The 458626-nt window shown below is 62.1% G+C and carries 408 protein-coding genes, 15 tRNA genes, 3 rRNA genes, 1 other RNA gene and 6 pseudogenes (2 of these 433 running past the window's edge); 271 read left to right on the forward strand and 162 right to left on the reverse strand.

The annotated features are described in order from the left end of the window. The 3 genes from ACYQ47_RS27025 to ACYQ47_RS27035 all read right to left on the reverse strand — a co-directional run. Nucleotides 1-522: the 5' portion of a triphosphoribosyl-dephospho-CoA synthase gene (locus ACYQ47_RS27025; protein WP_459909334.1), read on the reverse strand. 354 nt of this gene lie to the left of the window's left edge; the window shows 522 of its 876 coding nt (coding positions 1-522); its start codon is at nt 520-522; its stop codon lies beyond the left edge, outside the window. 200 nt (nt 523-722) lie between these two features. After that, nucleotides 723-2417, reverse strand: a complete 1695-nt coding sequence (gene mdcA, locus ACYQ47_RS27030; RefSeq protein ID WP_459907822.1) for a malonate decarboxylase subunit alpha — start codon at nt 2415-2417, stop codon at nt 723-725. Beyond that, entirely contained in the window at nt 2414-3208 is a 795-nt protein-coding gene (locus tag ACYQ47_RS27035; protein ID WP_250492535.1) for a GntR family transcriptional regulator, read from the reverse strand. The genes mdcA and ACYQ47_RS27035 overlap by 4 nt, the downstream gene beginning before the upstream one ends. A gap of 156 nt (nt 3209-3364) precedes the next feature. Between ACYQ47_RS27035 and ACYQ47_RS27040 the strand changes: the two genes are divergently transcribed. The 3 genes from ACYQ47_RS27040 to ACYQ47_RS27050 all read left to right on the forward strand — a co-directional run bounded on the left by ACYQ47_RS27040 (nt 3365) and on the right by ACYQ47_RS27050 (nt 5819). Further along, nucleotides 3365-4681 (forward strand): MFS transporter, encoded by a 1317-nt coding sequence (locus tag ACYQ47_RS27040; RefSeq protein WP_459907825.1) that lies wholly within the window; start codon nt 3365-3367, stop codon nt 4679-4681. A gap of 200 nt (nt 4682-4881) precedes the next feature. Further along, on the forward strand, nt 4882-5232 hold the full coding sequence (locus tag ACYQ47_RS27045) for a hypothetical protein (protein ID WP_370652022.1): 351 nt from the start codon (nt 4882-4884) through the stop codon (nt 5230-5232). A gap of 200 nt (nt 5233-5432) precedes the next feature. Beyond that, nucleotides 5433-5819 carry a hypothetical protein gene (locus ACYQ47_RS27050; protein ID WP_310396175.1) on the forward strand — a complete coding sequence of 129 codons (387 nt, stop codon included), beginning with the start codon at nt 5433-5435 and terminating at the stop codon, nt 5817-5819. Between the two features lie 243 nt (nt 5820-6062). Here ACYQ47_RS27050 and fabI read toward each other — a convergent pair whose 3' ends face one another. Further along, nucleotides 6063-6854 carry an enoyl-ACP reductase FabI gene (gene fabI / locus ACYQ47_RS27055; protein WP_244825511.1) on the reverse strand — a complete coding sequence of 264 codons (792 nt, stop codon included), beginning with the start codon at nt 6852-6854 and terminating at the stop codon, nt 6063-6065. A gap of 236 nt (nt 6855-7090) precedes the next feature. Between fabI and ACYQ47_RS27060 the strand changes: the two genes are divergently transcribed. The 6 genes from ACYQ47_RS27060 (at nt 7091) to ACYQ47_RS27085 (ending at nt 15438) form a co-directional block, all read left to right on the forward strand. After that, the gene (locus tag ACYQ47_RS27060; RefSeq protein ID WP_459909336.1) at nt 7091-8914 is read left to right on the forward strand and encodes an extracellular solute-binding protein; all 1824 of its coding nucleotides are present in this window, start codon (nt 7091-7093) and stop codon (nt 8912-8914) included. 14 nt (nt 8915-8928) lie between these two features. Next, nucleotides 8929-9966: a microcin C ABC transporter permease YejB gene (locus ACYQ47_RS27065; protein WP_244825509.1), complete on the forward strand. Its 1038-nt coding sequence runs from the start codon at nt 8929-8931 to the stop codon at nt 9964-9966. Beyond that, nucleotides 9966-11078 carry an ABC transporter permease gene (locus ACYQ47_RS27070; RefSeq protein ID WP_250465141.1) on the forward strand — a complete coding sequence of 371 codons (1113 nt, stop codon included), beginning with the start codon at nt 9966-9968 and terminating at the stop codon, nt 11076-11078. The genes ACYQ47_RS27065 and ACYQ47_RS27070 overlap by 1 nt, the downstream gene beginning before the upstream one ends. A gap of 8 nt (nt 11079-11086) precedes the next feature. Further along, nucleotides 11087-12685 carry an ABC transporter ATP-binding protein gene (locus ACYQ47_RS27075; protein ID WP_459907828.1) on the forward strand — a complete coding sequence of 533 codons (1599 nt, stop codon included), beginning with the start codon at nt 11087-11089 and terminating at the stop codon, nt 12683-12685. A 147-nt stretch (nt 12686-12832) separates the two neighbouring features. After that, a complete protein-coding gene (locus ACYQ47_RS27080; protein ID WP_250509200.1) occupies nt 12833-13507 on the forward strand; it encodes a C40 family peptidase in 675 nt (224 codons plus the stop codon). A 386-nt stretch (nt 13508-13893) separates the two neighbouring features. Continuing rightward, on the forward strand, nt 13894-15438 hold the full coding sequence (locus ACYQ47_RS27085) for a 2-isopropylmalate synthase (RefSeq protein ID WP_244825503.1): 1545 nt from the start codon (nt 13894-13896) through the stop codon (nt 15436-15438). A gap of 67 nt (nt 15439-15505) precedes the next feature. Here the strand turns inward: ACYQ47_RS27085 and ACYQ47_RS27090 are convergent, their stop codons facing one another. Continuing rightward, complete coding sequence (locus tag ACYQ47_RS27090; RefSeq protein ID WP_250509199.1) at nt 15506-16021, reverse strand: hypothetical protein; 516 nt, start codon at nt 16019-16021, stop codon at nt 15506-15508. Between the two features lie 328 nt (nt 16022-16349). Here ACYQ47_RS27090 and ACYQ47_RS27095 point away from each other — a divergent pair, with 328 nt between their 5' ends. The 27 genes from ACYQ47_RS27095 (at nt 16350) to ACYQ47_RS27225 (ending at nt 43254) form a co-directional block, all read left to right on the forward strand. Continuing rightward, the gene (locus ACYQ47_RS27095) at nt 16350-17582 is read left to right on the forward strand and encodes a branched-chain amino acid ABC transporter substrate-binding protein (protein ID WP_309964249.1); all 1233 of its coding nucleotides are present in this window, start codon (nt 16350-16352) and stop codon (nt 17580-17582) included. A gap of 175 nt (nt 17583-17757) precedes the next feature. Beyond that, entirely contained in the window at nt 17758-18027 is a 270-nt protein-coding gene (gene rpsO / locus ACYQ47_RS27100) for a 30S ribosomal protein S15 (protein WP_244825500.1), read from the forward strand. A gap of 388 nt (nt 18028-18415) precedes the next feature. Beyond that, entirely contained in the window at nt 18416-20554 is a 2139-nt protein-coding gene (gene pnp, locus ACYQ47_RS27105; protein ID WP_244825498.1) for a polyribonucleotide nucleotidyltransferase, read from the forward strand. 194 nt (nt 20555-20748) lie between these two features. Continuing rightward, nucleotides 20749-21765: an NAD(P)H-quinone oxidoreductase gene (locus tag ACYQ47_RS27110; RefSeq protein ID WP_244825496.1), complete on the forward strand. Its 1017-nt coding sequence runs from the start codon at nt 20749-20751 to the stop codon at nt 21763-21765. A gap of 253 nt (nt 21766-22018) precedes the next feature. Continuing rightward, nucleotides 22019-22792 (forward strand): triose-phosphate isomerase, encoded by a 774-nt coding sequence (gene tpiA / locus ACYQ47_RS27115; protein ID WP_250465137.1) that lies wholly within the window; start codon nt 22019-22021, stop codon nt 22790-22792. 81 nt (nt 22793-22873) lie between these two features. Continuing rightward, complete coding sequence (secG, locus tag ACYQ47_RS27120) at nt 22874-23269, forward strand: preprotein translocase subunit SecG (protein WP_244825493.1); 396 nt, start codon at nt 22874-22876, stop codon at nt 23267-23269. A 160-nt stretch (nt 23270-23429) separates the two neighbouring features. Continuing rightward, nucleotides 23430-23514 (forward strand) — tRNA-Leu (locus tag ACYQ47_RS27125). 209 nt (nt 23515-23723) lie between these two features. Then, nucleotides 23724-24083, forward strand: a complete 360-nt coding sequence (locus tag ACYQ47_RS27130) for an NADH-quinone oxidoreductase subunit A (protein WP_244825491.1) — start codon at nt 23724-23726, stop codon at nt 24081-24083. Nucleotides 24084-24144: 61 nt separating this feature from the next. Then, nucleotides 24145-24624 (forward strand): NuoB/complex I 20 kDa subunit family protein, encoded by a 480-nt coding sequence (locus ACYQ47_RS27135; RefSeq protein ID WP_006052903.1) that lies wholly within the window; start codon nt 24145-24147, stop codon nt 24622-24624. Nucleotides 24625-24644: 20 nt separating this feature from the next. Further along, complete coding sequence (locus tag ACYQ47_RS27140; protein ID WP_244825489.1) at nt 24645-25244, forward strand: NADH-quinone oxidoreductase subunit C; 600 nt, start codon at nt 24645-24647, stop codon at nt 25242-25244. 9 nt (nt 25245-25253) lie between these two features. Continuing rightward, nucleotides 25254-26507, forward strand: a complete 1254-nt coding sequence (locus ACYQ47_RS27145; protein WP_250465136.1) for an NADH-quinone oxidoreductase subunit D — start codon at nt 25254-25256, stop codon at nt 26505-26507. 144 nt (nt 26508-26651) lie between these two features. After that, nucleotides 26652-27137 carry an NADH-quinone oxidoreductase subunit NuoE gene (gene nuoE / locus ACYQ47_RS27150; protein WP_244825485.1) on the forward strand — a complete coding sequence of 162 codons (486 nt, stop codon included), beginning with the start codon at nt 26652-26654 and terminating at the stop codon, nt 27135-27137. Further along, entirely contained in the window at nt 27134-28456 is a 1323-nt protein-coding gene (gene nuoF, locus ACYQ47_RS27155; RefSeq protein WP_459907835.1) for an NADH-quinone oxidoreductase subunit NuoF, read from the forward strand. The genes nuoE and nuoF overlap by 4 nt, the downstream gene beginning before the upstream one ends. A gap of 49 nt (nt 28457-28505) precedes the next feature. After that, nucleotides 28506-30842, forward strand: coding sequence for an NADH-quinone oxidoreductase subunit NuoG (gene nuoG, locus ACYQ47_RS27160; RefSeq protein ID WP_250465135.1), 2337 nt, complete (start codon nt 28506-28508; stop codon nt 30840-30842). Beyond that, entirely contained in the window at nt 30843-31907 is a 1065-nt protein-coding gene (gene nuoH / locus ACYQ47_RS27165) for an NADH-quinone oxidoreductase subunit NuoH (RefSeq protein ID WP_244825480.1), read from the forward strand. Between the two features lie 33 nt (nt 31908-31940). After that, on the forward strand, nt 31941-32429 hold the full coding sequence (gene nuoI, locus ACYQ47_RS27170; RefSeq protein WP_244825478.1) for an NADH-quinone oxidoreductase subunit NuoI: 489 nt from the start codon (nt 31941-31943) through the stop codon (nt 32427-32429). 233 nt (nt 32430-32662) lie between these two features. Continuing rightward, the gene (locus ACYQ47_RS27175; protein WP_244825476.1) at nt 32663-33340 is read left to right on the forward strand and encodes an NADH-quinone oxidoreductase subunit J; all 678 of its coding nucleotides are present in this window, start codon (nt 32663-32665) and stop codon (nt 33338-33340) included. A gap of 20 nt (nt 33341-33360) precedes the next feature. After that, nucleotides 33361-33666, forward strand: a complete 306-nt coding sequence (nuoK, locus tag ACYQ47_RS27180; RefSeq protein WP_031360677.1) for an NADH-quinone oxidoreductase subunit NuoK — start codon at nt 33361-33363, stop codon at nt 33664-33666. Nucleotides 33667-33683: 17 nt separating this feature from the next. Next, a complete protein-coding gene (nuoL, locus tag ACYQ47_RS27185) occupies nt 33684-35771 on the forward strand; it encodes an NADH-quinone oxidoreductase subunit L (protein WP_244825474.1) in 2088 nt (695 codons plus the stop codon). A gap of 13 nt (nt 35772-35784) precedes the next feature. Then, a complete protein-coding gene (locus tag ACYQ47_RS27190; protein WP_244825472.1) occupies nt 35785-37275 on the forward strand; it encodes an NADH-quinone oxidoreductase subunit M in 1491 nt (496 codons plus the stop codon). Nucleotides 37276-37300: 25 nt separating this feature from the next. Then, a complete protein-coding gene (nuoN, locus tag ACYQ47_RS27195; protein ID WP_244825471.1) occupies nt 37301-38773 on the forward strand; it encodes an NADH-quinone oxidoreductase subunit NuoN in 1473 nt (490 codons plus the stop codon). Next, complete coding sequence (locus tag ACYQ47_RS27200; protein WP_250465130.1) at nt 38773-39090, forward strand: DUF2818 family protein; 318 nt, start codon at nt 38773-38775, stop codon at nt 39088-39090. Before nuoN ends, ACYQ47_RS27200 begins: the two co-directional genes overlap by 1 nt. Nucleotides 39091-39138: 48 nt before the next feature. Continuing rightward, complete coding sequence (locus ACYQ47_RS27205; RefSeq protein ID WP_459907841.1) at nt 39139-39747, forward strand: NUDIX domain-containing protein; 609 nt, start codon at nt 39139-39141, stop codon at nt 39745-39747. Nucleotides 39748-39985: 238 nt separating this feature from the next. Next, a complete protein-coding gene (locus tag ACYQ47_RS27210; protein ID WP_459907843.1) occupies nt 39986-40426 on the forward strand; it encodes a DUF1178 family protein in 441 nt (146 codons plus the stop codon). A gap of 44 nt (nt 40427-40470) precedes the next feature. Next, nucleotides 40471-41667: an acyl-CoA dehydrogenase family protein gene (locus ACYQ47_RS27215; protein WP_459907845.1), complete on the forward strand. Its 1197-nt coding sequence runs from the start codon at nt 40471-40473 to the stop codon at nt 41665-41667. A gap of 9 nt (nt 41668-41676) precedes the next feature. Next, nucleotides 41677-42792: an acyl-CoA dehydrogenase family protein gene (locus tag ACYQ47_RS27220; RefSeq protein ID WP_459907847.1), complete on the forward strand. Its 1116-nt coding sequence runs from the start codon at nt 41677-41679 to the stop codon at nt 42790-42792. Beyond that, on the forward strand, nt 42793-43254 hold the full coding sequence (locus ACYQ47_RS27225; RefSeq protein WP_244825464.1) for a MaoC family dehydratase: 462 nt from the start codon (nt 42793-42795) through the stop codon (nt 43252-43254). 27 nt (nt 43255-43281) lie between these two features. Here ACYQ47_RS27225 and ACYQ47_RS27230 read toward each other — a convergent pair whose 3' ends face one another. The 7 genes from ACYQ47_RS27230 to ACYQ47_RS27260 are packed head-to-tail and all read right to left on the reverse strand — an operon-like array spanning nt 43282 to nt 50493. Next, entirely contained in the window at nt 43282-44508 is a 1227-nt protein-coding gene (locus tag ACYQ47_RS27230; protein WP_459907849.1) for an acyl-CoA dehydrogenase family protein, read from the reverse strand. A gap of 23 nt (nt 44509-44531) precedes the next feature. Further along, complete coding sequence (locus ACYQ47_RS27235; protein WP_459907851.1) at nt 44532-45614, reverse strand: phosphotransferase; 1083 nt, start codon at nt 45612-45614, stop codon at nt 44532-44534. 42 nt (nt 45615-45656) lie between these two features. Beyond that, nucleotides 45657-46382, reverse strand: coding sequence for a histidine phosphatase family protein (locus ACYQ47_RS27240; RefSeq protein WP_310396135.1), 726 nt, complete (start codon nt 46380-46382; stop codon nt 45657-45659). 1 nt (nt 46383) lies between these two features. Next, the gene (locus tag ACYQ47_RS27245) at nt 46384-47172 is read right to left on the reverse strand and encodes an oxepin-CoA hydrolase, alternative type (protein ID WP_244825456.1); all 789 of its coding nucleotides are present in this window, start codon (nt 47170-47172) and stop codon (nt 46384-46386) included. Beyond that, nucleotides 47169-48701, reverse strand: a complete 1533-nt coding sequence (locus tag ACYQ47_RS27250; protein ID WP_459907854.1) for a 3-hydroxyacyl-CoA dehydrogenase — start codon at nt 48699-48701, stop codon at nt 47169-47171. Before ACYQ47_RS27250 ends, ACYQ47_RS27245 begins: the two co-directional genes overlap by 4 nt. Nucleotides 48702-48745: 44 nt before the next feature. Continuing rightward, complete coding sequence (locus ACYQ47_RS27255) at nt 48746-49927, reverse strand: pyridoxal phosphate-dependent aminotransferase (protein ID WP_459907856.1); 1182 nt, start codon at nt 49925-49927, stop codon at nt 48746-48748. 35 nt (nt 49928-49962) lie between these two features. Then, entirely contained in the window at nt 49963-50493 is a 531-nt protein-coding gene (locus ACYQ47_RS27260; protein WP_459907858.1) for a putative toxin-antitoxin system toxin component, PIN family, read from the reverse strand. Between the two features lie 56 nt (nt 50494-50549). Between ACYQ47_RS27260 and yaaA the strand changes: the two genes are divergently transcribed. Next, a complete protein-coding gene (yaaA, locus tag ACYQ47_RS27265; protein ID WP_459907860.1) occupies nt 50550-51329 on the forward strand; it encodes a peroxide stress protein YaaA in 780 nt (259 codons plus the stop codon). Between the two features lie 24 nt (nt 51330-51353). Then, nucleotides 51354-52514, forward strand: a complete 1161-nt coding sequence (locus ACYQ47_RS27270; RefSeq protein WP_459907862.1) for a M14 family metallopeptidase — start codon at nt 51354-51356, stop codon at nt 52512-52514. A 90-nt stretch (nt 52515-52604) separates the two neighbouring features. Here ACYQ47_RS27270 and ACYQ47_RS27275 read toward each other — a convergent pair whose 3' ends face one another. From ACYQ47_RS27275 to ACYQ47_RS27290, 4 genes are all read right to left on the reverse strand, one after another. Then, complete coding sequence (locus ACYQ47_RS27275) at nt 52605-53183, reverse strand: BspC domain-containing protein (protein ID WP_250465109.1); 579 nt, start codon at nt 53181-53183, stop codon at nt 52605-52607. A 116-nt stretch (nt 53184-53299) separates the two neighbouring features. Next, nucleotides 53300-53974 (reverse strand): energy-coupling factor ABC transporter permease, encoded by a 675-nt coding sequence (locus ACYQ47_RS27280; RefSeq protein WP_244825446.1) that lies wholly within the window; start codon nt 53972-53974, stop codon nt 53300-53302. Between the two features lie 68 nt (nt 53975-54042). Next, nucleotides 54043-54855, reverse strand: coding sequence for a LuxR family transcriptional regulator (locus ACYQ47_RS27285; protein ID WP_250492514.1), 813 nt, complete (start codon nt 54853-54855; stop codon nt 54043-54045). Nucleotides 54856-55049: 194 nt separating this feature from the next. After that, entirely contained in the window at nt 55050-56264 is a 1215-nt protein-coding gene (locus tag ACYQ47_RS27290) for a DUF2863 family protein (RefSeq protein ID WP_459907865.1), read from the reverse strand. A 645-nt stretch (nt 56265-56909) separates the two neighbouring features. Here ACYQ47_RS27290 and ACYQ47_RS27295 point away from each other — a divergent pair. The 8 genes from ACYQ47_RS27295 to ACYQ47_RS27330 all read left to right on the forward strand — a co-directional run bounded on the left by ACYQ47_RS27295 (nt 56910) and on the right by ACYQ47_RS27330 (nt 68298). Continuing rightward, nucleotides 56910-58442, forward strand: a 16S ribosomal RNA gene (locus ACYQ47_RS27295). 64 nt (nt 58443-58506) lie between these two features. Next, nucleotides 58507-58583 (forward strand) — tRNA-Ile (locus ACYQ47_RS27300). A gap of 56 nt (nt 58584-58639) precedes the next feature. Beyond that, nucleotides 58640-58715 (forward strand) — tRNA-Ala (locus ACYQ47_RS27305). Between the two features lie 305 nt (nt 58716-59020). After that, a 23S ribosomal RNA gene (locus ACYQ47_RS27310) occupies nt 59021-61901 on the forward strand. A 117-nt stretch (nt 61902-62018) separates the two neighbouring features. Beyond that, a 5S ribosomal RNA gene (rrf, locus tag ACYQ47_RS27315) occupies nt 62019-62132 on the forward strand. The 16S, 23S and 5S rRNA genes sit together here with 2 tRNA genes alongside, the layout of an rRNA operon. 284 nt (nt 62133-62416) lie before the next feature. Next, entirely contained in the window at nt 62417-63280 is an 864-nt protein-coding gene (gene imuA / locus ACYQ47_RS27320; RefSeq protein WP_244825443.1) for a translesion DNA synthesis-associated protein ImuA, read from the forward strand. Beyond that, a complete protein-coding gene (locus tag ACYQ47_RS27325) occupies nt 63165-64817 on the forward strand; it encodes a Y-family DNA polymerase (protein WP_250492510.1) in 1653 nt (550 codons plus the stop codon). Before imuA ends, ACYQ47_RS27325 begins: the two co-directional genes overlap by 116 nt. Before the next feature lie 7 nt (nt 64818-64824). Continuing rightward, on the forward strand, nt 64825-68298 hold the full coding sequence (locus tag ACYQ47_RS27330; RefSeq protein ID WP_459907868.1) for an error-prone DNA polymerase: 3474 nt from the start codon (nt 64825-64827) through the stop codon (nt 68296-68298). On the opposite strand, the gene ACYQ47_RS27335 is transcribed toward ACYQ47_RS27330, so the two are convergent. Next, nucleotides 68292-69227, reverse strand: a complete 936-nt coding sequence (locus ACYQ47_RS27335) for a dTDP-4-dehydrorhamnose reductase family protein (RefSeq protein WP_459907870.1) — start codon at nt 69225-69227, stop codon at nt 68292-68294. The two genes, ACYQ47_RS27330 and ACYQ47_RS27335, sit on opposite strands and share 7 nt — an antisense overlap. Beyond that, entirely contained in the window at nt 69224-69430 is a 207-nt protein-coding gene (locus ACYQ47_RS27340; protein ID WP_250465097.1) for a heavy-metal-associated domain-containing protein, read from the reverse strand. The genes ACYQ47_RS27335 and ACYQ47_RS27340 overlap by 4 nt, the downstream gene beginning before the upstream one ends. A 101-nt stretch (nt 69431-69531) precedes the next feature. On the opposite strand from ACYQ47_RS27340, the gene cueR reads away from it, so the two are divergent. Both cueR and ACYQ47_RS27350 read left to right on the forward strand, forming a co-directional pair. Continuing rightward, complete coding sequence (gene cueR / locus ACYQ47_RS27345) at nt 69532-69969, forward strand: Cu(I)-responsive transcriptional regulator (RefSeq protein WP_309843396.1); 438 nt, start codon at nt 69532-69534, stop codon at nt 69967-69969. 173 nt (nt 69970-70142) lie between these two features. Then, nucleotides 70143-70289, forward strand: coding sequence for a DUF3563 family protein (locus ACYQ47_RS27350; protein WP_244825434.1), 147 nt, complete (start codon nt 70143-70145; stop codon nt 70287-70289). An 89-nt stretch (nt 70290-70378) separates the two neighbouring features. On the opposite strand, the gene copM is transcribed toward ACYQ47_RS27350, so the two are convergent. After that, nucleotides 70379-70777 (reverse strand): CopM family metallochaperone, encoded by a 399-nt coding sequence (copM, locus tag ACYQ47_RS27355; RefSeq protein ID WP_250465093.1) that lies wholly within the window; start codon nt 70775-70777, stop codon nt 70379-70381. 100 nt (nt 70778-70877) lie between these two features. Here copM and ACYQ47_RS27360 point away from each other — a divergent pair, with 100 nt between their 5' ends. Beyond that, nucleotides 70878-71249 (forward strand): hypothetical protein, encoded by a 372-nt coding sequence (locus ACYQ47_RS27360; protein ID WP_459907874.1) that lies wholly within the window; start codon nt 70878-70880, stop codon nt 71247-71249. A gap of 11 nt (nt 71250-71260) precedes the next feature. Here ACYQ47_RS27360 and ACYQ47_RS27365 read toward each other — a convergent pair whose 3' ends face one another. Beyond that, the gene (locus tag ACYQ47_RS27365) at nt 71261-72106 is read right to left on the reverse strand and encodes a 23S rRNA (adenine(2030)-N(6))-methyltransferase RlmJ (protein WP_250509127.1); all 846 of its coding nucleotides are present in this window, start codon (nt 72104-72106) and stop codon (nt 71261-71263) included. A gap of 279 nt (nt 72107-72385) precedes the next feature. Here ACYQ47_RS27365 and ACYQ47_RS27370 point away from each other — a divergent pair, with 279 nt between their 5' ends. The 14 genes from ACYQ47_RS27370 (at nt 72386) to ACYQ47_RS27435 (ending at nt 86063) form a co-directional block, all read left to right on the forward strand. After that, nucleotides 72386-73180, forward strand: coding sequence for a 3-hydroxybutyrate dehydrogenase (locus ACYQ47_RS27370; protein ID WP_459907876.1), 795 nt, complete (start codon nt 72386-72388; stop codon nt 73178-73180). 37 nt (nt 73181-73217) lie between these two features. Continuing rightward, complete coding sequence (locus tag ACYQ47_RS27375) at nt 73218-74423, forward strand: DUF3734 domain-containing protein (RefSeq protein ID WP_459907878.1); 1206 nt, start codon at nt 73218-73220, stop codon at nt 74421-74423. Nucleotides 74424-74548: 125 nt separating this feature from the next. After that, entirely contained in the window at nt 74549-75031 is a 483-nt protein-coding gene (locus ACYQ47_RS27380) for a low molecular weight protein-tyrosine-phosphatase (protein ID WP_250465085.1), read from the forward strand. A gap of 139 nt (nt 75032-75170) precedes the next feature. Further along, complete coding sequence (gene iscR / locus ACYQ47_RS27385) at nt 75171-75698, forward strand: Fe-S cluster assembly transcriptional regulator IscR (protein WP_244825427.1); 528 nt, start codon at nt 75171-75173, stop codon at nt 75696-75698. Nucleotides 75699-75776: 78 nt separating this feature from the next. Next, entirely contained in the window at nt 75777-77000 is a 1224-nt protein-coding gene (locus ACYQ47_RS27390) for an IscS subfamily cysteine desulfurase (RefSeq protein WP_244825426.1), read from the forward strand. A 93-nt stretch (nt 77001-77093) separates the two neighbouring features. Beyond that, nucleotides 77094-77522 carry a Fe-S cluster assembly scaffold IscU gene (gene iscU, locus ACYQ47_RS27395; protein WP_244825425.1) on the forward strand — a complete coding sequence of 143 codons (429 nt, stop codon included), beginning with the start codon at nt 77094-77096 and terminating at the stop codon, nt 77520-77522. Between the two features lie 106 nt (nt 77523-77628). After that, a complete protein-coding gene (gene iscA, locus ACYQ47_RS27400) occupies nt 77629-77952 on the forward strand; it encodes an iron-sulfur cluster assembly protein IscA (protein ID WP_244825424.1) in 324 nt (107 codons plus the stop codon). A gap of 114 nt (nt 77953-78066) precedes the next feature. Next, nucleotides 78067-78597, forward strand: a complete 531-nt coding sequence (hscB, locus tag ACYQ47_RS27405; protein WP_244825423.1) for a Fe-S protein assembly co-chaperone HscB — start codon at nt 78067-78069, stop codon at nt 78595-78597. Between the two features lie 45 nt (nt 78598-78642). Beyond that, nucleotides 78643-80508 carry a Fe-S protein assembly chaperone HscA gene (gene hscA / locus ACYQ47_RS27410; protein ID WP_250465083.1) on the forward strand — a complete coding sequence of 622 codons (1866 nt, stop codon included), beginning with the start codon at nt 78643-78645 and terminating at the stop codon, nt 80506-80508. Between the two features lie 32 nt (nt 80509-80540). Next, nucleotides 80541-80882, forward strand: a complete 342-nt coding sequence (fdx, locus tag ACYQ47_RS27415) for an ISC system 2Fe-2S type ferredoxin (protein ID WP_244825421.1) — start codon at nt 80541-80543, stop codon at nt 80880-80882. A 13-nt stretch (nt 80883-80895) separates the two neighbouring features. Further along, a complete protein-coding gene (gene iscX / locus ACYQ47_RS27420; RefSeq protein ID WP_244825420.1) occupies nt 80896-81093 on the forward strand; it encodes a Fe-S cluster assembly protein IscX in 198 nt (65 codons plus the stop codon). A 316-nt stretch (nt 81094-81409) separates the two neighbouring features. Continuing rightward, entirely contained in the window at nt 81410-84241 is a 2832-nt protein-coding gene (locus tag ACYQ47_RS27425) for a xanthine dehydrogenase family protein molybdopterin-binding subunit (protein ID WP_459907883.1), read from the forward strand. Beyond that, entirely contained in the window at nt 84190-84810 is a 621-nt protein-coding gene (locus ACYQ47_RS27430; protein ID WP_459909339.1) for a (2Fe-2S)-binding protein, read from the forward strand. Before ACYQ47_RS27425 ends, ACYQ47_RS27430 begins: the two co-directional genes overlap by 52 nt. Beyond that, a complete protein-coding gene (locus ACYQ47_RS27435; RefSeq protein WP_459907885.1) occupies nt 84807-86063 on the forward strand; it encodes a c-type cytochrome in 1257 nt (418 codons plus the stop codon). The genes ACYQ47_RS27430 and ACYQ47_RS27435 overlap by 4 nt, the downstream gene beginning before the upstream one ends. A gap of 246 nt (nt 86064-86309) precedes the next feature. Here the strand turns inward: ACYQ47_RS27435 and ACYQ47_RS27440 are convergent, their stop codons facing one another. Further along, on the reverse strand, nt 86310-87260 hold the full coding sequence (locus ACYQ47_RS27440; protein ID WP_250465075.1) for a patatin-like phospholipase family protein: 951 nt from the start codon (nt 87258-87260) through the stop codon (nt 86310-86312). 271 nt (nt 87261-87531) lie between these two features. Between ACYQ47_RS27440 and gltX the strand changes: the two genes are divergently transcribed. The 7 genes from gltX to ACYQ47_RS27475 all read left to right on the forward strand — a co-directional run bounded on the left by gltX (nt 87532) and on the right by ACYQ47_RS27475 (nt 90459). Beyond that, nucleotides 87532-88941: a glutamate--tRNA ligase gene (gltX, locus tag ACYQ47_RS27445; RefSeq protein ID WP_250492495.1), complete on the forward strand. Its 1410-nt coding sequence runs from the start codon at nt 87532-87534 to the stop codon at nt 88939-88941. Nucleotides 88942-89089: 148 nt separating this feature from the next. After that, nucleotides 89090-89165 (forward strand) — tRNA-Ala (locus ACYQ47_RS27450). A 176-nt stretch (nt 89166-89341) separates the two neighbouring features. Next, a tRNA-Glu gene (locus ACYQ47_RS27455) sits at nt 89342-89417 on the forward strand. Nucleotides 89418-89464: 47 nt separating this feature from the next. After that, nucleotides 89465-89541: transfer RNA gene (locus tag ACYQ47_RS27460), tRNA-Asp, on the forward strand. Nucleotides 89542-89628: 87 nt separating this feature from the next. Then, a tRNA-Glu gene (locus ACYQ47_RS27465) sits at nt 89629-89704 on the forward strand. Between the two features lie 46 nt (nt 89705-89750). Beyond that, nucleotides 89751-89827 (forward strand) — tRNA-Asp (locus tag ACYQ47_RS27470). Between the two features lie 149 nt (nt 89828-89976). Then, the gene (locus tag ACYQ47_RS27475; protein WP_244825416.1) at nt 89977-90459 is read left to right on the forward strand and encodes a GNAT family N-acetyltransferase; all 483 of its coding nucleotides are present in this window, start codon (nt 89977-89979) and stop codon (nt 90457-90459) included. Here ACYQ47_RS27475 and ACYQ47_RS27480 read toward each other — a convergent pair. Next, entirely contained in the window at nt 90456-91298 is an 843-nt protein-coding gene (locus tag ACYQ47_RS27480; RefSeq protein ID WP_244825415.1) for an AraC family transcriptional regulator, read from the reverse strand. The genes ACYQ47_RS27475 and ACYQ47_RS27480 overlap by 4 nt on opposite strands. 103 nt (nt 91299-91401) lie before the next feature. Here ACYQ47_RS27480 and ACYQ47_RS27485 point away from each other — a divergent pair, with 103 nt between their 5' ends. After that, nucleotides 91402-91806, forward strand: coding sequence for a gamma-glutamylcyclotransferase family protein (locus tag ACYQ47_RS27485; protein WP_250509115.1), 405 nt, complete (start codon nt 91402-91404; stop codon nt 91804-91806). Between the two features lie 72 nt (nt 91807-91878). Here the strand turns inward: ACYQ47_RS27485 and ACYQ47_RS27490 are convergent, their stop codons facing one another. Both ACYQ47_RS27490 and ACYQ47_RS27495 read right to left on the reverse strand, forming a co-directional pair. Then, complete coding sequence (locus ACYQ47_RS27490) at nt 91879-92127, reverse strand: hypothetical protein (RefSeq protein ID WP_250465054.1); 249 nt, start codon at nt 92125-92127, stop codon at nt 91879-91881. Between the two features lie 295 nt (nt 92128-92422). Further along, nucleotides 92423-93010, reverse strand: a complete 588-nt coding sequence (locus tag ACYQ47_RS27495; protein WP_459907890.1) for a YdcF family protein — start codon at nt 93008-93010, stop codon at nt 92423-92425. Between the two features lie 408 nt (nt 93011-93418). Between ACYQ47_RS27495 and ACYQ47_RS27500 the strand changes: the two genes are divergently transcribed. Beyond that, nucleotides 93419-93730: a hypothetical protein gene (locus ACYQ47_RS27500; RefSeq protein ID WP_244825411.1), complete on the forward strand. Its 312-nt coding sequence runs from the start codon at nt 93419-93421 to the stop codon at nt 93728-93730. A gap of 182 nt (nt 93731-93912) precedes the next feature. On the opposite strand, the gene ACYQ47_RS27505 is transcribed toward ACYQ47_RS27500, so the two are convergent. Beyond that, a complete protein-coding gene (locus ACYQ47_RS27505; protein WP_250465050.1) occupies nt 93913-94167 on the reverse strand; it encodes a hypothetical protein in 255 nt (84 codons plus the stop codon). 308 nt (nt 94168-94475) lie between these two features. Beyond that, nucleotides 94476-94877, reverse strand: coding sequence for a transposase (locus ACYQ47_RS27510; RefSeq protein ID WP_050454634.1), 402 nt, complete (start codon nt 94875-94877; stop codon nt 94476-94478). 423 nt (nt 94878-95300) lie between these two features. Here ACYQ47_RS27510 and ACYQ47_RS27515 point away from each other — a divergent pair, with 423 nt between their 5' ends. From ACYQ47_RS27515 to rluB, 4 genes and pseudogenes are all read left to right on the forward strand, one after another. After that, nucleotides 95301-96203, forward strand: a complete 903-nt coding sequence (locus tag ACYQ47_RS27515) for a LysR family transcriptional regulator (RefSeq protein WP_459909341.1) — start codon at nt 95301-95303, stop codon at nt 96201-96203. 66 nt (nt 96204-96269) lie between these two features. Further along, a complete protein-coding gene (locus ACYQ47_RS27520) occupies nt 96270-97517 on the forward strand; it encodes a pyridoxal phosphate-dependent aminotransferase (RefSeq protein ID WP_459907893.1) in 1248 nt (415 codons plus the stop codon). 372 nt (nt 97518-97889) lie between these two features. Further along, a pseudogene (gene scpB, locus ACYQ47_RS27525) lies at nt 97890-98861 on the forward strand (SMC-Scp complex subunit ScpB); the annotation flags it as partial. 141 nt (nt 98862-99002) lie between these two features. Next, nucleotides 99003-100904: a 23S rRNA pseudouridine(2605) synthase RluB gene (rluB, locus tag ACYQ47_RS27530; protein ID WP_459907895.1), complete on the forward strand. Its 1902-nt coding sequence runs from the start codon at nt 99003-99005 to the stop codon at nt 100902-100904. Between the two features lie 17 nt (nt 100905-100921). Here the strand turns inward: rluB and ACYQ47_RS27535 are convergent, their stop codons facing one another. Continuing rightward, nucleotides 100922-101266, reverse strand: a complete 345-nt coding sequence (locus tag ACYQ47_RS27535) for a hypothetical protein (protein WP_459907897.1) — start codon at nt 101264-101266, stop codon at nt 100922-100924. Between ACYQ47_RS27535 and rimP the strand changes: the two genes are divergently transcribed. The 5 genes from rimP to truB all read left to right on the forward strand — a co-directional run bounded on the left by rimP (nt 101261) and on the right by truB (nt 107705). After that, the gene (gene rimP, locus ACYQ47_RS27540; protein WP_250465040.1) at nt 101261-101719 is read left to right on the forward strand and encodes a ribosome maturation factor RimP; all 459 of its coding nucleotides are present in this window, start codon (nt 101261-101263) and stop codon (nt 101717-101719) included. The genes ACYQ47_RS27535 and rimP overlap by 6 nt on opposite strands. Beyond that, nucleotides 101716-103191: a transcription termination factor NusA gene (nusA, locus tag ACYQ47_RS27545; RefSeq protein WP_244825405.1), complete on the forward strand. Its 1476-nt coding sequence runs from the start codon at nt 101716-101718 to the stop codon at nt 103189-103191. The genes rimP and nusA overlap by 4 nt, the downstream gene beginning before the upstream one ends. A gap of 93 nt (nt 103192-103284) precedes the next feature. Then, nucleotides 103285-106275 carry a translation initiation factor IF-2 gene (infB, locus tag ACYQ47_RS27550; protein WP_250465038.1) on the forward strand — a complete coding sequence of 997 codons (2991 nt, stop codon included), beginning with the start codon at nt 103285-103287 and terminating at the stop codon, nt 106273-106275. 107 nt (nt 106276-106382) lie between these two features. After that, a complete protein-coding gene (gene rbfA / locus ACYQ47_RS27555; RefSeq protein ID WP_244825403.1) occupies nt 106383-106760 on the forward strand; it encodes a 30S ribosome-binding factor RbfA in 378 nt (125 codons plus the stop codon). Nucleotides 106761-106763: 3 nt separating this feature from the next. Beyond that, nucleotides 106764-107705: a tRNA pseudouridine(55) synthase TruB gene (truB, locus tag ACYQ47_RS27560; RefSeq protein WP_250465036.1), complete on the forward strand. Its 942-nt coding sequence runs from the start codon at nt 106764-106766 to the stop codon at nt 107703-107705. Nucleotides 107706-107803: 98 nt separating this feature from the next. Here the strand turns inward: truB and ACYQ47_RS27565 are convergent, their stop codons facing one another. The 4 genes from ACYQ47_RS27565 to ACYQ47_RS27580 all read right to left on the reverse strand — a co-directional run bounded on the left by ACYQ47_RS27565 (nt 107804) and on the right by ACYQ47_RS27580 (nt 112830). Continuing rightward, nucleotides 107804-109363, reverse strand: a complete 1560-nt coding sequence (locus ACYQ47_RS27565; RefSeq protein ID WP_244825401.1) for a DHA2 family efflux MFS transporter permease subunit — start codon at nt 109361-109363, stop codon at nt 107804-107806. Between the two features lie 19 nt (nt 109364-109382). Beyond that, the gene (locus ACYQ47_RS27570; RefSeq protein ID WP_244825400.1) at nt 109383-110645 is read right to left on the reverse strand and encodes an HlyD family secretion protein; all 1263 of its coding nucleotides are present in this window, start codon (nt 110643-110645) and stop codon (nt 109383-109385) included. Between the two features lie 58 nt (nt 110646-110703). Beyond that, on the reverse strand, nt 110704-112239 hold the full coding sequence (locus ACYQ47_RS27575; protein ID WP_250465034.1) for an efflux transporter outer membrane subunit: 1536 nt from the start codon (nt 112237-112239) through the stop codon (nt 110704-110706). 75 nt (nt 112240-112314) lie between these two features. Next, nucleotides 112315-112830 (reverse strand): MarR family winged helix-turn-helix transcriptional regulator, encoded by a 516-nt coding sequence (locus ACYQ47_RS27580; protein WP_250509106.1) that lies wholly within the window; start codon nt 112828-112830, stop codon nt 112315-112317. Nucleotides 112831-113352: 522 nt separating this feature from the next. On the opposite strand from ACYQ47_RS27580, the gene typA reads away from it, so the two are divergent. From typA to ACYQ47_RS27610, 6 genes are all read left to right on the forward strand, one after another. Beyond that, nucleotides 113353-115179 (forward strand): translational GTPase TypA, encoded by a 1827-nt coding sequence (gene typA, locus ACYQ47_RS27585; RefSeq protein WP_244825397.1) that lies wholly within the window; start codon nt 113353-113355, stop codon nt 115177-115179. A gap of 342 nt (nt 115180-115521) precedes the next feature. Continuing rightward, on the forward strand, nt 115522-118383 hold the full coding sequence (locus ACYQ47_RS27590; protein ID WP_244825396.1) for a 2-oxoglutarate dehydrogenase E1 component: 2862 nt from the start codon (nt 115522-115524) through the stop codon (nt 118381-118383). Nucleotides 118384-118513: 130 nt separating this feature from the next. After that, a complete protein-coding gene (gene odhB, locus ACYQ47_RS27595; protein ID WP_250492481.1) occupies nt 118514-119839 on the forward strand; it encodes a 2-oxoglutarate dehydrogenase complex dihydrolipoyllysine-residue succinyltransferase in 1326 nt (441 codons plus the stop codon). Between the two features lie 93 nt (nt 119840-119932). After that, nucleotides 119933-121363: a dihydrolipoyl dehydrogenase gene (lpdA, locus tag ACYQ47_RS27600; protein ID WP_459907905.1), complete on the forward strand. Its 1431-nt coding sequence runs from the start codon at nt 119933-119935 to the stop codon at nt 121361-121363. Nucleotides 121364-121497: 134 nt separating this feature from the next. Next, on the forward strand, nt 121498-122595 hold the full coding sequence (zapE, locus tag ACYQ47_RS27605; RefSeq protein ID WP_459907907.1) for a cell division protein ZapE: 1098 nt from the start codon (nt 121498-121500) through the stop codon (nt 122593-122595). A gap of 137 nt (nt 122596-122732) precedes the next feature. Beyond that, nucleotides 122733-123104 carry a transposase gene (locus ACYQ47_RS27610; protein WP_244825392.1) on the forward strand — a complete coding sequence of 124 codons (372 nt, stop codon included), beginning with the start codon at nt 122733-122735 and terminating at the stop codon, nt 123102-123104. Nucleotides 123105-123194: 90 nt separating this feature from the next. Here the strand turns inward: ACYQ47_RS27610 and ACYQ47_RS27615 are convergent, their stop codons facing one another. From ACYQ47_RS27615 to ACYQ47_RS27670, 12 genes and pseudogenes are all read right to left on the reverse strand, one after another. Further along, nucleotides 123195-123644 carry a DUF2147 domain-containing protein gene (locus ACYQ47_RS27615; protein WP_459907909.1) on the reverse strand — a complete coding sequence of 150 codons (450 nt, stop codon included), beginning with the start codon at nt 123642-123644 and terminating at the stop codon, nt 123195-123197. Nucleotides 123645-123754: 110 nt separating this feature from the next. Continuing rightward, nucleotides 123755-124545 (reverse strand): annotated as a pseudogene (gene surE, locus ACYQ47_RS27620) (5'/3'-nucleotidase SurE). A 108-nt stretch (nt 124546-124653) separates the two neighbouring features. Then, the gene (locus ACYQ47_RS27625) at nt 124654-124899 is read right to left on the reverse strand and encodes a hypothetical protein (protein WP_244825389.1); all 246 of its coding nucleotides are present in this window, start codon (nt 124897-124899) and stop codon (nt 124654-124656) included. Between the two features lie 191 nt (nt 124900-125090). After that, nucleotides 125091-125999, reverse strand: a complete 909-nt coding sequence (locus ACYQ47_RS27630) for a DUF1571 domain-containing protein (RefSeq protein ID WP_459907912.1) — start codon at nt 125997-125999, stop codon at nt 125091-125093. A 25-nt stretch (nt 126000-126024) separates the two neighbouring features. Beyond that, on the reverse strand, nt 126025-127770 hold the full coding sequence (locus tag ACYQ47_RS27635) for an AMP-binding protein (RefSeq protein ID WP_459907914.1): 1746 nt from the start codon (nt 127768-127770) through the stop codon (nt 126025-126027). A gap of 145 nt (nt 127771-127915) precedes the next feature. Continuing rightward, nucleotides 127916-129223 carry an acetyl-CoA C-acetyltransferase gene (locus tag ACYQ47_RS27640; protein ID WP_459907916.1) on the reverse strand — a complete coding sequence of 436 codons (1308 nt, stop codon included), beginning with the start codon at nt 129221-129223 and terminating at the stop codon, nt 127916-127918. Then, entirely contained in the window at nt 129220-130116 is an 897-nt protein-coding gene (locus ACYQ47_RS27645) for a MaoC family dehydratase (protein WP_244825385.1), read from the reverse strand. The genes ACYQ47_RS27640 and ACYQ47_RS27645 overlap by 4 nt, the downstream gene beginning before the upstream one ends. A 3-nt stretch (nt 130117-130119) precedes the next feature. Beyond that, a complete protein-coding gene (locus tag ACYQ47_RS27650) occupies nt 130120-131547 on the reverse strand; it encodes a 3-oxoacyl-ACP reductase (protein WP_459907918.1) in 1428 nt (475 codons plus the stop codon). A gap of 41 nt (nt 131548-131588) precedes the next feature. Beyond that, nucleotides 131589-134093 (reverse strand): acyl-CoA dehydrogenase, encoded by a 2505-nt coding sequence (locus tag ACYQ47_RS27655; protein WP_459907920.1) that lies wholly within the window; start codon nt 134091-134093, stop codon nt 131589-131591. Nucleotides 134094-134194: 101 nt separating this feature from the next. Continuing rightward, nucleotides 134195-135415 carry an MFS transporter gene (locus tag ACYQ47_RS27660; RefSeq protein WP_244825382.1) on the reverse strand — a complete coding sequence of 407 codons (1221 nt, stop codon included), beginning with the start codon at nt 135413-135415 and terminating at the stop codon, nt 134195-134197. A 310-nt stretch (nt 135416-135725) separates the two neighbouring features. Next, nucleotides 135726-135812 (reverse strand) — tRNA-Leu (locus ACYQ47_RS27665). A 139-nt stretch (nt 135813-135951) separates the two neighbouring features. After that, nucleotides 135952-136038, reverse strand: a tRNA-Leu gene (locus ACYQ47_RS27670). 255 nt (nt 136039-136293) lie between these two features. On the opposite strand from ACYQ47_RS27670, the gene rnr reads away from it, so the two are divergent. The 5 genes from rnr to rpiA all read left to right on the forward strand — a co-directional run bounded on the left by rnr (nt 136294) and on the right by rpiA (nt 141577). After that, nucleotides 136294-138756, forward strand: a complete 2463-nt coding sequence (gene rnr, locus ACYQ47_RS27675; protein WP_459907922.1) for a ribonuclease R — start codon at nt 136294-136296, stop codon at nt 138754-138756. Between the two features lie 99 nt (nt 138757-138855). Further along, on the forward strand, nt 138856-139599 hold the full coding sequence (gene rlmB, locus ACYQ47_RS27680; protein WP_244825380.1) for a 23S rRNA (guanosine(2251)-2'-O)-methyltransferase RlmB: 744 nt from the start codon (nt 138856-138858) through the stop codon (nt 139597-139599). Nucleotides 139600-139606: 7 nt separating this feature from the next. Continuing rightward, a complete protein-coding gene (locus ACYQ47_RS27685; RefSeq protein WP_309845251.1) occupies nt 139607-140431 on the forward strand; it encodes an N-acetylmuramoyl-L-alanine amidase in 825 nt (274 codons plus the stop codon). A gap of 1 nt (nt 140432) precedes the next feature. Beyond that, nucleotides 140433-140828 carry a SirB2 family protein gene (locus tag ACYQ47_RS27690; protein WP_250525918.1) on the forward strand — a complete coding sequence of 132 codons (396 nt, stop codon included), beginning with the start codon at nt 140433-140435 and terminating at the stop codon, nt 140826-140828. A 56-nt stretch (nt 140829-140884) separates the two neighbouring features. Continuing rightward, nucleotides 140885-141577 carry a ribose-5-phosphate isomerase RpiA gene (rpiA, locus tag ACYQ47_RS27695; protein ID WP_250465012.1) on the forward strand — a complete coding sequence of 231 codons (693 nt, stop codon included), beginning with the start codon at nt 140885-140887 and terminating at the stop codon, nt 141575-141577. Between the two features lie 75 nt (nt 141578-141652). On the opposite strand, the gene ACYQ47_RS27700 is transcribed toward rpiA, so the two are convergent. The 3 genes from ACYQ47_RS27700 to ACYQ47_RS27710 form a co-directional block, all read right to left on the reverse strand. Then, the gene (locus ACYQ47_RS27700) at nt 141653-143053 is read right to left on the reverse strand and encodes an undecaprenyl-phosphate glucose phosphotransferase (RefSeq protein WP_244828053.1); all 1401 of its coding nucleotides are present in this window, start codon (nt 143051-143053) and stop codon (nt 141653-141655) included. A 29-nt stretch (nt 143054-143082) separates the two neighbouring features. Further along, complete coding sequence (locus tag ACYQ47_RS27705; RefSeq protein ID WP_244825377.1) at nt 143083-143829, reverse strand: Crp/Fnr family transcriptional regulator; 747 nt, start codon at nt 143827-143829, stop codon at nt 143083-143085. 975 nt (nt 143830-144804) lie between these two features. Next, nucleotides 144805-145845, reverse strand: a complete 1041-nt coding sequence (locus tag ACYQ47_RS27710) for a DUF1839 family protein (RefSeq protein ID WP_459907926.1) — start codon at nt 145843-145845, stop codon at nt 144805-144807. A 422-nt stretch (nt 145846-146267) separates the two neighbouring features. Between ACYQ47_RS27710 and ACYQ47_RS27715 the strand changes: the two genes are divergently transcribed. The 4 genes from ACYQ47_RS27715 to ACYQ47_RS27730 all read left to right on the forward strand — a co-directional run bounded on the left by ACYQ47_RS27715 (nt 146268) and on the right by ACYQ47_RS27730 (nt 150444). Further along, complete coding sequence (locus ACYQ47_RS27715; RefSeq protein ID WP_244825375.1) at nt 146268-146792, forward strand: GNAT family N-acetyltransferase; 525 nt, start codon at nt 146268-146270, stop codon at nt 146790-146792. 123 nt (nt 146793-146915) lie between these two features. After that, complete coding sequence (locus ACYQ47_RS27720; protein ID WP_459907928.1) at nt 146916-148067, forward strand: glycosyltransferase family 4 protein; 1152 nt, start codon at nt 146916-146918, stop codon at nt 148065-148067. Between the two features lie 492 nt (nt 148068-148559). Then, nucleotides 148560-149318 carry a FadR/GntR family transcriptional regulator gene (locus ACYQ47_RS27725; protein ID WP_244825373.1) on the forward strand — a complete coding sequence of 253 codons (759 nt, stop codon included), beginning with the start codon at nt 148560-148562 and terminating at the stop codon, nt 149316-149318. A 112-nt stretch (nt 149319-149430) separates the two neighbouring features. Further along, nucleotides 149431-150444, forward strand: coding sequence for a Gfo/Idh/MocA family protein (locus tag ACYQ47_RS27730; RefSeq protein WP_459907931.1), 1014 nt, complete (start codon nt 149431-149433; stop codon nt 150442-150444). 19 nt (nt 150445-150463) lie between these two features. Here the strand turns inward: ACYQ47_RS27730 and ACYQ47_RS27735 are convergent, their stop codons facing one another. The 6 genes from ACYQ47_RS27735 to ACYQ47_RS27760 all read right to left on the reverse strand — a co-directional run bounded on the left by ACYQ47_RS27735 (nt 150464) and on the right by ACYQ47_RS27760 (nt 155628). Continuing rightward, nucleotides 150464-151123, reverse strand: coding sequence for an amino acid ABC transporter permease (locus tag ACYQ47_RS27735; protein WP_244825371.1), 660 nt, complete (start codon nt 151121-151123; stop codon nt 150464-150466). Between the two features lie 162 nt (nt 151124-151285). Next, complete coding sequence (locus ACYQ47_RS27740) at nt 151286-152077, reverse strand: transporter substrate-binding domain-containing protein (RefSeq protein ID WP_244825370.1); 792 nt, start codon at nt 152075-152077, stop codon at nt 151286-151288. A gap of 111 nt (nt 152078-152188) precedes the next feature. Next, complete coding sequence (locus ACYQ47_RS27745; protein WP_459907934.1) at nt 152189-153211, reverse strand: quinone-dependent dihydroorotate dehydrogenase; 1023 nt, start codon at nt 153209-153211, stop codon at nt 152189-152191. Between the two features lie 188 nt (nt 153212-153399). Further along, complete coding sequence (locus tag ACYQ47_RS27750) at nt 153400-154218, reverse strand: arginyltransferase (RefSeq protein WP_244825368.1); 819 nt, start codon at nt 154216-154218, stop codon at nt 153400-153402. Nucleotides 154219-154323: 105 nt separating this feature from the next. Further along, complete coding sequence (gene aat / locus ACYQ47_RS27755; protein ID WP_250492467.1) at nt 154324-155055, reverse strand: leucyl/phenylalanyl-tRNA--protein transferase; 732 nt, start codon at nt 155053-155055, stop codon at nt 154324-154326. A gap of 27 nt (nt 155056-155082) precedes the next feature. Next, the gene (locus ACYQ47_RS27760) at nt 155083-155628 is read right to left on the reverse strand and encodes an NUDIX hydrolase (RefSeq protein WP_244825366.1); all 546 of its coding nucleotides are present in this window, start codon (nt 155626-155628) and stop codon (nt 155083-155085) included. A 445-nt stretch (nt 155629-156073) separates the two neighbouring features. On the opposite strand from ACYQ47_RS27760, the gene ACYQ47_RS27765 reads away from it, so the two are divergent. The 3 genes from ACYQ47_RS27765 to moaE are packed head-to-tail and all read left to right on the forward strand — an operon-like array spanning nt 156074 to nt 158047. Further along, nucleotides 156074-157312: a molybdopterin molybdotransferase MoeA gene (locus ACYQ47_RS27765; protein ID WP_459909343.1), complete on the forward strand. Its 1239-nt coding sequence runs from the start codon at nt 156074-156076 to the stop codon at nt 157310-157312. 11 nt (nt 157313-157323) lie between these two features. After that, the gene (gene moaD, locus ACYQ47_RS27770; protein WP_244825364.1) at nt 157324-157581 is read left to right on the forward strand and encodes a molybdopterin converting factor subunit 1; all 258 of its coding nucleotides are present in this window, start codon (nt 157324-157326) and stop codon (nt 157579-157581) included. Between the two features lies 1 nt (nt 157582). Then, nucleotides 157583-158047, forward strand: a complete 465-nt coding sequence (moaE, locus tag ACYQ47_RS27775; protein WP_250525912.1) for a molybdopterin synthase catalytic subunit MoaE — start codon at nt 157583-157585, stop codon at nt 158045-158047. 179 nt (nt 158048-158226) lie between these two features. Here the strand turns inward: moaE and ACYQ47_RS27780 are convergent, their stop codons facing one another. Further along, entirely contained in the window at nt 158227-158769 is a 543-nt protein-coding gene (locus tag ACYQ47_RS27780) for a group III truncated hemoglobin (RefSeq protein WP_459907938.1), read from the reverse strand. Nucleotides 158770-159081: 312 nt separating this feature from the next. Here ACYQ47_RS27780 and ACYQ47_RS27785 point away from each other — a divergent pair, with 312 nt between their 5' ends. Together ACYQ47_RS27785 and clpB are read left to right on the forward strand one after the other, a co-directional pair. Further along, on the forward strand, nt 159082-159567 hold the full coding sequence (locus ACYQ47_RS27785; RefSeq protein WP_250492286.1) for an Rrf2 family transcriptional regulator: 486 nt from the start codon (nt 159082-159084) through the stop codon (nt 159565-159567). A 188-nt stretch (nt 159568-159755) separates the two neighbouring features. Beyond that, nucleotides 159756-162353 (forward strand): ATP-dependent chaperone ClpB, encoded by a 2598-nt coding sequence (clpB, locus tag ACYQ47_RS27790; protein WP_250492287.1) that lies wholly within the window; start codon nt 159756-159758, stop codon nt 162351-162353. A gap of 180 nt (nt 162354-162533) precedes the next feature. On the opposite strand, the pseudogene ACYQ47_RS27795 reads toward clpB, so the two are convergent. The 10 genes and pseudogenes from ACYQ47_RS27795 to trxA all read right to left on the reverse strand — a co-directional run. Beyond that, nucleotides 162534-163016: pseudogene (locus tag ACYQ47_RS27795) on the reverse strand (YidB family protein); the annotation flags it as partial. 139 nt (nt 163017-163155) lie between these two features. Beyond that, nucleotides 163156-163764 carry a ComEA family DNA-binding protein gene (locus ACYQ47_RS27800; protein WP_250525910.1) on the reverse strand — a complete coding sequence of 203 codons (609 nt, stop codon included), beginning with the start codon at nt 163762-163764 and terminating at the stop codon, nt 163156-163158. A 228-nt stretch (nt 163765-163992) separates the two neighbouring features. After that, on the reverse strand, nt 163993-166215 hold the full coding sequence (gene pbpC, locus ACYQ47_RS27805; protein WP_459907941.1) for a penicillin-binding protein 1C: 2223 nt from the start codon (nt 166213-166215) through the stop codon (nt 163993-163995). A gap of 4 nt (nt 166216-166219) precedes the next feature. After that, nucleotides 166220-172249, reverse strand: a complete 6030-nt coding sequence (locus ACYQ47_RS27810) for an alpha-2-macroglobulin family protein (protein ID WP_459907943.1) — start codon at nt 172247-172249, stop codon at nt 166220-166222. Between the two features lie 95 nt (nt 172250-172344). Continuing rightward, a complete protein-coding gene (locus tag ACYQ47_RS27815; protein WP_459909345.1) occupies nt 172345-173703 on the reverse strand; it encodes an MATE family efflux transporter in 1359 nt (452 codons plus the stop codon). 39 nt (nt 173704-173742) lie between these two features. Further along, nucleotides 173743-175506 (reverse strand): ArnT family glycosyltransferase, encoded by a 1764-nt coding sequence (locus tag ACYQ47_RS27820; RefSeq protein WP_250464983.1) that lies wholly within the window; start codon nt 175504-175506, stop codon nt 173743-173745. A 256-nt stretch (nt 175507-175762) separates the two neighbouring features. Beyond that, nucleotides 175763-176017, reverse strand: coding sequence for a type B 50S ribosomal protein L31 (locus ACYQ47_RS27825; RefSeq protein ID WP_016345518.1), 255 nt, complete (start codon nt 176015-176017; stop codon nt 175763-175765). Nucleotides 176018-176148: 131 nt separating this feature from the next. Then, nucleotides 176149-176973, reverse strand: coding sequence for a M90 family metallopeptidase (locus tag ACYQ47_RS27830; protein ID WP_250464981.1), 825 nt, complete (start codon nt 176971-176973; stop codon nt 176149-176151). 211 nt (nt 176974-177184) lie between these two features. Next, nucleotides 177185-178450 carry a transcription termination factor Rho gene (rho, locus tag ACYQ47_RS27835; RefSeq protein WP_244825353.1) on the reverse strand — a complete coding sequence of 422 codons (1266 nt, stop codon included), beginning with the start codon at nt 178448-178450 and terminating at the stop codon, nt 177185-177187. A gap of 240 nt (nt 178451-178690) precedes the next feature. Then, nucleotides 178691-179017: a thioredoxin TrxA gene (gene trxA / locus ACYQ47_RS27840; protein ID WP_008349330.1), complete on the reverse strand. Its 327-nt coding sequence runs from the start codon at nt 179015-179017 to the stop codon at nt 178691-178693. A gap of 347 nt (nt 179018-179364) precedes the next feature. Between trxA and ffs the strand changes: the two genes are divergently transcribed. The 6 genes from ffs (at nt 179365) to ACYQ47_RS27870 (ending at nt 185352) form a co-directional block, all read left to right on the forward strand. Continuing rightward, nucleotides 179365-179463: signal recognition particle sRNA small type (gene ffs, locus ACYQ47_RS27845), an RNA gene on the forward strand. A 185-nt stretch (nt 179464-179648) separates the two neighbouring features. Beyond that, entirely contained in the window at nt 179649-182777 is a 3129-nt protein-coding gene (dnaX, locus tag ACYQ47_RS27850; RefSeq protein WP_459907949.1) for a DNA polymerase III subunit gamma/tau, read from the forward strand. Nucleotides 182778-182895: 118 nt separating this feature from the next. After that, a complete protein-coding gene (locus ACYQ47_RS27855; RefSeq protein WP_244825351.1) occupies nt 182896-183222 on the forward strand; it encodes a YbaB/EbfC family nucleoid-associated protein in 327 nt (108 codons plus the stop codon). Between the two features lie 59 nt (nt 183223-183281). Next, a complete protein-coding gene (gene recR / locus ACYQ47_RS27860; protein ID WP_244825350.1) occupies nt 183282-183878 on the forward strand; it encodes a recombination mediator RecR in 597 nt (198 codons plus the stop codon). 22 nt (nt 183879-183900) lie between these two features. Further along, nucleotides 183901-184125: a DUF1653 domain-containing protein gene (locus ACYQ47_RS27865; RefSeq protein ID WP_014191626.1), complete on the forward strand. Its 225-nt coding sequence runs from the start codon at nt 183901-183903 to the stop codon at nt 184123-184125. A gap of 21 nt (nt 184126-184146) precedes the next feature. Next, nucleotides 184147-185352, forward strand: a complete 1206-nt coding sequence (locus ACYQ47_RS27870; RefSeq protein WP_244825349.1) for a CaiB/BaiF CoA transferase family protein — start codon at nt 184147-184149, stop codon at nt 185350-185352. Nucleotides 185353-185482: 130 nt separating this feature from the next. Here the strand turns inward: ACYQ47_RS27870 and ACYQ47_RS27875 are convergent, their stop codons facing one another. Beyond that, on the reverse strand, nt 185483-186457 hold the full coding sequence (locus ACYQ47_RS27875; RefSeq protein ID WP_459907953.1) for an NADPH:quinone oxidoreductase family protein: 975 nt from the start codon (nt 186455-186457) through the stop codon (nt 185483-185485). 103 nt (nt 186458-186560) lie between these two features. On the opposite strand from ACYQ47_RS27875, the gene surE (ACYQ47_RS27880) reads away from it, so the two are divergent. The 6 genes from surE (ACYQ47_RS27880) to rlmD all read left to right on the forward strand — a co-directional run bounded on the left by surE (ACYQ47_RS27880) (nt 186561) and on the right by rlmD (nt 192775). After that, nucleotides 186561-187319 carry a 5'/3'-nucleotidase SurE gene (gene surE / locus ACYQ47_RS27880; RefSeq protein ID WP_244825347.1) on the forward strand — a complete coding sequence of 253 codons (759 nt, stop codon included), beginning with the start codon at nt 186561-186563 and terminating at the stop codon, nt 187317-187319. After that, complete coding sequence (locus tag ACYQ47_RS27885; protein WP_459907955.1) at nt 187316-188413, forward strand: protein-L-isoaspartate(D-aspartate) O-methyltransferase; 1098 nt, start codon at nt 187316-187318, stop codon at nt 188411-188413. The genes surE (ACYQ47_RS27880) and ACYQ47_RS27885 overlap by 4 nt, the downstream gene beginning before the upstream one ends. A gap of 5 nt (nt 188414-188418) precedes the next feature. Continuing rightward, nucleotides 188419-189360 carry a peptidoglycan DD-metalloendopeptidase family protein gene (locus ACYQ47_RS27890; RefSeq protein ID WP_244825345.1) on the forward strand — a complete coding sequence of 314 codons (942 nt, stop codon included), beginning with the start codon at nt 188419-188421 and terminating at the stop codon, nt 189358-189360. Nucleotides 189361-189371: 11 nt separating this feature from the next. Continuing rightward, nucleotides 189372-190469, forward strand: coding sequence for an RNA polymerase sigma factor RpoS (gene rpoS, locus ACYQ47_RS27895; protein WP_250464972.1), 1098 nt, complete (start codon nt 189372-189374; stop codon nt 190467-190469). A gap of 45 nt (nt 190470-190514) precedes the next feature. Beyond that, complete coding sequence (locus ACYQ47_RS27900) at nt 190515-191291, forward strand: 3'-5' exonuclease (RefSeq protein ID WP_250464970.1); 777 nt, start codon at nt 190515-190517, stop codon at nt 191289-191291. A 65-nt stretch (nt 191292-191356) separates the two neighbouring features. Further along, the gene (gene rlmD / locus ACYQ47_RS27905) at nt 191357-192775 is read left to right on the forward strand and encodes a 23S rRNA (uracil(1939)-C(5))-methyltransferase RlmD (RefSeq protein WP_459907959.1); all 1419 of its coding nucleotides are present in this window, start codon (nt 191357-191359) and stop codon (nt 192773-192775) included. A 70-nt stretch (nt 192776-192845) separates the two neighbouring features. Here the strand turns inward: rlmD and ACYQ47_RS27910 are convergent, their stop codons facing one another. Then, nucleotides 192846-193544: a Bax inhibitor-1/YccA family protein gene (locus ACYQ47_RS27910; RefSeq protein WP_250492297.1), complete on the reverse strand. Its 699-nt coding sequence runs from the start codon at nt 193542-193544 to the stop codon at nt 192846-192848. 356 nt (nt 193545-193900) lie between these two features. On the opposite strand from ACYQ47_RS27910, the gene ndk reads away from it, so the two are divergent. The 17 genes from ndk (at nt 193901) to ACYQ47_RS27995 (ending at nt 213454) form a co-directional block, all read left to right on the forward strand. Continuing rightward, entirely contained in the window at nt 193901-194326 is a 426-nt protein-coding gene (gene ndk / locus ACYQ47_RS27915; RefSeq protein WP_244825340.1) for a nucleoside-diphosphate kinase, read from the forward strand. 163 nt (nt 194327-194489) lie between these two features. Next, nucleotides 194490-195632: a dual-specificity RNA methyltransferase RlmN gene (gene rlmN / locus ACYQ47_RS27920; RefSeq protein ID WP_459907962.1), complete on the forward strand. Its 1143-nt coding sequence runs from the start codon at nt 194490-194492 to the stop codon at nt 195630-195632. Between the two features lie 187 nt (nt 195633-195819). Continuing rightward, the gene (locus ACYQ47_RS27925; protein WP_309963586.1) at nt 195820-196908 is read left to right on the forward strand and encodes a helix-turn-helix domain-containing protein; all 1089 of its coding nucleotides are present in this window, start codon (nt 195820-195822) and stop codon (nt 196906-196908) included. 150 nt (nt 196909-197058) lie between these two features. Continuing rightward, nucleotides 197059-198387 (forward strand): flavodoxin-dependent (E)-4-hydroxy-3-methylbut-2-enyl-diphosphate synthase, encoded by a 1329-nt coding sequence (gene ispG / locus ACYQ47_RS27930; protein ID WP_244825337.1) that lies wholly within the window; start codon nt 197059-197061, stop codon nt 198385-198387. Nucleotides 198388-198393: 6 nt separating this feature from the next. After that, entirely contained in the window at nt 198394-199734 is a 1341-nt protein-coding gene (hisS, locus tag ACYQ47_RS27935) for a histidine--tRNA ligase (protein WP_250464961.1), read from the forward strand. Between the two features lie 111 nt (nt 199735-199845). Next, complete coding sequence (locus tag ACYQ47_RS27940; protein ID WP_244825335.1) at nt 199846-200475, forward strand: tetratricopeptide repeat protein; 630 nt, start codon at nt 199846-199848, stop codon at nt 200473-200475. Between the two features lie 128 nt (nt 200476-200603). After that, the gene (bamB, locus tag ACYQ47_RS27945; RefSeq protein WP_459907966.1) at nt 200604-201749 is read left to right on the forward strand and encodes an outer membrane protein assembly factor BamB; all 1146 of its coding nucleotides are present in this window, start codon (nt 200604-200606) and stop codon (nt 201747-201749) included. Between the two features lie 390 nt (nt 201750-202139). Then, nucleotides 202140-203480 carry a ribosome biogenesis GTPase Der gene (der, locus tag ACYQ47_RS27950; protein WP_244825333.1) on the forward strand — a complete coding sequence of 447 codons (1341 nt, stop codon included), beginning with the start codon at nt 202140-202142 and terminating at the stop codon, nt 203478-203480. A 149-nt stretch (nt 203481-203629) separates the two neighbouring features. Further along, on the forward strand, nt 203630-203866 hold the full coding sequence (gene hfq / locus ACYQ47_RS27955) for an RNA chaperone Hfq (protein ID WP_006999489.1): 237 nt from the start codon (nt 203630-203632) through the stop codon (nt 203864-203866). Between the two features lie 83 nt (nt 203867-203949). Then, nucleotides 203950-205215 (forward strand): GTPase HflX, encoded by a 1266-nt coding sequence (gene hflX / locus ACYQ47_RS27960; RefSeq protein ID WP_244825332.1) that lies wholly within the window; start codon nt 203950-203952, stop codon nt 205213-205215. 83 nt (nt 205216-205298) lie between these two features. Then, nucleotides 205299-206720 (forward strand): FtsH protease activity modulator HflK, encoded by a 1422-nt coding sequence (gene hflK, locus ACYQ47_RS27965; protein WP_310395983.1) that lies wholly within the window; start codon nt 205299-205301, stop codon nt 206718-206720. Between the two features lie 13 nt (nt 206721-206733). After that, the gene (hflC, locus tag ACYQ47_RS27970) at nt 206734-207639 is read left to right on the forward strand and encodes a protease modulator HflC (RefSeq protein WP_459907970.1); all 906 of its coding nucleotides are present in this window, start codon (nt 206734-206736) and stop codon (nt 207637-207639) included. Nucleotides 207640-207693: 54 nt separating this feature from the next. Continuing rightward, entirely contained in the window at nt 207694-207879 is a 186-nt protein-coding gene (locus ACYQ47_RS27975) for a DUF2065 domain-containing protein (protein ID WP_244825329.1), read from the forward strand. Nucleotides 207880-207976: 97 nt separating this feature from the next. Beyond that, nucleotides 207977-209128, forward strand: a complete 1152-nt coding sequence (locus ACYQ47_RS27980; RefSeq protein ID WP_250464955.1) for an ATP phosphoribosyltransferase regulatory subunit — start codon at nt 207977-207979, stop codon at nt 209126-209128. A 143-nt stretch (nt 209129-209271) separates the two neighbouring features. Beyond that, entirely contained in the window at nt 209272-210618 is a 1347-nt protein-coding gene (locus ACYQ47_RS27985) for an adenylosuccinate synthase (RefSeq protein WP_250492305.1), read from the forward strand. A 104-nt stretch (nt 210619-210722) separates the two neighbouring features. Continuing rightward, the gene (locus ACYQ47_RS27990) at nt 210723-211283 is read left to right on the forward strand and encodes a phosphoribosyltransferase (protein ID WP_244825326.1); all 561 of its coding nucleotides are present in this window, start codon (nt 210723-210725) and stop codon (nt 211281-211283) included. 278 nt (nt 211284-211561) lie between these two features. After that, a complete protein-coding gene (locus ACYQ47_RS27995) occupies nt 211562-213454 on the forward strand; it encodes a potassium transporter Kup (RefSeq protein ID WP_244825325.1) in 1893 nt (630 codons plus the stop codon). A gap of 72 nt (nt 213455-213526) precedes the next feature. Here ACYQ47_RS27995 and ACYQ47_RS28000 read toward each other — a convergent pair whose 3' ends face one another. Next, the gene (locus tag ACYQ47_RS28000; RefSeq protein WP_459907974.1) at nt 213527-215875 is read right to left on the reverse strand and encodes a Tex family protein; all 2349 of its coding nucleotides are present in this window, start codon (nt 215873-215875) and stop codon (nt 213527-213529) included. A 265-nt stretch (nt 215876-216140) separates the two neighbouring features. Between ACYQ47_RS28000 and ACYQ47_RS28005 the strand changes: the two genes are divergently transcribed. The 3 genes from ACYQ47_RS28005 to ACYQ47_RS28015 all read left to right on the forward strand — a co-directional run bounded on the left by ACYQ47_RS28005 (nt 216141) and on the right by ACYQ47_RS28015 (nt 219579). Next, nucleotides 216141-217001, forward strand: coding sequence for a colicin transporter (locus ACYQ47_RS28005; RefSeq protein WP_244825323.1), 861 nt, complete (start codon nt 216141-216143; stop codon nt 216999-217001). 44 nt (nt 217002-217045) lie between these two features. Continuing rightward, nucleotides 217046-217267 (forward strand): DUF465 domain-containing protein, encoded by a 222-nt coding sequence (locus tag ACYQ47_RS28010; RefSeq protein WP_244825322.1) that lies wholly within the window; start codon nt 217046-217048, stop codon nt 217265-217267. Between the two features lie 83 nt (nt 217268-217350). After that, entirely contained in the window at nt 217351-219579 is a 2229-nt protein-coding gene (locus ACYQ47_RS28015; RefSeq protein ID WP_244825321.1) for an ATP-dependent DNA helicase, read from the forward strand. A 96-nt stretch (nt 219580-219675) separates the two neighbouring features. Here the strand turns inward: ACYQ47_RS28015 and ACYQ47_RS28020 are convergent, their stop codons facing one another. Further along, a complete protein-coding gene (locus ACYQ47_RS28020; protein ID WP_244828049.1) occupies nt 219676-220479 on the reverse strand; it encodes an outer membrane protein assembly factor BamD in 804 nt (267 codons plus the stop codon). Nucleotides 220480-220770: 291 nt separating this feature from the next. Between ACYQ47_RS28020 and ACYQ47_RS28025 the strand changes: the two genes are divergently transcribed. The 28 genes from ACYQ47_RS28025 (at nt 220771) to ltaE (ending at nt 250373) form a co-directional block, all read left to right on the forward strand. Continuing rightward, nucleotides 220771-222003: an RluA family pseudouridine synthase gene (locus ACYQ47_RS28025; RefSeq protein WP_250464949.1), complete on the forward strand. Its 1233-nt coding sequence runs from the start codon at nt 220771-220773 to the stop codon at nt 222001-222003. Further along, the gene (pgeF, locus tag ACYQ47_RS28030; RefSeq protein ID WP_459907978.1) at nt 222000-222833 is read left to right on the forward strand and encodes a peptidoglycan editing factor PgeF; all 834 of its coding nucleotides are present in this window, start codon (nt 222000-222002) and stop codon (nt 222831-222833) included. Before ACYQ47_RS28025 ends, pgeF begins: the two co-directional genes overlap by 4 nt. A gap of 319 nt (nt 222834-223152) precedes the next feature. Next, on the forward strand, nt 223153-225243 hold the full coding sequence (phaC, locus tag ACYQ47_RS28035) for a class I poly(R)-hydroxyalkanoic acid synthase (RefSeq protein WP_459907980.1): 2091 nt from the start codon (nt 223153-223155) through the stop codon (nt 225241-225243). 55 nt (nt 225244-225298) lie between these two features. Further along, nucleotides 225299-226480, forward strand: coding sequence for an acetyl-CoA C-acetyltransferase (locus ACYQ47_RS28040; protein WP_244825317.1), 1182 nt, complete (start codon nt 225299-225301; stop codon nt 226478-226480). An 81-nt stretch (nt 226481-226561) separates the two neighbouring features. After that, nucleotides 226562-227302, forward strand: coding sequence for a 3-ketoacyl-ACP reductase (locus ACYQ47_RS28045; RefSeq protein WP_244825316.1), 741 nt, complete (start codon nt 226562-226564; stop codon nt 227300-227302). A 170-nt stretch (nt 227303-227472) separates the two neighbouring features. Continuing rightward, nucleotides 227473-228048 (forward strand): polyhydroxyalkanoate synthesis repressor PhaR, encoded by a 576-nt coding sequence (gene phaR / locus ACYQ47_RS28050; RefSeq protein WP_244825315.1) that lies wholly within the window; start codon nt 227473-227475, stop codon nt 228046-228048. Between the two features lie 355 nt (nt 228049-228403). Beyond that, on the forward strand, nt 228404-229792 hold the full coding sequence (gene rimO, locus ACYQ47_RS28055; protein ID WP_459907984.1) for a 30S ribosomal protein S12 methylthiotransferase RimO: 1389 nt from the start codon (nt 228404-228406) through the stop codon (nt 229790-229792). 3 nt (nt 229793-229795) lie between these two features. Beyond that, nucleotides 229796-230722: a sugar kinase gene (locus ACYQ47_RS28060; RefSeq protein ID WP_250525894.1), complete on the forward strand. Its 927-nt coding sequence runs from the start codon at nt 229796-229798 to the stop codon at nt 230720-230722. A 30-nt stretch (nt 230723-230752) separates the two neighbouring features. After that, entirely contained in the window at nt 230753-231937 is a 1185-nt protein-coding gene (gene bktB, locus ACYQ47_RS28065; protein WP_250464941.1) for a beta-ketothiolase BktB, read from the forward strand. 29 nt (nt 231938-231966) lie between these two features. Continuing rightward, the gene (locus tag ACYQ47_RS28070; RefSeq protein ID WP_459907986.1) at nt 231967-232602 is read left to right on the forward strand and encodes a hypothetical protein; all 636 of its coding nucleotides are present in this window, start codon (nt 231967-231969) and stop codon (nt 232600-232602) included. Between the two features lie 121 nt (nt 232603-232723). Then, complete coding sequence (locus tag ACYQ47_RS28075; RefSeq protein WP_250492313.1) at nt 232724-233917, forward strand: cystathionine beta-lyase; 1194 nt, start codon at nt 232724-232726, stop codon at nt 233915-233917. Nucleotides 233918-234062: 145 nt separating this feature from the next. Continuing rightward, nucleotides 234063-234626: a D-alanyl-D-alanine dipeptidase gene (ddpX, locus tag ACYQ47_RS28080; protein ID WP_250492314.1), complete on the forward strand. Its 564-nt coding sequence runs from the start codon at nt 234063-234065 to the stop codon at nt 234624-234626. Between the two features lie 29 nt (nt 234627-234655). Then, nucleotides 234656-236257, forward strand: a complete 1602-nt coding sequence (locus tag ACYQ47_RS28085; RefSeq protein ID WP_459907988.1) for an ABC transporter substrate-binding protein — start codon at nt 234656-234658, stop codon at nt 236255-236257. A gap of 19 nt (nt 236258-236276) precedes the next feature. Continuing rightward, on the forward strand, nt 236277-237347 hold the full coding sequence (locus ACYQ47_RS28090; RefSeq protein WP_250509082.1) for an ABC transporter permease: 1071 nt from the start codon (nt 236277-236279) through the stop codon (nt 237345-237347). 45 nt (nt 237348-237392) lie between these two features. Then, nucleotides 237393-238304 (forward strand): nickel transporter permease, encoded by a 912-nt coding sequence (nikC, locus tag ACYQ47_RS28095; protein ID WP_250509140.1) that lies wholly within the window; start codon nt 237393-237395, stop codon nt 238302-238304. A 1-nt stretch (nt 238305) separates the two neighbouring features. Then, nucleotides 238306-239172 carry an ABC transporter ATP-binding protein gene (locus ACYQ47_RS28100; protein WP_404989211.1) on the forward strand — a complete coding sequence of 289 codons (867 nt, stop codon included), beginning with the start codon at nt 238306-238308 and terminating at the stop codon, nt 239170-239172. Continuing rightward, the gene (locus ACYQ47_RS28105; RefSeq protein ID WP_309843173.1) at nt 239169-239927 is read left to right on the forward strand and encodes an ABC transporter ATP-binding protein; all 759 of its coding nucleotides are present in this window, start codon (nt 239169-239171) and stop codon (nt 239925-239927) included. Before ACYQ47_RS28100 ends, ACYQ47_RS28105 begins: the two co-directional genes overlap by 4 nt. 207 nt (nt 239928-240134) lie before the next feature. Beyond that, nucleotides 240135-240521 (forward strand): DnaJ family domain-containing protein, encoded by a 387-nt coding sequence (locus ACYQ47_RS28110; RefSeq protein WP_244825306.1) that lies wholly within the window; start codon nt 240135-240137, stop codon nt 240519-240521. Further along, complete coding sequence (gene tadA / locus ACYQ47_RS28115; RefSeq protein WP_459909348.1) at nt 240518-241123, forward strand: tRNA adenosine(34) deaminase TadA; 606 nt, start codon at nt 240518-240520, stop codon at nt 241121-241123. The genes ACYQ47_RS28110 and tadA overlap by 4 nt, the downstream gene beginning before the upstream one ends. Before the next feature lie 5 nt (nt 241124-241128). After that, nucleotides 241129-242052 (forward strand): muramoyltetrapeptide carboxypeptidase, encoded by a 924-nt coding sequence (gene ldcA / locus ACYQ47_RS28120; RefSeq protein ID WP_250464925.1) that lies wholly within the window; start codon nt 241129-241131, stop codon nt 242050-242052. A gap of 295 nt (nt 242053-242347) precedes the next feature. Then, complete coding sequence (locus tag ACYQ47_RS28125; RefSeq protein ID WP_250464923.1) at nt 242348-243109, forward strand: GntR family transcriptional regulator; 762 nt, start codon at nt 242348-242350, stop codon at nt 243107-243109. A 292-nt stretch (nt 243110-243401) separates the two neighbouring features. After that, the gene (locus ACYQ47_RS28130; RefSeq protein WP_244825303.1) at nt 243402-244898 is read left to right on the forward strand and encodes an NCS1 family nucleobase:cation symporter-1; all 1497 of its coding nucleotides are present in this window, start codon (nt 243402-243404) and stop codon (nt 244896-244898) included. 449 nt (nt 244899-245347) lie between these two features. Continuing rightward, nucleotides 245348-246082, forward strand: coding sequence for an aspartate/glutamate racemase family protein (locus tag ACYQ47_RS28135; protein ID WP_250464922.1), 735 nt, complete (start codon nt 245348-245350; stop codon nt 246080-246082). Nucleotides 246083-246228: 146 nt separating this feature from the next. Continuing rightward, on the forward strand, nt 246229-247176 hold the full coding sequence (gene puuE, locus ACYQ47_RS28140; RefSeq protein ID WP_459907994.1) for an allantoinase PuuE: 948 nt from the start codon (nt 246229-246231) through the stop codon (nt 247174-247176). Then, on the forward strand, nt 247173-247694 hold the full coding sequence (uraD, locus tag ACYQ47_RS28145; RefSeq protein ID WP_244825300.1) for a 2-oxo-4-hydroxy-4-carboxy-5-ureidoimidazoline decarboxylase: 522 nt from the start codon (nt 247173-247175) through the stop codon (nt 247692-247694). Before puuE ends, uraD begins: the two co-directional genes overlap by 4 nt. Nucleotides 247695-247728: 34 nt before the next feature. Further along, nucleotides 247729-248739, forward strand: coding sequence for an allantoicase (gene alc, locus ACYQ47_RS28150; RefSeq protein ID WP_244825299.1), 1011 nt, complete (start codon nt 247729-247731; stop codon nt 248737-248739). Next, entirely contained in the window at nt 248739-249239 is a 501-nt protein-coding gene (locus ACYQ47_RS28155) for an ureidoglycolate lyase (protein ID WP_244828042.1), read from the forward strand. Before alc ends, ACYQ47_RS28155 begins: the two co-directional genes overlap by 1 nt. Before the next feature lie 126 nt (nt 249240-249365). Then, complete coding sequence (gene ltaE, locus ACYQ47_RS28160; protein ID WP_459907997.1) at nt 249366-250373, forward strand: low-specificity L-threonine aldolase; 1008 nt, start codon at nt 249366-249368, stop codon at nt 250371-250373. A 90-nt stretch (nt 250374-250463) separates the two neighbouring features. Here the strand turns inward: ltaE and ACYQ47_RS28165 are convergent, their stop codons facing one another. From ACYQ47_RS28165 to uraH, 3 genes are all read right to left on the reverse strand, one after another. Beyond that, on the reverse strand, nt 250464-251225 hold the full coding sequence (locus ACYQ47_RS28165; RefSeq protein WP_459907999.1) for an SDR family oxidoreductase: 762 nt from the start codon (nt 251223-251225) through the stop codon (nt 250464-250466). 283 nt (nt 251226-251508) lie between these two features. Next, the gene (locus tag ACYQ47_RS28170) at nt 251509-252702 is read right to left on the reverse strand and encodes a urate hydroxylase PuuD (protein ID WP_244825296.1); all 1194 of its coding nucleotides are present in this window, start codon (nt 252700-252702) and stop codon (nt 251509-251511) included. A gap of 119 nt (nt 252703-252821) precedes the next feature. Further along, nucleotides 252822-253175, reverse strand: a complete 354-nt coding sequence (gene uraH, locus ACYQ47_RS28175) for a hydroxyisourate hydrolase (protein ID WP_244825295.1) — start codon at nt 253173-253175, stop codon at nt 252822-252824. A gap of 483 nt (nt 253176-253658) precedes the next feature. Here uraH and ACYQ47_RS28180 point away from each other — a divergent pair, with 483 nt between their 5' ends. Continuing rightward, complete coding sequence (locus ACYQ47_RS28180) at nt 253659-255026, forward strand: 8-oxoguanine deaminase (RefSeq protein WP_244825294.1); 1368 nt, start codon at nt 253659-253661, stop codon at nt 255024-255026. A gap of 80 nt (nt 255027-255106) precedes the next feature. Here ACYQ47_RS28180 and ACYQ47_RS28185 read toward each other — a convergent pair whose 3' ends face one another. After that, a complete protein-coding gene (locus tag ACYQ47_RS28185) occupies nt 255107-256039 on the reverse strand; it encodes a LysR substrate-binding domain-containing protein (RefSeq protein ID WP_244825293.1) in 933 nt (310 codons plus the stop codon). A 280-nt stretch (nt 256040-256319) separates the two neighbouring features. Between ACYQ47_RS28185 and ACYQ47_RS28190 the strand changes: the two genes are divergently transcribed. The 4 genes from ACYQ47_RS28190 to ACYQ47_RS28205 all read left to right on the forward strand — a co-directional run bounded on the left by ACYQ47_RS28190 (nt 256320) and on the right by ACYQ47_RS28205 (nt 261185). Further along, complete coding sequence (locus tag ACYQ47_RS28190; protein WP_250464715.1) at nt 256320-257891, forward strand: ABC transporter ATP-binding protein; 1572 nt, start codon at nt 256320-256322, stop codon at nt 257889-257891. 2 nt (nt 257892-257893) lie between these two features. Continuing rightward, nucleotides 257894-259000 (forward strand): ABC transporter permease, encoded by a 1107-nt coding sequence (locus ACYQ47_RS28195; RefSeq protein WP_244825291.1) that lies wholly within the window; start codon nt 257894-257896, stop codon nt 258998-259000. A gap of 13 nt (nt 259001-259013) precedes the next feature. Next, nucleotides 259014-259943 (forward strand): ABC transporter permease, encoded by a 930-nt coding sequence (locus tag ACYQ47_RS28200; RefSeq protein ID WP_244825290.1) that lies wholly within the window; start codon nt 259014-259016, stop codon nt 259941-259943. Between the two features lie 156 nt (nt 259944-260099). After that, nucleotides 260100-261185: a BMP family ABC transporter substrate-binding protein gene (locus ACYQ47_RS28205; protein WP_244825289.1), complete on the forward strand. Its 1086-nt coding sequence runs from the start codon at nt 260100-260102 to the stop codon at nt 261183-261185. 73 nt (nt 261186-261258) lie between these two features. On the opposite strand, the gene ACYQ47_RS28210 is transcribed toward ACYQ47_RS28205, so the two are convergent. The 4 genes from ACYQ47_RS28210 to ACYQ47_RS28225 all read right to left on the reverse strand — a co-directional run bounded on the left by ACYQ47_RS28210 (nt 261259) and on the right by ACYQ47_RS28225 (nt 264457). Next, entirely contained in the window at nt 261259-261468 is a 210-nt protein-coding gene (locus tag ACYQ47_RS28210; RefSeq protein ID WP_244825288.1) for a dodecin, read from the reverse strand. A gap of 174 nt (nt 261469-261642) precedes the next feature. After that, entirely contained in the window at nt 261643-262134 is a 492-nt protein-coding gene (locus ACYQ47_RS28215; protein WP_244825287.1) for a hypothetical protein, read from the reverse strand. Between the two features lie 318 nt (nt 262135-262452). Then, nucleotides 262453-262896, reverse strand: coding sequence for a large conductance mechanosensitive channel protein MscL (gene mscL, locus ACYQ47_RS28220; protein WP_244825286.1), 444 nt, complete (start codon nt 262894-262896; stop codon nt 262453-262455). Between the two features lie 172 nt (nt 262897-263068). Continuing rightward, the gene (locus ACYQ47_RS28225) at nt 263069-264457 is read right to left on the reverse strand and encodes a DUF2252 domain-containing protein (protein WP_244825285.1); all 1389 of its coding nucleotides are present in this window, start codon (nt 264455-264457) and stop codon (nt 263069-263071) included. Nucleotides 264458-264678: 221 nt separating this feature from the next. Between ACYQ47_RS28225 and glgX the strand changes: the two genes are divergently transcribed. Further along, nucleotides 264679-266889, forward strand: coding sequence for a glycogen debranching protein GlgX (glgX, locus tag ACYQ47_RS28230; protein ID WP_250492328.1), 2211 nt, complete (start codon nt 264679-264681; stop codon nt 266887-266889). A 507-nt stretch (nt 266890-267396) separates the two neighbouring features. Here glgX and ACYQ47_RS28235 read toward each other — a convergent pair. From ACYQ47_RS28235 to ACYQ47_RS28245, 3 genes are all read right to left on the reverse strand, one after another. Next, nucleotides 267397-268629 (reverse strand): tetratricopeptide repeat protein, encoded by a 1233-nt coding sequence (locus ACYQ47_RS28235; protein ID WP_459908007.1) that lies wholly within the window; start codon nt 268627-268629, stop codon nt 267397-267399. 143 nt (nt 268630-268772) lie between these two features. After that, a complete protein-coding gene (locus ACYQ47_RS28240; RefSeq protein ID WP_459908009.1) occupies nt 268773-269453 on the reverse strand; it encodes a PspA/IM30 family protein in 681 nt (226 codons plus the stop codon). 207 nt (nt 269454-269660) lie between these two features. Continuing rightward, on the reverse strand, nt 269661-270050 hold the full coding sequence (locus ACYQ47_RS28245) for a plasmid mobilization protein (protein ID WP_459908011.1): 390 nt from the start codon (nt 270048-270050) through the stop codon (nt 269661-269663). Between the two features lie 556 nt (nt 270051-270606). On the opposite strand from ACYQ47_RS28245, the gene ACYQ47_RS28250 reads away from it, so the two are divergent. After that, the gene (locus ACYQ47_RS28250) at nt 270607-273177 is read left to right on the forward strand and encodes a penicillin-binding protein 1A (protein ID WP_250509062.1); all 2571 of its coding nucleotides are present in this window, start codon (nt 270607-270609) and stop codon (nt 273175-273177) included. Between the two features lie 73 nt (nt 273178-273250). Here the strand turns inward: ACYQ47_RS28250 and ACYQ47_RS28255 are convergent, their stop codons facing one another. From ACYQ47_RS28255 to ACYQ47_RS28265, 3 genes are all read right to left on the reverse strand, one after another. Beyond that, the gene (locus ACYQ47_RS28255) at nt 273251-273691 is read right to left on the reverse strand and encodes a copper chaperone PCu(A)C (RefSeq protein ID WP_250492331.1); all 441 of its coding nucleotides are present in this window, start codon (nt 273689-273691) and stop codon (nt 273251-273253) included. 7 nt (nt 273692-273698) lie between these two features. Continuing rightward, complete coding sequence (gene copC, locus ACYQ47_RS28260; RefSeq protein ID WP_244825279.1) at nt 273699-274061, reverse strand: copper homeostasis periplasmic binding protein CopC; 363 nt, start codon at nt 274059-274061, stop codon at nt 273699-273701. A gap of 81 nt (nt 274062-274142) precedes the next feature. After that, a complete protein-coding gene (locus tag ACYQ47_RS28265) occupies nt 274143-274514 on the reverse strand; it encodes a DUF2946 family protein (protein WP_459908014.1) in 372 nt (123 codons plus the stop codon). Nucleotides 274515-274715: 201 nt separating this feature from the next. On the opposite strand from ACYQ47_RS28265, the gene ACYQ47_RS28270 reads away from it, so the two are divergent. The 3 genes from ACYQ47_RS28270 (at nt 274716) to ACYQ47_RS28280 (ending at nt 275889) form a co-directional block, all read left to right on the forward strand. Continuing rightward, a tRNA-Met gene (locus ACYQ47_RS28270) sits at nt 274716-274792 on the forward strand. A gap of 215 nt (nt 274793-275007) precedes the next feature. Continuing rightward, complete coding sequence (locus ACYQ47_RS28275) at nt 275008-275505, forward strand: heme-degrading domain-containing protein (protein WP_244825277.1); 498 nt, start codon at nt 275008-275010, stop codon at nt 275503-275505. A 45-nt stretch (nt 275506-275550) separates the two neighbouring features. Beyond that, on the forward strand, nt 275551-275889 hold the full coding sequence (locus ACYQ47_RS28280) for a DMT family transporter (RefSeq protein WP_244825276.1): 339 nt from the start codon (nt 275551-275553) through the stop codon (nt 275887-275889). 15 nt (nt 275890-275904) lie between these two features. Here the strand turns inward: ACYQ47_RS28280 and ACYQ47_RS28285 are convergent, their stop codons facing one another. After that, nucleotides 275905-276255, reverse strand: coding sequence for a hypothetical protein (locus tag ACYQ47_RS28285; protein WP_459908017.1), 351 nt, complete (start codon nt 276253-276255; stop codon nt 275905-275907). A gap of 273 nt (nt 276256-276528) precedes the next feature. Here ACYQ47_RS28285 and ACYQ47_RS28290 point away from each other — a divergent pair, with 273 nt between their 5' ends. From ACYQ47_RS28290 to ACYQ47_RS28315, 6 genes are all read left to right on the forward strand, one after another. Further along, entirely contained in the window at nt 276529-276819 is a 291-nt protein-coding gene (locus tag ACYQ47_RS28290; protein WP_244825274.1) for a hypothetical protein, read from the forward strand. Continuing rightward, nucleotides 276819-277172, forward strand: a complete 354-nt coding sequence (locus tag ACYQ47_RS28295; RefSeq protein WP_244825273.1) for a hypothetical protein — start codon at nt 276819-276821, stop codon at nt 277170-277172. Before ACYQ47_RS28290 ends, ACYQ47_RS28295 begins: the two co-directional genes overlap by 1 nt. A 175-nt stretch (nt 277173-277347) precedes the next feature. Further along, a complete protein-coding gene (locus ACYQ47_RS28300; protein ID WP_459908019.1) occupies nt 277348-277632 on the forward strand; it encodes a DUF1488 family protein in 285 nt (94 codons plus the stop codon). Between the two features lie 174 nt (nt 277633-277806). Then, entirely contained in the window at nt 277807-277989 is a 183-nt protein-coding gene (locus ACYQ47_RS28305; protein WP_244825271.1) for a hypothetical protein, read from the forward strand. Between the two features lie 79 nt (nt 277990-278068). Then, entirely contained in the window at nt 278069-278713 is a 645-nt protein-coding gene (locus ACYQ47_RS28310) for a TetR/AcrR family transcriptional regulator (protein WP_459908022.1), read from the forward strand. A gap of 91 nt (nt 278714-278804) precedes the next feature. Then, nucleotides 278805-279917 (forward strand): enoyl-CoA hydratase/isomerase family protein, encoded by a 1113-nt coding sequence (locus ACYQ47_RS28315; RefSeq protein ID WP_244825269.1) that lies wholly within the window; start codon nt 278805-278807, stop codon nt 279915-279917. 23 nt (nt 279918-279940) lie between these two features. Here the strand turns inward: ACYQ47_RS28315 and ACYQ47_RS28320 are convergent, their stop codons facing one another. The 4 genes from ACYQ47_RS28320 to dusA all read right to left on the reverse strand — a co-directional run bounded on the left by ACYQ47_RS28320 (nt 279941) and on the right by dusA (nt 282062). Next, nucleotides 279941-280366, reverse strand: coding sequence for a hypothetical protein (locus ACYQ47_RS28320; RefSeq protein ID WP_459908024.1), 426 nt, complete (start codon nt 280364-280366; stop codon nt 279941-279943). A gap of 114 nt (nt 280367-280480) precedes the next feature. Beyond that, complete coding sequence (locus ACYQ47_RS28325; protein WP_250464741.1) at nt 280481-280720, reverse strand: hypothetical protein; 240 nt, start codon at nt 280718-280720, stop codon at nt 280481-280483. 144 nt (nt 280721-280864) lie between these two features. After that, nucleotides 280865-280940, reverse strand: a tRNA-His gene (locus ACYQ47_RS28330). A 117-nt stretch (nt 280941-281057) separates the two neighbouring features. Next, nucleotides 281058-282062, reverse strand: coding sequence for a tRNA dihydrouridine(20/20a) synthase DusA (gene dusA / locus ACYQ47_RS28335; RefSeq protein ID WP_459908026.1), 1005 nt, complete (start codon nt 282060-282062; stop codon nt 281058-281060). 183 nt (nt 282063-282245) lie between these two features. Between dusA and ACYQ47_RS28340 the strand changes: the two genes are divergently transcribed. The 5 genes from ACYQ47_RS28340 to ACYQ47_RS28360 all read left to right on the forward strand — a co-directional run bounded on the left by ACYQ47_RS28340 (nt 282246) and on the right by ACYQ47_RS28360 (nt 284616). Beyond that, entirely contained in the window at nt 282246-282548 is a 303-nt protein-coding gene (locus ACYQ47_RS28340; protein WP_244825265.1) for a hypothetical protein, read from the forward strand. A 39-nt stretch (nt 282549-282587) separates the two neighbouring features. After that, nucleotides 282588-282980: a DUF5594 family protein gene (locus tag ACYQ47_RS28345; RefSeq protein WP_250492339.1), complete on the forward strand. Its 393-nt coding sequence runs from the start codon at nt 282588-282590 to the stop codon at nt 282978-282980. Nucleotides 282981-283033: 53 nt separating this feature from the next. Further along, entirely contained in the window at nt 283034-283237 is a 204-nt protein-coding gene (locus ACYQ47_RS28350) for a hypothetical protein (protein ID WP_244825263.1), read from the forward strand. A gap of 150 nt (nt 283238-283387) precedes the next feature. Further along, nucleotides 283388-284125, forward strand: coding sequence for an SDR family oxidoreductase (locus ACYQ47_RS28355; protein ID WP_244825261.1), 738 nt, complete (start codon nt 283388-283390; stop codon nt 284123-284125). Nucleotides 284126-284256: 131 nt separating this feature from the next. Then, complete coding sequence (locus tag ACYQ47_RS28360; RefSeq protein WP_244825260.1) at nt 284257-284616, forward strand: hypothetical protein; 360 nt, start codon at nt 284257-284259, stop codon at nt 284614-284616. Nucleotides 284617-284649: 33 nt separating this feature from the next. On the opposite strand, the gene ACYQ47_RS28365 is transcribed toward ACYQ47_RS28360, so the two are convergent. The 5 genes from ACYQ47_RS28365 to ACYQ47_RS28385 all read right to left on the reverse strand — a co-directional run bounded on the left by ACYQ47_RS28365 (nt 284650) and on the right by ACYQ47_RS28385 (nt 287880). After that, nucleotides 284650-285123, reverse strand: coding sequence for a lytic transglycosylase domain-containing protein (locus ACYQ47_RS28365; RefSeq protein ID WP_244825258.1), 474 nt, complete (start codon nt 285121-285123; stop codon nt 284650-284652). A gap of 69 nt (nt 285124-285192) precedes the next feature. Then, nucleotides 285193-285528 (reverse strand): hypothetical protein, encoded by a 336-nt coding sequence (locus tag ACYQ47_RS28370; protein WP_250492342.1) that lies wholly within the window; start codon nt 285526-285528, stop codon nt 285193-285195. 4 nt (nt 285529-285532) lie between these two features. After that, nucleotides 285533-285874: a hypothetical protein gene (locus tag ACYQ47_RS28375; RefSeq protein WP_284503094.1), complete on the reverse strand. Its 342-nt coding sequence runs from the start codon at nt 285872-285874 to the stop codon at nt 285533-285535. Nucleotides 285875-286120: 246 nt separating this feature from the next. Then, nucleotides 286121-286318: a hypothetical protein gene (locus ACYQ47_RS28380; RefSeq protein WP_244825252.1), complete on the reverse strand. Its 198-nt coding sequence runs from the start codon at nt 286316-286318 to the stop codon at nt 286121-286123. Nucleotides 286319-286443: 125 nt separating this feature from the next. Beyond that, entirely contained in the window at nt 286444-287880 is a 1437-nt protein-coding gene (locus tag ACYQ47_RS28385) for a DHA2 family efflux MFS transporter permease subunit (RefSeq protein WP_250492344.1), read from the reverse strand. A gap of 203 nt (nt 287881-288083) precedes the next feature. On the opposite strand from ACYQ47_RS28385, the gene ACYQ47_RS28390 reads away from it, so the two are divergent. The 3 genes from ACYQ47_RS28390 (at nt 288084) to gnd (ending at nt 292594) form a co-directional block, all read left to right on the forward strand. Beyond that, entirely contained in the window at nt 288084-289136 is a 1053-nt protein-coding gene (locus ACYQ47_RS28390) for an NADP(H)-dependent aldo-keto reductase (protein WP_250464754.1), read from the forward strand. A 375-nt stretch (nt 289137-289511) separates the two neighbouring features. Further along, nucleotides 289512-291608: a transketolase gene (gene tkt, locus ACYQ47_RS28395; RefSeq protein ID WP_250464756.1), complete on the forward strand. Its 2097-nt coding sequence runs from the start codon at nt 289512-289514 to the stop codon at nt 291606-291608. Next, nucleotides 291530-292594 (forward strand): phosphogluconate dehydrogenase (NAD(+)-dependent, decarboxylating), encoded by a 1065-nt coding sequence (gnd, locus tag ACYQ47_RS28400; RefSeq protein WP_459909350.1) that lies wholly within the window; start codon nt 291530-291532, stop codon nt 292592-292594. Before tkt ends, gnd begins: the two co-directional genes overlap by 79 nt. 45 nt (nt 292595-292639) lie before the next feature. On the opposite strand, the gene ACYQ47_RS28405 is transcribed toward gnd, so the two are convergent. Then, entirely contained in the window at nt 292640-293416 is a 777-nt protein-coding gene (locus ACYQ47_RS28405; protein ID WP_250464888.1) for an ABC transporter permease, read from the reverse strand. A gap of 85 nt (nt 293417-293501) precedes the next feature. Continuing rightward, a complete protein-coding gene (gene nodI / locus ACYQ47_RS28410) occupies nt 293502-294452 on the reverse strand; it encodes a nodulation factor ABC transporter ATP-binding protein NodI (RefSeq protein WP_250509047.1) in 951 nt (316 codons plus the stop codon). Nucleotides 294453-294756: 304 nt separating this feature from the next. Here nodI and ACYQ47_RS28415 point away from each other — a divergent pair, with 304 nt between their 5' ends. Then, complete coding sequence (locus ACYQ47_RS28415) at nt 294757-295266, forward strand: universal stress protein (RefSeq protein ID WP_459909352.1); 510 nt, start codon at nt 294757-294759, stop codon at nt 295264-295266. A 161-nt stretch (nt 295267-295427) separates the two neighbouring features. Here ACYQ47_RS28415 and ACYQ47_RS28420 read toward each other — a convergent pair whose 3' ends face one another. From ACYQ47_RS28420 to lexA, 3 genes are all read right to left on the reverse strand, one after another. Further along, nucleotides 295428-296045, reverse strand: a complete 618-nt coding sequence (locus ACYQ47_RS28420; protein WP_459908033.1) for a DUF2939 domain-containing protein — start codon at nt 296043-296045, stop codon at nt 295428-295430. Nucleotides 296046-296203: 158 nt separating this feature from the next. Next, nucleotides 296204-296530, reverse strand: coding sequence for a hypothetical protein (locus tag ACYQ47_RS28425; RefSeq protein ID WP_244825242.1), 327 nt, complete (start codon nt 296528-296530; stop codon nt 296204-296206). A 167-nt stretch (nt 296531-296697) separates the two neighbouring features. Further along, nucleotides 296698-297375 (reverse strand): transcriptional repressor LexA, encoded by a 678-nt coding sequence (lexA, locus tag ACYQ47_RS28430; protein ID WP_250464764.1) that lies wholly within the window; start codon nt 297373-297375, stop codon nt 296698-296700. Nucleotides 297376-297644: 269 nt separating this feature from the next. Here lexA and ACYQ47_RS28435 point away from each other — a divergent pair, with 269 nt between their 5' ends. From ACYQ47_RS28435 to ACYQ47_RS28460, 6 genes are all read left to right on the forward strand, one after another. After that, a complete protein-coding gene (locus ACYQ47_RS28435; protein WP_459908036.1) occupies nt 297645-298679 on the forward strand; it encodes a sulfate ABC transporter substrate-binding protein in 1035 nt (344 codons plus the stop codon). A gap of 139 nt (nt 298680-298818) precedes the next feature. Then, on the forward strand, nt 298819-299724 hold the full coding sequence (gene cysT, locus ACYQ47_RS28440) for a sulfate ABC transporter permease subunit CysT (RefSeq protein WP_244825239.1): 906 nt from the start codon (nt 298819-298821) through the stop codon (nt 299722-299724). Next, nucleotides 299721-300623 carry a sulfate ABC transporter permease subunit CysW gene (gene cysW, locus ACYQ47_RS28445; protein WP_244825238.1) on the forward strand — a complete coding sequence of 301 codons (903 nt, stop codon included), beginning with the start codon at nt 299721-299723 and terminating at the stop codon, nt 300621-300623. Before cysT ends, cysW begins: the two co-directional genes overlap by 4 nt. A 20-nt stretch (nt 300624-300643) precedes the next feature. After that, nucleotides 300644-301738, forward strand: a complete 1095-nt coding sequence (locus ACYQ47_RS28450) for a sulfate/molybdate ABC transporter ATP-binding protein (RefSeq protein ID WP_310395894.1) — start codon at nt 300644-300646, stop codon at nt 301736-301738. A 12-nt stretch (nt 301739-301750) separates the two neighbouring features. Continuing rightward, complete coding sequence (locus tag ACYQ47_RS28455) at nt 301751-302677, forward strand: CysB family HTH-type transcriptional regulator (protein WP_244825235.1); 927 nt, start codon at nt 301751-301753, stop codon at nt 302675-302677. Between the two features lie 40 nt (nt 302678-302717). Continuing rightward, nucleotides 302718-303725, forward strand: a complete 1008-nt coding sequence (locus ACYQ47_RS28460; protein WP_459908040.1) for an asparaginase — start codon at nt 302718-302720, stop codon at nt 303723-303725. Nucleotides 303726-303770: 45 nt separating this feature from the next. Here ACYQ47_RS28460 and lysM read toward each other — a convergent pair whose 3' ends face one another. The 4 genes from lysM to gcl all read right to left on the reverse strand — a co-directional run bounded on the left by lysM (nt 303771) and on the right by gcl (nt 308091). Continuing rightward, nucleotides 303771-304259 (reverse strand): peptidoglycan-binding protein LysM, encoded by a 489-nt coding sequence (gene lysM, locus ACYQ47_RS28465; protein ID WP_250464772.1) that lies wholly within the window; start codon nt 304257-304259, stop codon nt 303771-303773. A 275-nt stretch (nt 304260-304534) separates the two neighbouring features. Next, nucleotides 304535-305443, reverse strand: a complete 909-nt coding sequence (locus ACYQ47_RS28470; protein ID WP_244825230.1) for a 2-hydroxy-3-oxopropionate reductase — start codon at nt 305441-305443, stop codon at nt 304535-304537. A 29-nt stretch (nt 305444-305472) separates the two neighbouring features. Further along, nucleotides 305473-306273, reverse strand: coding sequence for a hydroxypyruvate isomerase (gene hyi / locus ACYQ47_RS28475; protein WP_250464776.1), 801 nt, complete (start codon nt 306271-306273; stop codon nt 305473-305475). 36 nt (nt 306274-306309) lie between these two features. Continuing rightward, nucleotides 306310-308091 carry a glyoxylate carboligase gene (gene gcl, locus ACYQ47_RS28480; protein ID WP_244825227.1) on the reverse strand — a complete coding sequence of 594 codons (1782 nt, stop codon included), beginning with the start codon at nt 308089-308091 and terminating at the stop codon, nt 306310-306312. A gap of 162 nt (nt 308092-308253) precedes the next feature. On the opposite strand from gcl, the gene ACYQ47_RS28485 reads away from it, so the two are divergent. The 8 genes from ACYQ47_RS28485 to ACYQ47_RS28520 all read left to right on the forward strand — a co-directional run bounded on the left by ACYQ47_RS28485 (nt 308254) and on the right by ACYQ47_RS28520 (nt 314327). Then, nucleotides 308254-309207, forward strand: coding sequence for a LysR family transcriptional regulator (locus tag ACYQ47_RS28485; protein ID WP_244825225.1), 954 nt, complete (start codon nt 308254-308256; stop codon nt 309205-309207). A gap of 244 nt (nt 309208-309451) precedes the next feature. Beyond that, nucleotides 309452-309823, forward strand: coding sequence for a 30S ribosomal protein S6 (rpsF, locus tag ACYQ47_RS28490; protein WP_061117413.1), 372 nt, complete (start codon nt 309452-309454; stop codon nt 309821-309823). A 32-nt stretch (nt 309824-309855) separates the two neighbouring features. Beyond that, nucleotides 309856-310155: a primosomal replication protein N gene (priB, locus tag ACYQ47_RS28495; protein ID WP_244825224.1), complete on the forward strand. Its 300-nt coding sequence runs from the start codon at nt 309856-309858 to the stop codon at nt 310153-310155. A 2-nt stretch (nt 310156-310157) separates the two neighbouring features. Beyond that, nucleotides 310158-310433, forward strand: a complete 276-nt coding sequence (gene rpsR / locus ACYQ47_RS28500) for a 30S ribosomal protein S18 (RefSeq protein ID WP_060857153.1) — start codon at nt 310158-310160, stop codon at nt 310431-310433. Nucleotides 310434-310461: 28 nt separating this feature from the next. Further along, entirely contained in the window at nt 310462-310917 is a 456-nt protein-coding gene (gene rplI / locus ACYQ47_RS28505) for a 50S ribosomal protein L9 (RefSeq protein ID WP_244825222.1), read from the forward strand. A gap of 132 nt (nt 310918-311049) precedes the next feature. Next, on the forward strand, nt 311050-312435 hold the full coding sequence (locus ACYQ47_RS28510) for a replicative DNA helicase (protein WP_244825221.1): 1386 nt from the start codon (nt 311050-311052) through the stop codon (nt 312433-312435). 153 nt (nt 312436-312588) lie between these two features. Next, complete coding sequence (locus tag ACYQ47_RS28515; RefSeq protein WP_244825219.1) at nt 312589-313215, forward strand: DUF47 domain-containing protein; 627 nt, start codon at nt 312589-312591, stop codon at nt 313213-313215. A gap of 101 nt (nt 313216-313316) precedes the next feature. Beyond that, nucleotides 313317-314327, forward strand: coding sequence for an inorganic phosphate transporter (locus tag ACYQ47_RS28520; RefSeq protein ID WP_244825217.1), 1011 nt, complete (start codon nt 313317-313319; stop codon nt 314325-314327). A gap of 82 nt (nt 314328-314409) precedes the next feature. Here the strand turns inward: ACYQ47_RS28520 and ACYQ47_RS28525 are convergent, their stop codons facing one another. The 12 genes from ACYQ47_RS28525 to ACYQ47_RS28580 form a co-directional block, all read right to left on the reverse strand. After that, nucleotides 314410-315216 carry an SDR family oxidoreductase gene (locus tag ACYQ47_RS28525; RefSeq protein ID WP_244825216.1) on the reverse strand — a complete coding sequence of 269 codons (807 nt, stop codon included), beginning with the start codon at nt 315214-315216 and terminating at the stop codon, nt 314410-314412. 306 nt (nt 315217-315522) lie between these two features. Beyond that, complete coding sequence (locus tag ACYQ47_RS28530; protein WP_459908049.1) at nt 315523-316887, reverse strand: C40 family peptidase; 1365 nt, start codon at nt 316885-316887, stop codon at nt 315523-315525. Between the two features lie 193 nt (nt 316888-317080). After that, nucleotides 317081-318964, reverse strand: a complete 1884-nt coding sequence (locus ACYQ47_RS28535; RefSeq protein WP_459908051.1) for a PhoH family protein — start codon at nt 318962-318964, stop codon at nt 317081-317083. A gap of 413 nt (nt 318965-319377) precedes the next feature. Continuing rightward, a complete protein-coding gene (locus ACYQ47_RS28540) occupies nt 319378-319839 on the reverse strand; it encodes a peroxiredoxin (RefSeq protein ID WP_244825211.1) in 462 nt (153 codons plus the stop codon). Nucleotides 319840-319934: 95 nt separating this feature from the next. Continuing rightward, nucleotides 319935-320831: a polysaccharide deacetylase family protein gene (locus tag ACYQ47_RS28545; RefSeq protein ID WP_250492352.1), complete on the reverse strand. Its 897-nt coding sequence runs from the start codon at nt 320829-320831 to the stop codon at nt 319935-319937. Between the two features lie 10 nt (nt 320832-320841). Then, complete coding sequence (locus ACYQ47_RS28550) at nt 320842-321888, reverse strand: bifunctional UDP-4-keto-pentose/UDP-xylose synthase (RefSeq protein WP_244825208.1); 1047 nt, start codon at nt 321886-321888, stop codon at nt 320842-320844. Next, nucleotides 321885-322871 (reverse strand): formyltransferase, encoded by a 987-nt coding sequence (locus ACYQ47_RS28555; RefSeq protein WP_459908055.1) that lies wholly within the window; start codon nt 322869-322871, stop codon nt 321885-321887. Before ACYQ47_RS28555 ends, ACYQ47_RS28550 begins: the two co-directional genes overlap by 4 nt. Continuing rightward, entirely contained in the window at nt 322868-323902 is a 1035-nt protein-coding gene (locus ACYQ47_RS28560; protein ID WP_244825206.1) for a glycosyltransferase, read from the reverse strand. The genes ACYQ47_RS28555 and ACYQ47_RS28560 overlap by 4 nt, the downstream gene beginning before the upstream one ends. Before the next feature lie 19 nt (nt 323903-323921). Further along, a complete protein-coding gene (locus ACYQ47_RS28565; RefSeq protein WP_309963677.1) occupies nt 323922-325082 on the reverse strand; it encodes a DegT/DnrJ/EryC1/StrS family aminotransferase in 1161 nt (386 codons plus the stop codon). 75 nt (nt 325083-325157) lie between these two features. Continuing rightward, on the reverse strand, nt 325158-325529 hold the full coding sequence (locus ACYQ47_RS28570) for an SMR family transporter (RefSeq protein ID WP_244825204.1): 372 nt from the start codon (nt 325527-325529) through the stop codon (nt 325158-325160). Nucleotides 325530-325707: 178 nt separating this feature from the next. Then, nucleotides 325708-327381 (reverse strand): glycosyltransferase family 39 protein, encoded by a 1674-nt coding sequence (locus tag ACYQ47_RS28575; protein WP_250464788.1) that lies wholly within the window; start codon nt 327379-327381, stop codon nt 325708-325710. A gap of 302 nt (nt 327382-327683) precedes the next feature. After that, a complete protein-coding gene (locus ACYQ47_RS28580; RefSeq protein WP_250464791.1) occupies nt 327684-328058 on the reverse strand; it encodes an Mth938-like domain-containing protein in 375 nt (124 codons plus the stop codon). Between the two features lie 512 nt (nt 328059-328570). On the opposite strand from ACYQ47_RS28580, the gene ACYQ47_RS28585 reads away from it, so the two are divergent. The 4 genes from ACYQ47_RS28585 to ACYQ47_RS28600 all read left to right on the forward strand — a co-directional run bounded on the left by ACYQ47_RS28585 (nt 328571) and on the right by ACYQ47_RS28600 (nt 334393). Next, complete coding sequence (locus tag ACYQ47_RS28585; RefSeq protein ID WP_244825201.1) at nt 328571-329809, forward strand: pyridoxal phosphate-dependent aminotransferase; 1239 nt, start codon at nt 328571-328573, stop codon at nt 329807-329809. Between the two features lie 24 nt (nt 329810-329833). Beyond that, the gene (locus tag ACYQ47_RS28590) at nt 329834-331150 is read left to right on the forward strand and encodes a homoserine dehydrogenase (RefSeq protein ID WP_310395867.1); all 1317 of its coding nucleotides are present in this window, start codon (nt 329834-329836) and stop codon (nt 331148-331150) included. Between the two features lie 15 nt (nt 331151-331165). Next, nucleotides 331166-332611 carry a threonine synthase gene (gene thrC / locus ACYQ47_RS28595; protein ID WP_459908060.1) on the forward strand — a complete coding sequence of 482 codons (1446 nt, stop codon included), beginning with the start codon at nt 331166-331168 and terminating at the stop codon, nt 332609-332611. Between the two features lie 189 nt (nt 332612-332800). Next, complete coding sequence (locus tag ACYQ47_RS28600; protein ID WP_250464797.1) at nt 332801-334393, forward strand: ABC-F family ATPase; 1593 nt, start codon at nt 332801-332803, stop codon at nt 334391-334393. Between the two features lie 190 nt (nt 334394-334583). On the opposite strand, the gene ACYQ47_RS28605 is transcribed toward ACYQ47_RS28600, so the two are convergent. The 3 genes from ACYQ47_RS28605 to ACYQ47_RS28615 form a co-directional block, all read right to left on the reverse strand. Next, nucleotides 334584-334784 (reverse strand): DUF1289 domain-containing protein, encoded by a 201-nt coding sequence (locus tag ACYQ47_RS28605; RefSeq protein ID WP_244825197.1) that lies wholly within the window; start codon nt 334782-334784, stop codon nt 334584-334586. Between the two features lie 57 nt (nt 334785-334841). Continuing rightward, complete coding sequence (locus ACYQ47_RS28610) at nt 334842-336140, reverse strand: phospholipase A (RefSeq protein ID WP_370652115.1); 1299 nt, start codon at nt 336138-336140, stop codon at nt 334842-334844. Nucleotides 336141-336306: 166 nt separating this feature from the next. Beyond that, nucleotides 336307-337638 carry an Nramp family divalent metal transporter gene (locus ACYQ47_RS28615; protein WP_459908063.1) on the reverse strand — a complete coding sequence of 444 codons (1332 nt, stop codon included), beginning with the start codon at nt 337636-337638 and terminating at the stop codon, nt 336307-336309. A 562-nt stretch (nt 337639-338200) separates the two neighbouring features. Here ACYQ47_RS28615 and ACYQ47_RS28620 point away from each other — a divergent pair. From ACYQ47_RS28620 to ACYQ47_RS28635, 4 genes are all read left to right on the forward strand, one after another. After that, a complete protein-coding gene (locus tag ACYQ47_RS28620) occupies nt 338201-339334 on the forward strand; it encodes a polyamine ABC transporter substrate-binding protein (protein ID WP_250464805.1) in 1134 nt (377 codons plus the stop codon). 131 nt (nt 339335-339465) lie between these two features. Continuing rightward, the gene (locus ACYQ47_RS28625) at nt 339466-340641 is read left to right on the forward strand and encodes an ABC transporter ATP-binding protein (RefSeq protein ID WP_250464807.1); all 1176 of its coding nucleotides are present in this window, start codon (nt 339466-339468) and stop codon (nt 340639-340641) included. Further along, on the forward strand, nt 340638-341546 hold the full coding sequence (locus ACYQ47_RS28630; RefSeq protein ID WP_309842748.1) for an ABC transporter permease subunit: 909 nt from the start codon (nt 340638-340640) through the stop codon (nt 341544-341546). Before ACYQ47_RS28625 ends, ACYQ47_RS28630 begins: the two co-directional genes overlap by 4 nt. Then, nucleotides 341546-342364, forward strand: a complete 819-nt coding sequence (locus tag ACYQ47_RS28635) for an ABC transporter permease subunit (protein ID WP_244828036.1) — start codon at nt 341546-341548, stop codon at nt 342362-342364. Before ACYQ47_RS28630 ends, ACYQ47_RS28635 begins: the two co-directional genes overlap by 1 nt. Before the next feature lie 184 nt (nt 342365-342548). Here the strand turns inward: ACYQ47_RS28635 and ACYQ47_RS28640 are convergent, their stop codons facing one another. The 3 genes from ACYQ47_RS28640 to mfd form a co-directional block, all read right to left on the reverse strand. Continuing rightward, entirely contained in the window at nt 342549-343550 is a 1002-nt protein-coding gene (locus ACYQ47_RS28640) for a threonine/serine dehydratase (protein WP_244827939.1), read from the reverse strand. A gap of 29 nt (nt 343551-343579) precedes the next feature. After that, nucleotides 343580-344800, reverse strand: coding sequence for an acetylornithine deacetylase (argE, locus tag ACYQ47_RS28645; RefSeq protein ID WP_250464812.1), 1221 nt, complete (start codon nt 344798-344800; stop codon nt 343580-343582). Nucleotides 344801-345002: 202 nt separating this feature from the next. Then, nucleotides 345003-348479, reverse strand: a complete 3477-nt coding sequence (gene mfd, locus ACYQ47_RS28650) for a transcription-repair coupling factor (RefSeq protein WP_459908067.1) — start codon at nt 348477-348479, stop codon at nt 345003-345005. A gap of 238 nt (nt 348480-348717) precedes the next feature. On the opposite strand from mfd, the gene ispD reads away from it, so the two are divergent. Both ispD and ispF read left to right on the forward strand, forming a co-directional pair. After that, nucleotides 348718-349377, forward strand: a complete 660-nt coding sequence (ispD, locus tag ACYQ47_RS28655) for a 2-C-methyl-D-erythritol 4-phosphate cytidylyltransferase (RefSeq protein ID WP_284507717.1) — start codon at nt 348718-348720, stop codon at nt 349375-349377. 38 nt (nt 349378-349415) lie between these two features. Continuing rightward, complete coding sequence (gene ispF, locus ACYQ47_RS28660) at nt 349416-349907, forward strand: 2-C-methyl-D-erythritol 2,4-cyclodiphosphate synthase (protein ID WP_244827936.1); 492 nt, start codon at nt 349416-349418, stop codon at nt 349905-349907. 33 nt (nt 349908-349940) lie between these two features. Here ispF and ACYQ47_RS28665 read toward each other — a convergent pair whose 3' ends face one another. From ACYQ47_RS28665 to ompR, 4 genes are all read right to left on the reverse strand, one after another. Further along, nucleotides 349941-350465: a carboxymuconolactone decarboxylase family protein gene (locus tag ACYQ47_RS28665; protein WP_244827935.1), complete on the reverse strand. Its 525-nt coding sequence runs from the start codon at nt 350463-350465 to the stop codon at nt 349941-349943. Nucleotides 350466-350572: 107 nt separating this feature from the next. After that, the gene (locus tag ACYQ47_RS28670) at nt 350573-351121 is read right to left on the reverse strand and encodes a peroxiredoxin (protein WP_244827934.1); all 549 of its coding nucleotides are present in this window, start codon (nt 351119-351121) and stop codon (nt 350573-350575) included. Between the two features lie 193 nt (nt 351122-351314). Beyond that, nucleotides 351315-352679 (reverse strand): ATP-binding protein, encoded by a 1365-nt coding sequence (locus ACYQ47_RS28675; RefSeq protein ID WP_244827933.1) that lies wholly within the window; start codon nt 352677-352679, stop codon nt 351315-351317. A gap of 66 nt (nt 352680-352745) precedes the next feature. Beyond that, a complete protein-coding gene (ompR, locus tag ACYQ47_RS28680) occupies nt 352746-353471 on the reverse strand; it encodes an osmolarity response regulator transcription factor OmpR (RefSeq protein ID WP_008349770.1) in 726 nt (241 codons plus the stop codon). Nucleotides 353472-353741: 270 nt separating this feature from the next. Between ompR and ACYQ47_RS28685 the strand changes: the two genes are divergently transcribed. Both ACYQ47_RS28685 and ACYQ47_RS28690 read left to right on the forward strand, forming a co-directional pair. Beyond that, the gene (locus ACYQ47_RS28685) at nt 353742-354101 is read left to right on the forward strand and encodes a hypothetical protein (protein WP_250492362.1); all 360 of its coding nucleotides are present in this window, start codon (nt 353742-353744) and stop codon (nt 354099-354101) included. 12 nt (nt 354102-354113) lie between these two features. Further along, nucleotides 354114-355103 carry a DUF1501 domain-containing protein gene (locus tag ACYQ47_RS28690; protein ID WP_459908073.1) on the forward strand — a complete coding sequence of 330 codons (990 nt, stop codon included), beginning with the start codon at nt 354114-354116 and terminating at the stop codon, nt 355101-355103. Nucleotides 355104-355372: 269 nt separating this feature from the next. Here ACYQ47_RS28690 and ACYQ47_RS28695 read toward each other — a convergent pair whose 3' ends face one another. Further along, nucleotides 355373-356203 carry a squalene/phytoene synthase family protein gene (locus ACYQ47_RS28695; protein ID WP_459908075.1) on the reverse strand — a complete coding sequence of 277 codons (831 nt, stop codon included), beginning with the start codon at nt 356201-356203 and terminating at the stop codon, nt 355373-355375. A 239-nt stretch (nt 356204-356442) separates the two neighbouring features. Here ACYQ47_RS28695 and ACYQ47_RS28700 point away from each other — a divergent pair, with 239 nt between their 5' ends. Together ACYQ47_RS28700 and ACYQ47_RS28705 are read left to right on the forward strand one after the other, a co-directional pair. Further along, the gene (locus ACYQ47_RS28700; protein WP_250464820.1) at nt 356443-356829 is read left to right on the forward strand and encodes a hypothetical protein; all 387 of its coding nucleotides are present in this window, start codon (nt 356443-356445) and stop codon (nt 356827-356829) included. A 379-nt stretch (nt 356830-357208) separates the two neighbouring features. Then, a tRNA-Leu gene (locus tag ACYQ47_RS28705) sits at nt 357209-357295 on the forward strand. A 66-nt stretch (nt 357296-357361) separates the two neighbouring features. Here ACYQ47_RS28705 and ACYQ47_RS28710 read toward each other — a convergent pair. After that, nucleotides 357362-358516 (reverse strand): glycerate kinase, encoded by a 1155-nt coding sequence (locus ACYQ47_RS28710; RefSeq protein ID WP_459908077.1) that lies wholly within the window; start codon nt 358514-358516, stop codon nt 357362-357364. 556 nt (nt 358517-359072) lie between these two features. Between ACYQ47_RS28710 and tig the strand changes: the two genes are divergently transcribed. The 8 genes from tig (at nt 359073) to ACYQ47_RS28750 (ending at nt 368319) form a co-directional block, all read left to right on the forward strand. After that, the gene (gene tig, locus ACYQ47_RS28715) at nt 359073-360419 is read left to right on the forward strand and encodes a trigger factor (protein WP_250509030.1); all 1347 of its coding nucleotides are present in this window, start codon (nt 359073-359075) and stop codon (nt 360417-360419) included. 139 nt (nt 360420-360558) lie between these two features. Next, nucleotides 360559-361212, forward strand: coding sequence for an ATP-dependent Clp endopeptidase proteolytic subunit ClpP (gene clpP, locus ACYQ47_RS28720; RefSeq protein WP_244827926.1), 654 nt, complete (start codon nt 360559-360561; stop codon nt 361210-361212). A 180-nt stretch (nt 361213-361392) separates the two neighbouring features. Next, nucleotides 361393-362664: an ATP-dependent Clp protease ATP-binding subunit ClpX gene (clpX, locus tag ACYQ47_RS28725; protein WP_244827925.1), complete on the forward strand. Its 1272-nt coding sequence runs from the start codon at nt 361393-361395 to the stop codon at nt 362662-362664. Nucleotides 362665-362850: 186 nt separating this feature from the next. Next, nucleotides 362851-365271 (forward strand): endopeptidase La, encoded by a 2421-nt coding sequence (gene lon, locus ACYQ47_RS28730; RefSeq protein WP_459908080.1) that lies wholly within the window; start codon nt 362851-362853, stop codon nt 365269-365271. Nucleotides 365272-365389: 118 nt separating this feature from the next. Continuing rightward, nucleotides 365390-365803: an HU family DNA-binding protein gene (locus tag ACYQ47_RS28735; protein ID WP_310395843.1), complete on the forward strand. Its 414-nt coding sequence runs from the start codon at nt 365390-365392 to the stop codon at nt 365801-365803. Nucleotides 365804-365887: 84 nt separating this feature from the next. Continuing rightward, nucleotides 365888-365963, forward strand: a tRNA-Val gene (locus ACYQ47_RS28740). Nucleotides 365964-366002: 39 nt separating this feature from the next. Next, nucleotides 366003-366079: transfer RNA gene (locus ACYQ47_RS28745), tRNA-Asp, on the forward strand. A 314-nt stretch (nt 366080-366393) separates the two neighbouring features. Then, complete coding sequence (locus ACYQ47_RS28750) at nt 366394-368319, forward strand: SurA N-terminal domain-containing protein (RefSeq protein WP_244827922.1); 1926 nt, start codon at nt 366394-366396, stop codon at nt 368317-368319. A gap of 94 nt (nt 368320-368413) precedes the next feature. On the opposite strand, the gene ACYQ47_RS28755 is transcribed toward ACYQ47_RS28750, so the two are convergent. Then, nucleotides 368414-368755 (reverse strand): hypothetical protein, encoded by a 342-nt coding sequence (locus tag ACYQ47_RS28755; protein ID WP_244827921.1) that lies wholly within the window; start codon nt 368753-368755, stop codon nt 368414-368416. Nucleotides 368756-368881: 126 nt separating this feature from the next. Next, nucleotides 368882-369541 (reverse strand): arylesterase, encoded by a 660-nt coding sequence (locus ACYQ47_RS28760; protein ID WP_370652113.1) that lies wholly within the window; start codon nt 369539-369541, stop codon nt 368882-368884. Between ACYQ47_RS28760 and ACYQ47_RS28765 the strand changes: the two genes are divergently transcribed. After that, the gene (locus ACYQ47_RS28765; protein ID WP_244827920.1) at nt 369540-370241 is read left to right on the forward strand and encodes an ABC transporter ATP-binding protein; all 702 of its coding nucleotides are present in this window, start codon (nt 369540-369542) and stop codon (nt 370239-370241) included. The genes ACYQ47_RS28760 and ACYQ47_RS28765 overlap by 2 nt on opposite strands. A 45-nt stretch (nt 370242-370286) precedes the next feature. Here ACYQ47_RS28765 and pgi read toward each other — a convergent pair whose 3' ends face one another. The 3 genes from pgi to ACYQ47_RS28780 all read right to left on the reverse strand — a co-directional run bounded on the left by pgi (nt 370287) and on the right by ACYQ47_RS28780 (nt 375153). Continuing rightward, entirely contained in the window at nt 370287-371909 is a 1623-nt protein-coding gene (pgi, locus tag ACYQ47_RS28770; RefSeq protein ID WP_459908086.1) for a glucose-6-phosphate isomerase, read from the reverse strand. 194 nt (nt 371910-372103) lie between these two features. Then, nucleotides 372104-373672 (reverse strand): NAD(P)H-hydrate dehydratase, encoded by a 1569-nt coding sequence (locus tag ACYQ47_RS28775; RefSeq protein ID WP_459908088.1) that lies wholly within the window; start codon nt 373670-373672, stop codon nt 372104-372106. A gap of 191 nt (nt 373673-373863) precedes the next feature. After that, nucleotides 373864-375153 carry an FAD-dependent oxidoreductase gene (locus ACYQ47_RS28780; RefSeq protein ID WP_244827917.1) on the reverse strand — a complete coding sequence of 430 codons (1290 nt, stop codon included), beginning with the start codon at nt 375151-375153 and terminating at the stop codon, nt 373864-373866. Between ACYQ47_RS28780 and ACYQ47_RS28785 the strand changes: the two genes are divergently transcribed. After that, on the forward strand, nt 375152-375292 hold the full coding sequence (locus ACYQ47_RS28785) for a hypothetical protein (protein ID WP_244827916.1): 141 nt from the start codon (nt 375152-375154) through the stop codon (nt 375290-375292). The genes ACYQ47_RS28780 and ACYQ47_RS28785 overlap by 2 nt on opposite strands. Nucleotides 375293-375579: 287 nt before the next feature. Next, nucleotides 375580-379617: a phosphoribosylformylglycinamidine synthase gene (gene purL, locus ACYQ47_RS28790; RefSeq protein ID WP_459908091.1), complete on the forward strand. Its 4038-nt coding sequence runs from the start codon at nt 375580-375582 to the stop codon at nt 379615-379617. 141 nt (nt 379618-379758) lie between these two features. Here purL and ACYQ47_RS28795 read toward each other — a convergent pair whose 3' ends face one another. The 5 genes from ACYQ47_RS28795 to ACYQ47_RS28815 all read right to left on the reverse strand — a co-directional run bounded on the left by ACYQ47_RS28795 (nt 379759) and on the right by ACYQ47_RS28815 (nt 383766). Continuing rightward, entirely contained in the window at nt 379759-380541 is a 783-nt protein-coding gene (locus ACYQ47_RS28795) for a peptidylprolyl isomerase (protein WP_244827914.1), read from the reverse strand. 138 nt (nt 380542-380679) lie between these two features. Continuing rightward, nucleotides 380680-380994 carry a BolA family protein gene (locus ACYQ47_RS28800; RefSeq protein ID WP_310395829.1) on the reverse strand — a complete coding sequence of 105 codons (315 nt, stop codon included), beginning with the start codon at nt 380992-380994 and terminating at the stop codon, nt 380680-380682. Next, nucleotides 380991-381527, reverse strand: a complete 537-nt coding sequence (locus ACYQ47_RS28805; RefSeq protein WP_244827912.1) for a septation protein A — start codon at nt 381525-381527, stop codon at nt 380991-380993. Before ACYQ47_RS28805 ends, ACYQ47_RS28800 begins: the two co-directional genes overlap by 4 nt. 134 nt (nt 381528-381661) lie before the next feature. Beyond that, nucleotides 381662-382093 carry a peptide-methionine (R)-S-oxide reductase MsrB gene (gene msrB, locus ACYQ47_RS28810; RefSeq protein ID WP_244827911.1) on the reverse strand — a complete coding sequence of 144 codons (432 nt, stop codon included), beginning with the start codon at nt 382091-382093 and terminating at the stop codon, nt 381662-381664. A 62-nt stretch (nt 382094-382155) separates the two neighbouring features. Further along, nucleotides 382156-383766: a protein adenylyltransferase SelO gene (locus tag ACYQ47_RS28815; protein WP_459908095.1), complete on the reverse strand. Its 1611-nt coding sequence runs from the start codon at nt 383764-383766 to the stop codon at nt 382156-382158. 150 nt (nt 383767-383916) lie between these two features. On the opposite strand from ACYQ47_RS28815, the gene ACYQ47_RS28820 reads away from it, so the two are divergent. The 8 genes from ACYQ47_RS28820 (at nt 383917) to ACYQ47_RS28855 (ending at nt 392193) form a co-directional block, all read left to right on the forward strand. Then, nucleotides 383917-385575 carry a 3-(methylthio)propionyl-CoA ligase gene (locus ACYQ47_RS28820; RefSeq protein WP_459908097.1) on the forward strand — a complete coding sequence of 553 codons (1659 nt, stop codon included), beginning with the start codon at nt 383917-383919 and terminating at the stop codon, nt 385573-385575. Between the two features lie 153 nt (nt 385576-385728). Further along, nucleotides 385729-387813 carry a 3-hydroxyacyl-CoA dehydrogenase NAD-binding domain-containing protein gene (locus ACYQ47_RS28825; RefSeq protein WP_459908099.1) on the forward strand — a complete coding sequence of 695 codons (2085 nt, stop codon included), beginning with the start codon at nt 385729-385731 and terminating at the stop codon, nt 387811-387813. 11 nt (nt 387814-387824) lie between these two features. Next, nucleotides 387825-388451 (forward strand): bifunctional nicotinamidase/pyrazinamidase, encoded by a 627-nt coding sequence (gene pncA / locus ACYQ47_RS28830; RefSeq protein ID WP_309845219.1) that lies wholly within the window; start codon nt 387825-387827, stop codon nt 388449-388451. A 68-nt stretch (nt 388452-388519) separates the two neighbouring features. Further along, complete coding sequence (locus ACYQ47_RS28835; RefSeq protein WP_244827908.1) at nt 388520-388822, forward strand: Dabb family protein; 303 nt, start codon at nt 388520-388522, stop codon at nt 388820-388822. A gap of 5 nt (nt 388823-388827) precedes the next feature. Beyond that, entirely contained in the window at nt 388828-389298 is a 471-nt protein-coding gene (locus tag ACYQ47_RS28840) for a PaaI family thioesterase (RefSeq protein WP_244827907.1), read from the forward strand. Nucleotides 389299-389323: 25 nt separating this feature from the next. Next, on the forward strand, nt 389324-390328 hold the full coding sequence (locus tag ACYQ47_RS28845; protein WP_459908102.1) for an NADP-dependent oxidoreductase: 1005 nt from the start codon (nt 389324-389326) through the stop codon (nt 390326-390328). Nucleotides 390329-390365: 37 nt separating this feature from the next. After that, nucleotides 390366-391220 (forward strand): SDR family oxidoreductase, encoded by an 855-nt coding sequence (locus tag ACYQ47_RS28850; RefSeq protein WP_459908104.1) that lies wholly within the window; start codon nt 390366-390368, stop codon nt 391218-391220. A 19-nt stretch (nt 391221-391239) separates the two neighbouring features. Next, the gene (locus ACYQ47_RS28855) at nt 391240-392193 is read left to right on the forward strand and encodes an alpha/beta hydrolase (RefSeq protein WP_459908106.1); all 954 of its coding nucleotides are present in this window, start codon (nt 391240-391242) and stop codon (nt 392191-392193) included. Between the two features lie 101 nt (nt 392194-392294). Here ACYQ47_RS28855 and ACYQ47_RS28860 read toward each other — a convergent pair whose 3' ends face one another. After that, the gene (locus tag ACYQ47_RS28860) at nt 392295-393113 is read right to left on the reverse strand and encodes an NRDE family protein (RefSeq protein ID WP_310395819.1); all 819 of its coding nucleotides are present in this window, start codon (nt 393111-393113) and stop codon (nt 392295-392297) included. Nucleotides 393114-393118: 5 nt separating this feature from the next. Beyond that, on the reverse strand, nt 393119-394129 hold the full coding sequence (gene ygfZ, locus ACYQ47_RS28865; RefSeq protein WP_459908109.1) for a CAF17-like 4Fe-4S cluster assembly/insertion protein YgfZ: 1011 nt from the start codon (nt 394127-394129) through the stop codon (nt 393119-393121). A gap of 103 nt (nt 394130-394232) precedes the next feature. Between ygfZ and mltG the strand changes: the two genes are divergently transcribed. The 10 genes from mltG (at nt 394233) to ACYQ47_RS28915 (ending at nt 403835) form a co-directional block, all read left to right on the forward strand. After that, nucleotides 394233-395243, forward strand: a complete 1011-nt coding sequence (gene mltG, locus ACYQ47_RS28870) for an endolytic transglycosylase MltG (protein ID WP_244827899.1) — start codon at nt 394233-394235, stop codon at nt 395241-395243. Further along, nucleotides 395244-395864, forward strand: a complete 621-nt coding sequence (tmk, locus tag ACYQ47_RS28875; protein WP_244827898.1) for a dTMP kinase — start codon at nt 395244-395246, stop codon at nt 395862-395864. Nucleotides 395865-395901: 37 nt separating this feature from the next. After that, nucleotides 395902-396960, forward strand: coding sequence for a DNA polymerase III subunit delta' (locus ACYQ47_RS28880; protein ID WP_459908112.1), 1059 nt, complete (start codon nt 395902-395904; stop codon nt 396958-396960). Nucleotides 396961-396979: 19 nt separating this feature from the next. Further along, entirely contained in the window at nt 396980-397492 is a 513-nt protein-coding gene (locus ACYQ47_RS28885; protein ID WP_244827896.1) for a GNAT family N-acetyltransferase, read from the forward strand. Between the two features lie 3 nt (nt 397493-397495). Next, nucleotides 397496-398290 (forward strand): TatD family hydrolase, encoded by a 795-nt coding sequence (locus tag ACYQ47_RS28890; protein WP_250464860.1) that lies wholly within the window; start codon nt 397496-397498, stop codon nt 398288-398290. 51 nt (nt 398291-398341) lie between these two features. Beyond that, nucleotides 398342-399094 carry an ankyrin repeat domain-containing protein gene (locus ACYQ47_RS28895; protein WP_370652110.1) on the forward strand — a complete coding sequence of 251 codons (753 nt, stop codon included), beginning with the start codon at nt 398342-398344 and terminating at the stop codon, nt 399092-399094. A 76-nt stretch (nt 399095-399170) separates the two neighbouring features. Then, the gene (locus ACYQ47_RS28900) at nt 399171-399527 is read left to right on the forward strand and encodes a Rap1a/Tai family immunity protein (RefSeq protein WP_244827894.1); all 357 of its coding nucleotides are present in this window, start codon (nt 399171-399173) and stop codon (nt 399525-399527) included. Between the two features lie 212 nt (nt 399528-399739). Beyond that, nucleotides 399740-400972, forward strand: coding sequence for a mechanosensitive ion channel family protein (locus ACYQ47_RS28905; RefSeq protein ID WP_250509015.1), 1233 nt, complete (start codon nt 399740-399742; stop codon nt 400970-400972). Between the two features lie 70 nt (nt 400973-401042). Beyond that, nucleotides 401043-402458 carry an alpha,alpha-trehalose-phosphate synthase (UDP-forming) gene (gene otsA, locus ACYQ47_RS28910; protein ID WP_244827892.1) on the forward strand — a complete coding sequence of 472 codons (1416 nt, stop codon included), beginning with the start codon at nt 401043-401045 and terminating at the stop codon, nt 402456-402458. 309 nt (nt 402459-402767) lie between these two features. After that, nucleotides 402768-403835: a glycosyltransferase family 4 protein gene (locus ACYQ47_RS28915; RefSeq protein ID WP_244827891.1), complete on the forward strand. Its 1068-nt coding sequence runs from the start codon at nt 402768-402770 to the stop codon at nt 403833-403835. 125 nt (nt 403836-403960) lie between these two features. On the opposite strand, the gene ACYQ47_RS28920 is transcribed toward ACYQ47_RS28915, so the two are convergent. The 3 genes from ACYQ47_RS28920 to ACYQ47_RS28930 all read right to left on the reverse strand — a co-directional run bounded on the left by ACYQ47_RS28920 (nt 403961) and on the right by ACYQ47_RS28930 (nt 405952). Continuing rightward, nucleotides 403961-404551, reverse strand: a complete 591-nt coding sequence (locus ACYQ47_RS28920) for a BPSL1445 family SYLF domain-containing lipoprotein (protein WP_244827890.1) — start codon at nt 404549-404551, stop codon at nt 403961-403963. A 401-nt stretch (nt 404552-404952) separates the two neighbouring features. Beyond that, nucleotides 404953-405435, reverse strand: a complete 483-nt coding sequence (locus tag ACYQ47_RS28925; protein WP_250464863.1) for a hypothetical protein — start codon at nt 405433-405435, stop codon at nt 404953-404955. A gap of 214 nt (nt 405436-405649) precedes the next feature. Beyond that, nucleotides 405650-405952, reverse strand: a complete 303-nt coding sequence (locus ACYQ47_RS28930) for a PsiF family protein (RefSeq protein WP_244827888.1) — start codon at nt 405950-405952, stop codon at nt 405650-405652. 309 nt (nt 405953-406261) lie between these two features. On the opposite strand from ACYQ47_RS28930, the gene ACYQ47_RS28935 reads away from it, so the two are divergent. The 11 genes and pseudogenes from ACYQ47_RS28935 (at nt 406262) to ACYQ47_RS28985 (ending at nt 421213) form a co-directional block, all read left to right on the forward strand. Further along, complete coding sequence (locus ACYQ47_RS28935; RefSeq protein WP_244827887.1) at nt 406262-406543, forward strand: hypothetical protein; 282 nt, start codon at nt 406262-406264, stop codon at nt 406541-406543. Nucleotides 406544-406828: 285 nt separating this feature from the next. Beyond that, nucleotides 406829-407791, forward strand: coding sequence for a sugar ABC transporter substrate-binding protein (locus ACYQ47_RS28940; protein ID WP_244827886.1), 963 nt, complete (start codon nt 406829-406831; stop codon nt 407789-407791). Nucleotides 407792-408080: 289 nt separating this feature from the next. Continuing rightward, nucleotides 408081-409670 carry a sugar ABC transporter ATP-binding protein gene (locus ACYQ47_RS28945; protein ID WP_459908118.1) on the forward strand — a complete coding sequence of 530 codons (1590 nt, stop codon included), beginning with the start codon at nt 408081-408083 and terminating at the stop codon, nt 409668-409670. Further along, entirely contained in the window at nt 409671-410669 is a 999-nt protein-coding gene (locus ACYQ47_RS28950; protein WP_244827884.1) for an ABC transporter permease, read from the forward strand. A 235-nt stretch (nt 410670-410904) separates the two neighbouring features. Then, nucleotides 410905-411924, forward strand: a complete 1020-nt coding sequence (locus ACYQ47_RS28955; protein WP_244827883.1) for a LacI family DNA-binding transcriptional regulator — start codon at nt 410905-410907, stop codon at nt 411922-411924. 26 nt (nt 411925-411950) lie between these two features. After that, nucleotides 411951-412898 carry a ribokinase gene (gene rbsK / locus ACYQ47_RS28960; protein ID WP_250525859.1) on the forward strand — a complete coding sequence of 316 codons (948 nt, stop codon included), beginning with the start codon at nt 411951-411953 and terminating at the stop codon, nt 412896-412898. 206 nt (nt 412899-413104) lie between these two features. Next, a complete protein-coding gene (locus tag ACYQ47_RS28965) occupies nt 413105-414829 on the forward strand; it encodes a methyl-accepting chemotaxis protein (protein WP_459908122.1) in 1725 nt (574 codons plus the stop codon). A 152-nt stretch (nt 414830-414981) separates the two neighbouring features. Continuing rightward, a pseudogene (locus tag ACYQ47_RS28970) lies at nt 414982-415742 on the forward strand (2-keto-4-pentenoate hydratase). A 419-nt stretch (nt 415743-416161) separates the two neighbouring features. Beyond that, on the forward strand, nt 416162-418084 hold the full coding sequence (locus tag ACYQ47_RS28975; RefSeq protein WP_244827879.1) for a PrkA family serine protein kinase: 1923 nt from the start codon (nt 416162-416164) through the stop codon (nt 418082-418084). Between the two features lie 184 nt (nt 418085-418268). Next, nucleotides 418269-419534: a YeaH/YhbH family protein gene (locus ACYQ47_RS28980; protein ID WP_244827878.1), complete on the forward strand. Its 1266-nt coding sequence runs from the start codon at nt 418269-418271 to the stop codon at nt 419532-419534. Between the two features lie 155 nt (nt 419535-419689). Further along, nucleotides 419690-421213, forward strand: a complete 1524-nt coding sequence (locus ACYQ47_RS28985) for a SpoVR family protein (RefSeq protein ID WP_250492406.1) — start codon at nt 419690-419692, stop codon at nt 421211-421213. A gap of 62 nt (nt 421214-421275) precedes the next feature. Here the strand turns inward: ACYQ47_RS28985 and ACYQ47_RS28990 are convergent, their stop codons facing one another. Continuing rightward, nucleotides 421276-422334 (reverse strand): AI-2E family transporter, encoded by a 1059-nt coding sequence (locus tag ACYQ47_RS28990; protein WP_459908125.1) that lies wholly within the window; start codon nt 422332-422334, stop codon nt 421276-421278. 258 nt (nt 422335-422592) lie between these two features. Here ACYQ47_RS28990 and rarD point away from each other — a divergent pair, with 258 nt between their 5' ends. Next, nucleotides 422593-423468 carry an EamA family transporter RarD gene (gene rarD / locus ACYQ47_RS28995; RefSeq protein ID WP_250492390.1) on the forward strand — a complete coding sequence of 292 codons (876 nt, stop codon included), beginning with the start codon at nt 422593-422595 and terminating at the stop codon, nt 423466-423468. Here rarD and ACYQ47_RS29000 read toward each other — a convergent pair whose 3' ends face one another. Continuing rightward, nucleotides 423469-424464 carry an aldo/keto reductase gene (locus ACYQ47_RS29000; protein WP_459908127.1) on the reverse strand — a complete coding sequence of 332 codons (996 nt, stop codon included), beginning with the start codon at nt 424462-424464 and terminating at the stop codon, nt 423469-423471. Nucleotides 424465-424550: 86 nt separating this feature from the next. Next, nucleotides 424551-425936, reverse strand: coding sequence for a DHA2 family efflux MFS transporter permease subunit (locus ACYQ47_RS29005; RefSeq protein ID WP_459908129.1), 1386 nt, complete (start codon nt 425934-425936; stop codon nt 424551-424553). 161 nt (nt 425937-426097) lie between these two features. Between ACYQ47_RS29005 and ACYQ47_RS29010 the strand changes: the two genes are divergently transcribed. After that, entirely contained in the window at nt 426098-426958 is an 861-nt protein-coding gene (locus ACYQ47_RS29010; protein WP_244827873.1) for a LysR family transcriptional regulator, read from the forward strand. Nucleotides 426959-427143: 185 nt separating this feature from the next. Then, nucleotides 427144-428772: a tannase/feruloyl esterase family alpha/beta hydrolase gene (locus ACYQ47_RS29015; RefSeq protein WP_459908132.1), complete on the forward strand. Its 1629-nt coding sequence runs from the start codon at nt 427144-427146 to the stop codon at nt 428770-428772. A gap of 34 nt (nt 428773-428806) precedes the next feature. Here the strand turns inward: ACYQ47_RS29015 and ACYQ47_RS29020 are convergent, their stop codons facing one another. Continuing rightward, nucleotides 428807-429187, reverse strand: a complete 381-nt coding sequence (locus tag ACYQ47_RS29020) for a DUF2917 domain-containing protein (protein ID WP_244827871.1) — start codon at nt 429185-429187, stop codon at nt 428807-428809. Nucleotides 429188-429514: 327 nt separating this feature from the next. After that, entirely contained in the window at nt 429515-431467 is a 1953-nt protein-coding gene (locus ACYQ47_RS29025) for a hypothetical protein (RefSeq protein WP_459908134.1), read from the reverse strand. A 472-nt stretch (nt 431468-431939) separates the two neighbouring features. Between ACYQ47_RS29025 and ACYQ47_RS29030 the strand changes: the two genes are divergently transcribed. The 3 genes from ACYQ47_RS29030 to ACYQ47_RS29040 all read left to right on the forward strand — a co-directional run bounded on the left by ACYQ47_RS29030 (nt 431940) and on the right by ACYQ47_RS29040 (nt 434107). Beyond that, nucleotides 431940-432296 carry a YciI family protein gene (locus ACYQ47_RS29030; protein ID WP_250464900.1) on the forward strand — a complete coding sequence of 119 codons (357 nt, stop codon included), beginning with the start codon at nt 431940-431942 and terminating at the stop codon, nt 432294-432296. 114 nt (nt 432297-432410) lie between these two features. Then, complete coding sequence (locus ACYQ47_RS29035; protein ID WP_244827868.1) at nt 432411-432809, forward strand: VOC family protein; 399 nt, start codon at nt 432411-432413, stop codon at nt 432807-432809. Nucleotides 432810-432880: 71 nt separating this feature from the next. Continuing rightward, entirely contained in the window at nt 432881-434107 is a 1227-nt protein-coding gene (locus ACYQ47_RS29040; protein ID WP_459909358.1) for an RNA polymerase sigma factor, read from the forward strand. 348 nt (nt 434108-434455) lie between these two features. On the opposite strand, the gene ACYQ47_RS29045 is transcribed toward ACYQ47_RS29040, so the two are convergent. Next, complete coding sequence (locus ACYQ47_RS29045) at nt 434456-435487, reverse strand: IS110 family RNA-guided transposase (RefSeq protein WP_250470253.1); 1032 nt, start codon at nt 435485-435487, stop codon at nt 434456-434458. A 186-nt stretch (nt 435488-435673) separates the two neighbouring features. Here ACYQ47_RS29045 and ACYQ47_RS29050 point away from each other — a divergent pair, with 186 nt between their 5' ends. Beyond that, on the forward strand, nt 435674-437101 hold the full coding sequence (locus tag ACYQ47_RS29050; RefSeq protein ID WP_459909360.1) for an ISNCY family transposase: 1428 nt from the start codon (nt 435674-435676) through the stop codon (nt 437099-437101). Nucleotides 437102-437163: 62 nt separating this feature from the next. On the opposite strand, the pseudogene ACYQ47_RS29055 reads toward ACYQ47_RS29050, so the two are convergent. After that, a pseudogene (locus ACYQ47_RS29055) lies at nt 437164-437409 on the reverse strand (SDR family NAD(P)-dependent oxidoreductase); the annotation flags it as partial. A gap of 582 nt (nt 437410-437991) precedes the next feature. On the opposite strand from ACYQ47_RS29055, the gene ACYQ47_RS29060 reads away from it, so the two are divergent. Together ACYQ47_RS29060 and ACYQ47_RS29065 are read left to right on the forward strand one after the other, a co-directional pair. Further along, on the forward strand, nt 437992-438204 hold the full coding sequence (locus tag ACYQ47_RS29060; protein WP_250525807.1) for a YgaP family membrane protein: 213 nt from the start codon (nt 437992-437994) through the stop codon (nt 438202-438204). Nucleotides 438205-438334: 130 nt separating this feature from the next. After that, the gene (locus ACYQ47_RS29065; RefSeq protein ID WP_459908138.1) at nt 438335-438493 is read left to right on the forward strand and encodes a hypothetical protein; all 159 of its coding nucleotides are present in this window, start codon (nt 438335-438337) and stop codon (nt 438491-438493) included. A 49-nt stretch (nt 438494-438542) separates the two neighbouring features. Here the strand turns inward: ACYQ47_RS29065 and ACYQ47_RS29070 are convergent, their stop codons facing one another. The 6 genes and pseudogenes from ACYQ47_RS29070 to ACYQ47_RS29095 form a co-directional block, all read right to left on the reverse strand. After that, nucleotides 438543-439997, reverse strand: a complete 1455-nt coding sequence (locus tag ACYQ47_RS29070) for an efflux transporter outer membrane subunit (protein ID WP_459908140.1) — start codon at nt 439995-439997, stop codon at nt 438543-438545. Beyond that, nucleotides 439994-441598 carry an MDR family MFS transporter gene (locus ACYQ47_RS29075; protein ID WP_459908142.1) on the reverse strand — a complete coding sequence of 535 codons (1605 nt, stop codon included), beginning with the start codon at nt 441596-441598 and terminating at the stop codon, nt 439994-439996. Before ACYQ47_RS29075 ends, ACYQ47_RS29070 begins: the two co-directional genes overlap by 4 nt. Then, nucleotides 441595-442464: an efflux RND transporter periplasmic adaptor subunit gene (locus tag ACYQ47_RS29080; protein WP_459908144.1), complete on the reverse strand. Its 870-nt coding sequence runs from the start codon at nt 442462-442464 to the stop codon at nt 441595-441597. The genes ACYQ47_RS29075 and ACYQ47_RS29080 overlap by 4 nt, the downstream gene beginning before the upstream one ends. Nucleotides 442465-443017: 553 nt before the next feature. Beyond that, nucleotides 443018-443479: pseudogene (locus ACYQ47_RS29085) on the reverse strand (bacteriophage T4 gp5 trimerisation domain-containing protein); the annotation flags it as partial. Then, nucleotides 443452-443568 (reverse strand): hypothetical protein, encoded by a 117-nt coding sequence (locus ACYQ47_RS29090; RefSeq protein ID WP_459909362.1) that lies wholly within the window; start codon nt 443566-443568, stop codon nt 443452-443454. The pseudogene ACYQ47_RS29085 and the gene ACYQ47_RS29090, both read right to left, overlap by 28 nt. Next, nucleotides 443565-443825: a hypothetical protein gene (locus tag ACYQ47_RS29095; protein WP_459909442.1), complete on the reverse strand. Its 261-nt coding sequence runs from the start codon at nt 443823-443825 to the stop codon at nt 443565-443567. The genes ACYQ47_RS29090 and ACYQ47_RS29095 overlap by 4 nt, the downstream gene beginning before the upstream one ends. Nucleotides 443826-444128: 303 nt before the next feature. Between ACYQ47_RS29095 and ACYQ47_RS29100 the strand changes: the two genes are divergently transcribed. Next, nucleotides 444129-445508 (forward strand): glycosyltransferase family 9 protein, encoded by a 1380-nt coding sequence (locus tag ACYQ47_RS29100; RefSeq protein ID WP_459908146.1) that lies wholly within the window; start codon nt 444129-444131, stop codon nt 445506-445508. Nucleotides 445509-445516: 8 nt separating this feature from the next. Here ACYQ47_RS29100 and ACYQ47_RS29105 read toward each other — a convergent pair whose 3' ends face one another. The 3 genes from ACYQ47_RS29105 to ACYQ47_RS29115 all read right to left on the reverse strand — a co-directional run bounded on the left by ACYQ47_RS29105 (nt 445517) and on the right by ACYQ47_RS29115 (nt 449093). Beyond that, complete coding sequence (locus ACYQ47_RS29105) at nt 445517-446035, reverse strand: CBS domain-containing protein (RefSeq protein ID WP_459908148.1); 519 nt, start codon at nt 446033-446035, stop codon at nt 445517-445519. A gap of 63 nt (nt 446036-446098) precedes the next feature. Next, a complete protein-coding gene (locus tag ACYQ47_RS29110; RefSeq protein ID WP_459908150.1) occupies nt 446099-446392 on the reverse strand; it encodes a TFIIB-type zinc ribbon-containing protein in 294 nt (97 codons plus the stop codon). A 112-nt stretch (nt 446393-446504) separates the two neighbouring features. Beyond that, nucleotides 446505-449093 (reverse strand): tetratricopeptide repeat protein, encoded by a 2589-nt coding sequence (locus tag ACYQ47_RS29115; protein WP_459908152.1) that lies wholly within the window; start codon nt 449091-449093, stop codon nt 446505-446507. A 223-nt stretch (nt 449094-449316) separates the two neighbouring features. Between ACYQ47_RS29115 and ACYQ47_RS29120 the strand changes: the two genes are divergently transcribed. Beyond that, the gene (locus ACYQ47_RS29120) at nt 449317-450015 is read left to right on the forward strand and encodes a carbonic anhydrase (RefSeq protein WP_244827862.1); all 699 of its coding nucleotides are present in this window, start codon (nt 449317-449319) and stop codon (nt 450013-450015) included. Between the two features lie 49 nt (nt 450016-450064). Here the strand turns inward: ACYQ47_RS29120 and ACYQ47_RS29125 are convergent, their stop codons facing one another. Beyond that, the gene (locus ACYQ47_RS29125) at nt 450065-450601 is read right to left on the reverse strand and encodes a DUF4142 domain-containing protein (protein ID WP_250464641.1); all 537 of its coding nucleotides are present in this window, start codon (nt 450599-450601) and stop codon (nt 450065-450067) included. Between the two features lie 153 nt (nt 450602-450754). Here ACYQ47_RS29125 and ACYQ47_RS29130 point away from each other — a divergent pair, with 153 nt between their 5' ends. Then, nucleotides 450755-450982, forward strand: a complete 228-nt coding sequence (locus ACYQ47_RS29130; protein WP_244828022.1) for an FmdB family zinc ribbon protein — start codon at nt 450755-450757, stop codon at nt 450980-450982. Nucleotides 450983-451185: 203 nt separating this feature from the next. Continuing rightward, nucleotides 451186-451461, forward strand: a complete 276-nt coding sequence (locus tag ACYQ47_RS29135; protein ID WP_244827860.1) for a DUF1488 family protein — start codon at nt 451186-451188, stop codon at nt 451459-451461. A gap of 70 nt (nt 451462-451531) precedes the next feature. Here the strand turns inward: ACYQ47_RS29135 and ACYQ47_RS29140 are convergent, their stop codons facing one another. After that, nucleotides 451532-451996 (reverse strand): response regulator, encoded by a 465-nt coding sequence (locus ACYQ47_RS29140; RefSeq protein ID WP_309842949.1) that lies wholly within the window; start codon nt 451994-451996, stop codon nt 451532-451534. A gap of 76 nt (nt 451997-452072) precedes the next feature. Beyond that, nucleotides 452073-452558, reverse strand: coding sequence for an ElaB/YgaM/YqjD family protein (locus ACYQ47_RS29145; protein ID WP_459908156.1), 486 nt, complete (start codon nt 452556-452558; stop codon nt 452073-452075). Nucleotides 452559-452899: 341 nt separating this feature from the next. Here ACYQ47_RS29145 and ACYQ47_RS29150 point away from each other — a divergent pair, with 341 nt between their 5' ends. Further along, nucleotides 452900-453841, forward strand: coding sequence for a DMT family transporter (locus ACYQ47_RS29150; protein WP_459908158.1), 942 nt, complete (start codon nt 452900-452902; stop codon nt 453839-453841). An 18-nt stretch (nt 453842-453859) separates the two neighbouring features. Here the strand turns inward: ACYQ47_RS29150 and ACYQ47_RS29155 are convergent, their stop codons facing one another. From ACYQ47_RS29155 to ACYQ47_RS29165, 3 genes are all read right to left on the reverse strand, one after another. After that, complete coding sequence (locus ACYQ47_RS29155) at nt 453860-454393, reverse strand: cupin domain-containing protein (protein WP_459909364.1); 534 nt, start codon at nt 454391-454393, stop codon at nt 453860-453862. 89 nt (nt 454394-454482) lie between these two features. Further along, nucleotides 454483-454728, reverse strand: a complete 246-nt coding sequence (locus ACYQ47_RS29160) for a hypothetical protein (RefSeq protein ID WP_459908160.1) — start codon at nt 454726-454728, stop codon at nt 454483-454485. A gap of 29 nt (nt 454729-454757) precedes the next feature. Further along, nucleotides 454758-455117, reverse strand: coding sequence for a hypothetical protein (locus tag ACYQ47_RS29165; RefSeq protein ID WP_459909366.1), 360 nt, complete (start codon nt 455115-455117; stop codon nt 454758-454760). 197 nt (nt 455118-455314) lie between these two features. On the opposite strand from ACYQ47_RS29165, the gene ACYQ47_RS29170 reads away from it, so the two are divergent. After that, nucleotides 455315-456253: a LysR family transcriptional regulator gene (locus ACYQ47_RS29170; RefSeq protein WP_459908162.1), complete on the forward strand. Its 939-nt coding sequence runs from the start codon at nt 455315-455317 to the stop codon at nt 456251-456253. A 75-nt stretch (nt 456254-456328) separates the two neighbouring features. Here ACYQ47_RS29170 and tehA read toward each other — a convergent pair whose 3' ends face one another. Beyond that, nucleotides 456329-457318 carry a dicarboxylate transporter/tellurite-resistance protein TehA gene (gene tehA / locus ACYQ47_RS29175; protein WP_459908164.1) on the reverse strand — a complete coding sequence of 330 codons (990 nt, stop codon included), beginning with the start codon at nt 457316-457318 and terminating at the stop codon, nt 456329-456331. 629 nt (nt 457319-457947) lie between these two features. Here tehA and ACYQ47_RS29180 point away from each other — a divergent pair. Both ACYQ47_RS29180 and ACYQ47_RS29185 read left to right on the forward strand, forming a co-directional pair. Then, complete coding sequence (locus tag ACYQ47_RS29180; RefSeq protein ID WP_459908166.1) at nt 457948-458286, forward strand: hypothetical protein; 339 nt, start codon at nt 457948-457950, stop codon at nt 458284-458286. A 171-nt stretch (nt 458287-458457) separates the two neighbouring features. Next, on the forward strand, nt 458458-458626 hold the 5' portion of the coding sequence (locus ACYQ47_RS29185; protein WP_250464626.1) for a hypothetical protein. The gene runs 2 nt beyond the window's last position; only the first 169 of its 171 coding nucleotides appear in the window; its start codon is at nt 458458-458460; the stop codon is cut by the window's right edge — 1 of its three bases falls inside, at nt 458626.

The following is a 458626-nucleotide window of genomic DNA, read 5'->3' on the forward strand; positions in this document are numbered from 1 at the left end:
CGCGCCCGCCACACGGTATCGCGCCGACACGCGCGCGCCGTGACTCGTTTGTGCCGACGCGGGCGCGTAACGATCCTTGAAGCGCGCGATGCGTGCCGCGCTTGCGCAGATCGCCGCGCTGTCGTCGGGCGCATGCATTGCCGCGCCGGCGCACAGCAAGCCGACGATCCAGATCGCACCGCGATGCGCGTTGCTGCCGGCGGTCGCGCGCATCATCGCAATCTCGCCTTCGCGGCCAATGCGTGCAAGCTGTTCGCGTAACGCCTGCGACGGTTCGAGATCGGCCGACGCGCGAGCGATGGCGACAAACGTGGGGTGCAACGCTTTTGCCGAGCGCAACATGATGTCGAGCGACAAATCGCGATGCGCGCCGCTGCCGCGCCGGTCCACCAATGCGGGTTTCGGTGTGAGACACGCTTCGTCGATGAGCGCGGCCACGGCGCTGGTCGCGATGGCATCGGGCGCGATCGGCTGCAAGTGGGCGAACCGAGTGGCTTCGCGCGACGCTAGCGCCGTTTGCATCGCATGGCCCATGCTCGGGCGGGCAGCGGCTCCGGTATTGGCGTGCGCTGCGACGGCACGCGAATTCGACGGGTTCGCATGGGTGGCGTCATCGAGCCGCGCCTCTGCGTTCCACGAACACACGCCAGCGGGAATGTCGGCAACCACGCAAAGGCTCGACGCTTTGTCTTCACGGTCAGACATACACGAACCCATCGCGCTCACCAGCTTCTGAAGCGCGCAGGCGGCGCATACAGACCGCCCGACCACGCCACCAGGTCGTCGATACTGCGTGCCGCGAGCAGCGAACGCTTCGCTTCGCCGCGCCGCACGCCGAGGTCTTCCGGCAATGCGACGATGCCGCGCCTTCTCAACTCCGCCGTCTTCTTCGCATCCGCGCGCACGCCGATGGGCGTGACGCCCGCCACGGCGGCAAGCGCGGCGCGGCGCTCATCGACACCTTCGGCCGCATGCAGATACGCGATGCCTTCTTCCGTCACGACGTGCGTGACATCGTCGCCGTAGATCATGACGGGTGCGATCGGCATGTTGCTTTTTTCACCGACGGCGATGGCATCCAATGCATCGACGATGGTCGGCTCGCCGCCTTTCTTGTACGTCTCGGCGGTCTGCACGACGAGCTTGTGACCGCGCGCGATGGCCGGGTTCGGGCCGTCGTTTTTCAGCAGCTTGAGCCACGCCTCGCTCGAATGACGGCGGCCGCGTGGATCGTGGCCCATGTTGGGCGCGCCGCCGAAGCCCGCCAGCCGCCCGAGCGTGACGGTGGACGAGTTGGCGTCGGCGTCCATCTGCAGGGTCGAACCGATGAAGAGATCGACGCCGTATTGCCCTGCCAACTGGCAGAACACGCGGTTAGAACGCAGGCTGCCATCGCGGCCGGTGAAGAACACGTCCGGCCGCGCCGTGATGTAGTCCTCCATGCCTACCTCGCTGCCGAAGCAGTGCACGCTCTGCACCCAGCCGCTTTCGATCGCGGGGATCAAGGTCGGATGCGGATTGAGCGCCCAGTGCGTGCAGATCTTTCCCTTCAGCCCGAGCGATGCGCCATATGTCGGCAGCAGAAGTTCGATGGCCGCCGTATCGAAACCGATGCCGTGATTCAGCGACGTCACGCCGTAGCGGTCGTAGATGCCGCGAATGGTCATCATCGCCATGAGAATCTGCAACTCGCCGATATGCCGCGGATCGCGCGTGAAGAGCGGCTCGACGGCGAACGGGCGGTCTGCCTTCACGACGACATCGATCCACGAACCGGGGATATCGACGCGCGGCAGTTCATCGACGATCTCGTTGACCTGCGCGATCACGATGCCATGTCTGAACGCGGTGGCCTCGACGATGGTAGGCGTGTCTTCGGTGTTCGCGCCCGTGTAGAGATTGCCGTGCCGGTCTGCCTGCACCGCGCACACGAGCGCCACCTGCGGCGTGAGGTCGATGAACATGCGCGCATACAGTTCGATATACGTATAGATCGCGCCGATCTCGAGTTGTCCGTCTTCGAGCAGTTGCGCGACGCGCAGACTTTGCGGACCGGCGAACGCGAAATCGACCTTGCGCGCGATGCCCTGTTCGAACAGCGCGAGATGGTCCGGGCGGCTGATGCTCGAAATCAGCAGATGAACGTCGTGCACGCGTTCGGGATCGAGTCTGGCGAAGGCGCGCGAGAGGAAGTCGGCCTGTTTCTGGTTGTTGCCTTCGAGCGCCACGCGGTCGCCCGTGACGATCAGCGCGTGCAAGGCATCGACGATACGGTCGGTCGCGAGCACCGAGCCGTCGAGCCACGGTTCGATCAGCTTGAGGCGGCGCGCTTTTTCCTGCGCGCGCGTGTTCCACTGCCGGGTTTGCGGGCTCGTGTCGCGCGCGGGCGACGTGGCAGGCGTCGGGGACGAGTTCATCGATCCTCCTTCAAAGAGGTTGCAGAAGCCGTTGCGGGCGCGGCGCGCGGGCGGCGCTTCTTCTTGACATGGCTCGCCGCGGCAAGCGCTTGCGCGTCGGCGAGAAAGCGGTGGATCAAATCGCCTGTCGCAAGCAGATGACGCGCGACGAGCGTTTGCGCCTGTTCGATATCGCGGGCGACGAGCGCGGCAAGAATCGCGCGATGCTCCGCATCCGACGAATCCTTGTGAATCGGCAAGCCGAGCTTCAGCCGCAAATAACGTTCGCCGCGCCGATGCATCTGGCCGATCAGCTCCATCAGACGCGGCCGGTCCGCAGGCGCGTAAAGGCTCATATGGAACTGCTCGTTGCGCACGACGTAGAGCGCCGGGTCCGGCTCGCTTTCCGCCGCTTCGAGCAGACGTTGCGATTCGGCGAGCGTTTCCGCCGTGTGATGTTCAAGCGCGATGCCGATCGCCAAGCTTTCGAGCGACGCGCGTATCTCGTAGATCTCGCGCGCCTCGTCGGCCGATTGCAGGCTGACGGCCGCGCCACGATTCGGCTCGATGGTCACCCAGCCTTCGCTTTCGAGCTGCCGGAACGCTTCGCGCACCGGAATCGCGCTCACCGAAAACTGCCGTGCGATGGCGTCCTGGCGCAGCGGTTCGCCCGGCAACAACGCACCCTCGACGATAGCCGTGCGCAACGCATCCGCGATGAAGCGCGACGTGCTCTGGCGCGGTTCGAACTGTGCGTGACGAAACGATGCAAGTGGCTGCGCTGCATCGGAAGTGGAGAGATCTGTCGGCATGGCTAGGTGTAAGTGCGGACTTGCCGCGTGTCGATGTTCAAATATTATATATAAAACGATGCGCGACTTCACAGAAGGTGCTTTCCCTAAGCTGGGAGCGGCTGACAAGAATCGAGAGCGCGCGTGTATCGATCATTCTTTTCCGGAGACATGGCCATGCCAACCACGGTGGACCGAGAGTTACGCGCCTCGCGCCCGATCAAAACCCCGCTCAACCGCTCGCAGATCACCGGCTTCTGGGGTGCGTGGGCCGGCTGGACGCTCGATGGAATGGATTCGTTCATCTACGCGCTCGTGCTTGCGCCCGCGCTCACCGAACTGCTGCCGCGTTCGGGCTACGCGGCCACGCCCGCGAACGTCGGTCTTGCAGGCTCCATACTCTTCGCGCTCTTTCTGGTCGGATGGGGACTGTCATTCATCTGGGGACCGCTCGCCGATCGCTTCGGGCGCACCAAGGTGCTCGCCGCGACCATCTTCACGTTCGCGATTTTCACGGGGCTGGCCGCGACATCGCATTCGGTTTGGGAGTTGGGCATTTATCGCTTCTTTGCGGGCGTCGGCATAGGCGGGGAGTGGGCGCTTGCCGGAACCTACGTCGCCGAGGCATGGCCGGAAGATCGTCGCAAGATGGGTGCGGGTTATCTGCAAACCGGCTATTACGCGGGCTTCTTTCTGGCGGCCGCGCTCAACTACACGATCGGCGCGGCATTCGGCTGGCGCGCGATGTTTCTGGTTGGACTGTTCCCGGTCGTCGTATCGATTCTCGTGCTCTTGCGCGTGAAGGAAACCGACAAGTGGCAGCGCGCCGAAGCGACGAGCGCGCCTGCCGTCAAGCAGCACGGTTCGTTGCGCACGATCTTCTCGCCGCAGTATCGCAAGCGCACGATCGTCGCGGCGGTGCTGCTGACCGTGGCGATCATCGGTCTGTGGGCGGGCGCGGTGTATGAACCGTCGGCAGTCATTCAGCTTGCGACGAAGGCCGGCATGAGCAAGCCGGAAGCCGCGCGCATGGCGTCGATCGCGACGGGCTTGCTGTCCTTCGGCACGATCATCGGCTGTCTCGCCTTGCCGCCGATGGCAGAGCGCATCGGCCGACGCAAGACGCTCGCGGTGTATTTCGTCGGCATGGCGGCTTCCATTGCGCTGTCGTTCGGCTGGGCGTTCTATCTGCCGAACGGGCTCGTGCCGTTCATTGCGCTGCTCGTCGTGCTCGGCTTCTTCGGCGGCAACTTCGCGCTCTTCAGCCTGTGGCTGCCGGAACAGTTCGAAACGCGCGTCCGGGCGACGGCGTTCGCATTCTGCACGTCGGTGGGACGCTTCTTCGGCGCGATCGTGAACTTCGGCATCGGCGCGATGGTGCTGCATATGAAGACGCTCGGCGTGCCGATCGCGCTCACGGGTATCGCGTTTCTCATCGGCCTCGCGGTGATTCCGCTCGCGCCTGAAACGCGCGGACAGGAACTGCCCAATTAGTGCCCGTTGCACGGTCCCTGACGGCGGCTTTCACGAGCCGCCGTTTCTCATTGGCGCGCGGCGTGCATGATCCTTACTCTCCGTAATCATTTGCCTGGTAGGCATTGGTAATGGGACGTTACCAAGTGGCACACAAGCAAAGGCGTTCGTTCGATATAGTCCACTCAACACAACAAACATCCCATCGAGGTGGGCTTCACATGAACAAGGTATTGAGGACATCCGCGCTCGCAGGAGCGTTCGTCATCGGTGGTATGACGCTGTCCGGCGCGGCCATGGCGGGCGTTTCCGTCGGCATCAATCTCGGGGTGCCCGCACCCGTATATGTTGCGCCGGCGCCGGTCTATGCGCCTCCGCCTCCGCCCGTGGTCTATGCGCCGCCGCCTCCGCCGGTTTATGCGCAACCGGCTATCGTGATCGGATGGCATGGCGACCAGTACTGGGATGGCCATCGCTACTGGAACCGCGACGAGTGGAACCACGGTCACGGCGGTCACGGATACGGCGGCCGCGACTACGATCATCACGATCACGGTCATCACGACCATTGAGCGAACGTCGCGCTTAGAGAAAGCCACCCCGTCGAAGGGTGGCTTTTTATTTGTCGCCGCGCGGCAGCGTGTAACAAAAGGTAAGGTTTCTCCTGACGAGAGCCACGTCACGGGAAGAACTTACAAAGCTGAAATATTGCGCTGAAAGGCGTCCGTTATATTTTGTCGCAAGCCAATCAAAACAAAACGAGGACCACGCGATGAAAGTGAATGTCATGGGGCGAGTGCTGGGCGGCATGTTGATCGTGACCGCGTCAGCGATAAGTGGCACCGCGCACGCCGATGTACACGTAGGCGTGAACGTCGGCATCCCCGCGCCGGTGTACGTTGCACCCGCGCCTGTGTACGCGCCGCCTCCGCCGCCTGTGATTTACCAGCCGGCTCCGGTTTATGCGCGTCCGCCCGTGGTCATCGGCTGGTATGGAAACCGGTATTGGGATGGGCGCCGTTACTGGAACCGGAACGACTGGAACCGTTATCACGGCCACGGTTACGGGCATGGCTACAATCGCGGGCCGCAACACGGACACGGTAACGGGTACGGACACGGCAATGGTCATGGCAACGGACATGGTGGCAGGCATTGAACGCGCTGGTCCAGTGTGGCTGCCGAGTCGGCAGATATAGCGGGCCTTTAGACGACGCTACCAAAGGCGTTCTTCACAAAGCCAACGTTCCCGAAGGCGAGGTTCACGAAGATCACGCCCGCATGCATGGCGCTGTGTAAGCGGCTGTCACGACGCCAGCACTTGCAAAAACCCGAACACAAAAGCAAAAGGGCCGCTCTCGCAAGAGAGCAGCCCTCTGCACATGATCGAGCGCCGCAGGCGTTATTCCGTCACGCCCGCCATGCCGCCGACCACCGCATTGAATCCCGCATCGACGTGCACGATTTCCGCGCTCACGCCGGCCGCGAGATCCGACAGCAAGAACGCCGCCACGTTACCCACCTGTTCGATCGTCACGTTGCGCTTGAGCGGCGCGTTGTTTTCGACGAAATCGAGAATCTTGCCGAAGCCCTTGATGCCGCTGGCCGCGAGCGTCTTGATGGGACCGGCCGAGATGCCGTTCACGCGCACGCCGTTGTTGCCCATCGAAGCCGCGAGATAGCGCACGCTTGCTTCGAGCGATGCCTTGGCAAGACCCATTGTGTTGTAGTTGGGAATCGCGCGCTCGGCGCCGAGGTAGCTCAACGTGAGCAGCGACGAACTGTCCGACAGCATCGACTTGGCCGCCTTGGCGAGCGCCGGAAAGCTGTACGCCGAAATGTCGTGCGCGATACGGAAGTTTTCGCGCGTCATGCCGTCGAGGAAGTCGCCCGCGATCGCTTCACGCGGCGCGAAGCCGATGGAATGCACGAGACCGTCGAGCGAATCCCAGCGTTCCTTGAGCGACGCGAAGAGTGCGTCGATGTCGGCGTCGTTCGCGACATCGCACGGAAAGATCAGATCGCTTTCGAATTCGGTTGCGAATTCGGTGATGCGATCCTTGAAACGCTCGCCGACATAGGTGAACGCCAGCTCCGCGCCTTCGCGCTTGCAGGCCTGTGCGATGCCGTAGGCAATCGAACGGTTCGACAGCAAGCCCGTCAGCAGAATTCGTTTTCCAGCGAGAAAGCCCATGAATGCTCCTTTGAAGTCAATGTCGCGCACGGTGGCGAACGAGCCGCATCTGCCCGCGCCGCGTGAGCCTCAAGCGCGTGCGGCGCAATTGACCCACGGTCGCACGGCTTTTGATTTGGGTAGAATTCTCTCACATCGCAATGGCCTGCCCGACCCGAACGTCCATTGCGCGATACCCGGCGCCCAAGGAGCTTATGACGACTCGCACGACGATCCGCCCAACCCGCGCATGGCGCATGGCCATTGCGCTCGCGCTGGCCGGATCGATCGTCTCGGGCGCGAACCAGGCCGAGGCGGCGCACGCCTACGCACAGTACGGCGAGCCGAAATATCCGGCCGGCTTCAGTCACTTCGATTACGTCGATCCCGACGCGCCGCGCGACGGCACGCTCGTACTCGCCAATCCGAACCGCCTGACGAGCTTCGACAAATTCAATCCGTTCACCTTGCGCGGTAATCCCGCGCCGGGGCTCTCGCTGATGTTCGAAAGCCTGACCACCGGCAGTCTCGATGAAGTATCGACCGGTTATGGCTTGCTTGCCGACGACATCGCCGTCGCGCCCGATGGCCTGTCCACCACGTTCCACATCAACCCGAAAGCGCATTTCTCGAATGGCGATCCCGTTACCGCCGAGGACGTCAAGTTCTCGTTCGAGACGCTGAAAAGCCCGCTCGCCGCGCCGCAGTTCTCCGTGTACTTCGGGCAGATCGCGCGCGCGGTCGTGGTGGACGCATCGACCATTCGCTTCGAATTCAAGACCGCGACGCGCGAGATGCCGTTGCTCGCGGGCGGCATTCCCGTGTTTTCGCGCAAATGGGGAGTGAAGCCCGACGGCACGCGTATTCCGTTCGATCAACTCGCGTTTCAGAAGCCGATCGGCAGCGGGGCATATCTGATCGACAAATACGACAACGGCCGCACCATCTCGTACAAGCGCAACCCGAACTACTGGGGCGCGGCGTTGCCGGTGCGCGTGGGCTTGTTCAATTTCGCGCAGATTCACTACAAGCTGTATTCGGACCCGGTCGCGCGGCTCGAAGCCTTCAAGGCGGGCGAGTACGACGTGCTCGTCGAATACGTTGCGCGAAGCTGGGTGCGGCGCGATATCGGCAAGCGCTTCGACAGCAGCGAACTCATCAAGCGCGAATTCCCGCAGCATAACGGCACCGGCATGCAGGGCTTTTTCATGAACACGCGCCGGCCGCTCTTCAAGGACGTGCGCGTGCGTCAGGCGCTCGATCTCGCGCTCGACTTCGAGTGGCTCAACCGGCAACTGTTCTTCAATCAGTACAGGCGCATCGACAGCTTCTTCGTCAATACGGACTTGCAGGCGAAGGGCAAGCCGAGCGACGGCGAACTCGCCATTCTCGATCCGCTCAAAAAGGACCTCGATGCGTCCGTGTTCGGCGAGATGCCGCGTCAGCCCGACACCGATCCGCCCGGATCGCTGCGCGCCAACCTCATCAAGGCGCGCGGATTGCTCGCCGAGGCGGGCTGGACGTATCGCGATGGCGCGCTGCGCAATGCGAAGGGCGAGCCCTTCGTGTTCGAGATTCTCGACGATACGGGCGGCGGCGCCTCGATGGAACCGGTCGCCGCCGCGTTCGGACGCAATCTGCAAAAGCTCGGCATCACGATGAACTTTCGCACCGTCGACTACGCGCTGATCCAAAAACGGCTCGACGCGTTCGATTTCGACGTCACGAGCGTGCGCATGCCCGACGTGCAGATTCCCGGCACGGAGCAAGTCTCGCGCTTCGGCAGCAGGTCCGCCGACGAGCAGGGCTCCGACAATCTCGCCGGCGTGAAGTCGAAGGCGGTGGACGCGATTCTGCAGAAAGTGGTGGGCGCACAGACGCGCGAACAGCTCGTCGATGCCACTCACGCGCTCGATCGCGTGCTGATGAATGGCTATTACGTGGTGCCGCATTGGTATTCGGCGACGCATCGGGTGGCGTATCGCAATACGCTTCAGTACCCCGCGACCTTGCCGCTCTACTACACGGCGGAAGAGTGGGTAGTGTCGGCGTGGTGGGCGAAAGCCGCCGCGTCGAAATAACAGGACCGCGCGCCATGTGGAGCTACATACTCAAACGCATTCTGTTGATGATCCCGACGCTCATCGGCGTGCTCACGCTGACCTTCGTCGTGATTCAGTTCGTGCCGGGCGGGCCTGTCGAGCAGGCGGTGCACGATCTGCGGCGCGGCAACGCGGAAGGCGGCGGCTTCGGGCTGCGCACGCATACTGGCGTGGATGCCCAGCAGGTCGCGCAACTCAAGGCGCTCTACGGCTTCGACAAGCCGCCTTTGCAGCGTTACTGGCTGATGCTCGGCAAGTTCGCGCGCTTCGATCTCGGCGACAGTTACTTCCGGCATCAGAGCGTCTGGTCGCTGATCGTGTCGAAACTGCCGGTGTCGATCAGCATCGGCGTATGGACGTTTTTCATCACTTATCTGATATCGGTGCCGCTCGGGATAGCGAAGGCGGTGAGAAACGGCTCGCGCTTCGACGTGGCGACGAGTCTCATCGTGCTGATCGGTTTCGCGATTCCCGGCTTCGTGCTCGGCGTGCTGCTGCTCGTGCTGTTCGGCGGCGGCTCGTTCTGGCAGCTTTTCCCGTTGCGCAATCTCACTTCGGATAACTGGGCCACGCTCTCGCTCGGCGGCAAGATCGTCGATTATCTGTGGCACATCACCTTGCCGGTGGTGGCGTCGGTGGTCGGCAGCTTCGCCATCGTCACCATGCTGACCAAGAACGCGTTTCTCGACGAAATCCGCAAGCAATACGTGCTGACCGCGCGCGCGAAGGGCCTTTCCGAAAGACGCGTGCTCTGGAAGCACGTGTTCCGCAATGCGCTCTTGCCGCTGATCGTCGGCTTTCCCGCAGCGTTTATCGGCGCATTCTTCACGGGCAGTCTGCTGATCGAAACGCTGTTCTCGCTCGACGGACTCGGGCTGCTCTCGTACGAATCCGTGGTGCGGCGCGACTATCCCGTCGTGCTAGGCACGCTCTATCTCTTCACGCTGATCGGGCTTGCGACCAAGCTCATCTCCGACCTCTGCTACGTCTGGGTCGATCCGCGCATTCAATTCGAGCAACTGGAGCGCTGATGAACCGAGCCGCTTCTTCACGATCCTCACGCGGCGCCGCCGATGCGCAGCCCTTGCGCGAGCCGGTTTCGCCATCGCCTTCGCGGCGGGTGTGGATGCGTTTCAGGCAGCACAAGCTCGGCTACTGGAGTCTGATCGTGTTCGTCGTGGCGTTCGCGATCAGCCTGGCCGGCCCGCTTTGGTCGAACGACAAGCCGCTCGTCGTGCGCTACCAGGGACACTTGTATTTTCCGATCGTGCAGACCTACGCGGAAACGACGTTCGGCGGCGACTATCCGACGCCCGCCGATTATCTCGACCCGTTCGTGCGCGACCGCTTCAGCGCGCCGGGCAACTTCGCGGTTTATCCGCCGAATCACTATTACTACGACACGCTCAATTACTTCTCGAAGGGCTCGAATCCCGCGCCGCCGTCGCGCGAGAACTGGCTCGGCACCGACGACCGCGGGCGCGATGTGTTCGCACGGCTCGTCTACGGCTTTCGCGTATCGGTGCTGTTCGCGCTCGTGCTGACGGCCATCGGCACGGTGCTCGGCGTGGTGGCGGGCGCGGTGCAGGGCTACTTCGGCGGCCGGACAGACATCGCCGGGCAGCGGCTGATCGAAATCTGGAGTGCGTTGCCGGAGCTTTATCTGCTGATCATCTTCGCGTCGATCTTCGAGCCGAGCCTCGTCTTGCTGGTCATCCTGCTGTCGCTGTTCGGCTGGATCGGGCTGTCGGACTACGTGCGCGCGGAGTTTCTGCGCAACCGCACGCAAGACTACGTACGCGCCGCGCGCGCGATGGGTTTGTCCAACTGGCAGATCATCTGGCGGCATGTGCTGCCCAATAGCCTGACGCCCGTCATCACATTTCTGCCATTTCGCATGAGCGGAGCGATTCTCGCGCTCACGAGTCTCGATTTTCTTGGGCTGGGCGTGCCGTCGCCGACGCCGTCGCTCGGTGAATTGCTCGCGCAAGGCAAGGCCAATCTCGACGCGTGGTGGATTTCGCTGTCCACCTTCGGCGTGCTGGTAGCGACCCTGTTGCTTCTGACTTTCATGGGCGACGCCTTGCGCAACGCGCTCGACACGCGGATTGCGGATGCGGTGAAGGCCGGAGGCGCGAAGTGAGCGCGAGCATGAGCGAACCGTTATTGGCGATCGACGACCTGCGCGTGCGTTTCGGCGATACCGTCGCGGTCGACGGCGTGAGTCTCGACATTCGCGCGGGCGAACGCGTGGCGCTCGTCGGCGAATCGGGATCGGGCAAGAGCGTGACGGCACTGGCGATCCTGCGCCTCGTGCGCGATGCCGAACTCAGCGGCTCCATTCGCTTCAACGGCGAGGAGTTGCTGTCGAAGAGCGAGCACGCGATGCGCGGCCTGCGCGGCTCCGACATCGCGATGATCTTCCAGGAGCCGATGACCGCGCTCAATCCGCTCTACACGGTCGGCGACCAGATCGGCGAGACCATTCAGTTGCACGACGGCGCGACGCCGCGCGAGGCGCGTCAGCGTGCCATCGCGTTGCTGGCGCGTACCGGCATCACCGAGCCCGAGCGGCGTGTGGACAGCTACCCGCATCAGTTGTCGGGCGGGCAGCGTCAGCGCGTGATGATCGCGATGGCGCTCGCGTGCCGGCCGCGCCTTCTGCTCGCGGATGAGCCGACCACCGCGCTCGACGTGACCATCCGCGCGCAGATCGTCGATCTCCTGCTGGAACTGCAGCGTGACGAAGCCGAGAAGCGCGGCATGGCCGTGCTGCTGATCACCCACGATCTGAATCTCGTGCGGCGCTTCGCGGAGCGCGTCGCGGTGATGGAGAAGGGTCTTCTGGTGGAGAGCGGGCCGGTGGAGCAGATTTTCACCTCGCCGCAGCACCCGTACACGCAGCGATTGCTCGAAAGCAAACCGAAGCGCCACGTCCTGCCCGTGCTGCCCATCGCGCCGGTCTTGCTCGACGCGAAAAACCTGTCGGTCGACTATGCGACGAAACTGCCAGGCATCAACGGCTGGTTCAGGCGCGGCCGCTTCAAAGCCGTCGACGACGTGAGCGTTTCCGTGCGGCAAGGCGAGACGCTTGGCATCGTCGGGGAATCGGGATCGGGCAAATCCACGCTGGCCATGGCGTTGCTCGGCTTGCAGCGCGTCTCGAACGGCGCGGTGCAGTTCCAGGGGCGCGCGCTCGGCGATTTTCGCGGACGCGAAAAAACCGTGCTGCGGTCGAATCTGCAAGTGGTGTTTCAGGACCCGTTCAGCTCGCTTTCGCCTCGTCAGACGGTGGAACGAATCGTCGGGGAGGGGCTTGCGTTGCATCGGCCAGAACTGAAGGCGCCGGCGCGGCGCGACAAGGTCATTGCCGTGCTGCGTGAGGTGGGGATGGATCGGACGGCGCTTACGCGTTTTCCGCACGAGTTTTCCGGCGGACAACGGCAACGCATCGCAATTGCGCGGGCATTGGTGCTCGAACCCAGCATTCTGATTCTCGACGAACCGACGAGTGCACTCGACGTTTCGATTCAGCAGCAAGTTCTGACGCTGCTCGCCGAGATTCAGAAGAAGCACAATCTCGGTTATGTTTTCATTAGCCACGACCTCGAAGTGATCGGCGCAATGGCACATCGCGTGGCCGTGATGAGAAACGGAATTGTCGTGGAAGCGGGAGAAGTAGAGAAGATTTTTTCGAACCCTTCAGAGGAATACACACGAAAGCTACTGAGGGCAGCGCTCGAATCCTAAAAATCTTTCTTTTTCATCAATTGGGTGCTCGTCTCAATTGTATTTTCCTATTTCTTTTGACAGTTAAATAATTTGTGGCTAGTATCCTTCCAAACTTTCTCGTATCTCCCTGATTTTTCAGTCTTTAATTGTAAAACCTACCGACCGATGCAGCCATTGACATTGACTCAGACATGCGCGCGGGCAGCCGCAGGCATGTTGATCGGCCTTCTGATGACAACAACTTCCGGCGCGTTCGCCGACGAAGTCAGCAGTAATAGCCAAAGTAGCCAAGTTGCCAGCAACGGCAACGCTTCGAACTCCTCCCAGATCAGCCCAGTCGCCGCCACGGCAGACACCGCCAGCGCTCCTGGCGGCGCACGCTCGTTTCTTTCTGGCGTTGCCAGCAAGGCGGGCGATGTGGTCGTCGGCGCACTCAATATGATTGGCGTGCGTTATCGCTGGGGTGGCAATACACCGGATTCCGGCCTCGATTGCAGCGGCTTCGTGCGATACGTCTTCCAGGACACGCTCGGCATGACCTTGCCGCGCCGCGCCGAGGAAATGAGCCGTGTCGGCGAGAAGGTCCGCGTGTCGGATCTCAAGCCAGGCGATCTCGTGTTCTTCAACACCATGCGCCGTTCGTTTTCGCATGTCGGCATCTATATTGGCGACAACAAGTTCGTGCATTCGCCGTCCACCGGCAGCACGATCCGCGTTGACGACATGGAAAGCGGTTACTGGGAGCAGCGCTTCCAGGGCGCGCGCCGCATCGACAACGTGCAGTTCACCGACGGTAGCGAACTGCGCCAGCGCGTGAGCGCGAGTATCGGCGGTTACTAAGTCGGAAGTTGTAAGCCGTCTGAATCTACGAAAGCCTGCTTCCCAACGGAATGCAGGCTTTTTGTTTTCCTACGCGCTGTTTTGCATGACAAGCGGCAGGTAAAAGTCAATCGGTTCGATCGGAAAGCCCGATTGCACGCGTTCCTAAAAGCCGTTATAGTTTTCGAATGAACTTTTTCTCGTTCTCCCCCTCGCTTTATTCGGCTGGTGCGTCGCTACGCGCACTATCGCTACTAGCGCGCCTACCGCGCTGATTCTTCTCGTCTCCCGTCTGCTCGTTCAAGGTTTTCGACGCCAGCGGTGGCGCGAACACCCGAATTCCCTTTTGTCTTTCGCTTCAACGCGATAATTCCAACAGTCGATAATTCTCCCCACTGGAGTCCAACATGGCAGCAGACAAGTTGATCATCTTCGATACGACCTTGCGCGATGGCGAGCAGTCCCCCGGCGCGTCCATGACGAAGGAAGAAAAAATCCGTATCGCGCGGCAACTGGAGCGCATGAAGGTCGATGTGATCGAAGCGGGCTTCGCGGCCAGCTCGAACGGAGACTTCGACGCCATCCACACGATCGCCTCGATGATCAAGGACAGCACGGTCTGCTCGCTCGCCCGCGCGAACGACAAGGACATCCAGCGCGCCGCCGACGCCTTGAAACCCGCGAGCCAGTTTCGCATCCATACGTTCATCGCGACGTCCGCGCTGCATATGGAAAAGAAGCTGCGCATGACGCCGGAACAGGTGTACGAGCAGTCGCGTCTTGCGGTGCGTTTCGCACGCAAGTTCACGGACGACGTCGAGTTCTCGCCGGAAGACGGCAGCCGTTCGGACATCGACTTTCTTTGCCGCGTGCTCGAAGCGGTGATCGACGAAGGCGCGCGCACCATCAATATCGCGGATACGGTCGGTTACGGCGTGCCCGAGTTGTACGGCAATCTCGTGAAGACGCTGCGCGAGCGCATCCCGAATTCGGACAAGGCGGTCTTCTCCGTGCATTGTCACGATGACCTCGGCATGGCCGTCGCCAATTCGCTGGCGGGCGTGCAGATCGGCGGCGCGCGTCAGGTCGAGTGCACGATGAACGGACTCGGCGAACGCGCGGGCAATACGTCGCTCGAAGAAATCGTGATGGCGATCAAGACGCGCAAGGACTACTTCGGGCTCGATGTCGGTATCGATACGACGCAGATCGTGCCCACGTCGAAGCTCGTTTCGCAGATCACCGGCTTCGTCGTGCAGCCGAACAAGGCAGTGGTCGGCGCAAACGCGTTTGCACACGCGTCGGGCATCCACCAGGACGGCGTCCTGAAGGCGCGCGACACGTACGAAATCATGCGCGCGGAAGACGTGGGCTGGGCGGCGAACAAGATCGTGCTCGGCAAGTTGTCAGGCCGTAACGCGTTCAAGCAGCGTCTGGAAGAACTCGGCGTGCAACTCGAATCCGAGGCCGACGTGAACGCCGCGTTCGCGCGCTTCAAGGAACTCGCCGACCGCAAGGCCGAAATTTTCGACGAAGACATCATGCAGATCGTCTCGGAGGAATCGGCGGAAGCGCAGGCGAAGGAACACTTCCGCTTCGTGTCGATGAAGCAGCATTCGGAGACCGGCGAGCAACCGCAAGCACAAGTGGTGTTCGCGGTCGAAGGCGCGGAAGTGACGGGCGAAGCGCGCGGCAACGGTCCGGTCGATGCGACGTTGCACGCGATCGAATCGAAGGTGGATAGCGGCGCGGAACTGGTGCTGTATTCGGTCAACGCAATCACGACCGGCACGCAGGCACAGGGCGAAGTCACGGTGCGTCTTTCGAAGAGCGGGCGGATCGTGAATGGCGTGGGCACGGACCCGGACATCATCGCGGCGTCGGCGAAGGCTTATATCGCCGCGTTGAACAAGCTGCATTCGAAGGTCGAAAAGCTCAACCCGCAGCTTTGATCGCGGCTTGATGTAGCTCGAAACGAAAGGCCTCGCGATTAGCGAGGCCTTCGTCATTTTGAATACTTCAAAAGGCGTTGCGGCGGTCGGGATCGTGCAGCGGATCTGGCGTTTTTTGCGTGAGACGCACGATGCCCTGTTCATCGAAATAGAAGTTGTACATCATGTACCAGACGTTCGCCTCCATGTAGCGATACGTCCAGACTTCGCGCTTCATCAGCGGGAAGTACGACGTCTCCACCGGACGGCCGAAATTCACGAGCACGTCCGTCTTGGTCCATGTGCCGATCTGCGCCTTGTAGAACTCGTTCTCGTCGAGCACTTGCCGCACGCTGACGATCTTGCCGGAAGCATCGACATCGGCGGCGGTCGTGACTTCACCGAGCGGTTGAGTCGGCCACATCAGGCGCTTGCCGCCGTTGGGCAAATCGTAGACTTCGCGTGGCGGGCCCAAGCGCGCGGTGAGCGTGGAGGAATCCGCGCCCGTCTGAAAGTTTTGCCAGGGCTGCGCGCAAGCCGTGAGCATGAGCGCGGCACCCACGCAAGCGAGCGTGCCGCGCAGCCGGTTCAAAGAGTTCAGCATGAAGGCCTCCACACATTCTTGTGTCGCGACAGTGTTAACGTTCTTGGCGCCTCGATGATTCCAGCGCGCCGCGCGTTGTCGCATTCATCGTTTTGACGATCGTCGCCAAAGCCTGGATCGTTCGCGTTCGATTTTGACACGCCATCGGGACAAAAGCGCGATGCCTCTCATCGACGCGAAGAGGGCGCTCGCGGAATCGCCGCACTTGCACCGCGAGCCATAGCCGTCCTATGATCCGCCCTTTCTTCGACTGGAAGGGCTGACGGTGAGCGAATCCGCAAGCAAACGAGCCGCGCGATGGCTGCAACGGGCCGCGCTGGCCTGCGCGATGTCGTCTTTCATGGCGCACGTAAGCGCCGCTGACTTGCCGCCCATCGAGCTCGCGATGATCGAGGGCATGTCCGGACCTTTCGCCAACGCAGGCGCGGCGGTCGAGCGCAACTTGCGCTTCGGCGTGGAGCGCGTGAATGCGAAGGGCGGCGTGAAGCTCGCAGACGGCATGCACCCGCTGCGGCTCGTCGTGCTCGATGGTAAAGGCAGCAGCGAGGCGAGCCTCGTACAGTTGCGCGCGGCTATCGACGACAGGATCGGCTTCGTCATGCAGGGCAACAGTTCGGCGGTGGCGGGTGCGCTGGTGACGGCCATCGACAAGCAGAACGGGCGCGAGCCCGAGCATCGCGTGGTGTTCCTCAACTACTCCGCCGACGATCCCGCCCTGACCAACGCCGCGTGTAGTTTCTGGCATTTTCGCTTCGATGCCCACGCCGGCATGCGCATGGACGCGCTCGCGGACGCGCTGAAGAACGATCGCGCGGTCAAAAAGGTCTATCTGCTGAATCAGGATTACAGCTTCGGCCACGACGTCAGCCGCGAAGCGCAGCGTGCGCTCAAAGAACGCAGGCCGGATATCGCGATTGCGGGCGACGAGTTTCATCCGATCGGCCGCGTGAAAGATTTCGCGCCGTATATCGCGAAGATTCGCGCGAGCGGGGCCGACGCGGTCATCACCGGCAATTGGGGCAACGATCTCACGCTGCTCGTCAAGGCGGCGCGCGAGCAGGGGCTCGACACGAAGTTCTACACGTTCTACGGCAACAGTCTCGGCGCACCGGCCGCGCTGGGTGACGCCGGCGTAAAGCGCGTGATCGCGGTCGCCGACTGGCATCCGAATGCGGGCGGCGCGTTATCGGACGCGTATTACCGCGATTTCCGCGCGCGCTATCCGGCGGCATCGGACGATTACCTCGTGCTGCGCATGCCGCTGATGATCGAGATGCTCGCCGCCGCGATGACGCGCGCCGGCAGCGCGGACCCTTACGCCGTGGCCCGCGCGCTCGAAGGCATGAAGTTCGATGGCGAAGGATTCCACGCATCGACCATGCGCGCGGAAGATCATCAATTGATCCAGCCCCTGTATGTCATGGAGATGGACAAGGCGGGCACGGCGGGCATCCGGTTCGATAACGAAGGCTCGGACTATGGCTTTCGGACGCTGCTCGCGGTGCCGGCGGAAAAGACCGTCCAGCCGTCGACGTGCCAGATGGCGCGTCCGGCGCGCTAGTCACCCGTCTTTCGGACTTCGCCCTATGCTATACTCTGCGCTTCGCTTTTTTGACTCGATCCGGCTGTCGAGAACAGTCTGACAACCAAGAGTCTGGAAGAAGCGAAACTATCGTGAACAAACCACGGCACGGCCTTTCTTCCGTGACCGCCTGTCTGTTTTAAAGGAAAAGCAAATGTCCGCAGCAGAAATCAAGAAGTCCGACGTCGTCGCCGAATACGCGCGCGGCGCCAACGACACTGGCTCCCCCGAAGTGCAAGTCGCACTGCTCACGAGCCGCATCAACGAACTGACCGTCCACTTCAAGGCCCACACGAAGGACCACCACAGCCGCCGCGGTTTGCTGCGCATGGTGAGCCGTCGCCGCAAGCTGCTCGACTACCTGAAGGGCAAGGACGCGGACCGTTACCGCTCGCTGATCGAAAAACTGGGTCTGCGTAAGTAATTGCGCCCAAACGTGGCTTTGCGGCCAGCGTTCTAACGAAGTGCCTGTGTCAGTTCGCTGATACAGGCATTTTGTTTTTGCGCGATCCGCTCGCCTGATCATTTGCACGGTCAGCGCTCGGTCGATCTCTCATCATTGGGTTCGTCGAATGCTGATAATCGGCAAGTAGTTCACATGCTTTACCCCGGATGCTTCATCCGGACAGACACTCGGTGCAGCCTCGCGGCGGAGCTTTGTGTCATTCCAGCGCGGTACGAACACTCAATGCGCGCGGCGCGCTGGAATGGCATAACACACCTCTAAAGCGCGGCTCGGTACCGCCTAGCCAGCGCCGTCCGGTGGGCAAACGTCCACCGATCCGGCGTGGCGCAACGTAGAAGGAGTCGCAATGTTCAATAAGATCGTCAAGGAATTCAAGTGGGGACAGCATAACGTCCGCCTGGAAACGGGTGAAATCGCTCGTCAGGCAAGCGGCGCGGTGATCGTCGATGTCGAAGATACCGTCGTGCTCGCCACTGTCGTCGGCGCAAAGACCGCCAAGCCGGGTCAGGATTTCTTCCCGCTGACCGTCGATTACCTCGAAAAGACCTACGCCGCCGGCAAGATCCCGGGTGGCTTCTTCCGCCGCGAAGGCCGTCCGTCCGAAGGCGAGACGCTCATCTCGCGCCTGATCGACCGTCCGCTGCGCCCGCTCTTCCCAGAAGGCTTCTATAACGAAGTGCAGGTCGTGATCCACGTCCTGTCGCTGAACCCGGACGTTCCCGCCGACATTCCCGCGCTGATCGGCGCGTCGGCAGCGCTCGCCGTGTCCGGTCTGCCGTTCAACGGCCCGGTCGGCGCCGCGCGCGTCGCCTACATCAACAACGAATACGTGCTGAACCCGACGCGTCCGCAAATGAAGGAATCGGCGCTCGACCTCGTGGTCGCCGGTACGGAACGCGCGGTGCTGATGGTGGAATCGGAAGCGCAGCAGTTGTCCGAGGAAGTCATGCTCGGCGCGGTCGTGTTCGGCCACGAGCAGATGCAAATCGCCATCGACGCAATCCATGAACTGGTGCGCGACGGCGGCAAGCCGGAATGGGACTGGCAGCCGGCCCCGAAGAACGAAGCGCTCATCTCGCGCGTCACGGAAATCGCCAAGCCGGAATTGGAAGCGGCTTATCAACTGCGCAACAAGCAAGCGCGTTCGGCCAAGCTGAAGGAAGTTTTCGCGGCGACCTCGGCGAAGCTCGCAGCGGACGCGGCTGCTTCGGGCACGGCAGCGGCCGATGCGGCGACCATCGGCAACGTGTTGTTCGACATCGAAGCGAAGATCGTCCGTTCGCAGATTTTGAACGGCGAACCGCGTATCGACGGTCGCGACACGCGCACCGTGCGTCCTATCGAAATCCGCACCGGCGTTCTGCCGCGCACCCACGGCTCGGCGCTCTTCACGCGCGGCGAGACGCAGGCGCTGGTCGTCGCCACGCTCGGCACGAAGGGCGACGAGCAGAACATCGACGCGCTCGAAGGCGAATACCGCGAGCGCTTCATGCTTCACTACAACATGCCGCCGTTCGCGACGGGCGAAACGGGCCGCGTCGGTTCGCCGAAGCGCCGTGAAATCGGTCACGGCCGTCTCGCCAAGCGCGCGCTGGTCGCGTGCCTGCCGAACGCCGACGAATTCGGCTATTCCATCCGCGTCGTGTCGGAAATCACGGAATCGAACGGCTCTTCGTCGATGGCTTCGGTCTGCGGCGGTTGTCTCGCGCTGATGGACGCCGGCGTGCCGATGAAGGCGCACGTGGCCGGCATCGCCATGGGCTTGATCCTCGAAGACAACAAGTTCGCGGTTCTGACCGACATTCTCGGCGACGAAGATCACCTCGGCGACATGGACTTCAAGGTGGCCGGCACCGCGCAAGGCGTGACGGCGCTGCAAATGGACATCAAGATTCAGGGCATCACCAAGGAAATCATGCAGGTCGCGCTCGCGCAGGCGAAGGAAGGCCGCATGCATATCCTCGGCAAGATGACCGCCGCGGTGCCGACCACGAACACGGAGTTGTCGGACTACGCGCCGCGCATGATCACCATCAAGATCAATCCGGAGAAGATCCGCGACGTGATCGGCAAGGGCGGTTCGGTGATCCGCGCGCTGACGGAAGAGACCGGCACGACCATCGACATTTCCGACGACGGCGTCGTGACCATTGCGAGCACGAGCTCGGAAGGCATGGCCGAGGCGAAGAAGCGTATCGAGAACATCACGGCCGAAGTGGAAGTGGGCCAAGTGTACGAAGGTCCGGTGCTCAAGCTGTTGGACTTCGGCGCGATCGTGAATATCCTGCCGGGCAAGGATGGTCTCCTGCACATCTCGGAAATCGTCAACGAGCGTGTGAAGGACATCAACGACTACCTGAAGGAAGGCCAGATCGTGAAGGTCAAGGTCATCCAGACGGACGAGAAGGGTCGCGTGCGTCTGTCGGCCAAGGCGCTTCTGAACGAAGCCGCGCAACAAGCCGAACCGACGCAGCCGCAGCAGTAATGCGGTAATGTATCGACGGCCGGCCGCATCTGCGAGCCGGCCGTTTTCTTGTATGAGGTGCAGCGGGCGACGCTTTGTCCGATGCATCGCCGGACCCGATGGCACTGTGGAGCGCGTGTTGCCCGCGCGGCACAGTGCCATCTGGTTCGCCAAGTCAACGCGCTTGCCACACGACTGACTGTCTGGGAGAAGCAATGAAGGCCATCGAAATCACTGAGTTTGGTGCACCCGAAGTGCTGAAGCTGGGCGAGCGCCCGAAGCCCGAGCCGGGCAAGTGCGAAGTGCTCATCAAGGTGAGCGCTTCGGGCGTCAACCGGCCCGATGTATTTCAGCGCAAGGGCGCGTATGCGCCGCCGCCGGGCGCGTCGGATTTGCCGGGGCTCGAAGTGGCGGGCGAGATCGTCGATGGCGACTTCGATCCAAAACATAATCCGTTCGGCCTCAAGAAGGGCGATCGCGTCTGCGCGCTGCTCGCGGGCGGCGGTTACGCGGAATACGCGGTTGCGCCGCTCGAACAATGTTTGCCGGTTCCGGCTGGATTGACGGACATCGAAGCGGCTTCGCTGCCGGAAACGTTCTTCACCGTGTGGAGCAATGTCTTCGAGCGCGCGCATCTCGGTTCGGGCGAAAACGGCGACGAGGAGACGCTGCTCGTGCAGGGCGGATCGAGCGGTATCGGCGTGACGGCCATACAGATTGCGAAGGCGCTCGGCTTTCGCGTGTTCGCCACGGCCGGCAGCGACGAAAAGTGCCGCGCCTGCGAAGCACTCGGCGCGGAGCGCGCGATCAACTACAAGACGGAAGATTTCGTCGAAGTGGTGCGTTCGCTCACGAACGATCGTGGAGTCGACGTCATTCTCGACATGGTCGCGGGCGATTACCTCCCGCGCGAACTGAAGTCGCTCGCGGATGGCGGGCGTATCTGCGTGATCGCGCTGCTTGGCGGCGCAAAAGCGGAGATCAATCTCAATGACGTGCTGCGGCGTCGGCTGGTCATCACCGGATCGACCTTGCGGCCGCGTCCGGTGGCGTTCAAGGCGAAGATTGCCGCTAAGCTGAAAGAGCAAGTCTGGCCGGAGATCGAGGCGGGGCGTATCAAGCCGGTGATTCATCAGGTGTTCCCGGCAAGCGAAGCCGCAGCCGCACACACGTTGATGGAAAGCAGCACGCACGTCGGCAAGATCATGCTCGACTGGCGCGAGGACGCCTGATTGCCCTTGATTGTTGCGCGTTGCGGTTCTGGCGGTTTGACCGGTTTCGCCGTATCACAGTAAAATCGCCTGTTTTGCAAGCAGTTGGCAGTTCGCTTTTTCGAAATACGCGCAGAGGGTTCAAACATTCCTATAACAGAGTGGTCTTTGAACCTCCGGGTGAACGATTGATGAACGATCGGGTTCGCCCCGGTGATCTTCAAAGGCCGCCACGCATGGCGGTGTCATTCCACCGCCGTCGAGTGACGAGACAATGTCCAGACAACGAGCGAAACTGGTGGTGGGCAACTGGAAGATGCATGGCCGCATCAAAGAGAACGCGGCTTTGCTGAGCGAGGTCGCCGTTGGGGCGTCGGCCTTGCAGAAGAGCGTGGGTGTGGGCGTATGCGTTCCATGTCCGTACCTCGCGCAATCGCAGGCGCTTTTGAGCGGCTCGGTCGTGCGCTGGGGCGTTCAGGATGTGTCCGCGCATGAGAAGGGCGCGTTCACCGGAGAAGTCGCGGCGGAAATGGCCGCCGATTTCGGTGTGACATATGCGATCGTCGGGCATTCCGAGCGGCGCGCGTATCATCGCGAAAGTCCGGAACTCGTGGCGGCCAAGGCGCTGCGTGCAATCGACGCAGGCCTGACGCCCATTGTGTGCGTCGGCGAGACGCTCGAACAGCGCGAAGCAGGCTCGACTGAAGAAGTCGTCGGCACGCAGCTCGAAGCCGTGTTGCTCGCGTTGACCGAGGAACAGGCAGCGGGCATCGTGGTGGCGTACGAGCCGGTGTGGGCCATCGGCACGGGCAAGAGCGCCACGGCGCAGCAAGCGCAGGATGTTCACGCGTTCGTGCGTGCAAAGCTGGCGGAGAAGGGTGCGTCGGTGGCGAACGTGCCGCTGTTGTATGGCGGCAGCGTGAAGCCCGAGAACGCGCAGGAATTGTTCGGGCAACAGGACATCGACGGCGGGCTGATTGGCGGCGCGTCCTTGAAGTCGGAAGATTTCCTTGCGATTTGCCAGGCGGCGTTGGCCGAGGTTCAGTAAGCGGCCGAAGCGTCAGGCAGACGAAGAAGCAAATCGCGGCACATGAGTGTCACGGAAACATCAAGATCCAGGTGAGTTGAAATGCTGTATTTGAAGACTTTGATTATCGTCGTCCAGTTGTTGTCGGCGCTTGGCGTGATCGGGCTTGTGCTGTTGCAGCATGGCAAGGGTGCGGACATGGGTGCGGCGTTCGGAAGTGGGGCATCGGGCAGTCTGTTTGGCGCGACCGGTTCCGCTAACTTCCTATCACGCACGACCGCCGTGCTTGCCGCAGTCTTCTTCGTGACGACGCTGGCGCTGACCTACATCGGCAGCTACAAGCCGCAGGTTTCCGCAGGCGTTCTTGGCGGTGCAATGCCTGCGCCCACGGCTTCCGCGCCTGCTGCGGCAAAGTCGGGTTCGGCGCCTGCCGCTGCGACTGCGCCGGCATCCGCCGCGCCTGCGTCGAGCGCGCCGGGTTCGGACGTGCCGAAGTAAATCGCGGAGTTCCTCGGCCGGTTGTCCAAGAAACGCCCAGAACAAATTTTCGCGTTATTCGTGTTTTGTGCGTTGAACAATTCGTGAGACCTAGTTATAATTCAAGTCTTGTAGCGATTCGCGGCAATTAAGAAGTTGTTTTCCCGGATTGCAGTACAGTGCCGACGTGGTGAAATTGGTAGACACGCTATCTTGAGGGGGTAGTGGCGAAAGCTGTGCGAGTTCGAGTCTCGCCGTCGGCACCAAAAAGTTATCCAAATGCCAGCCGCATGCATCGCTTCGGCTGGCATTGTCACTTCTGGAGTACCCTTACGGTTTCACATTGACTTATCGTTGTGATAAGCATGGTGCCGAAGAGTTACCAAGCGGTCCGAAGTGAATTCTCCGCCGTGCATTTGCGCCGGCAGCAGCACCCAGACAGTCACAGACCACATCTACCGATCTGAGGATAGCCTTGAACCTCGCACCCTATTACCCCGTCTTCTTGTTTATCGTAGTCGGCCTCGGTCTGGGTATAGCGTTGGTCAGCATCGGCAAAGTTCTCGGTCCCAACAGACCCGACACCGAAAAGAACGCACCGTACGAATGCGGCTTCGAAGCCTTCGAAGACGCGCGTATGAAGTTCGATGTGCGTTACTATCTCGTCGCGATTCTTTTCATCATCTTCGACCTTGAGACGGCGTTCCTGTTTCCGTGGGGTGTTGCCCTGCGCGATATCGGGTGGCCGGGCTTCATGGCCATGATGATTTTTCTGCTCGAATTTTTGCTCGGCTTCGCCTACATCTGGAGAAAGGGCGGACTCGACTGGGAATGAAAGTTAGATCACCGGATTCATGGGCGGCTATGGCTGGCAGCTCATCTGGAGTGGAAAACAAATGAGTATCGAAGGGGTCTTGAAGGAAGGCTTTGTCACCACCACGGCTGACAAGCTGATCAACTGGACGCGCACCGGCTCTCTTTGGCCGATGACGTTCGGTCTCGCCTGCTGTGCGGTCGAGATGATGCATGCGGGCGCGGCGCGCTACGACCTGGATCGCTTCGGCGTGGTGTTTCGCCCGAGCCCGCGTCAGTCCGACGTCATGATCGTGGCAGGCACGCTGTGCAATAAGATGGCGCCCGCGCTTCGTAAGGTGTACGACCAGATGGCCGAGCCGCGCTGGGTCATCTCCATGGGTTCGTGCGCGAACGGCGGCGGGTACTATCACTATTCGTATTCCGTCGTGCGCGGCTGCGACCGTATCGTTCCGGTCGACGTCTACGTGCCCGGCTGTCCTCCGACCGCCGAAGCGCTGGTCTACGGCGTGATCCAGTTGCAGGCGAAGATTCGCCGGACCAACACCATCGCGCGTCAATAAAGGCCTGAGCCTCCCCAATTATGGCAAGCAAACTCGAGACCCTCAAAGCGAACCTCGAGGCGGCGTTTGGCGACCGTCTCCAAGTCACCGAGTCGCTGGGTCAGGTAACGGTGGTCGTGAAAGCGGCCGACTACATCGAAGTCGCGACCCGGCTGCGTGACGATCGCTCGCTCGGCTTCGAGCAGTGCATGGACCTGTGCGGCGTCGACTATTCGACCTTCGGCGACGGCGTCTACGACGGCCCGCGTTTTGCCGCTGTGCTGCATCTTCTGTCCATCGCGAACAACTGGCGCGTGCGCGTGCGCGTGTTCGCACCAGACGACGAAGTGCCCATCGTGCCGTCGGTGGTCGACATCTGGTCGTCGACAAATTGGTACGAGCGCGAAGCGTTCGACCTGTACGGCATCGTGTTCGAAGGCCATCCCGACCTGCGCCGCATTCTCACGGATTATGGCTTCATCGGCCATCCGTTCCGCAAGGACTTCCCGATCTCCGGCTACGTGGAAATGCGCTACGACCCGGAAGAGAAGCGCGTCGTGTATCAGCCAGTGACGATCGAACCGCGCGAGATCACGCCGCGCGTGATTCGCGAAGATCGCTACGGCGGTCTGAAACATTAAGAGAACGCCATGGCAGAGATCAAGAACTACACGCTGAACTTCGGCCCGCAACACCCTGCAGCGCACGGTGTGCTGCGTCTCGTGCTGGAACTCGACGGCGAAGTCATCCAGCGCGCCGATCCGCACATCGGCCTCTTGCATCGCGCGACCGAAAAGTTGGCGGAAACCAAGACCTTCATTCAGTCGGTTCCGTACATGGACCGCCTGGACTACGTGTCGATGATGGTCAACGAGCACGGCTATGTGCTCGCCATCGAAAAGCTGCTCGGTATCGACGTGCCGATCCGCGCGAAGTACATCCGCGTGCTGTTCGACGAAATCACGCGCGTGCTGAACCACCTGATGTGGATCGGATCGCACGCGCTCGACGTCGGCGCCATGGCGGTGTTCCTCTATGCGTTTCGCGAGCGCGAAGATCTGATGGACGTCTACGAGGCGGTGTCGGGCGCGCGCATGCACGCGGCTTACTATCGTCCGGGCGGCGTTTATCGCGATCTGCCTGACGCAATGCCGCAATACAAGGCGTCCAAAATTCGCAATGCGAAGGCGCTTGACCGGATGAACGAGAACCGTCAAGGTTCGCTGCTCGACTTCATCGAAGACTTCTTCAATCGCTTCCCGCACTGTGTCGACGAGTACGAAACGCTGCTCACCGACAACCGTATCTGGAAGCAGCGGCTTGTCGGCATCGGCGTGGTGAGTCCTGAGCGCGCGTTGCAGATGGGTCTTTCCGGTGCAATGCTGCGTGGCTCGGGCATCGAATGGGATCTGCGCAAGAAGCAGCCGTACGAAGTCTATGACCAACTCGACTTCGACATTCCGGTTGGCGTGAACGGCGACTGCTACGACCGCTATCTGGTGCGCGTCGAGGAAATGCGTCAGTCCGTGCGTATCGCCAAACAGTGCATTGCCTGGCTGCGCAAGAATCCGGGCCCGGTGATGGTCGATAATCACAAGGTTGCGCCGCCTTCGCGCGTCGGCATGAAGAGCAACATGGAAGAGCTGATTCACCACTTCAAGCTCTTCACCGAAGGCTTCCACGTGCCCGAAGGCGAGACGTATGCCGCCGTCGAGCATCCGAAGGGCGAGTTCGGCATCTATCTGATTTCGGACGGCGCGAACAAGCCTTATCGCCTCAAGATTCGCGCTCCGGGCTACGCGCATCTCGCGTCGCTCGACGAAATGGCGCGCGGCCACATGATCGCGGATGCCGTGACGATCATCGGCACGCAAGACATCGTGTTCGGCGAAATCGATCGCTGATAGCCGTTCGTATTGGTTCTCGCTCGACGCCCAAGCGAACAGCGCAGCAGCAATAACAGCAAACCGCAGGACGCCAGGTCTGCCGCAACAAGAAGGGCGCGGCAGGTTTTCGTTCGGTAGGAATTGAAAGAGTCGTGTCTGAAAATGATCTCAGCTGAAGGCCTGAAAGAAATCGATCGCGCGGTCGCGAAATATCCCGCGGAGCAAAAGCAATCCGCGGTGATGGCAGCACTGGCTGTCGCTCAGGAAGAGCACGGGTGGCTCTCGCCGGAACTCATGCAGTTCGTGGCGAGCTATCTCAGCATGCCGCCGGTCGCCGTGCAGGAAGTCGCGACGTTCTACACCATGTATAACCTCGCGCCGGTCGGCAAGCACAAGATCACGCTTTGCACGAACCTGCCTTGCCAGCTCGGCCCGGACGGTGGCTCGGATAGTGCTGCTCAGTACCTCAAGCAGAAGCTTGGCATCGACTTTGGCGAAACCACGCCGGACGGCAAGTTCACGCTGAAAGAAGGCGAATGCTTTGGCGCGTGCGGCGACGCACCTGTCGTGCTGGTGAACAATCACCGCATGTGCAGCTTCCTGAGCCACGAGAAGATCGACCAGTTGATCGAGGAACTTTCGAAATGACGTCACTCCACGATCGTCACATCAAGCCGCTGATCCTCGCTGGCCTCAACGGCGAGAACTGGCATCTCGAAGATTACGTTGCGCGCGGCGGCTACAAGCAGTTGCGGCGCATTCTCGAAGAAAAGATTCCGCCCGAGCAAGTGATCGCCGACGTCAAGGCGTCGGGTCTGCGCGGCCGCGGCGGCGCGGGTTTTCCGACCGGCCTCAAGTGGAGCTTCATGCCGCGTCAGTTTCCGGGGCAGAAGTATCTCGTCTGCAATTCGGACGAAGGCGAACCGGGCACGTTCAAGGATCGCGACATCCTGCGCTGGAACCCGCATTCGCTGATCGAAGGCATGGCCATCGGCGCGTACGCAATGGGCATCACCGTGGGCTACAACTACATTCACGGCGAGATCTTCGAGGTCTATCGCGTGTTCGAAGCGGCGCTCGAAGAGGCGCGCGCGGCCGGTTATCTCGGCGCGAACATCCTGAGCACGGGCTTTTCGTTCGAGTTGTACGCGCATCATGGCTATGGCGCGTATATCTGCGGTGAGGAAACCGCGCTGCTGGAATCGCTGGAAGGCAAGAAAGGCCAGCCGCGCTTCAAGCCGCCGTTCCCGGCAAGCTTCGGCGTGTACGGCAAGCCGACCACCATCAACAACACCGAGACGTTCGCGGCCGTGCCGTTCCTGCTGGAAATCGGCCCGCAGAATTACCTCGAGATCGGCAAGCCGAATAACGGCGGCACGAAGATCTTCTCGGTGTCGGGTGACGTGAATCGTCCTGGCAACTATGAAGTTCCGCTCGGCACGCCGTTCGCCACGCTGATGGAACTGGCCGGCGGTGTACGCGGCGAGTCGATCAAGGCGGTCATTCCAGGCGGTTCGTCGGCGCCGGTCGTGCCGGGCGAGATGATGCTCGCAACGGACATGGACTACGATTCCATCGCCAAGGCGGGCTCCATGCTCGGCTCGGGCGCGGTCATCGTCATGAACGAAACGCGTTGCATGGTGCGTTCGCTGCTGCGTCTGTCGTACTTCTATTACGAAGAGTCGTGCGGTCAGTGCACGCCTTGCCGCGAAGGCACGGGCTGGCTGTATCGCGTGGTGCATCGTATCGAGCACGGACTTGGCCGCAAGGAAGATCTGGATCTCTTGAACTCGGTTGCCGAAAACATCATGGGCCGCACGATTTGCGCGCTCGGCGATGCGGCGGCCATGCCCGTGCGCGGCATGCTCAAGCACTTCTGGAACGAATTCGAATATCACGTCGAGCACAAGCATTGTCTCGTCGGCGGGCACGCGCATCATGCGGCGTCCGAAGCGCTTACCGCGTAATCAGACGCGCAATCAGATGCGCGACAGAGGTTGAGGATCTTTATCCATCATGGTTGAACTAGAAATTGACGGCAAGACGGTCGAGGTTCCTGAAGGCAGCATGGTGATCCAGGCTGCGCATAAGGTCGATACGTACATTCCTCACTTCTGCTATCACAAGAAGCTGTCGATCGCGGCGAACTGCCGGATGTGCCTCGTCGAAGTCGAAAAGATGCCGAAGGCCGTTCCCGCGTGCGCCACGCCCGTATCCAACGGCATGATCGTGCGTACCACCTCCGACAAGGCCGTGAAGGCGCAGCAGTCGGTGATGGAGTTCCTGCTGATCAACCACCCGCTGGATTGCCCTATCTGCGATCAGGGCGGCGAGTGCCAGTTGCAGGATCTGGCCGTCGGTTACGGCAAGTCGCAATCGCGCTATAGCGAAGAAAAGCGCGTGGTGTTCCACAAGAACGTCGGCCCGCTCATCTCCATGGAAGAGATGACGCGCTGCATCCACTGTACGCGTTGCGTGCGCTTTGGCCAGGAAGTGGCCGGTGTGATGGAGCTCGGCATGCTGGGCCGTGGCGAGCATTCGGAAATCACCTCGTTCGTCGGCAAGACGGTCGACTCCGAACTGTCCGGCAACATGATCGATCTGTGCCCGGTCGGCGCGCTCACGAGCAAGCCATTCCGCTATAGCGCGCGTACGTGGGAACTGTCGCGCCGCAAGTCGGTAAGCCCGCACGATTCCGTTGGCGCGAACCTCGTCGTCCAGGTGAAGAACAATCGCGTCATGCGCGTTCTGCCGATGGAAAACGAAGCCATCAACGAGTGCTGGATTTCAGACAAGGATCGCTTCTCCTACGAAGGCCTGAACGGCGACGAGCGCCTGAGCACGCCCATGCTCAAGCAAGGCGGCAACTGGATCGAAACCGACTGGCAGACCGCGCTCGAATACGTGGCGAAGGGCATCAAGGGTATCAAGGCGGACCACGGCGCGAACGCCATCGCTGCGCTGGCCACGCCGCATGCAACGGTCGAAGAACTTTTCCTGCTGAAGCAATTCGCGGAAGGCGTGGGTACGCCCAACGTCGATTTCCGTCTGCGTCAGAACGACTTCTCGGCGCCCCTGGGCGTCGGCGCACCCTGGCTCGGCGTGCCTATCGCGGATCTGTCGAATGTCGATACCGCGTTCATCATCGGTTCGTTCTTGCGTCGCGATCATCCGTTGCTGGCCGCGCGTCTGCGTCAGGCGGCGAAGAATGGCGCCATGCTCACGCTTCTCAACGCAAGCAACGACGACTCGCTGATCCCGACCGCGCATCGCCTGGTGGCGGCGCCGTCGGCTTGGCTCGACCAGCTCGCGGGCATCGCAGCCGCGGTGGCCGAAGCGCGTGGCTCGGAACTGCCTGAAGCGTTTGCCGGACGCGAAGTATCGGCGGCGGCGAAAGATGTCGCGGCATCGCTCTCGGCGGGCGACAAGCGCGTCGTGCTGCTCGGCAACCTCGCGGTTCAGCATCCCGATTTCGCGCAGATTCACGCGGCGGCGCAATGGATCGCGAACAGCACGGGCGCCACGCTCGGCTTCCTGACCGAAGGCGCGAATTCAGTGGGCGCGCATCTGGTCGACGTCCTGCCGGGCGAAGGCGGTCTCAACGCGCGCGAAGTGTTCGAACAGCCACGCAAGGGCTACGTGCTGCTCAATGCAGAACCGGAATTCGATACGGCCAACCCCGCACAAGCCATCGCCGCATTGAAGCAGGCGGAAATGGTCGTGGTGATGTCGTCGTTCAAGCACGGCCTCGACTACGCGGACGTGTTGCTGCCCATCGCGCCGTTCACGGAAACGTCGGGCACCTTCGTCAACGCGGAAGGCACGGCTCAGTCGTTCAACGGCGTCGTGCGCGCGCTGGGCGACACGCGTCCGGGCTGGAAGGTTCTGCGGGTGCTCGGCACGTTGCTCGGTCTGTCGGGCTTCGATTACGACACGGCCGAAGAAGTGCGTATCGCCGCACTCGGCACGGGTGAGTTGAGCGCGCGTTTGTCGAACGAGACGACGGTCGCGGCCAAGCGCGCGGCGTCGAATGTCACGGCGAACGGCGGCTTCCAGCGTCTTGCCGACGTGCCGATCTATCACGCCGACGCACTGGTGCGCCGCGCCCCGTCGCTGCATCTGACGGCCGCGGCCCGCGACGCGAACATGGCGGGTCTGCCGACCGCGCTTTTCGACCAACTCGGCCTGAAAGACGGCGAAGCAGTGCGCGTCAAGCAAGGCAATCTGTCGGTGGTGCTGCCCGCGGTTCGCGATGCGAATCTGGCGGAATCGGTGGTCCGCGTATCGGCGGGCACGTCAGCCGGCGCCGCGCTTGGCGGCCTGTTCGGCGAACTGGTAGTGGAGAAGGCGTAAATGGGCTTGTTCGATACGATCAACGCGGGCGGCACGCAGATTCTGGGCGTCGCATGGCCAACGGTGTGGGCGCTGGTGCGCATTGTCGTGGTCGCGGTAGTGATTCTGCTGTGCGTCGCGTACCTGATTCTCTGGGAACGCAAGCTCATCGGCTGGATGCACGTGCGTCTCGGCCCGAACCGCGTCGGCCCGGCAGGTCTCTTGCAGCCAATTGCGGACGTGCTGAAGCTGTTGCTCAAGGAAGTCATTCAGCCTACGCAGGCAAGCAAGTGGATCTACGTGATCGCGCCGATCATGACGGTGGTCCCGGCGTTCGCCGTGTGGGCGGTTATTCCGTTCCAGGCCAAGGCTGTGCTCGGCGACATCAACGCCGGTCTGCTGTATGTCATGGCGATCTCGTCCATCGGCGTGTACGGCGTGATTCTCGCGGGCTGGGCGTCGAACTCGAAGTACGCGTTCCTCGGCGCCATGCGCGCGGCGGCGCAGATGGTGTCCTACGAAATCTCGATGGGCTTCGCGTTGGTCGTCGTGCTGATGGTCGCGGGCACGCTGAACATGTCGGATATCGTCACGTCGCAGCAACGCGGCATTTTCGCGGGCTTCGGCGTCAACTTCCTGTCGTGGAACTGGCTGCCGCTTCTGCCAATGTTCGTCGTGTACTTCATCTCGGGCATTGCCGAAACGAACCGCCATCCGTTCGACGTGGTGGAAGGCGAATCGGAAATCGTCGCCGGTCACATGATCGATTACTCCGGCATGGCGTTCGCGCTGTTCTTCCTCGCCGAGTACATCAACATGATCGTGATCTCGGCGATCGCCACGACGCTGTTCCTCGGCGGCTGGGACGCACCGTTCGGCTTCCTGTCGTTCATCCCGGGCGTGTTCTGGTTCGTTTTCAAGGTCTTCCTCCTGCTGTCGGTCTTCATCTGGGCGCGCGCGACTTTCCCGCGTTACCGCTACGACCAGATCATGCGTCTTGGCTGGAAAGTGTTCCTGCCGGTGTCGGTGGTGTGGGTCGTCGTGGTCGGCTTCTGGATCATGTCGCCGCTCAACATCTGGAAGTAACGGCGCGCAAAGAGACAAGAGCGGACAAATATCATGAACGCAATACAGAGCTTTTTTAAGACCTTCTTCCTGACCGAGCTGCTCAAGGGTCTGGCGCTGACGGGACGCTACACGTTCCAGCGCAAGATCACGGTGCAGTTCCCGGAAGAGAAGACGCCTATTTCTCCGCGTTTTCGTGGCCTGCATGCACTGCGCCGCTATGAAAACGGTGAAGAGCGCTGCATTGCCTGCAAGCTGTGCGAGGCAGTATGCCCGGCGCTCGCCATTACGATCGAATCGGAAACGCGTGCTGACAATACGCGCCGCACGACGCGTTATGACATCGACCTGACCAAGTGCATCTTCTGCGGCTTCTGCGAAGAAAGCTGCCCGGTCGACTCGATCGTCGAGACGCACATCCTCGAATATCACGGCGAGAAGCGCGGCGACCTGTACTTCACGAAGGACATGCTGCTTGCGGTGGGCGACCGTTACGAGACGGAAATCGCCGCATCGAAGGCGGCAGACGCGCCTTATCGTTGATGCGAAGCCGAGCCCGGAGCGCCGCGCGAGAGAAACAGAAACCACGTTCGCGCGCTCCGGTCCTCGACATGTCGTTGCGTTTTTGTTGTTGCTGTCTGGCACAATGCGGCGCGCTTAGTGACCGTGCTTCGTGGCTGATCTTCCCCGGCCGCGCTTTGTCCGTCGCACGGAGAGAGCGAGCCGAAGCGCCGATACACCATGCCTCTTGATGGCCTAACGATGAACCGGTAATCATGGAATTCACAACCGTACTGTTCTATATCTTCGCGCTGCTCCTGACCGTGTCGGCGCTGAAGGTGATCACTTCGCGCAACCCGGTGTCATCCGCGCTCTTCCTCGTGCTCGCGTTCTTCAACGCGGCCGCGATCTGGATGCTGCTGCAGGCCGAATTCCTCGCGATCCTGCTGGTTCTCGTCTACGTGGGCGCCGTGATGGTGCTGTTCCTCTTCGTCGTGATGATGCTCGACATCAACATCGACGTACTGCGACGCGACTTCAGACGCTTCGTGCCGCTCGCGAGCATCGTGGGCGCGATCATCGTGGTGGAAACGGCGCTGATCCTGTGGCACGGTTTCGGCGCGACGACCACGCCGGTGGTCGGCGCGGCTGTCAGCGGCGCGGCGGTGATGCCGAACACGCAGCTCATCGGCAAGATCATCTATACGGACTACATCTTTGCGTTCGAAATCGCCGGTCTCGTGCTGCTGGTCGCCATCATCGCGGCGATCTCGCTCACCATTCGCGACAAGAAGGACAAGAAGACGCAGACCGTCAGCCAGCAGGTCAAGGTGCGCGCCCAGGACCGCGTGCGTATCGTCAAGATGAAGTCCGAGACAGAGGCGCCCGACGCCGCGACGGAACCGCCCGTGACTGGCAACATCGGTGCGGGAACGGTCGACAACAAGGGCTGAGCGCGAAGGAGAATATCGAAATGTTGAGTCTTGCCCATTACCTCGTGCTCGGTGCGATCCTCTTTGCGATCAGCATCGTCGGCATCTTCCTGAACCGCCGCAACGTCATCATCATCTTGATGGCCATCGAGCTGATGCTGCTCGCGGTGAACACCAATTTCGTCGCGTTCTCGCATTATCTGGGCGACATACACGGCCAGATCTTCGTGTTCTTCGTGCTGACCGTGGCTGCTGCTGAAGCGGCAATCGGTCTCGCGATTCTCGTGACCCTGTTCCGCAGCCTCGACACGATCAACGTCGAGGACCTCGATCAGCTCAAAGGTTAATTTCAGGCTAGGCTGTTATGTCCATGACACTCAATGAAAACGTCCTGCTTGCGGTTCCGCTGGCGCCGCTTGCCGGTTCGCTGATCGCGGGGCTGCTGGGAAAGACGATAGGGCGCAAGGGCGCGCACAGCGTGACGATTCTCGGCGTCGCGATCTCCTTCGTGCTGTCCGCGATGGTCTTCTTCGACGTGCTGAACGGCGCGAGCTACAACGCCACCGTCTACGAATGGATGACGGTCGGTTCGCTCAAGATGGAAGTCGGCTTCCTGGTCGACTCGCTCACCGCGATGATGATGGTCATCGTGACCTTCGTCTCGCTGATGGTGCACATCTACACCATCGGCTACATGGCGGATGAAGAAGTCGGTTACGAGCGGTTCTTCTCATACATCTCGCTCTTCACGTTTTCCATGCTGATGCTCGTCATGGCGAACAACTTCCTGCAGCTGTTCTTCGGCTGGGAAGCCGTGGGTCTCGTGTCGTACTTGCTGATCGGCTTCTACTTCACGCGTGAAACCGCGATCTACGCCAACATGAAGGCGTTTATCGTGAACCGCGTGGGCGACTTCGGTTTTCTGCTGGGCATCGGCCTGTTGCTGGCGTTCGGCGGCTCGTTGAACTACGGCGACGTGTTCGCGCAAAGCGACAAGCTCGCGACCATGACCTTCCCCGGCACGCAATGGGGCTTGCTGACGGTATCGTGCATTTGCCTCTTCATCGGCGCGATGGGTAAGTCCGCGCAGTTTCCGCTGCACGTGTGGCTGCCCGACTCGATGGAAGGCCCGACGCCGATCTCCGCGCTGATCCACGCGGCAACCATGGTAACGGCCGGTATCTTCATGGTGACGCGCATGTCGCCGCTCTTCGAGCATTCGGATGCGGCGCTGTCGTTCGTCACGGTCATCGGTGCGATCACCGCGTTGTTCATGGGCTTTCTCGGCGTCGTGCAGAACGACATCAAGCGCGTGGTGGCTTACTCCACGCTATCGCAGCTCGGCTACATGACGGTCGCGCTCGGCGTGTCGGCTTATCCGGTCGCCGTGTTCCACCTTGCCACGCACGCGTTCTTCAAGGCGTTGCTGTTCCTCGGCGCGGGTTCGGTCATCATCGGCATGCACCACGACCAGGACATGCGCAACATGGGCGGTCTGCGCAAGTACATGCCGATCACCTGGATCACGTCGCTGATCGGTTCGCTCGCGCTGATCGGCACGCCGTTCTTCTCCGGCTTCTACTCGAAAGATTCGATCATCGAAGCGGCCAAGGCCTCGCACCTGGCGGGCTCCGGCTTTGCGTACTTCGCGGTGGTCGCAAGCGTGTTCGTCACGTCGCTGTACTCGTTCCGCATGTACTTCATGGTGTTCCACGGTCCGGAGCGTTTCCGCGGTCCGAAGCATCCCGATTCGCCGATGGGTCAAGCTGAAGCACATGGCCACGGTCACGATTCGCACGGCCATGGTCACGACGACCACGGGCACGGCCATGATGACCACGGCCACGCGCACGTGCCGCACGAAACCCCGTGGGTGGTGTGGCTGCCGCTCGTGCTGCTGGCTATTCCGTCGATCATCATCGGCGCGATCGGTATCGGTCCGATGGTCTACGGCGACTTCTTTTCGCACGGCGTGATCTTCGACAAGGTGATCTACATTGCCGAAAACCACGAAGGCCTGAAGGAAATGGCCACGGAGTTCCACGGCTGGATGGCCATGGCGCTGCACGGCATCATCACGCCGGGACCGGTGTGGATCGCGGCTTTCGGCGTGATCGTCGCGTGGTTCCTGTATATCAAGCGTCCGGATCTGCCCGCTGTCATCAAGAAGGCGTCCGGCCCGATCTATACGCTCCTCGACAACAAGTACTACTTCGACAAGATCAACGAAGTGGTCTTCGCCAAGGGCGCGGTCGCCATTGGCCGGGGGCTGTGGAAAGAGGGCGATGTGGTCGTCATCGACGGCATCGTCAACGGCAGTGCGCGGTTCGTCGGCTGGTTCGCCGGTGTGATCCGCTTCCTTCAATCTGGTTACATCTATCACTACGCGTTCGCCATGATTATCGGCATGTTGGGGCTCTTGACCCTGTTTGTAACGCTCGGCGGCAAATAAGGCGAGGGACCCTATGCACTCTTTTCCGATTCTCAGTGTCGCGATCTGGCTGCCGATCGTATTCGGCGTCCTGGTCCTGGCTATAGGTAACGACCACAACCCGGCGCCCGCGCGCTGGGTCGCATTGATCGGCTCGGTGCTCGGGCTGATCGTGACGATCCCTCTCATCACCGGCTTCGATACGTCGACGGCCGCGTTGCAGTTCGTCGAGCAGGCGAGCTGGATCGAACGCTTCAACATCACGTATCACCTGGGCGTGGACGGCATCTCGATGTGGTTTGTCGTGCTGACCGCGCTCATCACGGTGATCGTGGTGATCGCCGCATGGGAAGTGATCACCGAGCGCGTCTCGCAGTACCTGGCCGCGTTCCTGATTCTCTCGGGCATCATGATCGGCGTGTTCTCGACCGCCGACGGCCTGTTGTTCTACGTGTTCTTCGAAGCCACGCTCATCCCGATGTACATCATCATCGGCGTGTGGGGCGGTCCGAACCGTGTGTATGCGGCGTTCAAGTTCTTCCTGTACACGCTGGCCGGCTCGCTTCTGATGCTGATCGCGCTGCTGTACCTGTACACGCAGACGCACACGTTCGACCTCGCCACGTGGCAAGCCGCGAAGATCGGCATGACGCCGCAGGTGCTGCTGTTCATAGCGTTCTTCCTCGCGTTCGCCGTCAAGGTGCCGATGTGGCCCGTCCACACCTGGCTGCCGGACGCTCACGTGGAAGCACCGACGGGCGGCTCGGTCGTGCTTGCCGCGATCATGCTGAAGCTCGGCGCGTACGGTTTCCTGCGCTTTTCGCTGCCCATCGCGCCGGACGCAAGCCACTTTCTCGCGCCCGTGGTCATCACGCTGTCGCTGATCGCGGTGATCTACATCGGTCTCGTCGCGCTCGTTCAGGCGGACATGAAGAAGCTGGTGGCGTATTCGTCGATTGCGCACATGGGCTTCGTCACGCTTGGCTTCTTCATCTTCAGCCAGCTTGGCGTGGAAGGCGCGATCATTCAGATGATCTCGCACGGCTTCGTCTCGGGCGCGATGTTCCTTTCCATCGGCGTGCTGTACGACCGCGTCCACTCGCGCCAGATCGCGGATTACGGCGGTGTCGTCAATACCATGCCGAAGTTCGCGGCGTTCTCCATGTTGTTCGCCATGGCCAACTGCGGCCTGCCGGGCACCTCGGGTTTCGTCGGCGAGTTCATGGTGATTCTGGCCGCCGTAAAGTTCAACTTCTGGATCGGTTTCCTGGCCACGTTCACGCTGATTCTCGGCGCGGCCTATACGCTGTGGATGTACAAGCGCGTGTACTTCGGCGCCGTGGCGAACGACCATGTCGCGAAGCTGAAGGACATCAACAAGCGCGAAATGTTCATGCTGGTGGTGCTCGCAGCGTTCACGCTGTACATGGGCCTGCATCCGAAGCCCTTCACCGACGTCATGCACGAATCGGTGGCAAACCTGCTCTCCCACGTCGCGCAGTCCAAGCTGCCGCTGGATCAGTAACGCCGTGCGGAGGAATTAAAAGATCATGCAAAACGCCCCTATGAGTGTGCTGTTACCCGACGCGGTCCTGATGGCCGCAGTCGTCATCGCCTGGTTGAACGACACGATCTTCGGCGTGCCAAGCCGTCGTGTCACGTATCTGATCGCGCTCGTGTCGACCCTCGTGGTCGGCGTGTGGTTTGCGTTCACGGCACTCGACCCGACGCCGCATTACTTCTTCACGCGCATGTATGTCGTCGATCCGTTCGCGAGCGCCATGAAAGCGGTGGTGTGTCTGGGCTACGCGGTGTCGGTCATCTATTCGCGGCGCTATCTGGAAGACCGCGGTCTGTTTCGCGGCGACTTCTTCCTGCTTGGCCTCTTTTCGCTGCTCGGCCAGTGCGTGATGATTTCGGGCAACAACTTCCTCACGCTGTACCTCGGCCTCGAACTGATGTCGCTGTCGCTGTATGCGGTCATCGCGCTGCGCAAGGATTCGCCGCAGGCGAACGAATCGGCGATGAAGTATTACGTCCTTGGCGCGCTCGCTTCCGGCTTCCTGCTCTACGGCATTTCCATGCTTTATGGCGCGACCGGCTCGCTGGAACTGGGTGAAGTCTTCAAGGCGGTGGCTTCGGGCCGCATCAACGACGCGGTGCTGCTGTTCGGCATCATCTTCGTCGTGGCGGGCGTGGCGTTCAAGATGGGCGCGGTCCCGTTCCATATGTGGGTGCCGGACGTCTATCAAGGCGCACCGACCGCAATGACCTTGCTCACCGGCGGCGGCCCGAAGGTCGCGGCCTTTGCGTGGGGCTTGCGCTTCTTGGTGATGGGTCTGCTGCCTTTCGCGGTCGACTGGCAAGAGATGCTCGTGATTCTCGCCGCGCTGTCGCTGATCGTCGGCAATGTCACCGGTATCGTGCAGAAGAACATCAAGCGGATGCTCGCGTATTCGGCCATCTCCAACATGGGCTTCGTGCTTCTCGGCCTGCTGGCTGGCGTGGTGGACGGCAAGGTAACGGGCGCGGCGGGCGCCTACAGCTCGGCAATGTTCTACAGCATCATCTATCTCGTCACGACGCTTGGCACCTTCGGCGTGGTCATGCTGCTTGCGCGCCGCGACTTCGAAGCCGAGATGATCGACGACTTCAAGGGTTTGAATCAGCGCAGCCCGGTGTTCGCGTTCGTCATGATGATCATGATGTTCTCGCTTGCGGGCATTCCGCCGACGGTCGGTTTCTACGCGAAGCTCGCCGTGCTCGAAGCGACGATGAACGCCGGTCTGACGTGGCTCGCCGTGCTGGCCGTCCTGACATCGCTGGTCGGTGCGTTCTACTACCTGCGTATCGTGAAGCTGATGTACTTCGACGCGCCGCAAGATGCGTCGCCGATTGTTGCCGGCAGCCTCAATCGCTCCTTGCTGGCGTTCAACGGTCTGGCCGTGCTCGTGCTCGGTCTCGTGCCCGGCCCGCTGATGACGGCTTGCCTGCAAGCGATCACGCATACGCTGCCGCTGTAATGTCGGCAGCGGGATGGTTTATCGTGCTGTTGGCGCTCGTCGGCGCCAACTTGCCGTTCCTGAATCAGCGCCTTTTTGCCGTCATGCCGCTCAAGCTTCATGCGGATGGGAGTAAGACGGCGAAGAAGGGCGTCTGGATTCGGATCGGCGAGTTGCTCGTTCTTTACTTCGCGGTTGGCGCGCTCGGCTTCATGCTCGAAGCGCGCGCCGGCAACCGCTTCGATCAGGAATGGCAGTTTTATGCCATTACCTTCAGTCTCTTCGTGGTGTTCGCGTTTCCGGGCTTCACGTATCAGTATCTCGTCAAACGCCGCTGACGGCTGGTTGCTGTCGGCGGCTTTTGGCCATTTGGCATAGGGCTCAAGATGGCAGATCACAACGCTTCTTTCACCGCGAACTTCGGTAACGACGACGGCCTAATCGAGAAGAAGGTCGAAAGCGTCACGCTTCACGAAGGCAAATTTCTGACGCTCAAGCGCGATACCGTGGAATTGCCCGACGGCAAGCACGCCACGCGCGAATTCGTCGAGCATCCGGGCGCGGTGATGATCCTGCCGGAATTCGACGATGGTCGCGTCTTGCTGGAACGGCAGTATCGGTATCCGGTGGGAAAGGTGCTGCTCGAATTTCCCGCCGGCAAGCTCGATCCCAACGAAAACGAGCTGACATGCGCGAAGCGTGAACTGCTGGAAGAGACGGGCTATACCGCGAGCGAATGGATTTTTCTGACGCGTATCCACCCCGTGATCTCCTATTCGACCGAGTTCATCGATCTCTATCTCGCGCGCGGTCTCACCGCTGGCAATGCCCGGCTCGATGAAGGCGAATTTCTCGAGACGTTTATCGCGGAGCCGGCGCAACTCATGCAGTGGGTGAAGGACGGCACGATCAGCGATGTAAAGACGATCATCGGCGCGTTCTGGCTGGAGAAGGTGCGCTCGGGAGAGTGGGAGTTGGGAGAATCGAAGGCGTAGTCGTCATCCGTCGAACCGCTGAAGACGTATCGCTTGCCCCAAGATCATTCGATCTTGGGGCTTGTTCATTTTCGGCGCAGTGCCAGACTGCAAGATTTCGCGTTATGGGTGAGCCAAGCGCCCGTACCCTCGAACCGCTAGAATCGATCACCGGTCGAGCAATCAAAAGATCAGTTTTTACGAACGACCGTTCACAATCGATAGTTTTGAGATAAACTTCCCGGAAGTCCCCATCAGCATGAAGGTCCTCGATTTAAAGTGCTCGCATGAACATCGGTTTGAAGGCTGGTTCGCTTCTGCCGAAGAGTTCGAATCGCAACTGTCGCGCAAGCTGGTTGCGTGTCCGGTCTGTTCGGAGACCGATGTGAGCCGCATGCCATCGGCGCCGCGTCTGAATCTTTCGACGGCGCGCAACGACCGCGCGGTACCGGCGGAAGCATCGCCGGATGCGGCGGGCGTTCAGGCACGCGCGCTTCAGTTCATGCGCGAGTTGCTCGAGAAGACCGAGAACGTGGGCGATCGTTTTGCCGAGGAAGCACGGCGCATTCATTACGATGAAGCGCCTGCGCGCAATATCCGCGGCGTGACGACGCTCGAAGAAACGCATGCCTTGCTGGAAGAAGGGATCGACGTATTGCCGTTGCCCGTTCCGGCCGCACTGAAAAAGCCGCTGCAGTAAGTCAGCGGTGTCTCGTGTGGTCGGCTACACAGGAGACACAGCGCATGAATCTTGATCATTCCCCTGCGGACGAAGCCTTTCGCGCCGACATCCGTAACTGGCTCGAAGCCAGCCTGCCGCGCGCATTGCGCGACAAGGTTCTCAATCACAAGCGTCTGACTCGCGAAGACTTTGCGAACTGGCACAAGCTGCTCGGCGAGCGCGGCTGGTCGGCGGTCGCGTGGCCGAAGCAGTACGGCGGTCCCGGCTGGAACGCCACGCAGCGTCATATCTGGGACGAAGAATCCGCGCGCGCGGGCGCACCGATGGTCCTGCCATTCGGCGTATCGATGGTCGCGCCCGTGCTCATGAAATATGGCAGCGACGCGCAAAAGGCTCGCTATCTGCCGCGCATTCTCGATGGCTCCGACTGGTGGTGTCAGGGCTATTCCGAGCCCGGCTCCGGTTCCGATCTCGCTTCGTTGCGCACGCGCGCCGAGCGACAGGGCGATCACTACATCGTCAATGGTCAGAAAACGTGGACCACGCTCGCGCAACATGCCGACATGATGTTCTGCCTCGTGCGTACCGATCCCGAGGCCAAGAAACAGGAGGGCATTTCGTTCCTTCTGATCGATATGAAAACGCCGGGCATCACCGTGCGGCCGATCATCACGCTCGACGAAAATCACGAAGTCAACGAAGTCTTTTTCGACGACGTGAAGGTGCCGGTCGCCAATCTCGTCGGCGAGGAGAATCGCGGCTGGACGTATGCGAAGTATTTGCTGGGGCACGAGCGAACGGGCATTGCGCGCGTGGGGCAATCGAAGCGTGAACTGCGCTTTCTCAAGCGGCTTGCACTCGAACGCACGAGCCGCGGCCAGCCGCTTTTGCACGATCCCTTGTTCGCCGCGAAAGTCGCCGCGCTCGAGATAGAACTGATGGCCCTCGAAGCGACGGTGCAGCGCGTGATCGCAAGCGAGTCGGATGCAAAAGGTCCGGGGCCCGAAGCATCGATGCTGAAGATCAAAGGCACGGAAGTGCAGCAGGCGCTGACCGAACTCATGTTCGAAGCGGCCGGACCGCAAGCGGCCGGCTTCGATCCCGCGTACCTCGAAGGCGAGCGCGACGCGAGCCAGACCGGCGACGACGATGCCGCGCCGCTTGCCGCGTACTACTTCAACTTTCGCAAGACGTCGATCTATGGCGGCTCGAACGAGATTCAAAAGAACATCATCGCGCAGATGATTCTGGGCCTTTGAGGAGCGCGCATGGACTTCGATTTCACCGATGAACAGCAGCAGTTTCGCAATGCACTGCGCCGCTATCTCGACCGCGAATATTCGTTCGACGCGCGGCAGAAGATCGTCATGTCGCAAGCGGGCGTCGATGCACGGCACTGGAACGCGTTCGCCGAACTCGGCTTGCTGGCGCTGCCCGTTCCCGAAGCGCAAGGCGGTTTCGATGGTGGGCCCGTCGATATGCTCGTCGTGATGCAAGAGCTCGGGCGCGCGCTCGTCGTCGAGCCTTATTGGGCGACGGCGGTCGGTATCGAAGCGTTGCGGCTCGCGGCATCGGCGGAACAGGGCGAATTGCTCGAGCGCGCCGGACGTGGCGAACTCAGGATGGCGGTGGCGTTCAACGAGCCGCACGCGCGCTACGATCTCTTCGATCTTCGCACTACGGCGAGCAAGCAAGGTGAACGCCATACGCTCGACGGCAGGAAATCGGTCGTGCAGCACGGCGCGCAGGCCGATTACTGGATCGTGCCCGCACGTCTCGGCGATGAAGTCGCGCTCTTTCTGGTGCCGCGCGATGCCGCCAACGTCGATGTCACCGACTACCGCACGATCGACGGTCAGCGCGCCGCGACGCTCGTCTTCAGGAACACGCAAGCCACGCGTTTGAACGGTGGTGCGGCCACGTTCGCGCAGATCGCCGATTACGCCACGCTTTTGCTTTGCGCCGAAGCCCTCGGCGCGCTCGATGCGCTCGATCGCGCGACCGTCGACTACACGAAGGAGCGCAAGCAGTTCGGTGCGCCCATCGCGCGGTTTCAAGTGCTGCAGCATCGCATGGTGGACATGCTGATCCACACCGAGCAGGCACGCTCCATCACGTATCTTGCCGCTGCGCGTTACGCCAGCGACGACGCGGCCACGCGCACGCAGGCCATTTCCGCTGCGAAGGCGCGTGTCGGTCAGGCGGCGCGCTTCGTCGGGCAACAGGCGGTGCAGTTGCACGGCGGCATGGGCGTGACCAACGAGATGCCCGCCGCGCACTGGTTCAAACGGCTGTCGATCATCGAGACGACGCTCGGCGACGTGGACTACCACCTCGCGCGTTTTGCGTCGCAACCTGCGTTTCATGACCTGGAAGGAGCTTGAATGACCTACGCCTATGAAGATTTCGAAGTCGGTGATGCGGTGACGCTCTCCGCCCACACGTTTACGCGCGATGAGATCATCGAGTTCGCGAAGCGTTACGATCCGCAGCCGTTCCATCTGTCGGAGGAAGCGGGCAAGGCGTCGCATTTCGGCGGTCTCGTTGCAAGCGGCTGGAACACCTGTTCCGCGATGATGGGCATTCTCGTGCGCGACATGCTCGCCGATTCGACCTCGATGGGTTCGCCCGGTCTCGACAATATCCGCTGGATCAAGCCGGTGCGCGTCGACGATTCGGTGCGGCTTACGGTGCGCGTGCTGGACAAGCGCGTGTCGAAGAGCAAGCCAGATCGCGGTATCGTCGCCACGCGCTGGGAAGCGCATAACCAGGATGGCGAACTGGTGCTGACGGTGGATTCGGCGGCGCTGTTCGGGTTGCGCGACGCGGGTTCGCAAGCGAGCTAAAGGGCGCGGCGACGCCGTCTTCCTCGCTCAATCGCGCGCTTCCGAATACCGCCCGAATTCGAGCTTCGCAATGGCATTGCGATGCACTTCGTCCGGCCCATCCGCGAGCCGCAGCGTGCGCGCCGAAGCATACGCATAAGCGAGCGGAAAGTCGTCGCAGATGCCGGCCGCGCCGTGCGCCTGTATCGCCCAGTCGATGACCTGACACGCGATGTTCGGCGCCACGACCTTGATCATCGCGATCTCGCCGCGCGCGCCCTTGTTGCCGACGGTGTCCATCATGTAGGCAGCTTTGAGCGTGAGCAGACGCGCCTGTTCGATCATGATGCGCGCCTCGGCGATGCGCTCTTGCGTCACGCCTTGTCGCGCAATCGGCTTGCCGAACGCCACGCGCGACAGCGTGCGCTTCGTCATCAGTTCGAGCGCGCGTTCGGCGAGACCGATGAGCCGCATGCAATGATGAATGCGCCCCGGCCCGAGCCGCCCTTGCGCGATCTCGAAGCCGCGTCCGGCGCCGAGCAATAGGTTGGCGGCCGGCACGCGCACTTGTTCGAGCGTAATCTCCATGTGGCCGTGCGGCGCGTCGTCGTAGCCGAACACATTGAGCGGCCGACGCACCGTGATGCCCGCTGCATCGGCAGGCACGAGGATCATCGATTGTTGCGCGTGGCGTGGCGCATCGGGATCGGTCTTGCCCATCACGATATACACCTTGCAGCGCGGATCGCCCGCACCGGATGACCACCACTTGTGGCCATCGACGACGTAATCGTCGCCATCGCGCGTGATGCTGCAACGGATGTTTGTCGCATCCGACGACGCCACTTCCGGCTCGGTCATCAGAAACGCCGAACGAATCTCGCCGCGCAGAAGCGGTTCGAGCCACTGCGCCTTTTGCGCGTCGGTGCCATAGCGTTCGATGGTCTCCATGTTGCCGGTATCGGGCGCATTGCAGTTGAAGACTTCGGGCGCCCACGGCACGCGACCCATGATTTCGCAGAGCGGCGCGTATTCGAGATTCGTGAGACCCGCGCCACGCGCCGATGCCGGCAGAAACAGATTCCACAGTCCTTCGCGACGTGCGTGGTCCTTGAGGCTTTCGATCAGCCGCGTCGGCACCCATGCGTTGCCCGCTGCGCGATTGGCCGCGATCTCCTCGGCGAAGGCGTGTTCGTTCGGATAGATATGCGCGTCGAAGAAGGCGAGCAGCTTCTCACGCAGCGCGTGCACCTTCTCCGTGTAGTCGAAATTCATCGCTCGTCTCCTCTTTTTCGTCTTCAGTGGCCGACTTTCTGGGCGTAGTGCCAGGCAAGTTCGGCCATCGGCCGCGCGCGCCGGCCCGCATCGGCGGCTTGTGCGCTCGCGGCGGTGCCATCGACCACACGCTTCATGATGCCTTGCAGAATCGCGGCGATGCGGAACATGTTGTAGGCAAGGTAAAAATTCCAGTCGCCTTCGATCGCAAAGCCCGTGCGTTCGCAATAGCGTGCGACGTAGGCGGCTTCGTCGGGAATGCCGAGCGCGGTCCAGTCGAGTCCCGCGACACCGCGAAACTGCGATGGATCGACATGCCAAGCCATGCAGTGATACGCGAAGTCGGCGAGCGGATCGCCGAGCGTGGAGAGTTCCCAGTCGAGCACGGCAAGCACGCGCGGCTCGTTCGGATGAAAGATCAGGTTGTCGAGCCGGAAGTCGCCATGCACGATGCTGACGCGCGCCTCGACTTGCGGGATATGCCGCGGCAACCATTCGATCAGGCGGTCCATTGCGTCGATGGATTCGGTTTGCGACGCGACGTACTGCTTGCTCCAACGTCCGATTTGCCGCTCGAAGTAGTTGCCAGGCTTGCCGTAGGTGGCGAGTCCGGCCGCTGCTACATCGACGGTATGAAGCGCGGCGATCACGCGATTGGTTTCGCCATAAATCGCGGCGCGTTCGTCGGCCGACATGCCGGGCAGCGACGGGTCCCACAAGACGCGGCCTTCCACAAAATCCATGACATAGAACGCCCGGCCGATCACGCTCTCGTCCTCGCACAGCGCGAGCATGCGCGCGACGGGGACATCCGTGGCGGCGAGTGCATGCATCACGCGATATTCACGCTCGACTGCATGCGCCGATGGCAAGAGCTTCGCGGCCGGCCCGGGCTTCGAGCGCATGACATAAGCGCGCGTGGGCGTGACGAGTTTGAAGGTCGGGTTCGACTGGCCGCCCGCGAACTGCTCCAGCTTGAGCGGGCCGCTGAATGCTTCGACGTGCGCGGCAAGCCACGCGGCGAGCGCGTCGCTATCGAAGCGCTGGCTCTCGTGCACCGGACGCGTTCCTTCGAACGCTGCGAAATCGGTTTCGTTGTCTGGCATCGTCTCCTCCCATATTTTTGTGGTGCGCCAGGACGTCGCGCTTCAGTCCATCTCGTCGGCCTTGAAGCGCAGAAACTGCGCGTACAGCAGTTCCATCGTCGTGTGACGCACGTCGGCATGAAGCGGCGAGGGCGGCGAATGATTGATTGCATGCACGACCCAGTCGCCGGGTTTGTCGCCGACATCGAGCGCGTTGATGCAGCCCGTCGCCTGCGACAGATGTCCGAAGAACGCGCGCCCGCCGGCCGTGATCGCATGCGACAGCAACGCGCGATTCACGCCGCCGTGCAGCACGAGCAGCACCGTGTCCCATGAGGCATCGCCGCGCAGCTTCGTCATGGCGGGCAGCGCGCGATCGAGCAGCTCGCCAATGCTTTCGCCGCCCAGAAAGCGCGTCTCTTCGGGCACCACGCCATCGAACACGGAAAGAAAAGCGCGCTCGATATCCTGCGTCGTGAGACTCGCGAGCCGCCCGCCGCGTATCTCCTGCCACTCCGGCCAAACTTCCGGCTCGATTGGCTGATGCGTTTCGGCGAGCACGCGCTGCGCCGTTTCGCGCGTGCGCGGCAAGCCGCTCACGATCACGCGGTCGAAGCGAATGTTCTGCGCGGCAAACACGCGTCCAGCCGCGCTTGCTTCCTCGCGGCCGCGTTCGTTGAGCGGCACGCTTTCCGGGTCGATTGCGCGGCCGCTGTCGTCGAAATACGTGACGTCGCCATGGCGCATCAGATAGATGCGGCGGCGTTTGGGCAACTTGTATTGAGCCATCTCAGCGGTAAGTCGGCTGACGCTTTTCGAGGAACGCGGTAATGCCTTCGAGCGCGTCACCGTGATGCAGGGCGTCGACGAAACTGTCGCGTTCCATGTCGAGATGCGCGGCGAGCGGCTGCACGTCCGCCGCGTTGATGAGCGACTTGATGCGTGCGAGTGCTTTCGGCGACACGCTGCCGAGATCGTCGGCCCAGGCGATGGCGGCATCGAGCGCAATGCCTTTCTTCGTCAGCCGGTTGACCACGCCCACTTCATACAGACGCGCCGCGCCGATCGGCTTCGCTTCGAGCAGGACTTCGCTGGCGAGCGTGCGCGGCAAGGCGCGCGCGAGGAACCACGAAGCGCCGCCATCGGGCGTGAGGCCGACGCGCGCATACGACATGACGAAGCGCGCGTCGTCGGCGGAGACGATCAGATCGCACGCGAGCGCAAGCGAAAATCCCGCGCCGGCCGCGGCACCCTCCACGGCCGCGATGATCGGCTTGGTCGATGCCCGCAACGCGCTGATCCATTCGCCCAGCAAGTCGATGCTCTCGGCCTGCACCGATTCATCCTTCGCGCGATTTTCGAGCAGCCTGTTCAGGTTGCCGCCCGAGCAGAAGAAGTTGTCCGCGCCCGTCAGCACGATGGTGCGCACCGACGTGTCGCGCTCGGCCGTGCTGAGCGCCTCGATCCCGGCCGCATACATATCCGGATGCAGGGCGTTGCGCGCGCCCGGATTCGACAGCTTGAGCACGAGTGTGGTGTCGCTCCCGGCAGGGCGGTAGGTCAGCAGTTCGGCGCTCATCTGAGCTCCTCGATATGGGTAAGCGAAAGTCCGAGCCTCGCGCGGCGTGCGAGCCAGGGCGAAGGCCGGTAGCGTGGGTCGCCGAGCACGCCTTGGATGTTCTGCAAGATCGTGAGGATGGTCGCGGCGCCGAGCGCGTCGCCGAGTGCGAGCGGTCCGCGCGGATAGCCGAGGCCGAGCATCACAGCGAGATCGATGTCGGACGGCGTCGCGATGCCTTGCTGCGCGATATCGCAGCCAATGTTCACGATGGTTGCCACCACGCGTTGCGCGACAAAACCGGTCGAGTCGCGGATCACGGTGACGGGCACGCCATCGGCGGCGAAGAGCGCGTGCGCCGCGTCGCGCATGGCGGGCGTGGTCGCGGGCGTCGTCATGATGGTGCGGCGCGCGGCGGTATCGAAGGGAAAAAGTGTGTCGATGGCGACGACGCGCGTGGCGTCGAGCTTTTCGGCGACGGCGGCGGTGGTCGCATCGAAGCCGAGCGGCGTGACCACGATCAAGGAATCCGAAGCGGGCGTTGCGTCGGTATCGAGTTCAACCGATGCGGGAAGCAGCGCGCGCACCGCTTCATAAGCGCTTTGCGACGCCCGACTGACCCACACGCGCTTGGGCAAGCGGGTAGGCGCTTCGGCTTCGGGCGGCGCGATTTGTTTGCCATCGGCATATCGATAGAAACCTTCGCCCGTCTTGCGCCCGATCAGCCCGCCCGCGAGCCGCGTGCCCGTGATCGGCGAAGGCCTGAAGCGCGGCTCTTCATAGAACTGGTGATAGATCGACTCCATCACCGGATGCGAGACATCCAGCGCGGTGAGATCGAGCAATTCGAACGGCCCGAGGCGAAAGCCCGCCTGCTCGCGCATGATGCGGTCGATGTCCGCGAAACTCGCCACGCCTTCGCTCGCCACGCGCAGGCCTTCGGTGTTCATGCCGCGTCCCGCGTGATTCACGATGAAGCCCGGCATGTCCTTCGCGCGCACCGGCGTGTGACCCATGCGGCGCGCGAGTTCCATGAGTGAATCGCCCGCGCGCGGATCGCCACGCAGTCCGTCGATGACTTCGACCACGCGCATCAACGGCACGGGATTGAAAAAGTGGAAGCCCGCGACGCGTTCCGGTTTCGAGCAGCCCGCCGCGATTGCGGTGATCGACAGTGACGAAGTGTTCGACGCGAGAATGCAGCGCTCGCTCACCACGGCTTCGAGTTCACGGAACAGTTCGCGCTTGATGTCGAGATTTTCGACGATCGCTTCCACGATGACGTCGCAATCCGCGAGTTCGCTCGCGTCCTGTGCGTCGTGCACGTTGGCGAGCGCGGCGTGCGCATCGGCTTCTCTGATCTTGCCCTTGGCGGCGAGCTTCGATAGCGTTTCGGACAGATACTCGCGCGCGGCGGCAAGCGCGACGGGATTGGCATCGAAGAGACGCACGGTGAGTCCGGCGAGCGCCGCGATCTGCGCGATACCCCGACCCATCGCGCCGCTGCCGACGATTCCAAGCGTTCCGATTGCGTATTCCTGCGAACTCATGATGCGGATGTCTCCTCTACGTGATTGAATTCGCCGCGCCCCGCTCAGAGTTTCGAAAGCCTTTGCAAGGCGAGCGCCAGCGTTTCTTCCTTCTTGGCGAAGCAGAACCGCACGACGCCGGACTCGTGACTCTTGTGATAAAACGCCGACACCGGAATGGCCGCGACGCCGATCTCGCTCGTGAGCCATTGCGAGAAGTCGGCTTCGGGCATGTTGCTGATCGCCGAATAATCGACGCACTGAAAATAGGTGCCGTCGCAAGGCAGGAGCTTGAAGCGGGTATCGGCAAGACCCGCTCGGAAAAAGTCGCGCTTCTTCTGATAGAACGCGGGCAGTTCGAGATACGGCTTCGGGTCTTCGAGATAATGCGCGAGGCCGACCTGCATGGGTGTGTTCACCGTGAACACGTTGAACTGGTGCACCTTGCGGAATTCGGCGGTCAGCGCGGCGGGCGCGGCGACGTAGCCCACTTTCCAGCCTGTCACATGGAAGGTCTTGCCGAAGCTCGACACGACGAAGCTGCGCTTGGCCAGTTCCGGATAGCGCGAGACGCTTTCGTGCGGCGCGCCGTCGTAGACCATGTGTTCGTAGACTTCGTCGGAGAGGATCAGCACGTTGGTATCGCGCACGATCTCTTCGAGCTTCTTCATGTCCGCCGCGCGCCAGACGCGCCCGGTCGGATTGTGCGGCGTGTTGATCATCAGAAGGCGCGTCTTCGGCGTGATCGCGGCGGCGATCTTGTCGAAGGGCAGCGCGTAGTCGGGCGCTTCGAGCGCGACGAACACGGGCTTGCCGCCCGCGAGCTCGATGGACGGCACGTAGCTGTCGTACGTCGGCTCGATGACGATGACTTCATCGCCCGGATGCACGCAGCACAGCACCGCCGTGAGCAGGGCCTGCGTCGCGCCGGCGGTCACGGTGATCTCGCGGTCGGCGTCGTAGGCGCGGCCGTAGAGCGCGTCGATCTTGCGCGCGATGGCCTGACGCAAGGGCGCGGCGCCCGCCATCGGCGGATATTGGTTGTGGCCGTCACGCATGGCGTTGGCGACGGCATCCACGACGCGCGGGTCGCAGTTGAAATCGGGGAAACCCTGACCGAGATTCACCGCGCCCTTCTGTGCGGCGAGCGCGCTCATCACGGTGAAGATGGTCGTGCCGACATTGGGCAGACGCGACGGAGAGGACAGCTCGGGCGGGGTCTGTGGCAGTTCGTGCGTGGCGTTCATGGCGTGGACGTGTGCTGACGGGTAGGGTTGCTATTCTAAACAGCGCTTGCAATGTGCGCGGACGTGGCCTGCGGTGCCTCGAATCGTGCCTCGAATGCGGTGACGAAAGGTTTGGGTTCGCCAATACGAAACGCAAAATCCCGCGCGATGCGCTTCGCGAGCTTCAGCACCGCGCGATCCTTCGAGACGAGCCAGTCCGCGCGAGAAGCCTGCGCGAGTTCGAGGAACTTCTGGTCGTCGCGGTCGCGGCACTTGGGCAGCGGCCGTTCGCCTTCCTGCGTGCGCGGCGCGATCAAGGTCGAAAGCCGCGCGACGATGGCAAGCGCCGCTTCCTTGTCGACGTTCAAGCGCACGAACTGCGGATAGTCGAGCACACGCGTGAGTTCGGTGAGACACCGCGGATCGATCAGCGCTTCGAGCGTGCCTGCTTCGAGCGCGGTGCGAATCGGGCGCGTGGCGGGATCGTCGAATACGAGGATGTCGATCCACACGTTGGAATCGAGCACCACGCGTAAGGCGGAGGCGGGCGTGGGCGCTTGCACGGGCAGCGCGGCGGAATTTTCCATTCGATACAATTGGGGGTTTATGCCTATGATCGCCGCTCGTTTGACGGCGAGCCTCCATGATAATCGTTCTATCGCCTGCCAAATCGCTCGACTACGAGACGCCGCCGCATATCCGCAAGCACACGCTGCCCGAGTTCGTCGATGACGCCGCCGAGCTCATCAAGGGTCTGCGTCATCTTTCGCCGCAACAGATCGGCGGAATGATGGGCATCTCGGACCAGCTCGCGACGCTCAACTTCCAGCGTTATGCCGAATGGTCGAGGCGTTTCGACGAGACCAATTCGAAGCAGGCCGTGCTCGCCTTCAATGGCGATGTCTACGAAGGCTTCGCCGCGAAGACGCTGTCTTCGGCCGATCTCGACTACGCGCAGAATCATGTGCGTGTTTTGTCCGGGCTTTATGGGCTCTTGCGACCACTCGACCTATTGCAGCCGTATCGCCTTGAGATGGGCACCAAGTTTCCGAACGCACGCGGCAAAGATCTTTACGCGTTCTGGGGCGAGCGCATCACGGCCGCGCTCAACGAGCAATTCAGGAAACAGCGCGGCGCGCGCGTGCTCGTGAATTGTGCGTCGGGGGAATACTTCAAGTCGGTGAAGCCGCGGCTTCTCGACGTGCCGGTGGTCGCGCCCGTGTTCGAGGACTGGAAGGGCGGACGCTACAAGATCATCAGTTTTCATGCGAAACGCGCGCGCGGTTTGATGGCGCGCTATGCGGTGAAGAACCGCATCGACGAGCCGGAAGGGCTCAAGGACTTCGACAGTGACGGGTATGCGTTCGACGCGAAGGCATCGAACGATACGACTTATATTTTTCGCCGCCGCGTCGCGGATTAAAGTGTCTGCATCAAGGAATTCATCATGAGCATTTCAATTTCAAGTCATTTCGATGCGGGCGCAATCGAAGTCGTCGACGCCACCAACCCGTCCGATATTCGTTTGCGCGTGCGTCCGGATTCTCACGCCGATTTCGCGCAGTGGTTTTATTTCCGCGTCTCGGGTGCGCGTGGCGAGCGTCTCGTGATGAGCTTCGAGAATGCGGCGCAATGCGCGTTTCCGGAAGGCTGGCGCGACTATCAGGCGGTGGCGAGCTACGATCGCGTGAACTGGTTTCGCGTGGAGACGGAATACGTGAGCGGCGTGTTGAAGATCGACCATACGCCCGATTTCGATCGCATCCATTACGCGTATTTCGAGCCGTATAGCGACGAGCGTCACGCGGAATTCCTTGGCGCCGTGCAGCAGATGCCGCACGCCACGTTGACCGAACTTGGCAGCACGGTGCAAGGCCGACCAATGTCCTTGCTTTCGCTCGGTCTCGCCGATGGCATGAGTGCCAAGCCCAAGAAGAACGTGTGGATCATCGCGCGCCAGCATCCGGGCGAAACGATGGCGGAATGGTTCGTCGAGGGCCTCGTCAAGCGGCTCGCGGGCTGGGGCGACTGGGCGGGTGACCCGACCGCGCGCGCGGTACTGGATCGCGCGGTGTTTCATATCGTCCCGAACATGAATCCGGATGGCAGCGTGCTCGGCAATCTGCGCACCAACGCGGCCGGCGCGAACCTGAACCGCGAATGGATGGAGCCGGATGCCGCGCGCAGTCCCGAGGTGCTCGTGGTGCGTGATGCCATCCGCGATATCGGCTGCGACATGTTCTTCGACATCCATGGCGACGAAGCCATTCCTTACGTGTTCGTCGCGGGCTCGGAGATGCTGCCGGGCTTCACCGGCAAGCAGGCGGAAGAGCAGAAGGCGTTCATCGAATTCTTTAAGCAGGCAAGCCCGGACTTTCAGGACGTGCACGGCTACGAGTCGAGCAAGTATCAGACGGATGCGCTCAAGCTCGCGTCGAAGTACATCGGCAACGAGTACAAGTGTCTTTCGCTGACGCTGGAGATGCCGTTCAAGGACAACGCGAATTTGCCGGATGAGCGTGTGGGCTGGAGTGGCGAGCGGAGTTCGGCGCTCGGCGCGGCGATGTTGCAGGCGATTCTTTGGCAGTTGCAGACGTATCCGGCCTGATCTATCCCAGAGCGTTTCCGATGACGCAAAAAGGCGCGACACCTTCAGGTGCCGCGCCTTTTTTTTTTGCCGTGCTTCCTGGCTGGCTAGCTAGTGCTTCTTGGCCGACTTCTTTGTCGACTTGCCCGAGCTCTTGCTTTTGCCCGCAGACGCACCTTTTGTTTTCGCGCCATGCTTGCCCTTCGTGCCGCGTGCGGACGACGGTTCGGCGCGGGGGCGTAGTGGCGGAACCGGATCGTTCCAGCCGAAGGCGAGCATTTGACTGCCTACGTAGCCACAACGAAACTTGAGCGGCGTGACATCGCTCTCACCGCTCTTCGAGACGCCTTCGCCCTCGACTGTCACGACGTTGTCCACCTTGATACGCTGCTTCTTCTCGTCGAACGAATCGTTCCACGGTTCGATGGTCGAGCGCGATGGGTCGAAGACAGCAGGCGGAAACTCTACGTGATCGAACGCCGCCGAAGTGCTAGCGATGAAGTTGCCGTGTGCCGCGCAATCCGCGACGAGCGGATTGGCGTGGAAGTCGGTGACGAAGTGGTGAATCAATTCGTTGCGCTCGTCGAGCGAGTCGGCTAAGGCGGATACTGCCGCGCATGCAATCGATGCGCATACCGCCAACCGGCCGACGAGCCGCAAAAGCCGGCGCGGTGCGTGGTTACTTTCCATCAAGTCTGGTGCTAAGAAGACACGGGCAAGTAAGATGCCGCGTGCGGGGAAGGAGTTCCATCTTATCGCACTTTGATTGCGTTTTTGCTCGCGTGCAATTCGGCTTGCGGTGTGCCTCAGACGCGAGGTCCGCGATCAAGGCGATAGCGGCGTACGTCGTAAGTGGTGATCCAGGCTGGCTTATACACCGAGATTAAAATGGTGAGCAAGCCGGTAAAGAGCGCTTCGCCAACAACCAGTAATAGCGAGCCGCGCATGAATGCAGCGGGCACGGTGACCGGTCCGCCGGTGAGCGCCATCTCGAAGAGCACCGTCGCACCGCATGCCGCGGCAACCGCTGCCGCGGAACTCACGAAGCCGTGCCCGATGATGAAGGTAAAAAGATTGCGCGGCAGCCACGCATTGGATAGCCGTTGCAGGAACGTTGATACTGCAACAGGCAGCGCGCCGAACAACATATAGGTGACCGCGACCGAGAGCCAGGATGCGTCGAGCACGACGGCCGCGAGCCCGGTGGTGGCAGCCGTGCCGATGAGCGCCAGCCGCCAGTCGAACAAGGTGACCATCAAGGTCGCGCCCAGCAAGTGGATGACGGGTCCGTCGTCGAACCATGCATTGCACGCCCACAACACCGTCACCGCGACGATGATGCCAAGCCACACGTGCTGTAGCGTGGCGTCCTGCAATCTGCTGAAAGGACGCTGCAACAGTACGAGCGCGAGCAATCCCGCGGCGACTATCCAGCCGCCGACGGTAAGCCAAAGCGGGAGCGGTGTGTAAAAGAACCCCATGCCTTGCATATTACTCGTTGCGCGTGATTCGTGCGTGCAAACGACGAACCCAAACGCGTCCTTTGTTGCTAGAACGTCGCCTCGGGCTGGGCGGCCATTGGCAGCGACGACGCGTCGCTTTCCGTGAGTGACGGATACAGCGCGCGTCTTCGGCGCAATGGCACCACGTTCGCTTGTCCCGGCACTGCGCGCTCCGGCGCTTCGCATTCGCTGCTGCGAAGAATCTCGAGATGCGCGGTTTGCACGCCGTTATAGATGGCAACGGCAGCGGCACGGTTCGTGGCGCCTAGCTGCTGAAAGATGCTCGCAAGGTGGATCTTGACAGTGCCTTCGCTGATACCCAGCGTCTTCGCGATCATCTTGTTGGTGCTGCCCATGTGCACGCAACGCATGATCTGCTGCTGCCGCGGCGACAGGGCAGGCAGATGACGCAGCCGCCGCCGAATGGCCGCGCTGAGCGGCGTACGAATGATGAGCGACTCCTGACTCAGCGCCGGATCGATCACATCGGGCGGCACGTAATGACCGCCGATGAGCACCATGTCGAGCGCCCTGACGATGAGAACGGGATCGAGCGTGCGTGGAATGACGCCCATCGCGCCGATGCCCATCAGCATATAAACCTGAGCGACCGTGGGTCGGTCGACTACTACGGCGGTGGGGATGCCTCGTGCCTCTTCGAGCAGCGTCTGCAGATCGCCCGCTCGCAGATGAGGCTCCCAGTCGACGACAATCAGGCTGGATCTGGCTTGTCTCAAGGCCACCCCGGCCTGTCGCCAGTCGATTACTTCGTTGAACTGCGCGTGACGCGCGATACGGCGCAGCAATGTTTTAAGGCCTGCACGACGTTCGCCGTCAGCACCCATGATCGTAATTTTCATGCTTATACCTCGAATCAATACGCCGACGCCTGCGCGTCGGGACTTGCTGCCGACAAGCGCGTCGGCACGGGTCCATATTGACAAACTTCGGCCGATTTTTCCCCCTAGCCAAACGGCATAGGCAGAATTGCACAAAAAACCCCGCAAAAGCGGGGTTTTTTAATTGCCTTAGGCACTTAGTCTTATGACGCCAGTCAATGAAAGTGAGGTTGCGCAGGCTCGGCGTCTTCAGGCATCTCGGCATGTACGATCTCACCGAGCGGATCTGCGTAAAGCGGCACGCCGCAGTCGTCGCAAAATTCGGGTTCGAAGCGGCCTGCGTGGCGGCGCACATCGGACACTCCAGCTTTCTTCAATAGCTCGACGATTTCTTCGACCGGACCGTTCGCGCCTTCCAGTTCGACGATGTCCTCTTCCATGTCCAGCTCGCCGTTCTCGCGGCCATATAACGGCCATACGACACCGTAGATCACATCGTTACTGCCGCGACGCGTGAAGCCGACTCGATACTCGTCGATTCGGCGCTCGCCAAAGCCCGCGATGACTGCGCGCAATTCCTGCGGCGCGGTGCCGAGCGTATCGAACAGATAACGCACCGCCGTGCGCACCGTGTGAGGGCGGACTTGCTCGTCTGCATCGCGGCAGGCTGAGTAATAGGCGTCTGGAAGCAGGCATTCGATCTCACAACCCGGCAGGATGGCAGCGAAGTTTGGCCCACCTTGCGCCATCCATTGCTCCAGGCACTGACCGCGTTCGGTACGACCGCCCGTTTCGTCTTCTTGCCAGCGGAAGAAAGCCGCGCCTGCAGGAACGATCGCGATGGCCAACAGGAAGCGCGGGTCGGCGAGAATTGGCGAGGTCTCTGGCAGATCAGCTAGATTCAGCCGGACTGCCGCCGCGCCCAAGGCGGTCTGCGTCAATTGCTGGGCTAGCCGAGCCGTATCCACGTGATGACGCGGCAATTGATCGATGCTGTACAGATACGGCGCAAATGCGACGAGCGCACCCGCCGCGAGCACGTGCGCCTGCAGCTGCGTACGCATGGCGTCGATCGTCTCGGACTTGAGCGTACCCGACGGGATGGAATAGCGCGTCCAGGCAAGCACCGGCGCGGCAATCAGGAGCGCTTCGTGCGCGACGCCGTCAATGTCGATGGCAAAAGACTCGCTATGCGTCTCGGCCATATCGGCAAGCGCACCGTAGGCATCGGGATGATTCTGTTGGAGATGATCCAAGGCAGCGTCGAGCGTTGTTTGATTGCCGTTACGCACGAGTTTGGCGATAAGGGCATCGAGACGCGCTTCCCAGAAGCGGTCTTCGACGCGGCTGCCCGACGCGAACAGCGCGAGCGAGAGACTGACGAGCTTGTCAGCGTCCGGAGGAATACGTTTTGCAATTCGCGAGCGCATAGGGATACGAGTTAGTTGGGGCAGAAAACCTTTAATTGTAGTCGCTTAGGTGGCGCCGTTACTGCTCATCTGAATGGTAGCTAGAGTGACGTTCGAAACGTTGAACACGGGCTTTGAAGTGGATCGTTTGGGCGGTGGATCTTCGCCCGTCAATTTTTTCGATCGGCTACTTGCGATTCTCGCCGGCGCCCACTAGAATTCTGTTCCTTCGCGATTCGATGAACGCGAAGGAAGCGGGAGGCGGTTTCAGTAGGCGAGGCGGGCAAAGGTGGTATTTGCTCCGAAGCGCGGTGGGCAAGAAAAGAAAGCTTCAAATTCTTGTTGACAGTAACTGAAACGACGTACATAATCTCGTTTCTCTGCTGCAGATGCAGCGACGCAAGACGAAGCGGTGCTGAGCAAATTGTTCGGTGCGCTTGGCAGGCAGTCTTGGCGAATGTGCTCTTTAAAAACTAACAGCCGATAAGTGTGGGCACTTGATGGCGCGAGCGGTTCCGACCTTTTGGGGTTGGGACGTTTAGCGAAAGTTATCAAGTCTCACACAGTATTAGAGGAAGGTTTATCTGTCGAAAGACGGATTGATCATCGTCAGTACGTTGAGTGAGCGACCGGTTGGTAAAACAACCGAAAACAGTAACAGGAATTGAACTGAAGAGTTTGATCCTGGCTCAGATTGAACGCTGGCGGCATGCCTTACACATGCAAGTCGAACGGCAGCACGGGGGCAACCCTGGTGGCGAGTGGCGAACGGGTGAGTAATACATCGGAACGTGTCCTGTAGTGGGGGATAGCCCGGCGAAAGCCGGATTAATACCGCATACGATCTACGGAAGAAAGCGGGGGATCCTTCGGGACCTCGCGCTATAGGGGCGGCCGATGGCAGATTAGCTAGTTGGTGGGGTAAAGGCCTACCAAGGCGACGATCTGTAGCTGGTCTGAGAGGACGACCAGCCACACTGGGACTGAGACACGGCCCAGACTCCTACGGGAGGCAGCAGTGGGGAATTTTGGACAATGGGGGCAACCCTGATCCAGCAATGCCGCGTGTGTGAAGAAGGCCTTCGGGTTGTAAAGCACTTTTGTCCGGAAAGAAAACCTGCCTGTTAATACCGGGTGGGGATGACGGTACCGGAAGAATAAGCACCGGCTAACTACGTGCCAGCAGCCGCGGTAATACGTAGGGTGCGAGCGTTAATCGGAATTACTGGGCGTAAAGCGTGCGCAGGCGGTCTGTTAAGACCGATGTGAAATCCCCGGGCTTAACCTGGGAACTGCATTGGTGACTGGCAGGCTAGAGTATGGCAGAGGGGGGTAGAATTCCACGTGTAGCAGTGAAATGCGTAGAGATGTGGAGGAATACCGATGGCGAAGGCAGCCCCCTGGGCCAATACTGACGCTCATGCACGAAAGCGTGGGGAGCAAACAGGATTAGATACCCTGGTAGTCCACGCCCTAAACGATGTCAACTAGTTGTTGGGGATTCATTTCCTTAGTAACGTAGCTAACGCGTGAAGTTGACCGCCTGGGGAGTACGGTCGCAAGATTAAAACTCAAAGGAATTGACGGGGACCCGCACAAGCGGTGGATGATGTGGATTAATTCGATGCAACGCGAAAAACCTTACCTACCCTTGACATGGACGAAACCCGGGTGAGAGCCTGGGGTGCTCGAAAGAGAATCGTCGCACAGGTGCTGCATGGCTGTCGTCAGCTCGTGTCGTGAGATGTTGGGTTAAGTCCCGCAACGAGCGCAACCCTTGTCCTTAGTTGCTACGCAAGAGCACTCTAGGGAGACTGCCGGTGACAAACCGGAGGAAGGTGGGGATGACGTCAAGTCCTCATGGCCCTTATGGGTAGGGCTTCACACGTCATACAATGGTCGGAACAGAGGGTTGCCAAGCCGCGAGGTGGAGCCAATCCCAGAAAACCGATCGTAGTCCGGATCGCAGTCTGCAACTCGACTGCGTGAAGCTGGAATCGCTAGTAATCGCGGATCAGCATGCCGCGGTGAATACGTTCCCGGGTCTTGTACACACCGCCCGTCACACCATGGGAGTGGGTTTTACCAGAAGTGGCTAGTCTAACCGCAAGGAGGACGGTCACCACGGTAGGATTCATGACTGGGGTGAAGTCGTAACAAGGTAGCCGTATCGGAAGGTGCGGCTGGATCACCTCCTTTCTCGAGCTTAAACGCTCGCCCACTCAAGTGTTCACGCTTATCGGCTGTCAGAAAGACAGGCTAAGGGTCTGTAGCTCAGTCGGTTAGAGCACCGTCTTGATAAGGCGGGGGTCGTTGGTTCGAATCCAACCAGACCCACCACCCGGGCAAGCGGTGCTTGAAACGACCAAGCGAGCAGACTGAGTCAGGCACACACGGGGGGATTAGCTCAGCTGGGAGAGCACCTGCTTTGCAAGCAGGGGGTCGTCGGTTCGATCCCGTCATCCTCCACCAATCCTCAATGCACAGCGCTGAACGCGGGGTTCAACGTTGCGCATTGGCGATTGAGCCAGTCAGCGCGGGTAGGTGATCGAATTTGATCATGCTATCGGCTGTCGTTCTTTAACAATCTGGAAGAAGTAGTAAAGAGATTATTCGAAAGCACTTAGAGATGGGTGTGAGTAGGGTAATCAGGGTTGTGATTGTATCAAGTATGAAAAGGTGATCGAAAGATTGCTTTGGAATACGGCACAACGCGAATACTCAACCTATGACGGTGGGCTTAAAGGCAGCAATGCTGGCAGACACACTCGTTATAGGGTCAAGCGAACAAGTGCATGTGGTGGATGCCTTGGCGATCACAGGCGATGAAGGACGCGGTAGCCTGCGAAAAGCGGTGGGGAGCTGGCAAACGAGCTTTGATCCACCGATATCCGAATGGGGAAACCCGGCCCGAATGGGTCATCCTAAGCTGAATCCATAGGCTTAGTGAAGCGAACGCGGTGAACTGAAACATCTAAGTAACCGCAGGAAAAGAAATCAACCGAGATTCCCAGAGTAGTGGCGAGCGAAATGGGATCAGCCTGTACTCTTTATCTGTGTTGTTAGCTGAACGCTCTGGAAAGTGCGGCCATAGCAGGTGATAGCCCTGTAAGCGAAAACAGCGTGGAAGAACTAGGGGTACGACAAGTAGGGCGGGACACGTGAAATCCTGTCTGAAGATGGGGGGACCATCCTCCAAGGCTAAATACTCGTGATCGACCGATAGTGAACCAGTACCGTGAGGGAAAGGCGAAAAGAACCCCGGGAGGGGAGTGAAATAGATCCTGAAACCGCATGCATACAAACAGTCGGAGCCTCGCAAGGGGTGACGGCGTACCTTTTGTATAATGGGTCAGCGACTTACGTTCAGTAGCGAGCTTAACTGATTAAGGCAGGCGTAGCGAAAGCGAGTCCGAATAGGGCGATCAGTTGCTGGGCGTAGACCCGAAACCAAGTGATCTATCCATGGCCAGGTTGAAGGTGCGGTAACACGTACTGGAGGACCGAACCCACTAACGTTGAAAAGTTAGGGGATGAGCTGTGGATAGGGGTGAAAGGCTAAACAAACTTGGAAATAGCTGGTTCTCTCCGAAAACTATTTAGGTAGTGCCTCGTGTATCACCTTCGGGGGTAGAGCACTGTCATGGTTGTGGGGTCCATTGCGGATTACTACGCCATAGCAAACTCCGAATACCGAAGAGTGCAATCACGGGAGACAGACATCGGGTGCTAACGTCCGGTGTCAAGAGGGAAACAACCCAGACCGCCAGCTAAGGTCCCAAAGATTGGCTAAGTGGGAAACGAAGTGGGAAGGCAAAAACAGTCAGGAGGTTGGCTTAGAAGCAGCCACCCTTTAAAGAAAGCGTAATAGCTCACTGATCGAGTCGTCCTGCGCGGAAGATGTAACGGGGCTCAAGCCAGTCACCGAAGCTGCGGATGCATATTTATATGCATGGTAGGAGAGCGTTCCGTAAGCCTGCGAAGGTGCGTTGAAAAGCGTGCTGGAGGTATCGGAAGTGCGAATGCTGACATGAGTAGCGATAAAGGGGGTGAAAAGCCCCCTCGCCGTAAGCCCAAGGTTTCCTACGCAACGTTCATCGGCGTAGGGTGAGTCGGCCCCTAAGGCGAGGCAGAAATGCGTAGCTGATGGGAAGCAGGTCAATATTCCTGCACCATTGTTAGATGCGATGGGGGGACGGATCGCGGAAGGTTGTCCGGGTGTTGGACGTCCCGGTCGCTGCATTGGAGAAGGTGCTCAGGCAAATCCGGGCACATAATTCAAGGGTGTGGCGCGAGCTTCCTCGGAAGCGAAGCAATTGGAAGTGGTTCCAAGAAAAGCCTCTAAGCTTCAGTCTAATAGTGACCGTACCGCAAACCGACACAGGTGGGCGAGATGAGTATTCTAAGGCGCTTGAGAGAACTCGGGAGAAGGAACTCGGCAAATTGGTACCGTAACTTCGGGATAAGGTACGCCTCTGTAGCTTGACTGGCCTGCGCCAGGAGGGTGAAGAGGTTGCAATAAACTGGTGGCTGCGACTGTTTAATAAAAACACAGCACTCTGCAAACACGAAAGTGGACGTATAGGGTGTGACGCCTGCCCGGTGCCGGAAGATTAAATGATGGGGTGCAAGCTCTTGATTGAAGTCCCGGTAAACGGCGGCCGTAACTATAACGGTCCTAAGGTAGCGAAATTCCTTGTCGGGTAAGTTCCGACCTGCACGAATGGCGTAACGATGGCCACACTGTCTCCTCCCGAGACTCAGCGAAGTTGAAGTGTTTGTGATGATGCAATCTCCCCGCGGCTAGACGGAAAGACCCCATGAACCTTTACTGTAGCTTTGCATTGGACTTTGAACCGATCTGTGTAGGATAGGTGGGAGGCTATGAAACCGGAACGCTAGTTTCGGTGGAGCCGTCCTTGAAATACCACCCTGGTTTGTTTGAGGTTCTAACCTTGGTCCATGATCTGGATCGGGGACAGTGCATGGTAGGCAGTTTGACTGGGGCGGTCTCCTCCCAAAGTGTAACGGAGGAGTACGAAGGTACGCTAGGTACGGTCGGAAATCGTGCTGATAGTGCAATGGCATAAGCGTGCTTAACTGCGAGACCGACAAGTCGAGCAGGTGCGAAAGCAGGTCATAGTGATCCGGTGGTTCTGTATGGAAGGGCCATCGCTCAACGGATAAAAGGTACTCTGGGGATAACAGGCTGATACCGCCCAAGAGTTCATATCGACGGCGGTGTTTGGCACCTCGATGTCGGCTCATCTCATCCTGGGGCTGTAGCCGGTCCCAAGGGTATGGCTGTTCGCCATTTAAAGAGGTACGTGAGCTGGGTTTAAAACGTCGTGAGACAGTTTGGTCCCTATCTGCCGTGGGCGTTGGATATTTGAAGGGGGCTGCTCCTAGTACGAGAGGACCGGAGTGGACGAACCTCTGGTGTACCGGTTGTCACGCCAGTGGCATCGCCGGGTAGCTATGTTCGGAAGAGATAACCGCTGAAAGCATCTAAGCGGGAAACTCGCCTTAAGATGAGATATCCCCGGGGCTTCGAGCCCCTTGAAGGGTCGTTCCAGACCAGGACGTTGATAGGTCAGGTGTGTAAGTGCAGTAATGCATTGAGCTAACTGATACTAATTGCCCGTAAGGCTTGATCCTATAACCAGTGTGTTTGAACCACTGGCGAGTTATGCGTGTGCGACAATCGCCACCCAACATTTACTGCTTCTTCCCGGATTGGTTGTGTGCCCACCCGGCGCACGACAACAAGTCATGCCTGATGACCACAGCGAGTTGGTACCACCCCTTCCCATCCCGAACAGGACCGTGAAACGACTCCACGCCGATGATAGTGCGGATCTCCCGTGTGAAAGTAGGTAATCGTCAGGCTCCTCATGCAGCAACAAAAACCCCACCCCCAAACAGGTGGGGTTTTTGCGTTTCTGCAGCGTTTGGCGCGAGAAAGAGTCTTGCTTACATCACGGACGCAAGCACCGAATCTCCATCCAGAAACATTCAAATCCCCTCCAGTCGTCCGTCTCAAGCCCGTCGAAAACCCACATCGACCGTTTACCTCGTCGCCTCGAAATACTGTATAAATATACAGGACAAAAGGGTTGCCGAATGCTCTGGGCATGAGCAGGCTCTTGCATTCGGGTGGACGGGGAAGACTCATGGGTGCAGCACTTTCACTGCTCGATATCGGGCTGACATCGCGCCTGCAGCAGCAGCTTTGGCAAGGCGAGCAGGTCGGCGTGTCGGACGCGGGTGTCGTTTCGAGTGGCTATCGGGCGCTCGATCTGGTCTTGCCAAATACCGGCTGGATGGCCGGCGCCGTCACTGAATTGCTTATCGAAGAATGCGGGGTCGGCGAGGTCAGGCTGCTCGCGCGTTCGCTTCGTGAGTTGGTGACGAAAAGAGGCCGCACCGTCATCTTCGTGGCGCCTCCCTGGATGCCCAATCCAGCAGCGTTCCGGTCGATGAACATCGCGCCGGGCAAGCTGGTCTGGGTCAAAGCGCCCGAGGATCAGGTGCTATGGGCGGCCGAGCAATCGCTCAAACAGGATGGCAGCGGCGCGGTCCTGATCTGGCTGCCCAAGGCGCGGCCCGATGCGCTGCGTCGTTTGCAAGTGGCCGCTCAGGAATCGCAGTCGCTGGTGTTTCTGTTCCGTCCGCTCGATGCCGCGAAGCAATCCTCCGCGGCACCATTGCGCATCGTCTGCAAACCGGTGCTGCCTGCGCACGCGCAGACAATGAATCGTCGCGAATGGATGCAGGTGGTCATGCTCGAAATCGACATCATCAAGCGGCGTGGTCCGTTGCTGGAAAAACCGCTGCAGTTGCGTTTGCCGCTGCAAATGCCGGCATTGCCTGAGCACATTCGTCGCGCGGATCAAGCCAGGAGAGCACGAGAGGTCAATCATGTTGTGGATAGCGGTGACATTGCCGCTTTTATCGCTCGAAGCAGTCAGGCCGCCATCGATGCCGTCGATCTCGACGAATTCGACCTCGCCTGGAACGGGCTCGATGCCCGGTGAAGCGCTCGTCGGCAATTCGGTTGCGAACGCGGACGATTCCGGTCAGCCATGTTTCGCGCTCGCGGATCACGCGCGCATTCTGCTGCCCGATCTCGTCGCGTTCCGCCTCGGCGTGCGCCCGGGCAGCACGCGCTCGCATGCGTTCGCGCTCGCGCCGCGGCTCACTTTGCTTGCCGTCGATATCAGCGAAGAGCAGCGCGCTCTCGAAGCAGTGGCGTTGTCCTTGCTCGCGTTCACGCCGAAGGTCGTGCTTGCACATGCGAATACCGTGTTGCTGGAAGTCGGCGCGAGCATGCGGCTTTTCGGCGGCTTGCGCAGCCTCTTTGCAAAGGTGCGCTCCACGGTGAAAGATTGTGGCTTCACGTCCCGGATGGGCTGTGCGCCGACCGCGTGGGGCGCGTGGCTCCTTGCGCACGCGCGCACGCGACGAGTGGCAAAACGCGTTCGTATTGTGAAAGAGGCAACACTCGTGCGCGCGCTCGATGCCTTGCCGGTGTCTCTCGTGCCGTCGGCGGCATCGCATGGCAATGCGTTCGAGCAGATTGGTTGCGTGACGCTCGCCGACTTGCGTCGCTTGCCGCGCAAAGGCGTGGCGCGGCGTTTCGGGCAGGGCATTCTGCAATGGCTCGCGCAAGCTTACGGGCAGGCGCCCGATCCGCGCGAAGCGTTTTGCGCGCCGGCATCGTTCGAGGCGAAACTCGAGTTGCAGGCGCGCGTCGAAAACGCCGATGCGCTGTTGTTTGCGGCACGCCGGCTCGTGTTGCAACTCGCCGGTTGGCTGAACGCGCATCACTCGGCGGTCAGCGAGTTTTCGCTTTTGCTCGAACATGAATTGGCGGCGCGCAACGCACCCAAGACATCGACGCTCAAGATTGCATGGGCTGTGCCGACGCGCGATGCCGAGCACATTCTCTGGCTGCTGCGCGAAAAGCTGAATCAGGCAACCTTGATCGCGCCGGTGATCGAGATGAAGCTTTTGGCCGACAAGGTCAGCGAGCACGAGCCGCCCGCCGATACGCTTTTCCCCATGCCGGGTTCCGATGCCGACTCGATGGCGCAGTTGCTGGAGCGTCTGAGCGCGCGACTCGGCGCGGAAAATGTCGTGCAATTGAGCGAGCGGGAGGATCATCGGCCGGAAGCGGCGGTGACGGTCGAAACATATCAGCCTGAACGTAAGGCCAAGCCCAAGCGCGGAAAAAAGTCGCGCGCGAAAGAGGGCGTCGAAGCGCCGACGCCAGACGACACGGAAGAAGAAAGCGCGGAATCGTTCGAGCTTCCCGACCAAGCCGTGCCTTCGCAGCCGCGGCCATCGTGGATTCTCGAAACGCCGCAAAAGCTGATGTTGCGCAACGAGCGGCCGTTCTATCGTCGCGCGTTGAAGCTCATCAGCCGGACCGAGCGTATCGAAGCGGGCTGGTGGGACGGCAACGGCGTTCAACGCGATTACTACGTCGCCTCCGACGATCGCGGCCGCATGTTCTGGGTGTATCGCGAGCGTCTGACGGGCGACTGGTTTCTCCACGGGTTTTTTGGATGACGCCGCCATGGAAGATTTGAGCGACCTCATCGGCCTGGGCGGTGGCGACGGCAAAGGCAAGTTCTCCGGCGCGATGTCCGCCTCGGCGTTCTTGCCCGGCTACGCGGAACTGCATTGCCTGAGCAACTTCTCGTTCCTGCGCGGCGCTTCGCATCCGCAGGAACTGGCGGCCGCCGCGCTCGAACACGGCTATACCGCGCTAGCGATCACGGACGAATGTTCGCTTGCGGGCGTCGTGCGCGCGTACGGCGCGATCAAGGAAATCGAGACGCGGGCGCAAGCCGCAGCCGACGCGGCGCGAAAGGCCGGCGAGCCGTCGCCCAAGCAGGCAACGTTGAAGCTGATAATCGGCAGTGAATTGCATCTCACCGATGCCAACGGCGAGCCGTTTTGCACGCTCATTGCGCTGGCGACCAATCGCGAGGGATACGGCAATTTGTCGGAGCTGATTTCGCTTGCGCGCTCGCGTTCGCCGAAGGGAACGTATCGGATTGGTCCGGAAGATTTCACGAATCCCGCCGCCACTCCGCCCGACTCGTTCGATGCCACCGATTTACGCGGCGATATCGCACATCTGAAGCATCTGCCGCACTGTCTCTTGATTCTGGTTCCGCAACGCTTGGCCACGCTTGCCGATACGCTCGATCGCGCTCATTGGCTCGGAAGTTTCGCCGCTGGCCGCGCCTGGCTTGCGCTGGAGTTGTGGCAGGACGGCAGCGACGATGAGCGTCTCGCTTCGTGCCGCGTGATTTCGAAGGCGAGCGGCTTGCCTCTCGTTGCGGCAAGCGGCGCGCTGATGCACGCGCGTTCGCGCAAGCCCTTGCAGGACACGTTGACGGCAATCCGCCTCAATCGTCCGCTGGCCGAATGCGGTTACGCGCTCGAAGCGAACGCGGAGCGGCATCTGCGTACACGCTTGCGCATCGGCGCGTTGTATCCGAAAGAAGCGATTGCCGAGACCTTGAAGGTCGCGAAGCGCTGCACCTTCGAGCTCGATGAATTGCGCTACGAATATCCCGAGGAACTCGTGCCGCCCGGCGAAACGCCAGGCAGTTATCTGCGCAAAAACGTGATCGCGGGCGCGCTCAAACGCTGGCCGAACGGATTGAGCGTGGAAACCATCGGGCAGATCGAAAAGGAGCTGGAACTCGTCGCGGACCTGAAGTACGAGAAGTATTTTCTGACGGTCTACGACATCGTCGCGTTCGCGCGCAGCCGGAAAATCTTGTGTCAGGGGCGCGGCTCGGCGGCCAATTCGATCATCTGTTATTGCCTCTACATCACGGAGATCAATCCGGTCGAGATGAGCATGCTGGTCGAGCGCTTCATTTCGCGCGCGCGTAACGAACCGCCGGATATCGATGTCGACTTCGAACATCAGCGGCGCGAGGAAGTCATCCAGTACATCTATCAGAAGTACGGGCGGCATCGCGCGTCGCTCGCGGCGTCGCTCACCACGTATCACACGAGGAGTGCGCTCAAGGATGTCGGCAAGGCGCTGGGACTGGATGCGTCGCTCATCGAACGGATCGGCAAGTCGCAGCAGTGGTGGGATGGTCCGTCCGCGGTGGCCGGTTATCTGAAAGAAGCGGGTTTCAACGAAGACTCGCACGTGACGAAGCATCTGATCCGGCTTACGCGCGAGTTGCGCGGCTTTCCGCGTCACTTGTCCCAGCACGTCGGCGGTTTCGTGATCGCGCGCGAACGCTTGTCGCGCCTCGTGCCGATTGAAAACGCCGCAATGAAGGATCGCTGCGTGATTCAGTGGGACAAGGACGACATCGATCAGCTCAAGCTGTTGAAGGTCGATGTGCTCGCGCTCGGCATGCTCTCCGCGATCCGGCGCGCGCTCGAATTCATCGCGCTGCGGCGTGGCGTGCCGGATTTCGGCATGACGCATGTGCGTCGCGAGGACAAGGCCGTCTACGAGATGTGCTGCCGCGCGGACACGGTCGGCGTGTTCCAGATCGAATCGCGCGCGCAGCAGAGCATGCTGCCGCGTCTTCGGCCCAACAAGTACTACGACCTCGTGATCGAAGTGGCGATCGTGCGGCCCGGTCCAATTCAGGGCGGCATGGTGCATCCATATCTGCGCCGCAAGCAAGGGCTCGAGGAAGCGGAGTATCCGAAGGAAGAACTGCGGCCGGTGCTCGAGCGTACACTCGGCGTGCCGATTTTCCAGGAACAGGTGATGAAGCTCGCGATGGTCGCCGCAGGCTATAGCGCGGAACAGGCCGATCAGCTACGCCGCGCGATGGCCGCATGGCGACGCGGCGGTCATCTGGAAAAGTATCAGGCCGATCTGATGACGAAGATGCTCGCGCGCGGCTACGAGGAAGAGTTCGCGGCGCGCGTGTGCAAGCAGATCGAGGGTTTCGGCGAATACGGTTTTCCCGAGAGTCATTCGGCGAGTTTCGCGCTGCTCGTCTATGTCAGCGCGTGGATCAAGCGCTACGAACCGGCGGCGTTTCTGGCCGGCTTGCTGAATAGCCAGCCGCTCGGCTTTTATTCGCCATCGCAACTCGTGCAGGACGCGCGGCGTCATGGCGTGCAGGTGTTCGCGCCGGATGTGTCGCTGAGCGACTGGGAATCGGTGCTGGAAATGCCGCCTGGCGATGGCGTGCGCGTCTTGCAGGATGCCGAAAAGCAGCGGCGGCGTCAGCAGTTCTACGGCACACCTTGCCCGGATCAGGTATTTCGCAAGACCATGCGACGCGGCGCGCGCAAGCTCAAAAAGCGCGTCAGGCTCGATGCCCAGGCGTACGGCGCGGGCGGTCCGGGCGTGCGCATCGGGCTGCAACTGATCAAGGGTTTTTCACAAGCGGCGGCCGAGCGGATCATGGCGGCGCGCGCTCAAGCACCATTCGTCGATGTCGACGATCTCACGCGTCGCGCGGCCCTGTCGCGTCGCGAACTCGAAGCGCTCGCGGCGGGCAATGCGCTGCAAAGCATCGCGGGGCATCGGCGTCAGGCTTGGTGGGCGGTGACCGCGCAGCAGCGCGCGCCGGAATTGCTGCGCGATGCGCCGATGACCGAAGCGCCGCTCGCGTTGCCGGAAGCATCGGAAGGCCGCGAGATCGTCGACGACTACGCGAGTCTCGGGCTCACGCTCAATCGTCATCCGCTCGCCTTGCTGCGCGAGCGGCTCGCGCGCCAGCGTTTCAAAAGCGCCGCTGAACTCGGCGAGACTCGCAACGGCCGCTTCGTGCGGGCGTGCGGCATCGTCACGGTGCGGCAGCGGCCGGGCACGGCGAACGGCACGATCTTCCTGTCGCTCGAGGACGAAACCGGCTCGATCAACGTGATCGTCTGGCCGGGGCTCGTCGAGAAACAGCGCAAGGTGTTGCTGGGCGCGTCGCTGCTCGGCGTGCAAGGCGTCTGGCAAAAAGAAGGCGATGTGCGGCATCTGGTGGCGCAGCGGCTCGAAGACCATAGCGCGCTGCTTGGCCGGCTCGCCGCGCCGAGCCGCGACTTTCACTGAGCTTGCTCGGGATATCGAGCGAGCAGATGCGCGATCGCGGTATCGAAAGGCGTGCGCCGTCCAATGCCGAGCGCTTCGAGCCGCCCCGAATCGAGATGACAGTCGCGCGGGCGCGGTGTCGCGTCCATGGGCGTGGTTTGCGCGACGAGCTTCGCGTCGAGTTTCAGTACTCGCGCGATGCGCTCGGCGATATCGAACTTGGTCATCGGCTCGTCGCCGGACCATTGCGCGATGCCCGAGATCGTCTCGCCTTGCGCGTGCTGTTCGAGCATGCCGCGGATTACCACGGCGACATCGGGCGTGTAGGTCGGATAGCGGGTCGCCCAGGCGTCCATTGGCGCGGGCGCGTTCGCGGCATCGGCCGATCGGACGATGGCGGGCGTGAGGCTCGTCACCGCCGATTCACTCCAGTCGACAACCGGACCGTAGAGCAACGGCAGCCGCAGCACGCATGAAGCCGGATCGCACGCGAGTAGCGCGCGCTCGCCATCCAGCTTGCTATGGCCGTAGGCGTTGAGCGGCGCGGGCGCGTCGTCGGGAAAGTAGGGCGGCGAGGTGCCGTCGAACACGTAGTCGGTCGAGATCGACAATACCCAGGCGCCGAGCGCGCGGGCTTCGGTCGCGATTGTCTGCAAGGCATCGACGTTGAGCGCGCGGGCGAGAGCGGGATCGTTCTCGCACACATCCGGACGGCGCTCGGCCGCGGCGACCACGACGGCATTCGGCTTCTCGCGCCGCAGAAAGGCGCGCACGGCGTCGTGATCGCGAATATCGAGCGACACGCTGCCCGCATCGCCATGCCGATGCGTCGTGCGCACGACGCGCCAGTCATGCGCCTCGACCGCGTTTTTCAGCTCGGCGCCGACCGCGCGCCCCAGCAAACCCGACGCGCCGATGAGCGCAACGGTAAAGCGTTCGCTGGCGCTCATGCGGACGCGGCGCCTTTGACGGTGTAGCCGGCGTCGTCGATTGCGTCGATCAACGCCTCATTCGTCTGCGATGACTCGACTGTCACGCGGCCATGTTCGAGATCGACGCGCACTTGCGCTTGCGGATCGATTTCATGAATCGAGCGCGTCACGGCGGCGACGCAATGCTGGCAACTCATGCCCTGAACTTCGAACTCGGTCATCCCGGTTTCCTCGCTTGAAAATTGGATCGATGACAACATCGTATACCTTGCCATGATGGGAAGGTGTAGAGTCGATTTCAAGATTTTATGCGGAGCGAGAAATGAACATAGGTGAAGCGGCTAAGGCCTCGGGCGTAACGGCGAAGATGATCCGCTACTACGAGAGCGTCGGCTTGCTCAATCCGGTGGGACGAACGTCGTCGGGTTATCGCGTGTATGGAGCGCAGGAGGTTCATGCATTGCGGTTCGTCCGGCAAGCGCGGCGGCTTGGTTTCCTGGTGGAAGACATACGCAAATTGCTGGCGCTATGGCAAGACCGCTCTCGGGCAAGCGCCGAAGTGAAGGCGATTGCAACGGAGCACGTCGCCGAACTGGACCGCCGGATCGATGAACTGACGAGCATGCGCGATACGCTCGTTCATCTTGCGAACCACTGTCATGGCGACGAGCGTCCTGATTGCCCCATTTTGGATCAGCTTGCGGAGTCATGCACCAACAGTGTGCTTTCGCTCACGGACGCTGTAGAAAAAGCTGCTTGAAATCAGTCGGTTGAGTAAGACAAAAAAGACGCACCACTGCGTGGCGAAATGCACAGTGTTCATGCATATAGCTACACTTTTTGAAATTCAGGCGCTATAATCCGGGTTATCCCTTATACGGGTAATCCCTGACCCGAAATGCCAGGGATCGTCGAAATCCTTGGAGAAACATCATGTTTGCAGTCCTGCTCGAAAAACTCAGCATCTGGTTTGAAACCGCCGAACAACGTCGCCGTGAAGAGTATCTGGCGCAATCCGCGGATATCGTTCAGCTCGAAATGCGCATCCGCTCGCTCGAATCGAACGGCTACAACGCTTAAGGCGCAGTAGCGCCGCACAAGGCGCCACGGCCATGCAAAAAGCCCCGCAACGCGGGGCTTTGTCGTTTTTGGCGCGATGCTCGTTCCGCTTACTTCGTTTGCGGATGCGCCGCGAGCCACTGCTTCATGAAGCGGATTTCCTTTTCCTGTGCCGCAACGATGTCCTTCGCCAGCTTGCGCAGCTTCGCGTCCTTGCCGTACTTCAGCTCGACCTTCGCCATTTCCACCGCGCCTTCATGATGCGGGATCATGTGCGCGACGAAATCGCGGTCGGCGTCGCCGCTGTACTGTATGTCGGACATGCCCGACATCATCGACTTGTCGGCGGCCTGAAAGTCCGCTGTCGATGACGATCCCGCCGCGTTCGGCGTGGCTTCGGACATATGCATGCCGTGCATGGAGTCGTGAGCGGGCGCGGCCGTCTGCGCCATGGCGGTGGCGCTGCAAAGCGAGATGAGAAGGGCAAGCAGCGTTCTGGTCGATTGCATCGTATCTCCTGAGAAGGGCCGGTTGTGAGGCAAAACACCTAGCCTAAAGCTTGCCACCGGGGTAAGGTAAAGCGGTTTCGTCTACATAAAAGAGCGAGCGATGCGCAGCCATATCCACGACGCGACGAAGGCTTTCCGAAGCACGCAAAGCAATACGGCACGACGCGTTCGCGCGGCACTCGGCGCATGCCTTTGCGTCATCGCGCCACTGGCGTTCGGCACGCCGGGCGGCGAGCCGCTGGTGCTGGACACGCAAACGGGCATCCACAGCGGCGTGCCGGGGACCGTGCTTCAGACGGGGCCGCTCGGCGGGCCCGGCATGGTGCCCATGGCCACGCTGCCCGGACCGCCGCAGCAGGACCAGCCGCCTATCGTCGTTTCTCCGTACATCGACTATTCGTCGGGGCAAGCGACTGCGCCTGCGCAATCCAACGGCAGGCGGCACGGCAATTCCCGCACGCCTTATCCCTGAGTCGAGCAGGTTCAGGCCGCGCGGTGCTCCAGCTTGAACGATGCGTTCTTGTCTTCGCCGAGCGTATCGACGAGATATGGCAGCACTTGCTTGAGTTCGGCGGCGAGCGTATAGGGCGGATTCAAAATAAACATGCCGCTGCCGTAGAGCCCGAAGCCGTCTTCGGGCGGCTGCCTCACGGTCAATGCCGCATGCAGCCAGGCATTGGGTTGAATGGCCTTCAATTGCTCCGCGAAGCGTTGCGACTCCGGTCGCGCGACGATCGGATACCACACCGCGTAAGTGCCCGTCGCGAACCGCTTGAGCGATTCCTCAAGACAAGCGAGCGTGCGCGCGTAGTCGCGCTTGTCTTCGTATGACGGGTCGATCAGCACGAGCGCGCGGCGCGGCGGCGGCGGCAGAATGGCCTTGATGCCGTCGAAGCCATCGCCTTCGTAGATCATCGCGCGGCGGCCTGCATCGCGGAAGTTATGACGCAGCACGTCGATTTCCGTGCTGTGCAACTCGTACAAACGCATGCGGTCCTGTTCGCGCATGAGCCGCCACGCGAGATACGGCGAGCCAGGATAGAAGCGCAATTCACCATCGGCGTTCAGGGCCGTGACTTCATCGACATAATCGGCGATGAGCGGCGGTAAATCCGTGCGCTCCCACAGCCGCGCGATGCCGTTTTCATACTCGGCATTCTTCGCGGCGAAGCCCTCGGTCAGCGAGTAGACGCCGGCGCCCGCATGCGTGTCGATATACCAATACGATTTGTCTTTCTGGGCGAGATGGCGAAGCATCCGGACGACGAGCGCGTGCTTCAGCACGTCGGCGTGATTTCCCGCATGGAAGGCGTGGCGGTAACTGAGCATGGCGAAAGGCCCGCGGAGGGCAACAGGAAACGAGTTCAGGGCAAACGGCGCGGCACGTCCGGCATGCGCGAAGGGCACTCATTGTAGCCGAGCGTCGCTTCGTATTCGCTGCAGTGCGACACGCCGTTCATGCACAATAGCCGCTTCCGGTCGTCCATGACTAGTCGGCCGAACGGTCTAGGTGTTCTCATGCGCGGCGTGACTCGTCCTATGCCGAACGGCCAGATTGCGGCCAATGGCGTCGCATGTTGTCATTCAACTGTCAGAGAGGAGGTTCGCATGTCACAGAACGGCAAGCTCGATGGTAAAACCGCGGTCGTCACGGGCGCGGCGAGCGGCATTGGCCGCGCAATCGCAATCACGCTTGCACAAGCGGGCGCGGCAGTCGCTATCGCGGACTTGAATCAGTCAGGCGCGGATACCGTCGCCGCCGAGATTCGCGAAAAGGGTGGCAAGGCTATCGGCATCGCGATGGACGTGACGGACGAGAACGCGGTCAATCAGGGTATCGACCGGGTCGCGGCGGAATTGGGATCGGTGGATATCCTCGTGTCGAACGCGGGCATTCAGATCGTCAATCCCATCGAAAACTACGCCTACTCGGACTGGAAGAACATGATGGCCATTCACGTCGATGGCGCCTTCCTCACGACCAAAGCCGCGTTGAAGCACATGTACAAGGACGATCGCGGCGGCGTCGTCATCTACATGGGCTCGGTGCATTCGCATGAAGCGTCGCCGCTCAAGTCCGCTTATGTGACCGCCAAGCACGGTTTGCTCGGGCTTGCGCGCGTCCTGGCCAAGGAAGGCGCAAAGCACAACGTGCGCTCGCACGTGGTGTGTCCGGGCTTCGTGCGCACGCCGCTCGTCGACAAGCAGATTCCCGAACAAGCGAAGGAACTCGGCATTAGCGAGGAAGAAGTCGTGAAGCGCGTGATGCTGGGCGGCACGGTCGACGGCGTGTTCACCACGGTGGAAGACGTCGCGCAGATGGTGCGGTTCCTGTCCGAGTTCGAGACAGCGGCGCTCACGGGGCAATCGTTCGTGGTGAGCCACGGCTGGTTCATGCAATAAGCGAAAGACACGCACGCGAGAAAGCGGAGGCATCGGCATGCCGGAAATCGACGACAGCGAAGCGCTGCAACCGGAGACTCAGAACGAAGGCGACAAGCGCATCGACTTGCCGCCTTACGAGACCATCGCGCTCATGCTGCAGGGCGGCGGTGCGCTCGGCGCGTATCAGGCGGGCGTCTATCAGGGGCTCTACGAAGCGGGCATCGAGCCGAACTGGATCGCCGGCATCTCCATCGGCGCGCTGAATACGGCGATCATCGCGGGCAATGCGCCTAAGGATCGCGTGCCGCGTCTGCTCCAGTTCTGGGAAACCATTTGTCAGCCGGCATTTGGCTTTCCATTGCCGGCGTTCATCGAGCATGCGCTGTTCGAATCGCCCGACGAGATTCGCAAGGCGTTCACCGCGTGGCAGGCGTTGGGCGCGATCGTGGAAGGGCAAAAGGGCTTTTTCGTGCCGCGCTTTCCGCCCCCTTCGCCGCTCGCGGCCGGCTCGCCGCAGACCGCAAGTTATTACGACACGACGCCGCTTCGGGCCACGCTGGAAGGCCTGTGCGACTTCGATCGCATCAACTCGGGCGAAAAGCGCGTGTCGGTCGGTGCGGTCAACGTGGCAACCGGTAACTTCGCTTACTTCGACAATACGAAGATCAAGCTGCGCGCCGAGCATTTCATTGCGTCGGGCGCGCTGCCGCCGGGCTTTGCGGCAGTCGAGGTCGACGGCCAGTTCTACTGGGACGGCGGCCTCATGTCCAACACGCCGCTCTACGAGATTGCGCAGGCCACGCCGCGTCGCGACACACTCGCATTTCAGGTCGATCTCTGGAGCGCGCGCGGGCCGGTGCCGGACAGCATCGTCGACGTCATGGGTCGCGTGAAGGACGTTCAATATTCCAGCCGCACGCGTCTCGTGACGGATCAAATGCAGCGCTCACAGCGGTATCGCAACGTATTGCAGCATGTGCTGGATCTCGTGCCCGAGGAACTGCGCAACAACGACGAATGGTGCCGGCGCGCGGCCGAACTCGCGTGCTCGAAGCGCTACAACGTGATCCACCTGATTTACCGCCACAAGGAATACGAAGGGCATTACAAAGACTATCAATTCGGCCTTTCGACCATGCGCGAGCATTGGAGTAGCGGGCTCGACGACATTCGCCGCACGCTCGCGCATCGCGACTGGCTGAAAATGCCGAACGGCGACTCCGGCTTCATCACGCATGATATTCATCGCGACGGGAGCTGATCGTGCTCGGCGGATTTGCTTGAGTGACTCGTGCGCGCGCGTTTTTGTGACCCTTTGTATAATTCGGGCCTATCGAACGCGCGTTGCCGATGGTTGCAGCCGATAACCGTCCCTCCAAGCTTGAGATGAATTCCATCGCCGTTTGCTTCGTCTGTCTCGGCAACATCTGCCGGTCGCCCAGCGCCGAAGCGGTGATGCGCGATCTCGTCGAGGAGGCGAAGCTTTCGGAACGGATCATTATCGACTCGGCGGGCACGGGCGACTGGCATATCGGACATCCGCCCGACGAGCGCGCTCAACGTGCCGCAAAGAAGCGCGGCTACGACCTCTCACCGTTGCGTGGGAGGCAGATCACGGCCGAAGACTTCGCTCGCTTCGACCTGTTGATCGTGATGGACGACAAGAATGTCGCGGCGCTTACGGCGGTCTGTCCGCCGGAGCATCGCGACAAGATTCGCCTGTTGATGGAGTTCGCGACGCGTGACGACAGCCGCGTGGTCATCGATCCCTATTTCGGCGGTGACGACGGTTTCGAGCGCGTGCTCGATCAATGCGAAGACGCCTGTGAGGGGCTATTGGCGGCCTTGCGGACACAACTCGTCAGTTGAATTGGGCACGACGCGGCGGCCTTGCGCGCGGCAAGAAATAGAATTAAACAGCTACTTATCTGGTCCCGGATACTTGACTAAAACTGTGGGATATTTATACTTGACAGAAATCATCGAGTATTAGCGGTAGCCCCCAATTATGAGACTCACCACGAAAGGCCGTTTCGCCGTCACGGCGATGATCGACCTGGCATTGCGCCAGGAGCAGGGCCCGGTGACGTTGGCAGGCATCAGCCAGCGCCAGCGCATCTCGCTTTCCTATCTCGAACAGTTGTTCGGCAAGCTGCGTCGCCACGAGATCGTCGAGTCCGTACGCGGGCCGGGCGGCGGGTACAACCTCGCGCGCCGCGCCGAGAACGTCACGGTGGCCGACATCATCATCGCGGTCGATGAACCGATCGACGCCACGCAATGCGGCGGCAAGGGCACGTGCGAAGGCACCAAGCAGCACGACGGCCACTGCATGACGCACGAACTGTGGGCGACGCTCAATCAGAAGATGGTCGAGTATCTCGATTCCGTCTCGCTGAAAGATCTGGTCGATCAGCAGCGCGCTCGCGAAGGTTCGTCGTCGGTGTTGCGCGACCGCCGCGCCGAACCGGCGGGCGTCGAAGCCGCGCGTGTGGTGCCCAAGGGGCCGAATTCCATTTTCAACCTGGCTGGTTGAAGCCGCGCGGCGCGTCTCATGAAGCGCGAGTACGAGCATCCCGGCCACGTGTATCGAACGATTTTCCCGGAGCGACAGATGAATAACGACATTCCCCACCTGCCCATCTATATGGATTACAGCGCGACGACCCCCGTCGATCCGCGCGTGGTGGACAAGATGATTCCGTATCTTCGCGAGCAGTTCGGCAATCCGGCTTCGCGCAGCCATCAGTACGGCTGGGACGCGGAGCGGGCGGTCGAGGAAGCGCGCGAAAACGTCGCGGCGCTCGTCAATGCCGATCCGCGCGAAATCATCTGGACGTCGGGCGCGACGGAGTCGGACAACCTCGCAATCAAGGGCGCCGCGCACTTCTACAAGAGCAAGGGCAAGCACATCATCACGGTGAAAACCGAGCACAAGGCCGTGCTCGACACCACGCGCGATCTCGAACGCGAAGGCTTCGAAGTCACGTATCTGGATGTCAAGGACGACGGCCTCATCGACCTGGACAAGTTCAAGGCCGCCATTCGTCCCGACACGATCCTCGTATCGGTGATGAGCGTGAACAACGAGATCGGCGTGATTCAGGACATCGAGGCGATCGGCGAGATTACGCGTGAAAAGGGCATCATTTTTCACGTCGATGCAGCGCAAGCCACCGGCAAGATCGCGATCGATCTGCAGAAGCTGAAGGTCGATCTGATGTCGTTCTCGGCGCACAAGACGTATGGGCCGAAGGGCATCGGCGCGTTGTACGTGCGTCGCAAGCCGCGCGTGCGTATCGAGGCGCAGATGCACGGCGGCGGTCACGAGCGCGGCATGCGTTCGGGCACGCTCGCAACGCATCAGATCGTCGGCATGGGCGAGGCTTTCCGTATCGCGCGTGAGGAAATGGCCACCGAGAACGAGCGTATCCGCATGCTGCGCGACCGTCTGCTCAAGGGCCTGCAAGACATGGAAGAGGTGTACGTGAACGGCGACATGGAACGCCGCGTGCCGCACAACCTCAACATCAGCTTCAATTTCGTCGAAGGCGAATCGCTCATCATGGCGGTCAAGGATGTCGCGGTGTCGTCGGGTTCGGCGTGCACGTCGGCGTCGCTGGAACCGTCGTATGTGCTGCGTGCGCTCGGCCGCAACGACGAGCTGGCGCATAGCTCGATCCGCTTCACGGTCGGCCGCTTTACGACCGAGCAGGATGTCGATTACGTCATCAACCTGCTGAAGAACAAGATTGCAAAGCTGCGCGATCTGTCGCCGCTGTGGGAAATGCACAAGGATGGCATCGATATCTCGAGCATCCAGTGGGCGGCGCACTGAGCGCATCACGAATGGTTTGGCGACTGGCCGCGTGTCGGTCGAGAGAATGTTGCTCCGCCTCTCGCGGAGATAGATCACCGGAGAATTCGAATCATGGCTTATAGCGACAAGGTTCTGGACCACTACGAAAACCCGCGCAACGTCGGCTCCTTCTCGAAGGACGACGACACGGTCGGCACCGGCATGGTCGGCGCACCGGCTTGCGGCGACGTGATGAAACTGCAGATCCGCGTGGGCGCGGACGGCGTGATCGAAGACGCGAAGTTCAAGACGTACGGCTGCGGCTCGGCCATCGCGTCGAGCTCGCTCGTGACCGAATGGGTGAAGGGCAAGACGCTGGATCAGGCGCTGACGATCAAGAACACGCAGATCGCGGAGGAACTCGCACTGCCGCCCGTGAAGATTCACTGCTCGATTCTCGCCGAAGACGCAATCAAGGCAGCGGTCGCCGACTACAAGGAACGTCACGGCGTGGCGGCTCCCCAGGCCGAGCAGACGGAAGCCAAGCAACACGCGGCCTGAATGCGGCAAGAAGGTGGCGTAGGCAACGACCCTGGAATGGCGCCGGCAAGATCGGCGCCTCGGATTTCGAAGTAACGCAGCAAGTAAAGAGCGCGACGCAAAGACTATGGCAATCACGTTGACGGAGAAGGCAGCACAGCACGTGCATAAGTATCTGGCGCGACGCGGCAAGGGCGTCGGCCTGCGCCTGGGCGTGCGTACGACGGGCTGTTCGGGTCTCGCGTACAAGCTCGAATATGTCGATGAACTCGCACCGGAAGACATGGTGTTCGAGTCGGCGGGCGTGAAGGTCGTGATCGATCCGAAAAGCCTCGCCTATCTCGACGGCACCGAACTGGATTTCGCGCGCGAAGGGCTGAACGAAGGCTTTCGCTTCAACAACCCGAACGCGAAGGACGAGTGCGGCTGCGGCGAGTCGTTCCGCGTATAACCGGGCATGACGCCGGCGGTATCGGCAAAAGAGGCGGCGCGTGCCGCCTTTTTCATTCGCGCTTCGACTTTGCTGCATCCTTCGAGACATCTTCCGAGTAACCGGTAATCCTCAATGGCATCGCTCAACGACAGTCACTTCGATCTCTTCGACTTGCCGCCGGTCTTCGCGGTCGATCACCAAGCGCTCGACGACGCGTATCGCACCGTGCAGGCGCAAGTGCATCCGGACCGCTTCGCCTCGGCGGGCGACGCGCAACGCCGAATCGCGATGCAATGGGCGACGCGCGCCAACGAGGCTTACCAAACGCTGCGCGATCCGTTGAAGCGCGCGCGCTACATGCTGTCGCTGCGCGGTATCGACGTCGGCGCGGAAAACAATACGGCGATGGAACCCGCGTTCCTCATGCAGCAAATGGAATGGCGCGAGAATATCGAGGATGCGGCCGGCGCGAAGAATATCGGCGCGCTCGAATCCTTGCTCGACGAATTGCGCGATGAAGAACGCGTGCGCTTCACCAAGCTCGAAGCGCTGATCGACAGCAAGTCGGATCAGGCGGCAAGCGAGGCGGTGCGGCAGCTGATGTTCATCGAGCGCGTGGCGCATGAAATCGGCACGCAGATCGAGCGGCTCGAAACCGCCTGACGTACAAGAGCCTCAGGCGCCGCACACAACCCCATAAGATCAACGATGGCTTTACTGCAAATCTCAGAACCCGGCATGGCGCCCGCACCGCATCAGCGGCGCGTGGCGGTCGGTATCGATCTCGGCACGACGAACTCGCTCGTGGCGGCCGTGCGCAACAGCGTGCCCGAAGCGCTTCCCGACGAGGACGGCCATGTGCTGCTGCCGTCGGTGGTGCGCTATCTCGAGAAGGGCGGACGGCGCATCGGCCGCGTCGCGAAGGAAGAAGCGGCCATCGATCCGCGCAATACGATCGTGTCCGTCAAGCGCTTCATGGGCCGAGGCAAGAGCGAGGTGGAGGGCGCGGAGAACGCGCCGTACGATTTCATCGACGCGCCCGGCATGGTGCAGATTCGTACGATCGACGGCGTGAAGAGCCCGGTCGAGGTGTCGGCGGAGATTCTCGCCACGCTGCGTTATCGCGCGGAAGATTCGCTCGGCGAAGATCTGGTCGGCGCGGTCATCACCGTGCCCGCCTATTTCGATGAAGCCCAGCGCCAGGCCACCAAGGACGCCGCGAAGCTCGCCGGACTCAACGTGCTTCGACTGCTGAACGAACCGACCGCGGCGGCCATCGCTTATGGTCTCGACAACGCATCGGAAGGTCTGTACGCGGTCTACGATCTCGGCGGCGGAACTTTCGATCTGTCCATTCTCAAGCTCACCAAGGGCGTCTTCGAAGTACTCGCGGCCGGCGGCGATTCCGCGCTCGGCGGCGACGATTTCGACCACGTGCTGTATCGGCATGTGATTGCGCAGGCGGGCGTCGAAGTCACTTCGCCCGAAGACGTGCGGCTCTTGCTGGACCATGTGCGAGTCGCGAAGGAAGCGCTTTCGTCGGCCGATGAAACGCGCGTCCAGGCCACGCTTTCGGACGGCCGCGTGATCGATGTCGCCGTGACCGAAGCGCAGTTCGACACGCTCACCGAAGCGCTCGTCGCGCGCACGCTCGGACCCACGAGAAAGGCGCTGCGCGACGCCAAGGTCGCGCCCGCCGAGATCAAGGGCGTGGTGCTGGTCGGCGGCGCGACGCGCATGCCGGTGATCCGCCGCGCGGTGCAGACGTATTTCGGCCAGCCGCCGCTCGTCAATCTCGACCCGGATCAGGTCGTGGCGCTCGGCGCCGCGATTCAGGCCGATCTGCTCGCCGGCAACCGTCGCGGCGAAGGTGACGACTGGCTCTTGCTCGACGTGATTCCGCTGTCGCTCGGCGTCGAAACCATGGGCGGTCTCACCGAAAAGATTATTCCGCGCAATTCGACGATCCCGACCGCGCGCGCGCAAGACTTCACCACGTTCAAGGACGGCCAGACGGCAATGGCGATCCACGTGGTCCAGGGCGAACGCGAACTCGTGTCCGACTGCCGCTCGCTCGCGCGTTTCGAATTGCGTGGCATTCCGCCGATGGCGGCGGGCGCCGCGCGCATTCGCGTGACGTATCAGGTCGATGCCGACGGCTTGCTGTCCGTTTTCGCGCGCGAGCAGATTTCGGGCGTGGAAGCGTCGGTGGTGGTAAAGCCGTCCTACGGTCTCGCCGATGACGACGTCGCGCGCATGCTCGAGGAAAGTTTCAAGACCGCCGAGACCGACATGCAGGCCCGCGCGCTGCGCGAGGCACAGGTCGATGCAGAACGACTGGTCGAAGCCACGCACGCGGCGCTCGCGGCAGACGCCGAGTTGCTCGACGAGAGCGAACGCGCGCAGATCGAAACGCTGGCGGAAGAACTCGCGACCATCGCGAAGGGCGATTCGGCGCAACGTATCGAAGACGCGACCAAGGCGCTTTCCGTTGCAACCGACGAATTTGCCGCGCGCCGCATGAACAAGAGCATTCGCCGCGCACTCGCCGGCCGCAAGCTCGACGATGTCTGATCCATTCGGAAATTCACGGAAAACTTAAGTCCATGCCTCAAATCGTTGTGCTTCCTCACGTGGAGCTTTGCCCGGACGGCGCGGTCATCGACGCCGATATCGGCAAGAGCATCTGCGACAATTTGCTGGAACACGGTATCGAGATCGAACACGCCTGCGAGAAGTCGTGCGCGTGCACGACCTGCCACGTCATCATCCGCGAGGGCTTCAACGCGCTCGAACCGTCGGAGGAAGACGAGGACGATCTCCTCGACAAGGCGTGGGGCCTCGAACCGACATCGCGGTTATCATGTCAGGCAATGGTGCCGGCCGACGAGGATCTGGTGGTCGAGATCCCGCGCTACACCATTAACCACGCCAAAGAAAATCACTGACGGAGGCTCGCTCATGAAGTGGACAGATACTCAAGAGATCGCAATGGCCTTGACCGATGCGCATCAGGATATCGATCCCCAGTATGTGCGTTTTACGGACCTGCATCGCTGGGTGACGGAGCTGGTTGGTTTCGACGACGATCCGCAGAGCTCCAATGAAAAGATTCTAGAAGCCATTCAGGCTGCGTGGATCGAAGACGCGGATTATTGATCGCGTTGGTATCGTCTAAAAGACGGCGACTCTCGAAAGAGGTCGCCGTTTTATTTTGAGCGCGCGGCATTTCACCATATTGATTTTCCTCATTCCCTCGCCGCTTTAATCTTGACAGAACTTGACGTTGTGCGCGTTGTTGACGGTCTTTCCCGCACTTAAAATCGCGCCCACTGCCTTCTGTCAGTCAATGCCGGATTCGATTCATCGCCCAGCGACGTTTCGTATTGCAAACAAATTTTACATGCCCGCGTGAAGGCGGCGTGTGGCCGTCCCCATGCTGGACGGCCTGTGGCGATCACTTGAGGAGAAGTACATGGGGAAACTCGACCTGTCGCGTCGTGGTTTTCTGAAGGCGGCTGCGCTCGCGGGCGTTTCGGTATTCGTCGCGCCCTTAGGCAGCCGTGCGTTCGCCGCGTTGTTCGAAGAGAAGATACTTACGCCCGTTCAATGGGATGCCACGAACGGAAGCGCAAAGTTTCGTATCGACGGCATGGCCAAGGTAACGGGCGCGAAGGTCTTCGCGCGCGACATCCGCGCGGTCGACATGCCGCATTGGCCGCAGCAACAATCGCACGCGCTGATCCTGCGCGTGACGCGGGCCGACTGTCTGTACGAAGGCTTCGATCTGTCGGTGCTCGGCGATGCGCTGAAGCCCGATCGCGTAGTCACCGCGGAAGATCTCGCGCGCGACAAGCTCGCCTTCCCCGCGTTCTATGGCGACGACATGTTCCTGCCGGCCGGGAAGACGCCCGCGTATCTCGGCCAGGCCGTTGCGATGCTGATTTATCACGACTTCGCGCGCTTCCGTTTCGCGAAGGAAAAGCTCCAGTTCCGCGATGGCGTGATCCGTTACGGCGCAACGACGGGTCCGCTCGAGCGCGATCCGTGGGCGTCGTTTCGCTTCGTGCGCGTCGGCGGCAAGACGCCTTTCGACGACGACACGTTTTCGAGCCTGAAGAACACGCCGCTCTTTCCGCACATGATGAAGAAGCGCGCGCCCGTCTGGGCCGACGCTCATGAACACGGCAAGCTCGACGAGCAGGGCATGTTCCACGCGCAAAGTATTGCCGACCAGCTCGATCATCCGCCGGCGGACTGGCTCGTCGTGGATCGCGAATACAAAACGCAATCGGTCGATACGGCCGCGCTCGAACCCGACAACGCGAATTGCTGGTACGACGCGGCGACTCAGTCGCTGCACATGGTCGTCCCGACGCAAGGTCCGCACGAAGTCGCGGAAAGTGCCGTGGAGATGGCGGCAAAGTCGCATTTTCCGGTGAAGAACCTGTTCCTGCATCCGTGCTACACGGTGGGCTACGGTTCGAAGGATCACTTCAACGTGCCGTTCTACGGTCTCGTCGCGGCCATGTATGGCGAGGGCCGTCCCGTGCGCCTGGCTTTCGACCGCTTCGAACAGTTCCAGAGCTCGCTCAAGCGTCACGCGTTCGACATGCGCTATCGCATGGCGATCGACAAGAACACCGGCCTCATTCAAGCCTTCAAGGGTGACTTCGAAGCGAACGGCGGCGGACGCTGCAACTTCTCGCCATCGGTCGCGATGGTCGGCGCGACCGCGGCGCAGTCGATCTACTACATTCCGCAGAGCGATCTGACCGCGATCGCGATTGCCTCGCGCGCGGTCGATGCCGGTTCGGCGCGCGGTTACGGCACGCTGCAAAGCATGGCCGCGACCGAGATGATGATCGACGAGATCGCGCAGAAGCTCGATATCGACCCGATCGATTTTCGCCTGAAGAACGTGTTCCGCACCGGCATGAAGAACACGCAAGGCGCCATTCCCGCCGGCGCGTTGCGCGCCGAGGAAGTGCTGCGTCGCGCGAAGGAACTGCCGCTGTGGACCGAACGCATGCGGCGCAAGAGCGATTTCGAGGCGGCGCATCCGGGAATGCGCTATGGCATCGGCTTCGCGTGTACGCAGAAGGACTTCGGTACGGGCGCGGAAAGCGCCTTCGCGAAAGTGGAGTTCACGGCCGACGGGCGCATCGCGTTGAGTCACTCGGGCGCGGAGATCGGCACCGGCACGTCGACCTCGCAGGCCCTCGCGGTCGCGAAGTGGCTCGGCAAGCCCGCCGTCGATGTGCATATGGCGATCATCGACTGGACGGATCTGCCGGTCGTGACGAGCGGCGATCCGTACATCATGTCGCAAGCCGAGCAGGATCGGTTGAGCGCGAATCCGCGCTGGTCGCCCGCGTACATGTCGCCGGCCAGCGCGACGAATTCCGCCTTCTACTTCACGCACGCCACGCATGAAGCGGCGCGCGTCGTGTTCCGTCACGGCATCTGGCCCGCCGCGCTCGCGCTCTGGGGGCAGGGTATCGGCGGCGGTCAGGCGACCTCGTACGTCGTGCGTGTGGAAGATGCGCGCTGGGTCGACGGCAAGCTGGCGGCCGACGGCATGGAGCCGCTTGCCTTCGACGTGCTCGCGAAGAAGGCGCATGAACTCGGGCTCGTCACGGGCGCTGCGGTGCATACCTTCAATCGCTGGCAGTGGAGCGAGGCGCAGTTCGATATCGCGGGCACCGTCGATCAAGTACCGCTCGACGGACTCTCGGTGCGCTTCGGCAGCGCCGATGCCGCCAACGGCAAGCAACGCGGCAAGGCCACGGCCAACGGCTATACCGTGCTCGATCGCAAACGCGTGTTCATCCCGCCCGTGCAGCGCAACAACGCCGCGGTCACGTATTACAGCGCCGTCGGCACGCTCGTCGAACTTGCTATCGACTCGGCCAGCGGCAAGGTCGATCTGCTCTCGCATCATTCGATCATGGAGTGCGGCAATCAGATCGCGCCGCAACTCGTCTCCGGGCAGTTGCAAGGCGGCCTCGCGATGGGCATCGGCCACGCGCTGCATGAGTATCTGCCGCTTTACGAAGACGGTCCCGGCAACGGCACGTGGAACTTCAACCGCTATCACTTGCCGCTCGCAAGCGATGTCGCAGTGTGGAAGCAAACCAGCGAAGTGTTGCCGCCGCTTTCCGAAACCGATCCGCCTAAAGGCATCGCCGAAGTGGTGATGATTCCGGTGGTCGGAGCCATCGTCAACGCGATCGCGCATGCGATCGGACATCGATTCACCGATCTGCCGGTGAGCCCGCAAAACATTCAGGAGGTGCTCGCATGACGGCCATCCCATCCGCCGCGGGCGTCGAATCGCGCTCGCTCTCCATGACGATCAACGGCAATAAGGTCGGCCCGATGCAGGTGCCATCCGGCTTGCCGATGATCGATTTCCTGCACGAGTATCTCGGCCTGACCGGCTCGCGTCTCGGCTGCGGGCAGGGCATCTGCCACGCGTGCGTCGTGATCGTCGACCGGGCCGATGGCACGAGCGAGGAAGTGCGTTCGTGCATCAACGGCGCGCATTTCTTCGACGGCAAGAACGTGCGGACCGTCGAGGGACACGCGAAGCGCAACGAGCAGGGCGAAGTCGTCGAACTGGCGCCCGTGCAGCAGAAGTTCCTGGAACATTTCAGCTTCCAGTGCGGCTATTGCACGCCGGGTTTCGTCAACGCGACGATGGTCCTGCTCGACAACCTGAAGCGCAATCCCATCGCGAGGGATCAGATCGAAGCGACCATCATGTCGGCGCTCGACAGCCACATCTGCCGTTGCACAGGTTACGTGCGCTACTACGAAGCCGTGAAGGAACTGGTGCTCACGACGCCCGGCCTGGTGAAGGACGCAGCATGACGAGACTGAATGTGACTCGCTTCGTGTCGCGCTGCGTCGTGCGGCTGATTCCACTCGCGCTTGCCGCGTTCGCGTTGAGCGCGTGCGGCGACCGTCGGGACGCGCCCGTTCACAACACGAGCTCGCCCGAGCAGATCGCGCGTGGACGCTATCTCGCGCATGCGGCGGATTGCGCCGCATGCCACACGGCGAACGGCGGCGCGCCGTTCGCGGGCGGCGTGAAGCTGCAATCGCAGTTCGGCACGTTCTACGGCACCAACATCACGCCCGATACGAAGTACGGCATCGGCTCTTATAGCGCCGACGACTTCTACGCCGTGCTGCATGAAGGCAAGTCGCCGAATGGCAAGCTGTATCCGGCGATGCCTTATACGTCGTATCGACAGATCACGCGCGAGGACAGTGACGCCCTTTACGCGTATCTGATGGCACAAAAGCCGGCAGCCGTGCCGAGTGTCAAGCCGGTCCTCTCGTTTCCCTACAACGTGCGCTTCGCCGTGCGTTTCTGGGACATGCTGTTCTTGAACGACACCTTGCCGGATGCGTCGCAGGGACAATCGGCGGACTGGACGCGCGGGCGCTATCTGGCCAACGCGCTCGGCCATTGTGCCGAGTGCCACACGCCGCGTGGTGCCTTCGGCCAGTTGCAGGATGCGAAGACGCTGCAAGGCGAAGCCCTCGGCCGTGTCGGCGCGCCCGACATCACGCCGCAAGCGCTTGCCGCGCGTGGCTGGAATGCCGCCGATCTGCAGACATTCTTCGCGACGGGCGTCGCGCGGCAAGGCTCGGCGTATGGCGAGATGCATCCCGTGATCTATCTGAGCACGCAGCATCTGGATTCCAACGATCTGCGCGCGCTCGCCACGTATCTGCTCGGCGACAAGCCGCAGGCAGCCGCGCCGCTCGCCGCCATTCAGTCGGGCGACGCCACGCGACTCGCTGCGGGACGCTCGCTCTATCTGGATTCTTGCGCGGGTTGTCACGGGCACGAGGGCGAGGGCAAGCCGCACGTCACGGTCGCGATGAACGGCAACTCGACCTTGCGTCTGGCCGATCCGCGCAACCTGATCGTGTCGATGCTCGATGGCATAAAGGCGCAGCCGTTCCCGCACGGCGAGGCCATGCAGGACATGCCTGGATTCGCGGGCACGTATAGCGACGAGCAGATCGCCGAACTGGCGAATTATCTTCGCGCAACGTGGGGCGGACAGCCTGCCGAGATCACGGCAGACAAGGTGAAGTCGCTGAGGTAGTCGCGGTTTTCCGCAGCGCGAACGAAAGAGGCCACGGCTCGGCGAGCGTGGCCTCTTTTGCTTGGGGTTTGCCGCGCATTCGAGCACTGAAGTCGCCGTGACATCGTTGGGCGACAGTGCGTCGCTCGATCGATTCTTCGCGTTGGGTTTCAAACGCTCGCCGCGCACCCGAGCACAGGAACCGCCGTGGTATCCGAGCGCCGGCGCGCTCATGCTCCGCGCTGCATTACCCAGGCAGAAGACTTCTCAAACGCGCACGCCGCGTTCGACGAGCTGCCGCTGCAACGCTGGCCACATCTTCGCGACCGCTTCCTCGCCCGCCAAAATCGATGCGTTGCGCTGGCTGAAGTCGCTGCTGCTCATGGCATTGAGATTCGGCCGGATGACCGCGTCCGCGTACTTGTCGAGTTCATAAGCCTTGATGGTCTGGCCCATGATCGTGAAGGTCTGCATGAGCACGTCGAACGAGCTTTGCGTGAGGCCGCTTTCGGGACGCGCCGAAATATCCACGGCGATCACGAAGTCCGCGCCCATCTTGTGCGCGAATGCGGCGGGTACGGGACTCACCAGCCCGCCATCGACATATTCGTGGTCGCCGATCTTCACCGGCTCGAAGATCGACGGCACGCTGCACGACGCGCGCACCGCGATGCCCGTGTTGCCGCGCTGAAAGAGGATCGGCTGACCATTCCGAAGGTCGGTCGCGACGATGCCAAGCGGCTTCGCCATCTTCTCGATCGGACGATTGTCGAGCGTCTTGTTGAGGTAGTTCTGCAGCGCCACGCCTTGCAAGATGCCGCGCGTGCGAAAAGGCATGGCCCAGTCGCTGATCGAGGCTTCGTCCATGGTGAGCGCGAGCTTGTTGATGGCGATGCCGTTCATGCCCGACGCATACAGTGCCGCGATGACCGAGCCCGCGCTCGTGCCCGCCACGAGATCGACCGGCACGTTGCGCGCTTCGAGCGCCTTGATTACGCCGATATGCGCGAAGCCGCGCGCCGCGCCGCCACCGAGCGCAAGCCCGATGCGAACGGGCGCTTGCCGTTGGGTATCCGTTTTGGGCGGCGGCGTGCTCGTGGTCGTGGTCGACGTGGCGTTGCCGCCCGTGGCGGTCGTGCACGCGGTCACGACGGATGACAGCGCCGCGAGCGAAAACGCGCGACGCGAAAGCGAAAGACGGGATGACGATGGCTTCAAGTTGAACTCCGGGCGCGGCTTGCTGCTTTGAACGTGCCTTGGCCGGTATCGGCAAAAAGGCGCGGACATCATAAAACAAAGGCGCACGGACCGGCACAAAGCAGGCCGCGAGTATAATTCCGGTTCACTTTGACGAAGCGCCGGCCGCGTGATCCAGCCGCACGAACGCTTCCGAATCAGCCGTCATTGGACACTTCTCGTCTGCTTTGAGGCGCGTAGAGCGCGCATCGGCTTCGAGCGAGACAGACGCCATCCATCGAGTAAAACCGCAATGACCACCCAAGTCCGTACCCGCTTCGCACCGAGCCCGACCGGTTTCATCCATCTCGGCAACATCCGCTCCGCGCTCTATCCCTGGGCGTTCGCGCGCAAGATGAAGGGCACCTTCGTGCTGCGCATCGAGGACACCGATGTCGAGCGCTCCACCGAAGCCTCGGTCGATGCGATTCTCGAAGGCATGGCCTGGCTCGGCCTCGATTTCGACGAAGGTCCGTTCTATCAGATGCAGCGCATGGAGCGTTATCGCGAAGTGGTCGCGCAGATGCTGGAGAAGGGGCTCGCGTATCACTGCTATATGTCGACCGAGGAGCTCGATGCCCTGCGCGAGCGTCAGCGCGCCGCGGGCGAAAAGCCGCGTTACGACGGCACGTGGCGTCCCGAGCCGGGCAAGGAGTTGCCGCCGGTTCCCGAAGGCGTGGAGCCGGTGGTGCGCTTTCGCAATCCGCTGACGGGCGTGGTCGCGTGGGACGACGCCGTGAAGGGCACGGTCGAGATCTCGAACGAAGAACTCGACGATCTCGTCATCGCGCGTCCCGACGGTACGCCGACCTACAACTTCTGCGTGGTCGTCGACGACCTCGACATGCAGATCACGCACGTCATTCGCGGCGACGATCACGTGAACAACACGCCGCGTCAGATCAACATCCTGCGCGCGCTCGGCGGTGAAGTGCCGGTTTACGCGCATTTGCCGACGGTGCTGAACGAGCAGGGCGAGAAGATGAGCAAGCGTCATGGCGCCATGGCCGTGACCGGTTATCGCGACAACGGGTATCTGCCCGAGGCGGTCGTGAACTATCTCGCACGCCTCGGCTGGTCGCATGGCGATGCGGAAATCTTCTCGCGCGAACAGTTCGTCGAATGGTTCGACCTAGAGCATCTGGGCAAGTCGCCGGCGCAATACGACCACGACAAGCTCAACTGGCTCAATGCGCATTACATCAAGGAAGCGGACAACGGTCGCCTCGCGGAACTCACGCGGCCGTTCTTGCGCGAGGCAGGTATCGAAGCGAGCGCGATCGAGAACGGCGCGCCGCTGGAACTGGCGATCGGGCTTTTGAAGGACCGCGCGTCGACGGTGAAGGAAATCGCCGATAACGCCGTGATGTTCTATCGCGAGCCCACGATCGATCCCGAAGCGCGCAAGCAGCACGTCACCGATGCGGTGCGGCCGGCCATCGCCGATTTGCGCGCGGCGCTCGCCGAAGCGGAGTGGAGCAAGGAAGCGATCGCCGCGGCCGTGAAGGCTACGCTTGCCGCGCACAAGCTCAAGATGCCGCAACTCGCGATGCCGGTTCGCTTGCTGGTTGCAGGCACGACGCACACGCCGTCCCTCGACGCCGTGCTTGCGCTCTTCGGCCGCGAAGCCGTTTTGCGTCGGCTGGAACTGGCCGCAAGCTGACTGAAGACGCAAAGCCGCGCGCGATGAATGCCAGCGATGCATGCATTGCGCGCAAATGCATGAAGAGAGGTAAAAAATTTCGCTACGAGCGTCAAAGGGTATTTACAACTTCAAAAATGGCCTATAGAATCTCGTTTCTGTTCTGCAAGGGGGTATAGCTCAGCTGGGAGAGCGCTTGCATGGCATGCAAGAGGTCAGCGGTTCGATCCCGCTTACCTCCACCAAGAATGGTTTTGCAGGGCAGGTGGTATTGTTTGTATGGTTTCCAGCGTTTCGGAAGTCGCAAAAAATACTTCACAAGTAACATCAGGTTGTATATAATTTCGGTCTTCGCTGCTTGCGGCAAGTTGTTAAGCCCAGAGCGAATGATTAAGTAGCAAAGACAGATACACAAGTTTCTGTCCCCTTCGTCTAGAGGCCTAGGACATCACCCTTTCACGGTGAGTACAGGGGTTCGAATCCCCTAGGGGACGCCAGCACATCGGCGGCTGCTAGTAAGAAGCGCTGCCTGGAAGTAAGCGCTGGAGCGGTAGTTCAGTTGGTTAGAATACCGGCCTGTCACGCCGGGGGTCGCGGGTTCGAGTCCCGTCCGCTCCGCCAACGCATTGCAAGCAGGAAGACTCCGGCTGATAAGCCGGATTTTTTTTTCGCTGCGCTGTGTCGATAGTTTAGTTTTAGTAGGTTGAAGTCCCCTTCGTCTAGAGGCCTAGGACATCACCCTTTCACGGTGAGTACAGGGGTTCGAATCCCCTAGGGGACGCCAGAACATCGGCGGCTGCTGTAAAAGCGCTGCAATCGGTGAACGAGTTGGAGCGGTAGTTCAGTTGGTTAGAATACCGGCCTGTCACGCCGGGGGTCGCGGGTTCGAGTCCCGTCCGCTCCGCCAGCTAGTTGAGAAAATCCAGCCTTCGGGCTGGATTTTTTTTGGGCTCGTTTTTTCGCTTGCGTCAGGTCCCGCGCACCGAATCCTGCGCAAACATCCATTTGTCGATTGCCAGCAGGCGCGCACTGTCATAGTGTTTAGGGCACCTCCTCGTGCCCGTCCCGCGTGCGATGCTCGACCCGACCGAAGACCTCTCTCTGTTCCAGTTGCGCCAGGCGTCGATGGCGGATTTCGCTTTCGCCGAAGCGCTCACGCACGACAACATGGTCGGCTACTATCGTCGTCACAATCTCGTGTGGCGGGGCGACCTGTTTCTGTCGAGCTGGCGCGAGTCGGAGAACTTCATCCTGCAGGCGGACGGCGTGCCTATTGGTGTCATGCGCGTGACCGAGGAAGACGACTCGCTGCATATTCGTGACGTGCAGATCGCGCAGGGCTTTCGCGGACGCGGCGCAGGCACCTTCCTGCTGAATACGGCGCATCGCTGGGCGCGTGCGCGAGGGCTCGCCGAGTGCCAGTTGCGCGTATTCGTCGACAACCCCGCCGCGCGCCTCTACGTGCGTCTGGGCTATCGTCCGGCGGGACCGCGACTCGCCTTGCTCGGTTCAATCCGGCACATGGTGCGCCGCGTCTAGGCGTCGTCCATCGGGCGTTCATCGTGGCCCGTTCCCGCATCACGCGAAAAAAACGCGCGAGGACTTTGCCCGAAAGCGCGGCGAAACATCGCCGAGAACGCGCTCTGACTTTGATAACCCAATTCCCGCGCGACTTGCGCTAGCGGTCGTCCCTGGCTCAGAAGCGGAATGGCGCGTGCGAGCACGGCTTGCTGGCGCCATTGCGAAAAGCTCACGCCGAGCTCGCGCCTGAAGAGCCGCGCGATGGTGCGCGTGCTCGCCCCGGCTTCCGACGACCATCGTTCGAGATCCGAATGCGACGGGTCGCTCAGCACGGCGTCGCAGAGCGCGCGCAGGCGCTTGTCATTGGGCATCGGCACGGAAAGCGGAAGTGGCTGCGAGCGGATGATTTCATCGAGCGCAAGCGTGCCGAGCAGCCGCTCACGCTGGCGGGAAATGGCGTCTTCGTCGAGTGCGGCGATCACCTCGCGCAGCAGCGGCGACACTTCCACCACGCGGCACGCGCCGAGGCCGGGCGGCACGACGCTGGCATCGACGTAAAGGGTGCGTAGATACGCGTCCTCGACGATCACGACTTCATGCGTCACGTTCGGCGGCACCCAGATCGCACGGGAAGGCGGTACCATCCACGTCGAATCGGCGGTTGCCACGCGCAGCACGCCGCGTGACGTGTACGCCACCTGCGCCCACGGATGTGTATGCAGCGCGATTCGCACGCCATACGGCACGGGCCGCGAGCGCACGCGGATCGGATGATCGCGGGTCGGCGAATGTTCGACCGGAATGTCGAGGTGCTCGACATTCTCGCTGGCTGGATTCGTGTCGACGAACGTAGTCATGGATCGCCTTTCGGGCGGAAGCTTGGACGGCCCGCCGGCAGCGCATTTTCGCGGGGCATAATGCGCGGATCGTTCAACGCCACGAATGGAGCGGCATTCTCCGATGCAATACGTCTTTGTGTACGGCACCCTGCGCGCGGGCGAAGCCAATGATATCAATCGCGCGGCAGAGCGCCATGATCTGGCGACACCGGAGTATCTGGGCGCGGCGCACGTGCGCGGTCATCTTTTCGATTTCGGCGCTTATCCCGGACTAGTGCTCGATGACGATACCGGTGCGCCGATTCGTGGCGATATCTATCGAATCGAAGAATCGCTTGTGCCTGTGCTCGATGAAATCGAAGAGGTGTATCCCGGTGTGGAAGGACTGTTTCGCTCGCACCGGATGCATGTCGAAGTGGAACTGGATGGCACGAGAACGCGCATCGATTGCCTGATGTACCCCGTCTCGGCGCAATCAGTTGCAGGACTACCGAAGATATCAAGCGGCGATTGGCTCGTTCGCTGATTACGCTGCGCCCGAAGTGCTCACGCACCAGAGCGCAGCGCGACAGAACTAGCCGTGCTGCCGGAAGCGAACTTACTGGCTCGAACCGGTCGTCGACTTGCCGTGCGACTTCTTGTGATGACTACCCGACTTATGCATGGGCTGCGAATGCATGCCTTGCATACTGTCTTGCTGCGAAGATTGCAGAGCTTGTGCGCGCGATTCGACGTCCGCGATCTTCGCGGGATCGGTGCTCATCGTCACGCCTTGCTCGCTTTGAGCATAGGCCACCGATGCAATCGCGCTCAACGACAACAGAACAGCCACGGACACTTTCTTCATTTTAACCTCCTGGTGACAGTTGAATCCGGGAATCGCCTGTCCGATCCGGGTATTGCCGCATAGTTCGGAGCAAAATCCAGTCCCGCATCGCACTGAGGTGCTTCGCTGCCCGAACGTCTTCGGCAATGCGCTTCGGACCGTACCCATCGTAGACCCCGCTTCGGGCAACGACGTGTCGAATCACAATTCCTGGCCGGCCCTCGAAAAGCCGGTGCGCGATCTTACAGGTGCGGCTCGTTGCTAGCTAGTCCTGACTAAACCTCGCGCAATCGATTCACTCATTCGGCCAGCGCCTTCAATAAAGACGCAGCCAGCGATACACCTCGAAGCGCGCCATGCCCACGAGTTCGTGCGCCGCAAGCTCGCTGTTCTCGAAGCTGCGGAAGCGAGGTAGAAGTGTGACGGAGTTGTGTCGCACATCTGAAACGTAGGCCTGCGGACGATAACCGAATGCGTCGAACGCGGCCAGCGAGCGTCGCATGTGGTACGCCGACGTAATGACGATCAAATCGCTGTCATGTGCATCACCCAGAATGGCGGCGACATTACGCGCGTTCTGATAAGTGTTGAGGCTTTGATTTTCGCGGATGAGATCGCCGGGCGCGACGCCCTGCGCAAGCACGTAAGGCGCGTAATTGTCCGCTTCGGCCTGACCGTGCTTTTGCGGGTCGCCGCCGCTCAGGATCAATCGACACGACGCACCGGACGCACGGCACTCCCGGTACAACTTCGCCGCCGCCGCAATGCGCGGGATCGAATCCGCTTTCGGGATGAGCCCCGTGCCTTCCCTGTCCGTTCCGCCGCCCATCAGAACGATGTCGGTCTTGGGCGCGAAGTCCGGCGTGATCGTCTGATCAAAGCCCTGTTGCGCCAGATTGAGCAAAGGCCCGGCGAACCATCCGCTACCGCACGCCCACGCCAAAATGACGGTGAGAACGGCAATCTGGACGCGGCGGCGTCGCCAAAGCGCAAATAATGCAAAAAAAAGCAGCAATAAAGTAAATAGAACCAATTTGATTGGGGTAACGTATTGGTTTGAGGACAATTCGTTCCGTCATCGCGGACTTCGGGAACGCATCGGCGGGTGTCGCAGTAAAGCGCGTGATTAGCGCGCTCTCAACGGGGGCTTGTAATAGAAAGCAGCACCTAACGCAAGCGGCGGCCAAACATTCGCCAGCAAGCTGATCATGCTTGGCAACGCGAAATTCGGCGCGCCGCGTTTAGTCGACGTCGCGGACCGTCTTGCGACCGTCACGAGCGTCGTCATGGCTGCACAGGAAGACAGAACGAGATGACCACGTATTCTAACGAAGCCGTACTCGAAGCACTTCGCCGAGCGCAGTATCGTCAGGTTCCCTGGGCAAAACGTCCCAAAGGTTTCGACCTTCTGCGCGCCCTCGGGCTGCTCGAACTCACGAGACAGCGCACCGTTGCGCCAGCGCCGGGTTTTCATGCACCCGTGGATATCGCTGTCGTAACCGAGCGCGGGAAAAACGAATTCAACCGGCTTTGTCGCGACGAACGTTCGATCGACTGGGACTTGAGACGCAGCGAACCTTATTCGTTCGGCGGCCAGGAAGTCGTAGTCGAGGCGAGAGCCTGAACGGCGAGTGCTTGGAGCTGAGACTGATCGGCTGACAGGCCGAGGGAGCGTCGTCGTCAGTCTTGTCCGCCGGGCATCTTCTCGGGCGTCCGGTCTTTCCGTGGCTTCACACCGGCGCGGACGAAAAAAATCCCGTTTCGCACGGGAATGGTCCAGCACTTTGTTACGCAAACGCGCGTCCGTCAATGATGCCGTCCCTGGCTCTCCCTTTCGGAATCGGGACGCGCGCGCACATTGCTCGCGATATCGCCGCGCAGATCGCCACGCGGAGCGGGCGGCGTCACATCGCGCGTCCGGGCGATATCCTGCGGCGCGCTCATGGCCGCTCTCGTATTCAGATGCAAATCCGACCCCGGCGGCGGCCGGGCTTGCCCAGATGCCGCCGCGCTCGTCAGCGCGCCGAGCGCACCGCAAGCGAGCAGTATCGATACCTTCATGGCGAGTCCCCTCAAACCCGAACAGGGCCTGTTAGTCCACTCACCAAACTATGCTTTGCGCAGCCAACACGCTGTAAGCAATGGTAAAGAGTTGTTTCTCCGCCGTTTGAGCTGAGCCTCGCCAGTTTTTTTGGCGAGCCATACTATGACCGGCGAGAAAGGCCGGCACGCAAAGAAGGGCGTGCGCGGCGAACATCGGCGGAAGGTGATGCCTCGCGGGCCGAACGCCCGCGTGCAGGGAATGAAGCGAAACTGAGCCGAAACAGGGAATGTATGGAAATCAGCCTGCTTCGAGCGGAGCAGATAGATCAGGCCATCTTGGCCGGGGCGCGCCACGATTCCGGGTTGGTCCAGAATGCACCGCGCAGGCGATCGCGGCTCGGCGGCGCGGGCGGCTTGGCTGCGCTCGAACCAATGCGTCCGCGCAGCGAGACTTCGCGGCCATTGCTCGACAAACGCTTCACGATTTCGGCAAGCGTGCCGTCCGCCTGCCATTCGTCGAAACGGCGGCGGCAAGTAGGGGGCGAAGGATAACGCCCGGGCAGCTTCGACCAGCCTTCACCCGTCGAGAGCACCCACAGCACGGCGTTGACCACCGAACGCGCTTCGACGCGCGGACGGCCGCGCCGCTCACTACGCGCCGGCTCGGAACAGAACAAAGCCTCAACCAGCGCCCACTCGTTATCTCTCAAATCGTCGAACAGCACCATATCTCACCTCAGCGAAGCTAACCCCGGTGCGCTGCCCCGCGCCGCGCACTCTGGTCGGAATCCGATGAACGAATTACCAGGAGAGAGTCGGAACGGTGCGGCAGACGATTGTTTCTGAATGCCACGTCGCCCGACCTCTGTGCGCAATGAAATGCGAGAACCGTGCCATGCGCGTCGCAAAATCCGGGAAACCCGCATGGCAGTAGGCTGACGCAACGCCAGCATGGCCCGTATCAGACCTGAAACGAGCCGGATAAGAAATCGGGACAATCACCAATCCTGTGCAGAGAGCCCATCCAGCGTGCGTTTTCGCAATTATGCTGCACCGCAGCGAAACGTACGTTCGGAGGATTTGTCGTGGTTGCCGCCGCTATAATCCGTATGAAACGGGCTTATTGATGAGTGTCGGGAATGAACGGATCGCTGAACGTGACGCTGCGCCAGTTGCGCGTCTTTATCGAGGTGTCGCGGTTGCGTAGTTTCAGCCGCGCGGGCGATGAAGTCGGCCTGACGCAGTCGGCGGTCAGCCGATGCGTGCGCGAGCTAGAAGGGGAAATCGGGCTGAAGCTCATCGACCGGACGACACGCGAAGTGCAGTTGACGGATGTTGGCGTCAATCTTGTCGGCACGGTGTCCCGCCTGATTGCCGACCTCGACTCCGCGCTCTACGAAGTGCGCGAATTGGGGCAACAAAAGCGCGGCCGGGTGATCGTCGCGGCAAGCCCGACAGTCGCGTGCCGGCTGATGCCGCGCGTGATTGCGTCGTGTCTGCGAGAATTTCCGCTCGTCACGTTGATCTTGCGAGACGATGTCCAATCCGACGTGCTCCGCCAGGTCAAGTCGGGCGAAGCGGATTTCGGCGTCGTGATCGGACCTTTGGCCGACGACGCCCTTCACGGCCAGCCCGTGATGACCGATTCGTTTTGTCTCGTCGCACGCCGCGATCACCCGCTCGCGCACGAGTCTGCGGCGCCATGGGAAGCGCTCGCGGGAGAGCGGCTCGTGATGCTCGATCAGGCTTCGGGAAGCCGGCCAATCATCGATGCCGTCATGCAGCGGCACGGCGTTCAGGCGCAGGTGGTGCAGGAGCTCGGCCATCCGGCGACGGTGTTCGGACTGGTCGAGGCGGGTGTCGGCGTGAGCGTGTTGCCCTGGCTCGCGCTGCCTTTGCCCGCGAATTCCTTGCTGATCGCGCTGCCGCTGGAACCGCGCGCCGAGCGCACCGTGGAACTCGTACGAAGGCGCGACCGCTCGCTGTCTCCGGCGGCGGAGTCGGTCTGGTCGCTGATCGCCGCGCTGCCTCCGCGCGCCGAGCAACTGACCTGACGGGCCGCTTGTCTCGAAAATGTGCCGGGAGCGTTAGACTGCGTTCTTTATTCGACGAGGCGTGCAATGAGTGAATCGGAAGGCGCGGTGAGCGCAGAACTGAGCGAATTGACGGGCGCGCGCGACAGCGGTGCGCCGCCTGCGCCTCATGCGCCCAACGCACGCGATGCCGTGCGGGCGTTGCGTCCGTCGCAAATTCGCGAAGTGGCGAATGCCGGTTTCGGCGTGCCGGACGTGCTGCCGTTCTGGTTCGGCGAATCGGATCGCGTGACGCCGCCGTTCATTCGCGATGCCGCGAGTCGCGCACTCGCAGATGGCGCAACGTTCTACACCCATAACCTGGGCGTCGCGTCTTTGCGCGAGGCGCTCGCGCGCTACGTCACGGCCTTGCATGGCGATACGTCGGCCGCGCACGTCGCGGTGACGAGCGCTGGCGTGAACGCGCTGATGCTGGCGGCGCAACTCGTCGTCGGCGCGGGCGATCGCGTGGTCGCGGTGACGCCGTTGTGGCCGAATCTCGTCGAGATTCCGAAGATTCTCGGCGCGAGCGTCGAAACGGTTTCGCTCGGTTACGGCGAAAACGGCTGGACGCTCGATCTCGACCGGCTGCTCGCCGCGCTCACGCCGTCGACGCGCATGCTGATGATCAACTCGCCGAACAACCCCACCGGCTGGACGATGACGCGCGATCAGCAGCGCACCGTTCTCGAGCATTGCCGCCGCCACGGCATCTGGATCGTCGCGGATGAAGTCTACGAGCGCCTGTATTACGGCGGGAACGGCAAGGTTGCGCCGTCGTTCCTCGACCTCGCATCGCGCGATGAACGCGTGATCGCCGTGAATTCGTTTTCGAAGGCCTGGCTCATGACGGGCTGGCGGCTCGGCTGGATCGTCGCGCCCGAGCGTCTCATGGACGACCTCGGCAAGCTCGTGGAATACAACACGTCGTGTGCGCCGTCGTTCGTGCAGCAGGCGGGCATCGTCGCAGTCGAGGAGGGCGAGCGTTTCACGCAATCGCTCGTCGCGGACCTGCACGCGAGCCGCGATCATCTGGTCAAGGCGCTGCAGACCATCGACGGCGTCGACGTGCGCGCGCCGGACGGTGCGATGTACCTGTTCTTCTCGCTGCCCGGCGCGTCGCGCAGTCTCGAGCTTTGCAAGTCGCTGGTGCGCGACGCCGGTCTCGGGCTTGCGCCCGGCAGCGCGTTCGGTGAAGAGGGCGAAGGCTTCGTGCGCTGGTGCTACGCGTGCGATCCCGCGCGACTCGACAAGGGCGTCGAGCGTCTGCGCGCCTTTCTTTCGACGCGCGTCTAAGGTCGAGGATCTCGGCGGCGCGCGAAGTAAGGAGCGCGCCGATTGCGTGTTCGCCCGTATTCATCTTTACGCACCGGTTCTTTTTGCGTAATATGGCGCTCAGTCACGCGCTTTCATCCAGGAAAGCGCCACCTCGTCCGGCTGGATGGCCCGGCGCTTCGCTCGATCGAACGCCCGATATCGCCTCTCCCCGGTGCGTGCTCCCAGTCAATATGACCGACCAAAATCGGGCGAGCGCGTCTTGAAACTCAGCGTCCAGCTTTATCGTCCGCACCGTTTCGGTGGCGTTCGAACCTGCGCAAGTCCGGTTTGAATCGAATCATTGGCCGTTCATTGACCACTCATTGACCATTTAGGGTTGACCCAAGCTGCATGAATACTCAAGAGGCGAAGATCGTCCTCGAGACTGCATTGATTTGCGCGCAGGAACCGCTGCGACTGAGTGAATTGCGCAAGCTGTTCGCCGACGACGTATCGGCGGATACCCTTCGCACGCTGCTCGAAGGCCTTCAGGCCGACTGGTCGGGCCGCGGCGTCGAATTGGTCGCGCTCGCAACGGGCTGGCGCTTTCAAAGCAAGCCGGCGATGCGGACTTATCTCGACCGCTTGCATCCGGAAAAGCCGCCGAAGTATTCGCGCGCCGTGCTTGAAACGCTTGCGATCATTGCTTACCGGCAGCCAGTAACGCGTGGCGATATCGAAGAGATTCGCGGCGTGACCGTCAACACGCAAGTCGTAAAGCAGCTTGAGGATCGGAGCTGGATCGAAGTGATCGGCCATCGCGACGTGCCCGGCCGTCCGGCGCTCTACGCCACGACGAAGCAGTTTCTGGATGACCTCGGGCTGACCGCGCTCGATGAATTGCCCGCGCTGGATAATCCGTCGGCGCAACTGGAAGCGTCGTTGTTGTCGCAGCATTTGATCGAGTTTCCGGATCGCGTTGCCGGCGATACACCGCCCACAGCCAGCATTGCGGATGAATCGACTGCCGGCGGGGAACATCCCGCAAGTGCGCCAGTCAACCCGAATGAAGTGTCCGAGTCCGTCATTGCGCTCACCGAGTCGGTGCAGCCCGCGGACGTAACTGCGGTACAGCCTGAAGCAACACCCGAAAGCGCCGACGCGAGTGACTCCCGCGATGCCGGTCCGGACGCCGCAATTCACGCGCAGCCACTGAGAGCCGCGCCTGAACTGCACGCGCATCCCGACGACACGCAAGCGCACGAAGTCGACGATTCAGCCGCTCTCGCTCCGCCCGACGGCGCGCAAGACGGCCATGAACGGGACACGCGCGCATTGAACGACTTCGCTTCGGATGACGACGACTCCGAAGAACCTACGGCGCGCCGCGCCTGACGCAATTTTGCATGGCCCCTGATCCGCTTCGGCTCGCCAAAATGATCATTTCGAGACGACCGGCCGAACCGATCAGCGGAAATTTTTGACGCGCCTCACGAGACGCGCGATTCGACATTTGAGGTTGTTTTGACACATTCCCACGACAGCGATTCGCCTGATTCCGCGCGCCCCGTGCACGCCGCGGACGCCCATGAACCGGCCGACGCCGGCGAACGCACGCGCAGCGACGAGAATGGCGAAGGCGACGATCGTCCGCGCCGCGGCCTGCGCCGCGGGCCACGCAGTCTGATCGCGCGGCGCCGCGCTGTCGCCAAGACCAAGGGCGCCGAAGGCGCGCCGGGTTCACCCGACACCGCGACCGAGGCAACGCCGGATGACGTCGTCGCGGAACCGGTCGCAAAGCCGCGCAAGGAAGCGGGCAACCGCGCGCCGCGCGCCAACGCGGCAAAGGGCGGCCGCAGGAATTCGCGCCGTGAATTGGCGGAAGCCGGTGCAAGCGAACCGGTCGATGCAACCGAGGCGCCCGTCGCCGCCGATGCCGCGCCTCAAGCCGCGCCGCGCGAAGGCGGCCGGCGCAAGAATCCGCAGCAAGCGCGCGGCAAGCGTGCCGAAGCCGCACCGGCAACGGGCGAGCGCGCCGCAGCCGCCAATGTCGACGACGTTTTCGCCTACGTCACGTCCCCCGCCTTCGACGCCGACAACGGCGTGAGCGGCGTGCGCGCGCCGATGCTCCGCCGTGGCCGCAACGCGCCCCAGCAAAAGCGCGTGCTCGAACCGGACGACGACGCGCCCAAGCTGCACAAGGTTCTTGCAGATGCCGGCATGGGTTCGCGGCGCGACATGGAAGAATTGATCATCGCGGGCCGTGTATCGGTGAACGGCGAGCCGGCGCATATCGGCCAGCGCATCATGCCGACCGATCAGGTGCGTATCAACGGCAAGCCGCTCAAGCGCAAGCTGGCGAGCAAACCGCCGCGCGTCTTGCTCTATCACAAGCCGACAGGCGAAATCGTCAGTCACGCCGACCCGGAAGGCCGCGCGTCCGTGTTCGACAAGCTGCCGTCGATGAAAACCGCCAAGTGGCTCGCGGTCGGCCGCCTCGACTTCAATACCGAAGGCTTGCTGCTGCTCACGACCTCGGGCGATCTGGCGAACCGCTTCATGCATCCGCGCTATAGCGTTGAGCGAGAGTACGCGGTGCGCGTGGTCGGCCAGTTGTCGGAAGGGATGAAGCAGAAACTTTTGAAGGGCGTCGAACTCGACGACGGTCCCGCGAACTTCCTGCGCATTCAAGATGGTGGCGGCGAAGGCACGAATCACTGGTATCACGTCGCGCTGGCTGAAGGCCGCAATCGCGAAGTGCGCCGCATGTTCGAAGCCGCGGGCTTGATGGTCAGCCGCCTGATCCGCACGCGTCACGGTCCGATCGCGTTGCCGCGCGGTCTCAAGCGTGGCCGCTGGGAAGAGCTCGAAGATAACCAGGTGCGCAGCCTGCTCGCGGCGGTGGGTCTCAAGCTGCCGACCGAAGAAAAGGGTGGCCGTAGTTCCGCACCGCGCGTGCAGCCCGATCCGATGCAGACGTCGATGGGCATCATCACGCGTGAGCCGGTGCTGATGTCGCATGCGCGCATCGCGCAGTCGCAAACGCCGGGACGCAACGGCGGCGGTCGGCGCGGCGCGGCGGGCGGCATGTCGGGCGGCTTCGGCATGGGCGGCGCGGGTGCTGGTTTTGGCGGTGGCCCGGGCAACCGGAGCGGCAATGGCGCAGGCCGACGCAACGGCGCCGAGCCGAACGGCAACCGCGCGGGCGGCGGCGAGGCTAACGGCAATCGCGCACCGGGCGGCCGTGGCGGTCCTCGCGGCGCGCGTCCTCAAAGTGGTGCGCCGGGCGCGGCGGGTCCGGCCAAGCGAGCCGCGAATGGCAACGGTCCGCGCGGCAATCGTCCGGGCGGCCAGCAAAACGCGGGACAAGGCAAGCCGGGCGGTCCGGCGCGCGGCGGTCCGCGAAATCGGACGCGCGGGCGCTAGCCGTCGTCGAATCCGCGTCATTGCGGGATTCGCAAGTAACGGTCGACAGGCTTCTTCATGGCGTCGACCGTTTTTTGCAAATGCAAGCCAAAAAGTCTGTCTTCCGGCACGAAACGAGCCTGAATGGGTCGTCTACGTTTGCGTTTATCCCGAAAAATGGCTAAAATCACAAAGTCGCTGGGCACGTAGTTTTTCTCTCTGCCCTGAGTGCGATCTCGGTTGAAGAAGATGGGCGTTGCGCCCATTTTTTTTTGGCTTTTCGGTTCGGCATCTCGGGGAAGAAGGGTGCGCGCCCGCTTATGGCGCATGCCCGCAGGTGTTGTCGGCGTGGAGCGCGCGAACACCTTGGAGTGACTGTGCAACTGACGGAACTGATTGAAACCACGGTCTCGGGCCTAGGCTACGAGCTTGTCGATCTCGAGCGTTCGGGAGGCGGCATGCTGCGTATATATATCGACCATCCGGGCGGTATCGCCATCGAGGACTGCGAGAAAGTCACACGCCAGCTCCAGTATGTGCTCGAAGTCGAGAATATCGATTACGACCGGCTCGAAGTCTCGTCGCCGGGTCTCGACCGTCCGCTCAAGAAGCTGGCGGATTTCGAACGCTTCGCGGGGAGCGAAGTCGTCATCACATTGAAAAAGCCGTTGGACGGGCGCAAGTCGTACCGTGGCATTTTGCATGCCCCCGACGGCGACACGATCGGTTTGGAATTTGAAGGGAAGGACGGCGCCGCGATGCTCGATTTCACGCTCGCGGACCTCGACAAAGCACGTCTCGTCCCCAAAGTTGACTTTAGGAGCCGCAAACAATGAGTCGCGAAGTTTTGATGCTGGCGGATGCGCTGGCGCGCGAAAAGAACGTCAACAAGGACGTGGTGTATGCAGCCTTGGAGGCTGCGCTTGCATCGGCAACGAAAAAGCTGTTCGAGGAAGACGTCGACATTCGCGTGGCGATCGACCGTGAAAGCGGCGAGCACGAAACCTTCCGCCGCTGGCGCGTGGTGCCGGACGAGGCCGGCCTGCAAGAGCCGGATCAGGAAATCCTGCTGTTCGAAGCGAAGGAGCAACAGCCCGACGCACAGGTGGACGACTTCATCGAAGAACCGATTCCGTCCATCGAGTTCGGCCGTATCGGCGCGCAGGCAGCGAAGCAGGTCATCCTGCAGAAAGTGCGCGACGCCGAACGCGAGCAAATCTTGAACGACTTCCTCGAGCGCGGCGAAAAGATCATGACCGGCTCGGTCAAGCGTTTGGACAAGGGAAATTTCATCGTCGAATCCGGTCGCGTGGAAGCGCTGCTGCGCCGCGACCAGTTGATTCCGAAGGAAAACCTGCGGGTGGGCGACCGTGTGCGCGCGTACATCGCCAAGGTCGACCGCACGGCGCGCGGCCCGCAAATCGAGCTTTCGCGCACTGCGCCAGAGTTTCTGATGAAACTGTTCGAGCTGGAAGTGCCGGAAATCGAGCAAGGCCTGCTGGAGATCAAGGCGGCCGCGCGCGATCCTGGCGTGCGTGCGAAAATCGGGGTGATCGCCTATGACAAGCGTATCGACCCGATCGGCACTTGCGTCGGCATCCGCGGTTCGCGCGTGCAGGCCGTACGCAACGAGCTTGGTGGCGAGAACGTGGACATCGTGCTATGGTCGGAAGACCCCGCCCAGTTCGTGATCGGCGCTCTCGCGCCGGCAGCCGTCCAGTCGATTGTCGTGGATGAAGAAAAGCATTCGATGGACGTCGTCGTAGACGAAAACGAACTCGCGGTTGCCATCGGCCGAAGCGGCCAGAACGTTCGACTCGCCAGCGAGCTCACCGGCTGGCAGATCAACATCATGACGCCGGACGAATCGGCGCTGAAGCAGAACGAAGAACGTGGCAAGTTGCGCGATCTGTTCATGGCGCGTCTGGATGTGGACGAGGAAGTCGCCGACATCCTGATCGACGAAGGCTTTACGAGCCTCGAAGAAATCGCGTACGTGCCGCTCAACGAAATGCTCGAGATCGAAGCCTTCGACGAAGACACGGTGCACGAACTGCGTAACCGTTCGCGCGACGCGTTGCTGACCATGGCGATCGCCAATGAAGAGAAGGTCGAAGGCGTCGCGCTCGATCTGAAGAGTCTCGAAGGAATGGACAACGAGCTTCTCGCGAAGCTCGCTGAACACCAGATCCAGACCCGCGACGAACTCGCGGAGCTGGCTGTGGATGAACTGGTCGAAATGACCGGTGTGGAAGAGGATGCCGCTAAGGCGTTGATCATGAAAGCACGTGAACACTGGTTCCAGTGAGAAATGACCATGGCGCACTGATATTTGGCGGCCGGTTTGGCCGCGTGACCCCGATCTAACCGCAAGGATATGTCCTTGCATCAAGAGGAATGAATGGCGAGTAACAACGTAGCCCAATTTGCCGCGGAACTCAAAATGCCTGCGGGCGTCCTGCTCGAGCAGTTGCAGGCGGCTGGCGTCCAGAAAGCAAGCGCGAACGACGACCTGTCCGAGACGGACAAGGCGCGTCTGCTCGATCATTTGCGCAAGTCGCACGGTTCCGCCGACGCCGACAAGCGCAAGATCACTTTGACCCGCCGGCATACGTCGGAGATCAAGCAATCTGACGCAACGGGTAAAGCTCGCACCATTCAGGTCGAGGTGCGCAAGAAGCGTGTATTCATGAAGCGCGACGAGGCCGGCGTGGAACAAGCCGCCGAGGCGCCCGCTCCGGTCGAGGAAGAAGTCGACGAAGCCGAATTGCAGCGCCGCGAGGAAGAAGCGCGTCGCGCCGCCGAGCAGCTCGAGCGCGAAGAGCGCGAGCTGAAGGAGCGTCAGGCTCAGCTCGAACGCGAGGAAAGCGAACGTCGTCAGCGTGAGGAAGCGGCTGAAGCCGAGCGTCGTCGTCAGGAAGACGAAGCGGCGCGCCGTGCGGCTGCTGCCGCGCAGGCAGCGGAAATCTCGCGCGCGGCATCGGCTGCGCGTCAGGAAGCGCGCACGCCGCCGACGGTCGATGCAAAGGCTGAAGTGAAGCCCGAGCCGAAGGTCGACGACACCGCGCAACGCGAAGCCGCCGAAAAGGCCGCGGAAGAGAAGGCTGCCAGCGAGCGCGCCGCGCAACGCGAAGCCGCCAAGAAGGCGGAGGACGCCGCGCGCGCCGCTGCTGAAAAAACGCGTGTCGAACAGGAACAGATCGCGAAACGTCGCGCGGCAGCGGAAGCCGAGGCACGCGCCATCCGCGAGATGATGAACACGCCGCGCAAGGCGCAAGTCAAGGCGCCGGAGCCGGCGCCCGTGGTCGCCAAGCCGGCCGAAGCAGCCAAGGCTGCGGAAGCGAAGGGCACGCTGCACAAGCCGGCGCGTCCGGAAGGCGCGACGGCGGCACGTCCTGCCGTGGCGAAGAAGCCGGCAGCGGGCGGCACGGCGGCACCCGCCACGACCGCACCCTTGGGCGACAAGAAGAAGGCCGGCGGCAAGGGCGGCTGGCAGGACGACGCGTCCAAGCGCCGTGGCATCAAGACGCGCGGCGACACGAGCGGCGGCGTAGATCGCGGCTGGCGCGGTGGCCCGAAAGGTCGCGGCAAGCATCAGGAACAGACCACGTTCCAGGCGCCGACCGAGCCGATCATCCGTGAAGTGCACGTGCCGGAAACCATCTCGGTGGCCGATCTCGCGCACAAGATGGCGGTGAAGGCGTCCGAAGTCATCAAGATCATGATGAAGCTCGGCCAGATGGTCACGATCAATCAGGTGCTGGATCAGGAAACGGCGATGATCATCGTCGAGGAACTGGGCCATCGCGCGGTCGCGGCGAAGCTGGACGATCCGGAAGCGCTGCTGGTCGAAGGGGAAACCACGGAAGAAACGGCAGAGCGTCTGCCGCGTCCGCCGGTCGTCACCGTCATGGGTCACGTCGACCACGGCAAGACCTCGCTCCTGGACTACATCCGTCGCGCCAAGGTGGCGGCGGGCGAAGCGGGCGGCATCACGCAGCATATCGGCGCATATCACGTCGAAACGCCGCGTGGCGTCATCACCTTCCTCGACACGCCGGGTCACGAGGCCTTCACGGCCATGCGTGCGCGCGGTGCGAAGGCAACCGACATCGTCATTCTGGTGGTCGCGGCCGACGACGGGGTGATGCCGCAAACGAAGGAAGCCATCGCCCACGCGAAGGCGGGTGGCGTGCCTATCGTCGTGGCGATCAACAAGATCGACAAGCCGGAAGCCAATTCCGACCGCGTGAAGCAGGAACTCGTCGCGGAAGGCGTGGTGCCGGAAGAGTACGGCGGCGATTCCCCGTTCATCGAAGTGTCGGCGAAAACCGGCAAGGGTATCGACGACCTTCTGGAAAACGTGTCTCTGCAGGCCGAAGTGCTGGAACTGAAGGCACCGATCGACGCACCGGCCAAGGGTCTCGTGATCGAAGCCAAGCTCGACAAGGGCAAGGGTCCGGTCGCAACCATCCTGGTGCAGTCGGGCACGTTGAATCGCGGCGACGTGGTTCTGGCGGGCAGCGCGTACGGTCGCGTTCGCGCCATGCTGGACGAAACCGGCAAGCCGACCAAGACGGCGGGTCCGTCGATCCCGGTGGAAATTCAGGGTCTGTCGGAAGTGCCGGCTGCGGGCGAAGAAGTCATCGTGCTGCCGGACGAGCGCAAGGCGCGCGAAATCGCGCTGTTCCGTCAAGGCAAGTTCCGCGACGTCAAGCTCGCCAAGCAACAGGCCGCGAAGCTCGAGAACATGCTGGAGCAAATGGGCGAAGGCGAAGTGCAGAATCTGCCGCTCATCGTCAAGGCCGACGTGCAGGGTTCGCAGGAAGCGCTGGTGCAATCGCTGCAAAAGCTTTCGACCAACGAAGTGCGCGTGCAGATCGTGCACAGCGCGGTCGGCGCGATCAGCGAGTCGGACGTCAATTTGGCGACGGCTTCAAAGGCGGTCATCATCGGCTTCAACACGCGTGCGGATGCGCAAGCCCGCAAGCTGGCGGAATCCAACGGCATCGACATTCGCTACTACAACATCATCTATGACGCTGTGGATGAAGTGAAGGCGGCAATGTCCGGCATGCTCTCGCCGGAAAAGCGCGAAACGGTTACGGGTATGGTCGAGGTGCGCCAGGTCATCCGCGTGCCGAAGATCGGCCTTATCGCAGGTTGTATGGTCACGGACGGCGTGGTCAAGCGTTCCTCTTCGGTGCGCGTGATTCGCAACAACGTCGTGATCCACACCGGCGAACTCGACTCGCTCAAGCGTTTCAAGGACGACGTCAAGGAAGTGCGTCAGGGCTTCGAGTGCGGTATCTCGATGAAGAACTTCAACGACATCGTCGAAGGCGACCAACTGGAAGTCTTCGAAGTGACCGAAGTGGCTCGTACGCTGTAAAGCGGTAACTTGCAGCGAGCCGCCAAGGCGAGAGGGCGGAGCGGGCCGCGCGGCTCGCTCCGCCCTTTTTCTTTTGTGCGGCGCGCGACGAATATACGGAAAACATCATGGCTAAAAAACGTACTTCCCCGAATCGCAACGTGCAGATCGCCGATCAGATCCAACGCGATCTCTCCGAGCTGATGCGCGAGGTGAAAGATCCGCGCATCGGCATGGTGACGATGCAGAGCGTCGAACTCACGCCCGATTACGCGCACGCGAAGGTCTATTTCACGACGCTCACCGGCGACCCGAAGGAAACCGAGGAAGCGTTGAACCACGCGGCCGGGCATCTGCATAACCAATTGTTCAAGCGCCTGCACATTCATACGGTGCCGACGCTGCACTTTCACTACGACCAGACGATCGAGAAGGCCGTGGAGATGTCGCGTCTGATCGACGAAGCGAACGCCTCGCGCGCCAAAGACGACGAAGAAGGCGCCTGAGCGATGAGCGGTGCAACGAAGGACTCGCCGCGCCCGAAGATTGCCCGGCGCGCGCTAGATGGCGTGTTGCTGCTGGACAAGCCGCTCGGTTTGTCCAGCAACGACGCGCTCATCAAGGCGAAGCGGCTTTTTCTCGCGAAGAAGGCGGGACACACGGGTACGCTCGATCCCCTCGCGACAGGCTTGCTGCCGCTTTGTTTCGGTGAAGCAACCAAGTTTTCGCAGGATTTGCTCGAAGCCGACAAGACCTACGAAGCGACGATGCGCCTCGGTATGCGCACGACGACCGGCGACGCGGAAGGCGAAGCCATCGACGAGCGCGCGGTGACGTGCGACGAAGCGGCTGTGCGAGATGCCATGACGCGCTTTCTCGGCGAGATCGTGCAAATTCCACCGATGTATTCCGCGCTCAAACGTGACGGCAAGCCGCTCTACGAATACGCGCGCGCGGGACAGACCGTGGAGCGCGAAGGGCGCAACGTCACCATCCACGCGTTGGAGATGATCGCGTGTGCGTTGCCGCTCGTCACGTTTCGCGTGACCTGCAGCAAGGGCACGTATGTACGCACCCTGGCTGAGGATATCGGCGAGACGTTGGGATGCGGCGCGCATCTGACGGCGTTGCGGCGGACGGGCGTGGGCGCGTTGACGCTCGACCATGCGGTGACGCTCGATGCATTGGCGAACATCGACGAAATCGCGCGCGATGCGTGGCTTCAGCCGGTGGATGCGCTGCTGTCGACGTTCCCGGAAGTGCGTCTGGACGACGATGCCACCCGGCGTTTTTTGCATGGCCAGCGCCTCAAGCTGTCGGATGTATCGACGGACATGCTCGAAGCGGGCCGCGTGCGCGTGTACACGCAAGAAGGCGGACGGCTGCTTGGCGTGGCGAAAGCGGGCGAGGGCGTGCTTGCGCCGGAACGGTTGATCGTCACGGCGGGCTGAGCGAGTCAGCGACGCCAGACTTGCAACCTGCGCAACGAAAAAAAGCCCAGACGAGAAGTCTGGGCTTTTTTACGTCCACGCTGAACGAACCGCAACGATCAATGCGCCGCCGATGCCGCCGCCGCTGAATCTCCGCCGCCCGAGCGTTCGGGCTTCGTGATCCAGATCAATGCGATCAGCGCGACGAAAATCCCCGCCGAGATATAGAACATGTCGTTCACGCCGAGTTGCGCGGCCTGCTGCGTCGCCATGCTGTTGAATAGACCGTAAGTCTGATCGTGCGAATAGCCGATTGCGCCCATCTGCTGCATCGAATTGGTGAAGTTCGGATTGAACGAATTCGCCTGCTCCACCAGTTGCACGTGATGAACGATCGACCGATGCTCCCAGGCCGTCGAAAAAATCGACGTGCCGATACCGCCGCACATGATCCGCACGAAGTTCGACAAGCCCGACGCCGCCGGAATGCGATGCCCCGGCAAACCCGACAGCGTGATCGACACCAGCGGAATGAAGAAGCCCGCCATCGCGATACCCTGAATTAGCGTGGGCAGCGTGAGCGACCAGGTATCGACGCCCGTGGTGTAGCGCGAACGCATCCAGAAGCACAGCGCGAACACGAGGAACGCGGCGGTTGCAATCCGGCGCGGATCGGTGCGTGGCAGGAATTTGCCCGTGATCGGCGAGAGCAGTACCGCGAACAATCCGACGGGCGCCATCACGAGCCCGGCGTCGGTGGCCGTGTAGCCGATCACCGTTTGCAGCCACAGCGGCAACAACACGAGATTGCCGAAGTAGAGCCCATAGCCGACCGAGAGCGCGATGGTCCCGCCCGAGAAGTTGCGCAGCGCGAACAACGACAGATCGACGACCGGATGCTCCGCCGTCAGCTCCCAAACGATGAAGAACGCGAACGCGATCACCGCGACCAGCGCGAGCACGACGATGGTCGTCGAATTGAACCAGTCGAGATCCTTGCCCTTGTCGAGCATGATCTGCAGCGAGCCGACCCAGACTACGAGCAAGCCGAGCCCGACCGAATCGATGGGCGCTTTACGGATGGCGGAATCGCGGTCGCGGAAAATCATGAACGTCGCGATGGCCGCAATGAAGCCGACCGGAATGTTCACGTAGAAGATCCACGGCCATGAGATGTTGTCCGAGATCCAGCCGCCGAGAATCGGCCCGGCGACAGGCGCAATGAGCGTGGTCATCGACCACATGGATAACGCGATGGGCGCTTTCTCGCGCGGGTAGCTCGCGAGCAGGAGCGTTTGCGACAGCGGGATCATCGGGCCGGCGACCGCGCCTTGCAGCACGCGCGCGGCGAGCAGGAAGGGCAGCGTCGGCGCGAGTCCGCACAGCCATGAAGCGATCACGAAGAGAATGATCGAGCCGAGAAACAGCTTCACTTGCCCGATGCGCTGCGTAAGCCAGCCGGTGAGCGGCACCGAAATGGCGTTGGCGACCGCGAACGACGTGATGACCCACGTGCCCTGATCGGACGAGACACCGAGATCGCCCGAGATCGACGGAATCGAGACGTTCGCGATCGACGTGTCGAGCACGTTCATGAACACGGCGAGCGACACGGCGATCGTCCCGATGACGAGCTTCCCGCCCGTCAGCGGCGGATGAACGACGTTGGCTTGAGACATCGATGAGGTCCGTGTCCGCTTACATCAGCTTGGCGGCCGAGGCGGACTTCGCCGCCGCGCCGTTGCCGCGCGAGGACGAAGCGCCCGACGAAGCCTGCGGACCATTGCCCGCGTTCTGCTGGATGATGCGCGCGATTTCCTGATCGGCCTGATCGCCGTACTTGTCGAACACGTTGGTCTGATAAACCGTGTTCGGCGCCTGGCCGAGCTGGCCGCCTTGTTCATCCTTGATGGTCACGTCGACATCCATCGACAGGCCGATACGCAACGGATGCTGCTCCAGTTCCTTCGGATCGAGCGCGATACGCACCGGCAGACGTTGCACCACCTTGATCCAGTTACCGGTCGCGTTCTGGGCGGGCAAAAGCGAGAAGGCCGAACCCGTGCCGGCCGAGAAGCCGACGACCTTGCCGTGATAGACCACGCTGGAACCGTACAGGTCGGCCGTCAGATCGACGGGCTGGCCAATGCGCATGTGCTTGAGCTGCACTTCCTTGAAGTTGGCATCGACCCACACGCCGTTGAGCGGCACGATGGCCATCAGCGGATTGCCCGGCGCCACGCGCTGGCCGACCTGCACCGAACGCTTCGCGACATAGCCCGTCACCGGCGCGGGCAGCGTGTTGCGCGCGTAGTTGATGTACGCGTCGCGCACCTTGGCGGCGGCGGCGAGCACGTTCGGGTGATCGGCGATCGTCGTGTTCGAGGTCAGCGAACGGTTCGACGCGAGTTCCTGCTGGGCCGAGTCGAGCGCCGCCTGCGCGCCGCGCACGGCGTCGCGAGCGTGCGAGATTTCTTCCAGCGATACCGCGCCCGTTTGCGCGACCGTCATGCGGCGGCGCAAGTCGTCCTGGGCACGCGAGAGGTCGGAGCGACGCAGCGCGATCTGCGCTTCGTACTGGTTGTTGTTGACGAAGAAGGTGCGTACCTGACGCACGGTCTGCGCGAGATTCGCTTCCGCCTGATCGAGCGCGACCTTCGAGTCGGCGGGATCGAGCGCGACGAGCGGGTCGCCGACCTTCACCGTCTGGGTATCGTCCGCGTTCACCGAAATGACCGTGCCGACCACTTGCGGCGTGATTTGCACGACGTTGCCGTTCACGTAGGCGTCGTCGGTGGACTCGTGAAAGCGCGCGACGAGGAAGTAGTACAGGCCGTAAGCCACGGCGGCGATGATGACGACGAGCACGATCAGCGTCATGAGCACGCGGCGTTTGCCGTTGCGCTGCTTGGGCGCGGGAGCGGCGGCGGCTGCGGCGGCGTTTTGTTGAGGGTCGCTCATTGAAGGCTCCGAATGTTTCGTATTTATCTTGATGCGTGTTCTTGTACTTTGGCGCGGCTCAGTTCGACTGCGCCGGTTGGCTTGCCGTCTGTTGCGTGCCCTTGGGCTGTCCGCTGCCGTCGATCGCGAGATTCGAATCGGTCGCGTCGAATCCGCCGCCGAGCGATTTGATCAGCGCGATCTGCAGGTCGCTGCGCCTCAAGCGCAGATTGGTCACGGTCTGCTCGTTGGCAAGGCGGTTCTGGTCGGCCGTCAGCACTTGCAGTTGCGGCGACAGCCCGGCCTTGTAGCGGATCACCGCGAGCTCGTAGGCGTTCGACGCCGCCGCGAGCGCGCGTTGGGCGTCGCCCATCTGACGGTCGAGCGAGCGGATGGCCGAGATATTGGTCGCCACGTCGTTCATCGCGTTGATGAGCGTCTGATTGTAGTTGGCGACGTCGCCTTCGAAGTCGGCATAACGGCCCTTCAATTGGGCGCGCAGCGCGCCGGCATCGAAGATCGGCAGATGGATGGCCGGACCGGCCTGGACCTGACGACTGCTCGAAGTGAGGAAGCGGCCCCAGCCGAACGCGTCGAAACCGAAGCCCGCGGCGAGGTTGATGTCCGGGAAGAACTCGGCCTTCGCTTCCTTGATGTTGTGCGTTGCCGACTCGACCTGCCAGCGTGCCGCGACGATGTCCGGACGGCGCGCGACGAGGTCGGCGGGCACGTTGTCGGGCAGCGCGACGGTGACGTTCGAATTGATCACCGGATTGGCGATCTGCAGGCCGCGGTCCGGACCCTTGCCCAGCAGCGCCGCGAGCTGATAGCGCACCGACTCGATTTGGCCGTCGAGTTCGCTGAGGTTGGTCTGGCTCGTCGCGGTGTTGCCTTCGGCGGTGCGGCGTTCCACGTTGGTATCGAGACCGGCGGTTACGCGTCCGTTGGTGATGCGGCCGACGTTCTCGCGATTCGAAATCTCGCGCTGGGTGACATCGCGCAGTGCGTAAAGCAACGCAAGCTGGTTATATGTGCGCGCCACCGACGCCGCGAGCGTCACGCGCGCCTGCTGCATGTCGGCCTCGGCCGCCTTTTCCAGCGAGACCGCTTGATTCAGACGCGCGCGATTCTTGCCCCAGAGGTCGAGATCCCAAGACGCGCTGGCAAGCACGTTGTTCTCGCTGAACCACGTTCCACCGTAGGGCGGCGGGAAAAGCGCGTTGGCGGAGTAGAGCTCGCGAGTCCACGAATACGAACCGTTGACCTTAGGCGACAGCGCCGAACGCGAGGTTTCGATATACGACGATGCCTTTGCAATTCGCGATTGGGCCTGCGCAATGCTCGGATTGTCCGCAAGCGCTTCGTCGATGAGTTGCGGCAATTGCGGGTCGCCGAACTGCTTAGCCCAGTCGAGCGACGGCCACTGGCCGCCTTGTCCCGGCACGCTTTGCGTGGCGCTGTAGTTGTCGGGCGTGGCGATCGTCTTGTCGCTCGAAATGCCCGAATAGTTCGCGCATCCGGCGATTGCCAGCGCGGCAGCGGCGGCCGCCAACGCGGTCTTCGCGCTTCCCGGCAGCCCGATGCCTCGGAGCGCCGGCAAGGATAGGTGTTTCATCGCTCGTCTCTTGAGATGAGAATTAAAGATGGACGTTGCAATCATTTTTTTGCGCCGTAGCGGCGGATTTGCTTGTCATCGCAATGACGTCGCGGGCTTGTCGTTCGCGTTCAGCGCGAGGGCCGCGGCGGAGTCGCACGAGTTTGCCAGTACGCGTCGCAGCATGCTCTTGAGAAATCCGACTTCCTCGGGCGTGAAGCCTGCAAGAAGATTGTCCAGGACGCTTGTAAAGATGGCGGGCACTTGTTCGGCCATCACGCGGCCGTCTTCGGTGAGCGCCAGTCGAACCACGCGCCGGTCCGCCTCGCTGCGCACGCGCGACAGCAGGCCGCGCTTCTCCAGCCGGTCGATCAGACGCGTGACCGCGCTTGCGTCGATACCGTACTCACGTGCAATATCCGCCGCCGTCGCGCATTTGCCCACCGCCAGCATGAACATAATGCTCGCCTGCGTTCCGGTAATGCCGAGCTCGGAGGAGGTGTGCTGCGTCACCATGTTCCACATGGTGGAGCGCACCCGGCTGATGAGGTAGCCCACGCTTTCGCTCAGGACGTAATCGCCGATGCCAGCGGGTTTTGGAGCCTCACTCATTGTAAATTCTTGTGCGGTCGCAATAATTGACTAGGCAGTATTATAGGTAGGGCAAGATGTCGCTGCAAGAATCTTTTCCAAGAACGCTTAATAATCGGCCGGGGCGGCCCGTCGCACTAAGCCAAGCGCGTTTTTCACATAGATGACGCGGCGGCGGCGCAACATTGCAATTACGGGTCGCGGCCTATTGTCAGAAAGTGACTTCCGTGCGTGCTATAATTTACGGTTCTCACCGCGCCGGGACCGTGATTCACATGCAACTGCGCCGACTGACGAGCCGTCCGAGGTAACGAGTCAAGTACCCGCGAAGTACAAGACGAAGTACCCGCGAAGTACAAGAACTACGTCCGAAAGACATAAGCCGGACGGAATGCAGCGCACAAGCAAATCACGCGCTGCCGGACAAGCTCAGTCGGAACAGCATTGCGTCAAAGACGGCCTGCCGAGCCACGACGCCTCCTTATCCAGAATGTTCTGGATGGACTCAGGCCTGCTTCGACGGCGCATAACCAAGATACCTCTATGACTCGCGCCCTACGCAATATCGCAATCATCGCCCACGTCGACCACGGCAAGACCACGCTCGTCGACCAGTTGCTCCGTCAATCGGGCACGTTCCGGGAAAACCAACAGGTCGCCGAACGGGTCATGGACTCGAACGACATCGAAAAAGAACGCGGCATCACGATCCTGGCGAAGAATTGCGCGGTCGAATACGAAGGCACGCACATCAATATCGTCGACACGCCGGGACACGCCGACTTCGGCGGCGAGGTGGAGCGTGTGCTCTCCATGGTCGATTCCGTGCTGTTGCTCGTCGACGCCGTCGAAGGCCCGATGCCGCAAACGCGCTTCGTGACCAAGAAGGCGCTCGCGCTCGGTCTCAAGCCCATCGTCGTCATCAACAAGGTGGACCGTCCGGGCGCGCGTATCGACTGGGTAATTAACCAGACGTTCGATCTGTTCGACAAGCTGGGCGCGACCGAAGAGCAGCTCGACTTCCCGATCGTCTACGCGTCGGGCCTGAACGGCTATGCCGGTCTCGACCCCGAAGTGCGCGAAGGCACCATGCGTCCGCTCTTCGAAGCCATTCTGGAACACGTGCCGGTGCGCCCGTCGGACCCAGATGGTCCCCTGCAACTGCAGATCACTTCGCTCGACTACAACTCGTATGTCGGCCGTATCGGCGTGGGTCGCGTGGCGCGCGGTCGTATCCGTCCGGGCATGCAAGTGGCCGTGCGTTCGGGTCCGGACGGCGCGATCATCAATCGCAAGATCAATCAGGTGCTGTCGTTCCACGGCCTCGAGCGCGTGCAGGTCGAAGAAGCGCAAGCAGGCGACATCGTGCTGATCAACGGTATCGAGGAAATCGGTATCGGCGTGACCATCTGCGCGCCGGAAAATCCCGAAGCGCTGCCCATGATCACCGTCGACGAACCCACGCTCACGATGAACTTCCTCGTGAACTCGTCGCCGCTCGCGGGCAAGGAAGGCAAGTTCGTGACGAGCCGTCAGATTCGCGACCGTCTCACTAAGGAACTGAACCACAACGTGGCGCTGCGCGTGAAAGACACGGGCGACGAAACCACGTTCGAAGTGTCGGGTCGCGGCGAGCTGCATCTGACCATTCTGGTCGAGAACATGCGCCGTGAAGGTTACGAACTCGCCGTGTCGCGTCCGCGCGTGGTGCTGCAGGAAATCGACGGCGTGAAGCACGAGCCGTATGAAAACCTGACGGTGGACATCGAAGACCAGCATCAGGGCGGCGTGATGGAAGAACTCGGCCGTCGCAAGGGCGAAATGCTCGACATGACGTCCGACGGCCGTGGCCGTACGCGTCTCGAATACAAGATCTCGGCGCGCGGTCTGATCGGTTTCCAGAGCGAATTCCTGACGCTTACGCGCGGCACGGGTCTGATGAGCCATACGTTCGACTCGTACTCGCCGGTGAAGGAAGGTTCGGTCGGCGAACGTCGCAACGGCGTGCTGATCTCGCAAGACGATGGCGCCGCTGTCGCCTATGCACTGTGGAAGCTGCAGGATCGCGGCCGCATGTTCGTGACGCCGGGCGACGCGCTGTACGAAGGCATGATCATCGGTATCCATAGCCGCGACAACGACCTGGTCGTGAACCCGATCAAGGGTAAGCAGCTTACCAACGTGCGCGCATCGGGTACGGACGAAGCCGTGCGTCTCGTGCCGCCGGTTCAGCTGTCGCTGGAATACGCGGTCGAGTTCATCGACGACGACGAACTCGTCGAGGTGACGCCGCAGTCCATCCGCCTGCGCAAGCGTCATCTGAAGGAACACGAGCGTCGTCGCGCGAGCCGTGAAGGCGCAACCGACTAATGCGTTCGTTCGCATGCAAGTGACAAAGCCGCCTTCGGGCGGCTTTTTTTATCTCATCGCTAAAGCTTCCGAAAGTGCTGCCGACGCGCGCGCAATAACATCGCTTGCTTATCGCGCGAATGCCCGCACATCTGCGTTGCAGAAGGGCGAAGCCGAGGCTCCAAGGTGCGACCACCTGTCATATGACGATTGGTTCTGTGCTATGCTAATCGGATTAGCTGTCGCTTTTTAGGTCCTTCCAAGCAGACTTGATTCGCGCAATCCGCTAAACGGTCAGGCCGTGGCGCGGAAGGTTTCTTAACCCGCACTTCCTCGAGAAACTCGAAGAAAGGTGAGCGTAAAATGATGAAGCAATTCCAGTCGAACTCCTATTTGTTCGGCGGTAACGCTCCGTACGTAGAAGAACTGTACGAGCAATATCTAGACAACCCGGCGTCGGTCCCCGAGACTTGGCGTACCTATTTCGACGCGCTTCAGAACGTGCCAGCATCCGACGGCACGGCTCAGAGCGACGTGGCTCACGGCCCTATCGTCGAATCCTTTGCGCAGCGCGCGAAGTCCAACGCCTTCGTTCCTCGTGAAGGCGGCGGCGAAGATCTCGCCACCGCGCGCAAGCAGGTCTACGTCCAGTCACTGATCGGCGCATATCGCTTCCTCGGCTCGCAACTGGCCGACCTCGATCCGCTCAAGCGCCGCGAGCGTCCGCATATTCCTGAACTCGAACCTGCGTTCTACGACTTCACCGAAGCCGACATGGACCAGACGTTCAGCGCCACGAACCTGTATTTCGGTTTCGAGCGCGCGAGCCTGCGCGAGATCGTCAAGGCATTGCGTGACACGTATTGCGGCAAGATCGGCGCCGAATACATGTACATCAGCGACCCCGAACAAAAGCGCTGGTGGAAAGAGAAGCTCGAGTCGACGCGCTCGACGCCCAACTTCTCGAACGACAAGAAGAAGCACATCCTGAATCGCCTGACGGCCGCCGAAGGCCTCGAGCGTTTCCTGCACACCAAGTACGTCGGTCAGAAGCGCTTCTCGCTGGAAGGCGGCGAGAGCTTCATCGCGTCGATGGACGAAGTCGTCCGTCACGCAGGCGCGAACGGCGTGCAGGAAATCGTCATCGGCATGGCGCACCGCGGGCGTCTGAACGTGCTGGTCAATACGCTCGGCAAGATGCCCGCCGACCTCTTCGCCGAATTCGAAGGCAAGCACGTCGATGACCTGCCGGCTGGCGACGTCAAGTATCACAAGGGTTTCTCGTCGGACGTCTCGACCGATGGCGGCCCGGTTCACCTGTCGCTCGCGTTCAACCCGTCGCATCTGGAAATCGTGAACCCGGTGGTCGAAGGGTCGGCCAAGGCGCGGATGGATCGCCGTGGCGACGAAGAAGGCCTGCAAGTGCTGCCGGTGCAGATTCACGGCGACGCCGCTTTCGCGGGCCAGGGCGTCGTGATGGAAACGCTGAACCTCGCGCAGACGCGCGGCTACGGCACGCACGGCACGCTGCATATCGTCATCAACAATCAGATCGGCTTCACGACCTCGGACCCGCGCGACTCTCGCTCGACGCTGTACTGCTCGGACGTCGTCAAGATGATCGAAGCGCCGGTGCTGCACGTGAACGGCGACGATCCCGAAGCCGTGGTGCTCGCCACGCAGCTCGCGATCGACTTCCGCACGAAGTTCCATAAGGACGTGGTCGTCGATATCGTCTGCTTCCGCAAGCTCGGTCACAACGAGCAGGACACGCCGGCGGTCACGCAGCCGCTGATGTACAAGACCATTGCCAAGCATCCGGGCACGCGCGCGCTGTATGCCGAAAAGCTCGTGCAGCAAGGCGTCATCACGCCCGAAGTCGCGGACGAATACGTCAAGGCGTACCGCACGGCAATGGACGAAGGTCACCACACCATCGACCCGGTGCTCTCGAACTATAAGAGCAAGTACGCGGTCGACTGGGTGCCGTTCCTGAATCGCAAGTGGACCGACGCGGCCGACACCGCCGTGCCGCTCGCCGAACTCAAGCGGCTGGCCGAGCGCATCACGACGATCCCGGAAAACTTCAAGGTGCATCCGCTCGTCGAGCGCGTGATCAACGATCGCCGCGCCATGGGCCGTGGCGAAGCCAAGCTCGACTGGGGCATGGGCGAGCATCTCGCGTTCGCGTCGCTGGTCGCGTCGGGTTATGCGGTGCGTCTGACGGGTCAGGACTCGGGCCGCGGCACGTTCACGCACCGTCACGCGGTGCTGCACGATCAGAACCGCGAGCGCTGGAACGACGGCACGTACATTCCGCTGCAGAACATTGCCGAAGGTCAGGCCAAGTTCTCGGTGATCGACTCCGTGTTGTCCGAAGAAGCCGTGCTCGGTTTCGAATACGGTTATTCGACCGCCGAGCCGAACACGTTTGTCGCGTGGGAAGCGCAGTTCGGCGACTTCGTGAACGGCGCGCAAGTCGTGATCGACCAGTTCATCTCGTCGGGCGAAGTGAAATGGGGCCGCGTCTCGGGTCTCACCATGCTGCTGCCGCACGGCTACGAAGGCCAAGGTCCGGAGCACTCGTCGGCGCGTATCGAACGTTTCCTGCAGTTGTGCGCGGATCACAACATGCAAGTGGTGCAGCCCACCACGCCGGCGCAAATCTTCCATCTGTTGCGCCGCCAGATGATCCGCTTGTTCAGAAAGCCGCTGATCATCGCCACGCCGAAGTCGCTTCTGCGTCACAAGGAAGCCGTGTCGGACCTGTCGGAACTGGCGAAGGGTTCGTTCCAGCCGGTCATCGGCGAAGTGGACGAAGCCATCGACGCGAAGAAGGTCAAGCGCGTGGTCGTCTGCTCGGGCCGCGTGTATTACGACATCGTCGCGCATCGCCGCGAAGCGAAGAGCAACGACGTCGCCATCGTGCGTATCGAGCAGCTCTATCCGTTCGCGCACAAGCAGTTCGACGCGGAACTCAAGAAATACGAGAACGCGACCGAAGTGGTCTGGGTGCAGGACGAGCCGCAGAACCAGGGCGCCTGGTTCTACATCGAGCACCATCTGCGTGAAGGCATGAAGGACGGCATGAAGCTCGCATATAGCGGCCGTCCGGCTTCGGCTTCGCCCGCGGTCGGTTACTACGCGAAGCACTACGAGCAACAAAAGGCGCTCGTGGAAGGCGCGTTCGGCCGCCTCAAGGGCGCGCAGGTGATCGCGAAGTAACACGGCTTGACGGGACCGCGCGGGCGAGGCTCGCCGGTCCCGTACGCGAAACGCGCATCGAATGCGGCGTCAGGTCGCCGTGCATCGCGTCGCTCGCATTCATACAGACACGTATCAGGACAAAACAGAAATGGCTATCGTAGAAGTCAAGGTTCCCCAGCTTTCGGAGTCGGTTTCAGAAGCGACCATGCTGCAGTGGAAGAAGAAGCCGGGCGAGGCTGTCGCCCAGGACGAAATCCTCATCGAAATCGAGACCGACAAGGTCGTGCTCGAAGTGCCCGCACCGTCCGCCGGCGTGCTGGCGCAAGTCATCAAGCATGACGGCGATATCGTCGCCGCCGATGAAATCATCGCGAAGATCGACACCGAAGCCAAGGCCGGTGAAGCACCGGCCGCCGCCGCCGCTGGCGATGCGGAAGTGAAACCGGCGCCCGAAGCCGAGCCTGCCGCCGCATCGGCTGCTGCTCCGGCGGCCGCGCAAGGTTCGGCGCAAGCCACGGGCGGTGCCGCATCGCCTTCGGCCACGAAGATTCTGGCCGAGAAGGGCGTATCCGCGGACCAGGTTGCAGGCTCGGGCCGCGACGGACGCATCACGAAGGGCGATGCACTCAGCGCTTCGGCATCCGCCGCTGCCGCGCCCGCCAAGGCTGCTGCTCCGGCGCCCGCCGCCGCACCGGCTCCGGCTGCCGCACGCGCCGCGAAGCCGTCGCTGCCGGACGTGAAGGCGCCCGCATCGGCGGATCAGTGGCTCAAGGATCGCCCGGAACAACGCGTGCCGATGTCGCGTCTGCGTGCGCGTATCGCCGAGCGTCTGCTCGAATCGCAGCAGACCAACGCCATCCTGACGACGTTCAACGAAGTCAACATGGCGCCGGTCATGGATCTGCGCAACAAGTACAAGGACCGCTTCGAGAAGGAACATGGCGTGAAGCTCGGCTTCATGTCGTTCTTCGTGAAGGCCGCCGTGCACGCGCTGAAGAAGTTCCCGCTCGTGAACGCGTCGATCGACGGTAACGATATCGTCTATCACGGTTACTTCGACATCGGTATCGCGGTCGGTTCGCCGCGTGGTCTCGTCGTGCCCATTCTGCGTAATGCAGATCAGATGAGCCTTGCCGACATCGAAAAGAAGATCGCCGAATTCGGTCAGAAGGCGAAGGACGGCAAGCTGTCCATCGACGAGATGACGGGCGGCACGTTCTCCATCTCGAATGGCGGCGTGTTCGGCTCCATGCTGTCGACGCCTATCATCAACCCGCCGCAGTCCGCGATTCTCGGCGTGCACGCCACGAAGGAACGCGCCGTGGTGGAAAACGGCCAGATCGTGATCCGCCCGATGAACTATCTGGCGCTGTCTTACGATCACCGCATCATCGACGGCCGCGAGGCCGTGCTGTCGCTCGTCGCCATGAAGGACGCGCTGGAAGATCCGGCTCGTCTGCTGCTCGACCTGTAAGCGTAGAACGCATGTTGCCCTGGTGCGCGCGATAGGCTCGCGCGCACCGTGAAGGGCGTCTCCGCATGAGCGGAGTCATATCAAGGGAAAGTCATGTCCAAGGAATTTGATGTCGTCGTGATCGGCGCGGGCCCCGGTGGCTATATCGCGGCCATTCGCGCAGCGCAGCTCGGCAAGTCGGTTGCGTGTATCGATAAGTGGAAAAATCCGGCGGGCACGCTCAAGCTCGGCGGTACGTGTCTGAATGTGGGCTGCATTCCGTCGAAGGCGCTGCTCGCGTCGTCGGAAGAGTTCGAGAACACGGCGAAGCATCTGGGCGATCACGGCATCAGCGTGTCGGACGTGAAGCTCGATGTCTCGAAGATGCTCGCGCGCAAGGACGGCATCGTCGAGAAGATGACGAAGGGCATCGAGTTCCTGTTCCGCAAGAACAAGATCACGTGGCTCAAGGGTCACGGCAAGTTCGCCGGCAAGACCGACGCCGGCGTGCAGATCGAAGTGTCGGGCGAAGGCGAAACGGAAACGGTCACGGCGAAGAACGTGATCATCGCCACGGGTTCGAAGGCGCGTCATCTGCCGAATATCCCGGTCGACAACAAGATCGTCGCCGACAACGAAGGCGCGTTGTCCTTCGACGCCGTGCCGAAGAAGCTCGCCGTGATCGGCGCGGGCGTGATCGGTCTGGAACTGGGTTCGGTGTGGCGCCGTCTCGGCGCGGACGTGACCGTGCTCGAAGCGCTGCCGCAGTTCCTCGGCACAGCGGACGAAGCGCTCGCGCGTGAAGCCGCGAAGCAGTTCAAGAAGCAGGGCCTCGACATTCACCTCGGCGTGAAGATCGGCGAAGTGAAGACCACGGAGAGCGGCGTTTCCATCGCGTACACGGACAGCACGGGTAATGCAAAGACGCTGGAAGCGGACCGCCTGATCGTGTCCATTGGCCGCGTGCCGAACACGGACAATCTCGGTCTGGAAGCAATCGGCCTGAAGGCCAACGAGCGCGGTTTCATCGACGTGGACGAACACTGCGCGACCGCCGTGCCGAACGTGTACGCAATCGGCGACGTGGTGCGCGGCCCGATGCTCGCGCACAAGGCGGAAGACGAAGGCGTGGCGGTGGCCGAGATCATCGACGGTCAGAAGCCGCATATCGACTACAACTGCATTCCGTGGGTCATCTATACGGAACCGGAAATCGCGTGGGTCGGCAAGACCGAGCAGCAGCTCAAGGCGGAAGGGCGCGAGTTCAAGTCCGGCCAGTTCCCGATGATGGCCAATGGCCGCGCATTGGGTATCGGCCGTGCGGATGGCTTCGTCAAGATGATCGCGGACGCGAAGACCGACGAGATTCTCGGCGTGCATATCATCGCGGCCGACGCGTCGGACCTGATCGCGGAAGCCGTGGTGGCGATGGAGTTCAAGGCGGCCGCCGAAGACATCGGCCGCATTTGCCATCCGCATCCGTCGCTTTCCGAAGTCATGCGCGAAGCGGCGCTCGCAGTCGATAAACGCGCGCTGAACATGTAAGTTCGCCGGGTCTGGAAGGACCCGGTCGGACCCGGCCGGACTCGGCCCGGCTCGGCCGGCATCGCAACGAAGGCGAGCGGATCAAACCGTTCGCCTTCGTCACATTCAACGGCATCAGCGCTACAAGCCGCATCATGAACGTCACCGAATACTACGAAAACGAGCTGCGCACGCGGGGCTATCGATCGGACGAGGCGCAGCTCGCGGCGGTCGCGCGGCTGCAGCGCTGTTACGACGAATGGATCTCCTACAAGTCGCGCCGCTCGAACGCGATCATGAAGTTTCTCGTGCATCCGGAGCTGCCGCGCGGCGTGTATCTATGGGGCGGCGTCGGGCGCGGCAAGAGCTTTCTGATGGACAGCTTCTATGCGGTCGTGCCGGTGCAGCGCAAGACGCGTTTGCATTTTCACGAGTTCATGCGCGAGGTGCATCGCGAACTGGAAGACCTTAAGGGCCAGGCCGATCCGCTCGACGAACTCGCGCGGCGCATCGCGAAGCGTTACCGGCTGATCTGCTTCGACGAATTCCACGTCTCCGATATCGCCGACGCGATGATTCTTTATCGCCTGCTCGATCGCCTCTTCACCAACGGCGTGCAGTTCGTGATGACGTCCAATTACGAGCCGGACACGTTGTACCCGGAAGGCCTGCATCGCGACAGGCTGCTGCCGGCTATCGAGCTCATCAAGAAGCATCTCGACGTCCTGAATGTCGATGCCGGCACCGACTATCGCAGACTGACGCTTTCGACCGTGCAGGCGTATCACACGCCGCTCGGCGCGGCCGCGGATAAAGCCTTGCGCGACGACTTCGCGAAGCTCGCCGCCGTGCCGGACGAAAGCCCGCTGCTGCATATCGAGAAGCGCGAGCTCAAGGCACTGCGTCGCGCGGACGGCGTCGTCTGGTTCGATTTCGCGACCTTGTGCGGCGGACCGCGTTCGCAGAACGATTACCTCGAACTCGCGAGCCGCTTTCACGCCGTGATTCTGTCGGACGTGCCGCAGATGTCGCCGCGCATGGCATCGGAAGCGCGTCGCTTTACGTGGCTCATCGACGTGTTCTACGACCACAAGGTCAAGCTGCTGATGTCGGCGGCGGTGCCCGCCGAAGACCTGTACGTGGAAGGACCGATGGCCAATGAATTCGCGCGCACGGTATCGCGCATCGTGGAAATGCAGTCGAAGGAATATCTGAAGTCGCCGCGCCGTCTATCGGATATCTCACTGACCTAATACCGAGAAACCAAAAATAGCCGTTCAGCCAATTGGCGTAAGGCTTGTCGGGCTTTTTCAAGATTAGGAGGACTCTTATTTCCCCGCTTTGGTGCGCTCGGTATCGTTGCCGGGTACAGTAAATTGGAGAAATTAACGTGAAGCCCTACCGCGACATGTCCGACGAAGAATGGCAAATGGTGGCGCCATTGCTCCCCGAGCTGAGGCCGCGTTCCGAACTGCGCGGTCGGCCGCTCGCCAACACTCGCGCCGTGCTAAATGGCGTGCTCTGGGTCATGTATAGCGGCGCGTCGTGGTCCACCATGCCGCGCAAATACCCGTCGTATCAGACGTGTCACCGGCGCTTCAAGGCGTGGCACGAATCGGGCGTGCTGCTGCGCGTGATGACGCAGTTGTTCGGCCCGGCAGGCGAGTCCCTTTACGCGTTGATGACTTCTCGCATGCGCGTTCCGGCGGAGCTTCCATCGCTCATGGAAGAGAGCGTCGAAGCGGAACGCCGCGCTGCGTGACATCGGCCACGTGCAAAGCGTCTGCAAAGCGTCTGCAAAGAGGATGCAAAACGAAAACCGGCCTTGGCCGGTTTTTTCATTTGAGCGAGATCACTGACGCAACCATGTCTGCGAGCGCCCCAGGAGCGACACGCCGATATACCCGCGCACCACGAGTTTCTGTCCGCTGTCCTCGAGCTTCAACTTGCACTTGTAGAGCTTGCCGTTTTCAGGGTCGAGAATCTGCCCGTCTTCCCAGGTGTCGCCGTTCTGCCTGAGACCGGTGATGATGGTCATGCCTTTCACCAGTTGATCGCGCCGCTCGTCGGTGCAGGCCGTGCAGCGCCGCTCCGGATGATCGAATTCGCCGATGCCGCGCACCACGCGGCCCGACAACTGGCCGCTGCCGTCGTCGACGATCTGAATGATCGCCTTCGGCTTGCCCGTGGCATCGTCGATAGTCTGCCATGTGCCAACGGGCGTAGGCGCTTGCGCAAACGCGCTTGCCGCCGACAACGCGAAGAGCGCAGCGGCGCATGCGCGGCTGATCGCACGCTTCATAGGGTGTCTCCTTTCTTAATCGTCATCCCGCGCGCTGGTACAGCGGGTCGCGTCAGCATACGAGAAAGCCGTATCTGCGTCTGAGAGGAAACGTTCTAGTCAACAACGCGCTACCGTGCGCCGCGCAAGCCGGCTTCGAGCGTGGCGAAAGTGCGGGCGTCGGTGCGATCGAAATTGAGCGGCGTCACCGCAATGCGTCGGGCCGCCACGTTCGCCGTCTCGCTGTCGGGCGCATTCTCACGTGCGCCGCGTTGAAAGCGTAGCCAGTAGTAATCGAGACCGCGCGGGTCGACTTCCGCGATGACGTCGATACCTTCCACGAGCCCGACGCCTTGCCGCGTCACGGTAAGCGGACCGGCGGCTTCTGCATCGCAATCGGGGAAATTGACGTTGAGACACGTCGGCGCGTCGTGCGAGATGGCGAGCAACTGACGGATCACGCCGGGCGCGAGCGCGCTCGCCGTGTCCCAGCGCACGTTGTCGCGATCTGAAAATGTCTGGCTCAACGCGATGGACGGCAAGCCGAGCAGCAAGCCTGTCATGGCTGCGCCGACCGTGCCGGAAAACATGGTCTCGACACCAAGATTCGCACCGCGATTGATGCCAGAAAGCACGAGATCGGGCGGCGCATCTTTCATGAGATGGCGCGCGGCCATCACGACGCAGTCGCCGGGTGTGTGCCTTGCACGCCGAAGCGCCGTTCGCCCTGACGCGACACGCGCAACGGCGAATGAAGACTGATGGAGTGCGACGTGCCGCTCTGATCGTGCTCGGGTGCGATCACCCAGACTTCGTGCGCGATTTCGCGGGCGACGGCTTCGAGCACGGCAAGGCCGGGGGCGTCGATGCCGTCGTCGTTGGTAAGCAGCACACGTTGAACGATGGGTTCAGTAGCGGACATCGCGAATCACTCCTTGGTCGGTTGTGAATGAGATCAACCGATTATTACAGAGATCGCGACGCCGAATGAGTGTCAAGCGCGTGCCAAGCGCGTGCCAAGCGCGCGTCTTTAGCGAACGCCCAACCCGCGCAATACGGCATTGCCGTCTTCGGTCAGCCGGACTTTCGGTGCGCCCGCTTCGGGAGACACGATTTCGACGTAGCCATATTCCTGCAACGAAGCGACATCCGGCGTCGCGGCCATGGCGTCGATCGGCGCGTGCAAAAGCAAAAGCAGCGTGGCGATTTCGTGATGGCTGAGCAGCCGTTTGATGGCCCGCACGGGCGCCGAAGCGGAAGCTAAACGGAGGTTCATGGACCGAACTCCTTGGTTGTTACATGACGATTCTGGGCGCCGGTGACATCCGGCAGCCGACGTTGATGTCGATGAAGTCCGGCAAGGTTAGAAGCCGATTCTTAGGCGAAACTTAAAATTAACCGATGCCGGGAAATCGCGCTTGTTACAGCGTGTGTCGTCAAGTCAGCGAGCACTTCAGAGCGCCGCCATCAGAAGCGATAGTCGGGATTTTTCGGGTCGAACGTCAGGTCGTCGAAGGGCTTGGGATCGATGCGTTCGAGCACGATGCTTTCGAACTGCTCGCCGTCGTTATCGAACGATTCGATGCTGCGCAAAAGCGGACGCGTCAGATCGAGACCGAGCACTTCGCGCTTGGCGTAGAAGTCGGGCTGGCCGCTCGGCGTATCGTAGGTGAGGGCGACGACGCGCACACCGTCGATGGTCCGCACATCGACGCTGGCCGGCCGCGTGATGCCCGCTTCGATGAAGCGGCGGCCTTCGTCGATGAAACGCTGCGTAATGGCGTCGATGCTGAGTTCGCGGATCGAATGATTCGACTGCGCGCGCGCAAAGGCGCCGTCGATCTTCGTCCACATCGGCACCACGCCGAACAGCCCGCCCAGATGCCCGTATAGCTCACGGGGACGCGTCGAATCGTCGTAGATGATCTCCTGGCCCGCATGCGCGCCGTCGGGCAACCATTTGGCGTAGATGCGCAGCGGTTCGCGCGTCACGCGCACGAGCATGTGGTCGGCGCGCTTCGGCCATTTTCCCTTCACGCGTTCGCGCCGCCACATGGTGAATTCGCACGATGCAAAGCGGTGCGTGCCCGCGCTCAAGTAACGCGGCAGCGTGTGAGGATCGAGCGACTGGAAGAGGGTGACGAGTTGCTCGTCGTCGAGCGCCGCAAGCTCGCCGCTCGCCGCCGCGCTGGTCAGAAACGCAACCTGCTGATCGGCATCGAGCGTGGCGACGCGGTCCGCGCCAACCTGTGCGTACGCGTGCGATTCGAACAGCGCGAACATCGCGAGCAGCAGAAAATACAGGCTCGCACAGGCGAGCCGCCAGTTCGTGATGCGGCGCAATTGCACTGACGGCACTGGCGGCACTGGCGGCATGAGTTCTCCGATTGGACCAGTGATGCTACTCCTTAAGCTTCGCGCGTTCAGCATCGCGTAATTCGCGTCGCAAAACCTTGCCGATGGTCGAAAGCGGCAGCGAATCCCGAAACTCCACGAACGCCGGCATCTTGTAGCCGGTCAGATGTAAACGGGCGAAGGCGAGGACTTCTTCCACGGTGAGCGTGGCGTCGCGCCGCACGACGAACACCTTCACGCGTTCGCCCGTCACCGCGTCGGGCACGCCGATAGCCGCCGCCGAATGCACTTTCGGATGCGCCGCGAGCACGTCCTCGATCTCGTTCGGATACACGTTGAACCCGGACACGATCATCATGTCTTTCTTGCGATCGACGATACGAACGAACCCGCGCGCGTCCATCACGCCGATGTCGCCGGTGGCGAGCCAGCCGTCCGCGCCGATAATCCGCGCGGTCTCGATAGGCCGATTCCAGTAGCCTTTCATCACTTGCGGGCCCCACACGCAAAGCTCGCCGCGTTCGCCGATGTCGGCCCATACGCCGTCTTCGCGGCGCATGCGCACGAGCGTGGAAGGCACGGGCAGGCCGATGCTGCCATCGAAAGCCATGTTGTCTTCGACACCGATGGGACTCGCGCACACGAGCGGCGAGCATTCGGTGAGCCCGTAACCCTCGGTGATCGACAGGCCCGTGAGCTTCGCGAAGCGTTCGGCGACGCCGCGTTGCGTGGCCATGCCGCCCGACATCGCAAGCTTGAGCGCGGAGAAGTCGCGCGCGCGGAATTCGTCGTTGTCGAGCAGCGCGTTGTAGAGCGTGTTGAGCGCGCTGATCGCGGTGAAGTTCTCACGGCGCAGCGCGCGCATGAACGTGCTGAGATCGCGTGGATTGGCGATCAGCACATTGCGCGCGCCGATGCCGAGGAACACGAGCGCATTCATCGTCAGCGAATAGATGTGATAGAGCGGCAGCGGCGTGACCACCGTTTCGGCGCCATCGACGAGCCTCGCGCGCGCCCACGCAAGCGCCTGCATCACGTTGGCGATGACATTGCGGTGCGTGAGCATCGCGCCCTTCGCCACGCCCGTGGTACCGCCGGTATATTGGATGAACGCGATATCGCCGTGCCCGATGCGCACCGGTTCGAACTTGCGCCTGGCTCCGCGCGCAAGTGCCTGCCGCAAGCCGACCGCCTCGGGCAGCGAGTACGCGGGCACGCTCTTCTTGACGTGACGCAGAAAGAAGTCGATTGCCTGACCCTTGAGGTTGAGGCCGTCGCCGAGCAAGTCGCCGAGCGTGCTCACGATCACATGGCGGATGCGCGTGCCGTGCTGCGCGTCCTGCAATGTTTTCGCGAAAGGCTCCGCGACGACGATGGTCTGCGCGCCGCAATCCTTCAACTGATACGCGAGTTCGCGCGCCGTATAGAGCGGATTCACGTTGACGACGATCGCGCCCGCCGCAAGCGCGCCGAAGAGCGTCACGGGATAGGGCAGCGAATTGGGCATCATGAGCGCGACGCGATCGCCGGGTTTGACGCCGAGCTCTTGCAAATACGAAGCGAACGCCAGCGCCTTATCGCGCAGCGCGCCGAACGTGAGTTCGGAGCCGAGGCTCACGTAAGCGACGCGATCGCGAAAGCGCTCGACGGCTTGATCGAAGAAATGCGTGAGCGAACGGTAACGCGACGGATCGATATCGCGCGGCACGCCCGCCGGATACGAGGCATGCCAAATGCCATCCGTGCAATGCGGCTCGACAGCCCCGCGCGGCGATGCCGGTGCCGGACTCATGGTTTGTCTCCGTTGGCGCGGGTTGTATGCGCCTTATGTTTGTCATGCTGCTTTGTGTTCTGCTGTGCTTCGTGCTTCGTGCTTCGTGCTTCGTGCTCGCGTTGCGTCGGCTACGTGCGTTGAGGGCCGCGAGCGTCTCGCGGCTTCAGCGTTCCAGTATCGCGACGATGCCTTGTCCGCCCGCCGCGCAAATCGAGATCAGCCCGCGCGTGGGACGGCCATCGCCGCGAGCGGGCGCATGGCTCAACATCTTCGCGAGCGTGCCGACGATGCGTCCGCCTGTCGCCGCGAACGGATGCCCGGTCGCGAGCGAACTGCCGTTCACGTTCAGACGCGCGCGGTCGATGCCGCCTGGCGCCTGCCCGAGTCCGAGCACGGTTTCGCAATACTCTTGGTCTTCCCATGCGGCGAGCGTGCATAGCACCTGCGCGGCGAAGGCTTCGTGAATCTCGTAAAAGTCGAAGTCCTGCAAGGCGAGGCCGGCGCGCAAAAGCAGCGGCGGGACGGCGTGGACGGGCGCCATCAAGAGACCTTCGCGCTTGTCGAAGAAATCGACTGCCGCCGATGCCGACAAACTCAAGTACGCCTGCACCGGCAAGCCGCGTTCGGCGGCCCATTGTTCCGATGCGAGCAGCACGGCCGACGCGCCATCGGTGAGCGGCGTCGAGTTGCCGGCGGTGAGCGTGCCCGCATCGCGATCGAAGACAGGCTTCAGTTGCGCGAGCTGATCGAGCGAAAGCTCGGGCCGCAGCGTGTTGTCGCGCGTCTGGCCTTTGTACGGCGTCATCAGGTCGTTGAAGAAGCCGCGCTCGTACGCCGCCGCGAGCTTTAGATGACTTTCCCGCGCGAGCGCGTCCTGCGCTTCGCGCGAAATCTTCCAGCGCTTGGCCATCAGTTCGCAATGCTCGCCCATCGAAAGACCGGTGCGCGGCTCGGCGTTACGCGGCAGCGTCGGCCTGAAGAACATGCCGGGCCGCAGTTTCGCAAGCGCGCCCACGCGCTGGCCCGCCGTCCGGCTGCGATTGGCTTCGAGCAGAATCTTGCGCATGCGCTCGTTCACGCCGATGGGCGCGTCCGACGCCGTATCCACGCCCCCTGCAATACCCACGTCAATCTGTCCGAGCGCAATCTTGTTGGCGACCAGAATCACCGTTTCGAGGCCGGTGGCGCAGGCCTGCTGAACATCGTAGGCGGGCGTTTCCTTCGCCAGCGTGGTCGAGAGCGCGGCTTCGCGCGTGAGATTGAAATCGCGCGAATGCTTGACGACCGCGCCCGCCGCGATCTCGCCGGGACGCAGGCCGTGCAGATCGTAGCGATCGACGAGACCTTGCAGCGTGAAGGCCAGCATGTCCTGATTCGATGCCGTCGCGTAAGCCGTATTCGAACGCGCGAACGGAATCCGGTTGCTGCCGATGATCGCGACTCTGCGCCCGAGGTTCGAAGACGTGCTCATGGCAGCTCCCATTCGAACTCGCCGCGCAAATGCGGCCGGTCGCCGGCGAGATCGCGCACTTCGAAGGCGCGTGCGGTGGACGAGGGCGCCGCGCTCCACAGCGTCGCGTCGCCCGGAAGAAAGAGCGGCAGCTTGAAGTCGCCGTGCGCGTGACCGGATGCGAGCGTCTTCACCGGATGCAGCGCCGCGAGCGTGCGCGCAAGCGTCCACATGCCGTGCGCGATGGCGCGCTGAAAGCCGAACGCCTTCGCGCTCAACGCATGCAGGTGAATGGGATTGAAGTCGCCGGAAGCCTTCGCGTAGTCGCGGCCCAGTTGCGCGGGAAGCTGCCAGCGCGCTTCGCGTACGAGGAGCGGCGTACTGGTCTCGATGGCATCGGCGACGGGCGCGGTGGCTTCGGTCTTCACGCCGCGTTTCAGATAGACGCTGTCGCCATCCCACACGGCCTCGCCGCGCCGGTAGATGCGCGTATGCAGCGTGAACGCCTGGCCTTTCGGATGCGGCACGAGCGGTCCGCATTCCACTTCGATCCGCAAGCCCTGACCCGCGAGCAGCGGCCGGCGCAGATGCACGCTGTTCGACAGATGCACGACGCCGAGCGCCGACCAGGGAAACGACGGATCGGTAAGCATCATTAGATGCAGCGGAAACGCGAGCACATGCGGGAACGTGAGCGGCACGCCGTGCTCGGGGATGAAGCCGCACACGCGTGCATAGCGGCCGATATGTTCGGGGTCGAGCCGCACGTCGGGGCGAATCAGGCGCAGCGCGGGCAGATCGGTTGCGTGGCCGCGCCGGAACAGGCCCGGCAGCAGGCGGCCATAGAGCTTTGCGGGCGACGGCAGCGTATCGACGACGACGGTGCGCGGGCGGGGCATCGTGGAGACGTGCATCCGTCAGGCTCCGACGAGGCTCTGGCCGCAGACGCGCACCACCTGGCCGGTCACGCCCGCGCTGCCGGGACTCGCGAGCCATGCCACGGTTTCGGCGACATCGACCGGCAAGCCGCCCTGGCCCATCGAGTTGAGCCTTCGTCCGGCCTCGCGCACGCCGAATGGCATGCGCGCGGTCATTTGCGTTTCGATGAAGCCCGGCGCCACCGCGTTGATGGTGATGCCGCGTGCACGCAGTATCGGCGCCATGCTCTGCACGCGCCCGATCACGCCGGCTTTCGAGGTGGCGTAATTGGTCTGGCCGCGATTGCCCGCAATGCCGCTGATCGACGACACCGCGACGATGCGCCCGCCCGCGCCGATCACGTTCTGCGCGAGCAGGGCTTCGTCCATGCGTTCCTGCGCGAGCAGATTGATGTCGATCACGCTGTCCCACATCTCTGCGCTCATGCGCGCGATGGTCTTGTCGCGCGTGATGCCCGCGTTATGCACGACGATATCGATGCCGCCCGACGCCGCAAGCGCGGCCGCGAGTTCGGCGGGCGCTTCGGGCGATGCGATATCGGCATAGAACGCGGTATGCGCGCCGTTAGAAGGCGACGCGTCTTCTATGCCGAGCATGGTCTGATCGAGCGCGTCGCGCGCGGCGGCCACGTCGAGCCCGGTGACGATGGCGCCGTGCGCCGCGAGCACCGCCGCAATCGATGCGCCGATGCCGCGCGCCGCGCCCGTCACGAGCGCGCGCTTTCCGGCGAGCGACGCGGCCCAGTTCGCGGGCGAGGGCGCCGCGCCTTCGAGATGCACGGCTTGCCCCGACACATACGCCGAACGCGGCGACAAAAAGAAGCGCAGCGCGCCTTCGATGGAAGCCTGCGGACTCACGCGCAGCAGATTCGCCGTGCTGCCGTTGCGCGCTTCCTTGCCGAGCGAGCGCGTGAGACCTTCGAGCGCGCGCTGCGCGGTCGCCGCACGCGGATCGCTCAAAGCGCCGGGCGGGCGGCCGAGCACGACGATTCGGCCGCTTCTGGCAAGCGAGCGCAGCGCGTCGTGGAAGAAGGCGTAGAGCGCATGCAGGTCGCTGCTTTCGACAATGCCGGTGGCATCGAAGATCAGCGCCTGAACGCGGTTGGCGGGGCTTGAATCGGTGGCGCGCGCCTCGAAACGCCCGCTCATCGCGCCATGACGGCTTGCCACGGCGAGCCATCCGGACGCGCTGTCATGCGCGATGCCCGTCATGCCGATGCCGGACAACACCGCGAGGAGGTCGTCGAACAGTGCCGGCGACGGTCCCGCGCCGATGGCCGCCATACCGCCGAACTCGGCTTCGCCTGCGCGCAGGCGGCGCAACGCTTCGGGGCGCGGCAGCCCGAGCGAGCGGGCGATGCTCGTGCCGAAGGGCGAATTGACGAAGTCGAGGTAGCGGTCTTTCATCGATTGGCGAGCGGTCGTCGGCAGCGTGGTGTGCTTCGAAATCAGGCGACCGTTTCGGGCATTTGTTGCTCGATCTCGGCGCTGCGCTTTTGCAATGCTTCGAGGATACCGAAGTCTGCGGAAAAATCATCGACTTTCACGGCTTCGCGCGCGAGCGATGCCCATTCTTCGAGCAGAGCCGCCTCGCTCGTATCGATCAATCCGAGCGCGGTCGCCTGCCGCGCCCACGCTTCGATCTCGTCCGGGCTTTGCGGCAGAGGAGCGGTCTTGCCGGATTTCACGGCGTCGCGCAGGCGCGCTTCGAGTGCGACGACGGCGGGCGTGAGCGCGAGCAATTTCTCGCCGACCGCGATCGGATCGTCCTCGAGCGCGGACACGTGCGAGCCTTCGACAAGGCGGCTGCGGGCATCGCCGGGCGTCTGCATCAGGAGCGCGACGTCGTTGCCGAGCGCGTCCGTGCTGGGTGTGTGCGGCAGGCCGAACGGGAAAGCGAAGACGCGCAAGAAGGCGGCGGCGGCACGGTTCGGATAGTTGGCGAGCAAGCCGTCGAAGGCGAGCCGCGCCTGATACAGCGCGTCCTCCACGCCCCAGCGCACGAGCGGCAGGTCGCTTTCCGGGCGGCCGTCGTCCTCGAAGCGCTTGAGCGTCGCGGAGATCAGATAAAGCTGCGCGAGGATGTCGCCCAGGCGCGCGGACAGGCGCTCGCGACGCTTGAGCTCGCCGCCGAGCGCGAGCATCGAGATATCGGCGAAGAGGGCGAACGCGCTCGACAGGCGTGTCGCGGCGCGATAGTACGGGACGAGGCGCGCGTCGGCCTGTGCGGGTTTGCGGATCGACACGCCGCCGCCGAGCGCGTAGACGAGGCTGCGAATCGCGTTGGACGCGAGAAAGCTCGCATGACCGAAGAAGGCCGCGTCGAAGTCGGTGAGTGCGCGTTTTGCGTCGGGCTCGCGCGTGGCCGCCATCTCCTTGAGCACATACGGATGACAGCGAATCGCGCCCTGTCCGAAGATGATCAGGCAGCGCGTCAAAATGTTCGCGCCTTCGACGGTGATCGAGATCGGCATCTGCTGATACGCGCGCGCGAGAAAATTCGACGGCCCCATGCAGATGCCCTTGCCCGCGACCACGTCCATGCCGTCGTTGATCACTTTGCGCGCGCGCTCGGTGATGTGATATTTCGCGATCGCCGAAATCACCGAGGGCTTTTCGCCGAGATCGACGGCCTGTGCCGACAGGCGGCGCGCCGCATCCATCACGTACAGATTGCCGCCCATGCGGCCGAGCGCTTCCTGAATGCCCTCGAAGCGTCCGATCGACGTCCGGAACTGGCGGCGCGCGGCGGCATAGGCGCCGGTGCCGCGCACGGCGAGTTTGGCCATGCCGACATTCGACGAAGGCAGCGAGATCGCGCGGCCCGCCGCGAGACATTCCATCAGCATGCGCCAGCCGCGTCCGACCTGTTCGCGTCCGCCGATAACCCATTCCATCGGGATGAAAACGTCTGTTCCCCAGTTCGGGCCGTTCTGGAACACGGCGTTGAGCGGCCAGTGACGTCTGCCGATATGCACGCCGGGATGCGTCGTCGGAATGAGCGCGCAGGTGATGCCGGGCGCTTCGTTGCCGCCGAGCAGACGTTCAGGATCGAGCGCGCGAAAGGCAAGTCCGAGCACGGTGGCGATCGGTCCGAGCGTGATGTAGCGCTTGTTCCAGGTGACGCGAAAGCCGAGCGTCTCGCGGCCTTCGTGCATTGCGCGGCAGACGACGCCGACATCGGGAATCGCAGCGGCGTCGGAGCCGGCATAAGGACTCGTCAGCGCGAAGCAGGGGATTTCATCGCCGCGCGCGAGGCGTGGCAAGTAGTAGTTCTTCTGTTCTTCGGTGCCGTAATGCAGCAGCAATTCGGCGGGTCCGAGCGAGTTGGGCACCATCACCGAGACCGCCGCCGCCGACGAATGCGTCGACAGCTTCATGATGACTTGCGAGTGCGCGTAAGCGGAGAACGCCTTTCCGCCGTACTGCTTCGGAATGATCATGCCGAGAAAGCCCTTCTCCTTGATAAAAGCCCAGGCTTGCGGCGACAGATCCTGCCAGATCGTCGTGGTGTCCCAGTCGTTGGCGATGTCACAGAGATGGGCGCATTCGTTGTCGACGAAGCTTTGTTCTTCCGGCGTGAGTCTTGGCGCGCCGTGAGCGAGGAGCGAGTCCCAGTGCGGGCGGCCGGAAAAGAGTTCGGCGTCCCACCAGACCGTGCCCGCTTCGATGGCGTCGCGTTCGGTGGCCGACATCTGCGGCAGGATCTTTTGAAATACGCCCAGCACCCGCCGGCTGATGAGCACGCGGCGCAACGGCTTGATGGAGAGGAGAAGCGCCGGAAGCACGAAGACGATGGCCAGCAGCGCGGTGACTATCGGCCCGACGATGCCGGTGAGCGCGCCCGCCGCGACCCAGATCGCGAGCGCCGCGAGCCAGGCGACGGCAGGCGCTTGCACGAAGGTCAACGCGCCAGCGACAAGGAGGAAAGCGATGACGAAGAGGGCGAGCATCACGGGTCTCCGAAGCGGCGGTGGTTCGGAGGAGCAGCACGGGGCGTGCCGAATGCGTCGGCATCGCCCTCTAAAATAGCTTGTGGCGCCCGATGGTTCGCTTAAGTTTGCGCCGCCACTTCCTCCGCCGAGCGCGTCATATCGATACCCCTACGCTCGCGGCTGAAGAAGATCAACGCGGCGATCACGACAGCGACGGTTCCCGCAACGATCGCCATTGCGGTGCCGTAGTCCTTGCCGTGGGCCTCGGCGATCGATGCCTGCATCGTCGCATTGACGGCCGCCAGCAGGTTGCCGAGCTGATAAACGAGCCCCGGAAACGTCGCGCGAATCTCATCCGGCGAAATCTCGTTCAGATGCACTGGAATCACGCCCCACGCGCCCTGCACGGAAATCTGCATGAGGAACGCGCCGATGGCGAGCATCACCGGGCCTGTCGAGAACGCCCATAAATACAGAACCGGCAACGCGATCAGCGCGGCGATGAAAATCGCCACGCGCCGTCCTATCTTCTCGGAAAGCGACCCGAAAAAGAGTCCGCCGACAATCGCGCCGATATTGAGCACGATGGTAATCAGCGAAACCGTGTGCGGGTCGAAATGATGCTGTTCGCGCAGGAAGGTCGGATACAGATCCTGCGTGCCATGCGAGAAAAAGTTGAACGCGGTCATCAGGACGATCGCGTAAAGCGAGAGCTTCCAGTTCTGCTTGAGCGTGGCGAGCAGACCCGGCCGCTTGCGCTTTTCGAGCGCGCGCCACGCGGGCGATTCCGGCACGTGCGCGCGCACATAGAGCACGAGCAGCGCGGGCGCGACGCCGACAAAGAACATCCCGCGCCAGCCGACGAACTGATAAAGCACGCCGAATACGATCGACGCGAGCAAGTAGCCGCTCGGATATCCCGCCTGCAGCAAGCCCGAGACGAAGCCGCGCGAGGAAGGCGGCACGGTTTCCATCGTCAGCGCGGAGCCGACGCCCCATTCGCCACCCATCGCGACGCCGAAGAGAAAGCGCAAGATCAGCAAAGTCGTGAGATTCGGCGATAAACCCGAGAGCAATTCGAGCAGCGAATAAATCGCGATGTTGATCATCAATGTCGGACGGCGGCCGAATTTGTCCGCAAGCCGCCCGAAGATCAACGCGCCAAGCGGACGCGCCGCCAGCGTAAGCGTAATGGCAAAGGCCACCTTGGGAATGCCGGTATTAAATTCGGCGGCGATGTCCTTCAATATGAAGACCATCAGAAAGAAGTCGAATGCGTCGAGTGTCCAGCCCAGGTAAGCCGCAATCGTTACGTTTCGTTGTTCGCGCGTCCAACTCATTGCCGTGGTCTCCGTTCGATTAATTGATTGGCTTGCCTGGCGAGCGGCGAGGCCGGACAGGCACGGCCGCAGGCAAGCTGAGTGTACGCCCGTGTTTAATTAGCTGCAGGAGGTCAAGAAAGCGCGTGGCACGAATAAGCGCGATTAAATCGTGATCGTAAGCGCGAATGATTCGAATCGATTCGATTCAACAGAAGATCGAATAGACGACGTAAGAAAATTGAATAGGATTTGAAAAGAAAAGGCGCGGAAAACAAAAAACCCCACGCGTTGATTCGTGGGGTTGTTTGCAAAACGCTGAAAGAGACCTTGGTGCCCAGGAGAGGACTCGAACCTCCACGGTGTTGCCACCGCTAGGACCTGAACCTAGTGCGTCTACCAATTCCGCCACCTGGGCCAAGGGGTACAGCGAGCCCGCTATTCTAGCGGTAACGGTCGCCGTGTCAACCAACTGCGCTTTTATGGAGCGCCGCCGGAAGCAGGACTTCCGCATAAAAAGAAAAAGCCACCCGAAGGTGGCTTTTTTTCAAACATCTTGGTGCCCAAGAGAGGACTCGAACCTCCACGGTGTTGCCACCGCTAGGACCTGAACCTAGTGCGTCTACCAATTCCGCCACCTGGGCAAGGGTGCGTGTACTGCGTTTTGTGCTTCGTGAGCAGCAAAGAACGCCATTATATCGACCGGATTGCGTCTGTCAAGCATTTCCATTCGACGATTCGCAGCGCGAGCGTGATCCTCGCCGCGGCACGCTCAAGCGCCTGCGCGCCTCATGAGGGCCCGAATACGGGTGTTAGAATGATCCGCAACGATGCCCGCCATTGAAGGCTGCAAAGTTCCGCGAAAGTCCATCTAAACGAGAAGAAAGACGATCAAGCCCTTGAGCAAATATCCGTATCCGATTCCCAGCCGCGAAGAGATTCTCGGCGTGCTGCGCACGAGCGAGACTCCGCATGCCGCGAACGACATCGCCGAGGCATTGTCGATCAAGCGCCAGGAGCGCGAAGGATTTTTCAAGCGACTGGCGGCCATGGAACGCGACGGGCAAATCCGCCTCGACAAGCGCGGTCACTACCAGCTCACGCATCCTTCGAACTTCGTTGCAGGCCGCGTGCAAGGTCATCGCGATGGCTTCGGCTTCCTGATCCGCGACGACGGCCAGGACGATCTCTTCCTTCCCAATGGCGAAATGCAGAAGGTCATGCACAACGACCGCGTGCTTGCGCGCATCGTCGGCTTCGACCGGCGCGGCCGGCCGGAAGGGCATATCGTCGAGGTCACGGACCGCGCGAACAAGCGCGTCATCGGTAGGCTCATCAACGAGAATGGCGCGTTGATTCTCGTGCCGGAAGACAAGCGCATCGGTCACGACATTCTCATCACGCAGAACCCGAAGAAGGCGAAGGTCGGGCAAGTGGTTTCCGTCGATCTCACCGATTTCCCGAGCCGTCATTCGCAGCCGCTCGGCCGCGTGGCCGAAGTGATCGGCGATATCGACGATCCCGGCATGGAGATCGAGATCGCCGTGCGCAAGTACGGTGTGCCGCACGAATTCAGCGACGCCGCGCTTGCCGCCGCCGCGAAGCTGCCCGACGAAGTGCGTCCGGTGGACATACGCCATCGCGTGGACTTGCGCGATGTGCCGCTCGTCACGATCGACGGCGAAGACGCCCGCGACTTCGACGATGCCGTGTATTGCGAGCCCATCTCCGTGGGCCGCGGTTCGGGCTTCCGGCTGCTCGTGGCGATTGCGGACGTGTCGCATTACGTGCGCCCGAACGAAGCACTCGATGTCGACGCGCTCGACCGCAGCACGTCGGTGTACTTTCCGCGTCGCGTGATCCCGATGCTGCCGGAAAAGCTCTCGAACGGCTTGTGTTCGCTGAACCCGGACGTCGACCGTTGCGTGCTCGTGTGCGACATGGTCATCACCGCGCGCGGCGAAATCAAGGCATATCAGTTTTATCCTGGCGTGATGCATTCGGCCGCGCGTCTTACCTACACCGAAGTCGCCGCGGTGCTCACGAACACCAAGGGACCGGAAGCCGCGCGCCGCGCCGAGATCCTGCCGCAATTGCAGGATCTCTACGGCGTCTACAAGGCGCTGCACGCCGCGCGTCAGAAGCGCGGCGCAATCGATTTCGACACCACCGAGACGTATATCGTCGTCAACTCGCAGGGCAAGATCGAGCAGATCGTGCCGCGTCATCGTAACGACGCGCATCGGCTGATCGAGGAATGCATGCTGGCGGCCAACGTCTGCGCGGCGGACTTTTTGAAGCGCAACAAGCATCCGGGCCTCTACCGCGTGCATGCGGGACCGACCGAGGAGAAGCTCGAAAACCTGCGCACGTTCCTGCGTGGCGTCGGTCTCACGCTGACGGGCGGCGCGAAGCCTCACGCGAGCGATTACGCCGCGCTGATCGCGCAGATCCGCGACCGGCCCGACGCGCAGATGCTCCAGTCGATGGTGCTGCGCTCCATGCAGCAAGCGGTGTATAGCCCGGACAACATCGGTCACTTCGGGTTGGCTTACGAAGCGTATGCGCACTTCACGAGCCCGATTCGCCGCTATCCCGACTTGCTCACGCATCGCGCCATTTACGCCATTTTGCAGGGCAAGAAGTATCTGCCCGAAGTGGGTCACGACACATCGCTTAGCACCGGCCTCACGAAAGCCGCGCGCGAGATGCAGAAGAACGACGATCAGTCGCGCGGCCGTTCGCGCAACAACGTCGCGATTTGGGAAGAACTCGGGCTGCATTGTTCGTCGAACGAACGTCGCGCCGATGAAGCCTCTCGCGATGTCGAAGCCTGGCTCAAGTGCTATTTCATGCGCGACAAGCTCGGCGAGGAATACGGCGGCATGGTGAACGGCGTGACGTCGTTCGGCATCTTCGTGCAACTCGATTCGCTGTTTATCGAAGGGCTCGTGCATATCACCGAACTGGGCTCGGATTACTTCCAGTACGACGAGATCAAGAACGAACTGCGCGGCGAACGCACGGGTATCCGGTATCGCATGTCGGATCGTGTGCGCGTGCAGGTGGGCCGCGTCGATCTCGATGCGCGCAAGATCGACTTCCGTCTCGTGCGCGACACGCCGGTGAAACCGCCGGCGCCGCGTCCGTCCGCGAATGCGGGCGCCGAGCATGCATCGGGCGGCGATGCGGGCGGTCCGCGCATCCGCGCTTTCGACGACGACGTCACCGGCACGCGTACGCGTGGCGGCACGAAGAAGGGCGCGGCGGTGGCGTCGGCCACGCGTGGTGGCGCGGCCAGAAAGCGTGGCGTGGCGTCGAAGTCATCGGCGCAGGGCAGGCCGGCGCGCAAGAAACGATAAGACGCGCTTCAGGGCGCTAGCTGGCAATCGCGCGGTCCGACGCCACGAGCTTCGGACCGCGTCATGCTTTTATGGATTTCACGAAGGTTTGGATCAGTCATGTCACGTCTCAAGGTTCTATACGGTTTTCACGCAGTGACCGCGCGTTTGCGTGCGGATGCATCGTCGATCGAAGAGGTCTTGTACGACCCTTCGCGCAAGGACCGGCGCATGCAGGATTTTCTGCGGACCGCGAAGGAAGCGGGCGTTCGCCTGATCGCAGCCGAGGAATCGCGCTTGTTCGGGCTCGCGGGCACCATTCAGCATCAGGGCGTGGTGGCGCGCGGGCAAGACTTGCCGCTCGCGCAGAATCTGGCCGAATTGCTCGATGGCGTGACCGGCACGCCGCTTCTGCTGGTGCTCGATGGCGTCACCGATCCGCATAATCTCGGCGCGTGTCTGCGTGTCGCCGATGCGGCGGGCGCGCATGCCGTGATCGCGCCGCGCGACCGTTCCGCCGGGCTGAACGCAACGGCGGCGAAGGTGGCGAGCGGCGCGGCGGACAGCGTGCCTTACATCACCGTGACGAATCTGGCGCGCGCGCTGCGCGAATTGAAGGATGCGGGCGTGTGGGTGATCGGCACGGCGGGCGAAGCGTCAGCGAGTCTCTTTGAAACGAAGCTGGACGGCCCGGTGGCTATTGTGGTGGGCGCGGAAGGCGAAGGCATGCGCCGTCTCACGCGCGAGACGTGCGACGAGATCATGAATATCCCGATGGCCGGCGCGGTGGAAAGTCTCAATGTGTCCGTGGCGAGCGGGGTTTGTTTATTCGAGGCCGTGCGGCAGAGAAGTGTGAAGAAGTAACGTGCCAATGTTGTCCCGCCTGACCGCCCTGATCTGCGCCTGTGCGCTCACCGCCTGCACCACCACCATGATCGACCGCGGCACCTACCTCGCCGACACTCAGCACCACGCAAAAGGCGCCGACTCTCGCGTGCGCTTTCTCGTCATGCACTACACCGAGATCGACGAAGCGAAGTCTCTCTCGGTCCTGACCGGCGATCAGGTGAGCGTGCATTACGTCGTCCCCGATGCCCCGCGTATCGAACGAGGCGAGCCGGTCGTCTATCAACTCGTGCCGGAAGACCAGCGCGCGTGGCACGCCGGGCTGAGTTACTGGCAAGGCGCGACGGAACTCAACGCTTCGTCCATCGGGATCGAGAACGTGAATCTCGGGCCCATTGACACGCCGTCCGGTCGCGGATGGCAACCTTATCCGCCCGCGCAGATCGACGCGCTCATCGAGCTGTCGCGCGATATCGTCACGCGCTATCGCATTCCGCCGACGCGCGTCGTCGGCCATAGCGATATCGCACCGCAACGCAAGATCGATCCCGGTCCGCTTTTTCCGTGGCACACGCTTTACCAGGCGGGCATCGGCGCATGGCCCGACGATGCCACGGTCGCCGCGCATCTCGCCGGCCGTGCGCCGAAGGCGCCCACGGATGTCCGCGCGCTTCAGGAAAAGCTCAAACGTTACGGTTACGATGTCGCCACCGACGGTGTCCTCGATGAGAAAACGCGCCGCGTCTTCGGCGCGTTCCAGATGCACTTCCGCCCGTCGGACTACGCGGGTGACGCGGATGCCGAAAGCGACGCCATCGCGTCCGCGCTCATCGACAAATATCTGCCCTGACATGAGCGACTACTTTCTGCCGCTTCGCGCGCTCCATATGACCTGCGCGGGACTGAGCATCGCCGGTTTCTTGCTGCGCTGGATCTGGATGCTCGCGGATCCGCGTCTCTTGCAAAAGCGTGCGGTAAAAATCGTCCCGCATATCGTCGATACCGTGCTGCTCGTCTCGGCCATCGCGCTCGTCGTCATCATCGGCTTCGACGCGAATGCCGCGTGGCTCGCAGCGAAGATCGCGGGCCTCGTCGTCTATATCGTGCTCGGGACGTTTGCGCTCAAACGCGGCCGCACCAAAACCTCGCGGGCAATCTTCGGCGTGCTCGCCATCGTCGTCTTCGCGTTCATCGCTTCGGTGGCGCGCACGCACGATCCGCTCGGTTTCCTGCACGCGTTCGCTTAGCGGAGCAAGATGCTCCCTTGGACTCGAATTCTCACCTCGAAAGCAGCAACACCATCATGACTCAGGACGAACTCAAGCAACTGGTCGGCCAGGCCGCCGCCGATTATGTCGACGCGCAGGCGCCCGAAGGCTGCATCATCGGCGTTGGCACGGGGTCGACCGCCAATTGCTTCATCGATGCGCTCGCAAAGTCGAAAGCGCGTTATCGCGGCGCGGTATCGAGTTCGCTCGCGACCACGGCGCGCCTCGAAGCGCATGGCTTCAAGGTGTTCGATCTCAACGAAATCGAAAACTTGCCCGTGTACGTGGACGGCGCCGATGAAATCGACGGCAGCGGCGCGATGATCAAGGGCGGCGGCGGCGCGCTCACGCGCGAGAAAATCGTCGCGTCGGTGTCGGACGTGTTCGTGTGCATCGCCGATGCAAGCAAGCGCGTCGACGTAATGGGCAAGTTCGCGCTGCCCGTCGAAGTCGTGCCGATGGCGCGCACGGCTATCGGCCGCAAGCTCGTGACGCTCGGGGGCGTGCCGATCGTGCGCGTGACGCTGGACGGTTCACCCTTCATCACGGACAACGGCAACGAGATCATCGACGTGAAAGGGCTTTCCATCACCGACCCGCGCGCGCTCGAAGCGCAGATCAACGCGTGGCCGGGCGTCGTGACCGTCGGACTGTTCGCGGCGCGCGGCGCGAATGTGTGTTTGCTGGGCACGGAGAAGGGCGTCGAACGTATCGACTACGCGGCATAAAAAACCGCTCGAAGGCAGCACGCTCAAACAAAAATGGCCCGGAATGTCCGGGCCATTTTTTATCCAAAGGCAAAATTAGAACGCGTTACGTCCGATAAAGCCCTTGAACATGGTCATCGCGACAATCTTGATGTCGAACCAGAACGACCAGTTGTGGATATAGAACAGGTCGAACTTCACGCGGCTCTGCATCTTCTCGACTTTTTCTGTCGCGCCACGATAGCCGTTCACCTGCGCCCAACCCGTAATGCCCGGCTTGATGCGGTAACGGAACATATAACCGTAGACGAGATCCTTGTACAAGTCGTCGTGTTCGAGCGCGTGCGGGCGCGGGCCCACCACCGACATATGTCCGAACAGTACGTTCAGGAACTGCGGCAGCTCGTCCAGACTCGTGCGGCGCAGGAATGCACCGATCTTCGTCACACGCGGGTCGTTGCGCGTTGCCTGGGTCACGTGGCCGCTCGTTTCCTTGTGCACGGCCATCGAACGGAACTTGTAGATGCGGAACGGCCGTCCGTCAGCGCCCTTGCGGTTCTGCGTGAAGAAAACCGGTCCCTTCGAGGTAGCCTTTACCGCGATCGAAATGCCGATCATGAGCGGCGACAGCGCCAAGAGTGCGGCGGCCGCGAACAGGCGGTCGAACAGCATCTTCGGCCACATTTGCAGCGTGCTGACCGGCGAGGTCGTCAGGTTGATGGTGGCGAGCCCGGCGACATCCGTCATCGAATGATTGAAGAGCGAGATGCTGCGGGTGTCTGGAATCAAACGCAGATTCACGAAGTCATGGCGCAGCGCGTGCACGAAGCGGTAGATGGTGTGCTCTTGCGAAAGCGGCAGCGCGAGCCACACTTCGTTGATCTCTTCACGGCGCACTTTCTCGACGAGTTCGTCGAAGTCGTTGAGCACCGGCATGCGCATGGAAGCGCCCAGCGTGCTGCCTACGCCGCTCGCGTGCAATTCCTCGTCGCCGGTCGTATCGAGCAGGCAAACCGGCGTAAAACCCTGTTCGGGCGTGCTGCTGAGGTGCGCGAGCAAGGTGCGCGCGAAACCCTGCGCGCCGACGATAGCCACGGTGCGCTGGTTGAAGCCGCGGCCACGCATGGCTCTAAGGCTCAGATAGACCGCGCACTTCGCGACGACGATCAACGCGCCGGAAATCAGCGTGGAATAAGCGAACCACAGACGCGAGACCAGATCCATCCGATGCAGCGTGAACGCCAGCAAAAGCGCCGCCGCCGCCACCGCGACCCAGGCGAGCGTCACGCGTGCGAGCATCACCGGCAACGGCTTGCCGCGCCAGGCTTCGTACACGCCGAACGCCGGAAACAGCAAGAGGGCGAGCACGCAATTGAACGCGATCAGCAACTTTTCGACATCGCTGAAATCGAGCGAGGAGAAGCGCATGAAGTGCGCAATCACCCCGCCTGCGATGATCAGGAACACGTCGAGACAACGTGCCGAGCGGGCGAACATATCGCGATTTTTAGTTTGCATCTGCATTATCAGGCGCTGGGAACGGAGACGTTTTCCTGCACGCGCATGCGCGGCAGCAGGCGGTCGAATTCACGCTTCACGAGGCCGTAGCACTCGCAGGCGCGGGCTTCGAGCCCTTCGCGGTCCACCACCTTGATACAGCCGCGGCTGTGATGGATGAGGCCCGCATCGTGCAGCTTGCCGGCTGCTTCGGTCACGCCTTCACGGCGTACGCCCAGCATATCGGCAATTAATTGTTGCGTCACTTGTAGTTCGTTGGACGCCGTACGATCGATTTCGATTAGAAGCCAGCGGCAAAGTTGCTTATTGAGCGAATGATGGCGGTTGCATGCGGCCGTCTGCGCGACTTGCGTGAGCAGCGCTTGCATATACAGAAGCATCAGGCGGCGCAGGAAGTCGGAACGCGCGAATTGGTCGCGCAGGGCTTGCGCGCTCATGCGATACGCGAAGCCGGGGCACTGCACTTGCACGCGCGTCGGCATGGTTTCGCCGCCCGTGAGCACCGGCACGCCCGTCATGCCTTCGCGGCCGACCGCCGCGATTTCGACGGAACCGCCATCTTCCATGGTATGCAGCAACGAGATGATGGCCGTCGTCGGGAAATAGACGTGATGAATGCGCTGGCCGGAATCGCACAGCAGTTGTTCGGTGCGCAATTGAACGAGCTCGAGATGCGGAGTCAGTGCTTGCCATTCGTGCGCCGGAAGCGCGCCAAGCAAATGGTTGCCGTGCAGGTCGGACTGGAGGGTAAGCATGGTTGTTCTCTCGTAGCTCGCGCAGTGCGCTTCACTCTTTTATTTACTGATGTGAACGTTTTCCAACACATTCCGTCCTTCACATCAGCCCCGTAGCTCCTGTGTCGCGCATGAGTTGATTTGGTTGATTGCGTCGATCGGGTGGCGACACTCTTTTAGCGAGGACTGTGCCAATGCGGCGAGCGTCAATGTGGGCGGGGCCTCAGTGCAAATCCGCCGTTTGTGATGCAGTGCAGCGAAGCATTTTTGTTTCAGTTTTGAACATTGCTGGTCTTAGGAATACGTATGCGACCCAATACGTAGCATTGTTGCGATCCCCCCGAATGAAGGATTGGTCATATCGCATTACCGCGCGACAGGGCTCTTGGGGAGACATCAGGTTGCAAACCTTCCTTCTTTCGTAGGGAGTTTGAAAATTGATTCATCCGTGTTCCATCGGCTTCGTGGGCAAGCGAACGTGCATTCGTGGATGACTCGCTTGCTTATCCGCAAAGCCTTGCTGCGTATGTCTTTGCGACATGCAAGCCGTGCATGGTCGTGATTCGCGTTCAAGGGCAAAACGTTGCGGCTCTTGCGCGATGTGGAAACCTCACGCGATAAGCATCACGGTGAACGATCTTCATGTCGGCCGTGATGGCTTACATCGGCCCATACGAGGCTTGCACAGCATGCTTCAACGAACATCATCACGATGATTCAGCGTAAAACGTTTGCGTGACATTTGATGGTTTGGTGCTTTGCGACAACGCCGAATTACGCGGAGGGAAGAATTCAGAAATGTTTCATCAAGGACAACTTCGAGCGCTTGTGTGTCGCGTGAAGCGTTGAACACAGCGCAAAGCAGCGTGAGATTTGACTAACACACTTGGCGTGCCATGTCGCCGAGAGATTGGAGCAAGCAAAAAACCCCTTGAAATAAGGCTCGAAATGAGGGCGCCGCAAAGGGCGCATCTCATGAATCATGCTATGAAATGTTCAACAGACTATAGCGGCGAGAGGCGGCACTACGCGCGAATATGCATCTTCGAGAACATCGAAAGAGGCTTCGCAAAGCTCGCGATGTTGTCGTGAAAGCGAGCGAGCGAGACGGCATTGCATGACCATGGTCTCGCTTGCGATCTTGCGGGCGCTGGTATGCGTTTGCACGGGTATGTCGAAGCCTTGCTCGCGCATCCATTGCAGGTAGTGCGCAAGCAGTTCGAAGTTCGCGCCGAGCTGTCGCATTACGTTTGCGAAGTAGAGCTGCGTGTAAGCGTCACCGCGCGCGAGCATGGCATCGACATGTTCGGGAAAGGCAGCACGCCAGCGCGTGATCGGATTGTGCAAAGGACGTCGCAGCAAATGCGCGCACAACAGATCGGCCGATGCTTCCGCCAAGGCCGTTCCGGTAAGCGGTTCACGTACACGCTTGACGAACTCGACATGCGGGAAAAGTGTCGCGGCCAAGGTGCTTGCGTCGCTGGCGGGCAAGCCCAGCACGCCGTTGTAGTCATCGCCATCGAGCAGATGGTAGCCCGTGTGATGAAAGTAGCCGAGACGCCGCGCATTGGGATCGATCACATCGATGCCGATAGTCGTCTTCGCATGCGCGCGATGGTAGGAAGCCGACCGCGTGTCGGGCAAGAAGAACGCATCCGTTTCGATCAGCACGGTGTTTGCGCGGCGCGTCTGCACGAGCGCGCGTTCTTCGAGCGAATGGAAGATCGAAAGCTCCTGTACTTGCAGGCCGTAAAGCTTTTCGATGTCTTCCGGTGTAATGCGGCCGAGCGTGAACTGGTCGTCCTCGAAGTCTTGCGCGACGCTATACGCGAGTGCCGCGCGCGGTTCGAGACCATTGCCGTGCAGAAGCTCGATCCAGAGATCGACGGGTCCCGCGCCGTCGCGCCAGATGCGCTCGCCACGATGCAACGCATGCGCGTGATGCCGCCGCGCGCGCAGGCGCAAGGGGTCGAGTTGCACGACGCGCGAACGGCCTGCGTCGGAACCCGTCACACCGCCGGTGTGGAACGCGCTCATGCGTTGACCTCTGAGCAGTAAGGACGGCGTCCGATACCGCCCGTGCGGCCGGGCATGCAGTCATTTTTGCTTTCGTTTTTTTGCGCGCCCGAGTCGCGGTCGACGGCGGTAAGCATCTCGATTTTCCCATGAAGGTGCCGCATGAAGCGAGCGCTATCGGTGCATGCGAATGCACGAAATCGCGCCGGGTGCACGGTTGCATGCACTTATGGGCGGCGAACGGTGCATCGCGGCCCGTGTATGCGGTTTTAGGTTCGAAGGCGTCTTTTTCCCCGAGACGCCTTGCGTGCGGTTGGCCTTATTTGACGGGGCTGCAAGGGCTATCGTCGGTGCGCCGCCGCACGGAATGTTGGCTCACCGGGACGTAACGTGTGATGGTCGCCACGCCGGTTTTATCCGGCCCGAGCATGGAGAATAAAACGATGAACTGGAAAGCCCTTGATTTCGAACAGCTCACTGCGCGAGAGCTTTATCTGATTCTGCGCGCACGCAGTGCGGTGTTCGTCGTCGAACAGTCGCATGTGCACCTCGATCCCGATGGCCGCGATGAAAGCGGCGTGCATGTCTTCGCAGCCGAAGACATGACTCGTTCGATGCCCGTGCTCGCCTATGCGCGCATTCACGAAGGCGATGCCGAAGACCCGGAAGTCGTCGTCGACAAGATCTTGACGAGCCCGCTGCGTCGCGGCGATGGCACCGCGCATGCGCTCATCGAACGCGTGCTCGAAGTGACCGCGGAACGTTGGCCCGGACGCGGCGTGCGCCTCACGGCGCCTGTGAGTCTGCGCGGCTTTTACGAAGCGTTCGGCTTTCGCAAGACCGAAGGTCCGTTCCTCGAACACGGCATGCCGTACATCGGCCTGACGCGAAAGAGCCGTCAGACGGCGCGCGAAACGGCGAGCGCCAGCAAGGCGCAACTGCACGCCAACACCTACGAGTTGCTGTAAGCAGCTTTGCGCGCGCTGCTTGGCCCTTAAGGCGGCGCGCGCGATCCAACGAATTCCACGCTGTAAAAACGAAAGGCAATCCAGGACACGCGGACCGACCAAGGTCGCGCGTGCCGAACCCACATGCGAATAGTCCATCTAGCCAACCACGCACAGACGATTGGCAACGGCACCGTCAACATGATGGTGGATCTCGCCTGCATGCAGGCGCGCATGGGGCAGGAGGTAATCGTGGCGTCATCCGGCGGCGGATTCGAGCCGCTCTTGCGACGTCACGGCATCACGCATATTCCGTTGCAACAGTCGCGCCAGCCTTGGCGCGTCCCTTCGATGATCGCGGGCTTCAATCGCCTTATCGACCGATTCGATCCCGATATCGTGCACGCGCACATGATGACGGGCGCATTGATCTCGCGCTTTGGCAGCATGCGCCGCCGCTTCGCGCTCGTCACGACCGTGCACCATGAATTGCAGAAGAGCGCGTCGCTGGTGCGCTCGGGCGATCGCATGGTCGCCGTGAGCGATGCGGTCGCGAAGGATCTCGTCGCGCGCGGTATCGGGGCCGAGCGGCTTTCGGTCGTGCGCAATGGTGCGATAGGCGCGCCGCGGCTCGTGTGCCGTCCCGCGCCGAAACCCCTGCGTTTGAAGCATCCGAACGTAGTTTGCGTGGCGGGGATGTATCGAAGAAAGGGTATTACCGATTTGCTGCATGCATTCGCGCTGTTGCGCGAGCAATCGATGCACGACCGGGAATTCATACCGGAGCCGCATCTGTACCTAGTAGGCGACGGGCCCGATCGCAGCGCGATGGAAACGCTCGCCGCCGAGCTAGATCTGGGCGCGACGGTGCATTTCACCGGCTTCGTCGCGGACCCGCGTCCGTATCTCGCCGAAGCCGATGTCTTCGCGTTGCTGTCGCTTCAGGACCCGAGTCCGCTCGTGATCGCCGAGGCGCGCGAGGCAGGATGCGCAATCGTTGCCACGCGTATCGGCGGTATCCCCGAATTACTCGATGGCGGCGCGGCGGGCGTGCTCGTGCCCAATGGCAATCCGGCCGAGGCGGCGGCGAAACTGCGCTGGCTGCTGCTCGACTCGCAGGCGCGCGGCCAACTGTCGGCGCGCGCGCGACAGAATCTGCATCAGCTTTCAGTCGAGCGCGTAAGCAACGAATACCTGACGATCTATCAGGAAACGCTCGCGGAACGCGCTTCGCAACGGCCGCGTGCGATGCCGGTCGGCCCGCGTCGCACGCGCGCGCCCGATGGCGCCGTATGAGCGAATAGACCGACGAATGAACTAAGTGGTGCACGACGAAAACGCGCATACGTACCGCATAAAGCGCGCGAGTGTCATACAAAAGGGGTATCGAATCGGGCGAGCGTTCGCGGTCGCACAGAACGCATACGAGATGCTTGCTCAAATGCTTGCATGACCGGTTCGCATTTCGGACGGACCGCAAAAAAACGCTCGCGCCGCGCTGCGACGTCGCCATTCTTCAGTTTCCCTGACGAATGCCGGCGCGCGCGCGGCGCGAGTGCAGCACTCAGGGCATGCAGCAAGAAGGGCGGCGACGTGGCGATTGCACCCCGTCAGAGGGAATACCCTGTCAGGAAATTCCCAACTGGTTTTCGGTGCAACGAAGACGCAACGTATCAGGCACGACGACCGGACCAGTCGGTTGTCGCCGTGCCTCGGCGCCTCTGAGCAAACAGCGTGTTCACGACGAACACACATGGCTACGGACAGGCGACAAAGGGGAGAAGCGAGATGGATGAAAACAAAGAGCGATCGCTGGTGGCGAAGGTCATGGACGGACTCGTCTCAGGGATCGTCGAGCAGAAATATGGGGCGATATTGCCGCCGCAGGACATCCTCTCGAAGGAGTTCGACGTAAGTCGAACCGTCATGCGTGAAGCGCTCTCCATGCTGCTCGCGCGGCATATGCTGGACGTGCGGCCGAAAACCGGCACGCGCATCCGGCCGATGAGCGACTGGCGCCTGATCGACGAAGATGTCGTGAGCTGGCGTTTTCGCGCGAAGCCCGATCAGACGTTTCTGCGCGATGTAATCGAATTCCGCATGCTGATCGAACCCCGTGCCGCCGCGCTGGCAGCAGCCCGCGCGACGCCCGATGAGATCGCCGGCATTCGCGATGCCTTCGACGCGCTTTCGCAATTGCAGGTTGGCGAGCCGGAATATCAGGCCGCCGACGAAGTGCTGCATACGCGTATCGTGGCGGCGAGCGGCAATCAGTTCTTTCGCCAGATGACGGCGATCGTGCGCGGTGCGCTCGTCACGGTGAATCCGATCGTCGACGGCATCGAGTCGGTGCGTGAAGCGACGCTCGCGGCGCAGCGGCTCGTGGTCGAAGCCATCGAATCGAAAGATACCGATGCAGCCGAACGCGCGACGCGCGCACTCGTCGATCTCGCGGCGGAAGAAGTGGGCCGCGCGTTCTCGCTCGAGCGCTCGAGCCCGCAGTATCCGGCGCAGCCGCCGAGCGTGAATGCTCCGGCAGGCGCGTAACGGCGTCCGTATCGCGTGAAAAGCCGGGACCTGTCCCGGCTTTTTGCATTTGGCCGCGCGGTTCCTTGAGGCACAATGCCTCCCACGATGAACATCTCGCGGGAGACCGGCTTTGAGCAATACCGAAACGAACACGACGACGAACACGGGAAAGACGAACGCGATCCGCTGGGGCATCGTGGGTGCGGGACGCATTGCACGGCGCTTTGCCGAAAGCCTGGGGCATGTCGATGGCACGGCACTCGCGGGCGTCTGGTCACGACGCGCCGAACCCGCTCGCGCGCTGGCGGCACCGCATGGCGCGCGCGCCTTCGACGACCTCGACGCCATGTTCGGCGAGATCGACGCGGTCTATATCGCGACCATGCAGGACAGTCATCCCGAATACGCGCTGCGTGCCTTCGCGGCGGGCAAGGCCGTGCTCTGCGAGAAACCGGCCGCCGTGAACGCGCGCACCTTGCAGACCATGATCGACGCCGCGCGCGCGTCCAAGCTGCTTTTCATGGAAGCGATGAAGCCGCCGTTCTATCCGCTTTATCGCCGCTTGCGCGAGCATCTTGCGCGCGATCCCATCGGCGAGATCGGACTCGTGCGCGCGGGCTGTTCGATAGCCGGCGTGCCGCTCGATCATCCGTCGTTCTCAGTCGAAGCGGGCGGCGGCGCGCTGCTCGATATCGGCGTCTACGAAGCGTTTCTGGCGGTCGACTGGCTCGGCGAGGCGCTCGATGTGCAGACGATCGGCCGCGTGGGCGAAACGGGCGTGGATGTCTTCGCGAGCCTCAACGTGCGCCACGAGCGCGGCATCGCGCAGATATTCTGCGGGCTCGATCTGCAAGGTCGTGGCGATGCGCTCATCGGCGGCACTCAAGGCACGGTGACGATCCACGAGAACTGGTGGAACCCGGTGCGCGCGAGCATCGTTTATACGGACGGACGCCGCGTCGAACTCGACGAGCCTTTCAGCGGCGGCGGCCTGAACTACGAGACCGCGCACTTCTGCGAGTTGCTGCGCGCGGGCGCCACCGAAAGCCCGATCATGCCGCACGCCATGTCGATGCGCATGATCGCCATCATCGATGCCGCGCGGCGCGATCTGAACGTGCGCTTCCCGTTCGAGGCAGATTAGCGTTCGCCGCCCGTGCAGCTCAATGCCGGCCCGGCAACGCGAGGCGTCTTTCGAACCTGCGCTGCACGAATTCCAGCACGCTGCAGAGCACCCAATAGACGAACGCCGCCGCGAGATAAAGCGGCAACGGCTGATACGTCGCCGCGATCACTTCCTGTGCGCTGCGCAGCAACTCCGTCACGGTGATGACCGAGACGAGCGACGTATCCTTGATCAGGCTGATGAGACTGTTCGACAAACTCGGCACCGCAATGCGCAAGGCTTGCGGCCCGACTACGTAACGCAGCGTCTGGGCGCGCGACAAACCGAGACTGTAGGCGGCGAGCCATTGCCCGTTGGGGATGCCGAGAATCGCGCCGCGCATGCTTTCCGAAAGATACGCCGCCACGTTCGCCGACAGCGCGATCACGCCCGCGGGCGTCGGGTCGAGCGAGATGCCGAGGCTCGGCAGGCCGTAGTAAATCACGAAGATCTGCACGAGCAGCGGCGTGCCGCGCATCACGCTCACATAGCAGCGGCCGATGGCGACGAGCGCGCGGCTGCGGCTTATGCCCATCAACGCCAGGACGACGCCCGCGATGAGTCCGAAGAACATCGAATAAAGCGCGAACTTGATCGTCAGTAGCGCGCCTTGCGCCAGCACCGGGGCCGATTGAACGAGCAGGGAGGTCGTGGACATGAACGGGGAAGCAGGAAGGAGAGCGGGCAGGTTGCCGCGCAAAGCGCACATCATAAACCGCGCGCGAAAAAGACAAGGGCGACACCGTCAGACGATGCCGCCCTCGAGCCGCGCGTTACGCTCGTAACGTCCGCAACGCCTTTCGGCGCGCGGGAACGAGGCTTACTTCGCGGGCTTGGTCACGTCGATCCCGAACCACTTCTGCGAGATCTTCGTAAACGTGCCGTCCTGTTCGAGCTGGGTCATGGCGTCGTCGATCGCCTTGGCGAACTTCGGGTTGCCCTTCTTGAACGGAATGCCGGACGGGCTGCCCTTGTCGAGATTCGCGCCCGTGCGCAGCGGCAGTTGCGAGTTCTTCAGCAGATAGGCGAGCATCAGACGGTCGTTGAGCGCGGCGTCCAGACGGCCGGCTGCCAGATCGCGCAGATATTCGGGCGCGCCCGGATACGTCTTCACATCGATACCCGGCACCGACTTCGCCATGTCCATGTAGTTCGTGCCGAGACCGACGCCGAGCTTCTTGCCCTTCAGTTCGTCGAGCGTCTTGAATTCGCGCTTGTCATCCGCGCGCTGGATCAGCTGCGCGTTCGAGTACGTGTAGGCGGGCGAGAAGTCGAGCGTGGCCTTGCGCGCATCGGTGATACCGACTTGATTTACGATCACGTCGAACTTGCCAGCCTGCAGGCCCGCGATGATGCCGCTCCACTCCGTCGTTACGAACTCGGGCTTCACGCCGAGCTTGGCGGCAACCGCCTTGGCGATATCCACGTCGTAACCGACCAGCTCGCCTTGCGGCGACTTCGAGTTGAACGGGGGGAAGGTGCCCTCCAGACCGACGCGCAGCGTGCCGCGTTGCTTGACGGAATCGAGCAGGTCTTCGGCATGCGCCGCAGCCGACAGGGACGCGCCGATCAGACCGGCGACGAGCACTTTCTTGAGCGTGGACAGTTTCATCGTGTTTTATTCCTCTTGAATGGCATCGCGACGGCGAGCCGTGCTTTGCAGGTGCGGCATCATAGATAAAAGGCAAGCGATGCGTAAGATCGTTTGCTTATTTCCATATTCCTACGCGAGGGCTTCGACGCACTCGCGCACGAGTGCCGGTCCCTTGTAGATCAGCCCCGTATAAATCTGCACGAGCGATGCTCCCGCCGCGAGCTTCGCGCGCGCGTCCTCGCCCGAGAAAATTCCGCCCACGCCGATGATCGGTACATCCGCGCCCAGTTCGGCGCGCAGCTTGCGGATCACCTCGTTGGACGCATCGAAGACGGGGCGGCCCGACAGGCCTCCGGTTTCCTCGCCGTGCCGCATGCCGCTGACGGCGGTGCGCGAGAGCGTGGTGTTGGTGGCGATCACGCCGTCGATACCGTGCGTGAGGACGGTTCCGGCGATCGACTTGATCTGCTCGTCGTCGAGATCGGGCGCGATCTTGAGCGCGAGCGGCACGAGCTTGCCGTGAAGATCGGACAGACGCTGCTGCTTGTCCTTGAGCGCGCCGAGCAGCGAATCCAGTTCGCCCGCGCCCTGTAGCTGCCGCAGATTCTTCGTGTTCGGCGACGAGATATTGATCGTCACGTAGCTCGCGAACGGATAGACGCGTTCGAGGCAGTACAGATAGTCATCGGCGGCGCGTTCGATCGGGGTATCGGCGTTCTTGCCGATATTGAGCCCCAGGACGCCGCGATAGCGCGCCGCCTGCACGTTGGCGACGAACTGTTCGACGCCGCCGTTGTTGAAGCCCATGCGGTTGATCAGCGCGCCCGCTTCCGGCAGCCGGAAAATGCGCGGCCGCGGGTTGCCCGGCTGCGCGCGCGGCGTGACCGTGCCCACTTCGACGAAGCCGAAGCCGAGCGCCGCCAGTCCGTCGATGCACGCGCCGTCCTTGTCCAGTCCCGCCGCGAGACCGACGGGATTGCGGAACGCGAGGCCCATCACGTTGCGCGGCGAGTCGGGGCCGCGTTTGGCAAGCATGCCGGCGAGTCCGGTGCGGCCGGCCGCGCCCAGCATGCGCAGGGTGAGGTGATGAGCGTCTTCCGCGTCCATCTTGAACAGATGCGAGCGCGCGAGCGGGTAAAGGGAGCTGAACACGAAGTGAACGCCTGCGACGGCGAGTTTTTTGAGACCCGCTATTTTAGCGGCTTTGAAGAGGGCGCCGGAGTGGATGGTTGCGGCGCGAGTTTTTGTCGGCGAGGTGCGGCGATCCCGGGAAGCGGTTGTTTCCTGCCGATGGGGCTTTTCGAGCGTCAAGCGCAAGGTTGCCGCGCGCGAGGCACTGGCTACTTCGGCTGACTCACGTTGTGGATGCGGCCCGGCATCGGCAGGGTTCCGGCGGAAAGCGTCGTTGCGGGATCGAGCGGTGACCAGCGGCCATCGATCAGCCCTTCCAGCGGCCGGAAGTTGGCCTTGTACGCCATCTTTTCGCTTTCGCGAATCCAGTAGCCGAGATACACGTGCGGCAAGTCGAGGCTCTTCGCCTGCTCGATCTGCCAGAGGATGTTGAACGTGCCGAAGCTCGTGTGCGGCAGGCCCGGCTCGAAGAACGTGTACACGGACGAAAGCCCGTCGCCGAGAATGTCGATCATGCTGATCATGCGCAATGCGCCGGGCGTGTCCGCGTTGCCCGGCTCGCGGAATTCGACGAGCCTCGAGTTGATCCTGCTTTGCAGCAAAAACTGTTCGTACTGGTCGCGGCTGTCGCGATCCATGCCGCCACCCGCGTGCCGCGCCGATTGATAGCGCATATAAAGCGCGTAGTGCTCTTCGTCGTAATGCAGCGGCGCGACGCTCGCGACGAGATTGCCGTGCTGCTTCCAGACGCGCCGTTGCGTGCGGTTCGGGGCGAAGCGCGCCACCGGCACGCGCACCGGCACGCAGGCACGGCAACCGTCGCAATACGGGCGATACGTGAACACGCCGGAACGCCGGAAGCCGGCTTTGACGAGTTCGGTGTAGACGTCGGAATTGATGAGATGGCTGGGCGTCGCGACTTGCGAGCGTGCCACGCGTCCTTCCAGATAACTGCAAGGATAGGGCGCTGTTGCATAGAATTGCAGCGCGGAAAGCGGTGACAGCGGCAGCTCGTTCGGATGTGTCACGTTGGCGGCTCTCGTCTCGCGGGCGTCTCGTCGTTGCTGGTTTCTGGTTGCCTGGTTGATGCCTGTCCGGTGCCTGGTTCCGTTCCGGTGTCCTTGCGTCGTCGTCTAGCGCTCGATCAGTTCCGCGAGAACCGATTTATCGAAACGCCAGGGAATCGGCGCATCTTCGACCGCGTGACGCAGATGCGTGACGAACGCGCGGCGGCCGATCTCGCGGCCGCCCAGCGACGCCAGATGCGCCGTATTCTGCTGACAGTCTATCATCCCAATTTTATGGCGGCGCAAGTGCGCGACGAGCGCGGCGAGGGCGATTTTCGAGGCATCGGTCTTGTGCGCGAACATCGATTCGCCGAAGAACATCTTGCCGAACGACACGCCATAAAGCCCGCCCACGCGCCGCCCGTCGAACCACGTTTCGACGCTGTGCGCCTTGCCCGCGCGATGCAGCGTCGAGTACGCCTCAACGATTTCGGAAGTGATCCACGTGCCGCGCTGACCGTCGCGCGGCGTGTCGGCGCACGCGTGCATCACGGCGGCGAAGTCGTCGTCCACGCGCACTTCCCAGAGCGGCTCGCGCGACACGCGTTTGAGCGTCTTGCGCAGCGAATCGGAAACCTTGAACTCGTCCGGAACCAGCACCATGCGTGGATCGGGACTCCACCACAGCACGGGCTGACCGTCCGAATACCACGGAAAGATGCCGCGCCGGTAGGCATCGACGAGACGCGCGGGCAAAAGCTCCGCGCTCGCGGCGAGCAAACCCGGCGCGCCGCTCGATGCGCCGAGCGCGCGCTCGACGGGCGGGAACGGATCGTCGTCGGCGAGCCAGGGAACCATGGTCGAAGCGGTCGATGCGCGAGGCGCTCAGCCTTCGCGCAGCGTGCGGAAGATGTCGCCCGTGTGCAGCGTGAAGTTGCCCGCGGCGCGGTCGGCGAAGAAGAAACGCAGCGTCTGGCCGACGGTCGGAAAGGCGATCTCGTCCCACGGAATCTCGCTTTCCTCGAAGAGACGCACTTCGAGACTTTCCTCGCCGGCGTCGATTTCGATATCGAGCAGACGCGCGAGATAGAACAGATGCACCTGATGCACGTGCGGCACGTTGAGCAGCGTGAAAAGACTTTGAATCTCGACGCGCGCGCCTGCTTCCTCGAGCGTTTCGCGCGATGCGCCTTCGCTCGTGGTCTCGTCCATTTCCATGAAGCCTGCCGGCAAGGTCCAGTAGCCGTAGCGCGGCTCGATTGCCCGGCGGCACAAGAGCACCTTGTCGTCCCACACCGGCACCGTGCCGACGACGTTGCGCGGATTCTGGTAGTGAACGGTGCCGCAACTGCCGCAGACGAAGCGCTCGCGGTTGTCGCCAGGCGGGACCGAAAGGGCGACCTCGTGGCCGCAGACGGAACAGAATTTCATGGAAATGGACGTGGGAAGTGTGGTGCGAGTGTATCACCGGCTTGGGGGTCGTCATGAAGGGCGGGTGAGGCGGAAAGCGGGGGCGTGATCGGTTGGTCGGGCGGAACTCGCGCAGGCGACGCGAACGAAGTGAACGAAGCGAACGAAGCGAACGAAGCGAACGACGCGAACGACGCGAACGACGCGAACGACACGAACGACGCGAACGACGCGAACGACGCGAACGACGCGAACGAAGCGAACGAAGCGAACGAAGCGAACGACCGCAAACGAAGCGAACGACACGAACGCCGCAAACCACACGAACGACCGCAAACGCCAGAGCGCTTCGCCTCACCGCCCATCTCGCTACAATGGTTGACTGACGTTGCCAGCTACTCCCCATTCACGATTGACGGGCGCATCGCTCCGTACGAACTCCATGTCCACTTCTCCTCGTCCCCCGATGCTCGCGACCGCGCAAGCGCTCGGCCTTCTCCTCGACGCCGCGCATCGGGTCGATGGCACCGAGCGCATCAATACGCTCGATGCCGCGGCGTCGCTCGGCCGCGTTCTCGCCGCCGATGTCACGTCGCCGCTAGACGTTCCGCCAATGCACACCAGCTCCATGGACGGATACGCCGTCCGCGCCGCCGATCTCGCCGGCGCGAGCGAGGCCGCGCCGCGCGCGCTGCCGGTGTCGCAACGCATTCCGGCTGGCCACGCCGCCACGCCGCTCACGGCAGGCACGGCCGCGCGCATCTTCACCGGCGCGACGGTGCCTCCGGGCGCCGATACCGTCGTCATGCAGGAAATGGCGCGTGCGGCGGACGACGGCAGCGTCGCGTTCGCGCACGCGCCCGCAGCCGGCGAATGGATCACCCAACAAGGCGCGGACATCCGCGGCGGTTCGGTGATCCTGCCTGCGGGCACGCGCCTCACGCCGCAAGCTTTGGGTCTCGCGGCATCGGTCGGTTGCGGCGCGCTCGATGTCGTGCGGCGCGTGCGCGTCGCCATCTTCTTCACCGGTGACGAACTGCGCATGCCCGGCGAGCCGCTCGCGCCCGGCGCCATCTACAACTCGAATCGCTTCGTGCTGCGCTCGCTGCTTGCGAAACTCGGTTGCGACGTGACCGACCTCGGGATCGTGCCGGATCGTCTCGACGCAACGCGCGAAACCCTGCGCCGCGCGGCCGGGGAACACGATCTGATTCTGACGTGCGGCGGGGTATCGGTCGGCGAGGAAGATCACGTGAAACCGGCGGTGGAAGCCGAAGGACGCATCGCCATGTGGCAGATCGCGATGAAGCCCGGCAAGCCGCTCGCGTTCGGCAACGTGCGACGTTCGGATGCCGCACTCGGCGAAGCATATTTCATCGGCCTGCCGGGAAATCCGGTGTCGAGCTTTTGCACCTTCTTGCTGTTCGTGCGGCCGTTCCTGCTGCGGCTGGCAGGCGCGAGCGACGTCGCGCCGCGCGTCTACTCGATGCGTGCCGACTTCAGCCAAAAGAAGGGCGACCGCCGCAACGAGTTCCTGCGCGCGCGCGTGAACGACGCGGGCGGCGTCGATCTCTTTCCCAATCAAAGCAGCGCCGTGCTGACTTCGACCGTGTGGGGCGACGGGCTAATCGACAATCCGCCGGATCACGCCATCCGCGCGGGCGAGACGGTGCGCTTCATTCCCTTTTCAGAGTTGATGCGGTAGAAGGCCATCAAATGCATATCGAACTGAGATTTTTTGCGAGCGTGCGCGAAGCGCTGGGTGTCGCGAACGAGACGGTCAGCGTGCCGGACACCGTCGTGAATGTCGGCGATGTACGCGCCTGGCTGCGCATGCGCGGCGGCGCGTGGGCCGAAACGCTCGCCGAAGGCCGTGCGTTGCGCATGGCCTGCAATCACGTCATGACGGACCCGTCGCAGCGCATCACGGATGGCTGCGAAGTGGCGTTTTTCCCGCCGGTCACGGGCGGTTGACATGACGATCGTGCGCGTACAGGAGGCGGATTTCGATCTCGGCGCGGAAGTCGCCGCGCTGCGAGCGGGCAATCCGAAAGTGGGCGCGGTGGCGTGCTTCGTCGGCACGGTGCGCGACTTGAACGAAGGCAGCGCGGTCGAGACGATGGAGCTCGAGCACTATCCCGGCATGACGGAGAAATCGCTGCACGAGATTGCCGAGTCGGCGCGTGCGCGCTGGCCTGGGTCGGACGTGCTGATCGTGCATCGCGTGGGAAAACTGAAGCCGCTCGATCAGATCGTGCTGGTCGCAACCACGGCGATGCATCGCGGCGAGGCGTTCGAGTCGTGCGGCTTCGTCATGGACTACTTGAAAACGCAGGCGCCGTTCTGGAAGAAGGAAAAAACCGACGCGGGCGAGCGCTGGGTCGATGCGCGCGAATCGGATGATACGGCGCTGGCTCGCTGGCAAAAGCCGAAAAGCTAAAGCGCGGCGATGGTCATAGGAAAAGGCGACGATCCGCGGATAAGTCAAACCGCTTACCGCGTGACTGGCGAGACAAAAGCGGCACGCGAAATCGCGCTAAGAGCGCTCGCAAACGGGTAAAAGCCAAAAACCTTGGGCGGCAAGACAAGCGTGATCGGCGAGGAAGAACGCCGCGAGCGTCACTTCGTATCCGCCGAACGTCCCACGAATCTCGCTGGAGACGCTTCCGCCGATGGCCGCTTTGCGAAACGCGGCTCTTCCCGGCCGCCGGTGCGCTGCCGTTTGAGCGCCGCGAGAAGTTCCTGCTGCGCGTCGGGAATCTTGTAATCCCAGCCGAACTTGCTCAATTGCAAACTGTGCGCGATCCGCAGCGCCGGTTCCATGAACTGCACGGCGGCGGCCGGCTCGTAACGCGCGTCCACGGTGTCGAGAAAGAGCGTAAGCCAGCGTGCGAAATGCTCGGGCGCGATACCTTCGAGCGGCCGATGCGCCTCTTGCACATTCCCGCGATACTGCTTCGTTCCCAACACGAGGCTCGACCAGAAGGTCGTCATTTTGGCGAGATGCTCGTCCCAGCGGCCCGTCAGTTCGCGCGAAAAGATCGGGCCGAGCAGGGGATCGTCATCGACACGGCGATAAAACGTCTCCACCAGCGTCCGGATGTTGGCTTCGTCCGGTTCCGCAAAGCGAGCCGGGAGGGCAGATGATTCGTGAAGGATCATGGCAAATAAATGTTATGCGGATGCTTACACGCAAGCGTCAGCACATTATGCTGACGATAGGCGCTGTTTTGTCGCAAAATGTCGCGTCTTGAACAGCGATAATCCGACCGGTCGTTCAATTTTTCGCGGCAGGCCGCGTCAGGATGTTAGACCTTATGTGTGCGTTGAGGTCATTGTCGCTGGCGCACGCGCGGTGTTTTTCCGCGCATCCCGCGTCGCGCCGCTTTCGCCGTCTGCTCTTCGTTTGCCCGCGTGCCTCTGGCTCCGTTGTTCTCGATGCGCGTGTTCCGCGCACAAAATCATCGTGACATCATGCGACTGACCGACTACACCGACTACACCCTGCGCGTCCTGCTTTACCTTGCCGTGCGCCCGTCCCGCCTTTCGACCATCGGCGAGATATCCGAGGCGTATGGCATCTCGCGAAATCATCTGATGAAAATAGTCCAGCAATTGGGCGAACTCGGCTGGGTGGAAACGGTGCGAGGGCGTCATGGCGGACTGCGGCTTGGCGAGCGCACGCCTTATCTGACGATCGGCGAGATCGTGCGCACAATGGAAAGCGACTTCGACATTGTCGGTTGTTTTTCGCGCGACAAGGCACACCGGCAATGCGTGATTCAGTCGGCCTGCTTGTTGCGCGGCGTCTTCGCGACGGCGCGCGATGCCTTCCTTGCGGAACTCGACAAGCATACGGTCGGCGAACTCGCGCGTCCGGCGGATGAGCTCTCGCAGTTGCTCGGCATTGTGAGCGTGATTCCGGTATCGGTCGAGCGCATGCAAAGCTCGTCTGCCTGACGCGCGGTTAAGTCCTGCACGCGGCCGGACGGTGAACGAAAACCGGACGGACAGGTCATTCTCATGCGCCGACGCTCGCGCGGGCCTTCTCGAAATCAAGCGAAAAAGTGCGCGCAAACGGCTAAACAAGGCTTGAAACCGACCAAAAGCGCCTCATTTTGGTCGTATTCGAATTGGAGCTTTCAATAATGAGAATCGACAAACTCACCACCAAATTTCAAGAAGCGCTGTCAGACGCGCAAAGTCTGGCGGTCGGTCACGACAACCAGTATATCGAGCCGGTTCACTTGCTTGCCGCGCTGATCGCGCAGCAGGACGGTTCCGCGCGCTCGCTCATGTCGCACGCGGGCGTGCAGGTTCAGGCACTGCAAAACGCGCTCAACGACGCGATGAATCGTTTGCCGCAAGTGCAGGGCACGGACGGCAACGTGCAGGTCAGCCGCGATCTCGCGGGCCTGCTCAACAACGCCGATAAAGAAGCACAGAAACTCAACGACACCTACATCGCGAGCGAAATGTATCTGCTCGCAGTCGCGGACGACAAAGGCGAAGTGGGCCGCGTGGCCCGCCAGCATGGTCTTACGCGCAAGGCGCTCGAAGCCGCGATCAACGCGGTTCGCGGCGGCGCGCAGGTCGATAGCCAGGACGCCGAAAGTCAGCGCGAGGCGCTCAAGAAGTACACCGTCGACCTGACCGAGCGCGCCCGCGCAGGCAAGCTCGATCCGGTGATCGGCCGCGATGACGAAATCCGCCGCTCGATCCAGATTCTGCAACGCCGCACCAAGAATAATCCGGTGCTGATCGGCGAACCGGGCGTCGGCAAGACGGCTATCGTCGAAGGACTGGCGCAGCGTATCGTCAACGGCGAAGTGCCCGAAACGCTCAAGGGCAAGCGCGTGCTGTCGCTCGACATGGCGGCGCTGCTCGCGGGCGCGAAGTATCGCGGCGAGTTCGAGGAGCGGCTGAAGGCCGTGCTGAGCGATATCGCCAAGGACGAAGGCATGACCATCGTCTTCATCGACGAGATTCATACGATGGTCGGCGCGGGCAAGGCCGAAGGCGCAATGGACGCGGGCAACATGCTGAAGCCGGCGCTTTCGCGCGGCGAATTGCATTGCATCGGCGCGACCACGCTCGACGAATATCGCAAATACATCGAAAAGGACGCGGCGCTCGAGCGGCGTTTCCAGAAAGTGCTGGTCGACGAACCTTCGGTGGAAGCGACCATCGCGATCCTGCGCGGCTTGCAGGAAAAGTACGAGTTGCATCACGGCGTGGAGATCACGGACCCGGCTATCGTCGCGGCGGCGGAGTTGTCGCATCGCTATATCACGGACCGTTTTCTACCGGACAAGGCGATCGATCTGATCGACGAAGCGGCGTCGCGCATCAAGATGGAAATCGATTCGAAGCCCGAAGAGATGGACAAGCTCGACCGCCGTCTCATCCAGTTGAAGATCGAACGCGAGGCCGTGAAGAAGGAGAAGGACGAGGCATCGCAGAAGCGTCTGCAACTCATCGAGGAAGAAATCGACCGGCTCAATCGCGAATATTCGGATCTCGAAGAAATCTGGACCGCCGAAAAGGCCGCCGTGCAGGGCAGCGCGCAGCTCAAGGAAGAGATCGAAAAGGCGCGTGCGGACATCGCGCGTTTGCAGCGCGAAGGCAAGCTCGAGAAAGTGGCCGAACTGCAATACGGCAAGCTGCCCGAACTCGAAGCGCGTCTCAAGCAAGTGACGCAGGCCGAGTCGCAGGAGCAGAACAATCCGACGCGGCCGCGTCTTTTGCGCACGCAAGTGGGCGCCGAGGAAATCGCGGAAGTGGTGTCGCGTTCCACGGGCATTCCGGTGTCGCGCATGATGCAGGGCGAGCGCGAGAAGCTGTTGCAGATCGAGGGCAAGCTGCACGAGCGTGTGGTCGGTCAGGACGAAGCCATCGGCGCGGTGGCCGACGCGATTCGCCGTTCGCGCGCGGGTCTGTCCGATCCGAACCGTCCGTACGGCTCTTTCTTGTTCCTGGGGCCGACGGGCGTCGGCAAGACGGAACTGTGCAAGGCGCTGGCCGCGTTCCTGTTCGATTCGGAGGATCATCTCATTCGTATCGACATGAGCGAGTTCATGGAGAAGCACAGCGTCGCGCGTCTGATCGGTGCGCCGCCGGGATACGTCGGCTATGAAGAAGGCGGTTATCTCACCGAAGCCGTGCGTAGAAAGCCGTACAGCGTGATCCTGCTCGATGAAATCGAGAAGGCGCATCCGGACGTCTTCAACGTGCTCCTGCAAGTGCTCGACGATGGCCGCATGACCGATGGACAAGGCCGCACCGTCGACTTCAAGAACACGGTGATCGTGATGACGTCGAACCTCGGTTCGCATGTCATCCAGAGCATGGTCGGCGAACCGCACGAAGCGGTGAAGGACGCCGTCTGGGAAGAGGTGAAGCTGCATTTCCGGCCGGAATTCCTGAACCGGATCGACGACGTGGTGGTGTTCCACTCGCTGGATCGCGCGAATATCGAATCGATCGCGAAGATTCAGTTGCAGCGTCTGCACGACCGCCTGGCCAAGCTCGACATGCAGTTCGACGTGTCGGATGCGGCGCTCGAACAGATCGGCAAGGTCGGCTACGACCCGGTGTTCGGCGCGCGGCCGTTGAAGCGCGCGATTCAGCAGGAGATCGAGAATCCGGTCGCCAAGCTGATTCTGGCTGGCAGGTTCGGACCGAAGGACGTCATTCCGGTCGATATCAAGGACGGGAAGTTCGTGTTCGACCGCGTAGTGCACTAAAGGCGGTTGATCGCTGCTTGTATTTCGGCGGCGATTTCTAAAGGGCGATGGGTGATCCATCGCCCTTTTTGTTTGGCGGCAGCGGGAACGATCGATGACGCCAACGCCGCGGCCCGCAAAACAAAAAACCCCGCAGGGCGAACCGCCCGCGGGGTCCAAAACAAACGCGATGAATCAGACTCAGCCTTGTTTCGGCGCTTCGTTCTTGCCGAAGAGACCCGCCAGGCCGCCTAGCGATCCGAGCACACTCGACAGATCCATCTGGCCATTGGCGGGCACTTCGCCGTTCGGCGTCGCGCGGTCGACGATATGCGGAAGCACCGCCGCGAGCATGCCCGACAACTGATCGCTCGACACGCCGGCTTTCTGCGCGAGCGCACCGACGTTGTCCGAGCCGAGCGCGTTGTTCAGCGTGTCCGGGCTGATGGGCTTGTTTTCGCCCGTGCCGATCCATGACGACACGATGTCGCCCGCGCCCGCCTGATGAAAGCGCTGGATCAGCCCCGCGATACCGCCCGGCTGGTTGTTGACGAATTCGAGCGCCGCCGTGATCAGCGCAGCCTGGCCGGATTGACCGGGTTGGCCGCCTTGTTGCGACGAGTTGCCGAGGGTGGAGGCGAGGATATCGATTAGGCTCATGGCAGTCTCACTACGAGAAGTTGCGGGGTGGGGTGGCTCGCGTGACGCGCTTGCATCGTGCGAAAAGAGCGAAACGCGAGCTTTGAGACGAAGTACTTGAGGTTGAAGGGCGACGGCATGATGCGGTTGGCCGTCGCCTGCTCGCCTCGATCTTTTCTAACTTTTATTGACTGGCAGCCGCGGCGCTCGCGGCCTTGTCTTTCTTGCTCTTGCGCTTCGAAGGCTTCGCATCGCTTGCCGCGGCGGGTGCCGTCGTCGCTGCCGGCGCCGCGCTTGCAGCCGCCGCCGCGCTTGCGGCCTTGGACTTGCGCGAACTCTTTTTCGTAGCCGAAGCAGGTGCGGCGGTAGCCGGCGCTTGCGGCGTGGCGGCCGGCGTTTGCGCGGTGGTGGCCGCGGGCGAGGTCGCCGCCGTGGCCGCTGTCGACGATTTGACCGTCGAGTTGGACGGCGCGGCGCCTTGCGTGCTGCTCACGGCGGGCTTCGTGGTCTTGCCCGTGGGCGGCTGCGACGATCCGCCGATGGTCAGACCGTTCTCCTCGAGCTTGGCCACGGACTTCGTTCCAAGACCCTTCACGCGCGTCGCTAGATCGTCGGCGTCCTTGAACGGGCCGTTCTTCGCGCGCTCGTCGACGATCGCTTTCGACTTCACCGGACCCAAGCCCTTCACGGAATCGAGCGCGGCTTGATCGGCCGTATTGACATCGACCGCGGCAAACGCGGTTCCGACGGACAGCATCAACGCAAAGCACAGCATCAGCAGCTTTTTCAGCATGACGGCACTCCAGGCAATGGAAAAGAATGATGAATCGATGCGTCCGGGCTTACGACAGAATAACGACTTTGCCGTTAAGCATAGGGCAAAAACAAGTCCCGAACGATGACGGCTCGCATTGTGCACGACCCCGCCGCGCGCACCACACGAGCGCACAATCTTTAACGTCGCGCAATGCAGATTGGATGACGCATCAATATTTTGCATGCTGCAAGGCATGCTTCGGCCTCACCGCGACGGCCTTTGAGCAGTCTTGAGAAACGCGCCGCGCACTTCGAAGGCGATTGAATCGACCGCGTTGCCGCGCGCATCGACGAGTTCGAGGACGTGATGTCCCGGCCATGGCAGCCAGGCGACGCGCGCATCGCGGCCGAACGGCTTGCCGTCGAGACGCCAGGCGAGTGCGCCATTGCCCGAGCGTTCGAACCACACGCGCTGGCGCGCGGGCGGAATGTCGGGGTCGAGCGCGAAGATGGTGCCATTGGTCGGCGCTCCGATGCGCGCCGCCTGGCTGTCCCCTTTGCCGCTCGCTCCGCTTGAGCCCGCCGCGTTCGCCGTGATGCCGATAGCGCTCATCTGCGTGCCGCGCACGAACCATTCCCCGCGCTTCGGTTCGATATCGTTCTGATACGCGACCTGCGTTTCGATCACGCCCGACGGCGCAGTCGGCGCGTGGCTGGCGGCTCGCCGATGCAAATAGCCGACGAGCGCATTCCACGCGGGCGCCGCGCCGGTGACGCCGGAGACGTCCCACATAGGCGCGCCATCGGCATTGCCGACCCACACGCCGACGGTGTATCGCGAAGTGAAACCGACGGCCCAGTTATCGCGCATGTCCTTGCTGGTGCCGGTCTTGACCGCGCTGAAAGTGCGCGTGGCGAGCACGCTGTCGAAACCGAAGGTGCGCGTGCGCGCGTTGTTGTCGGCGAGCATGTCCGTGACGATGAAACTCGCCTCCGGGCTGAACACGCGCTTTCCCGCAGGCGCGGCAGCGTGGCCCGCGAGATCGAACGACGGCCGTGCGACACCGCCGTTGGCCAGCGCGCGATACGCATTGGTAAGCGTGGCCAGCGTGACATCCGCGCTGCCGAGCGCGAGGCTGAAGCCGTAATAATCGCCCGCTTGCGTGAGCGGCAGACCGAGCGCGACCAGCGTCTTTGCAAAGCGATGCGGCGTGACGAGCACGAGCGCGCGCACTGCCGGTACGTTGAGCGACGACCCGAGCGCCGTACGCACGCTCACCCAGCCCTTGAAGTCGTGATCGTAGTTTTGTGGAATATAGAGGCCGCCGCCGGTGGCGAGATCGAGCGGCGCGTCGTCGAGCAGCGTGGCCGCGGTCAGGCGTTTTTCGTCGATGGCCTGCGCATACAAAAACGGTTTGAGCGTCGAGCCGGCCTGCCGCGCGGCGAGCACCGCATCGACTTCGGGCGCGTTCGACAAGCCGCCCGCCGAACCGACCCAAGCGAGCACATCGCCGGATGCGTTGTCGATCACCACCGCCGCCGCGTCGTGCACATTGCGCGGATGAGCCCGCGCGTTGAGTTCGGCAAGCGTGCGCGCGAGCGTGTCGCGCGCGAAGCGCTGCACATGCGCATCGAGCGTCGAGCGCACGCGATCGCCCGCCTTGGGATGCGTTTCGCTTGCAACGCGCCGCGCGAAATGCGGCGCGAGCGCGTCGTCGCCTTGTGCGAAGCCCGGCGCCGACGCGGTGCGTGTGAGCGTCAGTTGCACATAGCTGTCCAGGTTGACGCACGGGTCGTTCGCGTGCGTCTTGTCGCTCGTATGCAAAGCCTGCATGTCGCGCAAGATGACGCAGGCGCGCGACGCGACCTTGTCATAACGCGCATTCGGCGCGCGCACGAGCGCAGCGGCGAGTGCGGCCTCGCGTTCATCGAGCCCGGACGGCGCCTTGTTGAAAAGCGTCTGCGACAACGCCGATAAACCCACGATCTCGCCGCGAAACGGCACGAGATTCAGATACGCCTCGAGAATCTGGTCCTTGCGCCAGCTCCGTTCGAGCCATAGCGCGCCTACTGTCTGCTGCGCCTTTTCGCCGATATTGCGGCGGCCGTTCGGCTTGCCGTTATCGTCGTCGATGAGTCCGGTGAGCTGCATCGTCACCGTCGATGCGCCACGCGTGCGCGTGTTCCACAGATTCGCCCATGCCGCCGCCGCCGCGCCGCGCCAGTCGACGCCCGCGTGATCGTAGAAGCGCTTGTCTTCCGAAACCACGATGGCCTCACGCAACGCGGGCGAGACATCCGCAAGCGCAACCCAGTCGCCGCGCCGCGCGTGCGTATCGACACGCGTGCGTTGCAGCGGTTCGCCATCGCGCGACAACAGCACCCAGTCGGAACTGCTCCAGTTCGCGCGCACCTCGTCGAAGCTCGGCGACGCGCACGCCGCCGTTGCCACGACGCAGCCGATCAGAAAGCACAGGGCGCGCTTCACGGCGTCACTTCGCGCTGGCGGCGAGCGGCTTCACGACGACCGTCGCGTTGGGCAATGCGCCGAACGATGACGGTGCGTAGAGCGCTTCCACACGCGTCGGCGGCAGGCCGAACGAACCGGCGTTATTCAGCCGCATCGTGTATTCGACTTGCAGCTTGCCCTTCGGCAGATAGTCGTAATACGCGCGATACCCTTCGAATCCGCGTTCCACGAAGGCAGGCCACGAACCGCGATCCGGCTTCTCGCCGGAAGTCGCCGCTTCCGAGTCGCGTCCGAGACCGGAGCCGAGAATGGTCGCGCCAGCGGGAATCGGATCGTTGACGACGACCCAGGTCATGTCGCTTTGCGCGTCGATGTCGAGATGCACGCGCACGATGTCGCCACGCGAGAGCACGCCCTTCACGGCGGGATCGACCGGCGTCACCGTCTTCACGATGCGATAGCCCGCCGCGAACGGCGCCTTCAACGCGACGGCCGCAAGGCTTTCGATGGTTGCCCAAGGTTTGCCCGTGCCGTCTTGCGTCAACGTGAGCGAGCCGGTTGACCACGGCAGCAAGCTGCTGCGCGTGTTGACATTCTTAGTGATCGGGGTCGCCGACGACGACGCCGATGCAGGCGCGGCAGCGCTCCAGTTCACGCTCTGCGTCGCCGCGCCCAGCGCAACGTTCGTGCGTCCCGTGACCGGCGTGCTTTCGAAAATTTGCGAGAAGCGTCCCACCGCGAGCGAGCCCCAAAGATTGGCGGTCGTAGTCTGCCATGCGCCGTTTTTCTGCAGCGCGAGGAGGCCGGCCACGAGGCGCGGCATCTCGTCCTTCCACGCGGGCGCGTTTGCGAAGATGAGTGCGGTGCGCGCGGCGTTGGTTTCGCTGCCAGTCATGAGCCACCAGAGATCGTCGTCGCGTTCGGTCGAGAACGTGAGACGCGTGCCCTGATACGTGAGCCGCGCACGGATGATCTGCTCGGCCTGCGCGCGCTTCGCTTCGCGATCGGCTATACCGTCCACGCGCGAAAGTATCGCGTAGTAGTCGAGCACGGCCGAGGTCGGCCATTGATCCGGCGCGACGGTGATCGAACCGAGCATGCGCGGCTGGGCGAGACCGTAGCGCGAAAGCGCTTCGATGGCGGTGAGCTTTTCGAAGTCGAGGTCGTTGCGCGGCGCCCAGAACTTGCGTTCGAGCTTGCCGTCGACGAAATTCGCGAGACCGGCGGCGAGCTGATCGCGCAATTCCGCGGGCATTGCAAGACGGCGGTCGAGCTTCGACGCTTCGTCCGATACCGCGAGCAAGTACGCGCTGAGCGTCGGGCTGCCGGTCGGACGTTCGTCGTCGTAGGGCGGGAAGTAGTTCGCGAGACCGTCGCGATCCAGATACGACGGCATGCGCGTCTGCACGGCTTGCCATTGCGCTGCGTCCATGAGGCCGAGCGCGCGCGAAGTCTGCTGTTCGAGGCAGTTATACGGATAGCGTTCGAACCAGCGTCGCACGCCGGGCAAGCCGTCCGCGAGCTTCGGCTGCAAGGACACCGCGATACCGCCGCGCACGGCGCCGTTGCTCGACGTGCTGGCATCGGCGGGCGGCGCCACGGGCACGCTGAACGTGCCGTCCACCTGCGCGATGGTCGCTTGCTGCGTCGTGACCGGAATGGCCGCGACGACGCGCTGCTGCAGCTTGACGGCATCGCTCGCGGGCTTCGTGGCCGAAGCGCTGCCTTGCTCCACCGCGCTCACGTCCCAGGCGAGACTCGCCGATGCGTTCATGCCGAGCACGTCGGGCGTGGTCACGTCCCAAGCGACTTCCCGCGACGATTCCGGCGCGAGTTCCACCGTGCGTGCATCGAGCGCGAGCGAACCGGCGTGCGGCGTGACGACGACGCGCATGGTGCGCCGCGTCGTGTTGCGCAGCGTGAACTGCGCATGGAATGCGTCGCCCACACGAACGAGCGGCGGCAACCCGGAGATGAGTTGCAAGTCCTGCGTGCTTTGAATCGATGCGCTGCCCGTGCCGAAGCGTCCCGCGCCCACCGCTGCGATGGCGACGATGCGAAAGCGCGTGAGCGCGTCGTTCAAGGGCACATCGACGGATACTTCTCCGTTTGCATCGAGCGTAACGCGCGGATTCCACAGCAGGAGCGTATCGAAGAGTTCGCGCGTGGCGCTATGTCCGCCGCCGCCGCCCGCTGGCACTGCCTTGCGCCCGAAGTGCCGCCGCCCGATGATCTCCATCTGCGCGGTCGATGTTTCCACGCCGTAGGCGCGCTGCTGCAACATCGCGTCGAGCACGTTCCAGCTTTGGTTGGGCATGAGTTCGAGCAGGGCTTCATCGACGGCCGCGACCGCGATCTGCGTGCCTGCGGGCGCGGGCTTGCCGTCAGGCAACGCGACCTTGACCTTCACATGCGCCTTGGCGCGTACCGTGTACGACTTCGCGTCCGGCGTGACGCTCACCGCCAGTTTGTGCGATGCCGTGCCCACCTTGATCGATGCCAGCCCGTAACGAAACGCGGGCTTCGAGAGATCGACGAGCGGCGTCGGCGCCTGATATTGACGGCCTTCATACCAGAACGCGTGCGCCCATTCGACCGGCGCTTTCCAGCCCCACGTGAAGAACGAATACCACGGCACTTCATGGATACGTCCGCGCAACGCGAGCACCGACACATAGACGTTCGGCCCCCACGCTTGCTCGACCTTCAGTTCGACGGTCGGGTCCTTGCCGTTCAGTTCGACCACATGGGTTTCGATGATGCCTTCACGCTCCACCGCGACGAGCGCAGTGGCCGAGCGGAAGGGCATGCGCACCTGGAAGCGCGCGGTCTCGCCGGGCTCGTAGCTGTTCTTTTCAGGAAGCACGTCGATACGGTCCGTGTTCTCGCCGCCGAACCAGAGTTCGTCTTCGCGCGTGACCCAGACCGACGTGCTCGCGTTGGCCGTGCGGCCATCGCCGTCTTTCGCGACGGCGATCAGATCGATATTGCCGGCGGTCTTGAGCTTGGCATCGCACGAGACGATGCCGTGATCGTCGCTCTTGCCGCTGCAAAGCGTGCCCAGGTCGTTCGTTTCGGAATGGTTGTCGTAGGCGTAGAAGCCGCCGACCATGCGCTTGCGCGAACTCGACATCACGCGCGCCATGCCCTTGATTTCGACCGATACGCCCGCGCGCGGCTTGCCCTGCAAATCGAGCGCAAGCGCTTGCACCGGCACCGAACCGCCGACCGACGCCCAATGCGCGGCCTTCACGCCCACGGCGACCGCGGCGGGCCAGAGCGTGGCGCTGCCGCTGATGGTCTGGATCTCGCCGTTCGGGTCGGCGAAGCTCGCTTCGAGCGCGAGACGCTTGGGCGAATCGACGGCGGGCAACGGCTTCACGATCAGCTTGCCGTCGCCATTGCGATCGAGCGTGACGCGCAGTTTGTCGGCGACGAGTTTCGTCGTGGTCTCCGTCTGCTGCTCGCTGTCCTCGTCCTCGGCGGGCGCGCTCGCGCCATCGTCCGCGGGTTTGCGATACGGCGAGAAGCTGAATGCATCATAGTCTGAAGCGAAGGGCGGCGACGTGTCGCGCACGAGCGCCGACACTTGCACCCGCTGGTTCGATGCCGGACCGCCTTGCACATATTCGAGGTGGACATCGACCGGCGCTTCTTGCGCGGCGATAAGACCGGCCGATTTGCTGTCGCCCGCCGAGACCGTGCCCTTGAACACCGGCAGACGGAATTCCTCGACGCGGAAGCTGCCTGTCTCGTACGACTGCGTGACATTGCTGCCTTCGCCGTCGTCGTCGCTCGCGTCGTTGGTGTCGCTGGCCGCGCCGTTATCGAGCGTCACGCTGTATTCGCCGAGTTTGGCCGCGGCGGGAATGGCGAAGCTCGAGTCGGCGCTGTGATCGGCGCTCCACGCGAGCGGCATGTGCCACGTCTGTCCGCTGCCGATATGACGAATCGTCACGCGCGTCGGATACTTCGGCGGGAAGCCGAAACCCTTGAGCGTTTCGACGCGCATCAGGTGCTTCATCGACACCGTTTCGCCCGCGCGCAGCAAGGTGCGATCGAAAATGGTGTGCGCGCGTACCGTGCGGCTCGTGCTCATGTCGGTCGGCACGTTGAAGCGCCACGATTCGATGCCGCGATTCCAGTCCGAGGTCACGAAGGCCATGTCGGGTCCGGTGACCGGATCGGTAACGCGCGCCGAGACGAAGAAGCCGCCGTACGACAAGCTGTTCTCGTTGCATTCGCGGATGGCCGCGAGCGGTTTACCGATGGTCGCGAGCCCTTGCGCATCGGTCTTGCCGGTGGCCACTTGATCGCCGTTGCAGTCGGTCACGCGTACATCCGCATTGGCGACGGGCTTGCCCTTGTCGAGCGTCGTCACCCAGACGAGACTGTTCTCGCGCCCTTGCTTGAAGTGCACGCCGAGGTTCGTGACGAGCACCGACGTGCGCACGAACATCGACTTGTTCCGACCCATCAACGACGCGCCGAGCGCCGGCGACGCCAGTTCGACGACATAGAAGCCCGGCTTCGCGAGCGGAATGCCGACGACTTCGAAGGGACGCAGCGCCTTGGGATCGGCGGCGGGCAGCGTGAGCGTTTCGACGCCCGCGCGCTTTCTCAAGAGCGAAAGCGAGCGAATGTCGATGGTCGGATCGCGGCTCACGGTGCCGTCCGATTCCGGCACGATGACGGGCGCGATACCGTTCTTCAAAAGCGAGGGCATGCGCGCTTCGATCGACGAGCGCGACATGCCGATGCCGTCGAACAAATCGACGTTGCGCATCCATTGGCGGATGTCGGTGTCGGCGTCGAGTCTGAGCTTGGTGATCTGCGAGGTGCCCGAGTCGAGCCCTTGCACGTGCAGGTCGGCTTCCACATGGCGCAGCGTGACCGGCAACATGGCGGGCATGTCCGGCTCTGCAAAGCGCTCGATGATGCCGAGCGTGCCCGACGAGAACTTCGCGAGCGGCGGCATGGGCGCGGTCGCGGTCTTGAGCGGGAAGAAGTCGGCGTTGGCGAGCGTGCGGCCGCTCACGTCCTTGAGATTGGCAGGCGCCTCGATGGTGAGATCGGTGCGCTCCGGCAGCGGCGCGGCGAATTCTACTGCTTCGACTTCCGCGTCCTTGCTGTCTTCATCGAAGTGCGGCGCGACCGTGCCTTTGGGACCACGCAACGCGAACTTCTGGGCGTCGGCGCGGCTGATCGGCGCGGTGAACATGAGCCTGAGCGGGCGCAGCGGCGTGCAGGGCGCGTTCGCGTTCTCCCGTTCGCATGTGAAGCTCGCGGAAAATGGATCGCGCACCTTGTAGTCGAAGCGCTTCTCGACATCGTTGGGCATGCCGCTCGGCCCGGTGACGCCCGCGCCGTAGACGAGCTGCATTTTCGAGCCGGACGGCAACGTTTGCCCGCATGCGAGCGTGAGCACGCGGTCGCTTTCCTTAGCGAGTCCGAAGTGTTTGAGAAGCGCGCCGCGCGTGGCGTCGTCGGCCGTCCGTACGGGAATGCGGTTGCCGAGTGCGCTCGATTCGCACCAGACGTGATCGAGCACCGACGCTTGCGTGGCCGGGCCGTTCAACCGCAGCACGAAGGTCTGGTCTTCCTCGATATCGCCGTAACTCGGCTCGACGCGTGTAACGAATGGCCCGCCCGTCTGAAACGCGAAGTGGCTGGGACCGGACAGCGCGTTGCCCGCGCTGGATTTCAGGCCGCTGTTGAGGTCGATGCCGCAGCGCACTCCTGGCGGCAAGTCCGCGTTGAAATCGTAGGCCCAGGTTTTTTCGTCGATCCAGCGCGCGCCGCCGGCGGTGGCCGCGGCGGGCGCGCCGCTACAGGCGAGCTTGCCGGGCGCGGCGGCGCTCGGACTGCCGAACGCGATCATGGCTTCGTCGAACTTCACGACGACCTGACGCACTTGCGCGACCTTGCCTTGTGGCGACACGGTCACGACGCGCGCGGCATCGGCCCGATACATCGCGACGCTCATGCCGAAAGCGGCGATGAGGGTGGTTGCGGCCAGAATCCATTTTTGTTTTTTCATGACGCGGCTCATCCACTCGTTCCGAGTAATTCTTGTCCGCGCGATTTTACTGGAGCCCTACGCGATTCTTGCGACGAATCGGTTGCATTGACGCATTTCGGCGATTCTCAGCGCGTCGCCACGTTGCGATGCCGCGTACTCACGCGCCGCCAGTACAGAAAGAGGCCGATGCCCGCCACGCCGAGACTCACCGTATTGGCTATCCAGAAGCCGCGCGCGCCTTGCAGCCACTCGGGCACCATGCCGCCGACATCGAAGCCGAGCAGATAGCCGCCGCCGAGGCCGATGCCCCACAGCGCGATCGCGTAGATGACGGTCGGCACGAGCGTGACCTTGTACGCCCGCAGGATGAACGCCGTGGTGATCTGCAGCGCGTCGCAGAGGTGATAGAAGAAGATGATGAAGACGAGCGGCATCGCGGCGGCGATCACGTGGGCGTCGGGCGTGTAGGCGGCGATGATCTGCGGCCGCGCGGCAAGCAGGATCATGCCGTACACCAGCGCCAGCACGCACGCCATGCCGATGCCGTGCCGCGAGATCGAGGCCGCGTCGTCCAGACGCTTTGCGCCGAGCGCCTGCGACACCAGCGTCGAAGACGCGATCCCGATGGCAAGCGGCGTCATGTAGAGCACCGCGCCGAGGTTGCCCGCGATCTGATGTCCCGCGAGCGTGGTCGTGCCGAAGCGCGAGATGAAGAGCGCCATGAACGTGTACGACGTCACTTCGATGAGATACGAAAGCCCCATCGGAATGCCGAGACGCAGCAGCGCCATCTGCCGCTTCCACACGGGCCAGCAAAAGCGCGCGAAGATGCCGAACGGCCGGAAGAATTCCACGCGCAGCAGCACCGTGATTCCGACGATGGCGAGCGCCCAATTGATGAGCGTGCTCGCAAGCGCGCAGCCGGGACCGCCGAGCGCGGGCACGCCGAAACCGCCGAAGATGAACCATGTATTGAGCGGAAACTTGAGCACGAGCCCGCCGACTTGCAGAAACATCACGAGCCGCGGTTTGCCGACCGCGTTCGCCAGCGAGCTATACACGCGAAACACGAGACTCGCGGGCAGCCCGAACGAGAGAATGCGCAAGTAGTCCACCGTGCGGTCATGCAGCGCGGGCGGCGCTTTCGCGAGACTCAGCAGCGGTTCGGGAAAGTAGAGCAGCACGAAGCCGATCACCATGAGTACCGAAGCGAGCCACAGCGCCTGCCGCGTTTCCTCGCCGATTTCCGCCTCGCGGCCCGCGCCGAAGAGTTGTCCGGCAATCGGCTGGAGCGCGACGAGAATGCCCGTCAAGCCGATATACACCGAGATATAGACGGACGAACCGAGCCCGAGCGCCGCGAGATCGGTGGCGGAGAAGCGGCCGACCATCGCGGTATCGATCACGCCGAACGCGATCACCGCAAGCTGGCCGATCAGCACGGGCCAGGCAAGCGCGCCGATCTTGCGGACATCGCTCAGCATGCCCGTGGCGGCTTTGGAAGACACGGCGGCGCCCATGCGCTATTGCACCCGGCGCAGGCTTTTCGGACGCAGCGGCTTCTTGACCGGCGGCGTGGGGCGCGCAATGCGCACGTAGAGGCGGAAGCGCTCGTCGCGGTCGGCCACGCGCCGGCCTTCCCAGACGAGCTTCCATTCGAACGCCGAGATGGACGGCGGATCGCCGTAATCCGCGCGATCCTGACGCAGCACCACGTCGCAATCTTCGTCGAACGCGAAGTGCATACCGCCGAAGTACGCGAAGGTGGCGATCTGCGCGTCGCCGAGACGCGCGGGCGAGATGCAGTTGTAGTCGGGCGGAAGATGATCGGCGATCTGCTCCGCGACATCGCGATACGTCCGGCTGTAGTTGACGACCGGCAGCCATAACGTCATGAGCAAAACCCACATCAGCGTGGTGCCCGCGCTCGATAGCACGACGCTGCGCCACAGCACCTTCGGATGGCGTGCAAGCCGCCAACGCGCGAGCAGGAACCAGCACGCCGTCACCGCGACCGCGCAGACGAACGAAATGAGCTTGAATTCGGGATGAAAACCGGGCGCGAGGCGCGCGAGATTGCGGGCCATGGGCGCGGGAAAGCCGAACATGCCGGCCGTCCACACGAGCCAGACGAGCGTGCCGATGATCGTGAAACTGAGCATGGCGAACCAGTCGATCGCGTTGATCGCGCCGCGTTTCAAGGTCGGCAGCGCGAAAGTCGCGAGCACGGACAGCGGCGGCAGCAGCAGCAAGAAGAGGCGATTGGTTTCGCGCGCCTGCAGCACGACGAGCACGAGCAGCGGGCCGATCACGGACAAGGGCACGGCGACGTGCGGCGAGCGGCGCATGCCGCCCCAGCTCACGAAGGCCCAGATTGCAAGCGGCCAGGCGGGCCAGGTGAAGAGCGGCAGGTTCTTCATCGCGTAGCCGAACACGAGCGATGGCGGCCCGGAGAAAGTATCGAAGCTGTTGCGCCACCATTGACGCAGCCACCATTCGCCGTCGTCGGGGAAGAAATGCAGCGTCGGCAGCACCCACGCGGCGATCAGCACGACGGCGACGGGCAGGCCGTAGATCAGCAGCGGCGCGGCGCGCACCTGACGCACGATGATGGTCATTGCAAGCGTGCATAGCAGAAGCGCGAACACCAGCACGGGCGAGCTCGACAAGCCGACCACGCCGATTGCCGCGCCCCACACGAGCGCACCGTGAATCGGCTTGTCGATGCTGCGAACGAGGCCGTAGATGAGCATCGCGGTGCCGGCGAACTGCGCGAGCTGCGGCGTGGTTTCGTGACCGCGCTCGGCGAGCCCGAAGCAGGCAAGGAGAATCAGCAAGGCGCCGTCGGCGAGCGTGCGGCCGTAGTCGCGCGGCTCGGGTTCGCCGCCGAACGCGTATTTGAATGGCTGGGCTTCGTCGCGCCGGCCAAGCAGATAGGCCGTGTACCAGACGAACGCGCACGCGATGGTGAAGAGCAGGCCCGTGACCACGCGCGAGGCGTTGCTGGCATCGACCCACGGACTCAGGATCCGGATCGACGATGCCCCGAGCCAGTACATCAGCGGGCCGTCGCCCGTGAGCGCCTTGCCGACGAGATTGGGCAGCAGCCAGTCGCGCGCGTCGCCGTTGGCCATCGTCCACATCACGCCGAAGCCCGCCGCGTCCTCGTTCTTCCACGGGTCGCGGCCGAACAGCCCGAACGACGCGTAGACGATACAGATGGCGAGCAATAGCCAGCGCGGCAGGGCGCTGGTGGCGGAGGCGGTCAGACGAACGACAGATCGCATGCGTGAGGGCTTATCGAGAGAAACGGGCAGTGCGCCGTGCGTTGGTGCGTGCGGGTAGGTTGCCAGGTGCGTGCAAGCGCGGCGGGGGCCAGAGCATCCGGCATTGTAGACGCGCGCCTCGGAGTGCGTCAGTGTCGACGGGCTCGCGGTAACGCCGTGCAACAACCCTTACCGTTTTGCCGTGCAGCATCATGGAAACGGCAGAGACAAAAAAGGGCAGCCAGAGCTGCCCTTTTTGCTGAAGCGGTGGTCCGTCTTACTTCTTGGTGGAGAAGCGAGCGAACTTGTTGTTGAACTTCTCGACGCGGCCTGCCGTGTCCATGATCTTTTGCTGACCGGTGTAGAACGGATGCGATTCCGACGACACTTCGATCTTCGCGAGCGGGTACGACTTGCCGTTGAATTCGGCGGTTTCGCGCGTCTGGATGGTCGAGCGGGTCACGAAACGGAAGTCGTTCGACATGTCGACGAACAAAACTTCGCGATAATTCGGGTGAATGCCTTCTTTCATGGTCTTTCCTGGTATCTGGCGGTAGCCAACCCGTTGCGTCTTGAGTCAAGGCGCTCGCGAGTCACTTGCCTAGGGTCGAAAAACGGCGATTATGCCAGAAAATCAGACCCTTGACATCTTTTTGGGAAGCTTTAGAAGAGGGCGCCGACGCCCGCCGGGTCCTGCCGGTAATAGCGCGCAAGCAGGCGATACAACTCGGGATACTCCGCTTCGAAGGGTTTCGGCGTAACGAACAGCGCCTCGCTGCAGACCGCGAAAAACTCGGATGGATGATCTGTCGCGTAGGGATCGATCAGCGATTCGCGCTCGAAGCGGCCGAAACGGCGCTGCGGCACCGCGTCGACGCGGGCGCAGAATTGGTCATAGGCGTTATCGAAGACATCGGCCCATGCGGTCGAGTCGAGCGGCGCGTGCCAGCGTCGATAGAGCGGCGGATGACCATCGGCCTCGCCGTTCACCATGTCGATCTTGTGGGCGAATTCGTGGATCACCACGTTGTAGGCGTCGGCGCCATCGGCCATCTGGGCATCTTCCCACGAGAGCACGACCGGGCCGCCTTCCCATGCTTCGCCGCTGGCATCGTGTTCCACTTCGTGCACGACGCCGTCCTGATCTTCCACCGTCTTTTTGATGACGAACTCGCCCGGATAGACAATCACGCCGACCCAGCCGCGATAAAGGTCGAGACTGAGGTTGAGGACGGGCAGACAGGCTTGCGCGGCGATGGAGACGATCATGGCGTCGGTCAGTTCGAGATCGTGCGCGGTCGAGAATTCTTTTTGCGCGATGAAGAGACTCGCGGTCTCGCGCAGACGTTCGAGGTCGGCCGGATTCAGGTGGCCGAAGCACGGATAGGCATCGAGGGTGCGCCGCCACAGGCTTTCGTCGATCGCGTATTTGCGCAGCGTGCGCTCGCGGCGTTGCGCGCCGAACCAGCGGGTGAAGGGATTGGTCATCGATCGAGGCGTTGGAAGCGCGATAGACCGGATTGTACGGATGGGGGAGGATCGTGGGCAGAATGCGCTGCTTGCGGGATCGGCTGGAGCTGTCGCCACGCGGATAGAGTGGCCGGCAAACGCGAATCGACACCAGCCGACAGCGACGACATAAAAAAACCGCCTGACCAAAGGCAGGCGGTTTTTTCTCGACGCATAAGCGAATGGCAAATCAGCTGCCACCACGCCGCATCAAGTCGAAGAACTCGGAATTGCTCTTCGTCTGACGGATCTTGTCGAGCAGGAATTCCATGGCTTCGACTTCGTCCATGTCGTGAATGAACTTGCGCAGCACCCAAACCTTTTGCAGCAGGTCCGGCTTGATCAGCAGTTCCTCGCGGCGCGTGCCCGACTTGTTCAGATTGATCGACGGATACACGCGCTTTTCCGCGAGACGCCGTTCCAGGTGCACTTCCATGTTGCCGGTGCCCTTGAACTCTTCGTAGATCACGTCGTCCATGCGGCTGCCGGTTTCGATCAGCGCGGTGCCGATGATCGTGAGCGACCCGCCTTCCTCGATATTGCGCGCGGCGCCGAAGAAGCGCTTCGGACGCTGCAGCGCGTTGGCGTCGACACCGCCCGTCAGCACCTTGCCCGAGGCCGGCACGACCGTGTTGTAGGCGCGTGCGAGACGCGTGATGGAGTCGAGCAGAATCACGACATCGTGCTTCATTTCGACCAGGCGCTTGGCCTTTTCGATCACCATTTCCGCGACTTGGACGTGGCGCGCGGCAGGTTCGTCGAAGGTGGAAGCGATCACTTCGCCCTTGACCGAACGCTGCATTTCCGTGACTTCTTCCGGACGCTCGTCGATGAGCAGCACGAACAGCACGATATCCGGGTGGTTCGACTTGATGGCATGCGCGATGTGCTGAAGCATCACCGTCTTGCCCGACTTCGGCGACGCCACGAGCAGACCGCGCTGGCCCTTGCCGATAGGCGAGATCATGTCGATGATCCGGCCAGTGACGTTTTCCTCGCCGCGCATTTCGCGCTCGAGCGGCAACGGCTTATTCGGATGCAGCGGCGTGAGGTTCTCGAACATGATCTTATGTTTCGAGGCCTCGGGCGGCTGCCCGTTGACTTTGTCGACCTTCACCAGCGCGAAATAGCGCTCGCCGTCTTTCGGCGTGCGCACTTCGCCTTCGATGGTGTCGCCGGTGTGCAGATTGAAGCGGCGAATCTGCGACGGGCTGATATAGATGTCGTCCGTACTCGCGAGATACGAAGTCTCGGGTGAACGCAAGAAGCCGAAGCCGTCGGGCAGCACTTCGAGCGTGCCGTCGCCGAAAATCGTGTCGCCACCCTTGGCGCGCTTTTTAAGTATGGCGAACATGAGTTCCTGCTTGCGCAGGCGGTTCGCATTTTCGATCTCGAGGCCATTGGCCATCTCGATCAGTGCAGACACGTGCTGAGACTTGAGCTCGGATAAATGCATACGGATTTCCCGCCAGGGAGAAGAGGTACGACAGAAAGATTTGGGAGAAGAGGTGAGCGGAACCGCTCTAGGACTTAGTACTTCTTGAACTCTTGTAATTCTAGCATAGCACACGCGACGCGGGCCTTAGGTTGGCCGGGGGCGGGGCTTTGGCGCCGATGTTGTCGATGGACAACATCGGCGCCGTGGTTCAAGCGCGGTTCAAAGGCCGACGATGCTGGCTCCGAACCGGTCGAGCTATTACAGGTTGCTGTCCAGGAACGCGGTCAACTGCGACTTCGACAGCGCGCCGACCTTCTGCGCGGCCACTGCGCCGTTCTTGAACAGGATCAGCGTGGGGATACCGCGCACGCCGAACTTCACCGGCGTCGATTGATGCTCGTCGACGTTGATCTTCGCGATTTGCAGGCGATCGCCGTAATCCTTCGCGACTTCATCGAGGATCGGGGCAATCATCTTGCACGGACCGCACCACTCGGCCCAGAAATCGAGCAGAACAGGTTTGTCCGACTTGACGACGTCTTGTTCGAAAGATGCGTCGCTGATGTGCTTGATTGATTCGCTCATTGTCTGAATACCTCTATTGATTCGAGGCCCGCGTTTGAATGCTCGCCACGATACACCAAAACAGTAAAAGATTTTCGTCGCCGCTTGGGCGAGACGAAGCCGGCTTACCACGTCTGACGAGCCCGGCGGACTGGCCGCATGGACGATGAAGCATGCGCCGCACGTGATTCAACGCTCATCTTAGCTTAATTTGCTATCTGTCGCCGATGCCGATAGGCGCCGTCGCGCAGCCCTTCATTGCTCAACTGGAGGCGCATTCGGGCAATGCAAGAGCGGAGCCGCATGCAGTCGGCGGCGTGCTCGCGAGGTCTATCGGGCGCGGCTATCGGCGTGATATGATTCGACGTGACGGGCCTCCTCGCATGGTGGCGCGGTCAACCTGGTCAGGTCGGGAACGAAGCAGCCACAGCCGCTTTCCACCAGTGCCGAGGGTCGGGCTCGTCACCTTCCGCTTTATTTGCGTTTTTCCGGCTTCAGTCTCCGCGGTTTCCTGCTTCACTCTCCTCTGGTTTTTAGTCGATTCGCTCGCATCTACGCGACTTGAATCCGCATCTTCACGCGTGCTCCGGATGCGCCGGACAGCTGCTTTCGGCGGCGTTTGCCGCTAGTCGTTGCTGATACAATTTCGCGCATGACCTATCAAGTTCTCGCACGCAAATGGCGGCCGAAATCGTTCGAGTCGCTCGTCGGCCAGGAGCACGTCGTTCGTGCGCTCACGCACGCGCTCGACGGTGGACGCCTGCATCACGCGTATCTTTTCACGGGTACGCGCGGCGTCGGCAAGACCACGCTTTCGCGCATCTTTGCAAAAGCGCTCAACTGTGAAACCGGCGTGACCTCGAAGCCGTGCGGCGTGTGCCGCGCTTGCCGGGAAATCGACGAAGGCCGTTTCGTCGATTACGTCGAAATGGATGCGGCGAGCAATCGCGGTGTCGACGAAATGGCGGCGCTGCTCGAGCGCGCGGTTTATGCACCGGTCGACGCGCGCTTCAAGGTCTACATGATCGACGAAGTGCACATGCTCACGAACCACGCGTTCAACGCCATGTTGAAGACGTTGGAAGAGCCGCCTCCCCATGTGAAGTTCATTCTCGCCACGACCGATCCGCAGAAGATTCCGGTCACCGTGCTGTCGCGCTGCCTCCAGTTCAATCTGAAGCAGATGCCCGCGGGACATATCGTGTCGCATCTGGAGAACATCCTCCAGCAAGAGAGCATTGCTTTCGAAGTGCAGGCGCTGCGGTTGTTGTCGCGCGCGGCGGACGGCAGCATGCGCGACGCGCTTTCGCTGACCGATCAGGCTATCGCCTATTCGGCCAATCAGGTGACCGAGGAAGCCGTGCGCGGCATGCTCGGCGCGCTGGATCAAAGCTATCTGATCCGCCTGCTCGATGCCCTCGCCGCAAGCGATGGCGCGGGCGTGCTCGCCATCGCCGATGAAATGGCTTTGCGCAGTCTATCGTTCTCGACCGCGTTGCAGGATCTGGCGAGCTTGCTGCATCGGATTGCGTGGGCGCAGTTCGCGCCGGCCTCGGTGCTGGACGAGTGGCCGGAGGCGGGAGATATTCGTCGATTCGCCGAGGGCTTGTCGGCCGAACAGGTTCAGTTGTTCTATCAGATCGCGACCGTCGGACGCAGCGAACTGGGGCTCGCGCCGGATGAATACGCGGGCTTCACCATGACGCTTCTGCGCATGCTCGCGTTCGAACCCGCTGGCGGACCGGGCGGAGGTGGCGGTGGCGGGCTCGTGGTGAGCGCGCCGCAAAGCGTGAAGGGCGCGCGCAATGCGGCGCTCGCGGGAGCTATGGCGGAGCGGGCCGTGGCGCCGGCACCGGTGGCTCGCGATGGCGTTCTGGCGGATCGAGCGGGCGCGCGGCACCAGGTTAGCAACCGTTCTTTTGAGAAGTTGGCTGAGTCCGGTGAAGCGGCTGCTTCCGCATTGGAGATGCACGGCGCACGGTCTGCGACCTCGGCGAAAGTCGGGCCACGTGACGCATCCGACGAGCTTGCGGGCGCTGAAGCGAAGCGCAGCGTCGAATCGGCTGAATCAGTCGCGAAGCCAGTCGGCGCGTCCGATGCACGAGAATCGGCGATGGCGAATGCGGCATCGCGTGCGGCTTACGCCGGTTCCGCGGACTTGCCGGACGCTGGAGGAAGTGCCGCTCCTTCGGGCGCGAAGAACGCGACCTCTGGCGATTCGACTGCGCTTGCAAACACGGCTGGCTTGTCAAGCGCATCGAGAGCGGACGTCGGTTATTCAGCTTTAGTGTCGGACAGCGCCGCATCTTCAGGCGCGCAGACGGCCACTGCCAATCCCGCTCCTGCCGCAGATAGCGCCACGCCTTCAGGCGCACGGGATATTGCCGTTGCCGATTCAGCCGCGCCTCTGAACACCATCGCATCTTCAAGCGATGCACCAGTGGCGCGGAAAGACTTCGATTCAGCCACGCCGAGCGCCGCATCTTCAGATGTGCGGAAGGCCGACTCTGCCGAGTCGCCTTCTGTAGCCGAGGCCGCCGAATCGCCGCTCGCGCAAGGCACAGGAGAGATCGTTCAGGCCAATACGCCGTCTCCTGTCGGGAATGCACGAGACGTTGTGTTTGACGAAGTGCCAGTCGCATCGGCGCCGCTTTCTGCCGCGGCTCGGCAAGCTGTAGACGAGGCTTCTAATAATGGCGCGCCCGAAACCGCGTCGCCGTCTGCCGGATCAGTCGCGCCGCGCAGCGCCGCAGGTGGCGCGAGGGACGCGCTCGAAGTATTGCGTAGTGCGGGCATGCGACTTTCATCGGATCGCGGTGGAAGAGGCGCGGCGGCAGCGCCAGCGGGCGCTCCTGCTGCAACGAAACCTGCCGTGCCGAAGCCCTCGGTTCCCGTGCCGACGCCGCGCCGCGTCGCGCCGCGCGCCAGCGCGGGCTCTGACGTACAGGCGACGCCCGCGGCAGACAACGCGGGTGCTGATGCCATTGGCGGGAGCAACGTCGGCCTCGACAATGGCGTTCGCGGGCGCAGCACCGGCGTGGGCGTCGACAGCAAGGGCAACGGTAGCGCCCACATCAACACCAACACGAACGCCAGCGTCGACAATGCCGCTCGCGCCGGCAATGACGCCAACGCGAAAGCAAGCCCCAAGGTCATCCCTCCTTGGGAAGACATGCCGCCCGACGACTACCCGCCGCCCGGATCGGAGGATGAATACTTCTCCGCCGCTCCCGACGACGGCTACATGCCCGCGTTCGATAACGCACCGGACGACATGCGCTTCGGCAACGAACCCGCGCCCGCAGCGAAGCCCGCGCCGAAGATCGACGCCACGCCGCTGCCGCCCGCCGTGCCGCTCGACGCTATAGGCATCGCGGGAGAATGGGCGACGCTCGCGGTCGATCTGCCGCTCAAGGGCATCGCATACCAGCTCGCGTTCAACAGCGAACTGACCGCCTGCGACGCCAGTTCGCTCACACTCGTCGTTCCCGTGCCGCAATACGCGGACGCCGCGCAAGTCGCCAAGCTCAAGACCGCGCTCACGGAGAAACTCGGCCGCGCGCTCGAGGTCAATGTGTCGGTTGCGCCCGCACGCCGCACCGCCGCCGCGCTCGACGCCGCCGAACGCGCGAAACGCCAGCAGCAAGCCGAGCAGGAAATCAGGCAAGACCCGTTCGTGCAATCGCTCATTCGCGATTTCGGCGCGAGCATCGTGCAGGGATCGATCAAGCCGGTTGCCGCAACGGGCGCGAATCCTTCGGGCGCGTCTTCTGTAAGATAAGCCATCCCGCGAGGCGCGCCGTCAGAAGCCGCGCCGCGAACGAATCAACCGGGCGCACGGGCATTTTCGCCTGAGCGTCTACCCGTCATACGCACTATCCGTTTCAAGGAGCCGAATCATGATGAAGAACCAACTCGCCGGGCTGATGAAGCAAGCTCAGCAAATGCAGGAAAACATGAAGAAGATGCAGGATCAGCTCGCGCTGATCGAGGTCGAGGGCCAGTCCGGCGCCGGTCTCGTCAAGGTGACGATGACCTGCAAGAACGACGTGCGCCGCGTGCAGATCGACCCGAGCCTGCTCGCCGACGACAAGGACATGCTCGAAGACCTGGTTGCCGCCGCGTTCAACGACGCCGTGCGCAAGGCCGAAGCCACCACGCAGGAAAAGATGGGCGGCATGACGGCCGGCATGCCCATGCCGCCCGGCTTCAAGCTGCCGTTTTAAGCGCGTGGCCGAAGGCGCACGCGGCGTTTGCCGCGCTTTCGGCCCGCCCATGAGGACACATGAAACAACCATCCGCCTTGTCGGCGCTCGTCGAAGCGCTGCGTGCGCTGCCCGGCGTCGGCCCGAAGTCGGCGCAGCGCATGGCGTATCACCTGATGCAGCACGACCGCGCGGGCGCCGACAAACTCGGCAACGCGCTGCTGTTCGCGACCGGGCATCTGAAGCACTGCGAGAAGTGCAATACCTTCACCGAAGCCGACATCTGCGAAGTATGCAGCGACGAAGAACGCGATTCCGCGCTCCTATGCGTCGTCGAGACGCCGGCCGATCAGATCATGCTGGAGCAGACGCTCACGTATCGCGGGCTCTACTTCGTGTTGATGGGCCGGCTGAGTCCGCTCGACGGCATCGGGCCGAAGGAAATCCACTTCGAGCGGCTCATCAACCGCGCGCTCGACGGCACCGTGAATGAAGTGGTGCTTGCCACCAACTTCACCAACGAAGGCGAGGCGACCGCGCACTATCTGGCACAGACGCTCAAGTCGAAAGGGCTGAAGGTCACGCGGCTCGCGCGCGGCGTACCGGTGGGCGGCGAACTCGAATACGTCGATGCCGGCACCATCGCCCGCGCGATGCTCGACCGCCGCTCGGTGTGAGAAAAGATCAAGGACTGCATCGATGACAGAAACCGAAGCACTCGCGCTCGCGACGCATCGACATTACAAGGGCGGGCTGTATCGCGTGATCGGCGTCGCGCGGCACTCGGAAACCGAGGAAGCCATGATCGTCTACGAGCATCTCTGGCCGCATGATCGCGGTTTATGGGTCCGGCCCGCCGCGATGTTCAACGAGACGCTCGCCGACGGCGCGCCGCGCTTCAAGCCACTCGACATCCCACTTTAAAAATTGGCGGAGACGAACGACATGACCGCATCGACGGGCCCGCTTGCCGGCGTCAAGGTGCTGGAACTCGGCACGCTCATCGCGGGACCGTTCGCGGCGCGCTTCATGGGCGAATTCGGCGCGGATGTCATCAAGATCGAAGATCCGAAGGGCGGCGATCCGCTGCGAAAGTGGCGCAAGCTTTACCCTGAAGTGGGCGGAACGTCGCTCTGGTGGGCGGTACAGGCGCGCAACAAGAAGTCCGTGACGATCAATCTGAAGGCCGAAGAGGGCAAGGAGATCGTGCGGCGGCTGGCGAAAGAAGCGGATATCGTCGTCGAAAATTTTCGGCCGGGCTTGCTCGAAAAACTTGGGCTCGGCTATGAGGTGCTTTCTGCCGAAAACCCCGGTCTCGTGATGGTGCGGCTCTCGGGATACGGCCAGACCGGGCCGTATCGCGACAGACCGGGCTTTGGCGCGATCGCCGAATCGATGGGCGGCTTGCGTCATATCACGGGCTATCCCGAGTTACCGCCGCCGCGCATCGGCATTTCCATTGGCGACTCCATTGCCGCGCTGCACGGCGTGATCGGCGCGTTGATGGCGCTGCATCATCGGCAGGTGAATGGCGGCAAAGGGCAGGTGGTCGATGTCGCGCTCTACGAAGCCGTCTTCAACATGATGGAAAGCGTGGTGCCCGAGTACGGCGTCTATGGCATGGTGCGCGAGCGCACCGGCGCGTCGCTGCCGGGCATCGTGCCGTCGAATACCTATCCGTGCCGCGACGGCAGCATTGTCATTGGCGGCAATAGCGATCCCATTTTCAAGCGGTTGATGACGGCAATCGACCGCGCCGATCTCGCCGACGATCCCGCGCTCGCTTCGAACGATGGCCGCGTGCCACGCACGCAGGAAATCGACGATGCCATCGCCGCGTGGCTGTCGACGCGCAGTATCGACGAGGCGCTCGCCGTGCTCAACGCCGCCGATGTACCCGCTGGCCGTATCTACAGCGTAGCCGACATGTTCACCGATCCGCAGTACATCGCGCGTCAAATGCTGCAGCGTTTTCCGTGGCAGGACGGCCGTGAGATCACGCTGCCGAACGTGACGCCGAAGCTGTCCGAGACGCCTGGCGAGACGCGCTGGCTCGGGCCGCAACTCGGCGAACATACGGATGAAGTGCTTCGGTCGCTTGGGTATGCCGAGGACGACATCGCGCGGTTGCGTGCGGCGAACGTGATCTGAGGAAGTCGTTACGCGTAAAAAACGCGAACTCTCGCGGCGGCCCGAAGATGGCCGCGACACCGGTGCCGGCTTGCGCATGGGGCAGGGCGTCGCGCATGCACCGTGGCCCACGACCAACCTTCGAAGCGCCTCAAGGCTCGATCACGATCTTCCCCGTCACGCGCCGGTTCATCATGTCGTCGAGGGCTTGCGCGGTTGCATCGAGCGGATAGCGTTTGGTCACCACCGGCAGCAACTTGCCGGCCTTGATCCAGTCGACCATGGTGGCAAATTCGGTATCGGCGATCGCGTGTTCGCGGCGCATGTGATCGCCCCAGAACACGCCGACGATGCTCGCGCCCTTCAACAACGCGAGGTTGAAAGGCAGCTTCGGGATCTCGCCGTTGGCGAAGCCGACCACGAGATAGCGCCCGCGCCAGCCGATGCTGCGAAACGCCGGTTCGGCATAGGCGCCGCCCACCGGATCGAATATGACATCGGGACCTTGGCCATGGGTGAGCGCCTTGACGCGCTCGCGCAAGTCTTCGTTTCGATAGTCGATGATTTCATCCGCGCCTTGCTCGCGACAGAACGCGAGCTTTTCCGCGCTCGATGCCGCCGCGATCACGCGCGCGCCGAGAATCTTGCCGATCTGAATGGCCGCGACGCCCACGCCGCCCGCCGCGCCGAGCACGAGGAGCGTCTCGCCCGACTTGAGCGCGCCGCGATCCACGAGCGCGTGATAGGACGTGCCGTAGGCAAGCGTGAAGGCTGCGGCGAGCGCGAGGTCGACGTCGTCGGGAAGCACGACGCAATCCGTTTCCCGAGCACGCGCCTGTTGCGCGAATGCCCCTTGCGCGGTGTAAGCCGCGACGCGCATGCCAGGTTTCACGCGCGTGACGCCCGCACCCACCTCACGCACGATTCCCGCGAGTTCCGCACCCGGCGTAAATGGCAGCGGCGGTTTGAACTGGTACTTGTTCTGGATGATCAGTACATCGGGAAAATTCACGCTCGCGGCCTTCACATCGATGACGATTTCCCCGGCTTCGGGGTGCAAATCCGGCAGCGTTTCGACGGTGAGCGTATCGGGTAATCCGTGTTGGTTGCATCGAACGGCGCGCATGTGTCCTCCTTGATGGGCTGGCGCCAAGTGTAGGGCAGACGGCTGTCTGTGCGCGACCCCGCAAAGCGTGGGCGCGTCATGTTTCCTCGGTTACAATCGCCGGATGCGAATCCTACTCAGCAACGACGACGGCTACCTGGCGCGCGGCATCAACGTGCTGCACGACGCCTTGCAGCCGCTCGGCGAAGTAACGGTGATGGCGCCGGAGCAGAACTGCAGCGGCTCGTCCAACTCGCTCACGTTGTCGCGGCCATTGAGCGTGCATCAGTCGGCTAACGGTTTCAACTTCGTGAACGGCACGCCAACCGACTCGGTGCATATCGCGCTCACCGGCATGCTCGAAGCGCGGCCCGATCTCGTCGTGTCAGGGATCAACAACGGCCAGAATGTCGGCGAGGACACGCTCTATTCCGGCACGGTCGCGGCCGCCACCGAAGGCTTCATGTTCGGCATTCCGGCTATCGCGTTTTCGCTCGTCGGGCGTGACTGGCTGCATCTAGAAGATGCGGCGCGCGTGGCCGCCGAAATCGTCGCGCATTTTTTGGATCACCCCATGCCGGGTCATCCGCTTCTGAACGTCAATATTCCGAGCCTGCCGTACGACCAACTGCGCGAGTGGAAGGTCACGCGTCTGGGCAAGCGGCATCCGTCGCAGCCGGTGATTCGCCAGACCGACCCGCGCGGCAACCCGATCTACTGGATCGGCCCGTCGGGCGACGCGCTCGACGCCAGCGAAGGCACCGACTTTCACGCAGTCGCGAACGGCTTCGTTTCGATCACGCCGCTGCAGCTCGACCTGACTCACACGAAACTCATGGCCGAGACCCGCGAATGGGCGCAAGCCGGGAGCCGTCGCTCATGAGCGACGAGCGCGCCAAGCGCTTCCCGCTGGCGCTCGCGGACCTCGTGCGCGAGCCGCGCAAGCCGGCCGGCCGCACGCAGGACGCGCGCGCCAAGTCAGCGGCGGTATCGACCACGAAAGCCGCTGCCGCGAAGCCGGGCAGTGTGCGCGGCGCGGCTTCGGCGCTCAAGAATCCGGCGAGTGCGGCGGCATCCGTCAAGTCCGCGACCACGGTTTTTCCGGTGCGCTCGGCAGCCCAGCCTGTCATCAATTCCGTCGCCAAGGCCGCTACCAAACCGGCAAGTGGAACCGCGAAACCGGTTCCGGGCGCGAATCGCAGTCCGGCCCAGGCGCCGCATCCCCGAACGAGTGCATTGCGCACCGCGCAGCGTCCCGCCGGACGCGATCTGAACGCGGCATCGACGGCCACGAAAAAGGGCGCGCCCAACGTGGCATTCGCCAGCACGCAGACGCTCACCTCGGAACGGGTGCGCGAGCGCATGGTCGAACGCCTGCGCACGAACGGCGTGACCGACCCGCGCGTGCTGAACGCCATGTCGGTCGTGCCGCGCCATATGTTCGTCGACCCCGGCCTCGCCGCGCAGGCTTACGAAGATGCCGCGCTGCCGATCGGTCACCATCAGACCATCTCGAAGCCGTCGGTCGTCGCGCGCATGATCGAACTGGTCGCGGCAGGGCGCACGTTGGACAAGGTGCTGGAAATTGGCACCGGTTGCGGCTATCAGGCAGCGGTGCTGTCGCAGGTCGCGACCGAGGTTTATTCGATCGAGCGCGTGCGGCCGTTGTCCGAACGCGCCAAGCTCAATCTTCGGCCGCTGCGTGTGCCGAATATCCGGCTGCATTACGGCGACGGGCGGCTCGGACTGGCTGCCGCGGCGCCGTTCGATGCCATCGTGATCGCGTGCGCGGGACTCGACGTGCCGCAGGCCTTGCTCGAACAACTGGCGATAGGCGGCAGGCTCGTCGCGCCGGTGGGCTCGCAGGCCGCGCAGTCGCAGGTGCTCACGCTCGTCACGCGCGTGTCGGCCACGCAATGGCGGGAGTCGCAGCTCGATCGCGTTTTTTTTGTACCTTTAAAATCCGGAGTGATTTGAAACCGATGAGTATCTTGCGTGCTTTGCGAGAAACGCGTGCGGACGTTCGCCTGACGGCGGCGCAGCGCGGTGTGTGCGTCCTTGCGCTGTCCATGCTGGCGGCCTGTGCGTCGCGGATGGATTCAGCGCCGGTGGTCGACAGAACGGGCGCGCCTATCGCCACGGATGCCGCCGCGCTTGCCAACCAGCCGCCGCCGCCTGGCTATATTCGCGTGAAACCGGGCGACACCCTATATCGGATCGCATTGGAAAACGGTCAGAATTATCACGACATCGCAACGTGGAATAACCTGACGAACCCGAACCAGATCGAAGTCGGTCAACTGGTGCGTGTGGCGCCTCCGGGTGCGAATCTGGCAGCGGCGACGCCGGGCGTGTCGACCGCACCGATCGCGGGTGGCGCGGTGGCTACGCAACCGCTTAACGGCGGCGCGGGCGTCTATGGCACGCCGCAGTCGGGTGCAACGACGCAGCCGCCGTACTACGGTCCGTCGTCGGGCATGGGTGCGGCGCCGGGCGCTGCATCCGGTGCGCTCGCGGGCACCACGCCGGCGCCGGGCGTGGACAGCGCGGCAACGGCTCAACCGGCTTTCATCTGGCCGGCGCGTGGTCCGATTCTCGGCACATTCGACGACGCGAAGAACAAAGGTTTGAACATTGGCGGTGCACCGGGAGATGCGGTCAATGCATCGGCGGATGGCAGGGTCGTCTACTCCGGAAATGGCTTGCGCGGCTACGGGAATCTCATCATCATCAAGCACGACGCGACTTTTCTCACTGCGTACGCACACAACCGCGCTTTGATGGTAAAAGAAGGAGACGCGGTGACCAAAGGTCAAAAAATCGCCGAAATGGGCAACAGCGATTCAGACCGTGTGATGTTGCATTTCGAAGTTCGCCGGCAGGGAAAACCTGTTGACCCACTGAAGTATTTGCCGCCGCAATAAAGCGAGCCATCATGCAAAAAACGAAGCGCCGCCAGCCGCAAGCCGAGACTGAGACCATCAGCCGACCGTTGCAAGTGTCGGTGGAAGACGGTGCTTCGACCCGAGACGACGATGCCGAAAACATCGACGTCGATATCGATTCCGACGAAGAAGGCGAAAACCGTAAAAAGGGTGGCGACGAGTCGGGAGAAGGCGCAAACGATTCCGCGCCCGAACCCGACGACTTTCGCTCTCTTTTGCAGGCCGAACTGACGGCCGACACCATTCAGCATTACCTCAATCGCATCAGCGTGAAGCCGCTGCTCACCGTCGAGGAAGAGCAGCGTTATTCGCGTCTTGCCAAGGCGGGCGAGTTCGAGGCGCGCCAGGTCATGATCGAGCGCAATTTGCGGCTGGTGGTGAGTATCGCTAAGGGTTATCTCAATCGCGGCGTGCCTTTGCTCGATCTGATCGAGGAAGGCAACCTCGGTCTCATGCACGCAATCGAGAAATTCGATCCCACGCGCGGTTTTCGTTTTTCGACTTACGCCACGTGGTGGATTCGCCAGAGCATCGAGCGCGCAATCATGAATCAGGCGCGCACGGTGCGCCTTCCGGTGCATGTGATTCGCGAACTGAATCAAGTGTTGCGCGCGAAGCGTCATCTGGAAAAGAACTCGGCGAATTCCACCGATCCCGTCGCGCCCGAGCGCCGCGACGCGAGCATCGAAGATATTGCGTATCTCACCGGCAAGACGCCGGAGGAAGTCACCGATATCCTCGCGCTCAACGAACACACGGCTTCGCTCGATGCCCCGCTCGACCTCGACCCCGGCAGCAGCCTGCTCGATCTCCTTTCGGACGATCAAAGCCAGTCGCCGGATGCCGAAGTTCAGCACCGCGAACTGGAAACGCTCACGCGGCTCTGGCTTTCGCGTCTGTCGGACAAACATCGGCATGTGATCGAACGGCGTTTCGGGCTGAACCATATCGAACCCGCCACGCTCGAAGAACTGGCCGATGAAATGGGCCTCACGCGCGAACGCGTACGGCAAATCCAGCAAGAGGCGCTCGTGCGGCTCAAACGCTTCTTCGCCTCGAACGGCGTGCGCAAGGACGCCGTGCTTTAACGCTCCAAAGCGGCGTTCGAAAAAGCGCCGCGTTTCCAGAATTCAATGACACCGATTCTCGTATTCGACATCGAGACCATTCCCGATGTCGACGGCATTCGCCGTCTCGAAGACTTACCCGACGATCTGTCCGCGCGCGAAGTCGCCGAACACGCGTTCGCCGCGCGCCGCGAGCGCGTAGGCAACGACTTCTTGCCGCATCATTTGCAACGCATTGCCGCGATCTCCTGCGTCTTTCGCGACGACAGCGGTTTTCGCGTGCGCTCGCTCGGCACGAAGACGGATGGCGAGGCATCGCTGATCCAGTCGTTTTATCGCGTGATCGAAAAATACACGCCGCAACTCGTCTCGTGGAACGGCGGCGGTTTCGATCTGCCCGTGCTCCATTATCGTGCGCTCGTGCATGGCATCGCGGCGCCGCGTTACTGGGACTTGGGCCAGGACGATCGCGAGTTCAGGTTCAACAACTACATCAGCCGCTATCACATGCGGCATCTCGACCTGATGGACGTGCTCGCGATGTATCAGGCGCGCGCCAACGCACCGCTCGATGCACTCGCCAAACTGTGTGGCTTTCCCGGCAAGCTGGGCATGGACGGCGGCAAGGTATGGGACGCCTATTGCGATGGTCAGATCGACGAGATCCGCAACTATTGCGAAACGGATGTCGTCAACACTTACCTTATGTATTGCCGCTTTCAGATGATGCGTGGCGGACTCACGCCGGACGAGTACGCGGACGAGATCAACTTCGTGAAGAACGCGCTCGCGCTGGAAGCGTCGCCGCATTGGGCCGAATATCTCGCCGCATTCGGCCGGTGAGTGCGAGGCCGTGACGTTCGTCTACAATCTCGCCTTTGCCAACACGTCAGTCAGGAAGTACGCAGGTGTCTGAAGCCGCTCGAAAAAATTCGCATCGCCGCCGCGCCGCGCCGGCCAAAACCGTTACGCCCGATCCGTCATTCGTCGCGCCCGAAATCGAAATCGAGTCACTCGACATGGACGCGCGCGGCGTCGGCCGCACGGTCAACGAGAACGGCGAGCCGGGCAAGGTGATCTTCGTCGAAGGCGCGCTGCCCGGCGAACGAGTGAGCTATTCGAGCTATCGCAAGAAGCCGAGTTTCGAGCAGGCGCAAGTGGTGAACGTGTTGCGCGAGGCGGTCATCCGCACGAAGCCGAAGTGTCAGTTCTTCGGCACGTGCGGCGGTTGTTCCATGCAGCATCTCGACGTGCGCGCGCAGATTGCCGTGAAGCAGCGGGTGCTCGAGGACAATCTTCAGCATTTGTCGAAACTGCGCGCGGAAACCATGTTCCGGCCGATTCACGGGCCGTCGTGGGGTTATCGCTATCGCGCGCGCCTGACGGTGCGGCACGTTGAGAAAAAGGGCGGCGTGCTCGTCGGCTTTCATGAACGCAAGAGCAGCTATGTCGCCGACATGACGAGCTGCGAGGTGCTGCCGCCGCACGTTTCCGCCATGCTCGTGCCACTGCGGCATCTGGTAGCCGGTTTGTCGATTCGTGACCGCATGCCGCAGATCGAGCTTGCGGTTGGCGCGGACGTGACGGCGCTGGTGTTGCGCATTCTCGAACCGCTCAACGACGCCGACGAAGCGCTTTTGCGCGCCTTTGCCGACGAACACGCCGGCGTGCAATTCTGGCTGCAGCCGAAAGGTCCCGACACGGTTTATCCGTTTTATCCGCTCGAGAGCGAACTGGCTTATACGCTGCCGGAGTTTCACATCCGCATGCCATTCAAGCCGACTGATTTCACGCAGGTGAACCATCAGATCAACCGCGTGCTCGTGGCGCGCGCGTTGAGCCTGCTCGCGCCGGAACAGAACGATCGCGTGCTCGATTTGTTTTGCGGCATCGGCAACTTCACGCTGCCGCTTGCGCGCGTGTCGCGCGAAGTGGTGGGTATCGAAGGAAGCGAAGCGCTGACCGCGCGCGCACTGGAAAACGCGCAGGCCAATGGCGTGGACGGCCATACGTCGTTTGCCTGCCGCAATTTGTTCGAAGTGACTGCCGACGATCTGCGCGCGCTCGGGCACTTCGACAAATATCTGATCGATCCGCCGCGCGAGGGCGCGCTCGCAGTGGCGAAGGCGCTTGCGGACATCGCTCAAAGCGGCGAGGGTTCGCTGCCGAAGCGCATCGTTTATGTGTCGTGCAACCCGGCGACGCTCGCGCGCGACGCCGGCCTGCTCGTCCACGAGGCGGGGTATCGGATGAAGGGCGCGGGCGTCGTCAACATGTTCCCGCATACGTCGCACGTCGAATCCATTGCATTGTTCGAACGCGACTGAAGCGCTTTTATTTAAGAAGGCAAAAAAAACCGGCCCGAAGGCCGGTTTTTCGTTTGAAGCACCGGTTCGATCAGTTCCGGTTGCCGCCGAAGATGCCAAGCAGTGCCAGCAAATTCGTGAAGACGTTGTACAGATCGAGGTAGATGGCGAGCGTCGCACTGATGTAGTTCGTCTCGCCGCCATTCACAACGCGCTGCACGTCGAACAGCATGTAAGCCGAGAAGATCACGATGGCGAGCACGGAGATCGTCAGCATGAGCGCCGGCAGTTGCAGGAAAATGTTCGCGACTGCAGCCAGCAGAATGACCATCACGCCCATGAACAGCCACTTGCCGAGGCCCGAAAAGTCACGCTTGCTGACCGTGGCGATGGTCGCCATGGCCGCGAAAATCACGCCCGTGCCGCCAAAGGCCATCATGATGAGCTGCGGCCCGTTCGAGAAACCGAGGATGAAGCTCAAAAGACGCGAGAGCATCAGGCCCATGAAGAACGTGAAGCCGAGCAGAACGACCACGCCCATGCTGCTGTTCTTCGTTTTCTCGATGGCGAACATGAAGCCGAACGCAATCGCCATGAACGCGATGAAGCTCATTGCCGGGCTGGTGGCCGCGAACAGGGAAAAGCCCGTCGCGACGCCGACCCATGCGCCGAGCACCGTCGGCACCATGGAAAGCGCCAGCAGCCAGTAAGTGTTGCGTAGCACGCGGTTGCGCACCTCGACCGAAGTGACGCTGCCGTTGCGTCCAAAACTGTAGGGTGATTCGTTCATGGTTTCTCCTTGCTTCAAATTGTCTGTCGTCGACCCGCGCTACATCCGTCATACACGAATGATACGGTAGGAATACTTAAGCGATTATGAGGCCGTTGCCCGCGCCATTCCGGTTTCGTGCAGTGCCTGATGTCGCGAGGCGGTTGCAAAGCGCGGCTCGACTCCAATATGACTGCCGCACGGTCCGAAATCAATGGCGCCGACGTTTCTCGGCGCGATACACGCTTGAGGCACGCTGACGTATGACGGTTCGACCCTTACGGCGCCGTAAGGTTTCAATCGCAATCATACCCTGCTTCATGCTACAATTGTCGATTCCTTTTAATCCGTAAACCGTTAATTTTTTGGAGTTTTTCATGGCAATCGAGCGCACCCTGTCGATTATCAAGCCGGACGCAGTGGCAAAGAATGTTATCGGCCAAATCTACAGCCGTTTCGAGAGTGCTGGACTCAAGATTATTGCTTCGCGCATGGTGCATCTGTCGCGCGCGGACGCGGAAAAGTTCTACGCAGTGCACGCTGCACGCCCGTTCTTCAAGGACCTCGTGGAATTCATGATCTCCGGTCCGGTGCAGATTCAAGTGCTGGAAGGCGAAGGCGCGATCATCAAGAACCGCGACCTGATGGGCGCGACCGATCCGAAGAAGGCAGACAAGGGCACGATCCGCGCTGATTTCGCGGACAGCATCGATGCAAACGCCGTGCACGGTTCCGACGCTCCGGAAACGGCAGCGCAGGAAATCGCGTTCTTCTTCCCGCAAGTGAACGTCTACTCGCGCTAAGTCGCGCGTTGGTTGCCGCATCGGTCCGTGCCTCGAGGCAGTGCGCCGGATCATGCGGCTGTCGCGCCGGCATCGCTTGAAAAGCTGGAACATGCAGGAATTGGCGCGAACGGTCTCGGGCAAAAGCTCCCGAGCTTCGCAATCTGAAATGGCAGGACTCGACATGACGAACAGCAGCACCGTCAATCTTCTCGATCTCGACGCCGCCGGGCTCGTCGCTTATTGCGGCAGCCTGGGCGAAAAGCCGTTTCGCGCCAAGCAATTGCAGCGCTGGATCCACCAATATGGCGTCGACGACTTCGACGGCATGACGGACCTCGCGAAATCGCTGCGTGAAAAACTCAAGGGTCGCGCCAGTTTGGCGATGCCCGAAATCTCTCGCGATCACGTTTCCACCGACGGCACGCGCAAGTGGCTGATCGACGTAGGCAACGGTAACGCTGTCGAAACCGTGTTCATTCCCGAGGAAACGCGCGGCACGTTGTGCGTGTCCTCGCAGGCAGGCTGCGCGGTGAACTGCCGGTTTTGTTCCACGGGCAAGCAGGGATTCTCCCGCAATCTGACCACTGGCGAGATCATCGGGCAGTTGCGCATGGCTGAATTCGCGCTGCGCAAGTCGCTCGGGCGCGAAGTCGGCGGCCCGGGAAAGGGCGAGCGCGTCATCACCAATGTCGTGATGATGGGCATGGGCGAGCCCATGCTGAATTACGACGCCGTCGTGCCCGCCATGCGTCTGATGCTCGACGACAACGCCTATGGCCTGTCGCGCCGTCGCGTGACGCTATCCACTTCCGGCGTCGTGCCCATGATGGACCGCCTCGCCGCGGATCTGCCAGTGGCGCTTGCCGTGTCGCTACACGCGCCGAACGACCCGCTGCGTGACATGCTGGTGCCGCTCAACAAGAAGTATCCGCTGCGTGAATTGATGGCTGCGTGCCAGCGCTATCTGAAGGTTGCGCCGCGCGATTTCATCACGTTCGAATACTGCATGCTCGACGGCGTCAACGACACCGAAGCCCATGCGCGCGAACTGCTGGCCGTCACGCGCGACGTGCCGTGCAAATTCAACCTCATTCCGTTCAATCCGTTCCCGGAATCAGGTCTGACTCGCTCGAAGAACGAGCAGATCAAGCGCTTCGCGCAGGTTCTGATGGACGCGGGCATCGTCACCACCGTGCGCAAGACGCGCGGCGACGACATCGACGCAGCTTGCGGGCAGCTTGCGGGCGAAGTGAAGGATCGCACGCGCCTCGTGGAACGCATGGGTCGCGCGCCAGGCAAGGTGATCGAGGTGCGCGCGGTCTGACGCATTGCCGCCGTACAGCGAAGAAAAACAAGTCCGAAAAGACGGAAGTCGCGCCAGGCCGGCGCGCAAAGCCGAACATTTTGTTATAAAGCGGTCTGCAACATTGCCGGGGCTGTATCGTTCACGTTTTGATGCAATCCGCCGGCTTAGCCGCGCTATATAAAAGAATCGATGCGAGGAAATTGGGATGAGTGAGCCGCAGCACCCGACGCCTTTTGGCAGTCATACCGGGGGTCTTCCTGTCAATGAGCATGACGGTCAGGCGGGCACTGGCGGGGCGGCATCGAACGCGAGCCAGACGGGGCCTCTGGATTCGATTGCCGCTGTCGGCGCGCGGCTCGCGCAGCTTCGTCACGCGAAGTCATGGTCGATCGACGACATTTCAGCGCGTCTCAAGGTCTCGCCGAACAAGCTGCTCGCGCTCGAAGCGGGCGACATCAGTCAATTGCCCGATCGCACGTTCGCAGCGGGTATCGTGCGTAGCTACGCCAAGGTTCTCGGTACCGATCCCGCGCCTTTCACGCAGGCTTTTCGTCGCGAGGGCGCGGCGGTCGGGCAAAATCTGAAGGTGCCGGCTTCGGCGGGTGCGGGTCTGCCGCGACAGCGCGTGTCGGTGCCGCTCGGTGGTTCGTCGGGCAAGAAACGCTCGTGGCTCTGGGGCATCGCGGCGGTCGTCGTGGTGCTGGCCGCGCTTGTGATGTGGCATACCGGCGGCGATTCGTCGGCGTGGCTCGCGCGCCTCAAGTCGAGCACGGGCGCTGGCACGGCCGCGCCGGGCGACACGGTGTCCGCTTCCGTCGTCTCCACGCCTGATGAAGCCGCCGCGGCGAACACCGGCGAAGCCGCCTCGCTGCCCGAAGTGGCCGCCGCGCCCGGCGAACAGCCGATGCCACGTCCGCTCGGCACGAACGCGTTGCCGGCCTCGTCGTCGACCATTGCGGCGTTGCAGGGCGCAAGCGCGTCGGCCGCGGCCAAGCAGGCGCCGGCCGCCGGCGCTGCCGCATCCGCGCCGGTCGTCGCCGGCACGGGCGCGAGCGCAGTCGAATTGAAAGTGAAGGAAGATAGCTGGTTCAGCGTGCGCGGCAAGGACGGCAAGGAGGTTTTCTCCGGTCTCGTCCACGCGGGAAGCACGCAACGCGTGCAGGGCGAAGCGCCGTTCAAGGTGACCGTCGGCAACGCGAAGAGCGTCGATTCCATCTCGTTTGACGATCAGCCGGTCGACGCCAAGAAATACGTTTCCGCACGCGGCAACGTCGCGCGCTTCACGCTGCCCTGAACGGGCGGCGCGTAGCGGTGTCGGAGTCGGAGGTTCAGCGCGCGTGCAAGTCATGGGCATTCCGGCTTTTGCCGTGATGCCCGTTCAAGGTTCCATATTCGCACCGTCGCGCCGCTTGCACGCGGCGCCTGGTGGCCAAAGGGTTTTTCGATGCAATCCGAAGCTCAATCCCTGATTAGCAGCAAGATCTGTTCGACCGAACCGGTGTTCGGCGGCTCGTCGAAGCGTCGTGCATCGCATGCGGTGGACGTGCGCTGGGGCGGTCAGCTCGTCACCATCGGCGGCGACTCACCGGTGCGCGTGCAGTCGATGACCAACACCGACACCGCCGACGCCATCGGAACCGCCATCCAGATCAAGGAACTGGCGCAGGCGGGTTCCGAACTCGTGCGCATCACGGTGAATACGCCGGAAGCGGCGGCGGAAGTGCCGCACATCCGCGATCAACTCGACCGCATGGGCGTGTCCGTGCCGCTCGTCGGCGACTTCCATTACAACGGGCATCTGCTGCTGCGCGATCATCCGGCGTGCGCCGAAGCGCTGTCGAAGTACCGCATCAATCCCGGCAACGTCGGACAGGGCGCAAAGCGCGACACGCAATTCGCGCAGATGATCGAAGCCGCGATCAAGTACGACAAACCGGTGCGCATCGGCGTGAACTGGGGCAGTCTCGACCAGGACCTGCTCGCGCGCATGATGGACGAAAACGCCGCGCGCTCGGCGCCGTGGGAACTGCAAAGTGTGATGTATGAAGCGCTGATCCAGTCGGCGGTCGGCTCGGCGGAACGCGCGGTCGAACTCGGCCTCGGTCGCGACAAGATCATCCTGTCGTGCAAGGTGAGCGGCGTGCAGGATCTGGTCGCCGTTTATCGCGAACTCGCTAAACGTTGCAGCTTCGCGCTGCATCTCGGCCTGACCGAGGCGGGCATGGGCTCGAAGGGCATCGTCGCTTCGACGGCGGCGCTGTCGTTGCTGCTGCAGGAAGGCATCGGCGACACCATCCGTATTTCGCTGACGCCCGAGCCAGGCGGCGCGCGCACGGGCGAAGTGGTCGTCGGCCAGGAAATCCTCCAGACCATGGGTCTGCGTTCCTTTACGCCCATGGTCATTGCATGTCCCGGCTGCGGGCGCACGACCAGCACGCTGTTCCAAGAACTCGCGTCGCAGATCCAAAGCTATTTGCGCAACTCCATGCCCGTATGGCGCGACCAGTTTCCCGGCGTCGAGAAGATGCACGTCGCGGTGATGGGCTGCATCGTCAACGGGCCGGGCGAATCGAAACACGCGAACATCGGCATCAGTTTGCCGGGTTCGGGCGAAAATCCCGCCGCGCCCGTGTTTATCGACGGCGTGAAGGTGAAGACCTTGCGTGGCGAGCGTATCGCCGAGGAATTCCAGCAAATCGTCAGCGACTACGTCGAGCGCACCTACGGGCAAGAAACCGGCAAGCGCGAAGAAACGTCCGCGGCAACACTTTAAAGACAGATGACTGAACAGAAGAAACGGCTCGGCAAGCTGACCGGCGTCAAGGGCATGAACGACATCCTCCCGCAGGACGCCGCGTTGTGGGACTTCTTCGAATCCACGGTGAAGTCGATGCTGCGCGCATACGGCTATCAGAACATCCGCACGCCGATCATCGAGCATACGCAGTTGTTCACGCGCGGGATCGGCGAAGTGACGGATATCGTCGAAAAAGAGATGTACAGCTTCACCGATTCGCTCAACGGCGAACATCTCACCATGCGGCCCGAAAACACGGCGGCGGTGGTGCGCGCGAGCATCGAACACAACCTGCTTTACGACGGTCCGAAGCGCCTGTGGTACATCGGCCCGATGTTCCGTCACGAGCGTCCGCAGCGCGGGCGGTATCGCCAGTTCCATCAGGTCGGCGTGGAAGCACTCGGTTTCGCGGGACCGGACACGGACGCCGAAATCATCATGATGTGTCAGCGCCTGTGGGACGACCTTGGGTTGACCGGCATTCGCCTGGAACTGAATTCGCTCGGCCAGCCTGACGAGCGCGCGGCGCACCGCAAGGAACTGATCGCGTATCTGGAGCAGCACGTCGACGCGCTCGACGAAGAAGCCAAACGCCGTCTCTACACCAACCCGCTGCGCGTGCTCGACACGAAGAATCCCGCGCTGCAGGAAATCGCGCAGAACGCGCCGAAGCTCACCGACTTCCTGGGCGAAGAATCGCGCAAGCATTTCGAGGGCGTGCAAAGGCTGCTGAAGGCCAACAACATTCCGTTCAAGATCAATCCGCGTCTCGTGCGCGGTCTCGACTATTACAACCTCACCGTATTCGAGTGGGTGACCGACAAGCTCGGCGCGCAAGGCACGGTGGCGGGCGGCGGCCGGTACGACCCGCTCATCGAGCAACTTGGCGGCAAGCCCACGGCCGCGTGTGGCTGGGCGATGGGCGTCGAGCGTATCCTCGAGTTGCTGAAGGAAGAGAATCTCGTGCCGGAAGCGGAAGGTACGGACGTCTACGTAGTGCATCAGGGAGAAGCTGCCGCCGAGCAGGCGTTCATCGTGGCGGAGCGTCTGCGCGACACGGGCCTCGACGTGATCCTGCATTGCAGCCCGGACGGCGCGCCTGCCAGCTTCAAGTCACAGATGAAGAAAGCCGATGCGAGCGGCGCGGCTTTTGCCGTCGTGCTGGGCGAAGACGAACTCGCGCAGGGCACGATCGGCGTAAAGCCGCTGCGCCGCGCGGGCGCCGAAACGTCGGACGCGCAAAAGAACGAGCAGGTCAACGTTCCGGCGGAAGACTTGACCGAATACCTAATCAATGCGATGGTGGCATCCGCCGAAGACTAGGCGGCCCGACACGCGGGCAATGGCCGTGGGCATCGCGCTGGATGAGTGAACTGTCCGGCATCGCGCACGGCACTCGAAGTGCAATGAAACGCAGGAAGGAATAGCTGGACGATGAGCTATCACGACGAAGAAGAATCACTGGAAAGTTTGAAAGCCTGGTGGGCCAAGTGGGGTAATTCCACGACGTGGATCATCCTCGTGGCGCTTTTAATCGCAGCCGGATACAACGGCTGGAATTACTGGCAGCGTCATCAGGCGGCCGAGGCTTCCGTGCTGTACGACCAGCTTCAGCAGGCCGTTACCGGCAATGATCAGAAAATGGTGAGCCGTATTGCGACGGACATGGAAGACAAGTTCGGCAGCACGGCCTACGCTCAGATGAGCGCGCTCACCGCGGCCAAGTCGCTATACACGGCGGGCGATACCGCCGGCACGAAAGCGCAACTGCAATGGGCCATCGATCACGCGAAGGACGACGAGTACAAGCAAGTCGCGAAGCTGCGCCTCGCGCTGGTGCTCCTCGACGAGAAAAATTACGACGCGGGTCTGAAGCTGCTCGCGGATGCGCCGCTCGACGCCTACAAGGGTGTGATCGCGGACCGTCGCGGCGATCTGCTTGCGGCGCAAGGCAAGCGCGACGACGCCCGCGCATCCTACAAGCTGGCGCTCGGCGCGCTGCCCGCGAACGATACCTCCGCGCGGCAACTGGTCCAGTTCAAGCTCGACGCGCTCGGCGGCTGATCAGCGCGCGCCGCCGCAATCGACCGAGCCATATAACAATCAGGCCGCCCGGCCGCGCAACGCCTTGAAGGCGAAGGCGCGGCCGGGCGCCGATCAACCGAATCCGATAATTCATGTTGCGTCCACCGATGACTTTTTTGAAACGCTACGCCGTGCCGTTTGCCTGCGCGATGACCGCCTTGCTCGCGGCTTGCTCATCCACCAAGGATGAACGCCGCGTGCCGACACCGCTCGTCGAGTTCAAGCCGGTGCTCAACGTCTCCCAGGCGTGGAAGGCGAGCGTCGGCAAGGCAGGCCGCTATCTGTTCGCGCCGGTTGCCGTGGGCGACGCAATTTTTGCCGCAGGCGAGAACGGCTCGGTCGTGAAGATCGACGCGAAAACGGGTCAGGATGTCTGGCGCATCAAGCTCAAGGACGATCTGTCGGCGGGCGTCGGCAGCGACGGCAATCTGACTGCGGTCGGCGGTCTGAAGGGTTCGGTCTACGTGCTCGGACCGGACGGCAAGCAGTTGTGGACGGCAGTCGCGCCGGGCGAACTGATCTCTCCGCCGCTCGTCGGCAATGATCTCGTGATCGTGCGTACCATCGACGGCAAGGTCGTGGCCTTCAACGCGCAGACCGGCGAACAAAAGTGGGTCTTCCAATTGCGCGCGGTGCCGCTGAATCTGCGCGTCGCGGCGGGCATGACCTTCGCCGGCAATCAGGCCGTGCTTGCTGGATTCCCGGGCGGCACGTTCGCGGCAATCAACCTGCAAACGGGCGATGCCTTCTGGCAAACGCCTGTTTCATATCCGAAGGGCGTGACCGAAGTCGAGCGTATCAACGACGTGACCGGCGCACCGGGACTCGTCGGCGCGCAGAGCTGCGCGGTGACGTTCCAGGGCCGCATCGGCTGCTTCAATGCAAATTCCGGCCGTCCGGACTGGGAAAAGAGCTTCTCGTCCGACAGCGGTCTTGCGCAGGATTCCGACTTGGTCGCAGCCGGCGACGACTGGTCGGTCGTAAATGCGTTCCGCACCTCGGACGGCTCGCAGCTCTGGAAAACGGACAAGCTGAAGAACCGCCAGGTCAGCGTGCCGTATATTCTCGGTCGCGCGGTCGTTGTTGGCGACCTCGAAGGTTACGTCCACTTCCTGAGCGCGGATAACGGCGAACTCGTCGGCCGCGCCAAGACCGACGGCAGCGCGATCACCGCGCCGCCCGTGCTCGCCGGCAACACGCTCGTGGTCCTGACGCACGACGGCGGCATCTACGGCTTTCGTCCCAGCAACTAACACGCGCGTGATCGTCTGATCGAGCGGTATTGCGCGCTCGAAGCCGATCGCGCGGCAGGTCCGGCCAGAACCGGGCCGCAAGAGAAAGCAGGAGGCGCGGCAATCGCGCGCACTCCCGAGAGCCTGCCAGCGGAACGCAAAACGCGCGGTGGGCTGCAAGAATCAAAGCGCGTCGCGCGAAGGCGGCGCGCCAAAACTGCCTCTGACGAGGCGCAGCGGCGTCCCAGCGCCGCAGGCTTGACACACTGACGCCGTGACGCGTCGCGCGTGCCGCAAGCCGAATCCATGCTAATTTTCGACAAGCGCAGCCGTGGCGCGGCATGAGCGGAACGAGAGGTCTCGTTCGCACGCCTCGTGTGCCGTCTTGCGTTCAACCTTGAACAACATCTGATGAAACCCGTGATTGCCCTCGTCGGGCGCCCCAATGTGGGGAAATCCACCTTATTCAACCGGCTGACGCGTTCGCGCGATGCACTCGTCGCCGATCTGCCCGGCCTCACCCGCGACCGCCATTACGGTGAAGGCCGCGTGGGCGGCGAGCGGCCGTATCTCGTCGTGGATACGGGCGGCTTCGAGCCGGTCGCGAAAGACGGCATCCTGCACGCAATGGCCCGGCAGACACGTCAGGCGGTGGAAGAGGCAGACATCGTCGTGTTCATCGTCGATGGACGCAACGGGCTCGCGCCGCAAGACAAGGCGATTGCCGACTATCTGCGCAAGACCGGCCGACCGCTTTTTCTCGTCGTGAACAAGGCCGAGGGCATGAAGTATTCGGCCGTCGCGTCCGACTTCTACGAACTTGGTCTCGGCGATCCGCGCGCGATCTCGGCTGCGCACGGCGACGGCGTCACCGAGATGATCAACGACGCGCTCGACATCGCTTATGCCGGTCAGCCCGAGGAGAGCGAAGAAGAGAAGGCGCAGCACGGCGTGAAGATTGCCATCGTCGGACGTCCGAACGTTGGCAAGTCGACGCTCGTGAACGCATTGCTCGGCGAGGAGCGCGTAATCGCGTTCGACATGCCCGGCACCACGCGCGATTCGATTTATATTGATTTCGAGCGACAAGGCCGCAAATACACGCTTATCGACACGGCGGGCTTGCGTCGTCGCGGCAAGGTGTTCGAGGCCATCGAGAAGTTTTCGGTGGTGAAGACCTTGCAGTCCATTTCCGATGCCAACGTCGTGATCCTTTTGCTCGACGCCCAGCAGGACATCTCGGATCAGGACGCGCACATCGCGGGCTTCGTGGTCGAACAGGGCCGCGCGCTCGTGGTCGGCGTGAACAAGTGGGACGGTCTGGATTCGCATGTGCGCGAGCGCACGAAGGCGGATCTCACCCGCAAGCTCAAGTTTTTGGACTTTGCTAAATTTCACTACGTCTCGGCGCTGGAGAAGAGCGGCATCAGCCCATTGATGAAGTCTGTCGATGAAGCCTACGCCGCCGCCATGGCCAAGTTGCCGACACCGAAGCTCACGCGCGCGCTCATCGACGCGGTGGAGTTTCAGCAGCCGCGCCGTCGCGGTCCAGTTCGTCCGAAGCTGCGTTATGCCCACCAGGGTGGACAAAATCCGCCGATCATCGTGGTGCACGGCAATGCGCTCGACGCCATTACCGAGACTTATAAACGCTATCTGGAAGGGCGCTTCCGAGAAACTTTTGGATTGGTCGGGACGCCACTGCGCATAGAGTTCCGGTCAAGCCATAACCCATACGCGGACAAAGGCTGAAAGCCGCGTGAGTCAAGCGTTTCAGGCCGGTCGGCCATTTGGCCAGGCTGGTGCGGAAACGAAAATCAGCTATAGTGTAGCGATTGTCGGCGGATCTCTTTTTCTTCGCCGACAATACATCCAACCTGCAAAAAAACACGGAGTTTGCTATGAGCAACAAAGGGCAATTGTTACAAGACCCGTTTTTGAACGCGCTGCGTAAGGAGCACGTGCCGGTGTCGATCTATTTGGTCAACGGCATCAAGCTTCAAGGAAACATCGAATCGTTCGACCAGTATGTCGTGTTGCTCCGAAATACGGTCACACAGATGGTCTATAAGCACGCCATTTCCACCGTCGTGCCGGCCCGTCCGGTGAATTTCCACCCGGACGCTGAATCGTCCTAAACCTCGTCGCGACCGGCGCTGTTTTCACAAAAAGCGAACAACAAACAATTCGCCGGTCGCTTCAAAAACCGAAAAATATCAATTTGATCAATGCAGCGCTCGTCGGCATCGACTTCGGCAAGATCGATTTCGAAGCCAGTCTGGAAGAACTCAGCCTGCTCGCACAAAGTGCAGGCGCCCATCCCGCCGTCACGCTAACCGGCCGCCGTTCGGCTCCGGACGCCAAGATGTTCATTGGCAGCGGCAAGGTTGAAGAACTGCGCCTTTCTTGCGAAGCGAACGACGTCGAACTCGTCATTTTCAATCACGCACTCGCGCCCGCGCAGCAGCGCAATCTCGAACTCGCGCTCGACCGCCGCGTGGTGGACCGCACGAGCCTCATCCTCGACATCTTTGCGCAGCGCGCCCGCAGCCACGAAGGCAAATTGCAGGTCGAACTCGCACAGCTGCAGTATCTGTCGACACGGCTCATTCGCGCGTGGACTCACCTGGAACGGCAAAAGGGCGGTATTGGCTTGCGCGGTCCGGGCGAAACGCAGCTCGAAACGGACCGCCGGCTGATCGGTGAGCGTATCAAGGCGCTCAAGACCCGGCTCGAGAAGTTGCGCCGTCAGCATGGTACGCAGCGTCGTCAGCGCACGCGTAATCGCACGATGTCGGTCTCCCTCGTCGGCTACACGAATGCGGGCAAGTCCACGCTGTTCAATGCGCTCACGAAGGCGCAGGCGTACGCCGCCGACCAGCTTTTCGCCACGCTCGACACAACCTCGCGTCGCGTCTATCTCGGCGAGGAAGCGGGGCACGTGGTGGTATCGGACACGGTCGGGTTCATCCGCGAATTGCCTCACCAGCTCGTCGCGGCGTTTCGCGCCACGCTCGAGGAAACCATCCACGCAGACTTGCTGCTGCATGTGGTTGATGCATCGAGCGCCGTGCGCCTCGATCAGATCGATCAGGTGAACGAGGTATTGCGCGGCATCGGCGCGGATTCCATCCGGCAGGTTCTCGTCTTCAACAAGATCGACGCGGTGCCTGAGCTGGCGGCCCGTGGCGAAGCGGTTGAAAGGGACGAGTATGGTAATATTTCGCGCGTCTTTTTGAGTGCACGCTCGGGCCAGGGGCTCGATGCGCTGCGCGCTGCCATCGCCGAAATCGCTGCTGCGGAAACGGACGAAAGCGAAGAGGCCTTACCAAGCGTGCTCGCTGAAATCGAAGCGCCGCAACTCGAGTCCGATGCAACGCAATCCCCGCTGTCCGGGTCAAACGAAACACACGACACGAACGCGCAGCCGGAAGACCACCGGCTGACCGAACAACGTGACCACAAGGTTTCCGAGCACGGTCACTGATCGGCTCGCGGAACTCCGGATTGCATCGCCCGGGCTTATCTGTCTGGATGTCTACCCCCGGCTGTCTAATGGTGAATCACCGAGTGAACGACTACAACGAGCGGACTAACAGGCAGCGCATGCATGCCGCCTTTTCGATCAACGATCCGCGCTGGGGGCGGGGCGAAGGCAACGGCGTGAAGAACGACTCGAAGCGTCCGCAAGACGGCAAGCGCCCGAACGGCAAGGACGAAGGCCCGCCCGATCTCGACGAGATGTGGCGCGACTTCAACCGTCGCATCGCCGGTCTGTTCGGGCGCAAGCCCAACGGCGGTGCGCCGCGCGAGAATGGCCGCGGCACGCGCATCGGGCTTGGCATCGTCATTGGCGTGCTGATCGCCATCTATCTCGGCAGCGGCGTGTTTGTCGTACAGGACGGTCATGTCGGCGTGGTATCGCAGTTCGGCAAATATCGGCAAACGGTGGCGCAAGGCATTCACTGGCGCCTGCCGTATCCGTTTCAGTCGCACGATATCGTCGACATCTCGCAGGTCCGCTCGGTCGAAGTGGGTCGCGGCACCGCGCTCGCGCAAGGCAACGTGCGCGATGCCTCGGTTCTGACGAACGACGCCGATATCGTCGACGTGCGCTTCGCCGTGCAATATCAGATCAAGTCGCCGACCGACTTCCTGTTCCGCAATCTCGATCCCGACCAGAGCGTCACGCAGGCGTCGCAGGCGGCAGTTCGCGAGATCGCCGGGTCCATCAGCACGGACGACATGCTCTACAAGGATCGCGAGGCGTTGCGCGCGCGTCTGACCGAATCCATCCAGCGCTCGCTCGATCTCTACCGCACCGGTTTGCAGGTGACGGGCGTGACCGTGCAAAGCGTGCAGGTGCCGACGCAAGTGCAGGCGGCATTCGAGGAAGCTTCGCGCGTGCGTCAGGACAACGAGCGCGCTCGCGACACCGCGCAAGCCTATGCCGATCAGCTGCTGCCGCGTGCGAAAGCCGACGCGGCGCGTCTCGTCGACGAAGCCACGGCCTACGGCAATCGCCAGGTCACCGAAGCACAGGGCGACGCCGAGCGCTTCAAGCAGGTCTACGAGCAATACTCGAAAGCGCCCGCAGTCATTCGTCAACGCATGTACCTGGACACGATGCAGCAAATCTATTCGCGTACCACGAAGGTCTTCGTTGACAGCAAGGCAGGCAATAACGTGGTGTACCTGCCGCTGGACAAGCTCGTCGAGGCGAATCGTCAGCAGGTGAAAGAAGCCGATGCCGCCAGTGCCGCCGCAGCCGCAAGCGCGCCCGCTGGCGATGGCGCACAGGCGCGTGCGCCGGGCGTGGCGTCGTCGCCGGCCGTGTTGAGCGCGCCGGCCAACGGAGCGATCAACGGCGCGGCCAGCGCGACGACTGCAGCCAGTGCGGCCAGCGCGGCCAGTGCCGCAAGCAGTGCAAGCGACCCGCTGCGCTCCCGCGATGCTTTCCGCTCGCGCAATCGTCAAGACGACCTGCAATAAGGAGCGCGAGAACATGAATCGAATCATTGCGCTTGTGGTCGTTGTCGTGATCGTGCTGTTCATCGGTTCATCGATGATCTTCACGGTCGACGAACGGCATGCTGCCGTCGTGGCTTCCCACGGTGACGGCGAACCGAAACTCGACGGCCCGGGCCTGCATTTCAAGCTGCCCGCGCCGTTCCAGACGCTCACGCTCGTCGATACCCGCACGCTCACCATCGACGAAGCGGGCGCGGACCGCTTCGCCACGTCGGACAAGAACGACGTGCTGGTGAATACCGTCATCAAGTATCGCGTGGCCGATCCGCTCAAACTGTTCGAGAGCAACGAGAAGAACACGCAGACCGCGCAGGAGCGCATCGTCGGGCTCGCGCGCACGTCGCTCGCCAGTGCGTTCGCGAAGCGTTCGCTCACGGACGCGCTCGGCAGCCAGCAAACGCTCGCAAGCGAAGCGCAGAAGTCGGTGGAAGACGCGGCGGCGGCCTTCGGCGTGCAGCTCGTGGATCTGCAGATGACGCGTATCGACTTTCCGTCCGTGGTAGCCGACTCGGTCTACAAACGCATGATCGCGGCGCGTCAGCAGGCCGCCGCCATCGAGCGCGCGAAGGGCACGGCGGACGCCGACAAGATCAAGGCGGACGCCCAGCGCGAACAACAGGCGATTCTCGCCGATGCATACAGTCAGGCACAGTCCATCAAGGGCGAAGGAGACAGCAAGGCGGCAGCCATAGCGGCGGACGCCTACGGACGCGATCCGCAGTTCTACCAGTTCTATCAGAGCCTCGAAGCGTATAAGAAGACCTTCAAGCCAGGCGACGTGATGGTGGTCGACCCGAGCAGCGATTTCTTCCGCTTCATGCGCGGCCCGAACGGCGGCAGCGCGGATGTTTCTTCCGCGGCTGCCACGGCCAAGCGCTGATCGTGCCCCGCGAAAGCGCGATCCGTTCGCGCTTTCGCCTTTCTCCCTTGGAACATGGCCGAGACGTTACTGCTCGCACTTGCGTTGATGCTGATCATCGAAGGAATGTTTCCCTTCGTTTTTCCGACCGCGTGGCGCGATACCTTTCGCCGCATCGCGGAACGCCCGACGCATCACATCCGCATCGGCGGACTGATTGCGATGGTGCTCGGGCTCATCCTGCTGCTCATCGCAACGTGAGCACACCGTGATGCGCCAATTGGCCTATCTTGTTTAAATCCGTTCGTCAAAGCGCGCCGCGTCACGCCGCGCCGCGCGCCCCGTAGGAAACGTATCGATGTCCACCTGGTTACTTCCCGAGAATATCGCCGACGTCTTGCCGTCGGAAGCCCGCAAGATCGAAGAGTTGCGACGCCGTCTGCTCGATCGTTTCCGTTCGTACGGTTACGAGCTCGTGATGCCGCCGATGCTCGAATATCTCGAATCGCTTCTGACGAGCGGCGGCAGCGATCTGAACCTGCGCACCTTCAAACTCGTCGATCAGATGTCCGGGCGCACGCTCGGCTTGCGCGCGGACATCACGCCGCAGGTCTCGCGCATCGACGCGCATCTCCTGAACCGGCATGGCGTGACGCGTCTGTGCTATGCGGGCAACGTGCTGCACACGCGTCCGCGCGGCCTGCACGCGACGCGCGAGCAGATTCAGATCGGCGCGGAAATCTACGGTCACGCGGGGCTCGAAGCGGACCTCGAAATCCAGCAACTGATGCTCGATTCGCTGCATCTCGCGGGTCTCACGAAAGTGCGTCTTGATCTGTGCCACGCGGGCGTGCTCGCCGCGTTGCTGGAACTGGAACCGGCGGCTGCATCGCTTGGCGAAGCGCTCTATGAGGCGCTCGCGAGCAAGGACGTGCCGCGTATCAACGAACTCACGGCGCATCTCGGCCAGGTGCCGCGCGAAGCGTTGCGCGCGCTGCCTACGCTCTACGGCGACGCCTCGGTGCTCGAAACCGCGCGCGGCCGTCTGCCGAATCTGCCGGTCATCGCGCGTGCGCTCGACGATCTCGCGTTTCTCGCAAGCCAGGTCGACGGGGCCGAACTCATGATCGATCTCGCCGATTTGCGCGGCTACGCGTATCACAGCGGCGTGATGTTCTCCGCCTATGTCGACGGCGTGCCCAACGCGGTTGCGCATGGCGGCCGCTACGACGATGTCGGGCTCGCCTACGGACGTGCGCGCCCGGCAACGGGCTTTTCGCTGGACCTGCGTGAAGTCGCGCGTATTTCTCCCGTCGATGCCCGCGGCAGCGCGATCCTTGCACCGTGGAAGCACGAAGACACGCTACGCGCCGCCGTCGCCGCATTGCGCGATGCCGGCGAAGTGGTCATTCAGGCGCTGCCGGGCCACGAGCACGATCTCGACGAATTCGCCTTCGACCGCGTACTCATCGAGCGCGACGGCCAATGGATCGTCGAAGCGCGCGCCTGAACGCGGCGCCTAAGCGCGGCGCATGAAGTGAGCCGCGCGTCATACGAATGGATGCCGATTTCCTAACCCCGACGTATCCCGAAAAATTCGGAACCTGTGGCGAACATAGGTAAAATACGTTTTTAACCAGCTAACGAATCAACATGTCTGCCAGTGCAGTGAATGTGAACCCGGGGCGCAACGTCGTCGTGGTGGGCACCCAGTGGGGTGATGAGGGCAAGGGCAAGATCGTCGACTGGCTGACGGACCACGCCCAGGGCGTCGTGCGCTTCCAGGGCGGTCATAACGCCGGCCACACGCTCATCATCGGCGGCAAGAAAACCATTCTGCGCCTCATCCCTTCGGGCATCATGCGCGCGGGCACGGCCTGCTATATCGGCAATGGCGTCGTGTTGTCTCCGGAAGCTTTGTTCAAGGAAATCGACGAGCTCGAAGCCGCGGGCATCGACGTTCAGAAACGCCTGTTCATTTCCGAAGCCGCCACGCTCATTCTTCCATATCACGTCGCGATCGATCAGGCGCGCGAAGCGCGTCGCGGCGCGGGCAAGATCGGCACCACGGGGCGCGGTATCGGTCCGGCATACGAAGACAAGGTCGGCCGTCGCGGGCTGCGCGTGCAGGACCTCTTCGACGTGCCGGTGTTTTCCGAACGTCTGCGCGAAGTGTTGGACTTCCACAACTTCGTGCTGAGCAAGTACCTGGGCGCGGCCGAAGTGGACTACCAGCAAACGCTCGACACCATGCTCGGTTACGCGCCGCGTCTCGAACCCATGGTTACGGACGTCTCGCGCCGTCTGTACGACGAAAACCACGCTGGCCGCAATCTGTTGTTCGAAGGTGCGCAAGGCACGCTGCTCGATGTCGATCACGGCACTTACCCGTTCGTCACGTCGAGCAACTGCGTCGCGGGTGCGGCGACTTCGGGCGCGGGTATCGGTCCGCAACGGCTCAACTACATTCTCGGCATCACCAAGGCGTATTGCACGCGCGTCGGTTCGGGCCCGTTTCCGAGCGAACTGTACGATGCCGACAACGCGCAACGTCAGGACCAGGTGGGCTTGAACCTGGCGACCGTCGGCAAGGAATTCGGTTCGGTCACGGGTCGTCCGCGTCGCACGGGCTGGCTCGACGCCGCCGCGCTGCGCCGCTCCATTCAGATCAACGGTATTTCGGGGCTGTGCATCACCAAGCTCGACGTGCTCGACGGTCTCGAAGAAGTGAAGCTGTGCGTAGGCTATAAACTCGACGGCAAAGAGGTCGATATCCTGCCGCGCGGCGCCTCGGAAGTGGCGCGTTGCGAACCGGTCTACGAGACCTTCGGCGGCTGGAAGGAAAGCACCATCGGCATTACGCAATGGGACAGTCTGCCCGAGAACGCGCGTGCTTATCTCGTGCGCGTGCAGGAAGTTGCCGGCGTGCCCATCGACATGGTGTCGACCGGACCGGACCGCGATGAAACCATCCTCTTGCGTCATCCGTTCAAGGTCTGAGCGCGAGCGTTTCAACCTGAGCCGGACGCTGTAAAGAATGTGGCCGCTACCTTGCGGCCACATTTCATATATAACCCGTAGTACGTATTTGAAAGAGTCTTACCATGATCGCGATGACGGACCCGCGCAACGACGACAAAAATCTTTGGGTCAACTGGGATGAATATCACCGGTTGATCGAAGTCCTCGCGCTCAAAGTACACGACTCAGGCTGGAAGTTCGACAAGATCCTGTGTCTGGCGCGCGGCGGGCTGCGCGTCGGCGACCAACTTTCGCGCATTTACGACTTGCCGCTCGCCATTCTCGCAACGAGTTCGTATCGCGAAGCCGCGGGCACGGAGCAGGGCGATCTCGACATCGCGCAGTACATCACCATGACGCGCGGCGAGTTGTCCGGCAACGTCTTGCTGGTGGACGATCTGGTCGACTCAGGCGTTACGCTCGCGCGCGTGCAGGAGCATCTGAAGGAGCGCTATCCGGCCATTACGGCGGTGCGCTCGGCCGTGCTCTGGTACAAGGCGTGCTCGAAGGTTACGCCCGACTATCACGTGCAGTTTCTCGAAACCAATCCGTGGATTCATCAACCGTTCGAGGAGTGGGACACGGTACGGCCGCACAATCTCGGCGCCTGGATCAAGCGGGGCCTGCAGAACAGCCGCGAGTGAGCGCCACTCGTCGCCTCGTTCTTGCTGCCCGATAACGGGCAAGACGCCGTTCGTCCCGCTTCATCCCGGGCGCAACGGCGTTTTTGCTTTGGGTCACCTAATTTCACAGATGCAGCCAAGCGCCCTGAATCGTTCAGCCGACGCGCACGAAACGCGATGCTAAACTCACACACGCGTGTTGCCGGGCAATCGGGCAATACGAGAGGCAGCGTTTTTGCACGCGACGTTAGATAGAATGGCGTTCGTTTCTCTCCGCCCTGGACGGACATCTCGCTTTTATGACTAACATGACTCACGCGCAAGAGCATAAACAGCCTTTGCCATCTCTTGCGCTCGCCGCCATTGGCGTCGTCTTTGGCGACATCGGTACGAGTCCGCTCTATTCCCTGAAGGAAGCGTTCAGCCCGTCGCACGGCATCGCGCTTTCCGAGGCGTCCATTCTCGGCGTCATCTCCTTGCTCTTCTGGGCCATCGTCATGGTGGTCGCGGTCAAGTACGTGCTCTTCGTCATGCGCGCCGACAATAACGGCGAAGGCGGCGTGTTCGCCATGATGACGCTCGCGCTGCGCAGCGTGAAGGAGCCGGGCCGCATGTCGGGCGTGCTGCTGATGCTAGGCATCTTCGGCGCCTGCATGTTCTATGGCGATGCGGTCATCACGCCCGCCATGTCGGTCATCTCGGCGGTGGAAGGGCTGGAACTCGCCGCACCGAAGCTGTCGCCTTACGTGCTGCCGATCACCATGGTCATCCTGGTCCTGCTGTTCTGGATTCAGCGCCATGGCACGGCAGTGGTCGGCAAGCTATTCGGCCCGATCATGCTGGTGTGGTTCATCACGCTCGCCGTGCTGGGCGCTTATCACATCGTGCTCGCACCGGGCGTGCTGGTCGCACTCAACCCGTACTATGCAATCTCCTTCATGGCCTCGCACGTGTTGCAGGCGTATATCGTGCTCGGCTCGGTCGTGCTGGTGCTGACCGGCGCGGAAGCGCTCTATGCCGATATGGGCCACTTCGGCGCGAAGCCCATTCGCTGCGGCTGGTACGCGCTCGTCATGCCGTCGCTTCTGCTGAATTACTTCGGGCAGGGCGCGTTGCTCATGCACACGCCGTCGGCCATCGAAAGTCCGTTCTTCTTGCTGGCGCCAGACTGGGCCTTGCTCCCGCTCGTGATCCTTTCCACCGTCGCCACGGTGATTGCATCCCAGGCAGTGATTTCGGGCGCGTATTCGCTGACGAGTCAGGCTATTCAGCTCGGTTACGTGCCGCGCATGAAGATCCTGCATACGTCGGAACTGGCGATCGGGCAGATCTATATTCCGCTCGTCAACTGGATGCTGCTCTTCATCATTCTGTGCATCGTGGTGGGCTTCAAGAGTTCGGAGAATCTGGCGGCGGCTTATGGACTGGCCGTGACCGCGACCATGCTCGTCACGACCATCCTGCTCTCGGTGGTGATGGTCAATCTCTGGGGCTGGAACCGCTGGCTCGTCGGCGCGTTGATCGCGGTGCTGCTCACGATCGACATCGGCTTCTTCGGCGCGAGTCTGTTGAAGATCGGGCAGGGCGGCTGGCTGCCGCTGTGCATCGGCGGAATACTCTTCTTCCTGCTGATGACCTGGTACAAAGGCCGCATGATCGTGAAGGATCGCACGGCCGCCGACGGTATTCCGCTCATGCCGTTCCTGCAAGGGCTGCTCGCGCATCCGCCGCATCGCGTGTCGGGTACGGCGATCTACCTGACAGGCAGCGATTCGCTCGTGCCCGTGAGTCTTCTGCACAACCTGAAGCACAACAAGGTGCTGCACGAGCGCACCATTTTCCTGAACTTCATCACGCGCGATATCCCGTATGTGGATGGCGCGCATCGCATGGAAGTGAAGGACGTTGGCGGCGGGCTCTTTCTCGTGAAGGCCGCGTATGGCTTCAATGAAACGCCGGACGTGAAAGCCGTGCTCGAACAGATCACGCGCACGCACGCAATGACGTTCGAACTCATGGACACGTCGTTCTTCATGGCGCGTGAAACCGTGGTGCCGACCGAGTTGCCGGGCATGTCGGTGTGGCGCGAGCGCGTGTTCGCGTGGATGCATCAGAACGCCGCGAAGCCGACGGACTTCTTCAGCATTCCGGCCAATCGCGTCGTGGAGTTGGGCACGAAGATCGAAATCTGACGAGCGCTTGCTTCTGGAAACAAAAAACCCACGCCGCAAAGCGTGGGTTTTTTGTTTGAAGCGTGCCGGCTGTCAGCGTTTGAGCTTGGCGAAAGCAGCGGCCATCGCGCCACCCGGTTCCGGCTCGCGGCGCTGATTATTCGAACGCGCATCGCGCCCGCCGCCCGCGCGCCGGTCCTGCTGGCCTGCACGCGGTTGCGAAGGCGCGCCGCTGCCTGCCGCTGCCGGCGCGAAGTCATCGTCGAGACGCATGGTCAGCGAGATGCGCTGCCGCTTCACATCCGTTTCGAGCACCTTCACCTTGACGACCTGGCCTGCCTTCACGACTTCATGCGGGTCCTTGATGAACTTCGTCGACAGCGCGGAAACGTGCACGAGTCCGTCCTGATGCACGCCGATATCGACAAACGCGCCGAACGCCGCGACGTTCGTCACCACGCCTTCGAGCACCATGCCGGGTTCGAGATCCGCGATCTTCTCGATGCCTTCGCGGAACGTCGCCGTCTTGAACTCCGGACGCGGGTCGCGGCCCGGCTTTTCCAGTTCGGCGAGGATGTCGCGCACGGTCGGCAGACCGAAGCGGTCATCGACGAATTCGGTGGGCGAGAGGCCCGTGAGCGCTTCACGCTTGCCGAGCACATCGCCGACATGCTTTTTTATTTTCGCGAGAATGCGCTCGACGACCGGATACGCTTCCGGGTGCACCGACGAGCGATCCAGCGGATTATCGCCGTTGTTGATACGCAGAAAACCCGCGGCCTGCTCGAACGTCTTGTCGCCGAGACGCGGCACCTTCTTCAAATTCTCGCGCGACGCAAACGGCCCGTTGGCATCGCGATAATCGACGATATTGCGTGCAAGCGTCGCGTTCAAACCGGATACGCGCGCAAGCAGCGCGACCGAAGCCGTGTTGGCATCGACGCCGACGGCGTTCACGCAATCTTCGACGACCGCATCGAGCGAGCGTGCGAGTTCGCGCTGATTCACGTCATGCTGGTACTGGCCGACGCCGATCGCTTTCGGGTCGATCTTGACGAGTTCCGCGAGCGGGTCCTGCAGACGGCGCGCAATGGAAACCGCGCCGCGCAGTGAAACATCGAGGTCCGGAAATTCCTTCGCCGCGAGTTCGGAAGCCGAATACACCGACGCGCCCGCTTCGGACACGACGATCTTCTGCAGCTTGAGTTCGGGATGCTTCGCGATGAGCTCGCTCGCGAGCTTGTCGGTTTCGCGCGATGCCGTGCCATTGCCGATGGAAATGAGCTCTGCCTGCGTCGCCTTGGCAATGCGCGCGAGCTTCGCGAGCGAACCGTCCCAATCGCGGCGCGGCTCGTGCGGATAGATGGTGTCGGTGGCCAGAACCTTGCCCGTGCGATCGACGACGGCGACTTTCACGCCGGTGCGCAGACCCGGATCGAGGCCAATCACGGCTTTCGGGCCAGCGGGCGCGGCGAGCAGCAAGTCCTTCAGATTGCGCGCGAACACGCGAATGGCTTCGTGCTCGGCTTCCTCGCGCAACTTGGTGAGCAGTTCGTTTTCGATATGCGGCTGCACCTTGACACGCCAGCACCAGCGGCACACGTCGGCGAGCCATTTGTCGCCCGCGCGGCCGCGATTGGCGATGCCCACGTGCTGCGCGATCATCACTTCGCCCGGATGCGGCGTTTGTGCGTCGAGTTCCTCGCCGAGCCCGAGTTTCACGCTCAGGACGCCCGCGTTACGGCCACGGAACAGCGCGAGCGCGCGATGCGATGGCACCGTGCGGATGGTTTCGCTGTAGTCGTAGTAGTCGCGGAATTTTTCGCCTTCCTCGCCTTGCTTGCCCTCGACCACGGTCGACATGACAAGCCCCTGGTTGAACAGGTGCTCGCGCAGCTTGCCGAGAATCTCGGCCGTTTCGCCGAACTGCTCGGACAGGATATCGCGTGCGCCGTCGAGCGCGGCCTTGGTATCGGCGACGCCTTTTTCCGTATCGACGAACTTCGCGGCTTCGCTCTGCGGATCGAGCGTCGGGTCGGCGAGGAGCGCCTGTGCAAGCGGTTCCAGGCCGGCTTCGCGAGCAATCTGCGCGCGCGTGCGGCGCTTCGGCTTATACGGCAGATACAGGTCTTCCAGCACCTGCTTGCTGTCCGCGCCTTCGATCGATGTACGCAGTTCGTCGGTGAGCTTGCCTTGCTCGTCGATGCTCGAAAGAATCGTGGCGCGCCGGTCTTCGAGTTCGCGCAAATACAGGAGGCGTTCTTCGAGCGTGCGCAGTTGCGTGTCGTCGAGATTGCCGGTCACTTCCTTGCGATACCGGGCGATGAACGGGACAGTCGAGCCTTCATCCAGAAGCTGCACGGCGGCGGCCACCTGGCGCGGCTGCACGGTAAGCTCGGTGGCAATGCGCTGTACGATCTTGAGTGCTACGGTTTGCGTCATGGTCTGCGCTGTCTGCTCTCTGCTGGCCTTGTGCAACGGCAAGACGCAGGGCGCGCATCTCGTGCGACGCGTTGCGCGCTTTACGCCCTGTGTCCCGCTTGGTGCGCGCTGACTACTTCTTGCGCCTCGCAAAGCGGGCGTGCTGCCGGTTGCGGCCGGGTTGCTTGAGCGGGGGATTTTGCCATAAATGGAGAAGGGCTCCGGTTCACGGTGATAGAATTTCGGCATCGCGCAGGCTGCATTGCGTCTGTCGTTGCATCGCTTAATGCATCGGGTCTTTATCACGTTGCCGTCCATTCATTTGCCCAAACTTCGCCTTTCCCCGCTCGCGTCCATCTGCGCCGCGTGCGCGTTTCTGTGCACGCTCGTTCTCGCGCCGAATGCCATCGCGCAGACGCCCAAGGGCATCGACCCCACCACGTCGGTGCGCGCCACGCCGCTCGGCGATGCCTCATCCGCCATGGTCAGTGCCGAACCGAGCGCCGAAGACGCGCTCAAGGCCGACAACGCGCGCCGGCAAAAGGCGCTCGACAAACGCACCGCGCAGAACGACTACGCATACGGCGTCAAGGAACACGACTGCTACGGCAAATTCTTCGTGAACCACTGTCTCGACAACGCGCGCACGGCCATGCGTGAAGAGCGCAAGCAGATTCGCCAGCAGCAGCTCGCTCTCGACGACGAACAACGCGCCGAGCGCACGAAGCAGCGCGACGAACAGACCGCGCTCAAGCAGGCACAATACGATGCGGAAGCGCCGCAACGCGCCGCCAGCGAAAAGTCGAGCCAGCAGTCCTACGAGGAAAAGCAGCGTCAGAACGCGCTGTCCGCCGCGCAACGTCAGGCCGAGGCGCCGCAGCGCGCGGCCAATCAGGCCGCGTACGACCGCAAGCAGGCGGACTATCAGCGGCAACTCGAGGAAGCGCGCGCACGCGGCGTGCAGGACGCGCAGGACCGCGAGCAGAAGGCGGACCGTTACGAACAGAAACAACGCGATGCCGCGCAGCATCGCGCGGAAGTCGAGGCGCGTCAGAAAGAAGCCGCGCGCAAGCAGCAGGAAAAGGCACAGCAAGCCCAGCAGGCGCAACAGCAGCAACAGCAGCAACAGCAGCAACCAGGTAAGTGACGCCCAAGGCACCGCCCGGGCGATGAGGATGAAAGGAGGCGAGCATGCAGCAGCGCTTGAACGCACCCCGACAACCCGCCGTGGATGCCACCGTGCTCCGCGATCGCATCACGCAATTGCAGGAAGAGCATCACGGCTTGTCCACGCTCATCGACAAGATGGGCGGTATCGACGACCTCGAGCTCAGGCGCTTGAAAAAGCGCAAGCTCAAGGTGAAAGACACCATACTTCTGCTGCAACTGCAGCTCGACGGCGACGCGCATTGAAGCGCATCGACGCGGGTCGAGGCGCTTGAGGCAGCAAAGCGCCGCCATGCGCCGTGACCGCAACCGCAGGATCTAGCCCCGCCTTGAACTTACCCGCACAACCCCGCGACAGCGCAAGCGCTGCGCTCGAACTCACGGACAAGCGCCGCACGGAACTCGACGCCATCTTCTCCGCCGAAGGCCTTCTCGCGCGCGCGATCGACGGCTATCGGCCGCGCGCGTCGCAGATCGACATGGCGCGCTCCGTCGCCGCCGCGATGGAAGCGTCCGGCCGCGCCATGCCCGAACCCGCGATGTTCGAATTGCAGCGCCGCCCGGCGCGCAAGCTCGGGCCATCGGACAAGCCGCATGCGATAGACGAGGCATCCGCCGACGACGTGGGTATCGCCACCGCGACGAGCGCCGTCGACGGCGGCGAGAACACGCTGATCGTCGAGGCGGGAACGGGCACGGGCAAGACCTACGCTTATCTCGTTCCGGCCATGTTGTGGGGCGGCAAGGTCATCGTTTCGACCGGGACCAAACACTTGCAGGATCAGCTCTTTCAGCGCGATATCCCGACCGTGCGCGACGCGCTCGCCGTGCCGGTCACCGTCGCGATGCTGAAGGGCCGCGCCAACTATCTTTGCCACTACTATCTCGAACGCACCGCCGACAACGGGCGGCTGCCGACGCGTCAGGACACGTCGCATCTGCAGGAGATCGTGCGCTTCGCCAAGATCACGCGCACGGGCGACAAGGCCGAACTTGCGAGTGTCCCCGAGAACTCGCCCGTCTGGCCGATGGTCACGTCCACGCGCGACAATTGCCTTGGACAAGATTGCCCGCATTACAAGGATTGCTTCGTGATGCAGGCGCGCCGCGAAGCGCAACAGGCGGACATCGTGGTGGTGAACCATCACCTGTTCTTCGCCGATGTAATGCTGCGCGACACCGGCATGGCCGAACTCTTGCCGATGGCGAACACCATCATCTTCGACGAGGCGCATCAGTTGCCCGAGACGGCGACGCTCTTTTTCGGCGAGACGCTTTCGACCACGCAACTGCTCGAACTCGCCCGCGATGCGGTGGCCGAAGGTTTGTCCCACGCTCGCGACGCCGCCGACTGGACCAAGCTCGGCGCGGCGCTCGAACGCGCGGCGCGCGACCTGCGGCTCGCATTCCGGGAAGATTCGATTCGCCTCTCGCTCGGCCAGCTCGCCGATGGACATCCGCTTTTCGAAGCGCTCGACACGCTACAAACCCATCTCGATGCACTCACGGCCGCGCTCGGCGCACACGGCGAGCGCGCGGAGTCGCTGCAGGCGCTGGTGCGGCGCGCGCGCGAATTGCAAGGGCTTTTGTCGGGCTGGACCAAGCCGCCGACCGCGCTCGAACGTGCAGTGGTCGAAGACGCGGATACCGCCGCCGAAGCCGCGCGCGACGAGCCCAACGAGATGGTGCGCTGGATCGAAGTGTTCTCGCACACGGTGCAACTGCACGAGACGCCGCTGTCGGTCGCGCCGATCTTCGCGAAGCAGCGCGCGGGCGTGCCGCGTGCCTGGATCTTCACCTCCGCGACGCTTTCGGTGCGTGGCGATTTCACGCATTACGCGGCGCAAATGGGTTTGAACGCGCGCCGTTCGATGACCTTGCCGAGTCCCTTCGATTACCCGTCGCAGGGCCTTTTGTACGTGCCGCGCAATCTGCCGCAGCCGTCCTCGCCGCAATTCACCGACGCCGTCTTCGACGCCGCGTTGCCGGTGATCGAGGCATCGGGTGGCGGCGTGTTCATGCTGTGCACGACGCTGCGCGCGGTCGATCGCATCTCCCAGCGTCTGCGCGACGTGATCGAGCGGCGCGGCTGGGACAATCCGCTGCTCGTGCAGGGCGACGCGAGCCGTACCGAGTTGCTCGACCGCTTCCGCGCGTATGGCAATGCGATTCTCGTCGGCAGCCAGAGCTTCTGGGAAGGTGTCGACGTGCGTGGCGATGCGCTTTCGCTCGTGGTCATCGACAAACTACCGTTCGCGCCGCCCGACGATCCCGTGCTTGCCGCGCGCCTCGACGCGCTCACGAAGAAAGGCTTGAGCCCGTTCGCCGTGCATCAGTTGCCGCAGGCCGTCATCACGCTCAAGCAGGGCGCGGGGCGGCTGATTCGCGCGGAGACGGATCGCGGCGTGCTCATGATCTGTGACACGCGGCTCGTCGATAAACCATACGGCCGACGCATCTGGCAAAGCCTGCCGCCGTTCAAGCGCACGCGTGAACTGGAAGTCGCGCGGGCGTTTTTCAGCGAAGCGGCGGACGCGTCGGCGGAGCTTGCCGAGTAGGGCTTGCAACAGTGCGCGGGAGCGGTTGATCGACAAACAAAATGGGCGCCGAAGCGCCCATTTTTGCCTGACCAGCCGAACGATCTCGCGTTCTGCTTACCAGATCTGATACCACGCCTTTTCCGCGCTCGCGCGACGCTTGCCCGTGACATACGGGCTGTCGGGGAACGTGGCGGCAAGCACGCGCTTGGTGTCGTCGGCGAGTTGCGGCTGATCGAGCTTCTCGTATGAGAGCATCATGAGATGCAGCGCTTCTTCGGTGGCCGGCGCGTTCTTGTATTCGCGAATGGCGAGTTGCGCCCGGTTGATGGACGCGACATACGCGCCGCGACGATAGTAGTAATCCGCCGCGTGGACTTCGTGCGAAGCGAGCGCGTTCACGATATAGCGCATGCGTTGCGCGGCGTCGGGCGCATACTTGCTTTGCGGATATTTATCGACCACGACCTTGAACGCGTCATACGACTCGCGCAGCGACTTCGGGTCGCGCTCGCTCATGTCCTGGCCGGAGAAGCGGCCGAAGAGTCCGAGGTCGTCGTTGAAGTGAATCATGCCTTTCAGGTAGTAGGCATAAGAGATGTCCGGATGATCCGGGTGCAGCTTGATGAACCGGTCGATTGCCTGATCCGCCGATGCGGTCTCGCCGTCTTTCCAGTTGCAGTAAGCCACGTTGATCTGCGCCTGCTGCGCGAAGTGACCGAACGGATCGCGGCCTTCGAGTGCTTCGAAATACTTGGAGCACTTGCCCCAGTCGCGGCCTGAAAGCGCGTCCTGGGCCTCCGTATATAATTTGTTGTTGTTCCACGTAGCCGTTTCGTCGGTCTTCTCCGGCAAGCCGTGGCAGGCCGTGACAATGGCGACGCTCGCGCCCAGCGCCAGATACTTGATCGATTGCTGCATCGATTGATGAATGGTGTTGAAGGCTCGCATTAGTGCTTGCTGTTCCTGGCTGAATCTCGCTATGTCTAGCTGTGTGTCCGGTGCGGTTTTCGCTCGGGATTTCCGTTTGGATATCCCTCGAATTCCGCCCGGTTTCCCGGTCCGCAACGGTCTGGCGCGGCTTCCTTGCATTGCCTGCATTGAAGTTTGCCCGGCAGTGTCGCGCGCTGTAAAGAACGTCTTGCGCAATGTCCCGAACTGCAGCCCGAGATGAAGACTGACTCACCGGGTACAACCCGATATCCCGTTCAAATGACCCGCTCAAGTACACGCCGTACCAAAGACCAACTCAAAGATTATAGCCGAAGCGCCAAGCCCGACGACGCAGCTTCTACCGATTCGGACGCGCATGCGCCCGATGCCGGCACGCCGCATCGCGGCAAGGAAGCGCGGCATCGCAACGAGGAAGCGCCGCGCGAGGCGCGCGTGCCGGACGAACTCGCAGGCGAGCGGCTCGACAAGGTGCTGGCCAAGATCTTCCCCGAGTTTTCGCGCAGCCGTCTGCAAGGCTGGATCGAGGAAGGGCGCGTGCTCGTCGATGGCGCCAGCGCCAAGGTGCGCCAGCCCGTGCCGCTTGGCGCGACCATCGCGCTCGTGCCCGACCTGTTGCCCGAGCAACTCGCGTTCACGCCCGAGCCGGTGCCGCTTCACATCGTGTACGAAGACGAAACGCTCGTCGTCATCAACAAGCCCGCCGGCATGGTCGTGCATCCCGCCGCGGGGAACTGGAGCGGCACCTTGCTCAACGGTCTCCTACATCGTTATGGCGATGCGGCGGCGGGGCTGCCGCGCGCGGGCATCGTACATCGGCTGGACAAGGAGACCTCGGGGCTGATGGTCGTCGCGCGCACGCTCGAAGCCCAGACCGACCTCGTGCGGCAGTTGCAGGCGCGCACGGTGAAGCGCCGCTATGTCGCGTTCGTGTGGGGCAGGATGCCGGACGACGGCACCATCGACGCGCCCATTGGCCGCGATTCGCGCGACAGGACGCGCATGGCCGTGGTTCAAGGCGCATCGGGGAAACCGGCGCGCACGCACTTTCGCACCATCGACCGGACGCAGTGGAACGGGCAGCCCGTGAGCGCGATCCATTGCGATCTCGAAACCGGCCGCACGCACCAGATTCGCGTGCACTGCGCGGCGAGCGGCCATCCGCTTCTGGGCGATCCGGTCTACGGTCACATACGCGGCCGGCGTTCGGTGACGCCGCTGCCCGACGGCTTCGCGCGTCAGGCGCTGCACGCGTGGCGGCTCGGTCTGGTTCATCCGGCAACGGGCAAGCAAGTGCACTGGCGCGCGGACGTGCCCGAGGATCTCGCCAAGCTCGCCACGGAACTCGGCTTCGGGCGCGACGACGAAGTCGAACTAGACGAAGACGACGACTTCCCGCAAGTCTATGAAATGGACGACGGCGAAGACTGGGACGACGAATACGACGACGAAGAAGGCGAACACGATGCCGATGCCGAGGACGACGAAGCATGACCCATCGCACTGACGTCACATTGAGCGCGGATGATTGCGTGTGGCCGCAATGGCGCGTCTCGCCGCGCGTGCATGCGTTCGTGACGACTCGCGCGGGCGGCGTGAGCGCGGCGCCTTTCGATGGCGGCACGCCGGGCGCGGGCGGTCTCAATCTTGGTTTGTCGAGCGGCGATGCGCCGGATGCCGTCATCGAAAATCGCCGTCGCGCGCTGGCGTTGACCGGCATCGGACAAGCCGCGTGGCTCGAACAGATTCACGGCACGACGGTTGAAGATGCGCACGCGGTCATCGAGCGCCGCGCAGCCGGTCCGACGCGCGCCGATGCGAGCGTGACCGACCGGCCGGGCGTCGTCTGCGTGGTGATGACGGCGGACTGTTTGCCGGTCCTCTTCTGCGACGGCGAAGGCCGCGCGGTCGGCGCCGCGCATGCGGGCTGGCGAGGTCTTGCGGGCGGTATCGTCGAGAAGACGGGCGCGCGGGTGGCGCAACTCGCGGGCGTGCCGACATCGCGCCTCAATGCTTACCTCGGTCCGGCCATTGGTCCCGCTGCATTCGAAGTGGGCGAGGACGTGCTCGATGCCTTCGTGTCGATCGCGAATGCGGATCAACGCGACCTCACCGCGGCAGCGTTCAAGCCGACCGGCGCACAAGGCAAATACTTCGCCGACATCTATACGCTTGCGCGCTTGCGTTTAGCCGATATCGGCGTGGAAGCGAAGCGCGTTCATGGCGGTACGCACTGCACGGTGAGCGAGCGAGAACGCTTCTATTCGTATCGTCGCGATCGCGTGACAGGGCGCATGGCCGCCATGATCTGGCTTGGCGATTAACTGCTCGTCATCTGCATTCAGCGACAACTGCCAGCTTTAAGTCGCAGGAACTTGCGTAAGCCCATGCGAATGCAATATCTCGCATGGGGAAAACGATAATTAAAAAAATATCGCACTGCGGCAAAATCAGGTGAAGCATTGACATGCCTGAGTCCTAAGAGCAAGAATGTTCCCGGAATTCATTCAATCGGGCACGGCGTAGCTAGGTGACTCTTGTGGCGCGCATAGTGCGCATCGACACTTGCGCGCTGGTTGAGACAAGCCCGGCGATGCCTGCATCAGCAATCAGTCTTGCGAGACTTACAGGTCAAAAGCGGGTATGGCTTCCAAATCTAGTTCCTCCTCTGCGTCCTCCGCCCGCTCCCGTACTGCCAGCAGTTCGACGGCTGAAGTTCCCGCTGATCCGACAGGCGTACAGCAAGCGTTCGATCAATGGCTCAACGCGTGGCGCTCGGTCGCCGATCCCGCGCAATGGGCGAAATTCAATCCCCAGACCAACGCGCAAACCAACGCGCAAACCAACGCGCAGACGAATGACAGAGCCGCTGCGAATAGCGCGAGCGCGCCGCCGCTCGGAGCGTTCGGTTCGTTTGGTTCGTTTCCCGGCATGGGCGCGTTTCCGGGTTTGTCCGGTGCGGGTTTGCCCGGTGCATTTCCGAATGCATTCGGCGCGGTTCCAACCGTCATGCCGAAAATGCCCGACTTCGCGAAGATGAACGGCCTGGCCGAATTCGCCAAGCTCGCGAGCAGCATGCCGGGCTTCGGCGCGTCGATGCAGGGCTTGCCTACATTGCCGAAGATTCCGACGGCAGCCATCGCGCCCGAGCGTCTGCAACAACTGCAAAGCAATTATTCGCGCGATGCCGCCGCTTTGCTCAAGCAGGCGGGCGAGCAGAGCATCGACCCTGCATCGCTCAAGGACCGCCGCTTCACCGACACCACGTGGCAGAACACGCCGGCATATGCCTTCACGGCCGCGTGGTATTTGCTGAACGCGCGTTATCTGCAAGAACTCGCGGACGCCGTGCAGAGCGATCCCAAGACGCGCGAACGCATCCGCTTCACGGTGCAGCAATGGGCGGCTGCGGCTTCGCCGAGCAACTATCTCGCGCTCAATCCCGAAGCGCAGAAGACGCTCATCGAAAGCAAGGGCGAGAGCTTGCGCCAGGGCATGCTCAACCTGCTCAACGACTTGCAGCGCGGCAAGATTTCGCAGTCGGACGAGTCGCGCTTCGCGGTTGGCAAGAACATCGGTTCGACGGAGGGCTCGGTCGTGTACGAGAACGAACTCGTGCAACTGATCCAGTACAAGCCGCTCACGCCGAAGGTTTATGCGCGGCCTTTGCTGATCGTGCCACCTTGCATCAACAAGTTTTATATCCTCGATCTTCAGCCTGAAAGCTCGCTCGTGCGTTATGCGCTCGAACAAGGGCAGCAAGTCTTTATCCTGTCGTGGCGCAATGCGGATCAATCGCTCGCCGCGAAGGAATGGGACGATTACGTCGAACAGGGCGTGCTCGAAACCATCGGCGTCATCAAGGACATCACGGGCGAGGAGCAGATCAACACGCTCGGCTTTTGCATCGGCGGAACCATTCTGGCGACGGCGCTCGCGGTAGCGAAGGCGCGCGGCGAAGAGCCGGCCGCGTCGATGACCCTGCTCACCTCGATGCTCGATTTCTCCGACACCGGCGTGCTCGACGTCTTCGTCGACGAAGCACACGTGCAGATGCGCGAGCAGTCGATCGGCGGCAAGAACGGCGCGCCCGCCGGGCTCATGCGCGGGATCGAATTCGCCAATACGTTCTCGTATCTGCGGCCGAACGATCTCGTGTGGAATTACGTCGTCGACAACTATCTCAAGGGACGCACGCCGCAAGCCTTCGACCTGCTGTTCTGGAACAGCGACTCGACCAACTTGCCCGGTCCGATGTGCGTCTGGTATTTGCGCAACACGTATCTGGAGAACAAGCTGCGCGAGCCGGGCGCGCTGACCGTGTGCGGCGAGGCGATCGATCTGTCGACGCTCTCGTTGCCCACTTTCATCTACGGTTCGCGCGAAGACCATATCGTGCCGTGGAAGTCCGCGTATGCATCCGCGCCCATTCTGACGGGCCCGCAAAAGTTCGTGCTCGGCGCGTCGGGGCACATCGCGGGCGTGATCAATCCGCCGTCGAAGAACAAGCGCAGTTTCTGGATGCTCGACAGCCATGAGGAGCGCCTGCCCGAAACCGCCGACGCGTGGTTCGAGGCAGCCACGGAACATCCGGGAAGCTGGTGGCCGACGTGGTCCGCATGGCTCGCGCAAAACGCGGGCGAGGAAGTGAAGGCGGGCACGTCGCAAGGCTCGAAGACTTATCCGGTGATCGAGCCCGCGCCCGGACGCTACGTGCTGGAACGCGACTTCTGACACGGCGCGAAGTCGCACGCATAACCGAATTCATTTGATGCCAAAGGAAACTGAAATGACTGACGTAGTGATCGTATCGGCCGCGCGTACAGGGGTCGGCAAGTTCGGTGGTTCGCTCGCGAAGATCGCGGCGCCGGAACTGGGGGCAACGGTGATTCGCGCGGTGCTGGAGCGTGCGGGACTGAAGCCGGATCAGGTGAGCGAAGTCATTCTGGGTCAGGTGCTGACCGCGGGTTCGGGACAGAATCCGGCGCGCCAGTCGCTCATCAAGGCAGGGTTGCCCGACATGGTTCCGGGCATGACGATCAACAAGGTCTGCGGCTCGGGTTTGAAGGCGGTGATGCTCGCGGCCAACGCGATCATCGCGGGCGATGCGGATATCGTCATCGCCGGCGGTCAGGAAAACATGAGCGCGGCGCCGCACGTGCTGCCGGGCTCGCGCGACGGCTTTCGCATGGGCGACGCCAAGCTGATCGACTCCATGATCGTCGATGGCCTGTGGGACGTTTATAACAACTACCACATGGGTACGACCGCCGAGAACGTCGCGAAGGAATACGGCATCTCGCGAGAAGACCAGGACAAGTTCGCGGCGCTGTCGCAGAACAAGGCCGAGAAGGCACAGAAGGAAGGGCGCTTCGACGACGAGATCGTGCCGGTGTCCATTCCGCAGCGCAAGGGCGAGCCGCTGCGGTTTGCCACCGATGAATTCGTGCGCCACGGCGTCACGGCCGAAGCGCTTTCCACGCTCAAGCCCGCGTTTTCGAAGGAAGGCACGGTGACGGCGGCGAACGCATCGGGCATCAACGACGGCGCGGCCGCGGTCGTCGTGATGTCGGCGAAGAAGGCCGAGGCGCTCGGTCTCACGCCGCTTGCGCGCATCAAGGCTTATGCGAATGCGGGCGTCGATCCCAAGGTCATGGGCATGGGTCCCGTGCCTGCGTCGAAGCGTTGTCTCGAGCGCGCGGGCTGGTCGGTGAACGACCTCGACCTGATGGAAATCAACGAAGCCTTCGCCGCGCAGGCGCTTGCCGTGCATAAGCAAATGGGCTGGGATCAGTCGAAGATCAACGTGAACGGCGGCGCAATTGCCATTGGCCATCCGATCGGTGCATCGGGCTGCCGCATTCTCGTGACGCTCTTGCACGAAATGCAGAAGCGCGACGCGAAGAAGGGTCTGGCGTCGCTGTGTATCGGCGGCGGCATGGGCGTGGCGCTTGCGCTCGAGCGTGACTGAGCGCAACACCTGAAGGCATGGAAGGGCCAAGCGGAAGGCGTCGTTCGAACGCCGTTCCGCATAACGAAAATGGAGTGAGGAATGACAAAGCGCGTAGCGTACGTAACCGGCGGGATGGGCGGAATTGGCACGAGCATTTGCCAGCGGCTCCATAAAGATGGCTTCACGGTCGTCGCGGGCTGCGGCCCGAACTCGCCGCGCCGGGTGAAATGGCTGGAAGACCAGAAGACGCTCGGCTTCGATTTCATCGCGTCGGAAGGCAATGTGGGCGACTGGGAGTCTTCCAAGAACGCGTTCGACAAGGTCAAGGCGGAAGTCGGCGAAGTCGACGTGCTGGTGAACAACGCGGGCATCACGCGCGATGTCGTGTTCCGGAAGATGACGCATGAAGACTGGACCGCGGTCATCGACACCAACCTGACGAGTCTTTTCAACGTGACGAAGCAGGTGATCGACGGCATGGTCGAGCGCGGCTTCGGGCGCATCATCAATATTTCGTCGGTGAACGGTCAAAAAGGGCAGTTCGGCCAGACGAACTACTCCACCGCGAAGGCCGGTATTCACGGCTTCACGATGGCGCTGGCGCAAGAAGTGGCGACCAAGGGCGTGACGGTCAACACGGTGTCGCCGGGTTATATCGGCACGGAGATGGTGAAGTCCATTCGCCCCGAAGTGCTGGAGAAGATCGTGGCGACCATTCCCGTGCGCCGGCTCGGCACGCCGGATGAAATCGGCTCCATCGTCGCATGGCTCGCTTCCGATGAATCGGGATTCTCCACCGGCGCGGATTTCTCGCTGAACGGCGGCTTGCACATGGGCTGACGGGTGGCGGCGTCCCTCACGGAAGGCGCGAAGGCGTGAAGGCGTGAAGAGGGACGCTGCTGCTTGCCGGATAGATCAACGACGCGGCGAACTGGCGGCAACGCTTTATTGCGACAATGCAAGCCGTGGCGGCTGGCACCGCAGTAAAGTCCTGCGTTTAAAGGCGTTAAATGACCACCACTACTACAAAGAAATCCGCCGAACGACTCATCAAAAAATATCCTAACCGGCGGCTCTACGACACGGAAACGAGCACCTACATCACGTTGTCGGATGTGAAGCAGCTCGTGCTCGATCAGGAAGAATTCAAAGTGCTGGACGCGAAGTCGAGCGACGACCTCACGCGCAGCATTCTCCTGCAGATCATTCTCGAGGAAGAGAGCGGCGGCTTGCCGATGTTTTCATCGGTGATGCTCTCGCAGATCATCCGCTTCTACGGCCATGCCATGCAGGGCATGATGGGCACGTATCTGGAGAAGAATATCCAGGCGTTCATCGACATCCAGCAGAAGCTGTCCGAACAGAGCAAGGGCATCTACGACGGCAACGCGCTCAATCCGGAAGTCTGGTCGCAATTCATGAACATGCAGGCGCCGATGATGCAGGGCATGATGACGAGCTACATCGAGCAGTCGAAGAACATGTTCGTGCAGATGCAGGAGCAGATGCAGACCCAGGCGAAAACGATGTTCAACACGTTTCCGTTTCCGACGCCTGTCGTGCCGCCGACGACCGAAAAGAAATAGGCGCTCATGGCCCGAGCGCACGGGCCGACTCAGCCACCGCCGCGCCGAGCGGCGGATGCGCTTGGAAATCCGTCGAGACTTCGCTGAATGCCATGAAGCCGCCGCGTTTGACTGCGTGCTGGCGCCATCGTGCGTCATTGACCGGACAGCGCAACGCGCGCTTGAGGAAATCGCCCTTCTCGGCGCAGGCAGGAATCTCCTCCGTCCAGTTAATACGCGCGTGGGAGAAATCGTCTGTGAAGATGTATGCGGCCGGCCGTCAGTGATTCTCCACGCCACAACCGGTTAAAATACGAGATTCGCCTCGACCGAGGCACGCGCTGTCGCCCGCGCGCGTCTTTCTCCGGATGTCCCCGTGAATACTTCTTTGAAATCAAGCACTAGCACGCCCGCGCCGCGCATCGGCATGGTCAGTCTCGGCTGCCCGAAAGCCCTTGTCGATTCCGAGCAGATCATGACCCAATTGCGCGCCGAAGGTTACGAAATCTCCGGCACTTATGACGGCGCCGACCTCGTCGTGGTCAACACCTGCGGCTTCATCGACGAAGCCGTGCAGGAAAGCCTCGACGCCATCGGCGAAGCGCTCGCCGAGAACGGCAAGGTCATCGTGACGGGCTGCCTGGGCGCGAAAAAGAGCGCGAGCGGCACGGGGCTCATCGAGGAAGTGCATCCGAAAGTGCTCGCCGTCACCGGTCCGCACGCGACCAACGAAGTGATGAACGCCGTGCACTCGTATCTGCCCAAGCCGCACGATCCGTTCACCGATCTCGTGCCGCCCGCGGGCATCAAGCTCACGCCGCGTCATTACGCGTATCTCAAGATTTCCGAAGGCTGCAATCATCGCTGCACGTTCTGCATCATTCCCTCGATGCGCGGCGATCTCGTTTCGCGCCCCATCGCCGAAGTCATGCTCGAAGCCGAAAATCTGTTCAAGTCCGGCGTGAAGGAACTGCTCGTCATCTCGCAGGACACGAGCGCGTACGGTGTCGATGTCAAATACCGCACCGGCTTCTGGGACGGCAAGCCTATCAAGACGCGCATGACCGAACTCGTCGGCGCGCTCGGCGAGCTCGCGTCGCAATACGGCGCGTGGGTGCGTCTGCATTACGTGTATCCGTATCCGAGCGTCGACGAAGTCATCCCGATGATGGCCGAAGGCCCGCTGCGCGGCCACGTTCTGCCGTATCTCGATGTGCCGTTTCAGCATGCGCATCCCGAAGTCCTGAAGCGCATGAAGCGCCCGGCCAATGCCGAGAAAGTGCTCGAACGCGTGAAGACGTGGCGCGAGATTTGTCCCGATCTGACCATCCGCAGCACCTTTATCGCGGGCTTTCCGGGTGAAACCGAGGAGCAGTTTCAAACGCTGCTCGACTTTATCCGCGAGGCGGATCTCGACCGCGTCGGCTGCTTCGCGTATTCGCCGGTCGAAGGCGCAACGGCCAACGAACTCGATGGCGCGCTGCCCGACGAAGTCCGCGAGGAACGCCGCGCGCGCTTCATGGAACTGGCCGAGGAACTGTCGGCCGCGCGCATGAAAAAGAAAGTCGGCAAGACGCTGCGCGTGCTCGTCGATGAAGTGAGCACGGACGGCGGCGTTGGCCGCACGGCGGCGGATGCGCCGGAAATCGACGGCGTGGTGTATATCGCGCCGGCGACGAAGGCGTCGAAGCGCTACAAGGCCGGCGACTTCGTCTCCGTCAGGATCACCGGCGCGGACGGCCACGATCTCTGGGGCGAGGTATAAGTCATGGCGCATTCCATGCCTTCGGTGCTCGCGCTCGGCGAGGCGATGATCGAGTTCAACCAGTCGACGCGAAATCAGCCGAACTATCTGCAAGGCTTCGGCGGCGATGTCTCGAACTTTCTGATCGCGGCGTCGCGGCAAGGTGCGTCGACGGGCTTCGTGTCCGCCGTCGGCAACGACCAGTTCGGGCAACTGCTGCTCGATCTCTGGCGCACGGAGAATGTCGATACATCGACGGTGCGTATCGACGATACCGCGCCCACGGGCGTTTATTTCGTGTCGCACGGCGAGAGCGGGCATCGCTTCGATTACTTGCGCGCGGGTTCGGCGGCGAGCCGTTATGCGAGCGCGCATCTGCCGCTCGACGCGATCGCGGCGGCGAAGGTCGTGCATCTGTCGGGAATCAGTCTCGCAATCGGCGTATCCGCGTGCGATGCCGCTTTTACCGCCATGGATCACGCGCGCTCGCACGGCGCAAAGGTGAGTTTCGACACGAACCTGCGCCTGAAGCTGTGGCCGCTTGCGCGCGCCCGCGCGGTGATGCTCGAAGCGCTGCGCATGACGGACATCTGCCTGCCGAGCTGGGACGACGTGACCGTCATCACGGGCCATGAAGACAAGGACGCCATCGTCGACTTCCTGCTCTCGCTCGGCTCGAAAGTCGTCGCGCTCAAGCTCGGCCGGGAAGGCGCGTATATCGCGACACCCAATGAGCGGCGCGTGGTGCCGGGCCGCGTCGTGAACGCGGTCGATGCCACCGGCGCCGGAGATTGCTTCGGCGGCGCGTTCATCGCGCGTATCGTCGCGGGTGACGACCCTTTTACGGCGGCGGGTTATGCCAACGTGGCGGCGGCGTTATCGACGCAAGGCTTCGGCGCGGTAGCCCCGATTCCGACCAGAAAGACAGTGGAGTCCGCGCTCGCGGAGTAAAAGACCCACGCAAACTCAGGAGACAAGAACATGACGCGAGAAGTAGTGGTGGTAAGCGGTGTACGCACGGCAATCGGCGACTTCGGCGGCGCGCTCAAGGATTTCACGCCGACCGATCTCGGCGCGCGCGTGGTGCGCGAAGTGTTGTCGCGTGCAAACGTGCAGGGCGACGAGGTCGGCCATGTCGTGTTCGGCAACGTGATCCAGACCGAGCCGCGTGACATGTATCTCGCGCGCGTGGCCGCGCTGGACGGCGGCGTGACGCAACACGCGCCCGCGCTCACGGTAAACCGTCTGTGCGGCTCGGGCTTGCAGGCCATCGTGTCCGCGTCGCAATCCATCTTGCTGGGCGACGCCGAGATCGCCATCGGCGGTGGCGCGGAAAGCATGAGCCGCGCGCCTTACGTCATGCCCGCCGCGCGCTTCGGCCAGCGCATGGGCGATGCACGCGTCGTCGACATGATGCTCGGCGCGTTGAACGACCCGTTCGACAAGATCCACATGGGCGTGACGGCCGAGAACGTCGCGAACAAGTACGGCATCACGCGCGAGGCGCAGGACGCGCTCGCGCTCGAATCGCACCGGCGCGCGGCGCGGGCTATCGAAGCCGGTTACTTCAAGGAACAGATTCTGCCGATCACGCTGGCATCGAAGAAGGGCGACACCGTTTTCGATCGCGACGAGCACGTGCGCATGAACGCGACGGCCGAAGATTTTTCGAAGCTGCGTCCTGTGTTCGCGAAGGAAAACGGCACGGTCACGGCGGGCAATGCATCGGGTATCAACGACGCGGCCGCGGCCGTCGTGCTGATGGAGCGCGGCGTCGCCGAGAAGCGCGGCGTGAAGCCGCTCGCGCGCCTCGTCGCTTACGCGCATGCGGGCGTCGATCCGAAAATCATGGGCATTGGCCCCGTCCCCGCCACGCAAAAGGCGCTGGAGCGCGCGGGACTGAGCGTCGCCGATCTCGACGTGATCGAAGCGAACGAAGCCTTCGCCGCGCAAGCCTGCGCGGTCACGCAGGAACTGAAGCTCGATCCGGCGAAGGTCAATCCGAACGGTTCGGGCATTTCGCTTGGGCATCCGATCGGCGCGACGGGCGCGCTCATCACCGTGAAGGCGCTGTACGAGTTGCAGCGCATTGGCGGGCGGTATGCGCTCGTGACGATGTGCATCGGCGGCGGTCAGGGTATCGCGGCGATTTTCGAGCGCATCTGACGCTCGGAGCTTGGGTCAAGGAACGAAGGATGATCGAAACAATGAAGCGCTTGCACTGGGCGACGATCGCAGGCGCCGCATTCGCGTTTGCCGGCTGTAATTCTCCAATGCCGCCGGATGCGTCGACGGCCGCGGCGAATGCGCCTGTCAGCGTGAAGGGCGAGTCGCATGGCGCGCAGCAGGCTATCGAAACGCTTGCCTTGCCACCGCAAAAGCCGCTCACGCCGAACCCGGAATACGCGCGCTTTCCGCGTTATGTCGGCACGCTCGGCGACCGGCAAATCGAAATGAGGCTCGGCGCGAAGACCGACGATCCCTCGGGCGTGCATGGCGAATATCGGTTCGCGGGCAGCTCGTCGGTGATCCTCGTTGCTGGCGATCGCGATGGCGATACGCTGGAGATCGAGGAATCGAACGACGGCACGCATATCACTGGCAACTGGGTGGGAAAGTTCGCGGCGGATGGCAGCGTGTCGGGCGAGCGCATGGACCCGGACGATTCCAATTCCAGGCCATTCGATCTGCGTCCAGCGGTGGCGGGAGCGACGCTGCCCGCTGTGCAGGGTGCGCCGCTCACGCGCAGTGCGCCGCCCGCGCCTTCGCTCGAACCTGCGCCGCCGCGTAATGCGGTGGGCGGGACGAGTAACGTGATCATCGGTGAGTGATGGTCGTTTCGAAGCGGGCGTCAGTGCTCGACACGACGCCCATCGCGAACCTTCCCACTTCTATTCCTCGGCCGAACGTTAGCGACACTCCCGCGCATCAACCACTCAACTCTGCTTCGACATGACCGATTCAAGCAACTCCGAACGCGACCTGCAAACCCGTATCGTCCAGCCAGATGACCGCATCACGCCGGGCTTCGAGTCCTTTTCAGTGCCGGTTACGCGCGCCTCGACCGTGGTGTTTCCGGACCTCGCCACCATGCGCGAACTCGTCTGGAGCGACGATTCGAAATGGCGCTACGGGCTGCACGGCACGCCTACGACGGTCGCGCTTGCGCAGCGGCTTGCGACGATCGAAGGCGGCGAGCACGCACTGTTGCAACCGTCCGGGCTCGCGGCCATTTCGAACGTGTACTTTGCGTTGGTGAAGTCGGGCGATCACGTGCTCGTGCCGGACAACGTGTATGGACCGAATCGCGATCACGCAGACTGGCTCGCGAGCGACTTCGGCGTGGAGGTGACCTACTACGATCCGATGAAGGGCGCGGGCATTGCCGATGACATCCGTGACAACACGAAGCTCATCTGGCTCGAAGCGCCCGGCTCGGTGACGATGGAAGTTCAGGACGTGCCGGCCATGGTTGCCGTGGCGCGCGCGCGCGGCATCGTGACGGCGATCGACAACACGTATTCGGCGGGGCTCGCGTTCAAGCCGTTCGAACATGGCGTCGATATCTCGGTGCAGGCGCTGACGAAGTATCAGTCGGGCGGCAGCGACATTCTGATGGGCGCGACCATCGTTCGCGATTTCGAGCTGCATAAGAAGCTCAAGCGCGCGCGCATGCGGGTGGGCGTGGGTGTGTCGTCCGACGACGCATCGCTCGTGTTGCGCAGCTTGCCGACGATGCAACTGCGCTACGAGGCCCATGACCGTTCCGCGCTTGCTTTGGCGAAATGGCTGAAGACGCGCCCGGAAGTCGCGGCGGTGCTGCATCCGGCGCTGGACGATTGTCCTGGCCACGAGTTCTTTAAGCGCGACTTTTCGGGCGGCGCGGGCGGTTTGTTTTCGTTCGTGTTCGACGCGCGCCATGGCGCGGCGCAAGTCGATGCGTTCGTCGAGGCGCTCGAGCTTTTTTCCATCGGCTGGAGCTGGGGCGGGGCGCACAGCCTCGCGATGCCCTACGACATCCGGTCGATGCGCACGGCGTCGAAGTGGCCGCATGAGGGCGTGCTGGTGCGGCTTTATATCGGGCTGGAGTGCGAGAGCGATCTGAGGGCGGACGTGGAAAGGGCGTTGGAGAAGGCGTTGGGGTGAGATGCTCGCCCGGTGGCGCTTGCTCGCCTGACCCAACCCGTCGGCCGAAACAAAACCACCCAAACAAACAGTTTCGCGGATTTTTCTATCGGGTTAAGGTTCGTCTATCGGAATGAAACGGACCGCAGCTCCCGCATCCAGAAACATGACTCGATTCTCCTTGCTGCACATCACGCCACGGACGCATCAGGTGGAGATCGATCTCGTCTACGCGACCGATCGCAATCTCACCGGCAAACCCATTTACAAAGCGCAGCATTGTCTGCTGCTCGAACCCGCCGAGGCGGCCTTGCGCCGCGCGGTCGCCATCGCGCAAAGCTTCGGCATGACGCTCAAGATTTTCGACGCCTATCGGCCGCCGCAAGCGCAGCAGGTACTCTGGGACTTTCTGCCCGACCCGACCTTCATCGCCGATCTCAAGCGCGGCTCGAATCACAGCCGCGGCACGGCAGTAGACCTCACGCTCGTCGATGAAAACGGCAGCGAGCTCGACATGGGCACTGGCTTCGACGCAATGGTCCCCGAGTCCGCGCACTTTCACGCGGGTTTGCCGAGGCACGTACAGCACAACCGCACGCTGCTGCTCGGCGTGATGCACGGCGCGGGCTTCGCGCATATTCCCAGCGAGTGGTGGCATTACGAATTGCCGGGCTCGCGCGAACTTGCTCTCATCGACAACGAAGAAAGCGGCCCGTTGCGGCTGATGTGAACCCAACCTCACTTCGAACGGAAAAGCACATGGTCTTGCGCAAGGCAGTCGCGGCGGCACTGGCAACGGCTCTGGTTTTGGCGGGCGCGGGAAAACTGACACTCGCACAGGCCGCCACGCCGAAGGACATGTTCGTCATGGCAACGCTGCTCGACGAGTTCACCTCGCTCGATCCCGGCGAAATCTACGAACTCGTGCCTGAGGAATACGTCGCGAACACGTACGACCGGCTGGTGCGCGTCGATCTGAAAGACCCGTCGAAGTTCAACGGCGACGTCGCGCAGTCGTGGTCGGTCAGTCAGGACGGTCTGACGTTCACGTTCAAGATTCGCCCCGGCCTCAAGTTCCATTCGGGAAATCCGCTTTCCGCCGACGACGTCGCCTGGTCCATCCAGCGCACCGCGTTGCTGGACAAGGGCGCGGCCGCCGTGCTTGCGGGCATCGGGCTCACGAAGGCCAACGCGCTGCAGAACGTGAAGAAGATCGACGATACGACCGTCGCCATAACCACCGATCAACGCTACGCGCCGACTTTCGTGTTGAACGTGCTCGGCTCGTGGCCGGCGTCGGTGGTGGATCGCAAGCTGCTCGAATCGCATCAGAAGGGCAGCGACTACGGCAACGAATGGCTCAAGACGAACGAGGCCGGTTCGGGCGCGTACAAGCTCGTGAAGTGGACGGCCAACGACAGCATCGTATTGCAACGTTTCGACGGGTATCGCGCGCCGCTTGCCATGAAGCGCATCGTGCTGCGCCATGTGACCGAAGCGGCGAGCCAGCGTCTGATGATCGAGAACGGCGACATCGACGTGGCACGCGATCTGAGCCCCGACGACCTCGACACGCTTGCCAAGGCCGGCAAGATCAAGGTGAACGCCGTGCCGCAGGCAACGCTCATGTATCTCGGCCTCAACAACAAGAATCCGAATCTGGCGAAGCCCGAAGTCTGGGAGGCGATGAAGTGGCTGATCGACTATCAGGGCATTCAGAAGAACGTCATCCGCACGACGTACAAGGTGCACGAAACCTTCCTGCCCGAGGGATTCCTGGGCGCGCTCAATGACAATCCGTATCACCAGGATGTCGCGAAGGCCAAGGCGTTGCTGGCCAAGGCCGGTCTTGCGAATGGCTTCACCGTGAAGATGGACGTGCGCAACGACTATCCATACAGCGAGATTGCGCAGGCGGTGCAGGCGAACCTCGCGCTTGCCAACATCAAGGTTCAACTCATGCCGAGCGACAACAAGCAGACGCTCGGGCGCTACCGGGCGCGCGCGCATGACATCTATATCGGCGAATGGTCGGCGGACTATATCGATCCGCATAGCAACGCGCAGGGCTTCGTGTGGAATCCGGACAACTCGGATGCGTCGAGCTACAAAATGCTTGCGTGGCGCAACGCCTGGGACATTGCGCAACTGACGAAGGAAACGAACGCCGCGCTCGCCGAAAGCGATACGAAAAAGCGCGCGCAGAGCTACGAGACCATGCAGCGCGAAGTGCTCGCGAAGTCGCCCTTCGTCATCATGTTCCAGAAGGTGTCGCAGGTGGCGGCGCGGCCGGGCGTGAGCGGGCTGGAAGTTGGGCCGATCAACGATCTCGTCTCTTACAAAGACATCAAAAAGCAATAACCAGCGAAGCAGCCTGCGAATGTCCGTCACGCCCACGTTTTTCGACCGAATGCGCGCCGCGAGCGGCCGGCGAAGGGGCGTGCGCTTCGTGCTTGCACTCGTGCGCTGGATCATCATGCTCGCGGTAACATTCACCGGGCTGCTTGCGATCACGTTCTTCATCGGCCGCAAGATTCCCATCGATCCCGTGCTTGCCATTCTCGGCGACCGCGCATCGGCGGCGGCGTATGCGGCGGCGCGTTTGCAGCTCGGGCTCGACAAGCCGCTCATCGAGCAGTTCATGATCTACGCGCGCGATGTCCTGCACGGCAATCTGGGCGTGTCGCTCTTGACGGCGAATCCCGTCATCGACGACATCAAACGCGTGTTTCCCGCGACGCTCGAACTGGCGACGCTCTCGACTTTCATCGGCGTTTGCATCGGCGTGCCGCTCGGCGTGATTGCGGCCGTGAAGCACAACCGCATGGTCGACCACATCGCGCGCTTCATCGGGCTCGCGGGCAGTTCCGTGCCCGTATTCTGGCTCGCGCTGATGGGTCTGTTGCTGTTCTATGCGCGCCTTCATTGGGTTTCGGGTCCGGGCCGTATCGACCCGATGTACGACGGCATGGTCGATACGCGCACCGGCAGTCTGCTGATCGATTCGCTCCTCGCGGGCGAGTGGGACGTTTTTAGGAACGCGTTCTCGCATATCGCGTTGCCGGCGGGCGTGCTGGCGTTTTATTCCATCGCTTATCTGAGCCGCATGACGCGCTCGTTCATGCTCGAACAACTGAGCCAGGAATACGTGACGACCGCGCGCGCGAAGGGCTTGTCCGAGCGGCGCGTGATCTGGCGGCACGCGTTCGGCAATATCGCGGTGCCGTTGCTGACGGTGATCGCGTTGGCGTACAGCTATCTGCTCGAAGGCTCGGTGCTGACAGAAATCGTGTTCGCGTGGCCGGGCATCGGCTCGTATCTGACGGGCGCGCTTTTGAACGCGGACATGAACGCGGTGCTCGGCAGCACGCTCGTGATCGGCGCGACGTTCATTGCGCTTAACTTGCTGACCGACGCGCTTTACCGCGTGTTCGATCCGCGCGCACGCTGACATGGAGGACGCTTGTCGATGCATTCGCCCGTCGAGCGCACGCCGATGAATCCCGCGCGGGCGCACTGGCGCGCGTGGTTGCTCACCGACACGCCTGCGTCGCCGCGTCAGGCGGCGCTCGGGCGCGCTTATCGGCGCTGGCGCGCGTTCTCGGCGAATCCGCTCAGCATGTTCGGTCTCGCGATACTCGTGCTGCTCGTCGTGGTGGCGATCTTCGGGCCGCTCGTCGTCACGCGCGACCCGTTGCAGCAAGTGCTCGCCGAACGCCTTACGCCGCCCAACGCCGCGCACTGGTTCGGCACCGATCAGCTCGGCCGCGACATCCTGTCGAGGCTCGTGCACGGCTCGCGGCTCACGTTGAGTATCGCCATGCTGGTCGTGGTGCTCGTCGTACCCGTGGGTTTGCTCATGGGCACGGTGGCGGGTTATTGCGGCGGTTTCGTCGATACCGTGCTCATGCGCATTACCGATGTCGCGCTCGCGTTTCCAAAGATCGTGCTCGCGCTCGCGTTTGCGGCGGCGCTCGGGCCGGGCGTGCTCAACGCGGTCATCGCCATTTCGATCACGGCGTGGCCGCCGTATGCGCGGCTCGCGCGTGCCGAATCGCTGCGGCTCGCGCAGGCCGACTTCATCCACGCGGCGCGTCTGCAGGGCGCGTCGCCCGCGCGCATTCTGTTGCGCTATATCGTGCCGCTGTGTTCGTCGTCGGTGATCGTGCGCGCAACGCTCGACATGGCGGGCATCATCCTCGCCGTCGCGGGGCTCGGATTTCTGGGACTGGGCGCGCAGCCGCCGAGTCCCGAATGGGGTTACATGGTTGCCTCTGGCCGCAATGTGCTGCTCGATGCATGGTGGGTCGCAACTATTCCCGGCCTCGCCATTCTCGCCGTGAGCCTGGCGTTCAATTTGCTCGGCGACGGTTTGCGCGATGTCTTCGATCCGCGTCACGGAGGCTGACATGTCCTTGTGCGAGATCGATGGACTCGATATTTCTTTCGCCAGCCACGACGGCGTGCCGATGCCCGCCGTGCGCGGCGTCTCGTTGTCGGTCGAGCGCGGTGAACGGTTGGGTATCGTCGGGGAATCCGGTTCGGGCAAGTCGCTTACCGGCCGCGCGCTGCTCGGTCTCTTGCCGCAAGGGGCGAACTGGTCCGCGAAAGCCCTGCGTTTCGACGGCCAGGACTTGCTCGCGATGAAGCCGAACGAGCGCCGGCGTTTATGCGGCACGCAGATGAGCATGATTCTGCAAGACCCGAAATTCTCGTTGAACCCGGTCATGACCGTCGCGCAGCAAATGCGCGAAACCTTCGCGCGGCAAGGCGAACGCCTCGGCCGCAAGGCCATGCGCGCGCGTATCGTCGAGGCGTTGTCGGCGGTGCATATCCGCGACCCGGAGCGCGTGGCGGATGCGTATCCGCAAGAGCTGTCGGGCGGCATGGGCCAGCGCGTGATGATCGCGATGATGGTCTTCGCCGGCCCGCGCCTCTTGATCGCCGACGAACCCACCAGCGCGCTCGACGTGCTCGTCTCCATGCAAGTGCTTGCCGTGCTCGACGAGATGATCGAGCGTCACGACACAGGACTCGTCTTTATCAGCCACGACCTGCCGCTCGTGATGTCGTTTTGCGACCGCGTGGCAGTGATGTACGGCGGGCGGATCGTCGAGACATGCGCGGCGGCGGATCTCGCGCACGCAAAGCATCCGTACACGCGCGGGCTGCTGGCCGCCAATCCGCCGCTCGTCGATCCACCCGCCGAGTTGCCGACCTTGCGGCGCGATCCGGCGTGGCTCACGGAATCGTTCGAAGGAGACAGCGCACGATGATCGATATCGACCGCGCGAGCATTCGTTTCCGCACGAAGACCGGTCACGTCGATGCCGTGCGCGACGTGACTTTTCGCGTGGAGGAGGGCGAGGTGTTCGGGCTCGTCGGCGAATCGGGCAGCGGAAAGTCGACCTTGCTGCGCGCACTCGCCGGCCTCGTGCCACTGTCGAGCGGAAGCCTGCGAGTCAGCGATAGCCGTCCGCAGATGGTGTTTCAGGACCCGTACGCGGCGCTGCATCCGCGCTTCACGGTCGACAAGACCTTGCGCGAGCCGCTCGCGATCAACGGTATCGGCGATGAAGACGCGCGCATTTTGGCCGCGCTTGCCGAGGTCGGGCTCGGACCGGCGTTCAGATTTCGGTATCCGCATCAATTGTCGGGCGGGCAGCGGCAGCGCGTGTCGATTGCGCGCGCGTTGATCGTGGGTCCGCGCGTGCTCTTGCTCGATGAACCGACGTCCGCGCTGGATGTCTCCGTGCAAGCCGAAATCCTCAACTTGCTGCGTCGCTTGCACACGGAGCGCAAGCTCACGATGATGCTCGTGAGTCACAACCTCGCCGTGGTCGGTTTTCTTTGTCAGCGCGTCGCGGTGATGAAAAATGGCGAGATCGTCGAGCAACTCGATGTGGAAGCCGTCCGCGCGCGCGACGTGAAGCACGAATACACGCGCAGCCTCATGCGGGCGACCGAAGGCTATACGCGAAAGCACATTCGTCGAAACGACGCCATCGAATGTGGCGAAAATCACGCATAAAGCCGGTATACAATGCAGCCCGATCGCGCTCTGGCCGCGCGATGAAAACAGCGTGCCAGCCGCTGTTAGAATAGGAATTGGATTGTCGGGATCTGCCGAACAGCGCTTCAAGCGTGGTATTTCCGGCTGCCATCCGACTTCAGGCTAACCCACGGAAATCGCGACAGACCGCGCCCGCCAACCAGTGAGAGCCGGTCGAATCCCCCGATGAAATTGCTAGATGCTTTGGTCGAACAGCGGATCAACGAAGCCGCCTCGCGCGGCGAATTCAACGATCTTCCCGGCGCAGGCGCGCCCCTCGCCTTGGACGACGATCTCCTCGTGCCGGAGGAAGTGCGCGTCGCCAATCGTATTCTCAAGAACGCGGGTTTCGTCCCGCCAGCCGTCGAACAGCTGCGCGCACTGCGCGGGCTTCAGGACGAGCTGGACCGCGTGACCGACCCGGCCGCGCGCTGCCGTATTCAGGTGAAGATGCTCGCGCTCGACATGGCGCTCGAATCCTTGCGCGGCGGCGGTTGCGTGCCGCATGAATACAGGCGGCGCATTGCCGAGCGGCTGTCCGAGCGCGCTCAGGGCCGCAGCGAGATGGGCTGATCTTGTCGCCCGATCTTCCCGACCTTTCCGACGCTTCCTTTTCCACCGCATCCGTCGATTCCTCCGACGAACGCGATCGCCGCTTCATGGCGCTCGCGCAACAAGCCGCCGACGAAGCGCGCCGCGCGGGCGAAGTGCCCGTGGGTGCGGTGATCGTTCGTGGCGATGAAGTCATCGCGACGGGCTTCAATCATCCCATTGGCGGACACGACCCGTCCGCGCACGCCGAAATGGCCGCTTTGCGCGCGGCGGCGCAATCGCTCGAAAACTACCGGCTGCCGGGCTGCGAGCTTTATGTCACGCTCGAGCCGTGCCTCATGTGCGCGGGCGCTATCATGCATGCTCGGATCGCGCGCGTGGTGTTCGGCGCGGCCGATCCGAAAACGGGCGCATGCGGCAGCGTGGTCGACGTGTTCGCCAACGAGCGGCTCAATCATCACACCAGCGTGACAGGCGGCGTGCTTGCGGACGAATGCGGCCGGTCGCTCAAGAACTTCTTTGCGGAACGAAGGCGTCTGGCGCGCGAAGAACGCGATTTGCGGCGCGCGCGCGAAGCCGGGCAGGGCGGCGAGTTCGCCGTTTCCTTCAACAAAACGAACTGATAAACGTGAAATCACGCACCATCGATCTGATCGCGCCTTCGGGCTATCCGAACGATCCGGCGGCTGTCGAGCGCGGCATCGGCAGGTTGAAAGCTCAAGGGCACAAGCTTGAAAACGTCGATGCCACGCGGCGCCGTTTCCAGCGTTTTGGCGGCACCGACAGCGAGCGCGCGGCCGATTTGAACCGGCTCGCCGATCCGTCGCGTCGTTTGCCGGACGTGGTGCTCGCGGTGCGCGGCGGCTATGGCGCGTCGCGCATTCTTCATGGTCTGGATTACGACGGCTTGCGCGACAGGCTACGCGATCAACCTGTCGCGCTCGTCGGCCATAGCGATTTCACCGCCATCCAATGCGCGCTTTTTGCGCAAGCGGGCGTCAAGACCTTCGGCGGTCCCATGTTCGCGGGCGACTTCGGCGCGGAGCATCTGAGCATTTTCACGATGACGCATTTCTGGCAGGCGATCTCGCATCCCACGCTGACTGTGACGAGTCATGAGCCGCAGCATCAATCCGTCGATGTCAGCGGCATGTTGTGGGGCGGCAATCTGGCCATACTTGCGTCGCTGGTCGGTACGCCGTATTTGCCGCCGGTCGAGGGCGGCATTCTGTTCATCGAGGATGTGAACGAGCATCCGTTTCGCATTGAACGGATGATTTATCAGTTGCATCAGTCGGGCGTGCTTGGGCGGCAGCAGGCTATCGTGATGGGCGAGTTCTCGGGCGGACGCTTGTCCGAATACGACAACGGCTATTCACTCGACGCGATGATCGATCAGGTGAGGGCAGTAACGGGAATTCCCGTCGTCACCGGCTTGCAGTTCGGACACGTCGATAACCTGCTTACGTTGCCGTTCGGCGCGTCGGCGCATCTCGTATCGAACGAGCGCGGGTTCAAGTTGACGATGTCCGATTATCCGCATCTGGTTTGATCGGGGAACGAGGGCGCTTGTCATAGCGCCTTTCTTTTCTTCGCGCATCGCAACTAACTGTCTTTCTTATATTTCCACGCGAGTTGATATCGGCTTACTTCCCGTGCTCAATTGTCGACAAAAAAGTGCGAACAATGCTGACAAAACGTCGATGAATCCTCGCTTATGCCCGTGGGAAATGGCTGTGCGAACAATGGGTCATCCCTGTACGCCCGATTCATCGCAGCTTTTTACAACAAATTGTTGACAATCTTTATGTCGATTCTAAGATGGTCAACATGCAAGCGAGCACATCATGTCCGAACCCAAACCGAGTGCAGCATCGATCGCTTCGAATCTGAATGGCGGAGCGAATGCCGAGTCGATCGCCGAGAACATCCGCGCCGCGATCCTCGAGCATCGGCTTGCGCCTGGGGCCAAGCTGACCGAAGCGCAGTTATGCGAAGTGTTCGAAGTGAAACGCGGCACGGTACGTCAGGCGCTCGCGCAACTGGCGAACGAGCGACTGGTCGATCTGGAGCCGAACCGCGGCGCCTTCGTCGCGAGTCCGTCGCTGCAGGAAGTGCATGAGGTGTTCGAGATGCGACGCATCATCGAACTGGCGGTGGTGGAGCGCATCGGCAAGGGGCACGGCATGCGTCGGCTCAAGTCGATCAGCATGACTATCGGGCGGGAGCGACGTGCGTTCGAGAGCCGGGACTTTTCGCAGTGGATTCGCCTTTCCGGCGAGTTTCACACGGAGCTCGCCGCACTCACCGGCAACACCGTGCTGTGCGAATGTCTATCCGGACTCGTTGCACGCTCGACGCTGATCTCGGCGCTGTATGAATCGCTCGGCAGAAGTTCTTGCTCGTTCGAAGATCACGAAGCGATTCTCGCCGCGCTCGACGCCGGCGATGCCGCGAAAGCCGCGAATCTGATGGCGCAGCATCTGCGCGATGTCGAATTGAAAATGTTGGAGCGGCCAGCGCGCGGCGCGGTCGATCTGAAAGAAGTCTTTGCGCGGCCGGCCGAAAGCGCGCCGATTCTCGACGCTGTCGACCCTGTCGACCGGTAGCAAGCAACGCCTTAAATCTGCAATGCACGCGCCATCCAACGCGCGTCATGCTGCACTGAATGACCGCTCGGGAAATAGAAGAGCGCGCAATGAAAATCGCCGTGGCGGCAGGCGCGAAGGCAAGTGCCCGCGCGTTTTTGTCATCACGCTCCCGGCGAACCAGCAAATCCCAAGAGTACCGCGTCAGAGCCCGAGTGAAATCCGAAGGCCGGCGAAGGTATCCGACTGATCTCAGTCACGCACGAGCATTTGCCTTTTTTCATCACGCAAGCAGCCTATCGAAGGAGACGTCATGGGCCAGTTCAGTGCATCCGGCAGCTCAGCTCTGCCGCCGTACGAAAGCGAGTTTCAAGGAGACGGCGACCATTCTGGTATGCCTGCCGGTTATAGCGACCGGCTCTATAACGAAGACCTCGCTCCGCTAAAAAATCAGACCTGGGGCGCGTACAACATCTTCGCTTTCTGGATGTCGGACGTGCATAGCGTCGGCGGTTATGTTTTCGCGGGCAGTCTGTTCGCGCTCGGCCTCACGAGCTGGCAAGTGCTCGTGTCGTTGTTGATCGGCATCGGGCTCGTCAACGTGTTGTGCAATCTCATCGCGAAGCCAAGTCAGGTCGCGGGCGTGCCGTATCCGGTTGCGTGCCGCGCGACCTTCGGCGTGCTCGGCGCGAATATTCCGGCGGTCATTCGCGGGCTGATCGCGGTGGCGTGGTACGGCATCCAAACTTATCTGGCATCGAGCGCGCTGGTTATCGTCGTGCTGAAATTCGTGCCCTCGCTCATGCCTTACGCGGATGTGCATCGGTATGGCTTCGTCGGGCTGTCCGCGCTCGGCTGGGCGGGCTTCATGTTGCTGTGGGTGCTGCAGGCTATCGTGTTTTGGCGCGGCATGGAGATGATCAAGAAGTTCATCGACTTCGCCGGCCCGGCTGTGTATGTCGTGATGTTCATTCTTGCGGGCTACATGGTGTGGCGTGCGGGCATTCAGAACATCGGGCTGAATCTGGGCGGCGTGAAGTATCACGGCATGGAAGTGGTGCCGGTGATGATCACCGCGATCTCGCTGGTGGTCTCCTACTTCTCCGGTCCGATGCTGAACTTCGGCGACTTCTCGCGCTATTGCAAGAGCTTTCGCAGCGTGAAGCGCGGCAATTTCTGGGGCTTGCCGGTCAACTTCCTGGCGTTCTCGCTCGTGACCGTCGTCACGACTGCCGCGACGCTGCCGGTGTTCGGACAATTGATCACCGATCCGGTGGAAACGGTTGGCCGTATCGATCATCCGACGGCTGTGATTCTCGGCGCGCTGACGTTCACGATTGCGACCATCGGCATCAATATCGTGGCGAACTTCGTGTCGCCGGCGTTCGACTTTTCGAACGTGGCGCCGCGTCTGATTAGCTGGCGCGCAGGCGGGATGATGGCCGCGACGGCATCGATTTTCATCACGCCCTGGAACCTGTTCAACAATCCGGCCGTGATTCATTACACGCTGGATATTCTCGGCAGCTTCATCGGGCCGCTTTATGGCGTCCTGATCGTGGATTTCTATTTGATGAAGCGCGGCAAACTCGTGGTCGATGACCTCTACACGACTTCAGAGAGCGGTCGATACTGGTACACGAAGGGCGTGAATCGCCGCGCGGTGATGGCGTTGTTGCCCGCTGCGGTGATCGCGATTCTTTGTGTGATGCTGCCGTCGCTGGAAAGCTCCGCGAACTTTTCGTGGTTCATCGGCGCGGGATTGGCGGCGGTGTTTTATTACGTGTTGGCAGATCGGAAGCGGGTTTGACGCGTATTGCGATGACGGGCGGCTGGCATGCAAATGACTGTATGTCGGCCGGCTGCATGCAAAAGACAAGATGTCAGCGGGTGGCATGCAAAAGACCGTATGCCATCCGAAGGCCTGCAGGACGCAAGACGCAAAGCCTTAGAACCGCGAGCGCAGCAAGCGAAGCATGCAGAGGACTGTATGCCGGCCGACTGCATCTAAAGGACCAAATGCCGGATGCCAGCGGGCGGCATGCAAACACCGCATGCCAACCGAAGGCATGCAAAACGCGAGATGCAAAGCGTCGAAACCGCGAGCGAAGCAATCGAAGCAATCGAAGCATGCAAAAGACCATATGCCTTCGGATGGCATGCAAAAGACCGCATCCCATCCGAAGGCATGCAAGATGCAAGATGCAAGACGCAAAGCCTTAGAACCGCAGCAAGCCAGAAGCAGCAAGGAGAACCGCAATGCGCATCAAACTGATCAACCCCAACACCACCCAGCGCATGACCGACGCCATGGGCCGTTGCGCCCGCGAAGTCGCCGCGCCCGGCACGGAGATCATCGCGGTCAGTCCGACGATGGGCCCGCCTTCCATCGAAGGCTATTACGACGAAGCCGTCGCCTCGCTCGGACTTCTCGCCGAAGTGGAAGCGGGTGAGCGGCAGGGTATCGACGGCTACGTGATCGCCTGCTTCGGCGACCCCGCGCTGTATGCAGCACGCGAACTTGCGCGCGGCCCGGTGATCGGTATCGCGGAAGCCGCCATGCATGCCGCGAGCGTGATCGCACCGGGCTTCTCGGTCGTGACGACGTTGCAGCGCACCTGCGGCATGGCCTGGCATCTCGCGGAGCGATACGGCATGACACGCTTCTGCAAGAACGTGCGCGCCACCGATGTCGCCGTGCTCGAACTCGACGAGCCCGGTTCGGCCGCGCGCCAGACGATCATCGAAGAATGCCGGCGCGCACTCGACGAAGACGGCGCGGACGCCATCGTTCTCGGCTGCGCGGGCATGGCCGAGTTCTGCCGCGAAGTCGAGGATGCGATCGGCGCACCGGTCGTCGAAGGCGTGACGGCGGCCGTGAAATGGGCGGAAGCGCTCGTCGCGCTCAAGCTCCATACGGCCAAACGCGGCGACTTCGCCCGCCCGCTCACCAAGCGCTACGACGGCGTGTTGTCGGATTTCAGCCCGCGCTGATGGCAAAAACGCCGATCTACATACACCTGCCGTGACCCGGATTATCTGCGCCGCTGTATGGGCGCGTCCGGGGCTTTTCGTTACACTGAAACACCGCAGAATCGTTGATTCGACGCATTTTTTGCCCATCGACACTATCCCTCGCCATGTCACACGATCCGAACTACCCCCGCGACCTGATCGGCTACGGCCGCCATCCCGTGCAGGCGAACTGGCCGGGGCGCGCGCGCGTCGCCGTGCAGTTCGTGCTCAATTACGAGGAAGGCGGCGAAAACTGCGTGTTGCATGGCGATCCGGGCTCGGAGCAGTTTCTGTCGGAAATCGTGGGCGCGGCAGCTTATCCGTCGCGTCACATGAGCATGGAATCGATCTACGAATACGGCTCGCGCGCAGGCGTGTGGCGCATTCTGCGCGAATTCGAAAAGCGCGGGTTGCCGCTCACCATCTTCGGCGTCGGCATGGCCATGGAGCGGCATCCGGAGCTTTCCAGGGCTTTCGTCGAACTGGGGCATGAGATCGCCTGCCACGGCTATCGCTGGATTCACTATCAGGACATGTCGCCCGACCGCGAAGCCGAGCACATGCGCCTTGGCATGGAAGCCATCGAGCGTGTCACCGGCGTGCGTCCGCTCGGCTGGTACACGGGCCGCGATAGCCCGAACACGCATCGGCTGGTGGCGGAATACGGCGGCTTTCTCTACGACTCGGACTATTACGGCGACGACCTCCCGTTCTGGACCGAAGTCGAAGTCACGGGCGGCGAGAAGAAGCCGCATCTGATCGTGCCGTACACGCTCGACACCAACGACATGCGCTTCGCCACGCCGCAAGGCTTCAATACGGGCGAACACTTTTTCACGTATCTGCGCGATGCCTTCGACGTTCTGTACGAAGAGGGCGACGAAGCGCCGAAGATGCTTTCCATCGGCATGCACTGCAGGCTGCTCGGACGCCCGGGGCGCTTCCGCGGCCTGCAGAAGTTTCTCGATCACATCGAGAAACACGACCGCGTGTGGGTCTCGCGGCGGGTCGATATCGCGAAGCACTGGCGCGAGCATCATCCTCATCAACAAACAAACGGGACGGCGGCATGAAGGCGATGCAATACACACTCGACCAACTCAACTCCATGCCCGCCGACACTTTCGTGACGGTGCTCGCAGGCATCTTCGAACATTCGCCGTGGGTCGCGGAAATCGCGGCGGCAAAGCGCCCGTTCGCGGACATCGACAGCCTGCACGCGACCATGTCGCAAGCCGTCGAAACGGCGGGTGAGGAGAAGCAACTTGCGCTCATCAACGCTCACCCGGAACTCGCGGGCAAGGCGGCGGTGCGCGGCGAACTGACGGCAGAATCCACGCGCGAGCAAAGCGGCGCGGGTCTCGATCTCTGCACGCAGGACGAGTTCGACCGCCTGCAGTCGCTGAACCAGCAGTACGGTCAGAAGTTCGGCTTTCCGTTCATTCTCGCCGTGAGGGGTTACGACCGCCACGGCATCATCGCGAACTTCGAAAAGCGTGTGCAGCACGAGCGCGCCGAGGAGCTTCGCGCGAGTCTCGATCAGATTTACCGGATCGCGCGTTTCAGGCTAGACGACCTGATCCAGCACTGATCCGCATTTCACCGTAAAGACAAGGACGAAGACAATGGCAATTCCGACACTCGATCCCAACGCGCCCGAATTCACGCGCCGTTATGTGAATCTCGCGGACCCGCGTCTGGGCGCGCAGGCACTGGAGGCGAGCGACGATTTCTTCGCGCCGAAAGAACGCATGCTGAACCCCGAGCCCGCCGTGTTCATCCCCGGCAAGTTCGACGATCACGGCAAGTGGATGGACGGCTGGGAAACGCGCCGCAAGCGCACGACCGGCTACGACTGGTGCGTGGTCAAGCTCGCGCGTCCGGGCGTGATCAAGGGCATCGATCTGGATACGAGCCACTTTACGGGCAACTTCCCGCCGGCGGCATCGATTGAAGGCGCGCATGTCACGGACGGTGCCCCGAATCAGTCGACCCAATGGACGGAAATCGTGCCGTCGACGACCTTGCAGGGCAATAGCCATCACTATCTGGATGTGGCCGTCGAGCAGCCGTTCACGCATTTGCGTGTGAACGTCTATCCGGATGGCGGCATCGCGCGATTGCGTGTTTATGGTCAGCCGCAACTCGACTGGCGCAACGCGGATCGCAATCAGTTGTTCGATCTGGCCGCGATGGAAAACGGCGCGTATCTCGTCGGCACGAACAACCAGCATTTCGGGCTCGCTTCCACGCTGCTGATGCCCGGCCGCGGCGTCAACATGGGCGACGGCTGGGAAACGCGCCGCCGCCGCGAACCTGGCAACGACTGGTGTATCGTCGCGCTGGCGCAGCCTGGCATCATCAAGAAAGTCGAAGTGGATACCGCGCACTTCAAGGGCAATTTTCCGGATCGCTGCTCGCTGCAGGCAGCCAACGTGAAGGGCGGCACGGACAGCTCGCTCGTCACGCAAGCGATGTTCTGGCCGGTCCTTCTCGGCGAGCAAAAGCTTGCGATGGACAAGCAGCATTTCTTCGAATCGGAGCTCGCGGCGCTCGGCCCCGTGACGCACGTGCGCTTCAATATTTTCCCGGACGGCGGCGTATCGCGTCTGCGTCTTTTCGGAACGCTTGCATGATGAAGAAGCTCGCTATCGAACCGTTGACGCGCGCTGCGTTCGAGCCTTTCGGCGATGTCATCGAACTCGATGGCGCGAAAGAGATTCCGATCAACCTCGGCACGACGATCCGGTTTCACGATCTGTGCCGCGTCGATGTGACGGATGAAGGCGGCCATACGCTCGTCAATCTGTTTCGCGGGCAGCCGCGCACGCTGCCTTTCGAAGTGAAGATGATGGAACGGCATCCGCTGGGCAGCCAGGCATTTCTGCCGCTCGACGACCGCACGTATCTCGTCGTCGTCGCGCCGGCGGGCGAGCTGGACGAATCGAAGATTCGCGCGTTCGTCACGAAGGGCTGGCAAGGCGTGAACTATGCGAAGGGCGTCTGGCATCATCCGCTGCTCGCGCTCGACAAGGTTAGCGATTTCATCGTCGTCGATCGCGGCGGGGAAGGGCGCAATCTCAACGAGCAGGACCTGAAGGAATCGCTCTGGCTGACCGCTGAGGCCATGCGGTAACGCATTCGTGCGTTCAGTCGGAGCAAGAAGACCGGTGCCCTTGACCGGTCTTTTTTTTCGCGCGGCGTCCGGCGGGACTAAGATATACGCCCCGACACCGACACGCACGAAAAGCGAGAACCACGCATGATCGATCTACGTAGCGACACCGTCACCCGTCCGAGCCAGCCGATGCTCGCCGCCATGGCCGCCGCCGAAACCGGCGACGACGTCTGGGGCGACGATCCCACCGTGCTCAAGCTTCAGGCCACGCTCGCCGAGCGCACCGGCAAGGAAGCGGGCCTGTTCTTTCCCAGCGGCACGCAAAGCAACCTCGCCGCGCTGATGGCGCATTGCGCGCGCGGCGACGAATACATCGTCGGCCAGATGGCGCACACGTACAAGTACGAAGGCGGTGGCGCGGCCGTGCTCGGCAGCATTCAGCCGCAGCCTATCGAGAACGCGCCCGATGGTTCGTTGCCGCTCGAAAAGATCACCGCCGCGATCAAACCCATTGACGATCACTTTGCTCGCTCGCGTCTCTTTGCGCTCGAAAACACCATCGGCGGGAAAGTGCTGCCGGCGGAATACGTGCTTGCCGCGACCCAGCTCGTGCGTGAACGCGGACTCGCCACGCATCTCGATGGCGCGCGCGTCTTCAATGCAGCGGTCGCATCGGGCAAGCCGGTGGGCGAACTTGCGGCACCGTTCGATTCCGTGTCCATCTGCTGCTCGAAGGGACTCGGCGCGCCGGTCGGCTCCGTGCTGGTGGGAAGCCGTGCGTTGATCGAAGTGGCGCATCGCTGGCGCAAGGTGCTGGGCGGCGGCATGCGGCAGGCGGGCGTGATCGCGGCGGCATGTCTTTATGCGCTCGATCATCATGTCGATGCGCTCGCCGAAGATCACGATAACGCCGCGCGTCTCGCTGAAGGGTTGAAGCAGATCGATGGCATCGGCATTCAGTCGCATGCCACGAACATGGTGTTCGCACGCATCCCGGAGGCGCATTGCGCGCCGCTGGAGGCGTATCTGAAGGAACGCGGCATCCTTACGCAGATGCTCTATGCGTCGCGCTTCGTGACGCATCGGGATGTGTCGCGCGAGGACATCGACACGTTCATCGGCGCGGTGAAGGATTACTTCGCGGCGCATTGAGCGTGAGATCGCGCGGCGGCGCAAGTGGGTCAGGCGCCAGCCGCGCGGTGCGCGTGAGACTAGCGACATGCATGCGACGAAAAGCATCGCTCACTTGCCGCCGGTGACATCGAGAAACGTGCCGGTGATGAACGAAGCCTCGGCGCTTGCCAGCCATAGAATCGCCCGCGCGACCTCTTCGGGCTGACCGCCGCGTCCCATCGGAATCGAGTCTTTCACGCGGTCCACTCGTCCTGGTTCGCCACCGCTGGCATGCATGTCCGTGTAAATGTGCCCAGGGCGAATGCAGTTGACGCGTATGCCATCGCGCGCGACTTCCTTGGCAAAACCGGTCGTGAAGGTTTCGATGGCGCCCTTCGACGCCGCATAGTCGACGTACTCATTCGGGCTGCCGAGCCGGGCCGAAGCCGACGAGATGTTGATCACCACGCCGCCGCGTCCATTGTGCCGGTAGGACATGCGCTTCACCGCCTGCTGCGCGCAGAGAATAGGGCCGACGGAGTTGACCGCGAAGATGCGCTGCATCCGCTCGAAGTCCAGATCTTCCAGGCGCGACTGGCGCGCGAGCATTGCGGCGTTGTTGACCAGCACATCGATGCGGCCGAACTCGCGGTCGATCGCCGCGAAGAGCCGAGCGACCTGCTCGGGATCCGCGCTATCGGCGCGCACGGCCAACGCTCCGCGGCCGAGCGCTTCGACATCGGCCGCGACCGCGAGCGCGGCGGATTCGTTCGACACGAAGCTGATCGCCACATCGTAGCCGTGCGCGGCAGCGAGACGCGCAGTCGCCGCGCCTACGCCACGGCTTCCACCCGTAATCAAAATCACAGGCGCCTGGGTGATGTCAGCCATTTAGCGAACCTTCAAAGTGGTGGTGGACTCGGACCAAAGACGATTGCGGCACGATTGCGACCGCGAAAACAGACGCAAGATTAACCACGCGCCGAGGCTATGGCAAAGCAGATTAAATGCCGTTCCGAGTTAGAAAAACTCTTTCGACGAAAGGCATTTTTTGGCTCGCGCGAGGGGAGTGGATATGTTCGAGCGCCCGCGGCAAGTCGTCACCAAAACAAATAGCCCGATCGAAGCGAATCGATCGGGCTATCTCTCGACAACGAAGAGCAGGGCGATAGCGTTACTGCACCGCGCCTCCGTCGAACCACGCAGCGATCTTCTGCCGTTCCGCGTCCGTCATCTGCGTGACGTTGCCAAGCGGCATCGCCTTCAGCGTCACCGCCTGCTGATGCACGCGCTGCGCGTTCTGCTTGATCTCCGCCGATGTATCGAGCAGGACGCCGGCGGGCGCGCTGCCCATCATGGTCGGATGCGCGGAGTGGCACGTCGCGCAACGCTGCTGGATGATCGGCTGGATATCGGCGACCTTGAGCGTCGGTGCGCCTGCGGCTTGCGCCACGGGAATCGTCGGCGAAGGCATGGTCCACGCGAACGCGCCGAGCACCAGCACGAGACCCGCGACCGGCATGTACCAGAGCACCTGACCACGGTGACGCATCACGAAGAACTGACGGATCAACGCGCCCGCCAGCATGATGAGCACGAGCAGAACCCAGTTGAACTTGTGCGTGTAGGTCATCGCGTAGTGATTCGACAGCATCGCGAACACCACGGGCAACGTGAAATACGTGTTGTGCACCGAGCGCTGCTTGCCGCGCTTGCCGTAAATGGCGTTGGGCGTTTCGCCCTTGAGCATCGCGGCGACCATCTTGCGCTGGCCCGGAATGATGACGAAGAACACGTTCGCCGACATGATCGTCGCGAGCATCGCACCCGTGATCAGATACGCGGCGCGCCCCGCGAACACGTGACACGCGACGAACGCGGCGACCAGCACATAGATGCCGACGCAGATACCAAGCAGCCGATCGTTGTTGCCGAAGACGCGGCACAGCGTGTCATAGACGATCCAACCGGCCATCAGGAAACCGAGCGCGGCCGAGACTGCCACGACCGGTCCCATGTCGAGCACGTTCTTGTCGATGAGATACGTGCTCGGCGAAAGCAGGTACAAGACGAAGAACAAGCCGAAGCCGGACATCCACGTGGTGTAGGACGGCCAGAACGACCAATGCAGATTCTCCGGCATGTCTTGCGGCGCGACCGAGTACTTCTGCATGTGGTAGAAACCGCCGCCGTGCACGTGCCAGAAGTCGCCGAACACGCCGCGTCGGCGGGCGTTGGGGTCTTGCGGCGGTTTGAGACTGTTGTCGAGCGCCACGAAGTAGAACGACTCGCCGATCCACGCGATCGCGACGATGACGTGCAAACAACGCAACGCCAGATTGAGCCAGTCGGTGACAAAGCCTTCCATTTACTCCTCCACTACCGAATCGTTATGCGCACATCGTCAGCGTGTCTGGGGACGAACGCGATGTGCTCGTGTGTTCCGTTGTGTTCTGTTCAACGCTCGCTTGGGGCTCGGCTTCGCGCTCAGCTTCCGCGATACGTGCTGTAGGCCCACGGCGAGACGAGCAGCGGCACGTGATAGTGCGAGTCTGCATCCGCGATACCGAAGCGCAGCACCACGCGATCGACGAAGCGCGGTTCGGGCACCGTGACGCCGAACGCGGCGAAGTAATCGCCTGCGTGAAAGACGAGTTCGTATTCGCCCGTGACGAGTTCGGCGCCTTCGAGCAGCGGGGCGTCGCAGCGGCCGTCGTCGTTGGTGAGGGTGGTTTTGATGGCGCGCCGCGTGTCGTTCGTGAGCGCGAAGAGCTCGACTTTGATGTTCGCGCCGGGACGTCCGTGCGCGGTGTCGAGGACGTGGGTAGTGAGCTTGCCCATTCGCATGTTCCTTGAGTTGTGCGATGACCGGCTCGCGCATCGATCCGAAAAACCCGCACCGTGGACTCAGTCCGAGGTGCGGCGGCGGATCGAGGCTCCACGTCAGTGGCTACATACCCGTCGGCTTTTCAGATGCGCGCCGTGATCAGCATTGTAGAAATTTGAGACGCGCTGTGCGGCCCCGATAGGAAAGATAATGCCCGGCGCATGACAGCGGCGCGTAAGCTTGGTTCTTCTTCACGAGACGCCCGCGCCGCGCTTCCACACGGCTATCGGGCGATGCTAACCGCGCCAAAATTCGCGAATATATTGCGGGCCTGAAGACGACTATGCCGGCTGTGCCATTGCCGCGATATTTTTGGCTGCGGAAAGTGGCGATGCGCGCTTATCATGCCGCGTCCCGAAGACGGCGTCGAAGCTGGGTAACCGGGGCTTTACACACGGTCCAGTTACTTTTTCGATTCCAACTTCGGAGGCAAACAGATGCAAGCGAAAACCCGCAGTCTGCTGGTGAAGAACGCGCGAATGCTCGTCACGATGGACGAGACGCGCCGCGAGATCGCCGATGGCGGTTTGTATATCGAAGGCAATCGCATCGTCGCGGTTGGCCCGACGAGCGAATTGCCGCAAACCGCTGACGACGTGCTCGACATGCGCGGTCATCTCGTGATTCCCGGCCTCGTCAATACGCATCACCACATGTATCAGAGCCTGACGCGCGCCATTCCCGCCGCGCAGAACGCCGAGCTGTTCGGCTGGCTCACGAATCTGTACAAGATCTGGGCGCATCTCACGCCCGAGATGATCGGCGTGTCGACGCAGACGGCGATGGCCGAACTCATGCTCTCGGGTTGCACCACATCGAGCGATCATCTGTATATCTATCCGAATGGCAGCCGGCTCGACGACAGCATCGAGGCGGCGCGCGAAATCGGCATGCGTTTTCATGCGGCGCGCGGCAGCATGAGCGTCGGTCAGAAAGACGGCGGTTTGCCGCCGGATTCGGTAGTCGAAAAGGAAGATGCCATTCTGAAGGACTCGCAGCGCCTGATCGAAACGTATCACGATGAAGGCCGCTACGCGATGCTGCGGGTGGTCGTCGCGCCTTGCTCGCCGTTTTCGGTGAGCCGCGAGTTGATGCGCGATTCGGCGCTGCTCGCGCGCGAATACGGCGTGTCGTTGCACACGCATCTCGCGGAGAACGTGAACGACGTGGCGTACAGCCGCGAGAAGTTCGGCATGACGCCCGCCGAATACGCGGAAGACCTGGGCTGGGTCGGTCACGACGTATGGCATGCGCACTGCGTTCAGCTCGACAAGCCGGGCATCGAGCTCTTTGCGCGCACGGGAACGGGCGTCGCGCACTGTCCGTGCTCGAACATGCGTCTCGCGTCGGGCATTGCGCCGATTCGCGCGATGCGTGACGCGGGCGTGCCCGTGGGTTTGGGCGTGGATGGCTCGGCATCGAACGATGGCGCGCAGATGGTCGGCGAAGTGCGGCAGGCGTTGCTGCTGCAACGCGTCGGCTTCGGCCCTGACGCGATGACCGCGCGCGAAGCGCTGGAAATCGCGACGCTCGGTGGCGCGAAGGTGCTCAATCGCGACGACATCGGCGCGCTGGCGCCGGGCATGGCGGCCGATTTCGTATCGTTCGACCTGTCGCAGCCGGCGTTCGCGGGCGCGCTGCACGATCCGGTGGCGGCGCTCGTGTTCTGCGCGCCGTCGCAGGTATCGACGAGCGTGATCGACGGGAAAATCGTAGTGAAGGAAGGGCGCCTGACGACGCTGGATCTGGGCGCCGTGGTAGAGCGGCATAACCGGCTCGCGGGTGAACTGGCGAGTCACGGGTAGGCGTTAGAAACGCGGGAAGGCGGCTCGGAATGCGCCGGGATGGCGCGTTCCGAGCCGCAAGAACGCCGCAAGAACCGTTTTCAAGGCTGATCGATAAGCGAGCGCGTTGCTTCCGCGACGAGACCGCGTAGCCACCGAACCTCATCGGAGTAATGACAGCGCTCGTGCCACAACTGGTAGTACTGCATGGGCGGAAAGTCGAGCGGCGCCGGCACGACGGCAAGCGGCAGGAACCTCGCGTAGTGATCGGCGAAGAGGCGGGTAGTCGTGAAGACGAGATCCGACTTGATCAGCACATAAGGCGCGAGATTGAAGTAAGGCAGCGTGACCACGACATGACGCTTGAGCCGCTCGCGCGCCAGATGCACGTCGATCGCCCCGCGCTGCCCGACCGAATAAGGCGTGGGCGCAAGATGCGGCGCGTTGAGATATTGATCGAGCGTGAGACCGCCGCGCTTGGCGAACGGATGTTGATTGCTGACGAGACACACGATCTTGTCGACGAACAGATTCGACAGATGCAATTGCTCCGGCGGTTCGGGCCAGTTGCCGACGACGATATCGAGCTTGCCGTCTTCCAGCGCGAGTTCGTAATCGAACGCGGGTCCGAGCGAATGGAATTCGAGCGTTGCATTGGGCGCGGCCTGCCGGAAGCGCTCGACAACCGTCGGCACGAACAGAACGTTCAGATAGTCGGGACAGCCAATGCGATAACACCGCACCGACGTGGAAGGGTCGAAATTATGCTGCTGCACCTTGATTCGCTCGATCTCGCGCAAGGCATTCTGCGTGGGTTCGAGCAAGCGTAGACCGTATTCGGTGGGTACCATCCCGGACTTGCCGCGCACGAGCAGCGGATCTCCGGTGATGTCGCGTAGACGCCGGAGCGCCGCGCTGATGGCAGGTTGCGACTGATTAAGCTTGACGGCCGCACGGGTGACGCTGCGTTCCATCAGCAAAGTGTGCAAGACGCGCAATAAGTATGTATCGATCGCCTCGCGCTGCTGACTCATGTTATCTCCGCTATAGCCAGTATATGTTCTGGCTGATCGTTCGTAGGGTGTTGCATATCATTTTTAATATGACGGAGAGATTACGTCAAGGTGTGGCTTACCCGCAAAGACTGGGAGAGCGGCGCATTGCATCGAATTTTGAGAGATCGACTTCGTGTCGCGAATTCTGTAAATTCTGCCCGCGGTATGGTTTGATGCGACACCTTTGTGTCACAAGACCCGTCTGCGGTCCTTTTCTTCCAGCTCGGCCTGCCGGTGGCCGGGCGCACTCCGTGAACTCATGGGCAACGCCATCACCCCTACGGATACGCCACCGCGCCTGGCGCTATCCGGCATCAGCAAGCAGTACCCGTCCGTCAAGGCCAACGACGGCGTGAACCTCATCGTGAAGCCAGGCGAGATTCACGCGGTGCTCGGCGAGAACGGCGCGGGCAAGTCCACGCTGATGAAAATCATCTATGGCGCGGTGCGTCCGGATGAAGGCGAGATTCGCTGGCAGGGCGAAGTCGTCGAAATCGGCAGTCCGGCGGCGGCGCGCAAGCTCGGCATCGGCATGGTGTTCCAGCACTTCTCGCTGTTCGAGACGCTGACCGTTGGCGAAAACATCGCGCTCGCGCTCGACGACAAGTTCGACATGAAAGCGCTGTCCAAGCGTATTCGCGATGTGTCGGCGGACTACGGGCTCGATGTCGATCCGCAACGTCACGTTCACAGTCTCACCGTCGGCGAACGTCAGCGCGTGGAGATCGTGCGCTGTCTTCTGCAGAACCCGCGCTTGCTCATCATGGACGAGCCGACTTCGGTGCTGACGCCGCAAGCGGTCAAGAAGCTCTTCACCGTGTTGCGACGGCTCGCGGCGGAAGGGTGCAGCATTCTCTACATCAGTCACAAGCTCGACGAAATCCGCGCGCTCTGCGAGAACGCCACCGTGATGCGCGGCGGCCGCGTGACCGGCAATGTCGATCCGCGCAACGAAACGGATGCCTCGCTCGCGCAATTGATGGTCGGCCATTCGCTGCCGGATTATCAGCGTCGCCAACACACGCCGGGCGATGTTCGGCTCGCGGTGAAGAACCTTTCGGTGGCGAGTCCCGATCCGTTCGGCACGTCGCTCGAAAACGTCTCCTTTGCCGTGCAGGCGGGCGAGATTTTCGGGATCGCGGGCGTGTCGGGGAACGGTCAGGCGGAATTGCTCGCGTCGCTCTCGGGCGAGATTCGCGATTCCCATGTCGCAACGGACGCCGTGTCGATCTGTGGCACGCCAGCCGCGCGGCTGTCCGCGGGCGCGCGGCGGCGTCTGGGCTTTGCGTTCGTGCCGGAAGAGCGGCTCGGGCGCGGCGCGGTTCCGGCCATGTCGCTCGCCGAGAATGGCTTGCTCACCGCGCACCGGCAGAGCATGGTGCGCGGCGGCTGGGTCAACTCGCGCGCGGTCAAGAGCTTTGCCGATCGCTGCATCAAGGCCTTCGACGTGCGTTGCGGCGGCAGCGGCGCGTTCGCGCAAAGTCTGTCGGGCGGCAATTTACAGAAGTTCATCGTCGGCCGCGAGATTCTTCAGGAGCCGAAGGTGCTCGTCGTCGCCCAGCCGACCTGGGGCGTCGATGTCGGCGCGGCGGGCTTCATCCGCCAGCAGTTGCTCGATCTCGCGGCGCGCGGCGTCGCCATTCTGGTGATCTCCGAGGAACTGGAAGAACTGTTCGACATCTGCGACCGGCTCGCCGTGATCGCGCGCGGCAAACTGTCGCCGGTGCGCAAGACGCGCGAAACCAACGCGGAGGAAGTCGGCCTGTTCATGGCCGGACTCTTCGACGGAAAGCGCGCGCCCGCAGCCGAACTCGACTCATTGAGCAAGTAAAGATGATCTTCCCTTATCGACTCGAAGCGCGCCCGACACCGTCGCGCGCCATGCAGCTCGCCGTGCCCGTGGTCGCCGCGGTGGCGACGCTCGTCATCGGCTTCCTGATTTTCAGTCTCGTCGGGCAGGACCCGCTGCGCGCGATGCACGCGTTCTTCGTCGAACCGCTCTCGAACGTGAACGGCTGGTCGGAGCTCGTGCTGAAGGCGTCGCCCTTGTGCCTGATCGGGCTCGGGCTTGCGGTCGGTTATCGCGCGAACGTGTGGAATATCGGCGCGGAAGGGCAGATGCTTCTTGGCGGCATCGTCGCGGGCGGCATCGCCATCCATGTCGGCGATACCTCCGGCTGGTGGACGCTGCCCTTGATGATGCTCGGCGGCGTCGTGGGCGGCATGCTCTGGGCGGCGATTCCCGCGCTGCTCAAGAGCCGCTTCAACACCAACGAGATTCTGACGAGCCTCATGCTCACCTACGTCGCCACGCAGTTGCTGATCTATCTCGTGAGCGGCCCGTGGCGCGACCCCGAAGGCATGAACTTCCCCATCTCGGCGATGTTCGGCGACGACGCGCTCTTCCCGCGTCTCTACGGCGACTGGCACTGGACGTGGCTCAAGGGCACGCGTATCAACGCGTCGGTGTTTCTCACGGCCATCGCGGTGCCGCTCGTGTGGGTTTTCATGCGCAAGAGTTTCGCGGGCTTTCGCATGAACGTGGGCGGTCTTGCGCCGCTCGCCGCGCGCTACGCCGGTTTCTCGGACAAGAAGACCATCTGGACCTCGCTCCTGCTCTCGGGCGGCCTTGCCGGGCTCGCGGGCATGGGCGAAGTGGCCGGGCCTATCGGGCAATTGCAGGCGGGCTGGTCGCCGGGATACGGCTTCACGGCGATCATCGTCGTGTTCGTGGGACGGCTGCATCCGGTGGGCATCGTGCTCGCAAGTCTCCTGATGGCGCTGCTCTACCTCGGCGGCGAAGCGGTGCAGACCTCGCTGCAACTGCCGCAGGCGCTTGCGGGCGTCTTCCAGGGCTTGCTGCTCTTTTGCCTCCTCGGTTGCGACCTGTTCGTCAATTACCGCATCCGGCGCCGCGCGATCGCGCATCACGCTTCCTGACGAGACCTACGACATGGATATCAATCAAGCCAGCAATCTCGCCTCGAGCGCGGTCGTCGCGGCCATTCCGCTGATGTTCGCGGGCGCGGGCGAACTCGTCGCGGAAAAGTCCGGCGTGCTCAATCTGGGCGTCGAGGGAATGATGCTGATGGGCGCCGTCACCGGCTACGCGGTGACATCGATCACGGGTAATCCGTGGCTCGGCATCGTCGCGTCGATTTTCGCGGGCATCGCGATGGCGCTGCTGTTCGGCTTTCTCACCATCACCATGCTTGCGAATCAAGTCGCCACCGGCCTTTCGCTGACGATCTTCGGCATCGGCTTTTCGGCCTACGTGGGCAAGCCGTACACGTCGGCGGCAGTGCGCGCGAGCATCGACGTGATGCCGATTCCGGGTCTTGCCAGCATTCCCGTGCTCGGCCCGGCTATCTTCTCGCTTACGCCGCTCGGCTATCTTGCGTTCATCATGTTTGGCGTGATCGGCTGGTTTCTTTACAAGACGCGTGCGGGGCTCGTGCTGCGCTCGGTCGGCGAATCGCCTTCGGTCGCGCACTCGGTGGGCTTTCCCGTGGTCGGCGTGCGCTACGGCGCAACGCTCTTCGGCGGCGCGATGGCCGGTATCGCGGGCGGCTATTACTCCATCGTCTATTTGCACGTCTGGCAGGAGCAGCTCACGTCCGGACGCGGCTGGATTGCACTCGCGCTCGTCGTGTTCGCCACGTGGCGGCCAGGGCGTCTTTTGATCGGCGCGCTCTTGTTCGGCGCCGTGATGGCGCTGCAGTTCTACGCGCAGGCCATCGGCGTGCCGGTGCCGACGCAGTTTCTCGCGATGTTGCCGTATATCGCGACCATCGTCGTGCTGGTGCTGATCTCGCGCAATCCGAACACCATCAAGCTGAACGCGCCCGCATCGCTTGGCAAGCCGTTCTTCGCGGCAAGCTGAACGTGGATTTGGCAACGCGCGCGCGGTTCTCCGCTGTTGCAGGGAGGCAGCACGCGCGCCGTCAGACGGTTCCGTTGCGATTTTTTTCCGACGAAACTGGCGCACGTCGTTTTCCATTTCGTGGCTCATCAAACAACATCGACCAGGAGAAACACAATGAATAAACCATGGCTGAAGGCAATCGCGGCAACCGTCGCTTTGTCCGCCACGCTCGCGACGGCGAGCGCGCAAGCGGCGGATGCACCGGGCGTCGCGTTCGTCTATCTCGGCAATCCGGGCGATGCAGGCTGGACCTTCGCGCACGACGCGGGCAGCAAGGAAGCCGAAGCGAAGTTCGGCGACAAGATCAAGATCACGCGCGTGGAAAACGTGCCGGAATCCGCCGACTCGGAGCGCGTGTTCCGCGATCTGGCGAACAAGGGCAACAAGGTCATCTTCGGCACGAGCTTCGGCTATCAGGACTTCCAGTTGAAGGTGGCGAAGGATTTCCCGGACACGATTTTCCTCACGGCCACGGGCTTCAAGAAGGCCAAAAACTTCGGCACATATGACGTGCGGATGTATCAAGGCGCGTACTTGGCAGGCGTCGCCGCCGGTTATGTGACGAAGAGCAATACGTTGGGCTTCGTGGCATCGGTGCCGATTCCCGAAGTGGTCCGCAACATCAACGCGTTCACGATGGGCGCGCGTTCGGTGAATCCGAAGGTCCACACGAAGGTCATCTGGATCAACAGCTGGTTCGATCCGGGCAAGGAAAAGCAGGCTGCCGAAACGCTGATCGGTCAGGGCGCGGACGTGCTCTTGCAGAACACCGACTCGAACGCCACGCTCAACACCGCGAACGAGAAGCACGTGTTCGCCTTCGGCTGGGATTCGAACATGAAGAAGTTCGGCCCGAACGCGCATTTGGGTTCCGTGGTCGCGCACTGGGGCGTGTACTACAACGCGGTCATTCAGCAAGTGCTCGATGGCAAGTGGAAGAACGACCCGGTGTGGCTCGGCATGCCGCAGAAGGCCGTGGACCTCGAAGACCTGAACAGCAGCGCGATTCCGCCGAAGGCCATGCAAGCCGTGTCGGCGAAGCGTGACGATCTGCACTCGGGCAAGTGGGATGTGTTCACGGGTCCGATCAAGGATCAGTCGGGCGCGGAAAAGGTGCCGGCCGGCAAGACGCTGACCGACCCGGAAATGCAGCGTATCAACTGGTACGTGGAAGGTGTGGACGGCTCGTTGCCGAAGTAAGCCTCGCGAGCAGGCTGCGAGACGAAAAACCGCGCGTCGTGCTGCCACGACGCGCGGTTTTTAATTGAAGCAATCAGTCTTCGATACGCAAGCCGACCTTGATCGTCACCTGCCAGTGCTGGATCTTGCCGTCTTCGACATGTCCGCGCGTTTCCGTCACTTCGAACCAGTGAATGTTGCGCAGCGTCTTCGATGCCTTCGACAGTGCGACGCGCACGGCGTCATCGCTCGATTCCTGCGACGAGCCGGTGAGTTCGATCTGCTTGTAGACGTGTTCCGTCATGATGTTCTCCTTGTGAAAAGCATGGCGATCGCTCGGGGCGAACGGGTGCAATGCGAAATACTCGCGGTGTCGATGCAGCAAGGCGTGCGCCAACACACAGCCGACGCATGAAAGACGCGCGCCTCGCGAAAAAGCGAGGCGCGGGGGAAAACATCGAAGGAATTCAGCCGGGAATCAGCGCAGCGGACGCGATGCGGCGTCGCCCGCATCCTGACGACGCGCGCCGCGCCGCCTGCGCGCCGAAACGGTTGCGCCGAATTCGCTCAAGATCTGCGTGCGAGCGCGGCTCGCAAACACGAGGAAGCCGAAGCCGTTCGCTTCGTACCAGTAGCCGCCGTTCTCCAGACCGTCGAGCGGCTGTTCGAGCGCGTTCGTGATCGACTCCACACAGCGCCTGTGCAGTTCGTCGATGGCGGGATAGGGCGGTTGAGCGCCGCGCACGCTGCATAGCAGGACATCGAGCCCTGGCAGCACATGCGCGTAGAGCACAGGCTCGTCTTGCGCGCGAGCGCGTGCAATTTTCGTATCGAGCTGACCGAACGGCTTGAAATGCCGCACCACGGCGAGGAAAGACTCGTCGCCATCAGCTTTCACACGTTTACGCTTTTTCGGGAAGGACATAAAAACTCGCCTGAAAAAGATTTGCAAGAAACGCAGCGTCCTCATGCGGCCACTCCCGTCTTGCGTGCCGCACGTCGATCTTTTATAGCGCATCGATGTGATCCGGTCACGGTGATTCGCAAACTTGAATGCACGCCGGGTTCTGCTACCGGTGCACACCCGTGGCGCACGAATCATGCCGATGACCGTTTGGCGGCCCGCTGGCATCCCTCTGAGCATCTATCTCAATAATAGTCCCGCTGCTGCCCTGTCGAACAGCCTAAAGAAAGAAAAAAGCGGGGGGGCGCACCAATTGACGGGTGGGTGCGCCCGAATGCAATGCGCTCACGCGCTCGACAAACCCGGCTTGCGGCCGTGATCGAATCAGACGCGCGGCCGTTTCAGCTCGTCGCGGATCTCGCGCAGCAGCAACACGTCTTCGGGCGTGGCGGCGGGCGGCGGCGGCGCTTCGGTGGGCTTGCGCAAATTGTTGATGAACTTGACCATCAGAAAGATGATGAACGCAAGGATGATGAAGTTGATCAGTACGGTAATGAACGAACCGTAGCCGAACACCGCGACACCCGCGGTCTGCAAGTCCTTATACGAATCGGGATTGCCTTTATAGCTGGGCGGTATCTGGCCCAGACGTATGAAAAGGTTCGAGAAGTCGAGCCCGCCCGTGGCCAGACCGACCACTGGCATGATCAGATCCTTCACGACGGAGTTGACTATCGTCGAGAAAGCGCCGCCGATGATCACACCAACGGCGAGGTCCATCACGTTGCCTTTGAGGGCGAAGTTCTTGAATTCGTCGATCATGCTCATGCGCGGCTTCCTCCGGTTGGTGTGAGACGTTTTTTGCGAGCTAAAAGCGGCAGCAAGGGCTATGCCATTGATCCACAGACGAAACGCCATAAGGCGCGCGCTTCGTCCAGAGACACGAGCATGATAGTCAATTCGCTCGATGAACGTGCGCGCGGCGCGCGGGACATGCCTTTCAGGTCGTGCTCACGTGCCCCACGCTGATGGCCGCGCAGAAAGCCGCGTGATCCGCGACGGTCTGTGCGCCGTAGCGTTCGGCCCAGCTCGCATAGGCGGCGTCGAACTTGTCGGAGGTGCCGCAATAGCCCGTGATCAGCGCGGCGTCGCCCGTGCGGGCGTGCGCGCGAGCGAGCAGAAGGCCGAGACACCACGCGTAGAAATCGAAGGTCGCGCCATGCAGCCAGTCGACCGGAATGGAGCCGCGAATCTGCTTCATCTGGCGTACGTAGAAATCGCGCCCGGCGATGGTCGTCCAGCCAAGCAGCGCATCCGACGAACTCTGCATGAGCCTTTGCCCTTGCACGACGCGACGCCCCTGATGCTGCTGCGTCTCGTCGAGTGGCGCGACGAAGGGCGCGGCGGCCGGCACGATGCCTTCCTTCACCTGGATGAACAGCGGGTCGCCGAGCGCCCGGCCGAGCATGAGCACGAGATAGGCGCGTGTGCCGACACTGCCGACGCCCACCACGCGATGCGCCACATCGGCGACTTCGTAGCGTTCCAGCATGATGCGCCATTCGCCCGCGATGGTTTGCAGATACGGCTTCAGGCCATCGACCACATGATTCTTCTCGGCGGCGTCGAGGCGCGTGAGAATCGGCGGATCGACCTTGAAGCGCCAGCTTTTGCCAGCGGGTTCGGCGACCTTGGCGAGCATGGTCGCGTGCGACCGCTTCATCGCGCGCTCGACCGTTTTCGTGATGGTTTCCTTCTCGCTGGCATCGAGCCTGGTCGGCGCGTCGATGTGGAGGGCGCTCGCGTATGAACGCATTTGCCAGAGATCGTAGGGGCTCACCTGCCAGAGCGAAGCCATGGACGTGCGATACGCCGCGCATGCCGAACGCACCGCGCGCTCGCGACCGCTCGCATCGACGCCATTTTCGCGCGCCGCCACGTTGATGCTCGCGGTGAGGCGCTTCAGGTCCCACTCCCACGGACCGACGAGCGTTTCGTCGAAATCGTTGAGGTCGAACACCACGTCCTGACGCGGCGTGCGAAAGAGTCCGAAGTTATTGATGTGCGCGTCGCCGTCGATGATCACGTTGTGCCCGATCGAGGGCGACTTCGCCAGATCCCAGGCCATGACCGTGGCCGACCCGCGCAGGAACGCAAACGGCGACTCGGCCATGCGCGCCATGCGCAGCGGGATGAGCCGCTCTTGACGGCCGGCGTTGACGGCGAGCACGCGCTCGACAGGGTTCGGCCGGTTGGCTTCGGGCTGCCAGCCCGCGTGGGCTTCGAAGGGCACGGCGTCGCGCAGCGCGCGGCCCTTGGCGCGGCTTTCCTCGGCCGTGCCAAGCGTATCGGATGATGTCGATGCCAAGGAGTTCGGGCGCGTGGGCAAGCGAATTCTCCTTCAGACGCTTACGCGCCGATAGTTTTTACAAGGCACGCCCACTCACTCGGTCGGCGTGTCGATCTAATCTTGCGCCGAAGCAAGCATCACGCCGGAGGGGCCTGCGTGCGCGTGGGCACGCGATGTGCTCACTCATGTCCGCTGGAATCGCCCAACGCGACACATCATCCCGACGCTTTACGCGTCACTCTATTCGAACTCATCATCTCATGCCGAACGAACTCCGCATTGCCGAGGGCTCTCCCTTTCCGCTCGGCGCGACCTGGGACGGAAAAGGCGTCAACTTCGCGCTGTTTTCCGCCCACGCCACCAAAGTCGAGCTGTGCCTCTTCGACGAAAAGGGCGAGCAGGAGACGCATCGCATCGAATTGCCCGAATATACCGACGAAGTCTGGCACGTCTACATCAACGACCTGGCGCCTGGCGCGGTCTATGGTTATCGCGTGCACGGACCGTACGAGCCCGAAGCGGGACATCGCTTCAATCCGAACAAGTTGCTGCTCGACCCGTATGCCAAGGCGCACGTTGGCGAACTTAAATGGGACCCCGCCGTGTTCGGCTACACGCTGAACGCGGAAGGCGACGATCTCACCTTCGACGAACGCGACAGCGCGCCCTTCATGCAGAAGTGCCAGGTCGTCGATCAGACGTTCTCGTGGACGCACCCGACACGTGGCCGCGTGCCTTGGGAACACACGATCTTCTACGAGACCCACGTGCGCGGCTTCACGAAACGCCATCCGGCGATTCCCGAGCATATGCGCGGCACGTTCGAAGGGCTCGGCCAGAAGGAAATCGTCGATTACATCAAGAGTCTGGGCGTAACGTCCGTCGAACTGATGCCGATCCAGGCGTTCGTCAACGACAGCTACCTGCTCGACAAGGGACTCACGAACTACTGGGGCTACAACACCATCGGCTTTTTCGCTGCCGATCCGCGCTTCTTTGCGCGCGGTTCGGGTGCGATCGCGGAGTTCAAGGAGATGGTCGACCGCCTGCACGAAGCCGGCCTCGAAGTGATCCTCGACGTGGTCTACAACCACACCGCCGAAGGCAACGAACGCGGGCCGACGCTGTCGTTCCGGGGTATCGACAACGCGTCGTACTATCGGCTGATGCCGGACGAGCCGCGTTACTACATCAACGATACGGGCACGGGCAACACGCTCAATCTTTCGCATCCGCGCGTCTTGCAGATGGTCACCGACAGCCTGCGTTACTGGGTGACGGAAATGAACGTCGATGGCTTCCGCTTCGACCTCGCCACCATTCTCGGACGCGAGACCTATGGATTCGACGAAGGCGGCGGGTTTCTCGACAGCTGCCGTCAGGACCCTATCCTCGCGACCGTGAAGCTGATCGCGGAGCCGTGGGATTGCGGTCCGGGCGGCTATCAGGTCGGCGGTTTCCCGCCGGGCTGGGCGGAATGGAACGACCGTTATCGCGATACCGTGCGCGGTTTCTGGAAGGGCGACGAAGGCGAAGCGCCAGAACTCGCCACGCGCATGACCGCGTCGGGCGACAAGTTCAACAAGCGCGGACGCCGTCCGTGGGCGAGCGTGAACTTCATCACGGCGCATGACGGCTTTACGCTCAACGATCTCGTCTCCTACAACGACAAGCATAACGACGCGAACGGCGAAGACAACAAGGACGGCCATTCGGACAACAAGTCGTGGAACTGCGGCGTGGAAGGTCCGACCGACGATCCCGAGATTCGCGCGCTGCGCGAGCGCCAGAAGCGCAATCTGCTCGCGACGCTCCTGTTCTCGCAAGGCACGCCGATGATCCTGGCCGGCGACGAATTCGGCCGCACGCAAGAGGGTAACAACAACGCGTATTGTCAGGACGACGATATCAGCTGGGTGAACTGGGATATCGACGACGAAGGTCGCGCGCTTACCGAGTTCGTCCGCAAATTGACGACCTTGCGTCATACGCTGCCCGTGCTGCGGCGTCAGCGCTTCCTGACGGGCGAGTATCGCCAGGATCTCGAAGTCGCGGACGTTAAGTGGCTTAGTCCGGACGGCCAGGAACTGTCGGACGAGCAATGGGGCGACCCGAACATGCGCTGCTTTGGCATGGTGCTCGACGGTCGCGCGCAGGCGACGGGCATTCGCAAGCCGGCATCCGATGCGACGTTGCTGCTTATCGTCAATTCATATCACGATGTCGTGGATTTCAAGCTGCCTGATATCCCGGGCTCGGATCAGTGGAGTTGCCTCATCGATACGAACGCGCCGATTCGCGAGGAACTGGAAGATTTCGACTCGGGCAACGTGTATCAGGTGACGGGGCGTTCGCTGCTGCTGTTGGCCTTGCATGCGCGCGGCGCGACGCGGCGAATCTTCAAGCGACTGGAAGAAGCGCTGACGGATGACGTGCCGCCCGATGCGCCGGAAGACAAACCGGCCGCGTGAGGAATGAGATGACCCTTGCGTAGTGACCGGACGCAAGCGGTTATCATGCAGTTCCCTCGATGACGACGAGGCGGCGGAGAGCCGCCTCTTTTTTTAACCATGCCATTTCGCTTCTTTTTCCCTGTGCAGTTGCACGAAAGACTTCGCGCGACGCCTGGCGCATGATGCTGCAAGCGTTGATGCGCGTTGCAACCTGGGATCAACTCGAACGCATTTGGGAATTCGTGGTTGGGTTCTTCAAGTTCTTGTGGGCGTTGTTGCGGTTTTTGGGTGGCGGGGGGTGAGCCTTTCGCGTCCCTGATGTATTGAGCTTTTGCGCGGGTTTATGGCAGCAACACTCGTCGATGTGCCGGACTGGGTCGGTCTCCATAGCTGCTAATGCTCGAAATATCGAGCTTTAGCGCACGCTCCACATGCTGAACGTTACGGCCGAAAAGCCAAGCGAGCGCCCCCAAAAAAAACCCCGCACGAAGCGGGGCTCATAACGCGAGTTTCAAACCGCGCGAATCACGTATCGCGCCAGCTATCGTCCGTGCTGCCGAGGTCTACGCCGCCACCGCCATCGCTCCAATCGTTCGAGCCGTTGCCGAAGTCGAGACCGCCACCGCCGCCGCCGCCATTGCCGAAGTCCAGGCCGCCGCCGTTGTCGTTGCGACGTTCCACCGGCACGTCACGCTCGATCACGCGTTCTCGTCCGTTCGACAGCGCTTCGCCAAGCAGAACGCCAGTCAACAAACCGCCCATGCCGCCGCCGAATCCACCGCCGCCTTGCTGAATGACGACCGGTGGCTGTTGCCCTTGCTGCGGATACGGACCCTGTTGAGGATAAGGCCCCTGCGGCCCGTAAGGCTGCTGCTGCCCGCGCCCGAATCGCTCCGCTTCTTGCGCATACGCCGACTGTCCCTGCGCCGCGGCCTGGGCAGCGTTCGGGTCGGGACGGCCTTCGGCGCGCGCCTTCAAACTCGCCACCTGATTTTCCAAATCCTGAATCGCATACGGCGGCACGGGGTTTTTGGCATCCGACAACGCCTCGACCATCTCACGCAATTGCGTCTCGGCGCCTTCCACTTCCTTCAGCAATGCCTCATGCCCAGGCGTCGTGGAAAGCCGGACGTCGAGCTTGAGCGAACGCACTTCGTTCAGCAGTTCGGTCGCGCGCTTGAGTTGCGTGCGACGATCGTCGTCGGCGCGGCCATCGTCACGGACGCGGGCGCGCTTCATTCCCCAGCGCAGCACGAGCGCAATCGCACCGATCAGCACGATCAAGCCGATCCACATGCCGATCGACGGTCCATGTTTCTGCGGCGCGACCTGTGCGCCCTGATTGAACGGATTGGTCGCGACCGCGCCGGTCGAACTGCGCGTCTCGTTACCGGCGTTTGGGCTGATGCTCGCGCGATTCGCATCGGCCTGAATGCGCGCCTGCGTTTCGTTGAAGCGCGCGGGCGTCGTGAAGCCAAGCGCCGGATCGATCGACTGCGCCTGTTGAAGATGCGAAAGCGCGTCGCTATAGCGGCCTTCGCGATCGAGCACCTGCGCATAGAGATAATGCGCATGAGCATTCTTCGGATGCGCGTCGAGCACTTCGCTCAACTGCGAATCGGCCTTTTGCCAGTTGCCTTGCGTCATCGACTGCTCGACTTGCTGCGCGGTTGGCACGGCGAAGGCGAGCGGAGACGCAACCGACAGGCAAAGGGCCAGGGATAGCGAGAGCGCAAGAGCCGACAGAGTCTTTTTCATGTTGCAGGCCGGGCGCGATAAGCACCCGTCTCCTTTCTGAGCTGCAATCGGGAAAGCGGATGCATGCATGCAAGCGCGATACCCGCTGATTCGTCCGACGCGCGCGCGAGCCGCCAGTGCCGCGCCGCGCACTGACGAACATATTACTGCGCCGGCGTATTCAACTGCTTCTTCAGCGCTTCGAGACGGTCTTCCACGGACGGATCGCGATTGAGCGCCGCGAGTTTGTCATCGAGCGCCTTGCCCGACTTCTGATCCGCCGAATTCAGACGCGCGTCCGAGCGCGCGTTGGCCAACTGCACCTTGTCTTCGAGCTTCTGGAAGTCTTCGGACAGATTCTTTCCGCCGATGCCGCCCAGCGCGGTCGCCGCCGTGTCTTTCGCGGTGGCGATCTGCTGCTTGGCCTGCAGAATGTTCGAGCGCGCGTTCAAGTCGTTGCGACGTTGACGCATGTCGGCGATCTGCTGCTTCAAATGCTCCACCGAAGGCACGAGTGTCTGCAATTCGCCGGCGAGGGCATCGCGTTCCGTCTCGGCGTTGGCTTGCGCGGCGAGAGCTTCGCGCGCGAGGCTTTCATCGCCGGTTTGCAGCGCGCGCTTCGCGCCGTCTTCGTACTTCTTCGCTTTCTCGGCCGCGACGTCGCGCTTGCTCTGCTGCGTGGCGACCTGCGCCTCGATTTCGATCAACGAGTTCTCAGCCTTGGCGATGCTGTCGTCGAGCTCGCGCACGATCTGCCGCGCATCGCGCGATGGGTCCTGCATGGTGTCGGCCGCGTCGTTGAGCAGACCTTTGACCGTGCGCGTGATGGAATCCAGAAGCGACATGTATTTCTCCTTGATGAAGACCGCGGCATGCAAGCCCGCGCGGCTCGAATGTGAGGCGCATGGCGCAGGATTGCAAGCGTCGTTGACCAGCCGATGACGACCGGGTTTACCCCGCTTATTAGAGCATGCCGCGCCTTAATCGGGGCTTAAGCAAGGTGAAGGAGTGTAACGTCGTGCAAACGAACGAAGCGGAATACAGCGCGTGCTTCAGTTGTCCGCGCGGCCATCGTCGGTTAGAGAGGCATCGTCGTCCAGAGGTTCGTCGGGACTTGCGGATTCGTCGGGCACAGGAAGGTGCGCAGGCTTCGCGGCCGCGCGCTTGGTGGCGCTTGCCGCTGCTTCCCGCGCCTCGCGGGCCGCGGCCTTGGCGGCGACGCTGCGCAAGACCACGGTCAGTGGATCGGGCGCCTTGGGCGCGCGCAGGCGATCTACGATACCCGCTGCCTTGATCTGCTCGCTCGTCGCGTTGAAGTTGAGCACTGCACGCCGCATCAGCTCGCTCACGCTGATGCCGAGCTGATCCGCCGTGTTGCTGATGGCGAGTTTCTGCGCCGGGGTCACGAAAACAACGATGCGTTCGGTAGGCTTGGTCGTCATGAGCAGCTCGCAAACAGTAGGGCGGTTGTAAGCGCGTAAGCGCGTTGGCACAAGTTGGGCGCTTGAACCGCGTTCCCTATCATCAAACGGCACGACTTCTTTACCGCAACTTCTGGCGCCACTCTTAGAACCTGAGCGGCTTAAAACCAATCATATCGGTTTCGCGGGCTCGCGCGTGCGGCCGCGACCGCATGGCGACGATCCTCGGGCATTTCGCAAAACTGCTCTGCGATCAACCACTTGGCTATTTTCTCATACGGTTGTCCACAAGGCTCTCAACACTTTCGGTGGATAACCCCGGTGCAACCCCGATCGTTTCCGCCGAAGACCGGGTTTCGGGCGCCACATCGGCATTTACTTACAAAAAATCGCGACGGGTTTTGTAGCGTCGCCTGCGAATTCTTTAAAATGCGCTGTTATTCACGGTTACCCGTCCCATACGGTCGAAGCCGGCCTGCCCATTCGCTTGGTCCCGTCTTTCTGAAAGTGCTCAGGCGCTGACATACCCAAGGCGCCACAGAGCGCGCGCTTCGAAGCGCGCGGAACGATCCCAGTCATGCCTATCATCAAACGACCCGACTCTACGAATTCATCGCGACTGAATCGCGAACCTCGCTGGAACGACTCATCCAACGATGCCGGCGGCGGCAATGGACGCAACGGCGGCAACGGACGCGATGGCGGCAATGGCGGCAATGGCGGCAATGGCGGCCGCAATGGAAAGAATGGCCGCGACGGGCGCGATTCCCGACGCTCGCCGCTCGCGCGCGTCGCGCTGTGGTTCGCGGGGCTCGCGGCTATCGGCGTGGTGGTGGGCGGGCTGATCGTCGGCTATGCGCTCGTCGTGATGGAGCCGAACCTGCCTTCGCTCGATGCGCTGATCGACTATCGTCCGAAAGTGCCGCTTAGGGTCTACACGTCGGATCACGTGCTGATCGGCGAATTCGGCGAAGAGCGCCGCAGCCTCGTGCGTTTTCAGGACATTCCCGACCAGATGAAGAAGGCGGTGCTCGCCATCGAGGATTACCGCTTTTACGATCACGGTGGCGTCGATTTTATCGGCATTCTGCGTGCTGGCGTGAGCGACATCACGCACGGCGGCGCGTCGCAAGGCGCAAGTACGATCACCATGCAGGTCGCGCGCAACTTCTTTCTGTCGAGCGAAAAGACTTATACGCGCAAGATCTACGAGATGCTGCTCGCCTACAAAATCGAGCGCGCGTTGACGAAAGACCAGATTCTCGAGTTGTATATGAATCAGATCTATCTCGGCGAACGCGCCTATGGTTTTTCCGCCGCGGCGCGCGTGTATTTCGGCAAGGACCTGAAGGACATCACGCTTGCCGAAGCCGCCATGCTCGCCGGTTTGCCGAAGGCGCCGTCGGCATATAACCCGGTGGTCAATCCGAAGCGCGCGAAGGTACGTCAGCAGTACATTCTGAAGCGCATGTTCGATCTGCACTTCATCTCGCGCGAGCAATACGATCAGGCGGTCGCCGAAGAACTTCGCACGAAGTCGGGTGGCACCGAATACGGCGTGCATGCGGAGTACGTCGCGGAAATGGTGCGGCAGATGATGTACGCGCAGTACAAGGAAGAAGCGTACACGCGCGGCCTGACGGTCACGACGACCATCGATTCCGCCGATCAGGACGCGGCCTATCGCGCCGTGCGCAAGGGCATCATGGATTACGAGCGGCGTCACGGTTATCGCGGGCCGGAAGGCAGCATCGCTCTGCCGGGCAACGCGGACGATCGCGCCGAAGCCATCGAGGATGCGCTCGTCGATCATCCGGACAACGGCGAACTCGTCGCTGCCGTGGTGACCGTGGCGAACGCGAAGCAAGTGGTCGCGCAATTCGTCGGCGGCGATACGGCCACCATTTCCGGCGAGGGCCTGCGTTTCGTCGCGGCCGCGCTGCGCAACAATGCATCGAAGGCGCTTGCCATCAAGCCGGGTTCGATCATTCGGCTGGCGAAGGACGCAAAGGACACGTGGCAGATCACGCAATTGCCGCAAGTGGAAGGCGCGCTCGTTTCGATGGTGCCGCAAGACGGCGCGATCCGCGCGCTCGTCGGCGGCTTCGACTTCAACAAGAACAAGTTCAACCACGTGACGCAAGCGTGGCGTCAGCCGGGTTCGAGCTTCAAGCCGTTCATCTATTCGGCCGCGCTCGACAAGGGCTTGGGACCGGCGACCATCATCAACGACGCGCCGCTGTACTTTCCGCCCGCATCGCCCGGTGGCGACGCCTGGGAACCGAAGGACGACGATCAACCCGACGGCCCGATGTCCATGCGCACCGGCTTGCAGAAGTCGAAGAACCTGGTGTCGATTCGTATCCTGTCGTATATCGGCACGAGCTACGCGCAGGACTTCGTCACGCAGAAGTTCGGCTTCGACAAGGACAAGACGCCGCCGTATCTGCCGCTCGCGCTGGGCGCGGGACTCGTCACGCCGTTGCAGTTGAGCGGCGCGTACTCGGTGTTCGCGAATGGCGGCTATCGCATCAACCCGTATCTGATCGGCGAAGTCGCCGATGCGCGCGGCAGCGTCATTTCGCGCGCCGATCCGCTCACGGCCAGCAAGAACGCGCCGCAGACGCTCGAACCGCGCAACGCTTACGTCATGAATAGCCTGTTGCATACGGTGGCGACGGCGGGCACGGGTTCGGGCACCAACGTGCTCAAGCGCAGCGACCTGCAAGGCAAGACGGGTACGACCAACGACGCCAAGGACGGCTGGTTCGCGGGCTATCAGCATCAGCTCGTCGCGGTGGCGTGGATGGGCTACGACCAGCCGAAGACGCTGGGCAGCCGCGAGTTCGGCGCGCAGCTTGCGTTGCCGATCTGGGTCGACTTCATGGGACGCGCGTTGCGCGGCATCCCGCAGGAACAGATGCAGCGGCCCGACGGCGTGACTACCGTGGACGGCGAACTGTTCTATGCCGATCGCACGCCGGGTGCGGGCTTCGTTGCGAGCATCGGCATGGACAACGTCAATCCGACCGCGGGCGATACCAACACTACCGGCGGCGTCGGCCCGGCGGGCATGCAGGCGCCGCCCGCGCCGCAAGTCACCACCGATGAGCGCAAGCAGATCATGGATATGTTCAATAAGCCGTGATGGGTAAGGCAGGATAAAAAAACGCGCCGTGGTTCTAAACGAACCCGGCGCGTTTTCTTTTGGTGACGGTGCTTCAGTTACCGACCGTCGCCGCGGACTTCACCGCGCAACTCACATCGAGCGTGCTCTTGTCCGCGAAGCTGAACGTGAGCGGAATCGTCGAGCCGATCTTGAGTGGCTTGCCCGGCTGTTCGAGCATCACGTGATAACCCTTCGGTGCGAACTGTAGCGTGCCATGCGCGGGGACATCGACGGAATCGACGGGGGCCATCGTCGCGGTGCCGCTTTTGGTATCCGACTTGTGCATCATCGCCATGCCGAACGCGGGGGTATCGACGCCCGTGAGCGTGACGGCTTTGTCGCCATTGTTGGCCAGCGTGAAGTAGCCCGACGAAGGCAGGTTCGGCGGCATTGCGCGAACCCAGCAATCGCGCGCTTCGAGCGGCGCGGCATGGGACAGCGTCGCGAAAGATGCGCACGTCAGCGCGCTGAACAATACAGCGATTTTCTTCATTGCTTTCTCACTTGACCGTGAAGTTATAGTTGCCCTGCGTGCGATGACCATCGGCGGCGACAGCTGTCCATTGCACTTTGTAGACGCCCGGCTGCAAGTCGTGAAGTGCGACGCTCATGTGCTTTTTGTCTTTCGTATCGACGACGGACTTTTCGGTGTTGACCTGCTTGCCCTGACCATTGGTCACGGTCAGTTTGCTGAAGGTCGGTTCGAGCGCTTCGCCGAAGTCGATCGATACTTCGTGCGGCGCGTTGACGGTCGCGCCGGGCCCAGGCTGTTGCAGCTTCGGCAGCGCGTGCGCGAACGCAAACGACGCCGATGCGAAGAATGCGCAAGCCAGCGCGCCGCGCAAGGCGGATAGGGTACTCATGATGCATCCTTGTGATTTTCACGCTTGCCGCGCGAAGCGTGCAAACGCGAGGTATGGCATGTCGGAAGAGGGGAACGCGTATCAGGCGAGAGCAGGCGGCGCGCGAGGCAGCGCCACGCCTGGCGGCATGCGATGCGGCGCGGTGCTGTTTTGCTTGGCGACGAAAGTATCGTCGGCCAAAGTCGATGCCGCGAAGCCGTGCGGCATCGATGGCGGCGTAGGCGCATGCGCAAGCAGGTCGCAATATCCGCACGCTTGCAGATGCGAAAGAGCGTCATGGTTCGCGTGCAATGCGGTATCGACCGTATGCGCGATGCCATTCGAGCTCGACGCGCATATGGACGAGAAGAGCGCTTCGACGCGCTTGCCAGCCAGCGTTTGCGATACGAGCGACGCGAACGAAAGCAGCAGGATCGCGCATAGCGCAGCGAACCCGCTTAGCTTTCTGATCATGCCGCGACGCAAGTAATGCATGCCGTGCCCGAATCTTTTTTCAATGCTCGATGACCGATCGATTATGCCATGCGTCCCGCGATGGCCTTTCGACTAAACCAATGAAGTTTTGCTGCCCGCGTGAGATGAGCTTACGTAGAAGAACGCATGAAGACCATTGCGCTTGAGTAAGTGATGACTTATAATCTTTTCTTCGACGGACGCGGGGTGGAGCAGTCTGGCAGCTCGTCGGGCTCATAACCCGAAGGTCGTAGGTTCAAATCCTACCCCCGCAACCAAGCATTCAAGCAAAAGCCCGGTTAAAGCCGGGCTTTTGCTTTTCCAGCACGCAGTTGCATACATGTATGGGCGCAGTACTGGAAGTAAGGCAAGTCGCAATACCTCCACTTCATGACCAGACGCGGCGCAACGCCTGCGTATCCCTCGTGTCAAAATCCCCTAAAGCTCGTCAGCGCTAACGCACATCGAACCTTTTCAAAGGACACACGCCATCATGGATATTCCTCACGATCTGCAGATCATCGCGCATCAGGAACGCGCGCTTGTGTTCCCGCAGTTTCATGCCGATGAAGCCTGGCAAACCGGCACGCAACTGCGCGAGATGGCGATGGCGCGCGGCGCGGTCGTGGTCATCGATGTGCGTACGTTCGGTCAGCGCATGTTCTTCGCTTCGCTCGATGGCGCCACGCCCGACAACGCGCGCTGGGCAGAACGCAAGGCGAAGACTGTCGAACACTTTCGCCGCAGTTCGTACGGGCTCGGTCTCTCGCTGCAACAGGCGGGCACCACGCTCGCCGACAAGTACGGCCTCAATGCCGCCGATTACTCGGCGCACGGCGGCGGCTTTCCGCTGCGCGTCGCGAATGTCGGCGTGATCGGCTCCGTGACGGTGTCGGGGCTGCCTCAGCGCGAAGATCATCAGATGGTGGTCGAAGCGCTATGCGCGGTGCTCGGCCATGACTTCGCCGCACTGTCGCTCGGCCGCGTCTGAGCGTCGTCACGCATTCCAAAGACTCAACGGAGACCGAACCAGCCGATGCGTTCCACCGCTTATGTGTTGCTTGCGATTGCGATCGTCGCGGAAGTCGTCGCGACCTCCGCGTTACGCGCCTCCGATGGCTTCACGCGCGCGTTACCCGCAACCATCGTCGTGATCGGCTATGGGTTGTCGTTTTATCTGCTGTCGCTGACCTTGCGGACCTTGCCGGTCGGCCTCGTCTATGCCGTGTGGTCGGGCGCGGGCATCGTGTTGATTACGCTCGTCGCCACGTTCTTCTTCAAGCAGACGCCCGATATTCCCGCCATGTTGGGCATGGGGCTGATCGTCGCGGGCGTCATCGTGCTGAACGTGTTTTCGAAGATGAGCGCGCATTGACGCGGCGCGGCACCGCTACTTGCAGCGTACGATCATCGAGCGATTCTTGACGTTTGCCGTCACGACGTTGCTCAAGCCGCCGCCGCTCGGACCGCCTTCCTCGTTGTCCTTCGACACGATGTCGTAACCCGTCGCGCCGCATGCCTTGCCCGCGAGCACGTAGCAGCTCGCCCAGCTCGATCCGGCATCGGCGCCGCTGCAGTTCACTGCGTAGCCCGTCTGGCCATCGGGAAGACTGATGAGCGATGCATCGTTGGACGAAGCACATCCGCTCGTTCCGGCGATGGCAAAAACCGCGATCAAGGCGATGCCAGGCGCCGCCGCGCGCGCGATGAGCCGACGTGAGCGCCGATCGAATTCCTTCATCTTTTCCTCGTGATTGCAATGACTTCGCCGCAGGACATTTTGTCGGCGGCTTTTTGGGATACGCATTGTCCCATACGCTACACGCGCCGTAAAAAAGCACGGTGGCTCGAACCGGGCGCGAGGCTTGCGAATCATCGAACGAACGGCGTTAAGCGGTAAAGACAGTTTCGCGTGAACTATTTTCCGGATCGCGCGCCTGATAGATAGCAAACGCCGGTTGTAATTGCCGCATGACGTGTGATTCGTCGCCAACATAAAAAGGAGGTCAACACGATGGCCGAAAGAGTGACCGGTCCTTACCGAGGGTATTACATCAGCGCGTCCGCCCGGCTCGTGCAGGCGCACGATGGCGATCGCAACGAAGACAACGCCGGACAGGCGCTCAAGCCGATCTATGTCGGCTCAGTGAGCCTGGCGCGTGGTGGTCCGGACGATGTGCATCGCTTCGAGGCGCTCGTCGATCTCGGCCCGGAACGGCGCTTCGCCACCGAGGATGCCGCGCTTGCGCACGTCGAACAGGCGGGGCGCGAGTATATCGACCGCTTGTTGAAACCGATGACGTGATGCGCCCCGTTCATCTCCGGCACGCGGTGCTTTATGACATCGCCAACTGCCTGATCGACCTCTTTCCGAGCGGCGCGGATATCGCGGAGATCGGCCTCGAAGCCACGCCCGCGTTGTTCGTGAGCTGGCGCACGAGCGGGGTGGCGAATCATCCGGGCAACATCGCCTGGGGTGTGCATTATCGGTTCGAGCCGCAGGTACTGCGCGACTATCCGCATCTGTCGGAGGAGGCGCGTGAGCGCGTATGCGAGCGGGTGCGCGACATGAGCCGCCTGCTCGATTTCAATTACGCCGATCCGCTGGCGAGCTCGCTGCTCGTCGTCGATGTGAACGAGGACGTGCTCGCAGCCTGACGCTTTACACTGCGCGCCGCTGGACCGCGCCGCATCGACGCAGTTACCATAAGCGCCTCGGTCCTTTGCTCGAAACCAATCCTGCAGGGAACGCCTGAACGACTTTGCGTCGGTGCTGTAACACTCCGGGGCCGGTTTCTTCGGACAGCAACCGCGCCTGAGCCACGAGAACATCATGGACATCCGTTTCCTTCCGGACGCACCCGGTTATTGCGACTCCAACCTCACCATCGAATTCGCCGCGCTCGTCGACGGACGACGCGTACCGTGCGCCATATCGGTGGAAGCGCTGGAGGATCATTTCGGCGCCGAGACTTACGACAGCCGCGGCTGGATCGACGCTTTCGATGCAGGCCGTGCGCGCATCGAAGCCGTGGCGCGCGAGCATCTGGAAGTCACGAATGGCATGCCCGTGCTTCTCAAGAGCGGTCATTTTCCGCCAGGACGTGTGCTCGCCTGAAAGCGGCGCACGCTAGCGTTCCGTCAATTCGACTGCGCATCTCCGCTTTGCGAGTACTATCTCGCTACAGGCCGCACGCATGGCGATTCGTGCGGCACGACATTTGCTCTGGATCTGCGCTTCATCGTGCAAGCCACAACGAGCAACCATTATAAAAAGTCGCGCGGGGTCGTCATGTTTCTCTCCTTTTTCCACTCGCTTATCGAGTCGAACGCACTATGGCTCATCTGGGCAGCCGTCGGTGTCGTTTTTCTGGGTCTATGCATCGTCTTCGCCTCCGTGCTGCTGGGCGAATCCGACGAGCCGCTTTATCGAGCCGCGCCTCGCGATAGCGACAGCGGCAAGATGATCGTCTGATCGTTTTGCTGGCTAGCCGCGCCGCTTGCGCGGTGACCATTCGCGTCATGCAAATTCGGGTTTGACTAGCCGACAGGCGATGTCGACAATATCCCGCATGGATCTGCCGCGACACATATCGACACCACCGGGCAAGGCGCGTGAGCTGCGGCAAGAGCAGCGGGATGCCTTGCGCGGGCGCATACTCGACGTATCGCGAGCTATCGTGAAGCGTGAAGGCTTCGCAGCACTTTCGATGCGCCGGCTCGCGCAGGCAATCGACTATTCGCCTGCCGCTTTGTACTTGCATTTTCGGAGCCGCGCGGACATCGCGCACGCTTTGTGCGTGGAAGGACATGCGACATTGCGCGCGGCATTTGCGCCGCAAGCGAGCATTGCCGATCCCGCCGCGCGTCTTAGAGCAATGGCGCGCGTCTATGTCGAATTTGGCCTGGCCGAGCCCGAGACGTATCGGCTGATGTTCATGGACGCGGACCGCCGCGGCGATGGAACCCATGGCACCGATGACGGCATGGCTGCGCTTTCGTCGATGACCGATGCCTTCGTCGAACTACGCGCCGCGGGGCGGCTCAAGCGCCTGCCGCCGGAGACACTGCCGGCCGATTGCGCTCAGGCGTTGTGGGCGACTTTGCATGGCATCGTCGCGCTGGCGCTGTGCGGCGTATCGCGGGCAATGCCTGCGGCCGAGAAACTCGAGTTATCGCTCGACGCGTGGCTCGCGTAGTGAACAACAGGTTGACCGCAGGTTGAGTACTGGCTGGCATCTGGCCTGCCAAACTGACTGACAGAACGAACCGACCCGACACTCCAACACGATGACCACCGAAGATATCCGTATCGACTCCGCCAACGGCATCGGCTTCATTGCACTCGATCGCCCGAAGGCTCTGAATGCGCTGTCCGCGCCCATGTTGCGCGCGATCAGCGAGGCCTTGCGCGCCTGGCGTCACGACCAGGCAATCCGCACCGTCGTGGTGTATAGCCCGCACGTGCGGGCGTTTTGCGCGGGCGGCGATATCCGCTTTCTCTACGAGTCGGCGCAGGCGGGCGACCGCGATTCGATCGACGCGTTTTTCACCGACGAGTACAAGCTCAACCACGCGATCTTCACCTTCCCGAAGCCGTATATCGCGGTGATGAACGGCGTCGTGATGGGCGGCGGCATGGGTATCTCGCAAGGCGCGCATCATACGGGCGGGCTGCGAATCGTCACGCAGTCGACCAAGATGGCGATGCCCGAGACGCGTATTGGACTCTTTCCCGATGTCGGCGTGAGCTGGTTTCTCGCGCGCGCGCCTGGCGCGATCGGGCGTTATCTGGCCGCGACGGGCGCGAGCATGGGCGCGGCCGACGCGCTCTATGCGCGCATGGCCGACGCTTATCTCGACGATGGCGCGTTGCCGGGCTTGATCGAATCGCTACGGCATCAGCGCTTTCTCGATGGCGTGGCGATTGTTCGCTTTGTCGAAAACGAGACGACGAAATACAAGGTGAGCCCGACGCTCGACCGCAGCGCGCTTGCCGAGGGACGCACGCTTATCGACAAGCATTTCGCCACGGGCAATGGCGCCGCGATTCTCGCATCGCTCGCGCGTGAGACGGATGGCGCCGCGCGCGAGTGGGCCGAGCGCGTGGCGGCGGAACTGCGCGAACGTTCGCCTTTGTCGGTGGATGTCTCGCTGCAGCAGGTGGATCGCGCGCGGTATTCGTCGATGGCGGAGACCTTGCGCCGCGACCTCGATCTCACGCGCACGACGTTCGAACGCGGCGATGTGATCGAGGGCATTCGCGCGCGTATCGTCGACAAGGACAATCAGCCGAGCTGGAAGATCGCGCGGGCGGAGGAGGTGGGCGTCAAGGATGTCGAACGTATGTTCGAGAGTGCCTGGACGCCGGCGACGCATCCGCTGCGTTTGCTCAAGGACTGAGCGTTCTTAGCGAGAACGCGCGATCAACGCGACTCGTTGCCGGCCGAGAAAGCGCGCATGAAGACGAGCGCGCCCCAGCCCCAGATTGCGTTGGCGATGAAGTTGGGCGCGAGTCGCGGCAGCATGTTGCCGCTTGGCCAGATGCCGCGCGCGGGATCGATCACGAATGCGCCGACCGCGGTCAGCACGATGCCGCCGAATACGAGCGAGCCAATCCACGGCGCGCGGTTCTCCGGCGCGACGCGCAAGAGCCACGAGAGCAGCACGCCGAACACCGCGCTCCATAACGCATTCGCGATAAAAGTTGGAATGCCGAGCGGCAGAAAAGGGCTGATGGAAAAGCCGGCTTGATCGATGAGACCTGCTGCATGCAGCAGCGCGAGCGTCGATTCCCGAAAGAAGAGTGCGGCAAGAAAACCAGAAACGAACGGCAGAATGACTTTATGCATTGGCAGGACCGCTTGCGGCGAACCGCGGCTCTCGTTGGTTGTCGTGACGCGCCATTATAGGGGCGCGCAAGCCGGTGTCGAAGCGATGCCTAAGCAGATATGACGCGGACGCGCTTACTTTGCAATGGCGTCGCTCGCCGGACTGTGATGCAGCATGCGGTCGCTGTTGGGCGGCGGGTTGGGGCGCTTCACCGGCATGTTGTCGGGATTGTTCGGGCGCGTGGTCTCGGCGGAAGGCGAGCCGGGTGCGCTCGGCGGCTTGACCATCGAGGCGTTATCGTCGGGGCGCGCAGTTTGGGCTTGCACCGCTACGGCCGAGCAGATGAGGAGAAGCGCGAGGGTCGTTTTTTTCATGTCGAGTCTCCACGATCGAAGCCGCGACTGGAGCGCCGCGGTCTTTGATGAGACAGGCGCGTCGGCTGAAAATTCGCGGAAGATTTCGTCTTTCGGAAAAGCAAAAAGCCCGGTCAATTGACCGGGCTTTTTGCTTTGATTCCGTGGGGTGGCTGATGGGACTCGAACCCACGACGACAGGAATCACAATCCTGGACTCTACCAACTGAGCTACAGCCACCACTGAACTACCAGATTCCATCTTGCTGAAAGTTGCTCAGCAATCAAGAAGCGAGATTATACGAACTAAAATTGCGCTTGCCTAGCCCTTTCACGCATCTTCGTTCGCGAGACGGCTTCAGGATTCGATAGCTTCCACACCTTCGCGCAAATGAGCACGCGCTTCGTCGAAAATCGCAAGATCGCCGGTTGCCAGCCGCCGGCTATCGGAAAGCACGCGCCGCCATCCACGCGCACCGGCAGTGCCGCGATACAGCCCAAGCGCGTGACGTGTCACCGCGCCGAGATACGTGCCGCGCGCAAGTTCGTTGCGTGCATAGCCAATGAGTCCGGCTTCGATTTCCTCGCGTGAAGGAATCGCCGTCGTCGCGCCATAAAAGCGTGTATCGACGCCCGCGAGCACATACGGGTTGTGATAAGCCTCACGGCCCAACATGACGCCATCGACGTGTTTCAGATGTTCCTCGACCTCGTCGAGCGTCTTGATACCGCCGTTGATCGAAATCTCCAGATGCGGAAAATCCCGCTTCAGTTGATACGCATATTCGTATTTGAGCGGCGGAATCTCGCGGTTCTCCTTCGGGCTCAGGCCTTTCAGGATCGCGTTGCGCGCATGGACGATGAACACTTCGCAACCCGCATCGGCGACGGTGCCGACAAAATCGCGCACGAACGCGTAGTCCTCGACCGAATCGACGCCGATACGGTGCTTGACCGTCACGGGAATCGACACGGCATCGCGCATGGCTTTCACGCCGTCCGCTACTAGTTGCGGCTCTTTCATCAGACATGCACCGAACGCGCCGCGCTGCACGCGCTCGGACGGGCAGCCGCAATTCAGATTGATTTCGTCATAGCCCCACTGCTCGCCGAGCTTCGCGCTCTTTGCCAGATCGGCCGGCTCGCTGCCTCCGAGTTGCAACGCAATCGGCGCTTCGGCGGGCGTAAACGCAAGGTGACGCGCGACATCGCCGTAAAGCAGGGCGCCCGTGGTCACCATCTCTGTGTAGAGGTAAGCGTGCCGCGACACGAGCCGATGCAACGAGCGGCAATGCCTGTCGGTCCAGTCCATCATCGGAGCGACGGACACGCGGCGGGGGCTGATTTTTTGAACGGCGGACATGTGGAGCGACTGACCGTGGCACGGTCTGCATCGGTTTAAGGCGAAGGTGTGATTTTACCGCAGTGCGGCGAAGCGCTTTGTCGAAAGGCACGTCTCGACAGACACTCGAACCAGCCAACCCCCACACCTCCCCCGTGCTAGCATCATCAAACCACCATTCCGAACACGGCAACGGAGGCAGCCATGACTACCTTGGCGATAGACGGCGTGCGCTGGGTCAACGATCGCGTGACCAACGTGCGCTGGGGCAGCTTCGATTCCGCGACCAACGACTGGGCCGCGCCCACCACCATCGTGGAAGTGCAGGAGGTCGTGGACGCCATCAAGAGCGGCAAGGAAGTCCGCACGCTCTTTACCCTCGGCGGTCGCACTTTTCTCGGTCCGAAAGTCAGCTCGCTGCCCTACGCGAACGGCCATATCGGCATCGAAGCGCGCGTGCAAGACGGGCAGATCGAAAAATCGCTCGAGGATTTGCCGCCAGTCTGACGGCGTGCCGCACGCATTGAAAGCACACGGAGAAGGGCGTTGAACCGGGAGCAGGCGCTTCGCTTCGAAAGCGAATTCATGCCGCGTATCGCCGAGCGAGTGGCGGCGCTGCTTCACGGCGTGCGCGTCGATATCGTTCCCGGCGAATATCCGCACCAGCCTGCCAAATTGCACCTCAGCGCTCAAACCCCACCGCATGCGGACGACGAGCGCGCGCGTGGTTATCCGTTGCCGCTCAACATCTTTCTCACGTGGGACGACGAGGAGATCGAGCGTCTCATGCATCCGCACGGGGAGGCGCGCTTTATGCGCTATCTGGACGCACTCGACATCAAGTTCGCGGCCTGGCAAGGCGCACGCGATGTCGATATGGTCACGCGCTCGCAGGCCGAGACTTCCGTGCTGCTTGGCGGTCTGGATTTCGAAGCCTGAGCGACGTTCGTCGTCACCGCGCGTGTCGTGGTTCCACCAAGGAGGAGGTCAGGATGACATCGTCAAAAGAAGGCAACGTCCGCGCGTTCGTGCAGACGGCCGAGCAAGCGGGCGGATTCGTCTGGGTACTCGTGCTAGTCGATTTCGAAGCGCGCGAAGTGAGACGCGCGCTCGTATCGGAAGAGAACTTCGCTACCGCCGATGCCGCGCGCGACGCCGGCAACGATCAGCTAAAAGGCATGAGCAACGATCGCTGAGGCTAGGATTGGCAATACGCACGGTTCGCAGCCGTGCGCCGCTAAACTCGTTCGACAATTCCGCACATTTTCCTCGATTTACCCGCACGGCATTGCTCGCAAAGCCCGCCATACTGCTTTCACACTGATCAACGTTCAAAGGAGAACGTCATGAATCGCTTCGAAGGCAAGACAGTTCTGGTTACGGGCGGCAACAGCGGCATTGGTCTGGCGGCGGCGCAGGCATTCGCCGCGGAAGGCGCGCGCGTCGTCATCACGGGTCGCGATGAAGTCTCTCTCGCCAAGGCGCGCGAGACGCTCGGCGCTAACGCCGTCGCCATACGCAACGTCACGGGCACCATCGCCGCCGCGCAGGAACTCGCGCGGCATCTCGGCGACGCGCACATCCGGCTCGACGCCGTGTTCGTCAATGCGGGCGTCGCCACGTTCGCTCCGTTCGTCGACATCGACGAGAAAGCGTGGGACGAAACCTTCGCGATCAACGTGAAGGGTCCGTATTTTCAGATTCAGGCGCTCGTGCCGCTACTGAACGAAGGCGCATCCATCGTGCTGAACGGTTCGATCAACGCGCATATCGGCATGCCCGCTTCGTCGATCTATGCCGCGAGCAAGGCAGCGCTCATCTCGCTTGCGAAGACGCTCTCGGCGGAATTGCTGCCGCGCGGCGTGCGTGTGAACGTGGTGAGCCCCGGTCCCATCGCGACGCCTTTGCACGACAAGCTCGGCCTCGCCGATGAAGCCGCCGCGCAACTGCAAAGCCAGATTCCGCTCGGGCGCTTCGGCAAGTCGAGCGAAGTGGCGGCGACGGTGCTGCTGCTGGCGTCGGCGGAGGCGGGGTTCATCGTGGGCTCTGAACTAGTGATCGATGGCGGGATGAGTCAGCTTTGAAGCCGGTGCGGTGATCGACGGCCGCGCGTGGTTGCGCGGTCGTGTCTGCTGCCTGCGAACCGGGACACGACGCGCCTCGGACTGCTGGCAGAATCGACTGTTCTCGAAGCCGCAATCAAAACCAGCGTCACATGAGCCATCCACCCGAAGAAGACCACGGCAGCACCCGCGAAGCACGCTTTCGCCGCTACGACGCCGCGGGCGAAGCGTCCGTCCGCGCAGATCTCGACGAAGCCGCCACGAGCGACCCCGAAGCCGCATCCAAACGCGCGTGGTTGCACGGCAAGGAGGTCGCGCATCAGGACGAGCAGTTTCGCGCGATGTTCGCATCCGTCAATTCGGCCAACGACGCCGCGCAACTCGCCCGCGAATCCGCGCAGGCATCGCGCCGTTCGGCCTTTTGGACGATGATCGCGGCAATCGCGGCCACGGCCGGTGTGATCGTCAACGCGGCGATCGCGCTTGGCTGGCTCGACTGGCTCAAACGCTAAGGCGCTAAGGCGCTGAATCGTCGATGCCGAAGCTTAGGGCATCGCCGGCTGCAATTCGCCCCAGCTCACGAGAATGCTCTGGATGCTTCGTGCATAGGCATCGCGATGTTTCGGCGATTCCGAGTGATAAGCGCCAATCGCGCGCCACGTGTTGCCGTACTTGACCATCTTTTGCTTGAGCAGCCACGCCGCGACGAACACGTTCACGCACGGATCGGCGAGCGCGCGATGCGGAATGCCCTGGCGCGCCAGGTCGGGAAAATGAATCGAATTGATCTGCAACTGGCCGACATCGATGGAACCGTTGGCGTTGCGGTTGATCGCGCTGGCGTCGCCTTTCGACTCGCGCCAGGCAACCGCGCGCAGCACGAGCGGATTGACGCCCTGATACGCGCCCGCCAGTTCGAAACAGTCATCGGCGTGCACAGCGCCGGATGCAAGCGACAATCCGAGCGCCGCGCAGGCGGCGAGGGCAAGCCGCGTGGCGGCTATCGCTGGTGGAAACATGAATCGTGGCTCCCGTGTTGGTCTTATACGAAGCGGTCGATAGGCGTTTGTTGTCCGCCCATCTGGCGTTCAGCGGATCAACGCGGCGTCCAGCCGCTGTTCGATGTCTTTCATATAACTGCGCGATTCGCCTGATACCACGAGACGCGGTTCGGGACCGTCGCATCGGCAATCCGCGACCGGGCGCGCCTTTCTGCTTTTTTTCGCAGATGGCTTGGCGGGAAGTTCGTCGTCGCCGGTCGAAGGCGGCAGCATGGCGAGCGTCGGCAGCGGCGGATACACACGCGGCGAGCCGGGCATGAGCGCGGCCAAGGTTTGTACGCCGGGCGCGCTGACATCGAGCGGACCGGCGGATGCGGTCGCAAAAACCAGCAAGCCGCCGATGACCAAGAGAGTGCGTCGCATGATGTCAGCCTCCTTGCGTTGGTTTGATCGACACGCTGTACGGCTCGCGCGCGCCGGCGGTGCGGTTCTCGAGGCTCAGCCGGACGGTGCGTTTCGCCGGCACGCCTTTCCAGATTGCCTGATTGATATAGGGCAAATCCTGCGCGAGCGCGGTGACGAGAATGGTGGTCGGCTGCTTCTGCGCGGCTGCAAGCGAGCCGGCTTTGGTGAGGATTGCGCTGAGCTGCGCATCGCGGGCGCCGAGGGCATCGGCGGGAATCTCGAAACTGATGATGCCCGTGGCGACCGGCGGCTTATCGGTCTGCGCGACCGGATTGGCGGCCGGCAGCGGCGCGCAGCCGGTCAAGGAACTGACAACGACGATAGATAGAAAAGAAACGGCCCACTTCACAGGCGGCTCCCGAAAGGATCATGGTGATATGCAAGTTTTCGGCGTGGGGGCCGGTGGTCTTGATAGCCAGGCGCAAACGTTGAGCGATTTAGGAAGACTTGACTCGGGAAACCGGAATTTCGGAAAAGAGGCTCGTAGGAATTGCCGGATTCGCGCGGGAAACAGCGTCCAACGCGCCGGCTTGCATCGACGATCGGAAGATCAGAAACACCACCAGGCGCGCACGCTCGGTTCGCCGTCGAGCGCGCGAACGAAGTCGTCGGCGAAGGCATCGCTCGCGGCTTTCCATTCAGGCGTGCCGGTGGGCAGGTCGTTCGGATTCTTCAGCCCGCGCGCGTGACGGATGACGGCTACGGCTTCGCTGAGAGCGGCGATGGAGTCGAGACTGTGCGTGTTCATAACGCGGATTACGGCGCGTCGGAGCGAAACTTGAGGCCAGGCAAAGGTCGCTCAGGAGATCACCGCAAAAAACGCTGCCTTGATCTCGACGGCGTCGCTCCGAAACCCAACACAGGACGAATCCATCAAACCTTCCCCTTATGCCCCGACACGAGCGCTCCCGCATCGCGCTTGAGGCTGAACAGATCCACCACGCCGATCAATCCCACCAGCCCGACGATCAGAAATGCCACGCTGAAATCTTCCGTCGCGATGGACTGCGCGTCGTGCCCATGCAGCCATTCGGCAAAGCGCAGGGCAATGGCGCCGACCGCAACGCCCACGCCCATCGTCATCTGAAAGAGCGTGCTCGATAACGCCGATGCCGCGCTCATCTGCGATTTCGGCACATCCGCGAAACTCAGCGTATTGAGCGCCGTGAACTGCAAGGAGCGCGACAAGCCGCTCGCGAACAGCACGGCGACGATCACGAACGTCGGCGTCGATGCCGTGAGCAAGCTCATCACGGCAAGCGAAAGCGCGGCGATCACGCCGTTGACGATCAGCACCGGCCGGAAGCCGAAGCGCCGCATCACGGGCGTGGTGATGAGCTTCATCGAAAGATTGCCCGCGAACACCGCGAGCGTGAGCAGGCCGGATTCGAAGGCGTTCAGCCCGAAGCCGACCTGAAACATCAGCGGTAGTAAAAACGGCGCCGCGCTGATGGCGATGCGAAACAGCGACCCGCCGCCCATCGCCACGGCAAAGGTCCTTACCTTGAGCGCCGACAAATCGACGACCGGATGCGCCGCGCGCCGCAAATGCCACCACGACGCGACGCTCGCCACCACGCCGACGATCACGAGCACCCCGGCGTAGCGCCACGACGTCTCGTTGCGGCCGATCAGCTCCATCGCATAGAGGAGCGTCGTGCAGGCGATTCCGCACAGCGCGAAGCCGACGAGGTCGAAGCGGCGCTTCGCATCCGCGCGCACGTTGTCGATGAAGCGCAAGGTGAGCAAGAAACCGATGATGCCGAGCGGCACATTGAGATAGAAGATCCAGCGCCACGACGAATACGTGGTGATGAAGCCGCCGAGCGGCGGTCCGATCACCGGCGCGACGAGCCCCGGCCAGGTGATGATGGCGATGGCGCGCATGAGGTCGTTCTTCGGCGTGGCGCGCAGCACGGCCAAGCGTCCGACCGGCACCATCATCGCGCCGCCGATGCCCTGCAAGACGCGCGCCGCTGCGAACGCGGGCAGGGTCGAAGTCGTCGCGCACAGCACGGAAGCGGCCGTGAAAACGGCGATCGCGCTGCCGAACACCGTGCGCAAACCGAAGCGGTCGGCGGCCCAGCCGGAAATCGGGATGAACACCGCGAGCGTCAGCAGATACGCGGTGATGCCGAGACTCATCTCGGCCGGATGCACGTTGAACGAATGCGCCATCTGCGGCAGCGCGGTCGCGATGATCGTGCCGTCGAGGTTCTCCATGAAAAACGTGGCCGCGACCAGCGTAATGATGAGCGATGAGCCTCGCTGCGCGCGTTCGTTGTCAGTTTGAGCAGCGGGAGAGGGCATCGGCTGAGACTTCCTTGTGCAAAATGGGTAGGTTCGGATGCGCTGCAAAGCCGTGACGCGGCCCGCTATTTTAGCCACGACAGCAGATCTCGCACGGCTATGGTAATTTTTGCGGTTGCGGCCCGCCGTTCGACTGCATCGCCGACGAAAGGCCGACAGGACGCCAACGCAACGCCAACACAATGGCAACAAGAGGGAACGCAATGAAGTATCGGAAGCTGGGAGATTCGGGTGTCGACGTGAGTCTGATCGGGCTTGGCACCATGACCTGGGGCGAGCAGAACACCGAGAGCGAGGCGCATGAACAGATCGACTACGCGCTCGCTCAAGGCGTGAATCTGATCGATGCCGCCGAAATGTATCCGGTCCCGCCGCGCCCTGAAACGCAAGGCCGCACCGAGGAGTACATCGGTACGTGGCTCGCGAGGAACGGCGGCAAGCGCGCCGATATCGTGCTTGCCACCAAGATCGCCGGGCCCGCGCGCCAGCCGCACAATCCGCGGCACATCCGCGGCGCGGGCAACCAGTTCGACCGCAAGAATATCGTCGAAGCCGTCGACAGCAGCCTCGCGCGCCTGCAAACGGATTACATCGATTTGTATCAGCTGCATTGGCCCGACCGCAGCACGATGACCTTCGGCCGCCCGAACTATCCGTATATCGACGATGAATACACGGTGCCGATCGAGGAAACGCTCGCCGCGCTCGGCGAACTCGTCAAGGCCGGCAAGATTCGTCATATCGGGCTGTCCAACGAAACGCCGTGGGGCGTCGCGCAATTCTTGCGCGCGTCGGAAAAGGCGGGCTTGCCGCGCGTCGTCAGCATTCAGAATCCGTACAGTCTCGTGAACCGCGTGTACGAACTCGGGCTCTCCGAATTCACGCACAAGGAAGGCGTGGGCCTGCTTGCTTATTCGCCGATGGCCTTCGGCTGGCTCTCGGGCAAATACGAAGGCGGTGCGCGCCCGGCCGGCGCGCGCATCACGCTATTCGAGCGCTTTCAGCGTTACAGCAAGCCGCAGGCAATCGCTGCCGTCACTTCCTATGTCGAACTGGCGAAGCGCCACGGTTTGACGCCCGCGCAGTTGTCGCTGGCGTTCGTCAACAGCCGTCCGTTCACGACGAGCACGCTGATCGGTGCGACGTCGATGGCACAGCTGAAGGAAAACATCGACAGCGTGAACGTCGAACTTTCCGACGAAATCATCGCCGAGATCGAAGCGCTTCATGAACGTCAGCCTAACCCGGCGCCTTGAACCGTCCTTCCGGTCACGCCTTTGCCGCGCCTTAAACCGTTTGCGAACAAGGCCTTGGCGCGAAACCTGATGGCCTGCGCGCGGATGTGTCACGATTGACCGTTCGCGCGCACGCAATATCGGCGATGCGCGCTTCGCTTACTTAGCCCTTGCCTTACTTTTGCAAAGCTTCAAGGATGCATTGCGTCCGTATCCCGCCGTAACGCCGCCGCTTGTCCGCGCCCCGGAATCACCGCCAGATAAGGGCGACGGCGCGCCGCACGTGTCACTTGCGATGCAGTGCCGGCTGTAAGGCACTACACTTGCTCGATGGTCCTGGTTGCCCGCTGCGGCGCCCTCAGCCACAGCGCGCCCTTAGCAAAGGAGTCGTCGCTCATGTCTCAAGCAACGCCGAAGTCTTCCGCCGATCTTGACACGCTCACGATCAATACCATCCGCACGCTGTCGATGGACGCCGTGCAAAAAGCCAATTCGGGTCACCCCGGCACGCCGATGGCGCTCGCGCCAGTCGCGTTTCATCTGTGGCAGAACCATCTTCGCTACGATCCCGACGCGCCGCTCTGGCCGAATCGCGACCGCTTCGTGCTGTCGGTCGGGCACGCGTCGATGCTGCTCTATTCGCTGCTGCATCTGTCCGGCGTGAAGGAAGTCGACGAGTTCGGCAAGCCAACCGGCAAGCCGGCCATCTCGATCGACGATATCAAGAATTTTCGTCAGCTCGACAGCAAGACGCCGGGCCACCCGGAATACCGCATGACGACCGGTGTCGAAACCACGACAGGTCCGCTCGGTCAGGGTCTCGGCAACAGCGTCGGCATGGCGATGGCCGCGCGCTGGAAAGAAGCGCACTTCAACAAAAGCGATTCGCCGCTATTCGATTACCGTGTCTACGCGCTTTGCGGCGACGGCGACATGATGGAAGGAATCTCGCACGAAGCGGCATCGATCGCGGGGCACCTGAAGCTGTCGAACCTCATCTGGATCTACGACAGCAACCGCATCACGATCGAAGGACACACCGACCTTGCGTATAGCGACGACGTCGAAGCGCGCTTTCACGGCTACAACTGGAACACGCTGCACGTCGACGACGCCAACGACGCCGCCGCGCTCGAAGCGGCCATCAACAAGGCGAAGGCGACCACCGACAAGCCGACCCTGATCGTGGTGAAGAGCATCATCGGCTGGGGCGCGCCGAACAAGCAGGACACGGCGGCCGCGCACGGCGAACCGCTCGGCGCCGATGAGATCAAGGCTGCGAAGCGCGCGTACGGCTGGCCGGAAGACGCGCAGTTCCTCGTGCCCGACGGCGTAGTGCAACATTTCGCCGACGGCATGGGCGCGCGCGGCAAGGCGGCGCACGAAGCCTGGAAGAAGCAGTTCGATTCCTACGGCAAGGACTATCCGGATCTCGCGAAGCAACTCACGCTGATGCTCGAAGCGAAGCTGCCGGAAGGCTGGGAAAAGAGCATTCCGACCTTCGAGCCGGACGAAAAGGGAATCGCCACACGCGAGTCGTCGGGCAAGGTGCTGAACGCCATCGCGCAGTCCATTCCCTGGCTGATCGGCGGCGCGGCGGACTTGTCGCCATCGACGAAAACGAATCTGAAGTTCGACGGCGCGGGCAGTTTCGAGGCAAAGAGCTACGACGGCCGCAATCTGCACTTCGGCATTCGCGAGCACGGCATGGGCTCGGTTGCCAATGGACTCGCGCTGTCCAACATGCGGCCGTATGCATCGACGTTCCTGATTTTCAGCGACTACATGAAGCCGCCGATCCGCCTCTCCGCGATCATGGAACTGCCGGTGGTCTACGTGTTCACGCACGATTCCATTGGCGTGGGCGAGGACGGACCGACGCACCAGCCGATCGAGCAACTCGCTTCGTTGCGCGGCGTGCCGGGCCTCACCACGCTGCGTCCCGCCGATGCCAACGAAGTCGGCGAAGCATGGCGCGTCGCGCTGTCGTATCACAAGGAGCCGTCGTGCATCGTGCTGACGCGTCAGCCGCTGCCGACCTTCGATCGCAAGAAATACGCGTCGGCTGAAGGCGTGCGGCGCGGCGCTTACGTGCTTGCCGACACCGAAGGCGGCAAGACGCCCGAAGTGCTGTTGCTTGCCACCGGCAGCGAAGTCGCGCTGTGCGTGGGCGTCTACGAGAAGCTGAAGGCCGAAGGCATCGCGGCGCGCGTCGTATCGATGCCTTCGTGGGACCTCTTCGAGAAACAGGACGAAGCCTACAAGGAATCGGTGTTGCCGAATGCCGTGAATGCTCGCGTTGCGGTCGAACAGGCCGGCACGCTCGGCTGGGACCGCTACGTCGGCCGGCTCGGCACCGTGCTCGCCATGCATACGTTCGGTGCGTCCGCACCGTTGAAGGCGCTTCAGGCCAAATTCGGCTTCACGCCGGAACGCGTCTACGAAGAAGCGAAAAAGCAGATCGAACGCGTCAAACACAACGGCAAGGAGTAACGGACATGCAGATTGGCATCGTGGGACTGGGGCGCATGGGCGGCAACATCGGACGCCGCCTGATGCGCGACGGGCATCAATGCGTCGTCTACGACCACAGTCCGCAAGCAACCGACGCACTCGCGAGCGAAGGCGCGACCGGCGCGAAGGATCTCGGCGATCTGGTCGCAAAACTTGCCACGCCGCGCGTCGTCTGGCTCATGCTGCCCGCCGGCAAGATCACGGAGGACACGCTCAACGATCTCCGGCAGATTCTGAGCCCGGACGACGTGATCATCGACGGCGGCAACAGCTTCTACAAGGACGATATCCGCCGCGCCGCCGAGCTGAAATCGCAGGGCCTGCATTACGTCGATGTCGGCACGTCAGGCGGCATCTGGGGCTTGGAGCGCGGTTACTGCATGATGATCGGCGGCGATGACGCAGTGGTGAACCGTATCGATCCGATTCTCGCGACGCTTGCGCCCGGACGCGGCGACATTCCCTTGACGCCCGGCCGCGACGGACGCGATGCGCGTGTCGAGAACGGCTACATGCATTGCGGACCGGTCGGTTCGGGACATTTCGTGAAGATGGTGCACAACGGCATCGAGTACGGATTGATGCAGGCGTATGCCGAGGGCTTCCATATTTTGAAGCACAAGGAATCGACCGAATTGCCGGAAAACGAGCGCTACACGCTCGATCTGGCCGACGTCGCGGAAGTCTGGCGGCGTGGCAGCGTGGTGTCGTCGTGGCTGCTCGACCTGACGGCGGGCGCGCTTGCGGGCGATGGTTCGCTCGAACGCTACTCGACCGAAGTGGCCGATAGCGGCGAAGGGCGCTGGACGATCGAAGCGGCCATCGAGGAAGCGGTGCCGGCGCAAGTGTTGTCAGCGGCGCTTTATACGCGCTTCCGGTCGCGCGATGCCGAAGCCTTCCCCGAGCGCATGCTATCGGCAATGCGCTTCGGCTTCGGCGGCCACAAAGAGTTCGGCGTGAAGTAAATCCGTGGTCGTTTGTCGGAATAAAGGGCGATGATTCATCGCCCTTTATTTCATCATGCGGCGGCGAAACAGCCACGCGCACAGGAAGAACGGCACGACCGAATACGCCGCGAGTACCGCGAGATGCAACGCGAGTCCGTGCACGGGCCGGCCAAGCATGGCGGCGCGGATCAACTCGACCGCGTGATAAAGCGGCAGCGCCTGCGTCACATGCTGCGCAAAAGCAGGCAATTGCGCGACCGGAAAGAACACGCCGGAGAGCAAGAGCATGGGCGTGAGTGCAAGCGTCTGATAGAACATGAAGAAGTCGTAGCTCGGCGCAATGGCTGTGACGATCATCGCCGTGCTCGCGAATGCGAGTCCCGTAAGCACGATGATGGGCAGCGCGAGCAGCATCGACGGAAAACTCGCATAGCCGAGCGCGCCCGCCACCAGCATGATCGCCACGCCCGACAAGACCGATTTGCTCGCGGACCAGATCACTTCGCCGAGAACGATATCGCCGAGCGTGAGCGGCGTATGCATGATCGCTTCCCACGTACGCTGCACGTGCATGCGCGAGAAACCGGAATACATGGCCTCGAAACTCGCGGACATCATCACGCTCGACGCCACCGTGCCCGCCGCCAGAAACGCGATGTACGACACGCCGTCGACATGGCCGACCATCAAGCCGAGACCGAGGCCTAGCCCGAAGAGATAGATCATCGGATCGGCAAGATTGCCGATCATCGATGCAATGGCGAGCTTCTTCCACACCAGATAATTGCGCCGCCATACCGACATCCAGTTGCTCGCGTTGGCGGGAAGCGCGTTGCTCATGGGCGAGAGCGTATCGGCGTGTTTGGCTCGCACGCGTGTTTTCTCGATGCTTGCGCCTGATCGATCGAAAGTGTCCATCGCTTGATTAGTCCACCATCTCGCGCCCGGTCAGGCGCAGAAAAACATCTTCGAGATTCGCCGGACGATGCAGATAGCGCACGTCCGTCCGGCCCTTCACGCGCGCATGCACGGGCTGCGGGTCGTCGACATAGCAGAAAAGCGTTTCGCCGCTGATCTCCGTGCGCGCGACGAACGGTTCCAGTTCGGCGGCCAGCGCCTGCGGATCGGGTCCGTAGATTTCGATGACGTCCGAACCGATCACCGATTCGATCAACTCGCGCGGCCTTCCTTCCGCGAGCTTGCGGCCTTCCTCGATCACGCAAAGCCGGTCGCACAGGCGTTCGGCCTCTTCCATGAAGTGCGTCGTGAGCAGAATGGTTTTACCGCGCGAAAGCAACGAGCGCAGGCGTTCCCAGATCAGATGGCGCGCTTGCGGATCGAGGCCGGTGGTGGGTTCGTCCATCACGAGCACGTCGGGATCGTTGACGAGGGCGCGCGCCAGCGTCAACCGCCGCCGCATGCCGCCCGACAGTTCGCCGACGCGCGCTTGGGCCTTGCTTTCGAGGCGCGCGAATTCGAGCAACGAAGGCACGATGGCTTCCATGCGCGCACCTGTCAAGCCGAAATAGCGGCCGAAGACGAGCAGGTTTTCGCGCACGGTGAAGTCGGGATCGAGGTTGTCGAATTGCGGCACGACGCCCACGCGTTGCCGCGCGAAGCGTGCGCGCGCTGGCACGGGTTCGCCGACGAGACGGATCGTGCCGCTGTCGGGCGATGTAATGCCGAGCAGCATCTTGAGCGTCGTCGTCTTGCCCGCGCCGTTCGGGCCAAGCAGGCCGAAACACTCGCCAGGCTGAACGTCGAACGACAAGCCATCGACGACACTTCGCTCGCCGTAATGTTTTCTGACTTCGCTGAATTCGATCGCTGGCGCCGCGTTCGAGTTCGCGCCAGCTCGGTGATTTATGTCGGTCATGCGGCGGTCCTGCGAGGAGAAAACTCAGCCGGCTAGTGTAATCCAATGCACCAGCGCGGCGCTTTGCATGCAAGCGCATGCATCGTTCCTGTGATCGAAGCGTGCATCGCGTCTTCCTGTTGTTTTGGCAAATGGCGCCGCGCGCTTGTCTGGCAAGGCGCTCAGGCCTCTGGCACGGTGTGCGCTAGCGCTTGTTGCCATGTAAGCGTTTTCCATCGTTGCCACGCATGAGGCGACCTACCATGATGAAGATGCGCCGCACTCGATTTGCCGACACCATCGGCTACGCGGCAGGGAGATCATGATGTCAGGCTATCGAAAAATCCTGTTGTGCTACGACGGCTCCAGAGAGGGCCGCAAGGCGTTGCGTCAGGGCGCGAATCTCGCGCTTGCCTTGAACGCGGAGACGCACGTGCTGGCGGTGGTGGATATGCGTTCGAGCATTGCGCAAAGCGCCGGTCTTCTGACCGACATGGCATGCGGACGGTTCGAGGATGCCGCACGCGATATCCTGCAAGAAGGCGTGGAGTGGCTGCGCGAACGCGGCTTGCAGGCGCAGGGCCATTTCGCATTCGGGCATCCGATCGATGAAATCGCCACGCTGGCGGAAATTCTTAAGGTCGATCTGGTCGTGGTCGGCCATCGATGCCGCAGCGGTCTCGCGCGCTGGTGGATGGGCGCGGGCAACACACCGCTGCTCGATCGCGTGTCATGCAGCATATTGGTTGCGGTTTGTCAGGCAGGTGAGTCGGCCGAAGCGGAAGATGAGGCGGCTTATGCGGCGAAGCCGGACCGGGCCGAAGTAAGTGTTTGAGGATAGGTTTGCGCGATGAGGCTGGCCTGCGTCGGGCCAGTGCTGTTTTGCGCTATCAGCCGCCAGCTGCCGTCTCCTTGCGTGACGGCCGCGCACGCTTAACGCCGCAAAAAATGCCATGAAGCGCTTACCGGCACTTTAATGGTTGTCCAACAACGAACTCACCCGTTCAAATCAACCGCGACCAGCTTCCACGTTATCAACCCGTACCGATGAAAGATCGCGGAGTACCGCGCATCGCCGGCACCGTGCTGGTAGGTCACCACGAACGTATCGAAGCTGCGATATCCGGCCGTGGTCTGCGGTGGTTGTCGCGGCGGTTCTTGAGTCGCAACCATGCCCGATGCCGCTTCCGACGGCGGTGAACTCGCCGCCGCCTGACCGTCTCGAACCGGTGGCACGACATCGGGTGGATGCTCGCCTAGATCTCCCCGCGGCGGAATGCCATTCAAAATCGCGGCGACGCCTTCGGGCGTAGCGTAGGAATCCACCAGCGGCCCTACGAGCGCCGCGCCGATCATTGCACCGATGATCGCGAGCGGATTGCCGCTCGTCTGGATATCGACGCGCCGCGTCAGCAGTGCGCCGACTTGCTCTTTGAGACTTTCACGCAGTGCAGGGAAGTCGACGTATTCGTTGACGGTCTGTGCATCGCGCGCATCGGCCGCGTGCTTGACGCGGTTCAGCGCGATATAGGGCGACGCATAGACAAGGCTTAACCCTGCAACGATGAAGAGAATGACGAGCGCGGCGACGAAACAACGCGTAGTGCGGGACATGCGAAGGAACGACCCCTGGCGTGACATGGGTGACATGAAAGAACGATTGACCATGTTCACGCCGGATATATCCCGAGCTTCATTCCTTGCAGCCGATAGATTGCGGACTGCCTGCATTGCACATAACTCAAATTCACTCGGCAAACGCTCGACCGCGCTCAGGCCAGAATGCCGCTGCTAACGCCGGCGCGTTCCTCGTCGATACACCGGTCGATCATGCGCGACACCTCGCCGATATTGCCGACCATGATTACCCGCGACTCACTGCGATACACCCGCACCGGCGCGCGCTGTTCCGATTCCGCATGCACCGCGCTATTGAGCGACACACGGGCGAAGGCGGGTTGACGCGACGGCAACGCGGGCATCTCGTCGAAGAGATCGGGCGCCGCTTCAGGTCGCGCCACGGCGCATGAGATCAGCGAGCGCAAATGACGCAGACGGCCAAACTGACGAAAGGGCAGCAAACGGGCGAAACGTTCCATGATGACTCTCCAGACGGCGGACGACAGACGACAGACGATAGGACGCACCGCGGCACGCCGCGAGCGGTGGCCGTCATGCTTGTAATTTTTGAAACGTGCCGCGTCGCGCGAGGGCGAGGAGGCGAAGCGGGCGGCGGTGTTGACGCGCCGCGCGCTCGAGTCGTACGTTAGAACTCGCCGGAGCGGATGAGCCCGACCGCGATTCCTTCCAGCGCGAAGTCGCCGCTGCCGGAGCGCACGAAGATGTTTTCGTAGTCGGGATTCTCCGCGACCAATTCCACGCCATCTGGCCGGCGCTTCCAGCGCTTCACCGTGACGTCGTCGCCAATACGCGCGACCACGATCTGCCCGTCTTTCGCTTCATTGCGCTTCTGTACGGCAAGCAGGTCGCCGTCGAGAATGCCCGCGTCGCGCATGGACAAGCCGCGCACCTTCAGCAGATAGTCAGGCTTGCCCGAAAAGAACGCAGGGTCGCACGCGTAGTGTTGCGAAATATGCTCCTGCGCAAGGATGGGACTGCCCGCCGCAACGCGCCCGACCAGCGGAAGCGACAACTGCATGATGCTCTGATGCGGCAAGGTGAACTGATGCGGAAGGTCGTCCGAACGGTCGATGCGCGCGGAGCCTCCCAACAGGCGGATGCCACGCGACGAACCCGCCGCGAGTTCGATCACGCCCTTGCGCGCCAGTGCCCGCAGATGTTCCTCGGCGGAGTTCGCGGAGCTGAAGCCAAGCTCGGCGGCGATCTCGGCACGCGTGGGCGGAAAGCCCGTGCGGTCGATGGCTCGCTGGATGAGCTCGAACACTTGCTGCTGTCGCGCGGTAAGTTTTGAGGGTTTGGTCACTTGCTGGAGCCTCGGCGCACTGTATGGATGGACAGATGACTGTATTTTTATACAGTATTTCGCGCTTTTCAAGCTTTACTTGAAGTTCATCGCCAGATCCTTTACTGACAAGGCTGCAGCGCGCTCAAACCGTCGCTATTCGTCCCTCGGACTGCGAAAAACCTCGCTTTAGCACTTTTGCATCTAAAAAAGTGAGAAACAATTATTTCTAATCATATAAGCTCGCCTTTAGACTGATTCCGTCAATTCGATAAGACGGAGAACGGGGAATGCATAGCATCAGGGCTGGATTGAAGGGCGGCGCGAAACAAATCTTTGCCGCGCTGGCGATCACGGCGGCCAGTTTCGGAATCTCGGCCACCGCGCACGCGGACACGTCGTTTCTGAACGTCTCGTACGATCCGACGCGCGAGTTGTATCAGGACTTCAACCAGGCCTTTGCGAAGAAGTGGAAGGCGGACACCGGCGAAACGGTCACCTTCAAGCAATCTCATGGCGGTTCCGGCGGCCAGGCGCGCGCGGTTCTAGACGGGCTTCAGGCAGACGTCGTGACGCTTGCGCTTGCTTACGACATCGACGCGCTCGCCTCCAAGGGCATCGTCGGGACGGACTGGCAGAAGCGTCTGCCGGACAATGCATCGCCGTACACGTCGACCATTGTGTTTCTAGTGCGCAAGGGCAACCCGAAGGGCATCAAGGACTGGGACGATCTCACCAAGCCGGGCGTGTCGATCGTCACGCCGAACCCGAAGACCTCGGGCGGCGCGCGCTGGAACTATCTGGCGGCGTGGGCGTATGCGCAACACAAGCCCGGCGGCAACGAAGAGACCGCGAAGGAGTTCGTGACCAAGCTCTACAAGAACGCAGGCGTGCTCGATTCCGGCGCACGCGGCGCGACCACCAGCTTCGTGCAGCGCGGTCAGGGCGACGTGCTGATCGCATGGGAAAACGAGGCGTTCCTGTCACTCAAGGAATTCGGTCCGGAGAAGTTTCAGATCGTGGTTCCTTCGGTGAGCATTCTGGCCGAGCCGCCGGTGGCGGTGGTGGACAAGGTCGTCGACAAACACGGCACGCGCAAGCTGGCCGAAGCGTATCTGAAGTATCTGTATAGCGACGAAGGCCAGCAGATCGCGGCGCGCAATTTCTATCGTCCGCGTTCGGACAAGGTGCCCACCGAGCTGACCAAGCAGTTCCCCAAGCTCAAGCTCTACACCATCGACGACACCTTCGGTGGCTGGACCAAAGCGCAGAAGACGCACTTCGCGGACGGCGGCGTGTTCGATTCGATCTATCAGCCGCAGTAAGCAGACAAGAGACCGGGCGCCGCGAGGCGCTCGAGTCGCAATGAAAGCGGCCGCAAAGACGGCCGCGCATGACGAGACTAAAAAACAGTGCGCTTATCCCCCGGGCGCCGAAGGCAGGACGATCAAGGATGAAGCAAAGATGACAACGTTCACTTTCCGAAAGCCGAGTGCGTTACCCGGCTTCGGGCTGACGATCGGCATCACGGTGGCTTACCTGAGCCTCGTGGTGCTGATTCCGCTTGCGGCGACCTTCGCCAAGACCGCGACGCTCGACTGGGCGCAGTTCGTTCGCGCCGTCACCGGGCCGCGTGTGCTGGCGTCGTATCGGCTCACTTTCACGGCGGCGCTCGGCGGGGCGGTCATCAACGCGATCTTCGGCTTCCTGGTCGCATGGGTGCTCGTGCGCTACACGTTCCCGTTCAAGCGTGTCGTCGATGCCATCGTCGATCTGCCGTTTGCGCTGCCGACCTCCGTCGCCGGCATTTCGCTTGCCGCCGTGTACGCGAGCAACGGCTGGATCGGGCAGTATCTCGCGCCGCTCGGCATCAAGGTGGCGTTCACGCCGCTCGGCGTGCTCGTGGCGCTGACGTTCATCGGCTTGCCGTTCGTCGTGCGCACGGTGCAGCCGGTGCTCGAAGACTTCGAGCGCGAGCAGGAAGAAGCCGCCGCATGTCTCGGCGCCACGCGCTGGCTGACGTTTCGCCGCGTCGTGTTGCCGGCGCTCTTTCCCGCGCTTCTGACCGGTTTCGCCCTTGCGTTCGCGCGCGCGCTCGGCGAATACGGTTCGGTCATCTTCATCGCGGGCAATGTCCCAATGAAGTCGGAGATCACGTCGCTGCTCATCATCACCAAGCTCGAACAGTACGACTATGCCGGCGCGACGGCCATCGCCGTCGTGATGCTGTGCGTGTCCTTTCTCATGCTGCTCCTCATCAACACGCTGCAATGGTTCCTGCAACGCCGCACGAGCAAGACGGGCGCGGCGCCCGTGGTGGCCGCGGGGCCCTCGCTGCATGCCGGAACTCCGGGCGGAGGTCACGCATGAGCACGCCAAACAGCAAGGCGCTTCCCGTGAACACTGCCGCGCGCGGCGAGACCAACCGGCTCAATCCCGTCACCGAACCGCGCGCCGTGCGCTGGATACTCACGGGTATCGCGCTTGTGTTTCTCGCGCTGTTTCTGGTCGTGCCGCTCGTCGCCGTGTTCGTGCAGGCCTTCGCGAAGGGCATCGACTATTACTTCGATTCGCTCAAGGACCCGGACGCGTGGTCGGCCATCAAGCTCACGCTCTTGACCGCCGCGATTGCCGTGCCGCTCAACGTGGTGTTCGGGCTCGCGGCATCGTGGGCCATCGCCAAGTTCGAGTTTCGCGGCAAGGCTCTTCTGACGACGCTTATCGACTTGCCGTTCTCGGTGTCGCCCGTGATCTCCGGCCTCATCTACGTGCTCATGTTCGGCGCGCAGGGCTGGTTCGGACCGTGGCTGATTTCGCACGATGTGCAGATCATCTTCGCGGTGCCGGGAATCGTGCTCGCGACCATCTTCGTGACGTTCCCGTTCGTCGCGCGCGAACTGATTCCGTTGATGCAGGCGCAAGGCAACGACGAGGAAGAGGCCGCGCACGTGCTCGGCGCGTCGGGCTGGCAGATCTTCCGGCGCGTGACCTTGCCCAACGTGAAGTGGGGCCTGCTCTACGGCGTGATTCTCTGTAACGCGCGCGCGATGGGCGAGTTCGGCGCGGTCTCGGTGGTCTCGGGCCACATTCGCGGCCAGACCGACACCATGCCGCTGCACGTCGAGATTCTCTACAACGAATACAACTTCTCGGCCGCCTTCGCGGTGGCGTCGCTGCTTGCATTGCTCGCACTCGTCACGCTCGGGCTGAAGCTGCTCGCGGAGCGCCGCATGACGGCCACGCTGAGCGACGTGAAGGCAACCGTATAAATGGAAGGCGTGGATCAATCATGAGCATCATCGTTCGCAATCTGCAGAAGCGCTTCGGCACCTTCACCGCGCTCGACAACGTCACGCTGGATTTTCCGTCGGGCGAACTCGTCGCGCTGCTCGGACCTTCCGGCTGCGGCAAGACCACGCTCTTGCGCGTGATCGCCGGCCTCGAATATGCCGATGCCGGTCAGGTCGTGCTCAACGGCGAGGACGTTGCCGAAGTGGGCGCGCGTGAGCGGCAAGTCGGCTTCGTGTTCCAGCATTACGCGCTGTTCCGCCACATGACCGTGTTCGAGAACGTCGCCTTCGGCTTGCGCGTGAAGCCGCGCCGCGAGCGGCCAACGGAGGCCGTCATCCGCGAGAAGGTGCATGAATTGTTGAAGCTCGTGCAACTCGACTGGCTCGCGGAGCGCTTTCCGTCCGAACTGTCGGGCGGTCAGCGTCAACGTATCGCGTTGGCGCGAGCGCTTGCCGTCGAACCTAAAGTGCTGCTGCTCGACGAACCTTTCGGCGCGCTCGACGCCAAGGTGCGCAAGGAATTGCGTAGCTGGCTGCGCCGTCTGCACGACGATCTGCATATCTCGACGCTCTTCGTCACGCACGACCAGGAAGAGGCGCTCGAAGTGGCGGACCGCATCGTCGTGATGAATCACGGGCGCGTGGAGCAGGTGGGCAGCCCGCAAGACGTGTATGACCATCCGCAGACCTCGTTCGTCTACGAGTTCCTCGGTGCGGCCAATCGCCTGCAAGGTCATGTCGATGCCAACGGCTTCGTCGCCGATGGCGCCACGCAGGCCATTGCCGTGCCCGCGCATTTCAGCGGCCGCGCGCTGGCCTACGTGCGTCCGCACGATCTGGCGATCTATCCCGTCGATGGCACGCATCGCGACGGCATCGTGGTCGGCGTGCGGCGCGTGGTGACGCTCGGCGGCTCCGTGCGCGTGGAACTCGAAGGCAACTCGGGGCGCATTCTCGAAGCGGAACTCGACCGCGAGTCGTGGCGCACGCTGCGACTCGACGTAGGCGACGGCGCGACCGCCGTGCCGCGCGCGTTGCGCGTCTTCCCGGCAGGCGATGCGAGCGGGGCACAACAAACAAAAGCAACGGCATAAAGAGAGGCTGAAATGAACTTCCAGCAATTGCGCTTCGTGCGCGAAGCAGTGCGTCAGAACATGAATCTGACCGAGGTCGCGAACGTGCTCTATACGTCGCAGTCTGGCGTGTCGAAGCAGATCAAGGACCTCGAGGACGAACTCGGCGTCGATATCTTCATCCGACGCGGCAAGCGTCTGACCGGTCTTACCGAGCCTGGCAAACAGGTGCATCAGCTGATCGAGCGCATGTTGCTCGACGCTGAAAACCTGCGCCGCGTCGCGCGCCAGTTCGCGGATCAGGACAACGGCCATCTCGTCGTGGCGACGACGCACACGCAAGCGCGTTACGCGCTGCCGAAGGTGATCCGCCAGTTCACGGAAGTGTTCCCGAAGGTGCATCTCGCGCTGCGTCAGGGTAGTCCGCAGCAGATCGCGCAGATGATCATCAACGGCGAAGCGGATATCGGCATCTCGACGGAAGCGCTCGACCGCTATCCCGACATCGTCACGTTCCCGTGCTACTCGTGGCATCACACGGTCGTCGTGCCGAAGGGCCATCCGCTCGTCGGACTCGAGAACATCACGCTGGAACAGATCGCCGAGTATCCCGTCGTCACTTACGATCAGGATTTCACGGGACGCTCGCATATCGACCAGGCCTTCGCGAGCGCGGGTGCCATTCCCGATATCGTCCTCACCGCCATCGATGCCGACGTGATCAAGACGTATGTCGAGCTTGGCATGGGTATCGGCATCGTCGCGGCGATGGCGTATGACCCGAAGCGCGACAGCGAACTCGTCGCGCTCGATACGCAGCATCTGTTCGAGGCGAGCACGACGCGCGTCGGCTTGCGCAAGGGCGCGTTCTTGCGGGCCTACGCTTACCGGCTGATCGAGATGTTCGCGCCGCAACTCGACGAGGCGCAGATCGCGGCGCAACTGCGCGAAGCGGCTTGAGCGAGTTCAGGTTCATCCCGGCTGATTTACAATCGCCGGCATGAACACTTCTCTCGATACCTTGCCGCGCCTCGCCGTTCTCGCGACGGGCGGCACCATCGCCGGACAAGCTGGCGATGCATCCAGGACAGCGGGTTACAAAGCAGGCGTGGTCGGCGTCGACAAGCTGCTCGAAGCCGTGCCCGCGCTCGGCTCGGTCGCGCGCATTCACGCGGAACAGATTGCGAGCATCGACAGCAAGGACATGACGCCCGCGCTGTGGACGACGCTTTCGCGGCGGATCGATGCACTGCTCGCGCAAGACGATATCGATGGCGTGGTCGTCACGCACGGCACGGACACGCTCGAAGAGACCGCTTACTTGCTGCATCTGACGGTGAAGAGCGCGAAGCCGGTCGTCCTGACCGCGGCGATGCGGCCCTCCAGTGCGCTGTCCGCCGATGGTCCGTTGAATCTGCTCAACGCGCTCACGGTCGCCGCTTCGAGGCAGGCGGCGGGGCAGGGCGTGCTGATCGCGTTCAATAATTTGATCCACAGCGCACGCGAAGTCACGAAGACGAGCACCTATGCCGTCGATGCCTTCCGTTCGCCCGAAGCGGGCGCGCTCGGTTTCGTGCAGGACGGACGCGTCGAGTTTCAACGCACGGTCGTGCGGCCGCACACGCTCGCGAGCGAATTCACCGTGCCGCAAGACTGGCCGATGGTCGAAATCGTCGCGAGTTATGCGGGCGTATCGCGCGTTCCGGTCGATGCGCTCGTCGGCGCTGGCGTGAAGGGCATCGTGCTTGCGGGTACCGGCAACGGCTCCATGAGTTCGACGCTCGCGCAAGCCTTCGCCGATGCCATTGGGCGAGGCGTGGCGGTGGTGCGTTCGTCGCGCGTTGGCTCGGGTCATGTGATGCGCAACGGCGCCGCATCCGACGATGCGCTCGGCACCGTCAGCGCGGGCACGCTCAATCCGTACAAGGCGCGCGTGCTGTTGCAACTGGCGCTCGCGAGAGGCGTGAGCGATGCGCCCGGCCTGCAGCGCATCTTCGAGACATACTGAAACCGAAACGAAAAACGCGAACCGGAGTTCGCGTTTTTCGTTGCTTCAGCTTGCAGCCGGAATGCGTAGCACCTGTCCCGGATAGATCTTGTCCGGGCTCTTGAGCATGGGTTTGTTGGCTTCGAAGATGACATCGTTCTTCGCGCCGCTGCCGTAATACTTCTCCGCGATTTTCCAGAGATTGTCGCCGGCCACGACCGTATGAAATTGCGACTCCGGAGCGGGCGACGGCACGGTCAGTTGGTCATCCACCTTGTCCACGTGCTGCACGTTGCCCGCCGCGACGAGGATCTTCTCCTTCGTGGCCTGATCCGCGGCTTCGCCCGATACGGTGACCGTGTGCGACGCGCCGTCGTACTTCACTTGCAGATCCTGCGCTTCGAGCCCTTGCGAACGAATGTACGTCGCGATGGCTTCGCCGGCCTTGAGATTGAGCTCCGCGACATCCACGGCCGCAGGCGCGGCCTGCGCGGTTTGCGAGGTTGCACCAAAGAGCTTCTCGCCTGCTTCCTTGATAAAGCTGAGGATTCCCATTGCTGAACTCCTTAAGTGTCGATGGTGAGCGCTTGCGCCAGGGCAAGGCTTCGTTAGTCGCATCACTTCAAGGATAGTTCGGAGATTGTGACAATGGCTGGTTCATGCGCGATCCAACAATCCGACGCGGACACCCGACGGAAAACCGTCTGACCGACCAAGGCTTACCCGGCTCGACCGACGGGTGCCGCTCTCGGACCCCACTTGCCGCCCTCAGCCCAGAGCGGCATTTGTCCCGCGTGCCCATACGCGGGACGCCCCACGGTACCGGTCGTTCAAGCCGCGGCTTTCGCCTTCTGCGGTTCTTGAGCAACCTGGAAGTTCGACATGATTTCAAGCGCCCGCACGAGTCCCGAGTGATCCCAGGCTTTGCCGCCATTGGCCGCGCACACGCTGAACAACTGCTGCGCGCTCGCGGTGTGGGGCAGGGCGAGACCCATCTTGCGCGCGCCTTCGAGCGCAAGATTCAAGTCCTTCTGATGCAGTTCGATACGGAAGCCCGGGTCGAATGTGCGCTTCGTCATGCGCTCGCCGTGCACTTCGAGAATGCGTGACGCGGCGAACCCGCCCATTAACGCCCGGCGCACGCGTTCCGGATCGGCGCCCGAACGCGAGGCAAACAACAAGGCCTCGGCGACGGCTTCGATGTTGAGCGCGACGATGATCTGATTCGCCACCTTGCAGGTCTGACCCGCGCCGTTGTCGCCGATGAGCGAGATGTTCTTGCCCATGAGATCGAACAGAGGCTTCGCGATATCGAACGATTTCTGCGGGCCACCCACCATGATCGTGAGCGATGCCTCGCGCGCGCCGACTTCGCCGCCGGACACGGGCGCATCGAGATAGTCGCAGCCGAGCGCGTTGATCTTCTTCGCGAAGTCCTGCGTATCGAGCGGGTTGATCGAGCTCATGTCGATCACGAGCTTGCCCTTCGTGAGGCCGTTGGCCACGCCGTCATCGGCGAAGAGGACGTTGGCGACATCGGGCGTGTCGGGCACCATCGTGATGACGATCTCGCTCGCTTGCGCCACGCCGGTGGAATCGGCCGCGACTTGCGTCTGTGCGCGGATGTCGTCGGGCACCGGAAACTTGCCGTTCACGACGAGCTTGTGACCGCCCTTCAAAAGGTTGCGCGCCATGTGCGCGCCCATGATGCCAAGGCCGATGAATCCAATGGTTGCCATACTCTCTTGCTCTCCTTGTGTCTCGGGTTTTAAGCGGCGGCGCGCGGCTTTGCGGCGGCGATCGTGCGAAGCCAGCCAAGGCCCGCTTCGGTGCTTGCAAGCGGCTTGTATTCGCAGCCGATCCATCCTTCGTAGCCGATCGAATCGAGCAGATCGAACAGGAACGCGTAGTTGATCTCGCCCGTGCCCGGTTCGTTGCGCCCCGGATTGTCGGCGAGCTGGATATGCGCGATCGACGGCAGGTTCTTCTTGATCGTCGCGGCCAGTTCGCCTTCCATGCGCTGCATGTGATAGATGTCGTATTGCAGAAACAGATTGTCCGAGCCGACCGCACGGATCACGTCGAGCCCTTCGGACGAACGGTTCAGCGCGAAGCCCGGAATATCGTAAGCATTGCACGGCTCGACGAGCAGGCGGATGCCTTCCTTCTTCAATGCATCGGCGGCGAAGCGCAGGTTTTCGATGATCGTCGTGCGCGCCTGTTCCTTCGATACCCCCGCCGTCGGAATGCCAACGAGGCAGTTCACTTGCGGCACCTTCAGCGCCTTCGCGTATTCGATTGCGCGGGGCACGCCTTCACGGAACTCGCTCACGCGATCCGGCAGGCAGGCGATGCCGCGTTCGCCCGCTTCCCAGTTGCCCGCGGGCAGGTTGTGCAGCACGATCCGCAGGTCGTGTTCCTCGATGCGTGCTTGCAAATCGCCGGTCGAGTACGCATACGGAAACAGGAACTCGACCGCCTTGAAGCCCGCCTTCGACGCCGCCGCGAAGCGGTCGAGGAAAGGGACTTCGTTGAACAGCATGGTCAGGTTCGCGGCAAATTTCGGCATGTCTTTATTCCTGATGGTCGGTCAGTTCTAGGACGCTCAGTCGAGCGGCGTCACGGTCACGGCGGTCGGCGCATCGGCGCGCGTTTCGGCGAGCTCTTCGAACTCGTTGATCGCGTCGATCTCGGTGCCCATCGCGATGTTGGTCACGCGTTCGAGAATCATCTCGACCACGACCGGCACCTGATGTTGCGCCGCGAGCGCCTGCGCCTGTTTCAACGCCGGCGCGATGTCTTCGGGCTTGTGCACGCGCAGCGCCTTGCAGCCGAGACCCTCGGCGACCGCGACGTGATCCACGCCGTATCCTTCGAGCTCCGGCGCGTTGATGTTGTCGAACGCGAGCTGCACGCAGTAGTCCATGTCGAAGCCGCGCTGCGCCTGACGAATCAGACCGAGATACGAGTTGTTCACGACCACGTGCACGTAAGGCAGCTTGAACTGCGCGCCCACGGCGAGTTCCTCGATCATGAACTGGAAGTCGTAGTCGCCCGAGAGCGCGACGATCTTGCGTTGCGGGTCCGCGGCACGCACGCCGAGCGCGGCGGGAATCGTCCAGCCGAGCGGGCCGGCCTGGCCGCAGTTGATCCAGTTACGCGCCTTGAACACGTGCAGGAATTGCGCGCCCGCGATCTGCGAAAGACCGATCGTCGAGACGAAGCAGGTGTCGCGATCGAACGCGAGATTCATCTCTTCGTAGACGCGCTGCGGCTTCATCGGCACGTTGTCGAAGTGGGTCTTGCGCAGCATCGTGCTCTTGCGTTGCTGGCAGTCCTTGACCCATTGCGAACGGTCCGCAAGCTTGCCCGCGGCCTTCCATTCCTTCGCCACTTCGACGAAGAGTTCGAGCGCGAACTTCGCATCCGACACGATGCCGAGGTCCGGTCCGAACACGCGGCCGATCTGCGTCGGCTCGATATCCACGTGCACGAACTTACGGCCCTTGGTGTAGACCTCGACGCTGCCCGTATGGCGATTCGCCCAGCGATTGCCGATGCCAAGCACGAAGTCCGACGCGAGCATGGTCGCGTTGCCGTAGCGGTGCGACGTCTGCAGACCGCACATGCCTGCCATCAGCGGATGATCGTCGGGAATCGCGCCCCACGACATCAAAGTCGGGATCACTGGCACGCCGAGCGTTTCGGCGAACTCGACGAGCAGATCTTCCGCCGCTGCGTTCAGCACGCCGCCGCCGGAAACGATCAAGGGCTTCTCGGCGTCGTTGAGCATCGAGAGCGCTTTTTCGACTTGAGCGCGCGTGGCTTTCGGCTTGTAGATCGGCAGCGGCTCGTAGGTGTCGATATCGAACTCGATCTCGGCGAGCTGCACGTCGATCGGCAAGTCGACCAGCACCGGACCCGGACGGCCCGAGCGCATCAGATGGAACGCCTGCTGAAACACGCGCGGCACGAGCGCCGGTTCGCGCACGGTGACGGCCCACTTGGTGACGGGCTTGGCGATCGATTCGATATCGACGGCCTGGAAGTCTTCCTTGTACAGACGCGCACGTGGCGCCTGGCCCGTGATCGCGAGAATGGGGATCGAATCCGCCTGAGCCGAGTAGAGGCCCGTGATCATGTCCGTGCCCGCCGGCCCCGACGTACCGATACAAACGCCGATATTGCCGGGAGCCGCGCGCGTATAACCTTCGGCCATGTGCGAGGCGCCCTCGACGTGGCGCGCCAGCACGTGGCTGATGCTGCCGGCTTTTCTGAGCGCCGAGTAAAACGGGTTGATGGCGGCGCCGGGCACACCGAACGCGGTGTCGATGCCTTCCTTCTCCAGCACGAGGACGGCTGCGTCGACGGCTCTCATCTTGGGCATGGTTGTCTCCTTCCAGGGGTCTCTATTCGGGGTTGCTGTCTTGGTCGTGCGCATGGCAGCAGGCTTCCGATGCACTTTAGGCGCGTGCAAAAGGTTTGATAAGATCAACCGCAGTCGTTTTTTACCAAACAAAAAGTATCGAATGAGGCCGGAGACAAAGAGATGGACCGCTTCAAGCAGATCGAAACCTTCGTGCGCGTGGCCGAAGCCGGCAGTCTCGCGGCGGCGGCACTGGAGGAGGGCGTGTCGCCGGTGATCCTGGGCCGCCGCATCGACGCGCTCGAAAAGCGCCTAGGCGTCAAACTGATGTATCGCTCGACGCGCAGGCTCGTCGTGAGCGAAGAGGGCGCGGCGTTTCTCGACCGCTGCAAGAATCTGCTCGCGGAGTGGGATCAGGCCGAGAACGAACTCGCGGCCGGCCGGCGCGCGGTGGGCGGGCATCTGATCGTGTCGGCGCCGGCGGCGTTTGGGCGCATGCATGTCGCGCCGCACGCGCCGCTTTTCCTCGTCGACAAACCGGAATTGCAGATGTCGTTCAATCTGACCGACCGCGTCGTCGATCTGGTGCGCGAAGGTTATGACTTGTCGATCCGCATCGGCGGAGCGGTGGACCCGAACTTCGTCGCCGTGAAGCTCGCGAGCAACCGCCGCGTGGTTTGCGGCACGCCCGCGTATTTCAGGAAGCACGGCCGGCCGAAGACGCTCGAAGACTTGCCGAATCACAACTGTCTTGCGTTCAATTTGCAAGGCGGACAGAACCGCGGCTGGTACTTTCGCCGTAACGGCAAGCTCGTGACGGTGCGCGTGACCGGCAATCTCGACTGCAACGACGGCGAGTTGCTGCATCGCTGGGCGTCGGAGGGGCTCGGGCTCGGCTGGCGTTCGACCTGGGAGATTCAGCGTCAGTTGGCGTCGGGCGAACTCGAAACCGTGCTGGACGACTTCGAGTTGCCCGACTACGACATCCTCGCGGTTTATCCGCAGCAGCGCTACGTTCCGGCGCGCGTGCGCTACTTTATTGATTATTTGAAGGAAATTTACGCGCAGGACGGTTATTGGAGCCGTCCGCTCGCGCTTCCCGGCGAACCATTGCCCGCCGGAACGCACGCAGCTTGAGCGTCGCTCGCGCGGCTTTGTGCGGCTCGTGCGGCTCTGTGCGGCTTTGTGCGACTTTGTGCGACTCGTGCGGCTTTGTGCGGCCACGTCGTAACTGCTTGAAATCATGGCCAAAGTTTTTCGGAAACCGCCGATTTGGCTTGCCTTGGGGAAGGCATCGCGTTATAGTCTTGGGCTTCTCACTTGCCGCACCGGTCCGACGCCCGGGTGGCTTTAATCCAAAAGTTCAGTACAAGGAGTGAATATGCGTCATTACGAAATCGTATTTATCGTGCATCCCGATCAGAGCGAGCAAGTGCCCGCCATGATCGAGCGCTACAAGAGCACGATCACCTCGCACGGTGGCCAGATCCACCGTATCGAAGACTGGGGCCGTCGCCAACTGGCCTACATGATCGAGAAACTCGCGAAGGCTCACTACGTCTGCATGAACATCGAATGCGATCAAGCTACGCTCGAAGAACTCGAGCACGCATTCAAGTTCAATGACGCCGTTTTGCGTCACCTCATCGTCAAGATGAAGAAGGCCGAAACCGGCCCGTCGCCGATGATGAAGGAAGTGCAGCGCGAAGAAGCCAAGAAGGCGGCCTCGCAGCCGTCCGAAGCGCAGGCTTAAGGCGAAGATTTTCGTCAGCCACCAGAAATTAAGTGAACAGGCTGCAACTGACAGCAAGCGTCGTGGAACGCGAACCGGTGCGATACACGCCCGCCGGCGTACCAATCGCAAGCTGCACGTTGCATCACCGAACGGAAGTCGTCGAAGCGGGCATTGCCCGTCAAGTCGAACTGACAATGCCGGCCGTAGCCGCCGGCGAGGTGAGCGGCAGACTGGAAAGCTGTCAGATGGGCGTGGAAACACGCTTCACCGGCTTTCTGGCTAAAAAAAGCCGCAACGCACGAACCCTGGTGTTTCACATCACAGAATTGCAGGACATTGGAAAGGACTGAACATGCCCCGCCCGACTGGTAAGAAATTCGACAAGCGTCGTCAGCAACAAAACCCGCTCTTCAAGCGCAAGAAGTTCTGCCGTTTCACGGCAGCCGGTGTCGAGTACATCGACTACAAAGACACGGAAACGCTGAAGGACTTCGTCGGCGAAAACGGCAAGATCACGCCGGCTCGTCTGACGGGCACGAAGGCGCACTATCAGCGCCAGCTCGACACGGCAATCAAGCGCGCGCGTTTCCTCGCGCTCCTGCCGTACACCGACCTGCACAAGGCCTAATCAGACGACGCATAAGGAACAAGCCAAAATGCAAATCATTCTTTTGGAAAAAGTCGTCAACCTGGGCAACCTGGGCGACATCGTCAAGGTCAAGGACGGCTACGCACGTAACTTCCTGATCCCCGGCAAGAAGGCTCGCCGCGCAACGAAAGACGCAATCGCCGAATTCGAAGTGCGCCGCGCCGATCTCGAAAAGGTTGCCGCTGAAAAGCTGGCTTCCGCGCAAAAGCAAGGCGAAAAGCTGAACGGCTTCACGGTTCAGATCTCGCAGAAGGCAGGTGTGGACGGCCGTCTGTTCGGCTCGGTCACGAACGCCGACATCGCCGAAGCACTGAAGGCTCAAGGCTTCGCAGAAGTGGAAAAGGCGCAAGTGCGTCTGCCGCAAGGCCCGCTGAAGCTGGTGGGCGACCACGCTGTTCAAGTGGCGCTGCATACGGACGTGCTGGTCGACGTCACGGTGTCGGTGCTGGGCGAGCACGCCTAAGGTTGCTGCGGACCGCTGGTAAGGCTTCACGCCCAGCCAGCCGAGTCCGGCAGAAAAGAAGGGCAGGAACCGTTTCAGGTTCCTGCCTTTTTTATTGTCCGCTTGCGTCTATTTCATCGATAATTCCACCCCATGAACGCTCCGTCCAAAGACCCGCAACTCGACGCGCTGAAGGTTCCGCCGCACTCGATCGAAGCCGAGCAATCGGTGATCGGCGGTTTGCTGCTGGACAACGCGGCGTGGGACCGAATCGCCGACGTGATGTCGCAAGGCGATTTTTATCGCTATGACCATCGGATCATCTACGAGCACATTGGCAAGCTGATCTCGACCACGCGGCCCGCCGACGTCATTACCGTCTACGAAGCGCTCAACATGGCCGGCAAGGCCGAGGAAGTGGGCGGGCTCGCGTATCTGAATGCGCTTGCTCAGAACACGCCTAGCGCAGCGAACATTCGCCGTTACGCGGAAATCGTGCGCGATCGCGCGGTGCTGCGCCGCCTGGTCTCCGTCGCCGATGAAATTTCCGCCGATGCCTTTAATCCGCAAGGCAAGGAAGTGCGCCAGATTCTGGACGAGGCGGAATCGCGTGTGTTTTCCATCGCCGAGGACGGGGCGCGCGGCACGCAGGGCTTTCTGGAAATCGGACCGCTGCTTACGCAAGTTGTCGAGCGCATCGACACGCTTTACCACACGGCCAATCCGAGCGATGTCACGGGCACACCCACCGGCTTCGTCGACCTCGACCGCATGACGTCGGGCATGCACGGCGGCGAATTGATCATCGTGGCGGGACGTCCGTCGATGGGTAAGACGGCGTTCTCGATGAACATCGGCGAATACGTGGCGGTGGAGTATGGTTTGCCCGTCGCCGTTTTCTCAATGGAAATGCCAGGCACGCAACTGACCATGCGTATGCTCGGCTCGGTCGGCCGGCTGGATCAACACAGAATGCGTACCGGCCGCCTCACCGACGAAGACTGGCCGAAGCTCACGCACGCGGTCCAGAAAATGAGCGAGGCGCAGCTTTTCATCGATGAAACGGGCGGCCTGAACCCCATGGAACTGCGCTCTCGCGCGCGGCGCTTGTCGCGGCAGTGCGGCAAGCTCGGGCTCATCATCGTCGATTATTTGCAGCTGATGTCCGGCTCCGGCGGCGGCGAAAACCGCGCGACCGAAATCTCGGAAATCTCGCGCTCGCTCAAGGGGCTCGCGAAAGAACTCGACGTGCCAGTGATCGCGCTTTCGCAGTTGAATCGCGGTCTGGAACAGCGCCCCAACAAGCGTCCGATCATGTCGGATTTGCGGGAATCCGGCGCTATCGAGCAGGACGCGGACGTGATTCTCTTCATCTACCGCGACGAAGTTTATAACCCCGACAGCCCGGACAAGGGCACGGCGGAAATCATCATCGGCAAGCAGCGTAATGGTCCGATCGGGCCCGTGCGGCTGACTTTCCACGGCCAATACACGAAGTTCGACAATTTCGCCGGCGCGCAGAGTTTTTACGGCGAATAACGCCCGAAGCCGCGCGCATCCCTTCTGCTCGATGTCAAGACTTCGTGTTGACACGCGCCGCGCGGCGCTTCGCGCGCGGTGCGTGGGCTGCCGGGCAAAGGTACAATATGTCGGTTTGATGTCTGTCTCATTGACCCATTTTTCGGGATTTTCATGTTCGGTCGTTTCATGCCCACCGAGGGCAAATTCTTCGAGATTTTCAATGCGCACGCGAAATGCATCATCGATGCAAGCCGCGAGCTCGAATTGCTGATCGATAACCTCGACGAAGCCGAGGTCCACAAGCAGAACGTCCAGACGGCCGAAAAGCGCGCCGACAAGCTCACGCACGAAACCATCGATCTGCTGCACAAGACTTTCATCACGCCGCTCGATCGCGACGAAATCCACAAGCTCATCACGACGATGGACGACATCCTCGACTTGATGGAGGACGTCGCCACGGCCATTTCGCTCTACGACGTACGCGCGGTGACTTCCGAGGCGAGCCAGCTCGCGCACATCTGCACGGCGACATGCCTGCGTGTGCAGAAGGCTGTGGAATTGCTCGCGGACATGAAGCGCGCGAGCGAAATCCTGAAGATCTGCGAAGAAATCGACCGCCTGGAATCCGACGCCGACCGCGTCTTGCGCTCCGCCATGTCGAAACTTTTCCGCGAGGAAGACGACGTCAAGACGCTGATCAAGCTGAAGGCCATCTACGAGTTGCTGGAGACGATCACCGACAAGTGCGAAGACGTCGCGAACATCATCGAAGGCATCGTTCTGGAAAACGCCTGACCACGCCGGCCATGCCCGCCAGCGCGTGATCAAAGCTCCGTGCGGCGGGTCAAGAGGACAAAACCGGCGCTTTTCACAGCTGGTCAAAACAAAAGCAACCGATGCATTCGATTCAACTCGCCATCTGGGCAGTCGCCTTGCTCGTCATAGTCGCGCTCGCGTTCGACTTCATGAACGGCTTTCACGACGCGGCCAACTCCATCGCCACGGTGGTCTCCACCGGCGTGCTCAAGCCGCAACAAGCGGTCGCTTTCGCGGCGGCGTTCAACGTCATCGCGTATTTCATCTTCCACCTGAAGGTCGCGGCGACCGTCGGCAAGGGAACGATCGATCCCGATATCGTCGATCACTACGTGATCTTCGGCGCGCTCGTCGGCGCGATCGGCTGGAATATCGTCACATGGCACTACGGCATTCCGTCTAGCTCGTCGCACGCGCTGATCGGCGGACTCGTCGGTGCCGCCCTCGCCAAGTCGGGCTGGGGATCGCTCAACATGGACGGTCTCCTGAAGACTGTCGCGTTCATTTTCATTTCGCCGCTGCTCGGCTTCGTGCTCGGCTCGTTTTTCATGCTGCTCGTGTCGTGGCTGTATTTCCGCACGCCGCCATCGAAGGTAGATAGGCGCTTCCGGCGCTTGCAGCTCATTTCCGCCGGGCTCTATTCGCTCGGCCACGGTGGGAATGACGCGCAGAAGACCATCGGCATCATCTGGATGCTGCTGATCGCGACTGGCTACGCTTCTTCCGCGGCAGATGCGCCGCCTATCTGGGTTATCGGTTTGTGTTACCTGTCGATGGGTCTTGGCACTTTGTTCGGCGGCTGGCGCATCGTGCGCACCATGGGTCAGAAGATCACCAAGCTCAAGCCTGTCGGTGGTTTTTGCGCGGAAACGGGCGGGGCGATCACGCTCTTCGTCGCATCGTTCCTCGGCATTCCGGTGTCCACCACGCATACGATCACGGGCGCCATCGTCGGTGTGGGCGCGACGCAGAAATTCAGCGCGGTGCGCTGGGGCGTCGCGGGAAATATCGTGTGGGCGTGGATCTTGACTATTCCGGCATCCGCGGTGCTCGCGGCGGTCGGTTGGTGGATCGGTCACCGTATCTTGTAGTCGGTTTCTTCAGCGGCCCCGTTCACGACGGGGCCGTTTTGCATCTGTCGCAAATCGATTGCCGCGCTCGGCGGCGTCGCTCTCAGATGATCGGCGACGACACTCCGTCCATCGGAATGATTGCGCCCGATACATAACTCGCGCGACGGCTCGCCAGGAACAGCGCGACGTCGGCGATTTCCTCGGGTTTCGCGTAGCGGCCAAGCGGCACCTTCGACTGGCTCTCGGCGAGCACGGCGTCGCGTGTCGTGCCTTGCCGTTCGGCTTCGAGCGCGAGGGCTTCCTCGACGCGTTCGGTGAGCGTCGATCCCGGATTGATCGCGTTGATGCGAATGCCGAGCTTGGCATAGTGATGCGCAAGGCCGACGGTATTGAGCATGAGCGCCGCATTGGCCGCGCCGCCCGCAATATGAATGTCCGACGCGATTTTGCCGCCCATGCCGACAATATTCACGATCGCGCCCGGCTCGATGTTCGGATCGCCGCGCAAGCGTTCGGCCATGCGCTTTAGCACCACTTGCTGCGGATAGACGTAGGAGAAGTATTTCGCGTCCATCGCGGCTTTATACGCGGCAGCGTCAAGCGTGTCGGGATCGTAGCGGCGCGCGGCGCCGGCGCTGTTGATCAGGATGTCGATGGGGCCGAGCGCGGCGCTCGCTTCCTCGACGACATCTTCGGCGCTGTGCGCTTCGTGCAGATCGGCGCGGGCGAGATGCACGTGATGACCTTCTTTCGCGAGTTGTTCGCGGGCGCGCGCGAGGTTGGCGGCATCGCGCGAGACGATCGCGACTTTTGCGCCTTCGCTTGCAAAGGCTTTTGCGCATGCAAAACCGATTCCCTTGCTGCCGCCCGTGATCAGGACGACTTTCCCGGCAAGACCCAAGTCCATGGTGATTGGCTCCTTCTGATTGCGCCGCCTGTCGCGGCGGGATCTAGTCACGATAGCAGAGAGGGGCGAGGACTGTGGACGACGATGGGGTTGCGTTTCGCTCGGTTCGATATGTATCGGATGCGCTTAAGCCGCGCGCGGCGGTGCCGAAACCGAAGGGCTATTTCTATCCATGAAGCCTAAATCCGGCGATATAGGGCAACGCGGACAGAACAAAACGGCAGACGCGAACAGCGCGACGAAGAGATTCCGGCCTCAAAGTCGGTGTTCGGGACGCGGCCGCGCGCCGTGAATCTCGTGTGAGTCTCAGTTGCTGCCGGTGGCGAAGCGCGCGATGGGATCGTCAGCTTGGTTCGAACGCGGCGCGGTAAGCGAGCCGGTCGATGCGCGGATGACGTGCGCGGGCGGATCGGCGGGATCGCTCGTTGCCTGCGCCGCGCGCGCTTGCTTGCGTGCGGCGTTCGATGTCGGCGGCGGCGGTTCGAAGGCGTCGGCGGCGGCTTGGATGGGATCGGGGGAAGCGTTTGCCGAGCCTGCCACCGCGGATGGCGCGATTGCACCGGCAAGGCGGGCTTGGCGTTGCGCGGCGCTCAAGGCGGGCGGCGGAGGTTCGAAGGCGTCGGCGCTGGATCGTGCGGTATCGGTGGTTGCACCTGCCGCAAGCGCTTGACGCTGCGCCGCGCTCAAAGTAGGTGGCGGCGGCTCGAAGGCATCGGTACTGGATTGTCCAGTACCGGTTGCCGCGCGTGCCTGTCGCTGCCCTGCGGTCAAGGTCGATGGGAGCGGCTCGGAAACATCGGCATTCGATCGCGCGGAACTGGCCGTCGCGCCGGCCGCAAGCGCCTGCCGCTGCGCTGCACTCAACCTGGATGGCGGCGGCTCGAACGCATCGGCGTTGGATCGTGCGGCATTGGTCACCGTGCTTCGCCGTTCCCCCGCATTCAATGCCGATACAGGCGGTTGATATGCCTCGTTACTCGTCCCCGCCGCGCTTTCCCTAGCATATGAATCGGCAGGCGTCGAAGATAACCGTCCATTAGCCGAAGCCTGAGCGCTCGCGCCTGCCGCCGTCGGCACGTCAGACCCAGCAGGCGACGCCAAGTACGTCGGCGCATCGAAAGGCGCGGGCCCGCTCTTCGGCGGCGCAACGCGCCTGATTCCGTCGAAACGCTTTGCCCAATAAGGATTGGTCAAATAATCGAGCCGGACCGTCCCGCCCGTCGATGGCGCATTCACGAACCGCAACTTGCCGACATAAATCCCGACATGCGAATGCGCCCGCCCCGTCGTGTTGAAGAAAATCAGATCGCCGGGCGCAACGCCGTCCGGCTCGATCGATTCCCCGCGCCCGCTCATCTCGGCGGTCGTTCGCGGCAGATTCACCGACGCCGCGCGATCCACCACGTAGCGTACGAGTCCGCTGCAATCGAAGCCCGCTTCCGGCGTATTCCCACCCCATCGATACGGCACACCCACGAGCGCCATCGCCTGAATCGAGATTTCCTCGCGCCCGACGCTATGGTCGACGAAAGTCGGGAAACCAGGAGGCGGCTTGTACGTGCGATTCGCGGCTGTCGACGATGCCGCCGGCTTGCGCGCGCTCTCCTGCGGCACGCTTCCACACGCGGCGAGCAGAACGGAGACAAGAAGCGGCAGCCAGATTCGACGCATTGCAGACGGCGAGCAGCATCTCGCCAAAAGAGGGCAGTCTGTCGATACTAGACCGCCGAACGGACGTGCGGCAAGTTTTCCTGAGACATCACATGAAGTTTGCGTCGTAAGTGTTGCAGTGGCGAAACGATCGGACGAATAGAAACGGCCCGGCGAATCGCTTCACCGGGCCGTTTCGTCAAGTCAAAAGCGCTTACAAAATATCCGACGCGTAATCCGCCAGACGCGAGCGCTCGCCGCGCGCAAGCGTCACATGGCCGCTATGCGTCCATCCCTTGAAGCGATCCACCACGTACGTCAGGCCGGAACTGCCTTCAGTCAGATAAGGCGTGTCGATCTGCGCGATATTGCCCAGGCAAATGATCTTCGTGCCCGGACCCGCGCGCGTGACGAGCGTCTTCATCTGCTTGGGCGTGAGATTCTGCGCCTCGTCGATGATCACGTACTTATCCACGAACGTCCGGCCGCGCATGAAGTTCATGCTCTTCACCTTGAGACGCGAGCGAATCAGTTCTTGCGTCGCCGCGCGGCCCCATTCGCCGGCGGCATCGTCGGTTTTCTGCAGGACTTCGAGGTTGTCGTCGAATGCGCCCATCCACGGCTGCATCTTCTCTTCCTCGGTGCCCGGCAAAAAGCCGATGTCCTCGCCCACCGGCACGGTCGCGCGCGTCACGATGATCTCGTTGTAGCGCTTGTCGTCGAGCACTTGCGCCAAGCCGGCGGCAAGCGCCATGAGCGTCTTGCCGGTGCCGGCCTGACCGAGCAGGGTGACGAAATCGACCTCCGGGTTCATCAGCAAGTTGAGCGCGAAGTTCTGCTCGCGATTGCGCGCCGTGATGCCCCACACGTTGTTCTTGTGATGGCCGTAGTCACGCAGCGTCTGCAAGAGCGCCGTCTTGCCGTTCAACTCGCGCACCACCGCATGGAACGACGGCTCGCCGTTCTGCGGCTCCAGATAGACGAACTCGTTGACGAGCATCGACGAACACAGCGGACCGGTCACGCGGTAATACGTGGTGCCGGTTTTCGTGTCCTGCCAGCTCTCCATGCCCTTGGCGTGCTTGGTCCAGAAGTCCTGCGGCAGCGCGCGTACGCCCGAATAGAGCAGGTCCTTGTCTTCGAGAACCTGATCGTTGAAGTAGTCTTCGGCGGGCAGGCCGAGCGCATGCGCCTTGATACGCATGTTGATGTCTTTCGACACCAGCACGACCTGCCGGTCCGGGCGCTCTTTCTGCAACGCGCGCACGACGCCGAGAATCTGGTTGTCCGCCTTGCCGACAGGCAAGCCTTCGACCGGTTCGATATCGGTGAGCGTCGTCTGGAAGTAGAGCCGTCCGAGCGCGTCGCGATTACCCTGCGCGGCGAGCGGCAGCCCCGCCGACATCTCGCCCGCGTGCGCGACGAGCGCGTCGAGCGTGCGACTCACCTGACGCGCATTGCGCGCGACTTCCGACATGCCCTTCTTGTGATTGTCGAGTTCTTCGAGCGTCATCATCGGCAGATAGACGTCGTGCTCCTCGAAGCGGAAGAGCGAGCTCGGATCGTGCATCAGCACGTTGGTATCGAGCACGAAAAGCTTGTGCAATTCGGCTTCCTGCACGCCGCGCTGACGGCGTTTGTTCTGCGCGGCCGGCTCTTTCGCGGCGCGCGCGGCGGTCGTGGCCGCGGGCGCGACGGGTGCATCCGCGCGGCCGGTACGGGCTTCGCGCGCGGCGGGTTCGACAGGCGTTGCGGGCGCGGCTTCATCGGCTGCCTGACGCGCGTTCGGCGTCGGTTGCAGGAGCGCGGCGGTCTGTTTGGTGCGGCGTGCGCGCGTGGCGGGTGCGGGCGCGGCGGCCATGACGGCTTCGCTCGGCGCTTCGAGCGGAATCTGGGTCAGCACCTCGCTCGCGATGGAACGCAGCGTATGCGCGGCATTCGCCGCGGGACGCTCGGCGGCGACGGTCTGGACCGCGCCGTTTTCCTCGTCGCCGGATGACGACGTCTGTTTCTTCTGCTTCGACGGCCGGGCTTTGGCTTTGTATTCCTCAGCCGGGAGGAGATGGCCGAGCTTGGCCGGGGCGGTAGGCAAAGGCATGGTGTTCCCTCGAAAGGAATCGGGTCGTATATTGCGCGCCGCCTGTCGCATTCTGCTCGTTCGCCCTCGCAGCGAATCGTGGTTCGCAGTCTGCGTCCGGCGGCGCGCTTCGTTTGTCGAAAACGCCGGTTCGCCTAAGTTTCGATCTGCTCCTTGAGTGTGCGTCCACTGGTGTCGTGCGAAGGTCCGGAAAACCTCGTGGCCGACTGTGGCATTCGCGCGACGCCAATAAAAAAGCCGCCGTCCCGACTACCGGAACCAGCGGCTGACTTCGAGTCTGGTGCGCTGTACCGCCGTAGATGCCTCGCATAGCCCGGGCTCCTGCCGATTGCGCCTAAAGGCGTACGGCAGCTTTCGCTCGGTAGAAGGTCATGGGGTGGACAGGCGCTCATTGCGGACCAATATAGCGCGCCTCAAATTGCTTGTACAGCCTCGACGATGGCCTCGACGTGCCCCGGCACCTTGATGCCTCGAAACTCGCGGCGCAGCACGCCTTTTGCATCGAGCAGAAACGTGGAACGCTCGACGCCGCGCACTTCCTTGCCATACATCTTCTTCATTTTGATGACATCGAAAAGCGAGCAGATGGCTTCGTCGGCGTCCGATACCAGCGTGTACGGCAGCTCCAGTTTGGCCTTGAAGTTGTCGTGAGATCTCACGCTGTCGCGCGAGATGCCAACCACTTCCGCGCCAGCGGCCTGGAATTGATCGTAGTGGTCGCGAAATTGCAGGCTTTCCGTCGTGCAGCCGGGCGTGTTGTCCTTGGGATAAAAGAACAGCACGACTTTCTTGCCGCGCAGGTTCGAGAGCGTGAACTCGCCGCCGGTGGCGGGTGCGGTGAAGTCGGGAACGGGCTGATCGACTGCGACTGACACGAAGTTTCTCCTTTGTCGGCCAGGGTCGGGCGCGTAGCCCAACCTTGGCCAGATGTTGTTTATTTGAAGCAGAGGGACTAGCAAGCAGAAGCGGATCAGCCCGGCTGAACGATCAACTCGCCGGCGCGGCCAGGGATCTCGCCCCACGTGACAGGGTACGTGGGCAGGGAAGCGCGGTCCAGCGTCGCATGATAGTCGCCCATCGTGGCGAAGCTGTGTCCCTGCGCGCGCCAGCCCGCCAGCAGTTGCTCGAACACCGGCGCGAGCTTCTGGCCTTCGAGTTCGGCGTGCAGCGTGAAAACCTGGTCGCGCGGATTGTTCTGCGTGTGACGCAAGAGATGCGCGGCCACGTTGGTCGTGTCGACACCATCGACGCCGAGGATTTCGTCGAGGGTCGGCAGGGTGGTCGGCATCTGAATGTGATCGAGCGTGCGGCCATTGAGCACTGGAATATACGGCGTATGGCCGCGCCCGTCGGATGCGTAGCGCATACCCCAGGCGTCGATCTGTTCGAACGCGTAGCCGTTCATCTGCCAGCCCGCCGCGCCATGCGTGACGGGCGGCGCGCCGAAAATCTCGATGAAGCGCGCATGGCTTTGCTGCATCTGCGACACGGTCCACGCCTGATCGCGCGCGCGCACGTTGTCCTGCCAGTAAACGTGATCCCACGTATGGATGCCGCATTCGAACCCGGCTTCGTGGATGGCGCGCATTTCGGCCTTCGCCTCGCGGCCGATATCCGGCCCTGGCAGCAGTACGCCGTACATCAGCGTCTTCACACCGTAATGCTCGACGACAGACGTGCGCGACACCTTCTTGAGAAAGCCCGGCCGGAATACGCGGCGCAGCGCCCAGCCGGTGTGATCCGGCCCGAGGCTGAACAGAAACGTCGCGCGGGCGCTGTATTTGTCGAGCAATCTGCCGAGATTGGGCACGCCTTCGCGCGTGCCGCGCAGGGTGTCGACGTCGATCTTGAGAACGATACGGGCCACGCGCCGTTCCTTAAGACTGCTCGACGAGCGCGCGAGCTTCGCCGACGAGCGTGCGATACGCTTCGAAAATCTTGCGCAGCGCGTCGTCCATGCTCGCTTCCGGCTTCCAGTCCAGTTCCTGCATGGTGTTGTCGATCTTCGGCACGCGGTTCTGCACGTCCTGATAGCCCGCGCCGTAGTACGCGCCCGACGAAGTCTCGACGAGCTGCACCTTCTTCGCGGTCTCCGCGTACTCGGGATACTCGGCGGCGAGCGCGAGCATCTTGTGCGCGAGTTCGCGCACCGAGAAGTTGTTGACCGGATTGCCGATGTTGTAGATCTTGCCCGACGCCATGCCGTCCTTGTTTTCGATGATCTTCATCAGCGCGCCGATGCCGTCGTCGATATCCGTGAACGCACGCTTTTGCGCGCCGCCATCGACGAGGCTGATGTTCTCGCCGCGCACGATGTGTCCCAGGAACTGCGTGACCACGCGCGACGAACCTTCCTTCGCGGTGTAGATGGAGTCGAGGCCCGGGCCGATCCAGTTGAACGGGCGGAACAGCGTGAAGTTGAGGCCTTCCATGCCGTAACCCCAGATCACGCGGTCCATCAACTGCTTCGAGCAGGCGTAGATCCAGCGCGGCTTGTTGATGGGGCCGTAGGAGAGCGTGGAGTTCTCCGGATCGAACTGCTCGTCGGCGCACATGCCGTACACCTCGGAGGTCGACGGAAACACGAGGTGCTTGCCGTACTTGACCGCCGACCGCACGATTGGCAGGTTGGCCTCGAAGTCCAGTTCGAACACGCGCAGCGGCTGCTTCACGTAGGTCGCGGGCGTGGCAATGGCGACGAGCGGCAGAATCACGTCGCACTTCTTGACGTGATACTCGACCCACTCCTTGTTGATGGTGATGTCGCCTTCGAAGAAATGCATCCGCTCGTGATTCGCGAGGTCGCCCAGGCGATCGGTTTGCATGTCCATCCCGAAGACTTCCCAGTCGGTCGTTTCGAGGATGCGCTTGGAAAGGTGATGGCCGATGAAGCCATTGACACCCAGGATGAGAACTTTTTTCATGAATGACGAGAGGATTGAATGATTCGGTCGAATTCGGCGGGTTCGACGGTGCGCTCCTCGCCCACGGGCTGCGCTTCGGCATTCAATGGCCGATGACGCAACTCGTGCACGGCGACGACGCGGCCATCGCCGCAGACGCCAAACAGCGCATTATCCGCCAGCGTCAGGCCGCAGGGCAAATCCCTGAGCGCGGCGAGCCGCTCGCGCGTAACGCCGGGCGCACCGGTTTCAGGAACGAGGCGCGCCCGCGCGACGATGAAGCGCTCGCCGCCCATGTCCGTGAACGCGCCGGGATAGGGCGGCGCCACCGCGCGAATCAGGTTGTAGACGCGTTGTGCGTTCGCCGTCCAGTCAATGCGGCCATCTTCCGGTTTGCGCCCGCCGTAGTAGCTGCCGGCGGCGAGATCGTTCGGCAGACGCGGCGCTTCGCCGGCAAGCAGGGCGGGCAGTACGCGCCAGAGCGTTTGCTCGGCGGCGACCACGGTTTTGTCGAAGACCTGAGCGGCGGTGTCATCCGGCAGGATAGGCACGGACGTCTGCGCGAGGATCGCGCCGGCGTCGGGCTTTTCGGCCATTTCGTGCAGCGTCGCGCCACTTTCGGTTTCGCCGTTGAGCACCGCCCAGTTGGTCGGCACGCGGCCGCGATATTTCGGCAACAGCGAGCCATGCATGTTGTACGCGCCGCGCCTGGCCAACGCGAGCAGCGTCACGGGCAGCATGTGCCGGTAGTAGAACGAGAAGATGAATTCCGGCGCGGCGCGGGCGACTGCGTCGTGCACGTCGGGCGCTTTGGGATCGGCGGGCGTGATCACGTCGATGCCATGTTCCGCCGCGACCTGCGCCACGCTGCCGAACCAGATGTTCTCGCTTGCGCTGTCCTCGTGCGTCACGACGAGCCGCACGTCGACGCCGCGCGCGAGCAGCACCTGCAGGCAGCGCACGCCGACATTGTGATAAGCGAATACGACGGCGCGCGGCTTCATCGGCCTTCGTCCTCGCGATCGGCGACCGCCAGATGGATCACTTGCTGGCGCGGCTGGCTGGCCGTAGGCAGGCCGTCGCGCTGCTCGAGAATGGTCTGCACGAGATAGCGCGGACGCGCGCGCACTTGCTGATAAATCCGGCCGATATATTCGCCGAGCAGGCCGAGCGCGAAAATGATCACGCCGAGCATGAAGAACGTGATGGCGAAAAGCGTGAACACGCCCTGAACTTCCGCGCCGAACATGAAGCGGCGAATCAACAGCAGCAGGAACAGGCCCGCCGATCCGACCGAAAGGATCACGCCGATGAACGACAGCCATTGCAACGGCACGACCGAAAAGCCCGTCACGAGGTCGAAGTTCAGCCGGATGAGGCTATAAAGCGAGTACTTGGATTCGCCCGCGAAGCGCTCTTCGTGCGCCACGCCCACTTCGATCGGGTTCTGCGCGAAGGTGTAGGCAAGCGCCGGAATGAACGTGTTGATTTCGCCGCAGCGGTTGATCGTGTCGATGATATGCCGGCTGTACGCGCGCAACATGCAGCCCTGATCCGTCATGCGAATCTTGGTGATGCGCTCGCGCAGACGGTTCATGGCAAGCGATGCCTTCTTGCGCCACAGGCTGTCCTGCCGTTGTTCGCGAATGGTGCCGACGTAATCGTAGCCTTCACGCATCTTTTCGACGAGCTTGGCGATTTCCTCGGGCGGATTCTGCAAGTCGGCGTCGAGCGTGACGACGATCTCGCCGCGCGATTGCTCGAAGCCCGCGAGAATCGCCATGTGCTGACCATAGTTGCCGTTGAGCAGGATCACGCGCGTGGTGTCCGGACGCACGTGGAACTGCTGCGCGAGCAGCGCGGCCGACTTGTCGCGGCTGCCGTCGTTGATGAAGATCACCTCGTACGATGCGTCGAGCGCATCGAGCGCCGGATAAAGGCGCTCAAAGAGGGCGGCGAGGCCGGCTTCCTCGTTGTAGACCGGAATGACGACCGTTACCTCGGGTGCCGTCGCCGCGAAATCCGTATGACTCATGTTGCGCTGGGTGTCCTTGTTAGGCATGCAGTCTGGCGTGCTGCGCACAGATCTCGTCGATGGAAGTGACCACGTGCGCGATGTCCTCCGCGCTCATTTGCGGGAAAAGCGGCAACGTCACGTTGGATGCGCCGAAGTGCTCCGCGTGCGGGAACATGCCTTCCTTGAAGCCGCGCTCGCGATACAGCGTGAACAGATGCAGGGCCGGATAGTGCACGCCCGTGCCGATGCCGCGCTCCTTCAGCTCGCCCATGAACTGCGCGCGCGTGAGATTCAGTTGATCGAGCGGCAGCGTGACCTGAAACATGTGCCAGTTACTGTCCGTAAAGTTGCGCGGCGGCAAGCCTAGACCGAGTTTCACGGCCGCGCCGCCGTCGAACGCATCGAAGTAAAGCTGCGCCAGTTCGCGCCGCCGTTGCGTGATGCTTTCCACCTTGCGCAGCGACCCGAGACCCACGCGCGCCGCCACATCCGTCAGGTTGTACTTGCCGCCGAGCACGTCGCAGTCCATGCCGTCGAAACCCGTGCGCGTGATGCCCTGCAGGCGATACTTCCGCGCGAGTTCGGCTTCGTCCTCGTCGTTCAAGACGAGCGCGCCGCCTTCGATCGACGTCACGTTCTTGTTCGCGTGAAAGCTGAACGAAACGAGATCGCCGAACGCGCCGATGCGCTTGCCGTTCCAGCTCGAACCGAACGCCTGCGCCGCGTCTTCGATCACGCGCAGCTTGTGGGCGCGCGCGATGGCGTAAAGCCGGTCCATATCCACCGGCAGGCCGCCCAAAAACACCGGCATGATCGCTTTCGTGCGCGGCGTGATGGCGCGTTCCAGCAAGTTCAGGTCCATGTTGCGCGTGGCCGGGTCGATATCGACCAAAACCGGCGTGGCGCCGACTTCGATGATGACGTTCGCCGTCGATACCCAAGTCATCGCCGTCGTGATGACTTCGTCGCCCGCGCCGACGCCTGCAATTCGCAGGCCGATTTCCATCGTGCAGGTGCCTGAGTTGAACGCGCGCACCGGCCTGCCGCCGACGAACGCCGACAATTCCGCCTCGAACTGCTGGTTCTGCGGGCCCGTCGTGATCCAGCCGGAACGCAGCACGTCGGCGACGCCCTGAATGGTTTCTTCATCGATGTCGGGCTTGACGAAGGGCAGGAACGGCCGCGATGTCTGAGTCATGGACTATTTGCTTAAGAAATTGGAGTTGATCTGATGTATTGGCGGCACGAGTGAATTCAACGCCGGTCGCGGCGCCTAACCGCGCGCCAGCACGACCACGCCGAGCAGAATGATGCCGATGCCGATCAGCCGCTGCAGCGAGAGCACCTCGCCGAACAAATACCACGCCGCGAAGGCGTTGACGACATAGCCGAGCGAGAGCATCGGATAGGCGATCGACACATCCACGCGCGACAGGCCGACGATCCACACGCCCACGCTCAGCACATAGCAGGCAAGGCCGCCGATGATCGGCCATTGCGTCGCGATCCTGAAACCGACCGGCAGAATGTTGCTTGCCGTGAGTTCGAAGTGCCCGACGGCGTTGACGCCCGCCTTCAGCAGCAACTGCGCGCACGCGTTCAACAATACGCCGATGAGGATACAAGCGAAGGAAATCGGATTCATTGCGGATTAGTCGCGGGTTGGCGCCTGGTTGATCGTGCCGACGGTCTTGCTGGTCTCACACAATAAGGAAAAAGCCGGGCCGCCACAACGGGGTTGGCCGAACGGTCGTGCAATCCGTTTGCGCGCGTGGCACGCACTGTGTCAGACGTGGTGCCGCGCGAGGTGGCAGAGTGCGCCATCACGGTTGCGGTTTCTCGACGATCACACGGCGCGCGTCGCGGGCGATGACCTGCATCGGCACATGGCGGGCGGCGAGGTCGTCGTAGCGGCCAGGCGGCATCAGCGCGAGCGCATACGGTTGCGAGTCCCAAAGCTTGACCCATTGGTCGATGCTCGGCACCCACTTCCGCGGCTCCGTCTGCACGCCGAAGGTGAGTTCGTCGGCTTCCTGCACCATGATCATCGGCTGATCGAGATAGAACGGCATGGTGTGATCGAGCTTGGCGATCGAGTAGAAGGGCGTGCCGGGCGGGAGTTTCGCCATCGCGGCTTTCACGGCCGGCACGAGCTTGACGCCCGAGCTGTCGGTGCCGAAAACGTCGTGACCCGTTCCCGCGATGGTACCGAGCAGCAGCCACGCCGCGCCCAGCCCTGCCGCGCCCGCAAGCACGTTCCGGCGATTGAGCCAGAGCGCCGCGAGCGTCACGACGAACGCGACCGCCAGTCCCGCATAAACCCATATCTGGAACGCGCGATACAGCGCATTGGGCGTATTCGCGCTGCCCGCCCGGCCGATGAAGATCGCGCCGAACGCCGCGGCGATCAGGAACACCGCATAGCCGATCAGATGCATGCGATAACGCGGCTTCGTCAGCGACGGCAGATAAAGCCCGAAGACGAGCGCGAGCGCCGGTGCAATCGGCAAGACATAGGACAGCAGCTTCGAATGCGAGGCGCTGAAAAACAGGAAAATGAACGCGGACCAGACTAGCAGCATGGTCACGGGCGCGAAGCCGTTGGGCTGGCGCGGCGTCTTGAGACCGTGGCGCACGCTCTGGAACGCGATCGACAGCCACGGCAGAAAGCCGACGATGAGCACCGGCACGAAGTAATAGAACGGTCCGGGACGGTTCTGCTCGGGCGTCAGATAGCGCTTGAACTGCTGCACGATGAAGAAGAAATTGAAGAACTCGGGGTTCTTCATCTGCACGAGCACGAACCACGGCGCGACGACGATCAGGAACACGATCAGTCCGCTGCCGATATAAAGCCGCTTCCAGAGCGCCCAGTCGCGCGCCACGAGCGAGTAGATGATCAGCACCGCGCCCGGCAGGATCACGCCGACGAGCCCCTTGGAGAGCATGGCCGCGCCCATCGCCGCCCAGCAAAGCCACATCCAGAGCCGCACCTCGCGCACGGCCAGCCCTGGGCGTTGCGCGAGCAAAAGCGCGCAGAGCGTGAGCCCCATCCAGAACGACAGGCCCATGTCGAGCGTGTTGAAGTGGCCCATCAGGTTCCAGTACGGGCAGGTCGCGAGAATCACTGCGGCCGCGAAGCCCGTCATCGCGTTGAAGACCCGCGCGCCCGTGTAGCCGACCATCAGCACGCCCGCGAAGCCGCAAAGCGCCGTATAGAACCGCGCCTGCCATTCGCCGACGCCGAACCACGCAAAGGTCAGCGCGTTCGCCCAGGTCTGCAGCGGCGGTTTCTCGAAGTATTTGTAGCCGTTGTAGCGCGGGGTGATCCAGTCGCCGGTGACGAACATTTCGCGCGCCATTTCGGCGTAGCGGCCCTCGTCGCTCGGCACGAGATGCCTGAGCCCGAGCGGCCCGAACCAGATGACGGCCAGCGCAACGACGAGAAGAATGAGTGAGAGACGCGTGAGCGGTAGCCGCGAAGGCGTATCGTTCATGAAGTCGACCTGTTCGATGCCGCCATGCGCGGCGCTTGTGAATGAGTGGCGCAACCGGCCGCGCGGGGCGCGAAGCCGTCGCTTGCGTGCAGGCTCGCATGAGCGCCGGACTGGCCGTGGCGCACGCTGTGTTACCGCCTTTCAGGCTCGGCGCAACGTTCGCCGGGCGGGAGTGTATCGCACTGCCAGGCCGGATTCGTCAAATTGGCGCACGCCGGGCGTCGCGACGCCAGCGCGTGCGCCAAAGAGGCGCCTGTCGCCGAAGTATTGCGGCGCATCCTTAGCCGAGCCTTAGTTTCCGCTCATTCCTCGATCAGCAGTGCGGCGGCCACGCGCCGGCCTTCGGACATCAATATGTTGTAGGTGCGGCAGGCAGCGCCGATATCCATCGTTTCCACGCCGATACGATGCTTGGTCAACGCTGCCGTGAGCCGCGGATGCGGAAAGCGCAATCTGGAACCGCTGCCGAAGATGACCACTTCGGGCGCGGCTTTCACGAGTTCCTCGAAATGCTCGGGCGCGAGCGCGTCGAACGATGCCACCAGCCATTTGACGACGGGCACCTCGGGCATGACGATCACGCTGCCCTCATGGCGTTCGAGATTGATTGCGACGAAGTCGTCTCCGTAGCTCGTGATGGTGTTGAGCGCGCCGCTGGAGTCTTGATGAAGTTTCAAAACGATGGTCCGGCAAGGAAAGGAGTGAAACCCGGCATCCGCCGAACGCGGCTGAAAAAAGCGCGAGAAGGCGGCGGAAAACGCACCAAAAGGCGCTTCGCGCCAGTGTTTGGTGCATTGCGGAACCGGGCCATAATCAGTAAATTATAACTTTCCAGCCGCGCGGACCGCTCGTGCGGCCCCCGTTGCGCTCGCGTGCCGCCAAAAGCCGCCTTCGACACGCAATCCGTATCCGTTACGCCTGCGCCCCTATCCGGCGCGGTGTTCCTCGCCCAGGGTTCGAAATCCCGAGAAGCGGCGGCAGTCCAGTAACATGCCGTAGTCTGCCGCAGCTCGTCGCCATCCCGCGTCACTTCGTGTCATCCCGCTTCGCGTGCGCGTTCCGGAAGCGGACACGAACCGCCGGAGCATCGACTGAAGCACCTGCTGCATCGAAACGCCGAAACGACAGAACGCCAGAACGAATCCTTAAAACGAATCCACCAGACAGCCCAAACACAAGAGCCGCGCCCGTGAAACCGATTCTCAAATCCAACAAGCTGCAAAACGTCTGCTACGACATTCGCGGGCCCGTGCTCGAACACGCGAAGCGCCTCGAAGAAGAAGGGCATCGCATCATCAAGCTCAATATCGGCAATCTGGCGCCGTTCGGTTTCGAAGCGCCGGACGAGATCATTCAGGACATGATCCGCAATCTGCCGGGTTCGTCGGGCTATTCGGATTCGAAGGGCGTATTCGCCGCGCGCAAGGCGATCATGCATTACACGCAGCAAAAGGGCGTGACGGGCGTGACGCTCGACGACATTTTCATCGGCAACGGCGCGTCGGAACTTATCGTCATGGCCATGCAGGCGCTTCTGAATGATGGCGACGAGGTGTTGCTGCCCGCGCCCGACTATCCGCTCTGGACGGCCGCGGTAAGTCTTTCGGCCGGCACGCCGCGTCACTACATGTGCGACGAAGGCAATGGCTGGATGCCCGATCTCGACGACATCCGCTCGAAGATCACCGCCAACACCAAGGCGCTCGTCGTCATCAACCCGAACAATCCGACGGGCGCGCTGTATTCGGACGAACTGCTGCTCGAACTGATCGACATTGCGCGCGAACACGGCCTGATCATTTTCGCGGACGAGGTCTACGACAAGATCGTCTACGACGGCATGACGCACACGTCCATGGCCGCGCTTTCCGAGGACGTGCTCACCGTCACGTTCAACAGTCTCTCGAAGAGCTACCGTTCGTGCGGTTATCGCGCGGGCTGGATGGCCGTGTCGGGCCTCATCGAGGAAAATCGCCGTCGCGCGAAAGACTATCTCGAAGGTCTGGGCATTCTCGCGTCCATGCGCTTGTGCCCGAACGTGCCCGGCCAATACGCCATCCAGACGGCGCTCGGCGGTTATCAGAGCATCAACGACCTGATCGTGCCGGGCGGGCGGCTGTTCAAACAGCGCGAGCTCGCCTATGACATGCTCACGGCCATTCCGGGCGTCACGTGCGTGAAACCGCAGGCCGCGCTGTATATGTTCCCGAAGCTCGATCCCAAGATGTACCCGATCGAAAACGATCAGCAATTCATCACCGACCTGCTGCTCGAAGAACGCGTGCTGCTCGTGCAAGGCACGGGCTTCAACTGGCCGACGCCGGATCACTTCCGCGTGGTCTTCCTGCCGAACCTCGACGATCTGGCCGACTCGATCAACCGCATCGCGCGCTTTCTCGACGGCTATCGCAAACGTCACTCCGCTTAACTTTTCTTAGAAGACTCACGCTGTATGGAACCGATCAAAGTAGGACTGTTGGGCTTCGGCACGGTTGGCAGCGGCACCTTCACGGTGCTGCGCCGCAATCAGGAAGAAATCAGGCGCCGCGCGGGACGAGGCATCGAGATCACGCGCATTGCCGTGCGTACACCGTCGAAGGTGCAAGCGGCAGCCGACGTGGCGGTCACCGACGACTTCCTCGCCGTCGTCGACGACCCGGCGATATCCATCATTTGCGAAATGATCGGCGGCACGGGCTTCGCGCGCGAATTGGTGCTGCGCGCCATCGCCAACGGCAAGCACGTGGTCACGGCGAACAAGGCACTGCTCGCGGTGCACGGCACGGAGATTTTCGAAGCCGCGCACGCAAAGGGCGTGATGGTTGCGTTCGAAGCAGCGGTGGCGGGCGGCATTCCAATCATCAAGGCGCTTCGCGAGGGCCTGAGCGCGAACCGTATCGAATACATCGCGGGCATCATCAACGGCACGACGAACTACATTCTCTCGGAGATGCGTGACCGCGGGCTGGACTTCGCGACCGCGTTGAAGGGCGCGCAAGATCTGGGTTACGCGGAGGCCGATCCCACTTTCGACATCGAAGGCGTCGACGCCGCGCACAAGGTCACGATCATGAGCGCGATCGCGTTCGGCGTGCCGGTGCAGTTCGACCGCGCGTACGTGGAAGGCATCAGCAAGCTCGCGGCCATCGACATTCGTTACGCGGAGGATCTCGGCTATCGCATCAAGCTGCTCGGCATCGCGCGGCGCACGGAGAAGGGCATCGAGTTGCGCACGCATCCCACGCTGGTGCCGGCCAAGCGTTTGCTCGCCAACGTCGAAGGCGCGATGAACGCGGTCGTCGTGCATGGCGATGCGGTCGGCACGACGCTCTACTACGGCAAGGGCGCGGGCGCGGAGCCGACGGCGTCGGCCGTGGTCGCCGATCTCGTGGATGTCACGCGTCTGCATACGGCCGACCCGGAGCATCGCGTGCCGCATCTGGCCTTCCAGCCGGGCAGTCTGGCGAACACGCCCATCTTGCCAATCGACGAAGTGACGAGCGGCTATTACTTGCGTTTGCGTGTCGCCGACGTGACGGGCGTGCTTGCCAACATCACGCGCATTCTCGCGGACAAGGGCATCTCCATCGACGCGTTGCTGCAGAAGGAATCGGAAGACGTCGGCGGCGAGCACAAGGGCGAGACGGACATCATCCTCATCACGCACGAGACGGTGGAAAAGAACGCGAACGCGGCGATCGCCCAGATCGAAGCGCTCTCCACGGTCGTCTCCAAGGTGACGAAACTGCGCATGGCAACGCTGAATTAAGCACAGGAACGCGACATGAACTACATCTCGACGCGCGGCGCCGGCTCGAACGAGCGCCACACGTTCTCGGACATCTTGCTCGGCGGTCTCGCGAAGGACGGCGGTCTGTATCTGCCGGCGGAATATCCGCGCGTTTCGGCCGATGAACTCGCGCGCTGGCGCACTCTGTCGTATGCGGATCTCGCCTTCGAAGTGCTGTCGAAATTCAGCGATGACATTCCCGCCGACGACCTGCGTTCGCTTACGCGCAAGACTTACGTCGCGCAGGTCTACAACAACGTGCGCCACGAAGAAAGCGCCGCGCAGATCACGCCGCTGAAGACGCTCGGCGTGGAGGACGGCACGCCGCTGTCGTTGCTCGAACTGTCGAATGGTCCGACGCTCGCCTTCAAAGACATGGCAATGCAACTACTCGGCAATCTCTTCGAGTACGCATTGGAAAAGCACGGCGAAACGCTCAACATTCTCGGTGCAACGTCGGGCGATACCGGCAGCGCCGCCGAATATGCCATGCGCGGCAAGACCGGCGTGCGTGTGTTCATGCTCTCGCCGCATAAAAAGATGAGTGCGTTTCAGACGGCGCAGATGTTTTCGCTGCAAGACCCGAACATCTTCAACCTCGCGGTCGAAGGCAATTTCGACCATTGCCAGGACATCGTGAAGGCCGTATCGAACGATCACGCCTACAAGGCGAAGCACAAGATCGGCACGGTCAATTCGATCAACTGGGCACGCGTGGTCGCGCAAGTCGTGTACTACTTCAGGGGCTATTTTGCCGCGACGAAGAGCAACGACGAGCGCGTGTCGTTCACGGTGCCGTCGGGCAACTTCGGCAACGTCTGCGCGGGGCATATCGCGCGCATGATGGGTCTGCCGATCGATCAGCTCGTGGTCGCCACCAACGAAAACGACGTGCTCGACGAATTCTTCCGCACGGGCATCTATCGCGTGCGCGGCGCGGACGAGACGTATCACACGACCAGCCCGAGCATGGATATTTCGAAGGCGTCGAACTTCGAGCGTTTTGTGTACGACCTGCTCGGCCGCGACCCGGCGCGCGTGCTGCAACTGTTCCGCGACGTCGACGAGAAGGGCGGCTTCGATCTCGCGGCGAGCGGCGACTTTGCGCGGGTGAAGCAATTCGGCTTCGTGTCGGGCAAGAGCGATCACGACGACCGCGTGAACACCATTCGCGATGTGTTCGAGCGTTACGGCACGATGATCGACACGCACACCGCCGACGGCGTGAAGGTTGCTCGCGAGAACCTCAAACCCGGCGTGCCGATGATCGTGCTCGAGACCGCGCAGCCGATCAAATTCGGCGAGACCATCCGCGAGGCGTTAAACCGCGAGCCGGAGCGTCCCGTCGCGTTCGTGGGACTTGAAAAACTGCCACAAAGGTTCGATATCGTTCCTGCGGATGCAGCCGTGGTGAAGGCGTTTATCGCTGAACGGACTTGAAGCGCATCCGCCGCGCGCGGATCGAGAGCGGTTGAGCGCGGGGCGCGGCCGGTTCGGCCGGCGCCCCGATGTTTTTTGATCCGCGTAATCTGCCGGAATGCCAAGCCTCATGCCGCTCCCGGCCAGAATCGCCACCAAAATCTGCTAAAATCATAGGTTTTTCGCCGTACATCATTCAAAGGACGCGCCGTGCTGTCTACCGCCAATATCACCATGCAATTCGGGCCCAAGCCCCTCTTCGAGAACATCTCGGTCAAGTTCGGCGAGGGAAACCGCTATGGCTTGATCGGCGCGAACGGCTGCGGCAAGTCGACCTTCATGAAGATCCTGGGTGGCGATCTGGAGCCGAGTTCGGGCAACGTCATGCTCGAGCCGAACGTGCGTTTGGGCAAGCTGCGTCAGGACCAGTTCGCGTATGAAGACATGCGCGTGCTCGATGTGGTCATGATGGGTCACACCGAAATGTGGGCCGCGATGACCGAGCGCGACGCGATCTACGCGAACCCCGACGCCACCGACGACGACTACATGCGCGCCGCCGACCTCGAAGCGAAGTTCGCCGAATACGACGGCTATACGGCCGAAGCGCGCGCGGGCGAATTGTTGCTTGGCATCGGCATCGATATCGCCGATCACAATGGCCCGATGAGCAACGTTGCGCCAGGCTGGAAACTGCGCGTGCTGCTGGCGCAGGCGCTGTTCTCGAAACCGGACGTGCTGTTGCTGGACGAGCCGACCAACAACCTGGACATCAACTCGATCCGTTGGCTGGAAGACGTGCTCAACCAGTACAACTCGACGATGATCATCATCTCGCACGATCGACACTTCCTGAACCAGGTCTGCACGCACATGGCGGACATGGATTACGGCACGCTCAAGCTCTGGCCGGGCAACTACGACGACTACATGCTGGCGAGCACGCAGGCGCGCGAGCGTCAGCAGAACGCGAACGCGAAGGCGAAGGAACGCGTGGCCGACCTGCAGGACTTCGTGCGCCGCTTCTCGGCGAACAAGTCGAAGGCGCGTCAGGCGACCAGCCGTCTCAAGATGATCGACAAGATCAAGATCGAGGAATTCAAGCCGTCGTCGCGGCAGAATCCGTTTATCCGCTTCGAGTTCGAGAAGAAGCTGCACAACATCGCGGTGGTGGCCGAGGGCATCACGAAGAAGTACGACCGCCCGATCTTTCAGAACTTCAGCCTGAGCGTGCAGCCGGGCGAGCGGATCGCCATCATCGGCGAAAACGGCGCGGGCAAGACCACGCTTCTGAAGTCTCTCAGGGGCGCGCTCGACCTGGACGGCGGCCGCGTGAAGTGGGCGGAGAACGCGAACGTCGGCTACATGCCGCAGGACACTTACGAAGAGTTTCCGAAGGACGAGACGCTGACCGACTGGGTCGACCAGTATCGTCAGGAAGGCGATGACGACCAGATGGTGCGCGGCACGCTCGGGCGCCTGCTCTTCAACGCGGACGACATCAAGAAGAACGTCAAGGTGCTGTCGGGCGGCGAGAAGGGCCGCATGATCTGGGGCAAGCTCATGCTCGGCCGCCATAACGTGCTGCTCATGGACGAGCCGACCAACCACATGGACATGGAGTCCATCGAATCGCTGCAGATTGCACTTGACAAGTTCGAAGGCACGCTGATCTTCGTGTCGCATGACCGCGAGTTCGTGAGCGGGCTGGCGAACCGCATCATCGAAGTGAAGACGGATGGCACGTTGCGCGACTTCGGTGGGAATTACGAGGACTTCTTGTCGAGTCAGGGCATTCAGTAAAGCCGCAGTCGGCATTGCAAACAAAAGCCGCGCATACAGACGTATGCGCGGCTTTTTCATTGGTTATGGCGCTGGTTTTGTTGTGTCGGGAAACCAGCAACCCCGCATCGGCAGCCCATACCGGGTTTCGCCATGACTGAGGCGGATGCTGTTCGTCCGGGTCCGCCACAACCATTTTAGCCGAGCCGGTTCACGTTGGCTTCCTGAACCGCATCGCCGTCCCTTCACGCCTGATCCGCTCCCACACGGCCTGCTTCTCGGCATCGGAAAGAAACACCCAATTCGACACTTCACCCGCCGTGCGGCCGCAGCCTTTGCAGATGTCGTCGAAAAGCGTGGAGCACACGCCGATGCAGGGACTATCAGGAAGATCGTGGAGATTCGAAGACATGGATTCGTTGATTGCCGCGCGCCACGACCAAAGCCATGACGCGCGCATTGAAAGACATTAGCGGGCAATACTGTAGCCTATTCGCGCGATCCAGTGACGACGCTGGTTGTAATCGAGGATATCTTCGCCGTAACCGTTGAAGTAGCTCGCAAACACATAACCGCCCCATGCGCTGCCGATCAGCTTAGCCAGCGGGTAGGTGAGCTGCGAATCCACGCTGCCATACCAGTGCTTCGTGCCCTTGCGCAAGGTCGTTGCGAGCTGCCACCCATCCGGGCTGCCGTATTTGACCAGGAAGTCGGTGTAGCCGCGATAATCCGCGATGTCATGATTCCCGCTTCTCGACAAGTAGTAATAGATCTTTGGCGAGATGGTCAGATGCTCGCCGTTCAGGTCGCCAAAATCCCACGTCGGCCGCACGAACATGATGTTGATCGCGCGCGATTCATCGCCGCTCTTGCCGTTCGATTCATGCCCGATACCCGCCGCCACGCCCATGCGCGTGAACAACGGACTCTTCACGCCCGTGTCTTCCACGTAGTAGAAAAGCTGCGGCTGATAGCTCGTATCGCGAAACGGGACGGACGGCGCGGAGAGGTTCCAGATGGTCGTCTGCGTGTACGCAAAGTAGAGATTGTCGAGGAAGCCGCGCGAGCGCGGGTCGTCCGGCAGATGCAGCCGGTATTTGAAGCTGAACTGGAACTTCGCGAGATTGTCGCCGTTTTCGCCATCGGCGAAGTACATCGGCTCGAAGGTCGAAAGGCGGCCGGACAGCATGGTGTCGATGGTCGTCGTCGGCACGGCCGTCGTGTTCGCGGCGGCGGTGGCGGTGGCCATTTGCGCGGGCGTCGTCGCCTGCGCTTCGCGTTTCTCGGCGGCGACCACCTGCGTCTGCGTATTGCCGCGGTTGAGCGTGACGAGCATGGGTGAAGCATCGAAGCCGACCGGATCGATCTTCATCGTGCCGCGCGCGCTTTCGGGCCACGCAGCCGTAAAGCGCACCCGGCGATACTGCCCAGGCGCGAGGCGCACATGGTCCGGCACCTTCGGATCGCGGGCGAGCGTGAGCGGCGCAGGCGGCAGATCGCCATTGGTGAGATTCACCGTCAGTTGCTTCGGCACATCGATGGAAAGCGGTTTGCTACCGTCATCGGTATAAAGCAGCGTGATTTCGAGCGGCTGCGACGCCGCCGCTTCGCGTGCCGGTTGCAGCACGGAGACAGTGGCATGCGCCGTGCTCGCTGCACTGAGCGTGGCAAGTGCGAACGTCGCGGCGCGAAGACGGCGCCGAGCGCCGGTTTGGGCATGAGCCGCACGAAGGAGTGTCGGCAAAACAAACGAATTTGGACGATGCATCGGGTAGTTTGGCGTTTTGTTGTCGGGGTGTGCGGCAGGGCTGCTGACGCGGCGCGCTGTGCCGAGTCATTGGTTGGGCACTCGCACTATCGCGCTTGCAGGCATTTCTTGCTCAAGCCCGCGAAAGGATTGCCCAGGCGCCGACGCCGATACCAACGCCTTTCGCTCAGACAGAACCCACCATCTGCCACAACAGCGCGCCATTCAGTGCAAGAATCAGTCCTGCACAAGCCCAGGCAAGTGCAAGCGGCACGCGGGCGACGCGCCAGCGCCCCATAAGACCGGCATCGGAAGCGAAGCGCACGAGCGGAATCACTGCCAGCGGTAATTGCAGACTCAGCACGACCTGAGTCGCGACGAGCAGTGTATTCGAACCGTGCTGCCCGAAGCTCGCGACGGCGAAAAGCGCTGGGCCGATGGCAAGCGAGCGCGTCAAAAGCGCCCGCGCCCAGCGCGCCATCTTCAGCTGCAGGAAGCCCTCCATCACTGCCTGACCGGCGAGCGTGCCCGTGACCGTTGCGTTCAAGCCGCACGCGAGCAGGGCGGCGGCGAACGCAATGCCCGCCCAGTGGCTTCCCACGAGCGGTGCGATGAGCCGATGCGCGTCCGCGAGATCATCGACATCGAAGTGGCCGCTTGCATGAAACACCGACGCGGCCACCACCAGTAACGACGCATTGACGATAAACGCCAGCCCGAGCGATGCGAACGTATCGATATTCACGCCCTTGAGCGCGCGGCCGATGGTTGCGTCGTCGTGGTGAGGGGCGTGTTCCTTCACCAGCGCCGAGTGCAGATAAAGGTTGTGCGGCATGACGGTCGCGCCCAGCACGCCGGCGGCGAGCCAGAGCATGCCGGCATCGCGCAGAAGCTCGCGCGGGGGCGCGAAGCCACGCAAGGCATCGCTCCAGACGGGATGCGCCAGCGCCAGTTCGACGACGAAACAGAAGCCGACGAAAAGGATCATCGCCGTGATGGCACGCTGGAGCGGCCGCTGTCCACGGCTTTGCAACGCGAGCATGATGAAAGTGCCGACCGCCGAGAACAACACGCCTGCGGTCAGCGAGACGCCGAACAGCATCTGCAAGGCGACCGCGCTGCCGACGACTTCGGCCACGTCGCACGCGATGATGGCGATTTCGCACGCGAGCCACAGCACGAGCGTCGTGCGGCGGCTATAGCGCTCGCGGCACAACTGCGCGAGATCGCGGCCGGTGACGACGCCCACGCGCGACGCCACCCATTGCAGAAGCATGCCCATGAGACTCGCGATCAGCACGACGAAGAGCAACTGATAGCCATAACGCGCGCCACCCGCCAGCGCCGTCGCCCAGTTGCCCGGGTCCATGTAGCCGACCGCGACGAGCGAACCCGCGCCGACGAACGTGTACCAGCGGCCGCGTGGCGCGCGGGGCCGGTCTTGACGATTGCCGGATTGAGGCGGTACGTCGGGCTCGGTAGCCGAAAGCTGCGCAAGCGCGGACGGATTGGTGTTCATGCGGTCGGTTGCCTTGAATAGCGTTGCAACAGCGCTGTCGTGTCACGGCTTCTGAAGCCGCGGCACGAGCGCACGCGTTGCCGGTTGAGAATGCGTGGGAAAAATCAACGCACATCCGAATTGGCTAGCAACGAGTGTTCCGCTGGCTATTCGTCAGGCAGGAATTGGGCTCAACCCGTGCCGTCGCGCTGCTCTTCTGTCTTTACGAGCGACGGTCGCACGTGGATGCCTCAAGTCCCTTCCATCGATAATGACATTTCGCGATGCTTTCGCGGCGTGGTTCCCTTTGACGAGTGTGGTTTTATCAGGTGTCGCACGGCGTCATTAAACGCTAAAATGCGCGCACTTTCCGTACAGCAGATCAATGAACCGTGGCACGGGCAGGCCTTATGACCAGGCGGCTGCCCTCGACGCACGTGAGATTCGCGCGACAAGCCGGACATTATTTTTGTCGTGCTTCGGTTTAATGGTAGTTTTCGGGTTTTTATGGGGTTCGCGGGCCGTTCCTTGAGAGCCGGGCCCGACACGACGCCGTCGACAGTCGGAACAAGGGAGAAACGAGATGAACGAGAAACTGGCGGCCCCCGTGGCCAAGCTGGCCAAATTCGCGGGCGCGCTGGCGTGCGCGGCGACGCTGTTGCCGCTGATGTCCCTCACGGCATCGGCGAAAGACACGCAGCTCAACGTGTACAACTGGTCGGATTACATCGCCAAGGACACGATCCCCAACTTCACCAAGCAAACCGGCGTCAAGGTGAAGTACGACAACTACGACAGCGACGACACGCTGCAGGCCAAACTGCTGACGGGCAATTCGGGCTATGACATCGTCGTGCCGACGAGCAACTACGCCGGCAAGCAGATCGCGGCAAACATTTTCGCGCCGCTCGACAAGTCCAAGCTGCCGAACCTCAAGTATCTCGATCCCGAACTGATGAAGCTCGTGGAAGGCGCGGACCCCGGCAACAAGTACACGGTGCCCTGGGCGTACGGCACGACCGGCCTCGGCTATAACGTCGACAAGGTAAAGAAAATACTCGGCGCGAACGTCGAACTCAATAACTGGGACATTCTCTTCAAGCCCGAGAACATTTCGAAGCTGAAGGCGTGCGGCGTGTCCGTGCTGGATGCGCCCGACCAGATGTTCGCCGCCGCGCTGCATTACATCGGAAAGGACCCGATGAGCACGAATCCCGCCGATTATCGCGAGGCGCTCGCGATGCTAAAGAAGATTCGCCCGTACATCACGCAATTCAACTCGTCGGGCTATATCAACGACCTGGTGGGCGGCGACGTGTGCTTCACCTACGGCTGGTCGGGCGATGTCGTCATTGCCAAGCATCGCGCCGTGGACGCGAAGAAGGCTTACAAGATCGAGTACTACATTCCGAAGGGCGGCGCGCCGGTGTGGTTCGACGTGATGGCCATTCCGAAGGACGCGAAGAACAAGGACGCCGCGCACGAGTGGATCAACTACATCGAGACGCCGCAGGTGCACGCCGCGATCACGAATGCGGTGTATTACCCGAGCGCGAACCTCGAAGCGCGCAAGTATGTCGACAAGGACGTGGCGAACGATCCGGCTGTCTATCCGCCGCAGGATGTCATCAAGACGCTGTTCCTGCTCAAGCCGTTGCCGCCCGAAATCCAGCGTCTGCAGACGCGCTTGTGGACCGAACTCAAATCCGGCCGCTAGTTCGCAAAAGCGGGTTATGCTTTGAACCGACGAAGCCCCTGGACCTCCGGGGGCTTTGTTCGTGATCGTCGCGTAGCCGGGCAGACGAAGTCATCGATGAAGGACAAGTTGCAGGAGTCGAACAGGCAATCATGAGTGAGCAGTCGAGCGCGTTGAAGGCAGCGCCTAATTCCGGCAGACAAGCGCCGGACAATTTTCCGTCCACCGGACTCGTGTCGGACGACAACTTCGTGCAGGTCGTCGGCGTCGTGAAGAAGTTCGGCGAGACGGTGGCCGTGAGGGGCGTCGACCTGTCGGTTGCGAAGGGCGAACTGTTTGCGCTGCTCGGCAGTTCCGGCTGCGGCAAGTCCACGCTGTTGCGCATGCTCGCCGGGCTCGAGACCGTCACCGAAGGGCAGATTCTGATCGAAGGCGAAGACCTCGCGCAGATGCCGCCGTATCGCCGGCCGGTGAACATGATGTTTCAGTCCTACGCGCTCTTTCCGCACATGAGCGTGGAATCGAACGTCGCATTCGGCTTGAAGCAGGAAGGCGTGCGCGGTGGCGAACTCAAGGAGCGCGTGCAAGCCGCGCTCGAACTCGTGCAGATGGGCCAGTACGCGAAGCGCAAACCGCATCAGTTGTCGGGCGGCCAGCAGCAGCGCGTGGCGCTCGCGCGCAGCCTCGTCAAGCGTCCCAAGCTGCTCTTGCTCGACGAACCCATGTCCGCGCTCGACAAGCAGATTCGCCAGCGCACGCAGATGGAACTCGTCAACATCCTCGATCAGGTGGGCGTCACCTGCATCATGGTCACGCACGATCAGGAAGAGGCGATGACCATGGCCGGGCGCCTCGCCGTGATGAGCGAAGGGCGTATCGTGCAGATCGGCACGCCGCACGAGGTCTACGAGTATCCGAACAGCCGCTTCTCGGCGCAGTTCATCGGTTCGACCAATCTCTTCGACGGCAACGTGGTCGAGGACGAGCCAGACCATATCTTCGTGGAGTCGCCGGAACTGCCGGTCAGGCTCTATGTGAACCACGGCATTACCGGGCCGCTCGGCATGCCGGTGACCATCTCGGTGCGCCCGGAACGTATCGCGCTCATGAGAAAGCCGCCCGAGGGCGCGTTCAACTGGGGCCGCGGACGTGTGACGAATATCGCTTACATGGGCGGCTACACGCTCTATCACGTGACGCTCGAAAGCGGCAAGACGGTGGTCGCGAACGTATCGAGCCTCGCGCTCGGCGAAATCGATTCCCCCACTTTCGACGATGAAGTCTACGTGCGCTGGAGCGCGTCGGCGGGCGTGGTGCTGACGGCATGATGATGAGACTGCTCGACCGCATGGGCGTGAGCGGCCGCACCGCGGTCATCGCCGGGCCGTTCCTGTGGCTGTTGCTGCTATTTTTCGTGCCGTTCCTGCTCGTCGTGAAGATCAGCTTCGCGGACAGCCAGCTCGGCATTCCCCCGTACACGGATATCGTGGCGTTGAAAGAGGGTGTGCTGAATATCGCGCTCGATTTCTCGCACTACGCGTTTCTCGTCACCGACAGCCTGTACTTCGCGACCTACATGAATTCGCTGCTGGTCGCGGCGGTTTCGACCTTGCTGTGCCTCGTGATCGGCTATCCGATGGCGTATTACATCGCGCGGGCGAATCCGGCCTCGCGCAATCTGCTGATGATGGCCGTCATGCTGCCGTTCTGGACGTCGTTCCTGATACGCGTCTACGCCTGGATCGGCATTCTCAAGAACAACGGCTTGCTCAACAACTTCCTGATGTCGATCGGCCTCATCCATTCGCCAATCGAGCTTTATCACACGAATGTCGCGGTTTATATCGGCATGGTGTATTCGTACTTGCCGTTTCTCGTCATGCCGCTTTACGCGCATCTCGTGAAGATGGATCTCACCTTGCTCGAAGCCGCTTACGATCTCGGCGCCAAGCCCTGGAAGGCGTTCCTGCAGATTACCTTGCCGCTGTCGAAGAACGGGATTATCGCCGGATGTCTGCTCGTGTTCATTCCGGCGGTGGGCGAATACGTCATTCCCGAGTTGCTCGGCGGCGCGGATACCTTGATGATCGGCCGCGTCATGTGGAACGAGTTCTTCGATAACGCCGACTGGCCGATGGCATCCTCCGTCACCTGCGCGATGGTGCTCCTCCTGCTCGTGCCGATGGCGCTTTTCCAGCACTTCCAGGCGAAGCAACTGGAGGAGAAACGATGATCAAGCCGAGCCGTCCGCTGCAGATCACCGCGCTCGGAATCGGGTTCGCGTTTCTGTATATCCCTATCCTCAGCCTGATCGTTTATTCGTTCAACGAGTCGCAGCTGGTCACCGTGTGGACGGAGTTTTCGCTGCGCTGGTACAAGGCGCTCTGGTACGACGACGAGCTTATCGCGGCGGCATGGCTGTCGTTGCGCATCGCGTTTCTGACGGCGTGCGCGTCGGTCGTGATCGGCACGTGGGCGGGGTTCGTGCTCGCGCGCATGGGACGCTTTCGCGGCTTCACGCTCTACACGGGCATGATCAACGCGCCGCTCGTGATTCCCGAGGTCATTCAGGGCATCTCGTTGCTGCTGCTTTTCGTGGAGATGGCCAAGCTGATCGGCTGGCCGGCGGGGCGCGGGCTCTTCACCATCTGGATCGGCCACGTGATGCTATGCATCTCGTATGTGGCGATCATCGTGGAGTCACGCGTGCGGGAGCTGAATCCGTCGCTGGAAGAGGCGGCGCTCGATCTCGGCGCGACACCGCTGCGCGTGTTCTTCGCGATCACGCTGCCACTGATATCGCAGGCGCTCGTGGCGGGTTGGCTGCTGTCGTTCACCTTGTCGATCGACGATCTCGTGCTTTCCGCGTTTCTGTCGGGACCGGGATCGACCACGCTGCCACTCGTCGTGTTTTCGCGCGTGCGGCTGGGACTGAATCCGGAGATGAATGCGCTCGCGACGTTGTTCATCGCGCTGGTGACGGTCGGGGTGATCGCCGCGAATTACTTCATGCAGCGCAATGAGCGCAGAAGGCTGGCCGAGGTACTGTGAACGCAGGCGCGTTAGTTTGCTCTCGTTGACGAGGAACCGCGAGAGCCGCGCTTTTCCGCGTGTTCGCCTGAACACGGCAAGCGCCGCTTCAAGCCGCTTTTTACCTACGATGTCACTGTGAGCATCGAGCAATTGCCAGCAATTGCCAGATGCTTCAGTTCCACGCAGCGTCTACAATGGCACTTCACGTACTCGCCAAATGAGTCGCGAACGTCGCCGGGTCCGTGTTGGTTCCGCACAGCAACACGCCCACGCGCTTGCCTTGCAGACGCTCGCGCAACGGTCCGAGCAGCGCGGCGGTCGCCGCCGCGCACGCCGGTTCCACAGCCAGCTTCAGTTCGTTGAACAACTGCCGCATGCCGTGCCGCAACGCGTCGTCCGATACGGTGACGATCTCGTCGATATGTCGCCTGCACAGTTCATAGCTGTATTGTTCGGTATGCGGCGCCATCAATGAATCGGCGATGCTGTGCAGGGAACTCAGCTTGATCGTGTGATTGGCGGCGAAGCTGCGGCTCATCGCATCCGCGCCTTCCGGTTCCACGCCATAGACATGCAGCGAAGGGTTGGCGAGACGCATGGCGGTCGAAACGCCGGCGGACAGCCCGCCACCGCCGATTGGCAGGATGACCGCATCGAGATCCGGCGCCTGCGACGTCCACTCGTAACCGAGCGTCGCCGTGCCCAGCACCGTTCGATAACCATTGAACGGATGCACGAAGAAGCGTCCTTCCTCGGCCTCGATGCGCCGCACGATCTCGAAGGCCTCGATCACATTTTCCGCCAGCACGACTTCCGCGCCGAAGCGCCGGCAAAGCGCGATGCGCGTCGGACTGGCGTTCTTCGTGATGACCACCTTCGCGCCCACTTCCATGCGCTGCGCCGCGTAAGCCACCGCGACCGCATGATTGCCCGCCGACACGCACGTCACGCCTGCCGCGCGTTCGCTGTCGGTGAGCGCGAGGATGTTCGAGAACGCGCCACGCGCCTTGAACGTGCCGCTTGCCTGCAGCAGCTCGAACTTGAACGTGACGGGTGTGCCTTCGAGCGTCGGAAAATCGTGCCGCTCGAAGATCGGCGTGCGCGCTACCCAGGGCGTGAGCGCCATATGCTGCTCGGCGATCTCGTCGAGGGTCGGAATGGGCGTGCCGTCGATCGTATGGTCGGAATGCGTTGCTGTGGACATGGCTCGATGGATCGTACGACGGTCGATGATTAGCGCGCCTGGGCTTCGACCGACATGCTATGGATGAACTTGCCGAGAAACGCTTCGCAAGCGACGAGTTGGTCGAGCGACACGTATTCGTTCGCCTTGTGCGCCTGTTCGATGTTGCCCGGTCCGCACACGATGCTCGGCACGCCCGCAATCGCGAAAAGTCCCGCTTCGGTGCCGTAAGCGACCTTGCGCTTCTCCTGATTCTCGGTGAGCGCGCGCACGAGTTGCGTGATGGCGGCCTGCTCGGTGGCGTCGAGTCCGGGCGCGGCGGCGATCTTCGAAAATTCGATGGCCGCGTTCTCGTGCTCCTTCTGCATTTTCGGCAAGAGCGTGTCGCGCGCGAACGCTTCGATGCGCCTGAAGATAGGGTCCGGGTCGATGGTCGGCAAGTTGCGGAATTCGAAGTCGAAAGTGCATTCCGCGGGCACGGTGTTGAGCGCGTTGCCGCCCTTGATCGTGCTCGTCTGCGCGGTGGTGAAGGGTACGTCGTAGAACTCGTCGAACGGGCCCTTGGCGCGGAATTCATCGGCGACATCGCGAATGAAGCAGATGAGGCGCGCGGCGTACTCGATCGAATTCAGCCCCTTCGGCGTAAGCGACGAATGCGCCGCAAAGCCACGCACGCAGCAGCGGAACGCGTTGATGCCCTTGTGCGCGATGACCGGGCGCATGGAAGTCGGTTCGCCGACGATACAGCCATCCGGATTGACGCCGCGCTTTTGCAAGTCGGCGATCATGAGCGGCGCGCCCGCGCAGCCTACTTCTTCATCGAACGAAAGCGCGAAGTGGATCGGCTTGGCGAGCTTTGTCGCCTGCATCTTCGGCAGCATTGTGAGCGCCGCGCCGATGAACCCCTTCATGTCGCAGGTGCCGCGACCGTAGAGCAGACCATCGCGGATTTCGGGCTTGAAAGGATCGCTTTTCCAGTTTTGACCGTCGACCGGCACCACGTCGGTGTGTCCCGACAGCACGATGCCGCCGTTCGTCTGACCGTCGTGCGCGGGCACCGTGGCGAAGAGATTGGCCCACTGGCCGCGTGAATCGGTCGTGATGCTGGCTTCGACACCCGCTTTGCGCAGTTCGTCGCGCACGGTTTCGATGAGGCCGAGGTTGGGATTGCGGCTGACTGTATCGAAGGAAACGAGACGTTCGATCCAGGGTAAGGATTGAGGCGTGGCGGAGGTCGTGGCTTGTTGCGCCTCAGCGGCGATTTGGGACATTTTTCGCTCCTGCGGGGTAGAAGCCGATCATAGCCGAAACCACGCTTGCTGACCTTCTGGTCAATATATGCGCTGCGGCATCGCTCCCGTCACTGCCTTTCAAAGAGCGGCAATGACAGGAAGCGTCGGGCCGGGCGCTTGATCCGTCTTCCGGTCGATGCGCGCGCCATGCCTCCCGTAGATACCAACACGCCGGATGAACCTAACGCGCCACGGCCGCCGACTGCCGCACCGGCGCGCCGAGCGCGCGCAACGTTTCCTTCACCGTGGCAATGCGCACCGCGAGATCGGGGCTGCGCGTTTCGATGCGCAACTTGTCCTGTCCCGCGAGCTTGATGTGCTTGTTCTTCTGCACCATCTCGATGATCTTCATGGCATCGACAGGCGGATTCGGCACGAACTGCAAGCCGATGGAACTCTCGTTGGCGTCGATCTTCGAGATACCGAGCGGCTTTGCCGCAAGCCGCAACCGATGCGTCTCCACGAGCGCATGCGCTTGCGGCGGCAACTTGCCGAAGCGGTCGACGAGCTCTTCGAGAATGCCGTCGATGGCATCGCTCGATTCGCAGTTCGCAAGCCGCTTGTAGAGCGAAAGACGCTCTTGTACGTCCGCGCAATAGTCGGCGGGCAAGATGGCCGGTGCGTGCAGATTGATCTCGGTCGTGGCGGCGAGCGGCGCGTTGAGATCCGGCTCGCGGCCTTCCTTCAGTGCCCGCACGGCGTCGTTGAGCATATCGGTGTAAAGCTGAAAACCGATCTCGTGAATCTCGCCCGATTGCTTGTCGCCGAGCACTTCGCCCGTGCCGCGAATCTCGAGGTCGTGCATGGCCAGATAGAAGCCCGAGCCGAGTTCCTCCATCTGCTGAATGGCTTCGAGCCGGCGCTGCGCCTGCTTGGTCAGCGACTGCGGGTCGTGCACGAGCAGATACGCATAAGCCTGATGGTGCGAACGCCCGACACGCCCGCGCAACTGGTGCAGTTGCGCGAGTCCAAACTTGTCCGAGCGATGCATGATGATGGTGTTCGCGCTCGGCACGTCGATACCCGTTTCGATGATGGTCGTGCACAGCAGCACGTTCGCGCGCTGGCCGACGAAATCGCGCATCACGCGTTCGAGTTCGCGCTCGTGCATCTGGCCGTGCGCCACGGCAATGCGCGCTTCGGGCACGAGTGCTTCGAGCATGGAACGGCGATTCTCGATGGTTTCCACTTCGTTATGCAGGAAGTAGACTTGCCCGCCGCGTTTCAGCTCGCGCAGCATGGCTTCGCGAATGACGCCGTCTTCCTCGCGCCGCACGAAGGTCTTGATGGCAAGGCGCTTCTGCGGCGCGGTCGCGATCACGGAGAAGTCGCGCAGGCCTTCGAGCGCCATGCCGAGCGTGCGTGGAATGGGCGTCGCGGTGAGCGTGAGTACATCCACTTCCGCACGCAACGCCTTGAGCGCTTCCTTCTGCCGCACACCGAAGCGATGTTCCTCGTCGATGATCACGAGCCCGAGCCGCTTGAACTTCACATCCGACGACAACAGCTTGTGCGTGCCGATGACGATGTCCACACTGCCTTCGTTGATCTGCGCGATCGACTGCGTGACTTCCTTCGAACTCTTGAAGCGCGACAGTTCGGCAATCCGCACGGGCCAGTCGGAAAAGCGGTCGGTGAAAGTCTGCGTATGCTGTTCGGCGAGCAGCGTGGTGGGGGAAAGTATCGCCACTTGCTTGCCCGCCATCACCGCGATGAACGCCGCGCGCAAGGCCACTTCCGTCTTGCCGAAGCCGACATCGCCGCACACGAGCCGATCCATCGGCTTGCCGCTCGTCATGTCGCCGATGACCGCGGCAATCGCGGCGCCCTGGTCGGGCGTTTCCTCGAAGCCGAAGCTCTCGGCGAACTTCACGTAGTCGCGTGGATCGAGCTTGAACGCGTAGCCTTCGCGCGCGGCGCGGCGGGCGTAGAGGTTGAGCAGTTCGGCTGCGGTATCGCGAATCTGCTGCGCGGCCTTGCGTTTGGCTTTTTCCCATTGGCCCGAACCGAGCGTGTGGAGCGGGGCGCTTTCGGGATCGGCGCCGCTATAGCGCGAGATCACATGCAACAACGCGACGGGCACGTAGAGCTTGGCGTCGTTCTGGTATTCGAGGTGCAGAAACTCGGTTTCGCCTTCGCCGAGGTCCATGGACACGAGACCCATGTATCGGCCGATGCCATGCTGCGCGTGCACCACCGGATCGCCGATTTTCAATTCGGCGAGATCGCGCACCATCGAATCGACATTGCTCGCCTGTTCCTGGCGGCGGCGTCCTGCGCGGCGCGCGAGCGGCCCGTAGAGCTCGGTCTCGGTGACGATAGACAGCTTCGCTTCCGGCAACGAAAAACCGTTCGCGAGCGGCGCTATGCCGAGCGTGAATTTGGCATCCGCGCCGAGCCATTCCTGGAACGTGTCGCGCAGTTCGCCGCGCAAGCCGTTATCGACGAGCAATTGCTGGATGGCTTCGCGCCGTCCCGCCGATTCCGCGACCAGCATCACGCGGTTTTTGGTCTGCTCCAGATAATGGCGCAGCGCGAGCAACGGTTCGTCCGCGTGGCGGTCGATAGCAAGCCCTGGAAGCGGCACGGCCCAGCCGCCTTCGGGCGACGCCGGGAACTTCAGTTGCGCGAACGGCTTGGCGAACGTGAAGAAGTCGTCGTCGCTGAGAAAGAGGCGGCGCGGTTCGAGCAAAGGCCGCTCGCGATCATGCGAAAGAAAGTTGTAGCGCTGCTTCGTGTCGGCCGTGAAGCGTTTGATCGCGGCATCCATGTCGCCGACGAACGCGAGTTGCGAGTTCTCCGGCAGATAGTGAAAGAGGGTTGCGGTGTCGTCGAAGAAGAGCGGCAAGTAATATTCGATGCCCGCCGACGGCACGCCGCTGCCGATGTCCTTGTAAATCTGCGAGCGGCTCGGATCGCCCTCGAACACTTCGCGCCAGCGGCTGCGAAACGCGGTGCGCGCGGCTTCGTCGAACGGAAATTCGCGGCCCGGCAAGAGGCGCACGTCGCGCACGGGATACAGGCTGCGTTGCGTGTCGGGATCGAAGGCGCGGATGGAATCGACCTGATCGTCGAACAAGTCGAGGCGATACGGCAGCGGCGAGCCCATTGGATAAAGGTCGATCAGCGAGCCGCGCACGCAATATTCGCCGGGACGCACGACCTGACTCACGTGCTCGTAACCCGCGAGCGTCAACTGCGCCTTGAGCTTGCTTTCGTCGAGGCGCTCGCCCTGCGTAAACGAAAACGTGTAAGCCGCGAGAAACGACGCGGGCGGCATGCGATAAAGCGCCGTGGTCGCCGGCACGAGCAGGATGTCGCAACGTCCTTCGCCGAGATCGTGCAGCGTCGCGAGACGCTCGGACACGAGGTCCTGATGCGGCGAGAACGTGTCGTACGGCAGCGTTTCCCAGTCCGGCAAGAGACGCACGCGGGCATCCGGCGCGAAATAGGGGATTTCGGTTGCGAGGCGTTGCGCATCGACCGCGCTTGCGCAGAGCACCGTCAAGAGCCGCACGAACTCGCGATTAGCCGTGTAATAACGCGCGATGGCGAGGGCATCGGATGAACCGGGCGCGCCGTCGAAGACAAAGCGCTGACCCGCTTTCACGAGCGGGATGGGAGAACTGGACTGCGCGTTGACGGCTTTCGAGGACATATATATGCAATTAACCGTCGGCTCTTTCGCCCTCTTCGAGGACGGGCCGGACGTGGTCGCTAAAGACCTATTATAAAATCCGGGCTCCACTTTGACCTGGCTCAGTGATCTGCCCGTGACTACGACTGCAAATTCGTCAAATGCGCCGTCTACTGCGCCAACGATTTCACCCGCCACTACCTCGCGCCTGTTCGCGCTGATTCCGTGCGCCGGCAACGGCAGCCGCTCCGGCGCACCCATGCCGAAGCAGTATCAGACCGTCGCGGGCCGCCCGATGCTTGGTTACACGTTATCCGCCTTCGACGCGTGTTCCGAATTCTCGCAGACCCTCGTCGTACTTGCTCCCGACGATCATCATTTCGATGCGCGCCGCTTTGCCGGCCTGCGCTTCGCGGTGCAGCGCTGCGGCGGGGCTTCACGACAGGCATCGGTGTATAACGGTCTCGTCGCGCTGGCCGATTTCGGCGCACGCGACGACGACTGGGTGCTCGTCCACGACGCCGCGCGTCCCGGCATCACGCCGGAACTGATTCGCAAGCTCGTCGGCGCCCTGCGTCACGACGCCGTGGGCGGCATTCTCGCATTGCCGGTCGCGGATACGCTGAAACGGGTCGCACCGAGCATGCCCGATGCAGCGGATGACCACCCGCGTGTCGCCCGCACGGAATCGCGCGACGGGCTCTGGCAGGCGCAAACGCCGCAGATGTTCCGCCTCGGCATGTTGCGCGAAGCGATCGAACGTGCGCGTCACGACGGTCACGATCTCACGGACGAAGCGAGCGCAATCGAATGGCTCGGCCATTCGCCGCGATTAGTTCAGGGCAGCCTGCGCAACTTCAAGGTGACCTATCCGGAAGACTTCGCGCTCGCGGGCGCGATGCTCGCCACGAAGGCCTGACGGCTCCGACACACACTTTCTACAGCAAGGTTGCATCGATGGATTTCAGAATCGGACAGGGATACGACGTACATCAACTCGTCGAGGGCCGCCCGCTCATCATTGGCGGCGTGACGATTCCCTACGAACGCGGCCTGCTCGGCCATTCGGACGCGGACGTGCTGCTGCACGCCATCACCGACGCGCTCTTCGGCGCGGCATCGCTCGGCGATATCGGCCGGCACTTTCCGGATACCGCGACGGAATTCGCCGGCGCCGACAGCCGCGTGCTGCTGCGCGAAGCGTTCAAGCGCGTGTCGGAAGCGGGTTTCGCCATCGCCAATATCGACAGCACGATCATCGCGCAGGCGCCGAAGCTCGCGCCGCACATCGAGGCGATGCGCGCGAATATCGCGGAAGACCTGGACTTGGCCGTCGATCGCGTCAACGTGAAAGCGAAGACCAACGAAAAGCTCGGCTATCTCGGCCGCAAGGAAGGTATCGAGGCGCAGGCCGCGGTGCTGTTGCGGCGCACGTCGATCGATAGTTGAAATCGAACGCCACGCGCGCGTGGCGTCAAGGGCTTACTTCGCCTCGGCCTCGATGGCGAGCGCCACCGCGTTGATCACGGCCGCGATGCGCCCGACATCGCGCAACTGGGTCGTCGACATGCCTTCGGTGACGAGATTCTGGTAGTGCGACTTCACGCAGAAGTGACACTTGCCGATGATCGACGCCGCGAGCGCGTACATCTCGAAGCGCCGCTTGTCGACGCCGCCGTGCGATGCATACGCGTTCATGCGCAGTCCAGCCGGCTGCGTCTTGAGATCGGCGTTGTCGGCCATCTCCAGGTACGGATACCAGACGTTGTTCATGCCCATCAGCGCGGACGCCGTGAGCGCGGCATTGACTTCTTCCGGCGCCATGACACCCGACTCGCGGATGATATTCACGATCTTCGTCGCCTTCGCGGCATACGCGGCGGCGAGTGCGACGCCGACCGCGTCGTTGCCTTCCAGCGACGAACGGGCGATCGTCCCGTCGACATTCAGGCGAATGTCTTTCGCGTAGTCCGGCACCAGCTCCTTGATCGATGACAGGAATTCCATGCGTTCTCCTTATTCGATGGCGTCAATAAAGCCCGCCGGCTTCCAAGCGGGCGCTCGAAAGAGGGCGGGCTACGGGCGTTGCCTCAGGCGCTTAAAGGCTCGTGCGATCAGAGCGTCGAGCCGCCGACCGCGCGATTGCACGGGCAGAGTTCGTCCGTTTGCAGGCCGTCGAGAATACGCAGCACTTCTTCTGGATTGCGGCCGACGTTCAGGTTATTGACCGAGACGTGCTGAATGACGTTGTCGGGATCGACGATGAATGTCGCGCGCAGCGCCACGCCGGCTTCCTTGTCGCGCACGCCGAGCTGGTCGATGAGTTCGCCCTTCACGTCGCCGAACGAGTAGTGGTTTAGCTTGTTCAGGTCCTTGTGCTCACGACGCCATGCGAGCTTGACAAACTCGTTGTCGACGCTGCCGCCGAGCAAAATGGCGTCGCGGTCTTCGAAGTCCTTTGCCAGCTTGCCGAACTCGACGATTTCAGTCGGGCAGACGAACGTGAAGTCCTTCGGGTAGAAGTAGATGATTTTCCACTTGCCCGGAAACGACTGCTCGGTGATTTCTTCGAATGCCGACTGGCCGTTTTCTTCGTGGTGATTGAAACCCGGCTTGGCAGCGGTGACGGTGAATGCTTCGACTTTATCGCCAACGGTCTTCATGCAGTGACTCCTGTGTTCGTTGAAAGGACAAACGCAAAATGAGGCTACTGAATCTTCGTAACGCGGACATGAAAACAATCGTCATGCCATCGCGCTGCACAAATCCATATTAAGCGTATCACTAAATCGAAGCAATAGTATTTGACTATAACTTCAAATAGTTTTTGACGAATTTCCAGGAAACGCGGGAGTGTCAGACGCCGTCGAAACGTGCGCCTTTCATCACCGGGAAATCGATGGTGACTTCGAAGCCCGCAAGCGGCGTGCGATTGCGCAGGCGCAACGTGCCGCGCTGACGCGAGACGAGCCGCTGCACGATCGCCATGCCCAAACCCGTGCCGTTCGCCTGCGTGCGCGCGGCGTCGACACGATAGAAGGGCCGTGTGATGAGCGCGACCTGATCGTCGGGGATGCCGCGGCCTTCGTCCATCACCGAGAGTTCGACCTTGCCATGTGTGACGCGCGTAAGCACGGTGATCCGCGCGATGTCGTCCTGCTCGCTGCGCCCGTACTTGCGCGCGTTTTCGAGCAGATTGCCGACCACGCGGCGCGCATCCGTCGGGTCGCCTTCGATCACCGCGCCGGGCGCGAGGTCGGTGCGCATCACGACGCCTTCGTCGGCCTGGAAGCGCGCGACGAGTTCGCTCGCGATCATCGAGAGATCGACGGCCTCGGGCATGCGCTGCATCGGCCGCGCGTAGTCGAGGAAGCGCCCGATGATCATGTCCATCTGTTCGATGTCGTCGATCATCGCGAGCTTGGTGGCTTCGTCCGAGGGGCTCATTTCGGTTTCGAGCCGCAAACGCGCGAGCGGCGTGCGCAGATCGTGCGAAATGCCCGCGAGCATCAGCGCGCGGTCCGCTTCGAGCTGTTCGAGGTCTTGCACCATCTGGTTGAAGCTTCGATTGGTTTCCGCGGCGACGCCCATGCCGCGCTCCGGCAAGGGCTCGGGCGATTGTCCCGAACCGACCTTGCGCGCGGCGAGCGCCAGTCGCGCGAACGGCCGGTTCACGAGACTCGTGATGAACGCCGCGCCGAAGAGCGACAGCGCGAGCGCGAAAACCCCCCAGCCGGCCCATTGCAGACCGGTGACGGTATCCAGTTGATCGCGGTCGAGCGCAACCCAATAGTCGTCGTCGTCGATCTTGAAGCTGATCCACACGCCGGGAATCTCGTTCACGGATTGCGCGATGATCGTGTCGTTGCCAAGGCGTCCGCGCACGTCGCGCTCGATCAGACGGTTGAGCGATTCATCCGGCTGCAGGCGGTATTTGTCGGTGGTCTCACGCGGATACACGCGCACGCCTTCGTTGCTCTCCAGATCCTGCAGGAGCGCGCGACGAAGATCGGGATCGGAATAGAGCAGGGCCGTGCGCGTGAGCTTGACCACGGCGACGAGCTGAAGCGCCACGCGCTGCGCGCGCGGCTCCCGCTCGATCACTCGAAAGCTCTGGAACCATGCCGTGAGACTGACCGCGATGAGCAGCGCGATCAGCGCGAAGGTTCGCCAGAACAGGCCGCCGAACGCAAGCGCCAGTAGCCGCCTGTCGATGCGCATGGGTCTATCGGGTTCGGCTCGATGGAGGAAAAAAAGCGTGGCGGACTCGCGTCAAAGCATGAGGCATCAGGCCGCGCCGTCGGGAATGAACACGTAGCCCAGGCCCCACACCGTTTGGATGAAACGCGGGCTGCTCGGGTCCGGCTCGATCAGCTTGCGCAGGCGGGAAATCTGTACGTCGAGACTGCGGTCGAACACTTCGTATTCACGGCCGCGCGCGAGTTCCATCAGCTTTTCGCGCGAGAGCGGCTGACGCGGATGCCGTGCAAACACCTTCAGCACCGAGAATTCGCCCGTGGTCAGCGGAATTTCCTGGCCGTTCTTGGTAAGCGTGCGCGTGGCGAGATTCAGCGCGAATTCACCGAACTCGAATACCTCGGTGGTTTCGGACGGCGCGCCCGGCAACTCCGACGGCGTCTGGCGGCGCAGCACCGCGTGAATGCGCGCGACGAGTTCGCGCGGATTGAACGGCTTCGGCAAGTAGTCGTCCGCGCCCATTTCCAGACCGACGATGCGGTCCACGTCCTCGCCCTTCGCCGTCAACATGATTATCGGCGTGCGGTCGTTGCTTCCGCGCAGCCGGCGGCAGATGGAAAGACCGTCTTCGCCGGGCAGCATGAGGTCGAGCACGAGCAGATCGAAGCGCTCGCGCACCCAGAGTTTGTTCATCGACGGCGCGTTTTCCGCGACATACACGTTGAAGCCTTGCTCGCCCAGATAACGGCGCAGCAAATCGCGCAGGCGCGGGTCGTCGTCGACGACGAGAATTTTGGATGGGTTCTTGGTTTCCATGGCGGCATCTTAGCGCGTTTGTTCAATCGTCGAGTTTGTAACAAAAGCGAGTGTAACAGTCCGTTACAAAATTTACGGCGACTGTGGCACGCCCAAAAGGTTCTATGCGTACACTCCCTTACCTAAGCCCGCCATTCGGTAGATACTCCATTAGACCAGCGCGTCATTTGGCCGGACCAAGCCTTTTGAGACGTGCGCTAAAAGAATGAGGCTGTCCGGTTGTCGAGCAACGAAGGGAAAAACATGTTGGGAGCGCGGCAACGCGGACCCGTGCGCGTCGAGCGCATCTTCAAACTAACGCTTCTCGCCAGCGCGCTCTGCGCCATCCTGAGCACGCACCATGTTTTCGCCCAGACGCCGGGCTTCGCGCGTCCCTCAACCGCTTTCGACACCACGTCCGACACCCGGCCGAATCGCTTCGACGGCCGTATGATTCGCGCGCAGCAGCGCTCGTCCAAGAACGGCAATTTTCCCGACCGCGACACCAAAGCCGCCACGATGCAGCCTGTTCAGCAGGTCGATCAGGCACCGCCCGCGCGTCCTCCGCGCCATACCGTCATGACCGCCGATGAGCGGCGCCTCTTGCGTCAACATATCGAAGAGGCCGTCCGCGATCTCTACAAGCGTTGAGCGCGAGCCGCGATGAACCGACGCCGCTTCATGCAGATCGCCGGCGCGCTTGCAGGTGGCGCGAGCGCGGACGGATTCGCCACGGCGCGTGCGCGACGTTCGATCAAGACGTTCGTGCTCGTCGAACTCAGCGGCGGCAATGACGGCCTCAACACGGTTATCCCGCTCAACGATGATCGCTATCGCGCGCTCAGGCCGACGCTTGCGATCCCGCGCGAGCATGTCTTGCATCTTGATGAGCAAACCGGGCTGCATCCTTCCTTGCTCGCGTTGATGCCGGCTTGGGAAGCGCGCGAATTGGCCATCGTCCAGGGCGTGGGGTATGCGAGCTCCAGCCGCTCGCATTTTCGCTCCCGCGAAATCTGGGATACGGCTTCGAGCGCCGCCCAATATCGCCGTGATGGCTGGCTTGCGCGTTCGGACGCAACGCGTGCGAGCGTCGTTGGCACGGCGGAGGCGGGGCCTTTCGCAAATGCCAGCCGCGCGGTCGAATGGATCGGGCAGGCACGCGCGTCGTTTGCCGCTTCATGCGATGCGGCGTCGCGTTTCATCGTCGGGCGCGCTGAACGTGACAAGGTCGCGCTCGTGCGTCTTACGCTACCGGGGTTCGATACGCATGAGCATCAGGCGGCCAAGCACGCGCGTGTGTTGGCGCAGCTTGCGGACGGGCTCGCTTCGTTGCGACGCGCGTTGATCGCGTCGGGCGACTGGCGCAGCACGCTTGTGATGAGTCATTCGGAGTTCGGGCGCTCCGCTCGTGAAAACGATGCACGAGGCACCGATCATGGCGCGGCCGCACCGCAGTTTGTGTTGGGTGGAGGCGTGAGCGGCGGGCTGTATGGGGCAGCGCCGCGTTTGGATGACTTGGACGTCGATGGCGGCGTGAGCGTCAGCATCGACTTCAGGCGGGTTTATGCGACGGTTCTGAGCGCGTGCGCGGAGCTCGAATCGGTGGCGAGCCTGGGGCCGTCTTCGGACGCGCTGCCATTGATTCGGGCGTAGATGTTATTGCTTCGTTCTAGTGGTCTTACGTTTCCGGCTCGCGCCATTGAAGAGCCGCCGCTCACGCGTTCGACCCGATCGCTAGCCGCATTGGGCCTGCTGCGCAAGCGCTGCGGTTTATTCGCGTGCATTGGCCGTTTGCAGACACGATTGGCGGAAGCGGTATTCACGAGCGCCTTCGAATCGCGGTGAGGGCGTTAGCCCGTTGCGCCCCGCGTCCAATCGACGCGCCGAAGAATCAACAGCAATGAAAGGCGCTGTCCACGCACCTATCGCGTCCGCCAGGTAATCCAGAGCTTCCGAATTGGCGTTAGCGCTATCCGCTGATGCAGCACCTGAAAACCCTCGCGCTCGATCTCGTCGAGCAGCGCAAGCGACAGCGCCGCCTGCGAGCGCAAAACACGTTGCGATGAACGCTCGGCCGGCGGTATTTCGGCAAGCGCATCTTCGAGCGCACGTCGGGCGCGTTCGGTCTGGAAGCGCATCAGTTCCGTGAAGCTATCGCTGTATTCGCGATTGATGATGTCCGCCGCCGTCACGCCGAAGCGCTGCAGTTCGTCGATAGGGACGTAGATGCGTCCATGTCGCGCGTCGTCGCCGATCTCCTGCACGCGCTCGGCCAGCAACAGCGCCGAACCGAGCGGCGCCGCCCACGACGCGGCCAGCGCCGGATCGCGCGCGGTCGCACGCGCGACCGCCGTTCCGAACGCGCCGCCAGTCTGCTCCAGATAGCGACGCAGTCCTGGCCAGTCCAGATAGCGCGCCTGATCGAGATCCATGCCGAAGCCATCGATCAGCGCGCGGCCGGCATCTTCGAGCACGGGTTGCGCCGCGGACGGCGCGTGCGCCAGCAAGGCTTTCGTCACGGGATGCGTGGGTTCACCGGCATCGAGCTTGCCTAGTTCGTTTTGCCACCACGCGTGCTTGGTCCGCCCGATGGTCGGGTCGCTCGTTTCCTTCACGGTCTCTTCGAGTTCGCGCCGCAACGCGTAGAGCGCGCTCAAAAGCGGCTGACGCGCCGTGGGCGCGCGACGGAGCGCGTAGTAAGTGCCCGAGCCTTCGGGCGCGGCTTTTTGCTGGCAATAATCGTCGAAATTCACGAACTGAGCTTGTGGGGTAGGCCAAGTGCGGCGGGGCGTCCGGCTTTGATTTGTTCTGACGCATGAACGTGACGCGACGCCTATTTTATCCGCCCGCGAAAGGCTCCGCTGCCAGGCGCGGCGAACGTCTTCCCGATGCACGGTGATCGACGCGGATGTGCGCCGACCCACCGACGCCGTTTTCGCGCCGCGCAACACTGGACGCTCGTGAACGAACCGCGCGCGCACCGGAGGCTGCCATGGCCCTCAGCAAGACCGAGAACAAGCAGTTTGGAGACAGATGCCTGCCGTTTCTCCTGAGAAGCGTGGCAAGCGATTTCGGCTTCGATTTTCGAGTGTGTCCGCGTCAGATGCACGTCTCGCCGACCATGGGACTGCACATCACGGCCAACCGCGCCAGCGATGCAAAGCTGTCTTATCCGCTGAACGTTTTCGTGTTCCTGCCGCCATCTAGCGTGCGGCAGTTTCTGTCGCATATCGACAGGCCGATTGCGGCAGCGCAAGCAAGCGAAAGGATGCCTGACGAGATCAGGAAGCTGATGGGGCAATCGGGTATCGATTTCGCCGGACGCTCGCAGGCCAAAGGCGAAGTGGTCATGGTGGAGTTGGGCGGCGTGTCCGTCTGACGATGCACGCTGCGGCTTCTCGCACTCGATCGCGCGCCGCAATTTGACGAGCCGCGCCGGAGTAGACGCTTTGAGCCGTGAACAGATGCGTGAGCCCTGAATCGTTCGCTGTCGGGTGGCTCACAACAGACGCGACTATCCTCGAACCTGGCAACAATCGACGTCGAGGATTCCTGAAGATTCAATGCCTTCCCTGAGCCGAAATCACGCCCCTAGAAAGCTGTCACGGATTTTCCCAGACATCACCAGACGAATGCGTTAGAATCTTGGGCTCGACACAGTGGACCGGTGTCGAACACGGCGAAACAGCGCCGGGCGCTTTGCGGCGCCACGCAACCAAGGTTGTGCGGCAAAACGAAACCCCGCTCGAAGTCGTGCTGCGAGGATGGCGAAATTGGTAGACGCACCAGGTTTAGGTCCTGACGCCAGCAATGGTGTGCGGGTTCGAGTCCCGCTCCTCGCACCAAACAAACCCCTTTGTTTCTTAAAGGGGTTTTTTGTTGGCGCTTGCCATTTCGCAAGCACCGACCCTTCACTTCGCTCCAAACCTCAACCGCGTCAACTGCTCCGCTTCGTTCGCCAGCAAGCGCGCGGCGTCGCGAATCGCGACATCGAGCGTGATCGGGCCGGGCGCGGGCGAAAAGCATCCGCTGAAAAACTCCGACAGACGCGGCAGCGCCGCCGAATCCACCGCGCCCGACAAAAGCGTCGCCGGCACGCCTGCGTCCCGCGCGTGCTTGCAGGCGATGAACGGCGCCTTGCCGTGCAGCGTCTGCACGTCCGACCGGCCTTCGCCGGTGATGAGCCAGTCAGCGCCCTCGAGTGCCGCATCCAGTCCGATCTCGCGCGCAACCACTTCGGCGCCGGTTTCGAAGCGCGCGCCCAGCATATGCAGCGCGAAACCCAGACCACCCGCCGCGCCCGCGCCCGGCTCGTCGCGCTTGACGATTCCCATCGCCGGTTCGAGTTGATCCGCGAAATGCGCGAGGGCGGCATCGATGGTCGCCACTTGCTCCGGCGTCACCCCCTTCTGCGGACCGAAGATCGCGGTCGCGCCGTGCTCGCCGGTGAGCGGATTATCGACGTCCGACATGCCGATGAACTCCGCTTCATTCACGCGCGAATCAAGCCCCGACGCATCGATACGCGCGATCTTCGCCAACGCCGACGGCACCGGCTCGAGTTCGCGCCCGTTCGCATCGAAAAGCTTCAAGCCGAGCCCGACGAGCAGACCCGCGCCGCCGTCGTTCGTGCTGCTGCCGCCCAGCGCAACGTAGAACGTGCGCGCGCCCGAATCGAGCAGGGCGCGAATCGCCTCGCCCATGCCAAGCGTGCTGCGCTCCGTGACGGGCGTCGCCATGCCGTCCGGGTCCGTGATGCCGACTACTTCGGCCGTCTCGATGATCGCGCCGCCATCCGCCAGCAATCCGGTCGCCGCGTCGCGCCGGGCCGAAGCCGCGCCGCGCACGTTGAGCAGACGTCGTTCGCCGCCTGCGGAGAGCATGGCGTCGAGCGTGCCTTCGCCGCCATCGGCCATTGGATGAGTGCGTATTTCGGCATCCGGACGCGCGCGCAAAATGCCCTCTGCAATGGCGTTGGCAACGCCCTCGGCGGAAAGCGAACCCTTGAACGAATCGGGCGCGATGACGACGACAGGGGCAGACGTGGCAGACGTGACGTTAGGCATGGTGTCTCGAATATTTTCTGTGTGAGTGGACGTTGAAAAGCCGAAGCGAAGCCCGATGTATGCGCATTGCATCGCGCGTCGCCATGCGTATGGCGCATGCGCTTCATGCGTTGCGGTAATCGAGCGTGCAACGCAACGCGCGCTCCTTTCGCTTCTCGTGATCACGCGCCGGCAAGCTTATCAGCGCTCCGCCCGCAGCAAAATAGCGAAGGTGCGATAACCGCCATCGCAGTGTCGCGCCGATGGACTCAAAATGTGTATTTCGAGCGGAATTGCGCTGAAAAACCGTGCAAATCGCTCGAAACGGGCCAAGCGGGTTTCGTGGTCAGAGGCCGCGCGATTTGTTTGCTAGAATACTTGGCTCTGCCGGCTGACTCGGCGTTGGCGAACATCTGGCGGTCGCGAGATGCGCTCCCTTGTCTCGACATGGCGGCGCGTTTTCGAAGCCCGACATCGCACCCGGCGCGGCTCATGCAGAACTCATCCGGACCCGCGCAACCAGAACCGCGGAAGAACCGAACACCGAACACCCGAATACTCTAGGACGATTGAAGCCATGGCTAACGTAGTTGAAAACCTCGGCAAGCTCGAACGCCGCGTCACCATCTCGCTGCCGAAAGACACCGTGCAGAAGGAAGTGGACTCGCGCATCCGCCAGTTGGCCAAGACCGTGCGCATGCCGGGCTTCCGCCCGGGCAAGGTGCCGCTCAAGATGGTCACGCAGCAATACGGCGGTCAGGTCGAAGCCGAAGTGCTGAGCGACAAGGTCGGCAAGGAATTCTTCGACGTCACGCGCACCGAAAACCTGCGCGTCGCGGGCCAGCCGAGCTTTGCGCCGAAGGTCGAAGCCGCTGCGGAAGACTACGCATTCGACGCCACTTTCGAGGTGTACCCCGAAGTGAAGCTCGGCGACGTTGCCACCGCTGAAATCGAACGCACCGTCACGACCATTTCCGAAGCCGAAGTCGACCGTACGCTCGACATCCTTCGCAAGCAGCGCGTGCACTTCCACGCGCGCGGCGAAGGCGGCGAGCATGGCGACGGCGGCGCGGACACGGCGGCCAAGGAAGGCGACCGCGTCACGCTGGACTTCATCGGCAAGCTCGACGGCGTGCCGTTCGAAGGTGGCAGCGCGGAAGACTTCGCGTTCGTCTTGGGCGAAGGCCGCATGTTGCCGGAATTCGAACAAGCAGCGACCGGCCTGAAGGTCGGCGAAACGCGCGAGTTCGACCTTACGTTCCCCGAGGACTATCACGGCAAGGACGTCGCCGGCAAGACCGCGCAGTTCGCCGTCACCGTGAAAAAGATCGAGTGGCCGCATCTGCCGGAAATCGACGCGGAATTCGCGAAGTCGCTCGGTATCGAAGACGGCGATCTCACGAAAATGCGCGGCGAGATCAAGGACAACCTCGAGCGCGAAGCAAAGCGCCGCACGCAGCAGATCGTGAAGAATCAGGTCATGGACGCGTTGCTCAAGATTTCCGAACTCGACGTGCCGAAGGCGCTGATCGAACAGGACCAGGAACGTCTCGTCGAAATGGCGCGCCAGGATCTGCAACAACGTGGCGTGCCGAACGCTGCCGACGCACCGATCCCCGCCGAAATGTTCGCTGAACAAGCCGAGCGTCGCGTGAAGCTGGGCCTCGTGCTGGCAGAACTGGTGAAGGCCAACGAACTGCAGGCCAAGCCCGAGCAGATCCGCGCGGAAGTGGACGAATTCGCCAAGAGCTACGAAGACCCGAAGGAAGTCGTCCGCTGGTATTATTCGAATCAGCAGCGCCTCTCCGAAATGGAAGCGTACGTCGTTGAAAGCAACGTCGTCGATTTCGTTCTCGGCAAGGCCAAGGTGACCGACAAGGAAGTCAGCTTCGAGGAACTGGCCAGCGCAACGGCGCAAGCCTGACGCGTAGAGCCCGGGGGCGTGCGGGTCGTCGGACTGACGGCCCTCACGCCTTTTTTGCATTAAAGTTTGTGCGTACGCATGCCGTTCTACCGGATGCTCCTTCGTCGATCAGTATCCCTATTCCGAACAAGGAAATTGCATGACCTTTCGCGCTGAATTGCTCGACACACTGGCGTCCCACGCATCGCGGGACTTCGAAGCCCAGGCGCTCGGCCTCGTTCCGATGGTCGTGGAAACCAGCGGCCGCGGCGAGCGTGCCTATGACATCTATTCGCGCCTCCTGAAAGAGCGCGTGGTGTTTCTCGTCGGCGAAGTCAATGATCAGTCGGCGAATCTTGTCGTCGCGCAGTTGCTGTTTCTCGAGAGCGAAAATCCGGACAAGGACATCAGCCTCTACATCAATAGCCCGGGCGGTTCGGTTTCAGCCGGCATGGCAATCTACGATACGATGCAATTCGTCAAACCCGACGTCACCACGCTTTGCATGGGGCTCGCCGCAAGCATGGGCGCGTTCCTGCTGGCGTCGGGCGCAAAGGGCAAACGCGTCGCGTTGCCGAATGCGCGCGTGATGATTCACCAGCCGCTGGGTGGCGCGCGTGGTCAGGCGTCGGACATCGAAATTCAAGCGCGGGAAATCCTGTACTTGAAGGAGCGTCTGAACCAATTGCTGTCGCATCACACGGGTCAGCCGGTCGAGCGCATTGCACGCGACACCGACCGCGACAACTTCATGTCGGGCGATGACGCGCAAGCGTACGGCATCGTTGACCAGGTTTTGCATAAGCGTCCTTAAGGCGTCCGGAACGACGCCGCGCCGGCTTTCACGAAACACGAAGCCGGCTGTTGCGAGTGGCGCATGCGGCGTCACGCGAAACGCGCCAAAACGCGCTTCGGACGGGCCACACAGGCGAAACTGCGTGGCCGGATCGAAGGGCGTATCATGTAACAAGAGTGTCCGGAGGCTCACACATTTATGGCGGACAAAAAAGGTTCCAGCAGCGAAAAGTTGCTGTATTGCTCGTTTTGCGGCAAGAGCCAGCATGAGGTGAAGAAGCTCATCGCTGGGCCGTCCGTGTTCATCTGCGATGAATGCATCGACTTGTGCAACGAGATCATTCGCGACGAAGCGGCCGGCGCGGCAGAAGAGGCCGGGCTGACCAAGTCCGACCTGCCGAGCCCGCAGGAAATCAGCGACATCCTCAACCAGTACGTCATCGGCCAGGAACGCGCGAAGAAAATTCTCGCCGTGGCCGTGTACAACCACTACAAGCGTCTCAAGCACCTCGACAAGAAAGACGAGATCGAGCTGTCGAAGAGCAACATCTTGCTGATCGGGCCGACCGGCTCCGGCAAGACGCTGCTCGCGCAGACGCTCGCACGCATGCTGAACGTGCCGTTCGTCATTGCCGACGCCACCACGCTGACCGAAGCCGGTTATGTCGGTGAAGACGTCGAAAACATCATCCAGAAGCTGCTGCAGAACTGCAATTACGAAGTCGACAAGGCGCAGCGCGGAATTGTTTATATCGACGAAATCGACAAGATCAGCCGCAAGTCGGATAACCCGTCCATCACGCGCGACGTGTCGGGCGAGGGCGTCCAGCAGGCGCTGCTGAAACTTGTCGAAGGCACGATGGCTTCGGTGCCGCCGCAAGGCGGGCGCAAGCACCCGAACCAGGACTTCATTCAGGTCGACACGACCAACATCCTGTTCGTTTGCGGCGGCGCGTTCGACGGGCTCGAGAAAGTCATTACCGATCGTACGGAAAAAACCGGCATTGGCTTTGGCGCGAGCGTGAAAAGCAAGCAGGATCGCGATGCCGGCGAAGTACTGCGGGATGTGGAACCGGAAGATCTGATCAAGTTCGGTCTTATTCCCGAACTGATCGGCCGTCTGCCGGTTGTGGCCACGCTCGGCAAGCTTGACGAAGCCGCGCTCGTGAAGATTCTGATCGAGCCGAAAAATGCGCTGGTAAAGCAATATCACAAGCTCTTTGCCATGGAACGTGTGGAACTGGAGATTCGTCCGGCGGCACTGCAGGCCATCGCGCAAAAAGCCATTCGTCGCAAGACGGGTGCGCGCGGGTTGCGTTCGATCTTGGAACAAGCGTTGCTCGATGTCATGTACGAGCTGCCGACCATGAAGGGCGTTTCGAAGGTGATCGTCGACGACAACACGATCGACGGCGACGGCAAGCCGTTGCTCATCTACGAAGACGCACCGAAAGTAGCAGGGTCGAACTGAAGCAGGCTGTGTCCCGGCGAGAGGCCGTTCATGGCAACGTGAACGGCCTTTGTTTATTTTTTCGGTTTATTGTGGACGTTACTGACCAGGTCGTCGACTAACGACTTTTCCCTTCCGATAAAGGCTTGCAATAGCTCTTAACGGCCTTACTTACGAACGAACCGATTCCATTAATGGGGAAATGAAATGTCAGGAACCCAACTCCTCCCGCAGGAACGCATCACGTTGCCGCTGCTCCCGCTGCGCGACGTAGTCGTTTTCCCGCATATGGTGATTCCGCTCTTCGTCGGGCGGCCCAAGTCGATCAAGGCGCTCGAAGCCGCGATGGAAGGTGGCAAGCACATCATGCTCGTCGCCCAGAAAACGGCGGCGAAGGACGAGCCGACCGAAAAGGACATGTACGAAGTAGGGTGTGTCGCCAACATCCTGCAAATGCTCAAGCTGCCGGACGGTACCGTGAAGGTGCTCGTCGAAGGCTTGCAGCGCGCAAAGACGCTGTCCATCGAAGAACAGGAAACGCAGTTTTCCTGCGATGTGATGCCGCTCGAACCCGACCACGCCGACAGCGCCGAGACTGAAGCGCTGCGTCGCGCGATCGTGTCGCAGTTCGATCAGTACGTGAAGCTCAACAAGAAGATTCCGCCCGAGATCCTGACGTCGCTGTCGGGCATCGACGAAGCGGGTCGTCTCGCGGACACCATCGCCGCGCATTTGCCGCTCAAGCTCGATCAAAAGCAGCACATCCTCGAGATGTTCCCTGTGATCGAACGCCTCGAGCATTTGCTCGCACAACTCGAAGCTGAAATCGACATCCTCCAGGTCGAGAAGCGTATCCGTGGCCGCGTGAAGCGCCAGATGGAGAAGAGCCAGCGCGAGTATTACCTGAACGAACAGGTCAAGGCCATCCAGAAGGAATTGGGCGAAGGCGAAGAGGGTGCGGATCTCGAAGAACTCGAGAAGCGCATCACGGCCGCGCGCATGCCGAAGGAAGCCAAGAAGAAGGCGGACGCCGAGCTCAAGAAGCTCAAGCTCATGTCGCCGATGTCGGCGGAAGCCACTGTCGTGCGCAATTACATCGACACGCTTATTGGTTTGCCGTGGCGCAAGAAGAGCAAGGTCAACAACGACCTGACCAATGCCGAGCGCGTGCTCGACGAAGACCACTTCGGTCTGGAAAAAGTCAAGGAACGCATTCTCGAATATCTCGCGGTTCAACAGCGCGTGGAGAAAGTGAAGGCGCCGATTCTGTGCCTCGTCGGGCCTCCGGGCGTCGGCAAGACGTCGCTTGGGCAGTCCATCGCTCGTGCGACGAATCGCAAGTTCGTACGCATGGCGCTTGGCGGCGTGCATGACGAGTCCGAGATTCGCGGGCACCGTCGCACGTATATCGGTTCCATGCCCGGCAAGATTCTGCAAAGCCTGACCAAGGTCGGCGTGCGCAATCCGCTCTTCTTGCTCGACGAAGTCGACAAGATGGGGATGGATTTCCGCGGCGATCCTGCATCGGCGTTGCTCGAAGTGCTGGACCCGGAACAGAACCATACGTTCGCGGACCATTACATCGAAGTGGACTTCGACCTGTCGGACGTGATGTTCGTCGCGACGTCGAACTCGCTCAATATCCCGCCGCCGCTGCTCGACCGGATGGAAGTCATCCGCCTTTCGGGTTACACGGAAGACGAAAAGGTCAGCATTGCGCAGCGTTATCTGTTGCCGAAGCAAAAGCGCAATAACGGCCTGAAGGACGGCGAGATCGAAGTGGCGGAACAAGCCATCCGCGACATCATTCGCTACTACACGCGTGAAGCGGGCGTGCGTTCGCTCGAACGTGAAGTGTCGAAGATCTGCCGCAAGGTCGTGAAGATGCTGTTGCTGAAGAAGGCCGAAGGCGCGGTGAAGGTCGATGGCACGAACATCGACACCTTCCTCGGCGTGCGCAAGTACGACTTCGGTCTGGCCGCGAAGGAAAACCAGATCGGTCAGGTGACGGGTCTTGCGTGGACGGAAGTCGGCGGCGATTTGCTGACGATCGAAGCGGCGGTCATGCCCGGCAAGGGTGGCGTGATCCGCACGGGTTCGCTCGGCGACGTGATGAAGGAATCCGTCGAAGCGGCGCGCTCGGTGGTGCGTTCGCGTTCGCGTCGTCTCGGTGTGTCGGACGAGGCATTCGAGAAGAAGGACATCCACATTCACGTGCCCGAAGGTGCGACGCCGAAGGACGGTCCGTCCGCCGGTATCGCCATGACGACGGCGCTGGTCTCGGTGCTGACCGGTATTCCGGTTCGTGCGGATGTCGCGATGACGGGCGAAATCACGCTGCGCGGCGAAGTGCTGCCTATCGGCGGGTTGAAGGAGAAGCTGCTGGCGGCGCATCGCGGCGGCATCAAGCTCGTGCTGATCCCTGAAGAAAACACCAAGGATCTGGCCGACATTCCGGACAACGTGAAGAATGCCATCGAGATCATTCCGGTTCGCTGGATCGATCGCGTATTGGAACTGGCGCTCGAACGCGCGCCGGCACCGTTGCCGGAAGAAGAAGCCAAGCCGCCAGTGGCCGCTGAAGCGAAGAAAGATGGTACGGCTGTCGGGGAGTTCGTGAAGCACTGAGCACGCTTCATTGACGCTGCCGCACTTACGGCCCAAGTCGTAAAAAAGACCCCGCAGGTTCACGCTTGCGGGGTCTTTTTGTTTGCGTCGACGAATTCGAGCAGTCCTTCCAAAGCAGATGAAATCAGGCGCAACCCTCGTTGACACTCCCGTTTCGGCTGCGTTTAATGGCCGCGCATCGAATCGAAAAATCGATGCTGCTCGTTTCGATACGAAACGACATCGCCTACATCGTGCCATTACAGATTCGGGGATCACAATGAACAAGACTGACCTGATCGACCATATCGCGGAGCAAGCCGATCTTTCAAAGGCGGCAGCGGGGCGTGCACTCGAAGCCGTGATCGGCGGCGTGAGCGCGACCTTGAAGAAGGGTGGAACGGTGACGCTCGTGGGGTTCGGAACCTTTGCCGTGGGCAAGCGCGTGGCGCGTACGGGACGCAATCCGCGCACGGGCGCGGCCATCAAGATCAAGGCGGCCAAGGTGCCGAAATTTCGGCCTGGCAAAGCGCTGAAGGATGCGCTAAACTAGCGGACTGGCTGGATACGGCAACTCTTACATGAGCTGCTGGTCAGCGCGGAGTAGCAAATAGCAGCAACGCTTGAATCGCGGAACGGGTGCTTAGCTCAGTTGGTAGAGCGGCGCCCTTACAAGGCGTAGGTCGGGAGTTCGAGCCTCTCAGCACCCACCAGTTTCCGGTTCACAGCAGTTTGGGTTGAGCATCAACCAAGGAGCGGTAGTTCAGTTGGTTAGAATACCGGCCTGTCACGCCGGGGGTCGCGGGTTCGAGTCCCGTCCGCTCCGCCAGGATCGACTGAAAGAGTCCCGCAAGTCACAAGCTTGCGGGACTTTCTCTTTTCCGCTTCTTGATTAAGATTCCGAAGCAATTTCCAGCGTCGACGCGTCTCGTGCATCGCCAAATTTGCAGGCATTGCGCTAATGCCGCCGAATCTTCCGCATGAACGGTTAAGCCTTTGAGTACGAAGGATTTTCCGCTTCCTGGTACATAGATGGACCACCAAACGCGGCTCCCACCGGAAGCCTTACACCCCGACTTGTCGCCTTTTCCCCTCGCGCTGTTGTAATATCGAGCGTTTTGTTCTAACCACGCAGCGCTACGCATGCTCGACTTCTTCCGTAATCACCAGCGCCTGATGATGGCCCTGCTGATCCTGATCATCGTGCCGGGTCTCGGCATTGTCGGGATTCAGGGCTTCAGCAACTTTTTCGACGAAAGCGCTTACGTCGCCAGCGTGAACGGTCACAAGATCACGCGCCCCGAATTCGATAACGCCTTCCGCCAGCAGGTGGATCGCGCGCGCTCCATGCTGGGCGCTCAGTTCGACGCCCGCATGTTCGACACGCCCGAAGCGCGCGCCGCCATGGTCGACAGTCTCGTGCAACAGCGCGCGCTGTCGGACGAGACGCAACGCCTGCATCTGACAGCATCCGACGACGCCGTGCGTCGCGCGCTGCTGTCCGATCCGATCGTCGCGTCGCTGCGCAAGCCCGACGGCTCCGTCGACATCGAGCGTTACAAGGAAATGCTCGCCATGCAGGGCATGACGCCCGCGCAGTACGACGAGCGCATGCGCTACACAATCGCAAATCAGCAAATCCCGGCAAGCATTCAGGAGTCTTCGTTCACCTCGAAGTCGCTCGCGCAGAGCTTGACCGAATTGTCCGAGCAGCGTCGCGCGGTGCAGGGCATGTCGCTGCGCGCGGCGGATTACGCCGCGAAAGTTCAACCCACCGACGCGCAACTGCATTCGTACTACGACGCGCATCGCAATGACTTTGCCACGCCCGAGACCGCGACCATTCAGTACCTCGTGCTGTCGCCGTCCACGCTCGCGGCGGCATCGAAGCCGAGCGACGCCGATCTCAAGAAGTTCTACGACGACAACATCCAGCGCTACCGCACGGAAGGTCAGGTGCGCGCGAGTCACATCCTTGTGAACGCGCCGAAGGACGCCAGCGCGGCCGACAAGGCGAAGGCGAAGCAGAAGGCCGAACAACTGCTCGCGCAAGTGAAGGCGCATCCCGATCAGTTCGCGCAAGTAGCGGAGAAGAATTCGGAAGATCCGGGCTCGGCGTCGAAGGGCGGTGACCTCGGTTACTTCGCGCGCGGTCAGATCGCGGGCGGCAAGGCTTTCGACGACGCCGCGTTCAACCTGAAAAAGGGCGAAGTGAGCGATATCGTCGAGTCGGACTTCGGTTACCACATCATTCAGGCAACGGACGTCAAGCCGTCGGTTACGCAGTCGTTCGACGAAGTGAAGGAAGCGCTCGCGAAGGACTACGCCGCGCAACAGGGCAGCAAGGGCTTTGCAGAAGCAGCGCAAGGCTTCACCGACACCGTCTACGAACAGGCGAAGTCGCTGCAGCCCGCGGCCGACAAATACAAGCTCACGGTTCAGACCGCTACGGTCGGTCCGAAGCCCAACACGCAATTGCCGCAGGACAATCCGCTCAACAATGCGAAGTTTCTGGCGGCCGTGTTCTCACCGGACTCGGTGAAAGATCACAACAACACCCAAGCCGTCGATGCAGGCAACAACACGCTGATCGCCGCGCGCGTGACCGACTACAAGGCTTCGACCGTTCCCGCGTTCGACGCCGTGAAGGACGCGGTACGCACGAAGGTCGTCGCGCAAGACGCAGCTGCGATGGCGCTCAAGGAAGGCCAGACGAAGCTTGCCGATCTGCAGAAATCGAAGTCGACCGATGGCTTTACGTCACCGATCATCGTCTCGCGCAACGACGCGCAGGGCTTGCCGCCTGCCGCGTTGAGCGCGATCTTCAAGGCGGATGCCTCGAAGTTGCCCGCGTACGTCGGCGTCGATCTCGGCACGGACGGCTATGCGATCTATCGCGTCAACGGTATCGAGAAAGCCAACGCGGTGGCCGCGGATCGTCTCGCCGGCGCGCAGCAGCAGATCGCGCAGGTCTATGCTCAAGCCGAGATGGAAGCGTATATCGACTCGTTGAAGGCGCGCTCGAAGGTCAAGCTGAGTCAGGCGCCGGTGCCCGCGGCCAATCAATAAGAAGCAGTAAAACGTCAGTCGCACAAAAAAGCCCCGTGTCCGAAAGGACGCGGGGCTTTTTCATTGCTGCCCGATGTAACCAGCAACAGTGTCCTTACAGGCAAGCCTGAATGTCGCCCGTCGCCTGGCTGCCAGCGGCACCCGATGCGCGGAAACCCACCCACGAGCCCGGACCGGACCACTTCGGACGCACCACGGCAGCCGCGCCATTCGGCGGCTGCTGACCCGGCACATAGACATCGACGGCCTGATCGTTGGCAAGCGTATCTTGCGACACGACTTGCTGTTGCGTCTTGTCAGCCCATGCATGCGAGACGCATTCGGCGACCGCCTTGACCGGCTTGTCGCTCATGCCGACTTGCTGCACGCCTGCGGGCGGTTGAGCGGCACATGCCGAAATCGCGATGGTCAATGCAACCAGAGGGAAGTATTTCACGTGACCTCCTTGTAGAGCGCTCTCTTGCGAGCGGGGTTATAAGAGTTACGCGAAAGTCTCAGATAACTGAATCTTGGCCGTGTTCCGCGTTTGTTGGAAAAGCTGTCGCGGCTGGCGTCTTCGTTGTTACGACGCACTTGCGCCCAGCAAGGGTTTCAAACTTGGCCAGACGTTTTCCAATAGCAATGGCTGGGCCTGCACCGTCGGATGAATCTGGTCCGACTGGAACATCGTCGGCTTGTTTTCGATCCCGGCAAGCAGGAAAGGGACGAGCGCCACGTTCTTGTCCTTGGCGATGCGTTCATAGATGGCGTGGAACTTTTGCGAATAGTCGGGGCCGTAATTGGGCGGAACGTACATGCCGATGAGTAAAACCTTCGCATGCGCCGCCTGCGATGCCTCGACTATTCCACGCAGATTCGTCTCGGTGGTGGCAAGCGGCACGCCGCGCAAGGCATCGTTCGCGCCGAGTTCCACGACTACCACCGCCGGCTTGATACGCGTGAGCACGGCGGTCAATCGCGCGCGTCCGCCGCTCGTGGTGTCGCCGCTGATGCTCGAATTGGCGACGCTATAATCGAGACGCTCTTTCGCAAGCCTTTGGCGCAGCAGGTTGACCCAGCCGGTATCGCGAGGCAAGCCGTATTCGGCGGAAAGGCTGTCGCCAAGCACGACGATTGCAGGCTTGTTCGTCGCTGCGTCTTGTGCATGCAGCGCGGAACTTGCCGCAAGCATTGTCAAGGCGACGCAAGCACGCGCGCTCCAGTTCTTTTTCAGGGTGTCCATGCAAAACAATATCGAGCCGGTCATCGAAGTTCGGGGTTTAAGCAAGCGGGTGAAGGACGCAACGGGCGAGCTCACGATACTCGATCAGATCGATCTGTCCATCGCGAAGGGCAGCAGCGTGGCGATCGTCGGGGCATCGGGCTCGGGCAAGTCGACACTGCTCGGCCTGCTCGCGGGTTTGGACAGCGCGAGTGCGGGCTCGGTTCGTTTATTGGGCAAGGAGCTTTCCACGCTCGATGAAGACCAGCGCGCCGCGCTCAGAAGCGGCGCGGTCGGTTTCGTGTTCCAGTCGTTCCAGTTGATGCCGCATCTCACCGCGCTCGAGAACGTCATGCTGCCGCTCGAACTGCGCGCGGAGTTGCCGCACGATCAGATTGCCGCGCGCGCGCGCTCGCTGCTCGATCAGGTCGGTCTCGCGCAACGCACGGCGCATTATCCCAAGCTGCTGTCCGGTGGCGAACAGCAACGCGTGGCGTTGGCGCGCGCCTTCGTCACGCATCCGGCGGTGCTGTTCGCCGATGAACCCACCGGCAGCCTCGACGCCGCCACGGGCTATGCCATCATCGATCTCATGTTCGCGATGAACGAACGCAACGGCGCGACGCTCGTGCTCGTCACGCACGACGTCGAACTCGCCGAACGTTGCGATGCCACCGTGACGATCGAAGCAGGGCGGCTCGTCAATGGCCTGAGCGTATAAAAAAGCCCGCATCGGCCGATGCGGGCTTAACGACGCAACCAGCCGTCAATACTTCAGAGCCTTGCGCGCGCGCTCGATCAACGCGGAGGTCGAGGCATCGTGCTTCTTCGGATCGGCGCTCGCGGCGGTGATATCCGCCTCGACCACCTTGCCGAGAATCTTGCCGAGTTCCACGCCCCACTGATCGAACGAGTTCACGTCCCACACCGCGCCCTGCACGAGCACCTTGTGTTCGTATAGCGCGATGAGCGCGCCGAGCGCCTCGGGCGTGAGCGCATCGAGAATGATGGTCGTGGTCGGCCGATTCCCCGGAAAGCTCAAATGCGTGGCAAGTTCTTCCTTGCCCGGGCCCGCGACCTTCTTCGCCTCTTCGAGCGTGCGGCCGAGCATCAGCGCTTCGCTTTGCGCGAAGCAGTTGGCGAGCAGCTTCGCATGGTGATCGACGAGCGGATGCTCAGGCGTGAGCACGGCGATGAAATCGATCGGGATGATGGTCGGCCCTTGATGCAGCATCTGGAAAAACGCGTGCTGGCCGTTCGTGCCGGGCTCGCCCCAGATCACGGCAGCGGTCGGGTAATCGACCATGCCGCCTGCCAGCGTCGCCGACTTGCCGTTGCTTTCCATCTCCAGTTGCTGAAGATACGAAGGCAGATAGTGCAGCGCCTGCGAATAAGGCGCGATCAGATCGCTCTGCGAGCCGAAAAAGTTGCGATACCAGATGCCGATCATGCCCATCAGCACGGGCAGATTCTTGTCGAGCGGCGCTTCGCGGAAGTGTTGATCCATCGCGTACGCGCCTTCCAGCAGCGCGTCGAAATTCTTCGGTCCGACCGAGATCACGATGGACAGGCCCACCGCCGACCACAGCGAATAGCGCCCGCCGACCCAGTCCCACATCTCGAAGACGTTTTCTTTCGCGATGCCGAACTTGACCACTTCCGCCGGGTTCGCCGAGACGCCGACGAAGTGCTTCGAAAGCTCGCTTTCCGGGCAGCCCTGCTTCAAGAACCAATCGCGCATGGAGTGCGCGTTGGTCATGGTTTCGAGCGTCGTGAAGGTCTTGGAGACGATGATCGCGAGCGTCTCTTCGGCATCGACTTGCTGGAGCACGTTCCAGAGATCGGCGCCATCGACATTGGAGACGAAATGCGTGTCGAGTTCTTTCGATGCCAGATGATGCAGCGCGTGCACGACCATCTTCGGCCCGAGGTCCGAGCCGCCGATGCCGATGTTCACCACATGGCGGATACGCTTGCCGGTATAGCCGGTCCACGAGCCGTCGCGGACCTTGTCGGCGAACGCGGCCATTTTCGCGCGCTCGGCGCGGACCTGTTCGGCGAAGGGCGCGTCGTCGGTTTGCACGCGCAGCGCCGTATGCAGCACCGCGCGATGTTCCGTGATATTGACGATATCGCCCGCGAACATGGCATCGCGGCGCTCGGTCACCTTCGCCTCTTCGGCGAGCTGGATGAGCAGCTTGAGCGTGGCGTCGGTGATGCGGTTCTTGGAGAAGTCGATGCTGATACCGCCGCCGTCGAACGTGAAGCGCTCGGCGCGCGTGGGCGCGGTGTCGTTTTGCGGCGCGAACCAGTCGCGCAGGCGCTCGCCGGAGATGGCATCGTAGTGCGATTGGAGCGCCGACCAGGCGGGTAGCGATTTGAGCGTCATAACGGTTCGATAGTCCTGAGTGACAAAGGAAACGTTCGTGCAAAGGCGGCTTGGCGGGTGGCGTCAGTCAGTTCGTGTACGCGACCAGCGGTGCCGCGGATGCTCGAATGTAAGAAGCAAGAGGCAGTATAGCGACGATGCATGAACGAATGCTTGCAAGGCGTCATCGCGGCGCCGTGCAAGCCTCGGACAAATCAGGCGCGCTGCTGTCGTTTATAGAAGCGCCGATTGATGAGACTGCGCACGGCAGGCGCAAGTTCGCCCGCCGTCAGTCCCGCAGGCCCGGTGCCTTCGCTCGCCAGATGCTCGGCGGCCTGCCCGTGAAAGTACACGCCTGCCAGCGCCGCCTCATACGCGGGCAACTTTTGGGCGAGCAATGCTCCGATCAATCCGCCGAGCACGTCGCCGGTGCCGCCGGTGGCGAGTCCTGCGTTTCCGGTCGGATTGATGGCGACGCGGCCATCCGGCGACGCGATGACCGTGCCCGAGCCTTTCAGCACGATGACCGCCGAGTAACGCGCTGCCAACCGACGCGCGGCCGCGATGCGGTCCGCCTGAACCGCCTTTGCATCGGTTTGCAAGAGCCGCGCGGCTTCTAGCGGATGCGGCGTGAGCACGCACGGATTGCCCTTGGCGCCGCGTCCCGCGACTTCTGCGGCGAGGGCGTCGTCCTTCGAGACGAGATTGAGCGCATCGGCGTCGAGCAGCTTGGCGGCGTCGAGCTTCAGGACATCGGCGAGCACTTTTCTCGCGCGGTCGCTCTTGCCCATGCCGCAGCCGATCGAAAGCGCGTCCATTTTTTCGAGCGCGAAGTCGTCGACGTGATGCAGCATCAGTTCGGGATGCGGCGGATCGTAGGACGGCGCACCTTCGCCTAGAAACGCCACGTTGACCTTGCCCGCGCCGCTGTAGAGCGCCATGCGCGCGGCGAGGATGGGCGCGCCGCACATGCCGGTATCGCCGCCAATCACGGCAAGCGTGCCGAATGTGCCCTTGTTGGTCGCGTTGTCGCGCAGCGGCATGTGGGCCGCGAAAAGGGCCGGCACGTTGAGCACGATGGAAGGCGCGGCGGGCGGCTCGATGTCGAGCGTGGCGACATGCAGCGTGCCGCACAGATCGCGGCCTTCCGCCGTGAAATGGCCCGGCTTCGCGCCGATGAACGTGATCGTCTCGTTCGCGCGCACGCTTGCACCGCCCGCGACGGGTGCGCCGGTGTCGCTGTCGAGACCGCTCGGGACGTCGAGCGCGAGCACGCGGCCGTGGTCGCGGCTGTCGGCATCGCGCGCGCTTTGCGACAGACGTGTCGCAATGCCGGCGAACACGCCGTCCAGCACCCGTGTCAGGCCGATGCCGAACATGCCGTCGACCAGCCAGCCGAATTCATCGAACGATGCGGGGACTTCGGTGTCGATCGTCACGCCTGCGGCACGCGCCGCTTCGAGCGCCCAGCGGGCGTCGTCGGGCTTGACCTCGACCGGCATGCAAACGCGCACCGTCACGCCCGCGCGGTGAAGCCGCTCGGCCATCACGAGCGCATCGCCGCCGTTGTTGCCGGGGCCGGCGACGATCCAGACGGGCTTCTTCGTATGAAAGTCGCGCGTATCGAGCAGAAGCTGTGCGGCGGCGGCGCCTGCGCGGGCCATCAGCGTGTGAGGCGGCAGCGCGGCGGCGGCGCGCGCTTCGAGCGAACGCAGCTCCGTGAGCGTCAGGAGCGCGAGGGCATCGTCGCGGGGCGTGAAGTAGGGCGGTCGGGGATCGGTCATGTCGACGATGATAGGCGTGCAGCGAACATTGCGCCGATTCGCACCGTTCGTGCCTGAAGCATGTGGCGATTCGGCTCGACCAGGATCGCAAGTTTCGTGAGTCGCTCAAAGACGCGCGCGGCTCGCACAAACCGAATGCCAGGCCGACGCAGCCACGAGCACCGCGGCACGCGAGCACGGACGCGCGCTCTTCAAAACCGCTCGATACTCAACGCCGCAAGCGTCTGTTCCGGAACCTCGGACGTCACATCGGACAGGAGGTCCGCCACCACCTTCGCCGACCCGCACGCGAGCCCCCAGCCCGCCGGACCATGCGCCGCGTTCACGAACACACGCGGATGCCGTGTCGCGCCGACTGCCGGCAGGCCATCGGCGGAAAAGAGCCGCAGGCCTTCCCACGGACGCGCGGCCGAGACGCGTCCCGCGCCCGGAATCCAGTCGTGCGTGCCCTGACCGAGCACGTCGAGGGCACGACGGGCGAGGCTCGCATCGAGCGGCTTGTCGGCCTTGGATGCGCTCTGGAATACGCCCGCGCCCGCCACGCGCAGACGCTGGTTCACACGTGTCATCGTGATGCGCTTCATCGAATCGACGACCGTCAGATGCGGCGCGCGCTCTTCGTACGCAATCGGCGCGGTGAGCGTATGCATGCGCAGCGGATAGAGCCACGGCGTGGACTTCCTGACGAGCGCGGGCGTCTCGGCTCCCGCCGCGACCACGACGGCGTCCGCCGTGATCAACTCGACATTTTCGTTGCGCTTGTTGCGGCTTGCGTCCGGATCGGCGAGTTCGACGGCCGCGCGCTTATCGTCCAGACGCAGCGCCGTCACCGTGCGATTCATGCGGAACTGCACGCCGCCGTCTTCGAGCACCTGCTTCAGTTGCTTGGTGAAGAGCGGACAATTGGCCGTGCGCTCCTCGGGCAGCAAAACGCCGCCTGCGAATTCGGGATATTCGGGCACCGAATGCTCCGCCGCGACGCATTCCTCAGGCGTCAGCACGCGATGCGGCACCTTGAACTGCCGCAACAGATCGATGGCCGGTTGCGCTTCCTCCAGCTCGCGCGCGTGACGAAACACGTGCAACATGCCGCGCCGCTGTTCGAATTCGAGTTGCAGTGCGCTCTCGATTTCCGCGACGGTACGGCGCGACAACGCGACGAGCGGTTCCAGCAACGCATATTGCGCCGCGAACGCGTCCGGCTCGCGCAGCATGGCGAGTTGTTTCAGAAAATCGCGCACGGCGCTATGAAAGCCGGTCTTCACGACCATGCCGTTTTGCTTCGCGCGGTTCGACGACATGAAGGTCGGTCCGAACCAGACATCGAGCGGAGAGGGCAGAAGCGCGCCGCCCTGGCCATAGGTGGCGCCTTGGGCGACCGTCGCGTAGCGCTCGACCACGCAGACGCGATGCCCGGCCGCATGCAACTGGTAAGCGGTGGCGATGCCGGCGATTCCTCCGCCGATAACGATGACATCCATGACTTTTTTGCCCGAAGGCGCGAACTTGCGCCGCACACCGCGCCGCAAGCTCGGGCGCGCCGCGCATGTCGACGATGAGACGGCGGGCGCGGCAGACTCGCCACACCCGAAGAAAGCGCGCCATGATAGCGCCAAATGAGCCGCGCCGGGACCATAGGTGCCAGATCGCAGCATGTCCGTCGCGAACGTTTCTGCACTGCGTACACTGCAGGATCGATTTCAGGATAAGCCATGCGTCACGTCCGCGGCGGGATGCGCACGCGCGACGGGCAATGGCGCCGGTCGGGCCGGCCGAATTTGAGACGCATCCAGGGTATAATCGCGGTCTTCCTTTCGCCTCACGTCGCTCATCCACGCTCGTGGCCGTTTCCGGCGTTTCGAGCGCGGCACCTAGCGGCACACAGACGTCATCGACGCACCGTCACAATGGCTCACTTCTCGTGTTTCCCCGGCGCTTCGGCCCTCTCCGATTTCCGTCAGACCCGCCTCCTCGAGACGCTCGCGCGCATCGACGCGAACATCGTCGGCGTGCGCGGCCAGTTTCTGCACTTCGTGAATTCGGCCGAACCGCTTTCCGATGAGGACAGCAACCGCATCCACGCGCTGATGCACTACGGTGCGCCGCTCGAAGAAGGCAAGGAACGCGGCCACGCCGAAACGTTTCTGGTCGTGCCGCGCTTCGGCACGGTGTCGCCTTGGGCGAGCAAGGCAACCGACATCGCACATCATTGCGGCCTCACGCAAGTGCGGCGTATCGAGCGCGGCGTCGAATACACGGTCGTCCTGAAGAGCGGTCTGCTCGGCGGCAAGAAAACCCTGTCGGACGAAGCGCGCGCCGCCGTTGCCGACGCGTTGCACGACCGCATGACCGAAAGCGTCGCGGCCTCGCGCGATCAGGCGCTGCATCTCTTCGACGAACTGCCCGCCAAGCGCTTGCAGACGGTCGATATCATCGGCGCCGGGCGTTCGGCGCTCGAAGCGGCCAACGCGGAACTGGGCCTCGCGCTCGCGGAAGACGAGATCGTCTATCTCGTCGATGCCTTCAAAAACCTCAACCGCAATCCGACCGACGTCGAACTGATGATGTTCGCGCAGGCCAACAGCGAACATTGCCGCCACAAGATTTTCAACGGCGAATGGACTATCGACGGCGAGAAGCAGGATCTGTCGCTCTTCGCCATGATCCGCAACACCGAGAAGCTGAATCACGAAGGCACGATCGTCGCGTACTCGGACAACTCGGCGATCATGGCGGGCGGCGTCGCGGAGCGCTGGTTTCCGCGCGGCGAGAGCGAGCAGTATCAGCGCAAGGTCGAGCTGACGCACACGCTGATGAAGGTCGAAACGCATAATCACCCGACCGCGATCTCGCCGTTCGCGGGCGCGGCAACGGGCTCGGGCGGCGAAATCCGCGACGAAGGCGCGACCGGTCGCGGCGCGCGTCCGAAAGCCGGTCTCGCGGGCTTCACGGTATCGAACCTCGACTTGCCCGATGCGCGTCAGAAGTGGGAAAACGCCCGCGATGCCGCCACGCCGCTCGTCTCGCGCAATCCGTCGGAAACGCATGAGGCGTATGGCCGGCCGGATCGCATTGCGTCGCCGTTGCAGATCATGATCGACGGCCCCATCGGCGCGGCGGCATTCAACAACGAATTCGGCCGTCCGAACCTGGGCGGCTATTTCCGCACCTTCGAGCAGAACGTCGCGGGCCGCGTGCGCGGCTATCACAAGCCGATCATGATCGCGGGCGGCATCGGCAATATCTCGGACCAGCACACGCACAAGAACGATCTGCCGGCGGGCACGCTGCTGATCCAGATCGGCGGACCGGGCATGCGCATCGGCATGGGCGGCGGCGCGGCGAGTTCGATGGCCACGGGCGCGAACACCGCCGAGCTGGACTTCGATTCCGTGCAGCGCGGCAATCCTGAAATTCAACGCCGCGCGCAGGAAGTCATCAACTCGTGCTGGCAACTGGGCGAGCACAACCCCATTCTGTCGATTCACGACGTCGGCGCGGGCGGCATTTCGAATGCGTTCCCCGAACTCGTCGATGGCGCGGGCAAGGGTGCGCGCTTCGAACTGCGCAAGGTACAACTCGAGGAAAGCGGACTGTCGCCGCGCGAAATTTGGTCGAACGAAGCGCAAGAGCGCTATGTGCTGGCCATCGCGCCCGCCGATCTGCCGGCCTTCGAGGCAATCTGCGAGCGTGAACGCTGCCCGGTGGCAGTGGTTGGCGTGGCGACGGACGAGCGCGACCTCGAACTCATCGACGATGAAAACGAAGGTCAGGAACCCGTCGACATGCCGATGGATGTGCTGCTCGGCAAGCCGCCGAAAATGCATCGCGACGTTGCGCGCGAACATCCGAGCTTCACGCCGGTCGATGTCACCGGCCTGCAGCTTTCGGAAGTCGCCGTCGATGTGCTCAAGCACCCGACCGTCGCGAGCAAGTCGTTTCTCATCACCATCGGCGACCGTTCGGTGGGCGGCACGACGGCGCGCGACCAGTTCGTGGGCCCGTGGCAAGTGCCGGTGGCCGATTGCGCCATCACGACCATGGACTACGCGGGCTATCGCGGCGAAGCCATGACGATGGCCGAGCGCACGCCGCTCGCCATCATCGACGCACCCGCATCCGGCCGCATGGCAGTGGGCGAAGCAGTGACGAATATCGCTGCCGCGCCGATCGAATCGTTGAGCAAGCTCAAGCTCTCCGCCAACTGGATGGCCGCGTGCGGCAGCGCGGGCGAAGACGCGGCGCTCTACGACACGGTGAAGGCCATCGGCATGGAACTGTGCCCGGCGCTCGGCATCAGCATTCCGGTCGGCAAGGATTCGCTGTCGATGCGCACCAAGTGGCAGGACGCACGCGGCGGCTCACGGGAAGTGGTGTCGCCGGTGTCGCTCATCATCTCGGCGTTCGCGCCGGTCGAGGACGTGCGCCGTCAACTCACGCCGCAACTCGTCGCGGATGCCGATACGGTGCTGATCGCCATCGATCTGGGGCGCGGGCGCAATCGCATGGGCGGCAGCATCCTCGCGCAAGTGACGCAGCAAGTGGGCGATGCCGTGCCCGACGTCGACGATCCCGAAGACCTCAAGCGCTTCTTCGCGTCCATTCAGGCGCTCAACGCCGACGGCAAGCTGCTTGCCTATCACGACCGCTCGGACGGCGGCCTGTGGGCGACGGTCTGCGAGATGGCGTTCGCGGGGCACGTGGGCGTGTCGCTCAACGTCGACATGCTGACACTCGATGCCGACCACGAATCCGATTACGGCGACGCGAAAGACTGGACCAAGCAGACGAGCGGCCGGCGCGACGACCGCACGATCCGCGCGCTGTTCACGGAAGAACTCGGCGCGGTGGTGCAAGTGCGCGCGGCGGATCGCGATGCCGTGCTCGGCGCGTTGCGCGGGCATGGTTTGTCGGCGTGCGCGCATGTCATCGGCAAGCCGAACGAGCGCGACACGGTCGAGATCTATCGCGACGCGAAGAAGATTTTCGATGCGCCGCGTACCGAGTTGCAGCGCGCATGGAGCGAGGTGAGCTGGCGCATCGCGCGTCTGCGCGACAACCCCGCTTGTGCCGACGCCGAATACGACGCATTGCTCGATGCCGCCGATCCCGGCTTGTCGCCCGTGTTGACCTTCGATCCGGCGGAAGACGTCGCCGCGCCGTTCATCGCGACGAACACGCGTCCGCGCGTGGCGATCCTGCGCGAGCAGGGCGTGAACTCGCATCTCGAAACCGCGTATGCATTCGACCGCGCGGGCTTCGATGCGCATGACGTACATATGAGCGATCTGCTCGAAGGCCGCGCGACACTCGCCGACTTCGCGGGCGCGGTGGCGTGCGGCGGCTTCTCGTATGGCGACGTGCTGGGTGCGGGCGAAGGCTGGGCCAAGACCATTCGCTTCAACCCGCGTCTTTCCGATATGTTCGCCGCCTTCTTTAGCCGCGCCGATACCTTCGCGCTCGGCATCTGCAACGGCTGCCAGATGATGTCGAACCTGGCGTCAATCATCCCCGGCGCCGAGGCGTGGCCCAAGTTCACGCGCAACAAGTCCGAGCAGTTCGAAGCGCGCTTCTCGCTCGTGGAAGTGGAGAGTTCGCCGTCGATCTTCTTTAGCGGCATGGAAGGCTCGCGCATTCCGGTGGCGGTCGCGCATGGTGAAGGTTTCGCCGATTTCTCGCAACAGGGCGATGCCGCGAAGGCACTCGTCGCCATGCGTTTCGTCGATCATCACGGCCGCGCGACGGAGCAGTATCCGTTCAACCCGAACGGCTCGCCGCAAGGCATCACGTCGGTCACGACGCCCGACGGCCGCTTCACCGTTTTGATGCCGCATATGGAGCGCGTGCATCGCAATGTGCAAATGAGCTGGACACCGGATGACTGGACCACTGACGGCAGTCCGTGGCTGCGCGTGTTTCAGAACGCGCGGCGGTTCATGGGGTGAGGTTCGGTTGTATCGGTGGGATGAGAGCACCCCGAAGTGGTTTTTCGGGGTGTTTTTTTGCCGATTGCAGACACGCACCGAAAACGACAAAGCCGCCCGAAGGCGGCTTTGTCCGACAGCGACGAAGGGCGATCAGCGCTCTTACTTCACCACTGCCTTCTTCCGCAACCCTTCCTCGAACGCCTGCAGCTTCTCTTGCTGAATCTGCTGCGCGATCTGCGCCTTCACTTGTTCCAGCGGCGGCGGGGCGACGTCGCGGGTATCGTCCAGACGGATGATGTGCCAGCCGAATTGCGTCTTCACCGGCTGCGGCGTTACTTCACCCTTCTTGAGCTTCTCGGCGGCGGCGCCGAATTCCGGCACGTAGGCTTGCGGCGCGGACCAGTCCAGATCGCCGCCGTTCTTGCCCGATCCCGGGTCCTTCGAGTATTGCTTCGCCAGATCCTCGAAGCTCGCGCCGCCCTTGATCTTCGCGATCAAGTCCTTCGCCTGCGCTTCGCTTTCTACCAGGATGTGATGCAGATGCAGTTCCTTGCCACCGCCCGTCTGCTTCACGAGTTGCTCGTAGCGCGCCTGGATCTCGGCGTCGGTCGGCGTGTTCTTCTTGACGAAGTCTTCGATCATCGCGCGCAGCACGACCGTCTGTTGCGCGACCGCGATCTGCGCCTTCACGTCGGGACGCATGGGCAGGCCTTCGCGCGATGCTTCCTGCATCAGGATTTCGCGGTTGATGAGTTCCTCGCGCACCGCCTGTTGCAACTGCGGCGAATCCTGCTGACCCTGCTGGACGAGTTGCTTCACGAGCGCATCGGCGCGCGACGTGGGAATCGGCGTGCCATTGACGACGGCGATGTTCTGCGCAAACGCGGGAGCCGCGGCGAACGCAGCCAGCAAGACCCAGACGCGGGTTTTTTTCAAAGTCATCGGAGGTTCCTAACTGAGCAACGAGCGACCTCGAAAGGCGCTTGATTGAGAGGTTGATCTGGAAGAAGCTGAGTGAATCGACACGCGGGAGAGGCGAGGCAAAAGCGCGCCAATCAGGCGCCAAAGCCCGCGCGGAGTCTATTCGAATTGTTCTGCGAACTCTTGCGGCGTATAAGCCCGGATGGCCAGTGCGTGCACGCCATGCTGCATTTCCGCGGCCAGCGCATCATACACCAGTCGATGCCGCGCCACTCGCGCGCGGCCCGCGAAGCATTCGGCGATGACCGTGACCGTGTAATGACTGCCCGAAGCCGCGCCGGCATGCCCGGCATGCGCCGCGCTGTCGTCTTCGATATGCACGGTTTGCGGTTCGAGCGCCGCTTCGAGGCGCGCTTCGAGATGCGCGATCTTCTCGGCCGCGCTCGCGTTCGGAAAATCGAAGGAAGCGTTCATTGACCATCCTCCTTCATGTATTTGGCGAGCCAGAAACTTTGCGCGACGATAAACGCCACGAGACACCCCGTCGCGCCGAAGAGCTTGAAGTTGACCCATTGGTCCGTGGTGAAGTGAAACGCCACCACGAGATTGACGATACCGAGCAGCGCGAAAAACACCGCCCACGCCACGTTCAATTGTCCCCACACGCGATGCGGCAGGACGATCTGCTTGCCCATCATCGCTTCGATGAGGTTCTTTTTGAAGCCGAGTTGCGCGACGATCAGCGCCACGGCGAAGAGCCAGTAAAGCGCGGTGGGCTTCCATTTGATGAAGGTATCGTTGTGCAGCACGAGCGTCGCGCCGCCGAACACCACGACCACGCCGAGACTCACCCACAGCATTGGATCGACCTTGCGATGGCGGAACGCCACCCACGCAATCTGCACGAGCGTCGCCGCGATGGCCACGGCAGTTGCCGTATAGATGCCCCAGATCTTGAATGCGACGAAAAACAGGATGATCGGAAACAGATCGAACAGAAATTTCATTGGCGTGGCGATGAGGTGGGCAGCGAGCAGGCTGCGGCGCGCGAAACGAACGCCCGCTCTCGAGAAGCGGGCGTTCCATGCGGCAGAAAATTATGCACGGGCTTATTGATTAGCCCGCCACAACCCGCCCGCGCTTACTTGGATTCGAATTGTAGCGCAGCCGAGTTGATGCAATACCGCAAACCGGTGGGCGCCGGGCCGTCTTCGAAGACGTGGCCGAGGTGCGCGCCGCAGTTCTTGCACTGCACTTCGATGCGCAGCATGCCGTGCGAGCGGTCGGTCTTCTCTTCGATCACTTCGCCGTTGATCGGCTTAAAGTAGCTGGGCCAGCCGCAGCCCGCGTCGAACTTGGTCGCGGATTCGAAAAGCGGCGTGCCGCAACACACGCAGTCATACACGCCGCGCTCGAAGTGGTCCCAGTATTCGCCGGAGAACGGGCGCTCGGTCGCCGCGTGGCGCGTGACCTGATACTGCATGTCGTTGAGTTCGCTGCGATACGCCGCATCGTCCTTTTGCAGCGGATACGCCGTGGCGCCAGTGTTGTCGGTGGTGTCGTCTCTGCTCATATCATTCCTTTTATCGGCCGAAAGTCGGAAAAACGGATCAGGCCAGCTATTTTGGGGCGATCCTAAGAAGAACAACTCACTTCCAGATCGCTCGCCCAGTCGGGCGGCAGGCCGGCGTAGGCTTCGTATTCGGGTTGTTCGTCGTAGGGACGGCGCAGCACGTCGAGAAGCCGCGCCACTTCGGTGTAATCCTTTTCGCTCGCCTGGCGAATCGCCTGTTCGGCCAGGTGATTACGCAGCACGTACTTCGGATTCACGCAATTCATCGCGGCCGCGCGATCAGTATCGTCGCGCGTTTCGTGCGCGAGACGTTCGCGATACTGCACCGCCCACGCGTCGAAAGCGGCGCGGTCGAGAAAGAGGTCGCGCACGGGCGAATCGTTCGAGGTATCGGATTTCGCGAGCTTCGACAAGTTCCGGAACGTGAGCGTGAAGTCCGCGCGGTTCGCGTGCATGATTTCGAGGAGACCGTTGGCGAGTTTGTCATCGCCTTCGCGCGCGATTTCGAGGCCGAGCTTGGCGCGCATCTTCGCTTCGAACACGGGGCCGAAGCGCGCCTTGTAGCGTTCGAGAACCTTCTGCGCTTCCTCGACCACGCGTTGCGCATGGCCTTCTTCCGGCAGGTTCGCGTCGACGAGCGGAACCAGCGCCTGCGCCAGACAAAACAGGTTCCAATAGCCGACCTGCGGCTGACGGCTGTACGAATAGCGCCCTTGCGTGTCCGTGTGGTTGCAAATGTGATGCGCGTTGAAGCCATCCATGAAACCGAACGGGCCGTAGTCGATCGTGAGACCGAGAATGGACATGTTGTCGGTGTTCATCACGCCGTGACAGAAGCCGACGGCTTGCCACTCCGCCATCAGATCGGCGGTGCTGCGCACGGCTTCGTCGAGGAGCGCGAGGTAGGGATCGTCGGCATCGCGGCAATGCGGATAGAAGCGCTCGATCACGTGATCAGCAAGCGCTTTGAGATCGTCGACGCGGTCGTTCGAATAGAAGTGTTCGAAATGCCCGAAGCGCACGAAGCTCGGCGCGACGCGCGTGACGATCGCCGCTGTTTCCATGCTCTCGCGCCGCACCGGCATATCGGAGCCGACGATGGCGAGCGCGCGCGTCGTGGGAATGCCCAGATGGTGCATGGCTTCGGAGCACAGGAATTCGCGGATCGACGAACGCAACACGGCGCGGCCATCGCCCATGCGGGAATACGGTGTGCGGCCCGCGCCCTTCAGCTGAAGTTCGAAGCGTGTGCCTTCATGGTCCCGATCGGCGTCTGGCTCGATCTCGCCGAGTGTAAGTGCGCGGCCATCGCCCAATTGACCTGCCCACACGCCGAACTGATGCCCCGAATAGACCGCTGCGTAAGGCAGTTCGCCGGCGGGCCATTCGCGCGTGGGATTGCCGGCGAAGTATTCGGCAAAGCGCTTTTGCTCGCTGCCTTCCGCGACATCCGGATCGATGCCGAGCATGTCCGCCGTTTCGCGCGAGATCGCGACGAGATAAGGATCGGGCACCGGCGTGGCGGGAAGGCGCGTGAGGAACGCGGCCCCGAGCGCCGCGAACGAGCCGGGCTGGCCAACCTTGATCGCGGCGGCGATGGCGTCCATGGAATCAGCGCCGGAAGCCTTCTCGCCGGACGCTGCACGCACGGCATTGCTTGGGGAAAACGACATATTGAGCGCCTTTTGGTTAAACGATATTGTAAATCCGCGCCCGCAGGCCTGCAGGGCCGCACCCGGCCGGGCATCGGGCGGCGCAAAGCCAATGACCGACCCAATGACTCGAGCCCGGACTCGCCAACCGACTCACCGAGGAAATCACCCATGACGTCGCCGCTTTACGGCCAGATGATGGAAATACCGTTGCTCGCGTCGTCCCTGTTGTCCCATGCCTCGCGCCACTTCGGCGATACGGAAATCGTGTCGCGGCGTATCGAAGGCGATATCCATCGCTACACCTACCGCGATTGCGAGAAGCGCGCGAAGCAACTCGCGCAGGCCTTGATCGCGCTCGGCGTGGAGCAGGGCGAGCGCATCGGCACGCTGGCCTGGAACGGCTACCGGCATCTGGAGTGCTATTACGGCGTGGCGGGCATGGGCGCCGTGTGCCACACCATCAATCCGCGTCTCTTTCCGGATCAGGTCGCGTTCATCATCGATCATGCCGACGATTCGTACGTCTTGTTCGACATGACCTTCGCGCCGCTCGTCGAGATGATCGCGCCGCAGTGTCCGAACGTGAAAGGCTGGATCGCACTCGGCGATGCCGCTTGCATCGAGCAGCATCTTTCGAACCTGAGCGTGCCGGTGATGAGCTACGAAAGTCTCGTCGGCGAACAGGATGGCGTCTACGAATGGCCGATGCTCGATGAACGTCAGGCATCGTTTCTTTGCTACACGTCGGGAACGACGGGCAATCCGAAGGGCGCGCTGTATTCGCATCGCTCGACGGTGCTGCATGCTTATGGCGCGGCCTTGCCCGATGCGATGGGCGCGTCATCGAGCGATTCCATCCTGCCCGTCGTGCCGATGTTCCACGTCAACGCGTGGGGCATCCCGCATGCGGGGCCGCTCGTCGGCGCGAAGCTGGTGTTCCCCGGTAAGGACCTCGACGGCAAGTCGCTCTATGAGTTGATGGAAGCGGAAGGCGTCACCTATTCGGCGGGCGTGCCGACCGTATGGCTGGCGCTCCTCGCCTACATGAAGCAGTACGATTTGCGCTTTTCGACCTTGAAGCGCACGGTGATCGGCGGCTCGGCGTGTCCGCCCGCCATGCTGAAGACCTTCGAGGAAGACTACGGCGTGCAGGTGATTCATGCGTGGGGCATGACGGAGATGTCGCCGCTCGGCACGCTCGCGCGGCTGAGTTTCCGGCAGAAGCAGCGTTCGGCCGAGGAACAGCGCATCTCGCTCGAAAAGCAGGGGCGCGCGCTCTTTGGCGTCGATATGAAAGTGGTCGGCGACGACGGCCACGAACTGCCGTGGGACGGCCAGTCGTTCGGCGATCTGCACGTGCGCGGACCGTGGGTCATCGACCGCTATTTCCGGCGCGACGAGTCGCCGCTCATCGACGGCTGGTTTCCGACGGGCGATGTCGCGACCATCGACGCCGATGGCTTCATGAACATCACCGATCGCAGCAAGGACGTGATCAAGTCGGGCGGCGAGTGGATCAGTTCGATCGATCTGGAGAACATCGCGGTGTCGCATCCGCAGGTGGCGGAAGCGGCGTGCATTGCGTGCTCGCATCCGAAGTGGACGGAGCGGCCGATGATCGTCGCGGTGCTGCGTCCGGGCGCGACCGTCACGCGTGAGGATTTGCTCGCGCATTTCGAGGGCAAGGTCGCGAAGTGGTGGATTCCGGACGATGTCGTGTTCGCCGACGAGTTGCCGCATACGGCGACGGGCAAGCTGCAGAAGGTGCGGCTGCGCGCGTTGTATCGGGAGCATGTGCTGCCGGAGAAGGGTGAGAAGACATCTTGATACCAGCGCTTCCGGCTGACCTCGCGCCCCGGTCGATCCGGGGCGTTTTCATTCGCCGGACGACGCGCATTTGAACGATCGTTCTCCTTTGTGTATTCTGCGGCGATCACTCACAATAACCTCGCCAAAGACGCGCGTACGGGAGACATCTTCATGGCTGTGCACTTCACGATCCACGACGGCGTCGCCGTCATCACACTCGACAGCCCGCCGGTGAACGGCCTCGGGCACGCGACACGGCTTGGCATCGTGGAAGGCATCGAGCGCGCGCGTGACGAAGACAACGTGCGCGCCATCGTCGTGATCGGCGCCGGCAAGGCGTTTTCGGGCGGCGCGGACATCACCGAATTCAATACGCCGAAGGCGACGCAAGAACCGACGCTCAAGACGGTCATCGAAGCAATCGAGGGCAGCGCGAAGCCGGTGATCGCGGCGATTCACGCCGTGGCGATGGGCGGCGGCCTCGAACTCGCGCTCGGCGCGCATTACCGCGTGGCGTCGCCCGGCGCGCAGATCGCGCTGCCCGAAGTGAAGCTCGGCCTCCTGCCCGGCGCGGGCGGCACGCAACGGCTGCCGCGCGTGGTTGGCGTCGAAAGGGCACTTGGCATGATCGTGTCAGGGACGCCGGTATCATCCGAACGACTCGCGAATACCGCGCTCTTCGACCAAATGATCGAAGGCGACTTGCTCGATGGCGCCGTGCGTTTCGCTCAGCACGTCGCCAAGCGTGACAGCAAGCACCCGCAAGTGCGCGAACGCCCCATCGAACACACGGATGCCGATCGAATCGTCCAGGCCGCGCGCGCGAACGCCATCGCGACGGCGAAGCATTTTCCGGCACCGCACAAGTGCATCGATGCCATCGAAAAAGGCCTGAAAGAAGGCTTCGAACGCGGGCTCGCCTTCGAGCGCGAATGCTTTCTCGCGCTCGTGCAGACACCGGAAAGCCGCGCGCTGCGGCACGCGTTCTTCGCCGAACGCGCGGCGTCCAAGATCGCGGATGTGCCGTCGAACACGCCCGTCAGAAAGATCGAGCGCATCGGCGTGATCGGCGCGGGCACGATGGGTGGCGGCATCGCCATGAACTTCATCAACGCGCGATTTTCCGTCGTGTTGCTCGAAACGAAACAGGACGCACTCGACCGGGGTTTGGCGAACGTGCGCCGCAATTACGAAGCGCAAGTGAAGAAGGGCAAGCTCACGCAAGACGAGGTCGATGAACGCATGGCCCTCATTCAACCGACGCTCGATTATGCGGACCTCGCGCACGCGGACTTGATCATCGAAGCGGTATTCGAAGACCTGGGCGTGAAGGAACAAGTCTTCCGCCGCCTCGATGAAGTCGCGAAGCCCGGCGCGATTCTCGCATCGAACACATCGACGCTCGATCTCGACAAAATCGCCGCGTTCACGAAACGTCCGGGCGATGTCATCGGCACGCACTTCTTCAGTCCCGCCAACGTGATGAAGCTGCTCGAAGTGGTGCGCGGCGCGAAAACGGACAAGGACGTGCTCGCCTCCGTCATGCAACTCGCGCGGAAGATCAGGAAGACGGCCGTGGTCTCGGGCGTATGCGATGGCTTCATCGGCAACCGCATGGTCGAACAGTACTTGCGGCAGGCGCTTTTCATGCTGGAGGAAGGCGCGCTGCCCGCGCAGATCGATCGCGCAATCGAACATTTCGGCTTCGCCATGGGGCCGTTTCGCATGAGCGATCTTGCGGGCAACGACATCGGCTGGGCCATTCGCAAGCGCCGTTATGTCGAGCAGCCGGAGTTGCGCTATTCGAAAATCGCGGATCGGCTGTGCGAAGCGGGCCGCTTCGGACAAAAGACCGGTGCGGGATGGTACGACTACGAGCCAGGCAAGCGCGACGCGCTGCCATCACAAGCGGTCGACGACATGATCGTCGCGTATTCGAAGGAAGCAGGCATCGAAAGACGGCATATCGCGGACGATGAAATCGTCGAGCGGCTCATGCTGGCGCTCGTCAACGAAGGTGCGCGTATTCTCGAAGACGGCATCGCTTCGAAGGCCTCGGATATCGACATGGTCTATTTGACGGGTTACGGTTTCCCGCTCTGGCGCGGCGGCCCAATGTTCTACGCCGACACCATCGGCCTTGCCGCCGTGGAACGCGCCATGCGCCGCTACGCGCAACAGCCCAACGGCGACGCATGGCAGCCCGCCGCCCGCGTGACGCAACTCGCGGCGGTCAACGGCCGGTTCAACCCTTGAAGATGAGCATGATGAAACCCGTAGAAGACGTTTTACTCGTCGTGGACGTGCAGTACGATTTCATGCCCGGCGGCGCGCTCGCCGTGAAGGAAGGCGATGAGGTGGTGCCCGTCATCAACCGCCTGGCGCGCGCGTTCTCGCATGTCGTCCTGACGCAGGACTGGCATCCGCGCTCGCATGTCTCGTTCGCGGCGAATCACGAAGGACGCGCGCCCTTCGACATGATGACAATGCCTTACGGCGAACAGGTGCTGTGGCCGGTGCATTGCGTGCAGGGCACCGAGGGCGCGGCGCTACATCGCGGCCTGCAATTACCGCACGCGCGGCTCGTGATCCGCAAGGGGCATCACGAACATGTCGACAGCTACTCCGCGTTTCTCGAGGCGGATCGCGTGACACCCACGGGTCTTGCAGGCTATCTGCGCGACGTCGGTGCGAAGCGCGTATGGGTCGCGGGGCTGGCGACGGATTATTGCGTTGCGTGGTCCGCGTTGGATGCGCGTCGCGCGGGCTTCGAAGTGAGCGTGATAGAAGACGCGTGCCGCGCGATCGATCTCGACGGCTCGCTTGATCGAGCGTGGCGCGAAATGCGCGACGCGGGCATCGAACGCATACGCTCCGATTATTTGCTCGCGTGAGCCTCCGAAGCTACCGGCGAATCTTTGCTACGCTTCAGCCTTCATCGTTTTCTTGACCAGGAGTTGCCGTGTTACGTCACATCGTCATGTGGAAGCTGAAGGAGTCGGCGGAAGGCGCGAGCCGCGCGGAGAATGCGCAGAAGCTCAAGGAGAAGCTCGAAACCTGCCGCAGCATCGTTAAGGGGCAGGGACACTTCGAGGTCGGTACGGCGCAACCGGGTTTCGACTGCACTTACGATGTCGTGCTCGTCTCCGACTTCGACGACAAAGCGGCGCTCGTTGCCTATCAGGTGCATCCGAAGCACGTGGCGCTGAAAGACTTCATTGCCGCGGTGCGCGAAGACCGTCAATGCGTCGACTACGAAGTGTGACGACCATGACCGACAAGCCACATGACGTCGCCATCGAAAGCCCGTTCATCGATTCGCTCGGCGTGGAATTGGTCAAGGCCGCCGACGGCGAAGCGGAAGTGCGGCTCGCGCTCGAAGATGCGCATTTGAACACGTGGGGCATCGCGCACGGCGGCGTCACCATGACCTTGCTCGATTCCGCGCTGGCACTCGCCGCGCGCAGTCTCGCGGGCAATGGCATCGGCGTCGTTACCGTCGAGATGAAGGTGAACTTCATGCAGCCGGGACGCGGTGAATTGCGCGGCATCGGGCGCGTGCTGCATCGCTCCACCACCATGGCGTATTGCGAAGGCGAAGTGCGCGACAGCGAAGGGCATTTCGTCGCGAAGGCGCTAGGCACGTTCAAATATATGCGCAGGCTCGCAGTGGGCCGCGATATCGTGAAACAGAAAATGCGTTCCGATCCCAAGGCCACGCCGGGACCGAGCGACGCTTGATTCATTCCGAACAGGAGGATTCGCAATGGCAGACGCTCAGAAGAATCGCCAGGTATTGCTGGTATCGCGACCGGAAGGCGAGGCATCGACCGACAATTTCAGGCTCGTCGAAACACCGCTTTTGCCGCTGCGGGAAGGCGAGCTGCGCGTGCGCAATCACTATCTGTCGCTCGATCCGTACATGCGCGGGCGCATGAGCGATGCCAAGTCATACGCCGCGCCGCAGGCGTTGAACGAAGTGATGATCGGCGGCACGGTCGGTGAAGTGGTCGAGTCGCGCAATCCGAAGTTCAAGGTCGGCGACAACGTGGTCGGCATGTACGGCTGGCAGGAATACGGGATATCGGACGGCACGGGTCTTTATGCCGTCGATACCACGCACGTTCCGCTGTCCGCGTATCTCGGTCCGGTCGGCATGCCGGGCGTGACGGCCTGGTATGGCCTGAATCGCATCATCGAACCGAAGGCTGGCGATACGGTCGCCGTGAGCGCGGCAAGCGGCGCGGTCGGCAGCGTGGTCGGGCAACTGGCGAAGGCTGCGGGCTGCCGCGTGATCGGCATTGCGGGCGGCGCCGAGAAGTGCCGCTATGTCGTCGAGACGCTGGGCTTCGACGCGTGCATCGACTACAAGGCGGGCCATTTGTACGACGAGCTGAAAGCCGCGGCGCCGGATGACATCGACGGCTATTTCGAAAACGTCGGCGGCGAAGTGCTCGATGCCGTGTTGCCGCGCATGAACGCGCACGGGCGCATTGCGTTGTGCGGCATGATCTCGGGCTACGACGGCAAGCCATTGCCGCTGCAGGCGCCGCGCATTCTGCTCACGCAGCGTCTGAAGCTGCAGGGTTTCATCGTGAGCGAGCACATGGAATTGTGGCCGCAAGCGTTGAAGGAACTCGGCGAACGCGTCGCGACGAAGAAGCTGATCTACCGCGAGACCATTGCGCAGGGACTGGAAAATGCGCCCGAAGCGTTCCTCGGTCTTTTGCGCGGAAAGAACTTCGGCAAGCAGCTCGTCAAGCTCATCTGACGCGCCGAGTACCACACCACGCGAGAAAGGAGCCCGCTTGGACCGCTTCGAAGGAAAAGTCGCCGTGATCACTGGCGCGGCGAGCGGCTTCGGCCGCGAGTTTGCGCTAAAGGGCGCGGCGCTCGGCATGAAGCTCGTACTCGCCGATATCGACGCCACCGCGCTCGATGCAACCGTGACATCGCTGCGCGAACGAGGCGCCGAGGTGCGCGGCGTGCGAACGGACGTCTCGAATCCCGCGGACGTCGATGCACTCGCTCGCGCCACGCTCGATGCCTTCGGCGGCGCGCATCTGCTCTTCAACAACGCGGGCGTGGGCGCCGGCGGCTTCATCTGGGAGAGCAGCGCGAACGACTGGCAATGGGTCTTCGGCGTCAACGTGATGGGCGTTGCCAACGGCATTCGCGCGTTCACGCCGATCATGCTGGCCCAGAACGAACCGGCGCATATCGTCAACACGGCTTCGGTCGCGGGGCTGCTCGCCGCGCCCGCAATGGGCGTCTATAACGCGTCGAAGCATGCGGTCGTGGCCATGACCGAGACGCTTTATCACGATCTGCGGCTCGCGCGCGCGTCGGTCGGCGTGTCCTTGTTGTGTCCGGCGTTCGTGCCGACCGGTATCGCCGATTCCGAACGCGCGCGGCCCGGCGCGCTCGTCAACGACGAAGAGATGACGGCGTCGCAGAAGCTCGCGGCGCGGCAACTGGCAAAGGCGGTGGAGCACGGCAAGCTATCGGCGCAGGATGTCGCCGAACTGACCTTCGACGCCATCCGCGCGAATCGTTTTTATGTGGTCACGCATCCGAACATCATGCCTTCGGTGCAGCTGCGGCTGGACGACATCGCGCAGCTGCGCGACCCGAGCGATCCCATGTCGCTCAAGTCGCGTTGACCTCGGCATCGGCATGACAATGCAGCTCAATCCCCAGGTCGCGCAAGTCTTGCAGATGATCGCACGCGCGAGGCGCGCGCCTTATCACACGCTCACGCCGCAAGAGGCGCGCGCCGCCTATGCGATGAGCGCGCCCATTCTCGATGTCGCGCCGTTGCCCATGGCGCGTGTCGAAGATCTTCCCGTTCCTATGCGCGATGGCGGGTCCATTCGTGTGCGTGCGTATTATCCGATCGAGCCGAATTGGGCGGAGCCGCTTGGCGCGCTCATGTATCTGCATGGCGGCGGCTTCACGGTGGGAAGCATCGAGACGCACGACGCGCTGTGCCGCAAGTTCGCGCATGACGCGGGCTGCGCGGTGGTATCGGTCGATTACCGGCTTGCGCCCGAACACAAGTTTCCGGTCGCCGTGAACGATGCCTTCGACGCCTTGCAATGGCTCGCGCGCGAGGCGTCCACGTTGGGGATCGATCCGGCTCGCATCGCGATTGGTGGAGACAGCGCGGGCGGCACGCTCGCGACGGTGTGTTCGGTGCTGGCGCGCGATGCAGGCATCGCCTTGCAAATGCAGATGCTGATTTATCCGGGGACGAGCGCGTTGCAGCGAAGCGAATCGCATGCGCGGCTTGCCGAAGGGTACTTGCTGAGCGCAGAGACGATTCAATGGTTCTTCGAGCAGTACGTGCGCGATGAACGCGACCGGGACGACTGGCGTTTTGCGCCGCTGGATGCGGCGGGCGGGCAGCCGGATTATCGTGGCGTGGCGCCGGTGTGGATCGCGGCTGCGGATCATGATCCGCTTTACGATGAAGATGTCGCTTACGCGGAGAAACTTTCAGCGCAGGGCGTATCGGTGGAACTCATGCGGTATGAAGGGATGATTCACGAGTTCTTCAAGATGGGCGGGTTTGTTCGCGACGTGGCGCGGGCGCATGCGGATGCGGTGGCTGCGTTGAGGAAGGCGTTGGGGTGAGGGCTTGATTAGATTCTGAAAAGTACATGGCGAATTTATCGCCATTGCGATTACTGCGATAGTGCTCTTACTGTTGAAACGTGGGTCGCGGCGATCATGCGTCACGCCACCTCAAACCTGAACGCCCGCACAAAATCCCCCGGCCGCACGACCTTGTGCGAACCGTCATCGTCACTGCGTTCCTTGACATGCAGCTCAATACCATGCGTCAGCGGCAACACTTGCAACGCCGTCGTCCCGCGCGTGCCGTATCCATCGCTCTCGATAAACGCCGCCGACAACACGCGTTCACGCTCGATGGAAAGGCCAGTGGATGGCAAGACGTGATCGTCGGCGATACGCGGGTCACGCAAGGTTTCGATCAGCTCGTCGAGCGATGGCCGCTCATCGGCGTGAATCAAATCGCGTAAAGCATCGCGCTGGGCGACGAGCTTCGGCCACGGCGTATTCAGCAAGCTATTCGATAACCCATGCACGCCCGCCTCGAGCAAAACCGGCTCGGCATCGGCGCGATTGCCGTACCAGCCGAGCTCACGTCGTGTGAAATCCCCGCACAGTAAATTGAAGCCGTTGTACCGATGACCTTCCAGGGCAACGCGCTTCAGATACGTCAAAGGCTCGACGCGCTCGCCCGTCAAAAATTCGCTGACCAACGCGCCACGCGTGGGCGCATCCGGCCGAATCTCGCTCGGCGCGCGATAGTTCGTCAGCGCGGCAAAGCGCCCGTCCCGCGTTACGCCAAGCCACGTGCCGCCGCCCGTCAAATCCCGGCCCGCGAGCACGCCGGGCGCGTCGCTCCACCAATGCATCGGGTCGGTCTCGCGGCGGAAGAACTCGTCGCGATTCGCCGCCAGTGTAAGCAGCGCGCGGCCGTTGGCGGGCGCGGTCTGGGGTTGCCAGTCGAAGACGATCAGGCACATGGCGTTCAGGCGTCGGCAGGAAAGGCGTAGGGCAGCGGCACGAATTCGAGCGCGGGGCCATCGGCGGCGCCGACGTGCACCGAACCGTTATCCAGCGACGCCAGCTTGATCTCCACAAGACAATCCACGCCGCCGCCCTCGGCCGGCGCCACGTTGACCACCATGCCGCAAGGCTGACCGGGATCGGCCGAATGGAACAGCTCGGCGCCCGGCGTGGCCGATTCGCCGTGCGCGAGCGCCGTGCGTCGTTTGATCGTGCCGCGATATTGGCTGCGCGCGACGATCTCCTGTCCCGGATAGCAACCCTTCTTGAAGTTCACCGCGCCCAGCACGTCGAAGTTGACCATCTGCGGGACGAACTGCTCGGTCGTTGCCTGCGTGATGCGCGGCTCGCCCGCGTGGATGTCGAGCCAGTCCCACAGCGCCGGTCCCGCGCGCCGCAACTTCTCGCCGAGCTCAGGCAGTCGTGCTTCGATATCGGCCCTCGGGCCGACCCACAGGAAACGCGCCCGATGCGCCGCATCCGGCACACGAATCAGCGCGCCATGCGGACCTTCCACCTTGACATGCACGCCGTCGGGCAACGCATCGAAGATGCCGGAGAGCGCCGCGCGCACATCGCCCGCAAAGCCGACTGCCGCGAGTTCCGGCGTCGCGTCACTCAGTTTCGCCTTTGCGCGCAGCACGAACATGGACAGACGCTTTTGCACGGGCGCCTGGACATCGTGCGAGATCAAGAGACGCACGGTATCGGCTGAACGCCACATGAGAAACGAACCCAGCAGGCGTCCCTTCGGCGAGCAATAGCCCGCGAGGCGCGCCGTGGATGCGTCGAGATGCTGGACGTCGTTGGTGACCTGGTTGTGCAGGAACGAAGCGGCATCCTCGCCCTTGATGTCGATCACGCCGAACTGCGTGAGCGGCACGAAAACGCCCGCTGTCTTCACGGCTTCGAAGTCGTCGGCGGGAATGGCGCTTGGAGCGGAACCGGGGGAAAGCTGGGTTTGGGAATTCATGGCGTCAAGTGCGGTCAATCCTGTCAGTCGGTCCGGCCGGTCAAACTGACCGGGGCGCAGGCGGGCAAGTTATTATATTGGTCTTATTCCTAGTGTGTCTGGCATGTCCCTTTTCAAGAAATGCGTCGTGGCGGTGGTGATCGTCGCGGTGCTCGCGGCGGCGCTCGCAGGTGGCGTTTATTACTGGGCCAATCGGCCGATGAACCTCACGCCCGCCGAACTCGACGTCACCATCAAGCCTCACAGCAGCTTGCGCAGCGTCAGCGCCCAGTTGATTCGCGGCGGCGTGCCGGTCGAATCCGAGCTTTTCGTGTTGATGACGCGCGTGCTCGGGCTTTCGTCGCAGCTCAAATCCGGCAATTACGCGTTCAAAAGCGGCGTGACACCGTATGAAGTGCTGCAAAAGATCGCGCGCGGCGACGTCAACGAGTACGTGGCCACCGTCATCGAGGGCTGGACGTTGCAAAAAATGCGCGCCGAACTCGACGCCAACTCCGCGCTCGCGCACGACACCGCCGGCATGTCCGACACAGACCTCTTGCGTGCAATCGGCGCGCCCGAGGTGGACAAGGCATCGGCGGAAGGACTGTTTTTCCCGGATACCTATCTTTTCGACAAAGGTACGAGCGACCTCACGGTCTACAAGCGCGCGTACCGAATCATGCAGCAGCGGCTCACCGAAGCCTGGAACACGCGCTCGCCGAATTTGCCTTACAAGACGCCTTACGAAGCGCTCGTCATGGCGTCGATCGTCGAGAAGGAGACGGGGCGCGCAACCGACCGGCCGCTGGTGGCGGCGGTGTTCGCCAACCGGCTGCGGATCGGCATGCCGCTACAGACCGACCCGACCGTTATCTACGGCCTCGGTCCGGCTTACGGCGGGCATCTGAAGAAAAAGGATCTGCAGACCGACACTCCGTACAATACCTACACGCGCATGGGTTTGCCGCCCACGCCGATCGCGCTGCCCGGCGTGGCCGCGCTCACCGCGACGCTCAATCCCGCCGCGAGCAATGCGCTCTATTTCGTGTCGCGCGGCGACGGCAGCAGCATCTTTTCCGACAACCTGGGCGACCACAACAAGGCCGTCGACAAATACATCCGGGGTCAGTGAATGGCGCGGGGCAAGTTCATTACATTCGAGGGTATCGACGGAGCGGGCAAGACCACGCATCTGGAGTGGTTTCGCGAGCGGCTCGCCGAAAAACTCGCCGCGCACGCGCGCTCGGTCGTGATGACGCGCGAGCCGGGCGGCACACCGCTCGGCGAAACGTTGCGCGGCATTCTGCTGAATCAGCCAATGGACCTCGAAACCGAGGCGCTCCTCATGTTCGCCGCGCGCCGCGAGCATCTCGCGCAGGTCATCGAACCGGCGCTCGCGCATGGCGACTGGGTGCTGTCGGACCGTTTTTCGGATGCCACCTTTGCTTATCAGGGCGGTGGACGCGGTCTGCCGCGCGACAAGCTGGAAGCCCTGGAACGCTGGGTGCAGGGCGGTTTTCAGCCGGACCTTACCGTTCTGTTCGACATTCCGACGGAGACCGCGAGCGAGCGCCGTTCGGCCGCGCGCGCGCCGGACAAGTTCGAGAGCGAATCGGAGGCATTTTTTAAGCGCACGCGCGCCGAATATCTGCGGCGCGCGGCCGAATCGCCGCAGCGGTTTTTCATCGTCGATTCGAGCCGGCCCATCGACGATATCCGCACGCAGCTCGAAGATGTCATCGCGAGCCTTTGATCCACGCTCAAGCAACGCCTAACCCACTGAACCGCCGATGATTTATCCCTGGCAAGCCAACGACTGGCAGCGTCTCCAGCAGCTACGCGCGAACTGGCCGCACGCGCTTTTGCTGCATGGCGAAGCGGGCATCGGCAAGCTGCAATTCGCGCAGCATCTGGCGAAGGGGCTGCTGTGCGAAACGCATCTGCCGAGCGGCGAGCCGTGCGGCACGTGTTCCGCTTGCCTGTGGTTCTCGCAGGGCAATCATCCCGACTACCGCGCGGTGTTGCCCGAGGCGCTTGCAGGGCTTGCGGCGGCAGGCGCGGATTCTTCCGTGGATACATCCGCCGAGAAAGCCGAGAAAGCCGAGAAAGCCGATGGCGACGAAGGCAAGAAGAGCCGCGCGCCGAGCAAGGAAATCAAGATCGAACAGGTACGCGCGCTGCTCGACTTCTGCAGTCTCGGATCGCATCGCGGCGGCTTGCGTGTCGTGCTGCTTTATCCCGCCGAAGCGCTCAATGTCGCGGCGGCCAACGCGCTCTTGAAAACGCTGGAAGAACCGCCTTCGGGCGTCGTGTTCCTGCTGGTGTCGGCGCGTATCGACCGCTTGTTGCCAACCATCATCAGCCGCTGCCGACAGTGGCCGATGAGCGTGCCGCCCTTCGACGAAGCGCGCGCGTGGCTTGCGTCACGAGGTATCGACGATGCCGCCGGGCTTCTCGCGCAAGCGGGCGGCGCGCCGCTCAACGCGCTTGCGCTCGCGAGCGACGAGAACCGCGCGCTGCGCGATTTCACGTTGGCGCAACTTGCGGCCGGCCCGAACTGCGACGCCTTCGCGTGCGGCGAAAACCTGCAGAAACTGCCGGTGCCGCTGGTGCTCGGTTGGCTGCAACGCTGGCTTTACGACGTGCTCGCCGAGCGCACGGCAGGCCGTCCGCGCTATTTTCCGGGCGCGGCCAAGGCGCTCGCGCGATGCGCCGCCAGCGCCGACCCGGCCGCGCTTTCGCGCTACATGAAAACCGTCACGCGGCAACGCGCCGTGGAGAATCATCCGTTGAACGCGCGTCTCGTGTTCGAGGAACTCTTCATGGGCTATCGCGGCATCTTCGCCTGAACCTGAACGCAATCACGCCATGAGTCTTCAATATCGAGACGCCACGCTGGACGATCTGCCCGCCATCGTCGCCATCTACAATTCGACGGTCGCCTCGCGCCTTGTCACGGCCGACCTCGATCCGGTCCCAGTCGAAAGCCGCCTTGCCTGGTTTCACGCGCACGGACCGGACAAGCGTCCGCTGTGGGTCGTGGAAGAGGGCGGCGAAGTCATCGCGTGGCTGAGTTTCTCCGATTTTTACGGCCGTCCGGCCTACGCGCGCACGGTCGAAGTGAGCATTTATCTCGACGAACGCGCGCGCGGCAAGGGGCTCGGCAAGCAGTTGTTGCACGAGGCGCTGGAGCGCGCGCCGACGCTTGATGTGGATACCGTGCTCGGCTTCGTCTTCGGACATAACGAGCCGAGCATGAAGCTCTTCGGCAGCTTCGGTTTCGAGTCGTGGGGCACGCTGCCGCGCGTCGCGGTTCTGGACGGCGTCGAGCGCGATCTCGTCATTCTCGGCTTGCGGCTTGGCGCGAGAGCAAAGGAGTAGCGGATGTTCGTCGATTCCCACTGTCACATCAATTTCGAAGGCCTCGCCGACCGGCTGCCCGAAGTGCTCGACAAGATGCGCGAGCAGAAGGTCACGCACGCGCTTTGCGTGTCGGTGGATCTGGAGACGCTGCCATCGGTGCTCGATATCGCCGAGCGGCACGAGCACATCTTCGCATCGGTTGGCGTGCATCCGGACCACGAAGACGCAACGGAACCGAGCGTCGCGCAACTAGTGGAACTAGCGCGGCATCCCAAAGTCTGCGCAATCGGCGAGACCGGGCTCGACTATTACCGGCTGGAAGGCCGCAGCATCGCCGACATGGAATGGCAGCGCGAGCGCTTTCGCAACCACATTCGCGCGGCGCACGAGACCGGCAAGCCGCTCATCATCCATACGCGTTCGTCGGCGGAAGACACACTGCGTATCATGGAAGAAGAACGCGCGAGCGTGCCGGGCGGCGTGATGCATTGCTTCACCGAGACGTGGGAAGTGGCGCAAGCCGCGCTCGCGCAGAACTTTCATATTTCGCTTTCGGGCATCGTCACGTTCAAGAAGGCCGAGGACGTGCACGACGTGGCGCGGCGCGTGCCGCTCGAACGTCTGCTGATCGAAACCGACTCGCCATATCTCGCGCCGGTGCCGTATCGCGGCAAGCCGAATGAACCAGCTTACGTGAGCTATGTCGGACGTCACATCGCGCAGTTGCGCGAAGAGACGGACGAAGCAGTCGCGAAAGCCACCACCGACAACTTCTTCCGGCTGTTCAAGATCCCGCCGCGCGCGCAGGCCGTCTGACCGGCACGCTCGGCGAGAACCACTGTTTCAAGGGTAATCCAAAGGTTCACTATGAATAAATCCCCGATGTTTTCCTCGCGTGAAGCGGGACAAAGCAAGCGCACGAGCACACGTTCGAGCACGCGGCAAATGTTGGTCGGCGTGCTGCTCGCCGCGTGCGCGTTCGCGCAACCCGCGTTGGCCGAGTCCGTGGACGCGCTCATCAAGGACGTCAAGTTCGACGACATCTCCTCGGTCAAGAAGGCGCTTTCGCAGGGCGCGGACCCGAATACCGTCGACAACACGGGCGCACCGCTCATCGTGATCGCCGCGCGCGAGAAGTCGGACAAGGTAGGCCAGGCGCTTGCCGACAATCCCAAGACCGATCTGGAGAAGCAGGACCCGGCCGGTGAAAACGCGATGATGCTCGCCGCGCTCAACGGCGACGCGACTTTCGTGAATCTCCTGATCGCCAAGGATGCCGAAGTGAACAAGAAGGGCTGGTCGCCGCTGCACTACGCGGCAACCAACGGTCATGACGATATCGTGAAGATTCTGCTCGACCATTCGGCCTATATCGATGCCGGCGCGCCGAACGGCACGACGCCGCTCATGATGGCCGCGCGCGGCGGGCATCTGTCCACCTGCAAGCTTTTGCTCGACGAAGGCGCGGACTTGCGCGTGAAGAACCAGCTTGGCATGACGGCTGTGGACTTCGCGAAGAAGTACAACGAGAAGGACGTCGCGGAAGGCCTGCAGGCACGCCTCGACGCCATGCCGGCGGCCTCGACGGGCGCCGCAAGCAGCACAAACAGTGCAAAATAACGTAACCACGGGGAGCGGGCGGCCAGGCGCGGCCGCCGCGCCCCTTCGAGCCGCCGCTCCACATAAAAGGAAGACCATGCTGCGGAAATTCGTCTTCGCCTGTGTTCTCGCCACGCCCGTCAGCGCGTTCGCATTCACTGGCAGCGATTTGAATCAACTTTGCACCAAGACCGACCCGAACTCCCGTACTGCCTGCGCGGCCTATATCGAAGGCGCCGCGGACGGCGTGTATAACACCATCGAGGCAATTGGCGGAACCTCCGGCCCGCAAGTCGGCCAATACTTTTGCCTGCCCGCCGAAGTCAAGCCGCAACAACTGACCGATGCAGTGCGCAAGTACATCGCGGACAATCCCGACAAGTCCGGCTTCAATGCGACGACCATGGTGTCGCTCGGACTTGGCAAGGCGTTTCCCTGCAAGGCGGAACGTTGATCGCAAGGCTTCGAGGCGGGCAGCGAATTTGCTTGATGCTCGACGCCGCCCGCCGCTGCACTTGAAGACATAGAAGCCGACCTGGACGCCGACTAAAGACGCACCCCGGCAGCACGAACCGCGCACGATGCGTCCGACATGGCGCATAGTGGCGAGGCTCGTGCACGCGGCCGCCGTATCCACCTTCCTGCGAGGCTGATCCCGCGACGCTCATGCTTTCTTTCGACCGCTTTCTCGATCTGGCCGAGCGTCCGCTCGGCACCTGGCCCGGCGCGCTGTGCGCCGCCGCCATCGCACTGATCGTCGCCATCGGGGTGCATCGGATCGGTGCGCGCGTCTTGACGCGCGTCGCGCGGCCGTATCCGCTGATGAGCACGGTGTTGCGCTACATCGACGCGCCCGCGCTCGTCCTCGTCATCATGCTCGCGTTCGGCTTCGTGATTTTCGAGGCGCCGGACACGCTGCCGCTCATCGGCGTATTGCGCGATATCGAAACCGTCGCATTGATCGGTGCGCTCACGTTCCTCGCCGCGCGTTCGGCGAGCGCGGTGGGCGAGGCGATCGTGCAGGCGCATCCGCTCGATACCGACGACAATCTCAACGCGCGCCGCATCCACACGCAGGCGCGCGTGCTGGCGCGCTCGGTCATGGTGGTAATCGTGATCATTGGTTTTGGCGGGGCGCTCATGGCGTTTCCGAGCGTGCGGCAGATCGGCGCGAGCTTGCTGGCTTCCGCCGGCGTGGCGGGTTTGGTCGCGGGTATCGCCGCACGGCCCGTGCTCGGCAATCTGATCGCCGGCTTGCAGATCGCGCTGTCCCAACCCATTCGTCTCGATGACGTCGTCGTGATTCAGGGCGAGTGGGGCCGCGTCGAAGAGATCACGGGTACCTATGTGTCGATCCGCATCTGGGACCAGCGGCGGCTGATCGTGCCGTTGCAATGGTTCATCGAGAATCCGTTCACCAACTGGACGCGCAATAGCTCGCAGATCATCGGCACGGTGTTTCTTTTCGTCGATTACCGCATGCCGATCGCGCCGCTGCGCGCGGAACTCGAACGCATTCTGGCGAGCGCGCCGGAGTGGGACGGACGCGTGCAAGTGCTGCAAGTCACCGATGCCACCGAGCACGCCATGCAATTGCGCGCGCTCGTCAGTTCCTTCGACTCCGCGCTCAATTGGGATTTGCGCTGCCGGGTGCGCGAAGGCTTGCTGAATTTCGTGCAGGCGGCGTATCCGCAGTATCTGCCACGCGCACGGGCCGATCTCTCCACCGACAGCAAGCACGTAGACTTCGCGCCGCCGCTGGAACGCGCCAACACGGCATCGCCCACCACCGCGAATACCGCGGCGGACCCGGTCGCGAGCCGGGGCGAGCGCACGGGTCCCGATCCGCGCGCGAACTCGGCGGCATCGACCGCGCCGGTGGATGCGCTGAAGCGATAGAAGCGATAGAAATCTCAAGCGAAGCACCGCAACCGAATCATCGTAGTCAGCAAACGAAAAAGGAATACTCATGAGCCGTCTCGTCGTCGTATCCAACCGGGTCGCTACCCCGACCGAAACCAAGGGCTCTGCGGGCGGCCTCGCCGTCGGCGTGTTCGGCGCGCTGAAAGACAGCGGCGGCGTGTGGTTCGGCTGGAGCGGGGACGTGGTGAGCGAGACCGTCGCGAACCAGGGGCCGACGCTACAGCAGGACGGCGCGGTGACGTTCGCCACCGTCGGCCTGCCGAAGAAGGACTACGACCAGTACTACCGCGGCTTTTCCAACGCCATGCTGTGGCCGGTTTTCCACTATCGCAACGATCTCGCCGTCTACGATCGTGACGAATACGCGGGGTATCGGCGCGTGAATTCGTGGCTCGCGCACAAACTCATCAAGCTGCTCGAACCGGAAGACGTGATCTGGGTGCACGACTATCACCTGATTCCGTTCGCCGAGGCGTTGCGCAGCGCGGGCGTGACGAATCGCATCGGCTTCTTTTTGCATATCCCGTTTCCGTCGCCGCAAATTCTCTTGAACATTCCGCCTCACGAGGAGCTCGTCAAGTCGCTGTGCTGTTATGACGTCGTGGGCTTTCAGACCGAGGGCGATCAGACCGCGTTCCACGATTACATCGTGCGGCACGCGCACGGCACGGCGACGCCCGACGGACATGTCGAAGCGTTCGGTCGCAAGCTCACGACGGGCGTCTACCGCATCGGCGTGTTTCCGGACGAGATCGCCGAACAGGCCGAGCGCGGCGAAGCGCGTCAGGATGTCATGGACCTCAAGCAGAGTCTGGAAGGGCGCAAGCTCATCATGAGCGTCGATCGGCTCGATTATTCGAAAGGGCTCGTCGAGCGCTTTCGCGCGTTTGAGCATTTTCTGGAGAAGTCGCCGGAATGGCGCGGCAATGTCACGCTCGTGCAGATTGCGCCGCCTACGCGTTCGGACGTGGAGACGTATCAACAGATCCGCCAGAATCTGGAATACGAAGCAGGACGCATCAACGGGCGCTATTCCGGTCTCGATTACACACCTATCCGGTATCTGAATCAGCGTTACGACCGGTGGAAGCTGATGTCGCTGTTCCGCGAATCGCAAGTCGGGCTCGTCACGCCCTTGCGCGACGGCATGAATCTCGTCGCCAAGGAATATATCGCCGCGCAGAATCCCGACGATCCGGGCGTGCTCGTGCTGTCGCAATTCGCCGGCGCGGCCGCGGAAATGACAGGCGCGGTGATGGTGAATCCGCATGACATCGTCGGCACCAGCGACGCCATCTCGCGCGCACTCGCCATGCCGCTCGCGGAACGCCGCCAGCGCTACGAAACCAACATGACTTCGCTGCGCAAATACGATCTGGGCGTGTGGCGGGACAATTTCCTTGCCGATCTTCGTGGCAAACCGCGCAAGAAGCCCGCGCCGGCCATGAAAAAGAACCCGTAACCGCCATCCGAAACGATTGTTTCGGACCTGTAACAGAGCGATGAAAGTGAAATAGGCGGCGGTGCTAACGCATGAGCCATCGATAATGACATCACGTGCCAAACCAGCGCGCAAAACGAGCGCGCCGTCGCCTAGGGCAAACCTCGTTATCCAGACCTTACGGCCTACTGTCATACTCGACACACGTTCAGGCGACTTGCCCGAACGTTTAGGGAACTTGGCGCGACCTTTTCGCATGACGCGAGAACGAGCATTGCAGCGCTGACGCCGGCCGGCACGAAGTTCACGGCCGACAGGGAGACGAGAACGATGAGAATTGCCCAGATTGCCCCGTTGACGGAATCGGTGCCGCCCAAGTTGTACGGCGGAACGGAGCGCGTCGTCTCGTATCTGACCGAGGCGCTCGTCGAGCTCGGTCACGAAGTCACGCTTTTCGCCACTGGCGACTCGCAAACCAAGGCGAATCTCGAAGCCGTCTGGCCGCGCGCGTTGCGTCTGGACCCGGCCATTCGCGACCGCATCGCGCCGCACATGCTGCTGCTGGAAATGGTGCGCCGCCGCGCGGAAGATTTCGATGTCCTGCATTTCCACATGGACTACTACTCGTTCTCGCTGTTCAAGCGCCAGGACACGCCGTTTCTCACGACCATGCATGGCCGGCTCGATCTGCCTGAGCAGCAGCCGGTTTTCGATACTTTCAACACCGCGCCGGTGGTGTCCATCTCCGATGCGCAGCGTCATCCGCTGCCGCAGGCGAAGTGGGTGACGACGGTTTATCACGCGTTGCCGGAAAAGCTCTACGAACCGCAACCGGTCAAGCAGGAATATCTGGCATTTCTCGGGCGCATTTCGCCGGAAAAACGCGTGGATACGGCCATTCGCATTGCCGGGCGTTGTGGCTTGAAGATCAAGATCGCCGCCAAGGTGGACGCGGCGGACCACGAATACTTCGAACGTGAGATCGCGCCGCTTTTCAAGTTGCCGTACGTGGAATATATCGGCGAGATCAACGACAGTCAGAAGGCCGAGTTTTTATCGGGCGCACATGCCTTGCTTTTTCCGATCGACTGGCCGGAGCCATTCGGTCTGGCGATGATCGAGTCGATGGCGTGCGGCACGCCCGTCATCGCGTTCAATCGTGGCGCGGTGCCGGAAGTGGTGGACGAGGGCGTCTCGGGGTTCATCGTCGAAGACGAGATCGGCGCGGTAGCCGCCGTGAATCGGCTGCATACGCTGTCGCGCGAAGGCGTGCGCAAGCGCTTCGAGGAGCGCTTCACCGCGCACCGGATGGCGCGGCAGTATATCGATGCGTATCAGTCCGTCGTGCGCGCGCAGAAGCGCTCGCGCTTCAAGCTGATCGATCGCGCGACGACTTAAGTCCGCAACGCGAAAGCACAAAAAAACCGCCGTGTGTCGCGACCGTCAAGTCGCGACACACGGCGGTCATGCTTTGTCGACGCCAAAAGCAGCAAAACGCGCGGCCAGGCCGCGCGAGCACGCTGTTACATCTTCAGACGCGTCACCTTCGTGCCTGCCAGCGATACGTCGGCCATCAAGCCGGCGTTGGTCAGCACGAACGCCTCGACCGGGCTGGTGGCCGTGTTCGTATCCACCGCGCCGTTTGCGCCCATCTTCACGAGTGCCACGGATGCATCCGCACCGGCAGACCAGCCGTCCGAATTGCGGAATTTGTCGAGCGCGTCTTGCGTCATGAACAGGAAGATCAGCGACTTCGACTGCGCGCCTGCCTGCAGGCCGAATGAGCCGGAGGTCGTGCTGTAGTAGCCGACCGTGCCGCCGCCCACGCGCAGTGAACCCTTGCCATATTGCGCGCCGACGATGAAGCCAGCCTGAATGACGGACGGAAACACCAGAATGCCGCGCGACTTGGCGACCAGTTCGCGCGAACCGGCGACGGTCGAATAGAGGCGCTGGATTGCGCTGTCGACGTCCGCGTCGATGGAGCGGCGGTCGTCAGCGGTGCCTGCGGCCTTTTCCTGACCCGTGTTGGAATTGGTCGTACATCCCGCCAGCGTGAGGCCGCCAAGTGCCAGCACAGCCGTCGACTTGAGCATGAAGTTTCGTCTTTGCATCGTTGTTCTCCATCGTGGAATTTGGGAAACCCCATTAGATCGGGAGGGTGAGGTTCGCCAAGTTATAGCACAGCACCGTGCAACCACCAGACCCCGCCGGATGACCCGAAAAATTGCTTCGAACCAACCCGCGCGCAGTGCCGCCGCTCCCTTCGGTAACTTTGACTTAGAAAGCTTACTCCCAATCTGTCACTGATATCGTTGTTGCGTAGCTACACGACTAAAACCTTCGTCATGCGATACAGCGCAACGCTCACCCGGAAACCGCTCGATTGGAAAGACCTGACAGCGCGTTTTCGCCCGAACCGTTTCCGTATGGCTTGCATTTATTTCACCGCACGGCCGTCGATGTTACGCCGCAGCCGCTGTCACCAGTAGCAACGACCGTTCCCGACCCGGCTTCAAGGGTGACTCGTCGTTTTTACTTTGGACGCGGGCGCGGCTGCCGAAGCGTTTTGCTCGCCTGGCGTGCGCCGTAGCAGTCGTCGAATGATGCCGATCACCATGCCGAGCACGAACAAAAATGCAGCAGGAACGACCCAGTAGCCGACGAACGCATGCCAGAGATAACCCGCGAGCGTGGACTTGCGATGATCGTATTCGTCGAGCGCTTCCTGATGCTTGCCCGCATTGGCGCTGAGGATGTCGGCGGGACAGCCGGCGGCCCGCGCTTCGTCGGGCGCGCCATGACAGCGGGCCGCGGCGCCCGATGCGCGTTGGGCATCGGTCAGTTCCCACGTGGATAGCGACTTTTGCAGATCGACCGTGTTGTAGGCCATTTCGTCGCGTACTTCATTGACCGCGACGATCATCACCGGCACGAGCCAGAAGGTGATCGTGACGAGCCACCGCCTGAACCAGCGGTTCTTGTGTCTCCATGCCATCCATTGCCTCCGTGCGAGGCATGACGCCCCGCTAGACGAGCGGCGGCCGATGGCGTGTTTCTTCGAATATTGGGGGGCCGCCTTCGCGCCATCTTAGGAGAAAAAGACGACGGTGCGAATCATTTGCTTGGGTGCAGTGCAATATCCCCAAGCAGCAAGTGGCGAAGGATGGGCGCCGCGCGATGCCGCGCGGCGCATTACGCAATGCCGGCAATCAGCCTTTGTTGCTGAGGCAGCTCTTCATGAACGCCTTGCGGTCGTCGCCCTTCTTGCCGGATGCCTGACCATTGCACGCGGTCATCTTCTCTTGCTGGGTCATGGGCGCGGCGGCGGGCGCCGACGACGACAGACAACTCTTCATGAACGCCTTGCGCTCATCGCCTTTCTTGTCGGCTGCCTGCTTGTTGCAGTCGGTCATCTTCGATTGCTGGCTGTTGGCGGCGAACGCCGGGCTCGCGCTGATCGTGAGGCTGGAAACAGCGATGACTGCTGCAAGGGCGGTGGCTCGAATGATCATGTGACGCTCCCTGATTTGAATGAAGTTTGTTCTTTGGACGACGAATGCCGGATGCGCTCCTGACAAGCACGCGCCATCCGCCCGTGCATTATGGCAAACCGAATATCACTGATGTGTGGCATCGGGTGAAATCGGGAGACGAGAGGGAATACGCCTTGCAAACGGCTTTCGCGATAAGGCAAAAGAGCGCGCGTATGCAGCTCGCTGTAAGACCGGCATGTTCATGGACGCCTCGAGAGTTTTTAGTGCAGCATTCAGAAAAGGCGGCTGTCCTACCCACGGCCGCCACCAACGACAAGGAGCACGCGCATGTCCACTCCGCTATCCGATCACTACAAGGGTTTCGAAATCAAGGTGCAGGCTTTGCGGCGCGCGAAGGAGCGTGACGAACCCGACGACGGTCCGCGCCATTTCGATATCGTCACGACGATATCCCGCAGCGCGCACGGCGACAGCGGCCGCACCGCGATGTTCGGCGTGCCCGATCAGGAACCTTTCGAAAGCCCGATCGACGCGGTGCGCGCGGGCATCGACTACGCGCGCAAGATCATCGACAACGAGATCGAAGGCGAGTCGGTGGAAGACCTTTGAAACCCTTGACCGCAAGCACATTGCATCCGCCAACGGCCGCGGCTGGCGGCTTTCTTCTTGCGAATGCGGTCGAGCCATCATTTCGGCGCATGTTCAAAGCGCCCACTACACGTTAGCCCGATTGACCCGACGCCGCTTCGCAACGAGAATCGACGGCGGGCAAACGTTGAACAGCGTTGAAAGCAGCGACTGGACATTCGCGTTTGCCAACGCTCGTCAGGCTATGAGATTGACCAGAATCAGTTTCGCCCAGACAACTCAAAACGAAAGTACTGGAGGAGATCCATGAATCGAAACATCCGCCGCCGCGTGCTGTCGGCCGCCGTCGCGCTGATCGCGTGCTCCGCGCTGCCGTTCGCATCGTCGTCCGTCTTTGCGCAGACGCCGGCCAAGCCGAAGGTCGCGCTCGTCATGAAGTCGCTCGCCAACGAGTTCTTCCTGACCATGGAAAACGGCGCGAAGGATTATCAGCAACACAACTCCGGCCAGTTCGATCTCATCACCAACGGCATCAAGGACGAAACCGATACCGCCGCGCAGATTCGCATCGTCGAGCAGATGATCGTCTCCAAGGTCGACGCGCTCATCATCGCGCCGGCGGATTCGAAGGCGCTCGTGCCGGTGATTAAGAAGGCGGCGGATGCGGGCATCATCGTCGTCAATATCGACAACCGGCTGGACCCGGACGTGTTGAAGTCGAAGAATCTGAACGTGCCGTTCGTCGGCCCGGACAACCGCAAGGGCGCGAAGAAGGTCGGCGACTATCTGGCCAAGCATCTGAAGAAGGGCGATGAAGTGGCGATCGTCGAAGGCGTGACCACGACGACCAACTCGCAGGCGCGCAGCGCCGGCTTCAAGGACGCGATGGAAGGTGGCGGCATGAAGGTCGTCGCGCTGCAGTCGGGCGACTGGGAAATCGACAAGGGCAACGCGGTCGCCTCGCAGATCCTGAACGCGAACCCGAACGTGAAGGCGCTCCTGTGCGATAACGACAACATGGCGATCGGCGCGGTGTCGGCCGTGCGCGCGGCGGGCAAGGCGGGCAAGGTGCAGGTGGTCGGCTTCGACAACATCACGGCCATCAAGCCGATGTTGAAGGACGGCCGCGTGCTCGCCACCGCCGATCAATACGCCGCAAAACAGGCGGTGTTCGGGATCGACGTGGCGCTGAAGGCGATTTCCGGCAAGAAAAAGCAGTCGGAGCTGTCGACGGTCGTGGAAACGCCGGTCGAACTGATCACGAAGTAGGCATGACATGACGAGCTGCTGCCTGTCGTCGCACGCGGCGATGCAGCAGTCAGCTCCGCCCGCCGGAACACGGAGCGGGCGCAAACCTTCACTACGGCATGAATGCGCGAGCTTCGGTCCATTCAAGTTTCGCGGCTTTCATGCCGATAAAGCACGAACGAGCGCGTTTGAACGTCGACGTAGGCTCTTGCCTGCGCGACGCTTTGCGCCAAGCCGTCGGGCCCCAAGCGGAACACACAGCGAGGATGCGTAGCCAATTCCATGGCGCCCCTTTCGAGGAGCGAACGACGTGAACGATGCCAGCGTGCTGACAGTCAGCGGCGTCGGCAAGACCTATGTCGAGCCGGTGCTCGCGGACGTCACCCTCGACCTCGTGCCGGGCGAAGCGCTCGCGCTGACGGGCGAGAACGGCGCGGGCAAGAGCACCTTGTCGAAGATCATCGGCGGGCTGGTGAACCCCACGGCCGGCACGATGACGCTCGCCGGCAAGCCGTACACGCCGCAAAGCCGCACCGAGGCCGAAGCGCTCGGCGTGCGCATGGTCATGCAGGAGCTGAATCTGCTTTCGACTTTGTCGATTGCGGAAAACCTGTTTCTCAACCGCCTGCCGAAAAAAGGCGGCTTTGGCTGGATCGACCGCAAGAAGCTCGCGGAAGATGCGCGCCACGCAATGGCGCAAGTCGGGCTCGACGCCATCGACCCGGACACGCTCGTGGGTGCGCTCGGCATCGGGCATCAGCAAATGGTGGAGATCGCGCGCAACCTGATCGGCGATTGCCGCGTGCTGATCCTCGATGAACCGACCGCCATGCTCACCGCGCGCGAAGTCGATTTGCTGTTCGAGCAGATCGACCGCCTGAAAGCGCGCGGCGTCGCGCTCGTGTACATCTCGCACCGGCTCGAGGAATTGCGCCGCGTTGCCGAGCGCGCGGCCGTGCTGCGCGACGGGCGTCTCGTGCATCTCGGACCCATGGCCGAACTGTCGAGCGATCGGCTCGTGACGCTGATGGTCGGACGCGAACTCGGCGAGCGTATCGACCTGGGCGAAAGAAGAATCGGCGGCGTGGCGCTGAAGGTCGCCGGCATGACGCGCGGCAGCGTGGTGCGCGACGTCTCCTTCGAAGTGAAGGCGGGCGAGATTTTCGGGGTGAGCGGGCTGATTGGCGCAGGCCGCACCGAGCTCATGCGCCTGATTTACGGCGCGGATCGCGCGGATTCCGGCACGGTCTCGATTGCGCACGGCGGGCAGGCGTTGCGGCCCGTTGCCGTGAATTCGCCGTCGGATGCGGTGAAGCACGGCATCGCGCTCATCACGGAGGACCGCAAGGGCGAGGGCCTGCTGCTTGGCTTGCCTATCGCTGCGAACGTTTCACTGGGTAATCTCGACGCGGTGTCGCGTCACGGCGTGATCGACACGAAGCGCGAAGCCGCGCTCGCGCAGACGCAGATCGACGCCATGCGTATCCGCACATCCGGGCCGGCGCAGGCCGTCTCGGAACTGTCGGGCGGCAATCAGCAGAAAGTGGTGATCGGCCGCTGGCTCGCCCGCGACTGCACCGTGCTCCTGTTCGACGAACCGACGCGCGGCATCGACGTGGGCGCGAAGTTCGATATCTACGGGCTCATGGGCGCACTGGCGCGCGAAGGACGCGCGCTCGTGGTCGTGTCGAGCGATCTGCGCGAACTCATGCTGATTTGCGACCGTATCGGCGTGATGTCGGCGGGACGGATGACGGGCGTGTTCGAGCGCGCCCACTGGACGCAGGATGCGCTGCTTGCCGCAGCCTTCGCGGGCTATGCGAAACGCGAAGCCATGCTGCACGAGCCGCTCGCGCCGGACGCGAAGCCGCCCGAACAGGACCAAAAAGTGGAGCACTGAATGACCGGTCAGACTCAAGCCAATCTGCCAGCCGATGCGCCGAAGAGTCCGAAGGGCATCGGCACGCGGCTCGGCTTTTCGAATTACCTCGGTCTCGTCGGCGCGCTCGCCGCGATGATCGCGCTGTTTTCGGTGCTGAGTTCGCACTTCCTCACCTACGAGACGTTCAGCACCATCGCCAACCAGATTCCGGATCTGGTCGTGATGTCGGTGGGCATGACCTTCGTGTTGATCATCGCGGGAATCGACTTGTCGGTGGGGTCGGTCCTGGCGCTCGGCGCATCGGTCGTGAGCGTCGCCGCGTTGAAGTGGCATTGGCCCGCGTTGCCGTCCGCGCTGATGGGCATGGCCGCCGCCGCGCTGACGGGCACGCTGACCGGGCTCGTCACGGTGGCGTGGCGCATTCCGTCGTTCATCGTGTCGCTCGGCGTGCTGGAAGCGGCGCGCGGCGTCGCCTACCAGATGACCAATTCGCGGACCGCGTATATCGGCGACGCCTTCGATTTTCTGTCGAATCCGATCGCTTTCGGCATTTCGCCGTCGTTCGTGATTGCGGTCGCCGTGATGATAATTGCGCACCTGGTCTTGACTCGGACGGTTTTTGGCCGATATCTCGTAGGAATAGGCACGAACGAGGAAGCCGTGCGGCTTGCGGGCGTGAATCCGCGTCCTTACAAGGTAATCGTTTTCGCGTTGATGGGCGCTCTCTCCGGGCTCGCCGCGCTATTTCAGATTTCGCGCCTCGAAGCCGCCGACCCTAACGGCGGCGCGGGGCTGGAGTTGCAGGTGATCGCGGCGGTGGTGATCGGCGGAACGAGTCTGATGGGCGGGCGCGGCTCGGTCATCAGCACGTTCTTCGGGGTCTTGATCATTTCCGTGCTGGCGGCGGGGCTCGCGCAGATCGGCGCGAACGAACCGACCAAGCGCATCATCACCGGGGCGGTGATCGTGGTGGCGGTCGTGCTCGACACGTATCGCAGCAGGCGTAAGCGGGCTTGACGGGGAGCGCCAGGCGAATTCGACCAAGGAGCAAAGGGTAAGGCAGTACGGCGCGCACGGGGCGCGCCGGGATGACAGGCAGCATGCAGCAAAGACCAGGGCGATCGGGGAAGCGGCAGCATTACGCCGTAGCTGACGGGAACAGCGAAACCAAAAAGCGCACGCGAGGCCAGTGCGCACCGAACGCCTATTTCAAATAAGAGAGCAGCAGCACAAAGATAGCGAAGGACGATGTATGGCGACGATAAAAGACGTGGCAGCCATTGCCGGGGTGTCGTTTACGACGGTGTCCCATGTGGTCAACAATTCGAGGCCGGTATCGGCCGATGTCAGGGCGAAGGTAGAACGGGCAATTCGTGAACTCGATTACGTGCCCTCGGCCGTCGCGCGTTCGCTGAAGGCGAAGTCCACCGCGACCATCGGCCTCTTGGTGCCGAACGCGACGAACCCTTATTTCGCGGAACTCGCGCGCGGCGTCGAGGACGGCTGCGCGAAGAACGGCTATTGCGTATTCTTCTGCAATTCGGACGACGATCCCGCGAAGCAGCGCCACTACCTGCGCGTGCTGCAGGAAAAGCGCATCGACGGGCTGGTCATTGCATCGGCGGGTGAGGATTCGGTGCTCGCGCACAGCCTTTCTGGATCGCGCGAACCGCTCGTGATCGTTGACCGGAATATCGAAGGCGTCACGGCCGATCTCGTGCAGATCGATCACGAGAAGGGCGCGTATCTCGCCACGCGGCATCTGCTGCAACTCGGGCATTCGGAGATCGGCTGCATTACCGGGCCGGTCGCGACGGCGGTGAGCGCTATGCGTCTGCATGGCTTCATTCGCGCGATGGCCGAACGCGGTATCGAGATCGAGCCGAACGCGATCGTGCAGAGCGATTTCTCGGCGACAGGCGGTTACGCGGCAGCATCGCAACTGTTCGACTCGATGAAGCCGACGGCCATTTTCGCGTGCAACGACATGATGGGCATCGGTGCATTGCGGGCGGCCGCGGAACGCCATATCAACGTGCCGACGGATTGCTCGATCATCGGTTTCGACGATGTCGAACTCTCGCGGTACACGTATCCCGCGCTCTCTACCGTCGGACAGTCGGTGCGCGCGCTCGGCGAAATGGCCGCGCAAACGCTGATCGAGCGGATCACCGGCAAGCTCGCGGGCAATACGCGGCGGCGCGTCGTGGCACCGCGTCTCGTGCGGCGCGAATCGACGGCGGTCGTGCACGAGGCGCGACGCGCCGGATAGAAGTTGGAAGCAACACAAGGAGCGTAATGAGCGACAAGTCAATAGCCAAGCAAGGCCGCGTCACCGTGGTCGGCAGTCTGAACATGGATCTGGTCGCACGCGCGCCGCGTCTGCCGAAACCCGGCGAGACGCTCGCAGGCCACGCGTTCGCGCAAGTGCCGGGCGGCAAGGGCGGTAATCAGGCGGTGGCGGCCGCGCGTCTGGGCGCGGAGGTCGCGATGATCGGCTGCGTTGGCGACGACAGCAACGGTGCGACGCTCAAGACGAGTCTCGAGGCGGAAGGCATCGACTGCGCCACGGTGGCTCTCAGCACCGACGCGCCAACGGGTGTCGCGCTCATCATCGTCGACGATGCGAGCCAGAACGCCATCGTGATCGTGGCGGGCAGCAACGCGCAGGTGACGCCCGAGAGCATCGCGTCTCAAGAGGCGCTTCTTGCGCGCGCCGACGTAATCGTTTGCCAGCTGGAAACCCCACCGGACACGGTGCGCGCGGCGCTTGCCGCCGGCCGGCGCCTGCAGCGCACGACCATCCTCAACCCCGCGCCCGCCGCGAACGAGTTGCCGGCCGACTGGTTCGGCCTCGTCGATTATCTGATTCCGAACGAACTCGAAGCCGCGACGCTGTCGGGCATTGCCATTTCCACACCCGACGATGCGCGCCGCGCCGCGCACGCGCTCCGGCAAAAAGGCGCGCGCAACGTGATCGTGACGCTCGGTGGGCAGGGCGTCTTCGCGCTGCTCGAATCAGACGGTAACGGCGACGACGGTGGCCAGCACTTGCCTTCGCCGAAAGTGCAGGCTGTCGATACCACCGCTGCGGGCGATACCTTCATCGGCGGATTTGCCGCGGAACTCGCGCGCGGCTCGGCGGTCCTCGACGCCATCGGTTTCGGCCAGCGCGCCGCCGCGCTTGCGGTCACGCGTGAGGGCGCACAGCCTTCGATTCCGCATCGCAGCGAAATTTCCGCATAAGTGTTCAGTTTCGCTGAAAACCGGCGCGTAGCTTGCGCCGTTCTTTTCATCTGATGAAATAAATATCCTCAAGCCAGTCCCTTTCGCGCCGTTTACATAGTGAGCGAGCGCAGAAGCGCCGCTACGCGAATCGGTTGCGGCGACTCTCCGCGCGCGCCGGCCCTCACCTGGCTACGACCGCATTGACGAGCGGCATGGGACGACACATGAACAAGGCTTTGACCATCAAGGCGCGCATCGGCATCTCGATGGCGTTTCTCGGCGCGCTGCTGATCGCCATCGGGGCGCTCGGCCTCAGCGGCATGAATCACTCGAACACCGCGTTTCTCGATACCTACTCGAATCAGATGCCGAGCGCCATCGCCGTCGGCAACACCGAGATGTACGCCATGCGCGAACGGCTCGTGTTCGATCGCGGCGCGCTGCTCGCGGGCACGGCGGAAGTCGCGGCGACCATCGAGCGTTCACGCCTCATGCGCGAGCGCGCCGATGGCTTCTGGAAGCAATACACGGCGCTCCCGCAAGAGCCCGGCGAAGCGCGCCTCGCGGAAGCGGCGCAGGCCAAACGTCTCGAACTGCAGCGTGAGCTCGACAAGGGCCTCCAGGCCGTTGCCGCCAACGACCACGACGCGATCATCGCTTCCGCCAAGTCGATGCAGGCGATCTACAACGATTACGCCAACGCCAACGAAACGCTGCGCAAGTTTCTGTCCGAGTCCTCGCACAAGAGCTACGAAGACGCGCAGAGCCAGTTTCTGTGGTTCCGCGCGGTCGCGATGTCTGCCATCGCGCTCGGGCTGGCCGCGGCGGCGTTCGCGTGGGTTTCGCTCCGACGCGCCATCGCGCGCCCGCTCGAAGCCGCGCTCGGCCATTTCGAGGCGATTGCCGCGGGCGACCTGCGCCGTGAAGTCGTGGTCACTTCGCGCGACGAAATGGGGCAATTGCTCGAAGGACTCGCCAAGATGCGCGCAAGCCTTCTGACGACGGTTCGCACCGTGCGCTCGGGCAGCGAATCGATCGCGTCGGCCACACAGCAGATCGCCGCCGGCAATACCGATTTGTCGTCGCGTACCGAGGAACAAGCATCCGCGTTGCAGGAAACCGCGTCGAGCATGGAAGAGCTGACCGGCACGGTCCGTCAGAACGCCGACAATGCGCGTCAGGCAAGCGCGCTCGCGGCCAACGCGTCGGAGATCGCGGGCAAGGGCAACACGGTCGTCATGCAGGTCGTCGATACCATGGGCGAGATCAACCGCAGTTCGTCGAAGATCGCGGACATCATCACGATCATCGAGGGCATTGCGTTCCAGACCAACATTCTCGCGCTCAACGCAGCCGTGGAAGCGGCCCGCGCGGGCGAGGAAGGGCGCGGCTTCGCGGTGGTCGCGGGCGAAGTGCGCTCGCTTGCACAGCGTTCGTCGGCGGCGGCGAAGGAAATCAAGGAGTTGATCGATACCTCGGTGGCGCGCGTGCAGTCGGGCACCACGCTCGTCGATGAAGCGGGCCGCACGATGAACGAGATCATCGGCGCGGTGCAGCGCGTGACCGACATCATGGGCGAGATCGCGGCGGCGTCGGAGGAGCAGTCGAGTGGTATCGACCAGGTGTCGCTCGCGGTCACGCAGATGGACGAAGTGACGCAGCAGAATGCCGCGCTCGTCGAGGAAGCGGCGGCAGCGGCGCAATCGCTGGAAGATCAGGCGGGACGTTTGCGTCAGGCGGTTGCGGTGTTTCAGGTAAATGAGGGTTTCAGCGCGGATGCGCCTTTGGCTTCGACTTCGGTGAGCGCCACCAGGCGCGTTACGCGCAAGCCAGCGGCTGTGGCGGCAAGCAAGCGCCCCGTCCCCGCCAAGCCTTCGCAGGCAGCAAAGCCGGCTGCCACGCCGGCGGTTGCAGTGGCGGCTGCAAGCGGGGATTGGGAGACGTTTTGAGCCCGCTGCGGTAACGGAACTTCGCCGTCGCGCGCATGGCGGCGCCAAGTCTAAAGCCGGAGGTGCGAACGCAAGACGCACCTGTCGCCATCATCGAGCGCGTCCCCGTACACTGATGCCACCGCATCATCTTGCATACGAGGACTATCGACATGACCGGATCGACACTCGCCGCACAGCTCGTGGAAGCGCGCCGGCAGCATCGGAGCATCGAGACGCTTGCGCCGCGCGACATTCCCGTAGACGCGCCCACGGCCTATGCCATTCAGCACGAGACGCTGCGTGCGGCAAACGCGCGCATCGGCGCATGGAAGATCGGCGCCCGCGCGCCCGATGCGCTCGCCGCAGGCGCACCCATCGATGCAGACCTCGTGCATGTATCGCCTGCGCGGCTCGCGTTCGACTCGTTTTTTCACGTACTGGTGGAACTCGAAATAGCGTTTCGCTTCGCCTACGCGCTGCCGCCGCGTAGCGACCCTTACAGCCACGCCGAAGTCCTCGACGCACTGGGCGGCATGGCCGTCGCACTCGAAATCGTCGATAGCCGCCTCGCGCAATGGCCCAACGTCGACCCACTCGCGCAACTTGCCGATTCGCAGAACAACGGCGCGTCATCGTGAGCGGCATGGAGCCTTATGAGGTCGTATCGGCGGGCTTCGACTTCTTGTCGCCGCGTATCGAATTGACGCTCGATGGCCTGCCGATTGCTCCGGCCGCGCAAGGCAATCCAGCGGGCGATCCCCGCGTCTTGCTGCCGTGGCTCGTCAATCATTGTTCGCGCATGGGGCTGACGGTCGAACCGTTCTGGACCATCACCACGGGTTCTTATACGGGCGCTTATCGCGTGGAAGGTCCCGCGATGGTGCATGGCGCGATCGACCGCATCGGCGAGCTCGAACTCGTTCTTACCTGACGCTTCATGTCACGTCGCACCACGCGTTCATAGAGTCCACACGCCACGCGCGGTTATTGTCACGACAGCCGCGTTATTGCATCTGACATGCATGCGCGCACGTATGAGTCATGAGATGGAAACAACAGCGTGCGGCGCCCCACGATGCTGGCGGATGAAGGCAGGGTATGAGTGACAAAAGCGCGGTCATGCGTACAGGCGGCGAGAACGCCGCACAAGACCATGTGCAAAAGAGGAGATTGGGATGAGGATTGTAGGGCACCGAAAATAATTCGTGTAGCTAGCACTTCTTCTCAGATGGATAGCTTCGCAAGTGCGTGAAAAAAAATTCGAAAGGGTTTAGGATGAATTCAAGCGATGTCGTTTCGATTACGCGCGTTGCGCACGGCATAGCTTTCTGACTTCGGCGAGGAGGTAGCATGGATATCTACAGCAGTTTCGCGACCCGCTTCGAAAAAACCCGCGAGGAGGAATTCTCGCTCGAAGAGTATCTCGCGCTCTGCAAGGAAGATCCTGCCACATATGCAACAGCGGGCGAACGTATGTTGACGGCCATCGGGGAACCCGAGTTCGTCGACACGAGACTCGACCCGCGGCTTTCGCGTGTGTTTGCGAACAAGGTCATCAAGGTGTATCCGGCATTCCGTGAGTTCTACGGAATGGAGGAAGTGATCGAGAACGTCGTGTCGTATTTCCGGCACGCGGCGCAGGGTCTGGAAGAGAAGAAGCAGATCCTGTATCTGCTGGGTCCGGTGGGCGGCGGCAAGTCGTCGATCGCCGAACGTTTGAAGCAGCTTGCCGAGCGCGTCCCGTTCTATTCGATCAAGGGCTCGCCCGTCAACGAATCACCGCTTGGCCTCTTCGATTACGACGAAGATGGTCCCGTGCTCGAGGAGCAATACGGCATTCCGCGCCGCTATCTCAAGAGCATCTTGTCTCCGTGGGCCGTGAAGCGCCTGCACGAGTACAACGGCGACATCCGCAAGTTCCGCGTGGTGCGTCGCTATCCTTCCATTCTTCGTCAGATCGGCATTGCCAAGACCGAGCCTGGCGACGAGAACAATCAGGACATCTCCTCGCTCGTCGGCAAGGTGGATATCCGCAAGCTCGAAACCTATTCGCAAGACGACGCGGACGCATACAGCTATTCGGGTGGCCTGTGCCTCGCCAATCAGGGCATGCTCGAATTCGTCGAAATGTTCAAGGCGCCGATCAAGGTGTTGCACCCGTTGTTGACCGCTACGCAGGAAGGCAACTTCAAGGGCACGGAAGGCTTCGGCGCGATCCCTTTCGACGGCGTGATTCTCGCTCACTCGAACGAGTCGGAGTGGAAGGCGTTCCGCAACAACAAGAACAACGAGGCACTGCTCGATCGTATTTTCGTCGTGAAGGTGCCGTATTGCCTGCGCTACGGCGAAGAGGTCAAGATCTACGAAAAGCTTCTGCGTAACTCGTCGCTGGCCGAGGCGGTATGCGCGCCCGGCACGCTCAAGATGATGGCGCAGATGGCCGTGCTCACGCGTTTGGCTGAACCTGAAAACTCCAGCCTCTTTTCGAAGATGCAGGTGTACGACGGCGAGAACCTCAAGGACACGGACCCGAAGGCGAAGTCGTATCAGGAGTACCGCGACTTTGCCGGTGTGGACGAAGGCATGACGGGCGTGTCCACGCGCTTCGCGTTCAAGATCTTGTCGCGCGTCTTCAACTTCGACTCGTCGGAAGTCGCGGCGAATCCGGTGCATCTCATGTACGTGCTTGAACAGCAGATCGAGCGCGAACAGTTTCCGCCGGAGACGGAGCAGAAGTATCTGTCGTTCATCAAGGACGTGCTGGCTTCGCGCTACGCCGAATTCATCGGCAAGGAAATTCAGACTGCTTATCTGGAATCGTATTCGGAGTATGGGCAGAACATCTTCGACCGTTACGTGACGTATGCCGACTTCTGGATTCAGGACCAGGAGTTCCGCGATCACGATACCGGTGAAAGTTTCGACCGTGCCTCGCTCAATGCGGAACTGGAAAAGATCGAAAAGCCGGCAGGCATCAGCAACCCGAAGGATTTCCGCAACGAGATCGTGAACTTCGTATTGCGTGCGCGGGCGGCCAATGGCGGCAAGAACCCGGCGTGGATCAGTTATGAGAAGCTGCGGGTGGTGATCGAGAAGAAAATGTTCTCGAACACCGAAGAACTTCTGCCGGTCATTTCATTCAATGCGAAAGGTTCGGCCGAAGAGCAACGCAAGCATGAAGACTTCGTCAATCGCATGGTCGCGAAGGGCTACACGCCGAAGCAGGTCCGGCTGCTCTGCGACTGGTATCTGCGCGTGCGCAAGTCGTCGTAAGCAGGAGGCGGCATGCTGTAATGTAGGTCCGCGCCGCTCGGGACCGAAGTTTGCGCCGCAAGGTGTGACTTCCTGAGCGGCAAAGCGGGCACTTTGCGAGAGAGAGACGCTGGCATGCCCTTCGCGGCAGGCCCAAGGCTCGCGCAGCGCCTCGCATCCTCGCCATCAACGCGGGAGACTGAATGTGCTGCACCAGATCATCGACCGCAGGTTAGCTGGTAAGAACAAGAGCATCGCCAATCGCGAGCGCTTTCTGCGACGCGTCAAGAACTACATTCGCCGCGCGGTTTCGGACGCGGTGCGCGATCGCAGCATCAAGGATATTCAGAGCACTCAGAGCATCACCATCCCCAAGAAGGATATCGCCGAGCCCTCGTTCCGTCATGGACCGGGCGGCAAGCGCGAGTATGTTCATCCGGGCAACGCTGACTATATTCGCGGCGACAAGATTCCGCGTCCGCAAGGCGGTTCGGGCGGCGGCGGCAAAAGCGCGAGCAACGAAGGCGAGGGCCAGGACGACTTCGTGTTCGAACTGTCGCGCGAAGAATTCATGCAGTACTTCTTCGACGATCTCGAACTGCCGCGTCTCGTGAAGACGCAACTGCTCGCGGTGCCCACGTGGAAGAACGTGCGTGCGGGCTGGGCGGCGGAAGGTACGCCGAACAACATCGACGTGGTGCGTTCGCTGAGGAGCGCGCTCGGGCGGCGTATCGCGCTCGGCATGCCGCTCACCGCGCAACTGCGCGAGATGGAACGTCAGCTCGAAGCACTCAAGAGCGATAACGCCGATCCCGAAGACATCGCGCGGTTGGAAGCGGACATCGTGATCCTGCAGGGCCGGATCACGCGTATCCCGTTCATCGACCCATTCGATCTGCGATATGTGAATCGCGTCAAGCAGCCCACGCCGTCGAGCAAGGCGGTCATGTTCTGTCTGATGGACGTTTCCGGCTCCATGGACGAGCAGCGCAAGGACTTGTCCAAGCGCTTCTTCATTCTCCTTTACCTGTTCCTGCAGCGGAACTACGAGAAAATCGAAGTGGTGTTCATCCGCCATCACACGCGAGCCGAGGAAGTGGACGAAGACACTTTCTTCCATTCGACCGAAAGCGGCGGCACCGTGGTGTCGAGCGCGCTCGAACTCATGAAGAAAATCATGGACGAGCGTTATTCGCCGACAGAATGGAACATTTACGGCGCGCAAGCATCGGACGGCGACAACTGGACCGACGATTCCCCCAAGTGCCGCAAGCTCCTTTCGGACGACATCCTGCCGAAGGTACGTTATTTCGCCTATATTCAAGTTGCGCCAGAAGAGCAAAATCTGTGGGTGGAATATGCGCAACTTGCGCTCGGCGCGCCTGAACTGGCCATGAAGAAGGTGGACTCCGCCGCGGACATCTACCCCGTGTTCCGCGAACTCTTCGAAAAGCAACAGGCGGCTGCATGACGAAACGGAATGTGCAGAAGGAAGCGCGCAAGGCTCAACCGGATGGCACGGACGATCGTGCGGTTGCATCGACGTTGGAACTGGAAGAAGGGAAGGAAGCAGACAAGGAAGTAGTCGAAGACAAGGCGTCCGAGGAGACGCACAAGGAAGGCAGGATGAATGTTGCAGAAAAGCGGCCGCTGCCGTGCCCGTCCGACTGGACCGTCGAGATGATCGAGGAATACGACGCCGAGATATCGCGCGTCGCCAACCGATACGGGCTCGACGTCTATCCCATTCAGCTCGAAATCATCAGCGCCGAACAGATGATGGATGCTTATGCCTCCGTCGGCATGCCGGTGAATTATCGGCACTGGTCGTTCGGCAAGCACTTCTTGTCGACCGAGAAAAGCTATCGGCGCGGGCAGATGGGTCTCGCGTATGAGATCGTCATCAATTCGAACCCATGCATTGCGTACCTCATGGAAGAGAACACGATGACGATGCAGGCGCTCGTCATCGCGCACGCGGCCTACGGGCACAACTCCTTCTTCAAGGGCAATTACCTCTTTCGGCTTTGGACCGACGCGCACGCGATCATCGACTATCTCGTGTATGCGAAGAATTACATCGCCGAATGCGAGGAGCGCTTCGGGCTGGATCGCGTCGAGGAACTGCTCGATTCCTGCCATGCGCTGATGAATTACGGCGTCGATCGCTACAAGCGCCCGCAGAAACTTTCGCTTGCGAAGGAAGCCGCGATGCGGCGTGAACGCGAGCAATATCTGCAGTCGCAAGTCAACGAACTCTGGCGCACCTTGCCGAATCGCAAGGCACAGTCCGCCGAGGAAATCGAAAGCCGTTATCCACCGGAGCCGCAGGAAAACTTGCTGTACTTCGCGGAAAAGAACGCGCCGCTGCTCGAGCCGTGGGAGCGCGAAGTCATTCGTATCGTGCGCAAGGTCGGGCAGTATTTTTATCCGCAGCGGCAGACGCAGGTGATGAACGAAGGCTGGGCCACGTTCTGGCACTACACGCTGCTCAACACGCTCTATAACGAAGGCCGGCTCGAAGACGGCTTCATGATGGAGTTCCTGCATTCGCACAGCAACGTGGTGTATCAGCCGCCCGTCACGAAGCCGTATTACAGCGGCATCAACCCGTACGCGCTCGGCTTTTCGATGATGAGCGACATTCGCCGCATTTGCGAAAACCCGACGGATGAAGATCGCGAGTGGTTCCCCGAACTCGCCGGTAGCGACTGGCTCGAATCGCTGCACTACGCCATGCGCAACTTCAAGGACGAGAGCTTTATCGCGCAGTATTTGTCGCCGCATCTGATCCGGGAAATGCGCCTCTTCTCGATTCTCGACGACGACATGCGCGATTCGCTCGAAGTCTCGGCCATTCACGACGGCAGCGGGTATCGCTATGTGCGGCAGGCGTTGTCGCGCCAATACGACATACATCATCGCGAGCCGAACATTCAGGTCTATTCGGTAAACACGCGCGGCGACCGCAGTCTCACGCTGCGCCACTTCATGACGGACAACCGGCATCTGTCGAACGACAGCGACGAAGTGCTCAAGCACATGGCGCGCTTGTGGCAGTTCGACGTTTATCTGGAGAGCGTCGATGAAAATGGCACGGTGAGAAAGCGCTTCGACTGTCGGTACACGCCGCCGAATCACGCGCGCTGATCGGTAGCTTTAAAGAAAAACGGCTCCTCGCGGAGCCGTTTTTTTCTTGTCCGAAGCAGGCTTCAGATTTCCTTGCCTTCCTCGTCTTGCGTGAAGATGTCCCAGCTTGCCATGAAGAGCGCCGCAACCAGCGGCCCGATCACGAAGCCATTGATGCCGAAAAGCGCCATGCCGCCGAGCGTCGAAATGAGCACGACCCAGTCAGGCATCTTCGTGTCCTTGCCGACGAGAATCGGACGCAGGACGTTATCCACGAGACCGATCACGACCACGCAAAATCCAACCAGCACGAGCCCTTGCCAGATCTGGCCGGTCGCGAAGAAGTAGATCGCCGCGGGCGCCCAGACCAGCGCCGCGCCGACCGCGGGCAGGAGCGAGAGAAACGCCATCAGCACGCCCCACAAGAGCGAGCCGTTGATCCCGAGAATCCAGAAGATGAGCCCGCCCAGCAAACCCTGCGCGGCGGCGACCGCGATATTGCCCTTGACCGTCGCACGCACGACGGTCGTGAACTTCGCGATCAGATGCTGCTTCGGCGCCGGATCGAGCGGCAAGGCGCGACGGATGCGCCGGCCGATCTCGCCGCCATCGCGCAGCAGGAAAAACACCAGATACAGCATGACGCCGAAGCTCACGACGAACTGGAACGTGTTCTGGCCAATGGACAACGCCTGCGCCGCCGCGAACTGACTGATCTGCGCCGCGCCTTCCATGAGTCGACGCTGGATGCCAGGGATATCGTCAAGACCGTAGCGCCCGAGCATCTGCTGCACCGAAGTCGGCAGCGCATGCAGCACGTGCTGAAAGTACACTCCGAAATTCAGGTCGCCGCTCTTGATGCGCGCGTAGACAAGCGCGATTTCCTGCACGAGCGTCACGGCCACCACGGCCAACGGGATGATGACGATGAGAATCGCCGCAGCCAACGTCGTCATCGCGGCGAGGTTGCGCCGCTTGCCGAAGCGCACGGTGAGCCAGCGCTGCATTGGCTGAAACAGGATAGCGAGAATCGCGCCCCAGAAGATCGCGCCGAAGAAAGGCAGGAGCACCCACGCAAGCGCGAGCGTGACGACGAACAACAGGATATGAAAGAAGCTTTGATGGACGGACTGATTATTCATTGGGACCGGTTAAGCGGAAGGGGAGCGGGCAGCGCCGCTCGAGTTCGCGCATGCTAGCACGCGGCTGCCGACGTCATTCATGCACTGCATTGGAGCGCTGTTTAGACCGGCGGTTCGGTCAGCGTTCAACCATTGACACCGCTCTCGACTAAAATCCGGCTTTCATTCCTTGCGGACCGCTTCCGGTTTCAATCGAGCCGGATGCAAGAGCAATGCGCGTTCCACGTGCGTGCCACGGTGCGCTTTATGTATCGAACAATGAATCCTGGTGTCGTCTACGCATTCGCGGCCTTCGCGCTTTGGGGCCTGTTTCCGATCTACTTCAAGGCGTTGCATTCGATTAGCGCGCTAGAGATGCTTGCGCACCGCATGGCCTGGTCGCTGATCTTCCTCTTCATCGTCCTGACGGTGCGGCGTCAGTGGCGCTGGCTCGGCCCGGTGCTGCGCGACAAACGTCTGCTTGCGCGCTTCGCGGCGAGCGCCGTGTTGCTATCGACGAACTGGGGCATTTACATCTGGGCGGTAAACGATGGGCGAATCGTCGAGGCAAGTCTTGGCTACTTCATCAATCCGCTCGTCAACGTGCTGTTCGGAATGGCCTTCCTGCACGAGCGGTTACGGCCGATGCAGTGGTTCTCCGTTGTCATCGCCGCGCTCGGCGTGCTGTGGCTCACCTGGGTGAACGGCGCGCCGCCCTGGATCAGTCTCGCGCTCGCGTTGACTTTCGGCGGCTACGGATTGTTGCGCAAGACGGCGAAGCTCGGCGCGCTCGAAGGGCTCACGCTCGAAACCATGTTGCTGTGTCCTGTCGCGCTGCTTTATTTATTCGTGCTCGGCGCGAACGGACATAGCGGTTTCCTGGATGCGTCCGTGGGCATCGAGGTGCTTCTCGCGGCGGCCGGGCCGATCACCGCCGTGCCGTTGCTGCTGTTCGCGGCCGGCGCGCGGCGCATTCCCTTGTCGATGCTCGGCCTGATTCAGTACATCACGCCGACGCTGCAGTTGCTCATCGGCGTGGTGATTTATCAGGAGGCGTTCGGGCATGACCGTCTGATCGGCTATGGCGCGATCTGGGCGGCGTTGGCGATTTATTCGCTCGAAGGCTTGTATCGGGCGCGGCCGGGGCGAGGGTGATCAACGCAACGCGTCACCCCATCGGTACTCCACCGTCAGATCGTCGAGCTTCGCCTTGAGTTCGGCATCGATCGGCTGATCCACTGTCGCGAGCGTCTCGTCGAGCTGTTCGACGCGGCTTGCACCGATGATCGCCGAGGTCACCGCCGGATTCGCCAGCACCCATGCAAGCGATGTGCTCGCAAGCGACCGGCCGTTTTCCTTCGCCACATCTTTCAGCTTTTCGATGGTCTGGAACTCGCGCTCATGCCAGTAGCGCTGCTGATACATTTCTCCCGCCTTGCCGACCGTCGCGGTAAAGCGTCCGTCCGAAGGCGCGGCGTCGTGCTTGTGCTTGCCCGTCAGCAAGCCACCCGCAAGCGGGTTATACGGGATCACGGCGAGCCCTTCTTCCACCGTCAGCGGCAGCAGTTCACGCTCGATCTGGCGAAACAGCAGGTTATAACGCGGCTGAACGGAAACGAAGCGGGCGGTGCGCAGTACATCGGCGCGACCTAGCGCACGTGCGAGCCTGTACGCCAGAAAATTCGATACCCCGACATAGCGTGCCTTGCCGCTTCTCACGATGATATCGAGCGCTTCGAGCATCTCGTCGAGCGGCGTGTCGCGATCGTCGTTATGCAGTTGATAGAGATCGACGTAGTCGGTGCCGAGACGCTTCAACGACGCGTCGATTGCATCGAGCAGATGCTTGCGCGATGCGCCCTGATCCCATGTAAGCGGCCCCATCGCGTGCACGGCCTTGGTGGCGAGAATGTATTGATGCCGCCGGCCCTTCAACCAGCGTCCGACGATTTCCTCGGTGCGGCCCGCGAGGTCGTTCGTCGCGCCAAGCGGATAAACGTTGGCGGTGTCGATGAAATTGACGCCCGCCTCGGCCGCGCGATCCATGATGGCGAACGACGCGTCTTCCTCCGTCTGCAAACCGAAGGTCATCGTGCCGAGGGTGAGACGCGAGACGGTGAGACCGGTGCTGCCGAATTTGCGATATTGCACGATTGCGCTCCCGAGGTTGAATAGCGATCGACAGGATAGTCTTTATGCGTGCCGCGCGCTCGCGGCTACCCGGGCGCACGCCGCTATCAGTGCGCGGCAGGCGCGGGCGCGGCGGCGCGCGGCGCGTTGTCGAGCCGTCTGAACACAAGACCCGATAGCAACGTCACCACGCCCATGCACAGGAAACTCAGTCTGAAACCGATCGCGCCCGAGCCGAACTGATGCTCGAACACCTGCACGAGCGATCCGCCGATCGACACGCCAAGGCCGATCGCAAGCATCTGTACCATCGAGAAGAGGCTGTTGCCGCTGCCCGCATCCTTGATGGAAAGGCCCTTGAGCGTGACGCTGTTCATCGCCGCGAACTGCATCGAATTGCAGGCGCCGAAGAGCGCGAGAATGGCGATCTCCACGACGAGCGGCAGCGACGGCGAAAACAACGCAAAGCCGATGATCGACGCGCCCACCAGCGCCGTATTCACCAGCAGAAAATTGTCGTAGCCGTAGCGCTTGACGAGCCCCGCGATCCAGCGCTTCGACAAGGTGCCCGCGAACGCGATAGGCAGCATCATCAAGCCGGAATGCAGCGGGCTGTAGCCGAGTTCGAGCTGCATGAGAAGCGGCAACAAGAACGGCACCGCGCTCGACCCGATCCGGCACACCAGATTGCCGATCAGCCCGACGCTGAAGTTCGGCTCGCGAAAGAGCGCGAGATGAAAGAGCGGATTGCGCTTTCTTCGCGCATACGGGATATACGCGAAGGCCGAGACGGCGGCCACGAGGAACAGCGCCGCCGACACGAGCCCGCGATGCGTTTGCACCGGACTATCCAGCGCCAACGAAAACGCCACCATGCACAGGGACAAGAGCCCGCAACCGACGAAATCGAAAGGCGGCGCGTTCCTGATGGCGTCGTCGGGAAGAAAGCGCCGCACGGCATAGAGGCCGACCGCGCCGATCGGCACGTTGATCAGAAAGATCCAGTGCCACGTGAACGACTGAACGAACCAGCCGCCGAGCGTCGGACCGAGAATAGGGCCGACCTGTCCGGCAACCGAAATCATCGCGAGCGCGGACACGTAGGCTTCGCCCGTCATCGTGCGAAGAATGGCAAGGCGGCCGATCGGCAGCAACATCGACCCGCCGATGCCTTGCAGCACGCGCGCCATGACGAGTTGATCGAGCGTGTGGGCGCTCGCGCAGGCAAGCGAGCCGATCACGAACAACGTGATCGCGACGAAGTACACGCGCCGCGTGCCGAAGCGGTCGGCGAGCCAGCCCGAAGCGGGCGTGAAAAGCGCCATCGTGAGCGTGTAGGCAACGACGATGGACTGCATCGCGAGCGGCGCCGCGTGCAGATCGCGGGCGATGGACGGCAGCGCCGTATTGACGATGGTCGTATCCAGCGCCTGCATGAAGAAGCCCACGGCGACGATCCAGAGTAGAGCCGTGTGCGATGACAGTTTGTTCATTTGAGGGGCGAAGTGGCAGGATGCGGCGCGCCGCGAAAGCCTGATGAAAGGCCAGTGAAAAGCCCGTCAGCGCGCATTGTGAAATGTTAACGACTCCGCGCGCTATCGGGAAGACCGCTAACCGCATTGACTGTGATCGTGATTTCCGATCACAATGCCGCATGCTGAATCCCGTCTGGCTGACAACCTTCGCGACCGTGGCCACGTCGCACAGCTTTACCGACGCCGGCCGTCAGCTCGGTCTGCGCCAGTCGAGCGTCTCCGAGCACATTCGACGCCTCGAAGAAAGCGTCGGACGAAGGCTCCTCGTGCGCGATACCCATTCTCTCGCGCTCACGGCCGACGGAGAAGCCATGCTCGTTCACGCCCGCGTGATTCTCGAAGCGATGGCGCATGCGCAATCGCAGTTCAGTTCGCCGCGGCTGCGCGGACGCGTGCGGCTCGGTTCATCGGACGATCTGGCGCTCGGGCCGCTGCCGAGCGTGCTTGCCGCCTTTCGCGACACGCATCCGGATGTCGAACTGGAGATCACGATTGGCATGACGGGACGGCTGTATCAACTCGTCGATGCTGGCGAACTCGATCTTGCCGTCGGCAAGCGCCGTATCGGCGATGCGCGCGGCACGCGGCTGTTCAGCGGCCGACTGGAGTGGCTTGCAAAGCCAGGCACCATCGTCGATACGACTCAGCCCTTGCCGCTCATCTTGGTCGCCGAGCCGAGCGTGACGCGCGCTGTGGTACTCGATGCGCTCGCCATGGCCGGCGCGAGCTGGCAAACCGTCTGCACGAGCAGCAGCCATGCGGGCTGCATCGCGGCGGCGCGCGGCGGACTCGGGCTCACGGTGCGTTCGCATTTTCTGGCGGGACGCGGACTCGCGCCGCCTGTGAATCGCGAAGCGTTGCCGGGATTGCCGGAGGTGGAGTTCATCGCGTTCGGCGCGAAACATCTGAGCCGGCCCGCCGAGACCCTGCTTCAGTTGCTCGAAAGCAGCGACCTGCGCGGCGAATGGGACGGCGAATGAACGCTTCGACCAGAAGCGAAAGAGGGCAGGCGCGAGATGTGCGGCGGTTGTGCCGCAACAACGTGCAGCCGGTGCGATTGGCCTTCGCCGATCGCTTCTTATATATTGAGCGGCGTTCGAAGCGGCCAACCCATCTCGTGTCACGTCTTTGCTGTCTTTCATCTAGCTGTCTCGCGGGCCTGTCCATGAGGACATGGCGGCAGTTGCTCGTCTTCTTGGCGCTCGTCTTGCCGTTTGCGGGCGCGCATGCCGCCACGTATCTCACGAAGCATTGCGAAGACCTCGGTGGCAAGACGGTGCCCGCATCGATCATCGGTCTGCCGACGCGCGGCGCGCTGATCGAGAGCGCGTCGGTGACGAAGGCCGCCGCGCCGGGCAATCGCAACGGCGAGTATTGCCGCGTCACGGGCATCATCCGGGCAATCCAGGACAACACGCCCGACATCCGCTTCGAAGTGAATCTGCCAAGCCGATGGAACGGCCGCGCGTTGCAGATGGGCGGCGGCGGCTATAACGGCACGCTCGTCTCCGGCACCGAACCCATGCCTTTCGCGCCCGACTCGACGCCGCTCGCGCGCGGCTATGCGACCTTCGGCTCCGACTCGGGGCACTCGGGCAACGCGGGGCGCGCGGACTTCGCCGTGAACGACGAAGCCATCGTCAACTTCGGCTTCGCGCATCTCAAGAAGACCCGCGATGTCGCGCTCGCGCTCATCCAGATGGGCTACGGACGTTCGCCGGAGAAGACGTACTTCGCGGGCGGCTCGACCGGCGGACGCGAAGGCTTCACGGTCATCGAACGCTTTCCGAACGATTACGACGGCGTGATCGCCAATGCGCCGGCTATCAACTTCTCGGGCGTGCGGCTGATGGGCGTGAAAGTCGGGCAGGCGTCCTATGCCAAGCCGGGCGGATTCGTCGGCCTCGCGCAGCAGCGGCGGTTGTTCGAAACGGTCGTGCATGAGTGCGACAAGCTCGACGGCGCGGCCGATGGCATTGTCGGCAATGTGGAAGCTTGCCGGAAGCTCGAGCCGCAGATCATCGCGTCGTTGCGCTGCGCGAACGGGCAGCGGCCTTCACTGCGCGACAGTTGTCTTTCCGACGCGCAGATCGAGACGCTCGAACTCCTGCGCGATGGCCTGAAGCTGCCGTATCCGCTCGCGTATAACGTCGATACTTATCCGGGCTACAACGTGTTTCAGGGCGTCGATTTCTCCGGCACGCTCGGTCTCGGCGATTCACCCACGCTGCTTTCGCCGCCAACCTTCGGCGCCAATGGCTATCTCTTCGCGCAAGGCGACGCGTATATCCGCCACTTCGTCACGCGCGATCTCTCGTTCAACTCGCTCAATTTCGACCTGAACGATCCCGCGCGCTACAAGCAACGGCTCATCACGCTCGCCTACACGGTCGGCGCGATGAACCCGGACTTCGCGGCATTCATCGCGCACGGCGGCAAGCTGATTGCAATGCACGGACTCTCCGACGAAGTCATCAGCCCGAACCAGACCATCGCGTTCTTCAACGAGCTCATCGACAAGTACGGCCAAGACAGCGTCGATTCCTTCATGCGGCTTTACATGGTGCCGGGTTTTCAGCATGGCAACGGCGTGTTCATTCCCGCATGGGACGAACTGGGCGCGCTCGACGAGTGGGTCACGAATGGCACGGCGCCCGAGACGCTCATCGGCAGCGACATTGCGCCGGCCACCAACGGACGCACGCGGCCGATCTGCCGTTACCCCGGCTATCCGCGTTACCTGGGTAAGGGCAGCATCAATGTCGCGGCGAACTTTCGCTGTGTCTTGCCTTGAATGCCTGCCTTGAGCGCCCGTCTTGAGCGCACGCTCAGAAGCTGGTCGCGTTCGCGGCGCGCGGCATGAAGCGCGCGAGAATCCGCGCCCAAGTGCGCGCCTTATTCTTGCGATACGACGTCAGCGATACCTCGACCGCGTGCTCGCTCTCCGACGACAACCACACGCGTTCGCCGCGCTTCAGGCGCACGATATCGCCGGGCTTCATCCAGTAATCGTAGGGATCCTGATGACGCGTGAGCCACACGGATGCATCGGCGATACGCAAGTCGGCATCGCGTGCAAGACGCCACGACACCGTCTGATGCGGCGCGACTTCGACGTACACCACCACGCGTGCGCCGCTCGCATCCAGCTTGCCCGCTGCCACGCCGTGCAACACGCCGCGTTGTAGCACTTCCGAACCTTCTTCCATCTCGCTCTCCATGTTGTAAGCCGAAGACGGAAGGCCAGCACGCATCAAACAAAAGGCCCCGTCTTTCGGCGGGGCCTTCGGAACCAACTTGTCTGCTTGAGCCTTGGCTGCTAGCGCACACGTTCTCCCGATGACCCGCCATGCTTAATGGCGTTCATTGGGTTTTTAATCGCGGCGATGGCGAGGACGAGGTCTGCGTGCATGGAATGGAGTATCAGTTGGAACCAGGCGCGCTGTCAATATCGAGACAGGATTTTCAAAGTCATAAAAAACCCGGACCGCGTTGCCACGGTACGGGTTCTCTTCGTTCGAGTATCTCGATCGCGCTTAGTTGCCGCTATAACCCAGCGGCTTCGTCGTATTGTTCTTCGCGATGTCCGCCAGCGTCGACACGATATAACGCGGCGACTCGGTCAGCGTGAGCGTGATGCCGCCGTTGTTGTACGGTGCGCTCGACACGTTGCCCATCGGATCGATCAACGCCACCGTGCCCGCCGTGCCAGGCACACCTACCTGCAGCTTGTACGAGGTGTTGTAGCTCGAACTAAAGGTGCCGTCGGCCGCGGGCCACACTGCATTGTTATGCGTCCACAACGCGGTGATGATCTTGCCGCTGCCAAGCTGCTGGAATTGATAGGCGTACACGCCGGCCGGCAGGTTCTTGACCGGACCGAGCGTCACCGTGCCGTCGAGCACGCGGGTCATCGTGGCGACTTGCATCGCGGCCGGCTTCGGGCTGATGTTCGTCGTGCCGAATGCCGCTTGCGGATTGTCGAGGTCGAAGAACGTGCCGTAGCCAGGTTCGCCCGGGAAGTCCGGGCCGAAGAAGACATAGGTTTGATCCGCGCCTTCGCCGAGCATGATGATATGCGTACGCGCCACCACCGCGCCCTGTGCGTACAGAATGTTCGGCGACGGATAGTTCGGGCCATAGCTCGAACCGATGTCATAGCTGATACCCGTTTCCGTCACGAACAGCTTCATGTTCGGCTTGTATTCCTTCGCCATCTCCGCGCGCAGGTTGCGCATCTCGTTGAGCAGCGAATTCGCGGCATCGGCGGGGTCCGGGTCCGTGTGATGACGCTCCGGCGGATGCGAGGGCGACGTGCCCGCATCGTAATAACCGTGCGTCGCGATGCCGTCGATATATTGCGCGTAACCCAAGGGCGCGAGGCGCTTGAGGCGATCCGTCGTCAGCGACGGGAACGGCTCGGCCGGGCCCATCACGACCGCGTGCGGATCTTTCGCATGCAGGCCCTGATACGCGGCCTTGTAGAGCGCGACGAAGTTGGCATCCGTGTCTTTCCACAGGATGTACGGCTCCCACGTCACCTGATAGTAGTTCGACGACATCGTCGGATAGTACTTCTGGCGAATCGCCTCGGTTTCCTGACCGACGCGCGACAGGTAGTTCGAGAAGTAGCCGAGATCGGCCGGCGCATAGCCGTAGTCCGGGCTCAGGCCGTGACCGCTTGCCCAGCCGGGAATGCCGTCGAGCCGCACGAGACGCATGACCTTGCCCGACGTGTAGAACGGATCGAGGTTGTTCGCGCTCGGGTTGAAGGTGTTGCGGCCGTTCGGTTCCATCACCGACATCTGACGATCGTCGATAGTCGAGGAAATGCCGAGCGCCGACAGCATGACGCCGTTGTCGTTGAAGCCTTGCATGCCGAAGCGATGTTGTTCCTGCTTCGTGTAGGTCACGGCCGGAATCGTGCCGCTCAGATCCGGCGTCACGCCGAAGCTCGCGAAGCCATTCGGACGCGTGCCCGAGGTTTGCACCTGGCCGCCGCCATTGGCGAGCGTCGCGGACGCGGCAAAGTAGCCGGCGAGCGTGGACGAGCAGGTGAGGGTGGTGGTCGTTGCAACGGAAGGCACCGCGAAACTGCCGCTCGCGACCGTCTTGCCGAGCGCATCGGCGATAGTCCACTTGAGCGTATCGGCGCTGCCGGCGCGCGTGGTGACGGCGACCTTGAACTTGGCGTTGATCGCGAACATGCGCGAACCGTCGCCTCCGGGGGTATCGACGGTGATCTTGCCGTTGCCGGCCGATGCCGACGACACCGCCGGCGAAGCACACGTCAGACGCAAATTCGAGGCAGCCTTGGCAACCGCTTGTTCGGTGGCATCGGCTTCGGAGCCGGAGGCGGCGGAGGCGTTTGCCACGCCGGCGGGGCCGGCGCTAGCCGCGCTCGTGGAGGCGGGAGAACCGCCGTCGCTGCCGCCGCAACCGGCAAGAGCGAGAACGAGCGTCGAAAGCAGGAAAGGACTTTTGGTCATCGATTCAAAACGCATAAGCGCAGATAAAACCAGGCGTTATTTCGATTACGCCCAGCGATGCAAAAAGCATCTGGTTTTCGACAGGCGGGCTGGGTTCTGATACGCCATCCAACCGGCTTCGACATGCACGCATCCCGCTTTTGCTACACGAACGGTTGAACGCGCAAACGTTTGCTATATCGCTCGATATCGCGAGATAGAAGGGTGACGAAAAGCGGGTGGTCTGCTGGAACTAATGATGAGAAGAAATCGATGCAAGGTAACTATTGCTCATTTCTAAGACATTTCCGACTCGTCGGAAGCAAATACTACTCGATGGATTGAATAGCGTTGAGTAATACTGAGTAACAAAATGTTACGTATGAGGATAGATTTTTGCTTGAATTCGCATGGCAAACCCACGCCAGCCTTGCCGATAGCGCCACGACGGTTTAACTTGAGCGACGCTAAAAAACTTTTCGTGGAGGTGGATGTGGCTTATCTGCTACTTGTGATCGAGCCCGTGGAGCAACGCAGCCAACGCACGCCGGAAGAGGGGCGCGAGGCGTATCGGCAGATGGGAGAGTTCGCCGACGGCCTGAAAGCGCGTGGCGTTTTGCGCGCATGCGAGTCGCTGACTTCGCTCAAGGATGCGTCGCGGGTTTCGCGGGCATCGGCGGATGACGCGAGAATCATCGACGGACCGTTCGCCGAGGCAAAAGAAATGATCGGCGGATTTTTCCTGCTCGATTGCGAAACGCACGCCGAAGCAGTTGAAATTGCCGCAACGTGCCCGGCGGCCGCGTGGTGCACGATCGAGGTCCGCAAAGTCGGGCCGTGCTATCTCTGAGGCGAGTTTCGCTGCTCCCGGGTGATTTCCTGTCGATCGGCGGGCGCGTCGAACGTCGTCCCAATGAAGCCGGCAATTTCGCTCGTCTTTCCATTAGCGTCGGAGCCTTACGCCATGCATCAACAGATTTTCGTCAACTTGCCCGTGCGCGATCTGAAGCGCTCGATGACCTTCTTCAAGGAACTCGGCCTCTCGTTCAACCCGGCTTTTACCAATGACGACGCCGCGTGCCTCGTTATCGGCGAAAACATCTTCGCGATGCTGCTCGTCGAGAAGTTCTTCCAGACCTTCACCGCAAAGGCGATCGTCGATGCGCACGAGGCCACCGAAACGCTCGTGTGTCTTTCGTGCGAGAGCAGGGCGGAAGTGGACGACCTCGTCGCGAAGGCGTTGAAAGCGGGCGGGCGGGCGCCGCGCGAACCGCAGGATCACGGCTTCATGTATGGCCACGGCTTCGAGGATCTGGACGGTCACATCTGGGAACTCGTGCATATGAATCCGGAAGCGGCGTGAGCGAGCGTTCGGACGCCGGGCGGGCGGCGCAGTCGATCGCGACGCGCAAGACTATCGACGCGGTGTGGCGAATGGAATCGGCGAAAGTGATTGCGAGCGTGGCCCGCGTGGTGCGCGACGTCGCGCTTGCCGAGGAACTCGCGCAGGACGCGTTAGTCGCGGCGCTCGAGCATTGGACCGATGCGGGCGTGCCGGACAAGCCGGGAGCGTGGCTCATGACGACAGCGAAGAACAGGGCGCTCGACCGGCTGCGGCAGCACACGCTGCACGCGCGCAAGCACGAGGAACTGGGCCGCGATCTCGACGCCCAGGAGATGCACATCACGCCCGATTTCGTCGATGCCCTCGACGCGGCCCGCGAAGACGACATCGGCGATGATCTTCTACGGCTGATTTTCACGGCGTGTCACCCCGTTCTTTCCGTCGATGCCCGCGCCGCGCTGACCTTGCGCCTGCTCGGCGGCTTGACGACGGATGAAATCGCGCGCGCGTTTCTGGTGCCGGAGCCGACCATCGCGCAGCGGATCGTGCGCGCGAAGCGCACGCTGACGGCGGCGCGCGTGCCGTTCGAGGTGCCGCAGGCGGACGCGCGGGCGGCGCGGCTTGCGTCGGTGCTCGAAGTCATCTATTTAATTTTCAACGAAGGTTATTCAGCGACCGCCGGCGACGACTGGATGCGCCCCGCGCTCTGTGAAGACGCACTGCGTCTCGGACGCATTCTCGCCGAGCTGATGCCCACGGAGAGCGAAGTTCACGGCCTCGTCGCGTTGATGGAGATTCAGGCGTCGCGCACGAAGGCGCGTGTCGATGCCCAGGGACGGCCGATTTTGCTGCCCGATCAGGACCGCAGCCGCTGGGACCCGCTTTTGATTCGTCGCGGGTTGACGGCCTTGCAGCGCTCGGAGACCCTGGGCGGCGCACGCGGCGTGTATGCGCTTCAGGCGGCGCTTGCCGCGTGTCACGCGCGCGCACCGAGCGCCGACGCGACTGACTGGCTGATGATCGTCGCGTTATACGACGCGCTCATGCAAACGGCGCCCACGCCGGTGGTCGAGCTGAATCGCGCGGTCGCGGTGAGCATGGCTTATGGGCCGCAGGCTGCGCTCGATATCGTCGATGATTTGCGTAAGGAGCCAGCGCTCAGGACTTATCCCTGGTTGCCGAGTGTGCGTGCGGATTTGCTGGCAAAGTTGGGACGCAAAGACGAAGCGCGCGAGGAGTTCGCGCGTGCGGCTGCGTTGACCAGGAATGCTCGGGAGCAGGCGTTTCTTTTGAGGCGGGCGGAGGAAATGGGGTGATGTTGGGGTCGTGGTTGCTGTGTCTAATCTTTGAGTTTACATAAGATAAATTAGCGCAGTTTATGTTTGTAGCGGCTAGATTGTAATGTCCGTATATGGACTCCTCCTCGTTTGCAAACACTCCGCGTGTCAGCCCTAGTATCGATCGCTCACGTATATCCGGTCTCATGAAGCTGCGCCTCAATGAGGCAGCGGACCCTGATGGGCTATTCGCGCGCTGATTCCCAATCGCTTTTACGGGCTCGAAGCCCCGGACATTAGCGGGTTCGATCAGCGCCGGTTCGACCTGTTGGCCATCATGCGGCTTGTTTTGCAATCTTAAGAAGGTATCGCTAGTCGCGAACGACTTTACTGCGCAGCCAGCCTTGGCTGGTAATCTGTTTGCCGTGTGATCATCGCCCACGCGATCCTCGTAGTCTTGTTCGCCAAGGCGACCGCGGCAACGTTGGGATGCCGGCTTGCCGCAATACGCATGACCCAGAGACTTAGCGCATCAGTCCTGCGTTTGGCCATCTGGATCATCGCTCGAGCGCCGTGAATCAAGAGGCAACGCACATAAGAATCGCCTCTCTTACTGATTCCGAGAAGCCGTTCCTTGCCGCCTGAACTGTTCTGCTTGGGCGTCAACCCCAGCGATGCAGCCATCTGTCGTCCATTGGCAAATTGCCTGGCATCGCCCACTGCGGCCAACAAGGCCGTGGCGACCATCGGACCGACGCCACGCAACTGCTGCAGACGCACCGCTACGGGATCAGATGCCGCGATGGCAGTGATTTCGCGGTCTAGTTGTGCTATCCGATCGTCCAGTGAGCGCAGGTCTTCCCAGATCCCCGTGAGCAGTCGACGGAAACGATCACTCAGACCGCAGTTGGTATCTTCGAGCCAAACAGGAACTGCGCGTCGTAGCTGAAGTATCTGTTTGGGAGCCACGAGACCGTACTCGGAGGCCAAGCCACGAATCTGGTTTGCTTTCGCGGTTCGTTGCTCCATCAGTCCAGTGCGCACCCGGTGAGCTGCCTGCACGTCTTGTTGCCCGACCGTCTTGACGGAGACGAAACGCATGCCAGGCCGACTTATCGCTTCACAGATAGCTTCAGCATCGTTGGCGTCGTTCTTATTGCTCTTGACGTACGGCTTCACGAACTGCGGAGCGATAAGCTTGACCGTATATCCAAGCATCTGGAGACGCCGTGCCCAATAGTGAGCCCCGCCACACGCCTCCATTCCGATCTGTGCATGCAGGGGAACCGTTTTGCGCAGGATATCCAGCCATTCATCGCGTGCAAGCTTGCGACGCCAGACCGTCTTCTCGCGTCGATCCACGCCGTGAACTTGAAAGACATTTTTTGCGAGATCGATCCCGACGCGAATGATGTCCATCTTGTGTTCCTCCTGATTGACCGGTTGAAGACAACTGCAATCATGCGCCCTGTTCCCGCGGGGTGAGGAGGAGTCCATCCCATTGCTTTTAGCCAGATTCAAATGTCCGCTTCGAGCCGCCTAAGCTTACCCCGCGCCGATGCTGCGGCGCAGGAGACCGCGATGGCTGCAACGGACACGATTACCATGTCGATGCGCGAGTTGGACCGATTCAAAGTGATTCAGTCAGTGGTCGACGGACTGCTCAAACCGTGGCGGGCCGCCGAGCGACTTGGACTGAGTACACGACAGGTGCGGCGTCTCAGTGCGCGGTTACGCGAACAAGGCGCGCCGGGCCTGGTTTCCGGCAAGCGCGGTCAAACGGGCAATCATCGTGTCGACGCGGGCTTGGCGGTCCGGGCCGTGGCCATCGTCAAAGAGCGCTATAGCGATTTTGGCCCGACGCTTGCCTGCGAGAAGCTGCGCGAGTGTCATGACATTCGGCTGGCCAAGGAAACCGTTCGGCGGCTCATGATCGGCGCCGGACTCTGGACGCCACGTCGACAGCGTCCTCCAAGGATCCATCAGCCGCGCAACCGTCGCTCGTGCTATGGCGAGCTGATCCAGATCGATGGCAGCGATCATCGCTGGTTCGAAGATCGCGCGCCGGCGTGCACGCTGCTGGTGTTCATCGACGATGCCACCAGCCGTCTGATGACCCTGCACTTCACGGCCACCGAATCGACCTTCAGTTATTTCGAGGCAACGCGCCGCTACATCGAGCAGCACGGCAAGCCCTTGGCGCTGTATAGCGATAAAGCCAGTGTGTTCTCGCTCAACCGGGGCTCGCGCAAGGCTGACAAGGGGGTCACGCAGTTTGGCCGGGCCTTGTACGAGCTCAACGTCGAGACCCTGTGCGCCAACAGCAGTCAGGCGAAGGGGCGCGTGGAGCGTGCCAACTTGACCTTGCAGGATCGGCTCGTCAAGGAATTGCGGCTGCGCGAGATCGACACGTGGGAGGCCGCGAATGCTTATGCGCCCCACTTCATCGCCGACTTCAACGACCGTTTCGGCAAGCGCGCGAAGAGCGACTTTGACGCGCATCGTCCGGTGCGTGCCGACGAGGATCTCGATTCGATTCTGACGGCACGCGAATCTCGTTGCGTCTCGGCCTCGCTGACGGTGCAATACGATCGCGTGATGTACCTGCTTGAAGATTCGCCGGCGACGCGCGCCTTGATCCATCGCTATCTCGATGTGTACGAGTACCCGGACGGGCGCATCGAGATTTGGGCGAATGGCGCGGCGTTGCCCTGTCGACGTTATGATCGCCTGTCCCATGTCGACCAGGGCGCTGAGGTCGACAACAAGCGTCTTGGACACGTCCTTGCGCTGTCGAGGCAGGTGCAGATGGAGCGCGACAATCGCCCTATCAAGTCAGCGCCCTCACGCACCAATCGGGGCGAAGAGGTGCGCCCGAAGATGCGCGCCAACAACACGCGCAAGCAACGCGAACTCAAGCAGATCGACCTGAACGCGATGATGCTCAGAAGTGCCGAAATGCGGGCAGCCTCGGTGGGGAAACTGTCTTCTTTGGAAGCAGGAACCGACCCCAAACCGGACATTTCAATTTAGCCGGATATCGGACATTTCAAATTGGCCTCGACATGCGTGTAGCGCGCATATTCTAATGTCGTGCGTCGAACTGCGCCCGGGGTTTCGTAGTACTTATCGATCACGTCGGGCGTGGCGAGCAGCGAGGACGTATCAAGAAACTCCGGGCGGAGATAGCCCAACTCGACCACCGTCGTGTGACTGTCCAGCGGCTCCAATCTGGCATGCATGGCTTCTGTGATGCCTTCGACCGCGAACTTTGTCGATGAATACACGACCGAACCGGCCGCCGCCCGTTAGCCGCCAATCGATGAAATGTTGATGACGTGGCTTAAGGCCGACCCGACCTCTTCCGAACTTGCTGCGACACAATCCGGGAATTGAAAAAGCTATAGGGTAGATCGTCCTTTGACCTGCCTGACGTTTTTTATCTCGGCAAAGAGTTTAGGTGGCCGATTGCCGCCTGATGCTAACGAGCATTTCTCGAGTTAAGCGCAACGTCGGCGACGCGTGCGTTGCCTTGCCTTGACTAAAGCAAACATCGGCGACAACACAGGCGGTGAAAATCCGCGAATCGCCGAGTTCGCGTGCGTCCCGGCAACCTCCCTTTCCTATCGATAAAAATGACGTATATAAGAATACCTAATCATTTTTTATCTCATAATAAGATCGCGATCAACTCATTGACATCGTTCGTGTATGACGCATATCCTTAGCATTTAATATTTGCTTCGCATAACGAATTTCAAGCGGATTTGCTGGCAAGTGGCAAATGTATTTCTTGCGAGCGCAAGTATTCCCATCGGCGCAGAATCAGCTGCTCAAGATAGCTTCAATTTAGCTTTTTCGCACACATCTCAACAGAAAGCTTGCCGTCTTAACTCATTAATCGAACAAGAGAACAAACGCATATGTCTGCACTTTTTTTTCAGAAAAACCTGCCTCTGTGGGAGCGTGCCCTTCGAACCTGCGTTGGCGTGGCTGTCGCCATCGTCGCGTTCGTCATCCCTATGGAGCCGTGGCTCAAGTGGCTGCTTGTCGTTGCGGGCGTGTCGTTCGTCGTGATGGGTTTCGTCGGTTTTTGTCCAATGTGCGCGATGGTAGGCCGAAGACTTAAGGGATAACGAACTCCGTTCGAATCTTCCCGAAGACGCATCGACAACACTCATTTCGGAGGCATCCATGTATTGCAGTCGATCTATCACCATTCATCTGTTGAGGGGAGTTCTAGCGCTCCTTCTCATCGGCGCGGGCATGTATTTCCTGATTTTTTCCGCCTTGGCAGTGAAGCTGTTTTCCATGGTTTGCTTTGTCACCGCCCTCTTCCTGCTCAAGGGGTGTCCCATGTGCTGGCTCGCAGGTCTTGTGGAGAAGATCGCCGCCCAGAAGGCGAAGCCGTTGGCATCGTCGTAGAAGCGTCGCGTCGCCAGGAGGCGCATCAACGCGCATCCTGGCGACGCCATCACTCCAACTGGCCGGGAGTTACCGCACTCCCTGCGTCCCAGCCCCCGCCTACCGCACGCACTAGTTCGACGCTAGCGACGAGCGCCCGCATGCGGTTTTGCAGGCTGGCTCGTTCGATGGTCAGCATCGTGCGCTCCGACTCCAGCACATCCAGGTAGTTGGTCAAGCCACTCTTCTGACGGGCCTTGGCGACTGCAATTGCTCGTCTGGCAGCATCGAGCGCTTGCTGTCGTCCCGTCACAGCGGTTTCGTTCGTCGCGATTTCAGTCAGCGCATCGTCGACTTCTTTCAGCGCCAGCAACAGCTTGCTCTTGTGCGATGCCACAGCCTCTTGGTAGCGCGCATCCGCCGCCGCGAGGTTTGCCTTGTTCCTGCCGCCGTCAAAAATCGGCAAGGAGATGGCCAGCGGGCCGAACGACAACTGTTGACCGCTGAGCAGCGAACCAAGATCCCTGGACGCGAATCCAAAATCTCCCGTCAGTTTGATCGTCGGGTAAAACGCCGTTTCAGCGATGTTTCGATCGGCAATCGCCGCCCGGATGTCCTGCGCACTCGCTGCCAGATCAGGACGTCGCGAAAGGATCGTCGCGGGCGCGCCAGGAGCCATACGCGGCGGCGGTGGCGGAAGCCAGTCGGCGGTGGCCTCGTCGTGATGAATCGCCGGCACGGAAAACTCCGCCACCGGCCGCGCGGTCAGAGTAGCGAGGCTGTGCTCGTTCAACTCGCGCCGCTTGCGCGCTTCTTCCATGTCGGCCGTGGAGTTCGCCAGTTCGGCGCGGGCCCGGGCCAAGTCGAGTTCTCCCTCCAATCCACCGCGATAGCGCGTTGTCAGCAGGCCAACAGTTTCGGCATGTGAGCGCTGAACAGCTTGCAGGAATGCCAGATCCGCCTCCGCCGAGCGCATCTGCCAATAAAACTGAACCACTTCGGAACAGAGAATCAACATGTACGAATCGATGTCGATCTTCGCCAACTCGACCCGGGTATTGGCTGCCTTCACGGCATTGGCCACGCGTCCCCACAGGTCCGGTTCCCAGGAGGCTCTGGTTTCGATCGAATACTGGCTGCCTTTGATCGATTGCTGCCCAAGCGCTAGGCCGAACGGGGTATTGGGCGAAGTGCGAGCGTAGCCAATGCCGGCGTCGGCATCAAGACGCGGTAGTGATGTGGACGAGACGGCATTGACCTGTTCGCGGGCAGCACGCAATCGGGCATAAACGACACCCAGATTGGGATTGTCCCGCAAGCTCGTTTTCACGAGCTGGTTGAGGACTGGGTCGTGATAATTTTCCCACCACTTGCCCTGAATACGCTCGCCGTTGAAGTCACCCTTGAACTGCTGCGGCGCGTTGACAGGTCCTTCGATGGGAGTCAGCGGACCCGTGGAACAACCCGCCTGCGACAACGCGAGCGTCAACAAAAGAAGCCGATACTTGTTCTTGCGGATGCTCATTTTCCCGTTCCAGAAACCACTCTATCTGCCAGCCAGATGACCACGGCCGACGCACTCAACACGACACCCAGGACGAAAAAACAGTCGTTATAGGCCATGACGTACGCCTCCCGGCGCACAACATGCGAAATCGCCGCGAAAGCCTGATTGGTCGCACTGGACGAGTCCGCATCGCTTTGCAGAAAGCCGGACGACAAACGCCCGATTCGCTCGACCACACTGTTCGAAAAAAAAGAAACCGATTCACCAAGCCGCATCGAATGGTATTTCTCCCGCGTAGTGAGTAATGTCGCGAGAATGGCGGTCCCGACGGCGCCACCCAGTATTCGCGACATATTGAACAGGCTGGACGCCGAGGACATGTTGGTCAGTTCCATCCGGGCCGTGGCGAAATTGGACAAGGTCAACACGATCATCGGCTGACCCAGACCTCTGAACAGTTGCGAGGCCACTAATTGGTCGCGCATAGTGTCCGCCGTCATGTTGGTGTTCATAAACGACGATACGGCGAACAGAATCAGACCCAGCGCGCAGATTAGACGGTTGTCGTAGACTTTTGCGAACCTAGCCACGACAGGCATCAGGAATATTTGTGGCAGCCCCATCCACATGATGACCAGGCCTATCTGAAAGGAGTTGTAGCCCGCGATCTGCGAGAGGAACAACGGCAGCAGAAATGTCGACCCGTACAGCGCCATGCCGCTCGTGGCGCCGACGATGGACGACACGCCGAAATTCCGGCGCGCGTAGAGTCGCAGGTTCACGTAAGGGCTCGTGCGCGAGAACATCCTGTATATCCAGATGCTCAGGTTCACCAGCGCCAGCCCGAAGAAGACCTGAACGAAGCGCGAGTCGAACCAGTCGCGCGTGTTGCCTTCTTCGAGGAAGACGATCAGCGAGACCAGCCCCACCGTCATTGTCGCGATGGACACCCAGTCGGCTTGCCGGAGCGCACCAGCCTTGCCCGCATCGTGGTCGAGCCCGTGGGCAAGGCCAATCAGCAACAGGATGCCCGGCCCCCAGTTGATGAAAAAGATCGACGGCCAGCCATACATACTCGTGAGCACGCCGCCGATGGTCGGACCGAAGGCCGGCGCCAAGGTGGTGGAAAGCATCAGCCACGCAAGGCCGGTCGGGCGGCTGGCCGGCGGAAGGCGCGTCAACAGCAGCGTCATGGCCATCGGAATCAGCGCGCCGCCCGCAAGGCCCTGCAGCATGCGAAAGACGATCATGCTTTCCAGATTCCACGCATAGCCACACAAGGTGGAAAACACGAGGAAAAAAAATCCGCTGGCCAGCATGTACATACGGAGACCAAGAACGGTCATGAAAAAGGCCGTCACCGGAATGACCGTCACCTCGGCCGCCAGATAGGCGGTGGACATCCACGAGCCTTCGTCCTGTGTGGCGGACAGCGAGCCGAAGATGTCCTTGAGCGAGGCATTGGTGATCTGGATGTCCAGAATGGACATGAATACGCCGAGAATCGCGGCGGAGACCGCCACCCACGTCCGACGCAAGGCCGCATCGTCGGTAAGCGGGTCTGGTGATGACGGCTTGCCGGGGCCGCTTTGGAACATATCGGTGCCGACGGTCTTCATGAGCGCCCTTGATGGCTGGCTACTGCGGCAGGATGCGCGGGGCGACCCTGCCGAAGATCAATCTCCACGACTGCGGACATGCCCGGCGCAAGACGCGACTTGTAGGCATCGACGGAGGCCGGCTCCAGCGCAATTCGCACGGGAACGCGCTGAACGATCTTGGTGAAGTTACCGGTTGCGTTGTCCGGCGGCAGCAGCGCGAACTGATTGCCGGACGCGGGCGAGAAGCTCTCGATATGCCCAACGAAATCGTGCGCCGGAAAGGCATCCACGTGAACGGTCGCAGTCTGCCCCGGCACTAGTTGGCCAAGCTGGGTTTCCTTGAAATTTGCATTGACCCACACATGGTCCTGCACGATGGCAAGCACCTGCTGACCTAGCGCGATCCGGGATCCGACCTCCACGTTCTTCCTGCCTACGACGCCGCTGACTGGCGCGTGGATGTCGTTATAGCTCAGTTGAAGTTGCGCGTCCTGAAGTTGAACGAGCAGCCCACTTTTCTTGGCGAGCAGGATGTCTCTCGACGCGACGGCCGAAGCCATGCCGGCCTGCGCCGCGGATTGTCGTTCCTTCTTTTCGAGCAGCTCGGCGGCAGCCACGTCGGCGGCGGCCACCGCATTATCCAGCTCTTGCCTTGACACCGCCCGCATTTCCTCGGTGAACACGGTCTTGTAGCGCGCCGCATCGGTGCGCGCCCGGCGTGCTTGTGCCTCGGCGCGCTCGACCTCTGCCCTGGCCGATTGGACCTCGGCGGTCGACTTCCGGATTTGTGCTTCGACCTGCTTGCTTTGCGCATCGATTTCCACGAACAGGGCCTGGACCTCGCGGACCTTGATTTCCTGATCGGATTTGTCGAGTTGGATCATCAGGTCCCCGGCGCTCACTCGTTGATTTTCTTTAATGAGATCTGTTCGGATAAATGGACTGGTGCGCGCTCAAAAAATCGACCTTCCATGCGCGTTTTGTTTAGCGTCTGAAATCCATCGCGTCACTTGCGAGGACTACAGTTCTTACACTGTTGTCGGCGAGTCGCGCCTGCTCTCGAATCACGTTGATTTAAATTCGACGGCTTAATTCTTATTCGGCACGGACAGGGTTTTAATAGGGGGAAGCGATAGATGTTGATTAGGACATTTCTAGTTGTGATTTTCGAGCACCGTTGAATATGTCTGATTATCCGAAGAAAAAGTAAGCTAAGACTGCTAAAGCAACGGTGTCGATTGCTGGCGCGTGTCGCGTACTTGGCGGTGCGGCCTAAAGGCGCCGGACATGGATATCTCGGAAATAATCTCTTTCGTCGTTGGAAAACCAATCGCGCTAAACTTTACCTGCTCCGTTACAAGCGGAAAGATCAATGATTGGCAGCCTATCACGTGAGGTGAAGTATTGAAGCTGTAATTTCACGTCCTTTGCACTCGATCAAAATACGGGAAAAGCTGAATTACGTAATTGCCATAGGGCATTTTCAAAAGATAGATTACTGCTAGAAATGAAAATAACTTGATCGCAGTTAATATCTCCTTGCATTTCGATCGTCTGTTTCGCGCCGACTTTCACGCTTTCGTAAGCACCATCGGCACCGCCTGAAACGCGCCGATGGTCACCTCTCCGCGTCGCGTCCACCCAAACGGCTTCATCGATGCCCCCCGTGTGCGTTGCAAGAGCCCGGTCGCGGTCTCCATGGCTTGAGGAGAATTGTGCGCTTGGCGTCAACGGTGATGACTTCATCTCGCCCACGGCATCGGTCCGGTTCGCGCCGATGGGAATCTTCTCGTTGTTGTTCCCCCGCTCGCTACGATCAATACCGATGGTGATCGTTTCGTCATGGCCAACCGACTCGGTCCGGTTGTGCTTCACGACGGTGGTTTCGTCGTTCCGATAATCTTCGTGTCGTGCCCGTCCCGGTGAGTCTCGACTGCAATATCCCGATTGCGCTCCGCATTCAGAAGTACCTGCTCGCCGCCTTTCATGTCGTCGAAGCGGAATTGATTTTCGGACCTTGCACAAAATGTTTATGCGCCACGCAGCCCGGAGTGAAGGGCTGCTTCGCGTTGATGACGCAGAATCCGCATTCGCAGCCATTCTGTTGTGCGCTGTCGAAGGTCGCAGTTGACAAGTCAATCTCGTAGCGATGAGATTCTGCGTGTTTTTTAGGCGCTACGCGGATGGCGTCAAGCCCGACAACATACGGAGCGGCTCGCACCCGCTGGCGGGCAGCGTCGTGCATCCTGGCCATCCATCGAGTCTCCCTTCGCCGCCATGATCACACAATGCGCCAACGCTGAATCCGTTGCCAATTACTTGGTAAGACTTAGAAGTAGCACCATTCACCGGCAAAACTATATAGAGATGCCGTGTTTTTTGCATGCAACATCCACCTATACTTAATAGCCGTTCGTCACCGATTAATTCAAAAATTGTCATCTTTCTCAAAGATTAATCGAAATTTCGAAACACAGTGACATCGAAGTGCCAGACTACCCCGTTACGCCAATTGAGCGCGTCCGCGTCAAACGATAAGAGTCATCGCATGATCGAAAACTACCAGGACCTTCCGCCGAAACTATATGCCGGCGACATCGACGAATGCTTCGAGTTTCTCGATGCACGCCGCGCGACCGACAGCAATAGCGCCGATTATTGGCATTGGCGCGCGGTAACGCATTTGCGCGCGCAGCAATTCGACAAGGCGCTCGACATTTGCTTTTACCTGACGCGCGAGTCGGATGTCTTCGGCTACCAGATTCACTGTCTCGCCGATGCCTGCTCCCACTTGGGACTGAAGGAAACGGCGCTCACCGCCATCGATTACTTCGGAAAGAAGCCGACGACGCCGGCCATCGGCGCGTTTTTGTGGCGCGTCTACGGCTGGCACTATCTCGGCGAGGATCAACGCGTGCTCGATTTGAGCGCGGATGGCGTCGACGAGCATTCAGTCTACGTGCTCGGTCATCACCAGGCACGCAGCCAGATGCGGCTGCAAGGCATCGAACACGGGGTTGCGGCGATGCATCGATGGTGGTCGTCGCCAGAAGCGCGGCGCGTGCTCTTTCCGCATTTAAATCTCGACGGATACTGGAGCGGCCAGCGTGAATTGCCCGCGCGTATTACCGTCAAGTCGATTGCATCCGGTTACGGGGATCTTATTCAATGGGTGCGCTATCTAGGCGCGCTGGAAGTCATGGGAGTGAAAGTCGAGTATGAAGACAGCCGGTTCAGGCTCGTCATACCCGAATCCGAACACGAGGCGCTTGCTGCCGCGATGCGCGCGGCCGGCTTCACACGCGCATCGGCGGAAGGCGACATGTGGACCGATCCCTTCGCGCTCTTCACGTCCCTCTTCCCAGCGCTCGGCCATATGCCGTTGGGGCGCTATATCGAGCCCGCAGAGCCGGATGCTGCCGACGCCATTCTCGACACGATCTGGCATCGCGCGCGCGGCAGGCGCTGCGTAGGCATCTTCTGGTCGTCGTCCGAATCGCCAGACAATTTTGGTCATCGGAGCCTGTGTTTGCCCGATCTCGACGCGCTGTTCGACCACTCCGGCGACATCTACTGGGTCATCATGCAGCGCGGCTTCGAGCGCAAGCGTTGGCTGGACGACCCGCGTTCACGCAATCTCAACCGTTTCACGACGCTCGATTCCAACACGACTTTCGCGCAATCCATCGCCCTGCTCGACCGGCTCGATGCGTTCGCCGGCAACGATGGCAGCCTGGCGCACATCGCGGGCGCGCTCGGCAAACGCAATTATTTGCTGCTCAATCAGGTCGCTGAATGGCGGTACGAACGCGATCCGACGGTAACGAAGTGGTATCCGGCCACGCGGCTCGTACGTGCGACCGAGTTGGGCGGATGGCGCGGCTTGGCGGATAACCTGGGGCGTCTGTTGAATGCGGATGCGCGCTGATTTGCGCATCAAGCGAAGCGCAGCGCCAACGTCTGCGGCACTGGACTGCGCCGGGTAAGCGCGCAAGCGGGCATTTCTTCGCTGGTTCCGCGAACGTACGTTTCCAGCTGCTCGATCGCGAACTGCTGCTCATCGATCAACTGCCGCACCATGTCGCCGATGGAAACGATCCCCATCAGCCGGCCGCATTCGATCACCGGCAAATGACGGACATGGCGCGTGGTCATGAGCGCCATGCATTCGTCGGTGCTCGTGCGCAGGCTCACTGATAACACGGGCGCACTCATGATTTCGCACACGGTCGTATTGCGTGATGCCTTGTCCTGCAAGATGACTTTGCGCGCGTAGTCGCGCTCGGTGACGATCCCGCACACCGTGCCGTCCGCGCGCCCTCCCACCGTGACCACGACGGCACCAACGCCGGCCTTCGACATCAGCACGACCGCATCGAACACGCTCGCTTCGACGTCGATGGTATGCACCGTGTCATCGTTCTTGGCCTTGAGTACTTGCTTTACCGTTGCCATGCTTGATCTCCTTCGCGCAGCGCGCGGTTGGGTCGGATTGCCTGAAAAGTGGGAAAGACGGGTTCAGCCGAAGTCGAACAGATCGCCAAGAAACGACTTCTTCTTGCGTGAATGTCCATAGTTCGAGTGCGAGTCGTCATAGCGCGGTCGCACGCGATGGTCGCGATCGTCGTCCTTGTCGCGCCACGCTTCGCGCCCTGCCGTTTGCTGCGGCGAGACCTGTTCGTCGCGCTGAATGAGCCGGTCGAGCTCGCCGCGATCGAGCCACACGCCGCGACATGACGGGCAATAATCGATTTCAATGCTCTCGCGCGAGGTCATCAGGAGATCCGTCGCGGGACACACGGGGCATTTCATGTCGAATCCTTTCTTTTTGCTTACGATGATTCAAGACTATCGCAGCATTCGACATTGAAAAACGTGAATTTTCAGAGGTGTCGGTTCGTAAAAACCGAAGCGACGCTCTTTTTCAAGCGCCTGGCGAAGCGCACCATGCGCGCCACATCTGCCGATACGCCGCTTCCAGATTGCGCGTGAAGCGCGGTGCATCCATCATCGGCGAGCGTTCGAGCCTTGCGCGCAGCGTCGAGCGCAACTCGGTCAAACGCGGCAGATCGTTGGCGAGGCGAGTCACGACATCGACGTACGCCGCGTCGTCATGAACCACGAGTTCGCCGATGCCGAGATTCATCAGCAGGCTCAGACCCGCTCGGCTGACCGACGTGTCGCCCGCGCGCGATGGCACGGGCACGCCCATCCACAAGGCGTCGAGGCTCGTCGTGTGGCCGTTGTACGGATAGGTGTCGAGGCCGATATCGATTGATTGATAGGTCCGCAGATAATCGACGCGCGACTGATATCCCACGTACCGAACGCGCGACAGATCGACGCCCAACGCGCCGAGACGCTCACTGAAACGTTCGCGCGGGCCCGGACCGGCTAGCAGAATGAAGCGCGCATTGGGCACGGCGGCGAGTATTGCCGCCCACATGCGCAACGTGCGCTCGGACGCCTTGCACGGATTATTCAGGCATCCGAATGTAATATGACCGTTGCGCCACGCTGGCAATGCATTCACGTCCGGTGCATTCGGCGACGTGACGCGCGGATCGAAACACCAGAACGTCTCGGGCAACCACACGGTTTCTTCGCTATAACGATCCGCGAGATCGGCCGTGTCGCGCGGATCGATCCACGGGTCGGTCAGGCGATAGCGGATGGCGCTGCTGCCCGTCGTGCCCGGATACGCGAGCCATTGCACTTGCACAGGCGCCGGTCGGCGTGCGAACAATAATGGACGGCCGCGCGACATGTGCATCGTCAGATCGACCAATACGTCGATGCCATCGTCGCGAACGAGTTGCGCCAATTGCTCGTCGTCGAGCGCGTGAACGTCGCGCCAGGTATCGGCCATCGGACGGATCAGGTGTGTTATCGCGTCGGGCGTTTCAACGCTGGAATAACAAAAGATGTGGTACGCCGCGTGATCGTGTTGCGCGAAGACCGGCGCGGTGAACATGGCCTGGCAGTGTCCGTCGAAGTCTGGCGCGACGTAGCCAATTTTGAGCCGTCGCTCAGAATCGCGATTGTTGGTATGGACGATGTCATGGCGAAGCAGCGGCGCTTCGTGTCGCGCGGCAAAGCGCAAACATTCTTCGAGAATTTCGCGTGGCGTTTCTGCGTGATAGGTCAGCGCGTAGTTGAGATTTCGATGCACACATTCATCGTTCGGTCCGCAATAGACGGCGCGACGGAAGCTTTGGATTGCCTCTTCCATTGCGCCCATATCCTTGAGTACGCCGGCGAGGTTATTATGAGCCTCGGGAATATCGTCTCGGATTGCAATCGACCGGCGCAGGATTGATTCAGCCTCTTCAAGGCGACCGAGGCTTTGCAAAATCCGGCCAAGATTGTTATGCGCTTCGACGTGATCCGAACAGCATTCTATGGCCCGGCGATATGTCCGTTCAGCGTCGTTCAGGCGATCTTGATGACCATAAAGTATGCCGAGGTTGTAGTGGATATCGGCAGCATCGGGCGCCAGAATCAACGCCTTGCGGTATTCAGTCTCGGCATCGCAAAGGCGCTCCAGCTTTTGAAGCATATAACCGAGTGTGGTTCTTGCCTGTATGTTATCCGGCTCCAGAATGAGAACTCGACGATATATGCGTTCCGCATCCTCCAACGAATCGAGTGCGTGGTAGGCATTGGCCAGCCCCATAAGCGCATTCGTGTCGTCCGGACAAACCGACAATGCCGCGAGAAATACCGCTTGCGCTTCTCGCACGCGTTGCAGCTTATGTAAAACCGCGCCGAGACCGACGTGTGCCTCCGAGTAGTCTCGTCGGAGTTCGACGGCGCGCCGGTAAAACGCCTCAGCTTGCGCAAAGTCTTTCAGATCGTTCAAAACCTGAGCGAGATTAAAATTTGCTTCAGCAAAATCAGGGCGACACGCCACGGCTTGCCGCAAAGCCGCCTCCGCTTCCACGAGGCGTCCTGATTCACGCAATAAATTACCCAGATTGTTGAATGCGTCCGCGTAATTTCCTCTAGCAGCAATTGCGCGTTGAAAGGCAATTTCAGCCTCAGCCAATCGACTTTGACTCTTCAAAAGATTCGCGAGATTGAAATGTGCGTCCGCAAAATCGGCGCGCGCGGCGCACGCCTGACGAAGCGCGGCCTCTGCCTCCACAAGACGTCCCTTTTTGACGAGCAGATTACCGAAATTGTAATGAGCCTCCGCGAAATCAGGACGAATGGCAATCGCCTCGCGATAGACAGTTTCCGCATCTTCCAATCTGCCTCGCAGCATCAGCAAATTACCGAGGTTGGCATAACCGCCGGCGTATTGAGGATCTTGCGCTACCGCACGACGCCAATGCGATTCGGCCTCGTCGAGTCGATTCAGCCGATAGCAACACACCGCGGCGAGATTCAGCGCTTCGATATCCGCATACGGCTGATTTATTTGATATTCCAGCGCTTCAAGCGCTTCAACGAACCGCTCGCTGGCGTAAAACGCCGCTGCTGCGCCGTATGAATCGGATTTGGCGGACATGCTCGGGCACGCAAAAGAAAACGGACCCAAAGATAACAAACCACCGGTCCGAATTCGTCAATAACTATAAAGAAACGTCCTCGCCTGCAAAGCGATTCCCCCACTCACGCCCTCTCCTGGGCACCGCCCTTCGCTCCTTCGACTTGCGATCTATCTCAAAACCCCGCAAGCTCTCGCCTGAGCGCGAACCAACGCCGCGCATTGTCCAGAACCCGAGGCGCCCATGTCCGATAAATCGATGAGTGAAGAACGCAACGGCTCCGACACGCCCGACCTCCTCTATCTGCTTCAAGGCGCGGACGATTTCAGCCACTTCGTCTTCCCCGATAGCGAAGCGCTTTTCAAGAGTCTTGCGCGACGGCAAGCACCGCACACGCTTTTCATCACGTGCGCGGACTCGCGTGTGTCGCCCGAGATGATCACGCAGACGCGGCCCGGCGAGCTCTTCGTGTGCCGCAACATCGGCAATATCGTGCCGGCTTATGGGGAGATGCTCGGCGGCGTGTCGGCGGTAGTCGAATACGCGGTGCTCGCATTGAACGTGCGGCAGATCGTGATCTGCGGCCATTCCGACTGCGGCGCGATGAAGGGCCTCGCCTCGGGCGCAACCATCGCCGATGAAATGCCTACGGTGCACGCGTGGTTACGCAACGCAGAAGCGGCGCGCAGTGTGGTACGGGCGCGAAAGCTGGAACACGAGCGCATGGTTCAGGCGATGGTCGAAGAAAACATCCGCCTTCAACTTACGCATTTGCGTACGCATCCGGCAGTCGCGGGACGGCTCGCGCTTGGCCAGCTTCAAGTGCAGGGTTGGGTATACGACATCGGGCAGGGAAAGGTATCGATCTTCGACGAACACGGGGGCGGCTTCCAGTCGATTGCCGAAGCGCGCTTGCGCCTGCTACGCGAACAGGCGCGTTGAAAAAACATGGGGATGGCGGCGTCAATAGGGCTGACGCCGCAACGAACGATTACTGCACGCCCTTCTTCGACGCGAGATCCTGCGCCATCTTCAAGTGATCCTGGATCGTCGGCAACGCCTTTTGCGCCGCTTCCTTCAGCTTCGCGTTCTGGCCGCCGTCTGCTTCCTTCTGGAATAGCGCCACTGCCTCTTGGTGACCCTGCACGCCAACTTTCTGGATATATGCGGTATCGAATGCCTTGCCGTGCAGTGCCTTTAGCGAATCGATCGCGGAAGTATCCGAGTTGTCCTTGGGCACGGTCACGCCTTTGGGCGCCGCCATTTTCAACTGCACGGTCAGCTTGGTATGGTCGACGATCATATGACGCGCGAAGCTCTTCACGTCTTTGTCCTGCGAGTGCGTCTGAGCAAGCTTGGCGGCATCGATTTCCGTGGATCCCGAAGACGACGCGCCCTGCACGAAATCCTTGTCCGGTTGCGTAAGGTCGTTGGCAAGCGTGGTGCTGGCAGCTTCGGTCTGTGCAAAGCTCGCGATTGGCGCGGCTGCTGCAAGCGCGGTGACGATCATAACGATATTGCGTTTCATGTGGCCTCCTGTGGCGATTGGTGCTACCTGCTGTCAGCAATGCAGGTGCCACTCAATGTTTTTCTGGCAGATTCGAGAATGCGTGAAGCGGAATGTCGCTTGCTCGAACTTGATAAACTGGTCGTTCATTCCATCTTCTGCCCGATAGAAGCCATGCCTGTCTACGATTACGAATGCGCCGACTGCGGCACTTTCGAAGCAAATCGCCGTATCGCCGAACGCGATGAACCCGCAGCCTGTCCACGCTGCGGTGAAACCAGCGCGCGCGTCACCATCGGCGCGCCATCGCTTGGACGCGGCGGTAACGGCGGCGCCAACGCGAGCGAAGATTCGGGGAGCTACGGCATGCGCCATCGCGGCGGTTGTGCGTGTTGTGGCTGATCGTTGCACGCGTGTCCACATGCGTTCGGGCACGGCCATTGCAGAAGCACGAACCCGTGGCGGGCGGCGTATGATGCACGGGACAGGCGCGTAGTTGTGCAGCTTGAGTCGAGTATCAGCGTCATTGCCGTTGCGCGACCTGAAGCGTGGATCACGAGCATTGCGGTCCACGTGCCTCAAACGAACAACCGGAGGTAATAAGGATGACGATAGAGTTCAGTGGGCGGCGTCACGTCGTGGCGGCAGCGCGAGTTGCGTTCGAAGCCAATGTAGATGGACGTGAAGTCTGGTGCAGCGTCTCTCTCGATGCGCTCAACGATCACTTCGGCAATACCGGCACCTCTTCCCATGCCATCCTCAGCGCGTTCGAAGGCGGACGCGTCGAAATCGAAGATTCAGCGCGGCGAGCGCTCGAACGCAATCACGGCCAGTCCGTGGAACTCGAAACCGGCGACTTCAGGAACAGTACGAAGCAATAGCAAAACGCGTACGCGTTGCATCGGGGCGGCGGCGCCGCCTCGGTGAACGAATCGACGCTCGATGCACTTATCAGTGCACGTAAAAACGCGTCACCGCATCGAAAAGACGCCACACGGGGCACGGCATTCTGAAGAATCCGTCATAGCCGGCGCTCAACAACACGTCGCGTGGGTCGCTGCTCTCCTCGGCCGCGAACGCAATCAACATCTGATCCAGCGATGCCTCCCTGCCACATTCGCGCAACGCGCGTACAAGTGCATGGTCGTGCTTTGCCAGCACCTCGTGCGCCTCGTTCACGCGTGTATCGATGAACAATACCTGCGGCCGCCACATGTGAGCGAAATGAAGCGCGCTTTGCGCATCCGCGATCTGCACGGCATCGAAGCCACGCATGGCGAGCATCATCGCGAAAGACTCGCCAACATCGGACTCGGAATGCACGAACATTACGCGTCGTGGATCGCTTTCCACGGCGGTACGCTGATTCCATATTTCGCTGCGCCCGGGGCGCGTGTTGAAGGGTCGTCGGTTCATGTGGGAATGACGCAATGATAAGCACCGCGCCATTTACGTGATTTAGCAAGGACGAGGCCCGCACTTCGACAAAAGCTCAGCGGGCGGCTAGCAAGCCGACGATCAGTCCACCAATTGCCGCTAGTGCAATCGACTTCCACGGGTTGTAGTGCACGTAGTCGTCGGCGCCTTCGGTAACATCGCGATAGCGCATCGCAACGGCGTCCTTTGCGCGCCGCCCATGCTCGATGAACTTGTTCTTGGCCGCCTGCGGATGAAACCGGCTACCTAGATGCTGCGCCGTGACTGCTGCGGGCTGAGCGAGCACGGCCGGACTGTCGCCGCCTTCCAGCACGCTGCCATGCACGTGCCGCGACGGATGCGACGGATGCGACGGATGCGACGGATGCGCCGCGTGCGCCGGTTTGTGCGGCGCGCCGGGCGAGAGTGGAATCACGCCCTGATGCTGTGCGAGACCGGGCGTGAGCGCGGACCCGAGTGCGCCGTGCACGCGCCTTTGCCGAAGTGGCAGCAATTCGCCCGATGCCGCAACTCCCTTCTTGTTGCCGTTTGCATTGTCCATGGCGCTCTCCTTTTTACGTCGTCCCACCAAGTCATCAAGCCTGTCATGACGCCCATGTCACCCTTACGCAAGAGTCGCACCGAATGGGCGCCGCGGCAACTCGCTCCTGACGATATGGCGCCACGCGATATCGAATCAATCGCAATCTGGCTCACATATCCGTGAGAATTGCTCGTTTGCGACGCCCACACGGCCAGCCTACGATTCGGCGAACAAGAACGAAGCGTTTATCGGTAATGCGGGCTTGATGCTGCATGATTCGTTTCACGCCGCGCGGAAGCATCCGCCCAACAAGCGCCGATACCATGGCTTCGCTCTTCCCTCCTCTTGCGAAGCCCGCCATGAATCCCGTCAATTTGGTCCAGTTGTTCATCCTTGCCGCGCTGTGGGGCGGTTCGTTCCTTTTCATTCGTATCGGCGTAACGGATTTCGGCGTGGCGCCGTTGATGGCCTTGCGCGTCGGCATCGGCGCAGTGTTTTTGTTTGCGGTGCTCGTGCTTCGCGGCCGCATGCGTCAGGCACTCACCGCGATGCGCGAGCGCGCATGGCCGCTTCTGATGGTCGGCATCCTCAACTCGGCCGCGCCGTTTTGCCTTTTCGCCTATGCGGAGTTGACGCTGTCGGCTGGCGTCACTTCCGTCATCAACGCGACCACGCCGCTGTGGGGCGCGCTCGTCGCCTACATCTGGCTCGACGATCGCCTGAGCAAGCTACGCATTGCGGGACTCGCCATCGGCTTTGCGGGCGTGCTCGCGCTGGTTTGGGATCAGATGTTCGTCCACGATGCCGGCGCCGCGCCCGTTGCACCGCTCGCCACTGCGCTCGCCGCCCTGGCCGCACTGGGCGCGACATTGTTCTATGGGATCGCCGCCAGTTACACTAAGCGGCATCTCATGGGTGTCGATTCGTTGATCGTCGCGACAGGCACCATGAGCGCCGCGACGCTCGTCCTGCTGCCGTTTGCGCTGTTCTGGTGGCCGACAGCGAGCGTGTCGACGCACGCGTGGGGCGCGGTGCTCGGATTGGGCGTGGCATGCACAGGCGTCGCTTACATGCTGTTCTTCCATTTGATCGCCGTGGCCGGGCCCGCTCGCGCGATTACCGTGACCTTCGTCATTCCAATCTTCGGAATTCTGTGGGGCGCGCTGTTTCTCGCGGAACGTGTATCGGTCGGGATGGCGGTGGCGTGCGGAATCGTGCTGATCGGGACAGGGCTTGCAACGGGCGTGGTCAAGCGCGTTGCGTGGCCGCGCGCACGACGCGCAGCCGCGGCGAAGCAGTGACGCCAGGAACGCGTGGCTTTACCGCCAGAGATGGACGAGCGGGCCATCTTCGCCGGCCACGGGATCGTCATGGGGAAACGGCAACGCTTCCATCGCTTGTCGTTCCGCCTTGCTGATGCCTTCGCGGCGGATGTCCCACTGCTGTCCCGGCGGATAGGCGCCCACCACTTGAAAGCGACGACCACTCGTCAAAAGACAGTGCCCGGTGCCGGCGGGAAGAACGATGGCATCGCCTGCGCGGATCGCGATGACTCGGCCTTTCGGCCCGCCGATGATCAATTCCGCCTCGCCCGAGATCACGCCGAGCGCTTCGTGCGCGGTAGAGTGAAAGTGGTGATAGTCGAAGACCCCGTCGCGCCATTGCGGCGGCCAGCCATTTTGTTGAAAGAGAGATTCGAAACAGCCGGCTATGTCAAACTCGCGCGAGTCGATTGCATTACGCCAGAAGAGAACCGGCAAGCGCGTGTTATTCGGTACCCAGCCGTTTGGCGCCAGCATGAAAGATTCGCAGCGCGCGTTGGCGGAAAGTGAGGTTTTGGTTTCATGGGACATGACGTGATCCTCCGGGTCTGACGACGGAGGAGCAACGTGTGTTCCAACGAAGTCATGGCGTCTCCTGCCGCCCTCACAACCATCACGCATCAATGCCCGTGCCAATGCCCATAACCGCCCACGCCGATCCCCACTGAAACCGCCGGCGCCGCGTAATAACCAGGGCCGTAGGCATAGCCATACGCCGGTGCATAGCCGTAAGCGGGCGCAGGCGCATAGCCGTAAGGCGGCGCATAGATGCAGCCGCCAAGCCCCGCCGCGATGACTAGCGCAGTTGCAGTCGCGAGCGTTCGAACCGCACCTCGCTTACCGTGTTGTCGATTAATGTTTTTCATGATCGATGCGACTCCCCGTTCGTCCCCGTCTACCAGCGGCGATACCCATATCCACCGTGATGCGCGTACCAGTCACGCCGGTTCCAGTACCGATAGCCGTCCCAATACCGGTCGCCATGCCATCCGACGATGACAGCAGGCCCAGGCGCGACGACGACGGGCGCCGGTTGATAAGCGACCACGGGCGGCGATTGATACACGACTGGAGGCGGCGGAGGCGGCGCGGCATAAACCGGCGCGGCGGGCGCCACATATACGGGCGGAGGCGGCGCATAGACCGCCACCGGTACACCCAGATTGACGCCGACGCTCACACCCGCCAGCGCCGATCCACAAGCAAGCCCCGCACAAGACGCGATACCCAGTCCGATGAGACTCTTCACGTTCATGTTTTCCTCGTCCGAAGCGACCGCGCATCGCAGCCATGAATCCATGTTAGCGACGCCTTTGCAGGCTTGAGTTACAAGCGCTGTAACAGATGTGAACACTGAAATGAAGCTTGCAGTGCCCTGTTGAACCCGTCAGCGGGTTGCGCGCTCGTATCGTGCATGGGATATTTCCGGCTCGATAAAAAGGATGCCGGCCAATGGACCTCTTGCGCAGCATGCGAATCTTTGTCCGGGTAGCCGAGGCGGCAAGCTTTACCGTCGCCGCGCAGCACATGGACATTACGACCGCGCAAGCGTCGCGCGCGATCACCGAACTCGAGTCGCACCTGCGCACGCGTCTTTTGAATCGCACGACGCGCCGCGTCGCATTGACCGACGCTGGGAATCGCTATCTGGCGCGCTGCAAGGAAGTGATCTCGCTGGTCGACCTCTCTGAAGCGGAAGCCAGCGACGCGCAAGTGTCGCCAAGCGGCGTGTTGCGCATGCACGCGCCGATCACCTTCGGTCATCACTATGTCGTACCGGCGCTTTCTCAGTATTTGGAAGAGCATCCGCTCGTGCGGGTCGAGTTGACCTTGTCGCAGCAGGTGCCCGACATGCTCGACGAAGGCTACGACGTCTTCCTGCAGGTCACGAGTTCGACGCTGCCCGACTCCGCGCTCGTCTCCACGCGTATTTGCACGATGCCGAGCGTGCTGTGCGCATCGCCGAACTATTTGCGGCGGGCCGGCATGCCGATGACCGTGGAAGATCTTTCGAAGCATGCGTGCCTTCAACTCGTCACGACATTCTTTCCGGTGGATCGATGGACGTTCGAAGGCGCGCAAGGAAAAGTCGATGTCGAACTTCCGCCTGGCCGCCTTCGCGTGAATTCCGCCGATGCACTCGCCGTCGCGGTGGCCAACGGTTTGGGTATCGCGCCTTTGCCGATGTTGTCTGCCCTGCCCTCGCTTTCGAATGGCGCGCTGGTGCGCGTGCTGCCGGACTGGGAACTGCAAAAGATGACGGTGTATGCGATGTACGCTTCGCGCCAATACCTCGATGCGAAGATCAAGACTTGGGTAGCGTTTCTGCGTGATTACGTCGAGGCCAAACTGGAAGCTAGTTTTGGAGAACGGTACGACGTCGACAGTTGAATGTGGATGTTCAAAAAGCCGACCATTAGTTGCATGTTCGTGCTGAACGAGCCTGCACCTCGCAGGCTCATCGTCTCAAACTGTCTTGACGTGCGTCGCCACTATCGGAAAAAGCTTGCCCTTGAACAGGGCCAGCGCGGTCCCGACGATGAGACTCGCAAATACCACGTTCGCCACGATGAAAGATGCCGGAGCCAGCCAAAGCAACGGGCCTGCTGCGCCGCGTTCCAGCATGCGGATTGCCATCGTCGGCAACGCTGCCACGCCGAAGCTGAACGCCCAGTACGAAGGCGTGAACGATTGCTGACGAATCCACGGCAGGAGCCGCGTGAGCATCATTGCCTGATACAGACCGTAGCCGAGCAGCATGTAAGCGAAGAGATCCGGCACGCCATGCGTAATCGCGAGATACGACACGCCTCCCACCACCGGCGGCGCGAGCTGGATGCCGAGCGTGGGACGCAACGCGTCGGGCAGCGGATCGTGTACAGCCGCGCGATGCAGCACGATCGATTCGATCGCGAGCCACGAGAACACACCCGCCCCGAAGAACAACGCGCCGATCTGCGTCCAACCCAGACTCGCTGCCGCCGTTCCCGCGACGAAACTCGGCGCGACGGTTGGCAGATAGATGGCCGGCGTCGTCAGTTCGGGCTTCCGGCCGCCTTGCCAGAAGCGTCCATGAAGATAAGCGCCGAGGCCGAGCTGACTCACCACACCCGCGACGAACAACGCGATCGTCAACTCCCGCGAATAGTTCTGCACCGCTTGCGCCGCGAGCAACGTCGATACAGGCGCGAGCGCGGCGAACGACGACTGCACGGGATGCGCCATCTCGGCGATGGCCGCGTCGCGCTCGACAAGCCACTTGCGTGCATACGCGATCATCAAAGCGAGCCAAACCGACAGCGCGCCCGCGGTCAAGAGCGGCGGCACGACGGCCGGAATCGCCCAGACATGCGCCGCCGCTCGCCATGCGCCCGCCAAGGCCAGAAGGCCCACCGCAATGCCGAAAAAAGCGACCGGCATCGGTTGACGCTTGTTCATACGATCATTGGTGTCCATTGCCCTTCTCCGTGAATGCGCGGGTAAGAACGCGTGCTGCGCTCTTGTGTCCGTCGATGGAGAAAGCTTAGGTCCGTCAGGCCGTTGCGCGAATGTCGCAGCGTCTCGATTGACTACTCGATCGTCTCAAAGACAAGAGGTATCGGCGAAAATGGGCTTTCTCTGGACCGGGGATTTGCATACAGTGCCTGGCGCAGGGATGGCGAATGGTGAATGATGCGGATGGCATGCAAAGCACCACATGCAAAATGCCAAGCGCAAAGCACGATTCGCTCTACACACAGGAACAATGCATCCGACGTCATCCCACCAGGGAGGGACTGCGGCAAAACAGGCGGGCGCCAAGTCCGCCGCGTGTCAAACGCAGAAAGCCATCACGTCACGATCCGGGACACGCAGTAACCTCCGCGCGGATAATAGTCACGACGGCATCATCCCAAACGGCACTGCGAATAGCACCCTTGGCATTAGGTGCACCGCATGCAAAACACAAAATGCCCAGCGTCGCCGGCAACTTTGCCCGTTTTGCGCCACAGCCATCAAGCACGCCAGCGCACCGGGCCATGTCACCTCGAACGTGCACGACAACAACCACGCAAAACATCGATAACGCCTGGAGAATCGAGAAGATGAGAACTTTCCCGCTGGGTCTGCCGTTCCGAGCGCTTTCAATCGCGACCGCCCTATTCCTTTTGGCTTGCGCACAGACCGGCCCGGTCGAATTCTCCGCGAGCGCCAACCCACCCGCTTCCGACAACGACGGTCCCGCCGACTTCAGCGGCATGGACAACTCGATGAACGCCTGCAAGACGCAGTCGCGACAGGCAGGCGCGGACCGCTGCACACAGGTGCGCGCTTACGAATCCTGTATGAAGAGCAAAGGCTACATCACCGTTCTGGGCCCGGAAAACCCGCCGAACTGCGGACAGCCCGACTGGGAGCAGGACGTGCGCAAGTGGCTGCGTTGAGCCGAGCAGATTCATCGACGGCGCGAGGTCGATGTCCACCACGCCCGTGTCGCCTAACGCCGCGCGCATCATTGCACCGACAAGCAACGACACGCTCACCACACGCTAAAGTCCCGCGACGCGCATGCCGTTATGCGGTGCATGAGAAAGAAACGCCTACACTCCCGCGATATGAACAACGCCTTCGCCGCAGCCGCCGAGGCGCTTGCCCTTTTTTGCCGTCTGCGCAACGTGGATGCCGCCGACTTGCCCGCCCAGGACGTGGATACACTGCTCGACCTCGCCTTCGAAGAAGCCGCGCAGCAAGCGGCCGCCCGTAGCGAGGCGCGCCGTCCCGGCT

The organism is Caballeronia sp. HLA56, assembly GCF_054655155.1.

Excerpts from the sequence above, each read along its gene's own strand:
- fdx (WP_244825421.1), top strand. The coding sequence starts at position 80,541 with ATGCCTCAAATCGTTGTGCTTCCTCACGTGGAGCTTTGCCCGGACGGC.
- iscA (WP_244825424.1), top strand. The coding sequence starts at position 77,629 with ATGGCAATCACGTTGACGGAGAAGGCAGCACAGCACGTGCATAAGTAT.
- ACYQ47_RS27255 (WP_459907856.1), bottom strand. The coding sequence starts at position 49,927 with ATGAACGCCACGCACGAACTGCCACAGACCCCGCCCGAGCTGTCCTCT.
- ACYQ47_RS27505 (WP_250465050.1), bottom strand. The coding sequence starts at position 94,167 with ATGAAGGTATCGATACTGCTCGCTTGCGGTGCGCTCGGCGCGCTGACG.
- ltaE (WP_459907997.1), top strand. The coding sequence starts at position 249,366 with ATGATCGATCTACGTAGCGACACCGTCACCCGTCCGAGCCAGCCGATG.
- moaE (WP_250525912.1), top strand. The coding sequence starts at position 157,583 with ATGACGATCGTGCGCGTACAGGAGGCGGATTTCGATCTCGGCGCGGAA.
- ACYQ47_RS27480 (WP_244825415.1), bottom strand. The coding sequence starts at position 91,298 with ATGACTACGTTCGTCGACACGAATCCAGCCAGCGAGAATGTCGAGCAC.
- ACYQ47_RS28675 (WP_244827933.1), bottom strand. The coding sequence starts at position 352,679 with ATGCGCATCGACAGGCGGCTACTGGCGCTTGCGTTCGGCGGCCTGTTC.
- rbfA (WP_244825403.1), top strand. The coding sequence starts at position 106,383 with ATGGCTAAAAAACGTACTTCCCCGAATCGCAACGTGCAGATCGCCGAT.
- ACYQ47_RS27500 (WP_244825411.1), top strand. The coding sequence starts at position 93,419 with ATGACCACGTATTCTAACGAAGCCGTACTCGAAGCACTTCGCCGAGCG.
- lpdA (WP_459907905.1), top strand. The coding sequence starts at position 119,933 with ATGTCCAAGGAATTTGATGTCGTCGTGATCGGCGCGGGCCCCGGTGGC.
- ACYQ47_RS27715 (WP_244825375.1), top strand. The coding sequence starts at position 146,268 with ATGAACTGGAAAGCCCTTGATTTCGAACAGCTCACTGCGCGAGAGCTT.
- ACYQ47_RS27435 (WP_459907885.1), top strand. The coding sequence starts at position 84,807 with ATGACGAGACTGAATGTGACTCGCTTCGTGTCGCGCTGCGTCGTGCGG.
- cueR (WP_309843396.1), top strand. The coding sequence starts at position 69,532 with ATGAACATAGGTGAAGCGGCTAAGGCCTCGGGCGTAACGGCGAAGATG.
- gcl (WP_244825227.1), bottom strand. The coding sequence starts at position 308,091 with ATGCCCAAGATGAGAGCCGTCGACGCAGCCGTCCTCGTGCTGGAGAAG.
- ACYQ47_RS28060 (WP_250525894.1), top strand. The coding sequence starts at position 229,796 with ATGGCGCATTCCATGCCTTCGGTGCTCGCGCTCGGCGAGGCGATGATC.
- ACYQ47_RS29050 (WP_459909360.1), top strand. The coding sequence starts at position 435,674 with ATGTCGATGCGCGAGTTGGACCGATTCAAAGTGATTCAGTCAGTGGTC.
- ACYQ47_RS27615 (WP_459907909.1), bottom strand. The coding sequence starts at position 123,644 with ATGAAGCGTGCGATCAGCCGCGCATGCGCCGCTGCGCTCTTCGCGTTG.
- infB (WP_250465038.1), top strand. The coding sequence starts at position 103,285 with ATGGCGAGTAACAACGTAGCCCAATTTGCCGCGGAACTCAAAATGCCT.
- ACYQ47_RS27655 (WP_459907920.1), bottom strand. The coding sequence starts at position 134,093 with ATGCTCGCCCTCTTCGTCATCGCTTTCCTCCTTGTCGCTGGCGCGTTG.
- ACYQ47_RS27635 (WP_459907914.1), bottom strand. The coding sequence starts at position 127,770 with ATGAGTCCGGCACCGGCATCGCCGCGCGGGGCTGTCGAGCCGCATTGC.
- ACYQ47_RS28125 (WP_250464923.1), top strand. The coding sequence starts at position 242,348 with ATGTCCGAACCCAAACCGAGTGCAGCATCGATCGCTTCGAATCTGAAT.
- ACYQ47_RS28210 (WP_244825288.1), bottom strand. The coding sequence starts at position 261,468 with ATGACGGAACACGTCTACAAGCAGATCGAACTCACCGGCTCGTCGCAG.
- ACYQ47_RS28165 (WP_459907999.1), bottom strand. The coding sequence starts at position 251,225 with ATGGCTGACATCACCCAGGCGCCTGTGATTTTGATTACGGGTGGAAGC.
- ACYQ47_RS27890 (WP_244825345.1), top strand. The coding sequence starts at position 188,419 with ATGAGTATCTTGCGTGCTTTGCGAGAAACGCGTGCGGACGTTCGCCTG.
- ACYQ47_RS28570 (WP_244825204.1), bottom strand. The coding sequence starts at position 325,529 with ATGAATCCGATTTCCTTCGCTTGTATCCTCATCGGCGTATTGTTGAAC.
- ACYQ47_RS28670 (WP_244827934.1), bottom strand. The coding sequence starts at position 351,121 with ATGAAGACCGTTGGCGATAAAGTCGAAGCATTCACCGTCACCGCTGCC.
- ACYQ47_RS27085 (WP_244825503.1), top strand. The coding sequence starts at position 13,894 with ATGGCAGCAGACAAGTTGATCATCTTCGATACGACCTTGCGCGATGGC.
- tehA (WP_459908164.1), bottom strand. The coding sequence starts at position 457,318 with ATGGACACCAATGATCGTATGAACAAGCGTCAACCGATGCCGGTCGCT.
- pgi (WP_459908086.1), bottom strand. The coding sequence starts at position 371,909 with ATGACGCTCAAATCGCTACCCGCCTGGTCGGCGCTCCAATCGCACTAC.
- ACYQ47_RS28360 (WP_244825260.1), top strand. The coding sequence starts at position 284,257 with ATGAGCCATCCACCCGAAGAAGACCACGGCAGCACCCGCGAAGCACGC.
- imuA (WP_244825443.1), top strand. The coding sequence starts at position 62,417 with ATGGGTGCAGCACTTTCACTGCTCGATATCGGGCTGACATCGCGCCTG.
- ACYQ47_RS28380 (WP_244825252.1), bottom strand. The coding sequence starts at position 286,318 with ATGAACACGCACAGTCTCGACTCCATCGCCGCTCTCAGCGAAGCCGTA.
- ndk (WP_244825340.1), top strand. The coding sequence starts at position 193,901 with ATGGCAATCGAGCGCACCCTGTCGATTATCAAGCCGGACGCAGTGGCA.
- ACYQ47_RS28625 (WP_250464807.1), top strand. The coding sequence starts at position 339,466 with ATGAGTGAGCAGTCGAGCGCGTTGAAGGCAGCGCCTAATTCCGGCAGA.
- ACYQ47_RS27925 (WP_309963586.1), top strand. The coding sequence starts at position 195,820 with ATGAGTGAGCCGCAGCACCCGACGCCTTTTGGCAGTCATACCGGGGGT.
- puuE (WP_459907994.1), top strand. The coding sequence starts at position 246,229 with ATGTCACACGATCCGAACTACCCCCGCGACCTGATCGGCTACGGCCGC.
- ACYQ47_RS28280 (WP_244825276.1), top strand. The coding sequence starts at position 275,551 with ATGCGTTCCACCGCTTATGTGTTGCTTGCGATTGCGATCGTCGCGGAA.
- ACYQ47_RS28750 (WP_244827922.1), top strand. The coding sequence starts at position 366,394 with ATGCTCGACTTCTTCCGTAATCACCAGCGCCTGATGATGGCCCTGCTG.
- aat (WP_250492467.1), bottom strand. The coding sequence starts at position 155,055 with ATGGTTCCCTGGCTCGCCGACGACGATCCGTTCCCGCCCGTCGAGCGC.
- ACYQ47_RS29090 (WP_459909362.1), bottom strand. The coding sequence starts at position 443,568 with ATGAAAGGCGGCGAGCAGGTACTTCTGAATGCGGAGCGCAATCGGGAT.
- ACYQ47_RS27095 (WP_309964249.1), top strand. The coding sequence starts at position 16,350 with ATGTCGTCTTTCATGGCGCACGTAAGCGCCGCTGACTTGCCGCCCATC.
- ACYQ47_RS28510 (WP_244825221.1), top strand. The coding sequence starts at position 311,050 with ATGAACGCTCCGTCCAAAGACCCGCAACTCGACGCGCTGAAGGTTCCG.
- tkt (WP_250464756.1), top strand. The coding sequence starts at position 289,512 with ATGTCTCAAGCAACGCCGAAGTCTTCCGCCGATCTTGACACGCTCACG.
- ACYQ47_RS27885 (WP_459907955.1), top strand. The coding sequence starts at position 187,316 with ATGAGCGACGAGCGCGCCAAGCGCTTCCCGCTGGCGCTCGCGGACCTC.
- ACYQ47_RS28255 (WP_250492331.1), bottom strand. The coding sequence starts at position 273,691 with ATGAAGAAAATCGCTGTATTGTTCAGCGCGCTGACGTGCGCATCTTTC.
- surE (WP_244825347.1), top strand. The coding sequence starts at position 186,561 with ATGCGAATCCTACTCAGCAACGACGACGGCTACCTGGCGCGCGGCATC.
- odhB (WP_250492481.1), top strand. The coding sequence starts at position 118,514 with ATGGCTATCGTAGAAGTCAAGGTTCCCCAGCTTTCGGAGTCGGTTTCA.
- ACYQ47_RS28550 (WP_244825208.1), bottom strand. The coding sequence starts at position 321,888 with ATGAAAAAAGTTCTCATCCTGGGTGTCAATGGCTTCATCGGCCATCAC.
- ACYQ47_RS27090 (WP_250509199.1), bottom strand. The coding sequence starts at position 16,021 with ATGCTGAACTCTTTGAACCGGCTGCGCGGCACGCTCGCTTGCGTGGGT.
- ACYQ47_RS28950 (WP_244827884.1), top strand. The coding sequence starts at position 409,671 with ATGACCGGTCAGACTCAAGCCAATCTGCCAGCCGATGCGCCGAAGAGT.
- ACYQ47_RS28370 (WP_250492342.1), bottom strand. The coding sequence starts at position 285,528 with ATGCGACGCACTCTCTTGGTCATCGGCGGCTTGCTGGTTTTTGCGACC.
- ACYQ47_RS27145 (WP_250465136.1), top strand. The coding sequence starts at position 25,254 with ATGGCAGAGATCAAGAACTACACGCTGAACTTCGGCCCGCAACACCCT.
- ACYQ47_RS29180 (WP_459908166.1), top strand. The coding sequence starts at position 457,948 with ATGAGAACTTTCCCGCTGGGTCTGCCGTTCCGAGCGCTTTCAATCGCG.
- rpoS (WP_250464972.1), top strand. The coding sequence starts at position 189,372 with ATGCAAAAAACGAAGCGCCGCCAGCCGCAAGCCGAGACTGAGACCATC.
- ACYQ47_RS28780 (WP_244827917.1), bottom strand. The coding sequence starts at position 375,153 with ATGGATGTCATCGTTATCGGCGGAGGAATCGCCGGCATCGCCACCGCT.
- ACYQ47_RS27720 (WP_459907928.1), top strand. The coding sequence starts at position 146,916 with ATGCGAATAGTCCATCTAGCCAACCACGCACAGACGATTGGCAACGGC.
- ACYQ47_RS29095 (WP_459909442.1), bottom strand. The coding sequence starts at position 443,825 with ATGCACGACGCTGCCCGCCAGCGGGTGCGAGCCGCTCCGTATGTTGTC.
- bktB (WP_250464941.1), top strand. The coding sequence starts at position 230,753 with ATGACGCGAGAAGTAGTGGTGGTAAGCGGTGTACGCACGGCAATCGGC.
- secG (WP_244825493.1), top strand. The coding sequence starts at position 22,874 with ATGCTGTATTTGAAGACTTTGATTATCGTCGTCCAGTTGTTGTCGGCG.
- phaR (WP_244825315.1), top strand. The coding sequence starts at position 227,473 with ATGACCACCACTACTACAAAGAAATCCGCCGAACGACTCATCAAAAAA.
- ygfZ (WP_459908109.1), bottom strand. The coding sequence starts at position 394,129 with ATGAATTCCCAAACCCAGCTTTCCCCCGGTTCCGCTCCAAGCGCCATT.
- ACYQ47_RS28190 (WP_250464715.1), top strand. The coding sequence starts at position 256,320 with ATGGGCAACGCCATCACCCCTACGGATACGCCACCGCGCCTGGCGCTA.
- ACYQ47_RS28530 (WP_459908049.1), bottom strand. The coding sequence starts at position 316,887 with ATGCGTCGAATCTGGCTGCCGCTTCTTGTCTCCGTTCTGCTCGCCGCG.
- ACYQ47_RS27625 (WP_244825389.1), bottom strand. The coding sequence starts at position 124,899 with ATGAACCTCCGTTTAGCTTCCGCTTCGGCGCCCGTGCGGGCCATCAAA.
- nuoI (WP_244825478.1), top strand. The coding sequence starts at position 31,941 with ATGAACGCAATACAGAGCTTTTTTAAGACCTTCTTCCTGACCGAGCTG.
- ACYQ47_RS29005 (WP_459908129.1), bottom strand. The coding sequence starts at position 425,936 with ATGAACAAACTGTCATCGCACACGGCTCTACTCTGGATCGTCGCCGTG.
- ACYQ47_RS28700 (WP_250464820.1), top strand. The coding sequence starts at position 356,443 with ATGGCCCTCAGCAAGACCGAGAACAAGCAGTTTGGAGACAGATGCCTG.
- ACYQ47_RS27995 (WP_244825325.1), top strand. The coding sequence starts at position 211,562 with ATGACTAACATGACTCACGCGCAAGAGCATAAACAGCCTTTGCCATCT.
- ACYQ47_RS28485 (WP_244825225.1), top strand. The coding sequence starts at position 308,254 with ATGGACCGCTTCAAGCAGATCGAAACCTTCGTGCGCGTGGCCGAAGCC.
- ACYQ47_RS28235 (WP_459908007.1), bottom strand. The coding sequence starts at position 268,629 with ATGAAAAAGACTCTGTCGGCTCTTGCGCTCTCGCTATCCCTGGCCCTT.
- dusA (WP_459908026.1), bottom strand. The coding sequence starts at position 282,062 with ATGTCCGCCGTTCAAAAAATCAGCCCCCGCCGCGTGTCCGTCGCTCCG.
- ACYQ47_RS27245 (WP_244825456.1), bottom strand. The coding sequence starts at position 47,172 with ATGAGCGCCGAACTGCTGACCTACCGCCCTGCCGGGAGCGACACCACA.
- mscL (WP_244825286.1), bottom strand. The coding sequence starts at position 262,896 with ATGAGCATGATCGACGAATTCAAGAACTTCGCCCTCAAAGGCAACGTG.
- nuoF (WP_459907835.1), top strand. The coding sequence starts at position 27,134 with ATGACGTCACTCCACGATCGTCACATCAAGCCGCTGATCCTCGCTGGC.
- ACYQ47_RS28930 (WP_244827888.1), bottom strand. The coding sequence starts at position 405,952 with ATGATCATTCGAGCCACCGCCCTTGCAGCAGTCATCGCTGTTTCCAGC.
- ACYQ47_RS28800 (WP_310395829.1), bottom strand. The coding sequence starts at position 380,994 with ATGAACGCTTCCTTCGATTTTCCGAACGCGAGCGCGGCCGAGAAGATC.
- glgX (WP_250492328.1), top strand. The coding sequence starts at position 264,679 with ATGCCGAACGAACTCCGCATTGCCGAGGGCTCTCCCTTTCCGCTCGGC.
- ACYQ47_RS28385 (WP_250492344.1), bottom strand. The coding sequence starts at position 287,880 with ATGCCCTCTCCCGCTGCTCAAACTGACAACGAACGCGCGCAGCGAGGC.
- tmk (WP_244827898.1), top strand. The coding sequence starts at position 395,244 with ATGGCGCGGGGCAAGTTCATTACATTCGAGGGTATCGACGGAGCGGGC.
- ACYQ47_RS28915 (WP_244827891.1), top strand. The coding sequence starts at position 402,768 with ATGAGAATTGCCCAGATTGCCCCGTTGACGGAATCGGTGCCGCCCAAG.
- ACYQ47_RS27080 (WP_250509200.1), top strand. The coding sequence starts at position 12,833 with ATGCAGCCATTGACATTGACTCAGACATGCGCGCGGGCAGCCGCAGGC.
- nusA (WP_244825405.1), top strand. The coding sequence starts at position 101,716 with ATGAGTCGCGAAGTTTTGATGCTGGCGGATGCGCTGGCGCGCGAAAAG.
- ACYQ47_RS29045 (WP_250470253.1), bottom strand. The coding sequence starts at position 435,487 with ATGGACATCATTCGCGTCGGGATCGATCTCGCAAAAAATGTCTTTCAA.
- ACYQ47_RS29065 (WP_459908138.1), top strand. The coding sequence starts at position 438,335 with ATGTATTTCCTGATTTTTTCCGCCTTGGCAGTGAAGCTGTTTTCCATG.
- ACYQ47_RS27330 (WP_459907868.1), top strand. The coding sequence starts at position 64,825 with ATGGAAGATTTGAGCGACCTCATCGGCCTGGGCGGTGGCGACGGCAAA.
- ACYQ47_RS27975 (WP_244825329.1), top strand. The coding sequence starts at position 207,694 with ATGGCCGAGACGTTACTGCTCGCACTTGCGTTGATGCTGATCATCGAA.
- ACYQ47_RS27035 (WP_250492535.1), bottom strand. The coding sequence starts at position 3,208 with ATGCCGACAGATCTCTCCACTTCCGATGCAGCGCAGCCACTTGCATCG.
- ACYQ47_RS28415 (WP_459909352.1), top strand. The coding sequence starts at position 294,757 with ATGTCAGGCTATCGAAAAATCCTGTTGTGCTACGACGGCTCCAGAGAG.
- dnaX (WP_459907949.1), top strand. The coding sequence starts at position 179,649 with ATGACCTATCAAGTTCTCGCACGCAAATGGCGGCCGAAATCGTTCGAG.
- ACYQ47_RS29010 (WP_244827873.1), top strand. The coding sequence starts at position 426,098 with ATGCTGAATCCCGTCTGGCTGACAACCTTCGCGACCGTGGCCACGTCG.
- ACYQ47_RS27065 (WP_244825509.1), top strand. The coding sequence starts at position 8,929 with ATGTGGAGCTACATACTCAAACGCATTCTGTTGATGATCCCGACGCTC.
- ACYQ47_RS27335 (WP_459907870.1), bottom strand. The coding sequence starts at position 69,227 with ATGAGCGCCAGCGAACGCTTTACCGTTGCGCTCATCGGCGCGTCGGGT.
- ACYQ47_RS27825 (WP_016345518.1), bottom strand. The coding sequence starts at position 176,017 with ATGAAAGAAGGCATTCACCCGAATTATCGCGAAGTTTTGTTCGTCGAC.
- ACYQ47_RS27810 (WP_459907943.1), bottom strand. The coding sequence starts at position 172,249 with ATGAGCCGCGTCATGAAAAAACAAAAATGGATTCTGGCCGCAACCACC.
- ACYQ47_RS28610 (WP_370652115.1), bottom strand. The coding sequence starts at position 336,140 with ATGCATCGTCCAAATTCGTTTGTTTTGCCGACACTCCTTCGTGCGGCT.
- ACYQ47_RS28630 (WP_309842748.1), top strand. The coding sequence starts at position 340,638 with ATGATGATGAGACTGCTCGACCGCATGGGCGTGAGCGGCCGCACCGCG.
- ACYQ47_RS28020 (WP_244828049.1), bottom strand. The coding sequence starts at position 220,479 with ATGCAGCAATCGATCAAGTATCTGGCGCTGGGCGCGAGCGTCGCCATT.
- nuoG (WP_250465135.1), top strand. The coding sequence starts at position 28,506 with ATGGTTGAACTAGAAATTGACGGCAAGACGGTCGAGGTTCCTGAAGGC.
- ACYQ47_RS28070 (WP_459907986.1), top strand. The coding sequence starts at position 231,967 with ATGATCGAAACAATGAAGCGCTTGCACTGGGCGACGATCGCAGGCGCC.
- ACYQ47_RS28860 (WP_310395819.1), bottom strand. The coding sequence starts at position 393,113 with ATGTGCCTGATCGTCTTCGACTGGCAACCCCAGACCGCGCCCGCCAAC.
- hisS (WP_250464961.1), top strand. The coding sequence starts at position 198,394 with ATGACTGAACAGAAGAAACGGCTCGGCAAGCTGACCGGCGTCAAGGGC.
- nuoK (WP_031360677.1), top strand. The coding sequence starts at position 33,361 with ATGTTGAGTCTTGCCCATTACCTCGTGCTCGGTGCGATCCTCTTTGCG.
- ACYQ47_RS27235 (WP_459907851.1), bottom strand. The coding sequence starts at position 45,614 with ATGCCAGACAACGAAACCGATTTCGCAGCGTTCGAAGGAACGCGTCCG.
- hfq (WP_006999489.1), top strand. The coding sequence starts at position 203,630 with ATGAGCAACAAAGGGCAATTGTTACAAGACCCGTTTTTGAACGCGCTG.
- ispD (WP_284507717.1), top strand. The coding sequence starts at position 348,718 with ATGCCGAAGCAGTATCAGACCGTCGCGGGCCGCCCGATGCTTGGTTAC.
- ACYQ47_RS27040 (WP_459907825.1), top strand. The coding sequence starts at position 3,365 with ATGCCAACCACGGTGGACCGAGAGTTACGCGCCTCGCGCCCGATCAAA.
- ACYQ47_RS28820 (WP_459908097.1), top strand. The coding sequence starts at position 383,917 with ATGACGTCGCCGCTTTACGGCCAGATGATGGAAATACCGTTGCTCGCG.
- pnp (WP_244825498.1), top strand. The coding sequence starts at position 18,416 with ATGTTCAATAAGATCGTCAAGGAATTCAAGTGGGGACAGCATAACGTC.
- ACYQ47_RS28795 (WP_244827914.1), bottom strand. The coding sequence starts at position 380,541 with ATGACTTTGAAAAAAACCCGCGTCTGGGTCTTGCTGGCTGCGTTCGCC.
- ACYQ47_RS29105 (WP_459908148.1), bottom strand. The coding sequence starts at position 446,035 with ATGGCAACGGTAAAGCAAGTACTCAAGGCCAAGAACGATGACACGGTG.
- ACYQ47_RS27175 (WP_244825476.1), top strand. The coding sequence starts at position 32,663 with ATGGAATTCACAACCGTACTGTTCTATATCTTCGCGCTGCTCCTGACC.
- ACYQ47_RS27865 (WP_014191626.1), top strand. The coding sequence starts at position 183,901 with ATGACAGAAACCGAAGCACTCGCGCTCGCGACGCATCGACATTACAAG.
- ACYQ47_RS28710 (WP_459908077.1), bottom strand. The coding sequence starts at position 358,516 with ATGCCTAACGTCACGTCTGCCACGTCTGCCCCTGTCGTCGTCATCGCG.
- mfd (WP_459908067.1), bottom strand. The coding sequence starts at position 348,479 with ATGTCCTCGAAAGCCGTCAACGCGCAGTCCAGTTCTCCCATCCCGCTC.
- ACYQ47_RS27725 (WP_244825373.1), top strand. The coding sequence starts at position 148,560 with ATGGATGAAAACAAAGAGCGATCGCTGGTGGCGAAGGTCATGGACGGA.
- ACYQ47_RS28965 (WP_459908122.1), top strand. The coding sequence starts at position 413,105 with ATGAACAAGGCTTTGACCATCAAGGCGCGCATCGGCATCTCGATGGCG.
- rpiA (WP_250465012.1), top strand. The coding sequence starts at position 140,885 with ATGACTCAGGACGAACTCAAGCAACTGGTCGGCCAGGCCGCCGCCGAT.
- ACYQ47_RS27580 (WP_250509106.1), bottom strand. The coding sequence starts at position 112,830 with ATGAGTGAGGCTCCAAAACCCGCTGGCATCGGCGATTACGTCCTGAGC.
- ACYQ47_RS28250 (WP_250509062.1), top strand. The coding sequence starts at position 270,607 with ATGCCTATCATCAAACGACCCGACTCTACGAATTCATCGCGACTGAAT.
- ACYQ47_RS28450 (WP_310395894.1), top strand. The coding sequence starts at position 300,644 with ATGAGCATCATCGTTCGCAATCTGCAGAAGCGCTTCGGCACCTTCACC.
- ACYQ47_RS28935 (WP_244827887.1), top strand. The coding sequence starts at position 406,262 with ATGTCCACTCCGCTATCCGATCACTACAAGGGTTTCGAAATCAAGGTG.
- ACYQ47_RS27740 (WP_244825370.1), bottom strand. The coding sequence starts at position 152,077 with ATGAAACTGTCCACGCTCAAGAAAGTGCTCGTCGCCGGTCTGATCGGC.
- ACYQ47_RS29120 (WP_244827862.1), top strand. The coding sequence starts at position 449,317 with ATGTCCGATAAATCGATGAGTGAAGAACGCAACGGCTCCGACACGCCC.
- ACYQ47_RS29015 (WP_459908132.1), top strand. The coding sequence starts at position 427,144 with ATGAGGACATGGCGGCAGTTGCTCGTCTTCTTGGCGCTCGTCTTGCCG.
- clpX (WP_244827925.1), top strand. The coding sequence starts at position 361,393 with ATGGCGGACAAAAAAGGTTCCAGCAGCGAAAAGTTGCTGTATTGCTCG.
- ACYQ47_RS28985 (WP_250492406.1), top strand. The coding sequence starts at position 419,690 with ATGAATGTTGCAGAAAAGCGGCCGCTGCCGTGCCCGTCCGACTGGACC.
- ACYQ47_RS28575 (WP_250464788.1), bottom strand. The coding sequence starts at position 327,381 with ATGAACGATACGCCTTCGCGGCTACCGCTCACGCGTCTCTCACTCATT.
- pgeF (WP_459907978.1), top strand. The coding sequence starts at position 222,000 with ATGACCCATCGCACTGACGTCACATTGAGCGCGGATGATTGCGTGTGG.
- rbsK (WP_250525859.1), top strand. The coding sequence starts at position 411,951 with ATGAGCGACAAGTCAATAGCCAAGCAAGGCCGCGTCACCGTGGTCGGC.
- ACYQ47_RS29060 (WP_250525807.1), top strand. The coding sequence starts at position 437,992 with ATGTCTGCACTTTTTTTTCAGAAAAACCTGCCTCTGTGGGAGCGTGCC.
- ACYQ47_RS28300 (WP_459908019.1), top strand. The coding sequence starts at position 277,348 with ATGGACATCCGTTTCCTTCCGGACGCACCCGGTTATTGCGACTCCAAC.
- ACYQ47_RS27520 (WP_459907893.1), top strand. The coding sequence starts at position 96,270 with ATGAGTGAATCGGAAGGCGCGGTGAGCGCAGAACTGAGCGAATTGACG.
- hscB (WP_244825423.1), top strand. The coding sequence starts at position 78,067 with ATGGCATCGCTCAACGACAGTCACTTCGATCTCTTCGACTTGCCGCCG.
- rho (WP_244825353.1), bottom strand. The coding sequence starts at position 178,450 with ATGCATTTATCCGAGCTCAAGTCTCAGCACGTGTCTGCACTGATCGAG.
- ACYQ47_RS28265 (WP_459908014.1), bottom strand. The coding sequence starts at position 274,514 with ATGATCAGAAAGCTAAGCGGGTTCGCTGCGCTATGCGCGATCCTGCTG.
- ACYQ47_RS29080 (WP_459908144.1), bottom strand. The coding sequence starts at position 442,464 with ATGATCCAACTCGACAAATCCGATCAGGAAATCAAGGTCCGCGAGGTC.
- ACYQ47_RS29100 (WP_459908146.1), top strand. The coding sequence starts at position 444,129 with ATGATCGAAAACTACCAGGACCTTCCGCCGAAACTATATGCCGGCGAC.
- ACYQ47_RS27830 (WP_250464981.1), bottom strand. The coding sequence starts at position 176,973 with ATGACCAATCCCTTCACCCGCTGGTTCGGCGCGCAACGCCGCGAGCGC.
- ACYQ47_RS27660 (WP_244825382.1), bottom strand. The coding sequence starts at position 135,415 with ATGAGTTGGACGCGCGAACAACGAAACGTAACGATTGCGGCTTACCTG.
- uraD (WP_244825300.1), top strand. The coding sequence starts at position 247,173 with ATGAAGGCGATGCAATACACACTCGACCAACTCAACTCCATGCCCGCC.
- nuoE (WP_244825485.1), top strand. The coding sequence starts at position 26,652 with ATGATCTCAGCTGAAGGCCTGAAAGAAATCGATCGCGCGGTCGCGAAA.
- ACYQ47_RS27230 (WP_459907849.1), bottom strand. The coding sequence starts at position 44,508 with ATGAATTTCGACTACACGGAGAAGGTGCACGCGCTGCGTGAGAAGCTG.
- thrC (WP_459908060.1), top strand. The coding sequence starts at position 331,166 with ATGAACTACATCTCGACGCGCGGCGCCGGCTCGAACGAGCGCCACACG.
- bamB (WP_459907966.1), top strand. The coding sequence starts at position 200,604 with ATGACTTTTTTGAAACGCTACGCCGTGCCGTTTGCCTGCGCGATGACC.
- ACYQ47_RS27575 (WP_250465034.1), bottom strand. The coding sequence starts at position 112,239 with ATGAAACACCTATCCTTGCCGGCGCTCCGAGGCATCGGGCTGCCGGGA.
- ACYQ47_RS27645 (WP_244825385.1), bottom strand. The coding sequence starts at position 130,116 with ATGCACGTCTCCACGATGCCCCGCCCGCGCACCGTCGTCGTCGATACG.
- ACYQ47_RS27510 (WP_050454634.1), bottom strand. The coding sequence starts at position 94,877 with ATGGTGCTGTTCGACGATTTGAGAGATAACGAGTGGGCGCTGGTTGAG.
- ACYQ47_RS27570 (WP_244825400.1), bottom strand. The coding sequence starts at position 110,645 with ATGAGCGACCCTCAACAAAACGCCGCCGCAGCCGCCGCCGCTCCCGCG.
- ACYQ47_RS28840 (WP_244827907.1), top strand. The coding sequence starts at position 388,828 with ATGACCGACAAGCCACATGACGTCGCCATCGAAAGCCCGTTCATCGAT.
- ACYQ47_RS28560 (WP_244825206.1), bottom strand. The coding sequence starts at position 323,902 with ATGAGTCATACGGATTTCGCGGCGACGGCACCCGAGGTAACGGTCGTC.
- ACYQ47_RS28525 (WP_244825216.1), bottom strand. The coding sequence starts at position 315,216 with ATGGACTTGGGTCTTGCCGGGAAAGTCGTCCTGATCACGGGCGGCAGC.
- msrB (WP_244827911.1), bottom strand. The coding sequence starts at position 382,093 with ATGAGCAGAGACGACACCACCGACAACACTGGCGCCACGGCGTATCCG.
- ACYQ47_RS28425 (WP_244825242.1), bottom strand. The coding sequence starts at position 296,530 with ATGGAACGTTTCGCCCGTTTGCTGCCCTTTCGTCAGTTTGGCCGTCTG.
- ACYQ47_RS29035 (WP_244827868.1), top strand. The coding sequence starts at position 432,411 with ATGCATCAACAGATTTTCGTCAACTTGCCCGTGCGCGATCTGAAGCGC.
- ACYQ47_RS28005 (WP_244825323.1), top strand. The coding sequence starts at position 216,141 with ATGCATCGGGTCTTTATCACGTTGCCGTCCATTCATTTGCCCAAACTT.
- ACYQ47_RS27375 (WP_459907878.1), top strand. The coding sequence starts at position 73,218 with ATGCCGGAAATCGACGACAGCGAAGCGCTGCAACCGGAGACTCAGAAC.
- ACYQ47_RS29130 (WP_244828022.1), top strand. The coding sequence starts at position 450,755 with ATGCCTGTCTACGATTACGAATGCGCCGACTGCGGCACTTTCGAAGCA.
- gltX (WP_250492495.1), top strand. The coding sequence starts at position 87,532 with ATGACCACCCAAGTCCGTACCCGCTTCGCACCGAGCCCGACCGGTTTC.
- ACYQ47_RS28765 (WP_244827920.1), top strand. The coding sequence starts at position 369,540 with ATGCAAAACAATATCGAGCCGGTCATCGAAGTTCGGGGTTTAAGCAAG.
- ACYQ47_RS27985 (WP_250492305.1), top strand. The coding sequence starts at position 209,272 with ATGTCTGCCAGTGCAGTGAATGTGAACCCGGGGCGCAACGTCGTCGTG.
- ACYQ47_RS29020 (WP_244827871.1), bottom strand. The coding sequence starts at position 429,187 with ATGGAAGAAGGTTCGGAAGTGCTACAACGCGGCGTGTTGCACGGCGTG.
- ACYQ47_RS28340 (WP_244825265.1), top strand. The coding sequence starts at position 282,246 with ATGACTACCTTGGCGATAGACGGCGTGCGCTGGGTCAACGATCGCGTG.
- ACYQ47_RS29145 (WP_459908156.1), bottom strand. The coding sequence starts at position 452,558 with ATGGACAATGCAAACGGCAACAAGAAGGGAGTTGCGGCATCGGGCGAA.
- ACYQ47_RS28045 (WP_244825316.1), top strand. The coding sequence starts at position 226,562 with ATGACAAAGCGCGTAGCGTACGTAACCGGCGGGATGGGCGGAATTGGC.
- ACYQ47_RS28390 (WP_250464754.1), top strand. The coding sequence starts at position 288,084 with ATGAAGTATCGGAAGCTGGGAGATTCGGGTGTCGACGTGAGTCTGATC.
- ACYQ47_RS29140 (WP_309842949.1), bottom strand. The coding sequence starts at position 451,996 with ATGAACCGACGACCCTTCAACACGCGCCCCGGGCGCAGCGAAATATGG.
- ACYQ47_RS28640 (WP_244827939.1), bottom strand. The coding sequence starts at position 343,550 with ATGTCCACAGCAACGCATTCCGACCATACGATCGACGGCACGCCCATT.
- ACYQ47_RS27070 (WP_250465141.1), top strand. The coding sequence starts at position 9,966 with ATGAACCGAGCCGCTTCTTCACGATCCTCACGCGGCGCCGCCGATGCG.
- ACYQ47_RS28075 (WP_250492313.1), top strand. The coding sequence starts at position 232,724 with ATGACCGATTCAAGCAACTCCGAACGCGACCTGCAAACCCGTATCGTC.
- ACYQ47_RS28215 (WP_244825287.1), bottom strand. The coding sequence starts at position 262,134 with ATGAGGACGCTGCGTTTCTTGCAAATCTTTTTCAGGCGAGTTTTTATG.
- ACYQ47_RS28135 (WP_250464922.1), top strand. The coding sequence starts at position 245,348 with ATGCGCATCAAACTGATCAACCCCAACACCACCCAGCGCATGACCGAC.
- ACYQ47_RS27050 (WP_310396175.1), top strand. The coding sequence starts at position 5,433 with ATGAAAGTGAATGTCATGGGGCGAGTGCTGGGCGGCATGTTGATCGTG.
- ACYQ47_RS27135 (WP_006052903.1), top strand. The coding sequence starts at position 24,145 with ATGAGTATCGAAGGGGTCTTGAAGGAAGGCTTTGTCACCACCACGGCT.
- lon (WP_459908080.1), top strand. The coding sequence starts at position 362,851 with ATGTCAGGAACCCAACTCCTCCCGCAGGAACGCATCACGTTGCCGCTG.
- ACYQ47_RS29155 (WP_459909364.1), bottom strand. The coding sequence starts at position 454,393 with ATGTCCCATGAAACCAAAACCTCACTTTCCGCCAACGCGCGCTGCGAA.
- hscA (WP_250465083.1), top strand. The coding sequence starts at position 78,643 with ATGGCTTTACTGCAAATCTCAGAACCCGGCATGGCGCCCGCACCGCAT.
- ACYQ47_RS28365 (WP_244825258.1), bottom strand. The coding sequence starts at position 285,123 with ATGTTTCCACCAGCGATAGCCGCCACGCGGCTTGCCCTCGCCGCCTGC.
- ACYQ47_RS27990 (WP_244825326.1), top strand. The coding sequence starts at position 210,723 with ATGATCGCGATGACGGACCCGCGCAACGACGACAAAAATCTTTGGGTC.
- ACYQ47_RS27590 (WP_244825396.1), top strand. The coding sequence starts at position 115,522 with ATGATGAAGCAATTCCAGTCGAACTCCTATTTGTTCGGCGGTAACGCT.
- ACYQ47_RS28470 (WP_244825230.1), bottom strand. The coding sequence starts at position 305,443 with ATGGCAACCATTGGATTCATCGGCCTTGGCATCATGGGCGCGCACATG.
- uraH (WP_244825295.1), bottom strand. The coding sequence starts at position 253,175 with ATGGGCAAGCTCACTACCCACGTCCTCGACACCGCGCACGGACGTCCC.
- ACYQ47_RS29115 (WP_459908152.1), bottom strand. The coding sequence starts at position 449,093 with ATGTCCGCCAAATCCGATTCATACGGCGCAGCAGCGGCGTTTTACGCC.
- ACYQ47_RS28855 (WP_459908106.1), top strand. The coding sequence starts at position 391,240 with ATGCAGCTCAATCCCCAGGTCGCGCAAGTCTTGCAGATGATCGCACGC.
- ACYQ47_RS28320 (WP_459908024.1), bottom strand. The coding sequence starts at position 280,366 with ATGCATAAAGTCATTCTGCCGTTCGTTTCTGGTTTTCTTGCCGCACTC.
- ACYQ47_RS28350 (WP_244825263.1), top strand. The coding sequence starts at position 283,034 with ATGACATCGTCAAAAGAAGGCAACGTCCGCGCGTTCGTGCAGACGGCC.
- ACYQ47_RS28420 (WP_459908033.1), bottom strand. The coding sequence starts at position 296,045 with ATGTCCCGCACTACGCGTTGTTTCGTCGCCGCGCTCGTCATTCTCTTC.
- ACYQ47_RS27855 (WP_244825351.1), top strand. The coding sequence starts at position 182,896 with ATGATGAAGAACCAACTCGCCGGGCTGATGAAGCAAGCTCAGCAAATG.
- mdcA (WP_459907822.1), bottom strand. The coding sequence starts at position 2,417 with ATGAACTCGTCCCCGACGCCTGCCACGTCGCCCGCGCGCGACACGAGC.
- ACYQ47_RS28455 (WP_244825235.1), top strand. The coding sequence starts at position 301,751 with ATGAACTTCCAGCAATTGCGCTTCGTGCGCGAAGCAGTGCGTCAGAAC.
- purL (WP_459908091.1), top strand. The coding sequence starts at position 375,580 with ATGGCTCACTTCTCGTGTTTCCCCGGCGCTTCGGCCCTCTCCGATTTC.
- ACYQ47_RS27275 (WP_250465109.1), bottom strand. The coding sequence starts at position 53,183 with ATGGAAAGTAACCACGCACCGCGCCGGCTTTTGCGGCTCGTCGGCCGG.
- ACYQ47_RS27075 (WP_459907828.1), top strand. The coding sequence starts at position 11,087 with ATGAGCGAACCGTTATTGGCGATCGACGACCTGCGCGTGCGTTTCGGC.
- ACYQ47_RS27870 (WP_244825349.1), top strand. The coding sequence starts at position 184,147 with ATGACCGCATCGACGGGCCCGCTTGCCGGCGTCAAGGTGCTGGAACTC.
- ACYQ47_RS27360 (WP_459907874.1), top strand. The coding sequence starts at position 70,878 with ATGCGCAGCCATATCCACGACGCGACGAAGGCTTTCCGAAGCACGCAA.
- ACYQ47_RS28775 (WP_459908088.1), bottom strand. The coding sequence starts at position 373,672 with ATGACCGATCCCCGACCGCCCTACTTCACGCCCCGCGACGATGCCCTC.
- ACYQ47_RS27765 (WP_459909343.1), top strand. The coding sequence starts at position 156,074 with ATGCTCGCGACCGCGCAAGCGCTCGGCCTTCTCCTCGACGCCGCGCAT.
- ACYQ47_RS28355 (WP_244825261.1), top strand. The coding sequence starts at position 283,388 with ATGAATCGCTTCGAAGGCAAGACAGTTCTGGTTACGGGCGGCAACAGC.
- ACYQ47_RS29135 (WP_244827860.1), top strand. The coding sequence starts at position 451,186 with ATGACGATAGAGTTCAGTGGGCGGCGTCACGTCGTGGCGGCAGCGCGA.
- ACYQ47_RS28845 (WP_459908102.1), top strand. The coding sequence starts at position 389,324 with ATGGCAGACGCTCAGAAGAATCGCCAGGTATTGCTGGTATCGCGACCG.
- ACYQ47_RS28460 (WP_459908040.1), top strand. The coding sequence starts at position 302,718 with ATGAACACTTCTCTCGATACCTTGCCGCGCCTCGCCGTTCTCGCGACG.
- ACYQ47_RS29165 (WP_459909366.1), bottom strand. The coding sequence starts at position 455,117 with ATGAACGTGAAGAGTCTCATCGGACTGGGTATCGCGTCTTGTGCGGGG.
- ACYQ47_RS29070 (WP_459908140.1), bottom strand. The coding sequence starts at position 439,997 with ATGAGCATCCGCAAGAACAAGTATCGGCTTCTTTTGTTGACGCTCGCG.
- ACYQ47_RS27820 (WP_250464983.1), bottom strand. The coding sequence starts at position 175,506 with ATGCGATCTGTCGTTCGTCTGACCGCCTCCGCCACCAGCGCCCTGCCG.
- nikC (WP_250509140.1), top strand. The coding sequence starts at position 237,393 with ATGAATCCCGCGCGGGCGCACTGGCGCGCGTGGTTGCTCACCGACACG.
- argE (WP_250464812.1), bottom strand. The coding sequence starts at position 344,800 with ATGTCCCAAATCGCCGCTGAGGCGCAACAAGCCACGACCTCCGCCACG.
- ACYQ47_RS29025 (WP_459908134.1), bottom strand. The coding sequence starts at position 431,467 with ATGACCAAAAGTCCTTTCCTGCTTTCGACGCTCGTTCTCGCTCTTGCC.
- ACYQ47_RS28920 (WP_244827890.1), bottom strand. The coding sequence starts at position 404,551 with ATGCAAAGACGAAACTTCATGCTCAAGTCGACGGCTGTGCTGGCACTT.
- ACYQ47_RS27640 (WP_459907916.1), bottom strand. The coding sequence starts at position 129,223 with ATGAGCACGTCTTCGAACCTCGGGCGCAGAGTCGCGATCATCGGCAGC.
- ACYQ47_RS28735 (WP_310395843.1), top strand. The coding sequence starts at position 365,390 with ATGAAATCAGGCGCAACCCTCGTTGACACTCCCGTTTCGGCTGCGTTT.
- ACYQ47_RS29170 (WP_459908162.1), top strand. The coding sequence starts at position 455,315 with ATGGACCTCTTGCGCAGCATGCGAATCTTTGTCCGGGTAGCCGAGGCG.
- moaD (WP_244825364.1), top strand. The coding sequence starts at position 157,324 with ATGCATATCGAACTGAGATTTTTTGCGAGCGTGCGCGAAGCGCTGGGT.
- ACYQ47_RS27240 (WP_310396135.1), bottom strand. The coding sequence starts at position 46,382 with ATGGCTCAATACAAGTTGCCCAAACGCCGCCGCATCTATCTGATGCGC.
- recR (WP_244825350.1), top strand. The coding sequence starts at position 183,282 with ATGAAACAACCATCCGCCTTGTCGGCGCTCGTCGAAGCGCTGCGTGCG.
- ispG (WP_244825337.1), top strand. The coding sequence starts at position 197,059 with ATGCAATCCGAAGCTCAATCCCTGATTAGCAGCAAGATCTGTTCGACC.
- cysW (WP_244825238.1), top strand. The coding sequence starts at position 299,721 with ATGAGCACGCCAAACAGCAAGGCGCTTCCCGTGAACACTGCCGCGCGC.
- phaC (WP_459907980.1), top strand. The coding sequence starts at position 223,153 with ATGGCTTCCAAATCTAGTTCCTCCTCTGCGTCCTCCGCCCGCTCCCGT.
- ACYQ47_RS28185 (WP_244825293.1), bottom strand. The coding sequence starts at position 256,039 with ATGAGTCAGCAGCGCGAGGCGATCGATACATACTTATTGCGCGTCTTG.
- typA (WP_244825397.1), top strand. The coding sequence starts at position 113,353 with ATGACTCGCGCCCTACGCAATATCGCAATCATCGCCCACGTCGACCAC.
- ACYQ47_RS29125 (WP_250464641.1), bottom strand. The coding sequence starts at position 450,601 with ATGAAACGCAATATCGTTATGATCGTCACCGCGCTTGCAGCAGCCGCG.
- ACYQ47_RS27190 (WP_244825472.1), top strand. The coding sequence starts at position 35,785 with ATGCACTCTTTTCCGATTCTCAGTGTCGCGATCTGGCTGCCGATCGTA.
- ACYQ47_RS28515 (WP_244825219.1), top strand. The coding sequence starts at position 312,589 with ATGTTCGGTCGTTTCATGCCCACCGAGGGCAAATTCTTCGAGATTTTC.
- ACYQ47_RS27280 (WP_244825446.1), bottom strand. The coding sequence starts at position 53,974 with ATGGGGTTCTTTTACACACCGCTCCCGCTTTGGCTTACCGTCGGCGGC.
- ACYQ47_RS27260 (WP_459907858.1), bottom strand. The coding sequence starts at position 50,493 with ATGGAAAATTCCGCCGCGCTGCCCGTGCAAGCGCCCACGCCCGCCTCC.
- yaaA (WP_459907860.1), top strand. The coding sequence starts at position 50,550 with ATGATAATCGTTCTATCGCCTGCCAAATCGCTCGACTACGAGACGCCG.
- mltG (WP_244827899.1), top strand. The coding sequence starts at position 394,233 with ATGTCCCTTTTCAAGAAATGCGTCGTGGCGGTGGTGATCGTCGCGGTG.
- ACYQ47_RS28245 (WP_459908011.1), bottom strand. The coding sequence starts at position 270,050 with ATGACGACCAAGCCTACCGAACGCATCGTTGTTTTCGTGACCCCGGCG.
- ACYQ47_RS27490 (WP_250465054.1), bottom strand. The coding sequence starts at position 92,127 with ATGAAGAAAGTGTCCGTGGCTGTTCTGTTGTCGTTGAGCGCGATTGCA.
- ACYQ47_RS27700 (WP_244828053.1), bottom strand. The coding sequence starts at position 143,053 with ATGTTCGCCCGCTCGGCACGTTGTCTCGACGTGTTCCTGATCATCGCA.
- ACYQ47_RS28605 (WP_244825197.1), bottom strand. The coding sequence starts at position 334,784 with ATGTCTTCGAATCTCCACGATCTTCCTGATAGTCCCTGCATCGGCGTG.
- ACYQ47_RS28290 (WP_244825274.1), top strand. The coding sequence starts at position 276,529 with ATGGCCGAAAGAGTGACCGGTCCTTACCGAGGGTATTACATCAGCGCG.
- ACYQ47_RS27370 (WP_459907876.1), top strand. The coding sequence starts at position 72,386 with ATGTCACAGAACGGCAAGCTCGATGGTAAAACCGCGGTCGTCACGGGC.
- fabI (WP_244825511.1), bottom strand. The coding sequence starts at position 6,854 with ATGGGCTTTCTCGCTGGAAAACGAATTCTGCTGACGGGCTTGCTGTCG.
- ACYQ47_RS28785 (WP_244827916.1), top strand. The coding sequence starts at position 375,152 with ATGACTTTTTTGCCCGAAGGCGCGAACTTGCGCCGCACACCGCGCCGC.
- ACYQ47_RS27785 (WP_250492286.1), top strand. The coding sequence starts at position 159,082 with ATGCGACTGACCGACTACACCGACTACACCCTGCGCGTCCTGCTTTAC.
- ACYQ47_RS28990 (WP_459908125.1), bottom strand. The coding sequence starts at position 422,334 with ATGAATAATCAGTCCGTCCATCAAAGCTTCTTTCATATCCTGTTGTTC.
- hflC (WP_459907970.1), top strand. The coding sequence starts at position 206,734 with ATGAATCGAATCATTGCGCTTGTGGTCGTTGTCGTGATCGTGCTGTTC.
- ACYQ47_RS27780 (WP_459907938.1), bottom strand. The coding sequence starts at position 158,769 with ATGATCCTTCACGAATCATCTGCCCTCCCGGCTCGCTTTGCGGAACCG.
- pncA (WP_309845219.1), top strand. The coding sequence starts at position 387,825 with ATGAAACCCGTAGAAGACGTTTTACTCGTCGTGGACGTGCAGTACGAT.
- ACYQ47_RS28010 (WP_244825322.1), top strand. The coding sequence starts at position 217,046 with ATGCAGCAGCGCTTGAACGCACCCCGACAACCCGCCGTGGATGCCACC.
- hyi (WP_250464776.1), bottom strand. The coding sequence starts at position 306,273 with ATGCCGAAATTTGCCGCGAACCTGACCATGCTGTTCAACGAAGTCCCT.
- ACYQ47_RS28925 (WP_250464863.1), bottom strand. The coding sequence starts at position 405,435 with ATGGCATGGAGACACAAGAACCGCTGGTTCAGGCGGTGGCTCGTCACG.
- ACYQ47_RS29160 (WP_459908160.1), bottom strand. The coding sequence starts at position 454,728 with ATGAAAAACATTAATCGACAACACGGTAAGCGAGGTGCGGTTCGAACG.
- ACYQ47_RS27980 (WP_250464955.1), top strand. The coding sequence starts at position 207,977 with ATGTCCACCTGGTTACTTCCCGAGAATATCGCCGACGTCTTGCCGTCG.
- ACYQ47_RS28815 (WP_459908095.1), bottom strand. The coding sequence starts at position 383,766 with ATGTCGTTTTCCCCAAGCAATGCCGTGCGTGCAGCGTCCGGCGAGAAG.
- ACYQ47_RS28885 (WP_244827896.1), top strand. The coding sequence starts at position 396,980 with ATGAGTCTTCAATATCGAGACGCCACGCTGGACGATCTGCCCGCCATC.
- ACYQ47_RS27060 (WP_459909336.1), top strand. The coding sequence starts at position 7,091 with ATGGCCATTGCGCTCGCGCTGGCCGGATCGATCGTCTCGGGCGCGAAC.
- ACYQ47_RS27225 (WP_244825464.1), top strand. The coding sequence starts at position 42,793 with ATGACCTACGCCTATGAAGATTTCGAAGTCGGTGATGCGGTGACGCTC.
- ACYQ47_RS27705 (WP_244825377.1), bottom strand. The coding sequence starts at position 143,829 with ATGCTTACCCTCCAGTCCGACCTGCACGGCAACCATTTGCTTGGCGCG.
- nuoN (WP_244825471.1), top strand. The coding sequence starts at position 37,301 with ATGCAAAACGCCCCTATGAGTGTGCTGTTACCCGACGCGGTCCTGATG.
- nuoL (WP_244825474.1), top strand. The coding sequence starts at position 33,684 with ATGTCCATGACACTCAATGAAAACGTCCTGCTTGCGGTTCCGCTGGCG.
- ACYQ47_RS28285 (WP_459908017.1), bottom strand. The coding sequence starts at position 276,255 with ATGAAGGAATTCGATCGGCGCTCACGTCGGCTCATCGCGCGCGCGGCG.
- ACYQ47_RS28435 (WP_459908036.1), top strand. The coding sequence starts at position 297,645 with ATGCATAGCATCAGGGCTGGATTGAAGGGCGGCGCGAAACAAATCTTT.
- ACYQ47_RS27900 (WP_250464970.1), top strand. The coding sequence starts at position 190,515 with ATGACACCGATTCTCGTATTCGACATCGAGACCATTCCCGATGTCGAC.
- ACYQ47_RS28805 (WP_244827912.1), bottom strand. The coding sequence starts at position 381,527 with ATGAAATTTCTGTTCGATCTGTTTCCGATCATCCTGTTTTTCGTCGCA.
- rarD (WP_250492390.1), top strand. The coding sequence starts at position 422,593 with ATGAATCCTGGTGTCGTCTACGCATTCGCGGCCTTCGCGCTTTGGGGC.
- rpsF (WP_061117413.1), top strand. The coding sequence starts at position 309,452 with ATGCGTCATTACGAAATCGTATTTATCGTGCATCCCGATCAGAGCGAG.
- rlmN (WP_459907962.1), top strand. The coding sequence starts at position 194,490 with ATGACGAACAGCAGCACCGTCAATCTTCTCGATCTCGACGCCGCCGGG.
- ACYQ47_RS28955 (WP_244827883.1), top strand. The coding sequence starts at position 410,905 with ATGGCGACGATAAAAGACGTGGCAGCCATTGCCGGGGTGTCGTTTACG.
- ACYQ47_RS28195 (WP_244825291.1), top strand. The coding sequence starts at position 257,894 with ATGATCTTCCCTTATCGACTCGAAGCGCGCCCGACACCGTCGCGCGCC.
- ACYQ47_RS27045 (WP_370652022.1), top strand. The coding sequence starts at position 4,882 with ATGAACAAGGTATTGAGGACATCCGCGCTCGCAGGAGCGTTCGTCATC.
- otsA (WP_244827892.1), top strand. The coding sequence starts at position 401,043 with ATGAGCCGTCTCGTCGTCGTATCCAACCGGGTCGCTACCCCGACCGAA.
- ACYQ47_RS27815 (WP_459909345.1), bottom strand. The coding sequence starts at position 173,703 with ATGCTGAGCGATGTCCGCAAGATCGGCGCGCTTGCCTGGCCCGTGCTG.
- ACYQ47_RS27425 (WP_459907883.1), top strand. The coding sequence starts at position 81,410 with ATGGGGAAACTCGACCTGTCGCGTCGTGGTTTTCTGAAGGCGGCTGCG.
- ACYQ47_RS27205 (WP_459907841.1), top strand. The coding sequence starts at position 39,139 with ATGGCAGATCACAACGCTTCTTTCACCGCGAACTTCGGTAACGACGAC.
- ACYQ47_RS28760 (WP_370652113.1), bottom strand. The coding sequence starts at position 369,541 with ATGGACACCCTGAAAAAGAACTGGAGCGCGCGTGCTTGCGTCGCCTTG.
- ACYQ47_RS28305 (WP_244825271.1), top strand. The coding sequence starts at position 277,807 with ATGTTTCTCTCCTTTTTCCACTCGCTTATCGAGTCGAACGCACTATGG.
- ACYQ47_RS28405 (WP_250464888.1), bottom strand. The coding sequence starts at position 293,416 with ATGAGCAACGCGCTTCCCGCCAACGCGAGCAACTGGATGTCGGTATGG.
- ACYQ47_RS28205 (WP_244825289.1), top strand. The coding sequence starts at position 260,100 with ATGAATAAACCATGGCTGAAGGCAATCGCGGCAACCGTCGCTTTGTCC.
- iscX (WP_244825420.1), top strand. The coding sequence starts at position 80,896 with ATGAAGTGGACAGATACTCAAGAGATCGCAATGGCCTTGACCGATGCG.
- lysM (WP_250464772.1), bottom strand. The coding sequence starts at position 304,259 with ATGGGAATCCTCAGCTTTATCAAGGAAGCAGGCGAGAAGCTCTTTGGT.
- ACYQ47_RS27350 (WP_244825434.1), top strand. The coding sequence starts at position 70,143 with ATGTTTGCAGTCCTGCTCGAAAAACTCAGCATCTGGTTTGAAACCGCC.
- ACYQ47_RS27735 (WP_244825371.1), bottom strand. The coding sequence starts at position 151,123 with ATGTCCACGACCTCCCTGCTCGTTCAATCGGCCCCGGTGCTGGCGCAA.
- ACYQ47_RS28590 (WP_310395867.1), top strand. The coding sequence starts at position 329,834 with ATGGAACCGATCAAAGTAGGACTGTTGGGCTTCGGCACGGTTGGCAGC.
- der (WP_244825333.1), top strand. The coding sequence starts at position 202,140 with ATGAAACCCGTGATTGCCCTCGTCGGGCGCCCCAATGTGGGGAAATCC.
- ACYQ47_RS27380 (WP_250465085.1), top strand. The coding sequence starts at position 74,549 with ATGAATTCCATCGCCGTTTGCTTCGTCTGTCTCGGCAACATCTGCCGG.
- rlmB (WP_244825380.1), top strand. The coding sequence starts at position 138,856 with ATGTCACGTCTCAAGGTTCTATACGGTTTTCACGCAGTGACCGCGCGT.
- ACYQ47_RS28825 (WP_459908099.1), top strand. The coding sequence starts at position 385,729 with ATGGCTGTGCACTTCACGATCCACGACGGCGTCGCCGTCATCACACTC.
- ACYQ47_RS28615 (WP_459908063.1), bottom strand. The coding sequence starts at position 337,638 with ATGAACACCAATCCGTCCGCGCTTGCGCAGCTTTCGGCTACCGAGCCC.
- ACYQ47_RS27290 (WP_459907865.1), bottom strand. The coding sequence starts at position 56,264 with ATGCGCTCGCGAATTGCAAAACGTATTCCTCCGGACGCTGACAAGCTC.
- ACYQ47_RS27760 (WP_244825366.1), bottom strand. The coding sequence starts at position 155,628 with ATGAAATTCTGTTCCGTCTGCGGCCACGAGGTCGCCCTTTCGGTCCCG.
- ompR (WP_008349770.1), bottom strand. The coding sequence starts at position 353,471 with ATGGAAACCAAGAACCCATCCAAAATTCTCGTCGTCGACGACGACCCG.
- ACYQ47_RS28170 (WP_244825296.1), bottom strand. The coding sequence starts at position 252,702 with ATGGAAGGCTTTGTCACCGACTGGCTCAATCTGGCGTTGCGTTGTTTG.
- cysT (WP_244825239.1), top strand. The coding sequence starts at position 298,819 with ATGACAACGTTCACTTTCCGAAAGCCGAGTGCGTTACCCGGCTTCGGG.
- ACYQ47_RS28130 (WP_244825303.1), top strand. The coding sequence starts at position 243,402 with ATGGGCCAGTTCAGTGCATCCGGCAGCTCAGCTCTGCCGCCGTACGAA.
- ACYQ47_RS28690 (WP_459908073.1), top strand. The coding sequence starts at position 354,114 with ATGAACCGACGCCGCTTCATGCAGATCGCCGGCGCGCTTGCAGGTGGC.
- ACYQ47_RS28025 (WP_250464949.1), top strand. The coding sequence starts at position 220,771 with ATGACCCGCTCAAGTACACGCCGTACCAAAGACCAACTCAAAGATTAT.
- ACYQ47_RS28555 (WP_459908055.1), bottom strand. The coding sequence starts at position 322,871 with ATGAAGCCGCGCGCCGTCGTATTCGCTTATCACAATGTCGGCGTGCGC.
- ACYQ47_RS29110 (WP_459908150.1), bottom strand. The coding sequence starts at position 446,392 with ATGAAATGCCCCGTGTGTCCCGCGACGGATCTCCTGATGACCTCGCGC.
- ACYQ47_RS27565 (WP_244825401.1), bottom strand. The coding sequence starts at position 109,363 with ATGTCTCAAGCCAACGTCGTTCATCCGCCGCTGACGGGCGGGAAGCTC.
- ACYQ47_RS28535 (WP_459908051.1), bottom strand. The coding sequence starts at position 318,964 with ATGCCTTTGCCTACCGCCCCGGCCAAGCTCGGCCATCTCCTCCCGGCT.
- ACYQ47_RS27685 (WP_309845251.1), top strand. The coding sequence starts at position 139,607 with ATGTTGTCCCGCCTGACCGCCCTGATCTGCGCCTGTGCGCTCACCGCC.
- ACYQ47_RS28665 (WP_244827935.1), bottom strand. The coding sequence starts at position 350,465 with ATGGAATTCCTGTCATCGATCAAGGAGCTGGTGCCGGACTACGCGAAA.
- ACYQ47_RS27200 (WP_250465130.1), top strand. The coding sequence starts at position 38,773 with ATGTCGGCAGCGGGATGGTTTATCGTGCTGTTGGCGCTCGTCGGCGCC.
- ACYQ47_RS27800 (WP_250525910.1), bottom strand. The coding sequence starts at position 163,764 with ATGCTGAAAAAGCTGCTGATGCTGTGCTTTGCGTTGATGCTGTCCGTC.
- tpiA (WP_250465137.1), top strand. The coding sequence starts at position 22,019 with ATGTCCAGACAACGAGCGAAACTGGTGGTGGGCAACTGGAAGATGCAT.
- zapE (WP_459907907.1), top strand. The coding sequence starts at position 121,498 with ATGAACGTCACCGAATACTACGAAAACGAGCTGCGCACGCGGGGCTAT.
- ACYQ47_RS28315 (WP_244825269.1), top strand. The coding sequence starts at position 278,805 with ATGACCACCGAAGATATCCGTATCGACTCCGCCAACGGCATCGGCTTC.
- ACYQ47_RS27210 (WP_459907843.1), top strand. The coding sequence starts at position 39,986 with ATGAAGGTCCTCGATTTAAAGTGCTCGCATGAACATCGGTTTGAAGGC.
- ACYQ47_RS28890 (WP_250464860.1), top strand. The coding sequence starts at position 397,496 with ATGTTCGTCGATTCCCACTGTCACATCAATTTCGAAGGCCTCGCCGAC.
- ACYQ47_RS29075 (WP_459908142.1), bottom strand. The coding sequence starts at position 441,598 with ATGAAGACCGTCGGCACCGATATGTTCCAAAGCGGCCCCGGCAAGCCG.
- ACYQ47_RS27250 (WP_459907854.1), bottom strand. The coding sequence starts at position 48,701 with ATGAGTTCGCAGGAATACGCAATCGGAACGCTTGGAATCGTCGGCAGC.
- ACYQ47_RS28240 (WP_459908009.1), bottom strand. The coding sequence starts at position 269,453 with ATGTCGCTTCTGGATTCCATCACGCGCACGGTCAAAGGTCTGCTCAAC.
- tig (WP_250509030.1), top strand. The coding sequence starts at position 359,073 with ATGGCTAACGTAGTTGAAAACCTCGGCAAGCTCGAACGCCGCGTCACC.
- ACYQ47_RS29150 (WP_459908158.1), top strand. The coding sequence starts at position 452,900 with ATGAATCCCGTCAATTTGGTCCAGTTGTTCATCCTTGCCGCGCTGTGG.
- ACYQ47_RS28565 (WP_309963677.1), bottom strand. The coding sequence starts at position 325,082 with ATGACTCAGACATCGCGGCCGTTCCTGCCCTTCGTCAAGCCCGACATC.
- ACYQ47_RS28620 (WP_250464805.1), top strand. The coding sequence starts at position 338,201 with ATGAACGAGAAACTGGCGGCCCCCGTGGCCAAGCTGGCCAAATTCGCG.
- ACYQ47_RS28100 (WP_404989211.1), top strand. The coding sequence starts at position 238,306 with ATGTCCTTGTGCGAGATCGATGGACTCGATATTTCTTTCGCCAGCCAC.
- alc (WP_244825299.1), top strand. The coding sequence starts at position 247,729 with ATGGCAATTCCGACACTCGATCCCAACGCGCCCGAATTCACGCGCCGT.
- ACYQ47_RS27910 (WP_250492297.1), bottom strand. The coding sequence starts at position 193,544 with ATGAACGAATCACCCTACAGTTTTGGACGCAACGGCAGCGTCACTTCG.
- ACYQ47_RS28275 (WP_244825277.1), top strand. The coding sequence starts at position 275,008 with ATGGATATTCCTCACGATCTGCAGATCATCGCGCATCAGGAACGCGCG.
- ACYQ47_RS28200 (WP_244825290.1), top strand. The coding sequence starts at position 259,014 with ATGGATATCAATCAAGCCAGCAATCTCGCCTCGAGCGCGGTCGTCGCG.
- nuoH (WP_244825480.1), top strand. The coding sequence starts at position 30,843 with ATGGGCTTGTTCGATACGATCAACGCGGGCGGCACGCAGATTCTGGGC.
- copM (WP_250465093.1), bottom strand. The coding sequence starts at position 70,777 with ATGCAATCGACCAGAACGCTGCTTGCCCTTCTCATCTCGCTTTGCAGC.
- ACYQ47_RS28325 (WP_250464741.1), bottom strand. The coding sequence starts at position 280,720 with ATGAAAAAAACGACCCTCGCGCTTCTCCTCATCTGCTCGGCCGTAGCG.
- ACYQ47_RS28880 (WP_459908112.1), top strand. The coding sequence starts at position 395,902 with ATGATTTATCCCTGGCAAGCCAACGACTGGCAGCGTCTCCAGCAGCTA.
- ACYQ47_RS27630 (WP_459907912.1), bottom strand. The coding sequence starts at position 125,999 with ATGCCGCCAGTGCCGCCAGTGCCGTCAGTGCAATTGCGCCGCATCACG.
- ACYQ47_RS27140 (WP_244825489.1), top strand. The coding sequence starts at position 24,645 with ATGGCAAGCAAACTCGAGACCCTCAAAGCGAACCTCGAGGCGGCGTTT.
- ACYQ47_RS28000 (WP_459907974.1), bottom strand. The coding sequence starts at position 215,875 with ATGACGCAAACCGTAGCACTCAAGATCGTACAGCGCATTGCCACCGAG.
- ACYQ47_RS28895 (WP_370652110.1), top strand. The coding sequence starts at position 398,342 with ATGAATAAATCCCCGATGTTTTCCTCGCGTGAAGCGGGACAAAGCAAG.
- ACYQ47_RS28900 (WP_244827894.1), top strand. The coding sequence starts at position 399,171 with ATGCTGCGGAAATTCGTCTTCGCCTGTGTTCTCGCCACGCCCGTCAGC.
- ACYQ47_RS27940 (WP_244825335.1), top strand. The coding sequence starts at position 199,846 with ATGAGCTATCACGACGAAGAAGAATCACTGGAAAGTTTGAAAGCCTGG.
- ACYQ47_RS27365 (WP_250509127.1), bottom strand. The coding sequence starts at position 72,106 with ATGCTCAGTTACCGCCACGCCTTCCATGCGGGAAATCACGCCGACGTG.
- ACYQ47_RS27650 (WP_459907918.1), bottom strand. The coding sequence starts at position 131,547 with ATGAAAGACCGCTACCTCGACTTCGTCAATTCGCCCTTCGGCACGAGC.
- nodI (WP_250509047.1), bottom strand. The coding sequence starts at position 294,452 with ATGACCGACATAAATCACCGAGCTGGCGCGAACTCGAACGCGGCGCCA.
- ACYQ47_RS29040 (WP_459909358.1), top strand. The coding sequence starts at position 432,881 with ATGGAATCGGCGAAAGTGATTGCGAGCGTGGCCCGCGTGGTGCGCGAC.
- ACYQ47_RS27220 (WP_459907847.1), top strand. The coding sequence starts at position 41,677 with ATGGACTTCGATTTCACCGATGAACAGCAGCAGTTTCGCAATGCACTG.
- ACYQ47_RS28105 (WP_309843173.1), top strand. The coding sequence starts at position 239,169 with ATGATCGATATCGACCGCGCGAGCATTCGTTTCCGCACGAAGACCGGT.
- ACYQ47_RS27485 (WP_250509115.1), top strand. The coding sequence starts at position 91,402 with ATGCAATACGTCTTTGTGTACGGCACCCTGCGCGCGGGCGAAGCCAAT.
- ACYQ47_RS28155 (WP_244828042.1), top strand. The coding sequence starts at position 248,739 with ATGAAGAAGCTCGCTATCGAACCGTTGACGCGCGCTGCGTTCGAGCCT.
- truB (WP_250465036.1), top strand. The coding sequence starts at position 106,764 with ATGAGCGGTGCAACGAAGGACTCGCCGCGCCCGAAGATTGCCCGGCGC.
- ACYQ47_RS27710 (WP_459907926.1), bottom strand. The coding sequence starts at position 145,845 with ATGAGCGCGTTCCACACCGGCGGTGTGACGGGTTCCGACGCAGGCCGT.
- ACYQ47_RS27285 (WP_250492514.1), bottom strand. The coding sequence starts at position 54,855 with ATGAAAATTACGATCATGGGTGCTGACGGCGAACGTCGTGCAGGCCTT.
- ACYQ47_RS28520 (WP_244825217.1), top strand. The coding sequence starts at position 313,317 with ATGCATTCGATTCAACTCGCCATCTGGGCAGTCGCCTTGCTCGTCATA.
- trxA (WP_008349330.1), bottom strand. The coding sequence starts at position 179,017 with ATGAGCGAATCAATCAAGCACATCAGCGACGCATCTTTCGAACAAGAC.
- ACYQ47_RS27215 (WP_459907845.1), top strand. The coding sequence starts at position 40,471 with ATGAATCTTGATCATTCCCCTGCGGACGAAGCCTTTCGCGCCGACATC.
- ACYQ47_RS28975 (WP_244827879.1), top strand. The coding sequence starts at position 416,162 with ATGGATATCTACAGCAGTTTCGCGACCCGCTTCGAAAAAACCCGCGAG.
- ACYQ47_RS27690 (WP_250525918.1), top strand. The coding sequence starts at position 140,433 with ATGAGCGACTACTTTCTGCCGCTTCGCGCGCTCCATATGACCTGCGCG.
- ACYQ47_RS28905 (WP_250509015.1), top strand. The coding sequence starts at position 399,740 with ATGCTTTCTTTCGACCGCTTTCTCGATCTGGCCGAGCGTCCGCTCGGC.
- ACYQ47_RS28310 (WP_459908022.1), top strand. The coding sequence starts at position 278,069 with ATGTCGACAATATCCCGCATGGATCTGCCGCGACACATATCGACACCA.
- iscU (WP_244825425.1), top strand. The coding sequence starts at position 77,094 with ATGGCTTATAGCGACAAGGTTCTGGACCACTACGAAAACCCGCGCAAC.
- ispF (WP_244827936.1), top strand. The coding sequence starts at position 349,416 with ATGGATTTCAGAATCGGACAGGGATACGACGTACATCAACTCGTCGAG.
- rplI (WP_244825222.1), top strand. The coding sequence starts at position 310,462 with ATGCAAATCATTCTTTTGGAAAAAGTCGTCAACCTGGGCAACCTGGGC.
- ddpX (WP_250492314.1), top strand. The coding sequence starts at position 234,063 with ATGACTCGATTCTCCTTGCTGCACATCACGCCACGGACGCATCAGGTG.
- ACYQ47_RS28090 (WP_250509082.1), top strand. The coding sequence starts at position 236,277 with ATGTCCGTCACGCCCACGTTTTTCGACCGAATGCGCGCCGCGAGCGGC.
- ACYQ47_RS27325 (WP_250492510.1), top strand. The coding sequence starts at position 63,165 with ATGTTGTGGATAGCGGTGACATTGCCGCTTTTATCGCTCGAAGCAGTC.
- clpB (WP_250492287.1), top strand. The coding sequence starts at position 159,756 with ATGAGAATCGACAAACTCACCACCAAATTTCAAGAAGCGCTGTCAGAC.
- ACYQ47_RS27390 (WP_244825426.1), top strand. The coding sequence starts at position 75,777 with ATGAATAACGACATTCCCCACCTGCCCATCTATATGGATTACAGCGCG.
- ACYQ47_RS28040 (WP_244825317.1), top strand. The coding sequence starts at position 225,299 with ATGACTGACGTAGTGATCGTATCGGCCGCGCGTACAGGGGTCGGCAAG.
- rpsR (WP_060857153.1), top strand. The coding sequence starts at position 310,158 with ATGCCCCGCCCGACTGGTAAGAAATTCGACAAGCGTCGTCAGCAACAA.
- ACYQ47_RS27270 (WP_459907862.1), top strand. The coding sequence starts at position 51,354 with ATGAGCATTTCAATTTCAAGTCATTTCGATGCGGGCGCAATCGAAGTC.
- ACYQ47_RS27875 (WP_459907953.1), bottom strand. The coding sequence starts at position 186,457 with ATGCGCGCCGTTCGATGCAACCAACACGGATTACCCGATACGCTCACC.
- iscR (WP_244825427.1), top strand. The coding sequence starts at position 75,171 with ATGAGACTCACCACGAAAGGCCGTTTCGCCGTCACGGCGATGATCGAC.
- ACYQ47_RS27340 (WP_250465097.1), bottom strand. The coding sequence starts at position 69,430 with ATGACCGAGTTCGAAGTTCAGGGCATGAGTTGCCAGCATTGCGTCGCC.
- ACYQ47_RS28940 (WP_244827886.1), top strand. The coding sequence starts at position 406,829 with ATGAATCGAAACATCCGCCGCCGCGTGCTGTCGGCCGCCGTCGCGCTG.
- rpsO (WP_244825500.1), top strand. The coding sequence starts at position 17,758 with ATGTCCGCAGCAGAAATCAAGAAGTCCGACGTCGTCGCCGAATACGCG.
- ACYQ47_RS28110 (WP_244825306.1), top strand. The coding sequence starts at position 240,135 with ATGAAATTGCTAGATGCTTTGGTCGAACAGCGGATCAACGAAGCCGCC.
- ACYQ47_RS28085 (WP_459907988.1), top strand. The coding sequence starts at position 234,656 with ATGGTCTTGCGCAAGGCAGTCGCGGCGGCACTGGCAACGGCTCTGGTT.
- copC (WP_244825279.1), bottom strand. The coding sequence starts at position 274,061 with ATGAGTACCCTATCCGCCTTGCGCGGCGCGCTGGCTTGCGCATTCTTC.
- ACYQ47_RS28180 (WP_244825294.1), top strand. The coding sequence starts at position 253,659 with ATGCAAGCGAAAACCCGCAGTCTGCTGGTGAAGAACGCGCGAATGCTC.
- ACYQ47_RS28295 (WP_244825273.1), top strand. The coding sequence starts at position 276,819 with ATGCGCCCCGTTCATCTCCGGCACGCGGTGCTTTATGACATCGCCAAC.
- clpP (WP_244827926.1), top strand. The coding sequence starts at position 360,559 with ATGACCTTTCGCGCTGAATTGCTCGACACACTGGCGTCCCACGCATCG.
- ACYQ47_RS27110 (WP_244825496.1), top strand. The coding sequence starts at position 20,749 with ATGAAGGCCATCGAAATCACTGAGTTTGGTGCACCCGAAGTGCTGAAG.